The following is a 460,699-nucleotide window of genomic DNA, read 5'->3' on the forward strand; positions in this document are numbered from 1 at the left end:
GGCACGTCCTTCCACGCGGAGTACGCCGTCGTCGCCGACGCCAACGCCGACTCGATCTCAGCGTCAGTCGCAGTGTCGAACGACTCCAGCACCTCCCCCGTCGACGGGTCGGTCACCTGATAGCTGGGACTGCTCATGTCGTACTCCTCCTGTGCGGTTTGTGTCGTCACGTGCTGAAAGATTCGGTTAAACCTGTGGGCTTAGATACGGTTCTTTGGGCCGATCGATTTCTTCGACCTGTACCGCAGTGATCAATAGACGTCCTTGGTCGTCGACGACCAGATCTCCGTGCACGCGAACCCAGGTGTCTGCCTTGGGCACCTCCTGCACGCCGTCAATGGCGATCGCAGCGACCGTCGCGTCAACCACACAGCACCCGATGATGAACCTGACCATGGTGAATCCAGACGGTGTCGGATCGTTGACGATGCCTTCGAGCGTCACAGGCTCCGGCCCGCGCGCCCGAAGCTCAGCCATGGTCTCCGGGTCAGCCGGCGCGGAAACGATCTGTTGGAAGCTCGGTGCCTCGCCCGGTTGGAGGGGCGAACCCCTCAACGCCTCAGCCACTGCGAAGTCGCCTCGCATGCCAACTGCGTAACTGGTCAAGGCTTGCGGCGACACGATGGCGACCAGAAGCACCGGGAACAGCAGCGACACGGTGAGCACCATGTCCGACCGAACCCGCGTACCCGTCCGCTGACGTCTGTGGCGAACTACAAGGACCGCTTGTCCGACGGACAGAACGGCGAATCCAATACCCGCCGCCGGCACAAGCCATGCTGCTCGGGGGGCCAGGTAGGTCTGCCACCCGTCGGACTTATAGAGCCAACCGAATAGCAGTGCCCACGCGGTGAGCACTAACAACCGAAGACGCTCCGCATGAGCGGTGCTGCTCAATTCATGCGTGTGATCATGCAAATCGTGATCTGGGAGCGTCACAGCATGCCTCCGATAACTTCCAGCCACAAGAACACGGCGAGCGTGGTCACCGTGATCGTGGCGCACAGAACCATCGCCGCACGGCGCCCGAAGCTACCGACGTACAGGGCCACGAGTTTGACGTCCAGCATGGGACCGAATACGAGAAAGGCAAGCTGCGAAGTCGAGCTGAACTGGGTGAATGACGAGACTAAGATTGCGTCGGACTCGGAGCACAGGGCCAGCAGGAAGGCCAACAGCATCATCGCTGGAATCGCAACGATCGCGGTGCCTGCGAACCCGGTCAGGAGTGTTTGGGGTACCACCGTTTGGAGCGTCGCGACGATCAGTGCGCCGACCATCATGAAACGCATCATCGCAACGAACTCAGCCGACGCGTGGCCAGTGAACCGCTCCAGCGACGGCGCCTCGTCCTGATGTGGGCTGCTCTCCACACCAATGCGCGAGCCGAGGAAGTCACGTACGGAAGCGGTCCCGACAGTCCGAGAAACGACAGCGCCGACAATGACGGCCACTACAATGCCGATGATGATGCGCCCGCTGACCATTTCGAATTCCTTGCCCTGGCCCTTGAAGGCGAACCAGGTGGAAAAAATCACCACGGGATTGACGATCGGCGCAGCCAGCATGAAGGTGATTGCGGCCGCAGGCGCCAGCCCTTTGGACATCAGTCGACGGGCCACGGGAACCGATCCACACTCGCAAACCGGGAAGATAAGACCGCCACAACTAGCCACAGCCACCTGCGCTGCCCGCGGCGCCCGGGCAAGGCGTTCGAAGATCCTTGGAGATGCCCACACTTCTATGCCGGACGAGACAAGCGCTCCGAGGAGGACGAAGGGAGCTGCCTCCAGAAGCAATCCGACGAATACGAGCAAGAAGTTGTTGAGCCAGCCGATCTGGTTCGCGTCTGCCCATCGCATGGCTGCCAAGGCCACGACCACCAAACCAAGGAGTGCAGGTCCTCCCGGACGATGCCGACCGGGGTTGGTTCTCGTGGCGACATGGACGCCGACTTTATTCATACCGGACCGCTGGGACGCCAGGTGGGCGACGCTTCGCAGACTTCTTTCGTGGCTGTCAAAGCCTTCACCTCGCCGTCTTCGACTGAGACGATCTGGAGGTCACAGGCACGGGTGAAGACGATCTGCTGACCGTCTGCCGACCAGGACGGCTCAAGGTCGTCATACCCCCGTGTGACCTGTGTACGTCGGCCTGTCTCGACCTCTAGAACCCACAGCTCGCTCCGGGCTTTGGTCTGCCATGTGTACGCGATACGCGATCCGTCCGGGGACCAGGCGGGGTTCGCCGCGACGCCGTTGGCCACGAGCGTCCTTTGCTGACCATCTGCCGATCGAACAAGTAACTGTTGTCGACAGATTCCTTTGCCATTGCATGACCGGTCGGCACGCACGAAGGCCAGCTGCGAACCATCAGGAGACCAGGAGGGATGGTAGTCAGCCCCGGCACCCTTTTGGATCTCCTGGGGGCCCTGAAGTTCTGCGGTGATGCGTTGGATGCTGGCAGTGCTCAGAATCCCGGCGTTGCCCACCGTGGCCCGAGCAGTGGCCTGGAAATACAGATCTTTGTCGGTACGGAAGGTCGGGTGCGAGGGAACCTGGCTTCCCGATGGCATGACTGTGCCGACACCACGTTCGCGAACGACTTCCAGAACCCTTTTCTGTCCGCCAGCCACATTGGGGACGTCTGCAACGAAAGCAAGGGATCGACCATCTGCTGCCCAACGAGGAAAGGCGGAACTTCGGGACGTGACCGACGCCCGATCGTTACCTTCAGACGAAATTGAATAAAGCCGGTAGTCACCCTTGTCGTTTGCCGCGAACACGATCGGTCCGATGGTGTCAAGCTCGACCTCACTCCGAGCGGTCGCCGCTATTTGCTCGACGTCTGCGTCCGGCAACGCATCTCGAACCACAATCACCGCGGCCGGCACAACGAGCACACTCACCGTGAGCACAACGGTTCGCAATCTGGACAATGCCATGGTGTTCCTTCATGTGAAGAATGTTGTTGAATGGTGGGTGGGGTCGCTTCGCGGCGGTCCCACCCACCACTCACCTCGTGATGTGATCAGTCGAACAGCTTGTTCGACTCGTCCTGATACACAACCTGCCCGTTCACCATCGTGGCCAACGCCTTGGTCTCGGATATCTTCGACGGATGGATCTTGTAGAGATCCCGGTCGATAACCACCAAGTCAGCCAGTTTTCCAGGGGTCAGGGATCCGGTGCGATCGTCGATCGCCAACTGACGCGAGACACCGATCGTGGAAGCCTTCAGGGCCTCAGTCAGGGAGATGCGGTGCTGCGGTCCAAGGATCCCACTGTGGATCCCCTTCTTGGCGTTCTTCTCCCCTTCCCGAGTGACGGCGTTCTCGATCCAGAGCCACGGCACCAGATCAGTGACCGGCCAGTCCGATCCGGCTGCGATATCGGCACCACCGTTGACAAGGCCGCGCGTGGGGTACATTCCGTCGACGACAGATTTCGCGTGATAGCCCTCCGCTCCTTCGACAGTCCAGCCGTCGCGCTGCGCCCATTGCAGGGACATGCTCGCAATGACGCCCAACTCGCCGAGGCGCGGCACGTCATCTGCATTCATGAACTGCAGGTGGGTGATTGCGTGACGACGATCCCAATCGGGGTTCGAGACGAGGTTCGACTCGAAGTTGTCGAGCGCAACCCGGACGGCACGGTCGCCGATGGCGTGGACATGGATATTCCACTTGTTCTCGTCGAGCTTCTTGAAGCCCAGCTTGGAATCGTCGCAGGACGGCTCCTCACCACGCTTGTCACCGGCGATCCAGCGAGGATTTTGAGCTGTTCCCACGTTCACCCGGTACGGACGCTCCATCGCGGCGGTCTGGCCTGGGTACTCTGCCACGCCGTCACAGAACACCTTCACCGTGTTCAGAAGCATCTCGCCGGGGCTCGAGGGGTCGGTGTGCTTGGTTCCGTACGTCGCCCTCATACCCTCAAGCGTGTCGACGAAACCGTCGACGGTCCCCTCGCTCGCATTGCGAATGATTCGTCCACTGATCGCCTGACTGTAGTGGACCGTCATCTTTCCGTCGTCCACCAACCGCTTCGCCACGGCAAGGTCAGCCTCCGTGCCACTGGCTCGCATCATCTGTGTGATGCCCAGGCTGTTAGCGAACTTGATGTTCTCATGACGGTTGTTGTACGCCGCGTCAGCAACCGGTGGCAGCGGGTCACCAAAACCACTGGCAGGCGAAAAGTCGGCGAACTGGCCGTCTGGTTCGCCATCGCTGATCCCGATGTAACCGCCGGTGCCGGGATCTGTGTCGGCTGTGATGCCCGCGAACTCAATAGCAGCGCTGTTGGTGGAGTACTTGTGTCCGTCCATGTTCCGGACCACGATCGGGCGAGTTGTCCCGGTTCCGAAGGCATCCTCAGCGGCGGTCTTGCTCAGACGATCGAGCTCGGCGCGCCCCAGAGTTGTTCCTACCGGCAGCATCGCCTCGCCCATGAAGTACGAGACGGTCAGCACCGTGTCGCTGTCGAGGTAAGGAGATTCATCGGCCCGCTGCAGGCAGGCCTTGATCTTGCCCAGGACATCGTCGAGCGTTCCACCTTCGTAGTTCAGGTGGCACTGTGTATGGCCGACACCGTGGAAGTGACCGTCTCCGATGCCCGGCAGCACCATCTTGCCAGCCAACTGGACGACTTCAGTTCCCGAATCAATGTACCGCTTTGCCTGCGCATTGTTGCCGACATAGGCGATTTTGCCGTCTCTCACCGCGATGGCTTGGGCAAACTTTGCGTCGTCGCCCTTGGTGCGGTCGCTGGCAAACTGCACGATTCGTCCGCCGAGCATGACCTTGTCGGCCGCCGGCTTCAGTGCTGGCTGAGGACGAGGGATCAGGCGCTGAGAAACGCTCACGGTCCGCTTCTTGGCTCGCGCGCTGAACACCAGCGTTCGGGGCTCGTCGATTGAGCTGGCCACCTTCGTCTTGAAGGTCACGGTTCGGCTGGCCCGTGGCTTGAGAGATGACAGCTTCACCGAAGTGCGGGTGGCCCTGACCCCGCTGGGCACCTTCAGCGATACCCGCACATTCTTCAGCCGCTTTGAGGTGGAGTTGCGAATCCGAACCCGCGACGACACCCATTGCTCGACGTCGACGGTGCGGGATGCGCCCTCAAGACGCTTGATCGAGACAGGCACCTTGCTCCTAGCGGCCGAAGCACTGCTCGACACCGCATTTGGTAGGAGCGCAGCACCGATGACGAAGGCGCCCACCATCGCCACGGTCCTGGTACGCCGGGAGCGTCTACGGCCCCCCACTTGCTGTCGTGAATTCATATCGCCTCTCTCGTCCTCTGTTCGGCAAGCCCAACGGAGGGCCCCACGCCGGAGACTATTCACAGACACGACCTACGTCAATCGAATATCGTAGACAAACTGAGTCTTTTCAACGATATACCTACCTCAAAGATGTATTTTGCATCGAAAATCGTCGCGACGTCACGAATGAACTCTCCGGGCACCATCTCCCCACCCAGTGCTCAGCCTCCATGCGAATCTCGTTGTTCTTACCTCCTAAAACAACGAGATTCGTTGCCTTATTCACATTTTGCATCGAATTCGTGATAGAAACTCTTTGGCCCGGTCTCAACTGTGACCTGGCCTACATGAATTCGGTGAAGTGAGGAGTCCACATGTTGAAGGCGACCGGAGATCGCATCTCTCTCGACGCTGACGTCGTCGTGATTGGTGCCGGGGTGACCGGATTGGCGGCGGCCACCCAACTAAAAGAACGCGGCCTCTCCGTCGTCGTCCTTGAGGCCCGCGGTCGCGTAGGAGGCCGCTTGTGGACCGAAGAGATCCAAGGCGCTCTTCTAGAGATCGGCGGCCAGTGGATTTCGCCCGACCAAACCGAGCTTCTCAAGACGATCGACGAACTCGATCTCGAGATGTATTCGCGGTATCGCGAGGGCGCCAATGTCTATGTTGACGCAACTGGAATACGGACTTTGTTCACAGGAGACAGGCTTCCTCTAGAACCCGCGTCCGCGAGCGAAGTCGACCGGTTGGTTGACCTCCTAGATCTGTTGGCACAACAGCACGACCTGAATTCCCCGTGGACCCACCCGTTGGCGTCCGAACTGGACACGATCTCCTGGCAAGTCTGGCTCGAGCGCCAGACCGAGGACGTCAGTGCGCGCGACATCATCGCCATGTTCGTCGGTGCGGCCATGCTCACCAAACCGAACCACACGTTTTCGGCCCTCGAAGCGGTCCACATGGCCGCCAGCGCCGGATCGTTCTCGCATCTCGTGGATGCCGACTTCATCTTGGACCGTCGTGTCATCGGCGGTCTGCAGAGCGTGCCGACTCTCTTGGCCGAGCGACTGGGCCAGTGCATCCACCTCGATCAACCCGTCCGCGAGCTCCGCCGAACAGCGGACACAGTGGTCGCGGTGACGCCAGACCTCGAAGTGACAGCACGTCGGGCGCTCGTGGCGGTTCCGCCCAATCTCTACCACGTCATCAACCATCAGCCTGCGCTCCCGCAGCTGAAACAACAGCTTCACCAGCAGATGCCCCTGGGCTTGGTCATCAAGGTGCATGCGGTATACGACCGACCTTTCTGGCGAGACAGTGGGCTGTCTGGCACAGCGTTCAGTCCCTATCAGCTTGTTCATGAGAGCTACGACAACACCAACCACAACGATTCGCGCGGTACTCTCGTCGGCTTCATCTCCGATGTCCGTGCCGACGAGCTACTGCGCCTGGACCCAAATGAACGCCGCAAGCTCATCCTCGCATCCCTCGTTGCGTACTACGGCCCCCAAGCAGCTGATCCTGTCGTCTACTACGAGAGCGACTGGGCGGCAGAGGAATGGACTCGCGGAGCGTTCGCCGCAAGCTACTCGACGGGTGGAAGAACTCGCTACCAAGGACTGCAGAACAAGCCGGACGGGCCTGTCTATTGGGCCAGCTCCGATCTTGCAGGCGAGGGATTTCAGCACGTCGATGGTGCTCTTCGTATTGGTCGAGACACGGCAGTCGAGATCGCTCGATCGCTGACACACGCTGGAGGAGTGAGATGAGTACTGACCTGTCGACTGCGGAAGTATCAAGGAAAGGGCTCGCCCGAGGTGCCGTGGGAATTGTCGGCGCCGTGGCCATCGGGGTGTCATGTATAGCCCCCGCATACACGCTCACCGGGACACTGGGTCCTACCGTCGATGCCGTGGGAAAGCACCTTCCTGCCATCTTCATAGTGGGGTTCATCCCCATGCTCCTAGTTGCCCTCGGCTACCGCGAACTCAACACACGAATGCAAGACAGTGGAACGTCATTTACCTGGGTCACTAGGGCGTTCGGCCCCTGGGTGGGATGGCTCGCTGGATGGGGGCTCATTGCAGCGACTGTGCTCGTCCTGTCCAACCTCGCAGGTATCGCTGTCGACTTCTTCTACCTGGCTCTGAGTCAGATCTTCAGCTCCTCCCAGGTAGCGGACCTGACCCGGAACCCCATCATCAACGTCATCACGTGCTTGGTCTTCATCGCGGGTGCGACGTTCATCGCTTACCGCGACATGACGACTACGCAGCGCTTTCAGTACGTGCTCGTGGCATTCCAGATCGTCGTGCTGGTCCTGTTCGCCGCGGTGGCGATCGTACTTGTTGCCCAAGGCGATGGATTCGGAACCAACCCTGTCACCTGGGACTCATTCAACCCATTCAGCATCTCGTCCTTCTCGGCGCTCGCGGCCGGCCTGTCCCTTTCGATCTTCATCTTCTGGGGCTGGGATGTGACCCTGACGATGTCCGAAGAGATGGGCGGATCCAGTCGGGCTGCAGGAAACGCTGCGACGATCACCATCGCTGTGATTATGGGTATCTACATGCTGCTGGCAGTTTCGTTGATGGCGTTCGCCGGCATCGGCGATGAGGGAGCCGGGCTCGGAAACCCCGACATTCAGGAGAACGCATTCTTTGCACTGGCCGGCCCTGTGCTTGGATCGTTCGCGATCCTCGTCTCGCTGGCAGTTCTGGCTTCATCTGCCGCATCTCTGCAGTCGACCTTCGTCTCACCGGCAAGAACGATGCTGGCCATGGGTCACTACGGAGCATTGCCCCAGAAGTTTGCCCGAATCCATCCTCGGTTCAAGACTCCCAGCTATTCAACGTTGGTGTCGGCAGTGGTGACGGGCGCCTTCTATGCAGTGATGCGATTGCTCTCCGAGGACGTGTTGTGGGACACCATCACGGCCATCGGCATGCTGATCTGCTTCTACTACGGGCTTACTGCCTTGGCCTGCGTCTGGTACTTCCGAAATGAATGGTTCGACGACGTCCGCAGCTTCTGCCTTAAGTTTCTTGCGCCCCTGTTGGGCGGGCTGGTCCTATCCGTGCTTTTCTTCGTCACGCTCATCGACAGCGCAGATCCAGAATACGGAAGTGGTTCCCACGTCGCCGGTGTCGGACTGGTCTTCCTCCTCGGAGTAGTGGTGCTAGGGCTCGGTGTCGTCATCATGCTGGCCCAAGCGCGACAGCGACCCGAGTTCTTCCGCGGAGTAATCATCCGTCGCGGCGTCGCCGGGGACGCTGACGAGAAGACAGTTTCACTCGACGGATGAACAGGGGTGCGGCCCGGGTGCTACCTCTACACTGGTAGGTGGGCTGATGGCTTCCCAAAAGCACCAACTCGATGCGCAGTCCAAGAGGATCATCGAACTTCTGCAAGCGGATGGACGGCGATCATTTACCGACATCGGCCGTCTCATCGGCCTCAGTGAAGCCGCAGTGCGTCAGAGGTATCAGCGAATGACAGAGGCGGGCCTTCTCGAGATCACTGCTGTGACCGACCCGATGCAACTAGGGTTCAATCGGCAAGCCATGATCGGGATCAACGTCTCCGGCGACATTGACGCCATCGCTGACCAGATTGCCGCCCTCGAAGCGGTCGACTACCTACTGATCACGGCTGGAAGCTTCGATCTTCTCGCCGAAGTGATCTGTGAGGACGACTCCAGTCTGATCGATCTGATCAACACGCAAATCCGATCGATTGACGGTGTGCAGACAACGCAAACTTTCATGTATCTCCGCTTGGTCAAGCAGTTCTACCAGTGGGGCACTCGCTGACGCAGCGACTCATCGCTCGCGCAGCAGGTATCGCTGGACCTTGCCGCTCGGGGTCCGCGGGAGTTGCTGGACGAACTCGACGCGTCGCGGATAGGCGTGCCGGGAGTACGACGTACGCACGTGGTCCTGCAGTTCGCGCTTCAGCTCGGCACTCGCCACCACCTCCTTGCTGAGGACGACGAACGCCACGACGATCTCACCGCGGACGCCGTCGGGGTCCGGCTGGCCGACTACGGCAACGTCGGCTACCTGCGGATGGGCCGACAAGGCGTTCTCGATCTCGAACGGTCCGATCCGGTAGCCGGCAGCGAGGATGACGTCATCGTCACGCGACTCGAAGTAGACGAAGCCGTCAGGGTCCGATCTTCCGGTGTCGCCGGTGAGATACCAGCGTTCGTCAGAGGTGAATCGCTGCGCGGTCAGCTCCGGCTCGTCGACATAGCCCGTGAACCACATCAGAGGGCTCGCCGTCGTGTCGACCGCGATCTGGCCGTCCAGCACGTCAACGCTGAATCCCGGCAGCGGCAGTCCCATCGACCCTGCGCGGGGCGGCCGTTCGAGGTCCGGGTGGGCCGAGTTCGCCACGATCATCCCGACTTCGGTCTGACCGTAGTGATCGAGCACCTCGACGCCCATCTGGTCCCGGGCCCACGCGAACACGTCCGCAGGTAGTGGTTCACCGGCTGAGCAGGCTCGACGCAGACGCACGCCAGAGACGTCGGCGGAGGCACGCAGTGCCCGGTAGACCGTCGGCGCAGCGGCGAAGTTGGTGACTCCCAGCGTCTTCAGAACCTCCGCCGTCGCGTCGGGAGTGAACGGAGCTTCCATCAGCACGTTGGTCACACCGGCGGCGAGCGGTCCGAGCACTCCGCAGTAGAGCCCGTACGCCCAGCCGGGATCGGCCATGTTCCACAGCAGATCGTCCTCGCGCACGTCCATCCCGTGGATGAGATAGGAGTGGAATGAGGCCAACGCCCGGACGGGAACGACGACGGCCTTGGGATTGCCGGTCGTGCCGCTCGTGAACAGCTGCACGAGGGCGCCATCGCCACCCACGGCGACCGCGTCGTCAATTCCGGGGCTACGCGAGATCTCTTCATCCAGGTCGCGGATGTCAAGGACTTCCAGGCCCTCGATGCCGTCGAGCTTCGAACGCTGATCTGCCTCGGTCACGGCAACGCGCGCCGCGGAGCCGGCGACACGTGTGGCCACTGCCCCGTGGGAGAAAGCCGTGAACAGGGGCACATGCACTGCGCCGAGGCGCCAGATCGCCACGAGAGTCACGATGAGCTCGGCCGACTTGTGCATCATCACCGGGACCCGATCCCCGCGCTGGACGCCTCGGTCACAGAGCACAGCAGCCATGCGGCGCGAACGGAGTCCAAGCTCCCCGAAGGTGAGATCGCGGATCTCCCCGTCGAGTCCGATGATCCGAAACGCCACGCGCTCGGCCGGATGCCGGTCGCACAGCAGGTGAGCCGCGCTGACGTCGGACGTGTCGTACTCCGATCTGAGCGCGGCCACGGTGGAATTGACGGTCATGAGTCACGCCCTCGTCGGGCAAGTTCTCGGATCACGTCGACTCCGTCGGGGTTGATGATGTCGCCGTGCTGAGCCAGGTTGTTGGCGTGACCCAGCATGTGCTGGGCGAAGGCGGCATCCATGGCCGCGCTGTAGCCCTGGATGTCGAGGGCGGCGTTGACGCTGGCCTTCGCGAGCCGCAGTCCGTAGGCAGGCATGGCGGCGATGCGCGTGGCCAGGTCGACGGTGAACTCCGCGAGATCACTGTCGGCGACCACGTGATTGACCATTCCGAGAGCCAGCGCCTCATGTGCCGTCAGGGGCGCTCCGGTGAAGAGCATCTCTTTCGCCTTTCGGGCGCCGAGCTCCCACACGTGGGAGAAGTACTCCGCTCCGTTGAGTCCGAAGGCGACGACGGGGTCGGCGAACGTTGCCGTATCGCTCGCGACGATCAGGTCCATCGGCCACAGGAGCATGAGCCCTCCGGCAATGCTCCGGCCGTGAGCCTGCCCGATCGTCGGTTTGGGCAGGTCCCGCCACCGGCGGCACAACCCCAGGTACGCCTCGCATTCGAACGCGTGCCGACCTTCGGCCCCCGGCGCACCGAGTCCGGCCCCGAACGTCGCCACCGGATCGCCGGGAATCGTCGACTCGCGTTCGCTGACGTCGTGGCCCGACGAGAAGTCCGGTCCTTCTCCCGCCAGGATGATGACGCGGACCTCGTCGTCCTGGGCGGCGACCGTGAAGGCCGCGTCCAAGTCGTAGAGCATCTGCGGATTCTGCGCGTTACGGCGTTCCGGACGGTCGAGTATCAACCGAGCCACCCCTACCGCAGGCGTGTCCCTCCGGACCAGTGAACTCATATCGCCTTCCCGGAGGTCATCGCAGACACATCTCGCCAATAGGGCTCACGCAGGCGTCGTTTGAACAGCTTGCCGGTGTCCTCGCGCGGCAGGGAGTCGACCACCACGACTTCTCGCGGCACCTTGTATCGCGCCAATCGTGACGCGACGTGGGCTCGAACCATGTCGGCATCCAGCTCGGCACCCGAGACGGGCTCGACGTAGGCGGCGACGACCTCGCCCAGATCGGTGTCCGGGATCCCGAACACCGCGACGTCCGCGACACCGTCGAGCTCGAGGAGGCAGCCCTCGATCTCGGCTGGATAGATATTGACTCCGCCGGAGACCACCATGTCGTTGAGCCGGTCGCTCAGATACAGATAGCCGTCCTTGACGTGACCGATGTCGCCGAGCGTCAGGTACCCGTCGCGTTCCATCGCACGTCGCTTGGCCTCGTCCCCGATATAGGTGAAGTCGGGCCACCCGCTGAAGCATCGGCCGTAGATCTGTCCGTCGGTTCCGTCGGGAACCTCATTGCCCTCGTCGTCGAGGATGCGGATGTCCGCGTCCATGATCGGCCTGCCGACAGTTCCAGGGCGCGCGAGCGCTTCCGAGGAGTCGCACGCCGTGAACGCGCCGATCTCCGCTCCGCCGTAGTACTCGTAGACAATCGGCCCGAACCATTCGATGATCGCTGCCTTGACGTGCGGGGGGCAGGGTGCGGCAGCATGCACGATGGCTTCCAGCGACGACACGTCGTAGGCCTCACGGATTGCCGGCGGCAGCTGCAGCAGTCGGTTGAACATCGTCGGCACCATCTGGATGCTCTCCACCCGGTGTTGCTCGATGACGCGGAGCAGTTCCTCGGCGTCGAACCTGGCCAACAGGTGGACGTTCATGCCCATCGCGAGAGCGAACGTGGCGTGCACGTTCGGGGCCGAATGGTAGAGCGGCGCAGGCACGACGGTGGTCCCGCCCGGTTTGAGATGCCACAGCTGCGCGATCGTGGAGACGACCGTGGCCCGGTCCTCCTCCTTGATCGGATTCCGCAGGACGCCCTTCGCCCGACCCGTCGTCCCCGACGTGTAGATCACGCTCATCGGAGCAGCCTCGGCCGGTCGCGACCACGGTTCGGGCGAGGTGCTCCACTCTTCGAGCAGCGGCAGCGCCCCGGTCACCGCAATGGCAGGGAGACCGTAGGCCTCGCTGACTTCAGGAGGTACCGTCGCCTCGACGATCACCACGCCTGCCCGGGCCCGTTCTTGCACGGCGGGAATGAGATCCGTGTGCACGATCGCCACCTTGGCGCCGCTGTCAGCCAGCGCGTGCTCCAGGTCGTCGCCCGTCCAGTGCCAGTTGATCGGGACGGCAGCCGCGCCGAGGAGCGCAGCCGCGAGCGTCGCCTCGAGGAAGGCGACCTCATTGCGCATGACGATCGCGATCCGGTCACCGGGGCCGACACCGGCGTCGTGCAATGCCGTGGCCAGCCGAGCGGCGCGTTCCTGAGCCACTTGGACGGCGCGTTCGGATCCGCCGCAGGTGATACGGGCAGGAGTGGTCATCTTCTTCTCCGCTCAGTGGAAATCGGTCGGCACGGGCTCGAACGGGATACGCCTGGCCCATTCGGCCGTGGCCCCTCCCAGCACCTCGTTCCAGCTCTGGCCATCGAGCTTGGCGACTTCCTCGAGATCGGCGAGGATCGCCGGCGGCACGTCATCGACCTCGACGCCGGCGAATTCGGCCCACTTCTGCGAGGAATTACGGAACTGACGCGTCGTCAGGGGCGAGCCGATGACGTTCGCGGGATCGCGCATCGCCTCCTCCGACGTGATGAACTGGACGCCGAGGCGTGCCAGCTCCGCCAGGATGCGATCGAGGGTCACACCCGCCACCGTCGTGCCGTGGACGAGGAGGATGTGGGCCGGGGATCGTCCGAGCGCACTGGCGGCCGCAGCTGCCTGCTTACGACTCTGGTCGATCGCGGTACGCACCAGCGTTTCCTCGATCCACTTCTGCGCGTCGGTGTCACCGAGTGCCAGCGCCCGCTGGTAGGCGATTGCGAACTGGGCGTCGTAGAACCACAGCGTGACCGGTGACGACAGGAAACCGGTGCTCGTGAGGTGAGTCTGAACCTGTCGGGTCTTCTCGAGGGTGTCCCCCTCCATCGCAAAGGCGTACCGGAAGTAGCGCGTCGGCGCCTGGTCCAACCAGGGGCCGAGGATCTTCTCGCTCTTGTCGACGTCACTCAGGTAGGTGTCGACGTCGAGCCAGTTGAGGCTGATGTGCTGATGCGTGTGGTTGCCCACGTGGTGACCAGCTGCGCACCAGTCGTCGAGGATGCTCAGGACGCTGGGGTCATCGTCGGTCGGTGCCGTGCTGTTGAAGGCGTACACCTCGGGAACGCTGTGGTTGGCGAACGCCTCGATCATCTGGCGGGAGACAGACGTCGGCCCGTGGCCTTCGGGAAACGGGATGCCTGTCCACTGGAACTGGTCATCGATGGTGACGGCGACGCGCAATCCGTTCAGAGGGTCAGCTGCTTCGGTCACGATGGACTCCTTATGTCGGGGATATTCCATCCTGTGTCCGGCCCTATGCAGGTGACGATGTCTTCGCGTGACACCCTTGTATGTCGTGTGACGACAGTCACAGCCGGCGTGGCTACTATGTCGGGGTGATGGCGAGCAAACCGCAACTGAGGCCTCCGCCCTTCGTCGTGTGGCTTGACCACGTCGGTGCCGAAGGCTTCGCTCGACTGGCTGACGAGCTCTGGGCCGAGGTTCCGGCGCTGCACACCAGTCCGCCGGGAACCCGGGACGCACTGCGCTCCTCGGTGGTCTCACATCTGCCGCATCTCCGGGCATGGTTCTTCGCCGAGGGCGGCAAGTCCTCCCTCCCGAGCGCTGCTCGAGAGTTCGTCGAGCTCATGGCGGCGGCCGACGCACCGCTGTCGGGAATACTGCGGTCCTACGAGGTGGGTCACGCCAGGATCTGGAACGGCTACACCCGCTTCCTTCGCGAATCGTCGCTGCCTCACGAGCGTCGAGCCGAAGCGCTGGAGGTCGGGTCCATCCGCATGTTCGAGTACATGCAGGCCATGACGAGCGAGACCGTCGTCATCTTCAATCACGTGCGCATGTCCATGATGCAAGAACATGAGTCGCGCCGTGGTGAGATCGTCAAGGGAGCTCTGGCAGGCACGGTCGGTGCAGCGGACCTTCATGACCTTCTCGGCTACAGCGCCGGCGAAACCCACATCGGCTATGTGGCGTGGTCAACCGCCGAGGGCATCGCCGGGCAAGTGGGCGAGTCCGTGCGGCGGCGTATTGCCGGTCTTGCTCGCCAACACCTCGCGGTGCCGGCCGGGGTGTCGAGCGTGCACGGATGGTTCACACCCATTTCGGCGTCGTCGTACGACCGGCTGCGCGAAATCGAGCTTCCACCCGGCGTCGGCGTGGCCTTCGGCGCTGCCCGCGCCGGGATTGACGGCTTTCGACACACCCACGACGAAGCGCTGTTGACCGCGCGAATGCCCGTTTCGCCGGGCCGCGTCGCGTGTTTCCCAGATGCGGCAGTCGAGATTCTGGCTTCCCAACGTGATGATCTGGCTCGCCGGTTCGTGGAGGATCAACTCGGCCCGTTGCTGCAGCACGAGGGCCGCGACAGGCTTCTGGTGACGATGCGACACTTCCTGAACACCTCGGGGAGCCCTTCACGATGTGGGCGGAGGCTGGGAGTGCATGCGAACACCGTGACCCAGCGCATCCGACGCATCGAAGGAATTCTGGGGCATCCGATCGACCCCGAGAATCTCTCACTGCGTGTTGCCCTCGCGGTACAACCGCTCCTGTCGAACGAGACCGTCTGACTCGACGACGCCACGTCCTGCAGTTCGCTCCAGGCATGGTCAGGAGAACCCCGAGACCGGGCGAGTCGAGCCCTTGCTAGGCTGCCAGCGAACCAGTCGTACCCATTCGTTTGGGTCAGGGAATCCGGTGTGACTCCGGAGCTGACGCGCAGCGGTGAGGGGGACGGAGGTGGCATCGCCACTGGATCGCAAGATCTGGGAAGGCGCCACCATCCGGTCGAACCCGAGTCCGAAGACCTGCTGGTTTGCGGTCGACTCATGTCGGCCGGATCATTCGTCAGGCTCCGCGCAAGAGCCTCAGATCACAGGAATCACGTGTCTTTTCCTTCCTTCACGCGCTCTGCCGCCTGGGCGCTCTGCGCCGGGCTTGCCGCCTCCGTCCTCACCGCCTGCGGAACCAGTGAGTCATCCGACCGCGACGCCTCGACCCCGGGAGCGGGCGAAGGCAGCACGACCTACCCGCTCACGCTCAAGGACAACTGCGGCACCGACGTGACCATCGAGGCGGCACCGCAGCGTGCCGTCTCGGTCAACCAGGGATCGACCGAGATCCTGCTCTCTCTCGGCCTGGGCGACCGCATGGTCGGCACCTCGACCTGGACCGACGAGATCCGCCCCAACCTGGCAAAGGCCAATGCCACGGTTCCCCGCCTCGGTGACAATGCCGTCTCCTACGAGAGAGTGCTGCAGGAGGAGCCCGACATCGTGACGGCGTCATTCGGCGGCTCCCTCAACGACGAGGACCCTGACCGGCGTGCGCAGTACGCCAAGCTGGGCGTGCCCACGTACGTCGCCCCGTCGCACTGCGACGGTCGCACCGACGAGAGCGGCGATGGACCCCGCGAACACCCGCTCGAGATGGACGTCATCTACCAGGAGATCACCGACCTCGCCCAGATCTTCGACGTCTCGTCCCGCGGCGAGAAGCTGATCGCCGAGCTCAAGTCCCGCATGGCCAAGGCCACCGAGAACGCCCCGAAGAGCGACGTGTCCATCGCGTACTGGTTCGCCAACACCGAGCTGCCTTACATGGCCGGAGCCAACGGCTCGCCCGGCGTCATGTCGCGCACCGTCGGCGTCGAGAACGTCTTCGACGACACGGTCACCGAGTGGCCCCAGGTCAGCTGGGAGAGCGTCCTCGACCGAGACCCCACCGTCATCGTGCTCGGCGACCTGCGCCGCAAGTCCCAGACCGGTGACAAGCTGGAGGACAAGATCAAGTTCCTCGAGTCCAACCCGGTCACCAAGCGCCTGACGGCAGTGCGCAACAAGCGCTACGTCATCATGAACGGCGCTGACATGAACCCCTCGATCCGCACGGTCGACGGCACCGAGAAGCTCTCCAAGGCGCTGGCCGAGCTCGGGCTCACGCGTTGAACCAGGCCGATCCGACGCTCGCGGTCCGGGGTGCCCGCGGGGCGTTCTGGGCGGTGGGCCTCACGGCGCTGGCGCTGTCGATCGCCGTGGCGATCACGATCGGCCCGGCCGATCTCTCAGTCGGCGAGGTGTTTGCCGTGGTCGGCCAGCACCTCGGATGGGGTGACGCAGGCGTGTCACGCATCCGCGACGGCATCGTCTGGGAGCTGCGCCTGCCGCGCACGCTCCTGGCGGCCGTGTGCGGCGCCGGTCTGGCGATCTGCGGCGCGATCATGCAGTCACTACTGCGCAATCCGCTCGCCGACCCGTTCGTGCTCGGCATCTCCTCGGGCGCCTCGACCGGGGCCGTGCTTGTCGTGATCCTCGGCGTCGGCGGCGGAATCATCACCCTGTCGACCGGGGCATTCCTCGGCGCGGCCGTGGCATTCTCGATGGTCCTGCTGCTTGCCGCCGGTGCCGGCGGCACGCCCGATCGTGTCGTCCTCGCCGGCGTCGCTGCGACCCAGTTGTTCTCTGCGCTCACCTCCTTCATCGTCACCTCGTCCGCCGACGCCGAGCAGACCCGCGGCGTGCTGTTCTGGCTGCTCGGCTCCCTCAGCGGCGCGGGTTGGACCGACGTCGTCACGTGCGGGACTGTGTGCCTCGTCGGCCTGGTCATCTGCATCGCGTTGGCCCCTGCACTCGATGCCTTCGCCTTCGGCGAGGACGCCGCCGCATCACTCGGGATCTCGGTCCGCTGGGTACGGATTGTGCTTCTCGTAGTCACCGCGCTGATCACTGCGACGCTCGTGAGCGCGGCCGGAGCGATCGGGTTCGTCGGCCTCGTCCTACCCCACGCGGCTCGCGCTGTCGTCGGCCCCGGACACCGGCTGCTGCTGCCGGCCACGGCCCTGATCGGAGCCATCTTCTTGGTCTGGGTCGACACCGTCGCCCGCACGGTCTTCAGCCCACAGGAACTCCCCGTCGGGGTCGTGACGGCCCTGGTCGGTGTGCCGGCCTTCGCCGTGATCCTCTACCGACGCAAGAGGCCCGTATGAGTCTCGCGACCCGCAACGTCTCGTGGAGTGTCGGTGGACGCCACGTCGTCGACGACGTCACGTTCGATGTCACCCCGGGCTCGACGCTCGGACTGCTCGGTCCCAACGGATCGGGCAAGTCGTCGCTGCTGCGGCTGCTGGCCGGGGTCAGGAGGCCCGCCAGCGGTCAGGTACTGCTCGACGACACCGACCTGCACGCGCTGCGTCGTCGCGACATCGCCCGCCGCATCGCGGTGGTGGAGCAGCACGCGCAGACCGAGCTCGACCTCACAGTGTCCGACGTCGTGAAGCTCGGGCGCATCCCCCACCGCTCCACGTGGTCGCCAGAAGGCGCTGCCGACCGGGCCGCCGTTGCCGAGGCGCTCGAACGAGTCGAGCTCACCGCGCTGGCCGATCGTTCGTGGCACACCCTGTCCGGGGGCGAGCGGCAACGCGCCCACATCGCCCGGGCGCTCGCCCAGGAACCCCAGGAGCTGTTGCTCGACGAGCCGACCAACCATCTCGACGTGCACCACCAGCTCGACCTACTCGGCCTGGTGCGTCGTCTGCCCGTCACGTCGATCATCGCCCTGCACGACCTCAACCTCGCCGCGATGTTCTGCGATCAGCTCGTCGTCCTGTCCGATGGCGCCGTCTTCGCGACCGGAACCCCGGCCGAGGTGCTCACCCCTGAGCTCATCGCCGAGGTCTACCGCGTGCGCGCCGTCGTAACGGCAGATGGGCCCGGTCACGTGCCTGCCGTGCGGTTCGAGCCCGGTCTGCCGTGAGGTCTGCCTGCGACGATTGACAACGCTTCTTCTATAACTGAAGATATCTTCAGTTATAGAAGAGGACTTCAGTCATGCCGAGCCACGACCACCGACACCGCGGGCTGCACAGCGAACAGGGACCGCTGTCCGGCGAGCACTCCGGGCGCGCCGTCGACCCAGTGATCAAGGTGCGCGACATCGCCTGGCTCGAGTTCGAGAAACCGGATTTGGCCGCCGCCGAGGTCTTCGCACGCGCCTTCGGCTTCACGACCGTCCACCGCGCGGCCGGCGAGCTGACCCTGCGCGGGACGCTGCCGGGCGCCCCGTGCGTCATGATCCGCAAAGGCTCGACCTCACGCTTTCTCGGGACCGCGTTCCACGCGGCCGACCCGCGCGACCTGCTCCGACTGGCCAACGCCACCGGCACCAAGGTGCGCACCCTCCCCGAACACATCGGCGGCCTCAGCGTCGACGTCCGCGAGCCCGCAGGATCCCTCGTGCGAGTGGTCGCCGATGTGATCGAGCACGCCGAGCTGCCCGGCCAACGGGTCCACACCTACAACTTCGGGAGGTCGACAGACCGCACGAACGACCCCCATCGTCCTGCGCGCGAACCCGCCCGAGTCGAACGACTGGGCCACGTCGTCCTACAGACCACGCACTACCGCGCGTCCTTGGACTGGTACCTGCAGCACCTGGGCCTGATCGTCAGCGACTTCTTGTTCTATCCCGGACAACGTCGACGCGGGCCGACTATGAGCTTCATACGCTGCGATCGCGGCGCGACCCCCACCGACCATCACACGCTGGCGTTGACCCTGGGTCCCAGCAACAGATATGTCCACTCGGCGTACCAGGTAGCCGATGTCGACTCACTCGCTGCGGGCGGCGAGCACCTGAAGGATCTCGGGTACCGCCACTCATGGGGAATCGGGCGCCACATCCAAGGAAGCCAGATCTTCGACTACTGGCGCGATCCTGACGGCTTCCTGGTCGAGCACTTCAGCGACGGCGACCTGTTCGACTCCTCCCTCGAACCCGGTTGGGCACCCATGACCGCATCGGGCCTTGCCCAGTGGGGCCCTCCGGCCAGCGCGGACTTCCTCGGCGTCGCACCACGTCGCGATTCCCTTCGCGAGGCCGTGTCGATCGCCACGGCCCTGCGCAACGACAACGAGTTCGACCTGTCCAGACTCCTCGGCCTACTGAAAGTTGCCCGCTCATGAGCCTTCCTGTCCTTCGCACCGCCGACAGCTGGTGGCTACTCCGCGACGACGGCGCTGCCCGCATCGCGACCGCTGCGACCACGACCGCCGGACTGCTTGCCGACCGCACCGCCGTCGAGGAGGCACGGAACGCTGCCGAAGTCGTCGCGACCGAGAGCCTCACGCTGGTATCTCCTGTCACAGCTCCCTGCCGCGTTGTGGCGCAGATGACCAACTTCGCCTCGCATGCCGCCGACGCCAACATGGATCCGCGATCGGTCCCCCTGACGTTCTTCCGGAAGGCGTCCGGCTCCATCAGCGGACCCCACGACGACATCGTGCGTCCGGCCCATGTCACCCTGCTCGACTACGAGGTCGAGATCGGCATCGTCCTCGGTCGCGACCTGCCGGTCGGCACCCCCGTCACCGCACAGGACCTGCCCGACCTCATCGCTGCGCTGGTCATCACCAACGACGTGTCAGCGCGGGACGTCCAGCTGCCCAAGACCCAGTTCTACGAGTCCAAGTCGTACCCCACCTTCACACCCACAGGCCCGCTGCTGCTGATCCTCGAGCCAGGCGACCTCGACCGATTCGACAACCTCCGCCTGCGACTGTGGGTCAACGGCGAGCTGCGCCAGGACCAGACGGCCGACGACATCATCTACGGCCCGCTCGAGGCGCTGCAGACACTGAGCCGCTTCCAGCACCTGGCACCTGGCGACCTCCTGCTGACCGGCACGCCGGTCGGCACCGCCCTGAGCGCGCCGCCGAAACCCATCGAGATGATCGGCAACCTGCTCCCCGCTGCCACGAAATGGCGCATCTTCTTCAAAAAACAGGCCAAGAACCCCCGTTACCTGCGCGACGGCGATCTCGTCGAGACCTCCATCGCTACTGACGACGGCCTCCTCGACCTGGGACGGCAACGGACGCCGGTCCGATGGGCCACATGACGACACCCAACCGCGTGCCCGTCGTGATCGTCGGCGCCGGGCCGACCGGGCTGACCGCCGCAATCGAGCTCGGGGTCCGCGGTGTCGAGTGCCTCGTCATCGACCGCTGGGAAGACGTCTACCCGCAGCCGCGAGCCGTCCACCTCGACGACGAGGTGTACCGCATCATCGGGCGCCTGGGTCTCGGATCGAGGTTCGCGACGATAACCCGGCCCGCCGCTGGACTCCGACTCGTCGACCGCCGTCTCAGGGTTCTCGGCGAGTTCAATCGGGAGGGTCGCTCGCAGACCAGCGGCCATCCGCGCGCCAACATGTTCGACCAACCGGACCTCGAACGACTTCTCCGCGCCGGCGCGCACGAACAGCCATCCGTCACATTCCGTGGCGGGGTCGAGGTCACAGGCATCGAGCAGACGTCGCCCAGCACCGTCGCGGTGAGATGTCGCGAGGTGGACTCAGGTACCGAGGACATCGTCGAGGCCGAACTCCTTCTCGGCTGCGACGGAGCCAACAGCGTCGTGCGTGACTCGATCGGCGCTTCGCTGCAAAGCCTCGCGTTCGAACAGCGCTGGCTCGTGGTCGACATCGCCACCGCGATCAACCTCAACCAGTGGGACGGCGTCCACCAGGTGTGCGACTCCTCCCGTGCGGCGACCTATATGCGCATCGGAGCGACCCGCTATCGCTGGGAGTTCCAGCTCCTCCCGCAAGAAGACGCCAGCGACCTCGCCACGATCGATCAGCTACGGCCGCTGCTCGCCCCATGGTTGGCCGGCATCGACCCTCACGGATTGGATCTGCTGCGCACCGCTGAGTACACCTTTCGTGCGGCGATTGCCGACCGCTGGCGCTCCGATCGGATCTTCCTGCTCGGCGACGCCGCCCACCTGACCCCGCCTTTCATCGGTCAAGGCATGGGCGCTGGACTCCGTGATGCGGCGAACCTCGGGTGGAAGGCAGCCGGATTCCTGTCGGGCCGCTTGGCTGCCGACGTCCTCGACACCTACGAAGCAGAACGACGGCCGCACGCGCAGGACCTGATCACGCTGGCGCGCCGACTGGGCGGTGTGATGACCGGCGGCGGTCGAGCAGGAGACACGCTGAGACGCCGGCTCGTGCCGGTCCTGCCCCGGGTACCCGGGATACGCCGCCAGATCTCCGACAGCAGCACGCCCCCGCTGTCGGGGTCGACCTTGATTTCCGCGAGGCGCGGCGATCGTCTCGCCGGGCACCTGTGCCCCCACGCGGAGATCGACGGGCGATCGATCGACACGCTGCTCGGCGCGGGCTGGGGGCTGATAACTCTGGATGCCCCGGCGCCCACCGACGCCGACACCCTCGCAGCCCGCGACTGCAGCATCGTCCACGCCTCACCGGAGCACCAGCTGGGCAGGTGGCTCCTGGAGGGACGTGCTCGGGCAGCCGTGGTCCGTCCCGACCGCACCGTCATGGCTTCGGGCACGGACCTCAGCACCCTCTGCGCCATGATCGCCACGACGATCGCCCCCTCCTCGCATCGATAGGGTGACCCCATGAGTCCTGCTCCAGTCGGCGCCACCCGGTTCGACCGACGCAAGGCGCACACTCGCGCTGCTCTGATCACCGCGGCCCAGTCCTTCCTTGCCGAGGGCAGGCCTGGCGTCCCCATCCAAGACGTCACCGAACGAGCCGATGTCGGCATAGGAACGTTCTACAACCATTTCTCTTCCAAGGACGAACTGTTCGATGCCGCGATCGAGGATGCGATCGAGCGCTACGGTGCGCTGCTCGACCTCATCGGCAGCGAGGTGGCGAGCCCCGCGGCGGTCTTCGCCCGCAGCTTCCGGCTGACCGGCCGCATCCATCGGATCGAACCTCAGATCAGCCGGGTGCTGCTCGCCCAGGGCCACGAGTTGTCACAGTCGCCTCGCGGCATCGGTCCTCGCGCCCGGCGAGACATCGCGGCCGCCACTGTGTCCGGCCAGTTCACGGCCGACGACGTCGACCGGGCCATGATCATCGTCACCGGAGCCATGATCGAGCTCGGTCACGTCCTGCACGACCAGCCCGAACGCGATGCGGCCGAACTGGTCGACGCCGTCACGTCCGACGTGCTCGTGGCCTTGGGGATGTCACGCGACGAGGCCGACACGATCTGCACAGACCCGCTGCCGGAGTTGCCCGACCTCCGCTGAATTCTGCTCGGCACCCCCTCGCCCCGGAGATTCACCCGCCGGGCGACGAGGACGGCTTCCGTCCCAGGTCTTCGTGTCCCACCACGGCGCACGTGGCGCAGAGCCGGTCGAGGTCGGCGAAGGTCAACGTCCAGAACATGACCCATTGCCCGCTCGGCAGACCGCATGCCGTCAGGGCCGCACCGACCTGACGGACATGCGCCTCACCGAATGGCCTGCTTCGTCCCCGACGACGTGGGTGGTCCACCGCGTGACGAGCAGTGACGTACCAGGTCCGCATCTACCCGCCCCCAACTCGCCGCTCACCGGCCACCCGTCGACGATCGCGCAGCGGTCCGACCGTCGATATCGGCGCCTGTCGCGACTGGTGTAGGACGCCGGGGCCGAGTGATACCGCCGATGAGGAACCACGTGCCCAAGGCAGCGACGAGAGCCAGCGAATAGCTGATCAGCACCCCTCGAAGGACTGCAGTGCTGTCCGCGCTCGTCCAGCGTTCCGCCACGACAACGGCGAACGCGACAGCGACTACCGCCATCGACTGACCCAAGGACCGCGACATCATGCCGAGCGATGACGCCGTTCCGACCCGGCGAGCTCCAGCAAGCTGCTGGGTCGATATGACGACAGCATTCGCCAACGGGCCGAGCCCGGCCCCGACGACGAACGCTGCCGCCGCGTTCAACCAGAGGTTGCCGTCGAGCACCACCGAAAGGATCAGCAGCGCGTACCCGCCCGCGATGGTTGCTGCACCGAGACGGCCGGTCCGACGGATACCGGTTCGACGAAGCAGCGGCGCAGTCGCCAGGGCTGAGACCGTCCAGGCCGCACAAAGCGCCGCGTACACGACACCGGACTCGCCTGGACTCGCTCCCAGGACCAGCTGTGTGTACATCGGGGCGGCGACACTCGTCACCGTCAGCACGAACCCCAGCACCACGGCAGCCAAGAGCGCGGCTGAAAAGCCTGGCCGCTGAAACAGCGTACGAGGCAAGACGGGATGACGAGCCCGTTTCTCGACGGCCAGGAGCACCACGACCACGCCCGCGAACAGTGCAGCCGCGACGAGTCCGATCAGGTTCTGGGGCTCGGCGACCATGACGGCGACGCACGCGGAGGCAGCGAGGAGCAGCGTGCAGCCGTACACATCGAGCGCTTCTCGCTTGACGGGCTGATCGCGCGGGTACACGCGGGGGAACACCACGAGCACAGCAGCCGCCAACGGCAGTGTCACGAGGAATACGAGTCTCCACGAATGCAAAGGGATGAAGGAGACAACGACGGGGGCGATGAGGGCCGCTCCACCCCAGGAGGATGACAAAAGGGCGAAGGCGCGCCCACGCCCCGAGATGTCGGAGATCCGGGACGCGACCACCGCCTGGGTCAGGCTCTGCATCGAGCCGGCACCGATTCCTTGCACCGCCCGAGAAGCGATGAGGAGCCACACGCCCGGCAGGAACGCCGAACCCAGGGCACCCACTGCGAAAACCAGTGTTCCCGCGAGCAGGAGCGGTCGGGGGCCATAGCGATCGCTCAACACTCCCCACAGGGGCGTCGTCGCGAGCAGCCCGAGAAGGTAGACGGTCAGGGCTATGCCGTAGCCACCCCCGCTCTCGGCCGAAGCGGCAACCGGAAGGACCAACACCACGACGGCTATGTCGAGGGCGGGCATGGCGACGATCATCATGAGCGTCGCCACCAAGACACCGTGACCTCTCACTTCGACTCACCTCCCACTGAAGGTTTCGACCGAGGCGCCGCGCGCCAGGTTGTCCGCACGGACGTCATGGGTAGAGCCCCCTGAGCCGGTGAGCCTGGTAGACGCGTTCCACTGCCATACAAGTCGCGGCCAGCCGGAGCGACAGACCTCGTTCGTCGGCGTACGCCCGGACGCTGTCCCATCCCTGGTTCATCCGCTGCACGAGCCGCTGCTCAACTTCGTCCTCGGTCCACCAGTAAGCCTGATTCGCCTGCACCCACTCGAAGTACGAGACAACGACACCGCCCGCATTCGCCAAGATGTCTGGAACCACGAGGATTCCGGCCTTCGCCAAGATCGCGTCCGCGTCGGCGGTGACCGGGCCGTTGGCGCCCTCGACGACCAGACGGGCCCGCACATCCGCAGCATTGTCGGCGTTGATCACGCCTTCCAGCGCCGCCGGCACCAGCAGATCGACGTCGAGGGTGAGCAGATCGGCCGCAGCCAAAGGCTTGGCTCCGGCGAAGCCCACGACCGTCCCGGTCCGGTCGACATGCTCTTCCAATGCGGCGACGTCGAGACCGCCGGGTCGATGGACAGCACCGTTGACATCGCTGACAGCCACGACCCGCATCCCTTCGCGGGCCAGGAACACCGAGGCGGCACGGCCGACCTTCCCGAAACCCTGGACGGCTGCCGTCGCACCCCCGCGCGCTGACGGGTCGATGCCGAGATGGGCCATCGCCTTGAGTGCCACCGCCACGACGCCACGAGACGTCGATGTCGCCCGGCCGAGGGACCCGCCGACCGCGACGGGCTTCCCGGTCACGACGCCCAAGACGGTGTGGCCCGCGCCGACCGAGAACGTGTCCATCATCCATGCCATGGTCTGCTCGTCAGTGCCGACGTCCGGGGCCGGGATGTCCTGTTCGGGGCCGATGATCGGCGCGATCTCGGAGGTATACCGTCGCGTGATCCTTTCCAGCTCCCGCCGGCTGTACTTGCGAGGATCGACCGTGACTCCGCCCTTCGCGCCGCCGTAAGGCACGTCCAGGAGCGCGCACTTCCACGTCATCCACATGGCCAGCGCACGGATCTCGTCGAGGTCGACGCCGGCGTCGAACCGCACTCCACCCTTGGCCGGACCCCGTGAGTAGTTGTGCTGCACCCGGTAGCCGCGAAGGACTTCGATCTGCCCGTCATCGCGCCGCAGCGGGATCGCGACGCTGATCTCCCGCCGGGACTCCACCAACAACTGGAAGACATGGGCCTCCAGACCCAAGACCTCCACGGCTTCGGCGAGTTGATCGCGGGCGTCGTCGAGAGCACTGCGCCGCGTCGCGGTCGCGATGGGGCTGACGGACATGTGGGGACTACTTTCTGTGTCGGGCTCGCTGGACGCTGTGGAGGCACCACAGCGCGTCAGTACAACGCTTTTCCTCCATCGAGGCGGATGACCGTCCCGTTGAGGTACGACGAGCAGGTGGCCAAGAAGAGCAAGGCCTCGGCCACATCGTCGGCGTCACCGTTGCGGAATTCGTACCGCGTGCCGACCCGGTAGGTGTCCCCGTCGACGAGCGGCTCACCGCGGTAGCTGCGCAGCGCGTCATTGGTGCCGTCGTCCGATCGGAAGAACTGCGTAGGAGCCAAGGCATTGCACTGCACGACCGGCGACAGCGCGACGGCGAGCTGCTCCATCAGCCTGATCAGCGCAGTCTTCGACAGCGCATGCGGGATCAGGTTGGGCCAGGCCTCGTTGGTGGAATTGCCCACCAGGGCGATGATCCGGCCGTGCCCCTGCTTCTTCATGACTTCGGCGGCAGCTTGGCTGAGGAAGAACGGCCCGCGGATGTTGATGCCGAACGAAGCATCGAAGTCGGCTTCGGTCACGTCCTCGAATTCCTTGGACCGCAAAGAACTCGCATTGTGGACCAGGACCGACAGATCCCCCTTCCAGGCGGTCGCTTCGTCTACGAGCCGTCTCGCTGCAGCGGTGTCCGACACATCTGCTTCGACGGCGAGCGCCTGTCCCCCGTCCGCGCGAATGAGGTCGACGGTCTCGTCCGCCAGGGCACTCTGTTTCCAGTGGTTGACCACGACGTTCGCGCCCTCGGCGGCGAAGCGGCGGGCGAAGACCCGTCCGGCCCGCTCCGCTGAGCCGGTGATGAGAACGGTCTTGCCGGCAATCTGTGAATCCATGATGTCTCCTATCGGTGATGACGAACAAAATCTCGGTCTAGTCAGGGCAGGTCGGCACATCGACGCGGCCAGGCGGGCACACGTCGACGGCCGGCAATTCACATGCTTCGCACGCCTGCCCTCCAGACGGCATGTGTCAGCGGGACTCCCGGACGGTAGGCCAGGTGGCTCACGGACGGCGCATCCAGAATCTGGAGGTCGGCCCGCGCACCAGGTCGGATCACTCCCACCGCCAGCTGAGCCACGCCGGCCGGATCGAGCCAGCCGCCTTCGTCCATACCCAATGCGACTGCCCCGCCCCACGTGGCCGCGCGTACGGCCTCGCGAACTGTCAGGCCCATCTGCAGGACCGCCGTTGCCACGGAGAAGCTCATCGACGTCGTGAAGGACGTTCCCGGATTGCAGTTCGAGGCGATCGCGACCACGACGCCGGCGTCGATCAGGCGACGTGCCGGGGCCAATGGCATCCGGGTCGAGAGATCGCACGCCGGAAGGACCGTTGCGACAGTTCCCCGCGATCCTCCGCTCCACGAGTCCGCCAGAGCCGTTACATCCTCGTTGCTGAGGAAGCCCAGGTGATCGACGCTGCGCGCTCCGTACTCCACCGCGAGTTGAGCACCGGGCCCATGACCGAGCTGATTGCCGTGGAGTCGGGTTGCCAGCCCCCGTGCCCCGGCGGCCTCCAAGATCGCCCGCGTCGCACCGGCGTCAAAGGCCCCGACTTCACAGAAGACGTCGACCGCCGAGACGTAGGGGGCAACGGCGGCGAGCATCGGTCCGGTCACCAGCGCGAGGTACTCGTCCGGGTCCGACCCCGCAGGCACCACGTGTGCGCCGAGGAACGTCACGGCGTCCACATGCCGCCCGGCCACTTGTGCGGCGCGGACTTCGTCAGCGAGGGTCAGCCCGTAGCCGGTCTTGGTCTCCAGCGTCGTGGTTCCCGCACGCCGGGCTTCCGCCACGAGACGAATGAGATTCGCCTCGAGTGCCGCCTCACTCGCGGCGCGCGTCGCGTCGACCGTGGTCTGGATTCCCCCGGCGGCATAGGGCTCGCCGGCCATCCGTGCTTCGAACTCCGCGGTGCGATCCCCCGCGAAGACCATGTGGGTGTGCGAGTCGACCCACCCTGGGAGAACCGCCCGGCCTGCTGCATCGAACCGGCTATCGGTCGGCGGGGCCGAGGCAGCCGGGCCCACCCAGACGATTCGATCGCCTTCCATCACGAGCGCGGCGTCGACGAGCCGGCCGTCACCGGCCTCATCGTTCGTGGTGAGCTCGGCGATGCCATCGATGAGCAGCGACTGTCCGGATGGCACTTGATTGCTGTTCATCCGCGGGACTGCCCTTCGCGAGGGTCCCGCAACCGGGAGAACTGGGCGGTCGAGTAGGCGCGTCCGCTGGTCGGGGCGACAAATGGCGTCTGGGTGTGATCCCGGCCGTCCAGCTCGGTCTCGATGATGTGGCGAAGCAGCTCCCCCACGACGGGTGCGGTCTTGAACTGCGTTCCCGACGTGGCCATCGCGACGAAGAGCCCGTCGAAGCCGGTGCGGTCGTAGATCGGCAGCCAATCCTCCGCGGCGTCGTACAGTCCCACGATGCCGGTCTTCGCGCGCGGGATGCCCAGCGTCGGAATCCTGCGAGCGAGCCGTAAGGTCGTGCGCTCCCAGACCGGCCCGGTGACCGACCTGTGAAATGTGTCCGGATCATCGATCAGCGTCTGTTCTGCCGGAAGATCTCCGTTGCTTCCCCCGAGGAACGCATTGCCGTGCTCGGGCCGGAAGTTGATGTTGAGGTCGCCGTCGACGAGGTGGACACCTTGGAGCGCGAGGTCGAGCTCAGGTGGTGCCGCCACGTGGAGGAGCTCTTCACGGATGCGTCGGGTGCGGACGCGGAAGTCGACGTTGCCGCCGATCGCCCCGACCAGCGCATCGCTGTTCGGTCCGGCCACGACGAGAGTCGAGCCCGCCCGGATGCAGGTCGCATCTTCCAACGTCACACCGACCACTCGGTCGCCTTCGACGTCGATGCGCCTCACGCCGGTCGACAGCCGCAGTCGCGCACCGGCCCTTTGCGCGGCGTGCATCAGATTGACCGCTGCCAGAGTCGGGTCTCCGACGTAGCCCGACTGTTCGGTGTAGAGCGCACCCGGCAAGAAGCTTGTCGGCTCCGACCAGAACGCCTCGTCGTCAACTGGGCACGGCGGACCGAACTTGCGGAAATCGATGTACGGGAAGTGACCGCTCATCTCCTCCAAGGACCAGGTCTCGAAAGGCACCTCGGCACCGCGCATCGCGTCGGCGGCCCGGTCGGTGAATCCGTTGTCTGCGTCGAGGATCAGCGAACCGCACTGGACGAATCTGGCGAGCACCTCGTCTGACGAGGCGCCCAGAAACTCCGACCAGGTCTTCCACACCTCCACGGCGTCAGCAGCCAGGGCCGAGCTTTGAACGTCACTCGCATGGACTCGGATGATGCCGGCCGAAGATCCGGTCGATCCGTCGCCGACACCGCTGTTGCGGTCGACGACGAGAACATCGTGGCCCGCCTTCGCCAATGCGAGGGCTGCGCTCGCCCCGATGACCCCTGCACCGACGATCAACACGTCGGGGGACGTCTCAACCTCGCTCATCGTGCCTCCTCATAGTGCGGACCGAACAGACCCTGCTCATCGAGGAGTCACAGACCCCAACCATCGTGTGGCGTCAGCGCACCCTGCTGCTTGACGAACGACTCACGCAGATCCGAGACCTTGTCGCCTTCGAAGGTCAGCAAGAAGTTCCCGGCGAGGGTGTAGGGCTCTCCGTCAGAACGCAAGGTCACCCACCATTCGGCGCCGACCCGGTCACCGTCGATGACCGGCGCCCCATAGCGGAAATCGACATCGGAGACGCCGACGAGCGCGGCTTCCCAGAAGCCGGCAATCGCGTCGTGTCCGACGTAGGGCTTGTCCAGGAAGGGGCTGTTCCGGTAGCTGCCGTCAGGGGTCATGATGTCGACCGCGCCTTGCACGTCGCTATCGCGCCACACCCTGCCGAACTCTTCCAGCCAAGCCGTCACGACGTCGATCGAAACGCTCATGTGATCTCCTCCACTCTCGTCCTGCATCGGTGTATTCGGGCCGCCGACCAATGGGGTCTGTCGGCACTTTCGAACAACTATATGCGAATTGTTCAACTTCGCATAGTATTATACAAACAGTTGCGCCCAGCCAACCGACGACGTGTGTAGTGCGCGGTCGACACCCGGGCCGAGGAAGAGAGAGGAACCCATTTCGATGGCACCGTCCCCCGAAAGCTCCGAGGAAGAAACGCTCACCTTCGACGATCTGTACCAGGTCTCGCAGTCCGAGGCGATCGTCGAGGATGACGATTTCCTCCGGCAGATGGCGAACGGCTCGGAACTTCCGGTGCTCCTCGCAGCCTTGGCCGCCGCGCTCGGGGATCCGACGCTCCTGCGACCAGAACTGCAACCTCCTCTGACGCCGATCGACACCCAGCCCCATCCCCATGGCGGGATGTCCGAAGGACAGCAGCGCGAAGCCGTCGAGATCGCCACAGCCGCACTCGCATCACTCAGGGACCGGGAGATCACGACGGTCGAGGTCTTGCCGGACGAACTCGTGCAGGACGTCCTGCGTTACCTCAGCGGCGGGCGCGAGGACTGGACTCCCATGCTCAAGCACGAGCTCGATCTCGCCGAGGACAAAGGGGGACGCCCCTCCTGGAGTTTCGATGACATCGCCCAGGATCGCGCCTTCCCCACGCTCATCGTCGGTGCAGGCGTCGCAGGGATCGCCGCTGCACACCGATATGCACAGGCCGAGGTGCCCTTCACGCTGATCGATGCCAACACCACGGTCGGCGGCACATGGGCCAAGAACAGCTATCCGGGCGTCCGGCTCGACACACCGACGTTCGGCTACTCGTACTCCTTCGCGCAGCGCGGCGACTGGCCGAATCAGTTCGCGCGCGGCGGCGAGATCCTCGACTACCTCCAGGACGTCGCGAAACGCGCAGGAATCGTCGATCGGATCGAATTCTCGACCACCCTTGTGCGTCTGCGCTGGAACGAAGATGACTCGACCTGGGAGGCAACCACTCGCGGGCCCGACGGCACTGAACAGGTACGCCGGTTCTCTGCGGTGGTCAGCGCACTGGGCCAGCTCGACCGCCCCAACATCCCCGATTTCGATGGACGAGACCTGTTCCGGGGCATCACGATGCACTCCCAGGAATGGGACCACAACGTCGACCTGCAGGGCCTGCGGGTCGCTGTGATCGGCACGGGTGCCAGCGCGTATCAGATCGTCCCGGCGATCGTCGACGATGTGGCTGCCCTGACGGTCTTCCAGCGCAGCGCGCCCTGGATGCTGCCTGCGCCGAACTACCACCACTCCGTCACGGAAGCCTTCCGCTGGCTCGAGCGCAAAGTCCCCCACTACGCCCAGTGGTTCAGACTCTGGGTCATCCTGACCGGGATCCCGGGCCGCGCCCACACCGTCACAGCAGAACCGGACTGGTCCGGCGCCCCGCTGAGCGTCTCGGCCAAGAACCAGGAACTGCGGGACTATCTGTTGTCCCGCCTCGAGGCCCAGTTCGGCGGCTCGCCCGAGATCCTCGCGCACGTCATCCCGGCCTACCCTCCTGGAGCCAAGCGGATGCTCCGCGACAACGAGGTCTGGGCTGCCGCGCTGCTCGAAGACAAGTCGACCCTCGTCACAGCGGCCATCGAGCGATTCACCGAGACCGGCATCGTCGACAGCGCGGGTGTGGAGCACGAGGTCGACGCCGTCATCTACGCCACGGGGTTCAAACCGTCCGACTACCTCGACGAAGTCGAAGTGATCGGACGCCATGGTGTCGAACTCCACGACTTCTGGGACGGAGACGCCCGTGCCCACAACGGCATCATGGTCCCGGGCTTCCCCAACTTCTTCCTGATCTACGGCCCCAACGTCGGCGGCGTCGTCGCGGGCAGTCTGCACTTCATGCTCGAACGCGCGGTCGAATACTCGCTCAAGGCGATCCAGGAGGTGCTGACCCGCGGCGCCTCCGCGATCGACGTGCGCCCCGAGGCACTCGACCGGTTTGTCGCCTGGGTCGACGAAGGCAACCGGAACATGGCGTGGGGACAGCCCTACGTCAACACGTGGTACCAGAACCGTCACGGACGGGTGTCGCAGATATGGCCGTACACGAACGTGGAGTACTGGAACATCACCGAATCGATCGTCGCGTCCGATCACGAGTTCATCTGATGGAACAGACAGGGGCCTTGATGTCTCACCTCGCCGACCCTCGACGACGACAGATCGAGCTGAACGGGCTCGTGACCAGCTACCTGGACGCCGGAGATCCCTCCGCACAGCCCCTGATCCTCCTGCACGACGGAGCCTGGGGCGGATCGGCCGAAGCCAGTTGGGGACCGCTGATCCCGGCCCTGGCCGACCGCTATCGGATCCTCGCGCCGGACCTGTACGGCTACGGGGCCTCCAGCAAGATGGTCCAACTCGACGTCGCGCCGTACGAGTTCCGACTCCGCCAGGTCGCGGGCCTGTTGGATGCGCTGGGACTTGCTGACCGGCCCGCGCACGTGATCGGCAATTCCTTCGGGGGCGCCATGGCACTGCGCGCCACGACGTTGCCCTGGTTCAGCTGGCGGCTTGCTTCGGCAGTGTCGATCGCCGGCACTGGCGGCCCGTATCGGACCAAGGAGTCCCTGACAGCGCTCGCGCACTTCGACGGATCTCACGCCGACATGCTGCGTATCGTGCGTCTGCTCACCGGCGACTTCCCCTCGATCGAGGATCACGTCAGCCTCAGACTCCGCGACGCTTCCACAGCGGCGCACTTCCGGGCCGTCAGCGCGGCGGGCCTCGTCACGCCATTCTCCGGCGGAACGAAGATCGAGGACGACTATCCCCGGATCCTCGACGCGGTCGACATCCCCCTCGCGTTGGTGAGCGGGCGTCAGGACACGCTCGTCGAACCTGACTGGGCGGCCCGGATCGCCGAGAACTCACGCACGTGCCGGATCTACGAGATAGATGCCAGGCACTCGCCGAACATCAGCGATCCCGCTGATACGGCGGTACTGCTCCTGAAGATCCTGCGCGATCTGGAGAACGACGCCCGCACCGGATCGCTCGCCGGCGCATGACATCGGCCGACGGACCCGCCGCGAACACTCGCGGTGGGTCCGAGGCGCCCTGGCGCCCCTATGCCGATCTCCACCCGAGCCCCTGGGCTTCAGGCGACGGCTCGACACGAGAAGCGATTTCCTACCGGGAGAGTGCCGACCTCGCGGACGGCCTCCCGCCGTGGCGCCTGAGCATCGCAGATCTGGTCCGACCGGGAGCGTTCTCCCGCATATCCGGTGCCACACGCACCTTCGTCCCGATCGACACGTCTGTCGTCCTGCAGGTGGACGGCGTGTCACACCAGATCTCGGCCAACACTGCGTTCACGTTCTCCGGCGCCGCCGAGACGAACCTGACCCAGCTCCCCCACGCCGCCCAGGCCGTCAACCTCATGGTCGACGTCACGTCGCCCCACCACCGCGACCGGCCCACGCCTGAACTGCACGTGTGCCGATCTCCGGCGCTCGCGGCGCCGCGAGCCATCATCGCGCTCTGCCTCACCGCCAGCCATGGGACGGACCGGTTCGACCTGTGGCTACCTTCACCAGAGCTCGACCGGATCGGCGTCCGACAGTGGCTCGTCGTCCACTGATCTCACGTGGCGGGGCGCGTCACTCGACCGCCCACGATCGTGGCGCGCACGTCCCCGCCACGTGCCGTGAGGGGAAGCTGCCACTTGTCAGTTCCTCGGGTCCTGGGTGACTCGAGATCGACTTCGACGGCGTCCCACAGATCTCCGACCGCGAAGCCGAGGCCTTTTCCACCCTGCGACAGTCCGAGAGAGTCGTATCCGCCGATTGTGCCGGCTTTCCACAGCTGGGCGAGGTCGAACACTCCCCTGCGCTGCAGTCGGAGACGCTGGTCGAGTTCCAGGCGGCTGATCTCCTCGAACGGATCGATCACGACGTGCTGATCGGAGCCGATCGCCAGCCTGACGCCCGCTGCATGAAGCTCAGGAGCCGGGCCGATCCCGTCGCCGAGGTCGGCTTCTGTCGTCGGGCACATCACGACAGTTGCCCCGGCATCGCCGAGGATGCTGATATCGGCATCCGTGAGATGACTCGCGTGAACGGCGGAGAACTGCGGTGAGACAAGCCCTTGCTCGGCGAACAGTCCCACCGGAGTGAGTCCGTACTTGTCCAGACACGCCTGGTTCTCGGCCGGTTGCTCCGACACATGGGCGTGAAGCGGGACGTCACGCGGAAGACCTTCGGCCACCACAGCCAGATCGTGTCTCGCCACGGCACGTACCGAATGCACCGCGGCACCGAGAGTGACCAGGTCGCCCGCCGTCGAGGCAAGTGCATCCCGCAGCGCATGCCAGCGCTCGATCCAGCGCCGCGCATCGCCGTCCCCGAACCGTCGCTGCTCGACGTTCAGCGGCTGGTCGATGCCTCCTTGGAGATAGCACGTGTCCAGAAGAACCATCCGGATGCCGGCCGAGGCCGCGGCCGCCGCCAACGACAGCTCCATCGCGTGATCGGGGTACTGCGAACCGTCGGGTTGGTGGTGCACGTAGTGGAACTCGCCCACCGCGGTGTAACCCGTGTCCCGCATCTCGCTGAACACCCGCTCGGCGATTCCGAAGTACCCGTCGGGGGTGAGTTCGCCCGCCGTGTCGTACATCCGGCGCCGCCACTGCCAGAAATCACCGCCGTCGTCATGTGTACGTCCTCGCAGTTCACGATGAAATGCGTGGGAGTGGGCATTCGCGAAGCCCGGGATCACGGCGCCCAGCATCACGTCATCGGGCCAGGCAGCCTCGCCTGTGGCGATGCTCGTGATCCGGTCACCCACGGCCGCGATCCGGACATCTTCGACCCACGTCCCGTCCACGATGGCGAACGCACAGTGAAATCCCCTCTGGATGCCGGTCATCCGGCGGCCTGTCCGGCGAGATCGCGCAACACCGCGGCCAGACCTCTGGCGCCCTGTTCGCAGTCTTCGGCGCGTGCGGCTTCATGGGGGGCATGGGAGACGCCCGACGGATTCCGGACGAAGATCATCGCCGACGGCAGATACGCCGACAGCACTCCCGCATCATGACCGGCACCGGTCGGGATGGCCGGGACGTCACCGAGGACCTTGGCGATCCGTGCCGTCAGCTTCTCGTCGAAGGCGACCAACGGCGAGAACGACTCCTCCTGGACCTCGAGGAAACACCCTTCGGCCTCGACCCGTTTCTGGACGAGCGCCAATGTCTCGTCGAGCTGCGTGCGGACCTCGTCGTCTGAGTTGGCTCGGATGTCGAGCCAGGCGTCCACCCGGGACGCGATCACGTTCGTGCCGTTGGGGGTCACGGCGAGCCGTCCCACGGTTCCGCGAGCCGCCGACTGTTCCAGAGCGATCTCCCGGACGGCCAGAACTGCCGAGGACGCTGCGACCACCGGATCACACCGGCCTCCCATCGGCGTCGTCCCGGCGTGATTACCTTCGCCCTCGATCGACAGGCGCCACCTACCGTGGGCCATGATCGCCGATGCCGCGCCGAGTGCCAGACCACGAACTTCGAGGTCCACACCCTGTTCGACATGCAGTTCGACGAATGCGTCGATGGCGGCGAGACGGTCGGGGTCGGGGCCGAGCGCGGACACATCCATCCCGGCCTCCTTCCATGCCTCCTCCAAGGTCGTCCCGTCGATGTCCTGACGTGTCAGCGCATCGCTCGGGCTGATCTCGCCGACCATCAGCCGAGAGCCAAGACATGGGGCTCCGAAGCGGGAACCCTCCTCCTCGGCGAATGCGCACACGGCGATGGGCCGCGACGGCGTCCAGCCATCGTCCTGCAGGATCGCGATCGCTTCCAGAGCGCTCACAACACCCAGCGGACCGTCGAATGCGCCGCCTCCGGGAACTGAGTCGAGGTGACTCCCGGTGGCCACGGCTCCGGTTCGTCCCGGTCCCCACCAGGCCCACAGATTCGCGTTGCCGTCCAGCTCGACAGAGAGCCCCAACGCCTCAGCGGACCTCGTGAACCACTCCCGCAGGGCAATATCGGCCGGATCCAAGAGGTGACGCGAATATCCGCCCCGCAGCTCGTCGCGGCCGATCTCGCTGATCTCAGCCAGTCGCTCATGAACGGACATGAATGCCACCTCCCCCCTCGGAATCCGTCTCTGATCGTTCAATGACCTGTTGGCCGTCATGGCGGCATGTACTGCGCATATCTCCTGGAGTCGATTCTTTCGGAGGATCAGTGATCCTCGAGTGGTTCTCGGGGCGGCCTGGATCAGGGATCAAGCAGGAAGTCGATCAACTGCTCGGCGACCACCTCAGGCTGCTCCAACGGCGCCGCGTGGGCCGCGCCCAGGACGCACTGCACCGTTCCGCGGTTCACGCCTTGTGCAAGCTCGGCCGACTTCTGCTCTGGAACGAGCTGGTCGAATTCGCCCCACAGAGTCAGGACGGGCACAGTGACCGTCCCCAGATCAGGCCGGGCATCGTAGGCGGCCAAGGCCTCGCATGCCCACGCATAGCTGTGGTCGTCCGCCGCGCGGAGAGCGTCGATCATCTCTTCGACGCGCCCTGCCCGAGCATCTCGAGTGCCCGGCGCGAACCATCGCTGCAATGAACCTTCGGCGAGGCTCGCAGTCCCGTCGGAACGTACGGCTTCCGCCCGGGCAGTCCACACCTGTGGTGCGTCGACATTCGCACCCGACGAGATGATGGCGACGCCATCGATTCGCTCGCCGTGGCGCAGTGCGAGCTCCAGCCCCACCGAGCCACCGAGCGACACGCCGGCATAGGCGAACCGTCGGATCCCGAGCTCGTCCAGGCGTGCAGCAACCCCATCTGCAAGGTCCCTCATGACGAACGGCCCACCGGCTGCGGGAGCACCGCCATGGCCCGGCAGGTTCCAGGAAACGACCCGGAACCTGCGTTCGAGCAGCCGCCTGGCCTCGGACCACAATCGGCTCGACGTTCCGAGCGAATGGCCAAGCACCAGCCACGGACCGTCCTCGGCACCGCTTGGTTCGGTCACTTCTATCTGTAGATCTGCCATGGTCTCGTCGTCACTCCACGTGGTTGAGGAAGTTTTTGGTGCGTTCGGAGGAAGGCGAGTCGATGAGGGTCTTGCCGTCACCGATCTCGACGATGCGTCCCTGGTCCATGAAGGCGACCCGATCAGCGACGTCTCGCGCGAAGCGCATCTCATGAGTGACGACGATCATCGTCATGCCCCGCTCGGCGACGCCGCGCATGACTGACAGCACCTCGCCGACCAGCTCGGGGTCGAGGGCGCTGGTCGGTTCATCGAACAGCATCAGCTTCGGCTCCATGGCCAATGCACGGGCGATGGCGACGCGTTGTTGCTGTCCCCCGGACAGATGCCGAGGGTAGGAGTTCTTGACATGTCCGAGTCCCACGTCCGCCAGCGCGGCATCGGCTCGATCGGTCGCCTCGGACTTGGAGAATCCACGCACCTTGACCAGACCGATGGACACGTTCTCCAGGGCCGTCAGGTGGGAGAAGAGATTGAAATGCTGGAAGACCATGCCGATGCCTTGTCGGAATCGGGCGACCTCGGCTTCGCTGGCCTCGTGCAACTCGCCATTTTTGACCGTGGCTCCGGCAAATCCCTTGTCGACCTGGATGTACCCCCCGTCGATCTGCTCGAGGAAGTTGACGCATCGCAGCAGTGTGCTCTTGCCCGACCCCGAAGGGCCGATCAGACACAACACCTCGCCGTGCATCACTTCGAGGTCGATTCCTTTGAGCACCTCGACATCGCCGAAACGTTTCTGCACGTCTCGGATCGTCACCAGCGGCTTGTCGTTCACTTGGGCGCCTCCTCGACGCGAACTTGCACGGAGACCTTCTGCGGGCCCCTGGACAGGGAGTACTTCTTCTCCAAGAAGTGCTGACCGACGGTCGCGACCATCACGATGGCCAGATACCAAAAGCTCACGACGATGAGCAGCGGGATGACCTTGAAGTTCGAGCCGTATATCTGCTGCGCGCGCGTCAGCAAGTCACCGCCACCGATGACGGCGACGAGCGAACTCGCCTTCAGCAGGCTGATGAATTGGTTGCCGGTCGGCGGGATAATGACTCGGATGGCCTGAGGCACGACGATGCATCGCATGATGACACCGCGCTTCATGCCCAGAACCTGCGCCGCCTCGCGCTGACCTGGAGGAACCGACAAGAAGCCTGCCCGGATGATCTCGACCATGAAAGCGCCTTCGTGCAGCGACAAACCGATAATGGCCGCGGTGAATCCGGAGATCAGGACGTTGGTGTCCCAGCTGGCGCCGCCGACTCCGATACGCGGGATGAACAGCGCAGCGTTGAAGCACAGGAGCAGGAGCACCAGGAGCGGCAGCCCGCGGAACAAGCTGACGTAGACCTTGACCACGCCGCGGAAGACCGGATTGCGCGATTCGCCGAGCAGGGCCAGCACACAACCGATGAAGACCGCGATGACCTGGGCGATCAAGGACAGCTTGATCGTCATCCACAAGCCCTCGAGGATGGGGCGCGAGAAGAGGTAGCGCCACACCACATCCCACTCCAGGTGCTTGTTCGTCGCCAGACCGTAGACCACAGCCCCGACGACCACAGCTGCCACGAGGCCGCTGAGCCAGTGACTCGGATGCCGGCGCGGCCGAGGTTTTGCGAATGGATCGCTCACGAGAACATCGTCGTCCGGTTGCGTCACAGATCTTCCTTCCATGGCCTTTGCGGCCTTCGCGGACTCGGCCTGACCGAGTTCGGCAGTGTGTCTTGTCATGTCGCTCCACCTGTTCTTGGAGATCGGATCTCGGGCCCTCTCGGGTCCGGCCTCAGGACCTGGTGCGGCACGGCGGTGCGGGCCGCACCAGATCTGAAGCGTGATCGCGACCGCCCTGGACTACGTCAGGCGCCGCACGCGCCGCACGCTGTCGGCAACTCGAGAGGACGTTCCGTGGCCAGGTTGATGCCCGGCTTGTCGAGGGCGATGTCAGACAGATCCCACTCGTCCATGATCTTCGCGTACGTTCCGTCCGCGATGATCGCTTCGAGACCCCCGAGGAGCGCCTTGGCGGTGTCGTCAGCTTCCGGCCCGACAACGATGCCGACGTACGTGCGCGACAGCAGCGGGCTCGGGATGACTTCGAAGTCACCGTCACTGGATTTGGCCTGCCACACTCCTGTGGCCGTGTTAGTGAAGGCGAAGTCGATTCTTCCCGACTGCAGTGCCGTGTTCTGGTCGCCTGCGGTCGGGAAGTTGGTGACCTTCAGTTCCGGCTTGCCCTCCGAAACGCAGTTCTTCGAGAACAATTTCGCGTCCTCGACGAACTCGGTGCCGGTCTGGACGCCTGCTTTCAGTCCACACGCGGTGAGGGGGTTCTCGGTGAGACCACGCTTGTTGTCAGCGGTCGTCATGACGCTCTTGGTCGCATACGCGTAGTCGACGAACTGCACCGACTTCTGGCGCTCGACATTGTCGGTGATGCACTCCATCGCGGCGTCGAATCGGCCGCTCTGGACGCCGGGCAGCAATCCGTCGAAAGCGATGGACGGCTGCTCGATCTTGATGCCGAGACGAGGTGCGATCGCCATCAGGATGTCGTGATTGAAGCCGTCGACCTTGCCGGATTCGTTGATGAAGTCGCACGGCGGGTACTGCGGGTCAGTGGCGACGGTGAGGACACCTGCGTCCCGCACTTTCTGGGGGAGGAGCTTTGCCAACTCCGGATCGCGCTTGGAGCTTTCGTCCGAGCTGCCGGGCTCGGAAGAGCCACAACCGCTCACGAGAAAGGCAACTGCCGTCAGCATGGAGATGCCGGTGAGCACTGCACGGTTACTGCGCATCATTGACTCCTAAAAGGAACTAACCAGGACTAGGTATGAAACTATTCATTCAGCGATTTCAGAAACGTATCCTTGTTTATGCAAGAGCGCAAGAGTCAATTCGGACTGGAAACATGATGTTTACGGGCGCGTGACTCATCGGCTCACCCACGCGAACCAATCGACGCAGCCAGGCCTGCCCGCCCGCCACACGGACGGACGGACGAGCAGACCCCTGGACAGCCGGTTCACACAGTCACGTCACACGGTCGCGTCCAGCGTGCCGCCCACGATGTCCACGAACGCTCCCTCGAGCACCTGCGCGGCGATGTCTTCCATCTCGCCGGCCATGATCCGGTCATCTTGAAGGAATTCGGCTTTCGAACGCACCAGGTCATAGCTCGGACGGTTCGCCGGTGCGCTGACTCCCCCATTGCGCAGGTCGAGCCCCTGAGCCGCGCACAGCAGCTCGATGGCCACGACGTAGGCAGCATTGCGAACCATCGGGCCCAGACGCACCGAGGCGTGCGTGGCCATGCTGACGTGGTCCTCTTGTCCCGCCGACGTGGGAATGCTGTCGACACTGTTAGGTGTCGCCTTGGCCCGGTTCTCGGCGACCAGCGCAGCACTCGTCACCTGCGCCATGATGAAGCCGGAGTTCAGACCCGCATTGCCCACCAAGAAAGGCGCGAGGCCACTCATCGACGAATCCATCAACATGGCCTGCCGGCGCTCGGAGATCGAGCCGATCTCGCACAGGGCCATCGCGATGATGTCTGCGGCAAAGGCGATCGGCTGCCCGTGGAAGTTTCCACCCGACAGCACGACGCCGTCATCGGGGAACATCAACGGATTGTCCGAGACGGCGTTGACTTCCTGCTCGATCGTCCGGGCCGCGAACGACAGCAGGTCGAGCGCCGCGCCCATGACCTGCGGCTGGCAGCGCAGGCAGTACGGGTCCTGGAGCCGCCGGCCCTCGAACTCCACGTCGAGGACCGAGCTGTCGGCCACGAGCCGGCGCAGAAGCTCCGCGACCCGAATCTGACCTGCATGACCCCGAATCTGCTGGATTCGATCATCCAGGACCACCTGTCGGCCCGCGGTGGCCTCCAGCGTCAGAGCGCCTGCCGCGAGCCCGGCGTTGAAGACTGCCTCCGCGCCGAACAAGGCGCGAAGGGCGATCGCCGTCGAGACCTGCACGCCGTTCAACAGAGCGACGGCCTCCTTCGGTCCCAGCACAACGGGGTCGAGACCTGCTTTCGCCAGTCCCTCCACGGCGCCGTACGTCACGCCGCCGACCCGGACACGGCCCTCGCCCATGAGCGCACCCGCCAGGTGCGCCAGCGGTGCCAGATCGCCTGACGCTCCGACCGAGCCCTGCGACGGGACCACCGGAAGCACGTCGGCGTTGATCAGGTCGACCAGCATCTGGGCGATCTCGACCCGAACCCCCGAGTGCCCGCGGGCCAGGCCGATCAGCTTGACGAGCATGATGGCGCGCACCGTCGCGTCCGGCAACGGGTCTCCGACCCCGACCATGTGCGAGAGCACGGACCGACGCTGCAGCTCAGACAGGTCATCCGGTGAGATCCGTCGATCGGCCAGCTTCCCGAATCCGGTGTTGACGCCGTAGACGACGTCGCCTCGTTCGATCGAATCCACGATGACCTGATGGGCGCGACGAAGATTCTCGATCGCCGTAGGGGCAAGCTGCACCTTGATCGGGCCCTGATAGACGGCCCGCAGTTCGTCAAGACCGAGTCGCTCGCCGGTGATCGTAAGGGTGCTCAAGTTGATCAATCCTCCTGTGCCTGGGTTTCGGACGATCCGCATCCGCCATGTGACGGTCGATGGATTCGACCTTCTGTAGAAAAACATTCACGTTTAGCATTGACCGTATCGCGGACTATGCAAGAACGGCAACCGTTGGGTAGGTTGCATTTCGTGAACCAAACTCTCGCCGTTGTGCTCGCCTCTCGACCTCAGGGCGAGCCAGTCCACGACAACTTCCGCCTCGAAACTCGGAGCCTGCCGCCTTTGCGCGCGGGCCAGGTCCTGCTCAAAACCATCTACCTCTCACTCGATCCGTACATGCGCGGACGGATGAACGACTCACGGTCCTACGCCAAGCCCGTCGAGATCGGGGACGTCATGGAGGGTGGAACCGTGTGTGAGGTCGTCGACTCGGCCTCGGAGCACTACGCCTCCGGGGATATCGTCTTGGCCCGTGCCGGCTGGCAGACGCACGCGGTGCTGGATGCCGAGGACTTGCGGCGGATCGATCCAGTTGCGGCCCCCATTTCGACTGCCCTGGGCGTGCTCGGTATGCCGGGGTTCGCGGCGTACGCCGGCATGGCCGAAATCGGCCGAGTACAGCCGGGCGAGACGCTTGTGGTCGCCGCCGCGAGCGGCGCGGTCGGCTCAGTGGTAGGTCAGATCGCCAAGATCAAAGGGGCGCGCGCGGTCGGCATCGCGAGTGGTTCCGAGAAGGTCGCGTGGCTCGACGACCTGGGATTCGACGTCGCCCTCGATCGACGGTCGCCGCATTTCGACCAGGAATTGGCTGAGGCCGTGCCGGACGGGATCGACGTCTACTTCGAGAATGTCGGCGGTGCGGTGTGGGACGCGGTGTTCCCGCATCTCAACGATTTTGCCCGCGTGCCGGTCTGCGGCTTGATCTCGCAGTACAACCAGACATCCGCTCCCACCGGCGTGGACCGGCTCCCCGCCTTGATGAGCGCGATCAATATCAAGCGACTGGTGGTGCGCGGCTTCACTCAGCGCGATCTGATCGCATCGCACTACGCCGACTTCGAGCGCGATATGCCGATCTGGGTCTCCGAGGGACGGATGAAGTACCGCGAGACGTTCGTCGACGGCCTCGAGAATGCTCCCGAGGCATTCTTCGGGCTACTGCACGGCACCAACTTCGGCAAGCTCATCGTCAGGGTCGCAGCAGAGCGATCCTAGTCGTCGAAAACCATCAGTTCGGTCGCATCGCGCTCGAATCGCTCGAGCCCCTCTTGAGATGCGGCCGGATTGGAATCGGCCATGGCGTGCAGCAGCGCCGATGTCGCGATATTCATCGCGGCAGACGTGTCGAACAGCAATCCGCTTCCCAGCCGGACCGTGATGAGTTCGTCGGTCTCGTGGCCGACGGTCGCAAATGACTCGTCGCTGAGTACCGCCACCTTCAGACCGACCTCGCGGGCGTATCTGATCAATTCACACGCCTCCCGTGGATACCGCGGGAGAACGTAGGCCAGACACCACGTGCCGCCCTCTGCTGCGACGCGCGACAGACTCTCCCTCGCCTCGGTGTCTCCGCGATCGATGACCGAGATACCCGGATGCACCTTGCCACCGAGATAGGCGAAATGCTGAGCGTGCGACCGAGAGATTCGAAGGCCGATCACCGGCAGACGTTCCGAAGACATCAGCGCGGCGCCCACCCGGGTGATCTGGTCGCCGAGCGTCGGCGACTGTGCCAGCCACTGGAGATTGGCCACTTCGGCGACGATCGCCTCCACCAGCGGGCTGGCGCTCTCCTCCTCGGTCGACGGAAGAGCCGAACGCTCCGAACGCGACCATGTCTGCAGAGCTCGCTTGAAGTCCGAGAACCTGGCGTATCCGAGAGCCGCGGCGAATCTGGAGACGGACGGCTGACTGACGCCGACTTCCTGCGCGATGCTCTCGCTCGTCAGAAACGCCGCCGCATCACGATGATCGATGACGTAACGGGCGACCCTGCGTTGCGCCGGCGAGAGCCGCGCATTGGACAGCCGCTCGTACACGTCACCCGAATTCGCAACCGGTTCGGCGCTCATCTTCCAACCCTTCTTGCCCGGCGCCCGCAACAGCCCCCGACTATCGATGTCGATCTTGAGGTCGATGTTGAATAGTTTCGTACATGTTACATGGTGTCAGCATGTTCCAGGTCGAACTCGCGCGACAGACGGCAGCCAGGACGCACTACAGCGCCTGCTAGAACACCGCTCCGATCGACCATTCAGACGGACCACCTGACATGTCATCCGGGTCATAAGGCAACCGCGCCAGCTGCGCCTCATCGACCTCTATGCCCAAACCTGGCCCTTCGGGGACTTGGAGGCAACCGTTTCGCAGTGCGGATGGACTCAACTCGAGCGAGTTCGTCACCAGCTCTGAGAACTCGTTACGCGCAGCGGGATACTCGAACATCGGGACATTCCGCATCGCCGAGCAAGCGTGCAGGCACGCCGCGAGTGAGACCGGACCTGCTGCGGAATGCGGCATCACCGGCAGACCGTGATACTCGGCGATGTCGCCGACCTTCAGCATCTCCAAGATCCCGCCAGTGATCGCCGGATCCGGTTGCAAGATCGAGGCCATGCGATTGACGGCTGTGTCCTCGAACTCGCTTGCCATGCTCAAGTGTTCGCCGTAGCCGATCGCGATAGGCGATTGAGACACCAGTTCCTGACGTGCAGACCGTGAGCCCTGGGGTATGGGTTCCTCGAACATCTCGACGCCTGCCTCGGCGAATGCCCGACACATCTGCAAGGCGGCGGCAAGGGAGTAGTTCTCGGTGCCGTCGACGAATATCCGAATGTCCTCGCCCAGCAGCGAACGCAGCTCTTTCAATACCGCCATGTCCGAACGCCATTCCAGCGCGGTCCGAACCTTGACTGCTTTGACACCCCGCTCGAGGCACTCGCCCAGGTACTGGGCATGATCCTTGGCCGACATCTCAGAGAGAAAGGCCCCCGAGGCGTAGACCGGGATCTCGGTCCGCCAGCCGCCGATGAGTTCGCTGACCGGAACGCCGCGCGACTTGCCGAGCGCATCCCAGAGGGCGATATCAACGCCGCTGAGCGCGTGGGCCGTCGCACCGACAAGACCCGGCCTTCGGCTCAGCCTGCCGGTGACCAGCGACATGATCCGTGGCACCGAATCCAGCTCCTGCCCCTGAACGAGAGGCGCGATCGCTGATTCGACCACGGCACCTTCGATCGCCGGGAACAAGCATCCCCAGCCGTCGCTGATCTCGCCGTACCCCACAACACCGTCTGCAAGCTCAACCCGCACGAACAGGTAGTGCAGTTTGTAGCCCCTGGAGTCCGGATAGCTGGCCGTCAGTACCGACACATTGTCAATCTTCATTGTTTTCGTCCCACATCGAGGTAGAGGTCGGCGGCATGGCCCCGGGTGCGCCGACGCAGGTCGACGCACCCGGGCCCTTGCTACTTCCGGCGGGTCAGGAGCCGCTCGACAAGCGGCTCGAAGTACTCCAGCGGCGCACTGACATAGTCAGGGTCGAACGCCCGCTGGTCGTACTTGTAGCAAAACTCTTCCGTGTAATCGAAGTACTCCGAATCACGGAATGCCTCACGGGCGTCGCGATCCATCCCCAGGTGGTGCCAGAAGTAGTAACCCTGGAACACATCGTGATTCTCGACCATCCAGTAGTTCGCCTCGGAGACGAACGGCTTCAATACGGCCGCAGCGATCATCGGATGGTTCGCGGGGGCAACGACATCGCCGATGTCGTGCAGCAAGGCGCACAGGACGTACTCCTCGTCCCTGCCGTCACGCTCCGCACGGGTCGCGGTCTGCAGCGAGTGCTCGAGGCGGGTGATGGGAAACTTCCCCTTCGCCGTGTCGAGCGCGCGAAGCATGTAGAGCGCCTGCTCGGGAACTTTGCTCTGCTCCACGGCCCACCCTGGGGTGATGAGGTCCCAATCCTCCTGGGTCGACTCTTCGAAGCTACGGAAAGTTACTTCATTCTTCATGACTGTCGTCACACCTATCTTTGTATATATATGGAGAGATTTGGAGCAGTGGCCGGTTCAGGGGCTAGTGCGGAGAACGACCCTCGTCGTCCCACCACAAGACCCGCCGGCGAAGCAGAGCGAGCGCGCCCACGAGGGTCATCCCCAGCACGCACAGCATCGTGATTCCGGCCCAGGTCACATCGAGATTCGCTTGGGAAGCGGCGACCGAGACCATGGCGCCCAGACCCGATGCTTCGCCCGCTGCAACGAACTCCGCGACAGCGGCGCCGATGACTGCAAGGGGCATACAGATCCGCAGCCCAGCGAAGAAGTAGGGCATGCTTCCCGGGATACGAAGGGTGCGGAACACTTCCCACCTGCTGGCATTGACGACCCGCAGCACGTCCAAGGCGCCCGGATCCACGGCCCGAAGACCCGCCAGCGAGTTGATCAGCACGGGGAAGATGACCACGATCGCCGTGACGATGTACTTCGGCAGCATCCCGAAACCGAAGGCGACCACCAGCGCCGGAGCGATCGCGATCACGGGCGTCACCATGATGAGTACGACAACCGGCATGAGGGCGCGTTCCACGATCCTGAACTCGCACATCAGAACCGCCAGCAGATAGCCGGCCACGATGGCCACACCGCCCCCGACCACGACTTCTTGAAGCGTCCTCAACAGGTTGTGCCAATACGCCTCGGGATCATTGATGATGCTGTTCCACACATTGCCCATGGGGGGAATGATGAACGGCTTGGCGTGTGCCACCACTTCCCAGATCAGGGCAAGGGTCGCGAACGTCACGAGGGCAGGCAGCCACGTTCCCAATCGGAGACGAGAAGCCCACACGGCACCAGCGCGGCTCTTGGGCTCCCGGGCAGAAGAAGGCTCGGCGGCAGTGGCCTGCTCGAGAGGGGACTCTCGAATGACCGTTGCGGAACTACCCCTAGACAGCTGCATTCTTCATCACCTTCCGTAGCCCTTCTCGCACGTGGCTCTCCAGGTCGCGAAACTCGTCACTTCCGAACACGGATTCATCCCTGGGTCGAGGAAGCGTGATTTCTGTGATGTCCGCGATCCGTCCGGGATTCGCCGACATGAGCACCACCCGGTCGGACAGGAGAATCGCCTCCGGCACCGAGTGAGTGATGAAAACGACCGACTTGCGGTTCGACTGCCAAAAGTTCAGGAGCCCGAGTCTCTGCTGATCGCGGGTGATCTCATCGAGCGCCGAGAATGGTTCATCCATCAGCAGCACAGGCGGGTCGAAGGCGAATGCCCGAGCAATGGCAACTCGTTGCTGCATGCCACCGGAAAGCTGCTTGGGGTACTTTTCGAGATCACCCCCCAGGCCGAAGGACGTCAGGAGTGCATCGACGTCGAGCAGATCTCGACCGGCATTCGCCTGACGGTTGACTCCGATCGGCAGGAGCACGTTGTCCCGCACTGAATGCCACGGCAGGAGCGCCGGCGACTGCGGGACGAGTCCCATCGCCTTGCGTTTCATGGCTTCGCGCACCGAATGCCCGTTGACTTCGACATCGCCCTCGTCGGGTGTGACCAGTCCGGCGATGATGCGCAGGAGAGTTGATTTGCCACACCCACTCGGGCCGATGATCGAGACGAACTCACCGGCTCCGACCCTGAGGTCGACATCGTCGAGCACCGTCACGGACCGGCTTCGGCCCGAGTACCGTTTGGTCACGCCCGACACGACGACATCGGCGTCGACCTTCAGCGTCGCCCCGGTCATTTGCCCGGCCAGACGAGTTCGCCGTCGCTGCTGTACAGATCCTTGACGAGATCGAAGTCCGCCACGGATGCAACGTCCGGCACCGCATGGACATCCCCGTACTTGCGGGTTATCTCGGCAGCGGCCTCCCACTGGGCAAGTGTCTGGGAACCCACAGGAGTCACTTCACTGTCGCGCACCCACTGGGCTTCGGTCTTCCACGTTCTCAGCTGTTGTTCCAGGGGGAACGAGTCACCTTGATCGTTCTCTTTGGCCAGCTTCGAGACATGCGTGGCGCATTCGACCTCACCGTCCACGCAGTACTTGAGCGCCTTCAGAGTTGCGCGCATGAAGTCCGCCGCAACCTCGCGGTGCTCACGCAGGAATTCGGAGTTGACCTCCATCACGCTGTACGTGCTCTCGATTCCAGCGGCCACCGGAAGGAACTCGGAGAACTCGACTCCGTTCGCTTTGAGCGTGGCGCATTGATTCGAGGTGTACGAGATGACCGCCGCGATCTGGCCCCTCGTGACGATGCTCGGGTCGTAGTTCGTGATCTTGGTGAACTTGACCTTGTCGAGGTCCACCCCGGCGTGCACCAGCTGCGCCCTGGCGACCGGAGCGACTTCGACGAAGTAGCCGAGCCGCTCCCCTTCGAGATCCTTGAGCGTCTTGATCTTCTTGTTCGCCAAGATGCAGTGCGGGTCGGTCGTCCCATAGGTCGCGATGGCCGTGATGTGCTTGGCGTTCGCGGCAGCGGCGAGAACGCTCGGGGCCGATCCGACCGAGGTGAACTGCGCTTTGTTGGCGTTGACGAGTTGCTGACCCGAGGATCCGGCAGTATTCATCTTGACCGTCAGGCACAGTGCGTCGTAGTAGCCGAGATCGCGCGCCATGAACACGTCCATGATCGAGCCGCTCGCCGCATATCCGAATGACGAGATGTAGGTGATGGGTCCTGCAGCCTTATTGCGTTTGCAGGCCGGATCATCCGGCTCATATCCGACGACGTCCGCTGCGGGGACGATGGCGGCATCCGCTGCGCTCTTTGTTGCTGGCGAATCGTCGCTACAGGAACTCAAGGTGAGCCCGACTAGGGCTGCCAAGCCTAGGGCTATGGTCTTCGACGGTGCTTTCACAGATCCTCTTTCCTTGCTTCGTGGTGGATTTGGGTGTGACGATGCGTCTCATGTGGCGATCTGTGTGAGATCCGCATGAGATGAATGTGGGTCGGCTGGATAGGGCGAAGAGCTCTCGCTCCGGGCCTCCAGCCAGCGCGTCCTTGATCCACGGAGTGGATCAGGGGACATGACCTCTACAAGGACGCGCCGAGGCAGAGCCTCGAAGGGGCGGCACGTATACGCGTGAACGGCAATGGCCTGACCGGCACATCGCGACGCTTGGCACCGATCGCGTCGGTGCAACGATTCGGATCGACTTGACGCTTCACACCTTCTCCTTACGTACCTGGTCGGCAAATGCTTAACCATGGCGCTGTTGCACCAATTTGATACGTCAGTAAGAAGGCGAATCCCCGATGTCACGCACTAAGCGCGACAGGTCCGGGCCCGTCTGCCACATCTCGATCGGTAAATCCACTGTCGGAGTGTTCAACAGTATGTGATACGTCATATTGACATGCAGGATCGTACGAGGTCAAGAGTCCGGAGCACTCTTTTCTGACGCGGCAGATCTCCAGGCGGTGTTCCCCTAAGTCGGCCTGGTCATCGGAGCGATCAGCACGACCGCCGCACTCATATTCGCCCGCGTCTGGTGGTTCTCAGCGCGGCTCAGAAAACCGGCTTGCCGCCCGTCACGCCGAGCACCGTCCCCGACACGTAGCTGGCATCGCTCGTGGAGGCCAGGAACACGAAGGCCGGAGCCACCTCGGCCGGTTGGCCGGCTCGTCCGAGGGGAGTGTCGGTACCGAAGTTCTCGATCTTCTCCACGGTCTGTGTGGCAGGTTGCAGTGGAGTCCAGATCGGGCCAGGGGCCACGGCGTTGACTCGGATACCCCGAGGGCCGAGCTGCGCCGCCAGATTGACCGTGACGTTGTTGATCGCCGCCTTCGTCGAGGCATAGTCCAACAGCGTCTCGGAGGGATCATAGGCCTGGATCGACGAGTTATTGATGATCGCCGATCCCGGCCCCAGATGCGCCAGAGCCGCCCGCGTCACCCAGAACAGTGCGTAGAGGTTCGTCTTGAAGGTACGGTCGAGCCGCTCGTCGCTGATCTCCTCCAGGCCTTCATCCCTCGCCATCTGGAAACCGGCGTTGTTGACCAACAAATCCAATCCGTCCAGGCCCTGCACCGCGTCGTCCACGACTCGCTTGCACTCGTCGGGGTCGCGCAGATCGGCCTGGATCGGAACGCACACGCGATCTTCGTTCTCGACCAAGGCTCGGGTCTCCTGGGCATCCCTTTCTTCCTCAGCCATATAGGTGAACGCGACATCGGCACCTTCGCGGGCGAATGCCAGCGCGACCGCACGTCCGATCCCCGAATCACCACCGGTAACGAGCGCCTTACGTCCGGTGAGACGCCCATTTCCCCGATAGGACTCCTCCCCGTGGTCCGGAACCGGTCGCATCTGGCCGGTCTCGCCCGGGACTTCTTGCTGCTGCGGCGGGAAACCGCCTTCGTCTGTGCTGTTCATACTCATCGCCGTGCCCAGCTGTCGGCCTGTTCAAACTGACGAGTGACGGTCCGCACCCTGTGTGGTCCGTCCGGCGCTGGCGCGCAGCAAGTCGAGAACCCTGCAAGACTCGACAGATGCGAACTGTCGGCATCGAGGAGGAGCTGCTGCTCGTCGATGCGACGGAGGGCAGACCCCGAGCCGTCGCGGAACGAATACTCCGATCTTCAGCGGCCGCCGGGCCCCGTACGGACGCCGCACCCGGAGGTTCACTCGAACACGAGCTGCAGCAACAACAGCTGGAAACCGACACGCCGCCGCGCACCGAGATGGCCGACCTCGATGCCGACATCCGTGAATGGAGAGACAAGGCGATCGACGCCGCCCGCCGAGAAGGAGCACGAGTTCTGGCCACCGGGACGTCTCCGATGCCGGTGGAGCCGAGCGTGTTCCATGACTCCCGATACCAGCAGATGGTCGAGCGATTCGGGATCACGACACACGAGCAACTGACCTGCGGCTGCCACGTCCACGTCTCGGTGGACTCGGCTGAAGAAGGCGTCGGGGTGCTCGACCGTATACGGACGTGGCTGCCGCCCCTCCTGGCGATCAGCGCGAACTCCCCGTTCTGGCAAGGAGCCGACAGCCAGTATGCGAGCTTCCGATCACAGGCGATCGTCCGCTGGCCGACCGTCGGCCCCCAGGACATCTTTGGCTCGGCGCACCGCTACCGGCAGCTGGTCGCCGACATGCTCAACTCGGGAGTACTCCTCGACGAGGGCATGGTCTACTTCGACGCCCGACTGTCGCACCGATACCCGACCGTCGAGATCCGGGTGGCTGACGTGTGCCTCGACGCCCGCGACACCGTCCTGATCGCCGCACTGTGCCGTGGACTGGTCGACACCGCCGCAGCACAGTGGCAGGCCGGCGAGGACGCCGATCCGGTCTCGTCCCAGCTGCTGCGGCTCGCGACCTGGCAGGCCGGTCGATACGGTCTCGAAGGCGACCTGCTGGACCCGGGTACGAGCCGGCCGCAGCCCGCGACCCACGTCGTCCACCACCTGATCGACCACATCAGACCGGCCCTGCGCGACAACGGGGACGAGTCGCTCGTCGACGAGCGGCTCGGACAGGTGCTGACCCGAGGCAATGGCGCCGTCCGTCAGCGGGCAGTCCTGGAGCGCACCGGACAGCTGACCGACGTCATCGCCGACCTGGCCCGGGTCACCGCCGGCCAGGAGAGTTCCTAGCTCGACGGCCGACCGGCCCGACTGGGTCCTTCAGATCATCGCGTCTCGCACACAAATGTCCGCTGGCCCGGATACTTGGTGACACGTTCCTTCCCGGGAATCGCCAGCTCTGCCGACCCCACCGAGCCGTGGGCCTTGGCCAACTGGCGCAGCGTCGAGGTCATCGACGAGTTCGGTGCGTTCAACACCTTGCCCGGCCCGTATCCCGAACGGCACGTCTTGTAGAAATTGATCGTGGAACCCCAGTCGATCAATCGGTCACCTTGGACTCGGCGGGCACTGCCCTCGTCCCCCTGATCTGCCTGCAGCGCATCCGCACCGGATCCGCCGTACAGGACGTCGCGGCCGTTGAGGGTCCGCCGACGTCGGTCGGTGTCCTCGCTCGGGGCGACGAGCTGCCACAGCTTGGCGTCACGAGTACGCCGTTTGATGTCGAGCAGGTCGTTGCCTGCCCCGCCGAACAGCACGTCATGGTCGGCACCGCCCCAGATCGCGTCGGCACCGTCACCGCCGAAGACAACATCCTTCCCGTAACCTGCATTGACGACGTCCTTTCCGGCGCCGGCGTGGATCGAGTCCGCGCCCTCGCCACCGCCGATGAGGTCATCGCCGCCAACCGTCGACTGCGTCAGCGTCACGACCCGGACAAGCGTTCCGCGGGGACGGACCGCTTCGCGTACGAAGGACTTCTTGTCCTTGACCGTCCGGTCGACCGCACCCAGCGCTGCTGCTGGAGTCGGCACGTCGATGCCCTGGTCACCCACCAAGGCATCAGCACCTCCGCCGCCCACCAAGATGTCACCCGGAACCAATGCGCCGAGATAATTCTGCAGCGGCCGTTTGGTGCGGGTGTTGTCGAACTGGCCGTACAGATCGTCGTCGCCCAGTCCACCGGTCAGCCGATCGCTGCCGGACCAGACGCCGGGAACCTTGTCGGCCATCGCCACCTGCCGGACGATATGCGCACCCGAGGCACCGCCCGCGAGGGTCTTGTTGGGACCGCTGCGGGTGATCCGCCCGTTGTCGCCAAGGAGCACATCGCGGGCATCGCCACCGTCGAGGACGTCATTGCTGTCGACCAGGCCGGCCGCCGAGTCATCTGTCGTCTTGCCCGGCGCAGTCAGCAACCGGTCGGTGACAGTGTTACCCGAGATCGTGATGACCGCACCGTTCGTGGTCGAGCCGCCGCCGATCAGGTCGTCCTCCCCCGCATCGCCGGCCAAGGTGTCGGCCCCGTCGTTGCCTTCCAGGTAGTCGTCGCCGAGCCCGCCGGCCAGTGAATCGTTCGCAGCCTGCCCGAACAACAGATCGCGTCCCTCGTCTCCGACCATGACATCTGCGCCACCCGAACCTGCCGGTGCGCTCTTGCTCGCCGTGGCCAGGTCGAACAACAGCACCGAACGCAGTCTCGTGCCGTCGACGCGCAACTTGTCGGTCCGTTCGAGTCGGGCATTGTCGCCCGCGAGCACATCATCGCCGGATCCTCCCGACAGCTTGTCGGTGCCGTCGAGCTGACCGGCACCGGTCCGGTCCGGCGAGATCAGTCCGTCCGCGGACGAGCTGCCACCGGTCAAAGCGTCGTCTTGCGAGCCACCCGACAGCTCATCGGAGCCTGCATCGCCTTCGAGCAGGTCGACCCCTTCGTCGCCTTCGAGCAGGTCGTCGTCGCCCTGACCGAAGATCCGGTCATCGCCCGCGCCTCCCGACATCGTGTCGCCGCCGAACAGTGCGGTAGAGGTCGAAGTGCCCGGTGCCGGGACATCGTGCAGTTGCACGTACGGCGAGAATCCGTTGGCCGGATTGCCGTTGTCACCGAGCAGCAGATCGTCGCCCTCGTCGCCGTGGAGTTCGTCGCCATCGTCGTTGACGGCCGAATCCCACGACCCTCCGAGGATCTCGTCATGGCCCTCATCGCCATGAGCCGTGTCCTGACCGGCGCCACCCTCGATCGCGTCAGCGCCGCCATCACCCTCGATGGTGTCGTCGCCGCTCTGCCCCAAGATCAGATCGTCCTCGCCACCGCCGCGCAGCTCGTCGTCGCCGCTCGCGTCGACACTCGGACTCGCTGACGGTCCGGAAGCCGTCGGCACGTCGAACAGGGCGATCTCCACGTCATTGCGGACCCGGTTCCAGCGCAGCCGGTTATTCGCGGTGACGATCTGAAGTCGGGCGTTGTCGCCGACCAAGACGTCGGAGCCGTCCAAGCCGTCGACGCCCTCGTCACCGATCACGATGTCGTCGCCATCATCTGTTCCGACGGCGGAACGGTCTGTCGTGACCGCGCCTGTCGTGGACGAACCGCCGACCAGCAGGTCCTCATCGTCATCGCCCTGGACCCGGTCCGAACCCGGTCCACCTTCGACGACATCGATGCCCGGACCGCCATAGGCCTTGTCATCGCCACTTTGGGCGAAGACCCAGTCATCGCCGACTCCCCCATAGAGGACATCGTCGGGTCCGTCCGAAGCGGTTGTGTCGAGCAGAGTCACCCCCACGCCGGCAATCGCCGTCAGATCGATCTCGTCCCGTGACAGCCTCGCATTGCCGCCCAGGACAACATCGTCGCCGCCGTCACCGAGGACCTCGTCGGCCCCATCCGGTTCTCCGGACGCCGCACTGCCGCCGGCCAGGAGATCCTTTCCGGAGCCACCCCGCAGAACGTCGGCATCACGGTTGCCGAACAAGATGTCATCGCCGGAATCACCGGCAACCAGGTCGTCTCCGGAATCGCCGTGGACCAGGTCGTCGCCATCGCCACCGCGCACCAGGTCATGACCCGGTCCGCCGTGGACATCGAGGTCGTCTCCCCCGCCGGCATCGACGTAATCGGCACCCACTCCACCGTCGAGGCGTTCGTCGACCTCATCGCCACCGAGGATGCAGTCACCATTGCCCTTGGCCCGGGTGATGCCGCCGAGCGGCACCGAACCTGTGTCGCCGAGTTTGCTCGACGTCCGTGCCTCGATAATGCCGTTGCCGTCGAGATCGGCCTGACCGTTCACGAACACGACACCGGCCACGAGCCCGTCGAAGTTCGCACCGCCGGGTGCCTTGACCAGTCCGCTGACGACCGGCATACCTTCAAGCTGTCCCGTGTCGTTGCCGGCCAGATCGCCATCGAGATCGATCTTTCCGCCGATGACACTGGTCGACGTGGCACAGACGATCCGGCGGCCGCTGCTTGTCTCGTCGTCGGGATCGGCCGAGACCTGATCATCGCCGTCAGGATTGTCGCCGACGACTTCGTCGATACCTGCTTCGCCCAAGAGGAGATCCGATCCGGCGCCGCCGGCGATCGTGTCGGCGCCATCGCCGCCGCGCGCCAAGTCGTCGCCGAGATCGCCGTACAGCTTGTCCTTGCCGGCCGAACCGTAGAGCCGGTCCCGACCGGGTCCACCGCGGACCAGGTCGTCGCCCTGGAGCGCACCCTCGACATCGGAGCCGTCGCCGTCGAGGACGTCGTCCCCGGCGCGTCCACAGACCACATCATCGCCGCCACCGCCCGACAGCGTGTCGCTGCCCGCACCGCCGATCACGAAGTCGCGATCTCCTCCGCCGGTGACGACATCGGGGCCGGTTTCACCGGCTACGCCCGGATCCGCACACTCCGCGGCGATCGCCGCGTCGGTGGGAGCCTTCACGGACGCGATGTCGTCGACCTTCACCTCGAGGATCCTGCGGTTCGCATCGGTCGCGGAGACCGTGATGCTGTTCATATCGGTGAACTTCGCAGGCTCGGGGTCATAGGCGCCGCCGACGACGATGTCGGAGCCGTCGCCGCCGTTGACCGTATCGGCGCCGTTGTCGCCCACCACGAGATCGCCGGAGTCGAGGAGCGGACGGATCGCGTCCGCCGTGGCAACCGGAAAGAGCCCCTCAGGAGAAGCGCCGATGCCACCGTCGAGGACGTCATCGCCTTCGCCGCCGCGCAGCTCGTCCGCGCCCGGACCGCCGTTGAGGCGGTCGGCGTCCGATCCGCCGGAGATCCTGTCATTGCCCTGGCCGCCGTCGAGCTGGTCCAGCCCGGCACCGCCGGTGATGGTGTCGTCTCCGGCACCCGTGCGAATCGCGTCATCGCCGTCGTTGCCGTGGACCGTGTCGATCCCGTCGCTGGTCTCGATCGTGTCGGACCCGGAGCCTCCGGACACGACGGCGTCGGCGGTGAATGTGGGCGCGATGTAACCGGCGTCGCCCGGCCCGAGCATCTGCGGCTCATTGTCGGCATCAGTCGTGACGGCGGGCATCGGGTAGAGCCGCACCATGTCCGATCCATCATCCCCGTCAGCCCTGATGACAGTGTCTTCTGAAACCGTGTGGTTCTCGACGAGGTTGAAGGCACTGACCTGCAGCGTGATCTTGCCGTCGGCCGGGGCGCCGATCTGGCGAACCGTGTATTTCTCTGACTTCTCGCCGTCGAATCCCTTGCGTTCATCGTCAGCGGTGCCCATCGTCAGGACGAGGGCGTTCTTGCCGTCGACAACACGCTCAACCGCCAGGGTCGGGGTGTCCTGCTTGCAGTTGAACTCGAAGAGTTTGAGTCTGGGGCTGCGAGCGATATCGAATGACTTGTGGATCGTGTAGAAGAGCAGTTCGATCGAGAAGTAGAACTGCAGGAAGAATGAAATGCCCGATGAGACGTTGAACGCGCAGGCCGGTCCGCTCGACGTCCCGGCGAACTCATCGGTGTAGATCTTGCCGTCGCCATTGGGATCGAAGGCGTCGAGTGACAGATCGAGCGTGGCTCCGCCGCTGATGCCGGCCTCGACGATGCCGATGCTGATCGCCGCGCCTGCCTGCACCGTGAACGTCAGCTGGATCTCCGGTACATCGACACCCTTCTCCAGGTCGTCGATGTAGAAGCCGTCGCTGAACAGTGAGGGCTTGTCCTTGATGAGCTCGTTGAAACCGGAGATGTCTCCCGTGTCGAGGGCCTCGATCCGCTTGGAGAGACCTCGGGTGTCGAAGCCGAATGCGAACCGCCCGTCGAAGCCCACGGTGCCGCCGATCGTCGCGGTCACCGGGATCGGACCGACCGCGAACGGGCCGAAGCGCCGTACGATCTGACCGGACACACCTGCATGGCCGAGATCGACGTAAAGCATCGTCGCATCGCCGGTGTCCTGCAGGAGGTTGAAGATCTGGCTGGTGTCCTGGAGCACCGGCACCGAGACGCTCGGCAGGCTCAGGTACGGCGACTTGGTGACGGTCTTGTCGACCTTGAGACCCTTGGGGTCCGGTTCAGGCTTCTCGCCCTTGACGTACTGCTTCATCTTGGTGAAATTGCCGAGCTTGCAGCGACCGGAGGCACCCTTGCCGTCATTGGTGCGCGAATAGGGTTTACCTGCGGCCGTGCCGGTCTCGGTGCATTTGCCACCGACGCCGAGCTTGTAAGGGGAGACCTTGAAGCCGCCGATGTCATTCGCGCCGATATCGCGCAGATCGCTCGTCCCCTCGGGCTCCTTCGCGGCGATGTTCTGCATCTGGAGCAGGTTGACGATCAGGTTGATCGGAGTGTTCTTCTTCTGCAGCAGCGTCAGCAGGGTGACCGGTCCCTGCCCCACGAGTTCCGACAGATTCGTGACAACCGGGATCGGCTTGGCGAGCTGGTCGACGACCGGGTTGAGCGGAGCCGTCCACGCCAAAGCCTTCTTGAAGCCGGGGAAGACGGCCTTGTTGAGCGTTCCCACGTCGAGCTTCAGCAGGCCGTACTGCAGTCCCTTGTCGGTGTAGTCACCGTTCTTCCATGCCAGGTCGACCGTGCCGAGCACGTCGAAGAAGCCGGCCTGTGCGGCGAAGGACTCGAAATAGGTCGAGATCGCGCCGTCACCAGTGGCCGTGGTCTCGAACGTCGCCGACTTGTCGTAGAGCGTGGGCAGATAGACCAGTCCGTCGGCCTCCGTGCCCTCAGGCGCCTTGACATCGACCACGACGGAGGCGTCGAGGAAGGTGCCGCGCTCGCCGCCATCGGCCCGATCGACCATGACGGAGGGGAACTTGCCGATATAGGCGTCGAGGCACTCGGCGTCGGTCGACTTGTCGGCCGGGACATCCACATTCTTGATCTCGCGCTCCGCGGCAGGTTTGAGCTTGCTTTCCCAGTCCGTCTGGCGGCTCCAGGAGTGGCACGCCTTGGCGTCGTACTTGGGCAGTTGCGCCTCGATATCGACCTTCAACAACGGATTGGTCGCAGTCGCTTCGCCGAGCTTCACGAACGGGCCGGAGCCACGGCCGATCCCGACCGTCACCTTGAGCGTCCAGGTGGTCTTGACCGGCACCGTGAGGTCGCTGACGATCGTCGAGCCGGCCGGTCCGGCCTGGAACGGAACCTGCTGGGGTGTCGGCAGCGTCCCGGTCAGAGTCACCGGGACGGAGATCTTCTGGACGGACTCGACCTTCTTGCCGTCACAGCTGCCCGAGCAGTCGAGGACCGCCGCATCGGCGGAGGCGGCGATGTTCTTGCTGACGAGCTGGCTCGTCACACCGTCGAGTGCTGTCTTGAGCTCCGTCGTCAGCTTGGTTGCGGGATCGACTTTTTCGTCGATTGCCTCGACCGGCTTCAACGCCGACCTGACGGCTGCGACATAGCGGTCGACGTCGGCCGACACATCGGCACCGGCATCGAGATTGGTGCCGATGAGCGGCAGGCTCAGCGGAGCGCCTGTCTCCTCGTCGAGGGTCTGGTCACCGTCGAGGGCATCCGACAGCGTCAGGTTGAGCCCGCCGAGCGCCTCGGCGAGGAATCTGTATGCGATCGGCTGGGCCTTGACCGAGCCGCCGGCGCCGCCGGAGCTCTGGTCGGCATCCAGGGCCACCATGACCGGTGCGGTCGCCGGAGTGCTGACGATCGGGAGCTCCAGGCAGGCCGCGATCTTGCTCGGGTCGGCGACCGTCCCACCACAGGTCTGGGCATCGCCCGCGACCGCTCGGGTCTGTTTCATCTCACCCGGGAGATCTGCGATATCGATCCAGGTGCCGTCCGAACCCTGAGGACTCGTGGTGGCGTTCACACCGATACCGAGCTTGATGTCAGCTGCGGCGCCGCTCTTGACGCGGGCCGAACCGTAGTCGGTGTTCTGGTCGGCAAGGGTCTGTTTGACCCTCGCCAGTTCGGCGGCGTTGCCCGAGATCTTGGTGATCTGCTCGGTGACGCCGGAGTCGGCTCGCACCTTGGAGCTGGCGTCGGCGAGATCGACTCCGATGACGAACTTGGCCTTCGACGTCACATCCACCGGAAGCGTCGCCACATCACCCGCGACGTCGGTGACCTTGACTTCGCTTTGCTGGGTCGCGACCCGTAGCGGGGCGTCCCTGGTTCCCTTCGTCGCGAGCGACGACTCCAGGGTCAATCTGGTCGGCCCGCTCGAACTAAGACTGAAAGCGAGCTTGCGATCGGTCTCGTTGTCCTGACCTGAGACCGCCGTGCCCAGCAGGGTGTCGAGAGTTCCGGCGAATTCCTGCATCGACGACACACCCCGCGTCGGGTCGGGCTTCTCCACGAGGTCCTGGACACCCTGGATGGCCTTGCCGAGCCCGTCGCGCGCAGCGCTGATCTCGGTCGGCAGGACGTCCACGAGCGGGAATGTGCGGTCGGCGCCCAGCTTCGGATCGGGCGTCGTGAACGAGTTCAACACAGCGGCGAGATCCTCGATGACGATATCGCGCAGGGCATCCTGGTCACCTTCGATGACATACGGATGGCCTTGCGCCACGACGCCGTTCTCCTTCAGCGGGCCTTCCAGGCAACGCAGCTCATCGGCGTCGAGCACCGCGAACCTCGTGCACACCGTGCTGCTGGAACCGGGCACGCCCAGGTCGTACAGCGGACGCGTGACGGTGCTCTCCTCGTCGGACATGTCCTTCGTGAGCCCGAACTGCTTCAGGAAGTCTGCGCCCGCGTCCTTGATGACTCCATTGCCGGTGCCGGCGCCCATGAACGCCTGCCGGGCGGGGACGATGTCGAGCAGCCGCAGCTTGTCGTATTCGCCGTGAGTGCTGACGGTGGGCAGCGAATTGGGCAACAGATTGCCCCAGTCCGCCTCCACCGTGCCATCGGCATTGACGGGACGTTTGCCCGCAGCGTTCTGGGCCGAATCCTTGACCGCCAGCGTCGCCTTCGCGGTGAGTCCGCGCTCGACCGTGGGTTCCTTCGACGGATCCGGCACCGGTGCCAGCAGGCTGGCCACGGTCACGGCATCCGACACGGTCTCAGTGCTGGGCAGTTCCACATTCTCGGTCGGCAATGACACCGAGGCGGCCTTGCCGTTCTGAGCCACCGAGTAGTCGGTGACATCGACGTCGACCTGCAAGAAGCCGATACGGGCGACCATCTGCGCATCTTTGGCGAGCGTGGCCTTGGCACTGTCGACTTGGTAGACCAGGCCGTCGTCGCCGGGCAGCAGGTAGAACGTGGGCTCGGTCGGCAATGGCTCGCCTTCGACGAGCTCGGTCGGCTCGGCCAGGCCGATGCCGAAGTCGGCGTTGAACGTTCGTCCGTCGACCTCGACTTTCGCCTCGCCCTCCTCCGCCGCCGCGATTCCCCCGGTCGGGGTGTCACCGGTCGGACGGCACTCACGGGGATCGACGTTCTTGGCCGCCTGGCACAAACCGGCGAGTCCGGTCAGCGGGGCAAGATTGCCATTACCGCCGGTGGGGACGGTTTCTTCTTTCAGGCCGGAGCCACCGTCACGAACCGCGATCTGGAGCGACTGCTTGGCGGGGTCGTAGTCGACGCCACCGTCCAGCCCCAGCTTGTCTATCGCCTGTCCGAGATCCTGGATCGAGGTGACGGCCGATCGGGCGAAACGCTTCGTGCCGTCTTCGGCCGTGAAGCCGAGCCGCAGCGTGGGGAATCCGTCGCCGCCTGCGACCACGACGTTCTTGGTGGGCGTCTTGCCGACGGTGCCCGCAGTACTGCCGGAGATGTCGACACCGTCATCCGGAGAGGTCCAGGTGATCGGCTCGCCCGACTTCGGCTCGAAGCCCGAAGTGCGGGCCTGGCAGTAACGGACCTGACCGGGTCGCGGAGCGCCGGACGGCGGCGAGGTGTCCGCGGCGCCGCACACCACCGAGGCAGTGGCCTGCTCGGTCAGAAGGCTGAGAAGTTGCTGTCCTGGCGAATAGATGTCGGTCAACGAGAGGTCGAGCAGTGGGAACTGCTGGTCGACCGAGGCCTCGACGGCCTGCAGCGCGCTCGTGTACTGGGTGAATCCGGTGATCGCCTGGAGCCGGGTGAGGGACGACAGTCCGTCCAACGCCGGCGAGCGGTCGACCTTCGCCTTGGCATAGATCGCCTTCGGCGCATCTGCTCGCTCCCCCACCGTGATCGAACCGGTCGCGGAGCCCTCCATGGGCGTGCTGAGGCCGATATCCATCGCGACGTCGTTCTTGCCAGGCGCCTTGGTGGTCGTGAACAGCTCCGAAGCGCTGCTGAACTCGAAGTCCTCGGTAGTGATCAACTCGCGGCCGTTGGGATCGCGGAGAGTCAGGACGGTCTTACTGTCGATCGTCGCCGTGCCCTGCGCATCCAGCTGCACGAAGCCGTCGACAACCTTGAACTCGGGGATGTCGACCTGCTCACCGGAGTCGCCGTCACCGTCGGTTCGGGTCCACACGTGGGTGGTCAGCTCCGAGCTACCCACGATCGAGAATGTGCGCAGGTCGATGGCATTCGGGTCGTACCGAAAGCGGATCGTGGCATCGAGCGTCGCGGCCAGTTCCTCGTCGAGTGCCGCAGCGCCGAACTCGAGCCGCTTGTCCTGGTAGGCCAGCGCGACCGGTCGGGCCGCCTTGAGGGCGATGCTCATGGTCCACTCGCGACTGTCAGGCGGTGCGCCTTCAGAACGTGCGACCTCCTTGACGACCAGCGGGCCGTTGTCGGGGAAGGCCTCCTCGAGCGAATCCAGTGTGGTGTCCGAATCGCTTGCCAGCGCATCGTCGACCAAGGTTCCGATCGCTGTGTCCAACGACAAGACATCCCGTACCGAGGTGTCCGTCAGCGGCAGATCGTCCGACAGCGCCGGCTGCTGGGCGGCGGCCGCCAGGGCACCGCCCAACTTGATGAGCCCGAATCGAACATCCGAGACGTCCTGCGGAAGGTCTGGGTCCGCCGCAGCGGGCGCATGGCCCGCGGCCAACGGAATCACCAGGGCGAGCGCCGCGGCCGCAGCGACCGTGGCCCTGCGGCGAGGGCTGAACACGAGAAGCTGTGGAGTGCGCAAGGGGTGCCTTCGGTTCGCAGGAGAAGAAGTCAGCGGATTTTGACGGTGTTCGACTGATCAGCCACCGACTTCGACGTCGACCGGATGACGGCGACATAGCTCGTGTAGGCGCGGCGATTGCGGTCGCGCACCTTGAATGCGACCTTGCCGGTCCGGTTCAGCTTCTTGACCCCGGCCGAGAATCTCTTGCCCTTGACAACTCGGTACAGCTGGACCCGTGCCCCGGCTGCGATGGATTTGGCCGAGACCGTCAAGCGATCGGCGCCGGATCCGCCCTTGCCCTTGACCAGGCGGGCTTTGATCGTGGCCCCGAAGTCGACCGTCTTCCGCAGGATCCGGCTGTTCGTGCCGTCCGTGACCTCGGCCGTGATCCGGGCGCGCCCCAGCTTGGTGCCGACGAACGTGTACGACGCTTCGCCCCTGGCATTTGTCGTCCTGGTCGCCACAGCGTCGCTGCGGACCTTGTCGGGACCGATGCGGAAGAACCGCACGACATTGCCGCGAACCGGGCGGCCCAGCTGGTCGACCACCCGCACCGTCTCGGTGACGGCAGTTCCGACCTTGACGACGTCTTTGGCCGACGAGGTGAGTGAGAACTTCGAGGAATTGAAGTTGACCTCGTAGAACGCAGCGGTCGCCGAGCCGGTCGCATCCGAGGTTCCCTCGATGGTCGACCCGGCTGCGTCGACGTAACGGGTTGTCGGGGCGTCCTGCCACGTCCCGGTCGCCTTGATCTTGGCAGCCTCGAACGAGGTGATCCAGATGTCACCGAACGTGTCGAAGTCCGAGACGACGAAGTCGTCGCTGTAGTCCCAGTCGTCGAGGTCGCCGGTGTACGTCAGATCGACCGGCTTTCCGCCGACCCGGTTACCGAACTGGTCGAGGGCGAAGACCTCGTAGTAGGTGTTGTTGCCCGCGACGGACGGGTTCACGGGTGCGGTCTGCTCGTTCGCCGGAGACAGGGTTATCGCAACCTTGCCGTTCAGCGGGCTGAACGAGTCCCAGGCGACGCTCTTGGTGCTCGTCGGCCCACCAGCGGTGGCCTTGACGTTCGCCGCGACCCGGCCATCGTCGTCGAAGCCCTTGTCGCGGGCGATGCCTGTCTGGAACTCGACCTCGCCGTCGGCATTGGTGATGCCGGTCAATGTGGTGCCGAGCTGGACGAGATCGCCGGCCGGAGCCCCGACGACTGAGGGAATTGCTCCCTGTCCCGTCGTGAAGAAGCCGTGATCGAGGGTCAGCGAATAGACCTGGCCCTCGACCGGATCCGGATCGCTGTCGGCATCGCCCTGCACATCCGGAGTGGTCGGATCGACGTCGAAGGTGTCATCGGGTGCCGTGACGGTGAGTGTGCCGTCGACCGCCAGACCCGGGATGCCGCCACCGAAGTCGGCGAGGACAGCCGTGCTCCCGCTCGGTGCGGTCGTGCTGACCAGGTCGATGTCGAGCGTTGCGCCTGCGTCGGCGTTGCCGATATCGGGTGTGCTGGCGGTCGAGGCCTCGATCGTTCCGCCCAACTCGGTGCCCTGGCCATCCTCGACGGGATCGCTGAGGACTGCGGTGAATGTCCCCTTGGCACCGGTCGTGACCTGCAAGGAGTCGACCGGCGCGGTGTCGGGCAGGACCGGCACGAAGCCTGCATCGGCCTGCGGATCGGTTCCCGCGCCGCCACGATCGATGTCGACGTCGATCAGTCGCCCGGGCAGTCCCGTGCCGTCTTCCAAGCGCAGGGCGCCGGCGATCGTCTGCTTGGAGCCCGCAACGGCTCGAAGCGGACTTGCATCGCTGAACGTGACCTCGGCGTCACCGGCCTTGACGGTCAGGAGCACGGCGCTGCCGATCCCGTGGGCGGCCGAGGCATCTGGCCCGAGACCGGCGCTGAGGGTATAGGTGCCCGGACCCTGCCCCGCGGGCAATGGGACGGCGAATTCACCGTTGGTGTCGGTGGCGACTGTGTCCGTGCCGGTCGCCGGCACCCGGACCACAGCCGCGTTCGCACCGAACGGCTTCACGGTCCAGGAGAAGTTCAGATCCTGCATGTCGTCGACGTCGATCTTGCCTGCGATCGAGTCGGTGACCTGGACGCTGATGTCGCCCGCGGCGTACTCGTCGAAGTCGAATGCGGCGCCATCGTTCGAGGACGCCACGAGTGACAGCTTGGCAGGCGCGGGGGCGGCCGATGCGGAGGTGGCCGGGAGAGCGGTTGTCACCAATGCGGCCACCACACACAGCCCGAGCGTCCGGCTGATCTCGATCGTATTCATTTTGATTTCTCCCTGTAGCGGGAAGGAATCTCCCGACCGAAATGCTCACCTGAACCATGACCCTCGACGGCGTAGCCGGCACAACGTACCAACCTCTGAGGCATCCCGTACCCGCTTTACCCAAACCCGCCGCACATCACGGCCCCGATTCCATGGATTTTGTGACAACCCGCATCGAGCTCAGACCCACACGACTCGTTGCCGGGCTACCCTGTAGCTGGGAGATCATGAGGGAGATGTGGGATACGCCCGCAAAACGGTGGTCCCGCAGCGGCCTCGATAACCGATCGCCAACACTTCTACGATCGATTGGGCCGGTATGCACGATTTCGTGATTCAGGATCGGCAGGTTTTACGTGACCTCGCCGACTGGATTGCCGATCGTCGGACCTCCCCTATGCCGATTCGTCCCGTTCGCACCGCCCAGCTGCCCAAGGTGACCAAAACGGGTATCGGTGTCCAGGCGATGTGGGCGGCGCTGCGCGATGAGGTCCTGCCCACGGCATTCCCGACCGATCATCCCCGCTACCTGGCCTTCGTCGGCGGGGCGCCGACCCCGGCTGCGGTCATCGCCGACGTAGCGCTGTCAGCAGCGTCCATCTACGGCGGCAGCGAGCTGGAAGCCGGCGACGTCGTCAGGGCCGAGCGGGTCGCGATGCGCTGGTTGTGCGATCTCGTGGGCTATCCACCGCAGGCTCACGGCGTCTTCGTAAGCGGCGGATCCATGGCGAATCTCAGCGCGCTGGTCGCCGCCCGGCACGGGCAGGTCGCGCCTGCCGGGGGCGTACCGAACCTGATAGTGGCCGCTGCGTCGGTCCACTCGTCCGTCGAGGCCGCCGCGACGATCATGGGGTGCGAGGTCATCTCGGTCGGCAGTCCCGACGAACCTCTGCGTGCCGACGACCTGACGCTGGTCCTGGACTCCCTCGACACCGGCGATGTCGTCGCGGTGGTCGCGAGCGCCGGGGCGACCAATACCGGATCAATCGACGCTCTCAGCGAAATCGCCGAATGCTGCGAGGTCCGTGGAATCTGGTTCCACGTCGATGCCGCGTACGGCGGGGCAGCCCTCCTGGCACCCAGCCGACGGGACGACTTCGACGGCATCCAGTTCGCGGACTCGGTCACGATCGATCCGCACAAATGGCTCTTCACCCCGTTCGACTGCGCCGCGGTGCTCTACTACGACCCCGACATCGCGCTGGCGGCCCACCGGCAGCGCGCCGCATATCTCGACTCCGTCAACGAATCCGACGACGACAATCCCGCTGACTACGCCACCCACCTGACCCGCCGGGCGCGCGGACTGCCCGTGTGGGCCTCACTCGTGGCCAATGGCACCGATGCCTATGTCGACGCGGTCGAGAGCTGCCTCGCCTCGACCGGCTATGCGGCCAAACAGATCGAGGCCAGTGTCCATCTCGAACTCGCCACCGAACCCCAGCTCTCCGTGGTGCTGTTTCGACGCCGCGGTTGGGGGCAAGAAGACTACGAGCGTTGGTCGACCCACGCCAGGACCCGTGGGATCCTGGTCACGCCGACCAAGTTCGCGGGCGAGTCGGTGCTTCGGTTCTGCTTCGTCAATCCCCTGACCTCGACCGAGGACATCGACCTCGTCCTCAACAGCCTGGAGTCCTATGCGTCCCAGAAATGAGCGCCAGATCCGGTGGCTCAAGAAGGCGCACACCGTCGTGGCGCGCGTGTCGTGGGCAGTACTGATCCTCGGCCTGTCGGCCAACCAGTTCGCGCAGTCGGTCGCTCACCAGAAGAGCCCGGAGATCCTGCTCACCTCGCTGTCGATCTTCTTCCCGCTGCTGCTGTTGCGTATCGCTTTGGCGGCTGCCCTGTCGCCCGGCCGCCGCTCGACGCTGTTGCTGCTGTTGGCGGCGGTTGCCACGTGGTCATTGGGCTCGATGTCGGTCAACGCCGCCCGGATGGATGCCCAAGCGCACTTCCCTGCCCGCGGAGAATGGCTCTTCCTGGTCTCCTATCTCGGAATGGCCGGTTACCTGTTGCGCGATGTGGATCGTCGCCAACCCCGGCCGGCCCGAGGCTGGCTCGATGTCGCCATCATCTGCGGGGGAACGTTCTGCCTGGCGTCCCTGCTGTTGATCACGCCGATCCAGCTGGCCTCGGGACAAGAAGGCATTTCGCTCCTGCTGGCGTTGATCTATCCGCTGGCCGACGTCATCCTGGCGCTCGTCGTGCTGGGCCAGTCGCTGCTGCTGGTCCGCAGCGACCGGCTCAAGTCGCTGATGATGGGCACCGCATTCCTGCTCCTGGCCGGTGCCGACTCCGGATTCGCCCTCCAGGTCTCGGCGCGCACCTACGACTTCGGGAATATCAGCAATGTCCTGTGGGGAACCTCATTCGCACTGCTGGTGGCGGCCGCATGTCGACCTGAGCAGTCCGTGATCCGGGCGATACCCAAAGTCGCCGGAACCACGGTCCTGGTCGGCGCAGGGATCGTGGCCCTCGCCGTGCTCACGATCCGGCCCGACAACACATTGGCCTACTACATCCTGCCGCCGGCTCTGCTCACGATGGCTGCCGTCGCCGGACGTCTGGCGCTGGCACTCAGAGACGCCAATCGGGCGAACGAGGCCTTCGCGCTGTCAAAGACCGACGACCTGACCAAATTGCCCAATCGCCGGGCCGTACGGACCTGGTTGTCGGAGGGGTTGGCCGATCGTCAACCGCTCGCGCTGATGCTGCTCGACCTCGACGGCTTCAAGGAGATCAACGACTCCCTGGGGCACCGTGCCGGCGACACGGTCCTGATGCTGGTAGCCGTCCGGATCCGGGAGGCCGTCGACTCCCATGTGCGGGTGGCACGTCTGGGCGGCGACGAGTTCGCGATCATTCTGGACACCACCGACGAGATCGTCTTGATGGAGACGGCGCACAGCGTGATCGCCGAGCTCGCCAAACCGATCATCGTCGACGAGATCGAGATCTGCCCTTCCGGGTCGATCGGTGTGACCGTCGCGCTGGCCAGTGACATGGACGGCACCGAGATACTCCGCCGCGCTGATGTCGCGATGTACCAGGCCAAGAACTCGGGGCTCGGCGCCGCGCTCTACGACGCCCAGTTGGACGAGTTCTCCCGGTCGCGCCTGCAACTGGCCGAAGAGCTGCGCAGAGCATTCACCAACGGTCAGATCGAGGTCTGGTACCAGCCGCAACTCGACGCCGCGACGATGGAGGTGTGCGGCCTCGAGGCGCTGGTGCGATGGCGCCACCCCACGCAAGGTCTGATCAGCCCGGTCTCATTCCTCCCGGCCGCCCGCCGCGCCGGTCTGATGGGTCAGCTCTCAGATGTCGTCGCCAGGCAGGCCGTCGACGACTTCCACACCCGCCTTCAAGCCGGGATCGATGTGCGGGTGGCGATCAACTGTGCGCCGCCTGAGCTGTTGGGTCCCAGCTTCCTCACGCACCTGTACGCCTGCATCGCCGAATGGGAGATTCCGGAGGACCGCTTGGTCCTCGAGGTCACCGAGGACTCGTTCCTCGCCGACCCGCACCACACGCGAGAGGTCCTCCTGGGGCTGCGGAGCCATGGCGTACAGGTGTCGATCGACGACTACGGCACGGGCTTCTCGTCCCTCACCTATCTGCGCAATCTCCCGGTCCAGGAGCTCAAGATCGACCGCACACTGATCGGCAATATCGCGGTCGACGACCGCATTCGCATGATCGTGGCGTCGACGATTCAGCTGGCGCACGCCCTCGACATGCGCATCGTCGCCGAAGGCGTCGAGAACGCCGCAGATCTCGCCGCTTTGGTCGCGATGGGGATCGACACCGTGCAGGGCTATCACCTCGCCCGTCCGATGCCGTCGTCGCAGATCAACCAGTGGGTACTCGACTGGAACGACAGCCAAAATTCATCCGAGTCCTCGGTCTTGGCCGAGGGCACCGCAGAAACCCAACAGTTCAGAGAGGAATCACGATGACTGCCGCACCGCTGCAGTTCGTGTTCGATCCGGTAGGCGACCAACTGGAAGCTGCCTTGAGGTGCGAGGCCCAAGTCTTCTGGGAGACCTACGGCAACACGCCTGAAGAGTTCGATATCGAATACGGCCCGTACGAAGACTCCACCGGCTACATGGCGGTATTCCAAGACGATGGCGAGGCAGTCGCGACCGCACGGTTCATCGCCCCGGGACCGGCCGGACTGAAGACGCTCAATGACGTCAGCCGCCCACCGTGGCAGGTCGACGGTCTGAGGTCAGCGCGCGCGGCAGGCGTCGACCCGGCCCGGACCTGGGACATCGCCACGATCGCGGTCCGCAAAGGGGCAGGACGTGGCGGGCTGTGCGCCGGTGCGCTGTATCACGGCATCGTCACTGCCGCGTTCGCCAATGGCATCGAATACATCGTCATGATCATGGACTCGCACGCACGGCAGTTGCTGATCGACCTCGGCATGCCGACTCAGGGGCTGCCGGGCACCAAGACCGGTGAGTACCTGGGCTCGCCCAGCAGCACTCCCCTGTGGGCCAGTCTGCACCGGATGTTCGAGCGGCAACGCGTCGACAACCCCGATGCCTACAGGCTGATCTACCAGGGCATCGGGCTCGACGGTATTACCTTGCCCACCGACTGGACCTGGAATCGCCGGAGCGTGGCCACGCCGTAGGCGCCTATCGGTGCCATACGACGTTGACCCGCCCGGCCGCCTCGTGACGTTCGATCGTGGTCCGTACCCCGTAGACGTCGAGCACCAGGTCGGACGACAGCACATCGTCGACCGGACCGGCCGCGACGACGTGTCCGCCCTGCAGGACGACCAGCCGATCGCAGTACGCGGCGGCCAGGTCGAGGTCGTGCAGGGCGGCGATCGTCGTGATGCCGAGATCTCGTACGGTCGACAAGAACTCGAGCTGGTGTCGCAGGTCGAGGTGATTGGTCGGCTCATCGAGCATCAGCAACGATGGTTCCTGCGCCAGTGCCCGGGCGAGCTGGACGCGTTGACGTTCGCCGCCTGACAGCGTCTGCCATCGGCGGTCGGCCAGGTCATCGACCCTGCCGAGCTTGAGTGCTTCGTCGACCTGCTCGCGTCCCTCGTCGAGCGGCCCGGGCCAGCGACCGCGATGCGGGATCCGTCCCAGCTCGACAACCTGGCGGACCGTGAGGTCCAGCGTCGTCGTCGCATGCTGTTCCAGCAAGGCGATCCGGCGAGCCCGCGCCCGGGTCGGCCAGTCGTGGACCTTCTCGCCGTCGACCTCCACGGCACCCCGCGCCGGTCGCCGTAGCCCGGCGATGACATGCAGCAGGGATGTCTTGCCCGAACCGTTCGGCCCGATCAGACCTGTGACCGTCCCGGACGGGAAATCCGCCGAGACCTCGTGCAGGATCGTCAGGTCCTTGACACCCCAGTCGATCGAGTCGACGACAACCCTCATGTGGCTCTGCCCTCACGGCGCAGGAACCAGGCGAACACCGGGGCACCGACGACGGCTGTGACGACTCCGATGGGGATCTCCTGACCGCTGACGACGGACCGCGCGATGGTGTCGGCCCAGACCAACAGGATCGCGCCGAGCAATGCGCTCAACGGCAGGAGCCGTCGGTGCAGCGGACCCCAGATGAGCCGTACGACATGCGGGACGACGAGACCGACGAAGCCGATCGCACCCGTGAAGGCCACCAAAGAGGCGGTCAGTAGGGCCGTGCCTACCAGCAGCGTCCACCGGGTGGCATTGATCGAGACGCCCAAGGAACCCGCCGAGGACTCCCCGAATGCGAAGGCGTCGAGGTCGGCCGCGAACGCCATGATCAGCACAACGGCCAACAACACGACAACGCACAGGAACAGCACCGACCCCCAGCGCAGACCCGCCAACGAGCCCAGCGTCCAGCTCAGCACCCGACGCGCAGCGTCGTGGTCACCGCTCATGATGACCACGAATGAGGTGTACGCCGCGCAGATCTGACCTATCGCGACACCCGCGAGCACTGTGCGGCCGGGCGGCAGATCGCCCGAGCGTCCCGTCGCCAGCGCGAGCACCAGCACCATCGACGCCAGCGCACCGGCGAAGGCGCCCAGCGTGATCATGGTCGCCGAGATCAGCCCCGCGACGCTCACACCGAGCACGATGACGCTCACCGCGCCGACCGCCGCGCCTCCCGATATTCCAAGCAGATACGGATCAGCCAGGTCATTGCGGGTCAACGACTGGAGCACCGCGCCGCAGATCGCGAGACCGGCACCAGTCGCTGCCGCGCCGAGGACTCGCGGCAGCCGCAGCTGCCAGACGATCTGATCGTCGAGCCGGGAGATGTCGCCGCCCGCACCGAAGCGTTGCAGCAGGACACCGGCGACCCGATCGACCGGGATCGACACCGCCCCGATGCCGAGCGCGACCGTCATCGTCAGAATCAGGATCGCGGCGAGTAGCGCGAACGGGACAGCCCCGGTGATTCCGGCCGGTCGCTGCCGAACCTGCTGCTGGTGCATCAGTTCGCGGCGAGCTCGTCGAGTCCGTCCGCCACTCGCTGGGCACCGTCGGCCAGACGCACACCGGGCGTCGACTCCGAATAGGGCAGGATCACGAACTTCTTGTCCTGCACTGCCTTGAGCTTGCTGAGCGCCGGATCCTTCTCCAACAGCTTGATCTTGTCCGCCGCCGACGACCAGCTTGCATCGCCGAGCACGATGACGTCCGGATCGGCCGCGATGACCTTCTCCCAGCTGACATCGGCCCAGCCGCCCTTGAGGTCGGCAAACACATTGGTCGCGCCGACCGCATCGAGGATCAGCTGCGGTCCACCTTCTCCCGCGCCGGCGAGTGCGGTCTTGTCACCGGAGTCGAACCAGAACACCTTGGTGTCGGCGCCGGCCGCCTGCTCGGTCAGGTCGGCGAGCAGCTTCTTCTGATCGGCACGGATCGTCTCAGCCCGGTCGGCCACACCGAAGACCCGTCCTACCGTGTCGATCTCCTCCCACACCGTCTCGAACGAGACCTCGCGCGGATCGTCCTTGCCGCACCCCAAGGGAGAGTTGTACGAAGCGATATCGAGCTTGGCGAGTTCGGCCTGCGGGCCGGCAACTTCCTTGTCGAAAGCGCTGATGTACGAGGCATAGACGAAGTCAGGACGCGCCGCGAGCAGCGTCTCGTGGTCCGGGTACTCCTTCGACAAGACCTTGACCGAGTCGTAGGCGGACTTCCACTTGGCCGGCACCTGATCATCGAGATATGCGGTGCCCGCGAGCTGCTTCTGCAGGCCGAGGGCCAGCATGACCTCGGTCGCGCCCTGGTTCATCGTGATGGCCCGCTGCGGCTTCGCCTCGATCGAGGCGGTGTTGCCGCAGCTCACGGCCTCGACGGGATAGCCCGCATCCCTCGGGCTCGCGGAACCATCGGAGTCCGGGGCACCCGCGCATCCGGACAGCAGCAAGGCGGCGGAGGCGAGAGCGATCGGGAGGGAAGACGGCTTGATAGGCAGGGGTGACAGTCGGAACATGAGTTCTCTCTTTATCCGGAGGCTCGTGCGCGAAGCCTGGTGGCGGTTGACGTGGACCGACGGTCCACGGCCAGCAGGTCTTCGGACTCGGGATCAACCGGACGGCGCGCCTTCCCGGACCTACATGGTCCAGTGGCCTCGTGCTCCGCCCGTCACCCTCACCGCTGCGCGTCAGTCCCGGATTCTCACCGGGTTCCCTGGCTCATCACTGAGTTGACTGGCAGAGGCAATCTAGCATCCGCGAAAGCACACCGGGTCACCCCCTGACAAACATGATGTCTCCAATCGGTAGGGTGCCTCGGGGCCTTCTGCCCCCGATTGGGAGGTTGATCCAACGATGTTGCACTCCAGCCTGCAGGCTGTCCACGACGAGATGCTCGCCCGCAATCCAGGTGAGATCGAATTCCACCAGGCCGTGTCGGAGGTGCTCGACAGCCTCGGGCCCGTCGTCACCAAGCACCCCCACTACGCAGATGCGGCGATCATCCGCCGCCTGTGCGAACCCGAACGGCAGATCATCTTCCGGGTTCCCTGGGTCGACGACGCCGGGCAGGTGCAGATCAACCGAGGCTTCCGCGTCGAGTTCAACTCCGCGCTCGGTCCGTTCAAGGGCGGCCTGCGGTTCCACCCCAGCGTGTACCTCGGCATCGTCAAGTTCCTCGGTTTCGAGCAGATCTTCAAGAACGCCTTGTCGGGTCTGCCGATCGGCGGCGGCAAGGGCGGCTCGGACTTCGACCCCAAGGGTCGATCCGACGCCGAAGTCATGCGGTTCTGCCAGTCATTCATGACCGAGCTGTACCGCCATATCGGTGAGTACACCGACGTGCCCGCCGGCGATATCGGTGTCGGTGGCCGCGAGATCGGCTACCTGTTCGGTCAGTACAAGCGCATCACGAACCGCTACGAGTCAGGCGTCCTGACCGGCAAGGGTCTGACGTGGGGCGGCTCTCAGGTCCGCACCGAAGCGACCGGCTACGGCACGGTGTTCTTCGTCAACGAGATCCTGAAAGCCTCGGGCGATTCCTTCGACGGCAAGCGCGTCATCGTGTCCGGATCGGGCAATGTCGCTCTCTACGCCGTCGAGAAGGTCCACCAACTCGGCGGAACTGTCGTGGCCTGCTCAGACTCCAGCGGCTACGTCGTCGATCCCGCAGGAATCGACCTGGAGCTGCTCAAGGAGATCAAGGACGTCCAGCGCGAACGCATCAGCAAGTACGCCGAGGCTCGCGGCGGCGATGTGCGCTTCATCGCCGACGGCGCGATCTGGGACGTCCCGTGTGACATCGCGCTGCCGTGCGCGACCCAGAACGAGCTCGACGAGCAGCACGCCAAGACGCTCGTCGCGAATGGCTGCAAGGTTGTCGCGGAGGGCGCCAACATGCCCGTGACCCCTGACGGGACCAAGCTGCTCGTCGATGCCGGCGTCAAGTTCGCACCCGGCAAGGCCGCCAACGCCGGCGGCGTGGCGACCAGCGCGCTGGAGATGCAGCAGAACTCCTCACGCGACTCCTGGAGCTTCGAGCACACCGAGGAACGCCTCGCCGAGATCATGCGCGGTATCCACCAGCGTTGCCTCGAGACCGCCGACGAGTACGGCGATCCGGGCAACTATGTCGCCGGTGCCAACATCAACGGCTTCACCCGCGTCGCCGACGCGATGCTGGCCCTCGGCGTCATCTGACCGCCCCCACGGGGGACGGAAGAATCGGGTTCTGTCCGCGATATCGCGGTCAGAACCCGATTTTTCCGTCCCGCGGGCCGAACCCCTACGGGTGGAGTGCCCGGCCCAGGATGCGCAACCGTTCGGCCAGCCGACCGGCCTCCCGGTGGGCGGCGGGAGCATCGGTCACCGCCGAGACGATCAGTTCGCCGTCGACATCCTCGACAACCGCCAACGCAGAGTCGATCCCCTCGCGGGCCAACTCCACCAGGTCATCACCGGCTTCTGGCGTCGGAAATCCCCGCAACTCCTCGCCGTAGCCCGCCGCGACCAGCACCGCATCGCGCGAGCCCAGCCCGAACAGGTCACCGTCCTCGTCGCGGATCAGCGCCGAGGCCCCCGGCGCGTCAGCAACGAACCACTCCGCAGGCAGGCCCCGGACGATCACGACCGGCCGGCCGCCGAGCTTGCCCGCCACCAGGTCGGCAGCGGCGGCGATCTCGTCGGCTATCGCCGGTGCCGTCACCGCCAGGAGATTGCCGTACGGGTCCTCGACTCCCTCATATGACAGGAACGGCAGGATCCCCGACGCCCCGATCGCCAGATCGGTCTGGCCGATCCGCCACGCCCGTCCGGCCGTGTCGGTCACGATGACGCCGACCGCGACGCCGGTGAGCCGCAGGAGGCCCGCGCGGATACCGTACGCCGAAGCATCGGGGTCGCGCGGAAGGGCGATGACGGTGCCGGCGTCGAGATTGGATGCATCGATACCGGCCGCAGCGAGGGTCAGACCGCCGTGGGTGCGCACGATCCGGGTCTTGCCGCGCCGGGCCACGAGCCGATCGGTCTCGGCTTCGAGCAGATCGTCACGGTCCCCCGACGTGGCCAGACCCGCGGCCTTGCTGACGATCTTGCTCGTCACGACGACCACATCGCCGTCCTGCAGTGGTTCATCGAGGTGGTCGACGATGATGGCCGCGAGGTCGTCTCCGCTACGGATCTCGCCGATACCGCCGAGAGCCCAGATCTGCAGAGTCATCGGCCGGCCAGCTCCGCGGCGAGCGCGAGCGTGTCACGGGCCAACTGGGCGGTCAGATCGTCGTCCGACATGTAGAGCGGCACCGCCCGTCCCACCAGCTCCGACTCTTCGACTGCCGGCAGTTCGGCGACATCGGCCGAGTCGATCAGCCAACCGTCGAGCAGGCCACCCGAGGAACGGGCACCGAAGTGCCGGGCCACCCCGGACGCGCTGATCTCGAGCCCCAGCCCGGTCAGCAGCTGATCGGCCATACCGCGCACCGCCGCACCGCCGATGATCGGCGAGACACCCACGACGGGTGCGGGGGTCTCACGCACGGCCCGGGCGATCTCGGCGACCGAGAGAATCGCACCCGTCGAGACGATCGGATTGGACGGCGGAAGGATGACCCGGTCGGCGGTCATGATCGCCTCGACGACGCCCGGTCCGGCCGTCGCCTTCTCAGCGCCGACGAACTCCAGACCCCTCACCGGGACGGTTGCACGAAGGCGGATCCAATACTCCTGGAAGTGGATGATCCCGTCGTCGGTCGTGATGTGCGTTTCGACCTCGTCCTCGGTCATCGGCAGCAGCCGCACACCCGGCTGCCAGCGCTCACAGAGCCGGTCGGTGATCGTCGCCAGTCCATGGCCATCGCGCAACATCTCGGTGCGGATCAAGTGCGTCGCGAGATCGCGATCGCCGAGACCGAACCACGTCGACCCCGCCCCGTACGCCGCCAGATCCTCCTTGGCGTTCCAGGTCTCGTCGGTGCGGCCCCATTTGCGTTCGGCATCTATGCCGCCGCCGAGGGTGTACATCACAGTGTCGAGATCCGGGCAGACCCGCAGACCGAAAACCCAGATATCGTCCGCGGTGTTGCCGATGACCGTGACCTCGTCCTCGGGCGCCTTCGCCGCCAGCAACCCGGAGATGAACCGCGCGCCACCGACGCCACCCGACAGCACCGTGATCTTCATGGCGTCCATTCTGCCGGAGGGGGACAGCTCGTCAGAGTGCGGACTCGATCGCGCGCCAGAACGTGGGATAGGCATAGATCGTATTGGTGAGCGTGGCTGTCGAGATCTCACCGCGCACCGCGAAAGCCAGCGCGGCCAGGGTCTCTCCGCCCATCGGTCCTGCGCTGGTCGCACCGATGACGACGTCACGTTCGACGTCGATCACGAGCTTGATGAGCCCCTCGTTGCCGGCCTTGTGCAACCAGCCCCGACTGCTCTCGGGGATCTTCGCGATGCCGACTCTCACGTCGATGCCCTTGTCCCGTGCCTGCGCCTCGGTGAGACCGACCGCGCCGATCTCCGGGTCGGTGAACGTCACCCGTGGCAGGCTCGTGTCGTAGGCGCCGAGTTCCTCACCCAGGATCGACCGCGCCGCCCGCTCGGACTGGTACATCGACACGTGGGTGAAGGCGCCGCGGCCCACGATGTCGCCGATCGCCCACAGTCCGTCGCGGACCTGCATGGCGTCGTCGGTCTCGAGGAATCGCCCCGGTTCGACGCCGACCGTGTCGAGACCGATGTCGTCGAGTCGGGACTTGCGACCCGCTGCGACCAGCACCTGCTCGGCCTCGAAGGTCTTGGAGCCGCACGTCACGTGGAAGCGGCTGCCGTCATGGGCCACGGCGTCGATCGAGATTCCGGCATGCACCCCGATGCCCTCCGACGTGAGCACGCCACTGATCAGCTCGGAGGCTTCGGGCTCTTCGACCGCCAGGACGCGAGGCGCGACCTCCAGGACCGTGACCCGGGTGCCGAACCGGGAGAAGGCCTGGGCGAGCTCGAGACCGATCGCCCCGCCGCCGATCACGACCAGCGACGCCGGAGCCTGTTCGGCCGCCACGATGTTTCGGTTGGTCCAGAACGGGGTGTCGGCCAGGCCCGGGATCGGCGGTGCCGACGCAGTCGTGCCGGTGTTGAGCACGACGCCCTTTGCGGCGACGTACGTGTCATCGCCGACGACGACGGTCCGATCGCCGGCCAACCGACCATGACCGCGCACCAGTCGGGCGCCCGCCGCAGTGATCCGGTCGGCGGCGACGGTGTCGTCCCAGTTGTCAGTCGCCTCATCGCGGATCCGGCGGGCCACGACCGAGAAGTCCGGCGTCACGGTCGACGTGCCCGCGAGCTGGGCGACCCGCCGGGTCTCCGCGATGACATTGGCGGCCCGGATGATCATCTTGGACGGGATGCACCCCCAATAGGGACACTCGCCGCCCACAAGTTCGGCCTCCACCGCTACGACGTCGAGGCCCGCCTTGGCGAGCCTGGCGACCAATGCCTCTCCCCCGGGGCCGAGACCGACAACGACGACATCACAGGTGTGCTCAGACATGAGTTCATGGTGTGCCACGACGCCCGTCAGCGCCAGTCCATCAGGTGTGACGCGGGCCGTGGGTCTGCAAGAACAGCACGGGTCCTTCCAGATCCGAACCCAGGCTCCGGATCGCGCCGAGCGCCTTCGCGGTGTACACGGGCTCCAGCTCGAGGCCGAACCCGCCGGCCAGTTCGAGCGCCTCGTCACCGGCCTGCGTCGTCGCGCCGTACGTCTCGCCCATCCAGCGGTCGCTCGCCGCCAGGTCGTCCGGTCCGAGTTCGATCGAGACGTCGGCTCCGCGTTCACGCAACAGCGCCGCCGTCTTGTTGGCCAAGGCGCTGATCGTCACGGCGTCGAGCCGGAAGGAGTCGTTCACCACGACCCCCTGCACGCGGGTGCGCAGTCCCGCCAGTCGGAGACCCAGTAGCAGACCCGCCGCCGTCCCACCAGAGCCCACCGCGGTCACGATCGTCGCCGGTTCGGGCATGACCCCGGACTCGACCTGGGCGGCGATCTCCAGCGCCGTCTCGACGTACGCGAGGGAGCCGATCGGCGAGGAACCGCCTGCCGGAAGGTAATACGGCAGACGTCCTCGCGAGGAGTATCTGGCCAAGAGCCATGGCGCCGCGAGCTTGAGTCGGCCGACAGTGCGATAGCGGTGCAGGATCGCCCCGGAGTCGCCGAGTCGACGCATCTGCGCACGGACATGCTCGTCGACGGGCTGGTCTATCAGCCCGAGGACGGTACGGAGACCGTTGTCGCGGCCGTACAGCGCCGCGGCCAGACCCCAGTGCGTCCCGATACCGCCCACGGTCAAGATCGTCGGGCGACCGCGTCGGTGGGCGTCAGGAATGATCCATTCGAGTTTGCGGACCTTGTTCCCGCCCCAATCTCCGTCGCCGAAGACGCCCTCGTCCTTGATCCACACCTCACTGCCCAGGCCGTCCAGGTCGAGCCTGGTCACCGGGGTCGGTCCCGTCCCGAGCGCGATGTGCGGCAGATCTGCTGCGGGGAAAAGCTCACCCAGTCGACTCATGCGACCAGCGTAGGAGGTTACCGGGCCGCCGACGTCGACTTCTGCTGCGGCTCGCGCCACCTGATGATGCTGTAGATCAGCAGTCCGAGCGCTGCGATCGCGGAAGCGAAGATACCCAACGCCGTGATCCAGCCGGCGGCGGGCAGTTCGGGGCCGAAGCCGACTCCCAGCACGTCGAACTCGGGGATCTCCGGTTCGATCCACCACATGACGCCCAGGAACACGAGCCACACGACGCCCAGCAGGCTGAACATGATCCGGGGCCAGGTCGCGACACCGAACTTGGCCGCGCTGATCGCACTGCGCTCCAACGGCTCCAGAAGCCGTTGGGCCCACACGTAGCGACGGGCCAACAGCGCGATGCCCGCCATCAGCACCAAAGTGCCGGGGCCGGGTGCCGGCATCATGATGATGCCGACCGGTACCAGGATCCACCCGAGAATCTGGGTGCCCGTTCGCAGGAACCAGCCCTTGACAGCAGTCCCGACACTCATGAGAACATTCTGCCGCATCGTGACAATTCAGCTGGCGGAACCCCGGGGCTGCAGGTTGACTTGACGTTGTGAACACTGCCTCAGCGCTCTTGTCCCTCGCCGAAGAGACACTCGGTCTGAAACTCCCGATCCGGCTACGCACCTGGGACGGCAGTGTGGCCGGTGTGCCGGGCGCCCCGGTCGTGGTGATCCGCGACAAACGCGCACTGCGCCACATCATCTGGCAGCCCGGTGAACTCGGCGTGGCACGGGCGTACGTCCAGGGCGACCTCGACGTCGAAGGCGACCTCGGCGACGGCTTGCGCGCGATGTGGAATGCGGTACGCGACGCCAGAACCCTCGACGCGGCCGCCGGGCGGCCGAAGATCGGCCCCAAGCAGGCCGCCAAGGCCGCAGCGCTGGCCCTGCGGCTCGGCGTCATCGGCCGTCGTCCGCCAGCGCCGGCCGCGGAGTCGGCTCTGACCGGCGAGCTGCACAGCAAGGAACGTGACCAGGCCGCGATCTCACACCACTACGACCTGTCGAACGACTTCTACGAGCTGATCCTCGACCCGCATATGGCCTACTCGAGCGGCTTTCACGTCACGCCCGAGATGACACTCGAAGAAGCACAGACCGCCAAGCTGCACCTGATCTGCAGGAAGCTCGGCCTGCAGCCTGGCATGAGGATGGTCGACATCGGTTCGGGCTGGGGATCACTGACGCTCTTCGCGGCCGAGCACTACGGCGTCCACGTGACCGGGGTGACCCTCTCGGTCGAGCAGCGCGACTACGTGTTGGCCAGAGCGGCCGAACGGGGACTGTCCGACAAGGTCGACGTGAGCCTGCGTCACTTCCGCGATCTCGAGGCCTCCGGCGTCCACGACGGTGAGATCGACGCGGTCGCCTCGATCGAGATGGGCGAGCACGTCGGCGACGCCGAGTACGTCGTCTTCGTCAAGTCGATCTTCCGCTATTTGCGGCCGGGCGGCCGGGTGCTGATCCAGCAGATGTCGCGCAGCAACGACGCCCCCGGCGACCGTCCCGGCGGTGGACCGTTCATCGAGACGTACATCGCGCCCGACATGCACATGAAGCCCCTGGCCAAGACGATCGGCCTGATCGCCGACTCGGGCCTGGAGATCCGCGATGTGCAGGCGATGCGCGAGCACTATCCCCAGACCGTCGCGGGTTGGGCGGCCAAGCTCGAGGAGAACTGGGACACCGCGGTCAAGCTGATCGGCGAGGAGTACGCCCGCGTGTGGCGGTTGTACCTCGTCGGCGGTGCGCTGGCGTTCGAGGAGAACCGCATGGGCGTCGACCAGATCCTGGCGGTCAAGCCGTCCGCGCGCGGCGTCAGCAATATGCCGGCCACTCCCCTGGAGTGGCTCGCATGATCGACAACGATCTGTCGCAGACCGTCGCGACGCTGTTCGGCGGCCTCGGTGTCGTGGTGGCGTTCATGGCACTCGGCCTGGGCCTGGCGCAGATGCAGAAGAAGCTGACCGTCGTCGACACGATGTGGGGTCTCGGCTTCGTCCTGGTGGCCGCCCAGGCCGCTTTCGTAGCCTCCGGTGGGGACGGCGACGCGTCGATCCGCTGGATCCTGCTCGCGATGGTGGGCCTGTGGGGATTGCGGCTCGCGTGGCACCTGCACCGTCGCAACAACGGTCAGGCCGAGGATCCGCGATACGCCGACCTCGCCGAGCGCGACGGTCGCTCGTTCATGCAGGTCGCGCTCGCGCGGGTATTCGTGCCGCAGGGCATCGCGATGTTCTTGGTCGCGACGCCCATCATGGTCGGGGTCAACAACCTCGACATCTCGACGCCGCTGCTGGTCGTGGGTGTGCTCGTGTGGGCGGTCGGGCTGTTCTTCGAGGCCGTCGGCGATGCGCAGCTGGCCGCGTTCAAGGCCGATCCCACCAACAAGGGCAAGATCATGGACCAGGGGCTCTGGCGCTATACCCGGCACCCCAACTACTTCGGCGATGCCTGCGTGTGGGCCGGCATCTGGATCGTGGTCGCCGGCTCGTGGGTGGGCCTCGCCACGATCATCAGCCCCATCGCGATGACGCTGTTCTTGACCAAGGTCACGGGTGCCTCGCTCAACGAGAAGGGCATGAAGAAGACCAAGCCCGGCTACGACGACTACGTCCGCCGCACCTCGGGCTTCATCCCTCTCCCACCCAAACGCTCATGAGTCACTGAGTTACCGCCCGAGAGTCACTGAGTAACCAAGTTCTGTAACTCAGTGACTCGCAGCAGGTAAGCGAGTGACTCACGAGCGTTGGGGTCAGGCGGTGACGAAGATGTGTACTGCTGCTTCGCCGTCGATCTCGGCGGTCTCGCCCTGGCGCGCGACGACGACGCCGTCATGCCCCTGCGAGACCAGCACGTCATTGCCCGGCAGGACGCCGACCCGGCGCAGCACGGACATGACCTCGGTGTCGGTCTGCAGAGGTTCGCTGATGCGGCGGACCACAAGACGGACCGGCTCGGTCGTGCCCTTGACCGCGACGGTCATGGGCACGACGCCCTCGAGGTAGTCGGGCTCGACGGACGGCTGACCCAGTTCTGCCAGACCCGGGATCGGGTTGCCGTACGGCGACTCCGTCGGGTGCTCGAGGATCTCGATCAGGCGGCGCTCGACTTGCTCGGACATCACATGTTCCCAGCGGCACGCCTCTTCGTGGACGTATTCGATCTCCAGCCCGATGATGTCGGTCAGGAGCCGCTCGGCCAGCCGGTGCTTGCGCATCACGCGGGTCGCGAGCTGACGGCCCTTGACCGAGAGCTCGAGGTGACGATCGCCCTCGACGGCCAGCAGACCGTCACGCTCCATGCGGGCAACCGTCTGACTGACAGTCGGTCCACTCTGGTGAAGGCGCTCGGCGATACGCGCACGCAGCGGGATGACGCCCTCCTCCTCCAGTTCATAAACTGTGCGGAGATACATCTCGGTAGTGTCGATAAGGTCACTCACGCGCCCATTGTCCCATGCTCTGCAGAGATTGCGATCAACTACGAGAATGGGTCTCATGACAAAGTCCGTGATGTGGTTTCGGCGCGACCTGCGGATCGCCGACAATCCGGCAATTCTCCAGGCCCAGAGCGCCGGCACAGACGGTGTCGTCCCGCTGTTCGTGCTCGACGACACACTGTGGGCGCGGGGCGCAACGGCACGCACGGCCTATCTCTCGCAGCTGCTCGCCGACTTCTCGGCCCGCGTCGGCGGTCTGCACATCGTGCACGGCGATCCGGTCCAGGAGGTCGTGCGGGTTGCGCGGTCGGTCGACGCGACGAGCGTCCACATCGCGGCCGACTACGGGCCGTACGGATCCGCCCGCGATCGCGCCGTCGAGGCCGCGCTGGATGCCCACGACATCTCGCTGGTCCGCACGGGATCGGCCTACGCCGTCGCGCCGGGCAGGGTCACGAAGGACGACGGCACCGGCTACCGGGTGTTCACGCCGTACTTCCGGGCCTGGCAGGAGCACGGCTGGCGCCGACCCGCCGACCCGGCCACCGACATCCCGTGGACGAGCCCCGACGAGGAATGCGCACCGATCCCCACGGCTGACGTCCCCGAAAGCATGCACCTGCCGCCGCTCGGGGAGGACGCCGCGCGTGACCGCTGGCAGGAGTTCCTCGATCAGGATGTCGCCGAATACGATTCCGCGCGCGATCTGCCCGGCCCCGACCGGACGTCGCGCATGTCGGCGCATCTGCGTTGGGGCACGATCCATCCGCGCACGCTGCTGGCAGACCTCGCTCCCAGGCGCTCCGCGGGCGCCGCCGCTTACGTCCGTGAACTCGCATTCCGTGAGTTCTACGCAGACGTCCTGCACCAACGCCCGGACTCGGCGTTCGGCTACTACAACCGGACCTTCGAGCACATGGACTACGACGTGCCGGGTGATGAGTTCATCGCCTGGCAACAAGGCCGCACCGGAATCCCGATCGTCGATGCCGGGATGCGCCAGTTGCTTGCCGAGGGCTGGATGCACAACCGGGTACGCATGATCGTCGCGAGTTTCCTGGTCAAGGACCTGCACGTGGAATGGCAGCATGGCGCTCGTCATTTCCTCGATCTGCTGATCGATGGGGACCTGGCCTCCAATCAGCACGGATGGCAATGGGTCGCCGGTTCAGGAACCGACGCATCGCCGTACTTTCGCATCTTCAACCCCATGACGCAGGGCAAGAAGTTCGATCCGGACGGCGAGTACGTCCGTCGGTGGGTGCCCGAGCTCGCCGACGTCCCCAGCAGACGCATCCACACACCGTGGGAACTCGACCAGCCGCCGGCCGACTATCCCGCCCCCATCGTCGATCACGCACAGGAACGGACCGAGGCACTACGGCGTTACGAGGCCATTCGCACGTCTCGGTAGGGTCGGACCCATGGTGACGATCTCGGCACAGTTCAACGGTCCCGAACACTCCGGCAACGGCGGCTACGTCGCCGGCCTGATCGCCCAGGAGGTCGACCCGGGTGTACCGGTCACCTCGACTCTGCGGCTGCCGCCCCCGCTCGACGTCGCGCTCAGCTGGGAACACGACGGCGAGCAGGTTCGCCTGCTGACCGGTGGTGGAGCCATCGTCGGCGACGCGAAACCCGGCGCCTTCGCCCGTGAGGTGCCGGTCTGTCCGACGGCCGAGCAGGCCAAGACCGGCCTGGCCAACTATCCGGGCTTCGCGCACCATCCATTCGGCAAGTGCTTCACGTGCGGTACTGACCGTGACGAGGGCGACGGGCTGCGGCTGTTCACCGGCCCCATCGGGCTGGGCCGCACCGCCGCACCCTGGACCCCGCATGCCGCATTCGGCGACGCGAACGGCCAGCTCGACATTCCGACAACGTGGGCCGCACTGGACTGCCCCGGTGGCTGGGCGGCCGATTTCAACGCCCAGACCATGGTGTTGGGCCGCATGACTGCCCACGTCACTCGCGCGCCCGCCGCCGGTGAGGATCTGCTGTCAGTAGGCGAGCTCCGGGCAACGGAGGGGCGCAAGTTCCTCACCGACACCGCGCTCTACACGTTGGACGGCGAACTGCTCGGTCGTGCGGAACAGGTCTGGATCCAGATCGACATCGCCGACTTCCGCTGAGCCACCTGTTTCGAGACAGGCGTAGCATCGGCTGACGTGCCGCAGCTGTCGATCTCCCACCTCTTCGCGGACACCCGCCCGCTGCGCAATCAGCACTTCCGGCGGTTGTGGACCGCCAACATCATCACGGTCATCGGCGCCCAGCTGACGGTCGTGGCCGTACCGGCGCAGCTCTACCTCGACACCGGCAACTCGCTCTACGTCGGTCTCGCAGGCCTCTTCGGTCTGGTGCCGTTGGTGATCTTCGGGCTGTACGGCGGCGCGCTCGCCGATGTCTTCGACCGTCGCACGATGCTGATCATCACGACGATCGGCCTGATCGTCACCAGCGCACTGTTTTGGGTGCAGGCCGCAGTCGGCAATACCAATCCCTGGCTCCTGCTGTCGCTGTTCTCGGTGCAACAGGCCTTCTTCGCGGTCAATCAGCCGACCCGCTCGGCCATCATCCCCAAACTCGTCGAGCCGGAGCTGCTGCCTGCCGCCAACTCCCTCAGCATGACCGTCACGATGGCCGGGTCGATCGCCGGACCGCTCGTGGCCGGGGTGCTGATCCCGATCATCGGGTTCGAGTGGATGTATCTGATCGATACGTTCACCCTGTTCGCAACACTCGGCGCGGTGGTCCGGCTGCCGTCCCTCAAGGTCATCGACGCCGCCACGGCGGTGCCTGGCCTGCGGGCCGTCATCGACGGGTTCGTGTATCTGCGCACCCAGCCGGTCCTGCTGATGTCATTTGTCGTCGACCTCATCGCGATGGTCTTCGGCATGCCCCGGGCACTGTTCCCGGAGATAGCCCACACGTCATTCGACGGTCCTGATGCGGGTGGACTCGTGTTCGCCCTTCTGTTCGCTGCGATCCCGGCGGGTGCCGTGATCGGAGGCGTGTTCAGCGGCTGGGTGTCACGCGTGCATCGCCAAGGTCTCGCGGTCGTCGTCAGCATTGTGATCTGGGGTCTGTCGATGGCCGGATTCGGTCTGGCCGTGGCGCTGGCAGACACCTGGATGACGCCGATGCTGGTGCTGGCTCTCGTGATGCTCGTGATCGGCGGAGCGGCCGACATGGCATCGGCAGCATTCCGCACCAGCATGTTGCAGGCCGCCGCCGACGACGCCATGCGGGGACGTCTGCAGGGTGTGTTCATCGTCGTCGTGGCGGGCGGACCCCGCATCGCCGACACGTTGCACGGGGCCTCGGCCGCAGCGGTGGGGACAGCAGCCGCAGCGGCCGGCGGAGGTGTGCTGGTCGTCATCGGCGTCGTGCTCGCAGCCCTGGCAGTGCCGTCCTTCGTGCGCTACCGCATCAGCCGTGCCGCGACGACCGACTGACGTGAAGTTCAGGAGTCTTGGCCGACATCCCGGCGGCAACCACGGCTGAGACAAGCAGGGCACCGACCGAAACCCACCAGGTCGCGATGAAGCCGTCCTGCGCGGCAACTCCTTGCTCGCTGCCCACGAAGGCGAACAAGACGCTGACGCCGATCACAAAGCCGATCTGGCGCGACATCGTGATGATCGCGCTGCCCGTCGCCGATTGGTCCGAACGCAGATCGCGGGTGCCCCCTGCCATCAGATTCGGCAGAGCGAAGCCGACCCCGATCCCACCGAGGATCCAGCCGGGCAGATATGCCGTCGCATAGGCCGGTGTCGCGCCCATCTGTGTGATGAGCCAGACATTGCCCAGCGCGCAGAGCGCCGAGCCGATCGCGACGAGCCGGGCCGGAGTCAGATGAGGCAGAAAGCGATGTGTCAGCGCGGCGGTGACCGGCACCAGCGCCGGACCTGCCGCGATCGCGAATCCGGTGCGCAGTGCCGAGTACCCCCATATCTGCTGCATCCACAGGATGCCGACGAGCAGCTGGGCCGCGAATGCGATGTTGAACGTCAGCATCGCGATGTTCGTGTAACGAAATGACCTGACTCGAAGGAGCGCCGGATGGATGACCGGGGACACGTGACGGCGGGACTGCCAGGCGAAGACCAATGCCAGAATCGCGGCGGCAACCAGCGAGCCGACGGTGCGGCCGCTGGCCCAACCCCAGTCATTGCTCTTGGTCAGCCCGAGCGCCAACAACCCGACGGATCCTGCGAACAGCACGGCGCCGGCAAGATCAGGACGCTCCGCATCACTGTCTGCCCGCGCGTTGTCGACAGTCGAGACCGCAAGCCAGAGCAGGACGGCACCGATCGGAATGTTGATCAAGAAGACCCAGTGCCAGGTGATCTGCGTCAGCACTCCGCCGACCGTGGGACCGATCGCCGCCGCCAGAGCGCCCGTCGCGGCCCACAGCCGCACCGCTCCGACGCGCTTGTCCGGCGGCAGCGCGCCGATCAGGATTCCCAGACTCGTGGGCGTCATGGCCGCTGCCCCGGCGGCCTGAAGCACCCTGAACGCGACCAGCGCCCAGACATTGCCGCTGAGCGCGCAGGCAGCGCTCGCCAGCACGAAGACCGCGATCCCTGCGATGAACATCTGCTTGCGGCCATATCGGTCGGCCAACCGACCGAACGGCACGAGCAGCGCCGCATACGCGACGGCGTACGCGCTGAGCACCCAGCTCAGATCGGCCGCAGTCGGGCCTCCCGGCCCGCCGACACCAAGATCGCGGCCGATGTCATCGAAGGCCACATTGACCACGAACAGGTCAAGGCTCGACATGAACGCGGCGCCGATCGTCACGAGCACGATAAGCCGGGTGCGTCGGGACTCGACCCTCTGACTTGATATTTGCATAGCCAGGATCGTAGTACCTGACTATGCTCTTGCCTAGCCAGAGGGTAATATCGGCGCCATGCCCATGCAGCTTGCAGGCCGACTTGCCGGTTCCGACCGTCCCTCGCCTGGCGATCACTGTCCTATCGATCGCGCAATGCAGATCGTCGGCACCCGATCCGCGATGCTGCTGATGCGCGAAGCCGCCTATGGCACGACCCGGTTCGACGACTTCGCGGCACGCGTCGGAGTCAGCGACGCGATCGCGTCCTCCCGGCTGCGCGAACTCGTCGAAGCCGGGCTGCTCGAACGACGCCCCTACCGCGATCCGGGACAGCGCACCCGGCATGAGTACGTTCTGACCCGGAGCGGCACCGATCTGGTTCCCGTGGTCCTCGCGCTGGCCGACTGGGGACGCAAGCACGCACCTGCACGGTGGTCGCCGACGTTCACACATGCCGGCTGCAATGCCGAGGTGAGCGTCAGCGTCAGGTGTGCTGCCGGACACGATCTTGCTGCCGAGGACATCGTCGTCACGGGCTAGCGACGAGTCCACAGACTCAGGTGGGTCACCCCGAACGACTCCACTGCCACAGGTTCGAACCCACGCGACAGCTGCCGAAGCTCAAGGTACTCCAGACGACGCGGATCCCCACGGTTGATCACCCAGACCCGGCCGACCCGCGCGGGAATCGCACCAGCCATCACGATCTCGAGCCGCTCGAACGCACCGCCGTAAGCGTTGACGAACGGCATGAAGTTCGACGGGACCGGCATCAAGACGTCGGTCGCCCGGGCAGAAGAAGTGAGGGTCCGGGTCAGTGACCGCAGATCCTCCGACCGATCGGCCTGTGCGCGGTACTCACGCTGTGTCGGCAAGCCCAGAACCGCGATAGCCCCGAACACGACGACCACCACAGCCGCCGTGACGGGTCGACGTCCATTCCCCAAGGCTCGCGCGATCCCGACGATTCCCGCCCCAACGAGCAATGCCAGCGCCGGAACGACGAACAGCACGTAACGGGCGGTGAACATCGGATGCAGCTGCGACACCGCGAATGACGCCACCACCGGCAAGATCGCCCATATCAACGGCAGCGGCGCCCGGCGCAGGAACCAGGCGCCGGCAACTGCTGCCATCATCAGCAAAATGCCCAGCGAGTGGGTGCCGCCGAGCAGATCGCCCCACTCGACCAACTCCGACCACCCCGGTGACGTGATCCAGAACAGTTGCCGCTCACGCTGACCGACGGATACCAGCACCAACGGCGCAAGGACGAGTCCTGCGGCCACCCAGGCCACCACCATTCGGACCCACATCTTTCGGGCGCTGAGCAGCACATAGAGGCCATGGGCCGTAAGCAGCAGAAGACCGTACAGGTGCAGGAGACCCAGCGCCGTGACAAACCCTGCATAGGCGGCCGTCCGGCGCCACGACGGACGTTCGAGGAGCCTCAACAACGCCAGCGACGCGAACACGGCCACAGCGCTCACCAGGGCGTAGGAGCGCCCTTCCTGGGCATAGCGGCTACTTACGGGGAGCAGGGCATACGTCATCGCGGCGCATGTCCCGGTCAAGGTTCCCGACAACCGGCGGCCTATCAGACCGATTCCGAGAGTTGCCGCGACAAGGCCGATGACCGACGGGAGGCGCACACCCAGTTCCACCGGATCGATCCAGATCGTCAGCCGTACCAGCAGATAGTGCGCCGCATGCACCGCGTCGTACTCGCCCCATTCCCGCCAGGCGGTGTCGAATGGTTCGCGTGCGAAGTGCGCCGTGACCGATTCGTCGCGCCACAGCGACGGAACCGTGATCGACCAGAATCCTATGACGGCGGCAAAGACGGCAGGAGCGATCAGAGCCACTGCTCTCCATCGCGTCGTGGCGGCATGCCCCCGATGATCCACGTGGGTGGACCCTACCCGACACCGCTGCCACGGGATCCGGATTCCTCAGATCCGGGTCTCCCCCACCAATGCCATGAACGTCGGTCGGCGCGGCAGGACACCAGTCGCCAGCTCCAGGGACGTGACGTCGGGGGCGGCCCGAGTGGGGCGTACACCGATCACGGTGCGGACCACCAGCAGCGGGAGGAACACTGCGGCGATCAGCACGACGATCAGCCAACTCGCCCGTCCGGCCACCGAAAGGACCGCCGCCGCGAGCGATCCGCCGCCGACGTAGACCGTTGCCCAAAGCATCGAACCGGCCAGAGACGCCGACACGAATCGTCGATAGGCCAGGCCGGAGGCACCGGCGACGGCAGGCGTCACGGTGCGCACGACCGGGACGAGTCGGGTCAGAAATATCGCTGCTCCGCCGCGACGGCGCAAGAGGCCCGTGGCGCGGTCGTAGTGCTGCTGACCGATACGGCGAACCAGCGACGTCTCTCGCAGCGCTTCGCCGTATCGCCGTCCTAGCAGGAAGCCGACGTGATCGCCCATACAGGCGCCGATCATGACCGCCAGCCCCAACAGGCACGTGTGCAGCGGCGACCCCATCGAGGCGGCCAGGACGACAACGACCGTCTCGCCCGGTACGAATATCCCCAGTCCCAGCCCTGACTCAGCAAATGCCAGGGCAAGACCCAATCCGAGTGTCAGCACAAGAGCTGTCATGCCCTCAGCCTGAGCTGACTACACGACTAACTGCACACGTGCAGGTGACCAGTTCGCGAACATCAATCGCCGAGCAGGCCAAGCAGGTAGTCGCCGTAACCGCTCTTGGCGTAGGCCGCGGCCTGAACCCGAAGACCGTCGTCGGACAGCACACCGGTACGCCAGGCGGCTTCCTCAGGACACCCGATCGACAGTCCTTGACGCTTTTGAACGGTGCGGATGAACTCCCCTGCCTCGCCCAACGAATCGAAGGTTCCGGTATCGAGCCACGCGACGCCGCGCTCGAGCACGTCGACCCGCAACCGCCCCTCTTCCAGATACATGCGGTTGAGATCGGTGATCTCCAGCTCACCGCGGGCAGACGGCTTGAGATCGGCCGCCTTCTCGACGACGTCGTTGGCGTAGAAGTACAAGCCCGGAACGGCGAAATGACTGCGTGGCCGCTCGGGCTTCTCTTCCAGCGAGATCGCCTGACCTGATGCATCGAACTCCACGACACCATAGGCCTTCGGATCGTCAACGCGGTAGCCGAAGATCACCGCACCATCGATGTCCGTGAACCGCGAAAGCTGTGTGCCGAGCCCGGCACCGTAGAAGATATTGTCGCCCAATACCAAGGCGACCGACTCGTCGCCGATGTGGTCGGCGCCGATCACGAATGCCTGAGCCAGACCGTCGGGGCTCGGCTGGACGGCGTAGGTGATCGAGATCCCCAGCTGTGAGCCGTCGCCCAGCAACCGCTTGAACTGCTCGGCGTCATGCGGGGTCGTGATCAGCATGACGTCCGAGACGCCCGCGAGAATCAGCGTCGACAGCGGGTAGTAGATCATCGGCTTGTCATAGACAGGCAGAAGCTGCTTGCTGACTGCCGTGGTGACCGGGTGGAGACGTGAACCGGTACCGCCGGCCAGAATGATTCCGCGCATGCGCACATGGTAGGCGAGCCCCTTCACACCAACTGACTAGGCTGTACTCCATGCAAACTGTGCTTGTAACCGGTGGGGCCGGCTTCATCGGCTCCAACTTCGTGCGTCACCTGATCGGGACGACAGACCTCGAAGTCACAGTCCTCGACAAGCTGACCTACGCGGCCAGCCGCGAGAGCATCGACGATCTACCAGTTGATCGCTGCAAGCTCGTGGTCGGCGACATCACCGACGCCGCACTGGTCGACGAGCTTGTCAGTCGCCACGACGCCGTCGTGCACTTCGCTGCCGAATCGCACAATGACAACTCGCTCAACGATCCGAGCCCGTTCGTGCAGACGAACCTCGTGGGGACTTTCACCCTCTTAGAGGCTGCCCGCAGGCACGATCGAAGATTTCATCACGTCTCGACCGACGAGGTGTACGGCGATCTCGACCTCGACGACCCGAGCCGGTTCACCGAGGCGACGCCGTACGAGCCGTCGAGCCCCTACTCGGCGACGAAGGCAGGTTCGGATCTGCTGGTGCGGGCCTGGGTCCGTTCCTTCGGAGTGCGTGCGACGATCAGCAACTGCTCCAACAACTACGGACCGTTCCAGCACGTCGAGAAGTTCATCCCGCGCCAGATCACCCAGCTCATCGACGGCGAACGTCCCAAGGTCTACGGCGACGGCCTCAACGTCCGTGACTGGATCCATGTCGAGGACCACAGTCGCGCGGTCCTGACGGTCCTCGAGAACGGCGTGATCGGAGAGACCTATCTGATCGGCGCCGACGGTGAGCGCAATAACCGTGAGGTCGTGGCTCAGCTGCTGGCGCTGTTCGGCCGCAGCGCGGACGACTTCGACCACGTGACTGATCGGCCCGGTCACGACCGCCGGTATGCGATCGACTCCACGAAGCTGCGCACCGAACTGGGGTGGCAGCCGAAATTCGCCGACTTCGAGGCGGGCCTGGCCGCAACGGTCGACTGGTACCGCGCCAACGAGAACTGGTGGCGTCCGGCGAAGGCGACCACCGAGTCGATGTACCAACGACAGGGGCAGTGACGGTGACGACGGTCCTGACCTACGGCACGTTCGACCTGTTCCACATCGGCCACCTCAACCTGATCAACCGGCTCGCGGCCCTCGGCGACCGACTCGTCATCGGGGTGTCGACCGATGAGTTCAACGCCGGCAAGGGCAAGACGTCCGTCGTGTCGTACGAAGACCGGGCCCGGATCATCGAGAGCATCAAAGGCGTCGATCTGGTCATCCCCGAGACGTCGTGGGAACAGAAGGTCGATGACATCAAGAAGCATGACGTCGACATCTTCGCGATCGGCGACGACTGGCGCGGCAAGTTCGACGAACTCGCCGACTTGTGCGAAGTCGTCTATCTACCCCGCACCGACGGGATCTCCAGCACCGAGATCAAGCAGATGCTGCGGGTGCTCGATCCCTCGCATATCACCGAGATGCAGGACGCCCTCGCGGTCATGAGCCGCCTCCTCGAGCACTACCGGGACCTCACATGACGGAGCTGACCTTGACCACCACGCCGATCCCCGGCCTGGTGGTGCTGCGACTCCCTGTCCACGGCGACAACCGCGGCTGGTTCAAAGAGAACTGGCAACGCGAGAAGATGGTCGCCGCCGGGCTGCCCGACTTCGGTCCGGTGCAGCACAACATCTCGTTCAACACTTCGGCCGGCGCGACCCGCGGTATCCACGCCGAGCCGTGGGACAAGCTCGTCTCGGTCGCCACGGGGCGCGTCTTCGGCGCGTGGGTCGACCTGCGGGCGGGAGACTCGTTCGGCGCGACGTTCCACGTCGAGATCGACCCGTCGACCGCGGTGTTCATCCCGCGCGGCGTCGCCAACTCCTTCCAGACGCTGGAGGACGGGACCGCGTACACGTACCTCGTCAACGACCACTGGAGCCCCGACGCCAAGTACACCAACGTCAACCTCCTCGACGAGGCCATCGCGATCCCGTGGCCGCTGCCGCTGGCCGAGGTCTCCGACAAGGACCAGGCGCATCCGCGGTTGGCAGACGTCACGCCGGTCCCGGCCAAGCGCACCGCCATCATCGGTGCCGACGGTCAGCTCGGACGGGCCCTGCGCGAGTTGCTGCCCGATGCCCTGGCGCTGACCCGCGCCGAGCTCGATCTGACCGATCCGGCCTCGTACGACGTCGTTCCGTGGCGCGATGTCGACACGATCATCAATGCTGCGGCATACACGAATGTCGACGGCGCGGAGACGCCTGAGGGCCGCAGAAGCGCCTGGGCCGTCAATGTCACGGCGATCGCGGAGCTGGCCCGCCGGGCCATCGCACACAATCTGACGCTCGTGACGGTGTCGTCCGACTACGTGTTCGACGGCACCGCCGAAGTCCACGCGGTCGACGAGCAGGTCTCACCGCTGGGCGTCTACGGCCAGACCAAGGCCGCCGGCGAGGCGGTCACTTCGACAGTCCCCAAGCACTACATCGTGCGGACCAGCTGGGTTGTCGGCGATGGACCTAACTTCGTCGCGACGATGCAACGCCTGGCCAAGAACGGGGTGAGCCCGTCGGTCGTCGACGACCAGTACGGACGTCTGACGACTGCCGACGAACTCGCTGCCGGCATCATCGACCTGGTTCGCGGTGGAGCGCCATACGGAATCCATCACGTGACGGGCGGCGGACCGGTCAAGACCTGGGCCGATATCGCCCGCGATGTCTTCGCCGCCCTGGGCCGGGATCCGTCCGATGTGACCGGCGTCAGCACCGAAGAATACGCCGCCGGAAAGCCGACCGCGCCCCGTCCCAAGTACAGCGCCCTCCACTGACCCCTACCCCCTCCCTGGGCCGGTGCGTTGGCGTCCAAGAACCTCGCTGCAGTGGACGCTGGTGCACCGCCCTCGGGAGGGGACGGGTTACGGGGCGAGGCGTTCGCGGCTCCAGCCTGAGGGCTGGCGGATGAACCTGATGCGGTCGTGCAGACGGCTCGTGCGGCCCTGCCAGAACTCGATCGACTCGATCATCAGACGGTAACCGCCCCACGTCTCGGGACGCTCGATGTCTTGGCCCGCGTAGTCGTGCTCGACCGCCGCAACGCGCTGCTCCAAAGCCTCACGATCGATGATCGTGCGCGACTGTGGGGAGGCCACGGCGCCGATCTGCGAACCGCGCGGACGCGAGAGGAAATAGGCATCCGATTCGGCTTCGTCGATTTTGACGACGCCCCCTTCGACCCTGACCTGGCGCTGCAGCGGATGCCACAGCATCGTCGCGGCGGCCCGCGGATTGGCTGCCAGTTCGACACCCTTGCGCGATTCGTATCCGGTGAAGAACGTCAGTCCCCTGGCATCGAATCCCTTCAGCAGCACAGTCCGCACCGACGGACGACCGTCGGGCGTCGCGGTGGCCAAGGCCATCGCATTGGGTTCATACACATCCGCGTCCACGGCATCGTCGAGCCACTGGGCGAACAGCGCCAGAGGATCGTCTCCCGCCGCGGATTCATCGAGTCCAGCGCGGGAGTACTCCTCGCGCATGCGGGCCAAATCCGGGGTCTCCATGTGCTCAAGATATCCGCGCAGGGCAGAATGCAGCGTATGACTGAAGTGCACCATGGACTTGAAGGCGTCATCGCATTCGAAAGCGAGATCGCCGAACCCGACAAGGAAGGGTCCGCGCTTCGCTATCGTGGCGTCGACATCGACGACCTCGTCGGCCGCGTTCCTTTCGAAAAGATCTGGGGACTGCTGGTCGACGGGACGTACGAACCCGGCCTCCCGCCCGCAGAACCATTCCCGATCCCTGTACATTCAGGCGACATCCGCGCCGATGTACAAAGCGCCATCGCGTTGACCGCGCCCGCCTGGGGCATGAAGCAGTTGTACGACATCGACGACGTCCAGGCACGTGAGGACCTTGCCCGCGCTGCGGTCATGGTCCTGTCCTATGTCGCCCAGGCCGCACGCGGCGTCGGCCAGCCGTTCGTCCCGCAGAGCGAGGTCGACAAGGCCGGCACGATCACCGAGCGCTTCTTGACCCGTTGGCGCGGCGAGGTCAACCCCGACCACGCCAAGGCCATCGACGCGTACTGGGTCTCGGCTGCCGAGCACGGCATGAACGCCTCGACGTTCACCGCGCGCGTGATCGCCTCAACAGGTGCCGACGCGGCAGCCGCGCTCTCCGGTGCGGTCGGCGCGATGTCCGGCCCCCTGCACGGCGGTGCCCCGGCCCGCGTGCTGACGATGATCGAAGAGGTCGAGAAGTCCGGCGACGCGACCAAATACGTCAAGGACCTGCTCGATTCGGGCGAACGCCTCATGGGCTTCGGCCACCGCGTCTACCGGGCACAGGACCCGCGTGCTCGCACCCTGCGCCGTACGGCCAAAGAGCTCAACGCTCCCCGCGCCGAGGTCGCCATCGCGCTGGAAGAGGCCGCGCTCAAGGAGCTCAAGGAGCGCCGCCCCGATCGCGTGCTCGAGACGAATGTCGAGTTCTGGGCCGCGATCGTGCTCGACTATGCCGAGATCCCGCCGCACATGTTCACCGCGATGTTCACTTCGGCACGCACAGCCGGCTGGAGCGCGCACATCTTGGAACAGAAGCGCACCGGACGCCTGATCCGACCGTCCGCGATCTACACCGGTCCGGCGTCACGCGGCGCCGACGAGGTCGAGGGTTGGAATCCGGATTGGGCCAACGCCTGAACACCGACAGCCCGAGCCTGCGCTGCGCCCCGGATGACCGGGTACGGCGCAGGCTCAAGGCCGTCGCGCATGCGATCGAACCCGGCGGGCCTCCTGTCCGACTAGGATAAAAACAATGAAATCCAAGTGGGTCATGGCACTTGCCTGTGCCATTGCCGTGGTCGTCACCGTCAGCGTCAGCATCGGTCTCGCCTCGCCCGACGGCTCGATGGACGGCGTCGAGAGGCCCAGGAATTCGGCCATCGCCCCCTCCCCGACACCGACACCTGTTCCGACCGGCACCGAACCCACCGGCACCGTCCCGACCGCTGATCTCGCCCCGATCGCCGTACGCGGCATGTGGCCAGGCCGTCCCGACCGCGTCCGGCTTGCCGGACACTCGATCGATTGGTGCCCTGGTGTCCGCACCACAGGAGCGGCCGAGGCCGAACAGATCTTCGGTGCCGAAGCTGTCGACGCAGCGGCCTGCGCCGCAGTCGGCTTCGTGCTCGAAGAGCGATACTCACGACTCTCGCTGCCCCGACGTTCGTACGAAGTCAGCGATTTCTCCGGTGTGCTGGACTCATTGACCGTCGCAACCGCGCAGACCTATCGCCAGCGCATCAGCCGATTCATCGCTGCACCCGGCTGTCGAGACGCGGCCGAGGCGCTCGGCCTGGTGCTTCTACGTGGCGAGGTGTCGGGAGACCACAGCTCCGCCGGGAGCGGCAGAATCTTCTATGGACCGGCGTTGACGACTCGTGGCTATCGGGATCGGGCCGTCTGGATCAATCCCACCTGGACGACCGTCGCGATCAGTGTCGATCGGGCCAAGGCCGAGCCCCGGATCGTGGCGGCCTTCAAGGCTTCGGCCTCGCTGCCCGTTTTCGATACATCGTCCAAAAGCGATCAGATGATGACGATCGAGACGGCCGCGACGCTGTATATGCGGGCCAACGGCACCAAGTCCTGGCGGGTCGGCGGTTGGACTTCGCTGACGACGGGAACCCCCACATTCCATCCTCTGAAGGTCGCCTGACAAAGCGGGCCGGCCATCCCCCCGAGATGGCCGGCCCCACATCGCTGATGTTGTGCTGTCCACGACAATAGCGCGTTACCTAGTCATTTAGAACTATATAGGACTAGTACCCCGATTCAGCGCATCTGCACCGAAGCCGCCGGATCCTCGTTCGGCAACTCATCGACGACCGCCGTCACGGCAAGACGCTTGAGATCGACGGCTGCTCCGTACTGCGACAAGAACGCCGTCTCCGACGCGTCCTGCCCCGTCGCGATACGCAGCATCGACGCCCGCGGCGCGAGCCTCGTGGCGTCGACGGTCTGCCAGGCGCCGTCGACGAAGGCCTCCGCCACGGCGTGAAAGTCCATGGGTGACAGTCCCGGCGCGTAGACCGAGACGAGTCGCGCCGGCACGTCAAGCGACCGCAACAGGGCGATCACCAGATGGGCATAGTCGCGGCAGACGCCGGCTCGCGCGAGCATCGTCGCGACAGCGCCATCGGTGGGTTGGCTCGCACCCGGCACGTACCTGAGCCGCTCGCTGACCCACCGGGTCACCGCGTCGAGCAGCTCCTTGCCCGAGACACCCGCGAACTCCGAGCGGGCGGTCGCGAAGAGCGTGTCGGACTCGCAGTAGCGGCTGGGTCGGCGATATTCGATCACATCGAGCTCATCGATCGGAGCCGGCGGAACCTGTCCTGTCACCACAGCGCTGTAGTCGAGCAGCAGCGGACCGGCCGGCGCGGTGAGACGGTGCAGGCGCGTGCCATGGCGACCGGCGATCTCCCGCGGTTCGAGACGATGTCCGAGGGAGGTGATCGACAGCGACTCCTCCACGTCGGCACCGCCGGCCACCGCGACCGAGAACACCAGATCCGCCTCGCCGTACAGATATAGCTCGAGCTGGGCCGTGATAGATCGCTGCACCATCCGATCCTCGACCATTACCGCGACCGGCGCCAGTCGCGGTCAGGAGTCGTAGGCGTCGAGGATCTTGTCGGCGGCACTCGCGGCCGGCAGTTCACCCGACAGGACCGCTTCACGGATCTCCTCGCGCATCGCCGCGACCTGCGGATCGGTGCGCAGCCGTTGGTCGAGCTCATCGCGCACGAGCGTCCAGGTGAAATCGAGCTGTTGCTGAGCCCGCTTCTCGCGAAGTCCCGTACGTCCCATGAATTCACGGTGCCGGATGATCCGGCGCCACACCTTGTCGATCCCGGCGCCCGTGAGTGCCGAACAGGTCAGCACTGGCGGCACCCAGCCGGTACCACCGGCGTACACCAGACGCAGCGCGCCGGCGAGATCCTTCGACGTCACCTCGGCTTCCTGCGCGCGGTCGCCGTCGGCCTTGTTGACCGCGATGACATCGGCGATCTCCAGGATGCCCTTCTTGATGCCCTGCAACTGGTCGCCGGTGCGAGCGATCGTCAAGAACAAGAACGTGTCGACCATGCCCGCGACCGTGATCTCGGACTGTCCGACGCCGACCGTCTCGACCAGGATGACGTCGTATCCGGCAGCCTCCAGAACCGTCATGGCCTGGCTCGTCGCGCGGGCGACTCCCCCGAGGGTTCCGGCGCTCGGCGAAGGGCGGATGAACGCATCGGGGCTGACCGACAACTGGGCCATCCGGGTCTTGTCGCCCAGCACGGATCCGCCCGTGCGGACGCTCGACGGATCGACCGCCAGCACACCGACGCGGTGTCCCTCGTCGATCAGGTACGTGCCCAGCGCCTCGATGAATGTCGACTTGCCGACACCGGGCACCCCGGAGATGCCGACCCGGATCGCTCCACCGTGCCCCCCGTCGTGCGTGGGCTCGTTGAGGATGCCGAGCAGCTCACGGGCCTGCGCCCGATGATCCGCCCGGCTCGACTCCACCAAGGTGATGGCACGCGAGATCGCAGCCCGCTTGCCGACCCGGACATCGTCGGCGAGAGCTGCGACGTCGACCATCACTGCGAAAGGGTTGAGCGCAGCTTGTCGAGCAGGTCGAGCGCCGAGTCGGCGATGACAGTTCCGGGCGGGAAGACCGCAGCGGCGCCCATGTCCAGCAACGTCTGCACATCGTCGGGCGGGATGACGCCGCCGATCACGACCATGATGTCGGGGCGCCCCATCTCGGCCAGCGACTCCCGGAGGGCCGGCAGCAAGGTGAGGTGGCCGGCAGCCAGGCTCGAGACACCGACGATGTGCACGTCGGCGTCGATCGCCTGCTGCGCGACCTCCTCGGGCGTCGAGAACAGCGGGCCGACGTCGACGTCGAAGCCCATGTCGGCGAAGGCCGTCACGATGACCTTCTGACCGCGATCGTGTCCGTCCTGGCCCATTTTGGCCACCAGGATGCGTGGACGACGGCCTTCGGCCTTCTCGAACTCGTCGGTGGCCTCGATGACCTTGGCGACATTGGAGGCCTTGCCGGCTTCGGTGCGGTACACACCTGAGATGGTACGGATCACGGCCTGGTGGCGCCCGTAGACCTTCTCCAGCGCGTCGGAGATCTCGCCGACCGTCGCCTTGGCACGGGCCGCATTGACCGCGAGAGTCAGCAGATTGTCATCCAGCGATCCATCGGACGTCGCGCCCCGCTCGGCGCTCTTGGTCAACGCGGCGAGCGCAGCATCGACGTCATCCTGATTGCGCTCGGCGCGCAAGCGCTCGAGCTTGGCGATCTGCGAGGCGTACACGGCCTTGTTGTCGACCTTGAGGACGTCGAGCGGATCCTCGTCGGCCAATCGGTACGTGTTGACGCCGATGACCGCCTGCTGGCCCGAATCGATACGGGCCTGGGTGCGGGCGGCGGCTTCCTCGATGCGCATCTTCGGGATGCCGGCCTCGATGGCCTTCGACATGCCACCGGCCTTCTCGACCTCCTGGATGTGCGCCCAGGCCCGGTTCGCGAGATCGTGCGTGAGCTTCTCGATGTAGTACGAGCCGCCCCAGGGGTCAATGATGTCGGTCGTACCCGACTCCTGCTGCAACAGCAGTTGGGTGTTGCGGGCGATGCGGGCGCTGAAGTCGGTCGGCAGCGCGATCGCCTCGTCGAGGGCGTTGGTGTGCAGCGACTGGGTGTGCCCCTGCGTCGCGGCCATCGCCTCGATAGCGGTACGCCCGACGTTGTTGAACACATCTTGCGCCGTGAGCGACCAGCCGGACGTCTGGCTGTGCGTGCGCAGGCTCAGGCTCTTGGCGTTCTTCGGGTTGAAGTCGGCGACGAGCTGGGCCCACAGCGCACGGGCGGCCCTCATCTTGGCGATCTCCATGTAGAAGTTCATGCCGATGGCCCAGAAGAAGCTCAGGCGCGGCGCGAAGGCATCGATGTCGAGACCGACGTCGAGACCGGCCCGGATGTACTCGACACCGTCGGCGAGCGTGTAGGCGAGCTCGAGGTCGTTCGTCGCCCCGGCTTCCTGGATGTGATAGCCCGAGATCGAGATCGAGTTGAACCGCGGCATCTTCTGCGCGGTGTACGCGAAGATGTCGGAGATGATCCGCATCGACGGTGCTGGCGGGTAGATGTACGTGTTGCGGACCATGAACTCTTTGAGGATGTCGTTCTGGATGGTCCCCGACAGCTTCTCCGGCGGGACGCCTTGCTCCTCGGCCGCGACGATGTAGAGCGCGAGCACCGGCAGCACCGCGCCGTTCATCGTCATCGACACGCTCATCTCGTCGAGCGGGATGCCTTCGAACAGCTTGCGGGTGTCGTAGATCGAGTCGATCGCGACGCCGGCCATCCCGACGTCGCCGACGACCCGCGGATTGTCTGAGTCGTAGCCGCGGTGGGTCGCGAGGTCGAATGCGACCGAGAGTCCCTTCTGGCCCGCGGCGAGGTTGCGCCGGTAGAACGCATTCGACTCCTCGGCCGTCGAGAATCCCGCGTACTGGCGGATCGTCCAGGGCTGCGTCGTGTACATCGCGGGATAGGGGCCGCGCAGGAACGGCGCGAGTCCCGGGTAGGTGTCGAGTCCGTCGAGTCCCGCGAGATCGTCTGCGGTGTAGAGGCCGTCGACGTCGATGCCCTCGGGCGAGGCCCACGGCTGTGCTCCATCGGTGGCACGTGCATACGCGTCGGCGTCGATCTCATAGGGCTGCTCGGGATCCAGCGGCAGTCCAGAGAAGCTGGTGGGGACGCTCATTTGACGAGCTCCTCTCGGATCGAACGGAGGAAGGCCAGCGCATCGAGGCCCGCCGCAATGGTCACATCAGCGCCTACATCCAGTGTGCCAGCGAGCACAACGTGCGATGCCCCGGCTTCGCGCAACGCGACAACCAGATCTGACCCCCACGCCTCGTACGTCTTGTCGTTTCCGACGAGGCACACCACGGCAGGACGGCCAGCCGATCGATAGGCGGTCAGGACGTCGTCGGTCGACTCGGTCGGACCGGCCACGACCGTGTCGACACCGCCGGCGGCCAGCAGGTTGGCCGCGAAGGTCGAACGCGCCGTATATCCGGCGACAGTTCCCATCGACGCCAGGAAGACCGGCTTCGCAGCGGGCTCGTCGCGCAGTGCCTCGAACTCGCCGGCGTAGCGATGCACTGTCAACGGCGCCGCATACGGACGGCGCTCGGGCAGCACTTCGGCGAGGTTCGGGAACTCCGAGACACCGGTGACGGGCCGTTTGCGTTTGGCGATCGCGAGGGCACGGGCAGAGTTGGTCGCCTCGATCTTGGTGCGCAGGAGCTCGAGACCCGAGGCGAAATCGCCGTTGCCGTCGAGTTCCCCGAACAGTTCCCAGGCGGCTCGTGCCAGGTCGTCGGTGAACTTCTCGACTGCATGCGAACCGCCCGCCGGATCGGCGACCGCAGCCACGTGAGATTCGCTGATCAGCAGGCTCGAGGTGTTGCGGGCGATCCGTCGGCTGAATGCTTCGGGCAGACCCAGCGGCTCGTCGAACGGAAGCACCGTGACCGAAGCCGCACCGCCCACGCCCGCCGCGAACGAAGCAACGGTCGTGCGGAGCATGTTGACGTACGGGTCGTATTTGGCCATCATCGGCCGCGATGTCACAGCATGCTGCAGCTGGCCTGCCGCCGTGGACGTCACACCGCTCAGTTCGGCGACCCGGTTCCACAGACGCCGGGCGGCCCGGAACTTGCCGATCGTCGGGAACTGCTCGTCGGTCGCGGCGTAGCGGAAATCGATCAGAGCCGCGGCATCCTCGACCGGGAGGCCTGCCGCGACCAGCGTGCGAAGATATGTCGCTCCCGCGAGCAGCGAATAGGCCAGCTCTTGGGCGTCCGAGGCTCCGGCGTCGTGGACGGCGGTCGCGTCGACCGTGATCGCGCGGACGCCGATGGGTTGTGCCAGCTCGGCGACCTGCACCGCGACGCCGATGTCCGTGACGCCGCGGTCGCGGACCGTCGCGCCCAGCGGGTCGGCGCCAAGGCTCGTGCCCGGAGCCGGTGTCACGCCTTTGTCGGCGATCACGGCGACGAGCGCCTGGGCCGCTTCGACGGGCTCGAACGGTGCATCGATCACGACAGCGGCCAGGTCGACAAAAACCGGCTCGAGGATCGTGGCGAGTGCATCGATCGCGACCCCGCCGGTGCCGGCCGAGATCCACAGCGAGTTGACGCCGTTCTCCAGATCGGTCACGACGTCCTGTGCGGTGCGTTCGGCGTCTGGATCGGTGAACCAGGCACGAACATCCCAGCCGTCGAGCTCGCGGGCAGCGGTGCTGCCTCGTGTGAACGGCGCCTGGCCCGGGAGACCGCCTTCTGGCAGGTCAGCGCTCAGCGCCGGTGTGCCGAGCGGCGTGATCGCGATTCCGTCGAGGGTCAGGGTCGAGAGCTTGCCCCAGGCATCGCTGTCGGGAGCGTCCTCGGTCAGCTTGCGTGCCTTGCGCAGGACCGCCGCAGTTGCCGCTTCCCACTCGTCTTGCGTGTGCTCGAGCCCTGCCGAGAGGGGAACCTCAACCGTCGATCCGTCAGATGCCATAGGGGGCATCGTACGAAATCGGCGCTATGTCAAGCCAGCCAATGTGACCTAAGCGACGACCTCGACGAGGAAACCTGCCAGGTCCAGTACCTGCACATGTTCGGCGGGCGTCGCGGAGATCTCGAAAGCGACGGTCTTGCGTCGGCCCGTCGCCATCAGGATCTTGACGATCGTGCCCACGATCTCGCCATCGCCGTCGTCGTCCACGGCGCTGTCGACGGCAGCGTCGAAGTCGGCCGGAAGGACGGGCAGGAGCTCGGCGAAGTCATCGGTCAGGACCGGCCAGGCGATCGAGTCGCCCACCGCGAATCCCGGTTCAGCCGCGATGTCTTCGGCCCCGTCAACCCATGTCCACATGCCGTCAACCCTAGGGGTGGGGCCGCCTGAGAGAATCGGAGCGTGAAGATTCCCGCTGAGTTCTTGCCTGAGGACGGACGTTTCGGTTCCGGTCCCTCCAAGGTGCGCGTCGACGCCCTCAACGATCTCGCCGCGACCGGCGCCGGCCTGCTGGGCACATCTCACCGGCAGCCACCGGTCAAGAATCTGGTCGGCAGCCTGCGCGACGGGCTCAGTTCGCTGTTCGACCTGCCCGACGGATATGAGGTCGTGCTGGGCAATGGCGGCTCCCACGCATTCTTCGACGCTGCGGTGTTCGGTCTGATCGAGCGCCGGGCGCAGAATCTCGTGCACGGCGAGTTCAGCCGCAAGTTCGCAACTGCCATCCAACGCGCACCATTCCTCGACGATCCCGAGATCATCGAAAGCGATCCGTCGACCCACCCGCTCCCCCACGCCTCCGAGGGCGTTGACGTCTACGCCTGGGTGCACAACGAGACGTCCACGGGAGTCATGGTCCCGGTCGCGCGCGTCGACGACGCTGCCGACGATGCACTCGTGTTGGTCGATGCGACGTCGGGCGCAGCCGGTCTGCCGGTCGACATCTCACAGACCGATGCATACTACTTCTCCCCGCAGAAGGGCTTCGCCTCCGACGGCGGACTCTGGGTCGCGCTGATGTCGCCGGCAGCGATCGAGCGAGCCGAGCGGATCAAGGCCGGCGGACGTCACATTCCGGGCTTCCTCGATCTGCCCTCCGCGATCGACAACTCGCGCAAGAACCAGACGTACAACACCCCTGCACTGACCACCTTGTTCCTGATGGAGAACCAGACCCGCTGGCTCAACGAGCGAGGCGGCCTCGATTGGGCCGTCGAGCGCACGGCCGATTCATCGGCGCGGCTCTACGCCTGGGCCGAAGCCTCGTCCTACGCCGCGCCGTACGTCACTGCTCCGGCCGAACGATCGCAGGTTGTCGGAACGATAGATCTCGACGGCGTCGACCAGGCGGCGATGACCGGCGCGCTGCGTGCCAATGGCATCGTCGATGTCGACAGCTACCGGGGACTTGGCCGCAATCAGTTGCGGATAGCCATGTTCCCCGCGATCGAGCCGGACGACATCGACAAGCTCACCCAGGCCATCGACTACGTCGCCGAGAACCTCGTCTGAGAAGATCCGGGCGGTGCGACGTGGGCGGCACTGATGTCTTCGGCCAGTCCCGCATTGCCGGCCAGCAGTCCGCCGTCGACGCGCAGGTCGGTGCCGGTGATCCACCGCGCCTTGTCCGAGAGCAGGAAGTCGACGGCATCCGCGACATCTTCCGGCGTGCCGATCCGGTCCATGGGATACCAGCGTTTGGCCTTGTCGAAGATCCCCGGCTCACGTTCGAGACGCCGCTTCCATGCCGTCGTCGCGATCGAGCCGGGCGAGACCGAGTTGACCCGCACGCCGTGCGGGCCGTACTGCACCGCCAACGACTGGGTCAGGCTGAGCACCCCCGCCTTCGCTGCGCTGTAGACATCGTTGCCGAAATAGCCCTGGCCGTTGACCGAGGCGATATTGACCACCGCACCGCGGCCGGCCGCCCGCATGGCCGGCAGCACTGCCTGGGACATGCGGATCGTGCCGCCCAGCACGACGTCGACATCTTCTGACCACATCGTCTCGTCGATCGTCTCGAACTCGTGATTGCTGCACACCGCCGCATTGTTGACCAGGTAGCGCAGCGCCCCGTGCCGTTCGTGCAGCTCATCGGCGACCGCGCGAACAGACGCCGGCGAGCGGAGGTCGAGCTGCACGGCTTCTGCGCCAGGCACCGACTCGGCCGCCCGAGTGGCGAGGTCGAGGGTCCTGTCCGCGAGGACGATGTGGACATCGCGACGTCCCAGCGCCAGGGCGATCGACGTACCGATATCGCCGCCCGCACCCGTGATCAGAGCTACATCCATTGATCGTCACCCCTTCAATGCGCCGACTGTGAGGCCCTTGGTGATCTGCTTTTGCAACAGCGCGAACCCGAGCAGCACGGGAGCGACCGTCATCATCATCCCAGCGAACAGCGTGACCCAGTTCGTCCCGTAGTTCGCGGCCTGGCCCAGCTGGAACAGTCCCAGTGGCAGAGTCATCTTCTCCGGGGTGTGGATCAGCAGCAGGGCATAGAAGAACTCGTTCCAGTTCTGCAAGAAGCTGATGATCGCGACCGATGCCACGCCGGGACCCATGAGCGGCAGGATCACCGACAGGAAGGTCCGAGTCGGCGAAGCGCCGTCGAGTGCGGCTGCTTCTTCCAGCTCGTACGGCAGCGTCTTCATGAAACCGGTCAGGACGAACACGTTGAACGGCAGGTTGTACGTCGCGTAGACCAAGATCAGGCCGATCCGGCTGTCGAGCAGCCCGAAGTCCTGCATCAGGTTGTACAACGGCGCGAACGTGACCATCCACGGGATCATCAATCCCATCAGGAAGACGCTCAACACGAGGCCGTTGAACCGGAACTGGACCCGTGCCAAGGGGTACGCCGCGAACACCGAGACGATGACCCCGAGCAGCGTCGCGCTGATGCTGACGAACAGACTGTTGCCGAAGTAGGCGCCGATATTCGCGCCATTCCAGGCATTCGTGTAGTTCTCCCAGCGCAGGCCTTCGGCCAGTTCCCACGGCGAGGTGCCGAGGAACTCCCGATTCGACTTCATCGAGACATTGAAGATCCACGCGAAAGCACTCGCCGAGGAGACCACGATACTGCCGAGCAGCAGGTAGAAGAACAGATGGTACGGCCGAAACGGCGCCCGCGGTTGTGCCGGTTCGCCCCATTTGCGCGGCTTCTTCGGCGGCGTCGCGGCATCGCGTTCGAGCAGGTCAGTACTGGAGTTCTTCACGCTTCATCACCTTGTTGAGAATCTTCGCGATCGCCAGCATGAGGACGACGAGCACAACGCCCATCGCCGCGGCATAGCCGAAGTCCGCCTGATCGAATGCGACGCGATACATCAGCGTCCCGACTGTCTCGGTCGACCCGAAGGGTCCACCGCCGGTCATGATGAAGATGAATGCGAATGCCTGCAGGCTCTGGACGACCCACAACACGAACAGCATCCGCAGCAGATCGCCGAGCATCGGCAACATGATGCTGAACAGGATCCGCACCTCGCCTGCGCCGTCGATGCGCGCAGCCTCCAAGACATCGCTGGGAAGGCGTTCGAAGCCCGCGCACAGCAGGACGACCCAGATACCGATGCCGTGCCACACCGACACGAATGCGACTGCTGCGAGTGCCGTGGCCGGATCACCCAGCCAGGTCTTGGCCAGGGAACCGAGACCGGCCTCCTTCAACGCCGGATTGATGAGGCCGAGCGTCGGGTGGTACAGGAACTTCCACATGATCGAGACGACGGCCACCGACAACACGACCGGGGCGAAGACGAAGAATCTGAAGAACCGTTCGCCGCGGAGCCGGTGCGACAGCGCCCACGCGATCGTGATCGCGGGCGGGAACAGCATCAGGGCGCCGATGACCGTCAGGAGGAAGGTGTTCTTCAATGCGTTGAAGAAGTCAGGATCCCCCGACAGCCGCTCGTACTGGTCGAGCCCCACGAAGTTGACCGCTCCTGTTCGCGAGAACTCGTTGAGCGACAGATCCACCGTGCGGATGAGCGGGTAGAGGAAGAACAGCGCCAGCAGTACGAACGCCGGCAATAGGAACGGAATGATGATCCGCCGTTGTGCCGTTTTGTGCATGAGACCTCCGGTTGTCGGAAGCTGTCGCGGGTCCTGGTCGAGGACCCGCGACAGCAGGTCGGAACGTTCTGGGTCAGTTGCCGTAGACCCGTCGAAGCCCCTCGTCGAGCGCCTTCAAGGTCTTGTCGGCGTCCTGCTTGCCGAACAGCATCCTTGCGATCTCCGGATAGACGACGTCCTTGGCCTTCGACTGCAGGATGCCGTAGTACGCGGGGTGGAGCTGATCGGCCTTGCCGACGATCTCGGAGATTCCGGGCAGACCGGGCGGGCTGGCAACTCCCTGGACGGCCGAGACCTCACCGATCTTCTCGGCGCGGCTGGTCTGAGTCGGCGCGCTTGTCACCCGCCGGACCCATTCCAGCGACAGCGGGACGTTCTTGCTGTCCGCCGAGATCGACATCAGTTGGGCCATCGCCATCATCCCTGCTTGATCCCCCGCGCCGCCCTCGACGGTCGGGAAGGCCAGGACGCCGAGATCGAAGTCCTTGGGGATGACGTCCTTCATCTCGCTGACGAGCCAGCTGCCCATCAGGATCATGCCGGCCTTGCCCTGGAAGAACTGCGCTTGTGCAGCCGTGAAGTCGGTGCCTTCGAATCCGTCGAGAAAGGCCCCGCTGTCGCGCAGCTCCTGCATCTTCTCGAGACCGTCGAGGAAGCCGGGATCATCGGTGATGTTGCCCTTACCCTCGGTGAGCACTTCGTGCGCCTTGTCGTAGCCGACAGTGCGCATCCACAGGTTGTCGGTCCACATCCCCAGGTACGGCTCGAACAGGCCGGTGACCGCGATGGGGTCGACGCCGGCAGCCTTGAGTTGATCGGCCGCGGTGGTCAGTTCGTCCCACGTCGTCGGTGGCAAGATGTCGTTGTCCTTGAAGAGCTTGGCGTTGTAGAACAGCACCTGCAGCGACAGCTCCGAGGGAACTCCGTAGATCTTCTTGCTTTCCGGATGCTCCATGAACTGGCGCACCGCGGGACTGAACGAGTCGAGCCACGGTTTGCCCGTCGTCTTGTCGTTCTGCTTCAGGTACGGCGCGAGGTCGAGCAGTTTCCCGTCGTCGGCCCAGGCGAGCAGCGACTCATTGGTGCCGTCGAACATCGTGTAGTCGACATCGAGCCCGTCGCCCGAACGCCACCGCTGCTCGAGAGCAGGACGGGCCTCGGTGTTCGCGAACGTGAGTTTGACCTTGGAACCTGGAATGTCCTTGCCCATCGAGTCGGCGATCTCCTGCAAGAACGCCAAGGACGGCGTGCCCGTCGCGGGGAGTACACCGACCTCGAGCGGTCCGCCCTTGATCTTGCTCTGCCAACTCGACGCCTCGGGCGCATCCTGAGCTTTGTCGCTCCCGGAACCACACGCGGCCAATACCACCATCGGCACGGCCATCGCGCCGGCGACCAACAACTTTCGCAAAGCTAACACTGCAGGTCCTCCATTCTTCGTTGTCGTTTCTGCCTAGGGTTTTCTGCTGTCAGGTACCGGCTATATGCCGGACAGATCTGGCAACAGCTCCGAGAACTCTTCGAGGAAGACCTCGATGCGACGCAGTTCTTCTGCGTCCAGCTGGTGGGACGGGCCACGGCAGAAATCGCTGCCGAACAGCCCCCGCCGATAGGAGATGCGCTTCTCCGCGGCAATGATCAGCTCGGTGTCGAGCATCCAGTAGGAGATGTACGGCAGCAGACGGCGGTGCAGGTCCTCGCCGGCCGCGGTATCGCCTGCGCTCAGCAGGCTCCAGATCCGTACGTAGATCTCGGTGAAGGAGCAGCCCGGCTGAGTGCCGACCGCACCTCGGCGCCACGCATCGGGGAGCTGTACACCCGCATATCCCTCGATCGCGGGCAGCGGCGTGTCGAGCGCGGCAAGTTCGCCGATCAGTCGGCCGGGCGGGCTCGATTCGACCTTGACCAGTCGCAGGTTCGGATGTGCCGCGGCCAGATCGGCGATGATCCCGGCATCCAGGCTCGTGCCCGTCTCCGACGGCGCATACTGCAGGACGACCGGCGCAGGGGCAACCGCTTCGAGCACCGCGACGACATGTTCCACGATCGCGCGACGCGACGGCGACAACAGGTACGGCGGCAGCAGGTTGATCAGATCCGCCCCGGCGTCGATCGCATCGCGAGCACGGGAGGCCGCGAGCTTGGTCGCGTGGTCCTGGACCGCGACGATCGCGGCGACATCGTCGCGCCCCGAGGTCAGATCGAGCAGGATCTGCAGGAGACGGGCTCGTTCGCCCTCGGTGAGCTTGTAGAACTCCGACGCGAACCCGGGGAACATCATGCTGCTCACACCCGTCCCGATCACATACCGGACCACCCGCTCGAATCCCGCATAGTCCACCTCGCCCTGGTCGGTGAACGGAACCTCCAGCACCGGCGAGACCCCGGTGACGAGCGCTGCCGCGTCGCCGACCGACATGGCCTGCTCTCGGATCGACGTCATCGGGCTTGCGTCAATGGTCATCAGCTTCTCGTGCCTATCTCTCATCGTATTTACGGGATTTCGAAAACATTTTCGTATAGATGGATAATAGAGCTCCCTTGTCGTCGACCACAAGGGGTTTGCCGAGATTGCGGCGTTCTTGCGGCGAAAAGCCCGGAACTTCAGCCCAACAGGCGTGAAACCACGTCTCCGAGCACGTCAGAACGTTCCTGATCCGTGATCGGCCATTCGACGATGCGTCTCAGTTCCGCCTCCGGGACGGAATAGGGGGCGTCGGTGGAGAACACCAAGCGCGATGTGCCGATCTCGGGATCCTTCGCGAACTCGGACAACACCGTGTCCCAGGGCGCGTAACACGTGTCTCCGTAGAGGTTCTGGGCATGGCGCAGCGCAGGTGCCGCATCGATCCAGAAATCGGTCGCCCCACTGCGGCCCATGACGAACGACACGTCGGGATACCGGCGGGCCAGCGTGGCCAGAGGCAGCGGCAATGCCGTCGGCGGCGTACCCGTTCGCACGTACGCGAACCAGCCCGCCTCCTGCGCGAACTCGATCAAGGGATCGACGAGCCCATCGAGCAGATCGAAACCTTGGAGCGCGGCGTCGACGTTGAGCGCACGGGCACCGGCATCGCGTGCCCGCTCGAGCTCCTCGATCGCGTCCTTTCCCCGCCACGGATTCGCGACCGCATACGGGATCAGACGGCCGTCCGACGATGCCGCAGCAGCAGCGACCAACCGGTTGCCGGCACGATTGTCCTGCGCGATGCACCGTTCGTCCGGCGCCACGATGGCCCGATCGATGCCGAGTCGGTCCATGCCGGCCAGAAGTTCCTCTGCCGCCAACGCGACCTCGCGTCCCTGTCCCAGTCGTACGTGGGCGTCGATGATCACGTGCGGGCTCCTACCGTGAGGCCAAGGGCGGACAGCGCGTCGGCGTGGATGATGTTCTCGATGAGCTCGGCCGGAACCCGCGGCAGTGCGGTCCCTTCGAGGATCTTGTTGACGCCTCGCAGGCCGGCGATCGCCTCCCCCGTGTTGGCGATCGGGAAATCCGAGCCGAGAAGGAGCTTGTGCGTGCATCCCCACTCGACCGCCGCGAGCAGCGATTCATAGCAGACCCAGGGCCGTAGATAGATCGACGAGACGTCGGCGTACACATGCGGATGCTTGCGGATCGTCACGACGGTCTCCTTTCCCCAGGGGTGGCCCATATGGGCCATCACGATCCGCAGCTCCGGGAAACGCAGCGCGACCTCGTCGGTGACCAGCGGATAGGTGTAACGAAGCGGTGCTGCCTGGATCGGCGATGCGCCCTGGTGGAACATGATGGGCAGTGCGTTCTTCTCGCAGTAGGCGTAGAACGCCAGTGCGGGATCTCCCAACGGATCGAAGTTCTGGTAGTTCGGGCCCAGTTTGACCCCGACCAGGCCGAGTTCTCGGCAGCGATCCGCCTCGTCGAACGCCCCGGGATCCGTCGGGTCGACCGACATGAAGCCGATCCGGCGTGTTGGGTCACTCGCCGCGAATTCGGCCGTTGCGTCGTTGGTGCGTTCCGGCGGGTGCGGTATCCCCGTCGCGGCCTCTGGGTCCGGGACCGCGATATTGAACACGATCGTGACGTCGGCTGCCTCCATCGCCTGGTCGAACTCGCTCCACGAGTTCGTCGTCACGACGGAACGGTCCGTCCGCCAGGTCGTGAACTCCCGGCGCTCGGTCTCTGGCACCGCATCGCGATGGGTTGGCGTGTGGGCATGGACGTCGACGATCATCGAAGCTCCTTGATCAGGTCTGGGTGAGGGACGACCCCGAGGCCGGGGCCGTCTCCGAGGCGGACGACGCGTCCGTCGCTGTCGAGCGGCTGCTCGAGGATGTCCTCGCGGTAGTAGTGCGCGCCGATGATGTCGGACGGAAAGCTCTGCGACAGGTGCGGCAAGGCGCACGCGACATGCAATTGCGCGGCCGCCCCCAGACCGAATTCCCCGTTCGAGCCGAGGAGCACGTCGAGACCGAAGTCGGCGGCGAGCTTGCCCATTGCGAGCGCTCTGCCGGGTCCCCCGCTCTTGCCGATGTAGATGCTGACGCAGTCGGCGGCATCGGCGTTCACGAGTCGGGTGAGATCGCTCATGCCGAACACCGATTCGTCGGCGACAACCGGCAGCCCGAAACCACGTGCGGACCGCAGGCCCTCGAGGTCCGGCGGCGCAACCGGCTGTTCCACGAATGCGGCACCGGTTTCGGCGATACGGGGAATGGCCCGCATCGCCTCCGCGCGAGTCCACCCCCCATTCGCATCGACGCCGACGAACGTTCCGGGGCCGACGCGCTCGCGCACATGTCGAACCCGCTCCACGTCATCGTCGACGCCGAGTCCGACCTTGACCTTGAAGGCCCCGAAGCCGATAGCCTGTGCGGCCGCGAGCACGTGGTCGAGCGCTTCGCCGTCGCCCGACAGCGACAGCTTGATGTCAACCGCATCCCGATACGGCCCGCCGAGCGCGACTGCGAGGGGAACATCGAGAGTGCGCGCGAAGACGTCCCAGAGCGCCGTCGAAACGCCCGCCTTCGTGAACGGATTGCCCGCGAGCACGCGATCCATCAGCATCTCGAGCCTGCCGACCGGAGCGAGTGGCTGGCCGATGATGGCCGGAGCGAGACGGGTGCGGATGAAGTGCTCGGCGCTTGTGCCGTCCTCACCGCTCCACAGCGCGGTCGCACTGACCTCTCCGTATCCATGCGTCCCGTCGCTCGCCACGACACGCACGAGGAGGAAGTCCGAGCGGTCGTGCACGCCGCGTGCACCCCGGACGACCAGATCCGGATTGACCGCGAGACTCACCGGCGCAAGGTGGACCGCGGCGACGAGAGGATTCATCGCGCACCCGACAGGAGGGCGCGCGGATTGTCCACGAGCATGGCCTGCCGCTGCGCGTCGGTGATCCCCCAGCCGTCGATCTCCTTGACCCTCGCGACGGCATAGTCCTGACTCGCCCGATCGGACAGTCCGGCATCAGTGCCGAACAGCACCTTGTGCGCAGGGGCCTTGGCCAGAATCTGCCGCGCAGCATACGGCGGGGTGCCACAGATACAGAGATACAGATTGTCGGTCTCTATCACCGCGGCCAGCGCTTCACGCCAGGTGTCATGGAGCCCGCCGTGGCCCAGAACAACAGGAAGATCCGGGTGTCGCCGCGCGAGCGCGGCGATCTGGGTCGCGGTCGAATAGGGCGGAGTGCCGTCGTGACTCAGCAAGATTCCACCGGCGCCTGACAGCACCTCGCAGATCGGATCGAGGCTCAACTCGTGCATGCTGAATCCCTGTAGCCACGGGTGGAGCTTCAGCCCGCGAAGTCCGAGAGCGCCCATCATGCGTTCCATCTCGGCTGGGGCATCTTTGCTCCGGGGATGGACCGTGCCGAATCCGAGCAGCCGGTCGGGGTGTTCGCCGACGAATCCGGCCAGATCGTCATTCGCCTCTGGCGAGGCATCGAACAAGCCGTCATGACTCAGGACGATCGCCTGATCGATTCCGGCTCGGTCCATGAAGGCCACGAATTCGTCCGCACCGAACTGCACACCGCCCAACCAGCTGTTCGACCGCCACGTCGGGGTATGGGTATGGAAGTCGATCACAATGCCTCCGCTAGCTCGATCAGTCGTTCTGCTGCTTGTGCGACGACGTGCGCGAGACGTCGCCCGCCGGCCGATCCATCGGCCTTCTCGGGCTGATCGGTATATCCCTCGATCGCCTGCCACAACGCGGCGGTGTGCAAGTCGACGTCGTCGACAGCAGGAAGGACGGGTGCCGAGGCTCGAGGGGCGGACGCGGACACCGCGGCCGGGTCGAGGGCCAGGACGAGTGATGTCTCGAACTCTCCCGCATGCCCTGGGACGGACAGGCCGTCCTCCTGCTCGGCGAGGCGCCAGTAGTCGAGGTGACCCACCGCGAGGCCCCACGTGGAGGCGGCATCCGCCGCAGCGGCATGGCAGATCCCGACGTTCCCGCCGTGGCCGTTGAAGACGACGACGCGCCGCCCTCCTTGCGCGGCGATCGACCTGAACAGATCGTCGAGGACCGCGAGCAGTGTGGCGGGCGACAAAGACAGCGTCCCGCCGAACGGCAGGTGGTGGTCCGACGCCCCGAATGGGAGCGTCGGTGTCACCAGGAGCGGACGGCCGCAGCGGGAGGCCGCCGATTCGGCGGCCCGCCGCGCGACCTCGTGCGCGATCAGCGCATCTGTCCCCGAGGGCAGATGCGGACCGTGCTGCTCGGTCGCCCCCACTGGTAGGACGACAACGGCATCCGGCAGAAGCCGGGCCAGCTTGTCGCGATCAGAGCGCTCCCAATATGTGGCCGACGATCCCACAGGCACCTCATCGTGTCAGATTCTATATTCGAGATAACAGAAATGTTTCCCGATTACCGAATCTTAAGAGATGGAGGCTGGCCTTGGCAATGACTCTCTCGGACATCCGAGCCGCCGCGACACCTCGATCGCGAGGTCCGCGAGACCCGTGGCGGCCAGCGACTTGCGTTCGTCGGTGAAGTCACGGGCGAAACCGGTCACCCCCAAGGAGCCTGCGACCCGGCCGTCCGCGCCGAAGAACGGTGCCGCGATACACGAGATCTCTGCCTGCTCCTCTTCGTCCTCGATCGCGAACCCGGACTCCCGAACGGTTTCGAGCAGGGCGTGGAATGCCTTGCGCCCACCCTTGGGGGCGTTGGGGCCCCGCCCCGGTGTCAGCTTCGACAGCAGCGGCTCGAGTTCGTCGGGTTCCAGGTAGGCCGCGATCGCGCGACCCAGCGCCGTGAGGTTGAACGGGGCGATCTTGCCCGAGTACGTGTCGAACTGCACGAATCCGGGAGTCGCGGCCTTCGCGACGTACACGACCGAGGCGCCGTCCAGCACGCCCATATGGACCGGCATCCCGATCTTGTCCGCCAGCGCCCTCATTTCACCGGGAGCGACCTGCGAGAGATCGACCTTGCGGACCAGCTGGCTGGCAAGGCTGTACAGGCGGAGGGTCGGCCGCCAGAAATGGCTGCGTCCGACCACACGACGGGCCGCATATCCGCGCTGCTCGAGCGTGTAGACGATACTTGCGCACGTCGCGAGCGGGATCTTGGTGACCTTGGCGAGCGCCGTGAGCGTGAGCTCCTCCTCGGAATCGACGAGGTGCTCCAGGACCGTCAGTGCCCTGTCCACTCCCGGTGAGGCCGGACGCTCTCCTGCGGAGTCGCCTTGTGCCATATGACTTGCCTACCCTTCGGCATCGTTGCCAGTGAATTGTCTGGACGGCGGGGCGGCGAAAGCGATGCCCCGGCCTATATCGTCGTATATTCTTGATGTCGTTTACTTTTTCATAATACCGAAGAAGGGCTAATGCGTGACGAGTACCCAGAAACAGGGTGCACCGATCAAGGGCATCGTGTCCATCATCCGACTCCGCAGCATCGCGCCTCCCGACGCACTGTTCGACTGCCTCGTGGGAGGGGGTGTCGAGTCACTGGAGGTGACGCTCAATACTCCCGGCGCCCTGGAGACGATCGAGCGGTGGGTCGATCGCGACGGTGCGATGGTCGGTGCCGGCACGGTACGCACACCCGCCGACGCCTCCGCCGCGATAGCTGCTGGAGCCCAATTCCTGGTGACCCCGACGACGGTTCCCGAAGTCCTGGCGATCGCACGGCACCACGGCGTGCCGGTCGCGTGCGGCGCTCTCACACCCACCGAGGTCGACCTGGCCTGGCAAAACGGTGCCGATGCGGTCAAGATCTTCCCGATCTCGACCGTCGGCGGACCCGAATATCTCCGGGCCATCCGCGAGCCTCTCTCGGACGTCCGGATGTTGCCGACCGGAGGGGTCGGGGTGGACAGCTTCGACGCATATGCCCGCGCTGGGGCGGTCGGCGTCGGAATCGGCGGATCGCTGGTGACCGAATCCCTGGTCCGCGACGCACAATGGGGCGTCCTGGCCGATCGCGCCCGCTCACTGACCACCGCATGGCAAGAGGCGATCGATGCCTGACGTGCTGACTCTCGGCGAGACCCTGGGCTGCCTGCGCAGTTCCGGCCCCGTGAGGCTCGGCGGACCCGTGACGCTCGGGGTCGTCGGCGCGGAGAGCAATGTCGCGATCGGGCTGTCCCGCCTTGGCCATACGGCTGCCTGGGCAGGTGTCGTCGGTCCTGACGAGATCGGTGAGCTGATCGTGCGGACGCTGCGCGCCGAAGGCGTGGATGTCACCCGGGTCCGTCGAGCCGAGGCGCCCACGGGAATCGTGGTCTTCGAGGAACGCCTGACCGGGGTGACCCGTGTCGACTACCACCGGCGGCATTCGGCCGGGAGCACCGTCTCAGAAGTCGATGTGGCCGGGGCGTTCATCCCGGCTCCCCGGATCGTCCATCTGACCGGTCTCACGATGGCATTGAGCCCTACCGCCGCGGCAGCCGTCTGTACAGCGGCCCGGCTCGGCAAGGAGCATGGAGCGCTCGTATGCCTCGACGTCAACTATCGCAGCCGCCTCTGGACGTCCGAACAAGCGCAGGCGGCGCTCGCGGACACCGTCGGCTTCCTCGACGTCGTCGTGGCATCTGATGACGAGCTCGGGCTGATCGCCCCGACCGGCCACGACGTGGAGTCGTGGGCCGCAGCCCTCCTCGACTGCGGAGTGAGGACCGTCGTGGTCAAGCACGGAGCCGCGGGCGCCACTTCGTACTCGGCAGGAGGAACTCTCGTCTCTCCTGCCAAGAAGGTCACCGCAGTAGATGCGATCGGCGCAGGCGATGCCTTCGTCTCGGGCTATCTGTCCGGCGTCCTGGACGGACTGACCGAAGCAGACAGGCTCGACCGTGCCAACACGGTCGGCGCATTCGCGGTCGCCACGCGAGGCGATTGGGAAGGACTCCCCACCAAGGCCGAACTGGCGCTGCTGACATTGCCGACCGGAGAGGTCGTGCGATGACGATGCAGGCGTATGTCGGGTCCGCCTCGAGCGGTTCCGGCGTGCCTGACGGCGCAGTACATCTGTTGACGATCGGCACCGGCGGAGTCGAACTCTCCTCGTGCATCACCGGCCTGTCGTGCAATCCGTCATATCTCGCACTGCATCCGGATCGTCACACCCTCTACGGCGTCGACGAGGCCGAGGCCGGCCGAGTCATCGCCTGGCGCGTCGATCCCGAGACACCGGGGAGGCTCGAACAAGTGGGAGGGCCACGTTCGAGCGGTGGCGCCGGTCCCTGTCATCTCGTGATGCACGGGGACGGTGGGCACATCCTGGTCGCCAACTATGGGGACGGCTCGGTCAGTGCGCTCCCGGTCCGCGCCGACGGGTCACTCGGCGAGCCGAGCCACGTCATTCCCGGACAGGCATCGGGCCACGCGCACATGGTCGCCGTCGACACCGATCGCGAGCAGACACTGACGGTCGACCTCGGGACCGATCGGATCAACCGGTATCGATTCGGCGACGGACGACTCGAACCGATCGGTTCGATCTCGATACACGCAGGCGGCGGACCCCGCCACCTGGTGATCCGCGACGGGTTCGCCTATGTCGCGTGTGAACTCGACTCCACGATCTCCGTCGTCGATCTCCGCAGCAATACCGAAATCACGACGGTCTCCACGCTCCCTCCCCGATCCACGGAGACGAGCTATCCATCGGCGATTCGGATGAGCTCGGACGGACGATTCCTCTACGTCGGCAATCGTGGTCCCGACACCATCACACGATTCGCCGTACGGGGCGCAGAAGTCGTCCGCGTCGACGAGGTGACGAGCGGCGGTGACCATCCGCGGGATCTGGTTCTGTCCCCCGACGGCCGGCACCTCGTGGTCGCCAATCAGGTGTCCGGCAATCTCAGCGTCCTTGCCGTGGCCCGTGACGGTTCCACCGCCGAAACGATCCAGACGATGCAGCTCCCACGTGCGAGCTGCATCGTCTGGATCTGAACCGCGGCACATCAGATATTCAAGGACGACATCCCTTCACCGCCAGGACGTCGATCTCGACGAGGATCCCGCCGAGATCCGAACCGGCGGTCGTACGTACGGGAAGCGGCTCCTTGAAGAACTCCCGATACGCCGCATCGAAGGCCTCCCAGTCCTGATCGATATTGGCCAGGTGCGCCGTCACCTTGACGGTGTCCTGCAGATCAGATCCGGCTGCCTCCAATGCCGCGGCGACATTGCGCAGAGTCTGCCGGGTCTGTTCGGCGACATCATCGCCCCCGACCAGTTCTCGTGTCTGGGGATCGACCGGGCCGAAGCCGGCGGTGACCACGAGGTCACCGACGACAACGGCCTGGGAGTACCAACCGCGGGGTACCGGCGCTTGGGCCGTGGAGATTGCCTGCTTCTTCTGATTCATCGTTGACTCACAATCCGAACGAGATGGCTGTCTGGAAACCGCTGCCGCCGGAGCGTCGCGGTGCCGTCCACGGATTCGACGTCGTGGCCCCGTTGCCGGGATGGATCCACACCGATCCGCTGTCGTCACGCACGACCAGATCCGGATTGCTGTTTCCGTCGACATGGGCGATGTCGAGCGAGGCGACGTCCGACCAGGTTCCCGGGATCGAGATCGGTTCCCCCGTGTCGCTGGAGAACACCCAGAGCGAATCGTCGTTCTCGAGATCGATCAGGTCGGCGATCCCGTCCTTGTCGATGTCTTCGAGGGTCAGCTTCGAGGCATACTGCCAATTGCTGCCGACCCAGGCGCGGGGGTCCCAGGGGAAGCTGCTCGTCGAGCCATTGCCCGGATAGGCGTAGAGCTCGCCGCCGGGTTCGCGGCCGACCAGGTCGGCCTTGCCGTCGCCGGTCACGTCACCGGCGACGATCATGTTGAAGATATTCCAACCGGTTCCCGCGAACTGCCTGGTCGGCCAGGGATTCCCGGTCGCCGAACCGTTGTGGAGATAGATCCACAAGGTGCCGTTGGCAGCTGTGCGATCCAGCACCAAGAGGTCCTGCCGGGTGTCGCCGTTGACGTCTTCGACCAAGATGTTCGATGCGAAGCCCCACTCGGTACCCGCGGCACGCTGGGTCGTCCACGGATTCGCGGTGTTCGAGCCGTTGTGGGGGTAGATCACCAGGTTCTGGCCGGTGCCAAGACGCGCGGCAAGCTCCGGTTTGCCGTTCCCGTCGACATCTCCCACGAGCAGGCCCGCTGCGTACGCGAAACCGGTCCCTGCCGCGAAGCTGTTGGACGCCGACCACATCCCGCCCGGTGTCGTGCCCAGCGCCGGGTGCACCTTGACCGAGCCTGATTCGGACCTGGCGACGATATCGGGCTTGCCGTCGGCCGTGACGTCGGCGAGCTCGAGGCGTTCGCTGACGTTGAAGCCGGTCGCCCCGGTGATGATCGAGGTCCAGAAGTTCGATGTCGTCGCGCCGTTGTGCGGATACACCAGGATGTTCCCGCTGTTGTCGCGTGCCACGATGTCGAGATTCCCGTCGCCCGTGGCGTCGCCCATCATCAAGGCATTCGCGAGATTCCATCCGCTGCCCGACCAGATCGGGCTCACGGTCCAGGGATTCGACGTCGTCGAACCATTCCCCTTGTAGACCCACAAGGTCCCGCCCGAATTGCCGGGATCTCTGACCAGCAGATCGACCTTTCCGTCCCCGGTGATGTCGCCGACGCGGATCGTGTCGGCCAGATTCCATCCGCTTCCGGCATGGATCCTCGTCGTCCACGGATCGGCCGCATCGCCGTTGTTGGGGTAGATCCACAACGTGCCGTTGTCGACCTTCGGATCCCGGACGATCAGATCGTCCTTCCCGTCGTCGTTGACGTCGGCGAGCACCGCGAGGTCGGCGAAGTCCCACCTCGTCGAGGTGGTCTGGAACGTCGCCGACCACGGGTTCGAAGTGGTCGATCCGTTGTTCGAGTGGATACGGATCGCGCCGGCATCAGCAGAGGGCAGCTGGGCCACCAGATCCGCGCGCCCGTCGCCCGTGACATCCGGAGCCGTGGGAGTCGTGGTGAGGGCACTGCCGCCCAGACGCTTCTGGACCGCGTCCGGGCCCTTGGCGAGGCTGCCTTTCTTACCTGCCTTCTTGGACCGGATCTTGCTGACATCCCAGGTCGGCTCGACCTTGGCATGTCTCTTCGGCTTGTCCCGGCCGTCGCGCGGAGCCGCGCCGGCCTCCGCGGCGTAGCCGACTGTGCTGAACCCGACGACGAGCGCCGTCAGCAGCGCCCCTGAACGACTGAGCGATCTCGTTGACATCAGAGCACGATCCTTTCCTGGGCACGGAATTTGCGCCCGTTGACCTTGACCCACTTGACGCCCGACCCCGGTACGCCGTGAAGGATGACTTTGCGAGGGCGGTGGTGCCACCGGCCCTTCCAGTCGAGATCGAGAGTGCGACCGTCCCTCGACAGCTTGAATGCGAGATCGACCGGGCCGTACTTGGTTGGCACCTTGGTGAACTTGGTCGCGGTCTTGGACGACAACCACTCGTTCGGGCACATCCGCAACAAGTGCAGATCCTTGTCGGAGATCGAGTCATCGATCACCGAATGCAGCACCGACCACACCACGATCGGGTGGCTGAACAGATTCCCGTAGATCGCGTGCCGGTGTTCGCTGGACACGTAGGTGTCCTGGGACAGTCCGCCGACCAGGAGGCCGTACATTCCCTCCAGGTAGCGGTCACGGTCCCCCAGCTGCCAATTGTGGAACATATTCCAGCTGTAGCAGGGCTCGCTCGAGGACTGCTCATGGTCGAGCACCGCGCGGTAGAGGGCGCTGTGGTGCACCGGATCGAACAGTTTGTTGTTCGGACCGACTCGGAAGAACTCGACGAAAGACCTCATGAGCGGGTCTGAGGCCGGCATCAGCCCTGCCCAGACCGCCATCAAGGCTCCGGTGTCCAACATCGTGAAGTCGTCCCACAGTCCCTCGCCGGCGAACTGCGGAGGAAAGACCGGCCACTTCTTCCCGTCGTCGTCGGTCCATTTCTTGGAGCGGTCGGCCAGATCGTGCATCGCGTCATTGAACTTCTGCTTGAACGATTCGGCGAACGCCTCGAACTCGGCTGCCCGCGGATGCCGCTCGCGTTTCAGCAGCACGATCGCCGAGCACAGGCCCTTGTAGGTGAAGCACTGGCTGATCAGCCCTTGTGTCTCGACTCCCTCATCGGTCGAGTGCCCCGGTGGCATGATGCCCTTGACCCCGTCGTGATTGGTCTTGCCGCAGGCTTCCACAACGTAGTCACAGGCCTTGACGATCGGCTCGAGCCATTTGTCGATGAAATCCCGACGATCGGTCAGGATCGCGTGGGTCGACAAGATCTCGAGGATCGCGCCGTGATCGCTCATCCAGTCGATCGACTGCAGCGTCTTGGGCGTCGAGAGATATCCCGGATAATCCCCGTCGGGAAACACCGAGCTCGGGGGCCGGCGGGTCCCTTGAGTCACCTTGTAGATCTCGCTGTGTTGCTCGACGACATCGTGGTAACCGAGTCGGTCGAGGAACATGTGACTGACCATCGAGGTCGGCGTGCTCCACAACACGTCGTAGGCGTACGAGCCTGAGAGGAACGAGTAGAGCCCGGTGTCGGGGCTCTTCTCGGCAACGATCTGAGCCAACTGCGGACCACGGCGAATGACCTGGTTGACGTAGTTCTCGGGTGTCTTGATCGTCGCGATACTCGACTCCTGCTGCTTCCAGTACGCGGTGCATTCGGCGAGGACGGCCTTGCGACCGGGTGCGACCTCGGCTTTGACGTCCGCGAGGGGTTGGGGCAGCATCGGGATCACGACGTCGACGTGTGAGCCTTCCACGACCGGCAGTCCCAATCGGAGATCGAAGACACCCTCCTTCTTGTTCTTCTCCATCGCGATAGTGCCCTTTTCGGCAGTGATCACCATGAGCCGCACTTTGCCGTCCTTGTCGGTGATGGGTACCGACATCGGCTTGCCGGACGGATTCCACACCCGCTGCATCGTGAGACCGCCTTCTATCGGCGCCTCGTTCGGGATGACCGTCAGCGGTACGCCGTTCTCCTGCTCGTACGGGCCGCGGGGCTTCATATAGGCCTTGCTCAGCCACAGTTGGAATGTGAAGTCCTTCGGGGCCTTGATCGGGTCGACGTACACGACCTCGAAGCGCACCCACGCGTAGATCGGCTCGACCGCCGTCTCGACATCGCCCGCACCCGGGATATGACCGAACACGGTCTGCCGGATGATCAGCCCCTCTTGGCGCCGGTATTCGGTCCACAGGACGGGTGCGTCGTTGTCCTCGTCCCAGCCTTGTTTGCGAAAGCCCAGATCGTCGTCCCACACCTCGTGCTCAGCCGTGGGGAACTCGGGGTAACCGCCACCTCGCTTCGGCATCACGACCGTCAGCTGGAAGTTCTTGCCGAAGTACGGCTGAGTGTTCGGCTTGGCGGCGAGCACCCAGCTCGGATCGCAGATCAGCGCGCCGTTGTAGACCGAGTTGAACCGGAACAGGTGCCCCTTCCAGCCGATCGGGGTCCACACATTGCGCTGCGGCAGCCACCAGTGTTTCGCGCGCTCGACGTTGGGTTCTGGACTGTCCGGTCCCAACGCGGTCGACACGAAGGTGTCGGCCTCCGCTTCGGGCACGAGCGATTTCGGCACCGCGACGACCAGGGCACCTCCTGCCACCGCGCCGCCTGATAGTTGGAGCATCCTTCTTCTCGACACATCGTTCATTGCCCAGCCTCCGTCGGTTGGTTTCGTAGGTTGCGAATCATCAGATGAAGAACGTGCGAGTCGGATCGAGGAAGCCTGCCGCGATGATCACGGAGTTCCCGTAGGGGTGTACCGCGAAGCCGCCGTCGTTGTGCCAGGCCCGCACTTCCCCGTTCGGGTTGATGACCGCGATCTCGGCCCTGCCGTCATCGTCGAGATCGGCGAATCGCATCCGGGACGGGTCCGTGAATCCGTCCGCGATCACGACCGAGGCACCGTACGTCGATGCGACGAATCCGCCGTCGTTGTGCCAGGCCCAGACATCGCCATTGGCCTGGACCAGCGTGATCTCGGCCCGGCCGTCCGCGTCGAGATCGGCGAAGGCCGTCCGTGCGGGGGTGAATCCCGCCGCGATGATCACCGAATTGCCATACGGCGAGGCGCTGAACGCACCGTCGTTGTGCCAGGCCCGGACCTGGCCGTCTGACTGGATGTTGATCAGTTCAGCTCGTCCATCGTCGTCCAGGTCGGCGAACCTGACGCGCGAGGCGTCGGTGAATCCGTCCGCGATGATCACCGAGGCGCCGAATGGCGATGTCGCGAAGCCGCCGTCGTTGTGCCAAGCCCGGATCTGACCGTCGGTCTGGATGTGGATGCGCTCTGCTTTTCCGTCGTCGTCGAGATCGGCGAAACGCGTCCGTGCCGGATCGACGCCCGTCGCGATGACGGCGGAATTGCCGTACGGAGAGGCCAGGAAGCCGCCGTCGTTGTGCCAGGTCTGCACATCCCCGGTGGACGAGACGTAAGCGATCTCCGAGCGCATGTCGCCGTCCAGCGAAGAGGCCCGTTTGCCTGCCTGAATCGGCGTGAGGCCTGACCAGGTCAGGTCGATCGAGTACATATGACGGGCACCGCTGACCCAGGCATGGAATATCAGCTTGTCCCCGCCGGTGAGACCGTCAGCTGCCGTCACGACATCGGCGCCACCGGGGCCGCATGCGCCGGTATTGCCTGTCGACATGAACAACTGGCCGGTCGCCCACGGGCCGTTGAGACTGGCGGCCGTCGAGAAGTAGGTCGAATAGCCGCACCCGCCATAGCCGCCGGCGGAGTAGAACAGCACGAAACTGTTACCGCGCTGGACGAGATCCGGAGCCTCGATCACGGTGCCTGCGGGAGTCGTGATCAAAGCTGTCGGACTGCCGACGAGCGTCGTGCCGTTATTCGAGGTCTGGCTCAACCAGATCGTCGAGGACTGTCCGATCGCATTGCCGTCGTTCTTCCACAGCAGATAGCGCGTGCCGTTCGCTGCGACGAAGGTGTTGGCGTCTATCGCGCCACCTTGGGAGAGCGGGCAGATCAGTGGTCCTCCGCCTACAGGAATGAACGGGCCGAGCGCCGAGGCGGAGGTCGCGACACCTATGCACTGTCTGCCCGAGGAGGCGTGACGCGCGGTGTACGTCATGGTCATCGATCCATTTGGATTGAGATGCACGTCGGGTGCCCACGTGGAACCCGGTTGCGCCCAACTCGCCGACGGCCCACCCGGCATGGCATCGCCGCGGACGGTCCACGGACCGTCTATCGTCGGCGCGCTCGCGACCGGAACATGACGGAAGTTGTTCGTCGCGTAGGAGTACCACGTGTTCCCGACCTTGACGATGTCCGGATCTGGGAAGTCCTCGGCGATCAGCGGTTTGGGTACTTCGATCGCATTCGCAGGAGCGAACGCCATCGAAAGTGCCAGTGTCGTGGCAAGAACCGTCAACACCCTGCGCACGAATGCCGTCATCAACATGTCCACTCCTTCGATCCGGTACCGGGAGACCCGATCAGGTCTGCCTAGTTTCGATATCTCGAAGACATCTTCGTGTTATCGTGGATAAACAATGGCACTCCGGGATCGTGGAGGCAAGGGGCAGCGCTAAATTTCAGCAGGATGAGAGCAGCCGAAGGCATCTGGCCGCGGGCAGCGGAAAATCCCCCGGCGGCGTAACTCGTCGCCGCGCGGCGCGCGAATGAGGACTCGGCGCTCAGCCGACCGCGGCCGGCGAAAGGCCGACCGGTTCAAGACCGATCACGGCCCGGGGCGCGGCAAAACCACCCGGCCATCACCCTGCGCGCAGACCGGGGGGCGAGTCGTGCGGTCAGGAAAGCACGGTGCCGCTGCGGTGGAGGTCCCGGTGCTCTTCGTAGGTCGCGGCGTTGGCGTGCAATTTCGCGACTTCGGCATCGCTCAGCTCACGCCGCACTTTGGCCGGCACACCGGCGACCAGTGACCTCGGCGGCACGACCATTCCCTCGGTCACGAGGGCGCCGGCCGCGATCAACGACTCGCTGCCGATGACGGCTCCGTTCATGATCGTGGCACTCATGCCGATCAGCACGTGATCGCCCACGGTCGCCCCGTGCACGACCGCTCCGTGCCCGACCGACACACCCTCCCCGAGGCTCAGGGGCTTGCCCTTGTCGACGTGGAATGCGCAGTTGTCCTGCACATTGCTGCGCGCTCCGATCCTGATCGGCTCATTGTCGGCGCGAAGGACCGCGCCGTACCAGATGCTGGCACCCGCCCCGATCACGACCGAGCCGGCGAGTACTGCGGTGGGCGCGATCCAGGCATCGTCCGCGATCTGGGGAGTCCGGTCACCGAGTGCGATCAACATGACGCCAACTTACCGACGCCATATCCCGCGCAGCTACCGGACTCCCCTCCACATTCAATGCCGCAGATCAGCTGACCCAGCGGCTGATGGGGTCGATCGCGAAGTACAGCACAAACATCACGCTGATGATCCACATCAGCAGGTGCACCTGGCCGATCTTGCCCTTGACGATCTTGAGCAGGACGAACGAGATGAAGCCCGCACCAATACCGGCGGTGATCGAGTACGTGAACGGCATCAAGGCGATCGTGAGGAATGCCGGGATCGCGATCTCGTCATCGCGCCAATCGATCTCGGCAACCTGGGTCATCATCAAGAACCCGACCAGTACGAGTGCGGGCACGGCGGCCTCGCTCGGGATGTGCTCGACGATCGGCGTGAAGATCGTGGCCAGCAGGAACAGCACACCCGTCACGACTGACGCCAGGCCCGTCCGCGCACCGTCGCCGACACCCGAGGCGGACTCGACGTACGAGGTATTGCTCGAGACGCCGGCCGCGCCACCCGCCGCCGCGGCGATGGAGTCGACGATCAAGATCTTCTGCGCACCGATCGGGGCGCCTTCTTCGTCGTTGAGTCCGGCTTCGGCGCCGATCGCCGTCATGGTGCCCATCGTGTCGAAGAAGTCGGCCAGCAGCAGGCTGAAGACCAGCAGCACGACGGTGACGAAACCCACGCGCTCGAATGAGCCGAACAGGCTGAACTCACCCAGCAGACCGAAGTCGGGGGTCTTGGCGATCGAGTCGGGGATCGACGGGACGTTCAGGTTCCAGCCCTTGGGATTGGTCGTCTCGGGATCGATGACCGTGGGGCCGGCCTCGACGATCTTCTCCACGACGATCGCGATGACCGTCGTGGCGGCAATGCCGATCAGGATCGCGCCGGGCACCCGGCGAGCATGCAGCGCGATCATCAACAGCAGGCCGATGCAGAACACCAGGACGGGCCAGCCCGCCAGTTTGCCGCCGATGCCCATGCCGATCGGCGGGGCGCTCATGCCCGTCGTGCGCACGAAGCCGGCATCGACCAGGCCGATCAGTGCGATGAACAGGCCGATACCGACGGCGATCGCGGTCTTCAGCTCACGCGGTACGGCGTCGAACACGGCCTTGCGGAATCCAGTCAGCACGAGCACCAAGATGATGAGGCCCTCCAGCACGACAAGTCCCATCGCGTCGGCCCACGACATCTGTGAGGCGACCGAGTAGGCGACGAACGCGTTGAGCCCCAGCCCTGCGGCGATCGCTAGCGGGAAGTTCGCGACGACACCCATCAAGATCGTGAGCACACCGGCCACCAGTGCCGTCGCAGCAGCGATCTTCGCCAAGTCGGGAGCTGAGCCACCGCCCAGGAACTGACCGTCGGCGTCCTGGACATAGCCGAGGATCAGGGGGTTGAGCACGATGATGTAGGCCATCGTCAGGAATGTCACGACTCCGCCGCGGACCTCCCGGCTGACCGATGACCCCCGCTCGCCGATCTTGAAGTATCTGTCGAGTGTTGTACGCATGCTGCTCCCCGGTTCGGGCTGGTGGTGAACCCGTCGAGCATGCCAGTAGCGCCCGCGGGCCGCGCGTCGAGGTCTGTCCTGCGAGATCTGTCAGCGTCGCCGGGTCGCCGTCACCGCGACGGCCGCGAGCAGTGCGACAGCGATAGCTGCCCACAGCCAGGTCTTCCCGGCGAAGCCGTTGCCCCCATCGGGCGGCTCGTTGCTCTCGGGCGCCGGGATGGTGGCGCCGGGCGATGGCTCGGCCTGTTCGGCAACCGGCGAGACGAATGCGACCCGGTTGATCGGCGAACTCGCGCCCTCGCTGCCCACCAGGAATGAATCACCGCCCGGCTCCATCGCGAGCGTCTCACCCTGGGCGGCCGCGGGGAGGGCTATCGATCCGACGCTCTCCCACGTCGTAGCGTCCAGGACACTCGCCTTGACATAGTTGCGCGCGACGACGTATTTGCCGTCGGGGGTGAACGCGGCGTCGGTGATCATGCCCGGCACGGCTGTGTCGAGGGCCGTGACCCGATTGGGCTGATCAGGCTTCAGCCGCGACGGCAGGACGAACACCTCACCGCCCATGAGCCCCTTGGTCAACAGGAACTTCTCGTTGTTCCGCGGGTCGATGACCAAGGCCTCGACGTCACGCGGACCCTGGGGGTAGACCAAGGGATAGCGCTTGGCCGCAACCACGGCGTCGCCGGGACCGGGCTCGGCGAAGGCGTACAACGCGACATCGGAGCGCACCCGGTCATTGTCACCTGTGTCGGCGACCCAGAGCGTCGACTCGTTGTCGATCGACAATGCCTCGGCATCAGCGAAATCGCGATCTGGTGCAGCGGTGCCCACTGTCTTACCGGTCGAGAGCTGCACCGCGAAGATCAGTGGATCATTGCCCGAGTCGTTGACGGTGTACAGCAAGCCTTCGTGATCACGGCTCATGACGAGGCCGCTGGATTCGGTGATGCGTGGATCACTCATCCGGCTCACCTCGCCGCCGCTGACAGCAGCATCGACCTTGTTCGCCAAAGCGCTCACCACGACCACGACGAGCAGGGCGATGAGCAGGGCGGGGAACAGCAGTCGGCGATGTCGCGGATTCATGGCTCCTCAAGCATGCCAGCAGTCGCCCGGCGCACTCATGCGGGCGGGTAGTCTGGCGATGTGAGCGACAGTGATGACTGGGTGATCAACGCCGATGACGGCCCCGAGACCATCGAACGCAAGATGGGACATCGGGAGATCGCCCGACTCGAGCGCGCGGCCCGGCGCCATGAGTTCGGCCGCCCCGATCTCACCGAGCTCGAGATCGGCCGCAAGACCCATCGGGTCGCCGAGGTCGAACCGATGGACGTCGACGGCGTCCGCACCATGACGGTCGGAACTGTCGTGTGGGCCGTGCTGGCCGTCGGTCTGCTGCCATTCCTCGGGAACCTGGAGGAGGACGGCCGCACCTGGTGGCTGTGGACCGCGGTAGCCGGCTTCGGACTCGGCCTCATCGGTATCGAGTACTGCCGCCGACGTCGCAATGCCCTGCGGATGCAGCCCGGACGCCGGCGCCTCGGCGACTGAACGCCGCCGGTCTCGGGTCAGTCCTTGTGCAGCGTCGTGCGAAGCGGGACTTCCTTCATCAGGACCGACGCCACGATGCTGACGACTGCGACTCCTGCCGCGACCATGAAGATCGTTCCGGTCGCATCGCCGTAGGCTGCACGGACGACCTCGGCGACGGGCTCGGGCAGATGCTTGGTGTCGAGCAGTGACGTCCCACCATCACTCGACGGATTGATACCGAGTGCCGCGAGCTTGGAGGTGACATCGCTCTTGACCTGCGCCGCCAGGATCGCGCCGAGCAATGACACGCCGATCGCGCCGCCGAGGGACCGGAAGAAGGCGACGACAGCGCTCGTCGCACCGACCTGGGTCACATCGACCGTGTTCTGCACCGCCAGCACGTAGTTCTGCATCAGCATGCCGGTGCCAAGGCCCACGAACGCCATGAAGACCATGGCATGCCATTCCGGCGTCGTGTGGTCGATCGTCGACAGCAGTCCCATGCCGATCACGAGCAGGATCGATCCGAGCACGAGGAACCGTTTCCACAGCCCCGTCCGGGTGATGAGTCGACCCGACACGGTCGTGCCCACAAGCGAGCCGAGCATCAGCGGGATCGTCAGCAGCCCGGCCGCCGTCGGGGTGTGCCCACCCGCGACTTGGAAGTACTGGCCGATGAAGACCGATCCGCCGAACAAGGCGACTCCCACCGCGACGCTGCCGATGATCGCCAATGCCGTGGTGCGCTGGCGGACGACCTTCAACGGGACCATGGGCTCAGGGTGGTGGCTCTCGACATACACCGTCGCCAGCACCGCTGCGAGGGTTCCGGCCCAGAACACCGCTGTCTGCCAGGAGAGCCAGTCGAAGCTGTCACCGGCGAACGAGACCCACACGAGCGGCAGGCTCGCTGCGATCGCGATCAGGACGGCCCCGATGTAGTCGATGCGGACAACTCGTCGCACCGTCTCGATGTGCAGATACTTCTGCAAGATGACCAGGCTCAACAGCGCGAGCGGCACGCACACGTAGAACGTCCACCGCCAGCCGAGACCCGGCGTGTCGACGATGACACCGCCCAGCAGCGGGCCGCTCATCGTGGCCACAGCCATCGTGGCCCCCATGTACCCGCTGTAACGACCGCGTTCACGCGGCGGAATGATCGCGCCGATGATCGACTGAGCATTGGCGGTCAGACCGCCCATGCCGATGCCCTGCACGACTCGCATCGCGATGAGCTGGGGGACGTCCTGCGACAAGCCCGCAAGGATCGAACCGATCACGAAGATGATGATCGAGGTCTGCACCAGCAATTTCTTGTTGAACAGATCGGACAGCTTGCCCCACACGGGCGTCGAAACCGTCATCGCCAGCAGCGATGCCGTGACGACCCAGGTGTACTGCGTCTGCGAGCCGTTGAGGTCGGCGATGATCGTGGGCAGCGCATTCGACACGATCGTCGAACTGATGATCGCGGTGAACAACGCGGCCAGCAGCCCGAACAGGACTTCGAGAATCTCACGATGGGTCAGTTGGGCGGGAGCCTCGGCGGCGGGCTCGGCCTTCTCGGAACTTAGTTGCACAGTACAACTATAAAGGGAAAGTTGTTCGGCGCAACTATAAATGGCCCGACGTGAGCAGACTCACGACGGGCTGGAGCACAGCAGCAGACCTACAGGTCGTCGACCTGATCTGCCGAGACGGTGTCGAAGACCGGCGGCGGCAGTTTCTGCGCACTCGCAGCACGGCTTAGACGGGCACCCGAATGCGCGCCACAGCCGTGATCGAATGACACGGCCCGGCCGTCGTCATTGGCCATCCCATTGGCGCAGAGTCCGAAGCGATCCGACAACGGACCGGCCAGACTCACCATGAATCCACAGGAATGGCAGACCCCGGACGCCTGCTGGGCGAGCGCCGAGTCGGGTCCTTGATCGCCGGCCTGCCACCGTTCGGCGGCCGACTCACGCCCCTCGATCGACAGGACCCACTCGCGTCCCAAACCGACCTCGCGGGCAAAGAACCTGTCTTCGGTCTGCTCCTCGCCGTCACCGGCCGACCACGACGGCACCAGACGGATGTCGTCCTCGTCGGGAGGCAGCACATCGCCGGGACTGAGATCGCCCGGACGGATGCGATCGCGGTACGGCGTCCAGACCGGGGCGACGATCGCCTCATCGCCAGGCAGCAGGACGACGTCATTGATCGTGACCCGATCATCGTCGGGCGCCCGGGAAATACTGACCGACCAGTACCAGCCGACATAGCCGGGCTTGAGGCAGTTGAAGTGATGCGACACCAGACGGTCACCGTCTTCGACGGCACGTAGATGATCGCCGACCATGACAGCCTCGGTGGCATCGGCGGCCGCCGCGCGGGCAGCGTCCACAGCAGCACTGAGCACGTTGTCGATGGGCATTGTTCAATTGTGACCCATGTCCCGCGACACAGGGTTCTCGGGGTGAGGCAGGATAATGAGTATGGAGGAACAAGAGGGGCCGTACGACTACGCGAACGACGCCGACTATCCAGGCGATCGCACGCAGCCGATTCCTCCTGCTCCGTCTGGATTCGCCCGTACCGCTCAGGGCATCAGCAAGGCCACGCGCGGCACTGCCCGGGTCGTGGCCCGTGGCAGCACCGCCGCCTACGCGGGCGCCCGCAAGTTCACCCACTCCGGCGGTGCCGGAGAAAGTGGCTTCTCCCGGCTGCTCGAGCTGCACGCCTTCAACACCGCCGGCGACGCCGCCGTGGCGATCTCGCTGGCCGGCACGCTGTTCTTCACCGTCCCGACAGGTGAGGCCACCGGTCAGGTCGCTCTGTTCTTGGTGCTGACGATGCTCCCGTTCGCGGTCGTCGCCCCGCTGATCGGCCCTTTCCTCGACCGGTTCCGACGAGGACGGCGCTGGGCGATCGGCGCGACGCTGGCCATTCGGGCGTTCTGCTGCTGGGTGCTCGCCGGCGCCGTCGTCGACGAGTCACCTGCGTTCTACTTCGCAGCACTCGGCTGCCTCGTGGCCTCCAAGGCCTACGGCGTGACCCGCGCTTCGGCGGTCCCCCGACTTCTGCCGACCACGTTCACGCTCGTCAAGGCCAACTCCCGCATCTCGCTGACCGGCACTGGAGCCGCTGCGATCTCGGCGCCGTTGGCCGTCGGCGCAGCGACGATCGGCGCCGAGTGGGCGCTGCGCTACGCCGCCGTGCTGTTCGCGGTCGGCACGGTGCTGGCGATCTTGCTTCCCGCCAAGGTCGACTCGAGCGAGGGCGAGGAGCAGGTCGACCTGACCCCGGATGCCGAGGCCCGGCGCAAGGGAGTCGCGATAACCCGCGCTGTCGTCAACGGCCTGCGCAGCAACTCCGGCCTTCGCCTGCTGTCGGGCTTCCTGACGATCTTCATGGCCTTCACGCTGCGCGAGCCGCCTGCCTCGATGGGCTGGACCGCCGATCCCATGATCTTGCTCGGCCTGGTCGTCGGTGGCGCGGGTGCCGGCAACACGATCGGCACGTTGATCGGCTCGGCGGCCAGCTCGAAGGCCCCCGAGAAGGTCGTGATCGGCGTGCTGTTCCTCGATGTCGTCGTGCTCGCCACCGTCGGGGTGTTCTTCACGTGGTGGACTGCGGTGATCCTCGGCCTGACGGTCGGCATCTGCCAGTCGCTGGGCAAGCTCAGCCTCGACGCCATGATCCAACGCGATGTGCCCGAACGCGTCCGGACCAGTATGTTCGCCCGCTCCGAGACGCTGCTGCAGCTCGGCTGGGTGACCGGCGGCCTGATCGGCATCGGGCTGTTCTCGCTCGACGCCACGCCACGCATCGGCCTGCTCGTGATCGGCGCGCTGCTGATCGCCTGGCTCGTGATGGTGGTGACGAAGGCGCGCCGGCCCGAACCAGGACATCCTTCGCCGTCAGCCCACCCGGCCAAATCAGGTCAGGACGACACGATCCGCGAGTGGTGAACCGACCTCAGAGCTCGAGCTCGGTCGCCACGGCGCGCAGCACCTGCGCGATGGGCTTGGCCTTCTTGGCATCGGGGTGACGTCCGTGACGGTAGCCCTCGCCGACGACATCGAGCATGCGGATGAGGTCCTCGACGATGACGGCCATGGCCTCGGGGTCCTTGCGCCGGGCCTGTGACTGCGAACGCGACACCGAACCCACCCGATCGAGAACGCGCACCTGGAGAGCCTGATCGCCACGGCTGCCCTGGGCGATGCCGAACTCGACCCGGGTGCCGGCCTTGAGCGAAGTCACTCCGGGCGGCAGCGCGTCAGAGCGCACGTGGACGTCTGGTCCGTCCTCCTGGGTCAGGAAGCCGAATCCCTTGTCTGCGTCGTACCACTTCACTTTGCCCGTGGGCATGATGCCACCTTCACGTCGCTGATCAGGACAACAGTCCCTCGTCCCACAAGCCTAGTGCTCCGGGTCGACCCGCGGTTGCGGTACCCGCTCCTCGAACGTCACCTCGACCGACTGGAACCCTTTATGCCGCTGCGACTTGGCGTAGGACGAGTAGGCCAGCTGATCGGCCTCGGTCAAGATGACGTTGTCGGTGAAGGGGGTCAACAGCGCCCGTGGATACAGCTTGCGCCGCAGGACGACATTGACCTCGAGGCCGAGAACCACCATGATCGCGGCGACATACACGAACGCCAACAGGCCCAGAACCAACGCGAAGGTCTGGTTGACCTGATTGGCCTTGGCGATGACTTCACGAACGTAGGTGTTGCCGATGTACTGCAGGCCCTGCCACAGGATCGCCGTCACGATCGCTCCGGGGAGCACCGCCCGGGTCTTGGCCCGCCGCAGGCTGATCAGCCGGAACACCGCAACGAAGATGCCGAGCGTCAGGGCGAAACCGATGATCCGCGACGCCCAGCCGATCGTCGACTGCATATCGGTGCCGAATGAGGTCGGATTGGCCAGCAGCGACGTCGCGATCGCCAGCAGCAGGATGCCGATTCCCGAGATCGACAGAAAGATCAGGCTGCGAAGCCGCAGGATGAACGGATTCGCGCGGCTGTTCCGCGGCACCGACCAGGCGATATTGGCGGCATTCTGCACCGCCTGTCCCAGGCCCATCGCACCGTAGATCGCGGTGATCGAGCCGATCACGATCGCCGTGGTGGATCCTTGCAGACCCTCTGGCGTGCCGAGCTCGGAGCCGATGATCGGGAACTGGCTGAGGGCCGAGTCGAGCAGGCGATCGCGTAGAGCGTCATCTCCCTGCACGAGGAAGCCGAGGATCGAGGTGCTCAGCAGCAGTAGCGGGAAGATCGCGATGAACGCGTAGTAGGTGATGATCGCTGCCAGGTAGGCACCCTGGTCGTCGAAGTACTTGTACACCACCGCGATGGGGAAGCCGACAAACCGGTGCTTGCGTTGGAATGCGTCGACCCGGCCGATGGGCCTCGGATTCTCGGCGCTCACGTCGCGGCCTGCTGTTGGGGCAGAAAGGGTCGCGCTGCCGCGACGACGGCCTCGAAGCGAGGCTGGTCCAATACGGCTCCCTCGCGCCTGATGTCATCCGCGCCGAGCTGGATGAGCCGGTTGATGCGCACTTCGCTCGGACGGCCGACGCTGTCCCACGGACCGGCGCCGAGGTCGAACCAGTACCGTCCGGCCCGGGCCTCCTGCTCCGCATCGCGATCGTGGTCTTTGGAGGTCAGCATCAGGCCGACGAGATCGGTGCCCACGCGCGCGATCAGCAACACGGGGCGATCCTTGCCCTGAGCCGGATCGTCCTCGTACGGGACCCATGCCCACACGACTTCACCCGGATCCGGTTCGCCGTCTGGATGAGGGTCGTACGCGATGTCCACCCGGCAAGCCTGCCACAGCCATACGGTGCGGCCGTGCATTCTGTGTGGACAACACCCCAGGGTGCGACCAGACTGACGAGATGGAGCCGCTGACACTCACCGAACTGGGCCGGCGCGTGGCCGGTCGGTGGCCGACGCTGCTCATCCTCGCGGTCATCGGGCTGGTGTCCGGACTGGCATATCACCTGCTGTCGGCCACCGAATACCAGGCTGAAGCGATCATCCGCGTCGATGCCGCCGATCCCGAACTCGTCGACATGGCCGCCGAAGAGGCGCTGGCCGAATCTCGACAGGTCACCAACGAGGCGCTGGACGCCCTCGATCGGCCGGGGCTGACGATCGGCACGCTCGAGAAAGCGACCAAGGCCACTGCGGTGCCTGACTCCCGGGTTCTGCAGATCTCCTACGCCGCGGACTCCCCCAGCTCGGCCGCCCGCGGCGCGAATGCGGTGGCGCAGGCCTACCTCGCGGTCAGGGCGGTTGATGTCGAGCGCCGGGCCGAGGTGGAGAAGGTCGCCGCCTCGACCGCCGACATCGTCGATCCCGCCCGCAACCCTGCCGGGCCGACGGGGCCCGGTCTAATCCCCCTGGCCGCGGCCGGACTCGTTCTGGGTCTGTTGGTGGCGATACCGATCGCTGCTCGTCCTCGCGGACACGCCGCCGAACCGGAGCCCGACTCAGTCAAATGACGGCAGATGGCGTTTCATGACCTTGCCGGTGGGATTGCGCGGCAACTCCTCGAGGAACATCGTGCGCCGGGGCACCGCGAACCGGGCCACCCGCTGTTTGGCGTAGGCCACCAGATCGTCCTCGGACAGGCGCGCACCATCTTTGACCACGACGTACGCCGCGAGTGCCTGACCGAAGGCCTCGTCGCTGATGCCCTGCACCACGACATCGGCGATGTCAGGGTGCTCGACCAGCGCATCCTCCAGCTCACGGGGGAAGACATTCTCACCGCCGGAGATGATCATGTCGTCGTCTCGCCCCGACACGAAGAGTCGTCCATCGGCGTCGAAATATCCCAGATCGCCCGTGCTCATGAGTCCGTCGGCGAAGGCCTTGGTATTGCCGTCGGTGTAGCCGCCGAATGGCATGTCATTGCCGACGTGGATGACGCCGGTCTCGCCCTGAGGCAGCTCGCGGCCCTCGGGGTCCAGCACTTTGACAGTCGTGCGAAAGGGCGGACGACCGGCGGTGCCGGGAGCATCGCGCAGATCGGCCGGGCCGGCGATCGTGACCCATCCGGTCTCGGTCGCACCGTAGAAGTTGTAGACCGAATCGGTGAACTGGTCCATATAGCGATTGGCCAGTTCACCGGCCAGTGCCGATCCGCTGCTGGCGGTGATGCGCAGCGACGAGACATCGTGCCGGGCGATGACGGCCGGATCCAGGTCGACCATGCGCTGCATCATGAGCGGCACCACCACGAGGGCTTCGGCCCGATAGGCGTCGATATCGGCCAATACCTGTGCCGCCTCGAATCGGCGACGCAATATGTACGTCGGCGCCGTCGACAGTCCGAAGGCGAAGTTGATCAGCCCCCAGGAGTGGAACAACGGCGCGGCGACGACCACGGTCGAGTTGCCGCGATACGGAATCGCGCCGAAGAAGGCCACCAACGGCTTGAGGTCTTTGGGCTCCTCGCGCCGGGCGCCCTTGGGCAGACCCGTCGTGCCCGACGTGAAGATGATGATCTGACCGTGGCGCGCCGGTTTGGGGTGGGACTTGGCAGACTTGCCCCGCAACAACGTCATGACGGTCGGCAGATCGCTCGGTGCATCCGCATCTGCCCAGCCGAGGACAAGTGTGGACCGGTCGACATCCTGCGCGGCCCCCAAGAACTCCTGATCGACGATCACGAGACTCGCGTCCTCACGCTGCACGAGCTCACCCAGCTGCGATCGACTCGCCATGGTGTTGAGCAGGAGGACCCGTCCGCCGGCCTGCATGATCGCCACGATCGAGATGACCATGAAACGGTGATTGCGGGCCAGCACCGCGAGCGAGTCACCCGGCTTGACCCCGCGTTCCTTCAGCGCACAGGTCAACTGATTGATCTGTTCGGCCAACTCCGACCAGGTGATCTCGCCCGCGTCATCGATGATCGCCACCTGCGAGGGGAATCGCTTCGCCACGGCGTTGACACCCGAGGGCAGGCCGGGCCCCCATTTGGCGAGTTGGAGTCCCGCGCCTACAAGGCGGTGCGGCAGGACCGGCTTGAGCATCCCGATCTGTCGAAACACCTTCAGCGTGAAGCCAAGATCCTGCGTGCGCTGGCTCATTCCTACTCCATTCGACTGGGCTGACTCGACCGTAGACCGGTGCGACCATGCCGAAGTGTAACAATCAGTTACAACGCGTGTCGTCTAAGAGGTCTCTCACGCAAGGCTCATCGCGGCCTCATGCACGTCCACTCAGATAGGTGTCATCACCGACTGACTGGAGAACATCATGCGTACACGTACCCGTTCCACCGCACTGCTGGCCGTCGCCGGGCTCAGCCTCACGACCGTCGCCGCCATGGGACTGACCTCCCCGGCCCAGGCCGCTGCGAAGCACACCTGCCACGGCCTCACCGCGACGATCGTCGGCACCTCGGGTCACGACGAGATCGAAGGCACCTCCGGCCGCGATGTCATCGTCGCCCTCGGCGGCAATGACGAGATCGACGGTAATGGCGGCAATGACGTCATCTGCGGCGGATCCGGCCGCGACGAGATCGACGGCGATTCGGGCAATGACCAGATCTGGGGCGGCTCAGGCAGGGATGAGATCGACGGCGGATCCGGCCGCGACAAGATCTGGGGCGGAACCGGCAATGACCAGCTCGAGGGCGGACGCGGCAACGACCGACTGTACGGCAACAGCGGCCGCGACCTGCTTGAGGGCGAAGGCGGAAAGGACAAGCTCAACGGCGGACCGGGCAAGGACCGGGTCTACCAGGGCTCGGCTCCTGACCGCGACGACGACTGACCGCCGCCGCTGAGGACTGGCTAGAGCGCACCGTCCCGGGCCACCACGGCCCGGACGGTGCGAGCCAGGATCGCGGCGTCGAGCCGTAGATTCCAGTTGTTGACGTACTGCAGATCCATCCTGATCGACTCTTCCCACGACAAGGCCGAACGGCCGCTGACCTGCCACAGGCCGGTCATACCGGGCTTGACGTGCAACCGCCGCCACACCCATTCGCTGTAGTGGGACGTCTCCGACGGGAGCGCGGGTCGCGGCCCCACGAGCGACATCTCGCCGCGGACCACGTTGACGAGTTGTGGAAGCTCGTCGAGCGAAGTCCGGCGCAGGAACGCACCCACGCGGGTGATCCGCGGATCGTCCTTGAGCTTGAACAGCGGCCCGGCACCCTCGTTGCGGTCTTGGAGTTCGAGCAGTCGCTCCTCCGCATCGACCGTCATGGTGCGGAACTTCCAGATCGTGAACGGTTCGCCATCGCGGCCCGAACGGATCTGCCGGAAGATCGCCGGCCCGCGCGAACCCATCCGAATCAGCATTCCGATGACCAGCAACACCGGAAGCAACACAACAAGGGCCGCGAGGGCCGCCGTCCGGTCGAATACCGACTTGACCGCTGTCGACATCAAGTGGTCATTGGGCGCCCGCAATGACAGGGCGATCTGGTCACCGACCCGCCTCGGCCGCAGGTATTCCACGTGATCGTTCATATCGGCCACGACGAGACATTCCACCTCGGCGCGTTGCAGCCCCCAGGCCAGATGACGCAATGCCGGGCTCGTGAAGGCGCGCCCACTCGCGATGACGACCGACGTTGCCTGGTACTCATTGACGGCAGTCAATACTTGCCTGACGACGTCGGCCAGCCCGTCTTCGGAAACCGCTCCGACCGGGGCCAGCTCGTGCGGAGCCCGCCACGAACACGTCGCGACGACGTTGACGTCCGAGCGGTCGGCCCATCGCGTCTCGAGCCTCTCAACCGCGTCGATGTGGCCGACCAGGATCGTGGGAGTGCGGCGCAGGAAATGGCGATGCACCAGCGCCGAGGCCGCCAGGACGGCAGGGGCCGCGAGTGCTGCGACGACCGCCTGGCGCAACTGTGTCGTGCTCTCGACCTCGGCGACCAGGCACACGACAGATATGACTCCGATGATCTGGACCATGCGGATCGACGGTTTGATCGAACGCGCTCGCTCGAAGGCGGGAAGTGCCGCGAAGCTGTAGAGCAGCCAGGCCGCGACGAGGGCCATCACGGCATAGGTCCAATTGACCGGCAGCACGAAGTAGTGGGCCGCAAGTTGCCATACAACGAACAGTGCCGCGGCGTAGCCCAGGACGCCCTGACGGAACAAGGCCACCGGGATCCGGCGCAGGCGCCCCCTCGTCGAGCGTTCGGCCTGCTGGGTTCTCAACCCCGTCAGCGGGGTGTTGATATTCATGACCGCCATCGTCAGATGCCCTTGCCGAACAGATTCGCCACGCGGGCGACAGCGCCCGCCGAGAGCAACCGCAAGGAGATCAACAGGCCGAGCCAGGCGCGCACATTGAGCGGCTGGATGCGCAGTGCGGCACGGAGCCAGCTGCGTGCCGACTTGCGTTGACCGGCAGCGGCGAGCGCGAATCCGACCTGAGAGCCGATCCGGGCGAAGGCCTCCCGATCAGAGCGCAGTTCGGGATATTTGTCGAGCAGGTAGACCAGCCCCTCGGCGTACTGGGCCCACTTGCCGTAGAAGAAGGACTGTCCCGACCAGCGCACCGAGACCAGCGGCTGGTTGACCAGACGGATCGGGACGAGTTTGGAGGTTTTGAGCAGTACGTCGTAGTCCTCTCCGTACGCACCCGGCAGCTCTTCGTCGATCATGCCGACGCTGTCGATCAGCACGTCACGCCGGAACACGAAGCTGCTGGAGTGCAGACCCGCGATCCGGTCGCGCACCAGATCGGCATGGGTCACCAACGTCAACGGGACCGGACGCGCATGTGTCGTGCGTCCGTCGTCGACCTCCATCGCCGAGCCGACCAGACCCACTTCAGGGTGGCTGGCGAACACGGCCATCTGTGCTTCGAGCTTGCCGGGCATCCAGTGATCGTCGTCATCGAGGAATGCCACGAAGTCGTGCTGTGCCGCCAGGATTCCGGTGTTACGAGCACCCGCAAGTCCGCGGACACGGTGATTGGCCACGGCCCGCACCGAGCGGCCGGGCGCGATGGCGAAATCGGGCAGGTCGGGCTCGGTCGCGTCGAAGACCACGATGATCTCGATACTTCCCGCATAGTCCTGATCGAGGATGCTCTGCACGGCCTGGCGCATCAGTTCGGGGCGTTGATGTGTCGGCACGACCGCCGTTACGGCAGGACGCACCATGGTGCCGGTCGCCGATGCGACGACACCGGCATCGCGCGTCGACCCGGTCATTCTTCGGCTCCGGCCAAGAACGTGCGCAACATCGAGCTCGAGGTGTGCTTGGTGTAGGGGAAGTAGACGACTTCGACGCCGATCTCCTCCATCGAGTGCTCGAGTCGGTAGCCCTTCGGGGTGCCCTGCCAGTCGTTGCCCTTGAAGATCACATCGAAATGGCGCTGTTGCCAGACCGCGACCTTGTCCTCGGAACGGTCGATGATGACTTCGTCCACGATGCCCAGCGCCGAGATGATGTCGATGCGCTCATCGCACGGAACGACCGGGGGGCGACCCTTGAGGTTCTCGACATATTCGTCACTGCCGACACCCACGACGAGATGCTGGCAGTAGTTGCGAGCACGACGGAGCAGGTTGAGGTGCCCGACATGGAACATGTCGAAGACGCCACTGGAGTAGCCGACGTCGAACTTGCTGCGCGCATCACTCACGGATTTCCCATACCTTTGCTCGGTCCTGCCATGTGAGAGTGCCGAGGTACCGGTTCGTGACGCCGGTAGTTGCAGGAATTACAAGCGCGGGTCGACAATGCGGTGCGACAGCGATTCATAGGCCGCCCGGATCGGCTTCGTGCCGTCGGGCCGTGCGGGTTCAGCGGGCGAGGTGGGCGGCCCACCGTGTCCGGCCCGCCGGGCTGCCTCATGACGGATCATGGTGAACAAGGACGTCCGGAATGTCGTTTCGGTGCTCCTGCCCCGAGACAACAGGCCCACGACCTTGACGAAGGCTTCACTGACGACGGCCTCGGAGTCGTTCGCCTGACCCAGATGCCGCGCCAGCCGGTGAGCCGGATAACTGTGGCGGGCCAACAGCACCCTCGAAGCCTCCTGATCGCCATCTCGAATCAGATCCAGGAGCTCACGATCGGCCAATGCCTCGCGAGCCGGCACGGGACTGATCGCTTCTGCGAATTCTGCATTCGACATCGTCATCTCCAGGTCTGATTGATCGTGCTGGCAGCCTGTCACGCGCCGCGATTCCTCGTCCAGGAGCGAAAATCAAGGCTGTGGATAGAAAAATGTGACCGGGACCTCATGAAATAAAACTTCGTCACGCCGTCATATACGTCGTGGAACGGACTCCCTCCAGTGAGAGGTCCCCGCCGGGGGACCTGAGTAGATGCAAGGACACCTCAAGATGGTCACCGAAGCGCAGCCCGTGCAGCTCACCGACATCGTCAGCACGCTCAAACGCCGCTGGCCGATTTTGATCGTCGGCGCGATCATAGGCCTGATCCTCGGCGTGCTCGGCTCGTTCGCGATCCCCGCGAAGTACGACGCGACCAGCACCGTGTCGGTCAACCCCATGAACGCCGGCCCGCTCGCAGCGTCCGTCGACGCAGCCAAATCGGTCAGCATGCCTACCGAGGCCGGGCTCGCCAAGTCACGCAAGGTCGCCACTGCGGCTGCCAAGACGCTTCGGCCCTCGATCAACGTCTCGAAGATCACCGATTCGACCAGCGTGACCTCACCTGACGACTCGCTGATCTTGAACATCACCTTCTCCGCGGGCACCGCCAAGCAGGCCGCCGCAGGCGCCGACGCGGTGGCCGAGGCCTATCTGCAGATCCGCCGCGACGAAGCCGCCGCTGCGATCGAACGGCTCGCGACGGCGGCCAAACAGCAGATCGCCGCGATCCAGGTCCAGGCAAAGCGCCCGGCCAATTCAGCCGCGATCGCGCAGCAGTCGCTGCGGGTCCAGGCCGATTCGCTGGCCAGCAAGCTCGCCGATCTGAACAATCTCGATCTCAACCCCGGCCAGGTCGTCGGCAATGCGGTGGTCCCCACCTCGCCGTCGACACCCGGTGCTGTTCCGCTGGGCATTGCCGGAATGGTGCTCGGCCTGTTCGCCGCGATCCCCGTGGCCCTGCTCCGCAAGAAGGAGGAAGATTCCGAGATCGGTGGCGTCGAAGGACTTCATTCGATCGGCGACCAAATCGTGCTCGACGGGACCAAGGACACCAACCGGGCCGACACCTGGGATATCGCGGCCTTCATGCTCAAGATCCCGGCCCAGCTCGGTACCGAAAAACCGTTCACGATCATGGTCGACGCTGAAGAGAGCCCCGGACGAGACATCACGCCGGGACAAGAACTCGTCGATGCCTTGGAACGGCGCGGCCGCCGGGCTCGATTCGTCGACGCCGGCGCGATCAACGAAGGAAAAATCAGCCGCGGTTGGCCCACGGAGAAGAAGCGCAACTCCTGGGCCGGCGAGATCATCGTGATCGACACGACAAATCTCAGTTCGGACGCCAACAAGGTCGCCCTCGCGACCCGCTCGGACTCGCTGTTGCTGGCCCGCACGACGGCCGATGACTCCGTGGCGCTGCGGCGCTTCAGCGGCCTGCTGAAGTCGAAGAGTGTCGACATCGCGCTGACGGCGCTGTTCCCGTCACACGAGACGACCCACCACCGCTGAGTCCTTGACCCAGTCCCACCGGGCTGCGGTCAAGACCGGTGGGCCAGCAACGCGGTCAGACCCAGCCGCTGCCTCAATGGCCAACTGACAGCCAGATACAGAACCGCAACCAGCGCCGTCGTGATCAGCATGATCGGCACCGACGATCCGAAGATCAGCCGGGACGCCACGACCGGCACGCCGGCGAAGATCAGCGAGACTGCCGCGGCTGTCGCCAACAACCGCATGTCGGGTCGCAGGTGCATCAGGTTCTGCACTTGGTAGACCACGATCGCGGTGTCGACGATGATCGTGACGGCCCAGGCCAACGCCGCGCCCTCGATGCCCCACAGCGGGATCAGCGCCAGGTTGAGGCCGACGTTCAAGACCAGCGCGAACGTCTTGTCGGCCAGCTGCCAGCTGCTGCGACCGCCCATCAGCAGGATCGTCTGCACCGTGCCCGCCGCAAGGGCCAGCGCCATCGCGATACTCAGGACGCCCAAGGAGACCGCACCGTCGGAGAACCCCGGGCCGAACACCGACAACACGGCATCGCCGAACACAGCCAGGACGATGAAGAACGGCCACCCCATCCAGATCATCGCGGCCGTCGTGAGCCCGTAGATCTGCTTGGCCTCGTCATAGGCCTTGCGCGCCATTGCCGCGGCGATCTGCGGGCCGACGGCGATCCGGACAGCCGTGTGAATAACCTCGCTGGCCCGCGCGCATCGGGTGACCACGGCGTAGATGCCGGCCTCACGGGGCGATGTCATCACACCGACCAGGAGAACGTCGGCCCATTCGAGCAATATCTCGACTGCCGCCGCGACACCTCGGGCGGCACTGAATCCCCAGAACTGACCTGACAGATGTCGCTGTTCCTCGACCGAAGTGGACCTCGTCTTCGATCTGGCCGCCTGGGATATCAGCTTGATCGCGATGATCGTGGCAGCCGCCAGCACGACCACGACGGGCAGCATCCACGCCGTGAGTACCGCCGTGACACCCCCACCGGCAGCCAATACGACGGCCACTCCGACGAGCCGGAGCCCCGGCAGAGTGATGTTCTGCAGCAGCGGATAGGTCAGGACGTCGCCGAAGCCGCGCGAGACCGAGACCATGACGGCATTCAGCGACCCCAGGACGGCGAGGACGGCACCGATCACGATGAACGTCGGCGTCAGTCCGTCGATCAGGTTCGGTCCCGCTATCGCCGCGGCAGTCACGGCCACGACCACCATCACCCCGCACAGCAGGACCGGACGGATCGCGATCCGCACCAGGTGGGGCACGTCGATCAGGCGGTCGGTGGCCCGGGCAGCTGCGACGAACCGCACCAGTCCGGTATCGGCACCAAGTTCGGCGACGTTCGAGACGATCATGAAGACCGCGACGACCAGGAAGTACGTTCCTGCTCCCTCGGTGCCGAGCTGACGGCCGACCAGACCCGCCAACAGCAGACCGATCAACGAACCGGAGACGCCCCCGACCAGATTGACCGCCCCGGCCCAAGCGATACCCCGCGGCGGTGACTCAGGCACTGGCATCGGTCGTGTCGAGCCCGTACCGCCGGCGCAGCAGCACCGCTGCGACCAGCATGACGGTCAGCAACTGCATGACGTCCAGACCGTAGACGAAGATGATCAGGCACGTCACGATCAGGACGCTGTGGAGTACGAGGTCGATATCACCCTCGGCCCTCCACGTGCGGACCGTGGTGCCCCACAGGAAGGTCAGGAACAGTGCGAGACCCACGAACCCAAAACTGAACATCAACGTCCAGAAATAGCCTTGCGTGCCCACCGAAACGATGTTGTCGAAGGACGGTCGCGGAGCGCCGAAGCCCAGTACCGGCGAGTCCAACGTTCGGTCGATGGTTTCGCGGTACAGCGAGAATCGGGTCTCCGACGAGCTCCCGTACGATTGCCGTTCTTCGATCTGGGACAACAAACCGTTGCCGACCAGCACCAGGCCGCCGATCAGGCCCAGCACCCCGATCGTGAGCACCGGGGCGGCCCGGTTGCGCAGCGCCATCCGAATCACGACGTACACCGCGGCGAGCCCGAGGCCGGCGAACATCGCCCGATTGGACGTCGCCATCGCCGGGGGGATCATCGCCCCCATGCCGATCACGATCGCGATACGCAGCACCAATGACTTGGTCTGCAGGAAGCAGGCCACAGCCACCGGCGAGAGCAGCACGATCGCGACGCCCCAGCTGTTGGCGTACGGAAAAGGAGCTGACGGTCGCAGCAGGTCGCCGGGCGCACCGAAGGGCTGCTGGATCTCGGCGAAGGGCGGGAAGAACAGGTCGTGGACGTACTCATTGCTCGTCAGCGACTTCGGCATCAGCATCCCGACCGGTGTCGAGAGCCGCACCCGGGGAAGTACCAGGCCCAGCAGACCGCCGCAGATCGTGAAGAACCACACGAACGTCAAGGCGTTGACGATCTTGCGTCGGCTGAGCAGGCGGCCCGCGCTGAGCGTGTAGATGAAGGCGGTGGCCACGATCATCAGGATCGAATACCGGTACGCGAATCCGAGCATGCGCGAACCCGAGTCGATCATCAAGCCGCAAGGGATGACCCAGGCGACGAAGGCGATGTAGGCATACGCTCCCGGGACGAACCGCACCGCGGCGTAGTGCACGAGGTACGACAGCATGACGAGCGTCAGCAGCACCCCTGTGATGACCGTCGCGCCGAGCAGCCAGAAGACCGGGAATCCCCACAGCAGGGTCAGCACCGGCCAGGCGGGAAGCGCCTCGCCTGGTCCGTCGACGACTTCGTCGACATCGCGCGTGCTGACCTGAGTGGACATCACTCCCCCTTGTGCAACGCAGCCAGCTCACGATAGCGACGCAGCAACGTCGCTGCGAGAAGCAGACCGTTCAGAGCAGCCATGATGCCGTAGACCCATACGAAACCGGTTGTCAACGGCCACAACAGCACCACGAGGTTGAGCAGGCCGGTGTCTGCGGGGGCCTGGATCCACACCCCGAACCGTGGCACGGACTCAGGGCCGGCGATCGGATCACGACGCGCGAGCTGTTCGGCCAGGATCTGCGCGAAGAACCGCACCGTCGACACGAGCGCGAAGCCGAGCGGGATCAACAGCACCGCGTCCGCGACGTCGGTGAAGCGATACAGTCCGACGAGCACCGCGAGATGGAACAGCAGGTGCCGGCCCGAATCCACAACGTGGTCGAGCCATTCGCCGGCCGCCGATCCGGTGCCGCGCAGCCGTGCGAGCTGACCGTCCGCGGAGTCGAAGGCAAATCCCAACTGGAGCAACAGCATGGATCCGACCGCCATCGCGGCGCCTGGTTCGGTGCCGACCAGCAGCCCGGCTCCAGCCAAGAAGGCGATGAAGCTGGCCGCCGTCATATGATTCGGCGTTGCTCTGGTCTGGGCCGCACAGGCCGCGATGAGCCGTCCGATGCGGCGATTGACCACACGCATGTACCACGGAACGCCGGCCCCGCTCTTCTGCGCGCGCGCAAGTGCAGCGTAGGCGGCTCGGGCACCCGTGGCCTCGGTCAGTTCGGTCATGACTTCGCGGTCAGCGTCAGGTCCATGCTCGTGTTCGGCGTCGACCGGTAGTTGGAGTGCACCTCGACGGCGATGCTGTTCGCGCCCTCACGCAGCAGATTCGGCGGGACGTCGAACGTGACCGGATTGCTGATCGCGGCGGACGTCGAGACGGCCGACGTGGCATACGTGGTCGGGGTCAGGGTGCCGCCCGGCAGATTGGCACGCCCCACCTCCACACCGTTGACGTAGACCGCGATGCCGTCGTCTGCTCGGGTCACGAGCGTCAGCTGCTGAACCGCCGCAGCCCCCGTGACGCCGAATGACTTGCGGTAGTACGAGGTCAAAGCCCTGGTCGTGCCTGATGCGACGTCGATATTGGTGGCAATCGGGCCGGTCCCCCAGCCGAAACCGGCTGGGCCGGTCAACCAGTTGGCGGTCGCTGCCTCCGAGGTCGTCCAGTCGGTCGGCACGGTCGTGGCGTTGTTGAACAGATACGACCAGGTCGCACCCTGCTTGATCAATGGCGTCGTGGTGCTGGCCGGCTGCGGCGCACTGTCGCCGACCTCGGCCACGATGCTGGCGTCCATGCTCGAATCGGGGGTGGCTTTGTACATCGAGTGCACCTCGACCGCGATCTGGTTGACCCCGATCTTGAGGGCCGACACCGGGATCGTGAACGTGGTCGGCGATGCCAGCGCCGTCGCGGTCCGCGGCGAGCTCTGCGCATATGTCGTGGGCGTCAATGCGCCGCTCGGCAGATTGGCACGCCCCACCTCGGTCCCGTTGACGTGAACCGCGATCGCATCGTCGGCGCGGGTGGTCAACGTGACGGTCCCGAACTTCGAGCCGGGAAGTACTTCGAATGTGTTGCGGTAGTACGACGTGACGGCTCGGCTCTCGCCTGCGGGGACGTCGATGTCGGTCGTGAACGGTCCGGCACCGAAGCCCAGCGGCGCTGTGCCGCTCTTCCAGGACGCGTCGTCGAAGATCGCGCTCTTCCAGTCATTCGGCACAGTTGCCGCGTTGCTGAAGTAGTAGCGCCACGTGCTGGCGGCAGACATCAGGGTTGTCGTGGCGACTTTGACGGTCGGCGTGACCGAGGCGGACGATGCCGAGCGGTTGCCCCATGCATCGGCGACACGGACGAAGAACCTGTCGGAGGCAGATGATCCAGGAACCGTGGCCTCCTTCGACGTCGTCACTGCGACAACCCGGTCATTGCGCAAGATCTCGTAGGTGACCGACCCGTTCGCCGAGGAGTCGAAGCTCAGCTTGGCGTCGGTTCCGTCCAGCTCCGCCTTGACCTTGCTGACACCTGAGGGAGCCGTATGGGGGCGAGGGGCATAGCGGACGAATCCGCCGACCCATCCGTTCTGGCCGTTCTCCTTGACCGACGAGGTCAAAGTTCCGCCGGCCCAGAGTGTGCCGTCGTCAGCCACCTGCAAGGCCCAGACACCGCGTCCGCCACGGGCCCGCATCTCAGGGGTCCACTCCTGCGCCAGGTCGCCCGTCACGGCGTCGTGGGCCGCGACGTAGTAGACCTTGTCGGCCTGTGTCCATGTGACGTTGGTCGAACCGGGACTGGTCGAGTCGTAGGCCGCCGTGTCGGAATAGTTCCAGTTCTCACAGTGGCAGCCGGCGAATACGAGCCCATTGCCTGCTGTGATGGCCTGGACGTCCCCTCCGGCCTTGGTGATGTGCTTGTTCTCCAGCGCGAACGTCGAGGTGTTGTACGAGAACATGCTGTGCTGCGAGCCGCCCAGCCACACCTTCGATCCCACCTGACCGATGGCCTGCTGGTAGCGCGCCGAACCGGCCGTGCTGAACGTCGGCTGCCAGGTGGGCGTGACCCGTGGCGCGCCGGCCTGCGTCGTGAATGCCGCGGCTCGGTCGGCGACCGTGCCGCCACGCGCGGTCGTGAAATAGCCCGCGAAGTAGACCCGGGTCTTGTCCTCGCTGACGTCGAGCGCCGTGCCGGTGCCGTTGAACTCCGGATTCCAGTTGTTGTCCGCGACTCCGGTCGAGATCAGGACACGCGCGCCACCCTTGGCATAGCGGGTTGTCGTGCCGGGCTTGACGAAGTGGGTGAAGGCGCCGGTCAGGTACAGGTAGGTGCCGTCCGTGTCGAGCCCGCGCACCGACACGGCGCCGCCGGTCGAGTTGTTCTGCAGATTCGTGGTCCAGGTCGGATCCAACCGCCCCGTCGTCGCATTGACGACGACCAAGCCAGATCTGGCCGTGCCGTCGGCCTGGGTGAACTCTCCACCGACCGCGAGTCGGCCACCCGGCAGCGCCTTCAACGCCTTGACGTGGCTGTTGAGCTGCGGCGTGAACGAGCGGATGAACTCACCGGTCGTGGCATCGAACGCCGCCAGATATGCCTGGGCGACCTTGTCCGTGCCGGTCGCGGCAGCACCTTTTTGCACCGTCGTGAAGTTGCCGCCGACGTACATCGTGTTGCCGATCTGGGCGAAGGCCTGCACCTCCGAGGCATTCTCACTCGAACCGCCGTTGCCGATTCCGCTGACTCCCCACGTCGAGGCCAATGAACCGTTCTTGGGTACCGCGCGGATCGTCTCCGCCGCGGTGCCCGCGTCGGGGATCGAGGCGAAGTCCAGATCGTCCGACATGATCTTGGGCCGGATGAAGACCTGGCTGAACGGCGTGCCGTAGAAGCCGTTGTTCGCCGAGGAGTAGATATAGCTGTCGGGGTCAGTCGTGCCGTAGCCGTACTGGCCGAAGTTGAAACCGCGCACATAATTGTTGCGCGAACTCTCGTACGTCCACAGACGCTTGTAGGCGGAGTCCGCGCCGAACTCGTACGTCGTCAGATTGCTTCCGGTCGAGCCGCCGATGTTGACCGACGCCAGCGGGAAGCCCGCACCGAACGACCAGTTCCAGCGATCACGCGAGTTGGCCCGGTAGGTCCAGCGGGTCTCCTGCCATTCGGTGCCCGCCGTGTTGGTCGCGCGACGAATACGCACTCCGTCGCCGAACATCGGATCGTCGAAACGCTTACCGCCCAAGAGCGCGTTGACAACCGCCGAATCGAGCTGCTTGGGCGCGAATGCCGCCTGCCCCGTGACCGGACTCGCGACCTGGGCAGGAGTGGCATTGCCGTTGTAGGCCATTGACCAGCCATTGCGGCCGCGGCCCACCAGTGCCCAGCCGCCGCCATCGGTGCTCTGATCGCAGTAGATCTGGGTCGGGACCTTCAGCTGTGGGGTCAGGATCCAGTAGACGCCGTCGGGCGATGACGGCGTGGTCTGCTTGATCTCCCAGCAGGACGCGGCCGCCGTGGCGGGCGTCTGCCCGTCGAGCTGCGCAGCGGCGCTGGCCGGAGAGTTGAGCGCCGCGAGTCCGGACAATGCGACTGCGGGTGCCAGCACGGCCAAAACGGCCGCGCGTAGGGTCCTGCGAGTGGGGGCACGCACGATGAAGAAACCTCGGCTATTCGGGGAGAACACGGCTGGGTGCCGCGTACGTCTACCGAAAGAGAGTGCTCACCTACTCGAACATGACGAGATATGTGCCAGAGTTTTTCACGATGCCGTCAGAGCGCGTCCTGCGTCGCCAGTTCGGCGGTCTCCTCCTCGGTGAAGATGCGCGAACGGATGATGAAGCGGTTGCCGGTCGGCCCCTCGATCGAGAACCCGGCACCCCGTCCCGGAACGACGTCGATCGTGATGTGGGTGTGCGACCAGTAGTTGAACTGCTCACGCGAGATCCACACCGGCGCGACTTCCTCAGCGCCGTACTCCAGATCGCCCAGATGGACGTCCTGATGTCCTGTGAGGAAGGTGCCCTGCGTGAAGCACATGGGCGCCGAGCCGTCGCAACAGCCACCCGACTGGTGGAACATCAACGGCTTGGCGTGCGAGGCCCGGAGGCCGCGGAGAAGTTCCGCGGCCTCCGGCGTTATCGCCACGCGATCAACACTCATGTGTCCACATCCTCAGAAGAATCCGAGTTTGTTCTCGTCGTACGACACCAACAGGTTCTTGGTCTGCTGGTAGTGATCGAGCATCATCTTGTGGTTCTCGCGTCCGATGCCCGACGACTTGTAGCCACCGAACGCCGCGTGCGCGGGGTACTGGTGATAGCAGTTGGTCCACACCCGTCCGGCCTGGATATCGCGGCCGGCCCGATAGGCGGTGTTCGCATCACGCGACCAGACACCGGCACCGAGGCCGTACAGCGTGTCGTTGGCGATGTCGATCGCGTCGGCGTAGTCGTCGAAGCCCGTGACCGAGACGACGGGGCCGAAGATCTCCTCTTGGAAGATCCGCATCTTGTTATTGCCCTGGAAGATCGTCGGCGCGACGTAGTAGCCGCCCGACAGGTCACCCCCGAGGTCGACCCGCTCGCCGCCGGTGATGATCCGTGCACCTTCTTGCACGCCGATCTCGAAGTACGACAGGATCTTCTCGAGCTGGTCGTTGCTGGCCTGCGCGCCGATCATGGTGTCGGTGTCGAGCGGATTTCCCTGCTTGATCGCCTTGACCCGCTCGGTCGCTGCGGGCAGGAACTGTTCGAGGATCGAGTTCTGGATCAGGCCACGACTCGGGCACGTGCAGACCTCGCCCTGGTTGAGCGCGAACATCGCGAAGCCTTCGAGCGCCTTGTCGTAGAACGCATCGTCCTTGCTGGCAACGTCCTCGAAGAAGATGTTCGGGCTCTTGCCGCCGAGTTCCAACGTCGCGGGAATCAGGTTCTGGCTCGCGTACTGCGCGATGAGTCGTCCGGTCGTGGTCTCACCCGTGAACGCGATCTTGCGGATGCGCGAGCTCGACGCGAGCGGGGCACCGGCCTCGACGCCGAAGCCGTTGACGATGTTGAGCACACCGGCGGGCAACAGGTCACCGATCAGCTCGATCAGCAACATGATCGAGGCCGGGGTCTGCTCGGCGGGCTTGAGCACGACGGCGTTTCCGGCCGCGAGTGCCGGGGCGAGTTTCCACGTCGCCATGAGCAGCGGGAAGTTCCACGGGATGATCTGGCCGACAACGCCCAGCGGCTCGTGGAAGTGATAGGCCACGGTGTTGTCGTCCAACTGCGACAGCGCGCCCTCTTGGGCCCGAATCGCACCTGCGAAGTAGCGGAAGTGGTCGACCACGAGCGGAAGATCGGCGGCCATGCATTCGCGGACCGGCTTGCCGTTGTCCCACGTCTCGCCGACAGCCAGCATCTCGAGATTCGTCTCGATCCGGTCGGCGATCTGGTTGAGGATATTGGCGCGTTCGGTCACCGAGGTCTTGCCCCAGGCCGGGGCGGCTGCGTGAGCGGCGTCCAGCGCGGCTTCGATGTCTTCCGCGGTGCCGCGGGCCACCTCGCAGAAGACCTTGCCGTTGACCGGCGAGATGTTCTCGAAGTACTGACCCTTGACCGGTGCGACGTACTCACCGCCGATCCAGTGGTCGTAGCGCGACTTGTAGGAGACGACGCTTCCTTCGGTTCCTGGCTGGGCGTACACAGTCATGGCAACTCCTTGTGGCAATGAGGGGATGCCTGTGACGCTAGTCACGAGAGGGTTGCAACCCAGTTGCAGCGCGCGGCTCGCTTCGCTCCCCGCTCCAGCGGCTCCGCCGCTGCCGGGCTTCGCCCGGGCGCTTGTCTCGCTTCGCTCGACCTACGGTCAGTTTGACGGTACGGCCAGGCTTATACGCCTAGTTGGTCGTCCAGCTTGGCTACGTGGGCCTCGACCTGGCTGTAACGCGGCGACGTCCGGGGCAGGATCGACAGCACCCGCTCCCAGATCTCGAAGTCGTCACGGCCATGCGCCGTGTCGGCGAACGACAGCAATGCGTCGGCGTCATCGCACACCAGCAGGCACGATCGCACGTGCATGTGGAGTTCCTCGCGGAGCGATTCGATTCCGGGTGCATCCGAACTCGGCAGGATCGGTCCGCGATATCTGGCCACGGCCCGGCGCAGACGCCCCGCCACGAGGTCCTCGCGCACCTGAGAGACGTCGGTCATGACCGTGCTCTCCAGCCGGTACGGTCGTGAACCCAACTCGATCGGGCCCAGGACGCCGCGCAGGCGCGACAATTCGGCGCGCACCGTGACCTGTGCCTGGTCCTCTTCGCTCAGCCCCACACCCAACTCAGCGGTTGTCAGACCGTCTGAGGATTCACACAGCAGGAACAGCATCTCGCTGTGCCTCAGGCTCAAGCGGGTTGTCGTGGCACCGTGACGCAACGTCGCGCCATGGCCACCCAGAACGTCCAAGGTCGGAGTCGTCCAGCCGCTCACCGCGACCGAGCCGTGCCGCAGCGGGCCGAGACGCTCGATCCGAAGTTCGGCCTCGACCGCAGCGACCGTAGCGCGCACCAGCGTCAGGGTCTGGGGCGTCGCGACCTCGTCGCCACCGGTCAGGTCGAGCACCCCGAGGATCGCCCCGGTGTCGGGATCGTGGATCGGCGCGGCGGAACAGCTCCACGGCGTGACTTGCCTGGCCAGGTGCTCGGCACCGAATATCTGCACCGGCCGGTCGAGCGCGAGCGCCGTCCCCGGAGCGTTCGTACCGATACTCGACTCGCTCCAATCGGCTCCCGGCAAGAAGTGCATACTCTCGGCGCGCGCCCTCAGCGCCGCATCGCCCTCAACCCACAGCAACCGCCCGGCCGCATCGCTGACGGCGACTAGTAGCCCGGAGTCGGCCGCGCTCTCGACCAGCAACTTGCGGATGACCGGCATACCGGCCGCCAACGGGTGCGAGTCGCGGATATCGGCGAGCAGATCGTCGTCGAGCCGGATCTCGGCCATGGCCTGCTCGGGATCGAGACCGCCTTCGAGGCTGCGTCGCCACGAGTCGAGAACCAGGCTGCGCAAGGCAGGATCGCCCCGGCCGGACGCGACGAACGCATCGTGCGCAGCGTTGAGGTATCTCGACAGTGCCGCCGGATCCGCACCGGGTGGCATCGCCAGATCGTTGGTCCGGCCCATGCGGCGAGTGTACGTGCCGATGTGGCATGCGTCACGTGGCGGCCGGCGACGAAACGGCTGGGATCAGAGCGCTCCGTTCACAGGTATTGGCACAGGTACGAGGCTGCACCGACCACGCGTACATCGAAGCCGCTGTCTCCCGGCACCTCGAACGACGAGCCCGCCCCACACGTTACCCAGTCGGAGCTGCCGGGCAGCAGCACCACGAGTTCGCCGTCGACAACCGTCATACGCTCGGGCGCCGCTGTGCCGAAGTGGTACTCGCCGGCGGCCATGACGCCGATGCTCGACGTCGCTCCGTCGCGGTCGTACGCAAGGCTCTGGACGCCGCCGTCGAAGTAGACATTGTGGGTGAGAGTCATGACAGAACTCTCCCAGACCCGATCAGGGCAGGTCGTCGTGACTCCAGGTAACTCCTTCGCGGACGATCCTGGCCGGCGATCCGGCGGCGACACAACGCGATGGGATCTTCTGTCCCCGCACCATGCTGCGCATCCCGACGACGGAGCCTTCACCAATCTCGACATGTCCGGTCAGGACGGCGTCGCGGCACAGCCAGACATGCGGGCCGAGGCGGATGTGGGCCCCGAACGGGTTGATTCGCTCGCCGGTCTCGGCATCTTCGAGCCGGTGCATGTCATCTGTCGCGATGTAGACATCGGCGGCCCACAGTTGATCGCGTTCGGCCACGATGCTCCCGCCGTTGCGGGCGTCGAGGATCGCGCTTCGGGTACCCAGCACCTGCCCTTGCAGCACGATGCGCGAATCGCCGCCGCAGTACATCTCCCCGGCCGTGATGGCACAGCTCGACCCGACGAACACCACCGCGTTGTCGCCGCCCACCAGCAGCGAAGTCAACCAGGTGAGGTCGGAGCCGATCACGATCAGCACATCCCGCACCGGGAACATCACCAGAGTCTCCATGACTCGCTGGGGCAACCTGGCGCCCTTGGCGAAGTACAACGCATTGCCGCAGTCATGCCACCACTGCGGCAACCGCTCAGTGACCAGCTCGAACCCGATGCCGTCGAGGGCGGCGGCGTCGACCCCCGCGACGCGCAGCCGGTCGCGGTGCTCAGATCTCACTCAGGCGTCCCGTCGTCGGAACAGCGCATACCCGATGACCAGCAGCGCTCCGACGAACACCGCCATCACGGTGCCACCGCCCACCGGCCCGAACGGGGTGTACCCGAGGAACGACAGCAGGTCGTCGAGCGATGCACGGGTGTAGAGCCGTCCTCCGGCGTCATACGGCAGGAATCGCAGCAGCGAGACGATGCCGCCGTCCTCGCCGGGATTTTCCGACGCCCCCTTGATCGCGAGGATGATCGCCCGGATGATCGTCTCGACCAATGACGGCACCAGCAGCAGCAATGCGACGGCGGCGGTCTGGTTGCGGGTGATCGCGGCGTAGGCCAGGCCCGACAGCGAGAACAGCACCGTGAACAGCGTCGTGCCGACTGTCATGTTGACGAAGTCGCCGGCCGCCGGTCGGTCCAGGCCAAATGCGAGCACTGTGATGACCGCGACGACGATGCACAGCAGCGAGGCAAAGATCGACACCAGCGTCGTGGAGATCACCTTGGCCATGAAGACGTGAGTGCGGTTGGGCACCGCGGTCAGCGTCGCCCGGATCATGCCGTGGCGGTACTCGTGGCCGAAGGTGAACACTCCGATCATGCCGATGATGTACGCGATGAACAGCGGCGCGAAACCGGCTGAGGCACCGATCGTGGCGATGATCTCGAAAGGGTCCTGGTCGAACGAGTCGGAGCGCGCGATCACGATCGCCAGCACAACCGAGAGCGTGGTCTGAAACAGCAGGGCGAAGCCGAGCAACCAGTACGTCGAACGAATCGTGCGCAACCGGACGTACTCATACCGCAGCGCGTCGATCATGCGGCACCTCCCCGGAACTCCTCGGACAGGCCGGTAGCTTCGAGGAAAGCCTCCTCCAGCGTCGCTTGCCTGGTCGCCAGCTGGTGGAGACGCGCACCGGCAGTATGTGCGGCGTCGCCGATCTGTTCGGCCGAGATGCCCCGGACGATCAGCGCACCGTCCTCGACAGCGATCTGCGCGCCGAGAGCTGCCAGCGCGGGTTCGAGCAGTGTGCCGTCGGGTGTTCGGACCTCCACGGAGCCGAGCCGACTGTGCGAGATGAAATCCTGCACCGGGCCATTGGCCAGCATCTTGCCGCGCCCGATGACGACGAGCTCATCGGCGAGGACCGCCATCTCCTGCAACAGGTGGCTGGAGACGAACACGGATCGCCCCTCGGCCGCCAGGTGTTTGAGCAGCGTGCGCAACCACTGAATGCCTTGAGGATCGAGACCGTTGCTGGGTTCGTCGAGGATCAGCGTGTGCGGATCGCCCAGAAGAGCGCTGGCGATGCCGAGGCGCTGCCCCATACCGAGACTGAACTTGCCGGGTTTGCCGCGCGCGACACTCTGCAGACCGACCAGCTCGAGCACCTCGTCGACGCGGGCATCGCTGATGCCGTTGGACGCTGCGAGCATCCGCAAGTGATTACGGGCCTGCCGGGTGGGGTGGAAGGGTTTGGCTTCCAACAGCGCCCCCACATGCCGCATCGGATGCTCCAACGCGGCGAAGGGCAAGCCGTCGAACGTTGTCGTTCCGTCGCCACGATCCAAGCCGAGCATGAGTCGCATCGTCGTGGACTTCCCGGAGCCGTTGGGACCCAGGAATCCGGTCACGCTTCCGGGGCGCACCACGAATGACAGATCGTTGACCGCACGGGTCTTTCCGTAGGTCTTGCCGAGGGATCGTGCCTCGATGAGCGCCATGGTTACACCCTGCCATGCGGCAACAGCGCATACCGTGCAAGGTATGAACGAGTCTTTCCGCCCGATCGAAGCCGGCGTCGCCACAGATCTGCGCGGTGAGCTGACGTATGCCGGCTATCTTCAGCTACCGACTCTCCTGGCGGCGCAACGTCCGGTCACCGATCATCACGACGAGATGCTGTTCATCATCCAGCATCAGGTCACCGAGCTGTGGCTCAAGCAACTGATCCACGAGCTGCGATCGGCGATCGAGCTGATCGGGAGCGATGATCTGCCGCCTGCGCTCAAGCGTCTGGCCAGGATCAAAGCGATCCAGAAGCAGATGTTCGAGCAGTGGTCGGTGTTGGAGACTCTGACGCCGGTCGAGTACGTGCAGTTCCGCGATGCTCTCGGCAAATCGTCGGGCTTCCAGTCGCCGCAGTACCGGACGGTCGAGTTCCTGCTCGGCAACAAGAACCCTCAGATGATCAAGGTCTTCGACCACGATCCGGTCCTGCATGACGGTCTGCTGACGGATCTTCAATCTCCCAGCCTGTACGACGCGTTCCTGCGATTCTTGGCCCGCCGCGGACATGCTGTACCGGAAGACGTCCTCGAGCGGGATCTCGCCGAGCCGTACGTCATCCACGCCGGCGTCGTCGAGGTATTCCGCCGGATCTACGCCGAGCCCCACACATTCTGGGACGCGTACGAGATGTGCGAGGAGCTCGTCGACGTCGAGGAGAGTTTCCAGCTCTGGCGCTTCCGTCACCTCAAGACCGTCGAACGCATCATCGGCCACAAGACGGGAACCGGCGGAAGCAGCGGCACGAAGTTCCTGGAGAAGGCTCTACAGCTGACCTTCTTCCCGGAGCTGAAGGAAGTCAGAACCTACCTCTGACCCAGAACCGCGAGTGGTGCATTCCGAGGCGCGAGTGGTGCGTCTTGGACAGACTCGCCGTCCCAGAAAGACCAAACCACACCACTCGCGGTTCAGCGGCGGAGGACTTTGCGGGCCCAGGCATTTCCGGCGAACTGACCGATCTGGACGATGATGATGATCAGCAGGATCGCGATCGCCGTGACGGTCCAGTCGAACTGCCTCAGGCCGTAGGTCAAGGCCACGTAACCCAGGGAATGGACCCCGATGATGCCGACGATCGCGGTCATGTCGACGATCGCGACCAGCGCGAACGTGAAGCCGAGGATCAGCGATCCTCTCGCCTCGGGCAGCAGCACCGACCAGACGACCCTCCACCGGCTCGCGCCCATCGCACGTGCGGCCTCAAGCACGCCGGGGTCGACCGCCATGAGGTTCTGCTCGACGATGCGGGCGATGCCGAATGTCGAACCGAACACGATCGCCACGAGGGCGTGCCCCTCGCTGATGCCCGAGATACCCAGCCAGCGCGACACCGGCTGCAGGGCAATCGTGAGCAGGATGAACGGGATCGGCCGCATGAAGTTGACCGCGACGTTGAGACCAAGACTGAGCGGCCGGTTGGGCAGGATTCCACGCCCTCGAGCGACATAGAGGGCCGTTCCGATCACCAGTCCGAACGTCCCCCCGATCAACAGCCCGCCGGCGGCGAGCCGCAGCGTGATGATCAAACCCTCGACAAATTCCGGACGCAGTTCCCAGACGCGATCCATCAGGCCACCTCCGTCGTCTCGACCAGGGCACTGACTGCTGCGACAGCGCTCTCGACCGCCGCGGCGTCACCGCGCAGTTCAAGCGTGAGGTGCCCGAAGGCACGGCCCCGAACGTCCTCGATCCCGCCGAAGACCAATTCGAACTCCACACCTCGGTTGATGATCTCGGCGAACACGGCCGACTGACTGACCGACTCATCCCGGAACGACACCGTCAGGAGTCGGCCCGTGTGGCTGCGGCGCAGTCCCTCGAGTGTCACCGCATCCGGTACCGCATCGACCAGCGTCGAGACGAAACCCCGAGTGGCCGGATGCTGGGGCCGGGAGAAGATGTCGAAGACCGCTCCCTGCTCGACGATGCGGCCCTGCTCCATGACCACGACCCGATCGGCGATCGTCTTGACGACCTCCATCTCGTGGGTGATGACCACGATCGTGATGCCGAGCTCGGCGTTGACCTTCTTGAGCAGGCCCAGCACCTCGACGGTGGTCTCCGGATCGAGCGCACTCGTCGCCTCATCGGCCAACAGGATCTTCGGCGATGTCGCGAGAGCCCGGGCGATGCCGACCCGCTGCTTCTGACCTCCGGACAGCTCCTCGGGCCAGGCGTGCGCCTTGTCGGCGAGCCCGACGAAGTTCAACAAGTCTGAGATGCGCTGCTGGTGCTCGGCCTTGGGAACCTTCGCCACTTCGAGTGGGTAGGAAATATTGCCCCAGACGGTGCGCGACTGCAGGAGGTTGAACTGCTGGAAGATCATGCCGATCTCCAGACGTGCTCTCTGGAGCCGTCGCTCGGACAGCGTCGTGAGATCGGTGCCGTCGACGAAGAGCGAGCCGGCTGTTGTCGGCTCCAGGGCGTTGATGAGGCGCACGAGAGTCGACTTGCCCGCGCCGGAGTAGCCCACGATGCCGACGATCTCACCTGCCTCCACCGACAGGTCGACGTCACGAACCGCGTGGACGGGATCGCCGCCCTTGCGAGATGGCGGGAACGTCTTCGAGACGCCTTGAAGCTGGATGAGTGGCATGGATCATTCCTCCTGGAGCAGCAGATTCCCAGGCGGGAGGATCGCCCCCGCCCGGGAATCATCGCAGCTCGATCACTTGGTTGCAGCGGTGTCCTTCTCGACCTTGGCCAGCGAGGTCTCGAGGTCGGCGACCGGCGTCTTCAACAGCTCGGCGGTGTTGCCCGAGACTTTCTGCAGACCATCGGTCACGGCCTTGGTGTCCTGGAAGATCTTGACCAGCTTGAGGTAAGTCTTGTTGTCCTTGTCTGCAGCGCGTGCCGCGAAGATGTTGACGTACGGCAGGGCGTTGGGATCGCTCGGATCGTCCTTGGCGATCGCATCGGCGAACTTGAGCCCCGCCTTCTCGACGAAGTCGTTGTTGATGACGGCTCCGGCGAGATCGTCGAGGCTCGTCGCGGTGATGTCGGCCGAGAGATCCTTGACCTTGACCTTCGATGCGGAGGTGTCGACATCGTTCAGGTCGGAGAAGATCGTGCCGCCGTCCTTCAGCGTGATCAGGCCGGCCGACTGCAGGATCAGCAGTCCGCGCGCCTGGTTGCTGGCGTCGTCGGGAACTGCGACGGTCGAGCCGTCAGGGATGTCCTGCGCCGAGTCGTACTTCTTGGAGTACAGGCCCAGCGGGTAGATCGCGGTCGAGCCGATCGGCACGAGGTTCTTGTCGTTCGAGACGTTGTAGTCGGCCAGGTAGACGATGTGCTGGAACTGGTTGAGATCGAGCTCGCCGGCATCGACGGCCGGATTGGGCTGGGTGTATTCGGTGAAGTCGATGATCTTGACATTGATGCCTTCAGCCTTGGCGGCCTTGGTGTACTCGGCCCAGTACGGATCACTCGCGCCGACGACACCGATCTTGACGGTCCTGCCTTCGGCGGCTGCTGCGTCATCGTCCCCTCTGGTCAGGAAGAAGGCGAGAGCTGCGACGACGGCGATCACGACAATGGCGACGACCGCGATGAGCCCGCGGTTCTTCTTCGGTGCCTCGATGAGGTTCTCGGACATCGGATGTTCCTTTCGTGCCGGCTCGTGGCCGGGAGTCTGTGCCCGCGGAGGATGCTCCGCGGCGACTCTCACGCTAGGCAACTTCGCTATACCGTCCGGACGGTTCTCACATGGTGGGAATTGTCAGTCCCCACCACGTAAATAGCGCAGAATGACCGGCATTCGAGGCTCGCCTGCCGGCCATCCTGCGCTATTCGCGGATTTCGGCGGCTTTAGCGGCTCACCTTCACAGTCTTGACCACCTTGGATGAGGTGAACGTCTCACCCGCGGACGGGGTAAATGTGACCGTCACCCGGGCCTTGGACGAGCCCTTCTTGGCCAGCTTGGACATTTTGATGCTCTTGGTTGTGTCCGCGCGGACCGTCATATACCTCGTGACGGTCCTGGAGCCGTACTTGACGTCGACCCGGACGGTGCCGGACTCGGATGCCCGCACCTTGACGACCGGATTCTTGCCGCGCTTCAGCGTCGAGCCGATGACCTGGACGCTCGTGCGGTGTTTGTCGACCACGATCGAGGTCGCCGTCGAGTACACCGTGCGTGTTCCGGCGGTGACCGCGACGCGGTACTGGTGACGGGCGGTCCCGGGATTGACGTTCTCGAGCACCAGGCTCGATTCGTCCTCCTTGCGCAGATCGGTCCACACGGCCGAGCCGCCGGACTTGCGCTGCCACTGGTAGCTGACCTCTGCTTCGGAGTCGACTGCGACATCGAGGGTCACATCATCGCCGACCTTGGCCTTGACCTTGGCTCCCGGCTCGTCGGTGATGACCGGCGGCGGGGTCAGGTCCTCGAAGTCAGGGGGCGTGACGCCGGCTTCCGTGACGGCCTTACGCCCGTCGTCGGCCTTGCTGACCGTGAACTCGTCGTACACATCGCCGACGTTGAGGTCCGTCGTGGCGGTCGGAGTCTTCTCCGCGAGGTACGACTTGTAGTGCATTCTGTTCTCGGAGACCGAGATGACCTGGTACGTCGAGAAGTCCTCGCCACGCTTGACCGGCGTCGCGCCGTTCTGCGTCCAGACGTTGTCACCGTCAGGCGTCAGGTCGTAGTGCTTGGCACCGGAGTTGGACACGATGTAGACCGGACCGTCGGTGATGCCTTCGGTAGCCGTCTTGTCCTCGTTGTTGAAGCCACGCGAGTAGACATGGTCATGGCCCATCTGGACCAGGTCGATGTTGTGCTTCTGGAACACCGGCACCCATGCGTCACGGATCGGCTTCTCGTCGCGGCCCGTTGCCCCGCTGTAGACCGGCTGGTGGAACGTGACGACATTCCACTTCGACGGCGTCTCGGACAGAATGTGGTCGAGCCACTGCGCCTGGTAGTCCAGCCACAGCGCCTCGCCCTTCTCCTCCGTGACCATCGGGCAGTCAGCGCCCTCGCACGGCGGCAGGACGTCCGGGATCAGGAAGCCGGCGTTGGCCGTCGCGTTGATCGTGATGAAGCGGACACCCTGGTAGTCCGTGAAGTAGACCGTCTCCGCCGCGAACTCGGCCCAGTGGTCGAACAGCGCGCGGTACTGCTTGGCGGCCGGGGTGTCGCCGACGGCCAGCTTCGCCAGGTCGCCGATCGTGTCGTCGGCCGGCTGGTTGAGCGGATACTCGAAATGTGCCTTCCAGGACAGCAGCTTGTTGTCGCCGGAGTACTCGTGATTGCCCGGGGCGGCCATGACATTGGTCGTCGCGGCTGCGGACTCCATACCCTTGAACCAGTTCTGCCACTGGGTGTTGTTGTTCGCCTTGTCGATCAGATCGCCGGCGTGCACCGAACCGATCGCGTCCGGAGCCTTCTCCTGCGCCTGCTTGACGACGCTCGGCCACGTCGTGTCGAGGCCGATCTGCGCGTCGCCGTAGTAGATGTAGTCGAACTCTTTCTGGTCCGGATCGGCGGTCGAGAAGTCGTTCCAGTCGCTCCAGCTCGAGCCCGAAGCCACTCGGTAGGAGTACTCCGTCGCCGGCTTCAGGCCCGTGACGGTGGTGGAGAAGTGCGGGAAGGTGTTGTTGACAGCCTTTTGCTGCTCGTAGCCCTTGACCGTGCGGGTCGAGCCACCGGCGGTCGGTTTGATCTGGACCTTGCCGGTCGTGTCGGTGTCGACGGCCGCCTGCCAGCTGACGCTCTGCGAGGTCTCGGGCGTCTCGGTCGGGGTCAGGATGATGCGGCTCGGCTTGGGCCCGGCCTGTTCATCCGAGAGCGGAGTGAGGTCTGCGAAGTCGAACCACACATCAGAACTCGTCGCGCGCTGGTTGTGCAGCGCGACCGCGACGGTGTTCTCACCGGCGGTCAGGACATCCGCGGGCACCGTGACCTGGGTCGTGTCGAGATCGGTGTCCTCGACGTCGGCGTAGCCGATGCCCGGCGTCGCCACCGGCACATCGGTACGTGCGACCTCGACCCCGTTGACGTACACGATGACACCGTCGTCGGAACGGAGCGTGCCCTGCAGCTGGTTGATGTCGCCGAGCTGATCGGCGGTCAGATTGAACTCGGTACGCAGGAAGTAGGTGCGGACCCGGTTGCTGGTGCCCGGAGCGTCGAGTGCGAGCTGGGTCGTGGCGGTGTTGCTGGAGTCGTACACCGGCGAATCGGCGCCGTCGACCTTCTTGCCGCCGAGCCCGCCCTTGCCGGACAGCCAGCTCGAATCGTCGAAGGCGGAGCCGGTCCAGGCCAGGCTGCCCTCCGACGGATGGGTGTCGTTCTGCAGGTATTTCCAGGTCGTGTCGGCGCGGGTGATGACCGGCGCTGCCTCGGCGCTCGAGGCTGCTGTCGGCAGGCTCAGCGCACCGCCTGCGAGAACCGCGCAGACGGGCAGCACGACGATCTTGCTGAAACGGCGGTTTCGACGACCGGGGCCGGGCACCGAACGATTCTGCTCGGGATGATTCATGTGTGCGAGTTCCTCTCACAACCATCAGGAATGCCCGGCTTCTTTGCCGGACGGGCCCAGACCATCAAAGTCAGGTGACCGGATGGTGAATCCAGAACGTCCTGGAGGGACCCGGCAAAGAAACAAGCCCGTGGCCCCACAGCAGGAGGCCCCCGCTGCGCTTTCGCGCAACGAGGGCCTCCGGAGAAGTGACGGGCTTAGAAGCCCATACCGCCCATGTCACCCATGTCCGGGGCGCCACCACCGGCAGCAGCCGGCTCGGGCTTGTCGGCGACGACAGCCTCGGTGGTCAGGAACAGGGCTGCGATCGAGGCTGCGTTCTGCAGCGCCGAGCGCGTGACCTTGGCCGGGTCGATGATGCCGGCGGCGATCAGGTCGACGTACTCGCCGGTCGCGGCGTTGAGACCGTGTCCGTCGGGCAGGTTGGTGACCTTCTCGGCGACGACTCCGCCTTCGAGACCGGCGTTGACCGCGATCTGCTTGAGTGGGGCCGAAGCAGCGACGCGGACGATGTTGGCGCCAGTGGCCTCATCGCCGGTCAGCTCCAGCTTCTCGAACACGGCGGCAGTCGCCTGGACGAGAGCCACGCCACCACCGGCGACGATTCCCTCTTCGACAGCGGCCTTGGCGTTGCGGACCGCGTCTTCGATGCGGTGCTTGCGCTCCTTGAGCTCGACCTCGGTGGCTGCGCCGACCTTGATGACGGCCACGCCGCCGGCCAGCTTCGCCAGACGCTCCTGCAGCTTCTCGCGATCGTAATCGGAGTCGCTGTTCTCGATCTCGGCCTTGATCTGGTTGACGCGACCGGCGATCTGGTCGTCCGAGCCACCGCCTTCGACGATCGTGGTCTCGTCCTTGGTCGTGACGACCTTGCGGGCCGTGCCGAGCAGCGTCAGATCGGCGTTCTCGAGCTTGAGACCGACCTCTTCGCTGATGACCTCACCACCGGTCAGGATGGCGATGTCGGCCAGCATGGCCTTACGGCGGTCACCGAAGCCCGGAGCCTTGACGGCGACCGACTTGAAGGTGCCGCGCATCTTGTTGACGATCAGGGTGGCCAGAGCCTCGCCCTCGATGTCCTCGGCGATGATGACGAGCGGCTTGCCCGACGCCATGACCTTCTCCAGGACGGGGACCATGTCCTTGACCGACGTGATCTTGGAGTTGACGATCAGGATGTAGGGATCGTCCAGGACGGTCTCCTGGCGCTCCGGATCGGTCACGAAGTAGCCCGACAGGTGACCCTTGTCGAAGCGCATGCCTTCGGTCAGCTCCAGGTCGATGCCGAACGTGTTCGACTCCTCGACCGTGATGACGCCTTCCTTGCCGACCTTGTCCATCGCCTCGGCGATGATCTCGCCGACCGTGGTGTCGGCCGCCGAGATGGAGGCGGTCGAAGCGATCTGCTCCTTGGTCTCGACGTCCTTGGCCATACCGAGCAGCTGGGCCGAGATGGCCTCGACAGCGGTCTCGATGCCCTTCTTCAGGCCCATCGGGTTGGCGCCGGCTGCGACATTGCGCAGACCTTCGCGGACCAGAGCCTGGGCGAGGACCGTGGCGGTCGTCGTTCCGTCACCGGCGACGTCGTCGGTCTTCTTGGCGACCTCCTTGACGAGCTCGGCGCCGATCTTCTCGTAGGGGTCCTCGAGCTCGATCTCACGCGCGATGCTGACACCGTCGTTGGTGATCGTGGGGGCTCCCCACTTCTTCTCCAGGACAACGTTGCGGCCCTTGGGGCCGAGGGTCACCTTGACGGCGTCGGCGAGCTGGTTCATTCCCCGCTCGAGGCCGCGACGGGCTTCCTCATTGAAAGCAATGGTTTTTGCCATGTGTACGTTTCTCCGACTGGTTGTCGACGTGGGTGTGGTCAGGCGATGCCCGCGACGGACGGCTGCGGTCTGCGGCGAACCCTTCTCGCCGAAGCTCACAACCTCATCGTTCTGACCAGGATGTTTCTCAAGTGCTTGTCTAGCACTCTCACTATACGAGTGCTAATCAACGTGACGCAACGAGACCGGCTATCCGACCTCGTAGGTCAGTTCGGCGAACTGTCCTTTTTGCACCGCCGAGACGAGTTTCAGCCGGTCAGAACGAATATCCCGCGGCAACAACGGCGCACCTTTGCCAAGCGTGACCGGTGCGACGGTGGCGACGATACGGTCGAGCAGACCGGCGTCGGCGAACTGCCCGACGAGATCTCCGCCGCCCATCAACCACACGTCTTTGTCCCCTGCCGCGGCCACGGCTTCGGCATTGACCTGTTCGACGGGCGCTTGAGTGACCCGTATGCCGGAACCGGGGATCGTCGGCAGATCGCGGTGCGTGAAGACCCAGGTCGGACGATCGCCATAGGAGTCGGTCCAGCGTTCGGGATGCTCGAGCAGCTGTTCGTGATCCATGACCCACTGATAGGTCGACGAGCCCATCACCAGGGCGCCGATTCCGGCCATGAAGTCATCCATCCCCGACTCGGCCTCGTCTGAACCAGGCACCTCGAACAGCCAGTCGAGAGAATGATCGGTGGTCGCAAGGTATCCGTCGAGCGTGGTCGCGGTGTAGTAGAGAGTCGCCATATCGACAACGTACCTGCGGGCACCGACATTCAGTCCCACGCTCTGCGTCAGACCGAGAACAGCAGGTACAGACCGGTGAACGTATACGCGACCATCAGGACCAGCATCGCCAACTGCCCCGTCAGGCGATGGCTCCTGGGCAGCAGGGTCAGGGCTTTGTCGTGTGCGGCGATGACGGCGAGCACATGGCCGATCACGACGCAGCTGACCTTGATCGCGGCGAGCAATGAGGTGTGCTCGGTCAGGAAGTAGGAGATATCGGGCTCACCGATCGGGTTCCAGCCGCGACCGAGCGGATCGAGCAGGGCGAAGAACACCGACTGACCCTTCTCGAGGAGGTAGGTCAGATAGTGGGCGAAGATGTAGCCGACCACGATCGGTACCAAGGAGTGCGCCAGCAGGCCCGGCATCGCACGACGTCGTTGGCTGCTCACTCCCCCCGTCGCCATCGACGCGGCCACGAGCAGCGTCCCGACGATCACGCAGAAGGCGAGCAGCGTGGCCGTATTTTGCAGACCCGACAGTGACTTGCTCTGCCAGAACGACGAGGCGGAGAAACTGTCGTAAGCCGTCGATCCGAGCAAGATCGCGAGCACCGCGACGAGTCCGGGTGCCACGGGGACCTGTGGCAGTGTGCGCAGCGGATTGTGCAGCCGCCAGCGGCCGCCCTTCACGAACGGCGACAGCCGGGCCACGATCGCGCTGTAGACGTCGAATGGGTCGGCCCGATCGAACCAACGAGGGCCGAACGCGAACCCGCCCGCCAACATCGCGGCGACGTAGATCGCGACCCACGTCCGCACCGCGCCCACATCACCCGGATCGTCCGAGGCGAGTTCGAGCCAGACGAACGCGAAGAGGCCGATCGCCGCAGGCCAGTAGCCGAGCCGCTCGGGGTAGGTCCACACGCCGCGTCCCGTCATGCTCCGCCACGGGGAGAGATCGCGCCACACATGGCCGGCCGCCAGCGCGAGGGGCACCAGGCCCACCCACACGAAGATGTAGAACGCCTGGACACCGCCGTTGCCGGCATCGGACGGGCCGGCGAACAACGCGACCAGAACCCATGCCGCCAGGACGAACCCGACGACCCCGAGCCAGCGGCGGCGGGCCGGGGGCGCCACCGCGCCAGGTTCGTCGGCGAACCGGGGCTCGGTCCAGGCCAGGGCCAGCACCGCGAACGAGATCGTCAACGCCCACGATGCGCCGACCATCGCATAGATGAACGGGATCGGCAGGTCCGTCGCGCCGCCCACACCATGTGCGGCCAGACCCCGAGTCGCGAGCTCGGCCCGGATCACGGACGGACGACGAGCTGCACGATCGTGACACCCAGATGGTGCGCCTCGACCGCGACCTGGCCCGGACGCTTCAGCGTGAACGACTCGGTGACGGTCTCTCCGGGCACCAGCTCGTACGAATGCTCCGGATCGGAATGCACATGGATCTCTTCCGCGGCGTCCGAGCTCATCTCGAACGTGACCTTGTCGCCGACCTTGACCTCGACCCGGTCACCCTGCGGTGTCGCCTTGCCCTCCTTGATCGCTATCTTGACAACGGTTCCCTGAGCTTCGGCGGCCTTGCGGGCGACTTCTTCTGAGAGCTCATCCTGGGCCGCCTGGGCCTGCTCGGCTTGCTTCTTGGCCTGCTCCCGAAGCTCGTCCTCGGCGGCTTTGGCAGATGCGCTGGTCGGCGAGAGGTCAGGCTTGTCGTCCGAGCTGCTACACCCGGCAACGACTATCGACATAGCAGCCAGGCCCACCATCAGATTCTTCATTCAGTCTTTCCTTCATCTTCGAAAGCGCGCTCGAGGAGCTCCTGCTCCTCACGCTCGGCCACCCGGTCCTTGCGGGCGATATAGAGGACGACGCCGACCACGACCACTGCCGGTACGATCGCGGGGATCGCGAGCAGTGCGACGTGGTGGGCCAGTAGCTGCTCACCAGCGGGAGTCATGAGGTCAACGTAGTGGTTCTGTCGACTTCCGCGGCGGCTTCTTGCTCCTCGATCCTGCGAGCGACCCGCGAGACCGCGACGCAGATCCCGAGGATTATCCCGAGGCTGCACAGCAGGACGATCAAGTTGGCGACGGTCCAGATCCAGGCCGGGTGATCGTCGGTGCGTTCGCGCTGCAAGATGTCGATCTCCGGAACGAAGTCGCGGGTGAACGACGCCTCCGCGGGCAGTTCGGCAGCCTTCAACGGCGCATCGGCAGGCAAGAAGATCGGCACGGCAGCTAGCGTGCGTCCGTCCTGCACACGAAGCAGGGTCTTCCAGTTGCCACCGACCGGAACGGGTCGCGTCGACTCGAAGGAGTTGGTGCCGGTACGCCGCAAACGGTCCGTGACGACGCCTTCGCCGCCACCTTGCCAAGCCGTGATCTGGACCCAGGCCGGATCGTCGTCGATCACGCCGTCGGACAAGGTGACCTGCGCCATGACCTCGGGCGATTCTGCCGAGCCGACCTGGGTCAGCGCGAATTGGGCCGATGCATCCTTGGGAACCGTTGCGTGCAGGCCATTGGCCACTGCCCCCGACAATGCCAGGACCGAGGCCACCACGATGACCCGGCCGACGTTCTTGGTCGGCAGTCTGCCCTGCAAGCCCATCGCGAACAGCGCGCCGCACAAGCCGGAGGCGATCGCGACGGGCACTGCCATGAGCAGACCTTCGACCCACATGTCCTGCGTCCACGGGAACGCGAAGACCCGGTCATTCCAGAGCTTCTCGATGACAAGCCCGACGGTGCCGATCAGCAGGCCGCCGATCGCCCCGAACCACAGGGGTTTGTCCTTGAGTCGCGACAGTGCGAGCAGTTCGACGATGACCGCGCTGCCGAGATACAGCGGGAAGACGTGGTGCGCCTCTCCCATGACGTCGGTGACGACGAACGAGATGATGCCGCGCATCAGCAAGAAGAACACTGCGGCAGCGATCGCTGCTCCGGGGCCGAGGTACAGCCGGGCCGCGACGAGTGTGAGCCCGGCCGCCGCGACGATCATGACCGGCGCGAAGACCATCCGGAACTGGGCGATTCCGAAGTCGAATTCGGCCTGGAACACCGACAGCCCGATCAACAGGCCACCGAAGGCGGTCGAGGTCATGACGGTCCGCAGCCAGGCCGGCTGGGCCTTGCCGCGCAGTCGCATCGCGATCTCGGCCTCACGGTTGAGCAAGATGATGCCGGCGGTCGACAATCCGGCGCCACCGATCAGCATCAGGTGGGTCGGACCCCACAACGTCACGTCCTGACCGAACAACCGGTGCCAGACATCGTCGAGGGGAAAGCCGATCAGGGCGTACAGACCGCAGGCGGCGATGAAGATACCGCTGACCGGTGCGTACCAGTTGCGGGTGATGCGAACCGCCGCGATACCGGGCTTCTCACCATCACGCGGGTAGACGATCGCCGACATACCGGCGACGAACAACGCGAACAGTCCGTACAGGATCAGATAGTGCGCCGGATTGGCAAGCGGTCCCGCGTCACGGCCCCTGCCCGCATGGAGACTGACATCCCACATGAAGCCAAGCAGTGCCACGACGAGCGAACTGGCGACGAACATCGTCGGGATGGTCGACCAGCCAGGTTCGCCGTACTGGGCGCCCAGACGTTTGCCCAAGCGGTCGAGCCAGTCGATGCGGTGAGTGCGGTGGGCCCAGGCGATCACGAGCAGGACGACCGTCACGACGGTGGCGGCGACGGAGAGCCAGATGACTTGCTGGAGCTCGGCGCCCCCCACCGGGGCAGTCACGGGATCTGCGGCAGCAATGAACATACCGGGAGTATGTCAGTGCGGATGTGTCATGGCAAGTGTCATATAGGTCCGGCCGACGCGGCGTGACGCGCGTCAAAAATAAGAACAGGCCCGGTCCCCCCGGACCGGGCCTTACACTTCTCGCGCGCTGGTTCAGTTGGCGATGACCTCGTGAGCCTCTCGACCCTTGGGACCATCGACGACCTCGAACTCGACCTTCTGGCCGTCCTCGAGAGTCTTGTAGCCATCAGACGCGATCTTGGACCAGTGGACGAAAACATCATCCTGGCCCTCGACTTCGATGAACCCGTAGCCCTTGTCAGCGTTGAACCATTTGACGGTGCCTTGCACCATGCCGCCACTCCCACCTGTCACCCAAAAGATCCACCTGCCGAGGACCTCCCCCAGAGCCTATATGGCTCAGCAGCCTCCGGCTACGGCGGGAATAATCGAGACCTGGGCGCCCGCGGGCGTCGGGGTGTTCAGACCGTCGGCGAAACGGACATCCTCTTCGGCCACGTAGATGTTGACGAAACGGCGCAGCTTGCCCTCGTCGTCGATGACGCGCGCCTTGATGCCCGGGAATTCACCCTCGAGCGATTCGATGACCTCGCTGAGGGTCGCGCCTTCGGCGGTGACCTGCGACTGGTCCTGAGTGTAGGTACGCAAGATGGTGGGAATTCGAACGTTGATGCTCACGGTGCTCCTCGGAAAGATCTCTGTGGACGGGTGCGGATTCAGGCGATACCGGCGGCGACAAAGGCGTCGTACGTCGGTGCGATGGTGGCGGCGGGCCCGACGAGATCGCTCACGGCGTCGAGCGTCTTGAGACCGTGGCCGGTGTTGATCACGACGGTTTCGAGCTCGGGATCGAGCGCGCCGGTCTCGACGAGCTTTTTCAGGACGCCGACCGTCGTGCCACCGGCGGTCTCGGTGAAGATCCCTTCGGTGCGGGCCAACAGCACGATGCCCTCGCGAACCTCGTCGTCGGTGATGTCGGCGATCGCCCCACCGGTCTCGCGGCAGATGTCGAGGACGTAGATACCGTCCGCCGGGTTGCCGATTGCGAGCGACTTGGCGATCGTGTCGGGCTTGGTCGGCTTGATGACGTCCCAGCCCTCGCGAAAGGCCTCGGACACCGGCGAGCAACCTGTTGCCTGGGCGCCGTAGATCTTGACCGGCTTGTCCTCGACGAGCCCGAGCTTGACCAGCTCACGGAATGCCTTGTGGACCTTGGTCAGCTGCGAACCGGAGGCGACCGGGATCACGACCTGGTCGGGCAGGCGCCAGCCGAGTTGTTCGGCGATCTCGTAGCCGAGCGTCTTGGAGCCTTCGGCATAGAACGGGCGGACGTTGACGTTGACGAACGCCCAGCCGTCCTCTTCGCCGGCGATCTCGCTGGCGAGCTTGTTGACGTCGTCGTAGTTGCCCTCGACCGCGACGAGATTCTCGGTGTAGATCGCCGAGTTGACCTTCTTGGGCGTCTCGAGGTTGCTCGGGATGAACACGACGGTCTTGATACCGGCACGGGCACCGGCCGCGGCGACGGCATTGGCCAGGTTGCCGGTCGAGGGGCAGGCGAAGACCTTGCTGCCGAGCTCCCGCGCGGCGCTCAGGGCACAGGCCACGACGCGGTCCTTGAACGAGTTGGTGGGGTTGGTGCTGTCGTCCTTGACCCAGAGCTTGGTCAGACCGAGCTCGGCGGCGAGGTTGCGCGCATCGAGCAGGCGGGTGAAGCCGGGCTCGAGATTGGGGCTGAGCTCGATGTCGTTCGGGACCGGCAGCAATGCCTTGTATCGCCAGATATTGGCGGGGCCGGCTTCGATCTGCTCACGGGTGATGGCCGGGAAGTCGTAGGCGATCTCGAGCGGTCCGAAGCACTCGGTACACACGTAGTGCGGGCCGAGCACCTGGGTCGCACCGCACTCGCGGCAGATCAGCCCGGTCGCGTGGCCGAAGGCGCCTTCGCGGATCGTGGTGCTGGTGGTCGTGTCGGCGGTGATGGTCACGCGTGTCTCCCTGGTCATCTTTCCCGGATCGACTGTCGTCCGGGACGGATTGAGCACCTGGTCGCATGTTGCGGCTGGTTGCTGGGGTGTCGTCGGGCCGTGTCCCTATACCCCTCTGGATGAGTAGTCACAGCCTAAACAGCCGTCTCACGATGTGTCCACTCGGTCCGAATGCTGGACAAAAAGTGACCGCCATCCGGGCACCCCTCCCCGCGAGTGGCGCAAAAGGGTCGGTTTTAGCCCCGGAATCCGACCCTTTTGCACCACTCGCGGGGTGTGGGGGGCGGGTAGTTACCGTCGGCGAGGTTCGCGAGGCGTTCGAACGGGTTGTACGACGAGTGGTCCCCGGCGATGAGCCACGAGACGCCGACGCAGATGAAGTACGCCGGCAGCATCACGACCCCGAGGACGAACGCGTACTGCGTGCAGTGCCGGTCCTCGTGCCGCAGCAACGTCTCGCGTCCCGCGAAGTACGCCGGATCGTGCTTGGACACGATGACATTGCCGATCGTGAAGGCACTCGCGACCGGGAACGACCAGCGATATCGCGTCGCAAGGTATGTTCCACGCCCGCGCCGCACAATCGTCGCGCCGCCGAGCCGGGCGATCAGTAGGCCCAGAAGCGTACTGAGATTAAGCCAGTTCAAGACCATCCGTACCCGCGTCCAGCGGGTATGCGGCAATAATCCCGATTGGTTAGAACTCATCCGCGAGAGCTTCGAGCCAATCGGCGACGGCATCGGGTCCGGCCAGCACCAGGTCGGCCCGCGCGACCAGCGCGTCCTGCTCGGGCGAGGCCGAGCAGATCAACAGGCCGGCTATCCCCTCGGCCCTCAAGGCATCGACCGCGTCGAAGGCCGGCAGATCGCCCAGATCGTCACCGGCGAAGATGATCTGGCGAGCATCCAACTCGGCGACCAACCGCCGCACCGCGACACCCTTGTCGCTGCCGGGCGCCCGCAGCTCGATGACCTGCCGCCCCGGCTCGACGGTGAGACCCAGCTCGGTGGCCAAGGTCTTGATGGGCACACGCAGGACGTCGAGAGCCTGCGGGCCGCTCTCGCGGGTATGGATCGCGATCGCCAGGCCCTTGTCCTCGATCCGCAGATCACCGAGGCCGAACTCGGCCAACCATCCCGGCAGCAGTTCGGCCAGCCGGGCGATCTGTGGGGGCCGTTCGGGCCGATTGCGCACAGTGCCGTCGGCACTCCAGCGCTCAGCTCCGTACTGGCCGTAGATCACGAGACGCTCCAAGCCCGCGCGTCCCTCGAAGCCGCCCAGCTCGAGTGCCTGGTCGATCGGGCGCCCCGTGACGATGGCCACCTGACCCAACACCGCGCCGAGACGCGCGAGCGCGTCGACGGAGCGGGGATGGACGAAGGCCCGAGTGGGATCGTCGACGATATGCGAGAGCGTGCCATCGAAATCGAGAGCCAGCAGGGTTCCGCCGGGATCGGCGACGACGGCAGCGCGGGTGGACGAGGGCATACCCTCCATCATGACTGCGGCGACAAGATGATCGTGAGTCGGTCCATCCTCATCGGCGCGACGCTCGGTCGGATCCGGTCGATGTCGACGTCATCCGACAGCAGTTCTGCCTGCGCCTTGAGGTCCGGCGGATAGTAGATCGTGTTGCCGTCGATCGCCCCTCGCCAATTGCCGATCCCGTCGAGAGTCCAGCCGGCCGCACTGACTTTGCCGGAGAAGGCCCTCGCTGCGCCGACGATATTGGAGTTGTTGAGCACCGAGACCCTGGCGTCACGCGCGACCGCCGGAGCAGTCGTGGTCGCCGATGGGGTCGGTGTCGTGGCAGTGGAGGTCGGCTTGGGCGTCTTGGTCTTCTTGGTCGGCTCCGGCGATATCGAGATCGACGGCTTCGTCACCTTGGGCGTGGCCGAGGAATCGTCGGAATCATCGAGCAGCAGCGCGCCGAGCCAGCCGGCCCCGCCGACGCACAGCATGATCGTCAGAACGATGAACCATCCGGTCGGCACGTAGGCCTTGCGAGTGGGGACGTTTTTGCGGTGTTCCACCATGCGGGTCAGAGGTCGATGCCGAGGCGCCTGGCCGAACGACTGCGCTGACGCTGAGCACGAAGCCGACGCAGGCGCTTGACCAGCAAGGGGTCGAATGCCAAGGCGTCCTCGCGATCGATCAACGCGTTGAGAACCTGGTAGTAGCGCGTCGCCGACATGTCGAACTTGTCGCGGATCGCCTGCTCCTTGGCTCCGGCGTACTGCCACCAGAGCCGCTCGAGCGCCAGGATCTCCCGGTCACGCTCCGACAACGAGGGTGCTGCGGTCTCCTGTGCGGCGTTCGACTTCTCCACGGCGCTCATATAGCGATCCTAGGCCATGAATAACAGCGATGTCATTCGGTTGGCACGATAAGCCGTTGCGCGTCGCCCCCGAGTCGCAACCGGTGCGACAACCAAGTCAACGCTAAGGTGGCGACATGGCCGCCGGCGCAGCAGACTTCGTCGTGATAGCCAACCGTCTGCCCGTCGACCGGGTCACCGGTCCGGGCGGGGAAACGATGTGGCGCACATCGCCCGGCGGTCTGGTGACCGCGCTCGAACCCGTCATGAAGCGCAACGGCGGAGCCTGGATCGGCTGGCACGGCGCCGCGGACGAGAAGGTCAAACCATTCGACCACAACGGGATGCACCTCGTGCCGGTCCCGCTCAGCGAGGACGAGGTCGCTGAATACTACGAGGGATTCTCCAACTCGACGCTGTGGCCGCTCTACCACGATGTCGTTGCCCCGCCTGAATTCCACCGCGAGTGGTGGGACTCGTACGTCCGGGTCAACAAGAGATTCGCCGAGAAGGCCGCCAAGGTCGCGCGCGAGGGCGCTGTGGTGTGGGTGCAGGACTATCAGCTGCAGCTCGTACCGACGATGCTGCGAGCTTTGCGCCCCGATCTGCGCATCGGCTTCTTCTTGCACATCCCCTTCCCGCCGACCGAGCTGTTCCAGCAATTGCCGTGGCGGCGCGAGATCCTCGAAGGTCTGCTCGGCGCCGACCTGGTCGGATTCCAGATGCCCGGTGCGGCTCAGAACTTCGTGCGCCTCGTACGTCAGCGCGTCGGGCACAAGACCCACCGCGACATGATCTATCTCCCGGACGGTCGTACCGTGCTCGCCAAGGCGTACCCGATCTCGATCGACGCCGCCGGATTCGAAGAGCTCGCCCGCACTCCAGACGTGATCGCCCGCGCGGCCGAGATCCGTGAGAGCCTCGGCAATCCCAAGGTCGTACTGCTCGGCATCGACCGCCTCGACTACACCAAGGGACTCCGTCAGCGGCTGCGCGCCTTCGGCGAGCTCATCGCCGACGGCTCGCTGCACGTCGACGATGCCGTGTTCGTGCAGGTCGCGACGCCATCGCGCGAACGCGTCCAGCAGTACAAACTGCTGCGCGACGACATCAATCGACTCGTGGGCCGTATCAACGGCGATGTCGGGCGGATCGGGCAGCAACCCGTGACGTACCTGCACGCGTCCTATCCACGTACGGAGATGGCGGCGCTGTACCGGGCGGCCGACGTCATGGTCGTCACCCCGTTGCGCGACGGCATGAACCTCGTCGCGAAGGAATACGTCGCGTGCCGCTACGACGATCGGGGCGCCCTGGTGCTCAGTGAATTCGCCGGGGCGGCGTCGGAGTTGAAGTCGGCGTATCAGGTCAATCCGCATGACATCAACGGCATGAAGTCCATGATGCTGGCCGCGATCAACGCCAGCCCGCGCGAGAACGGCCGCCGTATGAAGGCGATGCGCAAGCAAGTCATGGAGAACAACATCGAGTTGTGGGCCGCCAACTACCTCGAGGAACTCACCTCCGATCGCGAACTGCACGAGAAGAACCCTCGCCCGGTTTAGGGCGCGGGCGGGCCCCCGATCCGGTAGACATGTCGTATGTCTGAGCCGCTGACGCCTGCCGTGCGGCGTGGATATGCCTTGGGCAGCGTCGCCACCGGGACGTTCGGCACAGTTCCCGGCCTCCTGCTGCTGCCGTACCTGACCGACTCCCTCGGCATAGCCGCCGTGGTGGCCGGATTCATCGTCTTCTTGCCCAAGGCGTGGGACGTCATCTTGAACCCCATCGCCGGACGCCTCAGCGACCGCTCGACGTCACGGGACGGAAGACGCCGACCGTTCCTGCTGAAAGGCGGTCTGGCGCTCGCGGCGTGTTTCGCGATGCTGTTCGCCGGGCCATCCGGCCCCCCGCTGCTCGCCGCCCTCTGGGTCGTGTTCTGGTTCCTGGCGTGCGCGACGGCCTACGCCTTCTTCCAGGTGCCGTATGTGGCGATGCCCGCCGAGATGACTCTCGACTACGCCGAACGCACCCGGCTGATGACCTGGCGGGTCATCGTCCTGGCCCTCGCGATCCTGCTGTCAGGGGCCACCGCGCCCATGATCGTCGATGCCTTCGGCGGCGAGGAGACCCCGCGCGGATACCGCCTCATGGGCGTCTACGTCGCCATCCTGCTCGTGATCGGGGTGATCGGCGCTTGGCGCGGAACCCGCGACGCGCCGGAGCACCGGGTCGAGACCGCAGGCGGTTCACTACGAGATCAGCTTCGTCTGGTCGGTGGTTCGAGCAACTTCCGGGCGCTGCTGACCGCTTTCGTCCTGCAGGCCGTGGGCGTCGGTGCGATGCTCGCGGGCGTCGCGTACGTCGCCGATGACCTGCTCGACGACAAGGGTGCAGCCACGATCCTCTTCGCGGCATTCGTCGCACCTGCTCTGCTCGTCACGCCGTTGTGGGAGCGATTCGCCGAGCGGAGGGGCAAGCGGTCGGGCTACCTGTTCGCGTCGTGCTTCTTGGTAGCCGGCGCCGCCGCATTGATCTTCGCCCGCGAGGCGCAGACCACGATCGTGTACGCGGCGGCAGCCCTCGTCGGTATCGGCTACGCGGGGGCGCAGGTCTTCCCGATGGCGATGTTGCCCGATGTCGCTGCGGAGGACGCCCGCACGTCCGGCTCGAACCGGATCGGGGTCTTCACCGGCGTGTGGACCGCCGGCGAGACGTTGGGCCTCGCGATCGGACCGGGACTGTTCGCGGTGATCCTCGCGATCGGCGGATACGTGTCGTCAACCGATCACACCGCGGTCCAGCCCGACAGCGCGCGTACCGCGATCGCGGTCGGCTTCTCATTCGTGCCTGCCGTACTGATCGCGGTCAGCATGCTGTTCCTACGCCGTTACGCGCTGGACTCCCAGCTCAAGACCAGCGCCCCCGAGGAGGGTCATGTCGACTGAAGGAATTCTGGCTCAGCTCGAACAGCTGCGCGCCCACGACCTGCCGACACACGGTGGACGGACGCTGGCCTACGTCTACGATTCCGGACTGGCGGACGCCGATGCGCTCGGCAAGACGGCTCTGGCGATGTACGCCTCCACCAACGGTCTCGATCCGACGGCGTTCCCGAGCCTCCTGTCGATGGAACGCGATCTGGTCTCATTCGCCCGGGACATGCTGCACGGCAGCGATCACGCTGTGGGATCTGTCACGAGCGGCGGCACCGAATCGATCCTGCTCGCGGTGCAGACCGCACGTGACGCCGGCAAGGTCGCCGATCCGGTCATGATCGTGCCGACCACGATCCACGCCGCCTTCCACAAGGCTTCGCACTACTTCGGCGTCGAGCGGATCGCCGTCGACGTGGACCCCGTCACCAAGAAGGCCGATCCGGCCGCGATGACCGCCGCGATGGACGAATACGGCGACCGGGTCGTCCTGGTCGCGGCGTCGGCCCCGTCGTACGCCCATGGGGTCATCGACCCGATTGCTGCGATCGCTGCCGAGACGTCGGCACGCGGTCTGCGGTTCCACGTCGACGCCTGCATCGGCGGTTGGGTCCTGCCCTGGGCCGAACGTCTGGGGCACCCCGTCGAGCCCTGGGACTTCCGCGTCGCAGGAGTCACCAGCATCTCCGCCGATCTGCACAAGTACGCCTACACGCCCAAGGGCGTCTCACTGCTGCTGCACGCGACGCCCCAGCTGCGGAAGGCACAGTTCTTCGCAAGCGCCGACTGGCCCGGGTACACGATGCTCAATGCCACGACCCAGTCGACCAAATCGGGTGGACCGCTCGCCGCCGCTTGGGCGGTCGTCAAGCTGATCGGCGATGCGGGCTATCTCGACCTGGTGCGCACGACACTCGACGGCACCGCGGCGCTCACGACGGGTGTCGAACAGCAGGAACACGTCAGGCTCGTCACTTCGCCCGAGTCATCGCTCGTCACGCTGGAGACCGACGGAAGCTGCGATGTCTTCACGATCAGCGACGAGATGTTGACCCGAGGCTGGTTCGTGCAGCCCCAGATGAGCTTCCGCGATATGCCTGCCTCGCTTCATCTCACCGTGTGTGCCGCGACGGCTCCTGCGGTGCCGGAGTTCCTCACCGCGCTGGCCGAGTCCGTGGCCGCAGCAGTCGCTGCCGGGCCGATCGTGATCGACGAGGGACTGCGCGCCGCGGCGGAGTCGATCGATCCGGCGACCCTCGACGATGAGGCTTTCGACGGGCTGCTCGCGCTCGCGGGTCTCGGCTCCGACACCGGGGAGGTCACCGTCCCAGAACGCATGGCACCGGTCAACGCATTGCTCGATATCGCGCCTCCGGCGTTGCGCGAGGCACTGCTCATCGCATTCCTCGATAGGCTCTCGAGATGACCGCGGACGAGATCGACACCTTCTGGACTGCAGCGCGCCACCAGACTCGCACGAATCCCGTTCCCGGCTATCTCGGCACCTATTCCGGGGAAGCGCTCGCCCCGCCGGCGTGGGCCTTCGGGGCAACCCCAGAACAGGCCGACGAACTCATCGCCCTGGTGCTCGACGGCACCAAGACCGCGACGGCGAGCGCCCAGTGGGACTACGAGCACGAGGGCGAACAGCTGCCCCGCGTCGGCGATCTGTCGATTGTCCTCGACGGCTCGGAGCATCCCCGTGCCCTGATCGAGGTGACCCAGGTCGAGGTCAGGCCATTCGACGATGTCGATGCCGAGCACGCGCTCCTCGAAGGCGAGGGCGACCGATCCCTGGAGCACTGGCGCACGGTGCACGAACGGTTCTTCACCGATCATGCCGGCCACGACCGCGGATTCACCCCGGCGATGCCGGTCGTGCTGGAACGGTTCAGGGTGCTGTACCCGCGCTGAGCCTTTCAGGACGTCATCCCGCCAGTACGTACGTTGTCACAAGGAGGATGACGTAACAGGGTGGTTAGAGTTGGGTCGGTGGACATCGACTTTCGGGAACTGCCCATCCTCACCGGCCAGCACGTCACATTGCGACCGCTGCGCGCCGACGATGCTGCCGGCGTCCTCGCGGCAGCCGACGACGATGCGGTCTTCCAGTGGTTGCTGATCGCCCGGCCCACGACGATCGAAGAGGCGCAGGCGTTCGTCGACAGCTACCTGAACCGCAACGATCTGGTCATGTGGGCGCAGATCGACAATGCATCGGGCGAACTCGCCGGTGTCACGACGTTCTACGACATCGATCCCGCGATGCGCACTGTTGCGATCGGTCACACCTGGCTGGGCTCGCGCTATTGGCGGACCGGCATCAACACCGAGTCCAAACTCCTCTTGCTGACTCGCGCGTTCGAGACCCTCGAATGCGTCCGGGTCGTGTGGCACACCGACATCCTCAACCAACGCTCGCAGAACGCGATCGCGCGCCTCGGAGCCCAGCGCGAAGGCGCGATGCGCAAACACCGGATCCGTCGCGACGGATCGTGGCGCGACACCGTCACCTTCTCGATGACCGACGATGAGTGGCCCGCCGCGCGTGCTGCTCTCACGGCGCGACTCACCCGCTGAACCGCACGGTGCCCGGTTCTGGGCGACAATGGCAGAGATGACCGACGCCATGAGTGACGCCAGCCAGGAGCTGCCCGTACTTCCCGGATCCTGGCGCGCCCGGGTGCCCGAGTACTCCGACATCGATGCCCTCATCGCATTGCGGCGCCTCGACGAGCTCCAAGGCACGGGGGCGGCCCATGTCGATCCGGCCGGAATCGAGTCTGAAGTCGCCGGCCAGGCTTCCTGGACCCGCCGCCAACTCGTCGCCGTCGGGCAAGACGATGTCCCCCGCGCCTGGATCACAGTGCACGACCGCGCGGCCGGTCGCGCCCTGGTCTGGGGCTACTTCGACCGAGACGTGACCGAGGTCGACTCGATCGCCGCCGCGTTCTACACCTGGGCCGAGGAAACCGCCATCGCGATGGCGCAGATGCGCGGGGTCGCCCAGACGCGTCTGGACGAGAGTCCGTTCGCCGACGATGTCCGGCAGGCGGGTTGGCTCGCGCTCGCCGGCTACAGCCGGCGCCGCACCTGGCTGCACATGGAACGGCCCGTCACGGCCGAGGAAGCGGCGTTGACTCCTCGCGCGGGGGTTCTCGTGCGTCCGGTCGAAAGACACGAGAACGGCATGCCCGTCGCGGCAGACCTCCAGGTCGTGCACCAGATGTTGGAGGAGTCCTTCGAGGACCACTTCAACTCCTATCGCGAGAGCTTCCCCGAATTCGTTCAGCGGCTCCGCGAAGATCCAGGGCACAGTTGGGACCATTGGTGGCTGGCCTACGTGGACTCCGATGACGGCTCCGCACCGATCGCGGCAGGCACCGTGGTCTGCTCGGTCTCATCCGCACCCGACGGCGGCGTCGAGGGCTCCTACGTCGAGTACATCGGCGTCAACCGCGCTGCCCGCGGTCGCGGAGTGGCCAAGTCGCTGCTCAGCACCGTGATCGCCGACGCGGCCGCACGCGGACGTGACCGGGTCGGTCTGGAGGTCGACGCCGACTCGCCGACCAAGGCCGACGAGCTGTACCGCGCGCTCGGCTGGACGACGGACTATGTCACAGAGTCATGGTTCAAAGACATCGAGCTCTAGCGTCGTTCGTACCTGAAATCTGCAAATCCTGAGGCGAGAACCAACGAAATAGAATCCTGCGCGGGCTGTTGCGCATGTTTCCGCAGTTGGTCACCATGGGGAGTAGCCCTTCGAAGGAGTCAATATGCTGGTCGGTGTCCCCCGCGAGATCAAGAATCACGAATACCGGGTCGCGATCACGCCCGCCGGTGTGCACGAGCTGATACGCCACGGCCATCAGGTCGTGATCGAGGCCGGAGCCGGTCTCGGATCGTCGATCCCCGACGCCGAGTACGTCGGTGCCGGCGCCAAGATCCTCGATACCGCCGATGAGGTCTGGGCCTCTGCCGAGCTCGTGCTCAAGGTCAAGGAGCCCATCGCCGAGGAGTACGGCCGCATGCGCTCGGGCCAGACGCTCTTCACGTACCTGCACCTCGCTGCGTCACGCCCCTGCACCGACGCGCTGCTCGCCTCGGGCACGACCTCGATCGCGTACGAGACCGTGCAGCTGCCCGACCGTTCGTTGCCGCTGCTCGCTCCGATGTCGGAGGTCGCCGGACGGCTCGCGCCCCAGGTCGGATTCCAGCACCTGATGGCCAGCAACGGCGGACGCGGGGTCCTGCCCGGCGGCGTCCCGGGCGTGTATCCCGCTGACGTCGTCGTGATCGGCGCGGGCGTCTCGGGCGTCAATGCAGCGGAGGTGGCGCGGGGCATGGGAGCACGGGTCGAGATCCTCGACCTCGACGTCGCCAAGCTGCGTCAGGTCGATGCCCGCTTCCAAGGCATGATCACGACCGTCGCGTCGAGCAGCTTCGCGATCGAGAAGGCTGTTCGTGAGGCCGACCTCGTGATCGGCGCGGTCCTGGTCCCCGGAGCGAAGGCCCCGAAACTGATCAGCGACGATCTGGTCGCGCGGATGCGTCCCGGATCCGTGCTGGTCGACATCGCGATCGATCAGGGCGGCTGCTTCGAGAGCTCGCGCGCCACGACCCACGACGATCCGACCTTCAAGGTCCACGACTCGATCTTCTACTGCGTGGCCAATATGCCCGGCGCCGTGCCACGCACCTCGACCTACGCGCTGACCAACGTCACGCTGCCGTACGCCGTCGCGCTGGCCGATAAGGGCTGGCGCCAGGCCGTGACGGACGACGCCGCCCTGGCCGGTGGCCTCAGCACGCATGACGGAAAGCTCGTCAACGGTCCCGTCGGCGAGGCCTTGGGCCTGGAAGTCACCCCCCTCGCCAACCTCTGACCCCTGCGGGCGGTGCGTTGGCGTCCAAGAACGTCGCGTGCGTGGACGCTGGCGCACCGCCCCAGGGGTGAGGGGGTGAGGGGGTCAGTAACCCTGGTCGACCGGAACGGCCCTCTTCAGGGACCGGTTCGAGGTCATGGCGATCACGACCGCCAGGGCGGCCGCCGAGATCGTGACGGCGAACGCCGCAGTGTGACCGTCGCTGTCGGCGAAGCGTCCGGCCAGGGCCGCTCCGGCCGCGTAGCCGATGCCCGTAGCACCGGCGAGCATCGTCATGGCGGTGCTGACTCGATGCACCGGCACCAAGATGCCGGCCAAGGCGAAGTTGCTGATCATATAAGGCGCCACGGCGAATCCGAGCAAGGCAATGACCGCGATCAGCGACATGATCGAGTCGACCAACAACAGTGGCAGCGACAGCACCAGGAGCCCGACCGAGGCAACGGCCATGCGGGTCGCGTACATGACCCGCTCGGGCAGAGCCGTCACGGCGAGCCCGGCGATGACGCTGCCGACACCGAGAACCGCGTGGATCAGACCCGCGAGCCCGGCCTGCCCTTCGGCCGTTGCCAGCACTGTCGTACCGGTCTGCACACTGCCGAAGATCATGCCGACACAAAACTGTGCCAGGACCAGGGCGAAGAAGACCTTGGTCCACAGCGGATCGCTGCCCGAACCGCCGCTGATCGTCCGCTTGGCGACCAGCGCGGACGTGGGATGGATCGCGAACCACGAACCGAAGATCGCGAGCAGCACCGCAGCGGCCAGCAGCGCTCCGGCCGGTTCGGCCACGATGACGAGCACACCGATCGTCGCCGGGCCCAGGACGAAGGAAGCCTCGTCGGCAGCGCCCTCATACGAGAAGGCCGCATCGACCAGCCTGCGCTGATCCTCGGCGTCGCGGGTGATGGGACGCCACCGCACCCGCGCGAGCGGTCCGACCTGGGGCATCGCGAACCCGGTCAGCGCCGCCATACCGAAGATGACGGCCCGAGACGCTTCAGGATCGGTCACCGTGACGATCCCGACCAGACCGGCCGCACCCACCAGCGACTGCACCAACACCACGGGGCGTTGCCCGATGCGATCGGAGAGCGTGCCGAAGATCGGCGAGCCGATCGCATTCGACACCGCCAGGATTCCGGCTGCCGCGCCACCGACGCCATAGCGTCCGGTGGTCTCGCTGACCAGGAGCAGGACTCCGAGCTGGCTCATGGCAAGCGGAATTCGCCCGAGGAAGGCTACGAGGATGTAGGCGGGCCCGACGATCCGCAGGAGTGCGCGGTAGGCGGCAATTGCTGACACAGCCGGACCATCCTAGCGTCGATGCGCATCGGCTGCTGTCAGTGGATAGGCTCGCTCAGTGAACCCCACAAGAGCGCGCGCCGCGACGATCGGCGTCTTCGCGCTCAACGGCTTCGTTCTCGGCATGTGGATCGTCAACATCCCGACGATCAAGGACCGCACCGGCGTCGACCAAGCCACGCTGGGGCTGCTTCTCCTGGCGCTCGGCATCGCCGCCTGGGTCGGAATGCAGTTCGCCGGTGCGATCATCGACCGGTTCGGCAGCCGGCCGGTTCTGACGGCGTCGGCGGCCGCAGTGTCCTTGGCCGTGCCCGGTCCGGCGTTCGCCACGAATGCGACCCAGCTGGTCATCGCCTTGGCCGTGATCGGCTTCTTCAACGGCATCGTGGACGTGTCCCAGAATGCGCAGGCCGTCGTGGTCGAGCGCGAGTACGGCCGCCCCATCATGTCGGCCTTCCACGCCTTCTTCTCACTCGGCGGGCTGCTGGCCGCGGTCACCGGCGGACTTCTGATCGCGCTCGACGTCGATGTGCGCGTGACCCTGTGCTCGGCGGCCGTCGCGGGCAGCATTGTCGCGTTGAGTCTTCGCACCTCGTTCCTCACCGAGGCAGAGCTCATCACGGCGCGGCCCGGATCCCGTCCCCGTGTCCCGTGGACGCCGAAGGTGCTGATGCTCGGCCTGTTGGCGTTCGCCTTGTTGTTGGGCGAGGGCGTCGCCTACGACTGGAGCACGGTGCATCTGCACGACTCTTTGGGTTCCAGCGAAGCAGTCGCGGCCCTGGCCTATGGCGCGTTCTCGCTGACAATGACGATCGTGCGATTGTTCGCCGACCGCATCGTCACGGCGTGGGGACCGGCCAAGTACGTCGCCCGCGCCGCGCTGCTCGGCGCTTTCGGACTACTGGCCGCCGCTCTTGCCCCCAACGCCCCGCTCGCGATCGCCGCCTGGGCGCTGTTCGGCATCGGCTTGGCCGGCTGCGTGCCGCAGTTCTTCTCGGCTGCGGGCAATGTCGATCCGGCCGCATCCGGAACATATCTCGCCCGGGTCACGAGCATGGGGTACGTCGGGCTGCTGGCCGGACCCTCGATCATCGGGCTCCTGACCCATTGGCTGCCGTTGACCGCGACGTTCGCGGTGCCGATCGTCGGCTGCCTGCTGGCCGGCCTGCTCGCTCCCAAAGCCCTCGCACCTGCCAAGGAGGCAACCTCATGACCTGGGAAGAGACCATCTCGCCCGACTGGGCAACCGCGCTGGAACCGGTCGCCGGCCAGCTCGCCGCGTTGGGGCAGTTCCTGCGCCAGGAACCGCATCCGTGGCTCCCGGCCCCCGACCGCATCCTGCGAGCATTCGTCGAGCCGCTGTCCGACGTCAAGGTGCTGATCGTGGGACAGGATCCCTATCCCACCCCCGGACATCCGGTCGGCCTGTCGTTCTCGGTGGCACCCGGCGTACGTCCGCTCCCCCGCAGCCTGGTCAACATCTACGCGGAACTGGAGACCGACCTGGGCATCCCACCGGCCACCACCGGCGACCTGAGCCCGTGGTCACGACAAGGGGTCCTGCTGCTCAACCGCGTTCTGACGGTGCGGGCAGGCCAGGCCGGCAGCCATCGCAACCAGGGCTGGGAAGCCTTCACGGATCAGGCGATACGCGCACTTGTCGCGCGAGAACGTCCGCTCGTCGCGGTGTTGTGGGGCAAGGACGCCCAGCGCCTCAAGCCGCTCCTGGGCGACACGCCCACGATCGAGTCAGCTCATCCGAGCCCGCTGTCGGCGCATCGGGGGTTCTTCGGATCCCGCCCGTTCAGCCGAGCCAACGAGCTGCTTGCCGCGCAGGGCGGCCGCCCGGTCGATTGGGCACTCGCAGACTAAGGTGTCTCTGTGGCTGAGAACAAGATCCGGGACCGTGGCGTCGTCATCGATGAAGCCTTTGGCAATCTGCAACGTTGGGGTCTGCGCCTTGTCGTGATCGCGGCGGCCGCCTATGTCATCGGTTGGGGTATCGGGCATGCGTGGATGGTGCTGTTCCCGGTCGCGATGGCCCTGATCATCTCGACTGTCCTGGTTCCGCCCGTGGCCTGGCTGCGCTCCAAGGGCTGGCCGTCCGCGCTGGCCACCTCACTCGTGGTGATCAGTTTCATCGCCGCGTTGGTGGGAATCATCGCGGTGCTCACGCCCCAGGTCGCCGGCCAGGCAGGCAATATCGCCTCCCAGGCATCCGGCGGTCTGCAGAAGGTCCGCGACTGGGTCACCGGGGAACCGCTCAATCTGTCAGAAGGACAGATCACCCGCGCGATCGAAGCCCTTCAGGAGAAACTGCAGGCGAGCGCGACCACCATCAGTTCGGGTGTGTTCTCCACGATCACGACCGCGACCTCGATCATCGTCAATCTGGTCCTCGTGCTGATGCTGACGTTCTTCTTCGTCAAGGACGGTCACAAGTTCCTGCCGTGGGTGCGTACTCTCGGCGGCCACCGTTCCGGCGATCACCTGACCGAGGTGCTCAGCCGGGTGTGGTCGACGCTCGGCGGATTCATCCGCACCCAGACCCTCGTCGCACTGATCGACGCGGTCATCATCGGGACCGGCCTGGCGATACTCGGCTCGCCGCTCGCGGTGCCCCTGGCCGTCATCACATTCTTCGGCGGCTACATCCCGATCATCGGCGCCTTCGTCAGCGGCGCCCTCGCGGTGCTCGTGACTCTTGTGACGAATGACTACAAGGACGCGCTCATCGCGCTGATCATCGTCGTCGCGGTCCAGCAACTCGAGGGCAATGTGCTGTCGCCGATGCTGCAGGGCAAGAACATGAATCTGCACCCGGCCGTCGTCCTGCTGAGCGTCACCGCCGGTGGTTCGATGTTCGGGATCACCGGTGCATTCCTTGCCGTCCCCGTCGCCGCGAGCTTCGCCGAACTGCTGCGTTATCTCAACGAGCGGATCGACGATTCGGTGTCGGTGCTGGCACCGAAACAGGACTCCCACGCAGCCGAGATCCTCGCTGAGGATTAGCTCCGCCGCCGGCCTCCCCTGAGCGGTGACATAGCGTCCACTTCGGCAATGTGGTTTGGACGCTATTGCACCGCCCCAGGAGCTTTCGCGTCACCGCCGCTGGAGGCGGATCACGACGGACTTCGACGTCGGCGTGTTGCTGTATTCGGCAGTCGAATCCAACGGGATCAGCGGATTGGTCTCGGGGTAATACGCCGCCGCGGTGCCACGCGGGGTGTCGTACTCCACGATCCGGAAGTCGTGCGCGACCCGGTGCAGATCGTCTCCGTCCCAAACGCCGACGAGGTCGACCCGGTCGCCGTCGTCGAAGCCCAGCGTCGCGATGTCGTCGCGGTGCAGGAACACGACTCGTCGGCCGTTCTCGATACCGCGGTAACGGTCCGACAGACCGTAGATCGTGGTGTTGAACTGGTCGTGGCTGCGCAGCGTCTGCAACAGCAGGTGCTTGTCGGGCACCTGGAGGACCTCGATCGGCGACACCACGATCTCACCGAGACCGCTGACGGTCTCGAACGTGCGCGAATCCCGTGGTGGGTGCGGCAGCACGAAGCCACCCGGGCGATCCGCGCGTTCGGAGTAGTCCTCGCAGCCGGGAACGACCCGTGAGATGTGATCGCGGATGATTCCGTAGTCGGCACACATGCCGGCCCAGTCGATGCCGTGGCGGTCGCCGAGCGTCGCCGCGGCGATCCCGGTGACGATCTCGACCTCGGACTTGAGCTGGTCGGACGGCGGATCGAGCACGCCCCGCGAGGCGTGCACGGCTGACATCGAGTCCTCGACCGTGACGTACTGTTCCCCGCCGGCCTGGACGTCTTTCTCGGTGCGGCCACGTGTCGGCAGGATCAGCGCGATGTCACCTGTGACCAGATGCGAGCGGTTGAGCTTGGTCGAGACCTGGACCGTCATCGCGGCCGTGGCCATGGCGCGGCTGGTCAAATCGGTGTCGGGCGAGGCGTGGATGAAGTTTCCGCCCAGCGCCATGAAGAACGAGGCTTTGCCGTCGCGCAGCGCCCTGATCGAGTCGACGACGTCGACACCGTGGTGACGCGGCGGCTCGAAACCGAACTCGGCACCGAGGGCGTCGAGGAACGAGTCGGGCATCTTCTCGAAGATCCCCATCGTGCGGTCGCCCTGCACATTGGAGTGACCGCGGACCGGGCACAGTCCTGCGCCGCGTTTGCCGATGTCACCGCGCACGAGTGCCAGGTTGACGACCTCCTTGATCGTCGCGACCGAGTTGCGATGCTGGGTCAGACCCATGGCCCAGCACCAGATCGTGGCACCGGAGTCGCGGATCATCTCGGCCGCTTCGGTGATCTGCGCGCGAGTCAGCCCGCTGGTCTCCTCGACGAAGGCCCAGTCGATCGCGCGTACGTGCTCGACCCATGCGTCATAGCCGGTCGTGTGGCTCTCGATGAAGTCGCGGTCGACCGCTCCCCATTCGTCGAGCAGCGCGCCGATGCCCTGCAGCACCGCCAGGTCGCCGTTGATCCGTACCGGCAGGAAGAGATCGGCCAGATCGGTCCCCTTGCCGACGACGCCACGTGGCTTCTGCGGATTGCGGAAGTTGACCAAGCCGGCCTCGCGCAAGGGATTGACCGCGATGATCTTGGCGCCGCGCAGCTTGGCCGTTTCCAGCGCCGACAGCATCCGGGGGTGGTTGGTACCCGGGTTCTGGCCAAGGATCACGATCAGCTCGGCGTCGTAGATATCGCGCAGGCTCACGCTGCCCTTGCCTATGCCGATCGACTCGCCGAGCGCGACGCCGGTCGACTCGTGGCACATATTGGAACAGTCGGGCAGATTATTCGTCCCGTAGGCGCGCGCGAAGAGCTGATACACGAATGCGGCCTCGTTCGACGCCCGTCCCGACGTGTAGAACAGCGCCTCCTCGGGCGGCGATACGCGCAGGTGGTCGCCGATCAGCTCAAAAGCCTCGTCCCAGGCGATCGGCTCGTAGTGGGTGCCCCCGGAGCGCTTGACCATGGGATGGGTGATGCGTCCCTGCTGTCCGAGCCAGTACTCGTCGTGCGACTCGAGCTCGGCGATGCTGTGCTGGGCGAAGAACTGCGGATTCGCCCTGGCACGGGTGGCCTCCTCGGCCACGGCCTTCGCACCGTTCTCACAGAATTCGGCGGAGTGCCGATGCTCCGGGTCGGGATCGGGCCAGGCGCAGCTCATACAGTCGAAGCCGTCGGCCTGGTTGAGCTTGCGAAGGGTCTTGACCGAATTCTTGACTCCCATATGAGAGACGGCTCGCTGGAGGGCGACCCTGACCCCCGTCACACCAGCGGCAGCATTTTTCGGATCATGAATCTCAAGGGCGTTCTCTTCCGATTCCACAAGAGGAACTCTAAGCCCTGACGTTTGGCCCGCGCCGTCGCCGTAGAGTCGCACTATGGCCGGAAGACTCACTCGACGCACCCGCGTCACTCGCTTTTCACCTGAGAGCTCTCTGACGCGAGAAGAGACGCTCGCGGTGGAGGAACCGCTGGAGATCAGGGTCAACGGATCCTCCTTCTCGGTCACGATGCGCTCGCCCGGCGATGATTTCGATCTGGTGGCCGGCTTCCTCGTGTCCGAAGGCGTGATCTGGTCGGCCGATCAGCTCGTCTCGATGCGATTTTGTGCCGGCACCGACGAACAGGGCCTGCAGACGTTCAACGTCATCGACGCCGCGCTGAGCGCCGACACCCCGCCGCCCGATCCGGGACTGGAACGGCACGTCTACACGTCGAGTTCCTGCGGGATCTGCGGGACGGCCTCGATCGAGGCTGTCCACAAGGCGACCCACTTCGGTCGCCTCGACGATGACGTCAAGTGGTCGTCGCAGCTACTCGGCTCCCTCCCCGACCGTTTACGCGAGCACCAGGCGGTGTTCGACCGCACGGGCGGGGTGCATGCCGCCGGATTGTTCACCCCGGACGGCGAGCTGTTGTGCCTGCGCGAGGACGTCGGCCGTCACAACGCGGTCGACAAAGTCGTCGGCTGGGCTCTTCGCGATGGACGGTTGCCATTGCGATCGCTTGCGCTCCAGGTCTCGGGACGTGCCTCCTTCGAGCTCGTCCAGAAGGCCCATATGGCCGGTATCCCGGTTCTCGCCGCCGTCTCGGCGCCGTCGTCCTTGGCTGTCGAACATGCCGAGTCGGCCGAGATGACGTTGTTGGGGTTCAGCCGCGGTGGCTCCTTCAACGCGTACGCTGGCGCGCAGCGAATAACCCCGTGAGGAGTATCCATGAGCACCGACGCGACCCGCGACTTCCTCGACCGCCACGCCCCTGACGTGACGATCATCGAGACGGATGCCGATACCTCGACCGTCGAGGCCGCCGCCCGTACGTTGGGAGTCGTCCCCGGCGCGATCGCCAAGACGTTGGTCATGCTGGCTGATGGCAACCCCGTCGTCGTGGTCGCGAGCGGAGATGCCCGGATCGACAACCGCAAATTTCGCGATCAGTTCGGCGCCAAGCCCCGGATGGCGCCGGCCGACCTGACGCATGAACTGACCGGTCAACCAGTTGGGGGCGTCGGGCCGTTCGGCCACCCGGCACCCCTCGCGATGTTCTGTGACGAATCGCTGCGCGCCTTCGACATGGTCTACCCGGCAGCCGGCACTGCTGCCAGTGCTTTCGGCATCGCGCCGGACCGTATCGCCGAACTCACCGCGGCCCAGTGGGTCGACGTCACGAAGACGCCGGAACTCTAAGACGCCACGGCGTCATCCCGCCCGAGCCCCAGGGGCCGCGGACGGGATGACGCCATGAGGCCTACTTGACCGTCAGGCTCTTGCTCACGGTCTTGCTGGCGACGTAGAACGCGTCACCGGCATAGGTGACCTTGACGCTCCACTTGCCCTTGGCGAGTTTCGGCAGCTTGACCGATGCGATCCCGGACTTGACCGTCACGTTCAGGGTCTTGGTCGTCTTGCCCTTCTTCAACACGACCTTGACCTTGCCGCCGGCCTTGGCGAGCCCAGCGGTCGTGGCGACCTTGACGGTTGCCTTGCCCGCCTTCTTGGCCTTGATCTTGCCTTTGGTGGTGAACGTCGGCGCCTTGGCTGATCCCTTGGCGACCTTGAAGTTCGCGAAGCCGCTACGAGCAATCAAGTTGGCGCTGCCGTTGTAGACAACTGTCACCGCGTACGACTTGGGCGCCAGCGTCTTGGGCAGCACGATTGTCGCCTTGCCGCTGGCGTCGACCGTGGCGGTCTGCGCTTTGCCTGCAACCGTGACCGAGACCTGCCCGGTGGGAACCAGACCGGCCGGGCCGCCGACCTGGACGTTGACCTTCGAGGCGGTGCCGTAGGTCGTGTTGGTGACCGACTGGCTCAGCGTTGCAGGCGCCTTCGTGACGGTGAGCGTGCGAGCCTCCGAGGTCGAGGTTCCGTACGTGTCGTCTCCGCCGTACTGCGCCGTCACCGAGTACGTGCCGGCCGGCGTCGACGCAGGGATCGCGAGTGTCGCAGTTCCGCTGACGATGTCGCCCTCGATCGAGGCACCGGGCAGACCCTGCAGGCTGACCTTGCCAGTCGCGCCCGGTGTGACCGTCGCGGTCGTCGTGCCACCAGCGCCGAAGGCACGGGACGGCAGATCGGCGAGCGTCGTCGTGGAGGCGTCACCGACGAAGAAGCTGACGACCTTCTGTGAGGGCTCCAACACATCGCCACGGCCGAAGTACCTGACCGTGAACGACTTGTTGCCACGCGTCTGGGCCGCGAGCGGGAAGCTCGCTGTCCCGTCGCGCTTGAGGCGCGCCTCAGCGACCTTCGTGTCACCGTTGAACAGCGCAACCCAGCCGCGGGGCTTGCCCGTGGTGTTGTTCGGCGCCGTGCTCTGGCTGACTGTGTTCAGCGAGATGAACGGCGCGTAGCCATCGGCTGTGACAGAGACATCGAGCGTCGGCGTAGCACCTTCGCTGACTGTGCCGGAGGCGCCAGTGACCGTCGTCGTGGTCTGGACGCTCTTGCCCGCGAGACCCTTGAAAATGGTCTCGATCTCATCGATGCCTTCCTTGGCGAAGGCCCGCTGGCTCTGCAGCCCGTTGGACCCAGCCTCGCTGGTCGGGCTCGCGGTTCCACGCAGCGTCGTGTCGCCAGCAGCCAGATTCTTGCCCTTGACGAACCACCACTCGGTCATGTGCTCGGTGTTGCCACCGTCGTCGTTCTGGCGGATGGCCTGGTCGACGACCGGCGCCGGGTTTCCGGCCGCGTCCTTGTGATCCTTGTTGTACGTCAGGACGTGGCCGACCTGGATCTTGCGCGCCTGCTTGAGCTCCTTGGTGGTGTCGCCACCTGGGTAGTACGACACCGCGTTCACGTTCCCGCCCAGTCGCTCGACGTCGGCTGCGGTCCGATATTGCGTCTCAGCGTTGGTCAGATAGGTGTTGACCAGATCGCCGTACAAGTGCGACGGACGGATGACCTTGCCACCAGGAACGTCTACCAGCGCATTGTCACGGATGTGCTGTGCCTGGCCGCCACCGTTGCCGGTCGAGTCGAGCGAAAAGTCGAAGTTGTATACCTTCTTGACACCCTGCTCCTGCGCGATGCGGTTGACGTCCTTGATGATCGCCGCAGTGTTGTGGCACCACGTGCCGCCGAACAGGATCGGGAAATCGCCGGGCTGCTTCAGCAGGTGCTGCAGCTCGGGATAGGTGATGGTTTCGATGCGGAAGCCGTCGGTCGCGTCGGACGATTCAAAGATGTCACCGCCGAAGCGAGCCAGCTTGTCAGCCTGGACCGCGGGATCTGCGTCCTTTACTGAGCGCTCGAAGTGACGGCGGTTGAACTCGTCGCGGTTGAAGTCGAACTGCGTGTTGGTCGCGTACTGGGCGGCCGGCACGTCGTCGAGCACTGCAGCGACCTGTGCCCTGTAGGCGTCGACCTCCGCCGGGGTGTCGAGGTCGGCCGCCGTCTTGACGCCCGTCAGCGAGGAGACGATGCGGTCCTCCGCCTCACCGACCTTGCGGTCCTTGTTGTAGACGAACAGGTAGGGGTCGGTCGTCGCGTCCTTGGTGAACTGCGGCGTCGTGTCCTGGTTCAGATAATCGGTGAGCAGGCGGTTGCCGAGGGCTTCGTACTGCGCAAGGCCGGAGCCGGTGCGGTTGCCACCGGCCGGGTCGGGGTTCGTGCCCGTGCGAAGGTTCGACTGTGACAGATCCCAGATGTTGAGGGTGTCGCCGTCGAGCTTCGGGGTGAAGTTGTAGATGTGCTCGATGCCCTGCGCCTTGGCGACCGCGTCGATCTGACCGATTGTCGCCTGTGTCGAGGCATTCTTCGGGTCGCCGATGACAAAGGCGAAGTTGCCGGTCTTGTTCTTGAGGATGTATTCAAATCGCTCGACCGTGACAGTCTCGAAAACGCTGTTCGCTCCAAGAGCGACGTACACGTCGTCGAAGTAGTCGATCGTGGCGCCATGGGTGGCAGCTGGGACGGCGGCGTGCGCCGAGCCTTCGACGCCGAACAGGGTCGAGGCCGCTATGGCGCTCGCCGCAAGGACGGCCAGCCGTCGTCGCGTAGGTGTGATGACAGACATAGGTGAGGGTGTCACTTTCTCCTGCCACACTGGGCAGGTCGATTCATGTAACAGGTGAGTTGGCTGGCTGGGTTGCCGTCCTGTCGAAAGTTCAGGCGACCCAGCCATCTACATTGCGTCAGAGGTCAGTTCACCCCCACTGCGCCGGCCGGGAGCTGCTGGCCGAGGAACGCGCCCTTGCGAGCACGGCGACGGCGACCAGTTGCTGTGTGCCACACCAGCGAGCCAGCCCCTGCCGCACCGAGCGCTGCCAGGATCGCGAGGCCGAGGTACGGCGGGACAGTCTTGACAGCAGCCGCGGCGGTGTCCTTCTTGTCATCGTCCCCGGCAGCTGCTGCCGCTTCGGCCACGACTACCGGGGCGCTCGTGATCTCGTCTCCGTCGTACAGCACGACCAGCGAGTGGTCGCCGGCCTCGATCGTCGAAGGGATCGTGACGGTCGTGGTGAAGGCGCCCTTGGCGTCAGTTGCGACGGTGCCCAACACAACGGGATCGGAATGCAGCTCGAGCGCGAGCTCGGGAACGTCCTTGGCGAACTTGGTGCCCGTCACAGTGACAGTTCCGCCGGGCGTGAGCTCACCATCGACCGCAACTTCGCCGACAACTTCAGTGATCGGGGTGCCGACCGTGGCGACCTCTGACGGCGGCGACGTCAGCGACGGTCCGGCGGCGTTGACGGCCTGCACTGCAGCGCGGTAGTTGCCGTCCTTGAGACCGGTGAACGTGTGGGTCAGCGTCGCCGCATCCACCTGGACCGGAGCAGCATCGGTGAACTGAACTGTGTAGCCCGTGACGGTCTCGAGCGCGGCATTGGGGCTCGCGACCCAGGTCACCGTGACGTCCGAGCCCTTGACCGCGACGGTCGGTGCGGCGGGGGCAGTCGGTGCGCCCGGCGGGACGACTTCGGGAGCCGGAGCTCCGACCGTGCCGGGGACACCGCCATTCGAGCCCGTGCCGCCATTGCTTCCGCCGTTCGAGCCGCCGGACTTCGGCGGGGCCGTCGGCTTGGGCGTGATGGGCTTGGGTGTCGTCGGCTTGGGCGTCGGCTTGACGATCTCGTCGGCGTACTTGACGTCGGACGGATTGCCCTGCCAGATGCCGGTCTTGCGGCTCGGCAGAACCCACTTGCCGTCATCGTCCTGGTAGCAACCGACGATCGGCTGGCACCAGAACTCGCCCGGAAGTTCAGTCTCGGCACGACCGCTGTCGTCATTCAGGCAGTTCTGGTCGTCTTTGCCGTCGACCCACTGCACCGAAGAGGCAGCCTCTGACTGGACGTAGATGGCCTGACTGCTCAGAATCAGGCCCGAACCAACAAGCAGGGCCAGGACGAAACGGCGGGCCCGACCGTTCAAAAGTAGTGTTGTGGACACGAGGGGTGCTCCTTCTACGGGGTTCAGGTCAGGGGTTCAGGTCAGCGCGTGGGCGCGAGGATCGTGGGGCGGTCGTCGATTCCGCAGACGCCGACGGGCACGCCGTCCGCCATCACGACCGTGTCGTCAGGTGCTGGGGCAGCGTGACGACCCAGGGTCGGATCGTCATCGACCGGCCGATTGAGCACGGAGTCGTCCAGCTGGCCAGCGCGGCGCGTCACCACCATCGCGGCGACCGCAGCCGACGTCACGTTGTTCATGGTGCGTGCCATGTCGACGATCGCGCTGATCGGCAGCGTCAGCACGACAACCTCCAGCGGGAGGCCCGCAGCAGTCAGCACCGTCGTCGCGGTGATCGTCGCGGTACCCGGGACACCCGCGGTCCCGATAGAGACGAGGAGTCCGAGCACGACCAGGACGACGTAGTCGCCGATGCCGTACGAGATGCCCAGACCGTTGATCGCGAACACCGCGAGGACGATGGGCCACACACCGGCGCAACCGGGCATGCCGATCGTGGTGCCGAGCGGTGTGGTGAAGCCGGCGATCTCCGACGGAACTCCGAGGCGCTTGGTCAGCAGGCTCGTCGTGACGGGGAGGGTGCCGGCGCTGCTCTGGGTTGTGAAGGCCGTCATCTGCGCGGGATAGATGCGGCGGAAGAATGTGATCGGATTGACGTCGGCAGCGACTCGCAGGACCACCCCGTTGACGATGAAGGCGTGCACGAAGCAGGCGACGTAGGCGACGACGAGCAGGCTCAGCAGTGCCGTCAGCTGCTCGCGACGGGCTGTGGCTGCCGCAGCAGCCGTCGCGGTGAGCGCCAGGACCGCGTACGGCGTGAGGCCGATGACGTAGCCGACGACCTTGTAGACGATCTCGCGGGCAGCCTCGATCAGTGCCAGGAAGGGTGCGACCTTTTGCGGCGCTCGGTCGGCGATCACGGATGTAGCGATGGCGACGGCGACGCTGAACACGATGATCGGGATGATGTTGTTCTCGGAGATGTCCTTGACGACATTGGTGGGGAAAAAGCCGATGAAGACCTGACCGAATGACTGCTTGAGCTCGTCGAGCGAACGGGTGTCGACCCCCTGGGTGGCCAGGTCAGCCCCCTTGCCGAGGCCGACCTGCAGTGACAATCCGAGAGTCAGCAGGATCGCGAAGAGGTTGAGGGCGAGCAGCCACACGACCGAAGAGAGCCCGATCGTGCGGAGTTTCTCGGTCGATCCGAGCGAGGTGATACTCGACAGGATCGAGACGATGACCAGCGGTGCGACGATCGTCAACAGCAAGTTGATGTAGACCCGGCCGAGCGGCTGCACGTAGTCGAGATTGTCGCGGAACACCAGGCCGACGCCTACGCCCAGGAACAGCGCGGCGAACGTCAGCAGGCTGAAATTGACCCGATACCGGCCGAGCACGTACAGGCCCGCGAACAGCCCGAGCGTCACGGCCAGCGCCACCAGGTTCCAGGTCTCCACGTGCACGCACTCCTCGTTCGTCGGGCCGAAGCAACGGCCCGCATTCGATGTCGATCGTGATCTCCCGACAGCACGGATCTTGTCTGGCACGGAGGCCCTCCCACTACCCGTCCCACGATGTGGACGGGTGTCCGCATCGTGGACTTGTCGATATAGGAGGCCGCGAACTGTCACAGTCGAGCCACGGTCACGAGTTCCAGCGCGTCACCGACGCACAGCCCCGGCTTGCTGGACGGCAACCCTCCTTCGCGGTGGGGTGCTCCGGGTGACGACCGGGTCCATGCCGATCGGCGATGGGCAAACTGCGAACGAAAAGGCTCTGCTCATGTCCTTGCTCCCCCTCGTCGGCGCCGACGTCGAAGTTCCCCTCATCGACGGCACGCGGGTTCGCAACGTCAACCTCGACGGCGCGGCCAGCGCCCCGGCCCTCCTCGCCGTGGCCGAACGGGTCACCGCCGTTCTCCCCTGGTATGCCAGCGTGCACCGCGGCTCCGGCTACCCCTCACAGGTCTCGACCGCGCTCTACGAACAGGCTCGGCGAACCGTCGGCCAGTTCGTCGGCGCCCGGGAGCAGGACGTCACGATCTTCACCCGCAACACGACCGATGCGATCAATCTGCTGGCATCCGCGGTTCCCGGACGCGTACTGACACTCGACGTCGAGCACCACGCCAACCTTCTGCCATGGCAGCGCAGCCTCGGCGGCCACGAGATCGTCGCGGCCCAGAACACCGTGGCAGGAACATTGGCGTCGATCCAGGGCGCATTGGCCAACCGGCGCTTCGCCCTGCTGGCGATCACCGGCGCCTCGAATGTGACGGGTGAGGCATTGCCGCTCGACGCGATAGTCGACCTCGCCCATCGATACGGCTGTCGAGTCTTCGTCGACGGCGCGCAGCTGCTGGCCCACCGCAGGCTCTCGCTCGAAGCCTCCGGTGTCGACTACGTGGCCTTCTCGGGGCACAAGCTGTACGCGCCGTTCGGCTCCGGGGCACTGGTCGGTCGGCGCGACTGGCTCGACACCTGCGAGCCCTATCTGGCCGGCGGCGGCGCCGTACGTCAGGTCACGATCGACAGTGTCGACTGGACCACGGCACCTGCACGGCACGAGGGCGGGACACCCAATCTGCTCGGGGCGGTGGCTTTGGCTGCTGCGGCCGACGAGCTGACCTCACTGCCCGAATCACTCGTCCGAGAACACGAAGAGACCCTGTACCGCCGCCTCGTCGAGGGACTCGCGGACATCCCCGACCTCGACCTCGCCCGGGTATGGGCCGACTCGGCCACCCCCATCGGCGTCGCGACCTTCCGGCTGCGCGACACCGAACCGGAGTTGCTCGCCGCGTTCCTGGCCGCAGAACACGGCGTCTCGGTCCGCGACGGCCGTTTCTGCGCACACCCGCTCCTGCATCGATTGGGCTGGGGCGACGGGGCCGTCCGCGCCAGTATCGGCGTCGGTACCGGCATCGACGACATCGACCGCCTCATCGCGGGCCTGCACGCCTGGACGTCGGCCGATCACCGCGGCCGTTACGTGCAGGTCGACGGAGTCTGGGTCGTCGACCAGGACAACCGGACGGTTCCGCAGCACCTGGATCTGCTGGAGTTCACCGCGACGCTCGCGCCGTGCAGTTCCTGACCGTCGAAACGCCCTCGGGGTCACCGCGATATCTTGGAGCGTTATGTCTACTGCCCCTGCACCCGACAATCTGACCATCTCGGCCGATGCGATCGACGCCTCCATGGCTCGGGTCGCGCAGGTGGCAAGTCGAACCCCTTTGGAGTTCAATTCGCGGCTCTCGCGCGCGACGGGCGCCCAGGTGTGGCTCAAGCGCGAGGATCTGCAGCCCGTCAGGTCCTACAAGATCCGCGGGGCCTACAACTTCATCGTCCAGCTGGACGATGAAACCCGCGAACGCGGCGTCGTGTGCGCGAGCGCCGGGAACCACGCACAGGGCGTCGCGCTGGCCTGTGACCGGCTCGGGACGCACGGACGTATCTACGTCCCGGGCACCACCCCGCGGCAAAAGCGCGACCGGATCGCGGCGATCGGCGGCAGCAACGTCGAAGTCATCGTCGCCGGCGACAGCTACGAGGATGCCTTCCACGCGGCCCAGACCGACGCCGGCGGCACCGGGGCGATCCTGGTTCCCGCCTTCGACGATCCCCGCACGATCTGCGGCCAAGGCACCGTCGCGCCCGAGATCATCGATCAGCTCGGCGGGACTCCCGATCTCCTGGTGCTGCCGGTCGGCGGCGGAGGCCTCATCGCGGGCATCTCGGCGTGGATGCGCGAGCGTCGGCCCGAATGTCAGATCGTCGGTGCCGAGCCGGCCGGCGCTCCGTCGATGGCCGCGGCGCTCGCCGCCGGGCATCCGGTCGCGCTTGCCACGGTCGACCCGTTCGTGGACGGCGCGGCCGTCGGCATCGTCGGACAGCACACGTTCGCCCAGGTTCAGGCGAGCGGCGTCGAGATGGTCGCGGTCGACGAGGGACATATCTGTACCGAGATGTTGAGCCTGTACCAATCCGACGGCATCATCGCCGAACCGGCCGGTGCGCTCGCGTCCGCCGCCTTGACCGCAGGCATCGAGATCGTGCCCGACTCCACCGTCGTGTGCGTCGTGTCGGGTGGCAACAACGACATCAGCCGCTACGGCGAGATCCTCGAGCGTTCGCTGATCCACAAGGGGATCAAGCACTACTTCCTGGTGAGCTTCCCGCAGGAACCCGGCGCGCTGCGCCGGTTCCTCGACGAGATCCTCGGCCCCGATGACGACATCACCTTGTTCGACTACGTCAAGCGCAACAACCGGGAGACCGGCCCGGCGCTGATCGGCGTCGAACTCGCCGAACCGGACGATCTGGACGGTCTACTGGCCCGGCTGGAAGCAAGTCCCCTAGGCGTAGAGCGAGTCGAACCGGGCAGCGCGCTGTTCCACTACCTGGTGTAACCCCACAAGATGTCGGCGGTTCTGGGTCGTTGCGGCGCGCTATAGACCCACGAACGCCGACATCTTGTCAGGTCGGCTGGTGGTGGCCCAGGTGAAAAACTCCTCCGCCGAAAAGACTGGTTTTCCGTAGTCGACAGCCTTGCGGGCCTTGCCCGATTGGGTGCCCACTTCGGCGACGACGAGCGCCTCGCACTTGGTCTTGGTGACGTTCTTGACCGGAATCAGGCCGCAGTCCGCAGCGAGAGTTTCCATGTCCTCGCGATCGAGCATCCGTCCGGAAGGCGATCGCGCCTCGCCGGTGAAACACACCCTCGCACCCGGCACCAGCACCTCGGCGATAGCGCTGGCCGGGCTCGTGAACGCGTCGAGCAGCCCGGACGTCTCGATGCCCAGCAAGATCCCGACCTCACTGAACCTGTCGAGCAGCCCGGACGGCACACCCGTCGACCGGGAGGCGACGATCTTGAGGCGTTCCGCGGCCAGGCTCCGCAGGCTTGCCTCGTGCGGGCCGTCCGTCACGGGACGGATCGACGCCCGCACCTCAAGCGCACTCATACCTGACAGGAGCACCGAGCTGATCTCACGGCTGATGTCGAGCAACGCCGACAGCACCGGCAGGTGGACCGAACTCGGCGGGACGGCGGTGGGATCGCGGGTCAGCAGGTATGCCGAGCCCGCATCCGTGGCGTCATACGCCGCGAAGGCACTCGCGCCGCCGTCCTGAACCGCCAGACGGGTATGCGCGGCCAGGGCGGCGTGCGCGCGCTCGAGAGCGCTGGCGGCCAGCATTCCCTGCCGCTCGTCGGCCAGCAGATCCTGCGGCCGGACATCGATACCCATCGGCAACGGCATGACGCGGCCGAGCCGTTTGAACTCGAAATCGATCAATCCCAGCGCGTGATCGGTCGATACGCCGACCGGCGTGGTCCCTTCGAGCACGGGCCCGAGAACTGTCCAGGCCTCGGCCAACGTCGGTGCCAACAACACATCGTCGACCGCGATCCCGTAGGCCTCGCGGGCTCCGGCCAGATCCCGTTGCGGGTTGATCAGAGTACTGATGGAGGCTCCGTCGTCGAATGCGACGGCGATCTCGACCGGCCGAGGTCGCGACAAGCGTCCCTCATCGCCGACGGTCACCATCCCGATCGCGCAGTGCCGCCGCACCTCGCCGCCTGGTCCCCCGTCGCGCAGGAACCGCAGGATCCGACGGTCGGTGCGCAGATCCTTGGGCCGTACCGGACGGGTCAGCACGAGTCCGTCCATCGACGTGCACCGGCTGAGTGCCACGTAGACCTGACCGAAGTCGAATGCACCGCCACTCAGATCGACGACCAATCGGTCGAGCGTCTGTCCCTGGCTCTTGTGGATCGTGATGGCCCAGGCCAGCTTGAACGGCAGCTGCGCGTACGAGCCGATGACCTCATGCCGCAGCGCCCCGCCTTCGACGACCGGGCGGGTCGCCTCCCAGGTGTGGGCTCCGACATCGGCGACCGATCCGTCGCGGAACTCGACTGTGGCGACCAGTCCGGTCTCACGGTGGGTGATCGCGATGATCCGTCCGAGTGTGCCGTTGACCCATCGTTCGGACTGGTCATTGCTCAACATCATGATCTGCGCGCCGACTTTGAACGTCAGTTTGTCGTCGGCGGCCGCGTCGAACAGGCTCAGATCGCCCAGCCGTTCGGCGAAGTGGGTGACCTCCTGCCCGTCCAGCCGTTCGAGTCGCTGCCGATTGCGGGCCGTGACGATCGCGTTGGTCGGCGCGAGAGTCAGCCAGAACTCATCGTCGGGCGGCACGAAGTCTGGGTCGGTGCGCGCATTGAGATCGTGCTGCGCGCTCTCGAGCAGCACTCCCTCGCGCACCGCATTCAGGATCGAGGTCAACCGCTGGTCCCCCAACTGCCGGAACACCGTCGTCAGCGCCACGGTCGGGAAGTCCTCGCGCCGGAAGGTGTCGGCGGAGAAGAAGTAGGGCGTGTCGTACCGGGTCGAGAAGTATTCTGACTCGCCGGTCGTGACGACCGGGGGAAGCTGCAACAGATCACCGACCAGCACGATCTGCACTCCGCCGAAACGGGTGCCGGGGCGCGGACCGAAACGTTCCAGCGCAGCCACCAGCATGTCGAACAGGTCGGCCCGCACCATCGAAGCCTCGTCGATGATGAGTGTCTGCAGCGACCGCAGTGCCTTGGCGAATCGTTGCGGTTTGTAGCCACCCTGACGGACGTCGTCGAGCGTCGTCGTCGCCAGGAAGCTGAACAGTCTGTGGATCGTGTATCCGCCGACGTTGAGGGCCGCGATGCCGGTCGGAGCGGCCACCAGAACACGGCGGTCCCCGCAGTCCTCCAGAAAGTGCCGGATCAGGGTGGACTTGCCGGTGCCCGCCTTGCCCGTCAGGAAGAGATTGTCGCCGGACTCCAGGATCGCGAGGGCCCGCTCGAACTCCTCGGTGAGAACGAATTCCGACTCGACCGTGGTGGACACCGCGCAACCCTATCAACGCTCGCGAGTCACTCAATTACCACTGATGAGTCACTGAGTTACTCACCGCGAGTCACATCCTTCGCGCCCCGATGTGACTGAGCGACTCGCGGGACGTGACTCAGTGACTCGCGAGCGGTTGGTGGGCATGGCACAGTTTTTGGTCTCTAATTTGTGCTGGCGGTGCAGGGACTTGCGCCGGCCACAGGCTCAGTATTGAGTCATGACTTCCAGTAGTGATCGCCCGCGACGCACCGTCGCCGTGCTCGGTGCCGGCATGGTCGGTCTCAGCACCGCGTGGTACCTCCAGGAGAAGGGCATCGACGTCACGGTCTACGACCGCGACGATGTCGCCGCCGGATCCAGCTGGGGCAATGCCGGCTGGCTGACGCCGAGCATGGCGGTGCCGCTGCCCGAACCGTCGGTGCTGAAGTACGGCCTGCGCGCCGTCCTGAGTCCGTCATCTCCGGTGTACATCCCGCCGACAGCGGATCCACGGCTGGTGCGCTGGCTGATCCAATTCGCCCGCAATTGCACCCCGAAGCGCTGGGACCAGGCGATGACGGCGCTGATCCCGCTCAACACCGATGCACTGGCAGCATTCGACGAGATGAACCACGGTGGTGTCGCCGAACCGACCAGGATCGCTGAACCGTTCACTGCCGCGTTCCGGACCGAGGCAGACAGCCAAGGTCTGCTGCACGAGTTCGAGCAGATCCTGGCTTGCGGGCAGCAGGTCAACTTCGAGGTCATCGACGGCGATGCGGCTCGCCGCGAGGAGCCGTCGTTGTCGACCGAGATCGGTACCGCGATCAGGATCCGCGACGAGCGCTATCTCAATCCGTCGGCCTACGTGCACTCGGTCGCCGACTCAGTCAAGGCCCGCGGCGGTGTCATCCGTACCGGCACCGAAGTCGGCGAGATCATCACCGGAGGCAACGGCGTCACCATCGACAGCGAGCACTATGACGCTGTCGTGATCGCGACCGGCGCCCGGCTCAATACGCTGGCCCGCAGGTTCGGCGTCCGCAAGGTCGTCCAGGCAGGACGCGGCTACTCCTTCACGGTCAAGGTCGACCAGCAACCCCAAGGTCCGATCTACTTCCCCCAGCAGCGGGTCGCGTGCACTCCGGTCGGTGACAGGTTGCGCGTCGCCGGGATGATGGAGTTCCGCAAGGTCGATGCCCCGGCCGACCCGCGACGCATCCGCGCGCTGGTCGATGAAGCCGGCCGGCTGCTGTCGGGAGCACATCTCGACCAGCGTGAGGACGAATGGGTCGGCGCGCGCCCGTGCACCGCCGACGGTCTCCCCCTCGTGGGCGGGACGAACGATCCCGACGTCTTCATCGCCGGCGGCCACGGCATGTGGGGCATAACCCTCGGACCCGTGACCGGCAAACTGCTCGCCGAGCAGATCGCCACCGGGAATGCCCCTGCGCAGCTGCGCGGACTCAACCCCTTGCGTTGAACGACCTCCTGCTGAATCCACCCTGCTCCGAAAAGAGAATCCATGCCCAGCCCCACCGCCATCACGTCCCCCGACGCACCTGCTGCGATCGGACCCTACGTCCAGGCCAAGGTCCACAACGGCGTGCTCTACTGCTCGGGCTCGCTGCCGCTGAACCCTGCGACGGGCGAACTCGACAACGCTGACTTCACCGCCGAGGTCAATCGCAGCCTGGCCAATCTCGAGGCTATCTGCGCGACCGCCGGCACCTCGCTCGACAACGCCTTGCGCCTGGGCGTCTTCACAACGCACCTGGAGTCGTTCGGCGAGATCAATGCGGCCTACGCCGCACACTTCGAGGACCGGCCTGTTCCTGCCCGCACCACGATCGGCGTCGCGGCCTTGCCACTCGGCGCGCGCGTCGAGATCGACGCGATCGTCGCACTTATGTGATGGGCTGAGTCCTGATCGGCCGAGTGCTGATTCGATCCCGGGCGATCTCGAGTCGCAGAGCGAGCCTGACGGCCGGATCAGCGAGGTCGAGCGGACACCGCTCGGCCAACCGGGCCAGGCGATAACGGACCGTATTGGGGTGGACGTCGAGGGCGCTTGCCGCCCGCCGGGGTTCACCCCAGTGGTCGATCACAGCGGCGAGGGTGTCGACCAGGTCTCCTCCATTGCGACGCTCGTCGTCGAGCAGTTCCTTGAGCGGTGAGACCAAGCGGCGCGAGGCCAGTCCTGCGACCGCACGGGACAGCACAACGGCGGTCCAGGCCGACTCGATCGTGACGACCGGCCCCTCGCCGGCGTCCGGCACCAGAGTCGCCAGTTCATCGGCCGTCTCACGCGAATCGTGCAACTCACCGACCGTGCTGACGGGCCCGCCGGCCGTGATCGTCAGGGTCGGATTCCGCTCTCCCGCCTCGGCCACGAGCTGTTTGAGCCAGGTCCAGCTGCCGACCCCCGTCCCGGTCTCCCTGACCACGGTGTAGACGGTCGCATCGATATCGGCGATCAGCGGGCGCTGCCAGCCGCGGCGACGAGTCAATGAATGCCATAACTGGCAGCGCGCATCAGCGGCCGCATCGCTCAACGGTCCGGTGAGGATCGCGACCCGCCAGGGACCGTCATCGAGCCAGGACGGTCGAGCCGTCGTGGCGCCACGCAGGACCGATCGGATCTGGTCGAGTTGGATCTGACGGTTCAACTCTCCCTGAGCTCGCACCCGCACCAAGCACAGTGCCACGATTTCGGTTGCGGCATGCAGTTCTTTGGCCTGGTCGTCCGATGCCGGGACATCCTTGACAGCCCAGATGGATCCCAGCCATTCGCCGCCGGCCCTGACAGGAACGACGTAGCGGGCCTTGACGCCGTCCTCTCCTGACGGGATGAAGACCGGTGCGTCGGACGTCGCCAACCGGCGGAACACCCCCAAGGCGCGAAAATGGTCTCTCACCCGACGCGGCACCTGGCGGCCGACGATCGTCGACATACGTGCGTCATCGACATCGTCCTGACCCGTGGAGTAGGCCAAGACTCGTGACGTGGCGTCTTCGATCGTGACGGGCGCTGCCAGGATCGCGCTGAACCTGTCAGCCAGTTCGAACAGGTCATGGTGCACCTGATCGGCGGAGCGTTGCCCGCCCTCCGTGCTCGCGGCCTCACTGAGTTCGCTGCGCAGAAGGTCGACGACCGACGACCAGTTGACGTCTGCGGAAACAGCCAGAAGCGGCAGACCCGCCTCGCCGCACCGCGCCCGCACGGCCGCCTCAGTCGCCCACGGACCGCGCATCACCAGACCCGACGAAGCACCGGCGTGCTCGACGATCTCGAGGGCCTCGCCGATATCGCGAGTACCGACCGCCAATACCAGCGCGCCGTGCGCCGGAATCACTGCGTCCCCGGGTTCGACCAGCTCCAACTCGAGTACCGGTCGCTCAGCACCCGGGTGGATCAGAGTCATGACGGAAGTGCCCAAGGAGGCTGCCAGGTCTGCCGCGGTGATCACGTTGACCAATGTGCCACGCCTCGACCCTCCCTGTCGCCAGCGACATCCCAGTTGGTCCCCTGGCACAACTTCGAGAGCCCAAACTGTATCCACAGGCCAGACCGTGTGAGGACGATGTGCGAGATGATCGGGCCAGATGGTGCCGGAATCGAGGAGGAACAGTGACGGTCGTCCAGGAAGCCGGCGCCGCGGAGACAGCTTCGACGCCAGGCCATGATGTGGCGTGGCGCGAGATCGATCTGACCGCTGTGGCCCACAACGTCGGCGTCCTCGCGGCGCACTGCGCACCGGCCGAACTGATGGTCGTGGTCAAGGCCGATGCCTACTCGCACGGGGCCGTCCAGGTCGCCCGCACCGCGCTTGCCGCAGGTGCGCGGCGACTCGGCGTCGCGGTGCTCGCCGAAGCCTTCGAACTTCGTCGCAACGGCATCGACGCTCCACTGTTGGCATGGCTGGCCGCGCCCGGTGCCCCCTACGCCGAAGCGCTGCGCCAGGACATCGAGCTCGCGGCCTACTCGTGCGCACAGCTCGACGAGATCGCCGAAGCTGCGCGCACAACAGGTCGAACCGCAGCGATCCACCTGAAGGCCGAGACCGGGATGTGGCGCGGGGGCGCCGCAGAGGAGTGGCCACAGCTGACGGCTCTGGCACTCCGCTACGAGCAGGACGGGCTGCTGGAGGTCGTGGGCGTGTGGTCGCACCTGGCGTGCGCGGATGTGCCCGAGGACCCCGCGAATGACGCACAGCTGGCAGCGTTCAACCGCGCGGTGGAGATCGCCCTGGCCGCCGGACTCCGTCCGCGGTTTCGCCACCTCGCGAATTCGGCGGCGACGCTCAGCCGGCCCGATATGCACTTCGAACTGGTGCGTTGCGGGCTCTCGGTTTACGGAGTCGACCCCGTCTCCGGCACCGACACGTCCTGGGATCTACACCCGGCGATGTCGATCCGGGCTCGGGTCGTCCACGTCAAGGATGCGCCACAGGGTGCCCGCGTCTCGTACTCACATACGTACGAAACGACTGCCGACACCACCTTGGCCGTGGTTCCACTCGGCTATGCCGACGGCGTGCCGGTCCTCGCCGGCCCGCTCAGTCCGGTGGGATACCGCGGCAGCTCGGTCGCGATCGCCGGACGTGTCTGCATGGACCAGCTCGTGCTCGACGTCGGAGATCTCGCGATCAGGCCCGGGGACGAGGTGACTCTCCTCGGATCCGGTCAGGACGGTGAGTTCACCGCTATCCAATGGGCTGCTCGGAGCGGCCGGAGCGCCTACGAGATGTTCACCGGCTTCGCCCGCCCCCGAGTCCCCCTCCACCCCCGACGCCCATGAGTCACCCAATTACCGCCGACGAGTCACCGAGTTACGCCGGTCAGGTAACTAACTGACTCACGGGCGGTAACTCAGTGACTCACGGGCGGTAACTCAGTGGCTCGCGAGCGTTGGGGTGAGGGTTGTGAGGGCAGCGGAGGTGTGGGGGCCCAGGCCCAGACGTCGCACTTCGCGCAGATCGACGCTGGTGTCGACGTCCTGACGCACCCGGGGGTCCACCTCGCAGACTTCACGCGCGCCGTCTTCGGCATGTCTGGCCGCGGAGTCACGACCGTAGAACGGCCTCAAGCGACTGGGCTCATGCGCCCAGGCCAATGTCGTCCCGCGGCCGGTCATATCGGGCACGAATGCGACGTCGTGGCGGCTCAACTTGTCGATCGCATCGTCCAGCGTCTCGGCGGTCAACGCCGCCAAATCACCCGGAACCACGATGACCGGAGCCTCCGGGCGACGTGACATCGCCCATCGGCGACCCGAGTCGAGCGCGACGTTGAGCATGTCGCGCGACAACATGGGCCGGTCGGTCAGCAACACCGCGCCCAGTCTGCGCGCGATGGCTCCGAGTTCGGGCTCGGCGGTGACGATGACGAGTTGTCCGACCCGCGAGGAGTCGGCGACCTGGTCCAGCACGTCGAGCGCGAAGGCCCGGGCAAAACCGGGACGGCTCGCCTCGCCGACGTTGAGCCTGGATTTCGACAGCCCCCACGGCTTGATCGGGACGATCGCGGTGGCATTCGGGCACTCAGTACTCATGCCACGACCTCGCGCTCGACCCGGCCGTACAGCGTCGTACGTTGACGAGCGGGGCGGCCGGCCAACGCCGCCATAGCCTCGAGCTCTTCGCGTTCCTTCCGGGAACCGTTGGTGGAACCGGCCATACGGCTGATGGTCTCCTCCATCAGCGTGCCGCCGAGATCGTTGACACCGCCGTTGAGCACCTGCGTGCACTGCTCGGGGCCGAGCTTGACCCATGAGCACTGGATGTTGTCGATCAATCCGTGCAGCATGATCCGCGCCAGCGCATGGACCGCCCGGTTGTCACGCACCGACGGGCCAGGACGGGCGACGCCGGCCAGGTAGATGGGCGACGACTGATGCACGAAGGGCAAGGGCACGAACTCGCTGAAACCGCCGGTGTCCTTCTGGACATTCGCCAGCGTCTGCAAGTGCGTGACCCAATGGCCGGGGTGATCGACGTGGCCGTACATCATGGTCGACGTCGTCGGCAGACCCACGCGGTGCGCCGTCGACACGACCTCGATCCACTGACTCGTCGGCAGCTTGCCCTTGGTCAGTACCCAACGCACATCGTCGTCGAGTATCTCGGCTGCGGTGCCGGGAAGCGAGTCGACGCCTGACTCCTTCAGCGCGGTCAAGAACTCGGCGATCGACATGCCGGTGCGCGCGACCCCGTTCATGATCTCCATGGGGCTGAACGCGTGTACGTGGAGCGAAGGCTCGGCGGACTTGATGGCCCGCGCGAGGTCGAAGTACGCGGTACCCGGCATCTCCGGATCGATACCGCCCTGGACACAGACCTCGGTGGCACCCACGTCGACCGCCTCACGCGCCCGGGTCGCGATCTCGTCGAGTGACAACGTATAGGCGTCGGCGTCGGTCTTGCGTTGTGCGAAGGCACAGAAGCGACAACCGGTGTAACAGATATTGGTGAAGTTGATATTGCGATTGACGATGTAGGTGACCTCGTCGCCGACCGCATCGCGACGCAGGTCGTCGGCCAGTTTCGTCACCGCGTCCAGGGCGGGCCCCTCGGCGGCGCTCATCAGTGTCAGTGCATGTTCGGTCGACAGCCCGGACGGGTTCAGTTCGGCCGCCCGCAGCGCCGCCGCAACATCGGAACTCAACCGCTCGGGTTGCGCATCGGCTGCGACCTTGTCGCGCAGAGCACCCCAGTCTCCGTAGACGTCCTCGAAGTCGCTGCGTCGGTCGTCGGTACGCCCCTCGGTGTCGACCGCGGTGTGCAGATCGGAGCGCCCCCTCGTGACATCGAATCCGCCGTCAGGCTCCTGCCACGGCAGACCGACCGGCATCGCGTTCGGATCGGCCAGACCGTCAGGACCACGGAGCGCCTCGACATGAGCCAGCAGGCGCGGGTCGAGCCAGGGCACGTCGAGATATTGCGGATGGGCCGTGAGCCGTTCGCGCAGCTCGAAGCCGGCATCGGTGCACAGCGCCGTGAGCTTGTCGATCTGCGGCCACGGCCGTTCGGGATTGACGTGATCGGGCGTCAGCGGGCTGATACCCCCGAAGTCGTCCACACCGGCATCGATCAGCGCCCGGCATTCGGCCAAGTCCACGAGGTTCGGCGGCGCCTGGATTCGCATGCCCGGCCCGAGCAGGATCCGGGTCGTCGCGATCGCAGCCAGGTACTCCTCCAGGCCGAGATCATCCGTGTGGCGCATCGCGGTATCGGGCTTGGCCCGGAAGTTCTGCACGATGATCTCCTGGATCGAACCGTACTCGCGCGCGATCCGGCGCAGCTGGAAGATCGAGTCGGCCCGCTCCTCGATCGTCTCGCCGATGCCGATCAGCAGCCCCGTCGTGAACGGCACGTTGAGACGGCCGGCATCTTCGAGAACCCGCAGTCGCACGGCCGGATCCTTGTCGGGCGACTTGTAGTGCGCCTCGCCCTTGGTCTCGAACAATCGGCGACTCGTGGTTTCGAGCATCATGCCCATCGACGGTGCGACGGGCTTGAGTCGCGACATCTCGGCCCAGCTCATCACGCCGGGATTGAGGTGCGGCAGCAGGCCGGTCTCCTCCAGCACCACGATGCTCATGGCTCGGACGTACTCGAGAGTCGAGTCGTAGCCGGCTTCCTCGAGCCATGCCTTGGCCTCGGGCCAGCGGTCCTCGGGCCGGTCACCCAGCGTGAACAGCGCTTCCTTGCAGCCCATCGCGGCACCCTCGCGGGCGATCGCCCTGACCTCGTCGGCCGACAGGAACGGCGCCTGACCTTCTTTGGCCAGCAACGTCGGCGTCGTCACGAACGTGCAGTAGTGACACCGGTCGCGACACAGCCGAGTCAACGGGATGAAGACCTTCTTGCTGTAGGTCAGCACGCCGGGTCGCGCGGCGGTTTCGAGGCCCGCATCGCGGACCCGCGCGGCCACGGCCATCAGCCGGTCGAGCTGCTCACCCCTGGCGCACAGCAGCGCCTGCGTCTCGGCTGCATCGACCGTCTTGGCGTTCTCGGCACGGGTGACAGCACGGGCGATCTCCCTGTCTGTCACCAGTCGCTCGGTCATGAGTGCTCGCTCACTCCCGTGATGGCAATGCCAGATCGCGTCTTGTAGCGCTTGTTCATGCTGATCAGCACTGCGGTGAGGGGTTCCAGCTGGCGGGCGAGCCGAAGGGCTCCTGCATCGATGCCGACTTTTCCAGTGACCGACGCTGCCAGCGACATGACGACGGCTTTGGCTTCGTCATCGTCGCCGCACACCAGGACATCTTCGTGGCTCAGAGGATCGGCCGTCTTCCACAGCGAAAGCGCCGCGACGTGGTGGAAAGCTCCGATGACGCGGGCCGTCGGCACGAGGCGTTGGGTCTCCTGCGCCGCGCTCTCTTCCAACACCAGCCCGTACGGACCGTCAGCGTCGAAGCCCAACGGGTTGACGCAGCTGATGACGATCTTGCCGGCCAGCTGATCGGCAAGACCGGCGACCAGATCGGCATGCCCGTCCCACGGCACCGCGAGCAGCACGACGTCGGCGGCCTCGGCGGCCGACGCGTTGTCGGCGCCTCGCACATCGGCCGAACTGAGCTTCTCGTTGATCTCGTCGGCCTTCTCCCCGGCCCGACCGGCATCGCGCGAACCGAGGACGACTCGGTGTCCGGCGACTGCGAATCGGTACGCGAGGCCGCGACCCTGGGGGCCGGTTCCGCCGACGACGGCGATGTCAAGGGACTGGTTCATGACTGGTTTCCTCTGGATCGAGAACGGCATCGAGTCGTTGCGGCGCACAGCCGGTTACGACGAAATATGCGGCTCGTGCAGTCACGAGCACCAGATCAATCGCCCATGAGCGGGCGGAACTTCGAACTATGTGTTGTCCGATGGATCCACGACGACGATACGTGCTCGCCGAACGCTTGGGTAGCACCTGGGTCGAATATGAGCCAGGTCACACCGCGATTCAGCTGATGGCAGGCAGGACGTCGGCCCCGAACGCCTCGATCCACTCGCGCTGGTTGAGGCCCACATTGTGCAGATAGATCCGGTCGAAACCGATGTCGGCGAACTGCTGGATGCGAGCCCGATGCGCCTGCATGTCCTCGCTGATCAACATCCTGTCGTCGAAGCCTTCGGGCCCCACCTGCCGGGCTATCTGTTCGAAAACGTGCGGGCTGCGGATATCGCTCTTGGGGAACCGCATCGCTCCGAGCGGCCATTGATCGATCGCATTGGCCATGGCTTCCTCGTGCGTGGGTGCCCAGCTGAGACGCAGGTGCAAGACCTTCAGCATCGCGGCCGGATCACGCCCCGACTCCTTGACTCCTTGCTCGAAACGTTCGATGAGCGCGGCGGCCCGGTCGTACGACGTCCCGACCGTGACGATGCCGTCCGCGACTTTTCCCGCCCGACGAGCTGTGACCGGACCGCTGGTCGCCACCAGGACAGGTGGCGCCACCGCGGGCATGGTCCACAGGCGGGCCGACTCCATCCGGTGGAATGCACCCGCGAACTTGCTGTCGCGGCCGGCGATGGACGCCGTGAACAGCTTCTTGATCAGATCGATCGCCTCGAACATCGCATTGATCCGCTCGGGCGCCTCGGGCCAATAGTTGGCCGTGACGTGCTCGTTGAGCGCCTCACCAGGACCCACACCCAGCCAGTGACGGCCTTCGTACATCGAGGCGATCGTCGCTGCGGCCTGCGCCAAGGTCGCCGGGTGGTAGCGATAGCCGGGCACCGCCATACCCGGGCCGAAATTGGTCGTGGTCCGCTCGCCGAGCGCGGTCAGAACGCTCCACACGAACGGGCTCTGGCCCTGCCGCGGCAGCCACGGTTGGAAGTGGTCGGTGGCCAAAGTTCCGATGAATCCGTGCGCTTCGGCCAACGCTGCCAGATCGACGGCGTCGCTGGGAGCGTACTTCTCCAGGGCCGCGGCATAGCCCACCTCGACTCGAGCGCTCATGTTCGTCACCATCTCATCCATCGCGGGCCGGCGTCCTCATGTTAGCGACGATGCGCCGACCATCCGCAGGGCCAGCTGCGCGTACTCCTTCGCGATCTCCTGCGGAGACGTCGTCCCGCTCGGACTGAACCACTGAGGCAGAGACGTGCACATCGTGGCGATCGCGCGTCCGGTCTCCCGCGGCATCGCCGTGGTCGCCAGTCCGGCTACCAGCGCGGCGTCGACCTCCGCATCGATCGCGCGCTGCAGGCCGGTTCGCCGCGCCGCGATGCGGTCGCGGTCGGGCTGCTCGACGCTCCTCATCTCACTGGCACCGATGAACGCGAGGTCGGCGCGCAGCGTGTGGAACAACGCCAGAGCTTCGACGATCAGAGCGAGCCGTTCCAGCGGCCCGCTCCCCTCCGCGCTCGCCGAGGCGAGTCGCCGGTCGAGGTCGTCCATCGTGAGGTCGAGTAGCTGGACGAGCAGTTCCTGCTTACTCGCGTAGTGGTGGTAGACCCCCGGCGCGCTGAGACCCGCGTGATCGGCGATCGTGCGCATCGACGCGCCGTGATAGCCGGTCGTGACGAATGCCGTGATGGCGCCGGTCAGCACCGGATCGACGTCGAGAGGCCCGAAGGTTCGCCAATCGGACGCCGCCTCCCCGGGGGGCTCGTTGCCCGGCGAGGGTGCGGACATCAGCACTGCGATGCTGACGTCGAGCGCGGCAGCGATCTCCCACATACGGTCGACCGTCACGGAAGTACGGCCGTTCTCGATGGCGCTCATGGTGCCCGCGCTGACACCCAGCCGTCTGGCCATCTCGCGCAACGAGAGACCTCGCTGTAGACGTACATGCCGGATGCGCTCACCGGCGACTCCGCGCCTCTGCCACACATCCTCGTCTGTCATGTGTTCAGTCTAGCTGAACATTTGGCAGAAATGACAACATATTTCCTTCATTTGAGTCGCATGGGCTACTGTGCAGACTGAACGATTGATCGGTAGGAGCAAGATGAACCTTCATGACCTGACGCAGCCCGAACGCTTGGGCCCCGCCCTGGTCGAGGCAACCGGCGACCATCGCTGGGTGACGTTCGATGTACGGCTCATCGCCGGCGGCAAGTCCAATCTGACCTTCGAGATCACGAGCGAAGCCGGCTCCCTGGTGCTGCGCCGGCCTCCCAGCGGGCACCTACTGCCCAGCGCGCACGACATGAATCGCGAAGCGCGCGTACAACGCGCCCTGGCCGACACAGCTGTTCCGGTCGCATCCGTGGTTCTACTCGATCCCGACGGCGATCTGCTCGGGGTGCCGTCGTACGTCATGGCCAAGGTCGACGGTCACGTGATCCGCGAGACCCTGCCCGGCGACTTCGCGACGACCGAAGCCGAACGCGTTGGCCTGGGGCACACGATGGTCGACACGCTGGTCGCCCTGCACTCGGTCGATCCTGCCGCTGTGGGCCTGACCGATTTCGGACGCCCCGAGGGCTTCCTCGCCCGACAGATCCGCCGATGGGGTGGCCAGTGGGATCAGTCGAAGACCCACGACGTGGATGAGGTGACCCGACTCGCGGCACTGCTCGGCGAGCGCATGCCCGCGACGCAACGATCATCGATCGTCCACGGTGACTACAAGATCGACAACTGCATCCTGGACCCCGAAGATCCGACCCGTATCGTCGCGCTGCTCGACTGGGAGATGTCGACGCTCGGCGATCCGATGACCGATCTCGGAATGATGCTGTTCTACTGGCGTGAAGCCAGCCAAAATCATCACGACCTGATCCCCGCAGTGACAGACCAGCCGGGCTTCCCGTCGCGTCGACACCTCGCCGAGCGCTATGCCGCGGCGACCGGGGTGACGCTCGACGAGATCGACTACTACCTCGCCTTCGCGAACTTCAAGTTCGCGATCATCGCCCAGGGCGTCTCGGCCCGGGCAGCTGCCGGCTCGATGGCCGGCCAGGACTTCGGCAACCTCGACCCGCTGGTGCTCGAATGCGCCCAAGCGGGACTGGACCTATTGAAAGGCTGAACAGACCATGGAATTCGAACTCTCCGCGAAAGCACAACAGACCTGCGATGAGATGTGGGACTTCATGCGGTCCGAGGTGATCCCCGCCGAGAAGACCTGGGCCGCATCACTGCTAGAGAACGGGCCGCACAGCCACCCGGCCGTGATGGAAGATCTCAAGGCCTCGGCACAGCGCCGCGGACTCTGGAACCTCTTCCACCACAAGTACGGCGGGTTGACCAATCTGGAGTACGCCGCAGTCGCCGAGATCTCCGGCTGGTCGCCGGTCATCGCGCCCGAGGCGATCAATTGCCAGGCGCCCGACACCGGCAATATGGAAACCCTCGAAATGTTCGCGACGCCCGAGCAGCGCGAGCAGTGGCTCGAGCCGCTCCTGTCGGGCGAGATCCGCTCAGCGTTCGCGATGACCGAGCCCGACGTCGCCTCGTCGGATGCGACCAACATCCAGACGTCGATCGTGCGCGACGGCGACGACTACGTCATCAACGGTCGCAAGTGGTGGATCACAGGTGTCGCCGATGAACGGTGCAAAGTCTTCATCGTGATGGGCAAGACCGTCCCCCACTCGCAGAGCTCGCGGGAGGTGCCCCCACCGTCGGCCCCACCGCACCGCCAGCAGTCGATGGTGCTGGTGCCACGCGAGACTCCCGGCCTCGAGATCGTCCGGCACCTGCCGATCTTCGGGTACCAGGACCAGCACGGCCACTCCGAGCTCGTCTTCGACAACGTGCGCGTTCCCGCGACGTCGATCCTGGCCTCGGAGGGCGATGGCTTCATGATCGCCCAGGCCCGCCTCGGACCGGGCCGCGTGCACCACGCGATGCGGGCGATCGGCATGGCCGAACGCGCCCTCGCGCTGATGGTCGACCGGGCCAAGAACCGGGTCGCGTTCGGCAAGCCGCTGGCCGATCAGGGTGTCGTGCAGGAGCTCATCGCCAAGTCGCGGATCGAGATCGACCAGGTGCGGTTGTACGTCTACCGCACCGCCTGGTTGATCGACCAGTTCGGCGCGAAGGGCGCACGTACCGAGATCGCCGGAATCAAAGTCGCGGCTCCCGCCGTGGCAACGGCCGTGATCGACCGCGCGATCGAGGTCTTCGGCGGCGCCGGGGTCAGCGATGACACCCCGCTGGCGTACTTCTACGCGTGGGCGCGCGTGCTGCGTATCGTCGACGGACCGGACGCGGTTCATCGCCGCTCGATCGCAAGGGACGAGCTGCGTCGCAAGAGCCCCCTCCAAGCTTTGGAGGGTTAATCCCGCAAAACTCGATCGGCGGCGAGCCAACCGACAGCCATCACGGGGGCGGCGGAGTTGCCCGACAGTTGGAACGGGAGAACGGACGCGTCGGCGACCCGTAGGTTTTCGACTCCACGCACACGAAGCTGGGGGTCGACCACGTCGCGGTCGTCCGGTCCCATCCCACAGGAGCCGACTGCGTGATAGATGCCCCCACCTGAGCGACGGGCGTAGTCGACGACCTCATCAGGTGTCGACACCGACGGCCCGGGAAAGACCTCACCGGCGACGAGATCGGCAAGTGGCGAGGTGGCGACCAGGTTCCGGGCATGATCGAGGATCGCGCCCGTGGTCCGGCGTTCACCATCATGCTCAAGGAATCTGGGCGCGATGACCGGCGCTCCACCCGGTCCCAGGTGAATACTGCTGGCGCTCGTCGGCCGCAGCGCGTACCCCGTGAACAGCAGCCCGGAGTACTTCGCCAGTCGCATCTCCGGCGAAGTCTCGTCGAGCGCCATCGGCACCCACACTCCCTGAGCGTCAGGCCGGACGGCATCAGGGGTGCTGCGGAATGCGCTCACGACGTCGTAGCCGCTCGTGGCGATCGGTCCCTGACGGGTTGCGAGATAGCGTGCGCCCTCACGGAGCTGCCTGGGCCGGGTGTTGAGCCGTTCGGTGGCCCCGATCCGGTCGCGAAACCGCACCTGGAGACTGACCGCACGCTGCTCGATGATCCGCTCGCCCACGTGCTGACTCTCGACGACGGGCTTCACCCCGGCGGCGCGCAACACGTCGGGTTGTCCGATCCCGGACCGCTCCAGCAGCAGCGGACTCTCGATCGTGCCTGCAGCGAGCACCACTTCGCGCCGGGCCCGCACCTCGGCCACACGACCGCTCTGTTCCACGACGACGCCGACTGCCCGATTGCCGTCGAGCAGGAGACGCTCGACTCGCGCGCCGGTCATGACCGTCAGCTGCCGGTTACGCGTGTCGACGAAGGCCGCGGCGCTGGTTCTCCTACCGCGGCGAATCGTGGCCGGGGTGAATCCGATTCGGTCGTCGTCATCGGCGTTGAAGTCCGCGACCCGTCGCAGTCCACGGTCGGAGGCCGCGTCGAACAGCGCGTCCGTGACGTCGTCGCGCTCGGCGGGAATCGTCACGCCGAGGCGCTCTTCAACACCTCGATAGGCCGCTGCGAACTCCGAAGCGCCCCAGCCGGGATTGCCTGCCGACTCCAGCGCATCGAAGTCGGCAGCGGCTCCCCGGACGTACATCATGCCGTTGACGAGAGTCGACCCGCCAACGCCGCGACCGCGGGTCCAGACCTCCGTCGCACCGCCCCCGACGGGCAGGGTTTCGTAGCGGTGCGTGTACTTCTTCGACCGCAGCGTGAAGTAGAACGCCCGTGGGACCGCGAGCAGCGGATTGCGCCAGGCACCTCCGTGCTCCACCAACAGCACCGTGACGCCCGGTTCGGCAGCGAGCCGGCCGGCGAGCACGCAGCCGGCAGCCCCTGCGCCCACGACGATGTAGTCGTAGGTCATGAACGGCCCCGAGAAGACGAGACCCAACGCGGCGCGAGACAGCGCCACGAACCCTGCCGCGCTGCGCCCTGCCACACACCCAGCCCGTAGGCGATGTCGGCCGCTCGGCGGGCAAGCGTGAATCGCGCTGGGTCGAGTTGCACGTCAGAAGCTCGGTGCGCCAGTAGCCCGTCGGCAATCGCAGCGACTGCCAGTGCCCGGCGATAACGTCGCGAGAGCACCGCCATGACCAAAGACACCGGCCACCAGTGGCGCAGCATCAAGGCCGACGTCTGCCCAACCATGGCTCGGCCCGTTGCCGTCACGACCGATGCCTGTTGTGTCCGTGGCAGCCCGATCAAACTCGCTGTGGTGTCCCGCACGAATACGCCGGTGGCCAGCACCGCGATGGCCTGCGACCAGCGCCGCTGCACCAACACCCCTGCCGCAGCCACTGCGACGGGCCGGGTCATGACGGCTGGCGCGACGCGATCACCGTGCCGCTGTTCCAACAGTGCGGCACTGGTCCCGTAGAACACCTTGCGCCCCAGCCAACCGCCGAGCGTGGATCGGGAGTCATGCTGGGCGCTGACCTCGGCGGCGTAGCGGACGCGGTGCCCCTCGCTCTGAAGCCGCCAGATCAGGTCGACGTCCTCGCCGCTGCGCAGACTCGGCTCGAAGCCATTGCCCAGAGCATCGACCCGAGCGACCAGGCAGGCGCTCGGAACGTACGTCACCGGCGACCAAGGCCTGACCGTCGTCGGCCGCGGCCCGAGATCCAGGGATCCGCAGGATGCCTCATACCGTTCGAACCATCGGCTACCCGTGCGAGTTCGGACGCGAGGCGCGACCGCGGCAAGTCTCGGGTCGGCGAAATGCCGCCGCAGCATCGCCAGCGCTGCCGTCGTCACCTCGACATCGGAGTCGATGAAGGCAACCACAGGGGTCTCGACCCTCCGCAGACCCGCATCGCGGGCAGCTGCCGGGCCCACATTGTGATCGAGTCGCACGAGCATCGCACCATGACGAGCGACAGTTCTTCCAACTTCAGCCGCGTCGGCCGAAGCGTCGTCCACGACAATGCACGGCAATTGCGAAGCCAGCAGGTGCAACAGCCGGTCGACGCCGCCGGGGTTGTCGCGCACCGGGATCACAATCGTCACGGGATCGACAGCAACATCGCCGAGAACCGGATCGGCGAGATCGAGATCCAACAACCGGTCAGCAAGCGTCGCAGTCGTCGGGGACGTCACTGTGACGGACCGCTCGACGAACAAACTCTCGACGCCCGGAGCCAGCTTCATGACCCTCGTCCCGGCAACGAAGATCGGGCCGAGTTCGACGTCGTCGTGCAAGCGCACGACAAATCCGTCAGGCAGCAACTCGCAGCATTCCGCGGGAGTCCGGCGTGCCCAGCTCGATACGCCGCACGATGTCGTCGACCATGGTCTCCAGTATGCGGATGCCTTGCTCGGCGGTCGCGCCGGTCGGGTCACCGAGGACGCCGTTGGCAGACACGGCAGCGACTCCACCAGACATGAGCTGCGGGAGGATCTCCGCCAAAGGCCGGGTGTCCCCCGCCTCGGCCCGGTCGGCCCGCACGGACTCCGGCCGCAGGTGCAGCATCAGCGAGGTCTCGGTGAGCCCTGCGTGGAGATCGACCTCCTCGGTCGCGCACGGCACCCAGCCGACATCATGCTGCTCGGTGGTCATCTGGAAGACGGCCTTCGAGATCGCCGCGATATTGCCGCCGTGAGCGTTGATGAACACGATCCGTCCGGCCCACGTCGACATCGACCGGACCAGCTCGATCACGAACTGTTGCAGCACGTCTGTGCCGATCGAACTCGTGCCCGCGAACGCTTGGTGTTCACCGCTGGAGCCATAGGAGACCACCGGCGCGACGAGAACTTCCCTGCCGATCACTGTCCCTTCGAGCGCTGTGGCCACCGCATTCGCGACCGCCACGGCGATCGCCGAGTCGGTGTCGAGCGGCAGATGCGGTCCATGCTGCTCGATCGACCCGATCGGCACGAGGACCAGCCGATCGGCACCCACCTCCGGCCAGGTCTGATCCGCGAGCGGAGCGTTCATGGCTTCGCCGGTACTCCGAGGGCACGGGTGAATCCGTCGGGAATCACCAGGTGCTCGGGCGTCAACTCGTCGATCGACGAGACGCCCATGCCGAGAAGTGCCGAATCGATGCCGCCCCGCAGGATGTCGAGGACGTTCTCGACACCGGTCTGACCGTTGGCGGCAAGCCCCCACAAGTAGGCCCGACCGATCATGACGGCCCGCGCACCCAGCGCGACGGCTTTGACGACGTCGGATCCGCGACGGATGCCGCCGTCGAGGACAACCTCGATCTGTCCACCCACCGCGCTGTTGATCGGCTGGAGCATCCGGATCGGTGCCGGCGTGCTGTCGAGGTTGTTGCCGCCGTGATTCGACACCGAGATCGCCGAGATGCCGAGATCGACCGCCCGCAGCGCGTCATCGACTCGGCAGACTCCCTTGAGCATGAAGGGACGGCCGCCGGAGATCTGCGTCCACTGCTCGCGCATCCACGACACGTCGTCCCAAGACGGCGGCGGAGTCGTCATCCATTCGTAGTAGGCCCCGAAGAACGTCGGCCCCTTCGTCTCCCCCGGCGCGGCCAGATTGGGCGCGGTCAGGTCGGGCAGGTCGCGGGCGAACGAGGCGAGCCAACGCGGTTTGGTGATGACCCGCGGGGCGAACTTGACCGCGGTCTTGAAGTCGACCTTCTCCGGGATCTCGGGGCTGCCCCAGTCGCGACCCATCGAGAACGACCAGTCGAGCGTCGCGATCAGACCCACCGCACCTGCGTCGTGCGCACGCTGCATGCGCTGGATCATGACGTCACGGTCACCGGTCCAGTACATCTGGAAGAACGTCGCGGGATTGGCCGCGACGACGTCCTCGACCGAGCGGCTCGCGAAGTTGCTGAGCCCGATGACCGTGCCGCGCGCAGCCGCCGCCCGGGCGACCGCGACCTCACCGTCGGGGTGGACAGCCTGCACGCCGGTCGGCGACATGATGACCGGCAACGAGATGTCTTGGCCCATGACCGTCGTGGCCATCTCACGCTTGGCCGAATGACCCGCGACATGGGGCGCGAAGCCCAGTTCCATGAAGGCGGCCTCGTTGTCGGCCATCGACTGACCGCGTTCAGATCCGGCGACCAGTGCCCCGTACACCGGGGCAGGCAGCCGCTTCTTGGCACGTCGTTGCGCCACGGCGACCGATTCGAACCAGGGATTCGTCGCCCAGGGGTTCCACTTAGACATCAGGTGTTCTCAATTCGATTTCAGGGAAGAAAGCCGGCCAGGGGGTTCTCCGCACAGGCAGAGACCGGTGGTGCTTCGAGGTCACTGCGTCGGCTGAGCGTCAACATGACCGGTTGATTGCGGGTGGGGTTCTTCTTGGAGTGGTCCTGGCTCTGCGCTGGAATGACCCGGTCGCCGGCTGCCAGCGCGGCCTCGCCGTAGCCCTGCACGCACTCGGGATCTGGTCCGTCCATCGGCAGGCCGGTGAAGAACTTGGCGGCCATGCAGCCGCCGCGGCACGCGTCGAAGAACTGGCACGAAGTGCACGCGCCCGACGTCTGGGGTGACCGAAGCTCGGTGAAGAGCTCGGAGCGCTGCCACACGGTCTCGAATCCGCCATCGGCCAAGATGTTGCCGGCCAGGAAGTTGTCGTGGATGGCGAACGGGCACGCGTACACGTCGCCGATCGGGTCGATCAGGCACACGACCCGTCCGGCACCGCACAGGTTGAGGCCCGGAAGTGCAGTGTCGCCGAGGCCTGCGAGGTGGAAGAACGAGTCACCGGTCAGCACGTTCTCGCCATGCGCGACGAGCCAGTCGTACAGAGTCTTCTGCTGCTCGGGCAGCGGGTGCAGCTCGTCCCAGACGTCGGCGCCGCGGCCCGAGGGACGCAGCCGGGTCAGGCGCAGCGTCGCACCGTACTGGTCGGCGATGGCCTTGAACTCGTCGAGCTGGCCGATGTTCTGCCGGGTACAGACGACCGAGATCTTGGCGTCCTTGAATCCGGCGTCCTGAAGGTTTTTCAAGGCCGTGATCGCGGTGTCGTACGAACCGGGACCGCGCACGTAGTCATTGACCTCAGCAGTCGCACCGTCGAGCGAGATCTGCACGTCGACGTAGTCGGTGCTCGCCAGGAACCGGGCTCGTTCGGGGTTGAGTCGCACTCCGTTGGTCGAGAACTTGACACCGACATCGTGTGCGACGGCGTAGTCGAGCAGTTCCCAGAAGTCGGGCCGAATCGTCGGTTCACCGCCGCCGATGTTGACGTAGAAGACCTGCATCCGCTGCAGCTCGTCGATGACGGCCTTGCACTGCTCGGTCGTCAGCTCGCGGGGGTCACGGCGACCCGAGGACGACAGGCAGTGCGCGCACTCCAGGTTGCAGGCATACGTCAGCTCCCAGGTCAGGCAGATCGGCGCGTCGAGGCCGAGCTCGAACTGCTCGATGAGGGAGGCGTTCTTCGGCCGGTCGATGACCGGTCGGGTCTCCAGGATCGTCATGCGACAGCCTCTTTCGCGATGCGGGGGCGGATCATGTCGGTAGCGGCGAGGCCCTCTAGCGCGGCGACATAGCCAGGCCAGTCGAGTTCACGAATGCCCGCGGACTCAAGCGCACCGCGGACGTCGCAATGGCTTGAGAGACCGCGGACGACGGCGACAAGCTCGTTGCGCTTGAGGAACGTGAGTTTGCGGTTGCCGAAGTGATAGGCCATCGCCCCGAAAGGTTCAGGTCGCAAGGCAACGGCAGGAGACAGATCCCAGGCTTCGTCGAGCATGTCTGTCATGTCGACTCAGTAGACGCCGCACATGCCGTCGATCGAAACTTCTTCGATCAGCGACTCAGCGGACACGGGGGCTTCGTCGGTTTCGGTTTCAGCGGCGGGGTTCAGGTCGGTCATCGCGGTCTCCTCCGGATAGTGATGTAGCACTCACAATAATGGCACTCATGGCCAAAAAGAAAGACTTCGCCCAATAAAAGGAGAAGATCGATCCCCTGGTTGCTAGGATTCTTTGCTCATGGCCTCCCCACTTGCCTCACCCGGTCGCCCCGTCGCCACCTCCCACAGTGAGATCGAGCGCGCGGCCTTCGAGTTGTTCGCCGAGCGAGGCTTCGAGGGGACGACTTTGGAGGCGATCGCGGCCAAGGTCGGCGTCGGCCGTCGCACCCTGTTTCGTTACTACGACTCCAAGAACGACATCCCCTGGGGGGAGTTCGCCGCGAGCCTCGACGCCTTCCGCGGAATCCTGGCTGCCATGCCGACCGACATCCCCTTGGCCGATGCCGTGCATCGAGGCGTCCTGGCTTTCAACGATTTCGACAGCGCGACATTGCAGCTGCACCGCCAGCGCATGTCGCTGATCCTGACGACCCCGGCGCTCCAGGCGCATTCGGTTCACCAGTACGCCGAGTGGCGCGGCGTCATCTCGAACTACGTCGCGGCTCGGCTCGACACCCGGCCCGATGACATCGTGCCGCGGGTGGCTGGTCACGTGAGCCTCGCATTGGCCATCTCGGCGTACGAACAGTGGCTGCACGACGATGCAGCGGCGTTGCTGCCCCTCCTCGACAAGTCGATGGCGGCGCTGCGGGACTATCTGGCGCCATGACGGACGTATCGATCGGACGGGTCTACGACCAGATCCGCGTCCCCAGGTCGCGCCGTCCCACGAACTCCGACGGTGGTACGGACACCGCCCGGAGCGGTTCGATCAGTTCGTGGCGCGCTATGAACAAGAACTGGCCGAGGAGCCGGCAGCAGCCGCGCTGACCGAGATCGCCCAGCAGCTCGAACAGACGCCGGTCTGCCTGGTGACGGCATCGCGCGAGGTCGAACACAGCCATCTCCCGGTGCTGGCGCGTCTGCTGACCAGCGACAACGGCCGAACAGGCGCATGATTGACCACGAGTCACATGATGCAGGAGGGGCCATGACAGATTCCGTAATGATCGATCACCGGGTCGTCGTGATCGGCGCGGGGCTGACGGCCGCGAAGGCTGTCGAAGCGCTGAGGGATGAAGGCTTCGAGGGCGCCATCACGTTGATCGGCGATGAGGTCGAGCGGCCGTATGAACGTCCGCCCTTGTCGAAGGGCTATCTGCAGGGCAGCACCGCACTCGAAGACGTGTTCGTGCATTCGCCCGACTGGTATGCCGATCAGGCGATCGACACCCGATTCGGGCAGAAGGCCCTGTCGGTTGATCGCCGTGCGCATACCGTCACGCTCGACTCCGGGGAGGTCGTCGAATACCAGCAGCTGCTGTTCGCGACAGGAGCCACACCCCGCATGCTCGACCTGCCGGGGGCGGACGCTCCCGGCGTCTTCATGCTGCGCCGGCTCGCGGACAGCGATCGCATCCGCGCCGCGTTCACGACAGCTGAATCGCTGGTCGTCATCGGTGCCGGATGGATCGGGCTGGAGACAGCCGCGGCCGCCCGGGCCGCCGGCTTGGACGTCACAGTGCTCGAGGCCGAGCCCCTACCCCTGCAGCGTGTTCTCGGTGACGATATGGCCGGTTACTTCGCCGACCTGCATCGCCGCAACGGTGTCGATCTGCGTACCGATGTCGCGGTCACGGGCCTGGAGCTCACCGAAGGCCAGGTGTCAGCGGTCCGGCTCGGCGACACCTCGATCCCGGCCGACATGGTGATCATCGGGGTCGGTATCACGCCGAACGTCGAACTCGCCGAAGCTGCCGGATTGGCCGTCGACAACGGCATCCGGGTCGATGAACGACTGCAGACCAGCGATCCGACGGTATTCGCTGCCGGCGATGTCGCCAACGCCCACAACACCGCATGGGACATCTCACTGCGGGTCGAACACTGGGACAACGCGATCCGTCAGGGTCGTCTGGCCGCTAGATCGATGCGCGGTCACGACGTCGCCTATGACTGGCAGCCGTACTTCTACACCGACCAGTTCGACCTCGGCATGGAGTACGTCGGCCGAGGCTCCCCAGACGATGACGTGGTCGTCCGCGGTGACCGTGACACCGGAGAATTCATCGCCTTCTGGCTGCGCGAAGGCATCGTGACCGCCGCCATGAACGTCAACATCTGGGATGTCAACGACGATCTGCGCGCCCTCATCGGCTCGAAGGCGGATCCGAAACGTCTGGCCGACACCGCCATCCCCCTCGGCCCTACCTCAGCTTGACCGCGAACCGGCCCCAGGCGGGTCGCTCAGTCGTCGGTCTCCGGCCCGTCTTGAGACGAGAGATCCGTCGAAACAAGCTCGGCATCAACGTCCTCATTGCGATCCGCTTCTCGCAGTTTGGGAGGCGCGGCGGACCAAGGCTTGATGTGCTGCACCACTTCCCCGTAGAACGAGTCCAACGTGTCGAGCACCGAATCGATGAACGCACCTCTTCCGCGACCCCGCTTTGAACCGGCTGGAACAGAGAGTGCTATGCGGAAGGATCGGATATCACGTTTAGGGTCCGGGGCGAGGAGCCGCGGGTCCTCACGCACATCCGCCAGGAGCTCTGCCGAGCCTGCCCCTCGCGCTCGGGCAGCAAAGGACTCGACTCGAATGTCCGGACGTGCTTCCTTGAGTTGGCGAAGAACCCAATTGACGCGCGTCGTCTGACGACCTTCTTGCGGCGCGCCGACATCGACGTAACACGTGACGCGGTTACCTCGAAGGTCGGCGACGACGTTGACTGGTGCTACGGCGTTCGGAATGCGGATCGCGCCGGACATCTCCCCGGTTTGAACCAACGAGGAGACCAGCGATTGCACGCGAGAGGCCGGATTGGCAACCTCTTGACGCGTCAAGAGTGGGGTCACATCAGTGCCGAGGTGCTGCCCGAGCCGCAGACTCGCGTATCTGAGTAGTGCGTCGAAACGGGAGACGATCTCGGGGGCCGTCTTGTCATTCGCCCGCAGCGTTCCAGCCGCCACTGCCTCGCGAACCGCGACCCAGTTCGGTCCCATGTCGTCCAAGTCGAGCGCGCCCGATCGCTCATGCTCCAAGTATCGAATCAGCTCGCCGAGGATCCAGGCCTGCTCCGGATCGGAAACGCCTCGATGCTCTTTTTGCACGATCGCGGTTGCCAGCACATAGGACCAAGACCAATGGTGGATCGCAACCTTGCGCAGCTTTCGTTTGTCCACAACGGTCGGGTGCTGACCGGGAATCGGCGGGATCTCATTGCTGATCGTGATCAAGGCGTCGAAGGCATTAGTACGGGCGATGTCGAGGTAGTTTTCGAGTTGAGGCGCCTCGAGAACGTTCTTGCCTGTTTTCACCTCGACAAGTGCCGTCCACTCGCGCGCGCCTCGTTTCACGCGAATCAAACCGTCGGGGTAGACCCGTTGCTCGCCGAGCTCAAATGGCACCTCGATATAAGTGCCGACCTTGCCGGCAGAGGCCCCGACCCCCGCCAAGAGGGCTTTGCTGAAGTCAGGCACGATGCTGAGAACAGCGAGCAGCGCCGAAGTGGCTCGTCGCTCCTGTTCTGGAGCACCGCTGATGCCCGATGTTGGAATCAGTCGAGCCTGATGCCATGTTTCTTCGCTCACTATGCCCTCCGCGCTAGGTGTAACTGAACGTCACACTAGAGCGTCCTGGAGGCACAGAAGGCAGTTTCTCGATCTTCGCCGATCTCTGGGTGCCCGGAATCCATCTTCTCGTCACCCGAGACGGGCGTTGAGCCGCGCGGCCTGCCTCGTGAGGTGATCGCGCTCGGCCAGATTGGTCGAGTTGAGGGCCGCCTGGGCGTACAGCGCCGCGGCATTGGCCACATCGCCATCGCGCTCGTGGAGATAGGCAGCCACCGCGGCGTAGCGAGGCAGCGAGTCGTCGAGTTCTCTGAGCGCCGCCAACCCCGCAAGGGGACCGTCCGCCTCACCGACGGCCACGACCCGGTTGAGGCGGACGATGGGACTGCCGGTCAGGGCGACCAGCTCGTCGTACCACTCGACGATCTGCACCCAGTCGGTTTCTTCTGTGGACTGTGCGTCGGCGTGCAGCGCAGCGATCGCGGCCTGGACCTGGAACTCCCCCATCCGGTCGCGGGCCAGAGCGGCCTGCAAGATGCCGATGCCCTCGGCGATCAGAACGGTGTCCCACAGCCCTCGGTGCTGCTCCGCGAGCGGGATCAGGCTGCCATCGGCAGCCACACGTGCCGGGCGCCGCGCGTGGTGCAGCAGCATCAACGCAAGCAGCCCAGCCACTTCGGGATGGTCGATCACGCCGACGAGCTGCCGGGTGAGACGGATAGCCTCGGCGGCCAGGTCGACGTCGCCGGAGTATCCCTCGTTGAAAACCAGGTAGAGAACGCGCAGGACAGTCGACACGTCGCCGGACTGGTCGAATCTCACCTCCGACACGGTTCTTTTGGCTCGGGAGATGCGCTGCGCCATCGTCGCCTCCGGCACCAGGTACGCCTCGGCAATCTGCTTGGTCGTCAGACCCCCGACCGCTCGAAGCGTCAGGGCGACCGCCGATGACGGCGTCAACGACGGATGGGCGCACAGGAAGTACAACTGCAACGTGTCGTCACGACCCGAGACCGGCCCGGCAGCGGGTTCATCGTCAACCAGATCCTCGCGGCGGCGCCGAGCCGTGTCGGAGCGGTTCGCATCGATGAACCGACGCCAGGCGACCGTGACCAGCCAACCCTTCGGGTCGCGCGGCGGGTCTGCCGGCCAGACGCGGATCGCCTCGACCAGTGCATCCTGCACAGCGTCCTCGGCCGCCGCGAAGTCAGCTCCGCGGCGGACGAGGATGCCCAGCACACTCGGCGTGAGGCTCCGGATCAGGAGCTCGTCCATACGTCACTCCGTGATGGTCGGCGGCTCCGTCAGGAACGGGCGCAGCTCGAGCCACTCGTGGATCGGCTTGCCTCCCGCGCCCGGTGCTGCCGACAGTTCTCCGGCCAGCTCGACAGCACGATCGTGGTTGTCGACGTCGATGATCATCCAACCCGCGATCAGATCTTTGGTCTCGGCGAACGGCCCGTCGGTGACCGGTGGACGGCCCTCGCCGTCGTAGCGGACCCATGAACCCTCAGGTGCCAAAGCCTGACCGTCGACAAACTCGCCGCTCTTCTCGAGCCGGTCGGCAAAATCCTGCATGTACTGCACGTGATTCGAGATCTCGTCGGGCGTCCACTTGTCCATCGGCACGTTGTTCACCGCATCCGGGGCGCCGCGATAGTGCTTGAGCAACAGGTACTTGGCCATGATGATTCTCCTCAGTGCTGGTACGACCCATTCTGGTCGCGTTCACACCTGGGACGGAACCGGACGCGGGTTCTCGACATAGTTACCGAAGTCTTTTTGCGTAGAGCGACAGCGCTACGTTTGGCTACATGGAGACGACCGCTTCAAACTCTCTACTGACAGATCTTGGGATTATGAGTCCCGTGCTCGCAGCCCCCATGGCCGGCGGCGCATCGACACCTGAGTTCGTCATCGGGGCCGGACGCGCAGGGAACCTCGGTTTCCTCGCCGCGGGCTTCAAGGACGTCGAAGCTCTGGCAGGGCAGATCCAGACGGTGCGCGAAGCCGGCGTCCCGTTCGGCGTCAACCTGTTCGCACCGAACCCTGTCCCGATATCGGCGGCGGATTTCCGCGCGTACTCCCGCCTGATCCAGCCCGAAGCGGATGCCTATGGAATCTCGCTCGACGCGATCGGGCTGCGCGAGGACGACGATCTTTGGAACGAGAAGATCGCGATTCTCCTCGCCGATCCGGTGCCCGTCGTCAGCTTCACGTTCGGCATCCCATCACCGACCGTCATCGCTTCGTTGAAGAAGGCCGGGACCATGACTGTGCAGACTGTGACCTCCGCAGTCGAAGCGCAGCAAGCCGCCGAAGGCGGAGTGGACGTTCTCGCGGTCCAGGCATCTGCCGCGGGCGGCCATTCGGGAACCTTGACGCCCGACGCTATTCCGCCCTCGATCCCCCTGCTCGAACTGATCGGCCAGATCAGCGCAGCCGTGTCGCTACCCGTCATCGGTGCGGGCGGCATCAGTCGGCCAGAGCAGGTCACCGCGGCGATGGGCGCCGGCGCCGTGGCCGTCTCGGTCGGAACCGTCCTGCTCCGATCTGACGAGAGTGGCGCATCGCCCGTCCACAAGGCAGCGCTCGCCGATCCGGCCTCGACCACGACGGTCGTGACCCGCGCGTTCACGGGTCGTCCGGCCCGTGCCCTGCGCAATCGCTTCACCGACACATACTCCGACGTCGCTCCGAGCGGCTACCCGGCCGTGCACCACCTGACCGGGCCGATCCGCAAGGCCGCGACCGCATCGGGCGACGCCGAACGCGTGCATCTCTGGGCCGGGACTGGCTTCGCCGACGCCACCACCGGACCGGTCGGCCAGATACTGATGCGACTGGCTTCGCAGCTCTAGACCGCCATGTACGGGACCACCAAGGGGCCGCCCGTCACCGGATCGGCGATCACGACCGACTCGATCCCGAACACGTCGGAGACGGTCTGCGCTGTGACGACCTCCTCGGGCGGCCCCTCGGCGACCACTTGACCGCCCTTCATCGCGATCAGGTGTGTTGCATACCGGGCCGCATGATTCAGGTCATGAAGCACCGCGACCAGAGTGTGTCCGTCGGCATGAAGCCCGCGGAAGAGCTCCATGAGCTCGATCTGATGCGCGATGTCGAGGAAGGTGGTGGGTTCGTCGAGCAGCAGGAGCGGGGTCTGCTGCGCCAGGACCATCGCCACCCAGACGCGTTGACGTTGACCGCCGGAAAGTTCGTCGACCAGCCGCGACGACAGATCTGTCAGGTGCGTCGCCTCCAGCGCCTGCGCGACGGCGATCTCGTCCTGCTCCGACCATTGCTGCAGCAGCTTCTGGTGCGGATATCGTCCGCGACCGACCAGATCGGCCACCGAGATGCCGTCAGGCGAGATCGAGGTCTGCGGCAGCAGCCCGATACGGCGAGCCACTTCTTTGGCCCGATACTGCGAGATCTCCTTACCGTCCAGGAGAACAGATCCTGCCTGCGGTGGCAGGAGACGCGACAGAGCCCGCAGCAGGGTGGACTTGCCGCACGCGTTGGGTCCGATGATGACGGTGAACGAACCCGGCGGGATACTGACGCTGAGTTCTTCGGAGATGATGCGCTTGTCGTAGCCGATCGTCACCCGCTCGGCACGCAGATCAGTGGAGTCCGCGATGACGGATGGGGGTTCGGTCAAGGTGTGCACAACTGCACCTTCCAGGAGTTGGTCCATGTCTTATCGCCTCCGGTACTCGCCGATGAGGAGCCAGATCAGATAACTGCCGCCGATCGAGACGGTGATGATGCCGACCGGTAGCTGGATCCCGATCGAGATGACGTCCGCACCTGCCAGCAGCAGCGCGCCCACAACGCCTGCGGGGATCAGACCGACCCCGGGAGCACGAGTGATCCGGCGGGCGATCTGCGGAGCAGCAAGGGCGATGAAGGAAATAGGTCCGGCCGCCGCGGTCACCAAAGCGGTCAGCGCGACGCCGACCACGACCGCGGCCAATCGATACGGTTCGGTGCGCAGTCCCAGCGCCTTCGCGGCATCGTCGCCCATTTCGAGCTGACGCATGGCGGGTCCGAGCATCAAGGTCAGCGGCACGAGCAGGACGAGTATCCCGAACATGGGCCAGAACTGGTCGAAGCCGAGCCCGTTGAGCGAACCTGCACCCCATGCGGCCGCGACCATCGCATCCGGCAGATCGGCCTTGAGCATCAGATAGGAATTGACCGAACCGAGGACCGCGCTGACGCCGATACCCATGATGATCAGCCGGAAGCCCTCCACGCCGCCGCGGTAGGACAGTCCGTAGACGAGCGCCGCGGTCAGGATTCCGCCGATCAGCGCACCCGCGGCGATATCGCGATAGCCCACACTCCCGGCGACGAGCATGACGAACAGCGCTCCGGTGTAGGAACCGGCCGAGAAGCCGATGATGTCGGGGCTGCCCAAGGGGTTGCGGGTCAACGATTGGAAGAGGGCACCGCTCATTCCGAGGGCGATGCCGCAGAACACCGCGAACAGCAGACGCGGCAGTCGCCATTCGACGACCAGCATCTGCGTTCGGTGGTCGCCGCGTCCGACCAGGGCGGAGAAGACATCGCGGATCGGGGTGGCCGACGCCCCCGTCGACAGGGTGTAGATCCCGACCGCGACGACCAAGCCGATGATGACAAGGCCGACGACGGTCGCACGACGGTCGAATCGCAACGAGATCGCGGGGTTCCGTCGGCGCAGTACCCACTGAGGACGGCCGTTGTCGACAACCTTGGGCGCCGTCACAGTCCGCTCACCGACTGACGCCGTGCCAAGAGGATCAGGATCGGGGCGCCGACGACGGCGGTGACGAGTCCGACCCGCAATTCCCCACCGGGCAGGATGACGCGTCCGAGGATGTCAGCGGCCAGGAGCAGGATCGGCGCGACGACCAGCGTGTAGGCGAAGATCCAGCGTTGATCGGGGCCCACGAACCAGCGCACGATGTGCGGCACCATCAGACCCACGAATCCGATCGGACCCGCAAGGGCCGTCGCACCACCGGCGAGCAGCGTGACGGCCAGGACGACGAGCACCCGGGTGCTCGCGACGCTGGCACCCAGCGACCGTCCGACGTCATCGCCCATCGCGAGGGCGTTGAGGGGTTTGGCCACCGCGAAGGCCAGCACGACACCCACCAGCAGGATCGGGCTGATCACCGCGATGATGTCCCACGAGCGTCCGCCGATCGAACCTGCACCCCAGAACCTCATGCTGTCGAACGCAGAAGGATTCTTCAGGCTGATGCCCGATGCGATACCCCCGAGAACAGCGCTCATCGCGACACCGGCCAGCGTCATGCGCACCGGAGTGGCCCCGCCTCTGCCGACCGATCCGATCAGGTAGACCAACACTGTCACGACGGCCGCGCCGAGCAGCGCGAACCACACGTACGCGCCGACCGACGTCAGACCGAGGACCCCGACAGCGAGAGTCACGAAGAATCCCGCTCCCGCGTTGACGCCGAGGATCCCGGGATCGGCGAGCGGATTGCGGGTGAATGCCTGGATGAGCGCACCCGAGAGACCGAGCGCCGGACCGACCACCAGCCCCACGACAGTGCGGGGTATCCGCAGCTCCCAGATGATGAGGTGCTCGGTCGACCCGTCAGAGCCGCCCAGCGCACCCAACACTGTGCCGACCGAGAGTCCTCGGGCACCGATCATGATGCTCGCGATCGCGGTGAGCGCTAGGACGCCCACCGCGATCAGGAGCCCGAATGTCCGCGTTCTGCGTGTCTTGACCAGACCGCGCCGCGCCTCCGAGCCTGCCTGCTGCGGAGGCCGGACGGCCTCCGCCCGGATGCTCATGGACGCGCGATGACTTCCGTCAGCTGCGGCACGAGCTCATCGATGGCCCACGGCATGCTGAGCACGCTGACGTGCATTGTCGCGGAGGTGAGCCGATCATCTGTGAACCACAGATCCTTGCCCTTCTTGATGGGCTCCCATGCGGCGAACAGTGGGTTGTTGACGCTGCGGTCGATATCGGCCTGCTCGCCGGCCCAGCCGATGTAGATGTCGGCATTGACGGTGTCGAGCTCTTCAAGGCTCACTCCGAAGGTGAAGGAACCACTCTTGTCCTTCTTCGCTCCTGCCAGCACGTCGGGGGCAATCGTCAGACCGAGATCCTCGACGAACTTGACCCGCGGATCGGCCGGGCTGTAGATCGCCGTTTGGGTCTCGCCGTCACGCATGTACGTCCCGAAGATGAAGCTCACGTCTTTGAACTCGGGGTTGTCGACCGCGACCTGCGCTGCCTTGGCCTCGGCCTCCGTGATGAGTTCGGCGGCACGTGCCGGACGCCCGAGTGCCTGGCCGACGCTCGTCGTCATGTTCTGCCACGAGCTGGGCTGCCAGGGCTTGTAGTCAAACGGCACCGTCGGTGCGATCTCGCTCAGGCGTTCGTACTCCTCTTTGGAGAATCCGGAGTACGGCGCCAAGATCACGTCGGGCGCCAGATCGAGGATGTGCTCGAAGTCCACTTCACCTGTCTCGGAGAAGAACACATCGGTCTTGGGCGGGGTGTCGGTCAGGGCGTCCAAGGCTTTGCGGGTCCAGGGCAGATAGCCCTCCTTGTCACCGCCGAAGTCCTGGGCGGCGATCGAGGTCGGCACGACTCCCAGCGCGAGCGCCGTGTCGGTGGACTCCGCGTCCATCGTCAGGATCCTCTGGGGTTCGGACTTGATCGTCGTCTCGCCGAACGCATGTTTGATCGTCGCGGGGAAGGCGCCCTTCTCCGACTTGTTCGCCGACGTCGCCGCGCCGTCTGAATCGCTGGCCGAACCTTGCGAGCACGCACCGAGCGCGACCATCGCAACGAGCACTAATGCCGTGACTCCGCGCTTTCGTTCATGTGTCCGAAGGTGTGGAAGGCGCGTGCGGAACATGAGACTCCTGTTTCAACAAAGGGAAGGATTACCTAACATCCAACCTATGGTCCGCCACCGCTGCTGTGCGGACAGCCGATATCGCATTTAGGACACTCAGGCACTGGCGCGAAGATCCCCGGGCGTGCATCCGACGACGGTTCGAAAAGCGGCCACGAACGCGCTCGTGGTGCCGTAACCGACCCGGCGGGCCACCGCGCTCACGCTCATTCCGTCCGCGAGCAACCCGAGAGCCGAGCGCATTCGCACGAGTCGGCGCCATTGCGCGAAACTCATCGCCAATTCAGCGGAAAAGGCCCGGGTGATGGTGCGCGAACTGAGGTTGAGCCTGCTGGCCCACTGCTCGAGCGAACGGTCGTCCGACGGATCCGCCAGCACGCTGTCGACCAACGCGCGCATCCGCGGATCGCGCGGGATCGGCACATCGATGTCGAAGGTCTCGGCCAGCGTCAGCATGTCGATACACACCTGCTGGGCGCGAAGTCTCTCGTCACGGGGCATCCCGGTTCTCGCCAAATGCACCAAGAGTTGCTGCACAGCTGTGTTGACCTTCACGGCCACCGGCTGGGTCCAACCACGGGTCCAGGTCTCGGGCGTGAAGAAGGTCGCCCGGAATGCGACGTTCCCCTCCACGCTGCCCTCGTGCACCACCCCGCGGGGAATCCACAGCCCCATCCCCGGGGGCACGGTCCACAGGCGGTCGTCGACGAACATCGTGACCAAGCCTCGCTCGGACCAGATCAGTTCATGTTCCTCATGACTGTGCGGCAGCCATCGCGTCATCTCAACCGGCTCGTACACACCTGTCGTGAGCAGGAACGACGCCGGCACCGCCCGCGGACCGGTCAGGTCATAGGCCAGATGCGTCGGATCAGCCACAAGCGTCACAACACGACCTCCAGTTCTGTAAGGCTTACCTTAGTTTGCGGAAGTCGGAGGTTGCTTATCGGGTCGCCGTCCACCTGTGTCCCAAACCCGATACAAGTTGTCTACTGACGTCCTTTCCGCCTGGCTGGGCACTCCTTAGGCTCCCTGGCATGTCCTCTGCCGAACGTGACCGCCCTAGCGCCGGGCATAGCGTCCCGACGACTCCTGGGCAGGCGCTGCTGCACGCCTCATTCCGCGAGGGCCGGGGGCGCAGGCTCGGCGTCGCCGCCGGGTCACGGATACTCCATCAGATCGCCGAAGCGCTCGTGCCGGTGGCGATCGGGGTGACGGTCGATCACGCCATCGCTCCGCACGATGCGAGCGCTCTGGTGTGGTGCCTGGCCGGAATCACGGCCCTCTTCGTGGTCCTCACGACCAGCTGGCGAATGGGAACCAGACTCAGTACCAGTGTGTTCAGCCATGGCGAGCACTCCTTGCGACAGCTGTTGGCCGCCAAGGTCCTGCATCCGCTGCACAGCGGTACCGGCCGTGGTCCTGGACGGGTGCTGAGCATCTCCACATCCGACACCCGGCACACCGCAGGCCTTTCATGGGTCATCATCGAACAACTCAGTGCATTCGCAGCTCTGCTGACCGCCACGGTCTCCCTGCTGCTGATCTCGTGGCCACTCGGAGTCACCGTCGTCGTGGCGACGGCGGCATTCATGGCCGCGATGCACCTCATCACGACCCCGCTGGAGCGACGTGCCCTACATCAGCAGGCCTCGGCCGCCGAGGCGTCCCACGTCGCAGCAGATCTGATCGCCGGGCTCCGGGTGCTCAAAGGCGTCGGCGCGGTCGACATCGCCTCGACCCGATACCACCGCGTCAGTCGTTCGTCGGTGGACGCCTCGATGTCGATGGTCAGGGCCAGGGCGTTGTTCAACGGCGTCTCACTGGGACTCTCCGGTGCGTTCGTGGCCGCCATCGCCTGGCTTTCCTCGTCGATGGCCGCCCACGGCACGATCAGTGTCGGTCAGCTCATCACGGTGGTCGGGCTCGCGCAGTTCATCAAGGATCCGATGACGGCTCTCGCCTTCCTCAGCGCCGAAGTGCGCGAGAAGCGAGCAGTGGCCGGTCGCCTCGCAGGGCTCCTGGCCGAGGACAACGACCTCGACCAGGGCGCCGAGGAACAGGCGTCGATGCAGCTCGACGGCGATGGTGATCGCCTGGTCACGATCCTCACGCAGACAAACGACGGCCAGTCGATCTCCTTGGACGTCGAGACTGGTCGCGTCGTGGGAATCGTGGCCGGTCCGAGCGCGGCTCGCCACCTCGTCGAGCTGCTCGCCTACCGTCGCCCACTGGCTCGTGGAGAGCTGACGGTGCGGGGACGCGATGCGCTCGACCTCGGACCTGAACAGCTCGCCCGCCAGGTCTTCGTGTCCGATCACGGCGCTGCGGTCTTCTCGACCAGCGTCCGTGCCAATCTCGCCACAGACTCGGTGGACAAGGCACTCGTCCGCGCCTCAGCACTCGACGAGGTCCTCGAACACCTTCCGCACGGCCTCGACTCGACGATCGGCGAGCACGGCCGAACCCTGTCAGGTGGACAGCGCCAACGTCTACTGCTCGGCCGGGCACTGCATCAGCAGCAGGAGTTCCTGGTGTTGCACGAACCGACTTCTGCGGTCGACTCGGTCACCGAGTCGCGCATCGCCGAGTCCCTGGGCCGACTACAAGGACGCACGATGCTGCTGATCACGACGAGTCCTGCTTTGTTGAACATCTGTCATGACGTCATCGACCTCGACAGCGACACGGCAAACCTCAGCCACCTGACGGGAACAACCAGTGCCTGAGAACCAGATCGCCGATCGACCCGCCACCCACAGCCTGCCCGTCGCGGACACCAGGACGACCTGGCGTCATGCACGGCGCGTCTTCGGCCGCAACAGAACACTGCTCGGGCTCACGGTCGCGACCTTGCTCGCGGGATCGGCAGCCGGGCTCGCGGTTCCGGCTCTCCTGGGGTGGATGGTCGATGTCGTCGACCGCGGCCAAGCGGCCAGCACCCTGGCGTGGGGTGCCGCCGCACTGCTCGCAGCTGCCCTTCTCTCGGCTCTCCTCAGCGGCGCGAGCACAGTCGCCATGGCGCACATCGGCCAGTACGGACTCGCCGACCTTCGTGAAGAGGTCTTCGCGACCGCGACGGCTCAACCGTCCGAGACCTTGGAGCGCGCTGGATCGGGCGATCTCCTGTCACGGGTCTCGCACGACGTCGAAGTCGTCAACGAGGCGATCGGGTCGATCCTGCCGACGTTCGTCTCGGCGGCGTTCACGATCGCGCTGACCATGGTGGGCCTGGGCGCGATCGACCCCCGCTTCGCCCTCGTGGCCCTGTTGACCACGCCCATCCACTGGTTCGCACTCCGCCGGTTCTTGCGTGCCTCGGGACCGCTGTACCGCGAAGTCCGAGTCGCTGAATCGGACCGCGGACAGCATCTCCTCGAAGCCACCGCAGGCGCCGACACCGTACGCGCGCTAGGCCACACAAGTCAGCACATCACGCGCATCGGCCGTTCTTCGATCAAGGCGATCGGCCTCGTGCTGTCGACCGTCGTGGTCCGGACCCGCTTCCAAGGACGGCTCAACATCGCCGAGCTGATCGGACTGTGCTCGATCCTCGGAGTCGGCTACTGGCTGGTCGGAAATGACACCGTCACCGTCGGCGCGGCTACCGCAGCTGCGCTGTTCTTCCACCGGCTGTTCGGACCCATCGGCGTGGTCCTCATGAACGTCGACGACCTTCAGCTGGCCGGTGCCGGGCTCGCACGACTCGTCGGCATCATCGACGGTGCGGCCGCACGTGACGACAACCGAGCAGCCGCTCCAGACGCGAGCGAATCCCGGACCGGCATCGTGTTGAACGGCATCAGCGCCGGATACCTGCCCGGTGAGAACGTGCTGTCAGGGCTGGACCTGCACATCCGCGAAGGCGAGCACGTGACACTCGTGGGTGCGAGCGGAGCAGGCAAGACGACGCTGGCCCGCGTCATCGCCGGCAGTCTCGAACCCACCGCCGGAACTGTGAGGTGGAACGGAGCGCTCTACGGTTCGAGTCACGGCACACCGGGACTCGGTCGCAGCAGTGTGCTCATCAGCCAGGACGTGCATGTCTTCTCCGGCACGATCGCCGACAACCTTCGTCTCGTAGCTCCTGAGGCCAGCGATCAGACATTGCACGACGCGCTCTCGATCGCCGGCGCCGAGTGGATCGCCACACTTCCTGACGGACTCGCGACGCCAGTAGGTAATGGCGGCCTCGGTCTCACCGGCGACCGCGCCCAGCACCTCGCGCTGGTGCGGGCCCTTCTCACGGACGTGCCCGTCGTCGTCCTGGATGAAGCGACCGCCGAAGACGGTTCGATGTCGTCACATGTACTCGAGCGAGCAGCGCTGAGCGTCGCACGTGGCCGCACCGCGGTGACGGTCGCCCATCGGTTGAGCCAGGCTGCTCGCGGCGACCGGATCCTCGTCATGGAGCGGGGTGTCGTGATCGAGGACGGTCCGCACGATGAGTTGCTCGCCCGCGGCGGGCACTACGCGGAACTCTGGCGGGCTTGGTCGGGACATCGCGCTGGCGAGGTCGACGGCTAGACGTCAGTCGAGAAAGGCGGTTGCCGCGCGTGTCCCGTCGGAGACCACCTGGATGACTCGTGCCCAAGTTTCGGCAGGAATCCGCTCGTCCACCAGCTCCTCGACAGTCCGGGTTGCCGCAACAATCTCCGCAATCATCTGACGACCCATCGCGATGTCCATACGGAAGTAGTCCACCGTGTCCAACAACGCTGCAAGTCGACCGTCAGCCACCTCGTCGTTGATGGCCGTGACAAATGGGACCCACGACCGCACATCAGTATTGATGTCGTAAGCCGGCGAGAGACGCCACCCACCCGGCCCACCGATAAATGCATGGTTGCGCATGTGGTCATCGGTGTTCCGCACGATCGCCCCGAAAGCGACCCTGCGCCACAGCTGATGCAGGTCCTTGGTGGGCTGAGCCGACCATTCAGCCAGAACATCGGCGAGGTCCAAGTAGTCATACACGCCGGCCCGCGACGGTCCGACCGCGTGCTCCAACAGGCTGAGCGCCGACAAGTACCCGAAACGGCGACTCCCATCGCGATCAAACCGCTTGGTCAAAAGCATCGGCTCCAGACCATGACGCTCCAGCCTCGTCTCGCTCATCTCTACACCGGCACGTCGCGCAAGCTGCGCCACTACGAATTCAGCCGACTCCGTCTGAATCTCATCACCTCGACGAGCGAACTTCGCGATCCACAGCTCCGAGTTGTCGCTCACGACGACCTTCGGACGCGCACCCCCGGTGCCGGCACCCGCAGCCGCCAGCTCTCGTAGCGGCGGCGCGCTTCCGTCCTCGGCCTCACGTGCCGCCTTTTGCAGTGCAGGAAGGTCCATCAGGACCGGCACTGGCGACGCCGACGTCATCCACCGACCATCGCCACTGCGGTACCGCAAAGCTCCCTGCCGCGCATCGTCACGAACACCGAGCAAGTAGTCCGACTCGCTCAGAGGCCTGCCCTTCGCGGATCGCGCAAGCAGGCCGCGTCCCCACTCATCAGGCGCAGAGTCTCGCATCGCACCGAACAACGACCCGGCACGAACAAACGGCGCACCACTCAACGACAGCTCCGGATCGATCGGAAATGCCCCGGGTCGACTCAGCCACGAGGAGTCGTACTGAAACCGCACAGTCGGACGGATACCGTCCCCAACCGTAAGCTGACCAACCAACTCCTGATCGAAGTAGACCTCGACGTCACTCATACGACGCTCCTACGCACTCTCTGCGGAAGCGCCCGACTGGCTTGCGCCCGACCAAGATCGGTCTCATACGGATCCGTCTCTCGAATCACAGACTCCAGCTGGCCGAGGATGAGCAGAACGCGTGCGACCGTCTCGAACGAGACTCCTGGGTTGCCCGACTCGATGCGGCGCAACGCGGGAGCAGAGATGCCAGCTCGGTCTGCAAGCTCTTCAGCCGTCAAATTCAAGAGCTTGCGCCACGTACGCACGTTTTCACCGAGCCGCGCCGAAGCGGCAGACACGCGTCGAGGGGTGCGAGTGCGCATCAAGGATCCTAACCAAACGTTGACGTCTGACTATAGTATATAATCAGATGTCAACGTCCTCTCAATTCAAAGGGCATGACGAGTACATCGTCGCGGAGTTCCTTCATATGAGGCCAAACTCACCCCGAACACCACCCACAGAGGTCTCACCGCACCTAGTCTGAGTAGCAACTCCCCCACTCCCGGACGTTGAGCATGTCTGACTCCCTTCTCCTGATCACGCTGATCGCTGGCACGACGCCATTGATCTGCGTCGGCATATGGTCCTGGACCCGTGACCGCACGTCGTTCGTCGGCCGGGTTCTGCTGTTCGGGATCGCGTCCTGCACGCTCTGGGCGATCGGACTCACCCTGCTCGTCGAGTCTGGTGACTCCTTCGCGTTCCGGGTGGTCTGGCTTCCATCGGTGACCCTGACCGCAGCTGCGATCTACATGCTGGCCAAAGTCGCGAACGACCCCACCTGGCGTCCGAGCCGCTGGCTGTTGATCGCCATCGCCGCGGAGACCTCGACGTTCTCGATCCTGACCGTGACGAACGACCAGCACCATCTGGTGTCCAAAAGCCTCACGAGCACCCACATCGAGTACGCCTGGGGGTTCGGATTCCACGTCTTGTTCTGCTTCGTGCTCCTCGGCAGTACTGCGATGGAGATGAGTCGTCGGACATCTGATCCCTCGCCCTGGATGCGCCGCTTCGCCGCGCTGGTCATCTTCCTGGTGATCGCGACCTGCACGGTCCAGGTCCTGCAGATCCGGGTGAGCCAGGCATTCGCGGCGATCGCCCTGATCGCCTACGCCTTCGCGGCCCATCGCGGCGGTCTGGGGCATCGCGATCCGGATCTGGCCCAGGCCTTCGATCCGAACGACCACGTGACAGGGGTGCTGAGCAGACGTTCGATCGAGCAGCGCCTCTCCCAGCTCGTGAGCCACCGTCCCGACCTATGTCATGTCTTCGTCATCGACATCGACCGGTTCAAAGGGGTCAATGACAACTTCGGTCACCTGGTGGGCGACCACGTGCTGGCCACGGTTGCCCAACGGCTACGCGAACACGATCCGCGGCTGATGCTCGGCCGGTGGGGCGGTGATGAGTTCGTCGGCCTCCTGCGCGGAATCGCGCCCGCTGACGTGGCACAGATCGCCGTCGACCTCGAAACTTCATGTGCGGCATCGCCCATCGCGATCTCCGACAACAGACACGTCGCGATCTCTGTCAGCATCGGGACCGCGGCCTGCCACGGAGACGACTGGCATGCTTGGGTCGCCGAGGCCGATGCGCAGATGTACGCACGCAAGGACCGCGGCCGCGACGACATCACGTGGTCTGACCGGCGTCATTGACCTCTGGGGTGAACGACGCACCGGACGGTCAGCCGCCGAACTCGGCACGCCCCTGCATGGCCGAGGTACCCAGGTCGCTCTTCGGCAGCTCGGTGCCTGCTCGGGCGGCCTCGACCCACGAGTCGGTGGTCGCGACCGCGGCGAAGTTGGAGTTCAGGAGAACCATCAAGGTGTGGTGGAGTTGCTCAGCCGAGACGCTCCCGGCCTCGTTCGACAAGTGGATGGCACCGGAAGCGTCGGACAGGACTTCCGCGCCGATACCCCGGCTTTCCGCGTCGACGGCCGTCGCGATGTCGCAGTTGTTCGTCATGTAACCCACGATCGTGATCGTGTCGACGTGATTCTCGGCCAGCCACTGCCCTACGCCGTCTCCGGTGAACGCACTCCCATAGACCTTCGACGCCAGCTTGAACTCGGGCTTCATCCGCCGCTCGATCTCCGGGTGCAGCGACCAACTGGGCGAGTTGACCGCGAACACGGGTGCCCCCTCCGGCATTTCGTGCTGCAGCACGACCACCGGCAGGTCGAGCTCGACCGCGACGTCGATGGCTCGCGTGACATTGATCAAGGTCGCGTCGCGTGGCGGGTACTGGATCTGCAGGATGCCGTCGAAGTACTCATTCTGGACGTCGACGACGATGAGGGCGCGGCGCTTGGCTTTCACGGTGATCTCCTTGAAGGGGGGCCTCCCATACTGTCCTCCTCACGGCACTAACGTGAGTGGCACAAATGCCGACTTTCGATGGTTTCAAGACAAACGATGAAGATTGCGATCCACGCCTTCGACCAGATGAGTTTGTTCCATCTGTCAGTCCCGACGACCGTCTTCAACGAGGTGAGACGCCTTGGTCTCGACCCGTCTTGGCAGACCTTCGTGTGGAGTTCCGAGGCTCGGGTCACAACGGCCGAGGGCGTGACCCTCGACGACCTCCAGAGTCCGGATGCCGCGCGCGATGCCGATCTTCTGGTCTTCCCGTCATGGCATGCCGATCTACGTCCGGCCGACCGGGACGTGTCGACGGCCATCGACGACGCTGCTCGGCGAGGCGCACGCCTGGCCGGCCTGTGCCTGGGAGCCTTTCCGCTGGCCGGTTCAAGCCTGCTCGACGGGCGAGCAGTCGTCACCCATTGGGGCGCGGCCGAGCAGATGTCGACCCTTCATCCCGCCGTGCACGTCAACGCCGACGCGATCTATGTGGACCACGGCGACATGTTGACGTCTGCCGGGACTGCCTCTGCGATCGATGCCTGCCTGTACATCGTCCGCCGGGAACTCGGTTCGGACGCCGCATCGACACTGGCCAGGCACCTCGTCGTCGCCCCGCACAGAGACGGCGGCCAGGCGCAGTACATCTCGCGGCCCATGCCGGAGGCTGACGGTGTCGGTCAGCTCGGCGACACGATCGAGTGGGTTCTCGGAAACCTGGATCAGCCGATCACGGTCGACGCCATGGCGACCCACGCCCGCATGAGCAAGCGCAACTTCACGCGACGCTTCACCGAGGCCACCGGCTCGAGCCCGGCTCGGTGGCTGATGACCCAGCGCCTCGACGAGTCCCGCCGGCTGCTGGAGCGCTCGACCCTCTCGATCGACACGGTCGCCATGCGCAGCGGTTTCGCCAGCAGTGTGACGTTCCGTCAACGGTTCGGCGATGCCTACGGCACGACTCCCACGTCGTACCGTCGCCGATTCGCGGTGGAAACTGACCACTCAGCTGCTGGCCAGTGACGACCGGCGTCAATCGACGTCGGGGACGATATCGCCCGCATCGTCCCTGAGCGGCTCGTCCGGCGAATCGTCCGGCGTCGGCTCGTCGGTCGGGGGCGCTGGCTTGGTCCCCGGCTGCACCAACGTGTTGGGGTCTGGGAAGTCCGGTTCGGGTGGTGTCTGCGTCATGAGAGCTCCTCGGCATTCACGTGAGGGCGAGCCTGTACCCGCGCCTGGTTTGCACGTACCCACTCGTCGCGTTCCTCAGTCACCAAGACCTCGCTACGCCCGTTCCGGCATCAGGGATTCGAGACGAGCTGGCGTCCGACTAGCCGTTGGTTGAGAGTCGGCGGTGAGTCGCGGCGCGCTCCCTAGGGGCGCACCGCGACCAGCGCCGCCAGGGCCGCATCGAAAGGCGCCGGGGCCTCAAGCGCCGCCGTGCCATGACGCAACAAGGCGATTCGACCATCGGTGTCCGAATCAACGAACAGCGCGAACTTCCACAGCGCGATGCACTCTCTGCCCACGATCTGTGTCTGCTCCCGCACCTCGGCGGAACCGCGCAATCCGACCTGGGGGCCGAATCCGCCCAAGTCGGCCAGAGGCTGAATCAGATCGCTGGCGTACACCACGCGACCATTGCCCCTGCCGCGCCGCGACCCGCCTGTACCGAAGCACCCCACGAACAGATGTGCCCCCACCTCGGCAACATCGGCCGCCAGGACGGCCCTCAAGCCGTCGAATATCGGGAGTGTCTGAGCCACAACAAAACCCTAGCGCGACGCAGGTACGGCTGGGAGACGAACCCATTTGACTTCGCCGATCATATCTATAAAGTTAGATGTGTTCGGGTCGGCGAGGGACGGGGTGTGTTCGATGGATGCATTGGCGATCTTCAAGGCGCTGTCCAACCCCACCCGCCTGCAGATCATGGAGTGGCTGGCGCATCCGGCGAAGTACTTCGACGAGGATTCGTACACACAGCAGGAACTCGGTTTCCATATCGGAGTCTGCGTTGGCGATATTCAACTGCGGTCCGGACTAGCACAGTCGGTGATCTCCGGATACCTGCAGGGCATGAAGGATGCAGGCCTGCTCGAGTCCGAACGCATCGGGAAGTGGACGTACTACCGGCGGAACGAATCCGCGATCGCTGAGTTTCGGGAATTCGTTCGCGAAAGACTGTGACGGTCAGGACTTTCCCCGAGGATGTCTTTTTTTCATCAATCATATCTACATATCTAGATATCTATCTGATATGCCTCCTGTGCGGGGCGACGAGGAGTGTGTTGTGAAGTCGAAATTGTTGATTCCCGTTCTGGCCTTGGGTGTATTCGGGATCATCACCACGGAGATGGGGATCATCGGAGTCCTGCCTCAGGTCAGCGAGAAGTTCGCAATCACCGCCTCCGATGCAGGATGGCTGGTCGCCGTGTTCGCGCTTGTCGTGGCGCTGACCGGTCCGTTCACGACACTTTTCACTTCGGGGATCAAAAGGAAGACCGTGCTGCTGGTGGCGATCGCAGTCTTCGCGGTTTCCAATCTGGTGTATGCGAGCACATCGAGTTTCGAGGTGATGTTCGCGTTCCGGATCATCCCCGCCGTGGTCCATCCGGTCTTCTTCGCCGTCGCGCTCGCGAGTGCGGTTCGTCTGGTGCCTCCGGAGCAAGCGACTGCTGCGGTCACCAAGGTATTTGCCGGCGTCACAGTGGGATTCGCCTTCGGCGTGCCGTTGACGTCCTACTTGGCCGAGCACTTCTCGGTGTCGACGGCATTCGCTTTCGGTGCCGTGGTCAACGTTCTTGCGTTCTTCGGGATCCTGGTACTTCTACCTTCGACGCCCGTGACACAGCGGACGTCGTACGGCGCACAGGTCGGGATACTCCGCCGCCCACACGTGTGGTTGACGATTCTTTCCGTCACGTTTGTCTTTGCCGCAATGTTCTCGGTCTACGGATACTTCGCCGAATACCTCGGCGAAGTCACCAGAATGAGCGGGTCGTGGATCAGCGCGATGCTCTTGGCTTTCGGCGTCGTGATGATCTTCGGAAACTTCACCTTCGGGGCGATGCTCGGCAAGAGCATGGTACGAACCGTACTGGCTTTCCCATTGCTGTACATCGTGATGTACGTGCTGCTCTATCTGGCGGGTCCGCACTTCGCCGCGATGACTGTTGCCGTGCTTCTTTGGGGCATCGTGCATTCCGGTGGACTGGTCGTCTCGCAAAGCTGGATGGGACGAGATTCAGCCGATGCACCCGAGTTCGGCAACAGCCTTTTCATTTCATTCTCGAATCTGGGGATCACGCTCGGAACAGCGACCGGAGGTCTGCTTCTCTCACACCTGGGGACACGCCAATTGGTCTGGGCCGGAGCACTGTTCGCCGCGCTCGCGCTGGCGTCGGTGATGGCGCGGGTGTCGCTCGGGCGGACTCGCCGAGAGAACCGAGTGAGAGTTCCGGCATAGGCTCCGGCCGCGAGTCAGGTCAACCCCAAGTCACGAAGCCATTGCAGCTGCTCAACGACGTTGAAGCCCTCTCCTCCTTCGTGCCCGTTGAATCGCCATATACGCATTTCTCGTTCGCCTGCGTGATGGTTGTAGGCCGCGAAGACTGTGGACGGCGGGCAGACCCGGTCGTTCAGCGCCACCGAGTACCGGGTCCGCGTCTGCGAGCGCTTCGCAAAATTGACACCGTCAAAATATGAGAGCGTGCCGAATACCCGGTCATCGTGATCGCGATGCGTTGCAAGGTAGTTGTTGATCTCCAGATACGGACCGGACTCGGCCATGTCGACCCCGCGCTCCCACTGAGTCATGAACGGGACATCCACAAAAGCACCAGCGAGGTCGTCCCGTAGAGCGGATACCGCAAGGGCGATGCCGCCCCCCTGGCTCACCCCATGGACCACAACCGCGGACTCTGCCATGCCTGGGAAGGCTCTTGCGCAGTCAACCGCACGCACGGCATCGACGAGCAGGCGTCGATAGTAATAGTGGTCCTCATTCAGGATTCCGTTCGTCACGAAGCCCGGTACTTGCGGATTGCGACCAGGCGCCCCGTCAGCGGTCGCGCCAGGAAGGTCTTCTGAACCCTGCCCGCGGGTGTCCATCACCATGACCGCCCACCCAGCTCCCGCGAACGGCAACCACTGATGGGGAAATCCACGCCCGCTGCCGTACCCGATATAGGAGACCACCAGAGGTCGGGGTCCATCCGACGGACGCGAAGGCAGGATCAGCCAGCCTTTGATCGCGTTGCCATCCCAACCGGCGAATTGGACGTCGAAGACCTCGAATTCACTGAGCCCTGAGTCGAAGGGTTCGAAAACCGAATTCAGCGGATGACGTGCGGCTTCTTGCAGCGAACGATTCCAAAACGCGTCGAAATCATGCGGCTCGCTGACGGCAGGATGGTACGAAGTGAGCTCGTCAATTGTCATGTCGAACGGCATGTGAACTCCAGATCAGTTCGTAGGGGCGGGGATCGACCAACTGCTACTCGACGCTGCTGAACTCGACGAGTACCTTGCCGGCGAGCGCGCCGGAATCGGCGAGATCGGCGAACGCTTGGGGCCCTTCCGCCGCAGGCACTCGTTTTCCGATCAGCGTGGACAGGCCGGCCGGATTGCTCGACACCCATTCGGCGGCCTCGCGGAACTCGGCTGCCGAGTACGAGAAGGCGCCGACGACGCTCCGCTCTGCCGTGGTGATGGAATAGGCCGAGACCGACAACTCCGGACTCCCCATTCCGACAAGGACGATCACGCTTCCGGGCGATGACGCGGTGAGGGCATCGTTGAGGCTCGACGAGGTGCCGACTGCATCGACCACGCCGTCAGCCAGACGTCCGAACTCTCGGATGGCCGCGTCGACGATCGACTCCTCGGAAGGATCGAACGTTGCGAGCCCAACCTCCTGGCAAATCGCTCGGCGCTCGGGCGAAGGCTCACTGACGAGGACATTCGCATCACGCCTGGCGGCCGCGAGCGCAACAGCCTGACCGACCGGTCCGCCTCCGATGACGAGGACGGCTTGGGCATCTCCCAATTTGTTCGCCGCATGAACCCCGACCGCACAAGGCTCAACCAAGGCTCCCAGCGCAGGGTCGATCAACCCTCCGAGCGAGACGACATTGCCGGCGGGAGCGACCACGTACTCAGCGAATGCGGCCGATACGGTCGGATCGACGCCGATGACATATTTTGCGTCGCAAGCGTTTTCCTCACCCGCTTCGCACTTGACGCATGATCCGCACGAAACGACCGGATTGATCGTCACGAGCTGACCGACCTCGATGCGCCCCTCTGTCGAATCCCCCTTCTCGGTCACGATGCCCACAGTCTCGTGGCCCATCACCTGGCCGGGGTGACGCCGCCCGTTTGCTCCCGTGTACCCATGTAGATCAGATCCGCAGATTCCAGTGGCGACAACGCGAACAAGTACGTCGCCGTCGGCGCAGGCCGGCACTGCGCGATCCTCAACCTTCATGGAACCGAACTCCTGTAGTACGAGCGCCTTCATTGAGTCTCCTGGATGCTAGTTGTGATGCAGAGTGATGAGACGCGCGCTCGGCGTCATGGGCAAATGGGCTCGTAGAATGCCCGACTCGGAATCCCAAGTGACCGAGCCACCCAGAGTTGTGGGATACGTCATTTCGACGGACACATCTTGGCCGCGAAGGTGCTCGAGCAGTACTTCGTGGTGGTCCGGGCCCCCTCTGCGCCAGAGTGCGATCTGGCTGCATGAGCTCATGGTCATGCCCAGCGAGGTCCACTCGGCATCCCACAGCGGCAGCCCGTCAGGCCAGAAGGCTTGGCCGGCCGACAACTCGGCCCTATAGGTCTTGTAGACCGAGATCCCTTCGCGAACGAGAGACATCTGCGGTCCGGAGAGCTGAGCCAGGCCGCCGCTGACCTGGGGACGGCCGAGCATCGCGTTCACGACGCACAGAGCGTTGAGTTCATCGTCGAATTCCGGCTGCGGGTAGACCCAGATCGCAGCCTGTTCGGGCGTGACCGCAGCGGGAGACGAAGCCGCGATCGGTACGTAGAGCGCAGGATCGGTCTGGTCCGAAGTGGACAGCAAGGAGTGTCTTGCCAGCGTCGCGTAGTCGACCCGAGCACCCCCACTGGAGCAGGCTTCTATGACGAGATCGGGGTACCGCTGAAACAGGCCGTCGACCCAGTCCAGGTACGCCCGGTTGTGCTCAAGCAGAGCGGCGCCCGAACTTGCGTCACCGAAGTCACTGCCCACTCCGCCGTTGATGTTGTAGTCGAATTTGACGTAGCCAAGGTCGTAGTCCGTCACGATCCGGTCGATCACACGGTCCATGCGATCCGTGACGGCGGCACAGCGAAAGTCCAGCTGATGTCTGCCTTGCGAGACAACCCGCCGACCGTGTCGCCAGAAGAAGGCCGCGTCGGGGAGTTCATCGACCAATGGGCTGTCGATCCCGACTACTTCAGGCTCTATCCACAGTCCGGGTGTCATGCCGCGCTCGCGTATCAGGTCAAGGACGTACCGGAGCCCGTTCGGGAATCTCACCCGCGACTCTTCCCACTCCCCTACCGTCGTCCACCAACCCCGATCATCGCTGTACCAACCGGCGTCGACACAGAACACCTCGCAACCGGCGTTCGCAGCGGCATCTATCAGCGGGACCAGTTTCTCCTCGCTGGGATCTGCGTTGAGGCAATTCATGAAGTCGTTGAAGACGACCGGCAGTTCCACGTTGTCACGGCTCGCGCGACGCAGCTTTCGGCGATGTGAGGTGAGGGCGGCAAATGCGGTCTCCGCGTCGTGGCTGATCGCGATTGCCACCGGTACGGTGGTAAATCGTTCGCCCGGCTCAAGTGCCTGGTGCCAGTGGTGTTCGACATCGCTCGGCCCAGAGAGCGACAGGTAGACCGAGGCGAGATTGTCCCCGATTTCCCAGTGCCAGGGACCGTTGTGCTCGATCTGCCATGCCCACACCTGCCCACGAGCCGTGTCGCTCAGAACTCCTGAGGGGAGGAATTCCGTGGTGGGTTGCGTGCCCGTACTCGTGAGGGCGATGCGCTTTTTCGACGACTGAACACTTCGCGATGTGAAGCCCACATCCGAAAGCCCCAGTTCGGGCAGCGTGTACGACCTCCATTGGAACTCGCCGTACAACGTGTTGTGGGCGATCTGGAGGTGCACAGCGTCTTGCCACCCAGGCTCCTCGAAGGATGTGACGCCGCAATACACAAAGGAGGAAATGTGCTCCAACGTCACAGCCGAGTCCGACTCGTTGGTGAGCTCGGTACGTGCCCGGAGCACGGGCACTGCCTCGCTGACGGACCACAGGGTCGTCACTCGGATGCTCCCAGCCCCGTCCGCCGGAGTGCGCTGCTCGATCTCGAGGTGGAGATCTTCTCCTTCTGTCCACGACCTGTGCCCTGCATACCGCAGACCCAATGAAGTCCCCAGTAGGACGTGACGGCTACCTTGCGGAAGCGCGTCCCCACTGAAGAGGACTTCGGTCGGGCCAAGAGCTGCAGCCATCGGCGTCAGTCGAGCCTCTGGGTCACGAGGTCCGATGTAGCGCACAGCCACTCGATCGCCGATGTCGAGCACGACGGAGACCTGCTGGGTGCCCCACTCGATCCTTTGCGTCATGTGAGTCCCTCGAGGGACTGACTCGCGAGACTCTCGAGATGCGACCAGGGCTGTGTCTCGGTCCGGCGGGATTGCCCAGTGGCAGCTGCTTCATCGATCAGGAGGCTCAGGTAGTGATCGTGGCTGGCGTCCGCGAGACCATAGAACCCCTGGTGGGTTTTCGTGAAGTCCGCCATACGTTGCATACAGGCAGCGACGGCGAGGTCATCGTCAGACAGACGCGCCGGCGCAAAGACATTCGAATAGTGGACGGACTCGCCGAAGCTGATCTGCCGAAGGTGCGCCCCCTCCAGATCTCCGTCCACACCCGTCTGGTCGCGGACAAGTCGCCCGTCGACCGCATGCTTCGGCCCAACCACATAGCGCACTTCATCGTTGAAGATCTCGCCTCGTTCACCGTATATCTCCAAGCGCCGACGGCGGATCGGGGAGAAATACTGCTCGCCGTTGAACTCATAGATTCCGACCTTTCCACCCAGGTCGAGCCTCGCGGTGGTCCAGCTCGAGTCGTAGGTGTGAAGTTCCTCGGCCCACGCATCACGTCCACGGGCATGCGTGACATGGTCCACAAGCGTGGAAGCCGTGATGTGAACCGGATCGAATCCGACCCCGAGTGCGGTACGGATCAAACTTGTCCCGTGGTAGCCATGAGCCACCGATGCGCGCGTCCAGTTGACAGCTCCTATAAGCCCCGAGTGCGCGAGACTCAGTCGCGCTTCATGGTGCGGCTGGAATCTGTACTGCTCGGCGACCTGTACAGGAGCGTCGGGTCCGAGCGAGGTGTAGAGGTCTCGAAGCTGCTCTACGTCCTCGGCGGGTGGGGTCTCGGCCAAGACTGGAATCTTGGCCCCGACGACATCGCGGATGAGTTCAGGGACGGCGTCGCGCGGGACGGCGACGACGACGTAGTCGTACTTTTCCGCGAGAAAGGAAGCTCGATCAGTCGTGGATCTGACCGAGTATTTCGCTGCGACGCGCTCGGCTGATTCCTCTGTGCGGGTGAGCACATTGGCGACCCGGAACCTGTCTGGGAGCGCCTGAGCAATACGAAGGTAATACTCTGCGCGCCATTCGGCCCCGACCACGCCTATGACGGTGGGGGCGCTCATAGCTCGCGCCCGTTCCGTCCGCCGCCGACTCCGCTGTAGGCCACACCGGGGTCCCAGTCCGAGGGTTCTGGCTGGACGAACTTGTCCAGGGGCATTGTCACGAGACCGCCGATTCGGTTCGACAGATACGCGGCCTCGACGATTTCGAGCGCTCTCAACGAACTGTCGGCAAGGGCGTAGTCGGTCCGGCTTTCGAGAATTTGGTCGGCGAGCCGTTCGAGATGACTCTGATGTCCTGTCACGCTGAACGGCTCGGGGCGAACAACCTCCCGGTTCGCACCATGTGCCACTTTCACGTAGCTGTCTTCGTACGCTCCATACTCGATGAATCCGTTATCACCGATGATCCTGAACAACGCGGTCGTGTCTGGGCGGCTTATGGGGATTTCGTCACCGATGTGCATCATGCAACGGAGACCGCTCGCGCAGCGTGCGACCATGATCGCTTCTGTCTCGACCTGCATACCGTCTCGGAACGTCCGGCTCGAGGCATCTGCGGCATTGAGAACAGATTCCACCGGATCATCGCCGGCGAGAGCGACGAAGAACTGGAGCCAATGGATTCCCGCATTGATCGTGTCCCAGCCGCGACATTCGATCTCCACCAGTCGAAGCTTTCCGATTGCGCCCGATCGGACCTCCTCGATGAGCTGCAAAGGCGCGCTCAGCGACATCAGTCCGTGCGGGACGGCCACCGGCAACCCGCGCGAACGGATCAGATCCAGAAGCTGATGCCCGGCCTGGGCGGTGTCGCCGAGGGGCTTCTCCACCAAGAGCCCTTTGAGGCCAGGTATGTCCAATGCCGCTTCGGTGATCGGAAGATGGGTCGGCGCATAGGTGGAAACGCACACCACGTCGGCAGGGCATTGCGCGAAAAGATCCTCATGCGAGGCGAATGTCGGCACCCCGGTGCGGGCCTCGACTCGCGAACGCGCCTGAGCGCCGAGGTCCGCTACTCCGATCAGCTGATAGCGCGTCGACGCCATTAGTCCGTCGATTGCAAGAAAGCCACCAGCACCTGCGCCGACGACGACGGCACTGAGAGGACGAGTCGAGGTCATGGAACCTGCTCCTTCTATTGCACGATTCGTTTTGTGGAGGAACGCGGGACGGGCGCCCTACTAAATGATCGACTGCCAGGGAGACCATCCCCGCAGCCTCGTACATCCTATCGGATAGGTTAAGAGAATAGTCAAGACCAAACAGATATCTCGTATGCTTGCGGGGCAGCCGAGCCCACGTCCCGGCGCATCTGCCAAGAAGGGAACGTCGTGACTGAACGGGAGACCTCGACCGACATGGTCGTGGCGCACGTAGAAGAACTCGTCTTCGGACGGGAACCGGGCGACGCGCTTCCGTCCGAGGGCGAGCTGGCAAAAACCCTCGGTGTCAATCGGCTGACTGTGCGAGAGGGAATGCAGCAACTCAGCGCACGGGGCCTCGTGCAGGTGAGCAATGGCCGCCGCCCCTCCGTAGCAGTGCCCGACGGACGAAACCTGGGCGATTTCTTTCGCACGACGATCCGGCGCGACCCGGGCGCGCTGCTCGATCTACTCGAAGTTCGGCGCGCACTGGAGGTTCATATTGCAGCGTTAGCAGCCAGGCGCGCACCGAAAGCAAGCATCGAGGCCATGGAGGCGGCGCTGGCCGATATGGTCGCCGGCACCGAGGACCCCGTCGAGTTCAACGCCGCCGACGTGAGGTTCCATGAGCTACTGGCGATGGCAACTGGAAATTCGATGTTCCTCACACTCGTGGAGGAGTTGTCCGGCTGCTTCCGAGCCAGTAGGTCGCGAAGCTTCCTAGGCCATGAGGCACGAGGTCTCCAGCTCGACGAGGTCATCACAGAACACCGCGAAATCCTGGACGCCGTCCGTGAACGCGACCCTCGACGAGCCCAGGCCGTGATGCGTCTGCACCTCCAGCACACGGAACGAGATCTCCGCGCAGCACTGGCTTAACGCTCTGCGTGCGCAACCTTTCACGGCAAACATCTTGTGGCTTCTGATACCTATCAGATAGGCTAGTCCCAGCAATCACCACTTTCTAAGGTTGTCCCCGGAATGGCCGGGTCGGACTGCCGGTGATTTCGTGAAGGATTGGAGCCTCATGATCATTCGCAAGGTCAACACCATCGTGGTGGGTGCCCCTTGGCGTGAACTCACGTTCGTCGAACTTGAAACCGATGACGGCCGAACCGGGATCGGCGAAGTTCGAATGGTCAACAAGACGCAGACGCTTCTTGCGTGCGTTTCGGAGATGGCCGATCGCTATGTGATCGGCACCGATCCATTCGATCTCGAGAAACTCGCTTGGGGCGTTCAGTGGCTCGAGTACGGTCGCGCCGGGGAGGTCGCGCAATCGGCTCTCGCGGCCATCGATATGGCTTGCTGGGATCTCATCGGCCAAGCTGTGGAGCAGCCGTTGTGGCGTGTACTCGGGGGCGCATTCCGAGATGAAGTCCCGGCCTATGCCAACGGTTGGTACCAAGGGGACCGCGACCCGGCGACGATCGCCGGGCTCGCGCGCGCAGTGACCGACCGCGGCTATCGGGCACTCAAGTTGGACCCGTTCGGCGCAGCGGCTGCCGAGTTGAGCGCCAGTGAACTGACACGGTCAGTGGCCATCGTCGCCGCCGTTCGTGAAGCCATTGGCGAAGACGTGGGCATCATGCTGGAGATGCACGGCCGTTTCAGGTCTTCAGCTGCGATCCGCGCCATGAAAGCGATGGAACCCTTCGGGATTGAATGGATGGAAGAGCCAGTACCTCCCGGCGATTTGACCGGTCTTCGCAATGTTCGCAGTGCATGCGCCTCGACAATTGCGACCGGCGAGCGTGTGCACGCGATCGAGGACTTCATTCCGATGTTCGAGCGCGGGCTCGTTGACGTCGTCCAAGCGGATTTGTCACATTTCGGCGGCCTGACCGGACTGCGAAAGCTTGCCGGGTGGGCGGCGGCATACAACTTGACCATGGCGCCACACAACGTCTGTGGGCCGGTAGGTACTGCGGCGAATGTGCACTTCGGACTCGCCACCCCCAACTACAAGGTGCTCGAGCACTTCAATGATTTCGCTGACCCTTGGGTTGCCGATCTCGTGGATCATCCGCCGGTCGTGGATCCTGCCACCGGGGCCTTCTCGAGGATCGACCGACCAGGCCTGGGACTGAAGCTGAACAAGGACGCCTGCGCTGAGCACCCGAGCAGTGATGCTCGTTTCAATCTATTCGCATCTGGTTGGGAACGACGCGAAGGCGTTCCAACCGAGGACCTGGGAGATCGTTCAGCATGATTGCCGCGGAATCGCCGACATCGACAAAGAGCTGTGTCGTGACCGGCGCATCCGGCGCAATCGGCCATGCGATCGTCACGAAACTTCTTGCACACGGCTGGGCTGTCGTGGGCACGGCCGCTGACCGTGGCGTTGGGGCACCGCTCGCGCACGAACGCTACCGGTTCCTCCTGGGCGACGTCGCCGACCCGGCAGCACATCGCGAAGCAGCCGATCTTGCTGAGGAGCTGGGGACGCTCCAGGGGTGGGTCAATTGCGCGGGCTACAACATCATCGGCTCGGTTGCCGAGGCCGACCTGGAGGCGGTCAGGAGAGGTGTTGAAGTGAACCTTCTCGGCTACTTCTATGGCGCCGGCGAAGCTTGTCGCCGATTCCTGCGGCAGCCGGATGCACAACGAACAGGTTCGATCGTCCACATCGGATCGATTCAGGCGGCGCAAGGGTTTCCTGGCTTCGCGGCCTACGCGATGTGCAAGGGCGGGATAGAGGCGTTGAGCCGGCAGATCGCAGCTGAGTACGTCGGACGAGGCATACGCAGCAATGTTGTCGCCCCCGGTTTGATCAGCAGCCCGATCAACGACCTCCTGCGCGAGCAGGCGCCGGACCCAGACGCACTTCAAGCCGCCTGGACCGAACTCACTCCGATGGGGCGCTGGGGCACCGGCGACGACTGTGCTGCGGCCGTGGCGTTCTTCCTCTCGAACTCAGATTCGGGATACGTCACAGGCGAGGTGCTCGGCGTCAACGGCGGAGCATCGATACTTGCTCGCGGACAGCAGCCCTAACTAGCTCTACCTATCGGATAGTTATTTCTGGACACGCCGCAGCAATAGCTGGTGAAATTGCCGGAATTACAAGAGTGATCCCTGTTTTGTCGACTCAGAACTCTTTTGGTTGCTCTCTTGACAAGCCATACCTATCAGATAGATTGTAATCTGCGTCACACACGCATTGATCTCGACGATCGTCGATGATCATCCGAGAGGAGTTCCGAAATGTCTTGGATTCACAAGAAGGGCCTGCAGCAGCCAGCCGCAGTGAAAACTCGTGCCCGCGCTCGACTCACCTGCACCGCACTGGCTGTCACCACGGTGGGTGCACTGCTGCAAGTCTCCACATCCACACCTGCACAGGCGGCGGGGTTCATTCCTCACCAGTACATCGCCAAGCAGTACACCGAGGGGCTTGGCCGCGCGCCTGACCAGGCAGGTTGGACCACGTGGTCCAACTACCTGGACACGAACGGGTGCTCGGTCACGACGCTGAAGAATGTTTCGTCCGGGATACTCGGCTCCCCCGAATTCAACGCGCTGGGATACAGCAACGAAGCGAAAGTCGAAGTAGCCTTCCGAGCGATTCTGAACCGCGAACCGGACGCCGGTGGCTTCGCAACGTTCAACGGTCAGACGATGTCCTACATGATCACCCACCTGACGGCGTCGGCTGAGTTCGCAACCCTCGCTGGGACGATCTGCTCCGTCCCGGGTTACAAGTTCGGGACCAACCCTCCGGTGTCCATCAACCCCTCCGGGGCCGGCTACATCGGCAATCAGGCAGGACTGCAGGCGCTCCTGAATGCAGCGGCTCCGGGATCGACTGTCGCACTGGCCAAACGCTCGATGGTCTCCTTGACATCGACTCTTACTATTCCGGCGGGCGTGACGCTGACGACAACCGGGAATCCGAATCCGTCCAACTACGCCGACATGGGCAGGCTGGCCCGGTCGACGAACTGGGCTGGCGTTTCCGTGAAGGTCATGGGCGGAGCGCACCTGCAACACGTCTGGGTTGACGGGGCCCGACTGCGCGAGTCCGTGTACGACCGCGAGCGGATGAACATCGAGGTAGCGCCGGGGAACGGATCGTCTGTGCGGTACGTACGGAGCGGAAACCCGTCCGGTGCGACGACCCTTCTCGTCAAGGGGAGCACTGCGACAGCGAACTGTTCAGGCACCCTGGTATCCAACAACCTGTTCGATGGATACAGCGCGAGCAATAACGGCATCGCTGAGACCGATGGTGTCAGCAACGGCTGCGAGAGCGCTCAGATCTTCAACAATCACTTCGTGGACCTCACCGATGTAGCCGTGATCCTGTTCGGATTCCCGACCACCACCCAAGCAAGCCAGGTGTACGGGAACACCATCGTGCAAGCCGGCAACCCGTCGAATGCGGCTCTGTCACTCGACGGGACAACTTCGACGTGGCCATCCACGACGACCCCTGTCTCGTTCGTCGGCGCAGCGATACACGACAACTTGATCTGGAACAGTCCAAATGTTCCCTCAACGCTGGGGATCGCAGTAGGTACGTACGCGCTGTTCGGGCCCGGAACAAAAGGCAGCGGCGGGAGTATCACCAATAACACCTCCGGCAGCTTGCATGTCATTGCTGAGACGGGTATCGCGATCTCCGGTCACCTGAATGTGACGGTGACCGGGAACACCCTGGGCTGGCAGGCCGGCGTGAATCCCACTGGTAACTGTCCTCAGCACGCGGTCGGGGCGTCGGTCGCGGCCGGATATGCGTCGGGAACATTCCAGACGTGGACGGATGCAACGTACAGCCAATGCTGGGATTACCCGGGTCACCCATGACCCACATCTGCGGCCAGGGGACACTCTGGCCGCAGATGCCCCCCGCTAAAAAAACAGACTCGGGCAATCAAGGTCATCAACTCGGAGGAGTAAACGCACCATGAAGCAAAGGTTCAAGCACAAACTTGCCTTGGCGACTGCGACGATCGCGTTCGCCACGTCGGTCGCCGGTTGTAGTGGTTCCAGCAGTGAGGGCGGCTCCGAAAAGACCCTCACGATGTGGACGTTCAAGCAGAACCAAGTCGCCGCGCTGGAAGCAGTCGGAGACGCGTGGTCGAAGGAGAGCGGAGTCAAGGTCGAAGTCACCGCGTACACACCGGACGATTCCTACACCACGAAGGTACGAGCGGCCGCCAGGACCAAAGGTCTGCCTGACATCGTCTCGGCCCATGCGGGTAATGAGGATTGGCAGTTCGCTGCCGCCGGAATTCTTCAGGACATCACGGAAGATTTCGACAAGGAGTGGTCGGACCTTTTCATCCCGAGCGTTTTGACCGCCGACACGTTGACTGAGACTGTCATCAAGAACTCCGGTACCGATCCAGCGACGACCCTGAAAGATCTGAAGGCCGACCACACGTATGCGGTTCCATATCTCGCCGGTACTCCAGGGGTCGTGTACACCACGAAGTCCGCGCTGAAGGTGGCTGGACTCGATGGCCCCCCGGCCACGTGGGAAGAATGGGTCACCGCGATGAAGCGAACGGTCGCAGCAGATCCGGAGAACGGAGGACTCGTGACCGGCCTGCAAGTTCCTCAGACGGGGTTCTTCTGGGTCTACCGTCCCATGTCTTACGCGGTGTTGGGTCCGGACAAGTTCACCAGCCGTCAGACCAAGGGTGCTTCAGCGGAGTGGTCTTCGGCCGAGAACGTGAAAACCTTCGAGTACTACGATCAGCTGACACCCGTATGGTCCCGCGGAGTTCTCGCTCTCGGTATCGACCAGGCCGATCAGGCGTTTGCCCAAGGCAAGGCAGCCTGGAATGTGGGCGGCACGTTCACATTCGGGACGCTGGCCCAAAACGGGGTCAAGGCCGAAGAAGTGGTCACGTTCCCGATCCCATCGCCGGAGGGCAGCGCAGTCGAAGCGTTGACCTACGCGCCGAGCCCGCTCATCTCAGCCGGGGTTTCTTCATCCAGCAAGAAGAAGACAGAGTCAGTCGAATTCTTGAAGTTCCTCTCGAGCAAGGAGGGAGCAGCCATCTTCGCTGATGAGGCCGCAGATGTCCCCGCGACTCGATTGCTCGCCTCCGATGTCTCGAACCCTCTTGTCAAGCAGATGCTGGGACTGTTCTCGACTGACACTGGAGGCCAGGCGTTCAATCCGAATGACCTTTCAGCTGATCCGGGAGGCGGCGTGGGCAATATCGGCGACGACATCTCGACAGTGATCAACGAGTTGCCGGCAAAGAGCAGTTCACCTGCGAAGCTGGCTGCCAAGATCGCGGCCATGTACCGGACCGCGTGGGACAAGCAGAATTGATGTCCGACACAACGCTCGAACAGGTCGGCCCCCGCGCACAGCGGGGGTCGGCCGGACGCCGGCTTCCGTGGGTGCGCAACGGCCGGCGGCGTAAGAATCAGATGCTCAGGCGCGAGAGTACGACTGGCCTCATATTCGTGCTGCCCGCAGTAGTCCTCTTCGCGATCTTCGGCGCGTACACCGTGGGCTACGGCTTCCTGCTGAGCTTTGCCCGCTGGAACGGCCTGTCGCCGAGCTGGGACTGGGTCGGACTGCAGAACTTCAAAGACCTGTTCGCCACCGATCCGAGTGTGGCCCCGGTCGTTCACGAAGCGCTGTGGGTGACAGTCGTCGTCATGATAGTTCTGCCGATGGCCGTGGTCGCGATCAGCTTTCCTCTGGCTGTCCTTCTCAATTCGATCAGCCGGTTTCGAGCAGTCTTCCGGACGATCTTCTTCCTCCCCTACGTCACGGCCGGAATTGCGGTGTTCTACGCGTGGAGGTTCATGTACGAGCCGAACGGCGTCGTCAATGGCTTCCTGGGCGCCATCGGGCTGGACGGGCTGACCCAGCCCGATGGGTTCTTGGGCAATCAGCACACAGCACTTGCTGCGTGCATCGTGGTTCTCGTGTGGGCGAACGTGCCCCTCGCGATCCTGCTCTTCCTGGCCGGGCTGCAGTCGGTGCCGGCTGCGCTTGTGGAGGCCGCCAAGATCGATGGAGCGTCGACCGTGCGCACGCTGCGTTCCGTGGTGCTGCCGATGGTGAATCCGATCACGGCTCTGATCGTGGTGATCGAACTTCGTGAGGCCCTGCAGAACTTTCAGCTCTTCTTGCTTCTCACGAACGGTGGCCCGATTGGCTCGACCAATACGATCGGCCTGCAGAGTTACACGTTCGCATTCGGTTCCAACTCCAACCTGGGCTTCGCCAGCGCACTGAGTTGGTCCCTGACTGCCATCGCCCTTGTCCTGGCCGGATTGAGTTTTCGTCTTATGAGGGACCGGACATGACTGACTTGCTTTTTCAACGACCGGCCAGATCGAGGTCGGCATCGGTGTTCCACGAGGGCTCACGCAAGCTCATCAAGGCTCTCACCGTCATTCTCCTGATTGCGTACGGGGTTATTTCGCTCTACCCGTTCGTGCTCATGGTCAGCGGCTCGCTGCAGAACAGCACAGATGTGATCTCCAATCCATGGCCGTGGCCGAGAGATCCGAGCCTGGACACCTTGAGAGAGACCTGGAACAAACTTGACTTCGCGACCTATTTGAAGAACTCGGCCATCATCGCGGGACTCACCTGCCTGCTGGTGCTATTGGTCTTCCCGATCGCCGGATACGCGTTCGCAGTCCTGCGCTTTCCGTTCCGGCGGACGTTGTTCGCGCTCTTCGCGGCCACCATTTTCGTGCCCGGCGTCACTGTCCTGCTGCCAGTCGTCCTGCTGGATTCAAAGCTCAATCTGATGGGCACTCCATGGGCCGTGGTCCTGCCCTTGGCAAATGGTGCCGGTCCGGTCGCCCTGATCTTGTTGCGAGCCTATTTCGCCACAATTCCCAAGGAACTGCGTGAAGCAGCGATACTCGACGGCGCCGGCGAGCTCCGCGTCTACTGGACCATCTACTTCCCGCTGGCCCGCGCACCTTTGGTCACCGTGGTGCTGCTCAACTTCGTGGGTTCGTGGAATGAGTACGTTCTCCCGAGCGTCACGAGCACCGACGCCGCGCAGTATCCACTGCCAGTCGGTCTGCAGAACCTGCTCTCCACCAATGTCGTCGAATGGAATCAGGTGATGGCTGGGGCGTTGCTCCTCGTGGCCCCCGTCCTGGTGCTGTTCGTCTTCCTACAGCGGTTCTTTGTCAGCGGCGTCGAAGGCTCTGTGAAGGGCTGATGCTCATGATGGGTAGGTGCTCAAGATGGCAGATTCGATGCGGAACATGACGGCTGCATTGCCTGACGTCCTTATCCGGGCCGAAGCAGATACCGGGGAGGGCCCGGTGTTGGATCATCGGACGGGTCTCTTGGCATGGGTCGATATTCCCGCGGGTTTGCTTCATCAGACGGACACGGAAAGCGGGGTGACAACGTCCGACTCATTTCCGACCATGTTGGGCGCCGTCGCTCCGAGGAGAGCGCACGAGGGCTGGGCGGCAGCAGTGCGTGAGGGATTTGCGATTCTCGACGGAACATCCCTCGAGATCGTCGCTCCCGTGCTGCAAGATCCCGCCCATCGCATGAACGACGCAAAATGTGATCCCGCAGGCCGAATGTGGGCAGGAAGCACCCGACTCGATTTCGCCACAGGTGCGGGCTGCATCCATCGATGGTCGGGAGGCGACTCGAGCACGGTGATGAAGACCGGCTTGACCCTTCCCAACGGACTCGGCTGGAGTCCGGACGGCACCGTGATGTACTTCATCGACAGCTTGGAACACGTCGTCTATTCGGCACCGTACGACGTGGACGACGGCGTCATGGGTGACTCGACCTTGGTGTGTGAAATCTCCGCTGGTTTGCCCGACGGCATGTGTGTTGCCGAGGACGGATCATTCTGGGTGGCCATCTGGGGAGCAGGCGAGGTCCAGCGACGGAGTCCGACGGGCGACCTTCTGGGTCGAATCCGGATGCCCGTGAGCCGTCCGGCGAGTTGTGCCCTGTCGGACAAGGGGCAGCTGTTCATCACCACGGCGCGTTCCGGCTTGACTGCGGAGCAACTGGTGGAACAGCCCATGGCAGGCAGCGTGTTCGCGCTGGATGTCGGAGTAGGACCGGCGCATGTTGCCTCATTCGACGGCTAGTCGAGCAGGCGTGCACCGGACGTCGCACACCGATCACCGGGTCCGCGACAGGCAAGTGAATCCACACCGAGAGGTAGACAGCCATGGGCATTCGAATCGCTATGGGACACATCGACGAGTACGACGACCGGACGGCTGTGTTCGCAAGACAGTTGGGACTTCGATCGGTGCAGCTTCACGCGCCATCGAATCTCATGAGTTCGAGCGATTTCTGGGGAGTGAGCGAATTGCAAGCTCTGCGCGACCGCTGTGAGGCGGATGGGCTTGCGATTGAAGGGCTGGAGAATGTTCCGCTCTCGCAGTTCGACCATATCCAGCGCGGGGGCCCCTTGCGTGATCTGCAGATCGAGAACTATCTGCGGACCTTGAACAACATGTCGGAAACCGGATACACCTTGCTGGGATACAACTTCCTGGCCAGCTATGTGTGGCGGACCGATATGGCCGCTTCCGGACGTGGCGGCGCGCAGGTCAGTGCATTCGACCTCGAGCACGCAGCCGCGGGCAATGCTCTTGCGAGCTACAAGCTCGCGCCTAATGACTCGCAGGATTCGGGACTGACGGGTGAAGACATGTGGGCCAACCACCAGTATTTCCTCGATGCAGTACTGCCGTCGGCAGAGCGCTTGGGAATACGGCTGGCTCTCCATCCCGATGACCCACCAGTCGACGTTGCGCTCGGCGGGGTTCCGCGAGTGTTCACCTCACCGGAGGCTCTTGTGCGCGCGCATGGGCAGGCGAAGGGGTCACCCTCATGGGGGCTGAATCTCTGTCTAGGGACTGTGTCGGAGATGGGAGGCGAGGCCGCGGTCAACGAGGTCATCGACTTCTTCGCTCCCCTGGGCGCGATCTGCTACGTCCATTTTCGCGATGTGCAGGGAGTGGTGCCCAGCTTCTCCGAATGCTTCTTGGGGGAAGGGAACTTCGATCCCGCTCGCGTCATACGACGTCTTCATGCTGCTGGATTCGACTCATTTCTGATCGATGATCACGTCCCAGCCATGATCGGCGACGTGGCGACGTGGGGTGACACGTCATCCGAGGCCTATTGCAGCAGGGGCAGGGCCTACGCGATCGGATTTCTGCAAGGCGTGTTGAACGGTCTCAATATCGACGACGCTTGACCATCTCGAAGGGCATCCGGCCCGAAGCCAAAAAGAACGAGGCGCCGCCGCAGGAGTGATCCCAGGCCTCCTAGCGCAAGGATCCCGGATGGAGAACCGGTATCGGGCAGGATCCCTGACTCGTCATCGTCCGGGGCTTTGCCTGGAGCCGGCGCAGCCTTGGCCTTGGGCACGAAGCCGAAGTCCATCGGATTGAGCGGGTCCACCGGCGAGACCGAGTACCCGGCCAGCGCATCCTTCGATGCTTCCTTGTCGATGACCGTCGTGTACGACTGACCATCCGGAAGCTTCGGCAGATCCTTGAACGAGTACTTGCCGTCCTTGCCCGTGGTCACCGGTTCAACCACGTTGCCGTGGACGTCAGTGACCGGCTTGCCGTCCGGACCCTTGATGATCACCACGACTCCGGGCAATCGCGGCTCATTCTTGTCGACCTTGCCGTCCTTGTCCTTGTCGACCCAGACCGTGCCCGCGACCTCTTCGACCTGGACGAAGCCGAAGTCGAGCGTGCTGTCGCGATCACCGTTGTCGGTCAGATCCCCCGAGCTCGCCGACCACGTCGACGAATCCTTGTCTCGGTCTCCCTGGCCGGCCTTGGTCGGGACGAAGTCCTTCAGAGCCTTCGCCGAAGCGGCCTGATCGATCGTGACCTTGTACGACTCACCCGGCTTCAACGTCGGCAGGTTATCGAAGGAGTACTTGCCATTGGCATCAGTGGTCACTGATCCCACGGGCATACCGTAGATGTCCGTGACCGGCTTGCCGTCCGGTCCCGTCAGCTTCAGCACAACGCCCTTGACACCGGGTTCGCCGCTGTCCTGGATGCCGTCGCGATCCTTGTCGATCCAGACGAAGTCACCCACCGAGACCTTCGGCCTGACAAATCCGAAGTCCAAGGTGCTGTCGCGGTCGCCGTTGCTGGTCAGATCGCCGGACTCGGCAGAGTCGGTCGACGAGTCCGTGCCCGGAGTGCCCTCACCCGTCTTCGTCGGGATGAACGGCTTGAGCGCATCGGCCGAAGCGGCCTTGTCGATCGTCACCGTGTAATGCTGTCCGGCAGGCAGCGCCGGCAGGTCATCGAACGAATACTTGCCATCGAGACCTGTGGTCACCGGACCCACGGGATTGCCGAACACGTCGGTGACAGGGTTGCCATCGGGACCGGTCAGCTTGAGCACAACACCTTGGATGCCGTCCTCGCCTGCGTCCTGGACCCCATCGCGATCGTCGTCGAGCCACACGAAGTCGCCCACCGAGACAGCCGGGGTCACGAAGCCGAAGTCAAGCGTGTTGTCGCTGTCGCCTGCCTTCGTCAGGTCACCGGACTCGGCCGAGTCCGTCGATGAGTCCGTGCCGGGGGTTCCCTCACCCGTCTTGGTCGGAGTGAAGCCCTTCAGGGCATCAGCCGAGGCCGTCTTGTCGATCGTGACGGTGTAGTGCTCCCCGGCGGGCAGCGGCGGCAGGTTCGCGAAGTTGTACTTGCCGTCCGCCCCTGTCGTGACAGGGCCGACGGGATTGCCGTCGACATCGGTCACGGGATTGCCGTCAGGTCCGGTCAGCACCAGCACCACGTCCGGGACGCCAGGTTCACCGGCATCCTGAACGCCGTCGCGGTCGTTGTCGAGCCACACGAAGTCGCCCACCGACACCGTGTCGGGGGTGAACCCGAAGTCCAGGGTCGGATCGCTGGCACCGTCGGTCGTCAGATCTCCCGACACCGCGGAGTCTGTCGATGAGTCAGTTCCGGGAGTCCCTTCGCCAGTCTTGGTCGGGGACAGCCCCTGCAGTGCGGTCGCGGATGCGGCCTTGTCGATCGTGACCGTGTAGGACTCACCCGCCGAGAGCGGCGGCAGGTTCGCAAATGTGTACTTGCCGTCGCCATCTGTCGTCACCGGGCCGACGGGATTGCCGTCGACATCGGTCACGGGATTGCCGTCGGGGCCGGTCAGCTTGAGCACGACACCGTCGATGCCGTCCTCACCCGCGTCCTGAACGCCGTCCTTGTCCTTGTCGAGCCAGACGTAGTCACCCACCGAGACCGACGGCCGACTGAAGCCGAAGTCGAGAGTGCTGTCACGGTCACCGTCACTGGTCAGGTCACCGGACTCGGCCGAATCCGTCGACGAATCCGTCGCGCCCGTACCTTCGCCGGTCTTCGTCGGGACGAATCCGGTCAGTGCAGCTGCCGACGCGGTCTTGTCGATCGTGACCGTGTAGTGCTGACCAGCAGGCAGCACCGGCAGATCGTCGAAGCTGTACTTGCCATCAGCATCCGTCGTCACCGGACCCACCGGATCACCGTTGATGTCGACAACGGGGCTGCCGTCAGGCCCGGTCAGAACCAGTACGACACCTTCGATCCCGTCTTCACCGGCATCCTGGATGCCATCCTTATTGTCGTCGTACCAGACGTAGTCACCCACGGAGACTGCCGGCTTGATGAAGCCGAAGTCCAAGGTGCTGTCACGGTCACCATCGCTGGTCAGGTCACCCGACTCGGCCGAGTCCGTCGACGAATCCGTCGCACCGGTACCCTCGCCGGTCTTCGTCGGACTGAATCCTTCCAACGCCGTCGCGGAGGCAGTCTTGTCGATCGTGACTGTGTAGTGCTGACCAGCAGGCAGCGGCGGAAGGTCGTCGAAGCTGTACTTACCATCAGCATCAGTTGTCACCGGGCCAACCGGGTTGCCGTTGACGTCGGTCACCGGATCGCCGTCAGGGCCGGTCAGCTTGAGTACGACACCTTCGATCCCGTCTTCACCAGAATCCTGGACGCCGTCCTTGTCCTGGTCGAACCACACATAGTCACCCACCGAAACGCTGGGCGGCGACTTGGGCTTGAAGCCGAAGTCGAAGGTGTGATCGACATCTCCACGGTCACCGGTCGTGATCTTGTACTCAGGGAAGCCGTCGACGAGGGTTCCGTCGGAATCAACCCGGTCGGCCCCAGCACCGGAGCCGCTGTTGGCCTCGGTCAGCTGGTTGACTGCTGAGTCGAGCGGTTCGCCGTCTTCATAGTCGGCTGCTTTGTCGAGCCGGATCGTGTAGTCGGTGTTGAACTCGACACCGTCGTTGATCGAGTCGAAGTAGTACTCGCCTCGAGAGTTGGTCACCGTCGTGGCGACCAGCGTGCCGGCCGAGTCGTACAGGTTGACCGTCACACCGGCGATGCCGGCCTCACCCGCGTCCTGGACGCCGTCCTTGTCGGAGTCGGTCCACACCCGGTTGCCGATCTGGATCGGCGCCAGGTCGCAGAGCACTTCCATGTCAGCCATGCCCTGGCCCTTGCTGAAGGTGTCAGCGGCGCTGATGCGGTTGCCGCCGGTGTTGCCTCCCGCGGCGAGCAGCGTCTCCGGCGACGTGGGCGATGTCCCACCGTCGGCCGAGTAAATGGGACGTCCAGTCTCGCGATCGACCCGGAAGTAGCCCTGCGTGAAGATTCCGATCGGATCCATCGCGCTCGTGACGATGCCACGCTCGCCTCGGCTCAACGCAATTCCGCCGTACGCCTCCTCCGCGTGGACTCCGCCATCACCTGTGAAGAACTCACCCGATCGCTGTCCGGCCGCCGGGGCAGCAATTCCACAGCCACCGTTGATATCGAGCAGGAAGTCGCCGTCATCATCCTTGCAGGCCTTGTTGATGTCACCGGCGACCACGTAATCGATCACGCCGACCAACGTTCCTGTTCCGTCAGTCTCGGTGAAGTAGCGGGAGTTCGCACCCATCTGCTGGTCACCGGTACGGTCACGGAACGCCATGACGAGGTCGCCGTTGTTCTCCACGACGATGTCGTCCATCCAGGCAGCCGGATCGGAGATACGCACGCCCGACTTGGTGGTGCAAGTGATTTCGTCAGACCAAGGGCGGAACGACGTGCTGGACACGCCATCGGCGCTGTCGCGGGGGAGGCACTGGGCCGCCAGGAATGCGTTCGACTCACGCTTGCGGTTGATCGTCTGGTCCATGACCGTGCCGGTCTGGACATAGGTCGAGGCATCGAAGGTCAAGATGATCGCGCGCATGTCGCTGGGAGCCTGCGAGGACTCACCGGAGCAGACACCACCGACATAGAGCACACCATTGCGCTCACCGAGTGCACCCGGGCGCCAATCGGACGCCGAAGCACAGCCGGGATTGGCTGACAGATCCACGACATGGGTCGGAGCGCCCATCGTGGCCTCACGAGCGTCGTAGACGTAGAGCTTGCGGTCGTTGAGGTTGATGACCTGCAGATCATCGCCGTCCTCACTGACATCGAGGTCGCCGAGCGACTCCTTGCCGACGGCGGAAGCGAAGTCCCAGTCCTGGCGCAGGCCGGCCACGTCGAAGCTGTGGGCCGTCGTGCCGGCGTTGGGAACAGTTCCCCACTCCGTGGTCGCGCCACCGCTGGCGCTGGTCACGTAGATGGCACCCTGCCCACCCGGGCCGTAGGCGATTCCGCGCTTGGCGAAGGCAGCCGAGAAGATCCGCTTGTCCTGCTTGCGGTAGCCGATGCCGTAAACCGAGCCGGTATCACCCTTCGTCGCAAGCTGCGTCTTGCCGCGGTCAGTACCGTAGGCGCGATAGGGGGCGGTGAACAGCGTCTGAGCCGAATCGTTGTTGGCCAGCGCGCCACCCGGGGTGAAGATCGGCTGCTGGCAGGCGTTGACGATCAAGGGATTGGACTGGCAGTAGTCGCGGGGCTCCCAGAAGCCGGTCGTGACCGTGACCGTCTTGTCTGCGGCGACCGTCACGAACTCCTCGTTCGACGAGAGCTTGGTGGCCGACGGAGTGTCAGCCGTGCCGCTCTTCTCCGAGGCGAAGGCCGACTGGTACTTGGCGGTGTCGGGGTTGACGACTTCGATCCGGTAGCTGCCGGGCGCGCCGACGATGGTCAACAGGCCGTCGCTGTCGGTCGTCAGGTTCTGCACGACCCCCGAGGGATCGGTCACCTTGACCTCGACTGCGCTCATGCCTGGCTCGACGAACGGATCGTCCCAGCTGCCGTTCGCGTTGTAGTCCTGTACGACACGCACGGCGATGGTGCCGTCTCCCGGTGCCGCCTGTGCTGGTGCACCCGTGAGGGTGATCAATCCCGCTGCCCCTAGCGCGAGTGAGACCAGACTTGCCATATATCTGCCAGGCTTCATTGACTTCTTCCCCGACTCTCTGTGTGAGCTCTCAAGGAGAGGGCGACCACTGACAGATCGCCCATCTTCCGCTGGAAAGATAGCGACGCGGGGTCGGTTCAGACATCGATTCAGTCGTAGGCTCCATGAAATGACCCCCTGACGGGGGTCAAGTCATGGTCGGCAGGCAATGATCAGCTGTTCGTGCTCTGGGGCAACGCCGATTCGATCGAAGCGCGTAGTCCCGCTGGCTCGACACGATCCTCATCGAAGGTGATCTGGGCGAAGCGTCCTTTCCGGTCGCCCAGGTAGGCCTGGAACCGCATCAGGGTGCCATCCTTGTCCAGCCAGTAGCGGGTCCTTGAGGATCGTTCGTCGCCGGCTGGTCTCGGTCCTTGGATCACCTTGACCGGGACGTCCCTCACTCGGTCACGTCGTAGAAACCGTGCCGCCCCCTGACGTAGCAACAACGGATTCTCGGGACGGTCAGATCCGAGGGTCAATGCGAGGGTCAAGAAGATGTCCTGGGGAACGCTGGTCGACAAAGCGCGCGTCGACCAGTCCTCCCGCGTTGGAGCCCCTCCACCGTCAGCCAGCGGTGCGGTGGCGATCGCCGCCTGGTTCCAGCCGATATAACGACTCACGGCAGGAACCCCGTCAGTCTTCTTGGTCGAGATCGTGCCGAATCCCAGTGCCGAATCCAGGTCGAGAATCGCGCTGATCGACGCGTCAGGCGAGCCGCGCCAGTCCATCGTGACCGGGACTTGTCCGCGCTGATGAAGATTGAACCGGGCCAATGCCAACTGCTCGGCCTCGCCTGCAGTGAGTTGACGAGGCTTCTCGCGATCATCCCCGCCGCACGCTGCGGTTGCCACCAGAGCAGCAGCCGTCACAAACAATCCGCGCCGGGAAACAACCGCCGACTTACAGGACGCGTACCTCACCATGGTGCTCCAACCTCATTGTTCGGACTCTGATTCTCCGGCATGTCGACCAAGCCGCCGACGGCTACTCGCGAATTAAACCGCTAGCATCTCTGCAGACTCCCAGAGCGAGGAATGCCGCAAATGATCCATGTATTCGGACGCCGGTCCCAATTTGGCGTCTTGATGGTGATTGTCCTCAGCGCCATCATCGCCGGGGCGTGTGGCGGTCCTTCGCCAAAAACACCTGATTCGCCGGCCACGATGTCTGTCGTCCAGGTGCCCCAGGATGAGAAGACCATCTCGGCGGCCATCGATCGAGTCAAAGTCGGCGGTCTCGTTGTCGTGAGTCCCGGAACATACCGCGAGGCGGTACTGATCGACAAGGCCGACGTGACTCTTCGGGGCACAGACCGCAATGACGTGGTGATCGACGGTGAAGCCAAGCGTCCATACGGCGTCTTAGGAGCAGCCGACGGCGTCCGGGTCGAGAATCTCACCGCGACGAGGGCAACGCTCTACGGCGTGCTCATCACCAGCAGCCAAGAGGACGGGAATCCGCTGGCTCAGGGAGCCGGCGGCTACGAAGAAATCGACCCGGAGAAGTTCCCGGCACTACAACGTTTCCGCGTTGACCACGTCACCGCGAGCAATAACGGCCTGTACGGCATCTACGCATTCAATTCCCAACACGGCGTCATCAATGCGTCCTATGCCTCCGGCAGCGCAGACAGCGGCATCTACGTCGGCCAGTGCAGAAAGTGCGACATCGTCGTGCAGGGCAATGTCGCATCGCACAATGCGATCGGATTCGAGAACGCCAATGCATCCGATTCCCTGACCATCACCGGAAACCGGTTCAGCGACAATCGAGTGGGCCTGACGCTGCTGTCCGACTACCAGGAGGCGTTCACGCCCCAGAAGGCCAACGCGGTGTTCGGCAACGTCGTGAGCAACAACGATCAACCGCAATCGCCGCGCCAGGCCGATGGCTCATTCGGAATCGGAATAGGAATCGGCGGAGGACGCCAGAACGTCCTCGAGAAGAATCTGATCGCAGGCAATCCTCGTGCGGGAGTTCTGTTGCGCAACGCCGAAGACCTGCCTGCCGTGGACAACAGACTCATCGACAACAGGTACATCGGCAATGGCGTCGACGTGGCCAATCTGTCTGCCGATCACACTCCCGCGTCCGGAAACTGCGTCGAAAAGGACGCCACGCAACTGCCGCAGGATCTAGGCGTTCGATGCGCGAGCAAGACCCAACCGGCGACATTTTCACCGCAGATGCCGCCGGTGACGGAACCGCCCGGGGTCTCGTTCCTCGACGTCGCCGCTCCTGGCGCATTGCCCGGCCTCGAGCCCGATGACTCGATCCCGGATCGGTTGCCCCCGACCGTGCAGCATCCCCAGGCCTCCGCAGCAAAAGTCCCGGCAGCAACCCTGCTCTCGTCATGGGTCAAGACCCTCCAGTGACGACCCGCCCCACACGCCGTCAATTCGTGCTCGCAGGTGCCGGGACCGCAGTGGTCGGCGCCCTCACGGGAGTCGGCTTTCGGGAGTTGAGCGACTCGGATTCTCCCGCGCCCGCAGCCGAAACCGGCTCCCTTCAGTCCGGAGCCCGACAGCCCGGCGTGGACCGTCCGTCCACTCCTCAAGCTCACTTGCTGTTCACTGCTCTGACCTGGTCCGAACAACCGTTGCCGACCAGACTCAAGATCGAGGCCCTCCTGAGCAGAATCGGTGCCAGCGTCCTTGAACTGACCACCGCGCCGCCCGACGCGGTTCTGCCCGACGGCCCAGGTGACTTGACCGTCCAGATCGGGCTCGGACCACGCATAGTGCAGCTGTCGGGGCAGGGCTTGCACGGGGCACAAGCATTGCCGGAGTTCGTCGGCAGCGACAATATCGATCCGGCGCTGCGCAGCGGCGACGTGATCCTGCTCGTCGCGGCCAGCGATCCGTCGGTGCTGCGACCGGCCACCGAATCATTGATCGAGATCGTCGCCGGCGCCACCGTCGTGTGGCAGCAGCAGTGCTTGCGACCGCCGGGCACGGGCGCTCGCACGCGCAATCCCTTCGGCTATCACGACGGTGTCGTGGTCCCGGTCGACGAAATCGGGATGGACGCAGGGGTCTGGATCGACGATGGAGCGGCGCGCAACGGCAGTATCGGAGTTGTCCGACGGTTCGAACTGGATCTCCCTCGTTTCGAGGCTCTTACCGCCGATCAGCGCGACCAGGTCTTCGGCCGTCGACACGTCGATGGCTCCCCCTTGAGCGGCGGCGACATCAACGACGAGGTCGATCTCTCGGCCAAGTCCCCTGAAGGCGAATACCTGATTCCCGCACGCTCGCACATCCGCGCAGCACACCCATCTTTCACCGCGAGTGCCTTGATGATGCGCCGGAGCTACGGATTCACCCGATCCGATCCACACGGATCGGATCGGGCAACAGGCCTGCTGTTCATCAGCTATCAGAACGACCTCGACATCTTCGTTCGCACTCAACGGCGCATGGACGAGATCGACGACCTCATGTCATATGTGACCTGCACGGCCGAGTGCACCTTCCTCGTCCTGCCCGGTTTCGACCTGCACACACCGCTCGGCAGCAGTCTGGTCGACATATCGTGAACCACGCCGAGACGACGAGTACCGAATGGATCGCTTCTCTGCGATCGAACATCCGGCAATTGGCGTGGAGGGCCTGGTCTGCCAGAGGGCCGCACGGAACCCACTCGGGCTGGGCATCTCGGGCTCTGGCCCAGTCGATGAAACAGATCATTCTCCGCGCCATCGCCCTGTTCCAGATCGTGATGGTGTGGGCGGTCGTGAACACCGATGCGCCATTGCGGCAGCAGCTGTTGCTGGGCCTCGCGCACGTGGTGCTCATGCCATTGGCCTGGAGAGCCAGCAATTCGCGCTTTGCAGTCGGGCCCGTGCTGGCTCTCGTGTACATCGTGGTCCTGTTCGACTGGGCCGTCGCAGGACCGATCGACACGGTCTTGGCCTTCGCGGGGTGCTGGCTCGCCAATATGACGGCCGCGGCCCCGACCTTCGCCATGCGCGGCCGCCGAGCCGTCGTATTCCCCGTCGTTGTCGCGTTCACCTTGCCGGTTGCTCTGACCAAGATCAATCCTGAGTGGGGCCCGGACCTGCCCAACGCCATCGTGGTCACCACGTTGGCGATCATGATCGGGACCCGCGTGGGGGTGTCCTTCCTGTTCGACTTCTCCGCACGCGCGGATACCGCAGCATCAGCTGCCGAGCAGGAATTGCGCGCGGTGGCAGAGGCACGCACAGCCAGCGACACGGCTGCTGAGGACGCCCGGGTCCTGCACGACACCGTCATCAACACCTTGGGAGCTATCGCCAACGGGGGTGCCTCGACCAAGGATGTCGACCTGGTCCGTGCGCGATGCTCGGCCGACGCCGCGACGGTCGAGTCGTTGTGGACGTCGAAGGGAGCAGTTCCCACACAGCGGGTCGAACTCAGGTCGATATTTGCCCTTGAGGATCTGACTGTGAATCGGTCGGGACTCGATGACTCCCAGCTCAAGCGAGTCGAAGGCGATCTACCCGACCAGGTCATTCACGCCATGGTCGCCGCCGTCGGGGAGGTGCTGCGCAATGTCGTCAAACACGCAGACACCGACCGCGCTGCAGTCGATGTGCGTCTGGTCGACAAGGAACTGATCGTGACCGTCAGCGATGACGGAGCGGGGTTCGACGGCGTGTTGCCACCGGGCCGGGGCTTCGCCGAATCCGTTCAGTCCAGGGCAGAGAAGGCAGGTATTTCGGTCACGCTCGACACTGCACCGGGACACGGAACGACCGTGGCCTTCCGCATACATCCGGACAGCGCCGCCCAGGTGGACCCCTTCGAGACAGCCACCGGCCGGGACGGCCTCGAGATCGAGTCAGTCGTGGGGGCACTGCATTCGCGGTCAGGATGGCTCTGGCCCCCCGGGGTGACTCTCGTCGGACTCGTGCTCGCCCTGACCTCCACGCCCACTGTCGGCGTGGTCTACGCGATGCTGGCGGTAGGCGCTCTGGCCTCGGCGCTGGCATGGTTCACCCGCGACCAGCAAGGCCACATCCCAACCGGAGCGGTCATCGTGCTCGCGATCGGCGCCTCGGTCTCGTTCATCCTGTCGGCAGCAGCAACCGACTTCGGCCGCTCCGACGTCGTGTTGTGGCAAGCCGTGGCCCCGACCGCCCCCCTGGTGCCCCTCATCGCTGACACCTCCGGACGTAGGAAATTGGCCGCGGCACTCGCGCTGCTGATGGCAACCGTGCTGGTTCTGACGGTGATCGTCTGGCAGGACTCAGCTACGGCCGCCGCGGTGATACCTGTCGCAGGTATCACCGCGATAGGCCTCGTGCTCGGATGGGCTGCCTTCCAGGAGGCCATCGGCCGGACCGGCGCGCAGGCCGCCGCGGACGATCGCGCTGCCGCCAGGTCCCGTCTCGAAGTGGCTGTCCGGGTTGCCGCAGAAAACAGCCGACAACGGTGGAGCCTGGCAGGTCTTCACCAAGCCGTCGACCTGTTGCGCGATATCGCCGACGGTCGGGTCGACCCGGCGTCCGAGTCGGCCCGAGCAGCCTGCGCAGGCGAAGAGGCCTATCTGCGCCAGCTGACCCAGTTGAATCCGGAACTCGTGCGTCTCGGCCAGTGGTTCGCCCAGGCCTTGTATGACGGACGAGCCCGACAGGGAGACCTCATTGTCAGGACGGGCGAAGTCGATGCCCCCACCGACGAGATCGCCACGAACCTGGGCGGAGTCCTCACGCGAGCGGTTGCTTCGATGCCCGCCACGGGCGCGCGACTCAGCGCGAGCGTCTTTCCTTCTCCAGAGGGACTGCGAATGACGCTCGTCAGCCCTCACCCCCATCTCAAACACGCGCACCGTGCGTGGATTCCGTCTGCAACGTCTTCGGTGACCTATCAGACCGTCGAAGGCCAAGACGTGATCGAAATCGTCGTGCACGAAGTCGGTTTGGAGGCCGCATTGTGATCCCTGGAGAGCCCCATGCCTATTGGCGCGTCGCGATCGTCGAGGACCACCTGCTTCAGCGTCAGCGAACTGAAGAGCTGCTGGGAGCCGAGGACGGCCTGCGAGTCGTGCACAGCTGCGAGACCATGCCGCAATTCCTCAACTGGCTGAGCACGACCAATGTCAGGGAACGACCCCATCTCCTGGTTCTCGACCTGATGGTGGACCGTCAACCAAGTGTCGATCCTGCCACGGTGAAGGCACTGATCGATGCGGGACTACGAGTGCTGGTCCTCTCGGCATTGGCCTCACCGCGATTGGTCAAGAGCATCATCCAGGCAGGTGCCGGAGGTGTCGTCGGCAAGCGCGACACCGAGGAAGACATCCTCGCAGCGGTCTGGGCCGTACTTCAGCGCGGCCAGTGGATGACCACAGAACTGGCCAGCGTCATTGCCGGCGATCCGAAACGGCCTTCACTGAGCATCCAGGAAGAACGCGCCCTCGTCCTGTATGCATCCGGCCTGACCCTGGACGCGGTGGCTGCCTCGATCGGCGTCAAGCGCGACACCGCCAAGCAGTATCTCGACAGGGTCAAAGCCAAGTACACTGCTGCAGGCCGGCCCATGACCACGAAGCTCGACCTGGGCCGCGCAGCTTGGACAGACGGCTACGTCGACCCCCATGCCTGAGATCACTGACCCCAGAACTGGGGTCATTTCGACCTCCGATGCGCAATCCGGTCCGAGACCCTCACTGCGACGCCTAGATTCGGAGCGGCCGCGTCTCGGCCCCGCGCTCGGGCGCATCGTGTCTTAGTCGGGAGGAAAACATGAGTTCACACATTGGCGCGCATGCGGAGGATCGAGGGCGCTCGGTCCCGCGGACTGCTGTGGCGTTCTTGCTCGCTTTCATCGTCAGCCTTGCCCTCGCGATGGCCGGGACCCAGCCATCTGATGCCGCAACCCCCGAGCCGGGCGACTCCGTCTACGTCGGCGACGTGTACGAGCCGGACGGCTCATCATTGCTGTTCCCGGTCTATCTCACCCCGCCGGCAGATCCTGATAATCCAGGCGAGCCTGATTTCTGGGCGTACTGCATCGAACACGATGTTTCGGCCCAGAGTGAGCGTGGAGCCGTGGTCGGCAACCTCAACAGCTTCCTCGGTGAAAACTACTTCACAAGTGCCGCAGTGCAGGGCAAGGTCCTCTGGGTCCTGGCGCACAGCTATCCCGCGGTGAGCCTCGCCGACTTCCGTACCGCCGCCAACATTCCGGGTCTGACTCGCGACGACATCATCAATGCGACGACGACGGCGATCTGGCGCTACACAGAGCTCACGTTCGACGCACCGTGGGCCTGGGTCAGCCCGGAGGCGGAGGCCGCGTACTGGTACCTCGTCAACGGCGCCAACGCCAGCTCGGGCATGACGCCGGGCGACTTCGCGACAACCGTCACGGTCACCCCGCCGTCCGGTGCCCAGACATCAGGAACCCTGGTCGGCCCCTTCACCGTCAACACCAACCAGGCGAGCGCCAGCGTCACGGTCGCCCCCGGATTCGACCTGGTCGACGCCGCCGGTAACCCCATCAACGCCGCAGCCGTGACCGACGGGCAGCAGATCTATCTCGACCTGCGGACCGCTACTTCTGCCGGTAATGCCACGATCACCGCAACTGCCAAGGGCTCGAGTGGCAACGGCATGGTCGTCTCGGTGCCCAAGACCGTAGGCGGCACTCCCACCGCTGACAATCACGCTCAGTCCATCATCATGGTCGCGGCCGGCAAGGGTACGACGACCGCCGAGGCTTCGACTCAGTGGACGGCCCAGGCCACGACTGAGCCGAGCATCGGCACGACGCTGGTCGACGCTGCCGACGGTGACAAGTACATCCTCCAGAGCGGCGGCAAGGTGACCGACACTGTCGCGTACAAGAATCTTGAAGCCGACACCGAATACACCCTGACCGGCGAGCTGTGGGACAAGACGACGGGCAAGGCGACTGGCATCGTCGCGACCACGAAGTTCACCTCTTCGGGTACTGGCGACGGAACTGCCAAGGTGACTTTCGAGATCCCCGCTTCCTACGCCGGCCGCACTTTGACCGCATTCGAAGTCTTGACGATCGGCGAAACCAAGGTGGCCTCCCACGAGGACATCGATGATGTCGCCCAGACCGTCTACGTCGCCGACCTGGGCACCACACTGGTCGACAAGGCTGACGGTGACAGCCAGATCGCCGCTGAGGGCGGCACTGTTGTCGACACTGTCGAGTACACGAACCTGATTCCGGAAACCGAGTACACCGTCTCCGGTGAGCTCATCGACAAGGAAACGGGCGAAAGCACCGGCATCGTCGGCTCGAAGACGTTCACGACAACGGCTTCAGGCAACGGCACTGTCGAGGTTGAGTTCACGATCACCGCGAAGTGGGCCGGGCACACTCTCGTCGCCTTCGAGACCGTCACCCGTGATGATGCGGATATCGCGATCCACCAGGACATCAACGACGAGGCACAGACTGTCGTCGTCGACGAGGACGAAGACGAGGCGACCAGTCCGTCCGACAATGGATCGGAGTCCGAGTCGGAGTCGGACGGCGCTCTGCCTGACACCGGTCTGGGTTCGGCGACACTTCCGCTGGCTGCGGGAGGAATGCTGATTCTGGCACTCGGCACAGGCATCGTGATGTGGGGCCGGCGCCGCAACGGCGTTCAGCTGCACTGACCTGCAAGTCGCTTGTCGACGGCCCCTCACGATCTCGTGAGGACTCCACTGGTCCTGAGCTGGTCGCTCCGAACCAGTGTGGGGTGCGGGTGTCGAACTCAGCGGCTTCACCGGGTTCGAGGACGAGGTCGTGCTCACCGAGCACAAGTCGCAGTCTGCCGTTGAGGACGAACGCCCAGTCGTACCCTTCGTGGGTGCGCAGGTCGGGCACCGTGTCGTCTCGGCCGACGGGGAGGATGAACTTGTAAGCCTGGATCCCCCCGGGCCTCCTGCTGAGCGGCAGGATGGTCCGGCCGTCGCGGGTCGGGATCGGGCGAAGGTTCACCCGCGGGTCGCCGGTCGGCGGCGCGTCGACGAGCTCATCCAGAGTGACGCCATACGTGCGCGCCAGCGGCAGCAGCTGCTCCAATGTGGGGCGCCGGAGTCCTGCCTCGAGCCTCGACAGGGTGCTGGTCGAGATGCCGGTCTCGTCGGCCAGGTCGGTCAGGGTCAGGTCACGGCGTGCCCGGAGCTGCTTCAGCCGTGGTCCCACGGCATCGAGGGTGTGGTCCATCGAGTCACTCATGCCTCGAAGTTTGCCATTTGGCAACGTGTGTTGCAAAACCGTCGGCCGACGGACATCCTCGAAGAAGAAGTCGCTGCCGACCGGCAACGGCGTGGACGACTGAGGGAACGCCCATGATCACATCGAACGCTGATTCCACAACGAACAGCGAAGAGACCGCGACGCACCCCTTCGACGACGAGTACTGGGACCAGATCTGGCAGGGCGATCGCGCTGCGGCCATGGGAGCGGCTCGCCCCAACCCACACCTCGTCCGCGAGATCGGCGATCTCACACCTGGGACGGCCCTCGATGCGGGATGTGGAGCCGGCGCCGAGGCAATCTGGCTCGCAGCGCGTGGCTGGCAGGTCACGGGAGCCGATATCGCCGCCGAGGCACTCCGCCGAGCCGCAGAGCGGACCGCCGCGGCCGGAGTCTCCCAACAGGTGCAGTGGGTGCAGACGGACCTGTCGATATGGGAGCCAGGCACGCGCTACGACTTGGTCACGACCCACTACGCGCACCCCGCGATGCCGCAGCTCGAGTTCTACGACCGCATCGCCACCTGGGTGGCCCCCCGAGGCACGCTCCTCGTTGTGGGTCATCTCCATCACGACGCCGCTGCCGACGAACCCGACCACGAGGACGCTCACGGACATCACGCCGACGGCCCGCCCGATTCGGCGTCGGCGACCGCGGCCTCCATCACGGCACGCCTCGACCCGACACTCTGGGACGTCGTGACCGCCGAGGAGTCGCACCGGACCATGTCCGGTTCCGACGGCCGCACGACGCCGATCCATGACGTCGTCGTCAGAGCGACCCGTCTCAACTGATCAGCGTGGCGGTCGCAGCGCCACCATGAGGCTGATCCGACCGCTCTGAACTTCTTCGTTTCGCTGGTTGTACAGCACGAGCGAGCGGTCGAGCACGCCCGCATCTCCTCGGCTGGTGCGTCGAGCACCCAGGATCTCCACCTCACATCGAACCGTGTCCCCCGCCACGACAGGCCGGACAAAGGCCCAGGTCTCAATGCCGAGAAGAGCTATCGAGCATTTCTCGAACACACCGATGCGTGAGACCAGCCCCATCAATACCGACAGTCCCAGCACACCGTGCGCGATGGGTTCTCCGAACCTTCCCGCACTGGCGTGGACGACATCGGTGTGGACCGGATTCGTGTCCCAGCTCCAGCCGGCGAACGAGGCAATGTCCGACTCGCGGATAGTGCGACCCTGTGACGCGAATTTCTGACCGACCTCGAAGTCCTCGAACCACCATTCACGATCGTGCATCATCGGACTCCCCTCAGCGTTCACTGCCATTTCCTCATCCACCTCAACCTTGGTCGCGGGATCCTCGAAAGGTGCTGTCGGATCGACTCCCGCCATGTTGACCCATTGCCACGAATCATGGCCACCGCCTCTCCATCTCACCGACCAGTCGCGTCGGGAGGAGGCAGATCCAGTCAGCTGCCGATCCAATGCACCGCATCGCCGACGGCGGCCCTCGTCGTCCGGAACTGGTTGACGGGATGGTCCACGTCGGCGTGGCCGAATGAGACACCGAGCAGCACGAGTCGATCGTCAGGCAGCTCGAAATGCTGCCTGACAAGATCGGAGTACATGGCGATCGCGGCCTGCGGCACGGCAGCGATGCCGAGGCTCTGGGCCGCCAGGAGCAGCACCGACAGATAGGCGCCACTGTCGACATATCCGTACGGCCCGAGTGCCGCATCGGTGGTCACGATCGCCACGTGGGGCGCCCCGAACAGCCGAAAGTTCTCCAGCTCCTGCCTGCGGCGGCCCTCACGGTCGGACCGCTCGATCCCAAGCTGCTCGTACATCGCGAAGCCGGTCTCGCGCCGACGTTCGAGGTAGACCCCCCGGTACTCGGTCGGACCCGGCACGTCCGAGCGCGGTTCGGTCTCGAGAGCGGCGGCGTGCAGCGCGGCGCGAAATCGCTCGGTCCCTTCACCGTGCGTGACGATGGTCTGCCACGGCTGGGAGTTGCACCACGACGGCGCGCGCTGGGCCATCTCCAGCATCTGCTCGATCTTCGCCGGTTCGACTTGCTCGGGCAAGAAGGCTCGACAGCTGTGGCGATCGCTGAGCAGCCCTGCGAGCGTCTCGCTCGCATCGTGGCCGCTCACGACGCTGCGTTCACGAGTGCGCCGCCGGACAGCGCGAGACCGCCGTCGACGAGCACCTGCGAACCGGTCATGAACGAGGCGATCGGCGAGAGCATCACCGCCGCGATCCGGCCGATCTCACGCGAGTCGGCGAACCGGCCGAGCGGCACCGAATCGACCCAGGCCTGGCCAGCGGACGACTCGGTGAGCCGCTTCATGCCCTCAGTGCCCGACACGGGTCCGGGCAGGATCGAGTTCGACCGGATTCCGTACTTTCCCCACTCGAGCGCGAGCGAGCGCATGAGCTGGTCGACCCCGGCCTTGGCCGCACCGACGTGCGCCTGCGAGAGCAACGGCATGACCGACTGCCCGCCCGACACGAACAGCACGCTGCCTCGGGTGGTGCGCAGCTGCTCGAACGCCGCGCGAGCAGCATGGAACGAACCCAGCAGATCGATCTCGACAACCGCCTTGAACCCGTTCGTCGAGATCGACTCTGCAGGCGCGACGAAGTTTCCAGCAGCACCACAGACGACGCCAGAGACTGGCCCGAGCTCGTCGAGCGTACGGGCCAACGCAGCGTCGACGGCGTCGCCGTCACGCACGTCGGCGACAGCCGTCACGACCTTGCCGCCGTGAGCCCGGAGCGTCTCAGCCGCCGTGGCGAGGCGTTCGGGGGTGCGGCCACAGATGGCGACATCGGCGCCGAGCGAGGCCACGGTCTCGGCGATCGCGAGGTTGACTCCGCTACCGCCTCCCGACACGAACACGACCTGTCCCGCCATGAGGCTTGGCGCGAGAAACTCCGACATTCCTTCTCCATCCTGACCGCTGTGCGGGCGCGCGGTTGACGTCGAGCCGGGCGCTGATTTACGGTCTACTTAGCGAGCGCTAATTAAAACACACCGGAGGAACCCGTGCCAGAAGCAGTGATTGTCGACGTCGTCCGTACGGCCTCCGGGCGCGGCAAGCCCGGAGGTGCTCTCTCCGGCGTCCATCCCGCGAATCTGTTGGCTGCGGTCATCGCTGCGGTCGTCGAGCGCAACGGCATCGACGGCGCAACGATCGACGACGTCATCGCCGGCTGTGTCGGGCAGGCCGGCGACCAGGCGCTCAACATCGGCCGAACCGCGGTTCTCGTCGCCGGCCTGCCCGAGTCGGTTCCCGCCACGACGATCGATCGTCAATGCGGCTCCAGCCAGCAGGCGCTCCACTTCGCGGTGCAGGGTGTCATGGCCGGCAGCTACGACATCGCGATCGCTTGCGGAGTGGAGAGCATGAGCCGCGTGCCGATGGGCAGCGCCAACGCCGGCGGCGACGCCTTCGCCCCCCTTGCCGCCCGGTATCCCGCGGGACTCGTGAACCAGGGCGTCTCGGCCGAACTCATCGCCAAGAAGTGGGACCTGTCTCGAGCACGTCTGGACGAATATGCGGCTCGCTCCCACGAACGTGCATCGTCCGCAGCCCGCGACGGCGCCTTCGAGCGGGAGATCCTGCCGATCCCCGTCGCGGGCGCCGACGGGAGCATGACCGCCCACCTGGTCGACGAGACGGTCCGCGCCTCGACCACCGCCGAGGGCTTGTCGGGCCTACGGCCGTCATTTCGCACCGACGAGCTCGCGGCCCGATTCCCCGAGTTGACCTGGGACATCACGCCCGGCAACTCCTCCCCCCTGACCGACGGTGCGTCGGCAACGCTCGTGATGAGCGCCGACCGCGCTGCACAGCTCGGCCTGAAGCCCCGAGCACGGGTCACCGCGATGGCCGTCACCGGCAGCGACCCGCTGCTGATGCTGACCGGTGTCATCCCGGCGACCGAGAAGGTCCTGGCCAGGGCCGGCCTCACCCTCGACGACATGGACGCCTACGAGGTCAACGAAGCATTCGCCCCCGTACCGCTCGCGTGGGCCGCCGAGCTCGGCGCCGACGAATCGCGTCTCAACCCCTTGGGTGGCGCCATCGCGCTTGGTCATCCCCTGGGCGGTTCAGGAACCCGGCTCCTCACGACTCTGCTGCACCACCTCGAGTCGACCGGTGGACGCTACGGCCTGCAGACGATGTGCGAGGGCGGCGGCATGGCGAACGCCACGGTCATCGAACGGATCAGCTGACCGTGGAGCACGTGCGGTACGCCGTCGAGGGCCATGTCGCCGTCATCACCCTGGACCGACCCGACCGGCTCAACGCCTTCACCGACACGATGGAGCGCGAGCTCATCGAGTGCTTCGACCGCAGTGACGCCGACGACGAGGTACGCGTCGTCGTGCTGACCGGCGCTGGTCGCGCGTTCTGCGCCGGCATGGACCTCGCGGAGACGGACCCCCGCGACACCTTCACATCGTGGCGGGCCAGCGCGTCGGCCCCGGCAGGCACCCAGTTCGACGTCGACGGTTCCGACCTGCCCGTGCGCCGCGACGGCGGTGGCCGCGTGGTCCTGCGTATCTTCGACTCGCTCAAGCCGGTGATCTCCGCGATCAACGGTCATGCCGTCGGAGTCGGCGCGACCATGACGCTGCCGACCGACCTGCGTCTTGGCGCCGACGGTGCCAAGTTCTCGTTTCCATTCGTCCAGCGGGCCTTCGTGCCCGAGTCGTGCTCCTCCTGGTTCCTGCCCCGCGTCGTGCCGGTGCAGGTGGCGACCGAATGGATGCTCACGGGACGGACCTTCGACGCCGCCGAGGCCCTCCGTGGCGGGCTGCTCCGCAGCACCCACCCGGCCGAGGACGTCCTGCCCACAGCCATGGAGCTCGCCCACGAGATCGCCGAGAGCACGTCGGCGGTGTCCGCCTCGGCGACCCGTCGGATGCTCTGGGCCATGCTGACGGCCAGCCACCCCATGCGGGCCCATGAGATCGAGACCCTTGCTCTCAACGACCGCGGGGTCAGCGCAGATGCCCGCGAGGGCGTCGCAGCCTTCGTGGAGAAGCGGCGGCCGACCTTCGGCGATCGCGTCTCCAGCGACTCCCCCGCCGTGCTCGACACCCTTGTCCGTCCTGCCTACACACCTCCCGGAGACCCCCGATGACCGAGGAACTCGATCTGCGCCTCTCTGCCCACGCGACCGCGCTGCGGGCCGAGCTGGTCGACTTCATGCAGACCCGCGTGCTGCCAGCGGAGGCGTCGTACCACGCGTACCGGCACGCCGGTGGCCGCGACGACCACACCGTGCCGCCCGTCGTCGAAGAGCTCAAGGTCGAGGCACGGGCGCGTGGCCTGTGGAACCTCTTCCTGCCGGCCGAGTCGGGACTGACCCAGCTCGAGTACGCCGCGCTGGCCGAGCTGACCGGCTGGAGCCTCGAGATCGCCCCCGAGGCCATCAACGGTCAGGCTCCCGACACCGGAAACATGGAGCTGCTGCACCTGTTCGCGACCGACGAGCAGCGCAGGCAGTGGCTCGAGCCGCTGCTGGACGGCAGCATCCGGTCGGCTTTCGCGATGACCGAGCCCGACGTCGCGAGCAGCGACGCCACCAACATCCAGACCAGGATCGAACGCGATGGCGACGACTACGTCATCAACGGCCGCAAGTGGTGGACCAGCGGGGCAGCAGATCCCCGGTGCCGATTCCTCGTCGTGATGGGCAAGACCGATCCTGACGCGGCCACCCACCGTCAGCAGTCGATGGTGCTGGTGCCGATCGAGACGCCCGGCGTGACCATCGTCCGAGACGTGCCGGTGTTCGGCCGTCACGACCAGCACGGCCACTGCGAAGTGCTGCTCGAGGACGTCCGGGTCCCGGCCGCGAATCTCCTCGGAGAGGAGGGGGGCGGATTCGCGATGGCACAGGCTCGTCTGGGACCCGGTCGCATCCACCACTGCATGCGGGCCCTGGGCGCCGCAGAGCGAGCCCTCGCGATGACGGTGCGCCGAGCCGAGGACCGGATCGCCTTCGGCGGTCCACTGATCGACCAGGGCACGGTCCAGGCCTCGATCGCCGAGTCCCGCATCGCGATCGACGGCGCACGCCTGCTGTGCCAGCGCACAGCACGCACGATCGACCTGCACGGCAACGCGGCCGCCGCGACGATGGTCGCGATCGCCAAGGTCGAAGTGCCCCGTGTCGCGACGGCTGTCATCGACCGGGCCATCCAGGTCCACGGTGGCGCCGGAGTGAGCGATGACACTCCGCTGGCCGCGATGTGGGGCTGGCACCGGGCTATGCGCCTCTTCGACGGACCCGATGAGGTGCACCTGCGCGCGATCGCCCGCCAGGAACGCCGTCGCCCACCTGCCCTGGACCTGCACGCGATCCCACCTGCCGATCGTTAAGGTGACGCCATGTCCCTTGCAGACCGTCCGCTTGACGAAGTACTGACTGCGTCATCCGCGCCCATCGTGTTCGGCTCGATGCTCGAAGCCGCGCTCAACACGTTCCACGAGCACGGCTACGGCGGATCGTCCGTGCGCGATATCGCGAACCGCGTCGGCGTGACCGTCCCGGCGCTGTACTACCACCACGAGAACAAGGAGGCGATGCTGTACGCCCTGCTCGAGCAGTCGATCAGCCGGCTCCACGGACTCGTGGCCGATGCCGCAGCCGCGACGACGCCGGGAAGTGGCCGCCTCGACGCGATGGTCGAGGTCCTGGTGCGCCACACCGCGGTCAACGGCCGGCTCATGTTCCTCGACTCCGAACTCAGGTCATTGACCCCGGAGCACCGCGAGGCCTACGTGGGTCGCCGAGCCGACATCGAGCACCAGGTCCTGCAGGCCGTCGAGGACGGCATCGCGGACGGCGACTTCAGCCTCGACCATCCCCGCGACGCCGTGCGCGCGCTGCTCGGCATGATTCAGGCGATTGCGGCGTGGTTCCGCCCCGACGGCGAAATGTCCGTCGATGCCCTGACCAGCCGCTACCTGACTCTGTCGCGTCGCCTCATCGGCGGTCACTGAGCCTCATCCCCCGACCTCGGCATTACCGCCACGCTCGTCGCACTGAGCGAGCGATACATAAGGAGAATCATGGAAATCGCTGGAAAGACAGCCCTCGTCACCGGAGGGGCCTCCGGACTCGGCCTGGCCACCGCCCGCCGTCTCGCGGCCGGCGGCGCCCGCGTCGTCATCGTCGACCTCGAGACATCGGCAGGTCTCGAACACGTCGAGGAGCTCGGCAACGGATCGGTGTTCGCGCCCGCCGACGTCCGCGACGAGCAGCAGGTACAGGCCGCAGTCGATCTGGCCAATGTCGACGGCACCCTGGCCGTCGCCGTCAACTGTGCAGGCATCGGACCGGCGACTCGGGTCGTCGGCAAGAACGGACCCGCACCGCTCGACGGCTTTCAGCGCATCATCGACATCAATCTGGTCGGCACCTTCAACGTCATCCGGCTCGCTGCCGCCGCGATCAGCGCGAATCCAGGTGATGCCGCCGAGCGCGGCGTCATCATCAACACCGCTTCGGTTGCCGCATTCGACGGCCAGGTGGGCCAGGCCGCCTACTCAGCCTCCAAGGGCGGCATCGTGGGCATGACCCTGCCGATCGCCCGAGACCTGGCTCAACACCGCATCCGGGTGGCCACGATCGCTCCGGGCCTGTTCCTCACCCCGCTGTTCGAGACCCTCCCCCAAGAGGTGATCGACTCGCTCGGAGCACAGGTGCCGCATCCGAACCGGCTCGGCCACCCCGACGAGTACGCACTCATGGTCGCCCAGATCATCGTGAACCCCATGATCAACGGCGAGACGATCCGTCTCGACGGTGCCATCCGGATGGCACCTCGATGAGCGCGCAGCACGGACCGTTCGCGACGCTGACGGTGTCGGACGGCGTCGGGCTGCTGACCCTGCGCCGTCCAGAGGCCCGCAATGCAGTCAATGCCGAGCTCTCCCTCGCCGTGGGCGAAGCTCTCGAACGCGCTGACACCGACCCTGCCGTCCGCGCCGTCGTGGTGACAGGTGAGGGAGCAGCGTTCTGTGCAGGCGCGGACCTCAAGGCCTTGGCCGCAGGCCGCACCCTCACGGCTCCCGGCCACCCGGAGTGGGGCTTCGCCGGACTCGTCGAGCACCGTGTCTCGGTGCCGCTCATCGCTGCCGTGAACGGTCACGCGATGGGTGGCGGTGCCGAGATCGTGCTGGCGTCCGATCTGGCTGTCATGGCCGATGACGCTCTCATCGGGCTGCCCGAGGTCAGACGCGGGCTGTTCGCCGCCGCCGGCGGGACGATACGGCTCCCACGCCAGGTACCACCGAAGGTCGCCCTGCGCATCGGTCTGACCGGCGAGCCGGTCAGCGCCGACGAGGCACTGCGCTGGGGCCTGGTCAACGAGGTCGTGGCTCGCCAGCACGTGGTCGAGCGGGCCACGGCGCTGGCTCGGCAGATCGCCGCCAACGCGCCACTGGCCGTGGCGGTCACCAAATCGATGATGCACGCGGCAACTGCCGCAGGATCGAGCTGGGACATCGAGCTGTGGCAGCGTCAAGACGCAGAGATGGCCGCGCTGCTGACGTCGCACGATGCACTCGAGGGTGCCACGGCATTCACCGAGAAGCGCGCACCCGTGTGGAGCGGGCACTAGGACAAGGAGCAGAACCATGGAGCGTCACCTGTACGAGCAGGACCACGATCAGTTCCGTTCCGTCGTGCGGACATTCGTCGAGCGCGAGGTCGCCGACCACGTCGAACGCTGGGACGAGCAGCGGCTCCTCGACCGCGAGCTGTACGCGACGGCGGCCCGACAGGGCATCCTCGGCCTGTCGGCTCCCGAATCCTTCGGCGGCGCCGGGCAGGAGCACGACTACCGCTACCGCAACGTCGTCCACGAGGAACTCGCCCGCGTGCACGCAACCGGCGTGTCGTCGTGCTTCGCCCTGCACGACGACATCGTGGTGCCCTACTACGCGGCCCTCGGCACGCCAGAGCAGAAGGACCGCTGGCTCACAGGACTCGCGGCGGGCGAGCTGATCGCCGCCATCGCGATGACCGAGCCCGGCACCGGCAGCGACCTCCGAGGGATCCGCACCACAGGAAAGAAGGTCGACGGCGGCTGGATCGTGAACGGCGCCAAGACGTTCATCAGCAGCGGGCAGCAGGCCGATCTGGTGGTCGTCGTCGCCAAGACCGACCCGGACGGTGGGGCTCGGGCGTTCAGCCTGCTCGTGGTCGAGGCAGGGATGGACGGCTTCAGTCGGGGTCGCAAGCTCGCGAAGGTCGGCATGCACACCCAGGACACTTCAGAGCTCGCCTTCACCGACGTGTTCGTCCCCGACGCCAATGTGCTCGGTGACATCGGCGGTGGCTTCGGCCAGCTGGTGACGAAGCTTCCGCTGGAGCGGCTGTCCCTCGGTGCCCAGGCCATCGCGATCGCCGACGTCGTCTTCGCGACGACGCTCGACTACGTCAAGGAACGGCATGCCTTCGGCCAGCCGATTGCAGACTTCCAGCACACCCGGTTCGAGCTCGCCCAGATGTCGGCCGAGCTGGATGTGACTCGGGCCTACGTCGACCAGTGCATCCGCGCTCACGGCGCCGGCGAGCTCACGGCCGTGGACGCGGCGAAGGCCAAGCTGTGGGCCACGGAGACCCAGGTCAAGATCGTGGACCGATGCGTCCAGATGCACGGCGGCTACGGCTACATGCTCGAGTACCCCGTCGCTCGCGCCTACCAGGACTCGCGCGTGCAGCGCATCCACGGCGGGACCAGCGAGATCATGAAGGAGATCATCGGGCGCGATCTGGTCGGGCGCCGCTGAGCCTCACCGGCGCCGGTAGACCGGCGGCCGCTTCTCCAGGAACGCGGCCGTCGCCTCGGCCCGGTCATCGGTGAACGACGCGACCATCTGCTGACGGTTCTCGAACTCGATCGCCAGGTCGAAGGTCGCCGTCTCGACCGCAGCCCACATCCCGGTCTTGGTCAGCTCGACCGAGAGGGGCGCGTTGAGCAGTATCTGCTCGGCCTTCGCGATGGCCGCGTCGACCACTGCGCCGGGCGCAGTCAGCTCGACCAGCAGTCCGATCCGGTACGCCTCGTCGGCGTCGAACCGGCGACCCGTCAGCATCAGCTCGTGTGCGCGCCCCACCCCCACGAGCCGAGGCAGCATCCACGACAGCCCGATGTCGCAGGCGGAGTACCCGGCCGTGATGAAGGAGACCGCGAAGATCGCATCGGTCGAGGCGATTCGCACGTCGGCGGCGCAGACCAGAGCCAGGCCCGCACCGGCGGCCGCTCCGTTGACCGCGGCGATGACGGGCTGACGGAGGTCCCGTATCAGCTGCACGACGGCTGCGATGTCCTGCTGACGTCCGTAGGTCGACCACATGGGGCCTTCTCGCTCGACGCGGTCGTCATCACCGTAGCCACGCAGCTCGAGTCCCGCGCAGAAGGCGCGTCCGGCCCCGGTGAGCACCACGACCCGTACCGAGCTATCGGCGTCGATCGCCCGCAGCACAGCCGACAGCTCGGCCACGAGGTCGACCGTCACGGTGTTGAGCCGATCGGGACGGTCGAGGGTGACGACGGTGATCCCGTCGGGGCGGTCCTGCCTCTGGACAACACTCATCGTGGCTCCGATCTGTACGGCACGTCCCGGAAGACATATGCTTAGCGAACGCTAACTAGTATACGCTCTTCGCGCCGTGGCGCCCGACATCCGAGGACATCCATGCCCGTACCCCTGACCGGACTCAAGGTCGTCGAGCTCGCCGGCATCGGACCTGGTCCGCACGCGGCCATGATGCTGGCCGATCACGGCGCAGACGTGATCCGGATCGAGCGGCCGGGCACGCCGACCGATCTGTCGCGCCACCACACGCTGCGATCCCGTACGACCGTGCAGGCAGATCTCAAGGATCCGGACGACGCGGCGATGGTCCGACGCCTCGTCGAGGTAGCCGACGTGCTGATCGAGGGATACCGACCGGGGGTCACCGAACGTCTCGGACTCGGCCCGGATGAGTGCCTCGCCGCCAATCCCCGACTCGTCTACGCCCGGATGACCGGCTGGGGACAGACCGGCCCCGGCGCCCCGACGGCAGGGCACGACATCAACTACCTCGCACTGACAGGCGTCCTGCACTCGATCGGCCCGGCCGAGCGACCCCTGCCCCCCGTCAACTTCGTGGGCGACTTCGGCGGCGGATCGATGATGCTCGTCACCGGTATCCTCGCCGCGCTGTTCGCTCGCGAGAGGACCGGCCGCGGAGATGTCGTCGATGCAGCCATCGTGGACGGCGCAGCCGCGTTGGCCCAGCACACCCTGGAGCTGCGCGCCGACGGGCTGTGGGCGAGTGACGAACGAGCAGACAACCTGCTCGACGGGGGTGCTCCCTTCTACCGGTGCTATCGCTGCGCCGACGAACGGTTCGTCGCGGTCGGCGCGATCGAGCCGCAGTTCTACTCGGCACTCCTGCAGGGGCTCGGTCTCGACGAGGCGAGTCTTCCTCCGCAGATGGATCGAGACGGCTGGCCGATCATCGCCGAGAACTTCACCCGAGTCTTCGCCAGCCAGGACCGGGACGCGTGGGCGGAACGCTTCGCCTCGACCGACGCCTGCGTGACACCGGTGCTCACATTCGAGGAGGCGCCCCGGCACCCCCATGTCGAGGCACGAGGCGCACTGGTCCGCACCGGATCGGTTGTCATCGCAGCCACCGCACCCCGGCTCGCGTCAGCCGCGGACGCGACCCGATTCGCTGCACGCGACCTGGAACTTGCCGAAGCGGTCCGCGGGTGGACAACCTGTCGATGAAGATCGTTCGTCCCTGCTCCGATGGGCAGGGACGAACGACCTTATCGGGGTCAGGGACGAAGACGCGGATCAGCGGCGGTGCGGGCGTTGTGCATCGCCCGCTCTATCAGCGGCGTCACCATGCCCCCGATGTCGTCGAACCAGTCGCCGGTTGTGTTGCCGTCGAGGTGCCGGGCATGGATCTGCTCGAGGATCACCGCGATCTTGAAGTCAGCGAACACCAGGTACCAGTTGATGTCGGGAAGATCGACACCACGCCGCGCGGCGTACTTGTCGATCATGCTCTCGCGTGACGGGAATCCCTCGTGCGCCGTGGCGCCAGCGGTGATCGGGTTGTACATCTCGCCCGGCTGATCCCAGAACGAGATCAGCAGGCCGAGGTCCGAGAGGGTGTCGCCCAACGTCGACATCTCCCAGTCGAGCAGACCGAGGATCCGCGACGGCACCGCCGCATCGACCATGACGTTGTCGATCTTGTAGTCGCCGTGCACGATCCCGGGGAACCGGCTGTCCGGCATCGCCGCCGCCAACCGGTCGAGCAGGATGTCGACCTCGGGGACCTCGCGGGTGTGGACCGCGTCCCACTGCTTGCGCCAGCGCCGGAGCTGGCGCTCCAGGTAGCCCGTGGGACGACCCCAGTCGCCCAGCCCCTGCTCGTGGGGGTCGAGCTGGTGCAGCGAGACCAACGTGTCGATCATCGAATCGCTCAGTGCCGCACGTTCGGCCGCAGACATCTCCGCGGTGTCGGCGTGGTCGCGGAACGTGCGGCCGTCGAGCCGGTCCATGACATAGAACGGTGCACCCAGGACGGCTGGGTCGTCGCTGTGGGCGACAACCTTCGGGACAGGCACGGCCGTCCCGGCAAGGGCCGAGATCACTCGACGCTCGCGGCTCATATCGTGAGCCGTGGGCAGCACCACGCCGTACGGCGGTCGCCGCAGGATCCACTCCCGGTCGCCATCGGTCAGGTGATAGGTCGGGTTCGACCGTCCACCGGCGATCAGCGATCCCCGCAACGGCTCGCTGAAACCACCCACTGCAGGCTCGAGGAACGGGGTGAGCCGATCGAGGTCGAGGCCCTCAGGTGCGGTCGCAACCGCCTGGGGCACGTCTTTGGGCATGGTGGTCACGCAAGCTCCTCGGGGGCGAATCGGGCACGCAGTTCGCGCCGCATCAACTTTCCGGTGGGTGTTCGGGGGAAGTCGTCGACGAAGACGAGGCCCCGCGGACACTTGAACCGGGAGAGCCGGTCGGTGCAGTAGGCGATCAGCTGCTCCGCCAACTCATCAGACGGCTCGTGGCCCGGCAGCAATTGCACGAAGGCATGGGCGCGCTCGCCCAGCTCGTCATCGGGCACACCGATGACGGCGACGTCCGACACGGCGTCATGGCCCATCAGGACGTTCTCCGCCTCCTGCGGATAGATGTTGACCCCTCCGCTGAGAATCAGGTCCGCGCGGCGGTCGCTGAGGTACAGGTAGCCGTCGCTGTCGAGATGTCCGATGTCGCCGACCGTCGTCCAGCCACGATCGTTGCGTGCACCCGCGGTCTTCTCGGGATCATTGCGATAGACGAAGTCGAGGCCACCCTCCGACCAGATATTGCCCGGCACGCCAGGCGGTAGCTCCTGCCCTTGGTCATCGAGGATGTGGGGCGTGCCGATGATCGCACGTCCGACCGAGCCTGGGCGGGCTAGAGCCTCCTGCGACCTGATCAGCGTCATGAGACTGTTCTCGGTCGACGAGTAGTACTCGTCGACGATGGGCCCGAGCCACGCGATCATGTCTTGCTTGACGGCCGGCGGGCACGGAGCTGCTGCGTGCACCAAGGCCCGCAGACTCGACAGGTCGTACGACAGGCGGACGTCGGTCGGCAGCCGCAGGATGCGCACCAGCATCGTCGGGACCATCTGGGTGTGGGTGACGCCGAACATCTCCACGGCCTCGAGCGCAGCTTCGGCATCGAACCGTTCCATGACGATGACGGTGCCGCCGAAGCGGTGGACCACGAGGCTGAACCGCAATGGTGCCGCGTGGTAGAGCGGGGCCGGAGACAAGTAGACCGTGTCGGCACCGAATCCCCAGGTCTCCTGCAGGAAAGGTCCCGAACCGCGATTGGTGCCCAAGGGCGCGAAGTCAGGCTTGACCGAGATCGCCTTGGGGCGCCCGGTGGTGCCAGAGGAGTAGAGCAGGTCGCTGCCCTCGCACTCATCGTGCGCAGGCTCGCTCGACTGATCCGGAAGCAGCGTGCTCAACGACTCGAAGCCGTCCAGCTCACCGTCGACGACGAACCGGAGCCCGACCGGCGACGATGCCAGTGCCTCGCGAGCCACGTCGGCGGTTTGCGTGCTGACGAAGACCGCGACCGCTGCGCTGTCCTGCAGGATGTACGCGGCGTCCGCAGCGTTCAACCTGGTGGAGATCGTGGTGTACACGAGGCCTGAGCGTTGGCAGGCCCAGGCGATCTCGAAGAAGCCCGGGATATTGGGCATCAGTATCGCCACGGTGTCGCCACGCTGGACACCCCGCGCTCGGAGCAGGTTCGCGATCCTGATCGATGTGTCGACCATCTGCGCGTACGACACCTCGGTCTCACCCACCCGGTACGCCACTCGATCCGGCGCGACCTGCGCGTGGTGGTCGGGGAAGTCCTGGCTCACTCGACGATTCCTCTCTCTTGTCCGGAAGCTACCGGACACTTACGTGGCAGCAGATCGTCGAGGGAGGCCCCCGACGAAGGGCCCGCGCCACACGTGCGGCGCGGGCCGATCGACTAGCTGAGACCCTCGTAGGGGTTGAACCACTCCTTGAGCGTCTTGAGCTTCCCGTCCTGGAACTGCAGGATCTGGATCTGCGGACGGATCATGGCCGGCGCGGCCTTCGTGGCGTACTCGCGGCTGAGCGGCTGCCCCATGAAGGTGGGGAAGTCCTTGACGTCGGTCAGGAACTTCTTCAGCGATGCAGCATCGAACGAGTCGACTCCCGTCTTCTTGGCGATCTCGGCCAAGGTGATGACGTTGGAGAAGCCCCACTGGTAGAACTCCGACTTGCCGTCCTTGCCGGCGTACTTCTTCATCGCGTCGCGGTAGATCTTGACCTCGGGATCGTCGAGACTGTCCGGGCTCGTGAAGGCGTAGCTGAAGGTCGCCCCGTTCGAGATCTTGCCGTCGACCTTGTCGAAGAAGCTCTCGTAGTCGGCGCCACCACCCTGTCCGAAGATCTTGTCAGCCGGGTATCCCTGCTGCGAGAACGCCGTGTAGGCCGACACCGCCTGGGCCCCACTCTGGTTGGTCAGCACCGCATCGGGCTTGAGCTGGACGGCCTTCGCGACGAACGGCGTCGGGTCGGCCGTGCCGCCGGGAAGGTAGACCGGCGTGACCTTGATGTCATAGCCCTTGGTCTTGACGTATGCCTCGACGCGGTTGAAGTGGTCCTGTCCGCTCGGGTTCTCGTCGGTGAAGACCACAATCGTCTTGGCCTTGAGGTCCTCGGCGACGTACTGGACCTGTGCTTCGTACTCCGACGAGCCGGCCATAACGAAGCTGTCCTCGCCGTCCTTCATGTCCTGGGGGTTGACCGGCGGGTTGAGGCTCGGGATGCCGGCCTTCTTCAGGACCGGGAAGCCGTTCTCGCCCCATGCGACGGACAGGCCCAACTTGGCCACGGCCTTGTCCTGCACGGCCTTCTGAGCGCAGGCCGTGGTGGCAGCCGGATCGGCCTTGCTGTCACAGGTCTTGATCAAGATGGGACGCCCGTCGATGCCGCCCTGATCATTGAGGTAGTCCTGGGCCGCCTTCTCGCCGACCGTGAACTGCGAGATCGCTGCACTGACTGCACCGAGTCCGGTCGCGTCGGTGATGTCGTAGAAGACGATCGGATCACCCTTGGGCAGGTCGACCGAACCGGCCTTGGACTCGGTCGAGCCGCCGTCGCCGGAGCTGGACCCGCAGGCCGCCACTCCGAGCGCGAGGGCCAGCACGACGGCGGGCGTTCGGATGAGGTGGTTCAACTTCATGGCATTGCTCCTGTTCGTACATTCATCAACTGGGTGAGCGCTGACCCCGAGGTTCAGACGTGGTGGCCACGAATGTGGCCGAGATGGTGCGGCGCGAGTCAGGACTCGACGCGTTCCTTGACCGGCTCGACGACGAGATCGCGCTCGGTGCGGGACGGCGTTGCGGCGTCAGCCTCGGAGGATTCGTCGGGCCGGGCGGGACGGCCGGGCTCAGGCCGAAGCCTCGATGCCACCCACGAGGCTTGCTGCTTGATCGCCACCGCGATGCCGTCGGGCTGGACCACGGCGTTGAACATCAGCAGGATGCCCGAGAGCACGATCCACCACGACGAGATGCCGTCGACCGATGTGAGCAGGACGTAGAGGACACCGCCGTTGGCGAGGATGCCTGCGGTCACTGCGCCGTACACCGTCGCGACGCCGCCGATGTAGACCAGCGCGAGCAACGAGATCGAGGCGATCGGCACGAAGCGGGTGAAGGCCACGGCACCGATCTGGTAGCCCAGGACACCTCCGCCGATTCCCGCGACGAAAGCCGACAACGCGAAGGCCTGGAGCTTGGTCATCGAGACATTGATGCCGGCGGCCGCTGCCGCACGCTCGTTGCTGCGCACCGCGAGCATGCGACGGCCCAAGGACGAGAGTCGGATGTTCATGACCCCGGCAACCAGGGCCACGGTGACCAGCACGGCGAAGATCCCGAAACGTTCCGGATGGGCCACCGCGTCGACCGACCAGCCGAACAGCTCAGGTGCCGGCACTTTGCTGCCGTCGGCGCCCCCGGTCCAGGACGCATTGCCGAACACGAAGCTGGAGATCGCGACTGCGGCGCCGAGCGTGACGACGGCGAGGCTGATGCCGCGCACTCTCAGAGCCGGCAGGCCCAGGAGGATCCCGATCGGGACCACGACGATCCCGGCGATGAGGATCGGCAGCGGGAACGGGATCCCCATCTCGACTGCGAGCTTGGACACGACGAAGGCGGCGATGCCGGCGAAGGCCATCTGCATCAGCGAGATCTGACCGACGTAGCCGGTCACGATGACGACGGACAGCGCGAGCATAACCATGACGAGACTGGTCGAGATCGCATCACGATAGGTGTTCCCGAGGGTCAGCAGGCCGATCACGGGGATGATCGCGATCAGCGTCAGTGGCAGCCCGCGACGCTTGACGGCAGGCGCGAGCGGGAGCCGCGAGACCTCTCGTGTGCCGCGGCCCGGGATGAGAGCGCCCGACGCGATCATGACCAGGACGATCAGCAGGAAGGGCAGGGCGTCGTTGATGCCCGGCTGAGTGACGAAGCGGGTCAGGATCGACTGGCCGACACCGATCATCACGGCGACGAAGGTCGTGAGACCAAACGAGCTGAACCGGCCGACGAGCGCCGCGGCGAGCGCCGGCACGACCAGCAGGCTGAGCGTCGAGATGTTGAGGGCGGTGATCGGGGCGAACAGCACGCCGGCCAGCGCGGCCAGCATCGAGCCGAGCATCCAGTTGGCCGCACCGATGACGTCTGGTGAGTAGCCGAGCAGCGCGGCACCCTGCTCGTTCTCGGCGACTGCACGAGTGGCCATACCGAATCGGGTGAACCGGTAGACAGCCCACAGGACGACGGTCAGCAGGATCGCGGTCCCGAGCAGGTAGAGACGGTCGACACCGAAGTTGATGCCGAACACGTCGATGCTGTCGGTCGGGAAGATCGCGGGCGCGATGACGGTCGGGACCTTCCACACCTGGCTGGCCAGGCCCTGGACCGCGAGCATGAGGCCGAGTGTCGTCACGATGCGGGCGAGGAGTGGCGCATTGCGCAAAGGTCGCATGACGAGCACGTAGAAGATCAGCCCGCCGAGCCCTGCCGTGACGATCGCCGTCAGGGCCGCCTGGACGAGTGGAGTGCCGTTGTTGCCGGTCGACACACCGAAGTAGATGGCGCACGCCCCGGCAATCGCACCTTGCGCGAAGTTGACCGCGCCGGTTCCCTTCTGGATCAGCACGATGCCGAGGGCGATCATGGCGTACACGGCACCAGCACCGGTGCCGAGGATCGCGAACAACAAGACGTCTTTCATGAGGCGACCTCCATGGCCAGATAGCTGGAGCGCAGCTGCGCCTTGTCAGCGAGCAGGTCGGCGGCCGAGCCCTCCAGCACGACGCGACCGCGATTGAGCACGTACGCGCGGTCCGCGTGCTGCAGCACGAGATCGATGTGCTGCTCGACGAGCAGGACCCCCGCCCCCAGCTCGACGGCGATCCGCCGCACGATGGGAAGCATCTGTTTGACCACGATGGGCGCGAGGCCCATGCTCAGCTCGTCGATCATCAGCACCTTGGGCTGGGTGACCATGGCGCGGCCGACGGCCAGCATCTGCTGCTCGCCTCCGGACAGCAGCCCTGCTCGGACGCCGAGTTTGGGCTTCAAGGCCGGGAAGTACTCGAGGACCAAGGCCTCGACGTCGGCGTGGCTCGTGCCTTTGGGCGTGCGTGCCAGCCGGAGGTTCTCCCGTGTTGTGAGGTTGAAGAACAACGAACGGTCGTCGGGAACCAGCGCCACGCCTCGGCGGGCCTGGAGATGTGGACGGCCCGCTCTGATGGACTCGCCCAGCGCGAGGACCTCACCGGTCTCGCTCTTGAGAATTCCTGCGAGGGTCAGGAGCGTCGTGGTCTTTCCGGCACCGTTTCCGCCCAGGAGGGCGACGACTTCGCCGCGATCGACGCGAAGGTCGACCCCACGCAGGACCGGCACACCGGCATAGCCGGCAGACACGTCACGCATCTCGATGGCAGCAGTCATGACAAGACCTCCGCGATCGCGTCGGCCTCGTGGACGTCCTGGCCGAGGTAGGCAGCGAGCACAGCCGGGTCATTCTTGACCTGGTCGGTCGGACCCGAAGCGATGAGCTTGCCGAAGTCGAGCACGTTGATCCGTTCGCACACGTCGAGGATGAGGCTGATGTCGTGGTCGACCAGCAAGATGGCGATGCCCTGGTCGGCCACCCGCTGCAGCTCGCGGCCCAGAGCGAGGCTCGCATCGGAGTCGAGGCCGGCAGCCGGCTCGTCGAGCAGCAGCATCTTGGGGCCGGTGGCCAGAGCCCGCGCGACGCTCACCAGCTTGCGCTGGCTGAGTGACAGATCGGGCGGGAAGGCCTCCATGTGCTCACCGAGGCCGACGAGATCGAGGACCTCCTCGACGACTCCCGTGATGCGGGCCGCGCGCCGGGGTTTCACGAACTCGACGACAGGCGACCACCAATGGGAGCCTTCCGTCGACACGAGGACGTTCTCGCGCACCGTGAGGTCTTCGAACAGCTCGAGACTCTGGAAAGTCCGGCTGACCCCGGCTTCGACCCGACGGTAGGCCGGCAGGGGCAGCAGCGGGGTGCTTCCCATGGAGACCGTCCCGGTCGCCTTGGCGAATCCGGTCACGGCGTCGATGAACGTCGTCTTGCCGGCCCCGTTGGGGCCGATGAGCCCGGCGAACTCGCCCGGCTCGACCGAGATCGACACCGAGTCGAGTGCCACGAGTCCTCCGTAGCGAACCGAGAGATTCTCAGTCCTGAAGGTGCTCCCTGACGTCATGGTGTTCCTTCCTCCTGCTGGCCGCAGCCCCATGGTTCGGCCACTACCCATACGATCGTTCAGTAAGTTTCTACAGTGAGTTTGACTTCGATCCGGGTCGGATGTCAAGACCTTTGCGAGATTTTCTGTGGCTGGCGTCACATCAAACTTCGACAAATACCCTGCTAATCCAAGACCTTTACGTCTGGAGATGCAGAAACGCCCGGCGCGCACTGCGTGCGGGCCGGGCGAGACAGCGTAGCTTTCCCGAACGATCGTTTGACTAAATATGGTCAGACCGTTGCGTAGCCTCCATCGACGGGAATGATCGCGCCCGTGATGTACGAAGCATCGTCGCCGGACAGGAAAGCCACCGTCCTGCCGATCTCGACAGGCTCTCCGAACCGGTCCATCGGGATGCGGTCGAGCAGACCCGCATACATCTCGGGCGCGACCTCCTTGGTCATGTCGAGCAAGGGCGTGTTGATCCACCCGGGGGCGATCGCATTCACTCGCACACCGTGCGCCGCGTAGGCCTGGCTCAACGATTTCGTCAGCTGAGCGATACCACCCTTGCTCGCGGCATACGCGGGGCTGGTCGCCGATCCGAAGAAGCTGTACATCGACGCGATCAGCACGATCGACCCACCGCCCGAAAACAGCAGCTCCTCAGCCGCGCTGCAGCACCGATGCACCGAGAGCAGATTGACCTCGATGACACGTGCGAAGCTCTCTGGCCGATGCTCCTCAGCTCCGAGCGACATGCCTGCGGCAGGCACCAGGATGTCGAGTCGTTCGAGCCCGCCGAAGAATGCCTCGACATCCGGCCCTGACGTCACGTCGAGCTCATGGAGCGTCACTCCGGGTGGGGCCGAAGCCGCTGCGGCGTTCAGCCCGACCGCGTGGACGACGGCGCCGCGCTCCGCCAGGAGTGCAGCCGTACCAAGCCCGATGCCGGATGTGCCGCCGGTGACGACGGCGACCTTGCCTTCAAGCGATGTCATGGGGACACACCTCTCTGCACAAGGTGACGGGGACCAGCTGACCGCCGGTCCCCGTCACGCAGGACTGGATGGATCAGCGACGGAAGAGCTCGTCGTTGACCGGGATGCCCTTGGTCTTGCAGTACGTCTCGTAGCGGTGAATGTTGTAGAACACGTCCTCCACCAGGGCCACCTGTCCGTCGGGCGCGTACCAGTCGATCGAGCCGTTCAGCACGAAGAAGGCCAAGAACCCTTCGGGATTGACGCTTCGCAGCGTGTGGATCGTGCCGGGGCTCTCCTGCACGACATCGCCCGCCTTGGCCTCCCAGTCGTACTCCTCGTACCCCCACGACCCGCTGACCGTGTAGGCGAGGACGTCGGAGCGGTGCTTGTGGACGCCCAGTACGCCGGGGCCGTCGGAACGGACCATCGCACCCCACTGGCCGAGACGGACGTCGAACCACAGGTAGCGGGCCCACATGCCCTCCGAGCCCTCGACGAAGATCCACGGCGAGTACTCCTCATCCGCAGGCGCGTACATGTCGGGCAGCTGATAGCGAACAGCCACGTCGGTGAGCTTGGCCTCTTCATTGAGAGTGATGTCTTCGGTCTTGATGTGCAGGTCTGCCATGGATCTCTTCCTTTCGGGAAATGCGTGTTGTAGGTGAATCAGGGGGTTTTCAGGTCGATGAGGACCTTGGAGGGGCCACCAGCGCGCAGCTCGTCGAACGTCGACAGCAGCTCGTCGAGGGAACGGGTCTCGACCCAGCCGCTGGGGTCGTAGCCGCCGGCGGCCATCGCCGCGATGACCGCGCGGTAGTCGTCATCGGTGTACGTGGAGGAGCCGATGACCGTGGTCTCGCGGTAGAGCAGGCTCGTCGGATCGAGCTGCATGGGCTTCTCGTGGAGCCCGACAAGAACGAGTCGACCGCGCGGGCCCATGGCCTCGATCGCCGCCGTGACGACGGCGCCGACTCCGGCCGCCTCCACTGCGAGGTCGAGCACCCGGCCGTCGAGGACGTCCACGAGGGATCTCTCGGCCGGATCGAAGACCTCGGCGCCGAGCGATGCGGCCAGGGCGCGGCGCGCCGGCGAGAGATCGGCCGCGATGACGTGCTGGATGCCTCGAGCCCGCAGCGCGAAGATCGCACCGATGCCGATGGGACCGGCTCCTCCGACGAAGGCGACGGTCGTCGCATCGGTGATGCCGAGCGCGACCGCGTGGTACGAGACCGCCATGGGCTCGACGAGCGCGCCCTGCTCGAGCGTCACACTGTGGGGCAGAGTGAATACCATCGACGCCGGAAGTACTGTGAAGGTCGACAGCCCTCCCCCTGGTCCGCTGAGACCGTGGAAGGCCAGCTTCGTGCATGTGTTGGGGTATCCACGCTCGCAGCTCGCACATTCGCCGCAGCTGTAGGTCGGCCGCACCGCGACCCGGTCACCCACGGCGACCGAGTGGACATCACGACCGACAGCAGCAACCGTGCCCGAGAACTCGTGACCCAGCACGACCGGCAGCTCGACGTGCGTCAGCGGATGCGGCTCCGCAGGTGTCACGGTCTGGCCGGAGAAGTACTCGTGAAGGTCGGATCCACAGACACCGCAGAAGGCGACCTCGACCAGCACTTCGCCGGCCGCGGGTTCGGCGATCTCGATCTGCTCGATGCGTACGTCGAGGACACCGTGGTAGCGGGCGGCGCGGGCACTGCGTGACGTCGACTGCGTACTGGGTGCCACGGCCGAGACAGTCATATATTTTTCTCCCAAGCGAGCGTTCGATTAGCAATCGCTACGGTATGACGCAGGTCACGACATGTCAAGAGACTCCTGGATCGACCCAATGTCGTGATTCAATGATCAAAGGGAATAACCTGGATCGTACGCTCACATGAGTCGCAGCCGATCAGTCGATTTCATACCGGGCCGACAACAGTGGCCAACTGAACGATCGCGCGGGAACACACCCCCGACTGCTACGTTTCGATACCTATCCATGACACAATCGGGACACCTCGTTCGGGGTGACAGGAAGGGACATCAGATGGCACCGGCCAGATCGCGATCAGGCAATGCGCGGGCGGCGCTGCTGGAGTGCGCTATCTCGAACTTCACCGAGCGCGGCTACCACGGCACCTCCATGCGAGACATCGCTTCCGACGCCGGCGTGACCGTGGCCTCGATCTATCACCATTTTCCCTCCAAGCAGGAGATTCTGCAGGAGATCATGGTGCGCACCATGACCGACACGATCTCCATGACGCGCTCCGCGCTGGTCTCGTCCGACAATGAGCCGGCACACCAGCTCGACGCCATCGTCCGCGCCTGGACGCTCTTCCACACGACCCGACAACAAGAGGCCCTGATCGGCGCTTCCGAGCTGAGAAGCCTCGACGACGTCGGGCGGAAGCTCGTCGTGACCTTGCGGGATGAGCAGGAAGCGATGTTCCGCGAAGTCATCGACCGCGGTGTCGCATTGGGCACCTTCGCCACTCCGTTCCCGCGAGAGGCCGCGCGTGCCGTCATTAACATGGGCTACGCGATTGCCTCCTGGTACAGGGCCGGCGGCAGCATCCAACCGGAACAGATGGCCGAGCGCTACAGCGAGCTCGCTCTAGGAACGGTGCGCTCCGTTTCAGTGTGAGGGCCCGCTCCGGGTCAGCATTCCTGATTTATGGATCGGGCGGGAACCTCGATCGAATCCGTATCGCCGCGGGCAGCAACATCACGACATACCGTTCGTTCCGTAACCGAACTTTCGACGACTGGCCGCTCTGATCTCGATACGTTGCTCCGGCGGACTGACGACATCGTTGGCTTTCATGACGTCGCCAATCCACCGGAGCAGACCGATCAGCTAGCGCTTGACCTTCAAGGACTTGCTACTTGAACTCGAGCCGTTGAGGTTGCCAGATCCTGTGAAAACAGCTCGCAGCTTGTGACGACCGGGCTTCAGCACTGGCAGCTTGACCGTGGTCGATCGTCCTGCCTTGACCGAGAAGGTCGAAACTGTCTTACTCCCCGCCATGATCCTGACCTTCCCGGCCGCACCAGTCGTCGTTCCGGGCACCTTGACCGTCACAGTGACTTTTGCCCGGCTGTGACGCTTGATCGTCGAGTGCTTGATGGACAGACTCGTGACCGTTCGGGCTTTCGTCACTGTCAACTGCGTCGTCGCTGATGAGGTCGCAGCCGAGAAGTCGCCACCGTAACTGACACTCAGATTGTGCTTGCCAGCCGCCAAGCCCGCGCCCACCTGGACAGTCGCCTTACCGTCGCGAAGCGCCGACTGGGCAACAGTCTTCGCGCCGTCCTTGACCGTCACGGTCCCTGTCGGTGTGGTCGAGTCTGACGAGACCGTGATGGCCAAGCTGGTCTTGGCGCCGAACGACACCGAGCCCTTTCCGAGCTTGACCGTGGTGGTCGATTCGGCCTTGTCCGCCTGGTGGATCACTCGACCGTCGAAGTAGACCTGCGCGGGTGCCGTCTTGTGAATCTGACCGAGCTTCACGTCGAACAGGTTCTGATCGAGCACAAGCAAATCTGCATCCTTGCCCACCTCGATCGATCCGATCTCGTTCCAGAGCCCGATCTGCTTGGCCGCGTTCTTGGTGATCATGGCAATCGACTGCTTCAGGGTCACGGCGTCATCCGGCGAGAGCGCGCCGGGGTGTCCGTCGTAGCCTGCCGCGCCGGTGCGTGTGACCGCTTGCTCGATCATCCGCCAAGGGTTCAGCTCATCCACCGGCCAGTCGCTGCCCGTCGACACAGTGGCGCCCGTGGCCGCGATTGCACCGATCGGATACAGGCGGCCGGCGCGTTCGGGGCCGAGGTAGTCCGCGAGGTTGTCGACTGTGTAGGCATCGCGCTGGGCCCACTGCGGCGAGAAGTTCGCAATGACACGAAGCGACGCGAATCGCGGGATGTCACTCGGTGCGACCAGCTCATTGTGCGTTGTGGAGAAGATCGTGTCAGTGACCCCGTTCGCAGCACGCGCCGCTGCGACGCCATCAAGAACTTGGCGTACCGCGCGGTCTCCGATCGTGTGGAAGTGGCCATTCCAACCCGCCTTGTCCAGTGCCACCACCAGAGTCTTCATCTGCTGATCACTGAAGTAGCTGGGGCCACGATTCGAGCTCGGCACCCATTCGTCGTCGACCTTCGTCAAGTAGGGGTCCAGCAACGAAGCCGTGAACGCCGGATACTCCATGACCCCGTCAACCAGGATCTCGCCGACAGTGTTGACGTGCACATTGCCGTTGTCGTACAAGGCCTTCTGCGAATTCAACGTGGCAATCAAGGCATCCATGTCACCGGTCAGATCGCCCGATGCTGCGGCGGAGACTCGTGCCGTCAGCTCGTCCTCGTCTTGGAGTTCGTTGTAGTTCTTCAGACTTCCGCTGTTTCCGAAGAATGCGGTGACGCCGGTCGCGTTCAGGGCATCCAACGATGCCTTGAGATCCCGTTTCGTGTCGGCATCGCTCTTGCTCGGAATGTGCGACGTAACCAGGCTGTTGGCGTCCGAGAAGTAGCCCGTCGGGTTGCCGTCCGGGTCGCGCTCCATGAATCCTCGCGCGGGGTCAGGTGTGTCTTTCGTGATTCCAGCCACCTGAAGCGCCTTCGAATTGGCCAAGCCGTTGTGGCCATCTGTCGAGACCATGAACATCGGTACCGTGGTGTTGAGCCTGTCGAGGTCCAGACGCGTCATGGTGGTGCCGGCAGGCTTGAGTCCTTGCAGATTCCAATAGCGGATCTGCAGCCACCGGTTATCGGCCGGGCCGACGAATCCGCGCTCGTCATCGATGCAATCTTGGACCGCCGTCAGCGTCTCGTCGACCGTCAGCTCCTGATAGTCGAGGCTGCAGCCGGTGAGACCAGCACCTGCCCCACCCGGATGGGCGTGGGCGTCGATCAGGCCGGGCATCACCATGCGCCCCTGCACGTCTTCGACCTTGGTCTTCGGGCCTATGTAGCTCTGCACGCCAGTTGACGTGCCGACGTAGACGATCTTCCCATCGCGAATTGCGACGGCCTCGGCTTCAGGACGCTTGGTGTCCACGGTGTAGACGTACGCATCTGTGATCACGGTGTCGGCCGGTACTTGAGCTCGGGCCTCTGCCGAGGCTCCCGTCGCAACTGCCGCGGATCCTGCCAGAGCGGCGGCCGCGAGTGCTCCGACTCCACGCCTGAATAGGGGCTTCATGAGTTCTCCTCCAGTTTCGCTTCGACCTCGTGGCCGCTAGCTCTCGCCCCAATGGCATCGACCACCAAGTCGATGGCTGTGACGAAGATTTGATGGTCATTGACCTGGACTTCGTGGGGTCTGGTCTCGGCGACAGACGGGAAATCGCGGGCCGAAGCGCCGCCGAATCGGGTCATCCACGCAACCTCGTCGCGTGAGCGCGCTTCGGGGTTGATCGACGCGTAGGTGGCATCGAAGCAGGCCCATGCCAATACCGTGTCCTCGAAGGCGCGGTAGTACAGCGCCCGCTCTTCCGGCGGAATGCCGGCGAACTTCAACGTCCGCAAGATCAGTTCTGCAACCCGCAGCTCCGATGTTCCGACCGCGGTGCGCGCCGACACGAGGACGGCGATCCGTGCGTGTCCGACGTAGGCGCCGTGCATCGCGTAGGCAATGGATCGAAGTGTCGTGCGCCAGTCTTCGGATTCGTCGACTGCCACGAACGCCTCGTCCAGGAGCCGATCCGCCATGGCGAGCAGCAGTTCGTCCTTGTCGCGAAAGTGACGATAGACGCTTGTCGGGCTGACCTTGAGTTCATCGCCCAGAGAACGAAACGTCAACGCATCATCGCCGCCCTCATCGACCAAGGCGATGGCGGCATCCACGATCACCGTCGATGAGAGATAGCCCCGCTTCTGGCGACCTTCTCGTGCATTCAACTTCGGCACTGGCCTGTGATCTGGAGCACGCATGCGAAATAGTTGCACGAGATGAACGTCTTAGTCAACGGTGTTCACTAAGGAATTTTCCCCAGGATTTCAACTTGAATCGGCAACCGACGCTTTCGGCAGAGCGTGCGAGATCTCGCTGCTCAGGTCCTGTCTTCGCGGCCTCTGCCGACGAGAACAGGATCGTCGCTTACATCAATCAGCTCACGAGGCCGATACGTGGAACTGGCCCGACTCACCGAGCCGCGCGTTCACGTTTGCGCAGGTCAACAGCGACCTCGACTGCCCCCCAAAAAAAAACACACCCCGACTCGGGTCCGCGTCGGTGAGTTGCGAGCACTATCCCGGGTGGCGACGCCAAACACCTAGGGCACCGCCTCACGCATTGGGCGTGTCGCCATCGCAGTCCCGTTACGCACTCTCAGACCCGGGGCGTCCTCCTGCTGCCGTTTGCTCGGTAGGCGAGCGCCGTTCGTCGCGCGAGGATGAGCCAGCACAGAATCGCGACACCGGAGAGCAGCGCTGGAACTGCGTGCCCGAGCAACCAAGAGGCCGCGGTGGCACAAACGAAGGCCACGAGGTTCGCTACTACGTCGTAGACCGGCGCGATGAACCGGCGGTTGAAGACGTGAGTGACTGCGATCACAACGCCGCACGCAAACGTCACGGAAAGCAAAAAGTTCACCACAAGGTCCGAGTATGAAGACATCGTCAAACATGTGAGAACTTGCGGTGAGGATGGCACCCTCGATTTGGAATTGTGGAGCCTCTCACGAATCCAGGGCATTGACCTTGACCTGGAGGATGTGGAGGACCCCGCGTTGTTCATCCAGGTTCATTGAGGGGAGCCGGTGGCCCGCCCGCTCGGATAATCCCAGCAGCGCGACCACCCGGTCCTGCTCTGACTGAGGGTCCTGCCGCTCTGATTCGAACCGGTCGCGGTAAGTCGGTCAGGGTTCGAGAGGATGGATGCGACCTCACGCCTCACGCCATACCTGCCGGTCGAGCCAGTCTGCGTCGGTGCGCGCGCAATCGCATCGTTCGGCACTGTCCGCGCTCAACTTAGACCGGTTGCACCTGTACGGCGCAAGTGACGTTCACCCCGTCGTTTCCTAGGGTGCCGTCTGCGAAGAACCAACATTCGGACCAGAGCCCGAGACACGTGCTCGGCGTTCGGCAGGGATCAAGAGTGCAAGCGGCGCCAGGCACACTGCGGAAACCACAAGCACCCACAAGAATGCGTGACCGAATCCGTCGGCAGCAGTTGCCGCAGCGGACCTTCAGCACCAGCTAGACCGACCACATCGTCATTGTGTGGGTCAAAGCGTGGGTTTCGAGCGATTTACCAGAGACGAACTCGGCATTTATGCAGGTCACAGAACCTTTGGAGCCTCCGACAGGATTCGAACCCGCGACATCCATATTACAAGTATGGCGCTCTACCAACTGAGCTACAGAGGCGTACGGACCGAGGTCCGAGACATCATCTTAGCGACCCCTAGATCACGCCTTCACGGCACCGCTTCAGATAGTTGCCGTCGACCTGTTCGTCATCGTCCAATGCGGGCATCTCGACGGCGTCCTTGCTGCCTACCGCGATGAACTTCTTCAGATCCGCATCCGACCCTTCGACGTCCGCATCGGGGATCAGTGAGTCGTCCAGGGCCAGGGAGCAGTTGCCTGCGCCGAACTCCTGCCAACCGCTACTGACTCCGAAATCATCCGTCGAATCGGCGAAGGCACTCAAGGCGTGTACTCGGAGCATGCCGATGACCCGACTGGGGCCGTTCTCGCCCAAGCGCACTTCGTACGCCGCCCGGGTCTGCAACTCCAGGACCGTATAGGGCTTCTCGGTGTCGTCATCGACGGTCTTGACCTGCCAAGCCGTCGACACCTTGGGCGAACCGATGATCTTGACCCGATCGGAGAACACATTGGCCGCCGCCAACCGCGGTGAGGCCTGATCCTTGGTCTGAGCCAGAAGCGTCGCCGCCGTCTTGTCAGGCAGACCTTCGGCGACCCGGTCGAATGGCGCCTTGCTGTGCCAGACCTCCTCGTCGACCGTGCTGGCTGTCGCCCAGGCTTTGAGATCGGTGACCATCTGGTCGTAGATGTCGGAGCTGAGGCCCTCAGGCGCCGGCGGCGGGTCGACGACGTCGAATTTTCCGTCAGCCGTGGGCCAGTCGAGTTCGAGCGATTCGAGGGTCACCGCCCGAGACGTGCCCGTGCTCGGAGTCGAGCCGGCCTGCTTCTCGGGTCCGTCCGAACCGTCGGAGCACCCACTCACGACGAGCAGCACGACGAGACCGATCCCAAGAAGCTTGCGCATCAGCCCAGTATCCGCGACCGACACCCCGCAACCCGACATGGCCGGGGTGTCGATCACGTCACTGATGCATCACGGCGCTCAGAAGTACTGGGATCCGCCATCGACACTGAGGTGCTCCGACGTGATGAAGCTCGACTCATCCGAGGCCAGGAAAGCGACCGCATGGGCGATCTCGTCGGCATCAGCCGCGAACTGCGGCAGGAAAGGGGTCCCCATCTGGTTGAGTGGCGGATTGGTCTGACCGGCGCGCTCCAATGCTCCTTGCATGTCGCCCGATCCCATCGGAGTGTTGACCGCGCCCGGATGGATGCTGTTGACCCGGATCTTGTGCCTGCCGAGTTCGGCGGCGAACGCACGCGTCATGCCGGTCACGGCATGCTTGCTGGTCGTGTAGCTGACCATGAACGGCTGGACCTTCTTGCCCGCGTACGAGCTGATCAGCACGACCGAGCCACCGCCACGCTCGATCAGGTGCGGAGCCGACACCATGACGGTGTTCCATACGCCCGTGACGTTGATGTCCATGGTGTCTTTGAAGATCTGCGGCGTCACTTCGTCCCACGTCGCCGGGATACAGATGCCGGCGTTGGCGACCACGATGTCGAGTCCACCGAGTTCGGCGACCGCCTCGTCGACGAACTCGCGCATCGCATCGAGGTCACGGACATCGCCCTGGCGTACGACGATCTTGCGTCCCTGCTCCTTGACCAACCGCACCGTCTCGTCGAGATCCGCGGGTGTCGGCGAGTCGTAGGGGACGCCCGGCAGGGGCCCGGCGAGATCCAACGCGATGATGTCGGCACCCTCGGCGGCAAGACGCACGGCGTGCGCCCGTCCTTGCCCGCGCGCCGCTCCGGTGATGAATGCCACCTTGTTCTCCAGCCGAGTCTTGGTCATATCGATCCTCCTGGGTCAGTGTGTCCTTCGTCTCAATAATAATGGCACTCAGCGCCAAAACAAGGAGACACCGAGATGCGACATACTGACGAAATGTCAACACCGTTCGACCGGCTCCTGACCGCGACCAGCAGCCTCGACACCCCATTCGCGATCGTCGACTCCCCCGCGTTGTGGGCCAATGCCGACGATCTTGTACGCCGAGCGGACGGAGTCCCTGTCAGGGTCGCGAGCAAATCCGTGCGCGTGCGATCGATCCTCGAGCAGACACTCGCACGCGATGGATTCGCCGGGATCATGTCGTACTCCCTGGCCGAATCGAACTGGCTCGTCGGCCGGGGTTTCGACGACATCCTGCTGGCCTACCCGACGACCAGCCGCGAAGCTCTCATCGATCTCGTGGCGGACGATCGCAGGCGCGCGGCCATCACGCTCATGGTCGACAGCACCGAGTCACTCGACCACATCGATTCCCTGCTCGGTCCCCAGCACCCCGATATCCGGGTCTGCATCGACGTCGACTGCTCGCTCAAACTCGGACCGATCCACCTGGGTGTCCGACGCTCCCCCGTCCACACAGCGCGTCAGGCCCGCAAGCTCGCCGCCGCGATCGAGCAACGGCCGGGCTTCGAACTGGTCGGCGTGATGTTCTACGACGCACAGATCGCGGGACTGCCCGACTCCTCTCCCGCCGTCCGACTGGTCAAGAAGCGTTCGGCCGCCGAGCTGCTCGAACGCCGCAGCAAAGTGGTCAGTGCTGTCGCCCAACATGCCGACCTCGAGATCGTCAACGCCGGCGGAACCGGAAGCCTCGAGGTGACCGGCGCCGATCCCGCCATCACCGAGCTCACGGCCGGCTCGGGGTTGTTCTCGCCGGTGCTGTTCGACGGCTATGACGCCTTCCAGTCACGACCCGCCGCATATTTCGTGCTCTCGGTCGTCCGCAAACCCCGGCGCGACATCGTCACCTTGTTCTCCGGCGGCTACATCGCATCAGGCCCGACCAACAAGAACCGTCAGCCGTTGCCGACCTGGCCCCAGGGCCTCAAGCCGATCGGCACCGAAGGTGCGGGTGAGGTGCAGTCGCCGTTGAAAGGCCAGGCCGCACGGTCCTTGTCGATCGGTGACCGGGTTGTCATGCGGTACGCCAAAGCCGGCGAGATGTGCGAACGCTTCGACCAGGTCGCGATCGTCGACAGCGGCGGAGCAGTGCAGCTCATGCCGACGTACAGAGGAGAAGGAAAGAACTTCGGATGAGTTCCGCACAGACACGACAGACCTGGCAGAACTGGGGCCGCAGCGCCGAGGCCCATCCCGTTCGCATCGCTCACCCCGCCTCGACTGCCGAGGTCACGACGATCGTCCGCGAGGCCGTTGCTTCGGGCCAGCAGGTCAAGGCAGTCGGTGCGAGCCATTCGTTCACCGCGATCGCCGCAACTGATGGAATCCTGTTACGCCTCGATCGGATGAACGCGATCGTGGGCGTCGATACCGAGACGAGTCGGGTCCGGGTCCAGGCCGGCATCTCCTTGCACGACCTCAATCCGCAGCTCAAGTCCCGCGGACTGGCACTGCCGAATCTCGGCGATGTCGATCCACAGTCCGTGGCCGGCGCCATCTCGACCGGGACCCACGGCACGGGCGGCAAGCTGTTCGGCATCTCGCGGGCCGTCGTCGGAGTCCAGCTCGTGACAGCAAGCGGTGAGGTACTGGAGATCGACGAACAGCACCCATGGTTCGGCGCCTCCCGCGTCACGCTCGGCGCGCTCGGCATCGTCACCGAGGTGACACTGCAGTGCGTCCCGGCATTTCTGCTGCACGCGCGCGAAGAGCCCATGCCGCTACCCGAAGTCATGGGCCGACTCGACTCCCTGGTAGCTGACAACGATCACTTCGAGTTCTACTGGTTCCCGCACACCGAGAAGACGTCGATCAAGCGCAACAACCGCGTTCCTGAAGGCACCGAGCGCAAGCCTGTCAGCAAGTTCCGCCACTGGCTCGACGACGAGTTCCTCAGCAACACCGCCTTCGAGGGCATCAATCGGGTGCTGACCCGCAAACCGTCGTGGATCCCACGGGTCAACTCGATCTCCGGCTCGGTCCTGAGCGCCCGGGAGTACATCGACGACTCCTACAACGTCTTCGTCTCGCCACGGACAGTTCGATTCCGCGAGTCCGAATTCGCGCTGCCCCGGGAGGCCCTGCCCGGCGTCCTGACCGAGCTGGCCTCATGGTTCGGCGCCGGTCACGAGAACATCTCCTTCCCGATCGAGGTGCGGTTCACCGCCGCCGATGACGTCTGGATGTCGACCGGGCACGAGCGCGACAACTGCTACGTCGCGGTGCACCAGTATTGGCGCACCGACTACACCGACTACTTCGCCGCCGCCCAGGACATCTTCACTGCTCACGAGGGCCGACCGCACTGGGGCAAGCTGCACACCCTCGACTCGAGCTACTTCGCGGAGAGGTACTCGCGCTTCGGCGACTTCGTAGCAATCCGCGACGACCTGGACCCGGCCAGGACGTTCAGCAACGACTACCTGAACCGGGTCCTCGGCTGACCCTCCGCGGACGCCGGGGCTCAGTGCACGTGCGGGGCGTTGACAACCGTCAGCGACGTCGGGACGTCGTCCAACGTGACCCGGGTGCGCTCCTTGCCGGTGCCGAGTTCGAACAGCGCAACGGACTTGTCGCGTGGATCGGTGACCCAGGCGAATCCCCCGCCAACGGCAACCTGCGGCTTTGGATCGCTGTACTCCTCGGTCAGCTCCCACGGCTTCACGACGTCGAACTTCTCGACGACCTTGCCTGACGCCTCATCGACGACGTGCAGGGCGCCGTCCGTGCCGAGGGCGACGGTCTGGCCGTCCGCGCGGACGAATCCGGAGTACGCCACGCCCAGATCGACCGCCGTCGCCTTGGCCGCCTCGACGTCGTAGAACACGATCTGTTGCGCCAGGTCGGCGTCCTTCTCGCTGGAGAGGTTGCCGACGAGCAGATCGGACTCGTGGTCCCCGACCAGAGTGCTGGTGCCAGCGCCCTTCACTGGCGACTCGATCTTCGACCCCTTGCCATCGTCGACGACGAGCACTCCGTCGGAGCAGCCGAACGCGTACGCGTCCTCCCCGGTGTGTGTCTCACCGTGCAGACCTTCGCAGCCGTCGATGCGGCCGGTCTCCTTACCGTCTGCGTCGAGGACGAGCACACCGGCGGCGTCTTCGCCCTCCGGGTAGGAGGCGAGGAATCCACCGTCAGAAGTAGGAGCTGCCACTCCGTGGTGTGGCGAACCGGTTTCGACCCGCTGGATCGACACGTCGTCGTCCTCCAGTCCCTTCCAGTCGAAGGCTTCGAACGAGCCGTCATCGTCGAACCACACGATGCTGCGCTCGTCATCGCTCACGGCGTGATAGCTCGTCCCGCGGTCGAAGTCGGTGTCGAGCAGCGAGGGCGCGGTGACGTATGAGTGGCTGTGGTCGCCGTGCGCCGCCGACCACGTCCCGGCGTCGACGACGCCGACCTTCTTGGCATCGGACTGCAGGACGAAGACGTGTCTGCCGTCGCCGGCGACCTGCAGCTTGGGCCGGCTCGCCAGGTCGTACTGGTCGAGCTTCTTCAGGTCGGCCCCGGCGACGATCTCGACGCCGGCGTCTGAGCCGATCACGAGTCGCGGCTGGGCGGTCGCGGTGGCGGTGCGGCCTGTCGTCTCCGCAGCAGACTCGGCGGTGCTCTCGGAGCCGGAGTCGGATTCGGCGCAGGCCGCGACGGTCGAGCCGACGGCCAGCAAGGTGATCAAGGTGCGTGTCATGTGCTTCTTCATGGCACGCAGTCTCACGTTAACTGAGAATGATTGTCAAATTCATGTGGACGCCGACGCGCCGTACTGCGGTCACCCCGCCTCGACCAGGCTGCCGAAACCGCTGCGGTGGAAGACCAGCGGCCCGCCAACCTCCGACGGTGACGGATGACCCACCGCGTGCAACTCCAGCAGCACGATCGTGTGGTCGCCGGCCTCGACCTCGCGGTAGATCGTCGTGTCGAAGAAGGCGATGCCGCCATCGATCGTGACCGCTCCATGATCCGTGACCTGGACCGGCAACCCGTCGAAGCGCTGGTCGACTGACCCGGCGAGCTGCCGGGCCACCTGGCCGTGATCGGACGACAGGATCGTGACGCCCAGATGATCAGCCCGGCGCAGATCGGGCCACGTCTTCGACGCCGCTGCGATCGAGAACGAGATCAACGGAGGCTCCAGGCTGACCGAGCTGAACGACGACGCTGCCAGGCCGGTCAGCACTCCGTCGACCTCCGCCGCCACCGCGACGACGCCGGTCGGAAAGACACCGAAGGCGTGCCGCAGCCGCACCGGATCGAGGTCCTGGTTCGTCGGGAAGGCCGCTGCCACGGCCGTCTCGGTCACAGCTGCCCCTGCGGGCGCGGGCGGGTGCCATCGACTGCCCAGCGGCCCAGATGGTGCACCTTCCACGCCGCAGGGTCGTGCAGCGTGTGCGTCCGCGCATTGCGCCAATGACGGTCGAGGGACTCTCCGGCGAGAGCCGATCGGGTGCCCGCCACCTCGAACAGTCGGCTCGAGACGTCGACCGCCGAGCGACTCGAAGCCACGCGCGCCGCCGCGACCGAGAGGCTCGCAGCGGCAGCCGACTCCTCGGTCAGGTCGGCGTTCGCCGCGTCGACCGCACGCGCCGCCTCGACCAGCAACGACTCCGCTGCGCGCACCTCGAGCTCCATCTCGCCCAGCGCCTGGACGACCAACGGGTCGTCCGCCGCCCGTTCGGCACCGTGCAGCTCGACCGCGTCGGCGAACGGCCGACTCAGCTCGCGGACGAATCGGGCCGCATCCTGCAACGCGGCCCGGGCGATCCCCGTGTCGATCGCCGCATGCAGCACCTGCGCGAAGGCGCCGTACGTCGTCGGCCCGGTGAACGTCTCGGCGTAGTCGGTGATCAGGTCGTCCGTCACCCGGACCCCCTCCAGCCGGACCGTCCCGCTGGCCGTCGTCCGCTGGCCGACGGCGTCCCAGTCGTCGACGATCTCGAGACCATCGGATCCCCGCGGGACCCACGCCACGTGCATCGGTCCGTCCACCCCGAGATGCGCCAGCACCGGGATCCAGTCGGCGAAGGCGGCGCCCGTGCAGTAGAACTTGGTGCCGTCCAGGCGCCAGGCGTCGCCGTCGCGGGTCAGGGTCGTGCGGAAGTCGCGGACGTGCTTGGTGCCTCGCTCGCTCTGCGCATTGCCGATCGTCCGTCCGCTCAACACCTCACCGAAGATCCGAGCCTGCTGGTCGGGGCTGCCCTGCAGCCGCAGCTGGTTGACGTAGGCGAAGTGGCTCAACGGGATCTGTCCCACGTTCGGGTCGCCGACCGAGATCAACCGGATGACCTCTGTGACGACCTCTACCGGCAGATCTGCACCGCCGTGGGCGGCCGGGACCGTGATGGCGAGCAGGCCGCTCGAGGCCAGCTCGGCAACCTCCTCGAACGGCAGCAGCCGGTCGCGGTCGCGCACCGCAGCGCCTTCAGCGAATCTACGGCCGAGCGCGTCGGCTCTACTGACAGCCTCGGCGGCCGTGAGGTTCAGCGTGTCGACGGCCACGTCACACCCCTGCCCGCTCTGGCACCTGCGGTGCGGCGAACGCCGGGCTCGGCAGGGTCCCGTTCACGGCGAAGTCACCCACGAGTCGCGCCTTGTAGATCGACGGATTGTGCGAGGACACCGCCCGGGCGTTGCGCCAGTGCCGGTCGAGGGCAAGGTCGAGGTCGAGGGCCGAGGCGCTGGCCGCGTCGAACAGCAGCCAGCCGACCTCGCCGGCCAGGCGGGAGTTGACGACCTGGGTCTGCGCCGACTCGACCACGACGTGCTTGAGGGCCTCAGGCCTCAGGTCACCGCCACTGACCAGGTAGTCGTCGATCGTGGCGCCGAGCGCCGACACCGTGGCACGGGCCGTGAACGCGCGGGTCGAGATCTCTCCCACGACCCCGAGCACCTGCGCGTCGTGGCGCGGCTCCGGGTCGGCCGCCAACGGATAGGAGCGACGTCGCCCTCGCACCAGACGGGCCACGTCCTGCGACGCCCGATGAGCGATTCCGGCCTGGGTCGCGGAGTGGATGAACTGGTAGAACGCGCCGAGGAGCTCAGCGACCTCGGCGTCACGGTGCGGCAGCACGAAGTCCTCGCGCACCGCGACCGCCTCGAACGTCGCCGTGCCGCTCGCGGTCATCCGCTGCCCGAAGCCGTTCCAGTCGTCGACGACGCTGACCCCTGGATCGGTGCGCGAGACGACGACCTCGACGAAGCCGCCCTCGTGCGGCACCAGCACGTTGATCCAGTCGGCGTACAGGCTTCCGGTGCTGTAGTACTTGGTCCCCGACAGACGCAGTCCTGCACCGTCGTCGTGCAGCCACACGCCGTCGGTCAAGGCCAGTGCTGCGCTGCGCGGCTCGCCATCGGCCGGCGCACTGGCACCACCCTTGGACGAGGCAGCGGGACCGAAGAACTCACCCCGGCCAGCAGCGGCGAGCAGCTCCTCGGCGGCCGGATCGTCCTCGCGTTGCAGCAAGAACTCTACGAATCCGAGATGCCCACGAATGATCTGGACGAGATTGGACTCGGCCGCAGCCAGCTCGACCAGGACGGTTCCCAGCTCGGCGACCGACGTGCCGATGCCCCCGTAGCGTCGCGGCACCCGCAGTCGGCCGATCCCGGTCGCCAGCAGGTCGGGCACGACGTCGGCGAGGCCGAGGTGGTCGCGCTCACGAACCGGAGCCTCGTCATGCACGCGCGCGGCGAGTCGACGAACCGCCAGCTGAACACCGCCGAAGTCTTCATCGCCGATCATGCGAACGACACCGCCCCACGCAGCGAGGCGTACTCGAGCCGCGGAAGCGACTCCAGCAGCCGTTGTGTGTAGGGATGCTGTGGATGGGAGAAGATGTCGTCGGCCAGGCCTTGTTCGACGGCGTGACCGCCCTGCATGACAAGCACTCGATCGCTCATGTGGTGAATGACTCCTAGGTCGTGGGAGATGAACAGATAGCTGACGCCCAGCTGCTGCTGGAGGTCGGTGAGCAGGTCGAGGATCTGCGCCTGCACGGAGACGTCGAGCGCCGAGACGGCCTCGTCGAGCACGATGACTTCTGGCCGGGTCGCGATGGCACGGGCGATGGCGACCCTCTGACGCTGCCCTCCCGACATCTGCCGGGGCCAGGCAGCCAGGTGCTCTCGCCCCAGCCCGACCGTCTCCAGCAGCTCGACGGCCCGGTCGGCAGCACGGTGCGCGTGCTCGGGATCTCCGAGCTCGATCGCGTCGGTCAGGATCCGCGAGACCCGCCACCGCGGATCGAACGAGCTCAACGGATCCTGGTAGACCACCGCGATCCGGCGCCGGATGGCCCGCTGGTCGGCCGCTGACGCCGTCGTCCACGGTCGCCCGAGGAACTCGACGTCACCGCTGTCAGGGGTCTCCAAGGCCAAGGCGACACGCGCCAAGGTGCTCTTGCCCGACCCCGACTCCCCGACGATCCCGAGCGTCTCACCCCGGGCCAGGTCGAACGACACCTGGTCGACCACGGTACGTCGCACCTTGTCGGGCCCGACGAAACTCTTGACCACACTGTTGGCGCGCAGGACGACGTCGGTGGTCTCGCCGCCCGCTGGCGCCGAGGTGAACAGCGATGCCGCACTCACGTGAGCTCCGCGGCCGAGCCGGGTGCCCTTGGTGTGCTCGCTGGGAACCGCGTCGATGAGCTGCTGGGTGTAGGGATGTTGCGGATCACGCAGCACCCGGTCGCTGTCGCCGGCTTCGACGATCCGGCCGCCCTGCATGACCAGGATGACATCGGCCAGCCGTGCCACGACCGCCAGGTCATGGCTGATGAGGATGACGCTGGTCCCCTCGGCGAGCATGCCTTGCAGGACGTCGAGAACCTGCGCCTGCACCGTGACGTCGAGCGCGGTGGTCGGCTCGTCGGCGATGACGATGTTCGGGTCGAGCGCGATGGCCGATGCGATCAGCGCCCGTTGTCGCAGGCCACCTGACAGCTCGCCGGACCGTTGCCGGGCACGTAGCTCCGGCTCCGGGACACCTACCCGGTCCAGCAGCGCGAGCACCTGCGCGGCATGGGTCGATCGCGCACCGTGACGATGCAGCCGCAGCGGCTCGGCGATCTCCTTGCCGACCGGGCGCAGCGGGTCGAGCGAGACCAGCGCGTCCTGCAGGATGTAGCCGATCCGAGATCCGCGAACTCGGCGCCACCAGCTGCCCGGACGACCGAGCAGCGTCTCACCCTCCAGCTCGAGCGTCGCGGCGTCGACGAGGGATCGGTCACCGGCGAGGCCGACGAGCGAACGCGCGGTGACGCTCTTGCCCGAGCCCGACTCGCCGACGATCGCCACGCACTGGCCCGCGTGCAGCTCGAAGCTCACATCCTTGACGACGTGCTTGAGCTGTCCGTCCTCGCCGGCGAACGAGACGTTGAGATCGCGCACCTCCAGCACCCTGTCGCCGATCGCGTAGTCCTCACGGTGGTTCGTCATGAGACCTGGTCTCCTTCTACGAGTGCTTGGATATAGCGGCCGATCAGCGTGAACGAGAGCGTCACGAGCACGATCGCGATGCCGGGGAAGATCTCCAGCCACCACGCGACGGTGATCTGGGTCTTGCCGGAGTTGAGGAGCAGCCCCCACTCCGACGACGGCGGCGCCACCCCGAGCCCGAGGAACGACAGCCCCGAGGCCCAGACGACCGAGGTGCCGATTCCCAGGGCGATCAGCGCCACGAGCGGACGGAAGGCATTCGGCACGATGTGCTGCGCGACGATCGTGCGGCGGGTGTGTCCGAGCGCGCGGGCGGCCTCGACGTACCCGGATCGCTTGACGCTGATGGTCTGCGCTCGGATGAGTCGGGCGTAGCCGGGCGCCTTGCTGATGCCGACCGCGATGATCAGGCTCTGCGCCGAGGGGCCAAGGAGCGCCACGAGCAGCAGCGCCAACAGCAGGGTCGGGAAGGCGAGCAGCACCTCGAGCAGACGGTTGACCGGCCCGGCGACCCATCGCGGTCCCAGACCTGACGCGAGCCCGAGGACGACCGCGAGCACCATGCCCAGTGCCATGACGCCGATGCCGATGAGCAGCGACGGCCGAGTGCCCCAGACGATACGGCTGTACAAGTCACGGCCCACGTCGTCCGTCCCGAGCCAGTGCTGCGGCGACGGGCCCCGCAGGGCGTTGGGGAGGTCGGTGCTCAGCGGGCTGTGCGTCGACAGGAGCCCGGGAAGCACGGCAGCCACCAGGAAGAGCAGGACGATGAGTCCTGAGACGACGACCGAGACCGGCACGCCGGGTCGACCGCGACGTGTAGACCGGCGTTCCGGTGCTGTCGGGAGGGGCAGGACGGTCATAGCGAACCTCGCAGTCGGGGGTCGACGAGCACGTAGATGATGTCGACCAGCAGGTTGATGACGACGTACAGCGCGCTGATCAGGACGACGATGCCCGCGACGACAGCCAGGTCCTTCTGGCTGACGGCGGTGACGAGCACCGCACCGAGGCCGGGTCGGGCGAAGACGGTCTCCACGAGCACCGCACCCGACAACAAGGAGCCGATGGCCCAGCCGGAGAGGGTGATGCCGGGGATCAAGGCATGTCGCAGGACGTGCCGCCAGCGAACCTCGAGATCTCCCATGCCCCGTGTGCGCGCTGACAGGACGAAGGGCTCGCGGATCGCCCGGTCGAACTCGGTCCTGGTCGCCTGACCGAGGAAGCCGGCCAACGGGACGGCGAGCGTGACCACTGGCAGAACGGTGCCGGCCAACGAGGTGCCGCCGATGACCGGGAACCAGCCGAGGTTCGCGGCGAACACGATCAGCAGCAGGATGCCGACCCAGTACTGCGGGAGGCCAGCCGTGATGGTCTCGCCGGCCGAGCCGAGCGAACGCAGTCGCGGTCCGCGGCCCGCCGTCACCAGGGTCCACGCCACGGTCAGGAGCCAGGCGAGGACCAAGGAGGCGATGGCCAGGACGAACGTCGGACCGATCTGCTCGCCGATGATCGTCGAGACGGGACGACCCGACTGGTAGGAGAGTCCGAAGTCGCCGCGAACCAGGTTGCCGAGGTAGTCGACGTACTGGACCAGCAGCGACCGGTCGAAGCCGTACTCGCGGTTGACGGGCGCGAGCTCGGCGGCGCTGCGCGGGATGCTCAGGCCGGACTGGACGTTCAGCAAGATCGTGGCCCGGTCACCCGGAAGCACCGACAGGACCACGAACGTGACGGTGACAGTTCCCCACAGGACGAAGATCGCCGCGAGGATCTTTGTCCCGACGAGCCGGGCGATGCGGCGCGCCCGGCCCCCGATCGTGCCGTCGACATCAGCCGGCGACACGATCGAGGCGGGTGACGAGACCACGGTCATCAGGACCCCGACACGAAGTAGGCGTCGTTGAAGTTCAGCAGGCCGTTGCTGTTCTGGTCCTGCCACACTCCCTTCAGCTTCGGCGACACGGCCGCGTTGTACGTCATGTCGTAGAAGCCGCCGACGATCGCCTCGTCGGTGAACCACGTCTGCAGCGCGTCGTACTGCTGGGTGCGCTTCGCCGGATCGGTCTCGACCTGCGCCGCCTGGATCTTGGCCTCGATCTCCGGGTTGTCGAAGAACGAGGTGTTGTTCCCGTTGGGCGCGTCACCCTGCTTGGCCGCAAAGGTGATGTCGAGGATGTTCGGGGCGCCCCACACCCAGTAGCCGAAGCTGAGCTCCTTGTCGGTCGGAGCCGACTGCTCGCCCGAGAACAGCTGGGTCTGCGTCAGCGGGATGAGCTTGAGGTCGATGCCGGCCGCCTTGACCTGGTCCTGGACCGCCTGGAGGGCAGCCGAGCCCTCGGCCGTCACGATGGAACCGTTGCCGAACGGCAGACGCACGGTCAGCGTCTCGCCGTCCTTGACCCGGATCCCGTCCTTGTTCTTGGCGCTCCACCCTGCCTCGTCGAGCAGCTTCTCGGCCTTCGCGAGGTCGAACGGGTACGCGCTGTTCACGTCGAGGTAGTCGGCCTGCGAGCTGGCCAGGGCGCCGTTGCCCTCGAAGGGCACCGATCCCTTGAAGACCGCTTCGACGATCGACTTGCGGTCCGAGGCATACAGGAAGGCCTGACGAACACGCTTGTCGGTGAAGGGGCCACGCTGGACGTTGAACGAGAACACCTGCGGCCGACCGCCGGCGACGAAGTTCAGCACCTGGAAGTTCTTGTTCGCGGTCTCCCACTGGACGGCGGGCACGTCGTAGACCACGTCGGCCTCACCGGTGTTGAGCGCCGACCACCGGGTCGTGGCGTCCGGCACGAACTTCCAGTTCAGCTGCTTCTGGTAGGCCGGACCGTCGTGGTGCGCGTTCTCCGGGGCCGAGTTGTAGTCGTCGTTGCGAACGAACGTGATGCCGTCCCCGACCTTCCACTCCTTGACGATCCAGGGGCCCGAGCCCACCGGCTGGTGGCAGTTCTTCTCGGTCGACTGCGTCTTCAGCGCGGTCGGCGACTGGATCCCGTAGTGGCCGTTCGACAGCTCCTGGAAGATCTCGGGATTGCGCTGCGAGAGGTGCAGCTCGACGGTGTGCTTGCCCGTGGCCTTCGCGTCGGTCAGGTACGTGAAGCTGTTCCAGCCGATTCCCTTGGCCCAGTTCTCGTTGTTGGCCACGACAGCTTCGGCGTCGAACGGTGTGCCGTCGGTGAACGTGACGTCGTCACGCAGCTCGAAGGTGACGGTCTTGCCGTCCTTCGAGGTCTTCCACGACCTCGCCAGCCAGGGGACGATCTTGCCGTCGTCGTAACTGACGAGCGAGTCGAACACCTGGCGCGAGAGGTAGGCCTGCTGCACCCAGCCGCCCCACAAGCACGGTGGCTCCTGGGCGTGGGCGTAGGTGATGGTCTGGTCGAGGATGCGCTTGCCGCTGGCGCCCGCGGCGCCGTTGGTGGTGCTGCCGCCGCACGCTGCCGCGGTCAGACCACCGACCACGACGAGCGCCACGGCTCCGAACAGCTTCTTGAACTTCATGTCACTTCTTCTCTCTGAAAAGTCGGATGCTTCTGGAAGGTCGGGCTCAGCCGGAGAAGGCGGGAGCGGACAGGCCGAGGGTCCGGCCGTGATGGGCCTCAGGAAGACGGTCGCCGCGGCCGAACAGCTTTTCGCGCAGCGTCCCTTCGGCGTACTCGGTTTGGGCGAGACCGCGGGACTGCAGGACCGGGACGACGTGGTCGACCCATTCGTCCCACCAGCCGAGCGTCGTGATCGGGACGACGTTGAACCCATCGACTCCGGCGTCGACCCAGGTCTGCACGTGATCGGCGATCTGCTCCGGGGTTCCGGCGAACTTGCCGGGCAGCAGGGCGTGGTCGATGAGGTACTCGCGCCAGGTCAGATCGCGGCCGGCACCGAGATCGGCGTCGACGATCGACCGGAAGATCGAGCGCACGTGCTCGCCGAGCTGGACCTGGTCGCGCAGGGCCTTCAACGGTGTCTCGGGATCGATCGACGTGAAGTCGATGCCCGAGCCGCCGCTGTAGAAACCGACCAGTCCACCGAAGTCGATGTTGTCGCGCAGGTGCTGCTGCTTGCGTCGAGCCTCTTCCTCGGTCGAGCCGATGACCGTCGACAACTGCACGAGCGTCTTCAACGAGCCCCGCTCGCGACCGTGCCTCTCGACCGCATCCTGCAGGATCGCGATGTCCTTGCGTGCCGATTCCGGGGTGAAGGACGGCAAGAAGGTGACTTCGGCGTTGCGTGCCGCGAACTCACGGCCGGCCGCAGAGTTGCCGGCCTGGAACAGCACGGGCGTGCGCTGCGGTGACGGCTCGACAAGGTGCGGACCTTCGACCTTGTAGCGCGCGCCGACGTGGTCGATCGTGTGGATCTTGTCGGGATCGAAGAACACCCCGGTCGCGGGGTTCTTGACGACAGCGCCGTCCTCCCACGAGTGCTCCCACAGCTTGTACGTCACATCGAGGTACTCCTGCGCCCACACGTAGCGCTCGTCGTGCGACACGATCTCGTCGTAGCCGAAGTTGCGGAAGCCGTTGCTGAGGTACGACGTGACGATGTTCCACGCGACCCGGCCCTCCGTGAAGTGGTCGAGCGACGAGAGCTTGCGGGCGAACGAGAACGGGTGGTCCTGGATCACATTGCTGGTGATCGCCAGGCCGAGGTGCTCGGTGACGTAGCCGAGCGCCGACACGATCGCGGCGGGATCGTTGCCCGGGAACTGCGACCCGGCACGGATCGTCCCGCCGCCGTCGCCGTATTCGCGATCGTAGACGCCGACGACGTCGGCGATGAACAACGCGTCGAACCGTCCGCGCTCCAAGGTCTTGACGACGTCGACGTACGGGTCGAGGTCCTTGTAGCCGTACTGGACCTGCCCTTCCTCGGTACGCCAGTAGCCGTGGCTGTGGTGGTTGGGGGTCAGGTGCAAGAACCCGTTGTAGATCGGTGGGCGTGACATGGGATGGGGCCTCCTAGACGTCGAGCGGCCCGAAGCACACCCGAGAAACTTGTGTTGCCCACGACGTTAGGAAGCAGCAGCGGGGTCACAGCGCCCGTCTCACTCTGCGTTCACCGCGCATTTCCGATGGGGTGATCGGCCACCCCATGCACCTCTGAGACCTGCGTCACGAACGGTGTGCCAGGCCGACCGGATCGTGAGATCTGTCATGTGCCGGCGCCGGTCGGACGTCTAATGGCGACTGTCACCGCTGCTCCTCAGAGCCGCTCCCGACGGAAGGCAGGTCCGATGCGCATCGAGCAGCTCGAGTACCTCGCCGCGGTCACCCAGCACGGCTCGCTGCGCAGAGCCAGCGAGCAGCTGCACCTGTCGCAGTCGGCGCTCAGCGAGGCGATCCGCGGCCTGGAGCGCGAGCTCGGTGTCCCGCTGCTCGAACGGCATCGATCCGGCGCCCGCATCAGCCGTGATGGCAGTGACCTGTTGCCGATCATGGCCGAGGTGCTCAACGGGATCGCTCGGCTCAAAGAGGCGGCGGGCGACCAGAACCGGGCGAGTCGGACGATCCGGGTGGGCACGGTGAACGCCGGAACCTCGGCGATCCTTATCCCGGCCGTGCAGGACTTCGGGACCCGGCACGCGACCACCACGGTCGACGTCGCGACGATGTTCCAGGCCGACATCCAGCAGAGCCTTCTCGAAGGCAGGCTGGAGATCGGGTTGGTCAACATCTTTCCGGGCGACGACATCCCCACCGCGCTGACCGCGGTCCCCCTACTGGAAGGCACCCCGGTCGTGTGCGTCCACACCGGCGATCCACTGGCCACCCAGGACGAGATCAGCGTCGACGACCTTCGCCATCGTCCCTTCGTCTCGTCGCGCCCGGGCTACGTCATGAACCGGCTCACGCAACGACTGTTCGGCTCACGCCCGCCGGCCACGACCTACTACGCCGACGGCGCCGAGATGGCCAAGTCGCTTGTCGCCAAGGGCGTCGGCCCCTCGGTCCTGCCCGACTACAGCATCACGGGTGATCCACTCGAAGAGGCAGGGATCATCACGGCTCGCCCTCTTTCGGCCCCGACGCCGTCGGTCACGATGCTGCTCCTGCGGCGCGACTTCGAGCGGATGCCGGCCGACATCGCCGACTTCGAGGACACCGTCGCGGGCATCGCGCGGGACCACCCGCAAGGACGGGTCAGCGCCCAGGCGTCCTGACCCGCACCTGCCGTTCACCGGTTCCACGATGCAAGACGCGTCGCTCGGGACGGCACTTTGAGATGAGACTCGATCCATGGCTCTCACGTTCGACTGGTTCCTGCCCACGACCGGCGACAGCCGAGCTCTCGTCGGCGGCGGTCACAGCGTCCCGTCAGATCTCGGCCGCGCAGGCGGTTCGATCGACACTGCCGGACGGTTCCGCGAGCCCGACCTTCGCTATCTCGCCCAGGTCGCGCGCACTGCGGAAGACCTTGGCTTCGACGCCGTCCTGACCCCCACCGGCACCCCCTGTGAGGACGCCTGGGTCGTGGCGTCGGCGCTGATCCCGCAGACCGAGCGGCTCAAGTTCTTGGTGGCGCTGCGGCCCGGGCTCATCTCGCCGACACTGCTCGCGCAGATGTCGTCGACTTTCCAGCGACTGTCAGGCAACCGGCTGCTGCTCAACGTCGTGGTCGGCGGAGATCCGTCCGAGCAGCTGCGGTTCGGCGACCGGGTGGCCAAGGACGACCGGTACGCACGGGCCGCCGAGTTCCTCCAGGTCTTCCGCGAGGCGTTCACCGCGGCGGGCAGCAACTTCACCGGTGACTACTACGACGTCGACGACGCCCGCACGCGACGTCCGGCACCCGTGCCAGAGATCTACCTCGGCGGTTCGTCGGCGGCCGCCGGTCCGGTCACCGCGGCGCACACCGACGTCTACCTGACGTGGGGGGAACCGCCAGCCGCCGTCGCGGAGAAGATCGCCTGGATCCGCAAGCTCGCCGACGAGGAAGGCCGCACCGTCCGCTTCGGGGTGCGGCTGCACACCATCAGCCGCGACCACTCCGATCAGGCCTGGCAGATCGCCGACGCGATGCTGGCCGAGCTCGATCCAACCGACGTCGCCAAGGCGCAGGAGGCCCTGGCGAGCAGCGAGTCCGAAGGGCAGAAGCGCATGCGCGAGCTGCACGGCGGGCTGACAACGTACACCGACGCCCGCCAGCTCGAGGTGCATCCGGCCCTCTGGTCGGGCATCGGCCTGATGCGCAGCGGGGCGGGCACAGCACTGGTCGGCAGCCACACTGAGGTCGCCGATCTCATCGAGGAGTACGCCGCCGTGGGCATCGAGGAGTTCGTGATGTCGGGCTACCCGCACATCGAGGAGGCCTACTGGTTCGCCGAGGGCGTCCTGCCGATCCTGCGCCGCCGCGGTCTCCTCCCCACCGTGCCCTGACCCACTGCTAGAACCCCTGGTGGGTGCCGAACGTCCGTTGCCAGTACGTGAGCGGCGCCGCCCCAGACGAGTCGGCCGCCTCGACCAGCCCGAGGACGAGCGTGTGGTCACCGGCCACGACCAGCTGGTCGACCGTCACCGCGACCCAGGCGTGCCGGTCGACCAGTGCGGGCACGCCGTCCTCCAGCTGCCACGGGACGTCGGCGAACTTGTCGTCAGCCTTGCCGGCGAAACGCAAGGCGACCTGGTCCTGGTGCGATGCGAGCACGTTGATCCCGACCCGCGAGCCCTCCCGCAGCTTGGCCAGCAGACCTGACCGGTTGTCGAGCGACACCAGCAGCATCGGCGGATCCATCGACAGGGACGCGAAGGCGCTGACCGTCGTCCCATGCGGCTTGCCGTCGTGGACCGTCGTGACAACCGAGACGGCGGCCGCGACATTGCCCATCGCGGCGCGGAACGACTTCTGCAGCACCGCTTCGTCGAGCACGAGCTCGGCGTCAGGCGTCGATGCGGTGCTCATACGGTGATTCCTGCGGCGGCACGCACGACGGGCGCCCACCGTTCGAGCCAAGCCAGCTCGACCGGATCCGGCTGCTCGGCACTGTCGACCAGGTAGAGCGCCGGCGCCGGAACTGTCGCTCCGAGCTCGACGAGCACCGGCTTGAGGTGCAGCTCCGGCGACAGTGCGTGGGACGGCCCGGCCCCGAGCTGCACCGGCACCGCGACAACACCCTCGAGTCCGGTCGAGCCGGCGAACTGGTCGAGGAACAGCTTCAGCAGACCCGTGTAGGTGGCCTTGAACGTCGGTGAGGCGATGACGACGAGATCACTCGCCGCGATCTTGTCCACCGCGTCCTTGACAGCAGGATCGCCCCAACCCAGCAGGCCCGGGCCGATATCCACGACGTCGATCGCGGTATCGACCTGTCCGACCAAGGCCTCGGCGATCCGATGCGCCGCATCCCAGGTGCGCGAACGCGGCTTCGGATTGCCGACGACGACAGCGCCACTCATCAGATCGCCTTTCTCGGATTGAGGATGCCCGCAGGGTCGAGCAATGACTTGATGGAGCGATGCAACTCGTCGATGTCGGGACCGACCTGACGGACCACCCAGGCCTGTTTGAGGGTCCCGATCCCGTGCTCTCCGGTCAGCGTCCCGCCGAGTTCGAGGGCCAGGGCGAAGATGCGATCGGCCGCCTCGACCACACGGGTCGGCAGCGGTTCGTCTTCGAGCCCGTCGACTGCGATGATCGGATGCAGGATGCCGTCACCGGCGTGCGCGAACACGTAGATCTCGACGCCGGTCTCGGCAGCGATCGCGTGGACCCCGCGCACGGCGTCGACCAGCCGTGACGGCGGCACTGCGATGTCCTCGATCAGTGCCCGTCCTCGCGCCTCGATCGCCGGCAGGGCGAGACGTCGTGCCGCCAGCAGCTGCGCGCTGACCTGGGCATCGGTGGACGACTCGATCGACGTCGCACCGTGCAGTGCCGCTTCGACGGCGGCCAGCTCGGCGGCGACGTCGAGACCGTCGACCTGGACGAGCAGGAAGGCCTCGCCGCGCTCACGCAGCGTCGTTCCGGACAGCTCGTCGATGGCACCCAGGGTCGCCCCGTCGACCAGCTCGATGACGGCCGGACGCGCACCGCACGCCCGCACCTCGACAGCCGCAGCGGCTGCTTCCTCGAGCGTCGTGAAGTACGCCGCCACCGTGCCGATCTCCACGGGCCGCGGCAGCAGCCTGACGGTCGCCCCGACGACGATCCCCAACGTTCCCTCCGAGCCCACGAACAGCCCGAGGAGGTCGTAGCCGGCGACGTTCTTGGGGGTGCTCGCACCGACCTGGATGAGTCGTCCGTCGGCCGTCACGACGTCGAGCGACAGCACCGCATCGCGCGTCACGCCGTACTTGACCCCGCGGAGCCCGCCGGCGTTCGTGGCGATGTTGCCGCCGATCGTCGAGATGTCGACGCTGCCCGGGTCGGGCGCGTAGAACAGCCCGTGCTCGGCGGCCGCCGCATCGAGGACACCTGTCACGACGCCGGGCTCGACGATCGCGATCTGGTCGTCGGCCCGGATCTCGACGATCCGGTCGAGCCGGCTCAGGTCGAGCACGATCGTGCCGGTTCCGGCCACGGCGCCGCCGGCCAGCCCGCTGCCGCCGCCACGCGGCACGACCGCGATGCGGTGCTGGTTCGCGAACCTCACGACCGCCTGCACCTCCTCGACGCTCGTGACCCGCACCAGCAGCGCGGGGGTTCCGGCCGCGGGCGAGCCCGACCGGTCGGCGCTCACAGCCGCCAGCTCGCCGTCAGCGACGCTCCAGTCGCGAAGGGTCGACGTCAGAGCAGTGAAGTCGACCGTCACGCCTGGCCCTCGGTCGCGATGGGTCGAAGATCGGCACCGCGCTTGAGCCGTTCGAGAAAGCGGATGATCGTCGCGGCGACCGTGCGGTGCGTGACGTCGTTCAGCGCATCGTGCAGACCGTCGTCGATCGTGACGAGCTCGGTGCGGGCCGCGAGCCCGCCGACGACCTCACGGAGCCGATCGACGGGCACGATCTCATCGGCCTCGCCGTGCACGACAAGCAACGGCACGCCGATCGATCCGCTGACCGGACGAGCGATCGCGACCTGCTGTCGACCCAGGGCCCGATCGACACCTTCTCGTCCCAGGACACCCCGATGGTTGGGGCAGGCCGTGCGCGCACTGATCTCGTCGTCGAGCGCGGTCCCGTCGTCAGGGAATCGCAGTCCGGCGACGACAACCGCATCCGGCTGCGCCAGATCTGGATGACGTCCGATGTAGTCGAGCACGATCGCACCACCGGTGTCCGAACCGATCAGCACCGTCGGCAGCACGGTCTGCGGATCGGCCAGCACGCCGTCGAGCCGCCGTTTCACCCCAGCGATGTCTGACAGATCACCCTCGACGAACCGCACGCGGTAGGCGTCGAAACCCAGGCGACGGCCGAACCGCTGGTAGACCGCGGCGTTCTCGGCAACACCTCCGACGACGACGAGCGTCCCCCGCGGAGCGATCCCGTCGGGTTCGTTCCACTCGGCCTGCAAGAGGGTCTCGACGGTCATCGCGTCACCTTCATCATCCATGTCGAAGTCACGTCAACACCCTCGCAAGCCCACTGCGGAAGCGTCCAACACAGATCGTTGATAGTCATTCATGACCTATCGTGATCGATCAGTTCACCAGATGAGATGGGTCGGTTCGACCTCCTGCCATAGCTGAGGATCGGGATATGGCCTCCTCCCTTGACCTGGAACATCTCCGAACCATCGTCGCGATCGCCGAGTGCGGCGGATTCAGCAAGGCTGCCGCCGTACGGCACATCAGTCAGCCCGCGCTGAGTCAGCACGTACGGCTGCTCGAACGCGGCCTCAAGCGCAAGTTGTTCGAGAAGGACGGCCGTGGCATGAAGTTCACCACCGCCGGCGAACAGGTGCTGGCAGAGGCCCGACACATCCTGGGCGTCCACGACCAGGCCCTCGAGCGACTGGACGCCCAGACCGAGCACGTCATCGTGGTCGGCTCCAGCGAGCACTCGGCCGAACAGCTGCTGCCCGAGATGATCCGCGGTCTGCGCGAGGCGTTCCCGTCCGTGACGACTCGATTCGAGATCGGCCGCTCGACCCAGCTCGCCGACGCGGTCACGAAAGGCACCGTCGACTTCGCCCTGATCTTGGCATCGCGCGGCAACGAAGGCGGCCGTGAGATCGGCCGCATCCCGCTGCATTGGTACGCAGCGCCCGGATGGACTCCGCCAGAAAACGGCGGCCCGATCCCGCTCGTCGCCTTCGAGGAGCCCTGCGCGCTGCGCGAACGGGCCATGGCCGCGCTCGGCGGCGACGGACACCGGGTCGCCGTCGCGGGTCAGTCGACGACACTCGAAGGCGTTCTCGCGGGTGCCCGAGCGGGGCTCGGCGTTGCACTGCTGCCCAGCATCGGCGGCAATCCGAACGGGCTCGAGGCCCGCGACGACCTGCCGGACGTCGGCTGGGCCGGACTCAACGTCCTGTCCCGACGAGGGCTCGACCCCGACATCGAGCTGACCGCGATCGAGGCCGCTGAGTCATTCTTCGCTCGCCGCAGCCTCCAGCTGGTCAACCTCGCGGGCTGAACCATCACGGCTCCTGATCGGCACCCATGACTCTTCGGTATTGGACGCTTCGTCAGGCCGCTCCCTAACCTGGCAGCATGACCGTCCTCATCACTGCTGGTGACCTCGCGACCGCTCTTCGCACCGACCATCCGCCCGTCGTCCTCGACGTGCGGTGGAAGCTCGGCGGGCCTCCCGGCCACGGCGAGTACCTGACCGGCCACGTCCCGGGCGCGGTCTTTGTCTCGCTCGACGATGAGCTCGCCTCGCACGGAGCGCCCACCGACGGACGCCACCCGCTGCCCTCGGTCGAGACCTTGCAGGCCGCAGCCCGTCGGTGGGGAATCCGGCACGGCGACACGGTCGTCGCGTACGACGGGGACGGCAATCTCGCCGCTGCGAGGGCCTGGTGGCTGCTGCGCTGGGCCGGAGTCGAGGACGTCCGACTACTCGACGGCGCTCTTCCGGCTTGGATCGCTGCTGGCGGAGAGCTGGCAACCGACGACGTGCAGCCAGAACTTGGAACGGTGGATCTGACACCCGGCCGGCTGCCGACGCTCGACCTCGATGCCGTCGCGGACTTCCCGGCCACCGGGGTCCTGCTCGACGCGCGTGCCGGTGAACGGTTCCGCGGTGAGACCGAGCCGATCGACCCCAAGGCGGGTCACGTTCCGGGAGCGACCAGCGCTCCGACCGGCGCCAACCTCGGCGCGGACGGTCGCTTCCTGTCGGCCGACGCCCTCGCTGAGCGGTTCGCCTCGCTCGGCGTCGACGGATCCCGTCCGGTAGCGACCTACTGCGGCTCGGGCGTCACAGCAGCGCACCAGGTGGCTGCCTTGGCGATCGCCGGCATCGACGCGATGCTCTTTCCCGGATCGTGGTCGCAGTGGAGCAATCACGACCTGCCGGTGGCGACCGGCGCCTAGCGGGCGGAACCCAGCACCTCGTCCACGTCGTGCACTCCCGCGCTCTCCCCTGCGGCGAAGGAGGCTCCCAAGATCCGCTGGATCGCTTCGTTGAGCGGTGTGTCCACGCCGTGCAGACGGCCCAGCAGGACGACCTCGCCGTTGAGGTAGTCGACCTCGTGCCCACTGGCGTCAGATCGCTCGAAGCTCTGCCAGGTCGACATGCCTCCGGGGCGTCCCCGCGGATGCTCCGCGATCACGAAGCCGCTCGCATCCAGGGTCCGCTCAGACGGGTCGGCGATGTCGATTCCGGCCGCCGTGAGCACCGCGCGCGCCTCGTCGACCAGACCCTGCTTGAGCCGCGCCACCGCATCGGGCGCCCCGGTGAGCACATCGACGGCGTTGTTGACGTTCCAGAGTAGCTTCGAGGCCTTCCACCGCACGATGTTGTCGGTCGCCTGCACCGCATAACCCGAACGACCCCAGTCGTCCGCGACCTGCTGGGCGAGCTCTGAGTGCCCGGCGGGGAACGCCCCCACGAGGACGAGTCCGACGGTCGGCGCAGACCGCACCTCCACGACCCCCGGCTCGACATAGCGCCCGGGCTGGTGCACCGAAGCGCCCAGCACCGTCGCATAGCGACGAAGCGCGAGTGGCTCTGCCGCGAGACCGTTCTGGACGGTGACGACAGGAAGGTCCGCCACCACCGTGCCGCCCTTGACCGAACGCCAGGCCCAGTCGTCGAGCGCCGCCTCGAGATCCTGCGACTTCGGTGTGAACACCACGACGTCGTCCGGATCGAGGGCATCGATCTCCTCGGCACTTGTCACGTCGAGCGTCAAGGTCACCTCTTGTCCCGGTCGCACGTATCGCAGCCCCTGGTCGCGGAGCAGGGCCAGCTGGCGCGGCCGGGCCACGAGCAGATACGGCACTCCCGACTCGTGCAGCTGCGCGGCGAGCGAGGCGCCGATCGCACCGGCTCCGACGATGACATACCGCGGGCTCACAGGCCCAGCACCTGACGTCCAACGGCCACTCGGGCCGCGTCTTCCTGCGGTGGATGTACTCGCGCGCACAGGACGTCGCGCAAGTGCCGCTCCAGCGGGTTGGATCGCGAGAGCGCCGGATTGCCGAGCGCCGCGACCGCGACTTGGACGGCCTCGATCGCCCCCTTGGCGACGAGCGGCTTGGCGATCTGGGTACGCCGGATCGCATCGACGTCGCCCGCGTCTGCTCGCGCGGTCAGCCCGTACAGCAGCTCCTCCGCCTGGACGATCAGACCTTCGATCTCGCCGGCGATCGTCTGGATGCGTTCGGTCGTGGCGATCGAGCGTCCCAAGGCGCTGGGTACCCGGTCGTGCACGAACTGACCGAATGCCGCCTGAGCCGCGCGGGCCACGCCGACGTAGATGACGGCGTGCAGCAGGCTGGATGCGCCGCCCCGTCCGACGGGGTCGACGTAGCGGCCGTCGACGAACGGGATCTCGATGAAGTTCCCGATGGGCACCTCGACATCGGTGTAGACGACGTCGTGCGTCGCACTGCCTCGAAGCCCCAGGTGGTCCCACGTCTCGATGACCTCGATCCCCGGCGTCGCAGCTCCGTCGGTCAGCCGCGGCACGATCACATGGCCCACGCGCACCTGAGGCTCATCGGTCTTGACCCACACGAACTGCCAATCGAGGTGGCTGCTGCCCGTCACGTACGACTTGTGGCCGTTGACGACCCAGCCGTCGGCCGTGCGGTAAGCCGTCGTCTCCGGCAGCCCGCCGCGAGCAGGGGCACCGAGATCGGGTTCGGCCCGCGCGGAGTTGAGGTTGACCGGTCCACTCTGGGTCGCGGTGACGAACTCGGCGTAGAGCTCCTCGGGCCACACCCGCTGGGCCTTCTGCTTCTCGACCGCGTGGATCGTGTTGACCAGGATCAGGCCGGCCGAAGGATCACCTTGGGAGACCGCCTGAACGACGCGCGACAGGTCGACCAGGCTGGGCCGGTCAGCGCCCTCGGCGAACAGCACGTCGTGGACGCCCGCTTCGTACAAGCGCCGCAGCGTCTGCGCCGGGAAAGCGGCGTCTCGGTCGTTCTGCTCCGCATCCTGCGCCGCGAGGGCGGTCAGCGATGCCAGTCCTTCGACCGACAGGAGGTCGGCGCGACGTACGTCCTGGGTGATGATGCTCATCAGATCCTGCTCCCTGCTCCCACGCCCAGATTCGAGCGAAATGTCGTGCCGTCGTATTCGGTGCGGAATCGGCCGCGTCTTTGCAACTCCGGCACGAGACCGTCGACGATCGCGGTGATGCCACGCGGATTCGATTCCACGTTGAAGGCGAAGCCGTCAGAGGCGTCGGCGTCGATCCAGGTCTCGAAGTCGTCGGCGAGCTGCTCCGGGGTGCCGACGACGACCCGGTGCCCGGCCAGGAAGTTGTTGAGCAACACCTGGTGCGTCGACAGATCCTTGTCCTTGGCTTCCTGTACGAGGTTGCCGCGCTGCTGACGGTCATAGGGTGATGCGTTGTCGACCTCGATCGCGCTGTACGGCAGCGGTTTGGCCGGATCCAGCAGCGAGGACGCGATGCCCAGCTTCTCGGCCAGAGCTTCGCGCAAGTAGTCGAGGTCGAGCTGTTCGTCGAGTTCCTGTTTGATGGCCCAGGCCTCCGCCTCCGTCGACCCGAGAATCGGCAACAGGCCCGGAAGCACCAGAACGTCATCGCGCGATCGGCCGGCGTCCTGCGCGAACGCCCGTGCGCCGGCGGTGAACCGCTGCCCCGACTCGACCGTGCGGTGCTTGGTGAACAGCGCGTCGGCCCATCGCGCGCCGAACCGCTGGCTCTGCTCCGAGGCTCCGGCCTGCACGATGACAGGCTTGTTGCCCTCGAACGGCGGGACGGGGCTGATGCCCCGGCTGGTGAAGTGCTTGCCGCGGAAGTCGACGGGTCGCGACAGCCCCAGATCGACGTAGCGATGCGTCGCAGCGTCTGCGACGATCGCCTCCTGCGGCAGAGAGTCCCACAGCGCGTGGACGACCGTCAGGAACTCTTCGGCCCGCTCGTACTTCTCATCCCGCTCATAGACCGTCTCGATGCCGAGGACGTCCAAGGCATTCGCGTTCTGGCTCGTGATGACGTTCCAGCCCGCACGACCACGGCTCAGGTGATCGAGCGAGGCGACGTCGCGCGCCACCTGGTAGGGCGATCCGTACACCGCGTTGATCGTCGCGATCAGACCGATGTTCTGCGTCGCGACGGCGATCGCCGCGAACACGACCGTCGGGTCGAGCGAACGCCACGGTCGTCTGGGTGGGCTGTCGAGTTCGAGACCGCCGTAGCTGTCGGGCATGAAGATCGCGTCGAGCTTGCCGCGCTCGGCGATCTGGGCATTCTCGACGAGTTGCTCGATGTCGGTCGACAACGTCGAGGCTGCGTCCTGCTGCTTCCACGCCGCATCGTGTATTCCAGACGGCGTCAGGTTGAAGACCAGCCGGATCGGCTTCTTCTGGGACATGGTGCGTGCTCCTGCAGGTGGGCTTGGACGGGCTGGACCTCGACGCTAGATCGCTCGCCCCCACGCCGTCCAAGCGCAAATGTCGATGTGTTTCGATCACCATCCGCGATGGCGTCGCGAGCCCGGAACGTATCACCGCGACGGCCCTGCGAATCGTTTTGACCGACGCCTGAGATGGGCCAGGAAATGGTCTGTAGAAACGTGATACTGGCATGGAATTTGGCTGTCACCTCAAGGAATTCGACTCATCACGAACCCTGATCCAATCCGATCCGGCATGACTGTTGGACGTGGCCGGACAGTGCCGCCTAGCGTGATCGATCGTCACCTCCGAACGCACAGAAAGGCCGATCCATGGCTGAGCGCAAGCCGCTGATCTTCAGCGCTTTCAACATGCTTGCCCCGTCCCATCACGACCACGGCCAGTGGGCCCGAGACGACAGCCGCCAGCTCGAGTACACGACTCCCGGCTACTGGGTCGACGTCGCGCAGACCCTCGAACGCGCACGTTTCGACCTGCTGTTCTTCGCCGACGTCCTTGCGCCGTACGAGCTGCATGGTGGAAGCCGCGACGCCGCATTGCGCACCGGCCTGCAGGCGCCGGTTCTCGACGCCGCCAGCATCATCGCGCTGCTGGCCTTCCACACCGAGCACCTCGGCTATGCGTTCACCGAGAACGTCCTACAAGAACCGCCGTACTCCTTCGCCCGACGCGCCTCGACCCTCGACCACCTGACCGGCGGTCGGGTCGGCTGGAACATCGTGACGGGCTCGATCCCCGGCACCGGACGCAATCTCGGCTGCGGCGGACTGCCCGAGCACGCCGACCGGTACGCACGGGCCGAGGAATTCCTCGAGGTCGTCTACAAGCTGTGGGAGCAGAGCTGGGAGGATGACGCCGTCGTCCGCGACCGGGTCGCCGGCATCTACGCCGATCCCGACAGGATCCACTCGATCGACCACACGGGTCACTTCTACGACGTTCCCGGCGCCCATGCCTCCGAGCCGTCGCCGCAGCGCACCCCCGTGCTGTTCAACGCCGGAGCGTCCGACCGGTTCGCCCGGTTCGCGGCCGATCACGCCGAAGGCGTGTTCTCGTCGATCGAGGTCGGCGATCCGAGTGAGAACATCACCCGGCTCCGCAAGGCTGCCGCCGACGTGGGCCGCGATCCGTCGAGCCTGAAGATCATCAGCAAGTTCGCCTACGTCCTCGGCAGCACCGAGGCTGAGGCCCGCCGCCTCGACACCGAGCTGGCCGAGACGCGCTCGGTCGAGTCGCTGCTGATCAAGCTGAGCGAGGGAGCACACAAGGATCTGTCCGTCCTCGGCCATCAGGAGAAGATCTCCGACATCCTCGACCGCACGACCCCCGACGATCTGGGATCGTTCCACGCCAGACTGCAGGCCGCGCCCGACACAGGTTGGACGCTCGAGGCCTTCGTCCGCTGGACGGGACAGCAGCACACCGTCGGAACACCTGACCAGATCGCCGACGCGATCGAGCACTGGGCCGATCTGGGCATCGACGGCCTGAACGTCCACTATCTGACCCAGCCCGGATCGTGGGAGGACTTCGCCGACCACCTCACCCCCGAACTGACGCGCCGCGGCCTCATGCGCGCTGCCTACGACCCTCCGGGAACCACGCTGCGCGAACGCCTGTTCGGCGCCGGTCCCCGCCTCGCACCCACCCACCCCTCCCGCCGCAGTCCGCTGCTGCCCCATCAGAAAGCACGTCCATGAAGATCGCCCGATTGTCTGCTGTAGTTCCCCTGGCGTTGGCCGCAGGACTGCTGAGCGCCTGCGGCGCCAGCGACGAACCCTCCGACGCAACTGGCGGAGTCCTGCGTTTCGGTGACAGCGTCCTCGACTGCGCCGATCCGCATCAGCGGGGCAACAATCCGGCGAGCTACCAGCTCAAGCCGGCCACCGACTCCCTGCTGGCGCAGGACCCCGACACCGGCGACTATCTGCCCTGGCTCGCCAAGAGCTACTCAGTCAACGACGATGCGACGCGGTTCGACTTCGTCCTGCGCGACGGAGTGACGTTCAGCGACGGCACTCCGCTCGACGGCAAGGCGGTCGCGCAGAGCTTCGACGCGGTCGTCAAGACGCTCGGCGCCGCAGCCCCCTTGGCGATCGGCTACCTGAACGACTACGTCAGCACCGAGGTCAAGAGTGCTGACGAGATTGTCGTGAAGTTCTCCAAACCCAATATCGCCTTCCTGCAAGGAACGGCGACCAGCAACCTCGGCATCGTCGCCCCCGCGACGTCCAAGCTCTCAGCCGACGACCGTTGCGCTCAAGGAGTCATCGGCACCGGCCCGTTCGTGATCGACGAGTTCGTCGCAACCCAGACGTTGAAGTATTCCAAGCGCAAGGACTATGCCTGGCCCAATCCCTTGGCCAAGAACAAGGGCGCGGCGTACCTCGACGGCATCGAGATCGTCAGTGTCAAGGACACGTCCGTGCTTGCCGGAAGCCTCCTGAGCAACCAGATCGACGCCTACTCGGTTGCATTGCCCCAGGACGCCGAACGGATCAAGGCCGCCGGCGGTCACATCTACACCACGACGAACGCGGGTTATCCCGTATCGATCCTGCCCAACACCGCCAATCCAGTGTTCGAAGATCCGGCTGTGCGCAAGGCCGTCCAGATCGGCTTCGACCGCAAGAAGGCGATCGACGGCGTGATCGGCGACTGGTTCCAGGCGTCGACCTCGGCTCTCAGCTCCGCGACCGTCGGTTACGCCGACCAGAGCACCTTGCTCGCGTACGACCCGGCGAAGGCCGAGCAGTTGCTCGACGATGCCGGCTGGAAGCCCGGCTCCGACGGAATCCGCCAGAAGGACGGCACCCGCCTGACCTTCGACGTCTCGTGGGAGTACGACTGGAACGCCACGTCGAGCGTGCTCGCGGTCATCAAGGAACAGCTCAAGGAGATCGGCGTCGAGCTGACGATCAACCTGCTGCCGACCGGCAAGTCCGCAGCCGTCTACGAGAGCGGGGACTACGGATCGCGGTGGGTCAACGGCTACACGCCTGAGCCCGACACGCTCCGGGCCGTCCTCAGCGTCGACGCGAACAACTGGTCGGCTCGCACCAAAGCAGAACCGCTCGACGACCTTCTCGCCGGGCAGCTCCAGGCCGTCGACCCGGCCAAGCGCAATGCGATCTTGGCGGACGTCCAGAAGTCCGTCATCGAGGAGGGCTACCTGATCCCGATCTACGACTGGGCCCAGTCCTTCGTCGTGTCGTCCAAGGTCAAGGGCGCACAGCTGGCCTATCTGTCGGGTCCGGGTCCGATCTACTCCGACATCTCGCTGGACAAGTAGGACACAGATCATGAACCGCATCGTCCTGCGCCTCGGTCAGGCCGCCCTGGTGGTCTGGGGCGCTTTCACGGTCTCGTTCGTGATCTTGTACCTGACACCCGGTGACAGCGTGAGCGTCCTGCTCGGCGCCGACGGCGGAACAGCCGTCAGCGCCGAGCAGGAGGCGCAGCTACGCAGCTCGCTGGGTCTCGACCTGGGGTTCTGGCACCAGTACCTCACGTTGCTGTGGAACTACCTGCACCTCGACTTCGGTGGCTCGGTGCGCTTCGGCGTCCCGGTGACCGAGCTGCTGGCCCAGGCGCTCCCCTCGACCGTGATCCTGACACTGACCGCAATGGTGCTGTCGATCGTTCTGGGCTTCGCTTTCGCCATCGTGGTGTCGTACCGGTCGGAACGCCGCATCGCCCAGCTCGTCCGGATCCTCCCGGCGTTCGGCAGCTCGTTCCCGACGTTCTGGATCGCCTTGGTGCTCCTGCAACTGTTCAGCTTCCAGCTCAATCTCTTCCCCGCCGCCGGCAACGACGGCTGGACCGCTGTCGTCCTGCCGGCCGTCACGATCGCGATCCCGTACGCCTCGATGATCGCCCAGGTGACGCTGGACGGGATTTTGCGCGCACGTGCCGAGCTCTACGTCACTACCGCGATCTCGAAGGGGCTCAAGCCCGTCGACGTCCACGTGCGACATGTCCTTCCTGCGGCGCTGCTGCCGACGGTCAGCATCGTGGGGCTGCACTTCGGCACGCTCCTGGCCGGTGCCGTCATCTCCGAGACGGTCTTCTCCCGCCAAGGACTCGGCTCGATCATGCAGACCGCCGTCCTGCAACGCGATCTGCCGCTGGTTCAAGGGGCCATCGTCGTCACGGCGGTCCTGTTCGTCGTCGTCAACCTCGTGACCGATGCCATCTACCCCCTCGTCGATCCGCGCGCAAAGGTGATCCGATGACCGCACCACCCCTGACTCCACCGCTGGAGACCTTGGCGCCGGGCGACGTCGCTGCTCCGCAACCTCGGCGCCGCAACCGTCGTCCTCTCGGCGCCCGAATCGGGCTGGCCATCAGCCTGACAGTCATCGGTCTCGCGGTGCTCGCGGCGGTGTTCCCGTCCCTGTTCACTCACACCGACCCGTACAAGATCTTCTATGGCGACCACCTTCAGCCGCCCTCCTGGGAGCATCCGTTCGGCACCGACAACCTCAGTCGTGACCTGTACTCGCGAGTCGTCCACGGCGCGAACATCTCGCTGACCGCGGGACTGCTGGCCCTGGCGATCACCTTCACCGGCGGCACCGTGCTGGGGCTGCTGGCCGGATACGCCGGTGGGCTCGTCGACAACGTCATCATGCGCCTGACCGATCTGATGATGTCGATCCCCAGCCTCATGATGTCACTGGCGATCGTCGCGGCATTGGGCTTCGGCACGATCAACGTCGCGATCGCCGTCGGTGTCGCCGGCATCGCCGCCGTGACCCGGCTGATGCGATCCAGCGTCCTGGTGGTCACCCGATCGGCGTACGTCGAGGCCGCGGTGCTGTCGGGCGCCTCCCGACCCAGCATCCTGGTGCGTCATGTGCTGCCCAATTCGTTCGCTCCCGTTGCGGCCTACATCGCCCTGGAGTTCGGGGCCAGCATCATCGCGATCTCCTCGCTGAGTTTCCTGGGTCTCGGCGTCAAGCCGCCCAAGCCCGAGTGGGGCGCGCTCGTCGCGGACGGACGCTCATTCCTCGCAACGGCCTGGTGGATGACCACGATGCCCGGGTTGGCCCTGACAGCGGTCGTCGTCGCCGCCAACGGCGTGTTCCTGTACTTCCAGTCCCAGTCGAGGGAGTCGCGATGACCGTTCCCGTGCTGTCGATCACCGGGCTCGGCGTGGCCTACGAGTCATCGCACTACCGCGAGGTCGCGGTAGAGGATTTCGAGCTGTCGATCCTGCCCGGCGAGATCGTCGCGGTCGTCGGCGAGTCCGGTTCTGGCAAGACGACTGTCGCCAAGGCCGTGACGGGACTGTTGCCGAGCAGCGCGCAGGTCTCCCCCGGCGGGAGTATCAGGATCAACGGCGTCGAACTGCTGGACGCGCCCGGATCTGTCGTCGAGGCGCTGCGTGGCGCGGTCGTGAGCTTCGTGCCCCAAGATCCACGCCGGAGCCTGCACCCGCTCAAACGGATCGGCGCCCAGATCGGCGAGGTGTTGCTACGGCATCGTGTGTGCGCCCGCGACGACATCAGGTCTCACGTCGCCGAGCTCCTGGAGAAAGTCGGCATCGACCACCCCGCACAACGCGCGCGGCAGTATCCGCACGAGCTCTCCGGGGGGATGCTGCAGCGCGTGCTCATCGCGATCGCGATCGCCGCCAAGCCGGCGCTCGTCATCGCCGACGAACCGACCAGCGCCCTCGACGTCACGGTGCAAAAGCAGGTTCTGACCCTGCTGACCGGTCTCGTGGCCTCCGACGGCATCTCGATCCTGCTCGTGACCCATGACCTCGAACTCGCGGCCGCCTATTCCGACTCGACCGTCGTCCTGCACCGTGGCCGGTTGGTCGAACGTCGGGTCACCGGTGACTTCTTCGCCGGACCGATCACCGACTACACGCGAGCGTTGCTGCGCGCCTCACCGACGCTGACCCCACGGGAGCCGCGCGAACGTCCCGCAGCGCCGCCGGTCCTGAAGGTTGAGAACGTCGTGCGCGAGCTACGTCTGCGCGGCGAAGGACGCTGGACCCGTTCTACCCCGTTCCGTCCCGTGGACGACGTGTCGTTCGACGTCCCGGAAGCATCGACCGTCGCGATCGTCGGCGAGTCCGGCGCCGGAAAGACATCGCTCGCCCGACTGGTCCTCGGTCTGGACAAGCCGCAGGACGGACGCATCGTGTTCGACGGACATGACATCGGCCGCCTCGACCGCGCAGGGCGCCGCACGTTCCGGCGTGCGACGCAGTTCGTGCCCCAGAACCCGGCCAGCTCGTTCGATCCGCGGTTCAGCGTCGAAGCGGTCATTGCCGAACCGCTGCGCCATGCCGGAGTCACCCGCGGCGACGCCAGGCGGCAGGTCATCAAGCTGCTCGATCAGGTCGGGCTGCCGGGCAAGTTCGCCGACAAGGGTGCACTCGAGCTGTCGGGTGGTCAGCAGCAGCGGGTCGCCATCGCCCGGGCCATCAGCCTGAGGCCCCGCTTTATCGTCTGCGACGAGCCGACCTCAGCCCTCGACGTCACGGTGCAGGCACGCATCATCGAGCTGTTGCGCGATCTCCAGGAGGCCACTGGCATCAGCTATGTCTTCATCTCCCATGACCTCGCCGTGGTCAGCGAGCTGGCCGACGAGATCGTGGTGCTGCGGCACGGATCAGTCGTCGAGAGCGGTAGCGCTGCCGACGTGCTGACCCGGCCGGTTCACGCCTACACGCGAGAGCTGATCGCCTCCGTGCCGCATCGCCAGACGGACGTTCTCGGGTCACTGTGACTCCCAGATACACCCACCACCCCCTGCAGGAGCGCGTCGTCCGAGGGATGGGACCGACCCCGGGAACCCTTTGCGTGTCCCTACCGTTTCGGACGTGTCCCGCCTCCCCGCTCTGTCCCGCTGGCTGCCGCCCGTCGCTCTTCTGGTCGTCCTGCTCCTCGTCTGGACGGCAGTGGCAGCAGCCGATCTCGTCGAGCCGCACTACCTGACGCCGAGCCCGCTCGAGGTGTGGGACGCCTTCGCCCGGGCCAACACGCACCACGCGATCGGCGGCGGAGTCGACCGGGTCGTGCGCGGCGAGGAGAACTACTTCCTGTGGGAGCACCTCGTCGTGAGCCTGCGCCGGATCGGGCTCGGCCTGCTGTTCGCGATCATCGTCGGCATCCCGTTGGGTCTGCTGATGGGGACATCGCAGTTCGCTGGACGTCTGCTCGGTCCGTACCTCGACTTCCTGCGCTCGATCCCACCCCTGGCCTACATCGGCTTCCTGGTCGCCTGGTTCGGCATCTACGACACGTCGAAGGTCTGGCTGCTGTTCCTCGCGGCCTTCCCACCCATCGCGTTGGCCACCCTGAACGGAGTCCGCGGAATCCGCACGGACCAGGTCGACGCGATCCTCACTCTTGGCGCCTCACGGCGTCAGGTCGTCACGCAGGTGACCCTGCCCGCCACGCTCCCCGACATCTTCAGCGGCCTGCGGGTCGCCGTCGGGTTCGCGTGGACCACGGTCGTGGCCGCCGAGCTCGTGAACGGACTGCCCGGCATCGGGGGCCTGGCATATCTCTCGGGAACACAGAACAAGATCGCCCTGTCGATCGCCTGCATCATCGTCATCGGCCTCACCGCGATCGCCCTTGACGCACTCATCCGCACCATCGAGAACACACTCGTCCCCTGGCGAGGAAAGGCCTGACCCCATGAAGCACCTGACCGTGAAGAGCCACCTGCCCCCGAAGCGCAAGCTCCTGGCACTCGGCGCCGCCGCTGCGCTGTCGCTGTCGCTGTCTGCCTGTGTCGGCGGGAGCAGCGACGACGACACCGAGAACGCGAGTGCGTCGTCGGCCTGCCCCTGGGAGGCCGACGAGTCGGTCACCGCCAAGGTGCGTATCGGCTACCAGAAGATCCCCAACGGCGACGTCGTCGTCAAGGACCAGAAGATCCTCGAGCACTGCCTCCCGAATGCCACGATCGAGTGGAGCAACTTCGCCTCCGGCGGCGACGTCGTCCAGGCGTTCGGCGGCAAGAGCCTCGACATCGGCCTCGCCGGATCGTCTCCCAGCACCAAGGCGCTGTCGGCCCCACTGAACCTGCCCGTCTCGGTCATCTGGGTCCACGACGTCATCGGCACCGCCGAGTCCCTGGTCGTCCGTGACGGCGCCGCGTCCGACATCGCCGGGCTGAAGGGCAAGACGATCGCGACGCCGTTCGGCTCGACCGCGCACTTCTCACTGCTCCAGGCCATCGCCGATGCCGGCGAGGACGCCAAGGATTACAAGCTGATCAACTCCGAGCCCGAGCAGATCGCCCCGGCCTGGAGCCGCGGCGACGTCGACGCCGCCTGGATCTGGGACCCCACGTTGAGCGAGCTGACGAAGGACAAGGGCGAGGTCATCTTGTCGAGCGAGGACACCGCGAAGGCCGGCAAGCCGACATTCGATCTCGCGATCGCCTCGAACGACTTCATCGCCAAGAACCCCGCCGTCCTGGAAACCTGGGCCAAGGCTCAGGACTTCGCGGTCAAGCAGATCCGTGACGAACCTGCCCAGGCTGCCGAGAGCGTCGCGGTCGAGGTCGGCGTCAGCACTGCAGAGGCCCAGAAGCTATTCGACGGCTTCGTGTTCCTCGATGCATCCGAGCAGATCGGCCCGGACTACCTGGGCGGCAAGCTGGGCAAGGACCTGTTCACCACGGCCGGGTTCTTGCTGACCCAGGACGGTATCGCCAAGGTCGCCGACGAGTCCGTGTACGCCGAGGGCGTCGACAAGGCTCCGGCGGAGGCCGCGGCGAAGTGACCGCCAACCCTGGCACGATCGCGTCGGCCACCCGGCACGATCTCGCGGTGACCGTCGCGGGCCTGGTCGGACCGTCGGGATGCGGCAAGTCGACGTTGCTGCGGATCATCGCCGGCCTGCAGCAGCCGAGCCGCGGCACGGTCGAGGTCGGCGGCAGATCCGTCACCGGCCCCGGCGTCGAGCGCGGCGTCGTGTTCCAGCAGCCGACCCTCTATCCGTGGCTCGATGTGCGGGGCAACGTCGCGCTCGGGCTCAAGCTCCGAGGTGTCGCGAAGGCCGAACGCTTGGCGGCGGCTGATCGGTACCTCGAGCTGGTCGGTCTCGGCGACTTCGCCGGTCACCGTCCATACGAGCTGTCCGGCGGCATGCAGCAGCGCGCCCAGATCGCCCGTGTGCTCGCAAACGACCCCGACATCGTGCTCATGGACGAGCCGTTCGGCGCCCTCGACGCCCTGACCCGTGAGCGGTTGCAGGAAGAGCTGCTCGCGATCTGGCGCGCGACCGGCAAGACGATCCTGTTCATCACCCACAGCGTCGACGAGGCTGTCTTCCTCGGCACCCGCGTGCTGGTCATGAGCCCGCGACCGGGCCGGATCGTGCTCGACGTCGCGGCCCGCTTCTCGTCCGCGCAGCATCCGATCGCACCAGAAGAGCTGCGCAGCCTGCCGGAGTTCACCCAGCTGACGACGCAGGTGCGCGAAGCCATCACTGCCTGAGCGCGGATGAGCGAGGTTCAGTCGTCGTGCGTCGCCCCCATGAGCACCTTGCCCAGGACAGTTTCGCCATCCTCGGCGTAGAGCGGCACCCAGATCTCACCGTTCGCATCCGGCTGGACCATCGCCTTGAGGCGAGCTTGCTCGGCTCGCAACTCCTCGGGAGTTGAGACCACCACGTCTCCGCGCGCCGCTTCAGCTGTCATCACGTATCCGTCATCGACATCGGTCCGCTTGAGGTACCCGGGCGTTCCGTCAGCGAGCTGGGACGCGACATAGTCCGGACGCTCGTCGATCGGAGTGTCGAGACGCCACAGCCCGACAGTCTTGCCGTTGTTCAGTTTCACCGCTGGGGGCAGCTCGTCCTTCGGTTCCAACTCGGCGTACGTCTTGCCCGGGTCATCGGCTGACGTCGAGGCTTCCTGACCGAAAGCTGCGTGATAGGTCACTCCGCCGACGAGGCCTAGCACCACGGACGCAACGAAGCTTGGAATAGCCCTTTTCGCAACGAGTGATTTCATGTGCACTCCTATGTCCAGGTGAAGACGAGGTAGATGGGCGGTGAAACGCGATCCGTGATCGTGTGAATAGCGCCCGCGTCTGACTTCCGCTTGTTGATCGCGGCACCGACATACACAGCCGCACCACACCACGCGAACTGCGACCCGATACTTGCACTCTGACGAGATTCGCCGGAACTGTTCCACCTGTCGTGAGTGTCTCCGCAGACAGCGTTGTCGCTCGCCCTCACGAGGACTGCTCTTGCTCCGAGGTAGTTTGCCGGCACAGTGACGGCAGCATTCGATGAACTACACCCACGCTGATTGCGTGTGAGCGCATTCGCGGTCTTCGTACTGTCGTTGATCGATGAACGGCCTATCGCACACGAGGTGGAATGTCCGAAGATCTTCTTCCAATTACTGGGATGGATGGTGGCCGCTGCGGGTGACGCAAGTACGCCGACCACCAGTCCCAAGCCCACCACCAAAGGCAAAATGATCCGTTTCACGCCAGTTCCTAGGATTCGTGCGAAAGCGAGTGGGTGCCGCGGGGCATGCTCTGCGCCGCTCATCGACTCTTGACCACGAAAGCCCGCGAATCAGGCCTCTGTCAACGACAAAATCACGAGCCCAACTGAAAGGCCCCATAGATTGTCACAGGCGTGACAATCTATGGGGCGTAGTCCGCCGCATCGCCGGTACGCGATGCCGCCACTGCCTGACCGCGAACGACGCGGTCTGCAAGTTTCAGCCTCGCTGCTGCGCGATCGCGTACAGCGCTATGCCGGCGGCGACGCCGGCGTTGAGGCTCTCAAGACCCGTGGCCATCGGGATCGAGACGATCTCGTCGCAGGTCTCACCGACAAGCCGTGACAGTCCCTTGCCCTCGCTGCCGATCACGACGACCAGCGGGCCGTCGATCATCTGCGAGTCGGCCACATCGACGGTCCCGTCGGCGGCCAGACCGATGACCATGCAGCCATCGTCCTGGAAGTCCTTGAGAGTCCGGGTGATATTGGTGACCCGGGCCACCGGCACACGTGCAGCCGCACCGGCCGACGTCTTCCAGGCAGCTGCCGTGATCTGCGCGGCACGACGTTCGGGGATCACCACGCCGTGAGCACCGAAGCCCGACGCGGAGCGGATGATCGCACCCAGGTTGCGGGGATCGGTGATGCCGTCGAGCACCAGGATCAGCGCCGGCTCGTCGCGTTCGGCGGCAAGGGCCATCAGTTCGTCCGGCGAGGCGTACTCGTAGGCATTGAGCTTGGCGGCGATGCCCTGGTGGACGGCTCCACCGGTGAACTTGTCGAGCTCGACGCGTCCGACCTCGAGCAAGCTGACGTGCTGCTCGGCCGCGAGTTTGAAGATCTCGCGGATCTTCTCGTCGCGATCGGTTCCTTCTGCGACGTACAACGCATGCACCGGCACGGTCGCCTTGAGCAGTTCGAGAACCGAGTTGCGTCCGGCCACCCACTCGGCGGCGTCGCCCTGCTTGCGCTTGGGACGGGCCTGCTCGCGCTTGGCGGTGGCGTTCTTCATCTTGTAGATCTTGTGATTGGGCCGATCTTCGGCGCGCGGCGTCGGCCCCTTGCCTTCGAGACCCTGACGGCGACGTCCACCCGATCCGGCGGTGGGATTGCCCTTGCCGGTCTTCTTGATCGCACCCTTGCGCTTGCTGTTGCCTGGCATGTTCTCTAGCCCTTCACGGACCAGCGCGCACCCTGCGGCGTGTCCTCAATGTCGATGCCCGCCGCCGCCAGCTGGTCGCGCACCCGGTCGGCGGTGGCGAAGTCCTTGGCGGCACGTGCTTCCTGGCGCTGTTCGAGCAGCCCCTCGACGAGGGAGTCGATCACCTGCGCTGAAGCCGCATCGTTACCTCCACGATCCCACGTCGGGGACACAGGATCCAAACCGAGCACGTCGAGCATCGTCCGGACGTCGGCCAGCGCGGCTGTCAGCTCGGCCGAAACTCCGCCGGAGAGCAAGGAGTTGCCTTCGGTCACTCTGCTCTGCAGCACCGCGAGCGCGGCCGGGACCGACAGGTCATCGTCCATCGCGGCGGCGAACGCTTCCGGCACGTCACCGAGCTCGCCGGCTCCGGTGATCTCGATCGCGCGACGGACAAATCCCTCGATCCGGCCGAATGCCGTCGCGGCCTCGGCCAGCGACTCCTCGGAGAATTCGACGATCGAGCGGTAGTGCGATGCCGCGAGGTAGTAGCGCAGGTCGATCGGCCGGACCCTTTTCACGACCTCGCTGACCATCAGAGTGTTGCCGACCGACTTGCTCATCTTGGCGCCGGCCAGGTTGAGCATCGCATTGTGCATCCAGAACCGGGCGAACTTCTGCCCCGCCGCCCGCGACTGGGCGAGCTCGTTCTCATGATGCGGGAAGCGCAGATCGAGGCCGCCGCCGTGGATGTCGAATTCATGGCCGAGGTATTTGGCGGCCATCGCCGAGCACTCCAGGTGCCAGCCGGGCCGTCCGCGTCCCCACGGCGTCTGCCACGAAGCCGACTCCGGATCGCCGTCCTTGTGCCCCTTCCACAGCGCGAAGTCGCGCCCATCGCGCTTGCCCTCAGGCGGCGCGTCCTCGGCGTTGAGCATGTCGTCGACCTTCTGGTTCGACAGCTCGCCGTACGCGGGCCACGAACGTACGTCGAAGTACACGTCGCCGGAGCCATCGCTCGCGGCGTAGGCGTGACCGTTGTCGATCAGGGTGTGCATCATCTCGATCATCTCGGGCACGACACCGGTCGCACGGGGCTCGTACGTCGGCGGGATGCAGCCCAGCACCTCGTACGCCGCGTGGAGCGCGCGTTCGTTCTCATACGCCACCGCAAACCACGGTCGGCCCTGCTCGACGCCCTTGGCCAGGATCTTGTCGTCGATATCGGTCACATTGGCCACGATCGACACTTCGAGTCCCGAACGCATCAGCCAGCGACGCAGGACGTCGAAGACAACTTCCTTGCGGATGTGGCCGATGTGCGGGGGACCCTGCACCGTCAGCCCACAGTGATAGATCGACACCTGTCCGGGGATGACCGGGACAAGCTCGCGAATCTGCCGGGACGCAGTGTCATACAGGTGAAATGCCACGGGGCAACCCTATCGGCTCCCTGGCTCGGTCGAGCCATCGCGAACTGTCACATCAGCCCCATGGGTCACATCCGTCGCATACTATGGGCCGATGCGTCGTCATCTTCCCCCGCTCGTCGCCCTGTTCCTCGGCCTGACCATGCTGTCGGCCGTCCCCGCGAGCGCAGCATCCGACCAGGCCGCCTTCGCCCGCTGGACGTACAGCCGCGACTTCGCGAAGGGAACGTCCACCGGGCTCAAGGCCGGCACCGGCAAGCTGACCCTCGGCACGGGCACCAAGGTCTACAAGTACAAGGACTCACGGGTCTCCGGCAGCAAGAAGTCCTACGATCGCGGCTACTGGACCGGCCCGTGGACCAAGACCGGCTTCAGCGCCAAGAGCCTGATCCCGTCGTGGAGCATCACAACGCCGACGGGCACCTGGGCCCGCATCGACGTTCGCGTCCGCAAGGGTGCGACGGTCGGCAGCTGGGACAACGTCGCCCGTTGGGCGACCGACACCTCGCATATCAAGCGCGCGTCGTACGGCACCCAGACCGACGACCTGGCTCGCCTGTCGACCGACACCGTCATCGCCAATTCCGGCAAGTCATTCGACCAGTGGCAGGTCAGAGTCGTGCTGCACAAACCGAAGGGCTCCAAGACCGGCCCCACCTTGCATGCCGTCAACGGCGTTGCAGCAAGTTACACCGCACGCAATCCCAGCACGACAACAGCCACGACGATGACTAAGACAACAGACCTCGCGGTGCCGATGTCATCGCAGATGATCCACCGTGGCCAGTTCCCCCAATGGGGTGGCGGCGGTGAGGCGTGGTGCTCGCCCACCTCGACCTCGATGATCCTGCGGTACTTCGGCAAGGGGCCGAAGAAGGCCGACTACACCTGGTCCAAGTACGCCGACTCCTTCGTCGACCACGCGGCGCGATACACCTTCGACTACGCCTACGACGGCACCGGCAACTGGCCGTTCAATTCCGCCTACGCCGCAAACTATTCGCTCGACACCTTCGTCACTCGCTTGTACAACCTGCGTGAGGCCGAGGCCTTCATCAAGGCCGGCATCCCATTGGCCGCCTCGGTGGCCTTCGGGAAGGGTGGCCTGACCGGGGCCCCGATCTCGTCGACGCCCGGCCACCTGATGGTGATCCGCGGCTTCACCGCCGACGGCCGAGTCATCGCGAACGATCCGGCGGCGGCAAACAACTCCACGGTGCGCCGGATCTACTCGCGGGCACAGTTCGAAAAGGCCTGGCTCAAGGGCAGCGGCGGCGTTGTCTACGTCATTCGCCCGGCCAGCAAAGCACTGCCCAAGGACACCGCCCGCTGGTAACCCCGGTCGACGGAAGAATCGGGTTTTGTCCGCGGTATCGCGGACGGAACCCGATTCTCTCGTCCACCCGTTATCGTGCCGAGACCTGTATCGAGTGATAGCCCGTCGCACCGTCGGGCAGGACGTCCGCCCGCTTGGCGGTCTGCGTCCGACCGTCGCGGTCAGTGGCCCGCACCTGGATCTCGTGATCTCCCTCATCGGCCGACCAGTCGACGCTCCACTGCACCCACGTGTCGACGTTCGGGACCTCGCCCAACCTCGCCTCGCGCCACGGTCCACCGTCGATGCTGACCTCGACCTTCTCGATGCCGACGTGCTGCGCCCAGGCGACACCGGCGACCTTCGTCGCGCCGACACCGACCGAGGCCCCGTCGCGGGGTGCATCGATGCGTGACTGGGTCTTGACCGGGCCCCGCTCTCCCCAGCCTCGTTGGGTCCAGAACGCTTCGAAATCGGCGAACCGGGTCACCTCCCAGTCGGTGACCCACTTGGTCGCCGAGACATAGCCGTAGAGGCCGGGCACGACCTGCCTGACCGGAAAGCCGTGCGGGACCGGCAGCGGTTCACCGTTCATCGTCAGCGCCAACATGGCATCGCGACCGTCGGTCAACGCGTCCAGCGGCGTGCCGCACGTCCACCCGTCGTCCGAGGTCGACAGCAAGGCGTCCGCGCCCTCGCCGATTCCAACCTCGTCGAGGATCGACTTGATCGACACCCCGCCCCACAGCGTATTGCCGATCAGATCGCCCCCGACCCGGTTGGAGACGCAACAGATCGTGATCCACGCATCGTCGAGGCCGCGATCCAGCAGATCCTGATAGGTCAGGGTCAGCTCACGTTCGACCATGCCGTGGATCCGCAGTGACCAATCGTCCGGGTCGATCAACGGCGGCGTGAGAACTGTGTCGATGCGGTAGAAGTCGCGATTCGGCGTCAGCCACGGTCCCTGACCCGACACGGCCAGATCTGTTCCACCCGGCACCGTGACTCGGCTGGCCGGCAGCCTCAGCGTGGCCCGAACCTTCTCGATGGCCTGCCTGCGACGGTGACGCGACGCCAACAGCTGACTTGCCCCGCCCACGACGACGGTCGCGACGACCAGGCCTCCCATGAGCCGCAGAAACGCGCGCCGACCCTGCGGTGCGAGCAGCTCATCGCGCAACGACAACCGCAGCACCACGAGCACCACGAACCCGGACGCCACGCAGGCAAACACGCCCGGCGCGGAGCTGTACGGCCGCGACAGCACCGAGACGACAGACACCGACACCAACAGGGCCACCAACAGGAAGGAACGCAGACGGTGCACGCGCCACCACGAACCGGCCAGCGCCCCCAAGGCGACCGTCCCGATCACAACACTCGCTACCGCCAAGGGCTTGTCCTTGGTGCCGACGACCTCGATGATCGCGTGCGCGACTGGTCCCGGCGTCACGTCGATGACCGACTGACCGACCGACAGGATCGGGGACTCCCGAAGGTCCAGCAGCGCGGCAAGACCTTCGCTCACGGCGATCGCCGCGCAGGCAGCGATCGCCCCACAGACTCCAGACACTCGTGATCTCACCAGATCATCGTCGCCTGGATGGCCAAAGCCCGCAGAACGTACGGCATGATCGTCTTGTGAGTTCTGTACGCATCGGTGTCGGCACCGACGTCCACCGTCTCGTCGACGGCCGTCCCATGTGGTTGGCGGGACTCCACTGGCCGGACGAAACCCAGGGTCTCGAAGGCCACTCCGATGGCGACTGTGTCTCCCACGCGATCGTCGACGCTTTGCTGAGCGCCGCCGGACTCGGCGACATCGGCAGCAACTTCGGCACCGGGGATCCGGCTTGGGCCGGCGCGGCGGGCGTCGACTTCCTGGCCGAGACTGCCCGGCGTCTGAGCGAGAACGGCTGGGCAGTCGGCAACGTGTCGGTCCAGGCGATCGGCAACCGTCCCAAGATCGGCACCCGCCGCGAGGATGCCCAGCGCGTGCTCAGCCAGGCGGTCGGCGCCCCCGTCAGTCTTTCGGCCACGACGACCGATGGCCTGGGCCTGACCGGTCGCGGCGAGGGCATCGCGGCGATCGCCACGGCGCTCGTCCACCCCGCCTGACCCAGTTCGCGACCAACGACGAAGCCCCCGTCTCAGCGAGACAGGGGCTTCATTCGTCACAGCGTCGGTTCAGGAAGCGAGAACCTCGTCGAGGCGCGTCTCGGCCTTGTCCTCATTGGTCTTCTCGGCGAGCGCAAGCTCGGAGACGAGGATCTGGCGCGCCTTGGCCAGCATCCGCTTCTCACCCGCGGACAGTCCACGCTCGTGATCGCGGCGCCACAGGTCGCGAACGACCTCGGCAACCTTCAACACATCACCGGAGTGCAGCTTCTCGAGGTTTGCCTTGTAGCGGCGCGACCAGTTGGTCGGCTCCTCGACATGCTCAGCACGAAGGACGCCGAAAACCCGCTCGAGTCCAGCCTCGTCGACAACATCGCGAACTCCGACCAGATCGAGGTTGCATGCCGGAACACGAACCACCAGATCGTTCTGCGAAACGATCCGCAGGACGAGGTACTCACGCTCCTCACCCTTGATCGTCCGGGTTTCGATATCTTCGATGACTGCAGCTCCGTGATTGGGGTATACAACCGTTTCGCCGACAACAAAAGTCATAGAGAAAATGCCTTTCCTAGACCACTAGGATACCACGCGTAAACGACGTCTACCGCTGTCGTTTCAGGCCTTCGGCGCCATAGCAGACGACCTACGAGCAGGTCAAAGGCAAATGTCTGCGGCCGTTCGGATAGCATCTCCTCGGGTACCCAAGCCCCCGAGACACCGACCGAAAGCAGTGATCTGGTGAGCCCTGTACGACGTCGCCGCGTGGCGGCCGCCTCCCTTGCCCTGGCAACGATGCTGGCCCTTGGTGCATGTGGCACGGGCTTCAGCGCCCAGACCAACCAGGTCTATCAGCCGGCTGTGGGAGCCAACGCCCGGGGAGACGTCGATGCGTTGAACACGCTCCTGGTCGCCAACTCCAATGGCACCGCGACGCTCTCGGTCGGTCTGCAGAACAACCTCGACGAGGCGCAGCAGTTGTCGTCCGTTGAGGTCACGACGCTGGACGACAAGGCCCTGACGGTTCGTAGCCCGAAGATCCTGCTGCCGCTGGAGCCCCACGAGCTCACGACTCTGGGCGGAGTCAAGGGCTCACTCGTCTTCGTCGTGACCGAAGGCGCCGACCCGGGCAAGTACGTCAAGGTGACATTCACGTTCACCGACTCGGGATCCCTCACCGTCGAGGCCCCGGTCGTCGCACGCACAGCGGAGTACGACTCCGTTGCCGGTAGCGCTTCCGCGGAGTAACTCACACGTCGCCACGAGCCCTTGTCCGTCCGACGGACAAGGGCTCGTGGCTTTTTGTGGGCGACCCACGGCCAGAACGACAGAACCCCCGCAGCGGCAGGCAGCAGGGGTTCAGATCGAAAGTCGTCCTAGGAGAGTTGTCCCGTGACGAGGAAGACGACCCTGCGGGCCATCGACACGGCATGATCGCCGATGCGCTCGTAGTAGCGGCCGAGCAGTGCGACGTCGACGGCCGGCTCGACGCCGTGGTCCCATGAGTCGCCGAGCAGCGAGCGGAACAGGTCCTTGCGCAGCAGATCCATCTCGTCGTCCTCGGACTCCAGAAGCGCCGCCTTCGCGACGTCCCGGTTGGCCACGATGCGCGACGCCGAATCGATCATGGAGTCGGCGACGGACGCCATCGACAGGATCGTCGGATGCAGGTGATCCGGTACCGCGGAGTCAGGCATGCGACGCCGAGCGATCTTGGCGACGTGCACCGACAGATCTCCCATCCGCTGCAGATCGGCCAGCATCCGCAGCGTCGCGACGAGCTGACGAAGGTCGGTCGCGACCGGTTGCTGGGTCGCCAGCAACAGGAGCGTGCGCTCCTCGATCGTCTCGGTCGCTTCGTCGATGTCCTTGTCGCCGGCGATGACGGACTCGGCAATCTGGCCGTCTGCTTCGAGCAGGGCTTTGGTCGCGTCGGCGACGGCACGCCGGACTGTCCCGGTCAGGTCCACCAGGTCGTCGACGATGGCATCGAGCTGTTCGTAATACTGATCGCGCATGTCCCACACCTTAGGCACGCCGGGTGAACGGACGGCGACGCCCGGTGAACGGGACGTGAACGCCAGTGGAAACCCCGCTGCTACAAGGGCCTATCGGGCGGCTGCAGGGTGAATGGACCCCTACGATCAAGGTGTGGACACCAGCGCAGTCATCGCGATCGCCGGAGCAATCGGTGCGGTCGTCGGCGCCGCCATCACCTATCTGTGGCGATTCAGCGAAAGGCAGCAACAGGCCGTGGAAGAGCCGCCTACCGTCGTGCCCCCGGGCGCCGAGCTCGTGTTGTCGGTCCTGTCGTCATCAGCCGTGCTGATCGACTCGGGCGATACCGTCGTCAAGGCATCGGCCCCGGCCTTCGCGATGGGTCTGATCAATGAGGACCGTCTGGAGTCCGACGAACTGATGAGCCTGGTCCGGCAAGTACGCCGCGACGGGCAGGTCAGGGAAGCCGACGTCTCATTGCAGCCCAAGCGCGGCAGCACCGCATTCATCCACGCCCGGGTCGCACCGTTGACGTCCCGCCTGATCCTCGTCCTTGCTGACGATCGCACCCGTGAACAGCGAGTCGAGTCGATCCGCCGCGACTTCGTGGCGAATGTCAGCCACGAACTCAAGACGCCGGTCGGGGCACTCACTCTGCTGGCCGAGGCAGTCGGCGAGGCCAAGGACGATCCGGAGGCGGTGGTGCGGTTCTCGGGCCGCATGCACCTGGAGAGCGAGCGTCTGACTCGTCTGGTGCAGCAGATCATCGACCTGTCGCGTCTGCAGAACAATGTGCTCAGTGACGAAGCGGCCGCGATCAAGATCGGCGATCTGATCTCCGAGGCGTGTGAGCACTCGGCCACCGAGGCAGAACACAAGCACATCGAGATCGTCGCATCGGTCGAGCCCGATCTGTTCGTTCACGGCGACCGCGCCCAACTGCACGCGGCGGTCAGCAACCTGGTGGAGAACGCCGTCACCTACAGCCCTGACGGCTCCCGCGTCACGGTCACCGGGCAACGCGACGGCCTCGACGTGCGCCTGACCGTCACCGACAACGGCATCGGCATCCCGGGCGACGAGCTCGACCGGATCTTCGAGCGGTTCTATCGGGTCGATCCCGCCCGCGCCCGATCCACCGGGGGCACGGGTCTGGGACTGTCGATCGTCAAGCACGTCGCGGCCAGCAACGGTGGCAGCGTCGAGGTGTGGAGCGAGCCGGGTCTCGGTTCGTCGTTCACACTCGTGCTGCCGGCCCATCATCAAGACATCGAAGAAGACATTGAGAGTCTCGACAACATGAAGGGGAACAAGTGACCAAGGTACTGGTCGTTGAGGACGAGGCGAGCTACAGCGAGGCGCTGTCGTACGTCCTGCGCAAGGAGGGGTTCGACGTCGCGATTGCCGAGACGGGCCCCGATGCGCTGACCGAGTTCGACCGGGGCGGGGCCGACATCGTGCTCCTCGACCTCATGCTGCCGGGTCTGTCCGGCACCGAGGTGTGCCGGGCACTGCGGCAGATCTCGTCGGTGCCGATCATCATGGTCAGCGCCAAGGACACCGAGGTCGACAAAGTCGTCGGTCTCGAACTCGGTGCCGACGACTACGTCACCAAGCCGTACTCGCCCCGCGAGCTGGTGGCTCGGATCAAGGCCGTCCTGCGTCGCGGCGCGACCGACGATGTCGACGACAACGCCTCGCTCGAGGCGGGTCGGGTACGCATGGACGTCGACCGCCACCTCGTCACGATCGATGGTGTCGCGGCCAAGTTCCCGCTCAAGGAATTCGAGCTGCTGGAGTACTTCTTGCGCAACCCGGGCCGGGTTCTGACCCGCGGCCAGCTCATCGACCGGGTCTGGGGCGCCGATTACGTGGGCGACACCAAAACCCTCGACGTCCACGTCAAGCGCCTGCGCGCCAAGATCGAGGCGGACCCCACGAACCCCGTCACCCTGACAACCGTCAGAGGCCTGGGCTACAAATATGACTCGTGACGAGGCCGCCCGCGGCCGAGCTCACGAGGCAGGTTGAGCGACTCACGGCGAAGCCGTCAGCTGTCGAAACCAGGTGAGCTGACCGCACAAAGTGACCCAGCGCTAGCGGCCCTGATTGGCCACCGCGGCTATGGCGGCTTCGGCCGCTGCCGGATCTAGGTACGTTCCGCCCTCAACGACCGGCTTGAGGTCGGCGTCTAGTTCGTAGACCAGCGGGATGCCGGTCGGGATATTCAATCCCACGATGTCGTCCTCACTCACACCGTCGAGGTGCTTGACGAGCGCCCGCAACGAGTTGCCGTGCGCCGTCACAAGCACGATCCGGTCATCGAGCAGGTCAGGGACGATCGCGTCGTACCAATACGGCAGCATGCGGTCGAGGACGTTCGACAACGCCTCGGTCCGTGGCAGGAGTTCATCGGGCAGGGAGTTGTACCGCGGATCGGCGGCCTGGCTGAACTCCGAGTCGTCGTCAAGCGCCGGCGGCGGGGTGTCGTAGGAACGGCGCCACGTCATGAACTGCTCTTCGCCGAACTCTTCCAGCGTCGCCTTCTTGTCCTTGCCCTGCAGTGCACCGTAGTGACGCTCATTGAGGCGCCACGAACGCTTGACCGGGATCCAGTGACGGTCGATGCCGTCGAGGACGATCTGTGACGTGCGGATCGCACGACGCAGCAAGGAGGTGTGCGAGACATCGGGCAGCAGACCCGCATCGGCGAGCATCGTGGCGCCGTTGTGGGCCTCCTCGACACCCTGCTCGTTGAGGTCGACATCGACCCATCCGGTGAACAGGTTCTTGGCGTTCCACTCGCTGTGGCCGTGACGCAGCAGGATCAAGGTGCTCATGACATCGAGCCTATTGGGTCATTCTCCCGCCGATTCGGCGCCCTGCCACTCTTGAAAGATCCGATGCAGGGCTTGTACGTAATCGTTCTGCGACTGGATTCCGGCCAGAACCCATCGCTGTTCGATCACGACGTAGGGCAACTGCTCGATCTCGAGGCTTGCGGCGGTGTCGGCCTGGGTCCGGACCACGTCGGCGTACTCGGTGCTGGCCAACAGGCCTTCGGCCGTCTCCAGATCGAGTCCCACCAGCGCAGCCCGCGTGGCCAGCGTGAACGGATCCCCGATGTCGGCACCCTCCAAAAAGTGGGCCCGCCACAATTGGTGCAGGAGATCACGCTGGATCCCCGGCCCCGCCTCATAGGCCCAGGTCAGCAGACGCCAGGCATCGAATGAATTGGCCGCGACTGCCTCATCGAAGTTGAGATCGATCGCGGTGATCTTCGCCGCCGCAGTCACCCTCGCGTTGATGAGCTCGACCTGATCACGACCACCCAGGCGCTTTTCGAGCACCTTCATGAGCGGGAGACCGTCATTACTCTCGTCAGGTTCGAGCAGATGCGCCCGGTAGGCGATCTCGACCGGCTCACCGGTCAGGATCGAGAACATCGCCGCCGCCCGCTCGAAGCGGGTAGCCCCGATGTACGCCCACGGGTCCGTCACATCGGCAAATATGATGACCTTCACGACAGAAACGCTACGCGATCGCTGGTCATGAGGTGACAGTTCCCGTTCAGGGCTTGAGATGTTTGAACGCGTCGAGGTTGCGGGTCGACTCCCCGCGCGATTCGCGCCACTGCCATTCCTTGCGGATCGACGATGCGAAGCCGAGTTCGAGAATCGTGTTGAACGACTCGTCGGCGTAGGTCAACACCGCGCCGAGCAACCGGTCGATCTCGTCGTTCGTCACGGCCTCCAGCGGCAACCGGCCGTCGAGATAGATGTCGCCGGCCGAATCGACCGCGAATGCGACGCCGAACATCTTGAGATTGCGTTCGAGCAGCCAGCGGTAGACAACTTGGTGATTCTCATCGGGGTTACGCGCGACGAATGCGTGGATACCCAGCGAATGCTTGCCGATCTCGAGACGGCACGTCGTCTGGAGCTTGCGTTCACCTGGCAGCGTGACCTCGAAGATGCCAGGCCGATGTTCGGTGTAGGCCAGCTCGGCGGCGTCGAGCGCCTCGACGATCGTGGTCCTGACTTTGTCGGTCATGGCTGCTGCTCCTCCTGATGGGCCGTGACGGCTTCTGCATAGACAGCCAAGGTCCGATCGGCCGTGACATCCCAGCCGAAGCCCTCGGCATGACGGACGGCCTTGTGGCTCATCGCCTCCCGCACCTCGGGCTCGGTGAGCAGTGGATGGATCGCGGCGGCGAAGTCGGCGGGGTCGTGGCCGTCGACCAACACACCGCTGACACCGTCGGAGACCGCCGTCGTGAGACCACCGACCCGAGCTGCCACGACGGGCGTGCCGCAGGCCTGCGCCTCGATCGCCACGAGTCCGAAGGATTCGTTGTACGAGGGCACGCACACGACCGAAGCAGCGGCGTACCAGTCGGCCAGCTCCCGCTGCGAAACCGTGGGCACGAACCTAACGACGTCCTCGATACCCAGATCGGAGGCCAGATCGGTGAGCATCGTCGGCTGGTCGAGACCCGAACCCGAAGCCCCGCCCACCACCGCGACGACCAGCCGCTCACGCAACCCGGGATCACGCGACAACATGACCGCGGCTGCCCGCAGGACGACATCGGGGGCCTTGAGTGGCTGGATCCGTCCGGCGAACATGAGCAGCGCGGCATCCGGCGCGATACCGAGCAGCTCGCGCGCCTCGTCATGCCGTCCGGGCCGGAACACCTCGACATCGACGCCGGGATGCACGACCGCGACCCGGTCAGGCTCGGCTTCGTACAGGTCGATGAGTTCACGCCGCTCTTCGGCGGTGTTGGCGATCAACCGGTCGGCAAGCCGGACGATCTCTTCCTCACCGTAGATACGACCGATCGGCTCGGCCGCATCACCTTCGGCGAGAAGTGAGTTCTTGACCTTGGCCATGGTGTGCATCGTGTGCACCAAAGGGACGTTCCACCGCTCGCGCGCAACCGTCCCGACCTGCCCGGACAGCCAGTAGTGCGAGTGCACGAGGTCGAAGTGTCCGGGTTCGCGCTCCACCTCGGCGCGCAGCACATCGCGCACGAACGAGCACAGCTGTGACGGAAGATCATTCTTTTGCAGGCCCTCGAACGGACCGGCGGCCACATGGTGGACCCGGATTCCTGGCTCGGCGTCGACGAAGGGCGGCTGATGGCGTGATGTCGCACGGGTGAAGATCTCGACCTCGATGCCACGGGCCGCCAGCTGACGGGAGAGTTCCAGAACGTAGACGTTCATGCCACCCGCGTCACCATCTCCTGGCTGTTCGAGTGGAGAGGTGTGCGCCGAGAGCATCGCGACTCGCCAAACCATGTGCACCGCCTTTCCGTTCCATAGTCCCACCCTGCCCCCACACCGCATCGTCGGCTGTCTGTCACGATGGGCTCATGCCCACAGCCGTCGTCACCGGAGCCAGCAGCGGTATCGGAGCTGCCACCGCCCGAAAGCTCGCCACCGCCGGATTCCACGTCTTCTGCGTGGCCCGCCGAACCGACCGCATCGAGGCACTCGCCGCCGAGATCGGCGGCACCGCCGTGACGTGCGACGTGACCGACCCGGATCAGGTCGCTGCGCTCGCAGACACGGTCGGGCCGACGCTCGACCTGCTGCTCAACAACGCAGGCGGCGCGATCGGCAGCGATCCGGTCTCGTCGGCGGATCCCGATGGCTGGCGACAGATGTACGAGGTCAACGTCATCGGAACGCTGCTGGTGACCAAGGCCCTCCTCCCCGCGCTCGTCGCGAGTGGCGCGGGCACCCTGGTCAACCTGGGCTCTATCGCTGGGCACCTGACGTATGAGGGAGGTGCCGGCTACACCGCTGCCAAGCACGGCCTCACCGCGATGACCGAGACCTTGCGACTCGAGCTCAACGGCCAGCCCGTGCGGGTCACCGAGATCGCCCCCGGCATGGTGCGAACCGACGAGTTCTCGCTCAACCGGTATCACGGTGACGCGGCGAAAGCCGATGCCGTGTACGCAGGAGTCCGTGAGCCGTTGGTCGCAGACGATATCGCCGACGCGATCGTGTGGGTCGCAACCCGCCCCCCGCACGTCAACATCGACCTGATGGTGCTCAAACCCATCGCGCAGGCTGCACCGCACAAGGTGCACCGAGAGCTCTGATCAGCCGCACCCTCCACCTCTGTTGGTTTCCCATGAGACCTAGGGACGTTGTCACGCACCTAGCATCCCAGCGCGACTCACCAAGGGTGATTGTCACGCGCCTCCTGCCACAGCGCTGGGTGCGTGACTACAAGGCGAGGCCTCATGGGAAACCGCCAAATCAGGCGGCGGGGCAGAGGCCACGAAACTACGAAGACCCCGCCGAGTGGCGGGGTCTTCGCGGTTGTGGACCAGACGATCAGTGCATCACGATGGGCGGAGCCACATCATCGCCCTCTTCCATCGGGGAGATCTGACGCTTGCGCGGAAGGAACGCCACGGGGATCAAGGTGAAGACCAGGACCCCGAAAGCGACCCAATACGACGACGCGAACGCGTCGGCCAAGTCGTGGAAGCCCTGCTGCAGCACATCGGCGGGGACCTTCAGCGCGTCGACGAGCCCAGCGCCCCGATCGGTGTGCGAACCGGCAGCCAGTTGGGCCGGGGTCAGACCGCCCTCGACTCCCGGCAGCTTCTCGGAACCGGCGAGGACGTCACCGCTCTTCATGGCATTGGTCAAGATCACCGAGATCGTCGCGATGCCGGTGGCGCTTGCGACTTGTTGAGTCACGTTGAGCAGCGTCGATCCACGTGCCACATCATGCGGCTTGAGCGTCTTGAGCGCCGAAGTGAACAACGGCATCATCGTGGCACCCATGCCCAGCCCGGTGATGAACAGCCACGTCATGATCGTCAGATTCGACGTGCCGGGATCCGTGCTCTGAGCCAGACCGAACATGCCGATCAGGATGCCCAAGAAGCCGAATGGGACGATGCGACCCACCGGGATCTTGTCGGTCAACGCGCCCGCGATCGGCATCGTCAGCATCGCTCCGATGCCCTGCGGCGCCAGCAGCAGACCGGCCTTCAGCACCGAGTCGCCGTTGACCTGCTGGAAGTAGGTCGGCACCAGCAGCAATGCCCCGAAGAACGCTGCGGCGAAGAAGAACATCGTGACGACCGAGGCGGTCAGGTTGCGGTCCTTGAACAGCCTCAGGTCAAGCAACGGGTGCTTGGGCTTGAAGGAGTAGAACACGAAAACGATGATCAGCAACAAGCCGATGATCATGGGGATCAGGACCTTGCCCGCCATCAACGTGCCCTTTTCGGGGATCGTCGACACGCCGTACAGCAGCAGCGCGAGGCCCGGCGACAGCAAGATCATGCCGACGATGTCGAGCGATTCGCTCGGCTCCGGCGAATCCTTGGGCAGAACCCGCTGGGCGTAGAGCAGGCCGATGATGCCGATCGGCAGATTGATCAGGAACACCCAGTGCCACGAAGCCTGGTCGATCAGGATGCCGCCGATGATCGGGCCCAGAATCGGGCCGAGCAGCATCGGAATACCGAGGATCGCCATGAGACGTCCCATGCGGTGCGGGCCCGCGGCGCGGGTCATGATCGTCATACCCAGCGGCATCAGCATGCCGCCACCCAGGCCTTGGAGAACTCGGAAGCCGATAAGCGCTTCGATGTTCCACGCCGTCGCACACAGCAGCGAGCCGATGGTGAACAGGGCGATTGCGGCCATGTACAGGCGTTTGGTGCCGAACCGGTCTGCTGCCCAACCCGTCAACGGGATAACAGCGGCCAGCGCGAGCATGTAGGCCGTCGCGGTCCAGGCCACAGTCGAGTAGGCCAGCGGCTCATCTCCGCTCGACAGCTCGGTCTGGAACGTCGGCAATGCGACGTTGACGACTGTGACGTCAAGGATCGACATGACGGCGCCGAGCACGACGACTCCGGCGACCTTGAGAATCTCAGGTGTGATCTTGTCGTCGTCTGGGACGACTTCTCGTTGATCGGTCATACGCAGTGCTCCTGATTCTTTCGCGGGCCAAGGGTGTCGGCCGCGAGGATTTCGGACAGCGCACGATGCAGATTGTCGCGCTGCTGGGATGGAAGTTGACTGGTGAAGGATTTGATCGAATCGCGCTTGGAGTCCACGTGCGCGACCGCGAGCCGTTCGCCGGTTGTCGTGAGTGAGACGAGCTTGACCCGCCGATCGTTCTGGCATTCCTTGCGCTCGACCACATCGAGCTTGAGGAGCTGGTCGACGTTACGACCTGTGGCCGCATCCGAAAGGCCCAGTGCCGTGGCGATCGTGTGAATCGGCATCGGCTGACCTGTCTTGGCGAGCAGGAACAGCAGACGAGCCTGCGAGAACGAGAGGTCGAGTTCGACCATCGCGTCCATGCCGTCTGATTCTGAGAGATTCATCAACCGCATGACGAAGTCTTCGAGCACTTCGTAGAGGTCGTCCGGAGAAACAGTCACAGAAGATCCTAACCCTATTGCAATCTTTGCTGCAATGAAATCTTCACCACAATTTGATGAATTATTCGTGAAACTGCAGTGGTCAGTGGATCAACACGGGCGGCTTGGGGCCGCCATCGTCCAGAAGATGTGACTCATCGTGCTTGCGCGGCAGGAAGTACACCGGGATGAACGCCACGACCACCAGACCGAACGCCACCATGAACGTCGTCGCGAAGCCGTTGGCCGCGAACTCGAGCTGACCGACGCCTGCCGCCGGTGTCGAGGTGAGCTGGTTGGTCAGAATGACCGACAGTACGGCGGTACCGATCGAGCCCGCGACCTGCTGCACGATGTTGACCATCGTGGAGCCACGGGCGACCTCGTGATTCGTCAACGTCTTGAGGGCTGATGTCATGATCGGCATCATCGTGCCGCCCATACCCAGGCCCATGACGAACAGCGAGCCGCACAGGACCCAGTAGGACGTGTCGGCCTCGACCTGCGTGAAGCCGAAGAAGCCCACCGCCATGAGCGCCAGCGCGAACGGCACGGTCCGGCCGATCGGGATCTTGTCGGCCAGCACGCCGGCGATCGGCATCGTGATCATGGCGCCGATTCCCTGCGGGGCGATCAACAGCCCGGCCATCAGGGTCGTCTCGCCGCGTACCTGCAGGAAGTAGGACGGGAACAGCAGGCCCGCGCCCATGAACGCGATCATGAACACGAACATCGAGACCGTCGCGATGGTCAGATTGCGGTTGCGGAACAGGCGCAAGTCGATCAGCGGATCGTCCTTGCGCAGCGCGTGGAACACGAAGGCGAGGATCAGCAGCAGCCCGGCCGTCGACGAGACGATGACCTTCGAACCGATGTGCGCGCCTTCGCCACCTTCGGCGATCGAGGAGACACCGAACAGGAACAGGGCCAGACCCGGCGACAGCAGCAGCATGCCCATGAAGTCGAACTTCTCGGCCTTGCTGGGCACGTCGGTGGGCAGCACGCGCTGCGAGTAGAGCAGAGCGGCGATGCCGATCGGCAGGTTGATCAGGAAGATCCAGTGCCAGGACGCGACATCGATGAGCCAACCGCCGAGGATCGGGCCCATGATGGGTCCCATCAGCATCGGGATGCCCATGATCGCCATGAGGCGACCGATACGGTCAGGACCGGCAGCGCGAGTCAGGATCGTCATTCCGAGCGGCATCAGCATGCCGCCGCCGAGGCCCTGGACCACGCGGAACGCGATCAGCATCTCGATCGAGTCGGCGACAGCGCACAGCACCGAGCCGGCGGTGAACAACAGCAGCGCCGTCAGATAGAGGCGCTTGGTTCCGAAGCGATCGGCCGCCCAGCCGGTCAACGGGATGACCGTCGCCAGTGCGAGCGTGTACGCCGTCATGGTCCAGGCAACCGTCGCGTACGTGGAGCCGAACGCCTCTTGGAATGTCGGCAGCGCGACACTGACGACGGTGATGTCGAGGATCGACATGATCGCGCCGAGCACGACGACACCGGCAACCTTGAGCACCGCGCCGTCGATCTTGTCTGGATATTCGATCTCGGGTGGAACGGACGCGGCGGTCATCAACGGTCTCCTGTGTTCTTTTGCGGCGCAAGCATGTTGAGGTGAGGACGTCGAAGAGCGTCAGGCAGCCAATAGCTGCCGCACAGCGTCATGCAGCGGGACTGGAACCGACCCGGGCCCGAGGAAATCGGGCGGATCGAGAACGTCGAAGAGCTCCGCTGCCGAAGTTACCTCGCGAAGATACTAACAGTCTTGCAACCTTTGCTCCAACGGGATGTTTTCTATGTCACAACGAACCGATGTCATGCGATTCGCCGCACAGAGCAGTGCACCCATAGAATAGGAAGGCTCTGTACGCAATGAGCATTCCCCACGCTTAGGACATTTTTCGCATGCCCACTCGCTCCGATCTGCGCAACGTCGCAATCGTCGCCCATGTCGACCACGGAAAGACCACTCTGGTCGATGCCATGCTGCAGCAGCAGGGCAGCTTCGACGAGCACCATCAGCTCGCCGAACGCGCCATGGACTCCGGTGATCTCGAGCGGGAGAAGGGCATCACGATCCTCGCGAAGAACACTGCCGTCCGCTACAACGGACCCGGTTCGCCCGACGGCGGCGTCACGATCAACATCATCGACACCCCCGGACACGCTGACTTCGGTGGAGAGGTCGAGCGCGGCCTGTCGATGGTCGACGCCGTCATCCTGCTCGTCGATGCGTCCGAGGGGCCGCTGCCCCAGACCCGCTTCGTGCTCCGCAAGGCCCTCGCCGCCAAGATGCCCGTCGTGCTGGTCGTCAACAAGGTCGACCGTCCCGACTCGCGCATCAGCGAGGTCGTCGATGAGACGTACGAGCTGTTCCTCGACCTGCTCGAAGACGGCGCCAGCGAAGACGCCCTCGATTTCCCCGTCGTCTACGCCTCGGCCCGCGCCGGTCGCGCCTCGCTCAACAAGCCCGAAGACGGCGGCCTGCCCGACAGCGAGAACCTCATCCCGCTGTTCCAGACCATCATGGACGCGGTCCCGGCCCCTGAGTACACCGAGGGCGCTCCGCTGCAGGCCCACGTCACGAACCTCGACGCCTCGCCGTTCCTCGGCCGCCTGGCCCTCGTCCGGGTCAAGGAAGGCACCCTCAAGAAGGGTTCGCAGGTTGCCTGGATGAAGGTCGACGGCTCCGTCGACCGGGTCAAGATCACCGAGCTGCTCGTGACCCATGAGCTCGAGCGCGTTCCCGGCGAGTCTGCGGGTCCCGGCGACATCGTCGCGATCGCGGGCATCCCCGAGATCATGATCGGTGAGACGCTGGCCGATCCCGAGAACCCCGTCGCACTGCCGCTCATCACGGTCGACCAGCCCGCGATCTCCATGACGATCGGCACCAACACGTCGCCGCTCGCCGGCCGCGAGAAGGGCACCAAGGTCACCGCCCGCCTGGTCAAGGACCGTCTCGACCGCGAACTGATCGGCAACGTCTCGCTCAAGGTGCTCGACACCGAGCGTCCCGACGCCTGGGAGGTCCAGGGGCGCGGCGAGCTCGCACTGGCCATTCTGGTCGAGCAGATGCGTCGTGAAGGCTACGAGCTGACCGTCGGCAAGCCGCAGGTCGTCACCAAGGAGGTCGACGGCAAGCTGCATGAGCCCATGGAGCGCCTGACGATCGACGCTCCCGAGGAGTACCTCGGCGCGATCACCCAGCTGCTCGCGGTCCGCCGCGGCCGCATGGAACAGATGATCAACCACGGCACCGGCTGGGTCCGCATGGAGTTCATCGTGCCCGCACGCGGTCTGATCGGCTTCCGGACCCAGTTCCTGACCGAGACCCGCGGCACCGGCATCGCGCACCAGACGTTCGAGAAGTACGAGCCGTGGGCCGGCGATATCCAGACCCGCGCCTCGGGCTCGCTGGTCTCGGACCGCCACGGCGCTGCGACGTCCTATGCGATGACCAACATCCAGGAGCGCGGCACGCTGTTCATCGAGCCCGCGACCGAGGTGTACGAGGGCATGATCGTGGGCGAGAACTCGCGCGCCGACGACATGGACATCAACATCGTCCGTGAGAAGAAGCAGACCAACGTCCGCTCCAACGCCGACGAGTTCGAGAAGCTGATCCCGCCGCGCAAGCTGTCGCTGGAGCAGTCACTGGAGTTCTGCCGCGAGGACGAGTGCGTCGAGATCACCCCGCAGCACGTTCGCATCCGCAAGATCATCCTCGACGCGACGGAGCGCAACCGCGCCAACCGCGCCAAGAAGTAGCGGTGCGTTAGCGTCCACCCCGCCCCCGGCGCGGTGCGCTGGCGTCCACCTTGCGCTGATTCTTGGACGCTGGCGCACCGCCCGGTGCCGAGGTGATCGGGACGAACAGAGAGGCCCATCGGTCTGCGAAGACCGGTGGGCCTCCGTCATATCCACGTGCGGCCAGTAGCTCGTGGATGCGACGAATCAATGTCCGTGGCACCTTCAGCATGTCATTGGTGATCTGTAGGTAGCCGACCCCTTCGTCCCGGAATCCGGCATAGCGCGTGATGTCCCTGCCGAACTGCTCGGTCGTCTCGGCGTGCTGGCGCCCTTCGTATTCCAGGACGAGAAGCCACGCGCGGAACAGCAGGTCGACGCATCCCAGCCACCTGCCCCTGACGACCAGATCGACATTGACCTCTGGACCGGGAAGCCCTGCGAAGACGACCAGCGCCCTCGTCTCGGACTCCTTGAGCGATCGGGACGCGGCATCCAGGTACGGAAGAACCCGACGGACCTGGCTAGCCCCCGGGCGCCAGTCATGGAGCTGTGCGAGCTCGTAGACCTCGAGCACCGTCATGTGCTCGTGATGCAGGAGCCAGTCACCTACCTTGATCGCGTCGATCATCCGGGCGACGGTGCAGTACTGGATGAAAGCCGCGGCCGGAGTGACACCGACATCGTCGGTCGGCGGGAGCACTTCGGTGCGATGTAGATAGATGTCGTCGAGCGCGATGTGCAGATCACCGGACACAGTGAAGTGATACGGCTCGTGCGGACCGAAGTCGAGGCCGAGTGCCTGGATACGGGTGAGATGGCTGAGCTGCGCGCGCTCCGGCATGGCAAGCGCAGCCGCAGCGATCCAGTCTGCGCGCGACATGACGTGATCGGCGCACACCCACACCCGGACGAGAAGACGACGGAATCTGTTGCCTCGCAGAACCTTCTCACTGACCCCGAGTGCGTTCGCTTCTGCTGCCGTGAACGGTCGGGACCGCAGGGATCGGGGTATCGGTGAAGGGCGGGGCATGCCCTACCGTGCGACGGACGTCCTCCTCGGCACGACCATCAGGGGGTCACCTGTGGACGAGGGCGCGGTCAAGTCCAGCTGTGGACGCGGGGGGGGGGGGGGGGGGGGGGGGGGGGGGGGGGGGCATCGCGGCACCGCGTCTCGGTGACGCGTTGAACCACGCTCGGAGTTGACTCGCGATGACCGCCCACAGCGAGTCGGACAGCAGACCGATCACGACGGCTACCAGCCCGAGCAGGAACATCTGCAACGGAACCTCACCGCTGCCGCGAACGACGAACTGCGGCAGTAACGCGCCGATGATCATGAACGCCTTGGGATTGGAGAAGCCGACGATGAATCCCTGCCGGACCACGATGCGCGGGGCAAGCACCGGTGCCGCGCCCTCGCCCGCATGCGCGACGTTGAACGCCGAACGGTGCCGGATCGCCTGCACGCCCAGCCAGATCAGATAGGCAGCACCGGCGAACTTCAAGATCATGAAGACCACGATCGACTCCTGCACGATCGCGCCGAGCCCCAGTGCCACCAGGATCACGATCGCGAGCAGCCCCAAGGTATTGCCGAGGACCGTCAACAGCGCGACACCGCGACCGTAGGCCAGCGCCCGTCCGATCACGAACACGACACTCGGACCCGGGATCGCGATCAGGATGAACGCAGCGAGGCCGAAGGTCAGCAGCTGCTCGGTCGTGATCATCAGAGCACCTCGAAGCCCAAGAAGAACATCGGTCGGTCATGGATCAGCGCCGACCCCAGTGCAATGACAAACGTCACGACGATCGAGGTCGGCACGTAGACGACCGCGGCCCGCCAGATGACCGGCCATAGGTCGCGCGCGGCGTACTCTGCACGCAGTCGCCACACCAGATTTCCGGCGATCGCTCCGATTACTCCGTAGGCGAGGTACACACCCCACTCCTGCCTGACGATGTCCCACAAAATCGAGAATCGGCCGTCGAATCCATCCCCAGGGTGCACGAAGAAGGCGAACAACGACACGATCTGCGAAGCTCCGACGAGCCCTACGAACATGAGGGCCACTGCCCCGCCGAGCAGCCACTGCCGCTGCGATAGCCGTTCACCCGTCAAGGACACCGTTTCCATGCGGTGCAGGCTATCGTCAAACCGCCGCATGGAGGCGGGTGAACGCCAAAGCCTCCAGGATGTCGGACTCCCGTTCGTTCTGATCCTTGGATTTTCGGGTGTTGATCTCCACGACGATCTCGCCGCTGAAGTCGCTGGCCGCGACGGCTGCGAGGAATTCCTTGCACGGTTGTGTACCACGGCCTGGAATCAGGTGCTCGTCCTTGGCCGATCCCGAACCGTCGGTCATGTGGATGTGCGCCAGGCGGGGGCCCAGGTCGGCGGCCATCTGCACGGGATCGCCCCCTGCGGTCGAACTGTGCGACAGATCCAGCGTCACATGCGCATAGTCCTGCTCGATCGGGTCCCAACCCGGCGCGTAGGCCTGGAACTCCCGCTTGCCGGTGCGCCACGGGTACATGTTCTCGACCGCGAACGTGATCCCGTGGCTCGCCTCGAGATCGGCGATGCCGTCGACGAACGTGCGCGCGTAATCGCGCTGCCACCGAAATGGCGGATGCACCACGACGACCGAGGCTCCCACCTCATGCGCCATCTCGGCGCTCCGGTGCAGTTTGCCCCACGGATCGGTGCCCCAGACCCGTTGGGTGACCAGGAGGCACGGCGCGTGGACCGAGACGATCGGGATCTCGTGAAACTCCCTGAGCGCCTTGACCGCAGTGATGTCGGCACTGACGTCATCGATGCCGACCATGACTTCCACGCCGTCATATCCGAGGCGCGCCGCGACCTCGAATCCGCTGGCTGTCGACCCCGGATAGACCGAGGACGTCGACAGCGAAACACGAAGTGAGGGAACCACGCCTACAAGAGTAGGCCGCGGGTCTCAAAGGTGATCGAGATGCTCCAACAGAACGCCCTCGCGCAGCGCCCACGGACAGATCTCCAGCTCCGAGACCTCGAACAGGTCCATCGTGGCTTCGGCCACCAGGGCGCCCGCGTGGAGCTGATGGGAACGGTCCGGCGAGACCCCGGGCAGCAAGGCGACCTCCTCCGGCGACATCGTGGCGAGCTCGTCGACGAGCACCGACAGATCCTGCTTGTGCAGCACCCGCCGCACGAATTCGCCTTCCGCCGAGGGCGCCGCGCCGCAGATGCGGGCCAGGGATCTGAACGTCTTGCTCGTCGCGACGGCTCGGTCGAATGGACCGCCGCGCAGTACCGTCCCGGCCTCGGCCGCGATCGCGGTGCGGATGTGGAGCCGAAGCTCTGCCGCGGAGCGACCCGCGTCGAACCAGTCGCGGGTCAATCGGCCGGCGCCCAGCGGGATCGAGTGTGCGACATCGGGCGACTCATCGTGTCCCGCCGCGATCTCCAAGGAGCCACCGCCGATGTCGAAAACCCCGAGCCGGCCGGCCGACCAACCGAACCAGCGTCGTACCGCCAGGAACGTCAAGCGGGCCTCGTCCTCCCCGGCGAGAACCTGCAGATCGACGCCACTGGCCTCATTGACCCGGGCGATGACCTCGTCGGCATTGCCGGCATCGCGCACCGCGGAGGTCGCGAAGGCCAGAATCGTCGTACAGCCCTTCTCGGCAGCCTCCGCACGGGCCTCGACGGCGTATTTGACGAGTCGCGAGATGCCTTCGTCCGTCATCAGATTGCCCGGATCGAGGTGTTCGGCCAGCCGCAAGGGCTCCTTGTAGGAATGAGCCGGAACGGGCGGTCCACCACGGAATGCGTCGACGACGAGCAGATGGCCCGTGTTGGAACCGATGTCGAGGACGCCCATGCGCATATCAGCATTCTCTCATCGGCGAATTCCTCCCGCGAACGCGGCAGGTCCGGATAAGGTTGCGGCCGATGCCCGAAATTGCAATCGGATTCCCCCGCAGCTTTGTGGAATTCGCCAATCCCGATGACGCCAACGAGGTCTTCCGCTGCGACCTGACCTGGCTGACGTCGCGCTGGACCTGCATCTTCGGACAGGGCTGCCCCGGTATCTACGAGACCAGCCCGGACGCCGGTTGCTGCACACTCGGCGCCCACTTCGCCGACGATGACGACGCCGAACGCACGCGCGCCGTCATGGAAAAGCTCAGCCCGCAACAGTGGCAACACCACGACGAGGGACGTCGCCACGGTTGGACCGAGCGCGACAACGAAGGCGAACTCAAGACCCGGGCATTCCAGGGAGCCTGCATCTTTCACAACGGCCGTGACTTCCCCGGCGGGTACGGCTGCGCGCTGCACGGCTATGCGCTGGCCAATGAGCTGCCTCCGCACACCACCAAACCGGACGTCTGCTGGCAGCTGCCGTTGCGGCGTCAGTTCCGTGAGGTCGACCGGGGCGATGGCACGACCTACACCGAGACCCAGATCGGCGAGTACACGCGTGCAGGCTGGGGTCCGGGCGGCGCCGACCTCGACTGGTACTGCTCGTCCAACACCGAGGCCCACGTCGGCGTCGACCCTGTTTACATCGCCAATCGCGAGGAGCTGACCGCGCTGATGGGCACCTCCGGATACGCCGAACTTGCCCGTCACTGCAGGGATCACGAGGCTCGCGGGGCCAATACACCACACCTCGCCGACCCCATCCGATGACCCCATGACCCAGTGCGATCCAGTGCTGGGTCAGAATGCCATATGCATCTCGATCACCTCTCCTTCGCAGTGGGTCCCCACGGTCTTGCCGGCACGACCAGCGAGCTCGGCCAGCTACTCGGCGCGACGTTCCTCGATGGCGGCGCCCATCCCCGATTCGGTACTCGCAATATGATCCTGCCGCTGAAGAATCGGCAGTACCTCGAAGTCGTCACGGTGCTCGACCACCCGGCCTCCGACAAGGCGGCATTCGGCCAAGCCGTGCGCGAACGCTCCGAAGCCGGTGGCGGCTGGATGGCCTGGTGCGTGTCGGTCGACGACATGACAGAAGTCGAACGCCGCATCGGCCGCCATGCGGTTCCGGGCAACCGTCGCCGTCCTGACGGTTTCAACCTGGAGTGGCGCCAGATCGGCACCAGCAGCATGCGGGCCGATCCCCAGCTGCCTTATGTCACGGCATGGGACGTCGATCCGGCCGAACATCCCTCGCAGATGGCCGAGTCCGACATCAGCCTGATCGCGCTCGACATCGCCGGTTCGCCTCAGCGGCTGTCCGACTGGCTGGGCGAGCCGGCCATCGACGCCCTCGAAGAGATCGAGGTCAACTGGACGGCCCCCAACGGACTGCCCGGCATCATGGCAGCCACGTTCCGCACACCGAAGGGCGACGTCCGGATCTGACCAAGCAGCCCCGGGCTGGCCCTACGACGAGCGCGACGTGCGCTGCTGATGGGCCAGCTCGAGCTGCGGCGCGACCTCGGCGAGATGCCCGCGCTGCCACAGCGCATACACGCAGAATCCGGCTAGAACCGATCCCAACGCTCCGAGCGACATGTCGCTGAGCGTGTCGGCGTAGGCCCCTAGTCGTTCGGGCGACCACCGCAGGAAGGCGAAGTACTCCGCGATCTCCCAGACCAATGCGGCGCTGACGCCGAAGGCGACGGCGCGTTCCAGCACTGCCGACAACGGCGTGGAGCGGTGCATCGTCAGCAGGATGACCGCGGCGGTCAGCAGCCCCGTGTTGACGAAATGAACCATGTTGTCGAACGACTCGACCGAGTCGTAGAGATTCAAGAAGTTGCCGAACATGTCGCTGAAACATGCGAATGTCACCAAGAAGTCGGCCGTCCACGGAAACGATGCGCGCGGACGCCACCAGGTCATCCAGATGAATGGGATCGCGAAGGCCGCCAACGGATAGCCGATGGCCCGCGGAATCAGTCCCTTGCCGTCGAGGTTGCCGAAGCCGGGCACCAGGAGCGCGAGGCCCAGCAACAGCACCAACCCGGTTTTGGCAGCGATGTTCGCGGATTTGATGACCGGCGGCGCGGGGTACCGGGTGGACACGGCGACGGACGTCATGACTGGAGTTTAGTCGCCGGCCCGGCAGTTCGACGAACCCCACGTCCTGCACGCGCCGGAACTGTCGGCCGCCTCACCTAGGCTGGGCGCCATGGCCAGCACCAAGACTGCTCGACCCGCATACGTCTGCGCAGAATGCGGGTGGACGACGATCAAGTGGGTCGGCAGGTGCGGCGAGTGTCAGGCATGGGGGACGGTCGACGTCGCCGCCACGGCCCGCGCGGGCCGCACCAAGCCCGCACCCGTCGCGGTCGCCGCCGTCCCGATCAGTCAGGTCGCGATCGAGTCGGCCCGCTCGGTCGGTTCCGGCATCAGCGAACTCGACCGGGTCCTAGGGGGTGGGGTCGTCCCCGGCGGCGTCCTGTTGCTTGCCGGCGAGCCCGGCGTCGGCAAATCGACGCTGCTGCTCGAGGTCGCCGCCCGCTGGGCAAGAGCCGATCGGCGGACGCTCTACGTCTCCGGCGAAGAGTCGGCGGCTCAGGTGCGTTTACGCGCAGAGCGCACGGGTGCCGTCGACGACTCACTGTTCCTGGCCGCCGAGACCGACCTCGGCGGCGTGCTGACCCACGTCGAGACGGTCAAACCCAGCCTGCTGATCGTCGATTCCGTCCAAACCATCGGATCCGCCGATGTCGAGGGCGTGCCAGGGGGCGTGACCCAGGTCCGTGAGGTCGCCTCTGCGGTCATCCAGCAGGCGAAACGCAACAACATCGCCACGCTTCTGGTGGGACACGTGACCAAGGACGGTTCGGTCGCCGGCCCCCGCGTGCTCGAACACCTCGTCGACGTCGTCCTGCAGTTCGAGGGCGACCGGAACTCGCGGTTGCGTCTGCTCCGCGCCGTCAAGAACCGTTTCGGGCCGGTCGACGAGATCGGCTGCTTCGACCTCGTCGACGACGGCATCGTGGAGGTGCCCGATCCCACCGGCCTGTTCGTGTCCCGCCATGAGCAGCCCGTCGCCGGCACCTGCGTGACCGTCACGATGGAGGGACGTCGACCGCTCCTCGCCGAGGTGCAGGCGCTGAGTGTCTCGTCCTCGACGCCGTCGCCGCGACGTACCTCAAGCGGACTCGACTCCTCCCGCGTCGCGATGATCCTGGCCGTGCTGACGAAACACTGCGGCGTCCCCCTGGGGCAACTGGACGTGTACACCGCATCTGTCGGCGGTGCGCGACTCATCGAGCCTTCTGTCGACCTCGCACTCGCCGTCGCGACGTTCTCGGCCGTTTCGGGAGCAGCGGCGCCGTCGGATCTCGTGGCGATCGGCGAGGTCGGACTGGCCGGCGAGGTCCGCAAGGTCAGCAACCTCTCGGCCCGTCTGCGCGAGGCCGAACGCATCGGGTTCAAGCGCGCCATCGTGCCTGCCGGCTCCGAGGGTCTCGACACGATAGCCAGCACCATGAAGATTCAGGCGGTCCACACGATTCGTGAGGCGATGGGCTGTCTCGGTGCACAGAACCCGGGCTGAATGGCCGTAGACTGTGCCTGACCTTGAGTAAGGGGGAGCAATGTCCACAGCGGCCGAACGTCACGCGGCGACAGTCGATACGTCGAACCGTATCCGCGCGACCCTGTCGTCTGTTGCTCCCGGCACCACTCTTCGCGAAGGCCTCGAACGGATCCTGCGCGGACGCACCGGCGCCCTGATCGTGGTGGGTCACGACAAGAGCGTCGAGGCCATCTCGACCGGCGGATTCGCCCTCGACGTCCCGTTCACGGCAACCGGGCTGCGCGAGCTCGCCAAGATGGACGGCGCGATAATCCTCGACAAGGACGCCAGCCGCATCATCATGGCCGGCGTACACCTGATGCCTGATCCGGCGATCGTGACCGAGGAGACCGGCACCCGCCACCGCACAGCCGATCGGGTGGCTCGACAGACCGGCGTTCCGGTCATCTCGGTGTCGGCGTCGATGCACATCATCGCGCTCTACCTCGGCAGCCGCCGACATGTACTTGAAGACACCGGGGCGGTTCTCGGCCGTGCCAACCAGGCCCTCCAGACACTGGAGCGGTACCGCAACCGACTCGACGAAGTGTCCGACGCACTGTCGGCGCTCGAGATCGAGGACCTCGTGACGGTCCGCGATGTCGCTGCGGTCGCCCAGCGCCTCGAGATGGTCAGCCGCATCGCCGGTGAGATCGACAACTATGTGCTCGAACTCGGCAGTGACGGACGCCTGCTCGCACTGCAGCTCGAGGAACTCATCGCGGGCGTCGACGCCGAACGCGAACTCATCATCCGCGACTACATGCCCAGCGGCCGCCGGGCGCGGCCCCTCGAAGCCGTGCTCGCCGAACTCGCCGCGATCGAGTCGACCAATCTTGTCGACCTTGGCGCGGTCGCCCGTGCCCTGCGTATCGGCACCCAGGAGACCCTCGACGGTCCCCTGGCGCCCCGCGGCTACCGGCTGCTGGCCCGCATCCCTCGACTACCTCTCTCGGTCGTCGAGGGCCTGATCGACCACTTCGGTTCTTTGCAGAAGCTCCTGGCCGCCAGCATCGAAGACCTGCAGACCGTCGACGGCGTCGGCGACCTGCGTGCACGCGGCGTACGCGAGGGACTCTCCCGTCTCGCGGAGTCCAGCATCCTCGAACGCTACGTCTAGGCCCGACTACTCGTCAGCCGGCTTGGTCGTCGTCTTGGGCGGCTTGGGTGTCGCAGTGCTCTTCGCGGGCGGCTTGGGTGTCGCACTGGTCTTGGCAGGTGCCGGCTTGGCCTTCAAGGAGAACTTCGTCTTGCCCGGCTCCCCGCCGAGCGTCCCGATCTGCAATGTGTAGGTGCCCGGCGTCGCGAACCCTTCGTTCGGACTGCACTTCGACCCGGATCCACGGCCGGTCCACTCGACCACGGCCAACGTCGCCCAGTCAGCCGATACGGCGATCGGCCCGTCGATCAGGCCGTCCTTGCACACTGTCGAGTCCCACACGGCTGTGCCATTGGCGCTGATGACCGCGATCGCATCGGCCTGATCCGCAGTGAGCGTGCACGAGGTCGAACCGGACGAACTCACGACCAGGCCGATCTTGACCGGTCCCTTGGTCTCCTGGCCGGGATTGACCGTGGGGATGATGCGGATCTTCTGGGGATCACAAGGCTTGCTCGCACCCACCAACGTCACGTCGACCCGGCCGTTGACCTTGACGACCGGAGCCGCGGTCGTCGTGGTTGCCGGTGCGGGAGTCGTGGGGGCGGCTTTCGGTTCGTCGCCCGAACCGCCGACCAGCTTCAGCGCGACCCAGGCGAGCGCGATGACGACCGCCAGCACCAGGAGTCGTCGACGCCAGTAGATCTCGGCGGGCAACCTGCGCTGGCTCACGGTCACACGATAGGCCGCTAGGGTGCCCGTGCGAAAATCGACCCGCCATGTCATCCGATACATCTACGCTCCCGCCCGCAGAGCTCGCCCGTCTTCACGACGACGTTCTGACCTGGTTCGATCACGCCGCCCGCGATCTGCCCTGGCGGCGCAACCCGTCCCCATGGGCGGTCATGGTCTCGGAGTTCATGCTCCAACAGACGCCGGTCGTCCGTGTGCTGCCTGTGTTCGAGACATGGATGGGTCGTTGGCCACGACCTGCCGATCTGGCCGCCGAGCCCACGGGCGAGGCCATCCGTGCCTGGGGACGGCTCGGCTACCCGCGTCGAGCATTACGCCTGCACGCGGCGGCCACCGCAATCGTCGAGCGCCATGGCGGCGAAGTCCCGCGTTCTCCCGAGGAGCTGCTCGCCCTGCCCGGAGTGGGCGACTACACCGCGGCGGCGGTGCAGTCATTCGCCTTCGCCGGACGCGCGGTTGTGCTCGACACCAATGTGCGCCGGGTGTTCGCCCGAATCGTGTCAGGCGAGCAGTTTCCGCAGACGTCGGTCACTGCGGCCGAACGAGAACTCGCCCGCGGCTTGTTGCCGGTTGCCGATGCGCACCGCTGGGCGGCCGCGACGATGGAACTCGGCGCGGTCGTCTGCACGGCCAGAGCTCCATCGTGCGATGAGTGTCCGGTGGCGCCGGCGTGCCGTTGGCGGGCGGCCGGCTATCCGGCCTACGACGGGCCGGCCCGTCGTGGACAATCCTGGGAGGGCACCGACCGTCAATGTCGTGGCCGTCTCATGGCGGTGCTCCGCGAAGCCCATGGCCCGGTGCCGAAGGCCGCTCTCGACCTGGTGTGGCCTGACGCCGTCCAGAGAGAACGCTCCCTGGACGGCCTAGTAGCAGACGGCCTGGTCGACCCGGTGGAAAACGGAACTTACGCCCTGCCGTAACTCTGAAACGGCGATGTCGGCGGTTTTGGGTCGTTATCCCGGTGGGAACGACCTAAAACCGCCGACATCTTTTCGGTTATTCGACGCCGGCTTCGACCGCGGGCGGGACGTCGGGCATTTCCAGTGCGAGTTCTGCCTTGTCGCGGCCCTCGAACGTGAAGGTCGCATCGACGCCTTCGCCCTCGACACCGATCATGACGATCTGGCCAGGACGGATCTCGCCGTAGAGCAGCTTCTCGGCCATGACGTCCTCGATCTCGCGCTGCACCGTACGGCGCAACGGACGAGCACCGAGCACCGGATCGAAGCCACGCTTGGACAGCAAGTCCTTGGCCTCGTCGGTGAGCTCGAGCGTCATGTCCTTCTCGACCAGACGCTTCTCAAGAGAGGCAATCATCATGTCGACCATCTGCAGGATCTCGTCCTGGGTCAACGGCGGGAACACGATGATCTCGTCGACGCGGTTGAGGAACTCAGGCCGGAAGTGCTGCTTGAGTTCGATCGCGACGCGTTCCTTCATCTTGTTGTAGGACCCCGCAGTGTCGCCGGCCTGGCTGAAGCCCAGGTTGACGCCCTTGGAGATCTCACGCGCACCGAGGTTGGTGGTCATGATGACGACGGCGTTCTTGAAGTTGATGACCCGGCCCTGGCCGTCGGTCAAGTGACCTTCCTCGAGGATCTGCAACAGCGAGTTGAAGATATCGGGGTGGGCCTTCTCGATCTCGTCGAACAGCACGACGCTGAACGGCTTGCGCCGCACCTTCTCGGTGAGCTGCCCGCCCTCTTCGTAGCCGACGTAGCCGGGAGGCGAGCCGAACAGACGCGAGACGGTGTGCTTCTCGCTGTACTCGGACATATCGAGCTGGATCAGGGAGTCTTCGTCGCCGAACAGGAAGTTCGCGAGCGCCTTCGACAGCCACGTCTTGCCGACACCCGAGGGTCCGGCGAAGATGAACGATCCACCCGGACGCTTGGGATCCTTCAGACCCGCACGCGTACGGCGGATGGCCCGCGACAACGCCTTGATGGCTTCGTCCTGACCGATGACCCGCTCGTGCAGCTCGGCTTCCATGTTGAGCAGTCGGCTCGACTCGGCCTCGCTGAGCTGACCGACCGGGATACCCGTGGCCTTCGCGAGAACCTCGGCGATGAGCTGCTCATCGACGACCGCGACGGTGTCGAGGTCGCCGGCCTTCCAGGCCTTCTCCCGCTCCGACTTGGCGTTGATGAGCTGCTTCTCTTCGTCGCGCAGCGAGGCAGCGGCCTCGAAGTCCTGCGCGTCGATCGCGCCTTCCTTACGACGACGGACGTCGCCGATCTGCTCGTCGAACTCCTTCAGCTCCGGCGGCGTTGCCATACGACGGATGCGCAGGCGTGCGCCGGCCTCGTCGATCAGGTCGATCGCCTTATCGGGCAAGAAGCGATCAGAGACGTAACGGTCGCCCATCGTCGCCGCGGCCACGAGGGCCTCGTCGGTGATGGAGACGCGGTGATGCGCCTCGTAACGGTCACGCAGACCCTTGAGGATCTCGACGGTGTCGGCGACCGAGGGCTCCTCGACCAGGATCGGCTGGAAGCGGCGGTTGAGCGCGGCGTCCTTCTCGAAGTGCTTGCGGTACTCGTCGAGCGTCGTCGCACCGACGGTCTGCAGCTCACCACGAGCCAGCATGGGCTTGAGGATGCTGGCCGCGTCGATCGCGCCTTCGGCGGCGCCCGCACCCACCAGGGTGTGGATCTCGTCGATGAACAAGATGATGTCGCCGCGAGTGCGAATCTCCTTGAGGACCTTCTTGAGCCGCTCTTCGAAGTCGCCGCGGTAGCGTGAGCCGGCGACCAAGGCTCCCAGGTCGAGCGTGTAGATCTGCTTGTCCTTGAGCGTCTCGGGCACATCGCCGCGGACGATGTCTTGGGCCAGACTCTCGACGACGGCGGTCTTGCCGACGCCCGGCTCGCCGACCAGGACCGGGTTGTTCTTGGTGCGACGGCTCAGCGTCTGCATGACGCGCTCGGCCTCGTCATCGCGACCGATGACCGGATCGAGCTTGCCCTCGCGGGCGGCCTGAGTCAGGTTACGGCCGAACTGATCGAGCACGGCGGACGTGCTGGGAGCCGATTCGCTCGGCGCACCGGCGCTCTCGGCCTCCTTGCCCTGGAAGCCGCTGACGAGCTGGATGACCTGTTGGCGGACCCGGTTGAGATCTGCGCCGAGCTTGACCAGAACCTGCGCGGCAACGCCCTCACCCTCGCGGATCAGGCCGAGCAGGATGTGCTCGGTGCCGATGTAGTTGTGGCCGAGCTGCAAGGCCTCGCGGAGGCTGAGCTCGAGGACCTTCTTGGCACGCGGGGTGAACGGGATATGACCGCTCGGGGCCTGCTGGCCCTGGCCGATGATGTCCTCGACCTGGCCGCGGACGGCCTCCAGCGAGATATCAAGGCTCTCGAGGGCCTTGGCCGCGACGCCCTCACCCTCGTGGATCAGTCCCAGAAGGATGTGCTCGGTGCCGATGTAGTTGTGGCTGAGCATGCGTGCCTCTTCTTGGGCAAGCACAACCACGCGACGAGCGCGGTCAGTAAATCTTTCGAACATTGCGTCCCCCTCTGTGGACTATCAGTTCAGTTTAGTCAGGTGTGGAAATCCGCACGCAGGGATGTCCATATGTAACTCAACCGGCATCTCACCGCAGACGTTCCCCCGTTCGCTGTCGGCAGAACCCGGGACAGCCCTATTCGGCTCGTGTCGTCGGACTCGCCTTGACGGTTCCCTCCGACTTCGTCGTCGGGAACAAGATCGCGTCGCGGATACCGACGCCCTGCAGGAGCATCACGAGACGGTCGACGCCGAAGCCCAGGCCACCGGCCGGGGGCATGCCGAACTCCAGCGCGCGCAGGAAGTCCTCGTCGACGTCATTGGCTTCGGGGTTGCCGGCGGCAGCCTGACGCGCCTGCTCCTCGAGCCGTTCGCGCTGGATGACCGGATCGTTGAGCTCGGAGTACGCCGGAGCCAGCTCGACGCCGTTGATGATCAGGTCCCACGCCTCGACCAGGCCCGGTTTGGTGCGGTGCTTCTTGGCCAAGGGTCGCACCGACTCGGGGTAGTCGCGGACGAACGTCGGCTGGATCAGCGTGTGCTCGACGAGCTTCTCGTACAGCTCCAGCACGATCTCGCCGGCATCCCAGCCCGGCTGCAACGCGACCTCGTGCTTGGCCGCCAGAGCCAGCAGATCATCGACCGAAGTGTCGATGTCGACAACGTGACCGACTGCCTCGCTGACCAGCCCGTGAACCGTCTCGTGACGCCAATCGGCCTCCAGGTCGATCGGCGAACCGTCACGGCCGGTCACGACGGTCTTACCGACCGCGCGGGCGGCGTCGAGCACGAGCTCGCGGGTCAGCAGCGCCATGGTGTCGTACGAGCCGTAGGCCTCGTAGGCCTCGAGCATCAGGAATTCCACGTTGTGGGTGTTGTCGACACCCTCGTTGCGGAATGTCTTGGCCATCTCGTAGACCTTGTCGATACCGCCGACCAGGGCCCGCTTGAGATGCAGCTCGAGCGCGATGCGCAGCAGCGCGGGTTCGTCGTACGCATTGACGTGCGTGCGGAACGGACGTGCCGCAGCACCGCCGTTGGTGTGCTGCAGGACCGGGGTCTCGACCTCGATGTAGCCCAGCCGGTCGAGCGTCGCGCGCAGCGACTGCATGACCTTGGCTTTGACCCGGACGTTGTCGCGCGCTTCGGGGCGCACGATCAGGTCGACGTACCGCATGCGGCTGCGCGCCTCGTCCGAGAGCGGGTTGTGCTCATTGGGCAGCGGCCGGATCGTCTTGGCGGCGATCTGCCAGCCACTGGCCATGACCGAGAGCTCGCCGCGCTTGCTCGTGATGATCTCACCGGTTACGGCGAGGTGGTCGCCGATATCGACGGTCGACTTGAACAGCGCCAGTTGCTCCTCGCCGACGCCGTTCAAGGAGATCATGGCCTGCAGGGGCGTGCCGTCGCCCTCGCGCAGTGCCGCGAAGACCAGTTTGCCGGTGCCGCGTACGAAGATGACCCGGCCGGCAACGGTCACGATGTCACCGGTCGCGACGTCGGGACCCAGCGCCTCGGCGCCGTACGCCTCGACGATCTGCTTGAGCGTATGGGTGCGGAAGACGTCGACCGGGTAGGGCTCCTCGCCGCGTCCGATGATCTGCTGGCGCTTGTCGAGGCGCACCCGCATCTGCTCGGGCAGTTCGTCCTCGGTCACCGGTTCATTGCTCGCGTCGCTCACGAAAGCCAACTCTAGTGGCGCTGGACCAGACGAAGAATCTGGGTTTGTCAGGGATTGCGGCTGGTCGCAAAACATGCAACCATTTGGTTTCATGACCGACAACATCATCGAAGACACCATCGACATCGACGCAACCGCAGAGCGCGTGTGGGAACTGATCAGCGAACCTGGCTGGTGGATCAACGGCGGCACATATCGCGAGCACGTCATCGACGAGCAGGACGGCGTCACCTACGTCACCGACTCCGAACACGGGACGTTCCCGATCATCCTCGACCGCGCGGAGCCACCCCGCTATATCGCCTACCGCTGGCTGATGCGCGAAAGCGATCCCACGGGCCCCGGGACACTCACCGAAATGTGGATCGACGGTCGCGACGGCGGCGTGACCCTGCGAGTACGCGAGAGCGGCTTCGAAACCCTCGGACTCGGCGAGGTCGAACTCCGTTCACAGATCGACGGCAACAGGGAAGGGTGGAAGACCGAACTCGCAGTCGCCAAGACGTGGAGCGAGGCGTGAACACTCCTACCGTGTTCGCGGCACTCGGCGATCAGCATCGGCTCTGGCTGCTGAACCGGCTCGCCGCCGACGGACGCACCGCCACGGGCGCCCTGGCCGCAGAGCTGCCGATCACTCGCCAAGCCGTCGCGAAACACCTCAAGGTCCTGGAACACGCCGGTCTGATCCACACTGTGACCTCTGGGCGGGAAAAGCTCCATGACGTGCGACCCGAGGGTTTGGCGCCCGCGGCCGACTGGCTCGACGACGCGAGAAATGCCTGGCGCCGTCGACTGTTCGACCTCAAGGAACGCGCGGAGAACCAGATCAGCGCGGGGTCGGATACGGCTGGTACGAGTTCTTCTCATGCACGATCCGCAACCCCGTCAGGGTCAGAAACGGATCCCGTGTCGTGATGGTCGAGCAGTTGTCGACCACGGCCTCGGGGAACGATCCGGTCGCAATCACCGTGACATGGTCGGGGTCCGCGCCGAGCGATTCGATGATGCGGGTGACCATGCCGTCGACCAGGCCCACAAACCCGTAGATGACCCCCGATTGGATCGCGTCGACGGTGTTCTTGCCGATGACATCGCGCGGCAGCGCGAGCTCGACGCTGCGAAGCTGCGCGCCCCGGCGGGCGAGCGCTTCCTGCGACAGCTCGACGCCAGGCGATATCGCGCCGCCGATATAGCAGTTGTCGGCGTCGATGACGTCGAAGATCGTCGCGGTGCCGTTGAGATCGACGACGATCGCGGGGCCGCCGTACAGCTCGGCGGCGGCCAGGGCGTTGACGATGCGGTCGGAGCCGACCTCGCGCGGATTGTCGGTGCGGATCGGCACCCCCGTCTTGATACCGGGACCGACGATGACAACCGGCAGATCCTGGTAGTACCGATCCTGCATCGCTTTGAGCTCGACCAGAATCGTCGGAACCGTGCAGCAGATGCTGACCGCGTCGATGTCCTCGATGCCCGAACGCAGAGCCAGGCCGGTGATGAGCACCTGCCACTCATCGGAGGTCCGTCGCTCATCCGATGACACCTGCCAGTGCTCGATCAGCTCACCGCTTTCGAACGCCCCGATCGTCGTGTGGCTGTTGCTGACATCGAGGCACAGCAGGATCACGGTCGAGGCCTCATCGCGCGGCGACCAACGGATTGGCCACGATGTCGCCTCGGGTCAATCCCGAACCCGCCGGCGCCTCTGCCGGATCGCTGCCCAGCGTCATGACCTTGTTGTCGGCATCGACGAACACGACATGAGGCTCGAACGTGCGCGCCTCGGCGTCCTCAAGCTGCGCATAAGCGATCAGGATGACCAGGTCACCGGGATGCACGAGGTGGGCCGCTGCGCCGTTGATGCCGATGACGCCGGAGCCGCGCTCGCCGGCGATCGTGTAGGTCTCCAGACGCGCCCCGTTGTCGATGTCGACGATGTGCACGAGCTCACCCGACAGCAGATTGGCCGCATCGAGCAGATCTTCGTCGATCGTGACCGAGCCGACGTAGTGCAGGTCGGCCTGGGTGACGGTCGCCCGATGGATCTTGGACTTCATCATGGTGCGCAGCATGGTCACTTCTTTCCGAGAGATTGGTCTCCGAGGGTCAGGCCGATGTTGTCGAGCAGACGCGGTTTGCCGACGCGCGCGGCGACGAGCAGCCGCGCCTCCTGCCCCGGCACCGCGGGGCCGAGATCGGGATCGGTCAGCACGAGATAGTCGAGGTCGAGCGCGGCCGCGTCGATCACGGTGCGGGCCGCGGCGAGCACGGCATCGGGCCCGGCGGACGAGACTGCCGCGCCGGCACGCAGCGCGGCCGACAATGCCGCGGCGGTCTGACGCTCGGCCTCATCGAGGTAGCGATTGCGGGAACTCATCGCCAAACCGTCGGCCTCGCGGACCGTCGGGCATCCCACGACCTCGACGCCGAGAGCCAGTTCGCGCGCCATCAGGCGGATCAGCGTCAGCTGCTGGTAGTCCTTCTCGCCGAAAACAGCGACGTCGGGACGGACCAGACCCAGCAGCTTGGACACGACTGTCAGGACGCCCCGGAAGTGCGTGGGACGGGTCGCGCCTTCGAGGATCCCGCCCAGCGGTCCCGGGTCGACCGTGACAGTGTCGACGAGGCCCGACGGATACATCGTGCTCACCGCGGGTGCGAACACGATGTCGACGCCGGCCTCGGCACACCGCTCGAGATCGTCTTCGAACGTCCGCGGATAGTCCTCGAAGTCCTCGCCGGGCGCGAACTGCGTCGGATTGACGAAGATCGAGACGACCAGCGTCTCGGCCAGCGGACGGGCATGTTTCATGAGCTGGACGTGCCCGTCGTGGAGCGCCCCCATCGTCGGCACGAACGAAACCGTCGAGGCACCCCGCGCTGCGGAGAACTCGTTGCGGGTCCGTACGACAACCGGTGTCGTCACGCTCAGATCCCGGCCGCGATGTGCGCCATGGTGTCCCAGTCGGCCTCGTCGAGGACCTGGCGGATCGTCGTGGCGGTCGAGGGCGCGAGCCGTCCATCAGCACCGGCACGACGGGCAGTCGCACGAGCAAGCTCGAGGTAGGCATCGACTGTGGCATCGTCGACGTCGGCGGCGGCGAGCGCGTCGATATGGGCTCGGATCGTGGTGACGTCGCCCCGTACGACCGGACCGGTCAGGGCGGCATCGCCATAGGCCAGGACGTTGTCGAGCGCGGCGGCCAGCAAGGGACGCAGCACTGCTGCCGGGTTATCGGCACCGGCGGCACGCAACAGGTCCATCGACTGCGCGACAAGCGTGACGAGGTGATTGGCGCCGTGCGCCAAAGCTGCGTGGTACAGCGCCCGATCGGATTCGGCGACCCACATCGGCACACCGCCGAGGGCTTCGACAAGCTCCTCGGCGAGCGGCCGCTCGGACTCAGCCGCGGTCAGGCCGAAGATCGGTGCACCCTCGAAGTCGACCGTTGTGCCGCTGAACGTCATGGCCGGGTGGAAGGCGACCGGGCGGGCGCCCACGCGGGTCAACGACGCCAGGGCGTCGAGTCCATGGCGGCCGCTGGTGTGCAGGACGTACTGGCCGGCCCGGATCGCGCCGGAGGAAGCGAGTTCTTCTGCCACCGCGATCAGATTGTCGTCGGGCACTGCGAGGATCAGGATCTCGCTGGCTTCGGCGATCTCGACGGGGCTCAGCACGTCGATGCCGGGCAGCAGGGTGCTGATGCGCAGTCGGGAGGCCTCGGATCGGCCGCTGACGCCGACGATCGGATAGCCCGCGGTCCGGAAGCGTGCCGCGAGCACAGAACCGACCTTGCCCGCTCCGATGATGCCCATGGAGAGACGCTGCATGTGGGGTTGCCTTCCCTTGGTGTCGCTTCGTTCCAGTCCCTGACGGGTACCAGACAAACTGACCACCTCAGTTTATCCACGTGGCCCGACCTGCCTAGGGGTCCAGCCCGTGCGGTAAATCACATCTCTTGGCAGAAAACGGCATCGCACCAGTGTTTGCCTAGACTTCTCGGCATGACCTCTGGAGAGATCTCGTACGCGGGGCCGCCGACAACCTCGCGTCGAGTCTTAGAGCTCGATCTGCGGCGCAGTCTCATCGCCAAGGGCTATCAGCCCACCGTGGCTATCGACGGTCAGCGCTACGTGTGCGACTGGGGCCGCTGGCGCTTCGAGATCCCGGCCGACCGTCCGGTGCACGTCAGCGTCCACATCGAACACCGCCGGCCCGTCGGGGCGGCCAGCCTGATCTTGGACCCGTCGCAGCCGCCACAGCTCGAGTACTCTGCGCCGGCCCACCTGAGCCAACCCGGCTCCCTCGGCCCCCAGGGAACCACCACCGCCAAAGGCAAGGGCACGATGGGCTGCTTGCTGGTCGGTCTGGTCCTCACCCTGCTGTGTGCAGTGCTGTTCATCGCCGCCATGGCTCTGACGATCACTTGACAGACTAAGGAAGCCTGGCCGAAACGGTTTCGCTGCGTTCGCCGTCGGTGAGGGTCACCGTGATGCTGCCCGGAGCCCGCTTCGCCGCACCGCGCAGGGTCACGGTCCAGGCCGAGCGCTCGTAGCGACGCTGGGCGCCCTGTCGCGACGTGACGACATGCGGCTCGCCCCACTGGACGACGTCCGCGATGTCCCCGTCGGTCTTGACCAGCAGCGACGGCTCCTGCAGCTCGGCATTGGCGAACCAGGCGGCGAGGTTCACGACCAGGTCGGGTCCGTCGTGGTGCACGGCCCGAACGACCGCCTTCGCGCTGGTCTGCTCGGGCGTCAGGACGTACGCCGCGGCCGGGACGTCGCCGACACCCCAGCCGGGCAGTTGCACCACCAGACCGGCCGCGGTCGCGATGCTCGGATGCATCTCTGGCTGCATGCCTTCGGCCTGAACGAACCTCCACACGGCGGCCCGATCGCCGGCAGCGAGCAGGGCGTTCAGCACCCGGTGCTGTGCCGGGACCTCGGCGGCGTAACGATCGGACGGTGCCGCCGCGACAACTCGGGGAACCCGCTCGAACAGGGCATCGACGTAGGCATCGTCGGCGCGCTCGAGCTTGAGCGTCGAATTCGGCACGTTGTACCGCAAATACTGCAGCGCCCTTTCGGCTCGGACGTCGGGCAGTTCCGCAAGGAGCTCGAGCACCGCATCGATCGCATCGAAGCGCGCGTGGACGGCCTCCGCCGTGACCTGTCCCTGCGAGATCGACGACTCCATGCGCCGCCAGTTGTAGGTCATGACGCCGCTGATATCGATCCCGTCGGCATCTCGGTAGGCCCGCGCCGTCACGATCTGGTCACCGGCGAGCAGGACGGTCGGAAAGTCGAGTGCCTGCGCATCCCAGAACTCGCGCCGGAAGATCTTGGCGCAGGCGATCGCGTTGACCAGCACATCGGGCCGCTCGTTGAGGGACACATGCCGGGCAGGCCTAGCGTGCACGGCACGGATCCATGGCGCCGCCGGCTTGATCCCCGAACTCTCCAGCCGCTGGTACGGCATGACCGCCAGATCGGAGCCGGTCTGCTCCAGCCCGTCCATCGCGGCCCGGATCCCGCCCCGGGTCACGGTGTCGTCGGCGTCGATGAACGTCAGATAGGCGCCTGTGGCGACCGCGACCGCAGCTCGTCTGGCCGCACCGACACCGGCATTGGGCTGCGTCAGCACCGTCACGCGGCGGTCGGCCTGGGCGTGGCGGCGCGCGATCGCGAGGCTGCCATCGGTCGAGCCGTCGTCGATCACGACGATGTCGAGTCGGCGGTAGTCCTGCTGCCTGATCGAGGTCAATGCCTCGTCGAGGTGCGCGGCTCCGTTGTAGACCGGGACGACGATGCTCAGCACGGGTCTGTTGCGCTGCCGCAGCCGATCAAGGGGCAATGCGGCCATGCGCCGAAGACGCCTCCTGATTCTCACCACCGGTCGAGCATAACGAGAGCGCCGACGGGCGAGCCGCCGCTACTTCGCGGTCATCCCGCCAGCGACGAGCAGAACCAGCTGCCGAAGGCGATCGCCCAGATCGAATGGCGCGGGATCCGGCTTGCACCACGCCTGCAGGACCGCGAAGTAGCCCGTCGCCAAGGTGAGCGCCACCAGGATCGGATCGATCCCATCTGCGATCGCATCCGGGCCCGCCTGCCGAATCAGCTCGGCCAGCTCGCCGGCCAATGCGGAGTTGTCCAGCAGGTTCAGCTCCCGAACGGCTGGGCCGAACATCGCGACGGTCTCGCTCCGCGAATTCGTGCTGGTCTCGGCCAGCACGGTCATGAACTGCGTCAGGCGCTCGGCCAGCGGAGCGTTCCCGTCCGTGACGCCGGCGAAGGCAAGTGCACGACGTCGCGCTGCCCAGTCGTCCAAGAATGCGGACTTGCGCTCGAAGTAGTTGAACACCGACGTGCGGGCCACATCAGCACGAACCGCGATGTCATCCATCGTCGTGCCGTCATAGCCGCGCTCGGTGAACAGGGCGACGGCGGCGGCATAGACACGGTCTCGGCGCTGACTACGACGACGCTCCCGTCGGACCCCGACCGATTCCCGGGGTGGCGCGGATTCTGAAGTGGTCATGGCCTCATTCCAGCACCTGCCGTCGCTAGCGACGATCTGGGGATCCAATGTGATGTGCGCTACATTTTGTACTCTAGTTCATTTTTGGACTCCAGTACATCGAGGAGGGTCTGATGACCGCACCCCTGTTCCTCGCCGCGCCCCCTGAAGTCGAGACCGTGTTCCTGCGCCGCCTGCTCGCGGCAAATGATCCGACTCAGGCCCTCCAGATCGCGACCGACCATGTGGTCGAAGTCCTCGACTGCGCCGTCTCATGGGCAGGGCTGATAGAAGGCGACTACCTCGTGATGGGCGCGCATTGCGGCGTGACGTCGGCCGAGATGGCTTCGGCCTGGCAGCTCAAAGTAGGTGAGGGCATCGGCGGCAAAGTGGCGCTGGAACGCAAGCCCCACATGAGTCGGGACTACCGTCACGATTCACGCCGTGTCCCCTTGCTGAAACGCCTGATCGACAACGAGGGCATCGAGGCGACCCTGACCGTCCCGCTGCTCATGGCGGATCAGGCTCTCGGCGTGCTCTACGCCGCCCACCGACATCCCTATCCGTGGTCGGTGGCCGAGCAGGACACATTGGAGATGATCGGGCGCGATCTCGCCATCAGGCTGCGCCAGCTCGATGTCGATGGACGACGCGAGCAGCGGGTGAGCGCTGCCGAGCGCGAGTACCAGCGCGCTCTCGACACGCAGCGGGCCTGCGCCTCACTCGCCTCCGGTCTCGCCGCCCAGGACGATGCGGGGTCCGCGCTGGACCTCCTGGCCCTGGAGATCCGGGCCATGCTGGAGCTTCGACAGCGCGACGGCCGGCTCGTCCGCTCGGCAGGGACCCTGGAGGATGGCAACCCTCGCGTGGTCCTGCGGCGTGAACTGGCCGACACGGACGGATTGACCCTCTCGGTCATCGGCATCCGAGATCTCGACGAGTTCGCCACAGCGACTGTCGAGCTCGCCGTAGGGCTGTTTCGTCTCCAGCTGTTGCGGCTGGGCGAACGCGAACGGACGACCGAACGGCTCAGTGGCGAGATGCTCGATCAACTGCTGGAGGGTCGGGTCGTCGACTCCGCGACATTTCGCCAACGACTCCTCATGACGGGACTCGACAGCCGCCGCGGCCAGGTCGTCGTCGTCGGGAGCCGGCGCGATGAGGACGACCGGATCTCACAGCTGGCCGTGGCTCTCAAGGCCGCATTCGAGCGATGCACGACAGCCGTCCGCGGCGGCCGCCTGGTGGCGATCATCGACATCACCCGGCCGAGCGAAGACGTCCGGGCGCAACTTGTGACATTGCTCGCGGCGGGCTGGCACCGCGATCTGGTCGCCGGCGTGGGCCGGCCCTGCGATGAGTTGAGCGACTACGCGATGTCGTACGACCAGGCCCGTGCGGCCTGCGAACTCGGACTGCGAGGTGCTGGAAAGGGATCCGTCGTGACGGCGCACGACCTCGGCATCGTCCCGCTGGCGAGCGTGCCGTTGGATCACCTGCGCACCATGGTCCGCGATGCACTCGGACCGCTGATCGACGCGGACGAGCAACGTGGCACCGATCTCGTCGAGACCTTGCGCGTGTATCTCGGCCACGACCGACATCTCCCCGCGACCGCCTCGGCGCTGCACGTCCACTACAACACGGTGCGCAATCGCATCGTGCGCATCGAGGAGTTGCTCGAGGTCGACGTCCGCGACGTCGAGGACCGTTTCCGGCTCGAGACCGCATTGCGCATGTATGCGCTGACCGATGCACTCGTCCGCGCCGACGAGCCTGTCACGTCGTCACAACGCCAGACCGATTTGATGGCTCGTCAAGCCCTGTGGTGACCCAGGTCACTCTCGCGATGGTGGAGGTCCACTGACGAGAGGAAGCCATGAAGCTCATCGCGTTCACGGTCGACAACCAACGACATGTCGGCGCTGTCGACGACTCGGGGCAACGCGCCATCAGCCTGACCCGCGCATCGAAGGGCGATCCGCGTTTCGCCTCGATGCTCGATCTGATCGACGGCGGACCGTCAGCTCTGGCCGACGCTGCCGAGTTGCTCGAGCTCCACCCCGTCGATGCGGCCTTCGACCTCGACCGGGTGACGATCAAGTCACCGTTGCCGAACCCGGTACGCCTTCGCGACTGCTCGCTGTTCATCGAGCACCTGCAACCCGCATTCCGTGGGATGGCACGCAAGCTGGCCTCGACGGCCGTCGACCCCGAGGCCGAGTACGAACGACTGGTGGCGACCGGACGGTACGACACCCCCGATGTGTTCTCCCGCCAAGTCATCTACTACAACGCCGACCACACCGCGATCAGCGGACCAGGGGACGTCATCGTGGCTCCTCAGGAGACCCGCCAGCTCGACTACGAGCTGGAGTTCGCCGCCGTGATCGGCCGTACCGCCAAGGACGTGGGTGTCGAGGACGCTGCCGACGTCATCTTCGGATACACGATCTTCAACGACTGGAGTTGCCGCGATCTGCAGTCGACCGTCATGGATTCACAGCTCGGCCCCTCACGCGGCAAGGACTTCGACGGCTCCAACACCCTCGGGCCGTGCATCGTCACCGCGGATGAACTCGGCTCTCCCTACGAACTGGAGCTCACGGCGCGGGTCAACGGCGAGGTCTGGTCGCACGGATCCAGCTCGACGATGCACCACCGGTTCGAGGACGCCGTGGCGCACTTCAGCCTCGGCCGCACGATCCACGCCGGCGAGGTCATCGGCACCGGCACGGTCCTCAGCGGCAGTCCGGTCGAGATCGGCAAGGAGCTCAAGGACGGCGATGAGGTCGAGCTGGAGGTCTCAGGCATCGGCATCTTGCGCAACCGCGTCCAGCTCCCCTACTAGCTGCCAACACCCACGAATCGACCCGAAAGGAATCATCATGACCAAGCTCATCGATCTGTCCCGGACACTCGATCCGGCCAACCGCGAACTCGTCCCCGAGGCCTACAAGGCATTGGAGACTGTGCTGGCCCCCAAGATCCATTACCTCCACCCGGGCGGTGAAGGCCGGGACCGGATGACCGAGATCTTCGGCTGCCCGCCCGAGCACCTGCCCAATCACGAAGGCTGGGGTGAGGACTGGCTGACCGAGATGAACACGCATTGCGGCACACACGTCGACGCGCCCCTGCACAGCGGCAGCATCATCGAGGGCAAGCCGGCCCGCACCATCAGTGATATCGACCTGTCGGAGCTGTATGCCCCGGGCATGGTGCTGGACGTTCGCGAGTGGGCCGAACCCGGCAAGGCCATCGCAGTCGAGGCACTCGAGAAGGCCGTCGCCGCAACGGGTCGCGAGGTCCAGCACGGTGACGCTCTCTTGCTGCGCACGGGTCAGGAGCGCTACCAGCCCAGCGATCCGGAGTTCTTCAACTACCCGGGCATGAGCGGGGACGGCACCCGCTACCTGACGGGGCTCGGCGCAACCATCCTCGGCACCGACGCGATGGCCTGGGACCGACCTTTCCCGGTCATGAAGGCCGCCTACGAGGCCACGGGCGATCCCAAGGAGCTGTGGGACGGGCACTTCGCGATCGCCGACAAGGAGGCGTTCATCATCCAGCAACTCGACAATCTGACGGCGCTGCCGACCAGCGGCTTCCAGGTCGGCTTCTTCCCGCTCAAGCTTCCCAAGACCAGCGCGTCGCCCTGCCGGGTCGTCGCCTTCCTCAACGACTGACCTCCCCTTCCACAGAACTAGGAGCATCACGATGAATCTCCCCCTCAAGCGCGGCGGCACTCTCGCCGCAAGCGTGGCCGCACTGGCGCTGGTCGCCGCGTGCGGTGGCGTCAAGGACGCCTCCAAGAACGATGACGGCACAGCCGATCTGGCCGAAGCGTCCCTCGTGGCACCCATCGCCGGACTGGAGTGCACGGAAGGCACCAAGGCCTCGGGCGAACCCATCGTCGTGGGCGCCTCGCTCAGCCTGACCGGGCCACTGGCGCCGACCGGCCTCGTGCATGAAGAGGTCGGCGAGCTCGTGACCGACTGGGTCAACAAGTGCGGCGGCATCGGCGGTCGTCCGCTGGAATGGAAGGTCCTCGACGACCAGTCGACCCCCGCCCAAGTGACGTCGAACTACGAACGACTCATCGGCAGCAAGGTCGACCTCGTGATGGGTCCGTACGGCGGGGCCGCGACGCTCGCCGGCGCCGGTCCGGTCACCAAGGCCGGCTATGCGTACCCGACGGCCACCAATGGCGCCCCCGACAAGCTCATCGGGGAGAACCACTTCCCGGCCTGGCAGATCGGCGGCGGCGTGACTGATCCGGCCAAGATGTTCGACGCCCAGGCACAGACGTTCGTCGACGCGCTGGAGTCCAGTGGCAATCCGCCGAAATCGGTGTTCTTCGCCACCGCGAAGTTCCCGACCACGCTCAGCTATGCGGGAGCCGCCGACAAGGCTCTCGAAGCTGCCGGGACCGACGTCGTCGGCTCGGTCGAGTACGACATGGGGACGACCGACTTCAGCTCGATCGCCACCCGGATCGCCAGCAAGGACCCAGACCTGGTCTACCTGGGCTCGCTCGGCGCCGACGTCACCAACATCTATCAGGCATTCGACGCGATCGGCTACAAGCCGCGCAGCGTCTATGCGGCCCTGCCGTCACCGGCCTCGATCGCCGGACTGCAGGACCAGGTCGACGGGATGCTGATCTCCTCGCTGTACGAGAACACTCCGCCGCTCGGTGACACCGACATCGCCCGCTACTTCGCCAAGAGCTACAGCGAGGCCGCCAAGGCCAAGAAGCTGTTCCCGTTGGTGGAGACCCAGGCGGCCGCCGGTCTCGGTGCCTGGCAGATCCTGCTGACCGCGGTCAATGAGGTCGGGCCCGACAACGCCAAAATCATCACCTGGCTCAACGCCAACAAGGTCGACACGATCGCCGGCACCGTCTCATTCGACGGGTTCAACAACTACGGCTCGGACTTCAACCGCGTGACGCAGGTCCAGGACGGCAAGCGTGTCCTGGTCTGGCCCAAGGACGTCGCCGGAGCCGAGATCCAGTACAAGCCCTGAGAGCCCCGCTCTCCTGACACGGCGCGGTGTGGCGGGTCCATCAGGGACTTCTTCCACCTCTCGCTCACGTTGCTGGGCGCCTATCTCACCTACACACTGGTCACCGAGCAGCTGTGGAACCCGTTCTTGACCCTCGCGGTGACCGTGCCGACGTTCTTCGTCCTCGGCGTCGCGGTGCAGTGGTTCTTCCACCTGATCAAGGCCGAGGCGTTCACGAGCCTGCTGCTCACGTTCGCGCTGTTCATCGTCACCGAGAGCATCGTGTCGATGATCTGGAGTCCTGACCTGCTGAGTCTGCGACCCTGGCTGGCTGACGGCATGACCCAGAGCACCAAGGTCGGTTCGCTGTCGGTCGCACCCATCGACCTTGTCGCACTCGCCGTCGCACTGATCCTGGTCGGCGGCGCGGCCGTCGCATTGCACCGCACCCGTTGGGGTCGGGCCGTCCAGGCGATGCGCCAGGACGGGGCGGTGGCCGAGACCCTCGGTGTCCAGATCCTGCCCATCACCTTGGTCATCTCGGGTCTCGCATCGGCCAGCGCCGCTGCCGCCGGGATGGTCGTTGCGATGAAGATGCCGCTGTCACCCGGTCTGCCACTGCACTGGATCGGCATCGTGGTCGTCGCCACGCTCCTCGGCGGTCTCGGACGTCCTCTGGGAGCCCTGCTCGCGGCGATCGTCCTGATGGTCGTCCAGAACGCCTGGTCGTTGTGGTTCCCCCCGCAGTGGGCACCGGCCGTGACGTTCGGTCTGCTGTTCGCCTTCCTCGCCCTCCAACCGCTGGCGCGTCTCGCCAAAGAGCGCCTCACCTCAGGAGTCACCCGTGAATCACTGGCTTGATCCATCCATGCGCCGGCCGCTCATCGTGCTGGCCGCCGGCGTGGCCCTGGCAATCGCGCTGGTGCCGACGCTCGGCACGAACTTCGCCGTCACGTTCGGGTTCCAGTTCCTGATCTGGATCTGTCTGGCCCTCAGTTGGAGCATGTTCTCGGGCAACTCCGGCTATGCCAGCTTCGGCCACGGCGTGTTCTTCGGGATCGGGACCTACGCCGCAGCAGCCATGCTCCGGTCGACGGAGATGCCGTTCATCGTGGCCCTGCTCGTCGCGGGTCTCGTCGCCGGGGCGCTCGCGCTGGTCGTCGGACTGGCGGTGTTCGCATCACCGCGTTTCGCCGGCGACCTGTTCGGTCTCATCACGTTGGCAATGGCCTTCATCGTCATGACCGTCGTGTCGAATGTGGCGTTCCTCGACGGCGGCACGGGCGTCTTCGTCCGCGAGCACACCGCCGATAGTTGGATCGGTTCGGACACCCGGCACCTGTTCATCGTCGCCGCGCTCCTGGTCGCCCTCTGCGGTGCCGTCGCGATCGCGGCCGCCAACACCCGCTGGGGCACGGCTTTGCGTTCGATCCGTGACGACGAGGCGGTCGCCGAGTCGCTGGGAGTGCCGACCTACCGCTACAAGGTCGTCACATTCGCGATCAGTGGCGCCCTGGCCGGGCTGGCGGGCGCACCCCAGGCGGTCTTCCTCGGCTATGTCGAGGTCGGGGCGGTGTTCGCGCTCAACATCCCGTTGTTCGTCATCATGATGGCGATCCTCGGCGGGATGACGCGCTGGTGGGGCCCGGTCATCGGCGCCGCCCTCGTCGTCACCTTGCGTGAGGCGCTGCTCGGCCTCGGCTCGGCAGAGCTCGCCCAGGTCATCGTCGGGCTCAGCCTGGTCGTGGTGATCGCGCTGATGCCGCACGGCGTGTCGGGATTCATCACCCGCTTCGCTCCCACGCGCACCATCAAAGGAGGAGCACGATGACGCTGCTTCGCTGTGTCGACGTCACCAAGCGCTTCGGCGGAGTGACCGCCCTCGACCGGGTCAGCCTGGAGGTCACCGCCGGTGAGATCGTCGGTCTCGTCGGTCCCAACGGATCGGGCAAGACCACCCTGCTGAGTTGTATCGCGGGCTCGCACCCGGTCAGTGCCGGATCGATCGGATTCGCCGACAAGGACATCACCCGGTCGGCTCCACACCATCGCGCGCAGGCGGGGATCGCGCGGACGTTCCAGGTCCCCCGCCCGCTGGGATCGTTCACGGTCGTCGAGAACGTCGCGACATCGGCGATGTTCGGACGCGACCGGTTGACCCGGATCGCGGCACTGGATCGGGCCCGCGCAGTGCTCGAGCGGGTGGGCCTGGCGGCCCATGCCGACAACACCGTCGACGTGCTGACTTTGCACGAACGCAAGTTCTTGGAGATCGCCCGCGCCCTGGCGCTGGATCCGCAGCTCATCCTGCTCGACGAGGTGCTGGGCGGCCTCAATCCGTCCGAAGCAGCGGCCGGGATGGCGCTGATCGCCTCGCTGCGCGACAGCGGCGTCGCCGTGGTCTACATCGAGCACAACGTGCGCGCGGTCGCGAGCCTGGCCGACCGTATGTACGTCCTGAACCAGGGACGGAATCTGGCCAGCGGCCGACCGGACGACGTTTTGGCCGATCCGAACGTCATCGCGGCATATCTGGGAGGAGAGGTCAATGCTTGAGCTGAACGGGCTGGTCGTCAACTACGGCGAGGCGGCGGCACTGCGCGGCGTCGACCTGCGCGTCGAACGCGGATCAGTGGTCTCGCTGGTCGGCTCGAACGGCGCCGGTAAGAGCACCCTGGTACAGGCGCTGATGGGAATGCAGCCGATCAGCGGCGGAAGCATCGTGTTCGACGGCGAGGACATCACCGGACGCGCAGCCACCTATCGGCCGGCACTCGGAATCGCGCTCGTGCCGGAAGGCCGGCGGCTGTTCAAGGAGATGTCGGTCCGCGACAATCTGCTACTCGGGCTGCACCATCCGGCGGCCAAGCGACGGGCGACCGGCTCCCTCGACCAGGTCTACGACATGTTCCCGATCCTGGGACGTCGTCCCAAACAACTGGCCGGAACCATGTCCGGCGGCGAACAGCAGATGGTCGCGCTCGGTCGGGCGCTCGTGTCGCAGCCGGCCCTGCTGGTGCTCGACGAACCGTCACTGGGATTGGCCCCGATCATCGTCCAGGAGGTGTTCGCGACCCTCGAACGCATCACCGCCGAGGGGGTCACGGTGCTCCTGGCCGAGCAGAACATGCAAAAGGCCCTGGAGATGTCTGACCGCGGCTACGTCCTGGCCGACGGCCTGGTCGTCCTCGAGGACACCGGCGAGGCGCTACTGGCCTCCGACGATGTCCGCAAGGCCTACTTGGGGGATCAGTGACGCAGTCTTCTGACCGGCCCGGCCTCCTGGGACGGGCACCGTGGACCACCGCCGGCCCCCTCGACCAGGCACAGCAAAGGCTGCGGGACCGGATCGAGCACGACTGGGGAGGGGGCGCGGTCGGGATCAGCCCGATCGACCCCTCCGGGCGGCTCATCGGACCGTTCGACCTCATGGCCGCGAGCCCGCAGGTCGGCGGTGCGGTGCTGGACGCCGCGACCAGCTTCCGCGACGCCGGGCTGTCCGTCCTGGAACGTGAGCTGGTGATCCTGGTCGTCGCGGTCGCGGAGGAGTCCGGCTTCATGTGGGCCGGGCACCTGCCGATCGCGGTGGCCGCGGGTCTGGATCCCGGCGCGGGCGAGCAGCTGCGTTCGGGGGATGTCCCCCGGTTCGAGGATCCCTTGAGGACGGTCCACGAGGTCGCCCGCCGCCTCGTCGACGACGGCGATCTCGACGACCCGACGTTCGAACGGACCGTCGCCCTGCTCGACTGGCCCCGGCTGCAGGAGATCGTTTGGCTGACCGGGCTGTATCGAGCGTTCGGCCTCGCGATGCGGGTGGCCCGCACCCCGCTGCCCACCGACAGTCGCACAGACACAGAAGGACAGGATCAACGAGATGACTGAGGCGATCCTGCGGGACTACCTCTGGCCGGCCCTGCAACGACACCGCACCCGTCGCGCCCTGGTGGCCGGTGGCCGGGTCTGGACGTACGCCGACCTGGAGCGCAGTGCCCGGGCCGTTGCCGGGCACCTGGCGGATCTGGGCATCGGCCCCGGCGATCCGGTCGCGCTGATTTTGCGCAACGGTGCCGAGTACGTCATCGCCGACCTGGCGATCGTCCTGCTCGGTGCAGCCAAGGTGCCGCTGAATCTGATGCTGTCAACCGATGAGCAGGCGTACATCCTGGCCGATTCCGGAGCGCGGGTCTGCTTCGTCGAGACCGATCACCTGGCCTCGATCGCGACCGCCCGCGCGCTGGGCGCCGAGCCGCTCACGATAGTCCGCGACAGCGCTGACGGGATTGACGGAGCTGACGGCTGGACGAGGGCCGTTGCACATACCCCGCTCGCCGAAGAGCCAGCGGTGCCGGCCGACACACGCGCGCTGATCATGTACACCGGCGGCACAACCGGGCAGCCGAAAGGCGTCCTGCACACCCAGCGCGGCATGGCGGCCAATCTGTTGTCGCATGTCGTCGAGATGGAGATCGTCGCCGAGGACGCACTGCTGCTGACCTCGCCGTTGCCGCACAGTGCGGGCTTCCTGCTGCAGGCGGCGCTACTGAAGGGCGCCTCGGTGTTCGTCGAGGAGGGCTTCGACATCGAGGCAGTGGTCGACAAGATCACCGTCGACCGGATCAGCTACCTGTTCTTGGTGCCGACCATGATCTACCGGCTGCTCGACGCTGTCACAGCTCGCGAAGATCTCGACACCAGCTCGGTCCGCACGATCCTGTACGGCGCGGCGCCGATCAGCGTCGAGCGGCTCGAACAGGGGCTGCTGACGTTCGGGCCGGTGTTCATGCAGCTGTACGCGCAGTCCGAGGCACCCAATTTTCTGACCCGGTTCCGCCGCGACGACCACCGGCTCGATCGCGACACCCACCGGCTCGCGAGCTGCGGGCAGTCCGTCGTCATGGCGCAGCTCGTCGTGCGACGCGAGGACGGATCGCCCTGCGGGCCGGGTGAGGTCGGCGAAGTCACGGCCGACACGGCGTACACCATGACGGGCTACCTCGGACGCGACGCAGAGACCGCCGAAGCACTGCGCGACGGGTGGCTGCACACCGGTGACCTGGGCTACCTCGACGAGGACGGCTATCTGTACCTCGTCGACCGCAAGAAGGACATGATCATCACGGGCGGTCTCAACGTGTACTCGACCGAGGTCGAACAAGTCCTGGCGAGAGTCCCCGGTGTCCGGGAAGTCGCCGTCACGGGCATCCCGCACCCCGATTGGGGCGAAGCCGTCGTCGCGTTCATCGTGCCCGACGGCCCCGACGTGACCGCCGCGGCCGTCACGTCCGCGGCCCGCGAGGCGCTGACCACCTACAAACGACCCAAACAGGTCATCGTCGTGTCGTCGCTCCCCGTGACGGCCGTCGGCAAGATCGACAAGAAGGAGCTGCGTCAGACATGGCAAGGTTGGTAGACGGTCCACTGATCCTCGGCTGGGGACACACCCGATTCGGCAAACGCGTCGACGAAACCTTGGAATCGCTGATCGTCAGCGCCGGGCGTGAGGCGCTTGCCGACGCCGAGGTCGATCCTGCGGACATCGACCTGATCGTGCTCGGTCAGTTCAACTCCGGGATCAATCCACTCGGCTTCGCATCTTCTCTCGCGCTGCAGATCGACGACTCGCTGTTCGGCACGCCTGCCCTGCGGGTCGAGAACGCCTGCGCATCGGGATCGGCGGCGGTGCACACCGGGCTGACGCACCTGATGGCCGGGACTGCGCAGACCGTCCTGGTCATCGGCGCCGAGAAGATGTCTGGCGTTCCCGCAGCCACGGTCGGTGCCGCGCTGCTCGGTGCCGACTACGACGCGGCCGGCACGACGTCGGAGACCGGATTCGCAGGGCTGTTCGCCGAGGTCGCGATCGAGTACGAACGCCGGTACGGACCCGTCGGCGACACCCTCGGACGGATCGCCGCCAAGAGTCACCGACTCGGCGCATCGAATCCGTACGCGCACCTGCGCAAGGACCTCGGCGAGGAGTTCTGCTCGACAGCCTCGGACCGCAATCCGGTCGTCGCCACCCCCTTGCGAAGGACCGACTGTTCGCCGGTCTCCGACGGTGCGGCAGCGCTGGTGCTCGGCGGCAGCGCAACGTCCTCCCGCCATCCTGCGGTGCGGGTGGCCGGCTGGGCCAGTGCGAACGACTTCCTCCCGAAGGCCAAGCGGGACCCGTTGGCGTTCGCCGCGACCCGGCTCGCCTGGGACAAGGCGCTCGCTGCCGCCGGCGCCGGGCTCTCCGACCTCGACCTGGTGGAGTTGCACGACTGCTTCACGATCGCGGAACTGATCATGTACGAGGCGATCGGCCTCGCTCCGCAGGGACAGGGACACCGAGTCCTCGACGACGGGACGGTGTTGCCTGGCGGAGCGCTGGCCGTCAATCCGTCAGGCGGATTGAAGTCCAAGGGCCATCCGGTCGGCGCAACCGGCGTCTCCCAGCACGTACTCGCCTCGATGCAGCTGACCGGGACGTTCCCCGGAGTGCAGATCCCACAGGCCCGGCTCGCCGCTGTGCACAACATGGGCGGGCTCGCTGTCGCCAACCATGTCAGCGTCCTGGCGGCGACCGAGTAGGCGACCCGGGCCGTCCGGACGGGGTCTAGCCTGCTCTCATGACGATGCTCCCGTGGCGTGCAGCGTGGGAGCAGGCTCTCTACGGCGACGGCGGCTTCTTCCGGACGTCACGCCCCGCCGATCACTTCCGGACCAGCGCCCACATCGCACTGTTCGCCGAGGCGATCGCCGAGCTGGCCCGACGGACGTCCGCCGCCACGGTGGTCGACCTCGGTGCTGGCGGCGGGGAGTTGCTCCGGACCCTGGGCGAGCTGCTTCCGGAGGTGCGGCTGATCGGGGTCGAGAAGGCGCCGCGACCTTCCGGTCTGCCTGCCGAGATCGACTGGCTCGATGCCTTGCCGGCCCGGATAGACGGTCTCCTGATCGCGAACGAATGGCTCGACAACGTGCCCGTGCCCGTCATCGAACGCTCCACCGGCACCGCTCGCGAGGTACTTGTCGCCCCTCGAGGAGGCGAAGAGGCGCTCGGTGAGCCGGTCGATTCGGACTGGCTCGAACAATGGTGGCCATTGACCGAGGACGGCCAGCGAGCCGAGATCGGGGCGGCACGTGATGCCGCCTGGGCCGATGCCGTCGCCCGGGTCGACGGCATCGCGGTCGCGATCGACTACGGACACCTCGCAGACGACCGTCCGCCGTTCGGCACGCTCACATCCTTCCTGCAGGGACGCGAAGTCGACGTCGTCCCCGACGGCAGCCGCGACATCACGGCGCATGTGGCCGTCGACTCGGTTGCCGCGGAGTGCGGGGGACGACTGCTGCGACAACGCGAAGCGCTGGGAAGACTCGGCCTCGACGGTGCCCGTCCACCCATCGAAATGGCGCGCGCAGACCCCGCAGCGTACGTACGGGCACTGAGCCGAAGCGGTGAGGCCGCAGAGTTGCTCGCCCGCGGCGGCCTCGGAGACTTCTGGTGGATCATCACCGACACCGCCGGGCATGGAACACTTGCGATATGACTCGTCTGCTGATCCGTTCGGGTAAAGATCCGTTCACCCCGGTCGTGGCCGAGTCGACCCTGACGCAAGACGTCTTCAACTCCAACAGCGGCAATTACCTGTTCCAGCATTCGGTCTGGAAAGCGCTCGCGATCGACGGTGCCGAACTGGTCTCCAACGGGACGCTGTCGGAGCGGGTGGCACCCGAGCGAGGCGATGCCGCTCGGATCAACGCCGAGTTCGATCACTTCGTGGTGCCACTGGCCAATGCGTTCCGGCCGGAGTTCGCGCCCCGTCTCGACCGACTCGCCGAACTGATCGAGGGACTCGACATCCCGGTGACTGTGACGGGCATCGGCGCGCAGGCCGCCCACGGGCAGGGCATCGAGTCACTGCAGCCGATCGCCGGCACCGTCAAACGATTCGTCGGCGCGGTGCTCGACCGGTCGGCCTCGATAGGCGTGCGCGGTGAGTTCACCCGCTCGTACCTGCTCGAGCTCGGCTTCCCCGAATCGTCGATCGACGTCATCGGGTGCCCGTCGCTGTTCCTGCACGGTCGCGACTTCCGGGTCGACAAGCGCGTCGACCGGATCACCGCCGACAGCCCGCTCGCGCTCAATCTGACGCCGGAGGTCCCCGGAATCGGCGCCTTCGCCACCGCCCAGGCCGGGCGGCACCCGAACCTGACCTATATCGGTCAGGACGCCCATGACCTGCGACTGCTGCTCTGGGGCACACCATTCCCGCACGTCGAGGACCCCCTGGTGCCGGTGCACCTCGAGCATCCGATCTATCAGCAGGACCGTATGCGCCTGTTCCTCGACACCTGGACCTGGTACGACTTCTGCGCCACGCAGGACTTCGCGTACGGCACCCGGTTCCACGGCAATGTCGCCGCGTTGCTGGGCGGCACCCCCGCGATGCTTCTGGCACATGACTCCCGCACCCTCGAACTCGCCGAGTACCACCAGATGCCGTTCACGACGATGCCCTCGTTCAACGCCGATCTACGGGCCGAAGAACTCTACGAGGCCACAGACCTGTCCGCGTTCAACTCCGCGCTTCCGCAGGGCTTCGACCGCTACACCGCATTCCTCGAACGAAACGGCCTGCAGCACATCTGGACCGAAGGCAATGGAACCGGCGACTTCGATCAACGTCTGGCCGCGGCGAAACTCCCCCGACCCGTGCACCCGCTGATCGCTTCAGACGGCCATGAGATCGCCTCGAGGCTCAAATGGCTGCGCGACGGCATGGTCCTCGACATCACCCGCCACCCCCAGGCCTATGAGTTGCCGTTCGCGCACCCGCCGTGGAATGGTGCCGGCAGCCGCCACGCCCGCATCCAAGCTCAGACCGCCGAGAAACTGGCCGGCCAGAAGGGCCAGATCGACGAGCTGTACGCCCGGCTCGAGCGCATCGAACGGCGCTCACCCTGGGGCTTCACGCAGCGACTGTTCCGCAAGATCCGGCGAGCGTTCGGTCGCCCATGACCGAAGTCACCGCGAGCGTCGGCGCCGGCTTCGCCACGACCGACATGGTGCTCAACATCGGTCCCCAGCACCCGGCCACGCACGGTGTGCTGCGCCTGCGACTGACGCTGGACGGCGAACGGGTGCGGGCCTGCGAGCCGATCATCGGCTACATGCATCGGGGCGTCGAGAAGCTCTTTGAAGTGCGGGACTATCGCCAGATCATCATGCTGGCCAATCGACACGATTGGCTGAGCGCCTTCTCCTCCGAACTCGGCGTCGCGCTCGCGGTCGAAGACATGCTGGGCATGGAGGTGCCCGAACGGGCGACCTGGATCCGCACGCTTCTGGCCGAGCTCAACCGGGTGCTGAACCATTTGATGTTCCTCGGTTCCTATCCGCTGGAGCTCGGTGCGATCACACCGGTCTTCTACGCATTCCGTGAACGCGAGACGATCCAAGAGGTCATGGAGGAAGTCTCCGGCGGCCGGATGCACTACATGTTCAACCGGGTCGGCGGGCTGAAGGAGGACATTCCGGCCGGCTGGACCGGACGCGCGTCGGCTGCGATCGCCACGGTCCGCACCCGGCTGACCGAACTCGAAGACCTGATCTTCGGCAATGAGATCTTCCGCGCCCGCACCGTCGGCGTCGGCGTGCTCTCGTCGTCGCTGGTGGAGTCGTACGGCGTCTCCGGTCCCATCGCACGTGCTTCGGGGCTCGACTTCGACCTGCGCCGTGACGAGCCGTATCTCGCGTACGGCGAACTGCAGGACGTCTTGCGGGTCCCGGTCATGACTGCCGGCGACTGCCACGCCCGGTTCGCGGTGCTGCTGGAGCAGACCAAGGTGTCGCTCGACCTCGCTGATGCGTGCCTGGCCCGGCTGGCCGAACTGGCTCCCGGACCCGTCAACGTCCGGCTACCCAAGATCCTCAAGGCACCCGAGGGTTCGACGTACGTCTGGACCGAGAATCCGCTGGGTCTCAACGGCTACTACCTGGTCTCCCGCGGAGAGAAGACCCCCTGGCGGCTCAAACTGCGATCGGCGTCGTTCAACAATGTCGCGGTGCTGCCCGAGATCGTCAGCGGGACCGTCGTCGCCGATCTCGTGGCAATCCTCGGCTCGATGTTCTTCGTCGTCGGCGACATCGACAAATAGCCCTCCCCGCGATGAGTCACTCAATTACCGCCCGCGAGTCACTCAGGTGCGACCAGGCGACTCGCGACCTGTAATTCAGTGACTCGCGAGCGTTAGGGTCGGGGGATGACTGAGCAGCGCATCGCGACCCCTATGGACGATCTCGCCGAAACTTGGCTCGACACCCTCCTGGATCTGCAGCCGGAGCTCCACGTGCACTTGGGTAGGCCCGGTCGCGAGTCCGACTACGCCGACCGCTCCCCCGACGGCGTCGCAGCGTACGCCGAGGCAGCCCGGGGGATGCTCGCGCGCGTTCGCCGTGCCGAGGTGCACGACGACGTCGACGCCATCACGCAGGCCGAGCTGATCCGCACGCTCGAGTTGGACGTCGAGAAGGTCGAGGCCGGCTTTTGGCAGCGTGACCTCAATGTCATCGCCTCGCCGCCTCAGGAACTGCGTGACATCTTCGACCTGATGTCCACCGAGACCGACGATGACTGGTCGCACATCGCCGGCCGAATGCGCAACATCCCGGCCGCGATGGACGGTTACCTCAACTCGCTGCGGATCGGCATCGCCACCGGGAACGTCCCCGCGATCCGCCAGGTGCGTGAGGTTCTCGACCAAGCCCGCAAACAGACCGGCGGCGACAGCTTCTTCGCCGAGCTGGCCGCCCGCGCAGACGTCCCTGCGGCCCTCGGCTCAGATCTCGCCGAGGGCGCCCGTGAGGCGGCCGAGGCCTACACGTCGCTCGTGCGGTTCCTCGAAGACGACCTGGCACCACACGCCGCCGAGAACGATGCGGTGGGGCGCGATCACTACGCCTTGGCATCGCGAGACTTCGTGGGAGCCGAGATCGATCTCGACGAGACCTACGAGTGGGGAATCGAGGAACTGCGCCGCATGGTCGACGAGCAGGAGCACATCGCACAAGAGATCCTCCCCGGAGCCGGAGTCGCCGAGGCCATCGCGCACCTGGAGACCGATTCGGCGCGAAAACTCCACGGCACCGACGCCCTCCAGAAGTGGATGCAGGAGACGAGCGATCGCGCAGTCGCTGAACTCGGCCGGACCCACTTCGACATCCCCGAGCCGATGCGCCGACTCGAATGCATGATCGCGCCGACCGACGAGGGCGGTATCTACTACACGCCGCCGAGCGAGGACTTCTCCCGAGCCGGTCGGATGTGGTGGAGCGTCCCCGAGGGGGTCACCGAGTTCGACACCTGGCGCGAACTCACAACGGTGTATCACGAGGGCGTTCCCGGCCACCATCTCCAGTGTGGGATCGCGGTGCACAACAGCGCCGAGCTCAATGGCTGGCGCCGGCTCAACTGGAACTCCGGACACGGCGAGGGCTGGGCGCTGTACGCCGAGCGTCTCATGTCCGATCTCGGCTATCTCGACGATCCGGCCGATCGACTCGGCATGCTCGACGGTCAGCGCATGCGCGCCGCACGGGTCGTCCTCGACATCGGGGTCCACCTGGGCAAGCCCAAGCCCGACGGCAGCGGAACCTGGACCGGTGAGGACGCCTTCACGTTCATGGCTCAGCACGTCAACATGAACGATGCATTCGTCCGCTTCGAGGTCAACCGCTACCTCGGCTGGCCCGGACAGGCACCGTCGTACAAGGTCGGTCAGCGCATGTGGGAGCAGCTCAGGGACGACTGGGTGGCCGTCCATGGCGACGATCTCAAGCCATTCCACCGCCAGGCCCTGGCAGTGGGCAGCGTGGGGCTCGGAACCCTCCGCAAGGCTCTCCTCAGCCCCCAACGCTCATGAGTCACTCGGTTACCGCCGATGAGTCACTCGGTTACCGCCGATGAGTCACTGAGTTACACGCGATGTAGCCAAGTGACTCGCGAGCCGTAACCACGTGACTCGCGAGGGGTAACTCAGTGACTCGCGAGCGGTGGGGTGGGCGGGGCGTCCTCGTCATCGGGATCGTCGGGGAGCCGGCAGGCGCGTTCGAGCAGCAGCGCCGTGGTCAGCAGGATCAGGCTCGCCACCGCGGCCGCCAGGCCACGGATGAAACGTTCCTTGCCCAGAGTCGAGTCGAGACTGTCGACATAAGCCAGAGCGAAGCCGCCGTAGAAGCCCGCCACGATGGCACCGACGATCGCGCATGACTTGGCCAGCGACAGCATCTTGATGCCGTAGTCGGCCGTCATCCGTTCCTGCTTCTTGTGCAGGCTCTGCCACGTGTTCCACGCGAAGATGCCGACCACGACCGCCGCGGCCAGCAACATCAACGGCGCCGCCCAGCCCAGACGGGGAACTGTGCCGTCGAACCGCACGACGATAGGCGGGGTCAGTCGACCCGCGACGAGCCCGACGCCGATCAATGCCACGATCAGCAGAACCGGCGTCGGTCTGGACATCCTCATGGAAGCGAAACTGCGATCAGCTCGGGGCGATCACAAGATGATCTCGAGGTCCTCGCGCTTGACGACACCGGCAGTGTCGACGCCACCGATGAGGTCGGCCACGAAGCCCTTGCCCGGGATCTCGCCCTCGGGATCGATCTCGAGCCACGGGACCAGCACGAAACCGCGCTCATGGGCCCGCGGATGCGGCAGGACGAGTTGCTCGTCCTCGGCGACCCGGTTGCCCACGACGATGACATCGACATCGAGGGTGCGTGCAGCTCCCGGCTCCGACCGGACCCGGCCGAACGCGTCCTCGATCGCCAAGGCACGGTCGAGCAGTGTGTGCACGGTCAAGGTCGTGTCGATCAGGACGACTGCGTTGAGGAACTTACCGGCGTCGTCGGGCGTGCCGACTGGCTCCGTTTCGTACACCGACGAGATCGCGACGATCGTGACCTCGGGGGTGTCCTCCAGGGCAGAGACGGCTCCCTGCAATTTGCCATGCCGGTCACCCAGATTGGAGCCGAGCGCCAGGACCGCCTGACGAATGGGGCGCATGCCGCCCGTCATCGTGTCGGCGTCAAGGACGTACGGGGTGGGTGCTTCGGTCACAGTTTGCTCCGCTCTATCGTGACGGCGACGTCTTCGAACGTCACCGCGATGGGCGCTTCTGGCTTGTGCACCGTCACGCTAACCCATTGAACCGACTCTTCGGCCAAACACAAGTCCACCATACGGAGCGCGAGCGTTTCGATCAGGTCGACCGGATCGCTCACAATCGCATCGTGTATCTGTTGGGCCAAGATGCCGTAATGCACTGTCTTGGTCAGATCATGTTCGCGCGCCGCGGGCCCCAGATCGAGACCCAGACTCACATCAGCGATGAAAGTCTGTCCGTCGCGCTTCTCGTCCTCGAACACGCCGTGGTACCCGTGGGCGGAGATTCCGCGCAGGTCGATGCGGTCGAGGCCTTGTGGAACACTCACGTCAGTCTTCTCCCATGATCTCGGCGATCGGGGAGGCGTGCCGCGACCAGAACTTCCAGTCACCGGCCGTCCGCCCACCAGACCGGTCGCGTACCAAGATACTCGTGCATACCGCCTTGCCGCCTCGGAAGGCCTCCGGCGACGACATTCCCTCGGCAGACAAAATATTTTCGGTGCACACGATCATCGCGAGCGTCGGATCATCCGATTCAGGCGGAAACAGCTGCACTTCGACGTCGGTCAAGAAGAACTGGATGTAGCCGACATTGGCCATCAGGACGGTCCACGACCGGAGTACCTGGCTCGTGCCGCGGAGGGGAAGCGCGCCGGGGTGAACGCACGATGTGTGCGGATCGTCGGCCCACAGCGACGCCATCAGATCGACGTCCCCGGTCTCGACGGCGTCGTAGAACGCCCGATGCACGGCCAGTGCGGTCTCGCTCATGTGCCGACCTCCGCGACCGACCGGTCCTGACGTATCCGGGCGGACACCCGCACGGCATCGGCGGAGGGAGCCGGATCGTGGACCCGGACGCACCAGGCTCCGCTGTCGGCCGCGATGACGCTGACCGCCGCGGTCGCGGCGTCGCGCTGATCGATAGGACGCAGTTCGGCCGCTTCGGCCAGCAGTTCACCCAGGAACCGCTTGCGGCTGGCGGCAACCAACAACGGAAATCCCAAGGCGATGAATTCATCGAGATGAGCCAGAACCTTCCAGTTCTGTTCACCTGTCTTGGAGAATCCCAGTCCCGGATCGAGCACGATCCGGGCCGGATCGACACCTGCCGACACCGCTTGATCGACCTGGACCATCAGTTCGGCGCAGATATCGACGATCAGATCCTCATAGTGTGTGTGCTGCTGCATCTGGTCGGAGTGCTCACGCCAGTGCATCAGGACGACCGGAGAGTCGCTCTCAGCCGCCAGCGACATCATCTCAGGGTCGGCCCGGCCGCCCGAGACGTCGTTGATCAGCGCCGCTCCCAGACCGAGGGCAGCGCGCGCGGTCGAGGCGCGCATCGTGTCGACCGAAACGATCGCGCCGGCCGCGACGAGCCCGCGGATGACCGGCTCGACCCTGCGCAGCTCTTCGGCCGCATCGATGCGCAATGCCCCGGGCCTGGTCGATTCTCCGCCGACGTCGATCAGATCCGCACCGGCTGCCACAAGAGCGAGACCGTGTCCGATCGCGGTGTCGGCATCGAGCCATTTGCCGCCGTCGGAGAATGAATCGGGCGTCACGTTCACGACGCCCATCACGAGGCAGCGGTCCTGCGCGGTGCCGGCGATCAAGGGATTAGCGCCCCGTGATGAGGCCCATGGCCTCGGCGCGGGTGGCGGGATCGCGCAACTGGCCCCGCACCGCGCTCGTAATGGTCTTGGCACCGCCCTTGCGGACTCCTCGCATCGCCATGCACAGGTGCTCGGCCTCCAGCACCACGATGGCACCGCGCGGTTCCAGGTGCGTCACGAGCGCATCGGCGATCTGGGTTGTCAGACGTTCTTGCACCTGCGGGCGTCGCGCGAAGACGTCGACGAGCCGGGCCAGCTTCGACAATCCGGTCACTCGACCGCCTTCGGTGGGGATATAGCCGACGTGCGCCTTGCCGAAGAACGGCACCAGATGGTGCTCGCACATCGACCACAGCTCGATGTCCTTGACCAGGACGAGTTCATCGTGGCCGACTTCGAAGACCGCCGTCAGGACGTCGTCGGGATCCTGGTCGAGACCGGCCAGCAACTCCTCATACGACTTGGCGACCCGCTGGGGAGTGTCACGCAGACCTTCACGGTCAGGATCTTCGCCCACCGCGAACAACAGCTCACGGATCGCCGCTTCGGCCCGTGGACGGTCAACGGTCATGTGGGGGCCTGATCGTCGTGGATCGGCGGCCCTGCCGGCGGTGGAGCGTCAACACCCGAGTCGGGTCCCACCGTGATCGGCGTCTTGGTGTTGCCGCTGTAGGAACGTCCTGGAATGTGGTCGACCGGCGGGCGGGTATCGGGGACCCGGGTGTCGGATCCCGTCCAGGCCGGCCGGATCGACCGGCGTCGCAGGGGCTCGAAGATCGTGGCGACCTGGCCCTTGTCGAGCGTTTCCTTCTCGAGCAGCTCGACGACCAGCGCGTCGAGGACGTCCCGGTTCTCGTGCAGGATGTCGAACGCTTCTTGGTGGGCGAAGGCGATCAGCTTGTTGATCTCGTCGTCCACCACCGCGGCGACCGCTTCGGAGTAGTTGCGCGAATGACCGATGTCACGACCGAGGAAGGGCTGCGACTCGTTCTCGCCGAGACGGACGGCACCGAGACGTTCGGTCATGCCGTACTGCGTGACCATCGCGCGGGCCAGGTTGGTGGCCTTCTCGATGTCATTGCCCGCGCCCGTGGTCGGATCGTGGAACACGAGTTCCTCGGCCGCCCGGCCGCCCATCATGTAGGCGAGCTTGTCGAGCAACTCGGCACGGGTCTGCGAGTACTTGTCCTCATCGGGCAGCACCATGGTGTAACCCAGGGCGCGCCCGCGCGGCAGGATCGTGATCTTGTGGACCGGATCGCTTTGCGGCAACGCTGCGGCCACCAGTGCGTGTCCGCCCTCGTGGTACGCCGTGATGCGCCGTTCGTCCTCGTTCATCAGACGGCTGCGCTTCTGCGGGCCGGAGATGACCCGGTCGATGGCCTCGTCGAGAGCGGCGTTGTCGATCAGCTTGGCGCCGTTGCGGGCCGTGAGCAGTGCAGCCTCGTTCAGGACATTGGCCAGATCGGCACCGGAGAATCCGGGGGTGCGGCGGCCGATGGCCTCCAGGTCGACGCCCGGTGCGATGGGCTTGCCGCGTGAGTGGACCTTCAGAATCTGGGTGCGTCCGGCGAGGTCGGGCGCCTCGACGCCGATCTGCCGGTCGAAGCGGCCCGGACGCAGAAGCGCCGGGTCGAGGACGTCGGGCCGGTTGGTCGCCGCGATCAAGATGACGCCGCCGCGGACGTCGAAGCCGTCCATCTCGACCAGGAGCTGGTTGAGGGTCTGCTCGCGCTCGTCGTGGCCGCCGCCCATTCCGGTGCCGCGGTGGCGTCCGACCGCGTCGATCTCGTCGATGAACACGATGGCCGGAGCGTTCTCCTTGGCCTGCTCGAACAGGTCACGCACACGTGAAGCGCCGACGCCGACGAACATCTCGACGAAGTCGGAACCGGAGATCGAGTAGAACGGGACGCCGGCCTCGCCTGCGACGGCGCGTGCGAGCAGCGTCTTACCCGTGCCGGGAGGTCCGTAGAGCAGGACGCCCTTGGGGATCTTGGCACCGACGGCCTGGAATTTGGCGGGCTCTTGGAGGAACTCCTTGATCTCACCGAGTTCTTCGATCGCCTCGTCACATCCCGCGACATCGGCGAACGTCGTCTTGGGGGTGTCCTTGCTCATGAGTTTGGCTTTGGACTTGGCGAACTGCATGACCCGGCCGCCACCGCCGGCGGCATTGTTCATCATGAAGATGATCAGGCCGAAGATCAGGATGAACGGCAAGATCGTGAACAGCAGCGACAAGAACGGATTGGTCTTGGGGACCTCGACGTCGAATGACTTGAGCTTCTTGTCGAGGATCAGCTTCTCGGACTGCTGGACAAGACGCCCGCCCTGGTCATTGAGGAACTTGGACTTGACCTTCTTGCCGTCGACCAGGGTCGCCTGGATGACCTGATCGCCCTCGACGAACGTGGCGTCGCGTACCTTGCCGGTGTCGAGGTACGTCACCATCGTCGCGGTCTTGACCGACTTGTATCCGTCGGCGGACGACGTCAGGGAGATGACGGTCAGGACGGCGATCGTGATCAGGACGATCCAGAGCCAGGGGCCCTTGAAGAGGCGTTTGAAGTTCATGTACGGCGTGGAGCTGGTCCACTCCTCCTCATGTGCTGGTCGGTAGTCGAACGGTACACGGAGCACCATTCATAAAGAGAACGTACTCACACACTGTCAACGTTCCCCTGACAGGTTCGCCATCAGCGAACTCTGACTGGCAGGTCTACCAAGCGTGGCATCCGCGCCCCGATGGCCAGGCGCCGGAGGGAAGGCGCACCGGTTCTGTGCGTCGACCTCCGAGCAACGCAGCCAGCGGGGATGCGGGGCCGCGCTGGGCGTTATGAATAGACGTGGGGGGAGAGAGTGCCGATACACCGCAGATTGCGGTACTTCTCGTTGTAGTCGAGGCCATAGCCGACCACGAAGGCATTGGGGATGTCGAAGCCGACGTACTTGACCTCGACATCCATCTGCTGGGCCTCGGGCTTGCGCAGCAGCGTCGCGATCTCGACTGAGGCAGGCCCGCGCGAACGCAGGTTGGTGATGAGCCACGAGAGGGTCAGTCCGGTGTCGATGATGTCCTCGACGATCAGGACGTGCCGGCCGCTGAGGTCGGTGTCGAGATCCTTGAGGATCCGGACGACGCCGGAGGACTGGGTGCCCGATCCGTAGGACGAGACCGCCATCCAATCCATCTCGACGTGGCGATCCAGGCTGCGGGCCAGATCCGCCATGACCATGACGGCACCCTTGAGGACACCGACGAGTAGGAGGTCCTGCCCCTCGTAGTCCGCCTGGATATCAGTGGCCATCTCCTTGAGACGGCCGACGATCTGCTCTTCGGTGAAGAGCGTCTGATCGAGTTCAAGGTCACTTGCGACATGCGTCTGATCCACAGGATCACTGTGTCACAGGTGTGTTCTCCCACTTCAAGGAAGGCCCCACTCTTCGCGCGCACAGGCCGCCGGGCAGCTCGACGCGCTGTTGTCCTCGCCAGTCGGTCACGAGCCGGTCGAGTTCGGCCAAGTGTCTCGAACCGAGCGCCGAAGCGTCCGCTCCCGCATCGAGCGCCGAACGCCGCAGGACACGCGAGCGGATCGCGGGGTGCAAGGCGGCCAGAGTCGCGATGTCATCGGGGTCGCCGACCTGGCCGGCCAGCGAGTCGAGTGCCGCGGAGTCCAACCGCACCTGCGCCGCCGTGCGCGAAAGGGCCTGCGCGACGCCGCCGCCCAGGACGTCCTCCAGCAACGGGAGAACCTCGGTTCTGATCCGCGAGCGCCGAAATCTCGGATCGTCGTTGTGCGGGTCGACCCACCAGTCGAGTCCGCTGGCGCGACAGATCTGCTCGGTGTCGCTGCGCCGCATCGACAACAGCGGGCGACGCCACAGCCCGTCGACCTCGATCATTCCGGCGATCGACCTGGGTCCAGAACCACGGCCGAGCCCCAGCAGAACCGTCTCGGCCTGGTCGTCGAGTGTGTGCGCCAACAAGACGGCGTCGGCACCGGACGCCGACAATGCGTCGTAGCGGGCGGTTCGTGCGGCCGCCTCCGGACCACCGTCTCCCGTGACATCGACCGTGACGATCTCGGCGGGGATGCCGTGATGCTCCAGTTGCCTGCGGGCGTCGATCGCCACCGCAGCCGACTCAGCCTGCAGCTGGTGGTCGACGATCACGGCACGCAGCGTCAACGCCGATTGCTTCGCCACGAATGCCGTGACAGCCGCGAGTGCGAGTGAATCGGCACCGCCGGAGACACCGACGACAACTTCGGCCCCCGGTTCGAGATCGGCCAGCACCCGGCGCACCTCATTGCGACCCCGCGCGACGGTCGGGTCGAGCGCACCTCCCACGGTCGTCAGCCGTGTACGCGCTTGACCCAGGACGCCGGGTCGAGGATCTCGGACTTGTCGGGCAGATTCGCCGCTTCGGCCCACACCGCATTGAATCCGGTCAGGCCGACCGTCTCGTTGACCTCACGTACGAAGGCCGCGCCGTCGCGGTACTGCCGCATCTTGGCGTCGATGCCGAGCATGCGGCGCAGCAGCCGGTCGAAACTGCCCGCGCCCTGTCGACGTTGGGTGAACTTGCGACGGATCTCCGCGACGCTCGGGATCACTTCGGGCCCGACCCCGTCCATCACGACGTCGGCATGGCCTTCCAAAAGGGACATGATCCCGGTCAGCCGGTCGACGATCTCACGCTGCTTGTCATTGTGGAACAGGCCCGACAACGATGCGTCGGGATCGCCCTTCGCGATACGGACCGCTTCGCCGAATCCCTCCGTCACGAGCGCCGACAGCTTGGCGGCGTCCAGATCCGTGGCGTCGACGAACTCCTCCATCAGTGAGCGCAGGTGGCCCCGCATCCAGTCGACCGCGGTGAACTGCACCCGGTGGGTCTCTTCGTGCAGGCAGACCCACAACCTGAAGTCATGTGGATCGACACCCAGTTGACGCTCCGCGTGGACGATATTGGGCGCGACCAGCAGCAGCCGTCCGGCCTCGCCGTTGGGCCCGTCCCAGAACGGATCGAACTGGCCCAAGACCTTGGACGACATGAACGACATCAAGGCACCGACCTCGGCACCGCCGACCTTGTGGCCGATCGCCCGGGACAGGCCCGACGGTGCGGAGTTCGAGGCCTCGACCTTGGCCACGATGGGTTGCATCAGCACCTCGAATGTGGCCAGGTTGGCTTCGATCCAGCGCGGCCGGTCGACGACGAGCACCGGCGCCGTGGCCGACGTCGCGTGCAGGTCACTGAATTCACGGACCGGCGCCTCGGAACGGGCGGCTCCCTCACGCAGCTCGGCGACCGCCTCGGTCACTTCTGCGGCGGACGCCTCCGGGCCGGGCTTCGACAGCTTGGTGGCCGTCGTCAGGGCCAGTTTCCAGTCGATCATGTGCTCCACGTTACGCCGTGCGGCTCACGGGTCAGCCGCAGGAACAGGACGCGATCGCAGCGGCAACCCGGTCGAGCGCCGCACGCGCTTCCAGCGGCCGGCCCTGATCTGCCCGATCAGCCATGACGGCGAACAGCACCTGCCGGCCGTCCCGATCGATCGCGTATCCGGCCAGTGAGTGGATGCCCCGCAGCGTTCCAGTCTTGGCCCGCACCGTGCCGAGCGCGGTGTCGAGCCCGCCGAACCGTTCGATCAGGGTTCCGGTGAAACCGCTGACCGGCAGGTCTGCCGCCAATCCGGACGTGCGCGAAGTCGCCGCGGCCGCCGCGATGGTCTCGACAAGAGTCGTGGGGCTGATCCGGTTGCCGCGGGCCAGTCCGCTGCCATCGTCAATCTTGAGACCTGTGACATCGATGCCGGCGGCCGACAGCGCCGCGCGGACCGTCTTGGCGCCGCCGGCGAAGGTTGCCGGTCCTCCGTCGGCGAGCGCGATATGGCGGAACACGACTTCGGCAGCCTGATTGTCGCTGGTCCGCATCAACGTCTCCACGATCTGCCCGACCGTCGCGCTGCGCACTTCGGCGAGTTTCATGGCGTCAGCGGGCGCCGAACTCGACGAGGGTTCGCCCGTGACGTCAATGCCCCGTGCGGCCAGGAGGCGCTTGAACGATCCGGCCGCGACGGCCGCCGGGTTCTTGGCGCGTAGCCCGTCGACGACGCCCTGATCGGCCCAGAGGGCACTGATCGGAGTCACGATGTTCTCGGTCAGATAGCTGTCCAACCAGGCCGGGCTCACGTCGGGACCGCTGAACAATGACGCGTCGTATCCCAGGGACACCTTGGTGCGCCCGGACTTCTTCAGCGCTGCGGCGGTCCGCGCGGCCAAGGTGGTCAGATCTGCCTGGAACACCCGATCGTCACGGGCCCGGGCCGGTTTCGTCGACAGGTAGGGATCGCCGCCACCCACTAGTACGACTCGGTCCCCCGTGAGCACCGATCGGGTGGCCCATCGGGTGCCCGGATCGAGCGTGGCGAGTGCGGCGAATGCGGTCAGCACCTTGGTCGTCGAGGCGGGCGCGAATGTCCCGGATCCGGACGATGCCAAGACACTCCCGTCCTTCGGCGAGATCGCCGTGAATCCGACGTGGGGCCCGAGGACGCCTTCCTTCAGCCCCGGCGCGACGGCCGCCGCCAGCTTGGCCGGATCGATCGGATCCGGCTGCGGCTCGGACGCCGGCGCACGGGTCGGCGTCGTGTCGATCGACAGTTCGGCAGGTGCGACGACATAGGCCGGACCGCAATCGCCGTCGCAGATGAACCGATTGAGTTCCCCGCGCTGCCACAGCGTCACACCGCTGCCCACGATGAGCGCTATCACGAGCAAAGGCGTCGCGAACGCCGCCACGTGCCCCCATCCGGGAAGCTTTCGGTCGCGGGACACGCATGCCAGCCTATCCAGGGACTGGGCAACCGCTACGACCCTGGCGTCTCGCGGGCCATTCACGTACGCCAGACTGAAACCCCACGTGCAGTGTTGTTCGACGCGCACACCCGATTACCAACCGCCGGAGGCACCAGTGATTTTCGACGTCACCGTGGAGATCCCCAAGGGCAGCCGTAACAAGTACGAGGTCGATCACGCGACGCATCGCATTCGCCTCGACCGTACGCTGTTCACCGCGACGCAGTACCCCGCTGACTACGGGTTCATCGACGACACCCTCGGCCAGGACGGCGATCCGCTCGATGCCCTGGTCCTGCTGTCGGAGCCGACCTTCCCCGGCTGCGTCATCTCCTGCCGCACGATCGGCATGTTCCGCATGACCGACGAAGCCGGCGGCGACGACAAGCTGCTCTGCGTCCCGGCCAAGGATCCGCGCCAGGAGCATCTGCGCGACATCCACCACGTGCCGGAGTTCGACCGTCTCGAGATCGAGCACTTCTTCACGGTCTACAAGGACCTCGAGCCCGGCAAGTCCGTCGAGGGTTCGACCTGGACCGGACGTGTCGAGGCCGAGGCCGAGATCGTTGCGAGCTACGACCGCTTCAAGGCCAACGGCGGCTACTGAACCACCGCGCACCGTTGGTTGAGGTGCGCAGGCCGCACGCGGCCGAAGCCTCGAGACCACATTCGTTGGTTTCGAGGCTTCGCTTCGCTCCGCACCTCAACCAACGAGGCGCTCAGGCCGATCCCTTGAGCAGCGCCCGCATCGTGTCGGCGAAGATCCCCACATCGATCGTCTGGTCGAGAGAGCGGAGCGTGCCGAGGCCGATGCCGAGGCTCAGCAAGGTCGTCGCCGCCTTGTCGGCATCGACAACCTCGTCCAGGCCCGCCTGGGTCGTGACCTGACGAACCAGCTGGGCGATCGCCTCGCGGATCTCACGGTGCCGCTTGACCAGCTCCGTCGCGACATACGGGCTGTGCCTGGCGATTGCGCCGAATTCGACTTCGAGCGCGGTCCAGCGCGGCTGGCCGAGGCCTTCGCGGGCCCACGAGACGAAGGCTTCGATCTGACCGTCGAGGTCGGTGTCCTGCGAGAACGCCGAGACGACCCCGTCGATCTGTTCGGCATGGATGCTGTCGAGCACCGCCATGCACAGCTCTTCCTTGCCCGCGAAGTTGGAGTACACCGCACCTTTGGAGAAGCCCGCCTTGACCGCGACCTTGTCGAGCGAGGTGGCCGCATATCCGTCGGTGAGGAACATGTCTCGAGCCACCGCGATGAGGCTCTGCCTGGTCTGCGCCTGTCGCTCTGCCCTCGTCGTTGGTTCACTGCCGACAGTCACACCTGCTCCTCACCCGCCAGACCCCCGTGGCCTGATTGCACCCTTGCATCATACTCAGATACCGCTAGTATCTGAAATGTGATCACCAAGGACATCGTCATCATCGGCACCGGCTTCTCCGGCATGGGCATGGCCATGAAGCTGCTCGCCTCGGGCCGCAGCGACTTCGTCGTGCTCGAGAAGGCCCAGGACGTCGGCGGCACCTGGCGCGACAACACCTACCCCGGCTGTGAGTGCGATATCCCCAGCCACATGTACTCCTTCTCGTACGAACTCAACACCGACTGGAGCAAAAGCTTCTCGGGGCAGGCCGAAATCTGGTCGTACATGCGCAAAGTCGCCGACGAGCAGGGCATCCGCCCCTACATCGACTTCGGCGTCGAGGTCACCGGAGCGTCGTGGGACGAGGACCGCAAGGTCTGGACGATCCGCACCGCTTCCGGCGAGGACTACCAGGCACGCGTCGTCGTCGCCGGAGTCGGCGGTCTGCACATCCCCAACATCCCCGAGATCCAGGGTGCCGAGACATTCGAGGGGCCGAAGTTCCACTCCGCGCAGTGGGATCATTCCGTCGATCTGGCCGGCAAGAAGGTCGTCGTGATCGGAACCGGCGCGAGCGCGATCCAGTTCATCCCGATCATCGCCCAAGACGTCGAGAAGCTGACGGTCTTCCAGCGCACACCCCCGTGGGTCCTGCCCAAGAAGGACAAGCCCACCGCCGAATGGCGCAAAACCGTCTTCGACAAGGTCCCCGGCGCCCAGCGCGCCTACCGCAACGCCCTGTACTGGGGACTCGAAGCCCGGGCCATCGCGTTCAACGGCCACCTCGACGTGCTGCCGTTCGCCGAGAAGATCGTCACCCGGTACCTGAAGAAGGCGATACCCGACGCCGAACTGCGGGCCAAGCTGACGCCCGACTACCGCCTGGGCTGCAAACGGGTGCTGCAGTCCAACGCCTACTACCCCACGTTCTTGCGTCCGAACGTCGAGCTCAGCACCGACGGCGTCGCCGAGATCACCGCCGACGGAGTGATCGACGGAAACGGCGTCTTCCACGAGGCCGACGTCATCATCTACGGAACCGGATTCCACGTCGTCGACGCCTTCGACTATCTCGACATCAAGGGCAAGGACGGCGTCGATCTGGCTGCGCAGTTCCGCGAGCACGGCGTCGAGACCTATATGGGGATCATGGTCAACGGCTTCCCCAACCTGGCCTTCATGCTGGGTCCCAACACCGCGCTTGGTCACAACTCGGTGGTCTTCATGATCGAACAGCAGACCAAATTCATCATCCGGCTCCTCGATGAGATGGACCGGCGGGGAGCCACGGCCGCCGAACCGACCAAACAGGCTCAGGACGACTTCAACACCGAGATCCAGCGTTTGGTCGAGAAGGGCATCTGGACCCAGGGCGGCTGCACCAGCTGGTATCTCGACAGTCACGGCAAGAACCGGACCATCTGGCCCAAGTTCACATTCCAATACTGGTGGGAGACCCGCAAGGTCAATGTGCCCGACTTCGCGTGGGAACAGGCCGCCTGATGAGCTCCGCAGAGCTGTACGACATCCCGGCTGGCCCGAAGACCCGCTCGGCTCTGATGACATGGCGGTTCCTGCGCAATCGCGACACCGTCATCCCCGAACTGCACAAGGAGTTCGGTGACACGTTCAGCCTGCAGATCCTGCCGGGGCCGCGCACCTTGGTCGTGTTCAGCGATCCGGCTGATATCAAGGAGATCTTCGCCGCCGACCCATCGCAATTCCACGCCGGGAAGGGCAATGAGATCCTCAAGCCCGTGATGGGTGATCACTCGGTGCTGCTGACCGACGACGCTCAACACCAACGCGCCCGCAAATTGCTGATGCCGGCCTTCACCGGTCCGTCGATGCGGGCGTACCAACCGCTCATCGAGCAGATCGCCAAGGCTGAAGTCGACTCATGGGGCACGGGTGACACCTTGGTGACGCTCGACCGGATGAACGCCGTGACTCTCGACGTCATCTTGCAGGTCGTGTTCGGAGTAACTGACGAGAAGCGCCTCGCGGTGCTGCGTCCGAAGGTCAACCGTATGGTCGACATCGACGCCAAGATGCTGCTCGCCTGGTCGTATCCCAAGCTGTTCGCCCTGCCGCCGTGGCGCGGCTACTTCGCGAATCAGCAGTCGGTCGACGAGATTCTGTACGCCGAAATCCGTGAGCGCCGGGCCGCACACGATCTCGAGGGACGCAATGACGTGTTGTCACGCCTGCTGCGGGTCGGCGACGGTGAGTCGGACGAACCACCGTTGACCGACCCGGAGATGCGCGATCAGCTCATCACCCTGCTTCTGGCCGGTCACGAGACCACCGCCTCGGCGCTGTCATGGACATTGCACGAGCTGGGACGCTCCCCCGAACTCTTGGCGCGCGCGACCGCAGCCGCCGATTCCGGCGACGAGGCATTCCTCGAAGCGTGCTTCAAAGAAGGTATGCGGTTGCACCCGATCATCGACTTCGTCGCCCGCACGCTGCAAAGCGATCAGGTCGTCGCCGGACGGCGGTTGCCGCGCGGAACGACCGTCACGCCGTCGATCATGCTGTCGCACAGCCGAGAGGCCAACTTCGCTGACGCGCACACGTTCAACCCCGACCGGTTCCTCGGCGAGAAGGTCGCCGCCAATACCTGGATCCCCTTCGGCGGCGGTGTGCGTCGCTGCATCGGTGCTGCCTTCTCGCTGATGGAGGGCACCACGGTCCTGCGTGAAGTGCTGCAACGCTTCGACATCCACGCCGAGCAGGTCGCGCCCAACAAGCTGCGCAACATCACCAACGTTCCGGCCGACAAAGCGCCCCTGAAGCTGACCCGCCGCTGACGCCGTCCCTCCCGCCCCTCCCCACCCCTGGGGCGGGTCAGAGGGGGCCGACGTCCGTCACGGTCACCACGGCCTCGCCGGCTTCATCGGACGCCGCCAGGTCGACCGTCGCGCTGATCCCCCAGTCGCGATCGCCCTCAGGATCGTCGAAGGTCTGGCGCACGGTCCACGTGTCCGGCCCCTCCGTGACCATGAACAGCTCAGGTCCACGAGAACCCGGCCCCGTACCGATGTCGTCGTACTCCTCGCGATACGCCGCCATCGCGTCCATCCACGCCACGGCATCCCATTCGCTGTCGGGCTCGACCGCTGCCAGCTCGGTCCAGCGACCGAACGCCGCGAGTTCGACGCGGCGGAACATCGCATTGCGCACGAGGACGCGGAAGGCCCGGACGTTCCCGGTGACAGGTCGCGGCGGCGCCGATGCCATCGCCTGCGGCCTGACGTCGAGCGGATCGTCACCGGGATTGATGAGCTCTTCCCACTCGTCGAGCAGGCTGGAGTCGGTCTGGCGCACCAGCTCGCCGAGCCATTCGGTCAGATCCTCCAGCTCGGTGTTGCGGGCCTTCTCGGGCACAGTGCGCCCCAGCGTCTTGTAGACGTCGGACAGATAGCGCAGCACCAGGCCTTCGGACCGGGCCAACTGGTAGTCGCCGATCAGCTCGGAGAACGTCATGGCACGTTCCCACATCTCACGGACGACCGACTTGGGCTTCAGCTCGTGGTCGGCGACCCAGGGATGTCCGCCCCGGTACGTCTCGTACGCCGCGGTGAGCAGTTCCTCCAGCGGTTTGGGCCAGGTGATCTCCTCGAGCAGTTCCATCCGCTCGTCGTACTCGATCCCGTCCATCTTCATCTCGTTGATCGCCTCGCCACGGGCCCGATGACGCTGCGCGTTGACGATCGGACGCGGATCGTCGAGCGTCGCCTCGACGACCGAGACGACGTCGAGCGCATACGTCGGCGACTCACGATCCAGGAGCTCCAAAGCTGCGACCGCGAACGGCGACAGCGGCTGATTGAGCGCGAAGTTGGCCTGCAGGTCGATCGTCAGCTGGAGCGTCCGCCCCTCGCTGTCGGGCGGATCGATCGGCTCGACGACCTCACCGGCCAGCAACGCCTCGATGATCTCGTCGACCTGAGCCAGCAGCCGGTCCTGGGAGGCTTCGGTCTCCCCGCTCTCACGGATCAGGCGTTCGAGCGACGCTCGCGCATCGCCCGGGCGCGAGATGACGTCGAGCACCATCGCGTGGCTGACCTTCATCCGCGAAACCAATGATTCCGGCGTCCCGGTCGACAGCTTCTCGAACGTCCCCTGGCCCCACGACACGAATCCCTCGGGCGCCTTCTTGCGTTGCACCCGCTTGAGCTTCTTGGGATCGTCGCCGGCCTTGCGGACGAGGCGGGCGTTCTCGACCTCGTGCTCCGGCGCCTCGACGACGACGTGTCCGATCGTGTCGTAGCCAGCTCTGCCGGCACGACCGGCGATCTGCTGGAACTCGCGTACCTGCAGCTGCCTCTGCCGGGTGCCGTCGTACTTCGACAGGCCGCTGAAAAGCACCGTGCGGATCGGCACATTGATACCGACACCCAACGTGTCGGTGCCGCACACGACCTTGAGCAGCCCTTGCTGGGTCAAGGTCTCGACGAGGCGGCGATAGCGCGGCAGCATGCCCGCGTGGTGCACGCCGACGCCCATCCGGATGAGCCTCGACAGCGTCTTGCCGAACGCCGAGGAGAACCTGAAGTCGCCGAGAGCATCGGCGATCGCATCGCGTTCCTCGCGGGTCGCGACCTTGATGCTCGTCAGCGCCTGAGCCCGTTCGAGCGCACTGACCTGTGTGAAGTGCACGACGTATACGGGCGTCTGGCCGGTCTCGATGAGCTGTTCCAGCGTCTCGTGCACCGGTGAGGTCACGTACTCGCTGACGAGCGGCACCGGACGTTCGGTGGACGTCACGACCGCGGTCTCGCGACCTGTGCGGCGGGTCAGGTCGGTTTCGAGTTTCGTGGTGTCACCGAGCGTCGCCGACATCAGCAGGAACTGCGCGTGGGGCAGCTCGATCAGCGGCACCTGCCACGCCCAGCCCCGGTCGGGATCGGCGTAGAAGTGGAACTCGTCCATCACGACCAGGCCGATATCGGCCTCGGAGCCCTCTCGGAGGGCCATATTGGCCAGGATCTCAGCCGTGGCAGCGATGATCGGAGCATCGGCGTTGACGGCCGCATCGCCGGTGACCATGCCGACGTTCTCGGCACCGAAGATCTCACACAGATCGAAGAACTTCTCGCTGACCAATGCCTTGATCGGCGCGGTGTAGATACTGCACTCGCCCCTGGCCAGCGCCGCGGCCATCGCTCCCGTGGCCACGAGACTCTTGCCGGAGCCGGTCGGCGTCGCCAGAACGACATTGGATCCGGCGACGCATTCGAGGATCGCCTCGTCCTGCGCGGGATACAGGCTCAGCCCCCGGCTCTCGACCCACTCGCTGATCGCACCGTAGACGGCATCCTCGTCATAGGCGGCGCCGGTCGGTGGGAGCAGATCGATGAGGCGCATACGATTCATTCTCCCTTGCCCGACGGGGCCACGGCCCGGCGGTCAGTCGGCCACCGTTGCCACGCGAGCATGACACCGGCTGTGATCGCCGTGCCGAGCAGCCAGCCGACGAGGATGTCACTGACCCAGTGCCCGCCGAGATACACCATCGCGGCGGCAACGACGACGCAGCCGACGACCGCGACCGCGGCGACGGCCCTGCGCAACGCGACCGATGTCCACCAGGGAGCCAAGAGCACCGCGACAGCCACCGACGACGTCATGACGGCGTGCGAGGAGGGCATCGCGGGCTCGTGCAGCGTCGTGAGCGTCAGATCGCCCGAGGGTCGCGGACGATCGAACCAGCCTTTGAGCGGGCGTGTCGCCACCGCAGTGACGAGGACTGCCACGACCACCTGCGGAAGTCCGGCCCACAGCCGCAGGGCTGCCACGACACCCAGCCCCAGCAGTCCGACGATCGCGAACACGACCGGCGAAGCACCGAGGTCTTCGAGCAGGCGACTCGCCGAGGTGAGCGGCGATGCCCGGTGGTCGGCCACCCACCGGGCTATCGCCAGATCCAGCGCATCCATCCGCACAGGGTACGCACCCAGGGCACGGCGGAGCGCCGGATGGACGGCTAACCGTTGGCCGCTTTGGTCTCCCAGAAACGGTCGATCCCGGCTTCGAGCACGCCGCTGTCCCACACCTGCTGTGCGGCAACGTTCTCGCGCGCGATCGCGGCCTCGATGTCAGCCGGATCAGGTCGCAGGAGCTGCAGGTGGGCCGGCGTAGCGCCGCCCTCGGGCGTCCAACTCCAGATCAGGTCGATCGCGGTCTCGATGAGCTGATCGACCGCCACGATCTGATCGAGCAGCCCGATCTCCAGCGCTTCCGCCGAGTGGATCCGAGGCGAGCCCAGAACTATGCGGTGTGCGTGATTGCCCACGAGCCTGCGCAGCAGAATGCTGGAGGCGTTCGAGATCGTCAAACCGATGCCGTTCTCCGGCATGTAGTACTCCGAATTCTCCGTACCGATGCGCCCGTCGCAGCACATCGTCACCTCGGAGGCTCCGCCCACGGCCAGACCGTTGACCGCCGCGATGACCGGGACCTGGGTCCCGAGGATGGCCCGCGTGATGTCGTGGAACGACTCGACGGCGTTCAGGACGCCGGTGTTGTCTTCGGCCGAGGTGGCACTGAGATCCTCGCCGGCCGAGAACGCCCGGCCGGTTCCGGTCAGCACAATGCCGCGGGCGCGCGTTCCATCACCGTGATGGCGGATCAATGCCGCGATCTCGATGCGCATCTCCTTGCTCAGCGCATTGAGCTTTTCGGGACGACGGAACGTGATCACAGCGATCTCGCGCACGGTCTCGATATCGACGAAACCAGATCGTTGGATCTGCTCGGACGTCATGGTGCCTCCTGGGTTGGGTGATGGGATTCGACGGGAATCGGCGGCGCCGTACGACGCCAGCGACTTCCGCCAAGAGTGGGTACTGATTCGAGGAGCAAATGCGTGTAGCTCGTCTCCGGATGTGCGAACAGATCGTCGACCGGGCCGTGCTCGACGATCTCGCCGGTCCGCATGACGTACACCCGATCGCTGACGTAGCGGATGACCGACAGATCGTGCGAGATGTAGAGCATCGAGAAGCCCAGCTCCTCCTGCAGTGAACGAAGCAGGTTGAGAATCCGGGCCTGCACCGAGACATCGAGTGAGGCAGTGACTTCGTCGAGGATCAGGTAACGGGGTTTCACCGACAGGGCTCGCGCGATCGAGACCCGTTGCAGCTGCCCGCCCGAGAGCTGATGCGGATAGCGATCGAGGTGGTCGGCGTCGAGCCCCACCTTCGCCAACAGCTCGCGACGGGCTTCTGACAACTGACGCCGCGGCGTCCCGCCCAGCGTCATGGACTCACCCAGCGTCTCGCCGATCGTCATGCGCGGGTTCAACGATGACCGGGGGTCCTGGAAGACCAACTGCAGACCGCGTTTCGCCGCTGCTTTCAGCGGTTCGCGCGCCGAGGCGATGACCTGCCCGTCGAGCACGATCGTCCCGGCCGACAAGGCGTTTAGCCCGACGACGGTCTTGGCGACCGACGACTTGCCCGACCCCGACTCGCCGACCAGCCCGACCGTCTCTCCGGGGGCGATCGACACATTTACGCCCGCCACGGCACGGAAGTTCTGCCGGGAGCGGTAGGTCACTTCGACATCACGGAGCTCAAGCATGATCAACACTCCTCGCGAGGGGATCGAATTCCGGTACGTCGACCAGCGGTCGGCGACGGTCGGTCGTCAGGTCGGGGATCGCGCCGATCAGCATCTGGGTGTAGGGGTGCCGGGCTCCGGTGAGCAGATCATCGGCCGCCACGTCGTCGACGAGGTGACCGCGATACATCACGAGCACCCGGTCGCAGATCTCCGAAAGCAAGGCGATGTTGTGTGAGATCAACAGGACCGATGTCCCGTGCTGCTGGTTCAACCCCATCAGCAGCGACATGACTTGGGCCTGCACCGTGACGTCGAGGGCGGTCGTCGGCTCATCGGCGATGATCAGCCGGGCCTCGGTCATCAGGCCCATCGCAATCATGACCCGTTGCCGCATTCCGCCGGACAGTTCGTGCGGATACTGCCGCAGCCTGCGCTCGGGTTCTGGGATATGAACGTCCGCGAGGCTCTGTGCCGCCTTGGCCAGGGCGTCCTTGCGGGAGAAGCCACGGTGCGCGCGCAGCACCTCGATCATCTGCGCCCCGATCCGCATGGCCGGATTGAGCGAGCTCATCGGATCTTGGAAGACCATCGCGAGTTGGGTACCGAGCGCGGTCCGCACCTGCGCCGACGAACCGGCCTGCAGGTCGAGTCCCGCGAAGTTCAGCTCATCTGCTCGACTCGTGAGTCCGCGGGGCAACAACTGGGAGATCGCCAACGACGTCAAGGTCTTGCCGCTGCCGGACTCACCGACAACGCCGACGATCTCACCGGGCATGACCTGGAACGACACCCCGTCCACGAGCGGGTACGAACCGGTGCGGATGCTGAGGTTCTCGACGTTCAGCAGTGGTGTCGTCATGACATGTCCCCCGGTGTGGCGGAGACGGGCTGTTGTCTGCGCAACAGCGGATTCGAAGCACGTGCCAGCGCGTCGCCGAACATCGACAGGGCCAGGCCCACCAGGGCGATCATGACCGCCGGCGCCAGCGCCGCCCATGGGTTGAGATAGAAGTTCCGCACGCCGTCGGTCAGCATCTGCCCCCAGTCGAATGACGGCGCTTGCACTCCCAGGCCGAGGAAGCTGAGCGACGACAACGCGATGATGCCCTCGCCCACGGCACCGAAGCTCGTCACGGCCAGGCTGTCGGAGACATTGCGGAATATGTAGCGAGACAAGAATGAACGCCGACGCACGCCCGTGACCCGCGCCGCGGCGACGTAGTCACGGACCACGATCGACGAGACCAGGCTGAACGAGAACCGGGCGAAGACCGGCGTGAAGGCCACCCCGATCGCGATAACGGCGCTGCGGGCGCCCACGCCGAGGATCGTCACCACGACGACGCCGAGAAGAATGTCGCCGAAGCTCAGCATCGTGTCGATCGCGGTTGCTCCCAGGCGCCGGACGCGACGACCCGACACGGCGAGCAGCGCGCCGATGGTGCAGCCCAGGACTACCGCGATGGCCACGGCCGAGAAGCCCAGCAGGATCGACGTCCTGGTCGCGGCGAGGGTCCGCAGCAAGATGTCGCGGCCGAGCCCGTCCGTTCCGAGCAGATGCTCCGACGAGCGGCCCTGGCTCGCATTGACCATGTCGACCTCGGTGGCCGAGTTGCCGAAGCCGTGCGGTCCGATCGCCGCAAGCACCGCGAGCAGGACCATCGCGACAGCCGAGAACCAACCTGTCGGCGTCTTGAAGAACTCCGCGAAGCCGGAGCGTGAGGATCTGATCGAATCGGTCATGACTCAGTTCTCCATCGTCTGTGGATCGAGCACGGCCATCAGCAGGTCGACGATCATGTTGACCACGACCACGCTGACGCCGAGTACCAAGGTGACGCCCTGGACCACGGGGTAGTCGCCCGCGATGACGCCCCTGACCAGTTCAGTGCCGAGCCCGGGCCGGGCGAACACCATCTCGACGACGACTGCGCCACCGATCAGGCTCGCGAACAGGACTCCGCCGAGGGCGAGACCGGCCGTGACCGCATTGGGCAGAACATGGCGCAGATACACCCGTGAAGGACGAAGTCGTTTGCTCCGCGCAGTACGTATATACGGTTGCTCGACGACCTCGAGGGTGCGAACCCGGATGACCCGGGCGACCATCATGGTCGGTCGAAGCGCGATGGCCATCGCGGGCAGCACCAGTGCGGAGACGCCCACGGCACCTGCGACAGGGAAGATCTGCCATGTGACGGCAAAGAGGAAGACCAGGAACGTCGCAATCAGATAGTGCGGCATCGCCGACAGCGCACCCGTCACCGAACTGAAGAAGACTTCGAATCCTCGACGGTCACCCTGCGACGCTATGCCCGACAGCAGACCGATCGCGACACCCGCGATCGCGATGATCAGCAAGGCGGCACCGGCCAGGGCCGCGGTGGCACCGACCTTTCCGGCGATCAGCTCGGTCACCGGCTCACGCGTCTTGAACGAGGTACCGAGGTCTCCGCGGGCGAGTCCGGACGTGTAGTCGATGAATTGGCGACCCAGCGACTGGTCCAGGCCGAACTCCTCACGAACGAGCTGGACCGCGGTCTCATCGGCCTGCCCGCCGGCGATCGCCCTGGCCGGATCACCCGGTACCAGGTGCACCATCGCGAACGTGATGATGACGATCGAGACCAGCACGATCGCAAGACGGAGCAGCCGATCAAGGAAAAACTTCGACAACTTCATGATCGATTGCCCCGTCTTGGTCGTGTGGAGATTGGTCTGGGTACTACTTGGACTGGCTGATCGAGCGTGTGTCGATGTTGAAGTAGTTCGCCTCGAAGGTGACGCCATTGGCGAACCAGGCGGCGTTGGACCACGCGACCGGCTTGAGGTCGACGTTCTCCAGCAACGCCGCTTCGGCCTTCGACCAGAGCTCGCACTGCTCGGCACCCGTCGCGCCGGCAGCCTTCTCGACGGTCGAGTCGTACACCTTGTTCTGGACGCTTCCGACGTTGAGCGTCACGCCAAGCTCGCCGCTGATCTGGTTGACCAGTGCCGACGGCAGCGGCGTGGGAACCGGGTACGGAAAGACCATGACGTCCCAACCGCCGTCGCCGAACAGCACACCGATGGCCTGCTCGAGCGTGCCCTTGGACAACTTGACGTCGACGCCGAGCTTGCGCAGCGCATCGGCCAGGAATTCAGGTCCGGAGTTCTGCAGATCGATACCCAGTAGCCGCATCGTCAGCTTCTTGCCGCCGGGGCCGTAGCCGGCCGATGCGAGCGTAGCCTTGGCGGCGTCGAGATCGAACTGCGGCGTGAGCTTGCCATTGCCGGCTTCGTAGCAGGCCATATTGGGGGTGTACATCGTGTCGATCGGCGAACCGAGATCGAAGGTCGCCGCCTTCGCGTAGCCCGCGGAGTCGACCGCCTGGGCGACGGCCCGACGTACTTCGAGATCGGCACCCGGATGCCCCGCGGCCTGGTTGAACACCACGGCATCGGCCAGCATCGCCTTGCCGGCGATCGGCTTGTTGCTGCGCTTGAGCCGCTCGGCATCCCGGCCCAGGATCGAGGCGATGTCGACGCCCTTGGTCTCGACCAGGTTGGCGCGAGTCGTATCGTCGTTGACAACACGCAGTTCCAGGGTTCCGGGCAGCTTCGACTTCGCAACAGCCGGTGTCTCACGGCTCTTGAGCACGTACTTCTCGCCGCGCTTGGACTCGGCGAGTTCGAAGGCGCCGGTCTCTGCCGGAGTCGTCGCGAGCGCCTCGATGTCGTCGAATGCCGTGGGGCACACGACATAGCCTTGCGACAGGCCTTCCAGCAGGTACGTGTAGGGCGCGTTGAGTTGGATCGTGACGGTGTTGGCGGCATCGTCGGCCGAGATGTCCTTGGCGCCGCCGGGGCCGAAGATCCGGCTGGCGTACAGCGCGCCGGTCTTGGGATCGGCCAGGTGCTGCAGAGACTTGGCGACGCCGGTCGCGGTCAACGCGGTGCCGTCGGCGCAGGTCAGACCGCTCCTGAGGGTGAACGTCGCCGAATCGGGCTTGACGTCCCACTTCTCGGCCAGGGAGCCGGTGACCTCGACCTTGGAGTCGGATGCCTGGACCCGCACCAGCGTGTCGTAGACCGCGTCGAAAACTTGCTTGGCACCCGATTCGGCAGCGCTCTTGAACGGATCGAAGCTGTCGACGTCATTGCGCAGCACGAGGCTGACCGACGACGGGGCGTCGCCGGCGGCAGAGCTCTTGCCGCCGGACGAGTCGCCGCCACATGCCGCGGCGGCGACCGCCACCACACCGAGTGAGGCTGCGACCGCGATGAGACGAGTCGACCTACGAGAGATGGATCTGGACATGCTGCACCTGCTTTCGTGAACGGGGGAAGGATTTATCGAACGGATTGAAGGTCGAAGGTCACGCCGGGATCGTGGTCCTGGCGTGCCTGGAGCTTGGCCTTGGCAATGCGTTCTGACGGGGTCATCGGGAATTCGTCGACGAACTCGACGAAACGGGGGACTTTGAAGCGGGCAAGGCGGGTGCGCACATCGTCGAGAATCTCTGCCGCGGTGTCCGCAGTCGGTTCGATCCCGGGGATCAGACGGATGAATGCCTTGACCTCTTCGCCGAACAGTTCATCGGGAACCGGCACCACCGCGGTCGCCAGCACCGCGTCATGTTGCTCCAATGCCCGCTCGACCTCGGCACACGAGACGTTCTCGCCGCCACGGCGGACCATGTCCTTGAGCCGGCCGACCAGGTAGTAGCGGCCGTTCTCGTCGCGCCGGGCGAGATCGCCGGTGTGCAGCCATCCCGCGCGGATCGTCTGCGCTGTCACTTCGGGCTGGTTCCAGTAGCCGAGCATCAGGGGCTTGCCCCGGACGACCAGCTCGCCGACTTCGCCGTCGGGGACCGCGGCACCCTCGGCGTCGACGATCCGCACTTTCTTGGTGGGCACCGGACGTCCCATGGAACCGCTGCCGACGACATCGACATCGTCGACCGGGGAGATCAGGTCGACACCGGACTCGGTCATCCCGTAGGCCTCGCGCCAAGGGGCTCCCCAGCGTTGTTCGAGCTCCGCGTGTCGCGCCGCGGGAATGCCGGAGCACAGAACCAGGCGGACCGCATTGTCGAGGTCGTCCTCGGTCGGCGGCTGCTTGAGCAGCAGGACCGGCATCGTGCCGAGGACGTAGAAGATCGTGGCGCGATGCTCGCGCACCGACGGCCAGAAGCCCGACGCGGAGAACTTCGGCAGTACGACGAGCGGCACGCCTGCCGTCAGGCACATCGCGGTGTTCCACTGCGGATCGATATAGGAGAAGGGCTGGGCGGTCAGGACCACGTCCTGATCGTCGAGCCCGGCCATTCCCGCGGCGACCCAGCCCATTCGGACCCAGTAGTCGTGGGTCAGCATGCAGGCTTTGGGAAAGCCGGTCGTACCGGACGTGTACTGCAGATTGGCCAAGGAGTCGGCGGTGACGTCGATCGCCGGCGTCTGCGAACTGCACGTCGCGAGGACCTCATCGAGGTCCTCGAAGTCGAGCACCCCCTGCACAGTGTCGAGCATCCGGACGACTTCGTCGACGAGATCGCGGTAGTCGGCGACCGTCAACACAAGCTTGGCACCCGAATCGCGGAGGACGAATTCGAGATCCGCCGACATGTATGCCGAGTTGATCGGCACGACGACGGCGCCGGCTTTGAGCGCGGCCAGCCAGCTCAGAGGCCAGCCGATCCGATTGGGCATCATGATCGCGACCCGGTCACCGGGCCGGATGCCCAGGTCGATCAAGTGATTCGCCAGCCGGGACGTGAGCTCATCGGCTGCCGCGAACGTCATCGAGCCGGCCGAGAAGCGCAGAAACTCGCGCCCGCCGAACTCGGTCGCCGCACGGGCCAATAGGGCAATGAGGGTCGCAGGCTCAGGGTCGGCGGCGATGCGATCTGCCGGCACGACCACCTCATGCTGTGTGGTCATCGGTCTGTGTCCTCTTCATTCGGCTGGGTTTCGGGGAGCACACGCGGCTCCCAGTCGGCACGCACCTGCAGATCGAGATCGACCAGGTCGACATCCTTCGACGTGATGGGCCTGCCCTCGCGACTTGCGCGGACCGCGGTCAATGCGATGTCGACGAACTCGATCGCGATGGTGTCGAGATCGGTCTCGCCATCGGCGCGGTACCACTCGCTGACACCCGTGCACATCGCCATCAGGGCCAGGCGGGTGAGCCGGTGATCGGCAATCGTGAAGACACCCTCTTCCGCGCCTGCGGCCAGGACGTCCTTCCAGAGGCGCTCGTATTCATCGCGCATCGACAGGATCTCCGCACGAGCCTCGCTCCCGTGGGGCAGCGCGCGGATCTCACCGTCGGTCACGAGACTGATCATCTGGTTGACGCCGTGGGCACCGACCAGTCCGCTCACCAGGAGCGCCAGGCGGTCTTCGGGCTTCTCGACGTGGGCCAATGCCGCGTCAGCTGTGTCAGTCAGCAGCTGCTGACCCTGACGCATGATCTCGCGCAGCAAAGTCTCTTTGTTGGTCACGAAGTGGTACACACCGGCGTTCGTGATGCCGACCTGCTTGGCGATATCGCGGATTCCGGTCGCGGCATATCCCTGCATCGCGAACAGGTAGACCGCAGCCGCCTTGATGCGGGTCGACGTATCTCCTGAGGCGGAGAGATCAAGGCTTGGTACGCCTGCTTCCTTGCCCATGGATCCTCCTGGTTACTGAACGGTCGGTAACGTGTTCGCAGTCACGTTACCGTTCGTTCGGTAAGTCGTCAATTGTTGGGCGAGTGAGATAAGCGCTTGCTTAGAAATGCGCTATGGTCGGCGCATGAGAGCTGTGCAGATCACCACCCTGGACGGGCCTTCGGCGGTCCAGGTCGTCGAACTACCGACCCCCGAGCCCGGTCCGGACCAGGTATTGATCCGGGTGCGCGCATCAGGCGTCGCCTTCCCCGAAGTCCTGCAATCCCGAGGGCTTTATCAGATGAAGCCCGATCTCCCGTTCACCCCGGGAGCCGAGATCGCCGGCGAGATCATCAGCGCACCGGCCGGATCCGGCTTCTCCCCGGGAGACCGGGTCGCCTCCTTGTGCCTCCTCGGCGGATTCGCCGAGGAAGCCCTCGCACCGGTCGATACGACATTCGCGCTGCCGGACAACATCTCGTTCGAGCAGGGCGCATCGATCATCTTCAACTACGGCACGGCCTACTTCGCACTGATCGAGCGTGGCCAGCTCCAAGCCGGCGAATCGGTCCTGGTCCAGGGCGCGGCCGGCGGCATCGGCACGGCATCGATCCAGATCGCCAAGGCATTCGGCGCAGGCCGGGTCGTCGCGGTGACCTCGACTCCGGAGAAGGGCGCGATCGCCCTGGAAGCCGGTGCCGACGAGTTCGTACTGGCCGACGGCTTCAAGGACCAGGTCAAGTCCAACGGCGGTGTCGACATCGTCGTCGACCCGGTCGGCGGCGACCGATTCACCGACTCACTGCGTTGCCTGAACGATGACGGACGGCTTCTCGTCATCGGATTCACGGCTGGGGAGATCCCGCAGGTCAAGGTCAACCGGCTCCTGCTCAACAACGTCTCGGTCGTGGGCGTCGGCTGGGGCGCGTATGTCCTGACCCGTCCAGGTCACATCGCCAAGGAATGGGAGGCGCTCGTGCCGCATCTCGAAAACGGATCCCTCAAGCCAGTCGTCGGCCCCACCTTCGAGCTGGACGAAGCAGCTGCGGCCCTCCTGACGCTCGACGAACGCCGAGCCACCGGCAAAGTACTGCTCACCCCCTAGACGCCGACCCTGACCGTGTGAAACGAGGACCTTGGTGGTGGATGTGAGCCTTCGCCGACCATCTCCCCCGGAGGCCCTCGTTTCTGGTCAAGCAGTTGCTGTCGGTTGCTGCGCCTCTGCCCGGCCGGGTAGCTCGGCAATCAGCATCTCGTAGGGCGGGTCGAACATCGACCCCCAACAGACGCTGTTGATCAACACGTGCGAGGTCGGCTTCATGGCGGCCACCATCGCTTCGTCGATCACGCTGACGTGACCCCGTGTGAGGTTGTCAGCAGGCTCGTCGTACGGAGCGACAATGAACACCGCGATCCGCGCCAGCTCCTGCAGCCTCTCGCAGAAGGCAACGGGGTCCTCAACATGCTCGATCACGTGACTCGCGATGACGATGTCATATCGCGACTCAAGCTTGAACACATCGCCCTGGATGAATGGGACCCGAGGGGCCACGGCCCACAGATAGTTCCGGAACGTCGTCGAAATATCGATCGCGGAAACCTTCATGCGGTACCCGAGACGCCCTTTGCTATAGAGCTCGGCCAGGAGCTCGGTGCCAAGACCGGTTCCGGGGCCTACGTCCAAGACCGTGAATCGGGTCTTACGGGGGTAGGAGCCGATCAGCTTCTGAATATGCGGCAACAGCTCGATCATGTATTGAAGCGATTGGGCGCCCGAGGTCTCGGAAAGCCGGACATTGCCCGGGGTGGAAGGCGGCGACGCCAGTTGTTCAACACGAGCCTGCAACGCGTGGAGTTCACGTAGAACCTTCGCGATCCGCTTGGGCTGTCCAGAAGCGAAGGCAGCTTCGATCCTTCTCTCGAGCGGAACCTCACGAGGCGCGACCTTGCCAGTGACGAGGGCCTTCGCGGCTCGGGCAGTGTCGATCGCCGCTTGATCTCGAGGTGACGGCAGCTTGCGAAGAGTCAATCTGACTCTATTCTGGAAAGGCATCCACACAACCTATCGGCATGCGTACCCCCTTGCTGACATTTCATGACTCTGCCAATAGTGCGTACCCTCGATTTGTGGATGAGTTCGCTGGATTCCCCGTTGCCGCGTTGGACTTCTACGACGATCTGGAGATGGACAACACCAAGACGTTCTGGGAAGCCAACAAAGAGGTGTACGTAACCTCGGTCGCTGGTCCTATGAAAGCGCTCACCGCGGCCCTCTGCGACGAGTTCGGTGAGGCCAAGATCTTTCGGCCCTACCGGGATGTCCGCTTCGCCAAGGACAAGACCCCGTACAAGATCCACCAGGGCGCTTTCGTCGCCACCGGGCCCTCGACGGGCTACTACCTGCAACTCGGTGCCGCCGGAGTGCGCGTCGGTGCGGGATTCTATGAGGCCTCGGCGGCGCGCCTCGCCAGCGTGCGTGAAGCCATCGTCGAACCGCGCCGCGGCGGTGAGCTCGAGGACATCCTCGCGACTCTGACGGCAGCAGGCTGGGAGGTCGGCGGCGACCGACTCAAGACCGCACCCCGCGGGTACGACATCGATCACCCCCGCATAGAGCTGCTGCGCCACAAGTCGATGACGCTCGGCAAGTCGTACGGCTTCGAGCCGGTCATCCACAGCGCGGACCTCGTTGACAAGATCCGCGCCGACTGGCGTGAGACCACACCGATGATCGACTGGGTGCTGCGCTACGCCAAGGGCTGAACCGCATCACGGCAGGTCAGAGATGCACCTGCCGCATCCCCTCCTCGCCATACCGTTCACCGGCCGCGACGCCGACCGGTGCCGCAGCGTCGAGTGCCTCCAGGTCCGCTGCGCTGAGGTCGATGTCGACTGCGGCGACGTTCTCCTCCAGGTACTTACGCCGTTTCGTGCCGGGGATCGCCACGACGCTGTCCTGCGCGAGCACCCAGGCGAGTGCGAGCTGTCCGGCCGTCACTCCCTTGGCGTCCGCAAGTGCACGTACCCGGTCCACGACGGTGAGGTTCTGCGCGAGGTTGTCGGCGTCGAAACGTGGACTGATCTTGCGGAAGTCACCGTCCTCCAGATCGTCGGTCGAGGAGATCGCCCCGGTCAGCACACCGCGGCCCAGCGGTGAATACGCGACGAACGCGATCCCGAGTTCACGGATCGTGTCCAACACCCCGTTGACCTCGGGTGTGCGTTCGAACAGCGAATACTCGGTCTGGACGGCGGTTATCGGATGGACCGCATGGGCTCGACGAATCGTGTCCGGCGCCGCTTCGGAGAGACCCAGGTACCTGACCTTGCCCTCGGCGACGAACTCCGCCATCGCGCCGACCGTCTCTTCGATCGGGATATCGGGATCCACACGGTGCAGGTAGTACAGGTCGACGTACTCCATGCCCAGGTTGCGCAACGACCGCTCGAGGGCTTTGCGGGCGTACTCGGGGCTGCCGTCGGGCGGGCCGATCACGCCGTCGTCACTGACATTCCGGGCGAACTTGGTTGCGATCGCGAACTCGTCGCGCCGACCGCCGATCGTCCTACCGATGAGCTGCTCGTTCAGGAACGGTCCGTAGATCTCGGCGGTGTCGATCATCGTGACACCGAGATCGAGCGCCCGATGCAGAGTCGCGGCCGATTCGGTGTCGTCGCGATCGCCGTAGAACGCCGACATTCCCATCGCACCGAGTCCCTCGACGCTGGCTTCCAGCCCTTGACTTCCCCATGTGGTGTTCTTCATCTGTCCTGGTTCTCCCTGCCTGCGGTGTGCGCTGTGTAGTAGTCGATCTTGCTGTCGATGGCCTGCAGATGCCGCTGCACCTCGTCGAGCTGCTCGAGGACGTTGAGCCGGTGCGTCCGGAGTATCTCCAGACGTTGCGGCTCGGTGCCGTCGATCCGGTAGAGCGCGACGAACTGCTTGATCTCACGGATCGGCATCCCGGTCCGCCGGAGCATCACCAGAGTTCGCAGCCAGCGCAGATTCTGTTCGGAGTACCGACGCTGACCCGACGCCGAGCGTCCCGGGCGATGCAGCGTCAGCCCTTCCTTCTCGTAGTAGCGCAGGGTGTCGACACTCAGTCCGCTCAGTTCGGCGGCCGCACTGATCGTCAGCCCCTCGGAGGGCACATCTGTCACGGTCATGACTTCAGCATGAACCCTGGAGCGCACTCCAGGTCAAGTCCTCAGATCAGCGGGCCGGCCGCGACCCAGCACGCACGGCCTGCCGACTTCGCCTCGTACAGCGCCCGGTCGGCAGCAGCGACGAACGGTCCGATGTCATCGACCTGGTTCGCCTCGACGATCACCAACCCCAGACTCATCGACAGCTCGACCCGCTGACGGCCCGACCAGAACGGGGCCTTCATGGCCGCCACGACGGCGTCGGCCAGTCCTTCGGCATCCGCACGCTCGGCACATCGGGCAAGCATCAAGAACTCGTCGCCGCCCAGTCTGATCACCGAAGCCGCGGCCGGCATCACATCACGCAACCGAGCCGCAGTCTCGATCAGCACTCGATCGCCCACCTGGTGACCAAATCTGTCGTTGGCCGCCTTGAAGCCGTCGAGATCCCCGGCCATCACCAGGACCAATGGGTGCTCGTCGGACGGCGCAGCGGCCACGTCCATGACCGGACGGGCGCCCCGCCGGTTGAGCAGGCCTGTCAGTGGATCGTGCTCGGCATCGTGCTGGTGGCGCAGTTGTTCGCGCCGCTCCGACGATATGTCGACGATCGTGCAGACCGCCCGCTCGGGCTTGATGACGGTGTGCGCGATACCTCTGACGGTGACCTGGAACCATTGCGGCCCGCTGGGATGGTTCAGCATCGCGACGAAGGTCGCCACCCCCATCGCACCGTCGAAGACCAGGCGTAGAACGTCGTGGAGACCCCCTGGCCCGTCGACCGTCGTGATCGCGGCGTCGAAGGAGGCAGCATCGGCGATCTGCCCGAAGACGTCAGCGAACGCTCGGTTGACGTCGACGAACTCGCCCGAGGATCGGGCGATCGCGGTCAGGGTGGGCGCCGAATCGAAGGCCAGACGGTAGACCTGCTCATTGAGTTCGGACCGAGCCAGCATGCGGGAGGCGGCCAAAGCGGTCTCCGCCTGGCGGATCAGGATCTCGAGCGTTGCGCACTGCGCGGCGTCGGGCACGAGCCCAGACCGCGGCATGTCGACGCTGACTGTGCCGATCAGGTCACCGGCAGCATCCGACAAGGCGCTGAACAGCATGTGCTCCTTGGTCCAGGCCAGCGGATCGTCGCGATGCGGTTCGAACCACGCTTCGTCCTCGTTGATCCACTCCACTTCGACCTGGGGATTGCCCGCATCGGTCGTCAGCAGCAGACCGTGGTGCGGATGTGCGGACGCGATCTCGAGGTCCCATCCCTCCCTCGTACTTGTAGTGCCCAGCAAATCGGACACACTCGGCGGTCCGGCGACCGCGACGACCTCCAACTCCCCCGAAGCGGCGACCAAATTGATCGCGGCCGCCTCGAACTGCGCGATTTCCACAATGGCGTAGCAGATCGAGTCGAGAATCACCTTCAGATCCGCGGTCGTCGCCAAATCACGCGTCAGGTCGACCAGACCCTCTACGGTGCGCAGGGACAAGAACTGCTCGTCGCTCGCATCCGGTTCCATGCCTCACCTCGCTCCCGAGAGCCCCAGATTACGTGCGGATATGCAGACCTGTCAGAGAATGGAGCAACGATCTCAAGGAGATCCCTCGGCGTCGTCACGAGTGCGGCGCAGTTCGTCGCGCTCCCCCCGCAGCCGTTCGACCTCAACCTTGCGGCGCTTCAGACGCATACTCAGGCCGGTCGCGGCGACCGCCACCACTGCACCGGCGATGACGCCGACGAGCGTCGCCCACCGAAATCCTGGCGCATCCACATCGAAGATTCGCTCGCCCGCGTGGGCGGCATTGCTATTGCCGGCCACGACCGAGAGCGTCAGCCAGTTGGGCGCCGCCAGGACGATCGCGATCAAAGCCACGATGCCGCGCCACGTCCAGTTGAAGAACCGTCGGCGCACTTGGAAAAGCAGCAGCAATGGAATCGCGGTGAACACGAATCCGTAGAACAGTCCCCACATGGTTCCGCGGGTGACGCCGCCGTTGACCTGATCGGCCACCCGCTGAGCCCACCAGCGCGGGAAGAATGCCGCCGACATCAGGTAGACGATGTACGCGACTCCGACGATCACGATCGCCAGGACGATCCGTCTGACCCAACGTTGCGGTGACGTGTCGGGCTTCTGGGCGATCGCACCCTCGATGCGATCGTCCTCGTGCCCCGGATTGTGCGCAGCCGAATCCTGGTCGCTCATGTCGCCATCATGGCATCGCTCCTCAGTTTTTGGGCACTGGCGCGACGCGGTAAGTTCGTCGAGTGCGTATTGCCACCTGGAACGTCAACTCCATCCGAAGCCGAATCGACCGGGTCACCGGTTGGCTCGAGCGCAATGACATCGATGTACTCGCGATCCAAGAGACCAAGTGCCGTGAGGAGCAGTTCCCCGGACTCGAACTCGCTTCGATGGGGTACGAAGTCGCGCACTTCGGCCTCAACCAGTGGAATGGCGTGGCCCTGCTCTCACGGGTCGGACTCGAGGACGTCGCGACGTCATTCGCCGACGATCAGCCCCTTTTCGGCGAACCCGAGGTGCTGGAGCCCCGGGCCATCGGCGCGACCTGTGGCGGGGTGCGGGTCTGGAGCTTCTACGTGCCGAACGGCCGTGAGGTCGACCATGCGCACTACGTCTACAAACTCGCCTGGCTCGAGCGTCTGCGCCAAGTCGCCGGCGGCTGGCTGGAAGACAATCCCGACGCCCAGATCGCGCTGACGGGAGACTGGAATGTCGCCCCGCAGGACGAAGATGTGTGGGACATGTCGGTGTTCGAGGGCAAGACCCATGTCTCCCAGCCGGAGCGCGATGCGTTTCAGGCAGTCGTCGACGCGGGCTTCGCCGACGTCGTACGCCCCCATGCCCCCGGCCCCGGCGTCTACACGTATTGGGACTACCAACAGCTCGCGTTTCCCAAGAAGCGTGGCCTGCGGATCGACTTCATCCTGGCCTCCCAGGCGCTCGCGGCCCGGGTCGACACGGCCTGGATCGACCGCGAGGAACGCAAGGGCAAAGGCGCCAGCGACCACGCACCTGTCGTCATCGAAATCGCATGACGCCCGCTGCAGAAGCAACACACGTCGTAGGTGCCATAGGCCAGATCGACGAGGTACTCCGACAACGTCTGAACGCGACTTTTTCTGACCACGTACAGCATCGGCTCGGCACCGATGACGCCATACTGCTCACCCGCGGCGCCACCTACTCCTGGAAGTCTGGGACCGAGCAGGGGATTCTATGGTCGCCGTCTGCCGATCCCGGAGCCGTGGCGACCTCCGACGCCGCGACACACGAGGCAGTCGGTCCTCACCTCGTGGTCGGACAAACCGAGATCAGCCTCAACAGCGCTGCTTGGGGATTCCAACCCGTGTACGTCCACCAGCAGCACGGGGCCCTCCTGTTTGCCACGACCACGTCTGCCCTGCTCCAGTTGATCGACAGCCGTCTCGATCCTGACTGGGATGCCTGGGCATCGATCATGATGCTGGGATATCTCATCGGTGGCCGCACGCTGTTCACTCAGATCGAACGCCTGCGGGAGTGTGAAGGACGCGTCCTCGACCGCACCTCGGGCCGCTTCACCACCCGTCGCGGCGTTCCCCGAACCGTGGGCCGCGACAACGAGGCCAGTCCGGACGAGGTGGTCGAGGCTCTTAGACACGCCCTGGTGAGCCACCCTGCACTGGCCGGACGCGACAAGGATCCTCACGACTACGTCGCGTCGCTTCCCCTCACAGGGGGCTATGATTCGCGCCTGCTCGGCTCAATCTTCCTCAATGCGCTCGGAGCCGGATCGGTCCGTTCAGTGACGACATCGACCCACCGCGCCGGAGCAGATCCTGACGTAACGTTCGGAACGTCGCTGGGCGACCGGTTTGGCGTGACTCAACGGATCCTCAATCCCGATGGCGGCGCGTACCCCGTCTATGCCAAGCGAATGTTCGACCTCCTCGAGCACGAGTCGGCCGAACACGTCTGGTTCGAGCCCGTTGCTGCGGTGCTGCACGAGTGGGGTGCTCCAACTATCGACGGACTGTCGGGCGACATGCTCATGAAGAACACGTTCGTCAAGGACACATTGCAATACGCCAAGAACGTCGACGAGCACCGAGAAGCCTTCTGGCACAACATGAATCGAGCGCCCTACCTCCCGCTGCCTGGCGTCTCCGCCGCCATGTTGGCTGACATGACGGCCCGTGTCCGCAGTGATTTCGATCTGATCCACGCAGACTACGAAGGCGCCGACAACATGACCAGGCTCATCGCCTTGGCTACCCGATCACAACGAGGCGTCGCGACGATCCCGCACAAGGTGCTCGCGGCCGGGGTAGAACCCGTCACACCGTTCATGCATCCCGACGTCATCTCGGCGCTCCTGTCGATCCCGGGGGCCGCCCGCGCCGATGGTGCCCTTGCCAGGAAGCTGCTTGACACCGCCGAGCCCGGGCTCGGCGACCTGCCCTCGTCGAACGACTGGATCCCCGGCACCACGTCAGGCCGACGCCGATCAAGTACGCCTGAATCCTACGCTTGGGCAGCCGACAGATTCGGAGTTCTGAACGAGTTCATCGGGGATGGATTCACCGATGCGGACATCGCAGTACTCCATTCACCCAACGGTGATCGGTGGCGACTACGACTCATTCTGCTCGCCGACTGGCTCGACACCTACAACGCCCGGCTGACGTCGGTGACGCCTCCGTGGTGGGTAGCATGAAAGCGCTTTCGGCTAGTCCGTCACTGCACGGACCGCATCTTCTCGTCGTCGCGGACGAATCAGTCGACATCGACTTGCTGCGCAAACTCGGATTCACTCAGATCACGATCGCGCGACGGCGCGCCGATGGCAGCTTCGACCCCCGAATCGACGTGACCTTTGACCTTGCAATCGCCACGATCACCCGACTCGACGCGGCTATTGTCCGCACTGTGGCAGATTTCGTACTTCCCCGCCTGGCGCCTGACGCACCACTCCAGTTCTTCGGTAAGGCAAAGACCCGCGTGAAGGACCTGACTCTGATCCGCGACACGCTGCCCCGGCTCGAGGTCGCTGTGGCGCCGATGCCCAAACCGTTCAACCGGCAGGCGATCGAGGTGCGCACCGCGCAAGCCGGACGCTGGTCGCCCAGGATCCTCAGTCGCGATCGAGGTTCGAGGAGCATTTTGAAAGTCCGCCGCCTGTAGCATCGTGGCTTGGTACGGCAGAGTCGTCCGCGATGCTCGAAGAACGTCGAACCACGAGAGTTGGCACACCATATGGCGATCCGATCACCGCGCAAGAAGGCAGCAGTCCGTCGCGGAGTCGCGCAGCTCCTCAAGCTGGGTTCTGCCGCGGAAGCCGATTCATTGATCCACCTTGTCGGCGCAGATCCGGCCCAGCGCGAGCAGCTTGAGCGCGAGCTTTCAGCCGCCGTGGAAGCAACCCCTGAAGCTCGTACGCTTATGCTCGCCGATGGAGTACTCGCCGCCGTCGGTGGCCAGGACGCCGCGCAGCGCATCGCGACCCGTCTGTCCGAACTTCGTCCAGATCTGCTCTTGCCGCATGCCATCTGTATGCGCCCCCTGCTCGAGGTGCACAAGCCCGCAGCACTGCGCGCCGCCCTTGATCGTGCCCTCGGCACCACCGACGCCACGGGCGTCGACCTCGACATCCTCGTCGAGGCAGCCTTCAGAATCGTGAGTGTCTGGGACTTTCGTCGAGTCACCGACTACGTCGCCGAACACGGCACGCAGGCGGCGCCCGGTCCGAACTCACGCTCACCGCGACTCTCTCAACTGCTCTCGGCGCTCGACGAGTCATCGGCCGGAAAGCAGAACTCACTCGAGGAGTGGACGCGCAATCCTGGCGACGCGACGTTCGCATTCTCGGTCGCACTTTCGGTCAAGGCCGCGGCGGCGCTCGTCGAACTCGCGCCGCACCTGGATCGCAGCCGTCTGACCGAGCAGCAGATCTCCCGGGTCGCGGTGCAGCTGTGGCGGATCGGCGCAAATGACCTCGCGCTCGATTTCGCCCACGACGTCCACTCGACCGGCACCGTCGCCGCCGAGCGCGCGAGGTCTGTCATCGACGAAAACGCCTCGTTCGCGATGATGCGTGAAGGCTGGGCTCCGCCGCCACGACGTGAGTCCGCTGTCTACGCTCCCGACCCCACGTCTGTGCTCCACGTCCTGCAGAACTCACTGCCGCATCGACGCACGGGAGCAGCCAATCGAACACAAGGACTCCTGGCCGGGCTGGCGGCGTCCGGATACCGCATCACAGGTGTGACACCGCCGGGATTCCCCGACGGCATCGCATCCGACACGAGCTTCGAGGACCGTCACGTCATACAAGGCGTCACCTACCAGCATCTGCCGAACGAGGGCGGCCTCTTCCCTCGCTTCCCGGTGCAGGACTTCATCGCCCGCTACGCACGCGACATCGCGAGGCAGGCACGCGCCGAATCGGCAGCCCTGATCCATGCTGCGAGCAACTCCTACAATGCTCTCGCCGCAATCGTCGCCGCCCGGGAGCTCGGCATTCCCGCGATCTACGAGGTCCGCGGACTGTACGAGGAAGTCCGACGGTCCAAGAACGAGTCGTACGCACGGACCGAGCAGTATCGGTTCGCGGTGCACCTCGAGACCCTCGCCTGCCGCGAGGCCGATCGGGTCATCGCGATCACCGAGGGGCTCAAGGAAACTCTGATCGAGCGCGGCGTACCTGCCGAGAAGATCACTGTCGTACCCAACGGCGTCGACACTCAACGATTCCAGCCGCTGCAACGCGATGTCGACCTCGCCCGCGGTTACGGTCTCCAAGACGCCGTAGTGATCGGCTACATCGGCTCACTGACCTGGTACGAAGGGCACGAACTTCTCTTCGAGGCATTTTCGCGTGTCCATGCACGTCACCGGGAAGCCCGACTACTGATCGTCGGCGAGGGTACAAGCAGCAAGGGCCTGCTCCGCCTCCGTTCGCGTCTAGGGCTCGACGAGGCGATCCTCATGCCCGGCAGTATCCCGTTCGACCAGGTCGAGGCCCATTACTCGATCATCGACATCGCACCCATCACCCGACTCTCGTCACCTGTCACTGAGACGGTGTCGCCGCTCAAGCCGTTCGAAGCCATGGCGATGGCGAAGGCCGTGCTGTCATCCGACGTCGCGATCATGACCGAAGTCATCGATGACGGACGCAACGGGATGTTGTTCCACAAGGACGACGTCGACTCATTGGCAGAGGTCCTTGAGCGGCTCGTCGTCGATCCCGATCTTCGCTCCGCCCTTGGGAAACAAGCACGCGAATGGGCCGTCACCGAACGTGACTGGGCGATCCTTGCCGCCAAAGTGGCCGACGTCTACCGAGGTCTGGGCGTCAGCTGACGTCTCGCACGAGACTCCTGGCGATATCGATCGTCGCCAACTCGTTGATCGATGTCGACGTGCGAAGTGCCGTGAGCTGCTCGGAGTGGGCGTCCAGCAGTTCGGACTGACGTTCCACCAGCTTCTCCAAACGACGGAGCTGCTGAGGTGGAATGCCTGGAGTCTTGCGGCGTTCGGCCCGCACGACACCGGCCGCGACCATGACGAGGATCAGGCCCAGCAGAGCGCCGATGACCGGATCGCCGAACAGCGCTGCAAGCACCGCCACAACTGCTGCAGCGATCACCGCGACGATCACTCCGGCGCGCACCGCGGCACGGGGTGTGGCAAGCGCCCGCGCGACCTGCCCTCGCAGGCCGCCGGGTACCGGGTCAGGAGGCGTGACCTGGACCTTCTGCGGCTCCTCTTCGACTCCGGCCGTAGCTTCGCGAGCCGGCGCGACAAGTCGCGGAGATTCCTTGAGTGATGCTGCGAGCAGGCCGTACAGGACCGGACCGGCTCCGCCGCCGGTGCGATCCACAACCGCCAGGGCGAGCCTGCCTTCATCGAATCCGGCGATCCCGATTCCACCGAGGGCCTCGGTCCAGTCATCGAGCGACCCTGAGGGTGCGACTCCGCCGCCGACGAGGACTTCAGGTGTTCCGGGGGCCGTGAGCAAAGCCGTCACGAGAGCTGCGAGCCTGACAGGATCGGCGATTCCGACCAGCAGGACTTGGTCGAAGTCAGCAACATCTGGCAACCGGTCATCGTCGAGGAGCAGCACCGTGACCTCGTCGGCATCGTGTCGGGCATGACCCTCGCCAGAGGCCGCATCATGGGAAATGACGAGGGCCCGTCCGGGTCGGATGGCACGAGACATGTCGCTCCTACGGTGATGACTCAGATCAATGCCCCGCCAGCCTACATTCAGCGATGCGCTCGGCCCGACGGACGTTCTCGTCGATACGAGTCAGGCAGTCGAGCTCGGAACTGGTCGTCTAGACTCGCAACGCCAGTCCGAACCCCGTGAGGAGCATCCGTGGAGGAGAGCCGGACCGAAGACCTCGAAGCCGGCGTCAGTGTTCTGATGCGTACCTATCAAGGTGTCGGTCGCATCGAGAAGTCACTGCTCTCGCTCGTCGCGCAGTCGCTCGACACTTCACTCTTCGAGGTCGTCGTCGTGCCGAATGGCCCCGATGACGGCACAGTCGAGCTGCTGCGCCGCTTCCGCGAAGAACACCCGCAATTGGACCTGCGCATCGCCCATTCGGCTGAGCGTGGTGTCGGCGCAAGTATGAACGTCGGTCTCGCGGCGCTGCGCCGCGAATACATGACCGTGATCGACGATGACGACCGAGTATCTGACCGCTACCTCGAAGCTCTGCTTGAAAACGCTGAGCCCGACATCATCACGCACGGCTACCTTGCAGATCTGGAAGCCGATGGCAGCGGGGCTCCCGACTTCAACACATACGTGAACCGAGCCGTCGCGGGAGCCCCCCCGCGGCCCGTGCACCCAGCGCAAATACCGTCCTCACTCGGGTTCAACACCGCGAAACTCGTCTGGACACCGCATGCCCGTTCGGTCAAAGCACGCACCAATCTGCGGTTCGCGACCGACGTCGTCTACTGGCACGAGCTGGTAGAGCGTCACCGGCTACTGATCCGTGTCGTGGCACCGGAGCGCCACGCTGTCTATTACCGGTCGGTCAGGATCGGATCGCACTCCCGACCGGCCGACCGACCATACGAGGACGTCGTCGAAGGCCGCCTCGATGCAATAGCCGCATTGCTGCCATTCGCGGTCGATAAATCACAGTTCCTGCACTTCACGGCGCACCGAGCCTGGGTGTCGCAGGCTCGGGCGATCGGCCAGTTCCTGCGCGAGCATCCTGAGCATCACGGCCAAGTTATCCAAGCGATCGCAGAACGCGGCTTCCCTGCAGCCGTTTACCGCTATGCCAACCGCTACATGACTCGCGACCTCGTCACATGCGCATGCTTCTTGCCGAGCAACAACACGAGTGCACTGGTTGCGGCCCGACGCGTCCGCGAACGCGGCCTGCCTGTCGACGTCGTGAGCCAGGACATGACCTCGATCCATGGCCGCGACGAGGCCGCGATGGAAGCCATCGTGGCGCCCTACCTCGGACGACGCAAAACCGTGCGGAGCACCCCTAAGTTCGCCCAGTGGAAGAGCATCGCCAACTTCGTCGATACCGGCATGGAGGCCATCGAAGGCTGGGAAGAGGACCAGGAGCCATATCGAAGTGTCTACAGCAGGGCGATGTGGCCGTCATCGCACGTGCTCGGCGCGGCCTACAAGGTCCGACGCCCCGAGACCCGGTGGATCGCCGAGTTCTCCGACCCGCTGTCCCACGATGTCCAGAATGCGCCCCGCAAAGGCAAGAAGGGCTCAGACGAGCTGACTCATGAGCTTGACGCCGCCTTGGTGTCGTGCGGTTTTCCGGCTCCAGCAGGCCCGGCCTTGCTGCCGTGGATCGAACATCTGGCGTACGCCATGGCGGACGAATTGTGGTTCACGAACCAGAACCAGCTCACCACGATGCTCGAGCTGATCGAGGACCCGGCATTGCGCGCCCGTGTCCTGGAGCGCAGCGTCGTATCGCCCCACCCCACTCTGCCCCCGGCGTTCTACCAGATCAGCGAGGTCGAGTACCCGCTCGGACCCGAGCACGTGCATCTCGCCTACTTCGGCGCGTTCTACGCAACTCGCGGCCTGACCGAACTGGTCGATGCGGTCAAGACGCTGCCCGCCGAAAGCCGACGACGACTCAAGGTCCACATCTTCACCAAGGATCCGCGTGAACTGACCTCAGAGCTCGCTGCGGCAGGTCTCGGGGACACCTTCGTCGCCAACGGCTACGCACCGTACCTCGACTTCTTGCACCTGACGACGAAGTTCGACGGCCTGATCGTCAACGACGCTCGGACGCTCGACACGCATCACGTCAACCCGTACCTGCCCTCCAAGCTCAGCGACTATCGCGGCTCCGGAAGGCCCATCTGGGCGATCGTCGAACCCGGCAGCATCCTGAGCCAGTCAGCAGATGTGGCGTTCACGTCCGAGCTCGGCGACGTCGACAGTGCCCGCGAGGTGCTCCACGAGCTCATTGCTCGCGGCCGGGTCACGCAGAGTGCAGAAACTGCCCGATGACGCGAGCGATCCGCTCACCGGCATGACCGTCCCACAACGGCGGAGTCGTACCGTCGCCTGACGCCTCGCCGGCCAACACGGCAGCCAGCCGCACCGCAAGGTTGTCCTGCGTCACCAGCTGATTCGTGCCATGCGTGATCGTGACGGGTCGTTCGGTATTGGGCCGCAATGTCAGGCAGGGCACAGCCAGCATCGTGGTCTCCTCCTGGACTCCGCCTGAGTCGGTGATGACCGCAACGGCGCCCCGTACGAGTCCGATGAACTCGACGTAACCGAGCGGCTCGATGACAGTCACCCCGGCGTGCTTCATGAGGCCAGCCGCCTCGAAGCCGGCCCGGCCACGCGGATGCAGCGGGATGACAACTCGCGTCGTATCAGCGGCCGCGTGCAGAGCCCGGACGATCGCCGCCGCCTGCTCGGGATCATCGACATTGGCCGGCCGGTGCAGCGTCGCCACCAGATACGGCTCAGCTATGCCCAGCTCTGCCTTGACCGCATCGGCGTCGAAGGCATCCAGATTGCCCAGCAGAGTGTCGATCATGGGATTGCCCACGAAATGGATCTTGTCGGCGTGAATGCCCTCAGTCCCCAGATGCACGTTGGCGTCGGGACTCGTGGTGAACAGCAGATCTGCCAGGCCGTCGGTTACGACCCGGTTGACCTCCTCGGGCATCGTCCGGTCGAAGCTGCGAAGGCCCGCCTCGACGTGCGCAACCGGAATGTGAAGCTTGGCTGCAACCAGCGAGGCGGCGACAGTCGAGTTGACGTCGCCGTAGACCACGACCAGCGCGGGCGGCTCTGCGAGGAACATGTCCTCGAGCGCAGTCATGACCTTGGCGGTCTGGTGAGCGTGGCTGCCCGATCCGACCCCGAGGTTCACATCGGGTTCTGGCAGACCGAGCTGCTGGAAGAACACCTCCGACATGACGGGGTCATAGTGCTGCCCCGTGTGCACCAAGACCTGACGAACCCCCAAAGCGTCCAGCGCCTTGATCACCGGTGCCGCCTTCGGAAAGTTGGGACGCGCGCCTGTCACGTGTACGACGTGCGATGCGGAGATCTTGGTCATGGTCTTCTTCCGGTCGGCGAAGGCGGTCGCGTGCAAGGCTATCGCCGTCATCCACGACAACCGCAGTCCGGTATATTGCGTCACGATCTGGCAATGACCTGACCAGCTGGGAGTGGATGAGACGGTGTCGCCCTCCGCAGCCGAGCCACTGCCCGACTTTCTGGTCGACCTGGCTCAGTCCTCAGTGGTGACCGCCGAAGCCGTCGCCAAGCTGTCTTTGCGCTACGAATACCTTGGAACTGAGCCGCTGCTTGCCCACATGGCGTCCGCCGGGGTCTTGACGATCGAACAGATCGACCGGGCTGCCCAGCAGGCCGGCTCACAGCAGGACGTTCCGGCAGCGACACTGTCCGCGCTGAACTCCTCCGGGGTCTACGCACTGGCGTTCTTGGCCCTCGGCCGGATCGACGACGGAGCAACTGCAACTCGTGCGGCTGACCTGTTCGCGCTGGGCCGCAAGGTCGCGGCACATCACGGCACTCCGCTCGAATATGTCGACGTCGATCTGCAGGCCAATCTCGCAGCAGGACGAGGCGACTACGTGCGTCAGAACGCCTCCGACAAGGCGGTCGATCCGTGGATCAGCTGGTCGGTCGAGACCGATCTCACCAATCCGCTGCCGGCAGCCACCGGTACCGACGTCTCGAACTGGCTCCAGACCTTCAACCGACCCTTCGACCAACGCGGTATCGCACCCGTCCGGATCCGCGACACGGCCACTCCATTCGACAGCGTCACAACCGATGCCGTGGCCCAGAGCGTCTCCGGTCCGTCAGTCACGATCGTCATGCCGGTGTGGTCGCCATCAGCGAGTCTCGTGACGGCTGTCAGCTCAGTTCTGGAGCAGACCTGGCGCAACCTCGAAGTCATCCTGGTCGACGACGCGAGCCCTGCAGGATTCGAGTCTGTCTTCGCCGAGGCCGTCGCGCTCGACCCGCGCGTCACGTACGTTCGGATGCCCACCAACGGTGGTGCCTACCGAGCGCGCAATCACGGCGTGTCCCTCGCCAAGAGTGAGTATGTCGGATTCCAGGACGCCGACGACTGGTCCCACCCACAACGCGTGGAGCGCCAGATGGCCGTCTTGCAAGAACGCCCTGACGTCATCGCGACGTTGTCCAAGGCGATACGCGTGCACGCAGACTTGCGCATCACCAAGACCGGTTCGCTGCCGTTCGAGAAGAACGCCCCGTCGCTGCTGTTCCGCAGGCAGCCCGTGCTCGACCGACTCGGCCGCTACGACGATATGCGCAAAGCCGCCGACACCGAATTCATCGAGCGGCTTGCCGCCGTCTTCGGCCCCGACAATGTCGTGACGCTGGAGGAGCCACTCGCGCTCTACCAGCTGACCACCGGATCACTGTCGCGGGCCGATTTCCGCACGGGTTGGCACCGAGATGCCCGGGTGTCGTATCACTCGGCGTTCCGCTACTGGCATCGCCAGATCGTCGAAGAAGGTGCCGATCCGGTCATCGAGTCCGCAAACGGTCGGGCGTTTCCCGCACCCCCGGAGTTCGAAGGCGTTGACTACCCACACTCTCGCCTCGACGTCGTCATGCTCGCAGACTGGCGCCATGGCCTCGTCGATCACACCGCGCTCGCGACGGAGATACGGGCCATGGCCTCGGCCGGCTTGAAGGTCGGTCTGGTGCGCGGCGAGGCGATACGGCACGCCAAGGTCAAGCGCAACTACCCACGCCGGGTCATTCAGCAGGCTCTCGCGGCCGGTCATGCTTCCTGGTCGCCGTTCAGCGCCGACCTCAGCGCCTCGCTGCTTCTGGTACGCGATCCTGATCTGCTGGCCTTCGCCCGGCCGACCTCGTCGATCCGGATGAGACCTCAGCGCATTGTTGTCGTGGCCGACCGAACGCCCCGTCCCGACCACCGACCTCGGACGTCCTACGATCCGGCCACGATCGAGCGCGCAGCCGTCGACACCTTCGGGATCACGGTCGAATGGCTGCCCACGACCGCGCAGATCGCCCTGCAACTACGAGAGTCCGGCGCGACCGGGACGATTCATCCGGCCCATCGACTCGATGTCGTGGACGTCGAGCGCTTCCCGGCCAGGCCGACAGATCAACGTCCGGTCATCGGGGTCGCCGACGCATCGCGATTCGGTGTCGAACGCATCGATCGGGCCCGTCTCGCCTCGGTACTGCCCCTCGATGACTCATATGACGTGCGGCTTTTCGAGAACTCGCCTCGCCCACGGACCTATCCGGGTGCCACTTGGCTGCAATTCGACAACGAGACGTTGACAGCGGCGGCGTTCTTCGACCAGTGCGACTTCTACGTCGGCCTGCCACCGCGGGTACACGGCACGCGTCTGGTCCGCCCGATCCTCGACGCCATGGCACGTGGCTGCGTACCGATCGTCGATCCGGAACTTCGCGAGGTGCTGGGCGATGCCGCGCTCTACTACGGCCAGCAATCCGTTGCCGAGATCGTCGATCGTGTGTGGGACGACCCGGGCCTGCTGACCGCACAACAGCAACGCTCGATCGCGTTCTGCCACAATGAACTCGCCGCTGCGGTGTTCGCCTCGGCGATAACCCAGCTCACAGCCACGGGATCGTCCTTATGACCTCACTTGTCTCCTCGCTCGCCTCACGGCTCCCCCGCGCCCTGCGGCCTGCTCGGCTCGTGCCGCTCGCGGCCGGTGTCTTGGTCGTGGTCGGCATCGTCGCCGCCGCGACGGATCACTACGGACTCGCAATAGCCATGATCTTGTTGCTGCAGACCGCGATGATCGGACTCATCGCCGAGCAGCGTCTGGCGATCGCCCGGTCTGAGGCCTCGCTCAAGCAGGCGGTCGACCAAGCGTCGAGTCGTACCCTCGCCGATCTGAGCCGGGTGCGTCACGCGATCCTCTCCGGACTCGACGAGAGCCGGCAGCACCCGAGCCGATGACCGTCGCCGACCTGAGCATCGTCGATCCGAAGTCGGGCGACCTCGATCATGTCGAAACCCGGTTCGTCGCATTCGCTCCACCTGATGATGCCTCGTTGACCCACGCCAGACGAGCTGCCGAAGCAACGGGGGCCGATGGCCTGCAGCTACCGCTGCTCGTACTCGGCGGACCGGATGAGCGCACGCATCTGGCTGCGTACGCGGCCTGGCTCACACCTTCGCGTTTCGACGCGCTCGCGGACTACCTCGATCAGTTGACCCTGCAGCGGGTTGCCGCGAGCATCCACGGATTCGACGTCACTGATGGCGGAACCGTACTTCAGATCGTCGGCACGATGCGGCGGCGCGGCACAGATCAGTCCGGCGACGGCCGACTCGTTCGCGTCGTGCTGGTCGGGACGTCCGGCGATGAGCGCCTGACCGTCGAGGCAGTTCCTGAGCAGCGCTTCGAAGACGGTGCGACCCGTTGGACCGGGTTCCGGGCCTCTTTGCCCATCGACGAACTGCCGACCGGCAGCACGATGGTGTCAGTCGAGCTGGACGGGCGACGGGTAGTCCGTCGCACCGCGAAGGCCGCGGTCGGACTGCTGGCCGCTTCACGTCCTGTCACGACCCGCGGCCGGCGACTCCAACTCGTCCAGGCTCGCGGCTCTGACCAGGTCGAGCTCCTCTGCCGACCGGCTCATTCCCCCGCAGCGCGTCTCGGCTGGCACCTCGCGATGTTGCGACGCGATCTGGGCCAGCTCGTCCGACGTCGACCCTTCGCATGGATCAGATTCATCCGCGCACTGACCTGGGTCATCGGCCTCGGTCGGCCTATCTGGCTGATCGGCGAACGCCCCGACACCGCCCGCGACAACGGGAGCCATCTGTTCTGCCACCTTCGCACCGAGCGTCCTGAGATCCGCGCCTACTACGTGCTCGATCGCGACAGCGCCAGGTACGCCGAACTCTCACGGCTCGGCCGGGTCGTGGCCCACTCGTCGTGGCGTCACCGTCTGCTGATGCTGCACGCCACGGTCATGGCCAACGCCTACTCGATCAAGCACATGACTCCCCGCCAGTGGGATCCTGGCGTCTACCAGCGCCAGGGCGCTTGGCGGGTAGGCGCGCATCGCGTCTACCTCAAGCACGGCATCAACGTGAACACCAAGGCTCTGCGGCGCCGTGTCGGTGGCTACGAACTGTATTTGACGGCGCTGTCGGCGGAATCGAAAGCATGCCGCGAGACATCGGGCTACGACCGCCAGATCGTCGAGACCGGCATGCCCCGCTACGACGCGCTGGCGCCGACAGCGTCCAGTCGGACGATCTTGTTCATGCCGACCTGGCGGCTGTATCTTGCCGCGAAACTGTTCAGCGATCAGGACACCGGAGCCGTCGCCTTTGCCGGTTCGACCTACGAGCGGTTCGTCACCGGCGTGCTGACGAGCGACCGTCTCCGCGACATGCTCGAACGTTACGACCATCGACTGCAACTGATGCCGCACTACAACTTGGGACAGCACCTGGCGGATGTCCCCCTCACGACCGACCGGATCACGATCTTGGACGGTGCCTCCGACGATATCCAAGACGTCATGCGCAATTGTGACCTCTTCGTCACTGATCACTCGTCGGTGCACTTCGACCTCGCGTACCTCGGCACACCGGTCATCTACGCGCATTTCGACAACGACGAGTACGCTGCCGGGCACGCCGAACCGTCATGGTTCGATCACGAACGCGACGGATTCGGCCCTGTCACGATCGACGTGGAATCCACGCTCGACGCGATCCAGCACTATCTCGAGACCGACAACCGGCGCGAAGACATCTACTCCCAGCGCGCTGAGAACGCTTTCACGTTCCACGACGCCCACAACTCTCGGCGGACCGTCGAGGCGATCGAAGAGCTGGTCCGCACGCGCGGTATTGGCTGATTCAGGGCAGCCGTGCGCCGAACTTGCCATCGGAGGCCTTGAACAATGCCGCTGCGATCTGAGGCTCGGCGCTGTCGATGAACGTGCGGGTGAGGTGCGTTCCCTGACGGTAGAGCAGCACATCGCCGATGACGGCCGAGCAGCGGCCACCGTCTGGACAGATCGTGTCGGTCAGATCAATGACTGATACGCCGGGAACCATTCGGGCAGCCTGCAGCGCGGCCGGGGCGCCCGAGCCTGCCACACCACGTGCGCGTTCGAAGGCACAGTCGTCGAGCTGTTTGAGGTTCTGTGCGACGCACTCATAGACGGGCGCCGTGCTCGGTGCCGGGTTGTCCAGCAGAGGCGCCACCGGTATTCCTGCCGATACCAAGGTCTTCCAGTAGGAGGCCATCCCTTCGGCCATCGCATCTTGGGTCGAGTCCTTCTCACTGGTCTTGCCTGCGGGCAACGCGGTGTTGAGACGATGGGAGGTGATCACAAGGTCAGGCTTGAGTCGCAGGATGTCCCGTAGCGCGGTCTTTCCCCAGGCTCGGCAGTCCTTCCTATTGCTCCGGGCGACGCTCGCGTCGGTGAAGGGACACGCTGATTTCGTGATCTGAACCAGCTTCCACCCTTCCTGCTTCGCGATGTCGTCGAGAGCCGTCTGCCACTGGGCCACCTTGGAGTCGCCCAAGATCACGACGGTCTGATCTGCGCTGGTGTCGCCCCACGTGCACAGCTTGGGTTTCGGATCACCGCCGCGTACCTGGCAACCCGAGCCGTCCGTGTAGAACGGCGGGCGATCGCTTGAGGCATCCAACGGCAACGGACGCATCTCGTCGACGGACTTGATATCGCTCCAGACGAGATCGTCATTGCTCGGGTCGAGGAGCGCTGCAGCTCCCTTCGCCTGGGCCAACGGCGCCTCCTTGACACCGCCAGTCGATGCCGACGCACTGAGGGCGAGCCCGACGACCACGCCGGCGGCTGTCAGCACACCGCCCAACCCCAGAGCGCGGGCAGAGGGCTTGAACGGCTCACCGAACCGAACCGGGTTCTCGATGTACTTGTGGCACAGCCAGGCCGGGATGATCGATCCGATCGCCAGCAGAGTCATCCACCGAACTTGAAGATCGGGATACTTGACCTGAGCAGCAACCAGGATCGGCCAGTGCCACAAGTAGATCGAATACGACAACCCGCCGATCCACACCATCGGCTTCAGCGACAACAGCCGCTGCGGTGAGCCGGGAGTCCGCTCGATCCCACTGGCGATCATCAGCGCAGCACCGACCGTCGGCACCAGCGCATTCGCTCCCGGCCAGGTCGTCGAGCCGTCGAACACCAGCACGGCATACGCGATCATCGCGATACCCACCCAGCCACCGAGTGCACGCAGAATCGACGGCAGCTGGGCCACTCTTGCCGCTGCCAGCGCTAACAACGCTCCGATGCCCAACTCCCACACACGAGTGGTCGAGACGAAGTAGGCCGTCGCCGGGGAGCTCTCGGTCTGCTGCACCGACCAGACGAACGATGCAATCGTGACGACACCCAATACCGCGAATGCGCATGGTTTCCAGCGTCTTGCCGCGAGGATGCCGATCACCAGCATCAGTATCGGCCAGACGACATAGAACTGCTCTTCGACGGCAAGCGACCAGTAGTGCTGTACCGGCGACTGACCGATGTCCTCGGCAAGATAGTCGACGCCGCGGTCTGCGAGTCGCCAGTTGACGACGTACAGCGCGGCAGAGACTATGTCGCCCCCGAATGCCTCGCGCTGTGTGAGCGGCAGATACAGATAGGTGATCAGCGTGGAGAAGACCAGCACCGTCGCGCTGGCCGGCAGCAGACGTTTCATGCGCCGGGCCCAGAAGTTGCCGATGCGGACCCGACCGCTGCGCGCCACCTCCCGTGCCAACAGGCCAGTGATCAAGTAGCCGGACAACACGAAGAACACATCGACACCGACGAATCCCCCGGCAAGCGGCACGATGCCCGCATGTGCGAACAGCACCGAACCGACCGCGATCGTACGCATACCCTCGATGTCGAGACGAAGAGTTCGGCCGTGATCGGCCTTGGTCAGGTTCGTGCTTGCCGTCCGAGGACCGTCACTACGGCGGTGCTGAGGGGAAGGCAAGACGCGTCGGTCCAATCGATGTCTGGTTCAGGCCGGGCCAAGTCCACGGCGTGAAGGGGTCTACTCACTCCACTACCTGCGCTGCGGTTGTGGAGTAGGGCCGCGGTCAGGTTACCTGATACGCCTGAACTGTCTCGAGCTCACATCCGACCGACCACGGACCTGCCAAGCAGACACCGCCGAAGCGGCAACGACTCGCACTGACGTTTCGGCTCTACCCGGCGTTACGGTAATCTTCGGCAGGCACCACGTACTCGACACGAAGGAAAAACCCTTGTCCATCGACATGGCAATCATCGGCCTCGGCTACGTCGGCCTGCCCCTCGCGCAGCAGGCGTCCCGGTCAGGACTTTCAGTGGTCGGATTCGACCTCAACGCCACCATGGTCAAGACCCTCAACAGCGGCACAAGCCATATCGACGACCTGAGCGACGCCGACATCGCCGAGATGCTCGCGCTGGGCTTCACCGCCTCGACAGACGAAGCCGTCCTGGCCGACGCCGACGCCATCGTGATCTGCGTGCCGACTCCTCTGTCGGCCGACGGCGAGCCTGACCTCGGTGCTGTCACCGGCGCGACGACCGCCATCTCGCGCCAACTCCGCAAGGGCCACCTGGTCGTTCTCGAGTCGACGACGTACCCGGGCACAACTGACGAAGTCGTCCGCCCGATCCTGGAGGAGTCCGGGCTCGTCGCGGGGGTCGACTTCCACCTCGCCTTCAGCCCCGAGCGGGTCGATCCCGGTAATCCGACCTACGGCATCGCCAATACTCCCAAGGTCGTGGGCGGCCACACACCTGAGTCGACTGATGTGGCAACGAAGTTCTATGGCCGATTCATCGACACCGTCGTGCCGTCCAAGGGGACGCGCGAGGCTGAGATGACCAAGCTGCTGGAGAACACCTACCGGCACATCAACATCGCGTTGGTCAACGAGATGGCGCAGTTCTGCCATGAGATGGACATCGACCTGTGGGAGGTCATCCGCAACGCGGCGACCAAGCCGTTCGGCTTCCAGGCGTTCTTCCCCGGACCGGGCGTCGGTGGTCACTGCATCCCGATCGACCCGAACTACCTGTCGTACAAGGTGCGCGCGACTCTGGGGCGCCCGTTCCAGTTCGTCGAGCTCGCTCAGTCGATCAACCTGCAGATGCCCGCGTACGTCGTTGAGCGGGTCGCGGACCTGCTCAACGACGAGGGCAAGGCGTTGCGCGGGTCCACGATCCTTCTGCTCGGCGTGACCTACAAGCCCAACATCGCCGACCAGCGCGAATCGCCGGCAACGCCCCTCGCCCAGTTGCTGATCGACAAGGGCGCCAACCTGGTCTTCCACGATCCGCACGTCACGGACTGGACGCCGAACGGTGTCGCGGTCAAGCGTGCGGATGATCTCGATGCGGCGCTGCAGAGTGCCGACGTCTCGGTATTGCTGCAGAATCACACCGAGTATGACCTAGAAGCGATCGCCGCGACTGCCAAGTGCCTGTTCGACACCAAGGGCGCGACAGACAATACGTCGGTCGCCCGGCTCTAGCCTTCTGCGTGGGACTGTGTCGAACGGGCTGCGGGTATTCATTTACGGAAGCTGCGTGTCACGTGATGCCTTCGAGTTCGACGGCGCACCCGAAGTCGTCGACTATGCAGCCAGATCGAGCCTGGCCAGCGCATTCGCTCCTGCCCCGAATCTCGACCTCCTGCCGAACATGGATCTCGACGCCATCACAAGCGCATTCCAACGGCGCATGGTGGATCGAGACCTGCTGAAACAGCTTTCCACGCACTTGAGCGCGAGCGATTTCGACGTTTTGCTGATCGATCTGATAGATGAGCGACTTCGTGTGATTCGAGTCGGCGAAACATACGTCACCTGGTCACCTGAGCTACAAGGTTCTGGCGTAAAAGTCGACCGAAGCACCATGGTCGAGCAGGGCTCGGCTGAGTACTTCGCCGAGTTCACCCGCGGGTGGGAGACGTTGATCAAGCTGGTCGATCCCAAGAAGATCGTCGTCAATCGCGTCTTCTGGGCAAAGACCGACCAGGCCGGCTCGGCTGTCGGCGATCCCACCCAAACTGACGTCCACAACGCCCGCCTCGAACAGCTGTACGCGATCATCGCCAAGACTCGCGGCGTGCGATTCCTCGACTATCCGCGAACTGTGTTCGTCACGGATCGGGCGCACAAGTGGGGACCTTCGCCCTATCACTATGTCGACGCTGTCTATCACGAAACCCTGCGCGGCCTTGCGACGCTGAGCCCGCCTCGCGATTCACTCATGCAACGCCTCCGAGCCCGACTCTCCGCAGGCAAGTGAAACGAACTGTTCCCCGTCACTGACCCAGAATCACGTTGATCTCTTGGGGGATGATGACGTCCGCGCCGGCCTGACGGCGCACACGCGCGGCGGCCGCCGCCGAGCGTCGGAGGAATCCTTCCGGATCATCGTGCAACGTCGCGATGGCCGCAGCAAGCCCGTGGTGGTCGTCGAAGGGCGCCAGGAAACCCTCCACCTCACTGACGAACTCGGGGACCGCGGCCACGTCGCTGGCGACCGGGACCAATCCCGACGCCATCGCCTCGTCCCGGGACACGCCGTGCGTCTCCGAGCGTGACGGGATCAGCATGACGCCGTAGTCCCGGTAGAGCGCGGCGATCTGGCGATGAGTCAGATATCCGCGCTGGATCGTCACATTGGCCATCCCACGCAGTGGGGCCAGCGTTTCCTCGAAGAGCTCGCCGTCACCGACGAAACGGAACGAGAGCTGGTCGAACCATGGCTGATTCGACAACTCGAGCACTGCGGCAACCGCCAGGTCGTTCGCGTAGATCCGGCTCGCATACGGACGGAGCGAAAGGATCTCGTGACGCTGGGCCGGATCCTTCGGGTGGAACTGAAAGATATCGGTGTCGATCGGGTTGTGCAGGACCGTGTACTGCTCTGGTCGCAGCGAGCGTTCCAGATCTTGTTGAACCTCGGCCGCGAAATGGCTCGACACGAAGACGAAGTGGACATTCGGGCCTGAGGAGTCGATCACTGTGCGCCAGAACGCGATCCGCGCATCGCTGTCAACCTGAGCCGCAGCGAGCGCCTCCTCGGTCTGGTAGTTGAATTTCCTGCGCCACCACGCCTGAACCTCAGCCCCATGAACCCAGATCAGGATTCGGGTGTCCTGCGAGCAGTGCTGGAGTGCCTCCCACACCCGCTGGTTGAGGAAGTGGACGACCACCGCTCGGTGGTGTTGGGTTTCAAGGAGTTCACGCAGAGCGGCCGCCGAACCGGCCGTGACCTCCACGCCCTCGAACTCGCGATGCTGAACACCTATGCCGCGTTGCGGCCTGAACACATCGAGCTTGAGCCCTGCTTCAAGATATTTGCGGACCCGCGCATGGACGAACGCGTTCCGGTACAGCTCGTCGTAGGCCGGATAGTGATCGGTTATGAGCACGATGTTCTCACCGCCCAATTGAGGCGGTAGGCCAAAGTGCGATGGGCCAAGAGCCAGACTGGCGACTTTCGCCCTTCCGGGCCCCTTGATCTTCCACCCCAGGAATGCCCACGCGGCCCCTTCGGGTATCTCGATCTCTTGCTCGACATCTGGACCACCGAACTTCGAACCCAGCGTTTTCCCGTCAGAGTCAACGAACCGCAGCAGAAGGTTCAGGATAAGGTCACCGGTCTTGACAAAACCGAATCGCGCGACGCCATCGGGCCAGATCGAACGGACATCGATCCGGTCGGTGCTCCACACCCGCCTGACCGCGCCCGGGCTGACGGTCGACTTGATGACGATGTCGCGTTCGTTCAAGGTGATCTGAACGCTTTTACGGGTCTTCACATGAGGCTTTGAGGGATATGACTCCAGTCGAACCATGGGCGTGCGATCCGTTGACGGGTCCACCTTCATCTCCGCGACCTGGCGCTCGATCTTGTCAACGGCCACGCCTGTGTCGAGTGGCAACCAGGCAGACAGCGACTTGGCGACGTCGACGCCTTGCGCCACCGCGTTGAGACAGTAGTCGAATCTGTGCACTGCTAGCCCCGACAACTGCTCGGGGAGCCGTGTGTCCTGCGCGACCACGCTGGTAGGGACCAACTGCGCTGCATCCCGGCTCACCACCGCACTTCGCAGCCGCAGGTCCGAGGCTGCGCGGTACTGGACGCCATCGACGTGCCGGACGGCACCATCAGCCGCCTCATAGTGATCGCTCTTGCCGACGACCTGCGCGCTGGAGTACTTCCAGGCCGACGTCAGGTCTTCGAGATAATGCTCGCCGTACCAGTCGTCCTGATGCAGACAGGCGATCCCCACGTCCTCCCCGGAGGCGACATCGGCCAGCGTCAAGCCGGCCAAGTCATACTCCGCATAGACCGCCACCGAGTTGGCGGTTGCCCAGCGACGGGTCTCCTCGTCATCGGTGACCAGCACTAGCGTCGCGTCGACCCCGCTTTGCGCTTCAGCCCTTTCCTGGGCACGCTTTGCTTCAACGACCGACGACACCTTGGTCAACACAGTGACCGCCGGAACCTTTTGGTCCGGACGCACGCCCGTCAGAGTCGTGACGACCGTGGCGAGCCGATGTGCGTAGGTGTGTTCACCGAGTACCTTGCGCAGTCCCATCGCGCGGATCTTGTCAGTTCGGTCCGGGTCCGACACCAGCCCCTCGACAAGGTGCCTGATCTGGTCCTCGGAGTCCGACATCGGAATCAGCTCACCGAGCATGACCTTGATTCCCCGAGCATAGTTGGAGATCGTCATCGTGTTTGAGGCAAGCAGTTCATAGGCGCGACGCGCGAACATGCTCTGAGAGGACTTCACCGAGTTCAGATTCAGGGCGTAGCGATAACCCTTGTAGGCGATGTCGATATCTTTGGGCGCCAAGGTGCCGACGATGTACTGGCGATACTCATCCGGGAACGAGTAGGCCTCCAAGGTTGTACCCAGATTTCGATCGAAGATCTCGATCGGCAACGCCGATGAGATCCCATTGACCAGGGCGCGCAAATCCGCCATACGTTCGGGGTAGCGCTGGTAGTAGCCGCCGGCGAAGACCAGCGCTTCCTGGCGGTCGACGGTCTCGACCGGATTGTGGATCGTCGGCTGGCACGCGAACGCCAGAAGCCCGACGCGCGAGTGTCCGATCCGCGACATGTATGCCCCGACGCGATCAACATCAGTTGTGAAGACCTGGTCGAACTCCGCGGCAACACGCAGGAACGTCTCGAAGTGAACTGGGTCCTCCTTGTTCCAGAAGACCGTCGGGATCGAACGCTCTCGGCAGTACTCGAGAATGCCGCGCATGTTCTCATCAAGGCGCGGAACCGTGTTATGCCACGAACCTTGGTCACCGCGCCAAGCAGATTCAACGAACAACAGGTGTGGCGCGAACATCTCAAGCTGTTCGCGCCACGTGTTCGAGTTGAGGTTGAGAAGCGTGCAGTCCTCGGCGAGAGCCTGGCGCGTGAACTCGTCGACCACGGTGGCAATTCTGAGCGGCTCGCCGGAAGCGACGATCGAGGCTAAGGCCGCAGACGACCGTTGTGCCTGGGTCTCGCGCACTGCAAGGGTCTCGGGGTCCAGCAGCCGGAATTCACTCAGCGGGCTGGTCCGGACCTCCCTCGGAGGCGTGATGACCTTCGCCGTCGGTGTCGAGACAGTCGGTCGGCGCGGCATCAGCCGGCGCAGGATCCTCGCAGGCCTGCGGAGGACCCGCTTGGCCAACCGCGACGCTCGCAAGGCGGGATGGCGACTCAGCAACTGTGCCTGCTTGGCCAGTTTTGCCGTCTGACCACGTTCGCGTTTCAGCTGCGCTCGACTGCGCTGGAGTTGTTCGCGAAGCCGCGCGATCTCCGTCACCCGCGCATCTCGCTCGCTGCGGTACTGGAGTGCTTCGGAATGAACCTTCTCGTAGGCCATACGAGCATTGTTCAGCTCCCGTGACTCCTGACCCTGGGAGACGGAAAGCGAGGCTGGATCCGCGCGGAGTGCGATTGTCTGTCGCAGCGCGGCCATCTCGTCACGCGCCAAGTAGGCGGCCCGCACAAGGCCGACAACAACTTCGTTAGCTTCTCGTTCCTGCTCTGCGGAAGGCACGAACAGGTGTGCAGACGTCGTGTCGTAGGTCGTCCGGTAACCGTAATCGTGCTCGAGCATCCAGGCAGAAACTGCATCGAAACCGTCAAGGTCTCGCACTTCGACGCACAGGATCGGTCGATCCCGGCCGATCAGTTCGCCCACTCCCCGCAGGACATCGCCCTCTGCACCGTCGACATCGATCTTGATCAGTGCGACGGGACGATCAAAACTCTCAGCATTGAGCCGACGAACCTCGAAGTCTTCCGGGTTCGCTTCTGTGGGGATGAACTGGCGGACTGCCACGCGTCCACCCAGGTCATTGCGCTCGACGCTCAGCTCGAGGGCTGCGGCGAGCCGACTGTCCGATTCGAAGGCGACCACGGAGCAGCCCACAACGCTGGCCCAGAAAAGCGTGTGATTACCGATGCTGGCACCGACGTCGAGTACCAGATCATCCGGACCGAGGAGCGCAGAGACGGCTGTCAGCAGATCAGACCCATAGGGTGTGCCCGTGGTCAGGAGGTGACGTTGGATTTCATCGGCGCCAGGATCTGGCACGACCACCTGATAGGTCGCCGCGGAGACAGTGACAACTGCCACCGTCGGGGTGTCCTCGGAGACACTCGTCGTACTCATATCTCGAACTCTTCCTGCTCATCTGTCACTGGGGGGACTCTACAGTTCGCACGGCGCAGCGCGGGTCCGGACCGGGAGACGCGGTCCGGACCAGACGGGAGCCGGCCATGTAGATGCCCCATACCTTCGCCCGTCCGAGCGTGACTTCTTCGAGGCATTCATCCCAATGCTCGACCAAGTTGTCACACCAGCCCTTGAGCGTCATGGCGTAATGCTCACGCAGATTCTCCACGTGACGGACCTCCAGGCCGGCATCCTGGACCGCGACCTGGATACGACCGACTCCGGTCAGCTCGCCGTCAGGGAACACATAGCGGTCGATGAACGCGCCGGTCGTCGTCGTCTTGTTGCTGGGCCGGGTGATGCAATGGTTGAGCAAACGACCGCCGACCTTGAGCTTGTCGTGCAGGAAGCCGAAGTACTCGTCGTACTGTTTGACGCCGATGTGCTCGGTCAGACCGATCGAGCTGATCGCGTCGAAGTTGGCCTCGGTGACATCGCGATAATCGAGGAACCGCACCTCGGCAAGGTGATCGAGGCCCTGACGCTTGATTTCTTCCTGCGCCCAGGCTGCCTGCTCACGCGAGAGGGTGACGCCGAGCGCCTTGACCCCGTAGTGCTTGGCTGCGTGACGGACCATGCCGCCCCAGCCGCAGCCGATGTCGAGCAGGCGCTGCCCCGGCTGCAGGTCGAGCTTGCGTGCGATCAGGTCGTACTTGGCAAACTGCGCCTCTTCCAATGTCGATTCGAGCGTGGGGTAGACCGCACACGTGTAGGTCATCGACTCGCCCAGGACCAGCTCATAGAACCGGTTGGACACGTCGTAATGATGATGAATCGCCTCGGCGTCGCGCTTCTTGTTGTGACGCAATCCCTCGAGCGCACGGCGCCACTTGGGCAGATGCTCCTCGGCGGGCGGCTGCGGCGGCTTCAGATTGCCGAATCCGAGGCTACGCACGATCTTGACCATCTCGGCCGCCGACGGCACCTTGAATCTGAGCTGGCTCATGATCAGGACCATGGCCTCATACGGATTGCCCGGGTGGACGCCCTCGAGTTCGAGGTCGCCGGCGACATAGGCGCGCGCGAAGCCGAGATCTCCCGGTGCCGTCATCAGATACGACAGGCCACGCTCGTTGAGCAGCCGCAGCGTGAAGGGAGCGTCGACCGGCCCGGCGGCGCTCCCGTCGAATGCCTCGAAGCGGAACGGGATGCCGTCCTTCATGAGCTTGCCGAGAGCATCCGCGATCGTCAGCTTTGCCGTCACATCTGTGGTCATGAGTTCCTCACTGCTTTCTCGTACAGGGTGCTCAGTCTGCCGTCGGGGTCGTACCGCCGGCTCACGGCGGCAAGCACCTCACCGCCGTACATCTGATCGAATGTCTCTTTGTCGTAGAAGGCCTCGGAGTACAGCGACTTGTGGCCGCCCATCTCGTGTACGGCCGCTTCGATCTTCCGATTGACCATGCCGGCAGGGGCGTCGCCAGGCACCTCGACGGTGCCCCAGAATCCGGCGTTGACATAGGTCTTGGCCGGCTCGAGCGGATAGGCCGGCCACCTGCGAGTCGTCCGCAAGGGACACAGCCACACCGGCCGCATGCCGACTTCGGCGTCGAACCAATCGAGGAATTCGGGCACCTTGTCGAGCGGCACCTCGATGTCTTGGATGACACGTTCGCGGCCCGGGATCTTCTTGATCTTGTCGAGCGTGCGGATGATCCCGAAGCGCTCGTCGAGGCCCACGATCTTGTGGAACACATCGCTGCGCCGGTATTTGGCGGGCCAGATGCGGCGGATCCACTTGTTCTGAGCCCCGAACGCACCCGAGCACCAGAACCAGTCGGTGTCCCAGCGCCAGATGTAGTCATTCATGGTCAGGGCGTCGATCTCCCTGGACCGGATCGACTTGTAGTAGATCTGCTGGCCCGTGTAGTCGCTGACACGTTGCGGGACGTCGGTGAAGCAGGCCAGGGTCAGATAGATCTCGGTCGGGGTGAAGGCCGTGCCGTCGAGTCCGTCAACCCGTTCGCCGTGCCATTCGCCTGATTCGGCAATCGTCTCGATCGCCTCGATCGCGAGCTTGGCATCGTCGAAATGCAGATGCCGCAAGGTCACATAGGGCGGAACCTTTTCGAGTTTGATCTTCAACCGGGTCGCGTAGCCGAGGCTGCCGTAGGAGTTGGGAAACGCCTCGAACAGATCGGCGTGGTCGCCATCGGGGGTTGCAGTGATGACTTCGCCGGATCCGGTGAGAATGTCCATCTCCAGGACCGACTCGTGCGGGAGGCCGTTACGGAAGGACGTCGACTCGATGCCCAGCCCGGTAACGGCCCCGCCCAGCGTGATCGTGCGAAGTTGCGGGATGACGTAGGGGATGAATCCATGCGGAAGAGTCGCGGCGACGAGATCCTCATAGGTACAGATCCCCTGCACATCAGCCGTCCAGGACTCGGTGTCGATCGAGATGACGCCGTCGAGGTCGCTGACGTCGAGGCCCGGCGCATCGTTGGCTGCACGCGGACGGAACAGATTAGATGTCTTCTTCGCCAGGCGTACTCGGCCACCCGGTGGGATCCCCCGATAGGACTCCAGCAACCGGTCAACTGCTTGCTTGTGTGCGTGCAAACCTCTCACGCTCTGTGCCAACCATTCACGATCGTCAGGTTATTCCCGCCGACCGGAACTGGGAAGGGCAGGTGAACCTAAGATGGTTGCGTGAGGAAACGACTTACTGGGATCTCCACGTCGAATGGCGCGGACAGGCGGAGCGAATCCTGACCCTCGGCGCGGCCCGCTTCGGCGTAAACGCCGTCGACGAGTTTCCAGGCCAGGATGGCCGGGATGTCCGGATCGACGACCCAGTAGTGGGCACAGCCCGCCCGCTGCAGACGGTCCTTTTTCAACAGCAGGTCGAATGCACGCGTGCTCGGCGAGAGCACTTCGATCGCCAGCACCGGCGCGATCGGGAGATCACGTTCTGTGAAGTCTTCTCGGCGAGCAACCACGAGATCGGGTTGCATCACGGTGTCATCGGACAAGGCGACATCGACCGGCGCGAACAATACTTCGAGATCCGGCGGGCAGGCTGCGAACAACAGCCGGTACATGTGCGCCACGGCCCGCTGGTGATTAATGCGCGGCGCGGGACTCACGATGAGGATTCCGTCGATGAGTTCGTAGCGGTGCCCGTCATCGGGCATCGCGTCGAGATCGGCGCGGGTCAGCGGACGACGCGGAAGCCCGGCGGGCTGTTTCGTCGGCACAGCGGTCATGGCAGTCATGGTAGGCAACTCCTTCGGGCATCACCACAAGCCAAATGGAGAAGTCTGAATCGTGCCAGCGCTTTCAGCGCACCTGTGGATAAAGCCAGGCGGCTTCAGGCCTGTGCGATGTAGCGGATCGCCGCTGCATAACCTTCGATCCCCATACCCACGACGACCGCCGATGCGATATCGCTCAGGTACGAGGTGCGGCGGAACGACTCCCGTGCGTGAACATTGCTCAGGTGCACCTCGACGAGTCGGGCATTGAGCTGGCTCGCGGCATCGCGCACCGCGATCGACGTGTGGGTCCAGGCGCCGGCATTGATGATGACGTCGGCACTTGAATCGGCGGCGGCGTGCAGCCAGCCGATCATCTCGGCCTCGGAATCGGTCTGACGAACCTCGATCTCGACTCCGACGTCACCCGCAACCTGCTCGCATCTGGTCACCAGATCGGAGTACGTCGCGGTGCCGTAGACATCGGGTTCACGCACACCGAGGCGCCCTAGGTTGGGTCCATTGAGAACGAGGACGGTCATCAGGTCACCTCTGCAGTTGCCAGATCAGCGCGGTCGCGGCGCTGGGCGCACTCAGATCGTACTCACCCTCGCCGGTGAACCTGATCTCATCACCCGGCCCGAGCAGCTCTCCTGCCACGCGCACCTCGCCGGTCGTCACGATCAGCAGGCTGCGCGGTGCCACCGGGACCGTGATGTTCTGGTCGGCGTCGAGACGAAGAGCGAACAGTTCGGCCGGCGCGTGCACGGGCACAGTACGGACGAGCTTGCTCGGCACAGGATCGACGTCAACCTGTCGATACTCAGGGGCGCCGTCGTGGTCGGATCGCAGCATCATCTGCACGAACACGAGCGGCTCGGTTTCTGAAGCATTGCGTTCGGAGTGCTGCACGCCCGTGCCCGCACTGAGCCGCTGAGCGGTGCCCGGATGGATCTCACCCGTCTGCCCCGTAGAGTCCTCATGCCGCAAGGCACCGGTCAGGACCCACGTCACGATCTCGACGTCTGCGTGGTCGTGCAGGTCGTATCCGCCGCCTGGAGCGACGTGCTCGGTGTTGATCGCCATGATCGGCCCGAAACCGATCCGGTCGGGGTCGTAGTGCGCCCCGTAGGAAAAGCTGTGCCAGGTCTCAACACCCTCGCCGACCGTGTGGAACCGGTCGGCCGCTCGCGACAACTCAGGCATAGCCCAGCTCATGCAGCCGGTCGTCCTCGATGCCGAAGTGGTGCGCGATCTCGTGCACGACGGTGATCCCGACCTCTTCTATGACGTCGGCCTCGGTGTCACAGATCGCGAGCGTCGGATTGCGATACACGAAGATCCGGTCAGGGACGACACCCGCGTACGTGCCGTCGCGCTCGGTCAGCGGAATTCCGTCATAGAGGCCCAGCAGATGAGGGTCGTGCGGGGGCGCGTCGTCCTCGATGAACAGCACGACATTGTCGAGCAGCGCGGCGAGCTCGGTCGGTACCGCCGCGAAGGCATCCTCGACCAGTTCGGCGAACCGATCCTCGCTCAGCTCGATCATGAACCCATGATGCCGGATCCGGTTTCACGCCGAGCGGGGCGACCCACTATGCTGGTCGGGTTCCAAGGCCCCCATCGTCTAGCGGCCTAGGACGCCGCCCTTTCACGGCGGTAGCACGGGTTCGAATCCCGTTGGGGGTACCACTGCATAAGGTTCGAACTTCGACCCAAGTCATCAAGGGCCGGGGTTCGGGCCTTCTATGTTGCCGCCCAACACCGCGACTGGTCGAGCAGGCCATCCTCGACGTGCCGATGACCGCAATGAGCGGGCCCTCGGCCACGCGTGTCATGGGGTCCCTAGGATGCATCTGGCTGCGCGAACGGCCAGGTACTGCTGGGGAGGGTGAGTGTGAACAGCGGCGGCTCGGAGGGCGACCAGGAGGCCGGTCGAGGGTGGGCTGTGAAGAGTTTCCAGGCTTCGGTGCGCTGGGCGTTCCTTGCGGGCATCGTGGTGTGGGCTCCGGTGCTGCTCGTCGCCTTCTTCGTTGGCCCTGAGGGCGACCGGGACGCGACAACGGTGCTGGTGGTCAATCTCGCTCTGGTCGGATTGGCTGCCGCGGCATGGAAGTCGCCGCGGATTCCGGCGTGGCTGGTCTTCTTGGCGCAGCACGTCGTGTTCGTCTTCAACTGGGCGCAGGCGGCGGGCCCCTCTACCCCGTTCGCCGTGGCGACGTACCAGATCTTCGTGTTTGCCGCGGTGGCTCAGGGCTTGGTCCTGCGGCGTCGGATCGACTTGGTGTTGTCGGTGCTGTCGTGCCTCGGCGTCGCGTTCGCGATCTATTTGGTCGACCCATCCGACGGCGGGAGGGTCGCGCTGTCGGCCGCGGCGACTGGACCTCTGGCCATCTTCGTCGGCCTTCCCGGTCTGGCCCCGCTCCTGCGGTTCACACGCTCGGTCGACGCGAGCCACGACGAGGCGCTGCGCGCGGCAGTACGGCTGGAGGCGCGGACGTTGACGGCGCGCCTGGCCGCCGAGGAGCAGCGCCAGGTGCACGACACCGCCATCAACACGCTCGCGGCGGTCGTCCGTGGCGGCGCCGCAGTGGCCGATATCGACGCGGTACGGGACCGGTGCCGGGCCGATGCCCGGGTCCTCGAACAGCTGGTGAGCGCGTCCGAGGACGCGGCCGCCGCTGCGGCCTCACCCGAGGCGGGCCTGGCGCGACACTCGATCGCGGTCATCACGCCAGGGCTCTCGGGCGGGGCGCTCTCCGCGTGCTGGTCGGGCCTTCCGGACGGGGTCCGCGTGGCATTCAGCGGGGCGATCACCGAGCTGGTCACCAACGCCGAGAAGCACGCCGGCGTGCCGGAGGTGAGCGTCGACGTCACCGCCGACAGTGCGGGCGTGCGCGTGGTCGTCAGCGACCAGGGGCGCGGCTTCGCACCGGCCCACGTCACCGAGCGCGGACTCGCGTCATCGGTCCGGACGCGCCTCGCCGAAGAGGGCATCACACTCGAGCTCCACACGGCATCCGACGCCGGTGTCCGCGCAGAGATGGCTTGGCAGCCGGCCGCCGCGACCGCGGCCGCGGACAGTGGTGGCGGGGACTTCCGCCGCGATGTCAACCGGATCCGGATGACCGGCGCGCTTCTCATGTCGTCGCTCGTCGCGGCGGGCGGCATCGGCCTCGGTCCGGTGAACCACCCGGGTACCTTCACCCCCGACTACCTGTTGGCCGCGGTAGTCGTGGGCGTCTCGGTCGCTGTGTGGCGCAGCTGGCGCCGCCACGAGCGGCTTACCGGCCCCGCCACCGCGGCGCTGATCGTCGTGGCACCCGTCGCCTTCCTGATCTCGGGGTCGAGCGTGGGCTTCGGCAGCGGGTACAACCTGGCCTGGCAGGCCGTGGCACCGATCGGGCCGATCTTCATCCTCGTGGCCGGAGCCCGTGCACGCCAGGTGGCGCTGGGCGTGAGCGCCTATGCAGCCGTCGCGGTGGCTGCCGCTACGCTACTGGCCGACACGACCACGGCGCTGACCACCACGCTGGTCATCATGACCACTGGCCTGGTGTGGGTGACCGGATGGGGCGTCTTCAACCTGCAGCTGCGGGCCATCGCGGCCCGCGCCGTACGCGAGCTCGAAGTGACCGCCCGAACAGAGGAGGCAGTCGACGCGCAGGAAGCGGCGGCATTGATCCGGGCCCGCTGGAGGATGGCAGGTATCGAGAGCGCCGCCGACCTGCTGCGTGAGCTTGCCGAGACGATGGACCCGACGTCGGAAGAAGCGCAACGGCGGTGCGGCCGCGAGGAGACCTACCTGCGGGAGGTGATCCAGCTGCGGCCCGAGTTGGTCAATGCTGGGGGCTGGTTCTGCCAGGCGCTGTCGACGGCGCGCGAGCGGGAGGTGGATCTCAGAGTCCGATCTGGCACCCAGGACGTCGAGGTCGCGATCGCCGAGCGTCTCGGGCGCTACCTCGTCGATGCGACGGCGGCAGTTGCACCCGGGACCGTGCTCGTTGCCTCGCTGTTCGACTCGGAGGACGGCCCGCAATTTCGGCTCGTGACCGCAGACGACCGAGTCGCGCCGCTCGCCGCTGGCCGGGACTGGGGTGACACGCTTGAATTCGAGATCCAGCGGTACGAGGCCCAGGTCCTGGTCCGGGTCGGACCGTCCCTGCTGTCGCTGTCCGAGGACGAAGACACAAGAGGGCGACCGCCCTCAACCCGCGAACGAGTGTAGGTCGGCTGCCTTCACTCAGACTTGTAAAAGCCTCCTGACCTGTGGAAACGCGAGTCAGGAGGCCTTCTTCGTTTCCGGGAACCCACTGGGATCACAGGACCAGGCGCCGAGCCCAAGCCCGCCATCGTCTCGTCGACAGACAGGTACGAAATCTCCAGACGCTGTGTTCTGCTTCCGATCCCAGGCAAGGCTCACGCGTACTCGATGCAGACGACCCGGTATTCTCCTCGCAGCGCGTCAGGGGGACGGGCACCGTTCTGGGAAGGAACACACCTATGGCATCGGCAGATCTCGTCCGCGAATCACAAGACCCCTCCACCAGCGCCGCGCGGCTCGCCGAGCTGGCCCAGATCGATCGTGGCCTCTGGCCGGCGATCGCCGTGCATCCCGCCGCGTATCCCGCCCTGCTCGACTGGCTCGGACAGCAGGGCGATCCCACGGTCAACGCGGTGCTGGCGCTGCGCTCCAGTTCATCCGTGGCCCCGCCCGCCCCGCCGGCGACTCCGCCCGCCCCGCCGGTCGAGCAGGCCCAACCCACCGAGCCCATCCAGTCGGCCGAGCCGGCCCAGGCAACCTACGCAGCCCCGTCGCCAGCTCAGCCCTCCACCGCCTCGGCCCACGAATCCGTCCCTCCGGGCGGCACGCAGGTCTCTTCGACGCCCGGAGCGACCGGCGACAACAAGAAGAACTTCTGGGTCCTGGCAAGCATGGTGGCCGTTGTTCTGATCCTGATCGGCGGAGTCGCCTTCGGTGCCACACAGATTTTCGGCGGAGATGACGACGACAAGGACGAGGCCTCTTCCTCCTTGACTGTCGACGCACCTGAGCTGGACGACCCGCCCACGGTCGGTGCCCCCGACACCGAGTCCGACGGCGACTCCGAGGGCGGTGCGTTCTGCGAGAAATTCCTCGAGGCGAAGGACGCCCTGAGGGGGAACTCCAGCGGGGAGCCGGCCTCAGACACCGCCAAAGCCATCGCCGAAGTCATGGGTGAAGCCGAGGATCTGGCTCCATCGGAGATCAAGGGCGATGTCGGTGTCATGACCGACTACTTCGAGACAATGAGCGATCCCGCCAACCTCGAAACGTCCAAGCTCAGCGACCAGATCAAAGAGTTCACTGCTGCAGGTAGAAGGGTCTCGGCCTACTACGCCTCCAACTGCATGTAGCAAGTTCGGACCGCCAGCGTCACGGGTCGGCGCTGCCCAATACTCGCCCGGACGAATGGGTCGCGCCCACTAGATGTCCCCGCAAGTCCGATGAATCGCGTGCGCGGCTCTGACCTGGGCGGGTGCCGGTGGCCCTGTTCGCAGCGGCAGGCTGCGCCCACCGGCCCCGCGTCGGGCTCTTACCCAGTACGAGCCATCAATAGACGAAGTTTCCGAAACAAGGAAAATTTGTCCGACGAGGCGTTCACATGCCCTGGTCCGGGTATCGAAACAGCACCTGCAAGAGACCGCCCAGAGGTGTGACATGACTACAGCACGAGAAATCATGACCGAGGGTGCGGAGTGCGTCCGCGTCGACGAGACGGTCAGCGAAGCTGCCCAGAAGATGCGAGACCTCGAAGTGGGAGCACTGCCGATCTGCGGGGAGGACGACAAGCTCGCGGGCATGATCACCGATCGGGACATCGTCCTCAACTGCGTCGCCGAAGGCATGGACACAACACAAGTTCGTGTCGCGGACTATGCCGGGGATGAGGTCGTCACGATCGGTGCAGACGACTCGGTCGAAGAAGCGCTGAAGACCATGACCGAAGCTGGGGTGCGAAGGCTCCCGGTGATCGACGGCCATGAACTGGTCGGGATGATCAGCCAGGCCGATATCGCCCGGAACCTGCCGGAGGACCGTGCCGGGGAGCTGGTGGCCGCCATCTCGTCGGCGCCGAGCACGGACTGAGAATCCGGAGCCCCCATCGCCGCGGCTCGGCCTGCACTTGAGGCGCTACGTCCTGCCTGTCACCGGGACAAAGTGGCGACAGTTTAGCTACTTGGCGTGAACGTGAACACGCCCACCGTCACGGCGTCGGTGCACTCGGACTGGGCGCAGACGTCGTGGGCTTCGGGTCGGGCTTGTCATCAAGGTCGTTCTTGGCACCGACATAGAGCGCACCCAGCGCGAAGACGACACCGATGACCATGACCAGAAGCCCGAGGATTTGAAGTTTGACCTTCGTCGGCGTCACTGGATCAAGGAGCTTGTCGACCAGCTCCAAGATCTTGTCGAGGAGCTTCTCCCACCACTTGCGTTCGGGCGTGGTTCCGTCGAGGGCGGTAACCGGCGGCCTGTACAGGATTCCGCCGAGGAGCATGACCAGACCGATGATCACCAATATGAACCCGAACCAGACGACGAGTGTGAGCATGCGCGTCACGGTATCGCTGGAATCGGATTACGCCCATGGTCCGAAATGACTAGAATTCCAGACCTTTCCGCACCTATCCGGTCACCGGCCGTTGGCCGTTACCGCAGTATCCACACCCACAGTGTCGACACGGCCCGCCGAATGCAGCAAATCTCACCCTAGGACGAATTGACCCGCGCTGCGCGGGTACGCAGGACAAGACGAAAGGAGCAGAGCTATGAGCACCATCACCGAATCCATCGAGCTCGACGTCGACGCCACGACGGCCTACAACCAATGGACACAGTTCGAGTCCTTCCCACAATTCATGGAAGGCGTCGAACGCGTCGACCAACTCGACGACACCCACGTGCATTGGGTCACGAAAGTCGGCCCGGTCAGCCGGGAGTTCGATGCGACCATCACGGCACAGCACCCTGACCAGCGCATCGCATGGCAATCCGATGACGGACCCAATCACGCCGGCGAAGTGACATTTCGCCCCTTGGACGCTGGGCGTTCGGCCGTCACCGTCACGATGAACATCGATCCCGAAGGCTTCGTGGAGACTGTCGGCGACAAGGCCGGAATCCTCGATCGCCGGGTCAAGGGCGATCTCGCCCGGTTCAAGACCTTCATCGAGGACCGCGGTGGTCATGAGACCGGGGGGTGGCGCGGAGAGGTCTGACGGCAACACCGATCCGCCGGGCGGTCGACCGATTCACGTAGTCGGTCGACCCTCTGACGTTCGGTCGGCGACAATAGGTCCTGTGACGTCTGGCCGGTTCGCCCCTTCTCCTTCGGGCGACCTGCATGTCGGCAACCTGCGCACCGCGTTGCTGGCCTGGTTGTGTGCCCGCCGCACGGGGCGCGACTTCGTGATCCGGGTCGAGGATCTCGACCGCGTCAAGGTGGGTGCCGAACAGCGCCAGCTCGAGGATCTCGCAGCGATCGGGCTCGACTGGGATGGTCCTGTTGTGCGTCAGTCGGAACGGGCACGACTCTACGATGCCGCGCTGGCCTCACTCGGCGGCCGCGGACTGTTGTTCGAGTGCTACTGCTCTCGCCGCGAGATTCTCGATGCCCCGTCGGCGCCCCATGCCCCGCCCGGCGCGTATCCCGGCACATGCCGCGATCTCAGCGATGCACAGCGAGCAGTGCGGCGAAGCCAGAGACCGACTGCCCTGCGGCTGCGTTCCGATACCGATGCATTCACGGTCGAGGATGCACTTCACGGCACGTACCGCGGAATCGTCGATGACTTCGTACTGCGTCGTGGCGACGGTGCCGTCGCCTACAACCTGGCAGTCGTGGTCGATGACGCCCAGCAGGGCATCGACCAAGTGGTGCGGGGCGACGACCTGTTGAGTTCCGCGCCACGGCATGCGTATTTGGCCACGCTTCTGGGCGCGACTCCCCCGTCATATGTCCACGTCCCGCTCGCGCTCAACCACGATGGTCAGCGCCTCGCCAAGCGCGATGGGGCGGTAACCCTACGCGAACTCCGCGAACGGGGTATTGACGCGTTCGCACTCATGGTCGACTCGCTCGGGCTTTCCGGTAGCAGTCCAGACGAGCTGCTCCAGGGCTTCGATATCGCCGGTATTCCACGCACGCCGTGGACCTTCGAGCCGCCGACGCCCTGAAGTATTGACAGAGTTTGTAAGTAGTCACTAACTTAACTCCCATGGTGACTGGGAAACGCATGAAGGCCGAGGATCGCAAAGTCCTGATCCTGGAGGCGGCCATGGAGGAATACGGACGATCGGGCATGCATGCGACCTCGGTCGACGTCATCGCCGAACGAGCCGGCGTCTCCCAGCCGTACATCTTCAGGCTGTTCGGCACCAAGGCCGGGCTGATCACCGCAGCGATCGAACAGCATACGGCCGGGCTACGTCAGAGGTTCCGCGAAGCCGTCGAGCAGCGCGACGCCGACACATCGCCGCTCCAAGCGATGGGACTGGCCTATCTCGGCTTCATGGAGGCCGATGTCAACTCATTGCGCTGCCAACTGCACACCTGGGCCGCAGCCTCCGATCCGGCGATCCACGAAGTCGCCCAACGCACATATCGCGAGATCTGGGAGGACGTGGCCGAGCTGAGCGGTGCGTCTGCCGAAGAGGTACGCAACTTCATGGCCTACGGAATGCTGCTGACGGTCGTCGGCGCACTCGACCTGACCGATCTGATGGGCGATCCCGTCGCCGTGCTGAAGGAGTTCTGATGTTCGCAGCGCTGGCCCGTCTCGCCAATCATCGACCCAAGCGGGTTCTCGGTGTGACCGCACTGTTCTTCGTCCTGGCCGGAATCCTCGGCGGACCGGTCGCCGGAATGCTCAACACCGACAACGATTCGTTCTCCGACACCAGCTCCGAGAGCGCCCAGGCCATCCGGCAGATCGAGGCCGCGACCGGTCAGAAGGCCGCGCCCGATCTGATCGCGCTGATCGACTCCGCCGACACCACCGCCGTCGGGGCCGCCACCGCGGCACTCGAGGACGAAAAGGGCGTCGCGGCCGTCGTCGGCGGGCCTGAAGCGGGCCCGCAGTTCATCTCCAAGGACGGTTCGCGGACCTACCTGGCCGCGATCTACCGCGCAGGCACCGATGCCGACACCACTACCGAGCACCTGCGCCACGAGCTCGAGCAGATCGAGGGTGTGCAGGTCGGCGGCGGCGGTCCGGCCTATCAGGAAGTCAACGAACAGGTCGAGCACGATCTGTTGATCGCCGAGATGATCGCGTTCCCGTTGCTGTTCCTGGTGTCCTTGTGGGTCTTCCGCTCCGCTGTCGCAGCGCTGCTGCCGCTGCTCGTCGGTGGCCTGACGATCGTCACATCGATGCTCGTGGTGAGGGGTGTCAACGAGGTCATCGACATCTCGATCTTCGCCCTCAACCTGATCACGGGCCTCGGACTGGGCCTCGCGATCGACTACTCCCTGTTCCTGGTGTCGCGCTACCGGGAGGAGCTCGAACGTGTGGGACCCGGCGCGGAGGCCATCCGTCGGACCCTCGCGACTGCGGGACGGACCGTGGCATTCTCGGCGGTCACCGTCGCGTGCGCCGGCCTTGCCCTGCTGGTCTTCCCCCTGCGGTTCCTGTATTCGATGGGCATCGGCGTGACGATCGTTGCGCTCGTCGCCGCCGCGGTCTCGCTGATCGTGTTGCCCGCGGTGTTCGCCGTCCTGCAGCATCGGGTCAACGCTCTGGCACCCCAACGGTGGCAGCGGGCACGGGCCGCCGAAACCGCTCAGGAGGCCAAAGGGTTCTGGTTCCGCCTGGCAGCCTTCGTGATGCGGTTCCCGGTCGCGATCGCGCTCACCGGCGCGGCGATTCTCATCGCGCTCACGGCACCGTTCCTCGGCGTCAAGTTCACCGGTGTGGACGCCTCGGTGCTGCCCGACAGCGCGGCGGCCAAGAAGGTCGATCAGGTGCTGCGATCCGAGTTCGTGGGCGTCGAGTCTTCCCCCGTCGTCGTGGCGGTCACCGCGCCGGAGTCGCAGGCCGAAGCGATCGGGGCCTACGCGGCCGAACTCGCCGAACTCCGCGGTGCCGCGAATGTCTCGGAACCGCAGTTCCTCGGCAGCCGGACGTGGCAGGTCGACGTCATCCCGGCAGCGACGACTCTCGACGAGAAGACCCTCGACCTGGTCGCAGACATCCGCGATGTGCAGGCACCCGGCGCTGCGCTGGTCGGCGGGGCGAGCGCCGACCAGGTCGACCAGGTCGCGGCGATCGCGTCGAAGGTACCGATCGCCCTCGCGATCCTGGGGGTCCTGACTCTGGGCACTTTGTTCATGCTGACCGGATCGGTGATCCTGCCGATCAAGGCACTCGTCATGAACGTGCTGACGATCGGCGCGACATTCGGCATCCTCGTCCTGGTGTTTCAGGACGGCCGCTTCGAAGGGCTGCTGGACTACACGAGCCAGGGAGCATTGGAGTCGTCTCAGCCGGTCTTCTTGTTCGCAGTGGTCTTCGGACTCTCGACGGACTACGCGGTGTTCTTGTTGACCCGGATCAAGGAAGCGCGCGACAACGGCGCCGGCGAACGAGAATCCGTGGCGCTCGGACTGCAACGCACGGGTCGTATCGTCACGGCTGCCGCCCTGCTGTTCGCGATCGCGCTCGGATCGTTCGCGACATCGCAGATCATCTTCATCAAGGAACTCGGGATCGGCACGGCCATCGCGGTGCTGATCGACGCGACGATCGTGCGCGCCCTGCTGGTCCCGTCCTTGATGGCGTTGCTCGGCAAGGCCAACTGGTGGGCCCCGGCGCCGTTGAAACGGTTCCACGACCGTTTCGGCGTCAGCGAATCCTGACCCCCCACCCCACCCCGCCCGGGCGGTGCGCTGGCGTCCACCCGCGTCACGATCTTGGAC

General features: G+C 65.3%; 406 protein-coding genes, 2 tRNA genes, 1 pseudogene and 4 riboswitches. Of the genes and pseudogenes, 161 read left to right on the forward strand and 248 right to left on the reverse strand.

The features are described 5' to 3' along the window. The 5 genes from ACXJKC_RS10500 to ACXJKC_RS10520 all read right to left on the reverse strand — a co-directional run. On the reverse strand, positions 1-137 hold a 137-nt coding region (locus tag ACXJKC_RS10500), incomplete at its 3' end, for an aldehyde dehydrogenase family protein (protein WP_456697053.1). Positions 138-186: 49 nt separating this feature from the next. After that, a complete protein-coding gene (locus ACXJKC_RS10505) occupies positions 187-939 on the reverse strand; it encodes a TIGR03943 family putative permease subunit (RefSeq protein WP_456696658.1) in 753 nt (250 codons plus the stop codon). Beyond that, positions 936-1,877 (reverse strand): permease, encoded by a 942-nt coding sequence (locus ACXJKC_RS10510; RefSeq protein WP_456696659.1) that lies wholly within the window; start codon positions 1,875-1,877, stop codon positions 936-938. Before ACXJKC_RS10510 ends, ACXJKC_RS10505 begins: the two co-directional genes overlap by 4 nt. Positions 1,878-1,960: 83 nt before the next feature. After that, positions 1,961-2,944, reverse strand: a complete 984-nt coding sequence (locus ACXJKC_RS10515) for a TolB family protein (RefSeq protein WP_456696660.1) — start codon at positions 2,942-2,944, stop codon at positions 1,961-1,963. Between the two features lie 86 nt (positions 2,945-3,030). Then, the gene (locus ACXJKC_RS10520; RefSeq protein WP_456696661.1) at positions 3,031-5,223 is read right to left on the reverse strand and encodes an amidohydrolase family protein; all 2,193 of its coding nucleotides are present in this window, start codon (positions 5,221-5,223) and stop codon (positions 3,031-3,033) included. 416 nt (positions 5,224-5,639) lie between these two features. On the opposite strand from ACXJKC_RS10520, the gene ACXJKC_RS10525 reads away from it, so the two are divergent. From ACXJKC_RS10525 to ACXJKC_RS10535, 3 genes are read left to right on the forward strand one after another with little or no spacing between them, the layout of a single operon-like run. Then, complete coding sequence (locus tag ACXJKC_RS10525) at positions 5,640-7,034, forward strand: flavin monoamine oxidase family protein (protein ID WP_456696662.1); 1,395 nt, start codon at positions 5,640-5,642, stop codon at positions 7,032-7,034. Further along, positions 7,031-8,569, forward strand: a complete 1,539-nt coding sequence (locus ACXJKC_RS10530) for an APC family permease (protein WP_456696663.1) — start codon at positions 7,031-7,033, stop codon at positions 8,567-8,569. The genes ACXJKC_RS10525 and ACXJKC_RS10530 overlap by 4 nt, the downstream gene beginning before the upstream one ends. 46 nt (positions 8,570-8,615) lie before the next feature. Then, complete coding sequence (locus ACXJKC_RS10535) at positions 8,616-9,077, forward strand: Lrp/AsnC family transcriptional regulator (protein WP_456696664.1); 462 nt, start codon at positions 8,616-8,618, stop codon at positions 9,075-9,077. A gap of 9 nt (positions 9,078-9,086) precedes the next feature. On the opposite strand, the gene ACXJKC_RS10540 is transcribed toward ACXJKC_RS10535, so the two are convergent. The 4 genes from ACXJKC_RS10540 to ACXJKC_RS10555 are packed head-to-tail and all read right to left on the reverse strand — an operon-like array spanning position 9,087 to position 13,989. Beyond that, positions 9,087-10,619, reverse strand: a complete 1,533-nt coding sequence (locus ACXJKC_RS10540; RefSeq protein ID WP_456696665.1) for an AMP-binding protein — start codon at positions 10,617-10,619, stop codon at positions 9,087-9,089. Continuing rightward, a complete protein-coding gene (locus tag ACXJKC_RS10545) occupies positions 10,616-11,461 on the reverse strand; it encodes an enoyl-CoA hydratase (protein ID WP_456696666.1) in 846 nt (281 codons plus the stop codon). Before ACXJKC_RS10545 ends, ACXJKC_RS10540 begins: the two co-directional genes overlap by 4 nt. After that, positions 11,458-13,002 (reverse strand): AMP-binding protein, encoded by a 1,545-nt coding sequence (locus tag ACXJKC_RS10550; protein WP_456696667.1) that lies wholly within the window; start codon positions 13,000-13,002, stop codon positions 11,458-11,460. Before ACXJKC_RS10550 ends, ACXJKC_RS10545 begins: the two co-directional genes overlap by 4 nt. Positions 13,003-13,014: 12 nt before the next feature. Continuing rightward, positions 13,015-13,989: a polysaccharide deacetylase family protein gene (locus tag ACXJKC_RS10555; protein WP_456696668.1), complete on the reverse strand. Its 975-nt coding sequence runs from the start codon at positions 13,987-13,989 to the stop codon at positions 13,015-13,017. 128 nt (positions 13,990-14,117) lie between these two features. Here ACXJKC_RS10555 and ACXJKC_RS10560 point away from each other — a divergent pair, with 128 nt between their 5' ends. The 8 genes from ACXJKC_RS10560 (at position 14,118) to ACXJKC_RS10595 (ending at position 22,806) form a co-directional block, all read left to right on the forward strand. After that, on the forward strand, positions 14,118-15,308 hold the full coding sequence (locus tag ACXJKC_RS10560; protein ID WP_456697054.1) for a PucR family transcriptional regulator: 1,191 nt from the start codon (positions 14,118-14,120) through the stop codon (positions 15,306-15,308). 76 nt (positions 15,309-15,384) lie between these two features. Further along, positions 15,385-15,567: riboswitch (cobalamin riboswitch) on the forward strand. 56 nt (positions 15,568-15,623) lie between these two features. Continuing rightward, the gene (locus tag ACXJKC_RS10565; protein WP_456696669.1) at positions 15,624-16,685 is read left to right on the forward strand and encodes an ABC transporter substrate-binding protein; all 1,062 of its coding nucleotides are present in this window, start codon (positions 15,624-15,626) and stop codon (positions 16,683-16,685) included. Then, positions 16,682-17,722, forward strand: coding sequence for a FecCD family ABC transporter permease (locus tag ACXJKC_RS10570; protein ID WP_456696670.1), 1,041 nt, complete (start codon positions 16,682-16,684; stop codon positions 17,720-17,722). The genes ACXJKC_RS10565 and ACXJKC_RS10570 overlap by 4 nt, the downstream gene beginning before the upstream one ends. Continuing rightward, positions 17,719-18,489 carry an ABC transporter ATP-binding protein gene (locus ACXJKC_RS10575; protein WP_456696671.1) on the forward strand — a complete coding sequence of 257 codons (771 nt, stop codon included), beginning with the start codon at positions 17,719-17,721 and terminating at the stop codon, positions 18,487-18,489. Before ACXJKC_RS10570 ends, ACXJKC_RS10575 begins: the two co-directional genes overlap by 4 nt. Before the next feature lie 74 nt (positions 18,490-18,563). After that, positions 18,564-19,697, forward strand: a complete 1,134-nt coding sequence (locus ACXJKC_RS10580; RefSeq protein WP_456696672.1) for a VOC family protein — start codon at positions 18,564-18,566, stop codon at positions 19,695-19,697. Continuing rightward, positions 19,694-20,632: a fumarylacetoacetate hydrolase family protein gene (locus tag ACXJKC_RS10585; RefSeq protein ID WP_456696673.1), complete on the forward strand. Its 939-nt coding sequence runs from the start codon at positions 19,694-19,696 to the stop codon at positions 20,630-20,632. The genes ACXJKC_RS10580 and ACXJKC_RS10585 overlap by 4 nt, the downstream gene beginning before the upstream one ends. Beyond that, positions 20,629-22,155 (forward strand): bifunctional 3-(3-hydroxy-phenyl)propionate/3-hydroxycinnamic acid hydroxylase MhpA, encoded by a 1,527-nt coding sequence (gene mhpA, locus ACXJKC_RS10590; protein WP_456696674.1) that lies wholly within the window; start codon positions 20,629-20,631, stop codon positions 22,153-22,155. Before ACXJKC_RS10585 ends, mhpA begins: the two co-directional genes overlap by 4 nt. Before the next feature lie 9 nt (positions 22,156-22,164). Continuing rightward, positions 22,165-22,806, forward strand: a complete 642-nt coding sequence (locus tag ACXJKC_RS10595; protein WP_456696675.1) for a TetR/AcrR family transcriptional regulator — start codon at positions 22,165-22,167, stop codon at positions 22,804-22,806. A gap of 31 nt (positions 22,807-22,837) precedes the next feature. On the opposite strand, the gene ACXJKC_RS10600 is transcribed toward ACXJKC_RS10595, so the two are convergent. The 7 genes from ACXJKC_RS10600 to ACXJKC_RS10630 all read right to left on the reverse strand — a co-directional run bounded on the left by ACXJKC_RS10600 (position 22,838) and on the right by ACXJKC_RS10630 (position 29,780). After that, positions 22,838-23,086 (reverse strand): hypothetical protein, encoded by a 249-nt coding sequence (locus tag ACXJKC_RS10600; protein WP_456696676.1) that lies wholly within the window; start codon positions 23,084-23,086, stop codon positions 22,838-22,840. Between the two features lie 22 nt (positions 23,087-23,108). Beyond that, complete coding sequence (locus ACXJKC_RS10605) at positions 23,109-24,524, reverse strand: MFS transporter (protein ID WP_456696677.1); 1,416 nt, start codon at positions 24,522-24,524, stop codon at positions 23,109-23,111. Between the two features lie 64 nt (positions 24,525-24,588). Then, positions 24,589-25,869 (reverse strand): Glu/Leu/Phe/Val family dehydrogenase, encoded by a 1,281-nt coding sequence (locus tag ACXJKC_RS10610; protein WP_456696678.1) that lies wholly within the window; start codon positions 25,867-25,869, stop codon positions 24,589-24,591. Positions 25,870-25,925: 56 nt separating this feature from the next. Further along, on the reverse strand, positions 25,926-26,702 hold the full coding sequence (locus ACXJKC_RS10615; protein WP_456696679.1) for an SDR family NAD(P)-dependent oxidoreductase: 777 nt from the start codon (positions 26,700-26,702) through the stop codon (positions 25,926-25,928). 98 nt (positions 26,703-26,800) lie between these two features. Next, positions 26,801-28,033, reverse strand: a complete 1,233-nt coding sequence (hutI, locus tag ACXJKC_RS10620) for an imidazolonepropionase (protein ID WP_456696680.1) — start codon at positions 28,031-28,033, stop codon at positions 26,801-26,803. Then, positions 28,030-29,331 (reverse strand): NAD(P)/FAD-dependent oxidoreductase, encoded by a 1,302-nt coding sequence (locus ACXJKC_RS10625; protein ID WP_456696681.1) that lies wholly within the window; start codon positions 29,329-29,331, stop codon positions 28,030-28,032. Before ACXJKC_RS10625 ends, hutI begins: the two co-directional genes overlap by 4 nt. A 47-nt stretch (positions 29,332-29,378) precedes the next feature. After that, positions 29,379-29,780, reverse strand: coding sequence for a nuclear transport factor 2 family protein (locus tag ACXJKC_RS10630; RefSeq protein WP_456696682.1), 402 nt, complete (start codon positions 29,778-29,780; stop codon positions 29,379-29,381). Between the two features lie 196 nt (positions 29,781-29,976). On the opposite strand from ACXJKC_RS10630, the gene ACXJKC_RS10635 reads away from it, so the two are divergent. Genes ACXJKC_RS10635 through ACXJKC_RS10645 form a run of 3 tightly spaced genes read left to right on the forward strand, consistent with a single transcriptional unit; the run spans position 29,977 to position 33,433 of the window. After that, on the forward strand, positions 29,977-31,959 hold the full coding sequence (locus tag ACXJKC_RS10635; RefSeq protein ID WP_456696683.1) for a flavin-containing monooxygenase: 1,983 nt from the start codon (positions 29,977-29,979) through the stop codon (positions 31,957-31,959). 20 nt (positions 31,960-31,979) lie between these two features. Further along, positions 31,980-32,861: an alpha/beta fold hydrolase gene (locus tag ACXJKC_RS10640; RefSeq protein WP_456696684.1), complete on the forward strand. Its 882-nt coding sequence runs from the start codon at positions 31,980-31,982 to the stop codon at positions 32,859-32,861. Further along, the gene (locus ACXJKC_RS10645) at positions 32,858-33,433 is read left to right on the forward strand and encodes a HutD family protein (RefSeq protein ID WP_456696685.1); all 576 of its coding nucleotides are present in this window, start codon (positions 32,858-32,860) and stop codon (positions 33,431-33,433) included. The genes ACXJKC_RS10640 and ACXJKC_RS10645 overlap by 4 nt, the downstream gene beginning before the upstream one ends. 2 nt (positions 33,434-33,435) lie before the next feature. Here the strand turns inward: ACXJKC_RS10645 and ACXJKC_RS10650 are convergent, their stop codons facing one another. The 7 genes from ACXJKC_RS10650 to hutH all read right to left on the reverse strand — a co-directional run bounded on the left by ACXJKC_RS10650 (position 33,436) and on the right by hutH (position 41,409). After that, positions 33,436-34,719 carry a formimidoylglutamate deiminase gene (locus ACXJKC_RS10650; RefSeq protein WP_456696686.1) on the reverse strand — a complete coding sequence of 428 codons (1,284 nt, stop codon included), beginning with the start codon at positions 34,717-34,719 and terminating at the stop codon, positions 33,436-33,438. Further along, positions 34,716-35,927, reverse strand: a complete 1,212-nt coding sequence (locus tag ACXJKC_RS10655; protein WP_456696687.1) for an allantoate amidohydrolase — start codon at positions 35,925-35,927, stop codon at positions 34,716-34,718. The genes ACXJKC_RS10650 and ACXJKC_RS10655 overlap by 4 nt, the downstream gene beginning before the upstream one ends. Before the next feature lie 143 nt (positions 35,928-36,070). Further along, complete coding sequence (locus ACXJKC_RS10660; RefSeq protein WP_456696688.1) at positions 36,071-36,844, reverse strand: alpha/beta fold hydrolase; 774 nt, start codon at positions 36,842-36,844, stop codon at positions 36,071-36,073. Positions 36,845-36,854: 10 nt separating this feature from the next. Then, positions 36,855-37,622, reverse strand: a complete 768-nt coding sequence (locus ACXJKC_RS10665; protein WP_456696689.1) for an amino acid ABC transporter ATP-binding protein — start codon at positions 37,620-37,622, stop codon at positions 36,855-36,857. Further along, the gene (locus ACXJKC_RS10670) at positions 37,619-38,575 is read right to left on the reverse strand and encodes an amino acid ABC transporter permease (protein WP_456696690.1); all 957 of its coding nucleotides are present in this window, start codon (positions 38,573-38,575) and stop codon (positions 37,619-37,621) included. Before ACXJKC_RS10670 ends, ACXJKC_RS10665 begins: the two co-directional genes overlap by 4 nt. 125 nt (positions 38,576-38,700) lie before the next feature. After that, positions 38,701-39,639, reverse strand: coding sequence for an ABC transporter substrate-binding protein (locus tag ACXJKC_RS10675; RefSeq protein ID WP_456696691.1), 939 nt, complete (start codon positions 39,637-39,639; stop codon positions 38,701-38,703). Positions 39,640-39,879: 240 nt separating this feature from the next. Continuing rightward, positions 39,880-41,409 (reverse strand): histidine ammonia-lyase, encoded by a 1,530-nt coding sequence (gene hutH / locus ACXJKC_RS10680; RefSeq protein WP_456696692.1) that lies wholly within the window; start codon positions 41,407-41,409, stop codon positions 39,880-39,882. A gap of 153 nt (positions 41,410-41,562) precedes the next feature. On the opposite strand from hutH, the gene ACXJKC_RS10685 reads away from it, so the two are divergent. Beyond that, the gene (locus ACXJKC_RS10685) at positions 41,563-42,588 is read left to right on the forward strand and encodes an NADP-dependent oxidoreductase (protein WP_456696693.1); all 1,026 of its coding nucleotides are present in this window, start codon (positions 41,563-41,565) and stop codon (positions 42,586-42,588) included. Here the strand turns inward: ACXJKC_RS10685 and ACXJKC_RS10690 are convergent. The 8 genes from ACXJKC_RS10690 to ACXJKC_RS10725 all read right to left on the reverse strand — a co-directional run bounded on the left by ACXJKC_RS10690 (position 42,585) and on the right by ACXJKC_RS10725 (position 49,767). After that, positions 42,585-43,445 (reverse strand): MurR/RpiR family transcriptional regulator, encoded by an 861-nt coding sequence (locus ACXJKC_RS10690; protein ID WP_456696694.1) that lies wholly within the window; start codon positions 43,443-43,445, stop codon positions 42,585-42,587. The genes ACXJKC_RS10685 and ACXJKC_RS10690 overlap by 4 nt on opposite strands. A gap of 157 nt (positions 43,446-43,602) precedes the next feature. Further along, positions 43,603-44,760 (reverse strand): mandelate racemase/muconate lactonizing enzyme family protein, encoded by a 1,158-nt coding sequence (locus tag ACXJKC_RS10695; protein ID WP_456696695.1) that lies wholly within the window; start codon positions 44,758-44,760, stop codon positions 43,603-43,605. An 80-nt stretch (positions 44,761-44,840) separates the two neighbouring features. Then, positions 44,841-45,389, reverse strand: coding sequence for an HD domain-containing protein (locus ACXJKC_RS10700; protein WP_456696696.1), 549 nt, complete (start codon positions 45,387-45,389; stop codon positions 44,841-44,843). A 64-nt stretch (positions 45,390-45,453) separates the two neighbouring features. After that, positions 45,454-46,182, reverse strand: a complete 729-nt coding sequence (locus ACXJKC_RS10705; protein WP_456696697.1) for an ABC transporter permease — start codon at positions 46,180-46,182, stop codon at positions 45,454-45,456. Positions 46,183-46,324: 142 nt separating this feature from the next. Then, entirely contained in the window at positions 46,325-47,131 is an 807-nt protein-coding gene (locus ACXJKC_RS10710; protein WP_456696698.1) for an ABC transporter ATP-binding protein, read from the reverse strand. Continuing rightward, positions 47,128-48,192, reverse strand: a complete 1,065-nt coding sequence (locus ACXJKC_RS10715) for an ABC transporter substrate-binding protein (protein ID WP_456696699.1) — start codon at positions 48,190-48,192, stop codon at positions 47,128-47,130. The genes ACXJKC_RS10710 and ACXJKC_RS10715 overlap by 4 nt, the downstream gene beginning before the upstream one ends. 233 nt (positions 48,193-48,425) lie before the next feature. After that, positions 48,426-48,560 (reverse strand): hypothetical protein, encoded by a 135-nt coding sequence (locus ACXJKC_RS10720; protein ID WP_456696700.1) that lies wholly within the window; start codon positions 48,558-48,560, stop codon positions 48,426-48,428. A gap of 340 nt (positions 48,561-48,900) precedes the next feature. Then, a complete protein-coding gene (locus ACXJKC_RS10725; protein WP_456696701.1) occupies positions 48,901-49,767 on the reverse strand; it encodes an SDR family oxidoreductase in 867 nt (288 codons plus the stop codon). A 116-nt stretch (positions 49,768-49,883) separates the two neighbouring features. Here ACXJKC_RS10725 and ACXJKC_RS10730 point away from each other — a divergent pair, with 116 nt between their 5' ends. Then, positions 49,884-50,999, forward strand: coding sequence for a glutamate--cysteine ligase 2 (locus ACXJKC_RS10730; protein WP_456696702.1), 1,116 nt, complete (start codon positions 49,884-49,886; stop codon positions 50,997-50,999). Between the two features lie 35 nt (positions 51,000-51,034). On the opposite strand, the gene ACXJKC_RS10735 is transcribed toward ACXJKC_RS10730, so the two are convergent. Then, positions 51,035-61,216 (reverse strand): calcium-binding protein, encoded by a 10,182-nt coding sequence (locus ACXJKC_RS10735; RefSeq protein ID WP_456696703.1) that lies wholly within the window; start codon positions 61,214-61,216, stop codon positions 51,035-51,037. Positions 61,217-61,245: 29 nt separating this feature from the next. Then, positions 61,246-63,480: a hypothetical protein gene (locus ACXJKC_RS10740; RefSeq protein ID WP_456696704.1), complete on the reverse strand. Its 2,235-nt coding sequence runs from the start codon at positions 63,478-63,480 to the stop codon at positions 61,246-61,248. 397 nt (positions 63,481-63,877) lie between these two features. Here ACXJKC_RS10740 and ACXJKC_RS10745 point away from each other — a divergent pair, with 397 nt between their 5' ends. Genes ACXJKC_RS10745 through ACXJKC_RS10755 form a run of 3 tightly spaced genes read left to right on the forward strand, consistent with a single transcriptional unit; the run spans position 63,878 to position 68,122 of the window. Further along, positions 63,878-65,134 (forward strand): pyridoxal phosphate-dependent decarboxylase family protein, encoded by a 1,257-nt coding sequence (locus ACXJKC_RS10745; protein ID WP_456696705.1) that lies wholly within the window; start codon positions 63,878-63,880, stop codon positions 65,132-65,134. After that, a complete protein-coding gene (locus tag ACXJKC_RS10750) occupies positions 65,118-67,436 on the forward strand; it encodes a putative bifunctional diguanylate cyclase/phosphodiesterase (protein ID WP_456696706.1) in 2,319 nt (772 codons plus the stop codon). Before ACXJKC_RS10745 ends, ACXJKC_RS10750 begins: the two co-directional genes overlap by 17 nt. Further along, complete coding sequence (locus ACXJKC_RS10755; RefSeq protein ID WP_456696707.1) at positions 67,433-68,122, forward strand: hypothetical protein; 690 nt, start codon at positions 67,433-67,435, stop codon at positions 68,120-68,122. Before ACXJKC_RS10750 ends, ACXJKC_RS10755 begins: the two co-directional genes overlap by 4 nt. Before the next feature lie 4 nt (positions 68,123-68,126). Here the strand turns inward: ACXJKC_RS10755 and ACXJKC_RS10760 are convergent, their stop codons facing one another. The 3 genes from ACXJKC_RS10760 to ACXJKC_RS10770 are packed head-to-tail and all read right to left on the reverse strand — an operon-like array spanning position 68,127 to position 70,932. After that, a complete protein-coding gene (locus tag ACXJKC_RS10760; RefSeq protein ID WP_456696708.1) occupies positions 68,127-68,888 on the reverse strand; it encodes an ABC transporter ATP-binding protein in 762 nt (253 codons plus the stop codon). Continuing rightward, positions 68,885-69,943: a FecCD family ABC transporter permease gene (locus ACXJKC_RS10765; protein WP_456696709.1), complete on the reverse strand. Its 1,059-nt coding sequence runs from the start codon at positions 69,941-69,943 to the stop codon at positions 68,885-68,887. The genes ACXJKC_RS10760 and ACXJKC_RS10765 overlap by 4 nt, the downstream gene beginning before the upstream one ends. Next, positions 69,943-70,932, reverse strand: a complete 990-nt coding sequence (locus tag ACXJKC_RS10770) for an ABC transporter substrate-binding protein (RefSeq protein WP_456697055.1) — start codon at positions 70,930-70,932, stop codon at positions 69,943-69,945. Before ACXJKC_RS10770 ends, ACXJKC_RS10765 begins: the two co-directional genes overlap by 1 nt. Positions 70,933-71,005: 73 nt before the next feature. After that, positions 71,006-71,187, reverse strand: a riboswitch (cobalamin riboswitch). A gap of 100 nt (positions 71,188-71,287) precedes the next feature. On the opposite strand from ACXJKC_RS10770, the gene gdhA reads away from it, so the two are divergent. Further along, positions 71,288-72,631 carry an NADP-specific glutamate dehydrogenase gene (gdhA, locus tag ACXJKC_RS10775; RefSeq protein ID WP_456696710.1) on the forward strand — a complete coding sequence of 448 codons (1,344 nt, stop codon included), beginning with the start codon at positions 71,288-71,290 and terminating at the stop codon, positions 72,629-72,631. 85 nt (positions 72,632-72,716) lie between these two features. On the opposite strand, the gene cofE is transcribed toward gdhA, so the two are convergent. Genes cofE through ACXJKC_RS10800 form a run of 5 tightly spaced genes read right to left on the reverse strand, consistent with a single transcriptional unit; the run spans position 72,717 to position 77,492 of the window. After that, the gene (cofE, locus tag ACXJKC_RS10780) at positions 72,717-73,649 is read right to left on the reverse strand and encodes a coenzyme F420-0:L-glutamate ligase (RefSeq protein WP_456696711.1); all 933 of its coding nucleotides are present in this window, start codon (positions 73,647-73,649) and stop codon (positions 72,717-72,719) included. Beyond that, a complete protein-coding gene (gene cofD, locus ACXJKC_RS10785) occupies positions 73,646-74,608 on the reverse strand; it encodes a 2-phospho-L-lactate transferase (RefSeq protein ID WP_456696712.1) in 963 nt (320 codons plus the stop codon). The genes cofE and cofD overlap by 4 nt, the downstream gene beginning before the upstream one ends. A gap of 31 nt (positions 74,609-74,639) precedes the next feature. Continuing rightward, positions 74,640-75,980: a dihydrolipoyl dehydrogenase family protein gene (locus ACXJKC_RS10790; RefSeq protein ID WP_456696713.1), complete on the reverse strand. Its 1,341-nt coding sequence runs from the start codon at positions 75,978-75,980 to the stop codon at positions 74,640-74,642. Between the two features lie 40 nt (positions 75,981-76,020). After that, a complete protein-coding gene (locus ACXJKC_RS10795; protein WP_456696714.1) occupies positions 76,021-76,998 on the reverse strand; it encodes a 1-aminocyclopropane-1-carboxylate deaminase/D-cysteine desulfhydrase in 978 nt (325 codons plus the stop codon). Between the two features lie 17 nt (positions 76,999-77,015). Then, the gene (locus ACXJKC_RS10800) at positions 77,016-77,492 is read right to left on the reverse strand and encodes a PGPGW domain-containing protein (protein WP_456696715.1); all 477 of its coding nucleotides are present in this window, start codon (positions 77,490-77,492) and stop codon (positions 77,016-77,018) included. Between the two features lie 68 nt (positions 77,493-77,560). Here ACXJKC_RS10800 and ACXJKC_RS10805 point away from each other — a divergent pair, with 68 nt between their 5' ends. Together ACXJKC_RS10805 and ACXJKC_RS10810 are read left to right on the forward strand one after the other, a co-directional pair. Further along, positions 77,561-78,868 (forward strand): class I SAM-dependent methyltransferase, encoded by a 1,308-nt coding sequence (locus ACXJKC_RS10805; protein WP_456696716.1) that lies wholly within the window; start codon positions 77,561-77,563, stop codon positions 78,866-78,868. Beyond that, complete coding sequence (locus ACXJKC_RS10810) at positions 78,865-79,671, forward strand: DUF1295 domain-containing protein (RefSeq protein WP_456696717.1); 807 nt, start codon at positions 78,865-78,867, stop codon at positions 79,669-79,671. Before ACXJKC_RS10805 ends, ACXJKC_RS10810 begins: the two co-directional genes overlap by 4 nt. 93 nt (positions 79,672-79,764) lie before the next feature. Here ACXJKC_RS10810 and ACXJKC_RS10815 read toward each other — a convergent pair whose 3' ends face one another. Beyond that, positions 79,765-80,454, reverse strand: a complete 690-nt coding sequence (locus tag ACXJKC_RS10815) for a metal-dependent transcriptional regulator (protein ID WP_456696718.1) — start codon at positions 80,452-80,454, stop codon at positions 79,765-79,767. A gap of 55 nt (positions 80,455-80,509) precedes the next feature. On the opposite strand from ACXJKC_RS10815, the gene ACXJKC_RS10820 reads away from it, so the two are divergent. From ACXJKC_RS10820 to ACXJKC_RS10830, 3 genes are read left to right on the forward strand one after another with little or no spacing between them, the layout of a single operon-like run. Then, positions 80,510-81,865, forward strand: coding sequence for a cryptochrome/photolyase family protein (locus ACXJKC_RS10820; RefSeq protein ID WP_456696719.1), 1,356 nt, complete (start codon positions 80,510-80,512; stop codon positions 81,863-81,865). 10 nt (positions 81,866-81,875) lie between these two features. Then, a complete protein-coding gene (locus tag ACXJKC_RS10825) occupies positions 81,876-82,583 on the forward strand; it encodes a hypothetical protein (protein WP_456696720.1) in 708 nt (235 codons plus the stop codon). 36 nt (positions 82,584-82,619) lie between these two features. Next, the gene (locus ACXJKC_RS10830; RefSeq protein WP_456696721.1) at positions 82,620-83,909 is read left to right on the forward strand and encodes an MFS transporter; all 1,290 of its coding nucleotides are present in this window, start codon (positions 82,620-82,622) and stop codon (positions 83,907-83,909) included. Here the strand turns inward: ACXJKC_RS10830 and ACXJKC_RS10835 are convergent. After that, on the reverse strand, positions 83,884-85,314 hold the full coding sequence (locus tag ACXJKC_RS10835) for an MFS transporter (protein ID WP_456696722.1): 1,431 nt from the start codon (positions 85,312-85,314) through the stop codon (positions 83,884-83,886). The two genes, ACXJKC_RS10830 and ACXJKC_RS10835, sit on opposite strands and share 26 nt — an antisense overlap. 58 nt (positions 85,315-85,372) lie before the next feature. Between ACXJKC_RS10835 and ACXJKC_RS10840 the strand changes: the two genes are divergently transcribed. Then, entirely contained in the window at positions 85,373-85,837 is a 465-nt protein-coding gene (locus ACXJKC_RS10840; RefSeq protein WP_456696723.1) for a winged helix-turn-helix transcriptional regulator, read from the forward strand. Here the strand turns inward: ACXJKC_RS10840 and ACXJKC_RS10845 are convergent. From ACXJKC_RS10845 to rfbA, 3 genes are all read right to left on the reverse strand, one after another. Then, positions 85,834-87,162: a glycosyltransferase family 39 protein gene (locus ACXJKC_RS10845; protein ID WP_456696724.1), complete on the reverse strand. Its 1,329-nt coding sequence runs from the start codon at positions 87,160-87,162 to the stop codon at positions 85,834-85,836. The genes ACXJKC_RS10840 and ACXJKC_RS10845 overlap by 4 nt on opposite strands. A gap of 87 nt (positions 87,163-87,249) precedes the next feature. Continuing rightward, positions 87,250-87,915 carry a DedA family protein gene (locus ACXJKC_RS10850; RefSeq protein WP_456696725.1) on the reverse strand — a complete coding sequence of 222 codons (666 nt, stop codon included), beginning with the start codon at positions 87,913-87,915 and terminating at the stop codon, positions 87,250-87,252. 62 nt (positions 87,916-87,977) lie between these two features. Further along, complete coding sequence (gene rfbA / locus ACXJKC_RS10855; RefSeq protein WP_456696726.1) at positions 87,978-88,841, reverse strand: glucose-1-phosphate thymidylyltransferase RfbA; 864 nt, start codon at positions 88,839-88,841, stop codon at positions 87,978-87,980. 50 nt (positions 88,842-88,891) lie between these two features. Between rfbA and rfbB the strand changes: the two genes are divergently transcribed. From rfbB to ACXJKC_RS10870, 3 genes are read left to right on the forward strand one after another with little or no spacing between them, the layout of a single operon-like run. After that, positions 88,892-89,890 (forward strand): dTDP-glucose 4,6-dehydratase, encoded by a 999-nt coding sequence (gene rfbB, locus ACXJKC_RS10860; protein ID WP_456696727.1) that lies wholly within the window; start codon positions 88,892-88,894, stop codon positions 89,888-89,890. Beyond that, a complete protein-coding gene (gene tagD / locus ACXJKC_RS10865) occupies positions 89,887-90,360 on the forward strand; it encodes a glycerol-3-phosphate cytidylyltransferase (RefSeq protein ID WP_456696728.1) in 474 nt (157 codons plus the stop codon). Before rfbB ends, tagD begins: the two co-directional genes overlap by 4 nt. Then, entirely contained in the window at positions 90,357-91,658 is a 1,302-nt protein-coding gene (locus ACXJKC_RS10870; protein ID WP_456696729.1) for a sugar nucleotide-binding protein, read from the forward strand. The genes tagD and ACXJKC_RS10870 overlap by 4 nt, the downstream gene beginning before the upstream one ends. An 87-nt stretch (positions 91,659-91,745) precedes the next feature. On the opposite strand, the gene pdxH is transcribed toward ACXJKC_RS10870, so the two are convergent. Then, complete coding sequence (pdxH, locus tag ACXJKC_RS10875; RefSeq protein ID WP_456696730.1) at positions 91,746-92,390, reverse strand: pyridoxamine 5'-phosphate oxidase; 645 nt, start codon at positions 92,388-92,390, stop codon at positions 91,746-91,748. 36 nt (positions 92,391-92,426) lie between these two features. Between pdxH and ACXJKC_RS10880 the strand changes: the two genes are divergently transcribed. Beyond that, positions 92,427-93,533 carry a citrate synthase 2 gene (locus tag ACXJKC_RS10880; protein WP_456696731.1) on the forward strand — a complete coding sequence of 369 codons (1,107 nt, stop codon included), beginning with the start codon at positions 92,427-92,429 and terminating at the stop codon, positions 93,531-93,533. 115 nt (positions 93,534-93,648) lie between these two features. Beyond that, a complete protein-coding gene (locus ACXJKC_RS10885; protein WP_456696732.1) occupies positions 93,649-94,551 on the forward strand; it encodes a hypothetical protein in 903 nt (300 codons plus the stop codon). Positions 94,552-94,667: 116 nt separating this feature from the next. Here the strand turns inward: ACXJKC_RS10885 and ACXJKC_RS10890 are convergent, their stop codons facing one another. Genes ACXJKC_RS10890 through ACXJKC_RS10910 form a run of 5 tightly spaced genes read right to left on the reverse strand, consistent with a single transcriptional unit; the run spans position 94,668 to position 100,833 of the window. Next, on the reverse strand, positions 94,668-95,462 hold the full coding sequence (locus ACXJKC_RS10890) for a transglutaminase-like domain-containing protein (protein WP_456696733.1): 795 nt from the start codon (positions 95,460-95,462) through the stop codon (positions 94,668-94,670). A 39-nt stretch (positions 95,463-95,501) separates the two neighbouring features. Beyond that, the gene (gene meaB, locus ACXJKC_RS10895; protein WP_456697056.1) at positions 95,502-96,488 is read right to left on the reverse strand and encodes a methylmalonyl Co-A mutase-associated GTPase MeaB; all 987 of its coding nucleotides are present in this window, start codon (positions 96,486-96,488) and stop codon (positions 95,502-95,504) included. Further along, positions 96,488-98,671: a methylmalonyl-CoA mutase gene (gene scpA, locus ACXJKC_RS10900; RefSeq protein ID WP_456696734.1), complete on the reverse strand. Its 2,184-nt coding sequence runs from the start codon at positions 98,669-98,671 to the stop codon at positions 96,488-96,490. The genes meaB and scpA overlap by 1 nt, the downstream gene beginning before the upstream one ends. Next, on the reverse strand, positions 98,668-100,476 hold the full coding sequence (locus ACXJKC_RS10905) for a methylmalonyl-CoA mutase family protein (protein WP_456696735.1): 1,809 nt from the start codon (positions 100,474-100,476) through the stop codon (positions 98,668-98,670). Before ACXJKC_RS10905 ends, scpA begins: the two co-directional genes overlap by 4 nt. Positions 100,477-100,524: 48 nt before the next feature. Beyond that, positions 100,525-100,833, reverse strand: coding sequence for a hypothetical protein (locus ACXJKC_RS10910; RefSeq protein WP_456696736.1), 309 nt, complete (start codon positions 100,831-100,833; stop codon positions 100,525-100,527). Between the two features lie 42 nt (positions 100,834-100,875). Here ACXJKC_RS10910 and serC point away from each other — a divergent pair, with 42 nt between their 5' ends. Beyond that, complete coding sequence (gene serC, locus ACXJKC_RS10915) at positions 100,876-101,985, forward strand: phosphoserine transaminase (RefSeq protein WP_456696737.1); 1,110 nt, start codon at positions 100,876-100,878, stop codon at positions 101,983-101,985. Here the strand turns inward: serC and ACXJKC_RS10920 are convergent. The 11 genes from ACXJKC_RS10920 to ACXJKC_RS10970 form a co-directional block, all read right to left on the reverse strand. Further along, positions 101,961-102,764: an SDR family NAD(P)-dependent oxidoreductase gene (locus ACXJKC_RS10920; protein ID WP_456696738.1), complete on the reverse strand. Its 804-nt coding sequence runs from the start codon at positions 102,762-102,764 to the stop codon at positions 101,961-101,963. The genes serC and ACXJKC_RS10920 overlap by 25 nt on opposite strands. 6 nt (positions 102,765-102,770) lie before the next feature. Then, on the reverse strand, positions 102,771-103,694 hold the full coding sequence (locus ACXJKC_RS10925) for a carbohydrate ABC transporter permease (RefSeq protein ID WP_456696739.1): 924 nt from the start codon (positions 103,692-103,694) through the stop codon (positions 102,771-102,773). Beyond that, the gene (locus ACXJKC_RS10930) at positions 103,675-104,553 is read right to left on the reverse strand and encodes a carbohydrate ABC transporter permease (protein WP_456696740.1); all 879 of its coding nucleotides are present in this window, start codon (positions 104,551-104,553) and stop codon (positions 103,675-103,677) included. The genes ACXJKC_RS10925 and ACXJKC_RS10930 overlap by 20 nt, the downstream gene beginning before the upstream one ends. Before the next feature lie 73 nt (positions 104,554-104,626). Continuing rightward, positions 104,627-105,973 carry an ABC transporter substrate-binding protein gene (locus ACXJKC_RS10935; RefSeq protein ID WP_456696741.1) on the reverse strand — a complete coding sequence of 449 codons (1,347 nt, stop codon included), beginning with the start codon at positions 105,971-105,973 and terminating at the stop codon, positions 104,627-104,629. Between the two features lie 60 nt (positions 105,974-106,033). Continuing rightward, the gene (locus tag ACXJKC_RS10940; protein ID WP_456696742.1) at positions 106,034-107,017 is read right to left on the reverse strand and encodes a dihydrodipicolinate synthase family protein; all 984 of its coding nucleotides are present in this window, start codon (positions 107,015-107,017) and stop codon (positions 106,034-106,036) included. 140 nt (positions 107,018-107,157) lie between these two features. Then, positions 107,158-107,889, reverse strand: a complete 732-nt coding sequence (locus tag ACXJKC_RS10945; RefSeq protein WP_456696743.1) for an amidohydrolase family protein — start codon at positions 107,887-107,889, stop codon at positions 107,158-107,160. Beyond that, positions 107,886-108,767 carry an amidohydrolase family protein gene (locus tag ACXJKC_RS10950; RefSeq protein ID WP_456696744.1) on the reverse strand — a complete coding sequence of 294 codons (882 nt, stop codon included), beginning with the start codon at positions 108,765-108,767 and terminating at the stop codon, positions 107,886-107,888. The genes ACXJKC_RS10945 and ACXJKC_RS10950 overlap by 4 nt, the downstream gene beginning before the upstream one ends. Continuing rightward, the gene (locus ACXJKC_RS10955; protein ID WP_456696745.1) at positions 108,764-109,870 is read right to left on the reverse strand and encodes a mandelate racemase/muconate lactonizing enzyme family protein; all 1,107 of its coding nucleotides are present in this window, start codon (positions 109,868-109,870) and stop codon (positions 108,764-108,766) included. Before ACXJKC_RS10955 ends, ACXJKC_RS10950 begins: the two co-directional genes overlap by 4 nt. Next, the gene (locus ACXJKC_RS10960; RefSeq protein WP_456696746.1) at positions 109,867-110,628 is read right to left on the reverse strand and encodes an amidohydrolase family protein; all 762 of its coding nucleotides are present in this window, start codon (positions 110,626-110,628) and stop codon (positions 109,867-109,869) included. The genes ACXJKC_RS10955 and ACXJKC_RS10960 overlap by 4 nt, the downstream gene beginning before the upstream one ends. After that, the gene (locus ACXJKC_RS10965; protein ID WP_456696747.1) at positions 110,625-111,362 is read right to left on the reverse strand and encodes a creatininase family protein; all 738 of its coding nucleotides are present in this window, start codon (positions 111,360-111,362) and stop codon (positions 110,625-110,627) included. Before ACXJKC_RS10965 ends, ACXJKC_RS10960 begins: the two co-directional genes overlap by 4 nt. A 63-nt stretch (positions 111,363-111,425) precedes the next feature. Then, the gene (locus ACXJKC_RS10970) at positions 111,426-112,247 is read right to left on the reverse strand and encodes an IclR family transcriptional regulator (protein WP_456696748.1); all 822 of its coding nucleotides are present in this window, start codon (positions 112,245-112,247) and stop codon (positions 111,426-111,428) included. Between the two features lie 136 nt (positions 112,248-112,383). On the opposite strand from ACXJKC_RS10970, the gene ACXJKC_RS10975 reads away from it, so the two are divergent. From ACXJKC_RS10975 to ACXJKC_RS10985, 3 genes are read left to right on the forward strand one after another with little or no spacing between them, the layout of a single operon-like run. Next, on the forward strand, positions 112,384-113,025 hold the full coding sequence (locus ACXJKC_RS10975; protein WP_456696749.1) for a bifunctional 4-hydroxy-2-oxoglutarate aldolase/2-dehydro-3-deoxy-phosphogluconate aldolase: 642 nt from the start codon (positions 112,384-112,386) through the stop codon (positions 113,023-113,025). Next, positions 113,018-113,959: a sugar kinase gene (locus ACXJKC_RS10980; protein WP_456696750.1), complete on the forward strand. Its 942-nt coding sequence runs from the start codon at positions 113,018-113,020 to the stop codon at positions 113,957-113,959. Before ACXJKC_RS10975 ends, ACXJKC_RS10980 begins: the two co-directional genes overlap by 8 nt. Beyond that, entirely contained in the window at positions 113,956-114,951 is a 996-nt protein-coding gene (locus tag ACXJKC_RS10985) for a lactonase family protein (RefSeq protein WP_456696751.1), read from the forward strand. Before ACXJKC_RS10980 ends, ACXJKC_RS10985 begins: the two co-directional genes overlap by 4 nt. Positions 114,952-114,970: 19 nt before the next feature. On the opposite strand, the gene ACXJKC_RS10990 is transcribed toward ACXJKC_RS10985, so the two are convergent. The 7 genes from ACXJKC_RS10990 to ACXJKC_RS11020 all read right to left on the reverse strand — a co-directional run bounded on the left by ACXJKC_RS10990 (position 114,971) and on the right by ACXJKC_RS11020 (position 124,933). Continuing rightward, entirely contained in the window at positions 114,971-115,369 is a 399-nt protein-coding gene (locus ACXJKC_RS10990; RefSeq protein WP_456696752.1) for a RidA family protein, read from the reverse strand. Positions 115,370-115,376: 7 nt separating this feature from the next. Continuing rightward, on the reverse strand, positions 115,377-117,233 hold the full coding sequence (locus ACXJKC_RS10995) for an FG-GAP repeat domain-containing protein (protein WP_456696753.1): 1,857 nt from the start codon (positions 117,231-117,233) through the stop codon (positions 115,377-115,379). Beyond that, positions 117,233-119,665: a hypothetical protein gene (locus ACXJKC_RS11000; RefSeq protein ID WP_456696754.1), complete on the reverse strand. Its 2,433-nt coding sequence runs from the start codon at positions 119,663-119,665 to the stop codon at positions 117,233-117,235. Before ACXJKC_RS11000 ends, ACXJKC_RS10995 begins: the two co-directional genes overlap by 1 nt. Positions 119,666-119,729: 64 nt before the next feature. Further along, entirely contained in the window at positions 119,730-121,466 is a 1,737-nt protein-coding gene (locus ACXJKC_RS11005) for a family 43 glycosylhydrolase (RefSeq protein ID WP_456696755.1), read from the reverse strand. A 349-nt stretch (positions 121,467-121,815) separates the two neighbouring features. Next, positions 121,816-122,334, reverse strand: coding sequence for a gamma carbonic anhydrase family protein (locus ACXJKC_RS11010; RefSeq protein WP_456696756.1), 519 nt, complete (start codon positions 122,332-122,334; stop codon positions 121,816-121,818). 67 nt (positions 122,335-122,401) lie between these two features. Further along, positions 122,402-123,844 (reverse strand): NCS2 family permease, encoded by a 1,443-nt coding sequence (locus ACXJKC_RS11015; RefSeq protein ID WP_456696757.1) that lies wholly within the window; start codon positions 123,842-123,844, stop codon positions 122,402-122,404. A gap of 90 nt (positions 123,845-123,934) precedes the next feature. Next, complete coding sequence (locus tag ACXJKC_RS11020) at positions 123,935-124,933, reverse strand: hypothetical protein (protein WP_456696758.1); 999 nt, start codon at positions 124,931-124,933, stop codon at positions 123,935-123,937. A 60-nt stretch (positions 124,934-124,993) separates the two neighbouring features. On the opposite strand from ACXJKC_RS11020, the gene ACXJKC_RS11025 reads away from it, so the two are divergent. Then, positions 124,994-125,401 (forward strand): DUF2530 domain-containing protein, encoded by a 408-nt coding sequence (locus ACXJKC_RS11025; protein ID WP_456696759.1) that lies wholly within the window; start codon positions 124,994-124,996, stop codon positions 125,399-125,401. A 17-nt stretch (positions 125,402-125,418) separates the two neighbouring features. Here ACXJKC_RS11025 and ACXJKC_RS11030 read toward each other — a convergent pair whose 3' ends face one another. Next, on the reverse strand, positions 125,419-126,966 hold the full coding sequence (locus ACXJKC_RS11030) for an MFS transporter (protein ID WP_456696760.1): 1,548 nt from the start codon (positions 126,964-126,966) through the stop codon (positions 125,419-125,421). 89 nt (positions 126,967-127,055) lie between these two features. Continuing rightward, a complete protein-coding gene (locus ACXJKC_RS11035) occupies positions 127,056-127,802 on the reverse strand; it encodes a DUF3027 domain-containing protein (protein ID WP_456696761.1) in 747 nt (248 codons plus the stop codon). Positions 127,803-127,863: 61 nt separating this feature from the next. On the opposite strand from ACXJKC_RS11035, the gene ACXJKC_RS11040 reads away from it, so the two are divergent. Next, positions 127,864-129,339 (forward strand): MFS transporter, encoded by a 1,476-nt coding sequence (locus tag ACXJKC_RS11040; protein ID WP_456696762.1) that lies wholly within the window; start codon positions 127,864-127,866, stop codon positions 129,337-129,339. A 7-nt stretch (positions 129,340-129,346) separates the two neighbouring features. Here ACXJKC_RS11040 and ACXJKC_RS11045 read toward each other — a convergent pair whose 3' ends face one another. Genes ACXJKC_RS11045 through ACXJKC_RS11055 form a run of 3 tightly spaced genes read right to left on the reverse strand, consistent with a single transcriptional unit; the run spans position 129,347 to position 131,202 of the window. Next, complete coding sequence (locus ACXJKC_RS11045; protein WP_456696763.1) at positions 129,347-129,742, reverse strand: cold-shock protein; 396 nt, start codon at positions 129,740-129,742, stop codon at positions 129,347-129,349. Between the two features lie 51 nt (positions 129,743-129,793). After that, positions 129,794-130,810, reverse strand: coding sequence for a YihY/virulence factor BrkB family protein (locus ACXJKC_RS11050; RefSeq protein WP_456696764.1), 1,017 nt, complete (start codon positions 130,808-130,810; stop codon positions 129,794-129,796). Continuing rightward, positions 130,807-131,202: a type II toxin-antitoxin system PemK/MazF family toxin gene (locus ACXJKC_RS11055; RefSeq protein WP_456696765.1), complete on the reverse strand. Its 396-nt coding sequence runs from the start codon at positions 131,200-131,202 to the stop codon at positions 130,807-130,809. Before ACXJKC_RS11055 ends, ACXJKC_RS11050 begins: the two co-directional genes overlap by 4 nt. An 80-nt stretch (positions 131,203-131,282) precedes the next feature. Here ACXJKC_RS11055 and ACXJKC_RS11060 point away from each other — a divergent pair, with 80 nt between their 5' ends. Then, positions 131,283-131,891 carry a Wzz/FepE/Etk N-terminal domain-containing protein gene (locus ACXJKC_RS11060; protein ID WP_456696766.1) on the forward strand — a complete coding sequence of 203 codons (609 nt, stop codon included), beginning with the start codon at positions 131,283-131,285 and terminating at the stop codon, positions 131,889-131,891. Here ACXJKC_RS11060 and ACXJKC_RS11065 read toward each other — a convergent pair. Then, complete coding sequence (locus tag ACXJKC_RS11065; protein WP_456696767.1) at positions 131,880-133,487, reverse strand: AMP-binding protein; 1,608 nt, start codon at positions 133,485-133,487, stop codon at positions 131,880-131,882. The genes ACXJKC_RS11060 and ACXJKC_RS11065 overlap by 12 nt on opposite strands. Before the next feature lie 169 nt (positions 133,488-133,656). Between ACXJKC_RS11065 and ACXJKC_RS11070 the strand changes: the two genes are divergently transcribed. Continuing rightward, positions 133,657-134,178, forward strand: coding sequence for a calcium-binding protein (locus ACXJKC_RS11070; protein WP_456696768.1), 522 nt, complete (start codon positions 133,657-133,659; stop codon positions 134,176-134,178). 20 nt (positions 134,179-134,198) lie between these two features. Here ACXJKC_RS11070 and ACXJKC_RS11075 read toward each other — a convergent pair whose 3' ends face one another. The 4 genes from ACXJKC_RS11075 to ACXJKC_RS11090 form a co-directional block, all read right to left on the reverse strand. Further along, positions 134,199-135,611 (reverse strand): sugar transferase, encoded by a 1,413-nt coding sequence (locus tag ACXJKC_RS11075; protein WP_456696769.1) that lies wholly within the window; start codon positions 135,609-135,611, stop codon positions 134,199-134,201. A gap of 11 nt (positions 135,612-135,622) precedes the next feature. Continuing rightward, positions 135,623-136,588 (reverse strand): glycosyltransferase family 2 protein, encoded by a 966-nt coding sequence (locus ACXJKC_RS11080; RefSeq protein ID WP_456696770.1) that lies wholly within the window; start codon positions 136,586-136,588, stop codon positions 135,623-135,625. Then, on the reverse strand, positions 136,585-137,022 hold the full coding sequence (locus ACXJKC_RS11085) for an adenylyltransferase/cytidyltransferase family protein (RefSeq protein ID WP_456696771.1): 438 nt from the start codon (positions 137,020-137,022) through the stop codon (positions 136,585-136,587). Before ACXJKC_RS11085 ends, ACXJKC_RS11080 begins: the two co-directional genes overlap by 4 nt. Positions 137,023-137,100: 78 nt before the next feature. Further along, positions 137,101-137,517 carry an RNA polymerase sigma factor gene (locus ACXJKC_RS11090; protein ID WP_456696772.1) on the reverse strand — a complete coding sequence of 139 codons (417 nt, stop codon included), beginning with the start codon at positions 137,515-137,517 and terminating at the stop codon, positions 137,101-137,103. 211 nt (positions 137,518-137,728) lie between these two features. On the opposite strand from ACXJKC_RS11090, the gene ACXJKC_RS11095 reads away from it, so the two are divergent. Next, positions 137,729-139,012 (forward strand): Wzz/FepE/Etk N-terminal domain-containing protein, encoded by a 1,284-nt coding sequence (locus ACXJKC_RS11095; RefSeq protein ID WP_456696773.1) that lies wholly within the window; start codon positions 137,729-137,731, stop codon positions 139,010-139,012. A 29-nt stretch (positions 139,013-139,041) separates the two neighbouring features. Here ACXJKC_RS11095 and ACXJKC_RS11100 read toward each other — a convergent pair whose 3' ends face one another. The 11 genes from ACXJKC_RS11100 to ACXJKC_RS11150 all read right to left on the reverse strand — a co-directional run bounded on the left by ACXJKC_RS11100 (position 139,042) and on the right by ACXJKC_RS11150 (position 152,276). Next, positions 139,042-140,538: an oligosaccharide flippase family protein gene (locus tag ACXJKC_RS11100; protein WP_456696774.1), complete on the reverse strand. Its 1,497-nt coding sequence runs from the start codon at positions 140,536-140,538 to the stop codon at positions 139,042-139,044. Beyond that, on the reverse strand, positions 140,525-141,811 hold the full coding sequence (locus ACXJKC_RS11105; RefSeq protein WP_456696775.1) for an O-antigen ligase family protein: 1,287 nt from the start codon (positions 141,809-141,811) through the stop codon (positions 140,525-140,527). The genes ACXJKC_RS11100 and ACXJKC_RS11105 overlap by 14 nt, the downstream gene beginning before the upstream one ends. Then, positions 141,811-142,542: a CDP-alcohol phosphatidyltransferase family protein gene (locus ACXJKC_RS11110; RefSeq protein WP_456696776.1), complete on the reverse strand. Its 732-nt coding sequence runs from the start codon at positions 142,540-142,542 to the stop codon at positions 141,811-141,813. Before ACXJKC_RS11110 ends, ACXJKC_RS11105 begins: the two co-directional genes overlap by 1 nt. Beyond that, positions 142,539-145,958, reverse strand: a complete 3,420-nt coding sequence (locus tag ACXJKC_RS11115) for a fibrinogen-like YCDxxxxGGGW domain-containing protein (RefSeq protein WP_456696777.1) — start codon at positions 145,956-145,958, stop codon at positions 142,539-142,541. The genes ACXJKC_RS11110 and ACXJKC_RS11115 overlap by 4 nt, the downstream gene beginning before the upstream one ends. 119 nt (positions 145,959-146,077) lie before the next feature. Continuing rightward, the gene (locus ACXJKC_RS11120; protein WP_456696778.1) at positions 146,078-146,467 is read right to left on the reverse strand and encodes a DUF779 domain-containing protein; all 390 of its coding nucleotides are present in this window, start codon (positions 146,465-146,467) and stop codon (positions 146,078-146,080) included. Positions 146,468-146,479: 12 nt separating this feature from the next. Further along, positions 146,480-148,003 (reverse strand): aldehyde dehydrogenase, encoded by a 1,524-nt coding sequence (gene adh / locus ACXJKC_RS11125; protein WP_456696779.1) that lies wholly within the window; start codon positions 148,001-148,003, stop codon positions 146,480-146,482. Positions 148,004-148,182: 179 nt separating this feature from the next. Next, positions 148,183-149,472 carry a GAF domain-containing protein gene (locus ACXJKC_RS11130; protein ID WP_456696780.1) on the reverse strand — a complete coding sequence of 430 codons (1,290 nt, stop codon included), beginning with the start codon at positions 149,470-149,472 and terminating at the stop codon, positions 148,183-148,185. A 77-nt stretch (positions 149,473-149,549) separates the two neighbouring features. Next, a complete protein-coding gene (ppnP, locus tag ACXJKC_RS11135; RefSeq protein WP_456696781.1) occupies positions 149,550-149,834 on the reverse strand; it encodes a pyrimidine/purine nucleoside phosphorylase in 285 nt (94 codons plus the stop codon). A 22-nt stretch (positions 149,835-149,856) separates the two neighbouring features. Continuing rightward, positions 149,857-150,558 (reverse strand): acyltransferase, encoded by a 702-nt coding sequence (locus ACXJKC_RS11140; protein ID WP_456696782.1) that lies wholly within the window; start codon positions 150,556-150,558, stop codon positions 149,857-149,859. Continuing rightward, the gene (locus ACXJKC_RS11145; RefSeq protein WP_456696783.1) at positions 150,559-151,371 is read right to left on the reverse strand and encodes an ABC transporter permease; all 813 of its coding nucleotides are present in this window, start codon (positions 151,369-151,371) and stop codon (positions 150,559-150,561) included. Then, positions 151,368-152,276, reverse strand: a complete 909-nt coding sequence (locus tag ACXJKC_RS11150; RefSeq protein ID WP_456696784.1) for an ATP-binding cassette domain-containing protein — start codon at positions 152,274-152,276, stop codon at positions 151,368-151,370. The genes ACXJKC_RS11145 and ACXJKC_RS11150 overlap by 4 nt, the downstream gene beginning before the upstream one ends. A gap of 43 nt (positions 152,277-152,319) precedes the next feature. Between ACXJKC_RS11150 and ACXJKC_RS11155 the strand changes: the two genes are divergently transcribed. Beyond that, positions 152,320-153,156 (forward strand): tryptophan 2,3-dioxygenase, encoded by an 837-nt coding sequence (locus ACXJKC_RS11155; RefSeq protein ID WP_456696785.1) that lies wholly within the window; start codon positions 152,320-152,322, stop codon positions 153,154-153,156. Positions 153,157-153,248: 92 nt separating this feature from the next. On the opposite strand, the gene ACXJKC_RS11160 is transcribed toward ACXJKC_RS11155, so the two are convergent. The 17 genes from ACXJKC_RS11160 to ACXJKC_RS11240 all read right to left on the reverse strand — a co-directional run bounded on the left by ACXJKC_RS11160 (position 153,249) and on the right by ACXJKC_RS11240 (position 169,501). Then, a complete protein-coding gene (locus ACXJKC_RS11160) occupies positions 153,249-153,908 on the reverse strand; it encodes a methionine ABC transporter permease (RefSeq protein WP_456696786.1) in 660 nt (219 codons plus the stop codon). Continuing rightward, on the reverse strand, positions 153,908-154,936 hold the full coding sequence (locus ACXJKC_RS11165) for a methionine ABC transporter ATP-binding protein (protein WP_456696787.1): 1,029 nt from the start codon (positions 154,934-154,936) through the stop codon (positions 153,908-153,910). Before ACXJKC_RS11165 ends, ACXJKC_RS11160 begins: the two co-directional genes overlap by 1 nt. 72 nt (positions 154,937-155,008) lie before the next feature. Further along, positions 155,009-155,935, reverse strand: a complete 927-nt coding sequence (locus tag ACXJKC_RS11170; RefSeq protein ID WP_456696788.1) for a MetQ/NlpA family ABC transporter substrate-binding protein — start codon at positions 155,933-155,935, stop codon at positions 155,009-155,011. A 212-nt stretch (positions 155,936-156,147) separates the two neighbouring features. Further along, complete coding sequence (locus tag ACXJKC_RS11175; RefSeq protein ID WP_456696789.1) at positions 156,148-158,823, reverse strand: fibronectin type III domain-containing protein; 2,676 nt, start codon at positions 158,821-158,823, stop codon at positions 156,148-156,150. Between the two features lie 197 nt (positions 158,824-159,020). Beyond that, positions 159,021-160,652 (reverse strand): chaperonin GroEL, encoded by a 1,632-nt coding sequence (gene groL / locus ACXJKC_RS11180; RefSeq protein WP_456696790.1) that lies wholly within the window; start codon positions 160,650-160,652, stop codon positions 159,021-159,023. Positions 160,653-160,841: 189 nt separating this feature from the next. Next, entirely contained in the window at positions 160,842-161,396 is a 555-nt protein-coding gene (locus ACXJKC_RS11185; RefSeq protein ID WP_456696791.1) for a dihydrofolate reductase family protein, read from the reverse strand. Positions 161,397-161,443: 47 nt separating this feature from the next. Beyond that, positions 161,444-162,697, reverse strand: a complete 1,254-nt coding sequence (locus ACXJKC_RS11190; protein WP_456696792.1) for a hypothetical protein — start codon at positions 162,695-162,697, stop codon at positions 161,444-161,446. Beyond that, on the reverse strand, positions 162,694-163,173 hold the full coding sequence (locus tag ACXJKC_RS11195; protein WP_456696793.1) for a hypothetical protein: 480 nt from the start codon (positions 163,171-163,173) through the stop codon (positions 162,694-162,696). The genes ACXJKC_RS11190 and ACXJKC_RS11195 overlap by 4 nt, the downstream gene beginning before the upstream one ends. Further along, the gene (locus tag ACXJKC_RS11200; RefSeq protein ID WP_456696794.1) at positions 163,170-163,352 is read right to left on the reverse strand and encodes a hypothetical protein; all 183 of its coding nucleotides are present in this window, start codon (positions 163,350-163,352) and stop codon (positions 163,170-163,172) included. Before ACXJKC_RS11200 ends, ACXJKC_RS11195 begins: the two co-directional genes overlap by 4 nt. Further along, entirely contained in the window at positions 163,349-165,175 is a 1,827-nt protein-coding gene (locus ACXJKC_RS11205; RefSeq protein ID WP_456696795.1) for a hypothetical protein, read from the reverse strand. Before ACXJKC_RS11205 ends, ACXJKC_RS11200 begins: the two co-directional genes overlap by 4 nt. A 132-nt stretch (positions 165,176-165,307) precedes the next feature. Next, positions 165,308-165,508, reverse strand: a complete 201-nt coding sequence (locus ACXJKC_RS11210; RefSeq protein ID WP_456696796.1) for a cold-shock protein — start codon at positions 165,506-165,508, stop codon at positions 165,308-165,310. Between the two features lie 66 nt (positions 165,509-165,574). Further along, complete coding sequence (locus ACXJKC_RS11215; RefSeq protein WP_456696797.1) at positions 165,575-165,853, reverse strand: MoaD/ThiS family protein; 279 nt, start codon at positions 165,851-165,853, stop codon at positions 165,575-165,577. Positions 165,854-165,891: 38 nt separating this feature from the next. Next, on the reverse strand, positions 165,892-167,163 hold the full coding sequence (thrC, locus tag ACXJKC_RS11220; protein ID WP_456696798.1) for a threonine synthase: 1,272 nt from the start codon (positions 167,161-167,163) through the stop codon (positions 165,892-165,894). 11 nt (positions 167,164-167,174) lie between these two features. Further along, positions 167,175-167,289: riboswitch (SAM riboswitch) on the reverse strand. 110 nt (positions 167,290-167,399) lie between these two features. After that, a complete protein-coding gene (locus tag ACXJKC_RS11225; protein WP_456696799.1) occupies positions 167,400-167,870 on the reverse strand; it encodes a hypothetical protein in 471 nt (156 codons plus the stop codon). After that, positions 167,860-168,651 (reverse strand): trehalose-phosphatase, encoded by a 792-nt coding sequence (otsB, locus tag ACXJKC_RS11230; RefSeq protein ID WP_456696800.1) that lies wholly within the window; start codon positions 168,649-168,651, stop codon positions 167,860-167,862. Before otsB ends, ACXJKC_RS11225 begins: the two co-directional genes overlap by 11 nt. Before the next feature lie 8 nt (positions 168,652-168,659). Next, complete coding sequence (locus ACXJKC_RS11235) at positions 168,660-169,199, reverse strand: LytR C-terminal domain-containing protein (protein ID WP_456696801.1); 540 nt, start codon at positions 169,197-169,199, stop codon at positions 168,660-168,662. A gap of 5 nt (positions 169,200-169,204) precedes the next feature. After that, positions 169,205-169,501 (reverse strand): DUF3263 domain-containing protein, encoded by a 297-nt coding sequence (locus tag ACXJKC_RS11240; RefSeq protein ID WP_456696802.1) that lies wholly within the window; start codon positions 169,499-169,501, stop codon positions 169,205-169,207. A 116-nt stretch (positions 169,502-169,617) separates the two neighbouring features. On the opposite strand from ACXJKC_RS11240, the gene ACXJKC_RS11245 reads away from it, so the two are divergent. The 7 genes from ACXJKC_RS11245 (at position 169,618) to ald (ending at position 177,302) form a co-directional block, all read left to right on the forward strand. Continuing rightward, positions 169,618-171,045 (forward strand): alpha,alpha-trehalose-phosphate synthase (UDP-forming), encoded by a 1,428-nt coding sequence (locus ACXJKC_RS11245; RefSeq protein WP_456696803.1) that lies wholly within the window; start codon positions 169,618-169,620, stop codon positions 171,043-171,045. 36 nt (positions 171,046-171,081) lie between these two features. Next, the gene (locus ACXJKC_RS11250; protein WP_456696804.1) at positions 171,082-172,428 is read left to right on the forward strand and encodes an MFS transporter; all 1,347 of its coding nucleotides are present in this window, start codon (positions 171,082-171,084) and stop codon (positions 172,426-172,428) included. Then, on the forward strand, positions 172,418-173,842 hold the full coding sequence (locus ACXJKC_RS11255) for a pyridoxal phosphate-dependent decarboxylase family protein (protein ID WP_456696805.1): 1,425 nt from the start codon (positions 172,418-172,420) through the stop codon (positions 173,840-173,842). The genes ACXJKC_RS11250 and ACXJKC_RS11255 overlap by 11 nt, the downstream gene beginning before the upstream one ends. Further along, positions 173,839-174,330, forward strand: coding sequence for an ASCH domain-containing protein (locus ACXJKC_RS11260; RefSeq protein WP_456696806.1), 492 nt, complete (start codon positions 173,839-173,841; stop codon positions 174,328-174,330). The genes ACXJKC_RS11255 and ACXJKC_RS11260 overlap by 4 nt, the downstream gene beginning before the upstream one ends. Positions 174,331-174,408: 78 nt before the next feature. Further along, positions 174,409-174,996 carry a GNAT family N-acetyltransferase gene (locus ACXJKC_RS11265; protein WP_456696807.1) on the forward strand — a complete coding sequence of 196 codons (588 nt, stop codon included), beginning with the start codon at positions 174,409-174,411 and terminating at the stop codon, positions 174,994-174,996. Positions 174,997-175,033: 37 nt separating this feature from the next. Then, complete coding sequence (locus ACXJKC_RS11270) at positions 175,034-176,068, forward strand: GNAT family N-acetyltransferase (protein ID WP_456696808.1); 1,035 nt, start codon at positions 175,034-175,036, stop codon at positions 176,066-176,068. A gap of 124 nt (positions 176,069-176,192) precedes the next feature. Continuing rightward, positions 176,193-177,302 (forward strand): alanine dehydrogenase, encoded by a 1,110-nt coding sequence (ald, locus tag ACXJKC_RS11275; RefSeq protein WP_456696809.1) that lies wholly within the window; start codon positions 176,193-176,195, stop codon positions 177,300-177,302. Positions 177,303-177,386: 84 nt separating this feature from the next. Here ald and ACXJKC_RS11280 read toward each other — a convergent pair whose 3' ends face one another. Continuing rightward, positions 177,387-178,607 carry an MFS transporter gene (locus tag ACXJKC_RS11280; protein WP_456696810.1) on the reverse strand — a complete coding sequence of 407 codons (1,221 nt, stop codon included), beginning with the start codon at positions 178,605-178,607 and terminating at the stop codon, positions 177,387-177,389. A 58-nt stretch (positions 178,608-178,665) separates the two neighbouring features. Here ACXJKC_RS11280 and ACXJKC_RS11285 point away from each other — a divergent pair, with 58 nt between their 5' ends. Genes ACXJKC_RS11285 through ACXJKC_RS11295 form a run of 3 tightly spaced genes read left to right on the forward strand, consistent with a single transcriptional unit; the run spans position 178,666 to position 181,619 of the window. After that, positions 178,666-179,820, forward strand: coding sequence for an MFS transporter (locus ACXJKC_RS11285; protein WP_456696811.1), 1,155 nt, complete (start codon positions 178,666-178,668; stop codon positions 179,818-179,820). After that, positions 179,817-180,479 carry a uracil-DNA glycosylase gene (locus ACXJKC_RS11290; RefSeq protein WP_456696812.1) on the forward strand — a complete coding sequence of 221 codons (663 nt, stop codon included), beginning with the start codon at positions 179,817-179,819 and terminating at the stop codon, positions 180,477-180,479. The genes ACXJKC_RS11285 and ACXJKC_RS11290 overlap by 4 nt, the downstream gene beginning before the upstream one ends. A gap of 9 nt (positions 180,480-180,488) precedes the next feature. Continuing rightward, complete coding sequence (locus ACXJKC_RS11295) at positions 180,489-181,619, forward strand: AI-2E family transporter (RefSeq protein WP_456696813.1); 1,131 nt, start codon at positions 180,489-180,491, stop codon at positions 181,617-181,619. Positions 181,620-181,709: 90 nt separating this feature from the next. Here the strand turns inward: ACXJKC_RS11295 and ACXJKC_RS11300 are convergent, their stop codons facing one another. After that, positions 181,710-184,037 carry an FdhF/YdeP family oxidoreductase gene (locus tag ACXJKC_RS11300; protein ID WP_456696814.1) on the reverse strand — a complete coding sequence of 776 codons (2,328 nt, stop codon included), beginning with the start codon at positions 184,035-184,037 and terminating at the stop codon, positions 181,710-181,712. On the opposite strand from ACXJKC_RS11300, the gene fdhD reads away from it, so the two are divergent. Both fdhD and ACXJKC_RS11310 read left to right on the forward strand, forming a co-directional pair. Then, positions 184,021-184,848, forward strand: coding sequence for a formate dehydrogenase accessory sulfurtransferase FdhD (fdhD, locus tag ACXJKC_RS11305; protein ID WP_456696815.1), 828 nt, complete (start codon positions 184,021-184,023; stop codon positions 184,846-184,848). The two genes, ACXJKC_RS11300 and fdhD, sit on opposite strands and share 17 nt — an antisense overlap. Positions 184,849-184,857: 9 nt before the next feature. Further along, positions 184,858-185,328 (forward strand): YbaK/EbsC family protein, encoded by a 471-nt coding sequence (locus ACXJKC_RS11310; RefSeq protein WP_456696816.1) that lies wholly within the window; start codon positions 184,858-184,860, stop codon positions 185,326-185,328. A gap of 61 nt (positions 185,329-185,389) precedes the next feature. On the opposite strand, the gene ACXJKC_RS11315 is transcribed toward ACXJKC_RS11310, so the two are convergent. The 3 genes from ACXJKC_RS11315 to ACXJKC_RS11325 form a co-directional block, all read right to left on the reverse strand. After that, a complete protein-coding gene (locus ACXJKC_RS11315) occupies positions 185,390-188,155 on the reverse strand; it encodes an Ig-like domain-containing protein (RefSeq protein WP_456696817.1) in 2,766 nt (921 codons plus the stop codon). 125 nt (positions 188,156-188,280) lie between these two features. Beyond that, positions 188,281-189,528: a fibronectin type III domain-containing protein gene (locus tag ACXJKC_RS11320; protein ID WP_456696818.1), complete on the reverse strand. Its 1,248-nt coding sequence runs from the start codon at positions 189,526-189,528 to the stop codon at positions 188,281-188,283. 41 nt (positions 189,529-189,569) lie between these two features. Then, complete coding sequence (locus ACXJKC_RS11325; RefSeq protein ID WP_456696819.1) at positions 189,570-191,015, reverse strand: dicarboxylate/amino acid:cation symporter; 1,446 nt, start codon at positions 191,013-191,015, stop codon at positions 189,570-189,572. A gap of 179 nt (positions 191,016-191,194) precedes the next feature. Next, positions 191,195-191,319: riboswitch (SAM riboswitch) on the forward strand. Positions 191,320-191,334: 15 nt separating this feature from the next. On the opposite strand from ACXJKC_RS11325, the gene ACXJKC_RS11330 reads away from it, so the two are divergent. Both ACXJKC_RS11330 and ilvA read left to right on the forward strand, forming a co-directional pair. Continuing rightward, a complete protein-coding gene (locus ACXJKC_RS11330; protein ID WP_456696820.1) occupies positions 191,335-192,648 on the forward strand; it encodes an aminotransferase class V-fold PLP-dependent enzyme in 1,314 nt (437 codons plus the stop codon). 43 nt (positions 192,649-192,691) lie between these two features. After that, positions 192,692-193,963 carry a threonine ammonia-lyase IlvA gene (gene ilvA, locus ACXJKC_RS11335; RefSeq protein WP_456696821.1) on the forward strand — a complete coding sequence of 424 codons (1,272 nt, stop codon included), beginning with the start codon at positions 192,692-192,694 and terminating at the stop codon, positions 193,961-193,963. Between the two features lie 39 nt (positions 193,964-194,002). On the opposite strand, the gene ACXJKC_RS11340 is transcribed toward ilvA, so the two are convergent. Continuing rightward, positions 194,003-196,447 carry an AAA family ATPase gene (locus ACXJKC_RS11340; RefSeq protein ID WP_456696822.1) on the reverse strand — a complete coding sequence of 815 codons (2,445 nt, stop codon included), beginning with the start codon at positions 196,445-196,447 and terminating at the stop codon, positions 194,003-194,005. 220 nt (positions 196,448-196,667) lie between these two features. Between ACXJKC_RS11340 and ACXJKC_RS11345 the strand changes: the two genes are divergently transcribed. Together ACXJKC_RS11345 and ACXJKC_RS11350 are read left to right on the forward strand one after the other, a co-directional pair. Next, the gene (locus ACXJKC_RS11345) at positions 196,668-197,912 is read left to right on the forward strand and encodes an NAD(P)/FAD-dependent oxidoreductase (protein ID WP_456696823.1); all 1,245 of its coding nucleotides are present in this window, start codon (positions 196,668-196,670) and stop codon (positions 197,910-197,912) included. Between the two features lie 42 nt (positions 197,913-197,954). Next, positions 197,955-198,344, forward strand: a complete 390-nt coding sequence (locus ACXJKC_RS11350; RefSeq protein WP_456696824.1) for a Rid family detoxifying hydrolase — start codon at positions 197,955-197,957, stop codon at positions 198,342-198,344. Here ACXJKC_RS11350 and ACXJKC_RS11355 read toward each other — a convergent pair. Continuing rightward, positions 198,337-199,899: a PucR family transcriptional regulator gene (locus ACXJKC_RS11355; RefSeq protein WP_456696825.1), complete on the reverse strand. Its 1,563-nt coding sequence runs from the start codon at positions 199,897-199,899 to the stop codon at positions 198,337-198,339. The two genes, ACXJKC_RS11350 and ACXJKC_RS11355, sit on opposite strands and share 8 nt — an antisense overlap. Before the next feature lie 161 nt (positions 199,900-200,060). Between ACXJKC_RS11355 and alr the strand changes: the two genes are divergently transcribed. Further along, the gene (gene alr / locus ACXJKC_RS11360) at positions 200,061-201,230 is read left to right on the forward strand and encodes an alanine racemase (RefSeq protein WP_456696826.1); all 1,170 of its coding nucleotides are present in this window, start codon (positions 200,061-200,063) and stop codon (positions 201,228-201,230) included. A gap of 93 nt (positions 201,231-201,323) precedes the next feature. Here the strand turns inward: alr and cofC are convergent, their stop codons facing one another. The 5 genes from cofC to ACXJKC_RS11385 all read right to left on the reverse strand — a co-directional run bounded on the left by cofC (position 201,324) and on the right by ACXJKC_RS11385 (position 207,280). Further along, on the reverse strand, positions 201,324-201,983 hold the full coding sequence (cofC, locus tag ACXJKC_RS11365; RefSeq protein ID WP_456696827.1) for a 2-phospho-L-lactate guanylyltransferase: 660 nt from the start codon (positions 201,981-201,983) through the stop codon (positions 201,324-201,326). Beyond that, complete coding sequence (locus tag ACXJKC_RS11370; RefSeq protein WP_456696828.1) at positions 201,980-204,499, reverse strand: bifunctional FO biosynthesis protein CofGH; 2,520 nt, start codon at positions 204,497-204,499, stop codon at positions 201,980-201,982. Before ACXJKC_RS11370 ends, cofC begins: the two co-directional genes overlap by 4 nt. Next, positions 204,496-205,167 (reverse strand): NADPH-dependent F420 reductase, encoded by a 672-nt coding sequence (gene npdG / locus ACXJKC_RS11375; protein WP_456696829.1) that lies wholly within the window; start codon positions 205,165-205,167, stop codon positions 204,496-204,498. The genes ACXJKC_RS11370 and npdG overlap by 4 nt, the downstream gene beginning before the upstream one ends. Before the next feature lie 220 nt (positions 205,168-205,387). Further along, positions 205,388-206,389, reverse strand: a complete 1,002-nt coding sequence (locus tag ACXJKC_RS11380; RefSeq protein ID WP_456696830.1) for a TIGR03557 family F420-dependent LLM class oxidoreductase — start codon at positions 206,387-206,389, stop codon at positions 205,388-205,390. Between the two features lie 36 nt (positions 206,390-206,425). Next, complete coding sequence (locus ACXJKC_RS11385; RefSeq protein ID WP_456696831.1) at positions 206,426-207,280, reverse strand: TetR family transcriptional regulator; 855 nt, start codon at positions 207,278-207,280, stop codon at positions 206,426-206,428. Between the two features lie 103 nt (positions 207,281-207,383). Here ACXJKC_RS11385 and ACXJKC_RS11390 point away from each other — a divergent pair, with 103 nt between their 5' ends. Together ACXJKC_RS11390 and ACXJKC_RS11395 are read left to right on the forward strand one after the other, a co-directional pair. Continuing rightward, entirely contained in the window at positions 207,384-208,409 is a 1,026-nt protein-coding gene (locus ACXJKC_RS11390) for a phosphotransferase family protein (protein WP_456696832.1), read from the forward strand. A 7-nt stretch (positions 208,410-208,416) separates the two neighbouring features. After that, positions 208,417-209,664 carry an acyl-CoA dehydrogenase family protein gene (locus ACXJKC_RS11395; protein WP_456696833.1) on the forward strand — a complete coding sequence of 416 codons (1,248 nt, stop codon included), beginning with the start codon at positions 208,417-208,419 and terminating at the stop codon, positions 209,662-209,664. Here the strand turns inward: ACXJKC_RS11395 and ACXJKC_RS11400 are convergent. The 7 genes from ACXJKC_RS11400 to mftA are packed head-to-tail and all read right to left on the reverse strand — an operon-like array spanning position 209,661 to position 216,134. Next, positions 209,661-211,238 carry a GMC family oxidoreductase gene (locus tag ACXJKC_RS11400; RefSeq protein WP_456696834.1) on the reverse strand — a complete coding sequence of 526 codons (1,578 nt, stop codon included), beginning with the start codon at positions 211,236-211,238 and terminating at the stop codon, positions 209,661-209,663. The two genes, ACXJKC_RS11395 and ACXJKC_RS11400, sit on opposite strands and share 4 nt — an antisense overlap. Further along, positions 211,187-212,530: a mycofactocin biosynthesis glycosyltransferase MftF gene (gene mftF, locus ACXJKC_RS11405; protein ID WP_456696835.1), complete on the reverse strand. Its 1,344-nt coding sequence runs from the start codon at positions 212,528-212,530 to the stop codon at positions 211,187-211,189. Before mftF ends, ACXJKC_RS11400 begins: the two co-directional genes overlap by 52 nt. A 10-nt stretch (positions 212,531-212,540) precedes the next feature. Further along, the gene (gene mftE / locus ACXJKC_RS11410; RefSeq protein ID WP_456696836.1) at positions 212,541-213,263 is read right to left on the reverse strand and encodes a mycofactocin biosynthesis peptidyl-dipeptidase MftE; all 723 of its coding nucleotides are present in this window, start codon (positions 213,261-213,263) and stop codon (positions 212,541-212,543) included. Further along, the gene (mftD, locus tag ACXJKC_RS11415) at positions 213,260-214,477 is read right to left on the reverse strand and encodes a pre-mycofactocin synthase MftD (RefSeq protein WP_456696837.1); all 1,218 of its coding nucleotides are present in this window, start codon (positions 214,475-214,477) and stop codon (positions 213,260-213,262) included. Before mftD ends, mftE begins: the two co-directional genes overlap by 4 nt. Before the next feature lie 20 nt (positions 214,478-214,497). Next, on the reverse strand, positions 214,498-215,736 hold the full coding sequence (gene mftC, locus ACXJKC_RS11420; protein ID WP_456696838.1) for a mycofactocin radical SAM maturase: 1,239 nt from the start codon (positions 215,734-215,736) through the stop codon (positions 214,498-214,500). Further along, the gene (gene mftB / locus ACXJKC_RS11425) at positions 215,733-216,020 is read right to left on the reverse strand and encodes a mycofactocin biosynthesis chaperone MftB (RefSeq protein ID WP_456696839.1); all 288 of its coding nucleotides are present in this window, start codon (positions 216,018-216,020) and stop codon (positions 215,733-215,735) included. Before mftB ends, mftC begins: the two co-directional genes overlap by 4 nt. 6 nt (positions 216,021-216,026) lie before the next feature. Beyond that, positions 216,027-216,134 carry a mycofactocin precursor MftA gene (gene mftA / locus ACXJKC_RS11430; RefSeq protein WP_456696840.1) on the reverse strand — a complete coding sequence of 36 codons (108 nt, stop codon included), beginning with the start codon at positions 216,132-216,134 and terminating at the stop codon, positions 216,027-216,029. Between the two features lie 118 nt (positions 216,135-216,252). Between mftA and mftR the strand changes: the two genes are divergently transcribed. Genes mftR through ACXJKC_RS11445 form a run of 3 tightly spaced genes read left to right on the forward strand, consistent with a single transcriptional unit; the run spans position 216,253 to position 218,394 of the window. Continuing rightward, entirely contained in the window at positions 216,253-216,843 is a 591-nt protein-coding gene (mftR, locus tag ACXJKC_RS11435; RefSeq protein ID WP_456696841.1) for a mycofactocin system transcriptional regulator, read from the forward strand. Next, positions 216,776-217,132 (forward strand): DUF488 family protein, N3 subclade, encoded by a 357-nt coding sequence (locus ACXJKC_RS11440; protein WP_456696842.1) that lies wholly within the window; start codon positions 216,776-216,778, stop codon positions 217,130-217,132. The genes mftR and ACXJKC_RS11440 overlap by 68 nt, the downstream gene beginning before the upstream one ends. A 32-nt stretch (positions 217,133-217,164) precedes the next feature. Beyond that, positions 217,165-218,394: an NAD(P)/FAD-dependent oxidoreductase gene (locus ACXJKC_RS11445; protein ID WP_456696843.1), complete on the forward strand. Its 1,230-nt coding sequence runs from the start codon at positions 217,165-217,167 to the stop codon at positions 218,392-218,394. Positions 218,395-218,420: 26 nt separating this feature from the next. On the opposite strand, the gene ACXJKC_RS11450 is transcribed toward ACXJKC_RS11445, so the two are convergent. The 3 genes from ACXJKC_RS11450 to ACXJKC_RS11460 all read right to left on the reverse strand — a co-directional run bounded on the left by ACXJKC_RS11450 (position 218,421) and on the right by ACXJKC_RS11460 (position 221,426). Beyond that, positions 218,421-219,761, reverse strand: coding sequence for a hypothetical protein (locus ACXJKC_RS11450; RefSeq protein ID WP_456696844.1), 1,341 nt, complete (start codon positions 219,759-219,761; stop codon positions 218,421-218,423). 111 nt (positions 219,762-219,872) lie between these two features. Continuing rightward, entirely contained in the window at positions 219,873-221,015 is a 1,143-nt protein-coding gene (locus tag ACXJKC_RS11455; protein WP_456696845.1) for an RNA polymerase sigma factor, read from the reverse strand. 3 nt (positions 221,016-221,018) lie between these two features. After that, positions 221,019-221,426: a YciI family protein gene (locus tag ACXJKC_RS11460; RefSeq protein ID WP_456696846.1), complete on the reverse strand. Its 408-nt coding sequence runs from the start codon at positions 221,424-221,426 to the stop codon at positions 221,019-221,021. 173 nt (positions 221,427-221,599) lie between these two features. Between ACXJKC_RS11460 and ACXJKC_RS11465 the strand changes: the two genes are divergently transcribed. Beyond that, positions 221,600-222,601, forward strand: a complete 1,002-nt coding sequence (locus ACXJKC_RS11465; RefSeq protein ID WP_456696847.1) for an NAD(P)H-dependent flavin oxidoreductase — start codon at positions 221,600-221,602, stop codon at positions 222,599-222,601. Here ACXJKC_RS11465 and ACXJKC_RS11470 read toward each other — a convergent pair. The 5 genes from ACXJKC_RS11470 to ACXJKC_RS11490 all read right to left on the reverse strand — a co-directional run bounded on the left by ACXJKC_RS11470 (position 222,598) and on the right by ACXJKC_RS11490 (position 227,530). Next, positions 222,598-223,443, reverse strand: a complete 846-nt coding sequence (locus ACXJKC_RS11470; RefSeq protein ID WP_456696848.1) for an ABC transporter ATP-binding protein — start codon at positions 223,441-223,443, stop codon at positions 222,598-222,600. The genes ACXJKC_RS11465 and ACXJKC_RS11470 overlap by 4 nt on opposite strands. A gap of 3 nt (positions 223,444-223,446) precedes the next feature. Next, positions 223,447-224,499, reverse strand: coding sequence for a FecCD family ABC transporter permease (locus ACXJKC_RS11475; protein WP_456696849.1), 1,053 nt, complete (start codon positions 224,497-224,499; stop codon positions 223,447-223,449). Next, positions 224,496-225,563 (reverse strand): FecCD family ABC transporter permease, encoded by a 1,068-nt coding sequence (locus ACXJKC_RS11480; protein WP_456696850.1) that lies wholly within the window; start codon positions 225,561-225,563, stop codon positions 224,496-224,498. Before ACXJKC_RS11480 ends, ACXJKC_RS11475 begins: the two co-directional genes overlap by 4 nt. After that, positions 225,560-226,642, reverse strand: coding sequence for an ABC transporter substrate-binding protein (locus tag ACXJKC_RS11485; protein ID WP_456696851.1), 1,083 nt, complete (start codon positions 226,640-226,642; stop codon positions 225,560-225,562). Before ACXJKC_RS11485 ends, ACXJKC_RS11480 begins: the two co-directional genes overlap by 4 nt. Before the next feature lie 96 nt (positions 226,643-226,738). Continuing rightward, a complete protein-coding gene (locus tag ACXJKC_RS11490; RefSeq protein WP_456696852.1) occupies positions 226,739-227,530 on the reverse strand; it encodes a helix-turn-helix domain-containing protein in 792 nt (263 codons plus the stop codon). 149 nt (positions 227,531-227,679) lie between these two features. Here ACXJKC_RS11490 and ACXJKC_RS11495 point away from each other — a divergent pair, with 149 nt between their 5' ends. Both ACXJKC_RS11495 and ACXJKC_RS11500 read left to right on the forward strand, forming a co-directional pair. Next, positions 227,680-229,371, forward strand: coding sequence for an ABC transporter transmembrane domain-containing protein (locus tag ACXJKC_RS11495; protein ID WP_456696853.1), 1,692 nt, complete (start codon positions 227,680-227,682; stop codon positions 229,369-229,371). Further along, positions 229,364-231,169 carry an ABC transporter ATP-binding protein gene (locus ACXJKC_RS11500; protein ID WP_456696854.1) on the forward strand — a complete coding sequence of 602 codons (1,806 nt, stop codon included), beginning with the start codon at positions 229,364-229,366 and terminating at the stop codon, positions 231,167-231,169. Before ACXJKC_RS11495 ends, ACXJKC_RS11500 begins: the two co-directional genes overlap by 8 nt. A 3-nt stretch (positions 231,170-231,172) precedes the next feature. On the opposite strand, the gene ACXJKC_RS11505 is transcribed toward ACXJKC_RS11500, so the two are convergent. Both ACXJKC_RS11505 and ACXJKC_RS11510 read right to left on the reverse strand, forming a co-directional pair. Beyond that, positions 231,173-232,360, reverse strand: coding sequence for a type II toxin-antitoxin system HipA family toxin (locus ACXJKC_RS11505; protein ID WP_456696855.1), 1,188 nt, complete (start codon positions 232,358-232,360; stop codon positions 231,173-231,175). Then, complete coding sequence (locus ACXJKC_RS11510) at positions 232,357-232,665, reverse strand: helix-turn-helix domain-containing protein (protein ID WP_456696856.1); 309 nt, start codon at positions 232,663-232,665, stop codon at positions 232,357-232,359. The genes ACXJKC_RS11505 and ACXJKC_RS11510 overlap by 4 nt, the downstream gene beginning before the upstream one ends. Before the next feature lie 195 nt (positions 232,666-232,860). On the opposite strand from ACXJKC_RS11510, the gene ACXJKC_RS11515 reads away from it, so the two are divergent. Continuing rightward, positions 232,861-234,006 (forward strand): diguanylate cyclase, encoded by a 1,146-nt coding sequence (locus ACXJKC_RS11515; protein ID WP_456696857.1) that lies wholly within the window; start codon positions 232,861-232,863, stop codon positions 234,004-234,006. Positions 234,007-234,034: 28 nt separating this feature from the next. On the opposite strand, the gene ACXJKC_RS11520 is transcribed toward ACXJKC_RS11515, so the two are convergent. Further along, entirely contained in the window at positions 234,035-234,670 is a 636-nt protein-coding gene (locus ACXJKC_RS11520) for an isochorismatase family protein (RefSeq protein ID WP_456696858.1), read from the reverse strand. 96 nt (positions 234,671-234,766) lie between these two features. Between ACXJKC_RS11520 and ACXJKC_RS11525 the strand changes: the two genes are divergently transcribed. Next, positions 234,767-235,735 (forward strand): GlxA family transcriptional regulator, encoded by a 969-nt coding sequence (locus tag ACXJKC_RS11525; RefSeq protein WP_456696859.1) that lies wholly within the window; start codon positions 234,767-234,769, stop codon positions 235,733-235,735. A 9-nt stretch (positions 235,736-235,744) separates the two neighbouring features. Here ACXJKC_RS11525 and ACXJKC_RS11530 read toward each other — a convergent pair whose 3' ends face one another. Beyond that, complete coding sequence (locus tag ACXJKC_RS11530; RefSeq protein ID WP_456696860.1) at positions 235,745-235,903, reverse strand: hypothetical protein; 159 nt, start codon at positions 235,901-235,903, stop codon at positions 235,745-235,747. 182 nt (positions 235,904-236,085) lie between these two features. Continuing rightward, the gene (locus tag ACXJKC_RS11535) at positions 236,086-236,478 is read right to left on the reverse strand and encodes a hypothetical protein (protein ID WP_456696861.1); all 393 of its coding nucleotides are present in this window, start codon (positions 236,476-236,478) and stop codon (positions 236,086-236,088) included. 112 nt (positions 236,479-236,590) lie between these two features. Here ACXJKC_RS11535 and ACXJKC_RS11540 point away from each other — a divergent pair, with 112 nt between their 5' ends. Together ACXJKC_RS11540 and ACXJKC_RS11545 are read left to right on the forward strand one after the other, a co-directional pair. After that, positions 236,591-236,902, forward strand: a complete 312-nt coding sequence (locus ACXJKC_RS11540) for an ArsR/SmtB family transcription factor (RefSeq protein ID WP_456696862.1) — start codon at positions 236,591-236,593, stop codon at positions 236,900-236,902. A 103-nt stretch (positions 236,903-237,005) separates the two neighbouring features. After that, positions 237,006-238,181: an MFS transporter gene (locus ACXJKC_RS11545; RefSeq protein WP_456696863.1), complete on the forward strand. Its 1,176-nt coding sequence runs from the start codon at positions 237,006-237,008 to the stop codon at positions 238,179-238,181. A 14-nt stretch (positions 238,182-238,195) separates the two neighbouring features. Here the strand turns inward: ACXJKC_RS11545 and ACXJKC_RS11550 are convergent, their stop codons facing one another. The 5 genes from ACXJKC_RS11550 to ACXJKC_RS11570 are packed head-to-tail and all read right to left on the reverse strand — an operon-like array spanning position 238,196 to position 244,524. Continuing rightward, positions 238,196-239,167 carry an acetylxylan esterase gene (locus tag ACXJKC_RS11550; RefSeq protein WP_456696864.1) on the reverse strand — a complete coding sequence of 324 codons (972 nt, stop codon included), beginning with the start codon at positions 239,165-239,167 and terminating at the stop codon, positions 238,196-238,198. 43 nt (positions 239,168-239,210) lie between these two features. Then, on the reverse strand, positions 239,211-240,236 hold the full coding sequence (locus ACXJKC_RS11555) for a zinc-dependent alcohol dehydrogenase (RefSeq protein WP_456696865.1): 1,026 nt from the start codon (positions 240,234-240,236) through the stop codon (positions 239,211-239,213). A gap of 15 nt (positions 240,237-240,251) precedes the next feature. Then, positions 240,252-242,354: a glycoside hydrolase family 36 protein gene (locus ACXJKC_RS11560; RefSeq protein ID WP_456696866.1), complete on the reverse strand. Its 2,103-nt coding sequence runs from the start codon at positions 242,352-242,354 to the stop codon at positions 240,252-240,254. Beyond that, positions 242,351-243,463 (reverse strand): Gfo/Idh/MocA family protein, encoded by a 1,113-nt coding sequence (locus ACXJKC_RS11565; protein ID WP_456696867.1) that lies wholly within the window; start codon positions 243,461-243,463, stop codon positions 242,351-242,353. Before ACXJKC_RS11565 ends, ACXJKC_RS11560 begins: the two co-directional genes overlap by 4 nt. Then, entirely contained in the window at positions 243,460-244,524 is a 1,065-nt protein-coding gene (locus ACXJKC_RS11570) for a Gfo/Idh/MocA family protein (protein WP_456696868.1), read from the reverse strand. The genes ACXJKC_RS11565 and ACXJKC_RS11570 overlap by 4 nt, the downstream gene beginning before the upstream one ends. A gap of 210 nt (positions 244,525-244,734) precedes the next feature. Between ACXJKC_RS11570 and ACXJKC_RS11575 the strand changes: the two genes are divergently transcribed. The 9 genes from ACXJKC_RS11575 to ACXJKC_RS11615 all read left to right on the forward strand — a co-directional run bounded on the left by ACXJKC_RS11575 (position 244,735) and on the right by ACXJKC_RS11615 (position 254,738). After that, a complete protein-coding gene (locus tag ACXJKC_RS11575) occupies positions 244,735-245,424 on the forward strand; it encodes a FadR/GntR family transcriptional regulator (protein ID WP_456696869.1) in 690 nt (229 codons plus the stop codon). A 148-nt stretch (positions 245,425-245,572) separates the two neighbouring features. Then, complete coding sequence (locus ACXJKC_RS11580) at positions 245,573-246,757, forward strand: mandelate racemase/muconate lactonizing enzyme family protein (protein ID WP_456696870.1); 1,185 nt, start codon at positions 245,573-245,575, stop codon at positions 246,755-246,757. Positions 246,758-246,795: 38 nt separating this feature from the next. Further along, positions 246,796-247,542 carry an SDR family NAD(P)-dependent oxidoreductase gene (locus tag ACXJKC_RS11585; RefSeq protein ID WP_456696871.1) on the forward strand — a complete coding sequence of 249 codons (747 nt, stop codon included), beginning with the start codon at positions 246,796-246,798 and terminating at the stop codon, positions 247,540-247,542. A 210-nt stretch (positions 247,543-247,752) separates the two neighbouring features. Next, complete coding sequence (locus ACXJKC_RS11590; protein ID WP_456696872.1) at positions 247,753-249,354, forward strand: hypothetical protein; 1,602 nt, start codon at positions 247,753-247,755, stop codon at positions 249,352-249,354. A 100-nt stretch (positions 249,355-249,454) separates the two neighbouring features. Beyond that, the gene (locus tag ACXJKC_RS11595) at positions 249,455-250,837 is read left to right on the forward strand and encodes an ABC transporter substrate-binding protein (RefSeq protein WP_456696873.1); all 1,383 of its coding nucleotides are present in this window, start codon (positions 249,455-249,457) and stop codon (positions 250,835-250,837) included. Then, positions 250,837-251,829, forward strand: a complete 993-nt coding sequence (locus ACXJKC_RS11600) for a carbohydrate ABC transporter permease (RefSeq protein ID WP_456696874.1) — start codon at positions 250,837-250,839, stop codon at positions 251,827-251,829. Before ACXJKC_RS11595 ends, ACXJKC_RS11600 begins: the two co-directional genes overlap by 1 nt. Next, the gene (locus ACXJKC_RS11605; RefSeq protein ID WP_456696875.1) at positions 251,826-252,707 is read left to right on the forward strand and encodes a carbohydrate ABC transporter permease; all 882 of its coding nucleotides are present in this window, start codon (positions 251,826-251,828) and stop codon (positions 252,705-252,707) included. The genes ACXJKC_RS11600 and ACXJKC_RS11605 overlap by 4 nt, the downstream gene beginning before the upstream one ends. A gap of 46 nt (positions 252,708-252,753) precedes the next feature. Continuing rightward, on the forward strand, positions 252,754-253,614 hold the full coding sequence (locus ACXJKC_RS11610) for an SMP-30/gluconolactonase/LRE family protein (RefSeq protein ID WP_456696876.1): 861 nt from the start codon (positions 252,754-252,756) through the stop codon (positions 253,612-253,614). 101 nt (positions 253,615-253,715) lie between these two features. Then, the gene (locus ACXJKC_RS11615) at positions 253,716-254,738 is read left to right on the forward strand and encodes a mannonate dehydratase (protein ID WP_456697057.1); all 1,023 of its coding nucleotides are present in this window, start codon (positions 253,716-253,718) and stop codon (positions 254,736-254,738) included. Here the strand turns inward: ACXJKC_RS11615 and ACXJKC_RS11620 are convergent. Together ACXJKC_RS11620 and ACXJKC_RS11625 are read right to left on the reverse strand one after the other, a co-directional pair. Further along, positions 254,681-259,852: an SdrD B-like domain-containing protein gene (locus ACXJKC_RS11620; protein ID WP_456696877.1), complete on the reverse strand. Its 5,172-nt coding sequence runs from the start codon at positions 259,850-259,852 to the stop codon at positions 254,681-254,683. The genes ACXJKC_RS11615 and ACXJKC_RS11620 overlap by 58 nt on opposite strands. Before the next feature lie 191 nt (positions 259,853-260,043). Next, entirely contained in the window at positions 260,044-260,742 is a 699-nt protein-coding gene (locus ACXJKC_RS11625; RefSeq protein ID WP_456696878.1) for a hypothetical protein, read from the reverse strand. A 216-nt stretch (positions 260,743-260,958) separates the two neighbouring features. On the opposite strand from ACXJKC_RS11625, the gene ACXJKC_RS11630 reads away from it, so the two are divergent. The 5 genes from ACXJKC_RS11630 to ACXJKC_RS11650 all read left to right on the forward strand — a co-directional run bounded on the left by ACXJKC_RS11630 (position 260,959) and on the right by ACXJKC_RS11650 (position 268,499). Then, entirely contained in the window at positions 260,959-262,248 is a 1,290-nt protein-coding gene (locus ACXJKC_RS11630) for a right-handed parallel beta-helix repeat-containing protein (RefSeq protein WP_456696879.1), read from the forward strand. Further along, the gene (locus ACXJKC_RS11635; protein WP_456696880.1) at positions 262,245-263,411 is read left to right on the forward strand and encodes a Dyp-type peroxidase; all 1,167 of its coding nucleotides are present in this window, start codon (positions 262,245-262,247) and stop codon (positions 263,409-263,411) included. The genes ACXJKC_RS11630 and ACXJKC_RS11635 overlap by 4 nt, the downstream gene beginning before the upstream one ends. A 137-nt stretch (positions 263,412-263,548) precedes the next feature. After that, positions 263,549-265,795 (forward strand): sensor histidine kinase, encoded by a 2,247-nt coding sequence (locus ACXJKC_RS11640; protein ID WP_456696881.1) that lies wholly within the window; start codon positions 263,549-263,551, stop codon positions 265,793-265,795. Next, positions 265,792-266,463 carry a response regulator gene (locus ACXJKC_RS11645; RefSeq protein ID WP_456696882.1) on the forward strand — a complete coding sequence of 224 codons (672 nt, stop codon included), beginning with the start codon at positions 265,792-265,794 and terminating at the stop codon, positions 266,461-266,463. Before ACXJKC_RS11640 ends, ACXJKC_RS11645 begins: the two co-directional genes overlap by 4 nt. A gap of 140 nt (positions 266,464-266,603) precedes the next feature. Further along, positions 266,604-268,499, forward strand: coding sequence for a VaFE repeat-containing surface-anchored protein (locus ACXJKC_RS11650; protein WP_456696883.1), 1,896 nt, complete (start codon positions 266,604-266,606; stop codon positions 268,497-268,499). 103 nt (positions 268,500-268,602) lie between these two features. Here ACXJKC_RS11650 and ACXJKC_RS11655 read toward each other — a convergent pair. Further along, a pseudogene (locus ACXJKC_RS11655) lies at positions 268,603-269,064 on the reverse strand (helix-turn-helix domain-containing protein); the annotation flags it as partial. A 113-nt stretch (positions 269,065-269,177) separates the two neighbouring features. On the opposite strand from ACXJKC_RS11655, the gene ACXJKC_RS11660 reads away from it, so the two are divergent. Continuing rightward, complete coding sequence (locus tag ACXJKC_RS11660) at positions 269,178-269,879, forward strand: class I SAM-dependent methyltransferase (protein ID WP_456696884.1); 702 nt, start codon at positions 269,178-269,180, stop codon at positions 269,877-269,879. Here the strand turns inward: ACXJKC_RS11660 and ACXJKC_RS11665 are convergent, their stop codons facing one another. From ACXJKC_RS11665 to ACXJKC_RS11675, 3 genes are all read right to left on the reverse strand, one after another. After that, positions 269,880-270,341: a MaoC/PaaZ C-terminal domain-containing protein gene (locus tag ACXJKC_RS11665; protein WP_456696885.1), complete on the reverse strand. Its 462-nt coding sequence runs from the start codon at positions 270,339-270,341 to the stop codon at positions 269,880-269,882. 170 nt (positions 270,342-270,511) lie between these two features. Continuing rightward, positions 270,512-271,195, reverse strand: a complete 684-nt coding sequence (locus ACXJKC_RS11670; protein WP_456696886.1) for a nitroreductase — start codon at positions 271,193-271,195, stop codon at positions 270,512-270,514. Further along, positions 271,192-271,986 (reverse strand): SDR family oxidoreductase, encoded by a 795-nt coding sequence (locus ACXJKC_RS11675; protein WP_456696887.1) that lies wholly within the window; start codon positions 271,984-271,986, stop codon positions 271,192-271,194. Before ACXJKC_RS11675 ends, ACXJKC_RS11670 begins: the two co-directional genes overlap by 4 nt. Positions 271,987-272,091: 105 nt before the next feature. Here ACXJKC_RS11675 and ACXJKC_RS11680 point away from each other — a divergent pair, with 105 nt between their 5' ends. From ACXJKC_RS11680 to ACXJKC_RS11710, 7 genes are all read left to right on the forward strand, one after another. Then, positions 272,092-273,285 carry a thiolase family protein gene (locus tag ACXJKC_RS11680; protein ID WP_456696888.1) on the forward strand — a complete coding sequence of 398 codons (1,194 nt, stop codon included), beginning with the start codon at positions 272,092-272,094 and terminating at the stop codon, positions 273,283-273,285. Positions 273,286-273,287: 2 nt separating this feature from the next. Beyond that, positions 273,288-274,199, forward strand: coding sequence for an enoyl-CoA hydratase-related protein (locus ACXJKC_RS11685; protein ID WP_456696889.1), 912 nt, complete (start codon positions 273,288-273,290; stop codon positions 274,197-274,199). After that, positions 274,196-275,443: an acyl-CoA dehydrogenase family protein gene (locus tag ACXJKC_RS11690; protein ID WP_456696890.1), complete on the forward strand. Its 1,248-nt coding sequence runs from the start codon at positions 274,196-274,198 to the stop codon at positions 275,441-275,443. The genes ACXJKC_RS11685 and ACXJKC_RS11690 overlap by 4 nt, the downstream gene beginning before the upstream one ends. Before the next feature lie 9 nt (positions 275,444-275,452). Next, positions 275,453-276,067, forward strand: a complete 615-nt coding sequence (locus ACXJKC_RS11695) for a TetR/AcrR family transcriptional regulator (protein ID WP_456696891.1) — start codon at positions 275,453-275,455, stop codon at positions 276,065-276,067. A 69-nt stretch (positions 276,068-276,136) separates the two neighbouring features. Continuing rightward, the gene (locus ACXJKC_RS11700) at positions 276,137-276,898 is read left to right on the forward strand and encodes a 3-hydroxyacyl-CoA dehydrogenase (protein WP_456696892.1); all 762 of its coding nucleotides are present in this window, start codon (positions 276,137-276,139) and stop codon (positions 276,896-276,898) included. Then, the gene (locus ACXJKC_RS11705; RefSeq protein ID WP_456696893.1) at positions 276,895-277,689 is read left to right on the forward strand and encodes an enoyl-CoA hydratase-related protein; all 795 of its coding nucleotides are present in this window, start codon (positions 276,895-276,897) and stop codon (positions 277,687-277,689) included. Before ACXJKC_RS11700 ends, ACXJKC_RS11705 begins: the two co-directional genes overlap by 4 nt. Before the next feature lie 16 nt (positions 277,690-277,705). Continuing rightward, positions 277,706-278,863: an acyl-CoA dehydrogenase family protein gene (locus ACXJKC_RS11710; RefSeq protein WP_456696894.1), complete on the forward strand. Its 1,158-nt coding sequence runs from the start codon at positions 277,706-277,708 to the stop codon at positions 278,861-278,863. Between the two features lie 3 nt (positions 278,864-278,866). On the opposite strand, the gene ACXJKC_RS11715 is transcribed toward ACXJKC_RS11710, so the two are convergent. Further along, a complete protein-coding gene (locus ACXJKC_RS11715; RefSeq protein WP_456696895.1) occupies positions 278,867-279,670 on the reverse strand; it encodes an enoyl-CoA hydratase/isomerase family protein in 804 nt (267 codons plus the stop codon). A gap of 102 nt (positions 279,671-279,772) precedes the next feature. On the opposite strand from ACXJKC_RS11715, the gene ACXJKC_RS11720 reads away from it, so the two are divergent. After that, entirely contained in the window at positions 279,773-280,858 is a 1,086-nt protein-coding gene (locus ACXJKC_RS11720) for a CaiB/BaiF CoA transferase family protein (protein ID WP_456696896.1), read from the forward strand. Between the two features lie 50 nt (positions 280,859-280,908). Here ACXJKC_RS11720 and ACXJKC_RS11725 read toward each other — a convergent pair whose 3' ends face one another. The 9 genes from ACXJKC_RS11725 to ACXJKC_RS11765 form a co-directional block, all read right to left on the reverse strand. Next, on the reverse strand, positions 280,909-281,979 hold the full coding sequence (locus tag ACXJKC_RS11725; protein WP_456697058.1) for a phosphotransferase family protein: 1,071 nt from the start codon (positions 281,977-281,979) through the stop codon (positions 280,909-280,911). A gap of 5 nt (positions 281,980-281,984) precedes the next feature. Further along, entirely contained in the window at positions 281,985-283,517 is a 1,533-nt protein-coding gene (locus tag ACXJKC_RS11730) for an AMP-binding protein (protein WP_456696897.1), read from the reverse strand. 113 nt (positions 283,518-283,630) lie between these two features. Then, positions 283,631-284,872 carry an ABC transporter substrate-binding protein gene (locus ACXJKC_RS11735; protein ID WP_456696898.1) on the reverse strand — a complete coding sequence of 414 codons (1,242 nt, stop codon included), beginning with the start codon at positions 284,870-284,872 and terminating at the stop codon, positions 283,631-283,633. Positions 284,873-284,970: 98 nt separating this feature from the next. After that, entirely contained in the window at positions 284,971-286,944 is a 1,974-nt protein-coding gene (locus tag ACXJKC_RS11740) for an ABC transporter permease (RefSeq protein WP_456696899.1), read from the reverse strand. Next, complete coding sequence (locus tag ACXJKC_RS11745) at positions 286,941-287,666, reverse strand: ABC transporter ATP-binding protein (RefSeq protein ID WP_456696900.1); 726 nt, start codon at positions 287,664-287,666, stop codon at positions 286,941-286,943. Before ACXJKC_RS11745 ends, ACXJKC_RS11740 begins: the two co-directional genes overlap by 4 nt. Beyond that, the gene (locus ACXJKC_RS11750; RefSeq protein ID WP_456696901.1) at positions 287,663-288,451 is read right to left on the reverse strand and encodes an ABC transporter ATP-binding protein; all 789 of its coding nucleotides are present in this window, start codon (positions 288,449-288,451) and stop codon (positions 287,663-287,665) included. The genes ACXJKC_RS11745 and ACXJKC_RS11750 overlap by 4 nt, the downstream gene beginning before the upstream one ends. Positions 288,452-288,723: 272 nt before the next feature. Next, positions 288,724-289,434, reverse strand: a complete 711-nt coding sequence (locus ACXJKC_RS11755) for an SDR family NAD(P)-dependent oxidoreductase (RefSeq protein WP_456696902.1) — start codon at positions 289,432-289,434, stop codon at positions 288,724-288,726. 73 nt (positions 289,435-289,507) lie between these two features. Continuing rightward, positions 289,508-290,044, reverse strand: a complete 537-nt coding sequence (locus ACXJKC_RS11760; protein WP_456696903.1) for a 2,4'-dihydroxyacetophenone dioxygenase family protein — start codon at positions 290,042-290,044, stop codon at positions 289,508-289,510. Between the two features lie 38 nt (positions 290,045-290,082). After that, positions 290,083-291,168, reverse strand: a complete 1,086-nt coding sequence (locus tag ACXJKC_RS11765; RefSeq protein WP_456696904.1) for an alcohol dehydrogenase catalytic domain-containing protein — start codon at positions 291,166-291,168, stop codon at positions 290,083-290,085. Between the two features lie 289 nt (positions 291,169-291,457). On the opposite strand from ACXJKC_RS11765, the gene ACXJKC_RS11770 reads away from it, so the two are divergent. Continuing rightward, complete coding sequence (locus ACXJKC_RS11770; protein WP_456696905.1) at positions 291,458-292,057, forward strand: TetR/AcrR family transcriptional regulator; 600 nt, start codon at positions 291,458-291,460, stop codon at positions 292,055-292,057. 213 nt (positions 292,058-292,270) lie between these two features. On the opposite strand, the gene ACXJKC_RS11775 is transcribed toward ACXJKC_RS11770, so the two are convergent. From ACXJKC_RS11775 to ACXJKC_RS11795, 5 genes are all read right to left on the reverse strand, one after another. Continuing rightward, complete coding sequence (locus tag ACXJKC_RS11775) at positions 292,271-294,616, reverse strand: amidohydrolase family protein (RefSeq protein ID WP_456696906.1); 2,346 nt, start codon at positions 294,614-294,616, stop codon at positions 292,271-292,273. Continuing rightward, complete coding sequence (locus ACXJKC_RS11780; protein WP_456696907.1) at positions 294,613-295,323, reverse strand: TetR/AcrR family transcriptional regulator; 711 nt, start codon at positions 295,321-295,323, stop codon at positions 294,613-294,615. Before ACXJKC_RS11780 ends, ACXJKC_RS11775 begins: the two co-directional genes overlap by 4 nt. Before the next feature lie 1,385 nt (positions 295,324-296,708). Further along, a tRNA-Thr gene (locus ACXJKC_RS11785) sits at positions 296,709-296,784 on the reverse strand. A 37-nt stretch (positions 296,785-296,821) separates the two neighbouring features. Further along, entirely contained in the window at positions 296,822-297,652 is an 831-nt protein-coding gene (locus ACXJKC_RS11790; RefSeq protein ID WP_456696908.1) for a hypothetical protein, read from the reverse strand. Positions 297,653-297,730: 78 nt separating this feature from the next. Further along, positions 297,731-298,549 carry a mycofactocin-coupled SDR family oxidoreductase gene (locus ACXJKC_RS11795; protein ID WP_456696909.1) on the reverse strand — a complete coding sequence of 273 codons (819 nt, stop codon included), beginning with the start codon at positions 298,547-298,549 and terminating at the stop codon, positions 297,731-297,733. 93 nt (positions 298,550-298,642) lie between these two features. Between ACXJKC_RS11795 and ACXJKC_RS11800 the strand changes: the two genes are divergently transcribed. Continuing rightward, a complete protein-coding gene (locus ACXJKC_RS11800; protein WP_456696910.1) occupies positions 298,643-299,806 on the forward strand; it encodes an amino acid deaminase/aldolase in 1,164 nt (387 codons plus the stop codon). Further along, on the forward strand, positions 299,803-301,113 hold the full coding sequence (locus ACXJKC_RS11805) for a D-arabinono-1,4-lactone oxidase (RefSeq protein ID WP_456696911.1): 1,311 nt from the start codon (positions 299,803-299,805) through the stop codon (positions 301,111-301,113). Before ACXJKC_RS11800 ends, ACXJKC_RS11805 begins: the two co-directional genes overlap by 4 nt. A gap of 20 nt (positions 301,114-301,133) precedes the next feature. On the opposite strand, the gene ACXJKC_RS11810 is transcribed toward ACXJKC_RS11805, so the two are convergent. The 9 genes from ACXJKC_RS11810 to ACXJKC_RS11850 form a co-directional block, all read right to left on the reverse strand. Further along, positions 301,134-302,369, reverse strand: coding sequence for a hypothetical protein (locus tag ACXJKC_RS11810; RefSeq protein WP_456696912.1), 1,236 nt, complete (start codon positions 302,367-302,369; stop codon positions 301,134-301,136). A 69-nt stretch (positions 302,370-302,438) separates the two neighbouring features. Further along, positions 302,439-302,969: a flavin reductase family protein gene (locus ACXJKC_RS11815; RefSeq protein WP_456696913.1), complete on the reverse strand. Its 531-nt coding sequence runs from the start codon at positions 302,967-302,969 to the stop codon at positions 302,439-302,441. Continuing rightward, positions 302,966-304,165, reverse strand: coding sequence for an SfnB family sulfur acquisition oxidoreductase (locus tag ACXJKC_RS11820; protein ID WP_456696914.1), 1,200 nt, complete (start codon positions 304,163-304,165; stop codon positions 302,966-302,968). Before ACXJKC_RS11820 ends, ACXJKC_RS11815 begins: the two co-directional genes overlap by 4 nt. A gap of 1 nt (position 304,166) precedes the next feature. Next, on the reverse strand, positions 304,167-305,408 hold the full coding sequence (locus ACXJKC_RS11825) for a hypothetical protein (protein ID WP_456696915.1): 1,242 nt from the start codon (positions 305,406-305,408) through the stop codon (positions 304,167-304,169). After that, positions 305,405-307,105, reverse strand: coding sequence for a dipeptide ABC transporter ATP-binding protein (locus ACXJKC_RS11830; protein WP_456696916.1), 1,701 nt, complete (start codon positions 307,103-307,105; stop codon positions 305,405-305,407). The genes ACXJKC_RS11825 and ACXJKC_RS11830 overlap by 4 nt, the downstream gene beginning before the upstream one ends. Continuing rightward, positions 307,102-307,968, reverse strand: a complete 867-nt coding sequence (locus ACXJKC_RS11835; protein WP_456696917.1) for an ABC transporter permease — start codon at positions 307,966-307,968, stop codon at positions 307,102-307,104. The genes ACXJKC_RS11830 and ACXJKC_RS11835 overlap by 4 nt, the downstream gene beginning before the upstream one ends. Beyond that, positions 307,965-308,981: an ABC transporter permease gene (locus ACXJKC_RS11840; RefSeq protein ID WP_456696918.1), complete on the reverse strand. Its 1,017-nt coding sequence runs from the start codon at positions 308,979-308,981 to the stop codon at positions 307,965-307,967. Before ACXJKC_RS11840 ends, ACXJKC_RS11835 begins: the two co-directional genes overlap by 4 nt. Continuing rightward, positions 308,981-310,609, reverse strand: a complete 1,629-nt coding sequence (locus ACXJKC_RS11845) for an ABC transporter substrate-binding protein (RefSeq protein ID WP_456696919.1) — start codon at positions 310,607-310,609, stop codon at positions 308,981-308,983. Before ACXJKC_RS11845 ends, ACXJKC_RS11840 begins: the two co-directional genes overlap by 1 nt. Before the next feature lie 46 nt (positions 310,610-310,655). Beyond that, positions 310,656-312,053, reverse strand: coding sequence for an NtaA/DmoA family FMN-dependent monooxygenase (locus ACXJKC_RS11850; protein ID WP_456696920.1), 1,398 nt, complete (start codon positions 312,051-312,053; stop codon positions 310,656-310,658). 288 nt (positions 312,054-312,341) lie between these two features. Here ACXJKC_RS11850 and ACXJKC_RS11855 point away from each other — a divergent pair, with 288 nt between their 5' ends. Together ACXJKC_RS11855 and ACXJKC_RS11860 are read left to right on the forward strand one after the other, a co-directional pair. Beyond that, positions 312,342-313,268, forward strand: a complete 927-nt coding sequence (locus ACXJKC_RS11855) for a LysR family transcriptional regulator (protein ID WP_456696921.1) — start codon at positions 312,342-312,344, stop codon at positions 313,266-313,268. A gap of 76 nt (positions 313,269-313,344) precedes the next feature. Continuing rightward, positions 313,345-314,484, forward strand: a complete 1,140-nt coding sequence (locus tag ACXJKC_RS11860) for an LLM class flavin-dependent oxidoreductase (RefSeq protein ID WP_456696922.1) — start codon at positions 313,345-313,347, stop codon at positions 314,482-314,484. Positions 314,485-314,491: 7 nt separating this feature from the next. On the opposite strand, the gene ACXJKC_RS11865 is transcribed toward ACXJKC_RS11860, so the two are convergent. The 4 genes from ACXJKC_RS11865 to ACXJKC_RS11880 are packed head-to-tail and all read right to left on the reverse strand — an operon-like array spanning position 314,492 to position 317,578. Then, entirely contained in the window at positions 314,492-315,007 is a 516-nt protein-coding gene (locus ACXJKC_RS11865; RefSeq protein ID WP_456696923.1) for a flavin reductase family protein, read from the reverse strand. Further along, entirely contained in the window at positions 315,004-315,501 is a 498-nt protein-coding gene (locus ACXJKC_RS11870) for an NADPH-dependent FMN reductase (protein ID WP_456696924.1), read from the reverse strand. The genes ACXJKC_RS11865 and ACXJKC_RS11870 overlap by 4 nt, the downstream gene beginning before the upstream one ends. Continuing rightward, a complete protein-coding gene (locus ACXJKC_RS11875) occupies positions 315,501-316,856 on the reverse strand; it encodes an FAD-binding oxidoreductase (protein ID WP_456696925.1) in 1,356 nt (451 codons plus the stop codon). The genes ACXJKC_RS11870 and ACXJKC_RS11875 overlap by 1 nt, the downstream gene beginning before the upstream one ends. Then, entirely contained in the window at positions 316,853-317,578 is a 726-nt protein-coding gene (locus ACXJKC_RS11880) for an alpha/beta hydrolase (protein WP_456696926.1), read from the reverse strand. Before ACXJKC_RS11880 ends, ACXJKC_RS11875 begins: the two co-directional genes overlap by 4 nt. A gap of 167 nt (positions 317,579-317,745) precedes the next feature. On the opposite strand from ACXJKC_RS11880, the gene ACXJKC_RS11885 reads away from it, so the two are divergent. Together ACXJKC_RS11885 and ACXJKC_RS11890 are read left to right on the forward strand one after the other, a co-directional pair. Beyond that, positions 317,746-318,624 carry a LysR family transcriptional regulator gene (locus tag ACXJKC_RS11885; protein ID WP_456696927.1) on the forward strand — a complete coding sequence of 293 codons (879 nt, stop codon included), beginning with the start codon at positions 317,746-317,748 and terminating at the stop codon, positions 318,622-318,624. 77 nt (positions 318,625-318,701) lie between these two features. Further along, positions 318,702-319,529, forward strand: a complete 828-nt coding sequence (locus ACXJKC_RS11890; protein WP_456696928.1) for a sulfurtransferase — start codon at positions 318,702-318,704, stop codon at positions 319,527-319,529. Here the strand turns inward: ACXJKC_RS11890 and ACXJKC_RS11895 are convergent. From ACXJKC_RS11895 to ACXJKC_RS11905, 3 genes are read right to left on the reverse strand one after another with little or no spacing between them, the layout of a single operon-like run. Then, on the reverse strand, positions 319,526-320,515 hold the full coding sequence (locus tag ACXJKC_RS11895; protein ID WP_456696929.1) for a ketopantoate reductase family protein: 990 nt from the start codon (positions 320,513-320,515) through the stop codon (positions 319,526-319,528). The two genes, ACXJKC_RS11890 and ACXJKC_RS11895, sit on opposite strands and share 4 nt — an antisense overlap. Beyond that, a complete protein-coding gene (locus ACXJKC_RS11900) occupies positions 320,512-321,687 on the reverse strand; it encodes an acyl-CoA dehydrogenase family protein (protein WP_456696930.1) in 1,176 nt (391 codons plus the stop codon). The genes ACXJKC_RS11895 and ACXJKC_RS11900 overlap by 4 nt, the downstream gene beginning before the upstream one ends. Continuing rightward, positions 321,687-323,009, reverse strand: coding sequence for an NtaA/DmoA family FMN-dependent monooxygenase (locus ACXJKC_RS11905; protein ID WP_456696931.1), 1,323 nt, complete (start codon positions 323,007-323,009; stop codon positions 321,687-321,689). The genes ACXJKC_RS11900 and ACXJKC_RS11905 overlap by 1 nt, the downstream gene beginning before the upstream one ends. A gap of 354 nt (positions 323,010-323,363) precedes the next feature. On the opposite strand from ACXJKC_RS11905, the gene ACXJKC_RS11910 reads away from it, so the two are divergent. The 8 genes from ACXJKC_RS11910 (at position 323,364) to ACXJKC_RS11945 (ending at position 332,527) form a co-directional block, all read left to right on the forward strand. After that, the gene (locus ACXJKC_RS11910) at positions 323,364-324,752 is read left to right on the forward strand and encodes an NtaA/DmoA family FMN-dependent monooxygenase (protein WP_456696932.1); all 1,389 of its coding nucleotides are present in this window, start codon (positions 323,364-323,366) and stop codon (positions 324,750-324,752) included. Continuing rightward, on the forward strand, positions 324,749-326,344 hold the full coding sequence (locus ACXJKC_RS11915; RefSeq protein ID WP_456696933.1) for an ABC transporter substrate-binding protein: 1,596 nt from the start codon (positions 324,749-324,751) through the stop codon (positions 326,342-326,344). Before ACXJKC_RS11910 ends, ACXJKC_RS11915 begins: the two co-directional genes overlap by 4 nt. Before the next feature lie 10 nt (positions 326,345-326,354). Beyond that, on the forward strand, positions 326,355-327,287 hold the full coding sequence (locus ACXJKC_RS11920; RefSeq protein WP_456696934.1) for an ABC transporter permease: 933 nt from the start codon (positions 326,355-326,357) through the stop codon (positions 327,285-327,287). Next, a complete protein-coding gene (locus ACXJKC_RS11925; protein ID WP_456696935.1) occupies positions 327,284-328,177 on the forward strand; it encodes an ABC transporter permease in 894 nt (297 codons plus the stop codon). Before ACXJKC_RS11920 ends, ACXJKC_RS11925 begins: the two co-directional genes overlap by 4 nt. Further along, complete coding sequence (gene nikE, locus ACXJKC_RS11930; protein ID WP_456696936.1) at positions 328,174-329,799, forward strand: nickel ABC transporter ATP-binding protein NikE; 1,626 nt, start codon at positions 328,174-328,176, stop codon at positions 329,797-329,799. Before ACXJKC_RS11925 ends, nikE begins: the two co-directional genes overlap by 4 nt. A gap of 94 nt (positions 329,800-329,893) precedes the next feature. Beyond that, entirely contained in the window at positions 329,894-330,712 is an 819-nt protein-coding gene (locus ACXJKC_RS11935; RefSeq protein ID WP_456696937.1) for an ABC transporter permease, read from the forward strand. 4 nt (positions 330,713-330,716) lie between these two features. Then, positions 330,717-331,811: a taurine ABC transporter substrate-binding protein gene (locus ACXJKC_RS11940; RefSeq protein WP_456696938.1), complete on the forward strand. Its 1,095-nt coding sequence runs from the start codon at positions 330,717-330,719 to the stop codon at positions 331,809-331,811. Then, positions 331,808-332,527 (forward strand): ABC transporter ATP-binding protein, encoded by a 720-nt coding sequence (locus ACXJKC_RS11945; protein WP_456696939.1) that lies wholly within the window; start codon positions 331,808-331,810, stop codon positions 332,525-332,527. The genes ACXJKC_RS11940 and ACXJKC_RS11945 overlap by 4 nt, the downstream gene beginning before the upstream one ends. Positions 332,528-332,544: 17 nt before the next feature. On the opposite strand, the gene ACXJKC_RS11950 is transcribed toward ACXJKC_RS11945, so the two are convergent. The 3 genes from ACXJKC_RS11950 to cysS form a co-directional block, all read right to left on the reverse strand. Continuing rightward, positions 332,545-333,045: a hypothetical protein gene (locus ACXJKC_RS11950; protein WP_456696940.1), complete on the reverse strand. Its 501-nt coding sequence runs from the start codon at positions 333,043-333,045 to the stop codon at positions 332,545-332,547. Positions 333,046-333,771: 726 nt separating this feature from the next. Beyond that, positions 333,772-334,716, reverse strand: a complete 945-nt coding sequence (gene rlmB / locus ACXJKC_RS11955; RefSeq protein WP_456696941.1) for a 23S rRNA (guanosine(2251)-2'-O)-methyltransferase RlmB — start codon at positions 334,714-334,716, stop codon at positions 333,772-333,774. 5 nt (positions 334,717-334,721) lie between these two features. Then, the gene (gene cysS / locus ACXJKC_RS11960; protein WP_456696942.1) at positions 334,722-336,128 is read right to left on the reverse strand and encodes a cysteine--tRNA ligase; all 1,407 of its coding nucleotides are present in this window, start codon (positions 336,126-336,128) and stop codon (positions 334,722-334,724) included. 91 nt (positions 336,129-336,219) lie between these two features. Between cysS and ACXJKC_RS11965 the strand changes: the two genes are divergently transcribed. After that, positions 336,220-337,461 (forward strand): peptidase C39 family protein, encoded by a 1,242-nt coding sequence (locus tag ACXJKC_RS11965; protein ID WP_456696943.1) that lies wholly within the window; start codon positions 336,220-336,222, stop codon positions 337,459-337,461. A 70-nt stretch (positions 337,462-337,531) separates the two neighbouring features. Here ACXJKC_RS11965 and ACXJKC_RS11970 read toward each other — a convergent pair whose 3' ends face one another. Then, complete coding sequence (locus ACXJKC_RS11970; protein WP_456696944.1) at positions 337,532-339,028, reverse strand: molybdopterin-dependent oxidoreductase; 1,497 nt, start codon at positions 339,026-339,028, stop codon at positions 337,532-337,534. A 56-nt stretch (positions 339,029-339,084) separates the two neighbouring features. Here ACXJKC_RS11970 and ispF point away from each other — a divergent pair, with 56 nt between their 5' ends. Then, positions 339,085-339,561, forward strand: a complete 477-nt coding sequence (gene ispF / locus ACXJKC_RS11975) for a 2-C-methyl-D-erythritol 2,4-cyclodiphosphate synthase (protein ID WP_456696945.1) — start codon at positions 339,085-339,087, stop codon at positions 339,559-339,561. Between the two features lie 69 nt (positions 339,562-339,630). Here the strand turns inward: ispF and ACXJKC_RS11980 are convergent, their stop codons facing one another. Then, entirely contained in the window at positions 339,631-340,116 is a 486-nt protein-coding gene (locus ACXJKC_RS11980; protein WP_056211551.1) for a CarD family transcriptional regulator, read from the reverse strand. Between the two features lie 186 nt (positions 340,117-340,302). On the opposite strand from ACXJKC_RS11980, the gene ACXJKC_RS11985 reads away from it, so the two are divergent. Next, complete coding sequence (locus ACXJKC_RS11985) at positions 340,303-340,809, forward strand: hypothetical protein (protein ID WP_456696946.1); 507 nt, start codon at positions 340,303-340,305, stop codon at positions 340,807-340,809. A gap of 128 nt (positions 340,810-340,937) precedes the next feature. Here ACXJKC_RS11985 and phoU read toward each other — a convergent pair whose 3' ends face one another. Further along, complete coding sequence (gene phoU / locus ACXJKC_RS11990; RefSeq protein WP_456696947.1) at positions 340,938-341,579, reverse strand: phosphate signaling complex protein PhoU; 642 nt, start codon at positions 341,577-341,579, stop codon at positions 340,938-340,940. A 133-nt stretch (positions 341,580-341,712) separates the two neighbouring features. Between phoU and ACXJKC_RS11995 the strand changes: the two genes are divergently transcribed. Continuing rightward, positions 341,713-342,876, forward strand: coding sequence for a sensor histidine kinase (locus tag ACXJKC_RS11995; RefSeq protein ID WP_456696948.1), 1,164 nt, complete (start codon positions 341,713-341,715; stop codon positions 342,874-342,876). Beyond that, positions 342,873-343,553 (forward strand): response regulator, encoded by a 681-nt coding sequence (locus ACXJKC_RS12000; RefSeq protein WP_456696949.1) that lies wholly within the window; start codon positions 342,873-342,875, stop codon positions 343,551-343,553. Before ACXJKC_RS11995 ends, ACXJKC_RS12000 begins: the two co-directional genes overlap by 4 nt. Before the next feature lie 102 nt (positions 343,554-343,655). Here the strand turns inward: ACXJKC_RS12000 and ACXJKC_RS12005 are convergent, their stop codons facing one another. Genes ACXJKC_RS12005 through mshA form a run of 4 tightly spaced genes read right to left on the reverse strand, consistent with a single transcriptional unit; the run spans position 343,656 to position 346,865 of the window. Continuing rightward, a complete protein-coding gene (locus ACXJKC_RS12005) occupies positions 343,656-344,399 on the reverse strand; it encodes a phosphoglyceromutase (RefSeq protein WP_456696950.1) in 744 nt (247 codons plus the stop codon). An 18-nt stretch (positions 344,400-344,417) separates the two neighbouring features. Next, the gene (locus tag ACXJKC_RS12010; RefSeq protein WP_456696951.1) at positions 344,418-345,083 is read right to left on the reverse strand and encodes a DsbA family oxidoreductase; all 666 of its coding nucleotides are present in this window, start codon (positions 345,081-345,083) and stop codon (positions 344,418-344,420) included. A gap of 46 nt (positions 345,084-345,129) precedes the next feature. Further along, on the reverse strand, positions 345,130-345,612 hold the full coding sequence (locus tag ACXJKC_RS12015; RefSeq protein WP_456696952.1) for a YbjN domain-containing protein: 483 nt from the start codon (positions 345,610-345,612) through the stop codon (positions 345,130-345,132). Beyond that, positions 345,609-346,865, reverse strand: a complete 1,257-nt coding sequence (gene mshA, locus ACXJKC_RS12020) for a D-inositol-3-phosphate glycosyltransferase (protein ID WP_456696953.1) — start codon at positions 346,863-346,865, stop codon at positions 345,609-345,611. The genes ACXJKC_RS12015 and mshA overlap by 4 nt, the downstream gene beginning before the upstream one ends. 74 nt (positions 346,866-346,939) lie before the next feature. On the opposite strand from mshA, the gene ACXJKC_RS12025 reads away from it, so the two are divergent. Then, a complete protein-coding gene (locus ACXJKC_RS12025) occupies positions 346,940-347,677 on the forward strand; it encodes an SDR family oxidoreductase (protein WP_456696954.1) in 738 nt (245 codons plus the stop codon). A 238-nt stretch (positions 347,678-347,915) separates the two neighbouring features. Here ACXJKC_RS12025 and ACXJKC_RS12030 read toward each other — a convergent pair whose 3' ends face one another. The 3 genes from ACXJKC_RS12030 to ACXJKC_RS12040 form a co-directional block, all read right to left on the reverse strand. After that, on the reverse strand, positions 347,916-349,526 hold the full coding sequence (locus ACXJKC_RS12030) for a DHA2 family efflux MFS transporter permease subunit (protein WP_456696955.1): 1,611 nt from the start codon (positions 349,524-349,526) through the stop codon (positions 347,916-347,918). Beyond that, positions 349,523-349,993, reverse strand: a complete 471-nt coding sequence (locus ACXJKC_RS12035) for a MarR family winged helix-turn-helix transcriptional regulator (RefSeq protein ID WP_456696956.1) — start codon at positions 349,991-349,993, stop codon at positions 349,523-349,525. Before ACXJKC_RS12035 ends, ACXJKC_RS12030 begins: the two co-directional genes overlap by 4 nt. 82 nt (positions 349,994-350,075) lie before the next feature. Further along, entirely contained in the window at positions 350,076-351,560 is a 1,485-nt protein-coding gene (locus ACXJKC_RS12040) for a DHA2 family efflux MFS transporter permease subunit (protein WP_456696957.1), read from the reverse strand. 332 nt (positions 351,561-351,892) lie between these two features. Here ACXJKC_RS12040 and typA point away from each other — a divergent pair, with 332 nt between their 5' ends. Next, entirely contained in the window at positions 351,893-353,758 is a 1,866-nt protein-coding gene (typA, locus tag ACXJKC_RS12045) for a translational GTPase TypA (protein ID WP_456696958.1), read from the forward strand. A gap of 7 nt (positions 353,759-353,765) precedes the next feature. On the opposite strand, the gene ACXJKC_RS12050 is transcribed toward typA, so the two are convergent. The 5 genes from ACXJKC_RS12050 to ACXJKC_RS12070 form a co-directional block, all read right to left on the reverse strand. Continuing rightward, positions 353,766-354,620 (reverse strand): hypothetical protein, encoded by an 855-nt coding sequence (locus tag ACXJKC_RS12050; protein ID WP_456696959.1) that lies wholly within the window; start codon positions 354,618-354,620, stop codon positions 353,766-353,768. A gap of 196 nt (positions 354,621-354,816) precedes the next feature. Continuing rightward, positions 354,817-355,470 (reverse strand): LysE family translocator, encoded by a 654-nt coding sequence (locus tag ACXJKC_RS12055; RefSeq protein ID WP_456696960.1) that lies wholly within the window; start codon positions 355,468-355,470, stop codon positions 354,817-354,819. Next, positions 355,470-355,877 carry a hypothetical protein gene (locus ACXJKC_RS12060; protein WP_456696961.1) on the reverse strand — a complete coding sequence of 136 codons (408 nt, stop codon included), beginning with the start codon at positions 355,875-355,877 and terminating at the stop codon, positions 355,470-355,472. The genes ACXJKC_RS12055 and ACXJKC_RS12060 overlap by 1 nt, the downstream gene beginning before the upstream one ends. A 16-nt stretch (positions 355,878-355,893) precedes the next feature. After that, complete coding sequence (locus ACXJKC_RS12065; RefSeq protein WP_456696962.1) at positions 355,894-356,679, reverse strand: sugar phosphate isomerase/epimerase family protein; 786 nt, start codon at positions 356,677-356,679, stop codon at positions 355,894-355,896. Between the two features lie 24 nt (positions 356,680-356,703). Continuing rightward, the gene (locus ACXJKC_RS12070; RefSeq protein ID WP_456696963.1) at positions 356,704-357,615 is read right to left on the reverse strand and encodes a Ppx/GppA phosphatase family protein; all 912 of its coding nucleotides are present in this window, start codon (positions 357,613-357,615) and stop codon (positions 356,704-356,706) included. A gap of 65 nt (positions 357,616-357,680) precedes the next feature. On the opposite strand from ACXJKC_RS12070, the gene ACXJKC_RS12075 reads away from it, so the two are divergent. Further along, positions 357,681-358,424 (forward strand): hypothetical protein, encoded by a 744-nt coding sequence (locus ACXJKC_RS12075; RefSeq protein WP_456696964.1) that lies wholly within the window; start codon positions 357,681-357,683, stop codon positions 358,422-358,424. Positions 358,425-358,466: 42 nt separating this feature from the next. After that, positions 358,467-359,105: a VOC family protein gene (locus tag ACXJKC_RS12080; RefSeq protein WP_456696965.1), complete on the forward strand. Its 639-nt coding sequence runs from the start codon at positions 358,467-358,469 to the stop codon at positions 359,103-359,105. Between the two features lie 21 nt (positions 359,106-359,126). Here the strand turns inward: ACXJKC_RS12080 and ACXJKC_RS12085 are convergent, their stop codons facing one another. Next, positions 359,127-359,786, reverse strand: coding sequence for a hypothetical protein (locus ACXJKC_RS12085; RefSeq protein ID WP_456696966.1), 660 nt, complete (start codon positions 359,784-359,786; stop codon positions 359,127-359,129). 91 nt (positions 359,787-359,877) lie between these two features. On the opposite strand from ACXJKC_RS12085, the gene radA reads away from it, so the two are divergent. Then, the gene (gene radA / locus ACXJKC_RS12090) at positions 359,878-361,254 is read left to right on the forward strand and encodes a DNA repair protein RadA (RefSeq protein ID WP_456696967.1); all 1,377 of its coding nucleotides are present in this window, start codon (positions 359,878-359,880) and stop codon (positions 361,252-361,254) included. Positions 361,255-361,294: 40 nt separating this feature from the next. Next, positions 361,295-362,395 (forward strand): DNA integrity scanning diadenylate cyclase DisA, encoded by a 1,101-nt coding sequence (gene disA, locus ACXJKC_RS12095; RefSeq protein WP_456696968.1) that lies wholly within the window; start codon positions 361,295-361,297, stop codon positions 362,393-362,395. Between the two features lie 6 nt (positions 362,396-362,401). On the opposite strand, the gene ACXJKC_RS12100 is transcribed toward disA, so the two are convergent. Further along, positions 362,402-363,106 (reverse strand): hypothetical protein, encoded by a 705-nt coding sequence (locus ACXJKC_RS12100; protein ID WP_456696969.1) that lies wholly within the window; start codon positions 363,104-363,106, stop codon positions 362,402-362,404. A gap of 47 nt (positions 363,107-363,153) precedes the next feature. On the opposite strand from ACXJKC_RS12100, the gene ACXJKC_RS12105 reads away from it, so the two are divergent. Continuing rightward, a complete protein-coding gene (locus ACXJKC_RS12105) occupies positions 363,154-364,047 on the forward strand; it encodes an A/G-specific adenine glycosylase (RefSeq protein ID WP_456696970.1) in 894 nt (297 codons plus the stop codon). 76 nt (positions 364,048-364,123) lie between these two features. Here ACXJKC_RS12105 and ACXJKC_RS12110 read toward each other — a convergent pair whose 3' ends face one another. Continuing rightward, positions 364,124-366,634: an ATP-dependent Clp protease ATP-binding subunit gene (locus ACXJKC_RS12110; protein WP_456696971.1), complete on the reverse strand. Its 2,511-nt coding sequence runs from the start codon at positions 366,632-366,634 to the stop codon at positions 364,124-364,126. Between the two features lie 136 nt (positions 366,635-366,770). After that, positions 366,771-368,264, reverse strand: a complete 1,494-nt coding sequence (gene lysS, locus ACXJKC_RS12115) for a lysine--tRNA ligase (protein WP_456697059.1) — start codon at positions 368,262-368,264, stop codon at positions 366,771-366,773. 142 nt (positions 368,265-368,406) lie between these two features. On the opposite strand from lysS, the gene ACXJKC_RS12120 reads away from it, so the two are divergent. Beyond that, positions 368,407-368,835 carry an SRPBCC domain-containing protein gene (locus tag ACXJKC_RS12120; protein WP_456696972.1) on the forward strand — a complete coding sequence of 143 codons (429 nt, stop codon included), beginning with the start codon at positions 368,407-368,409 and terminating at the stop codon, positions 368,833-368,835. Continuing rightward, on the forward strand, positions 368,832-369,230 hold the full coding sequence (locus ACXJKC_RS12125) for an ArsR/SmtB family transcription factor (protein ID WP_456696973.1): 399 nt from the start codon (positions 368,832-368,834) through the stop codon (positions 369,228-369,230). Before ACXJKC_RS12120 ends, ACXJKC_RS12125 begins: the two co-directional genes overlap by 4 nt. Here ACXJKC_RS12125 and ACXJKC_RS12130 read toward each other — a convergent pair. From ACXJKC_RS12130 to ACXJKC_RS12145, 4 genes are read right to left on the reverse strand one after another with little or no spacing between them, the layout of a single operon-like run. After that, positions 369,142-369,942 carry a type III pantothenate kinase gene (locus tag ACXJKC_RS12130; protein WP_456696974.1) on the reverse strand — a complete coding sequence of 267 codons (801 nt, stop codon included), beginning with the start codon at positions 369,940-369,942 and terminating at the stop codon, positions 369,142-369,144. The genes ACXJKC_RS12125 and ACXJKC_RS12130 overlap by 89 nt on opposite strands. 10 nt (positions 369,943-369,952) lie before the next feature. Next, positions 369,953-370,387, reverse strand: coding sequence for an aspartate 1-decarboxylase (gene panD, locus ACXJKC_RS12135; protein WP_456696975.1), 435 nt, complete (start codon positions 370,385-370,387; stop codon positions 369,953-369,955). A gap of 2 nt (positions 370,388-370,389) precedes the next feature. Continuing rightward, entirely contained in the window at positions 370,390-371,241 is an 852-nt protein-coding gene (panC, locus tag ACXJKC_RS12140; protein WP_456696976.1) for a pantoate--beta-alanine ligase, read from the reverse strand. Positions 371,242-371,243: 2 nt separating this feature from the next. Beyond that, positions 371,244-372,146 (reverse strand): Rossmann-like and DUF2520 domain-containing protein, encoded by a 903-nt coding sequence (locus tag ACXJKC_RS12145; protein WP_456696977.1) that lies wholly within the window; start codon positions 372,144-372,146, stop codon positions 371,244-371,246. 174 nt (positions 372,147-372,320) lie between these two features. Between ACXJKC_RS12145 and ACXJKC_RS12150 the strand changes: the two genes are divergently transcribed. Beyond that, positions 372,321-372,746: a hypothetical protein gene (locus ACXJKC_RS12150; protein WP_456696978.1), complete on the forward strand. Its 426-nt coding sequence runs from the start codon at positions 372,321-372,323 to the stop codon at positions 372,744-372,746. A gap of 4 nt (positions 372,747-372,750) precedes the next feature. Here ACXJKC_RS12150 and ACXJKC_RS12155 read toward each other — a convergent pair whose 3' ends face one another. Beyond that, complete coding sequence (locus tag ACXJKC_RS12155; protein WP_456696979.1) at positions 372,751-374,181, reverse strand: glycosyltransferase family 2 protein; 1,431 nt, start codon at positions 374,179-374,181, stop codon at positions 372,751-372,753. A gap of 69 nt (positions 374,182-374,250) precedes the next feature. Then, complete coding sequence (locus ACXJKC_RS12160; protein ID WP_456696980.1) at positions 374,251-374,859, reverse strand: TetR/AcrR family transcriptional regulator; 609 nt, start codon at positions 374,857-374,859, stop codon at positions 374,251-374,253. Positions 374,860-374,972: 113 nt separating this feature from the next. Here ACXJKC_RS12160 and ACXJKC_RS12165 point away from each other — a divergent pair, with 113 nt between their 5' ends. The 15 genes from ACXJKC_RS12165 (at position 374,973) to ACXJKC_RS12235 (ending at position 391,755) form a co-directional block, all read left to right on the forward strand. Then, entirely contained in the window at positions 374,973-376,670 is a 1,698-nt protein-coding gene (locus ACXJKC_RS12165) for a helix-turn-helix domain-containing protein (RefSeq protein WP_456696981.1), read from the forward strand. Between the two features lie 47 nt (positions 376,671-376,717). Beyond that, positions 376,718-377,689, forward strand: coding sequence for a fumarylacetoacetate hydrolase family protein (locus ACXJKC_RS12170; protein WP_456696982.1), 972 nt, complete (start codon positions 376,718-376,720; stop codon positions 377,687-377,689). A 37-nt stretch (positions 377,690-377,726) separates the two neighbouring features. Next, positions 377,727-378,527 carry a cyclase family protein gene (locus tag ACXJKC_RS12175; RefSeq protein WP_456696983.1) on the forward strand — a complete coding sequence of 267 codons (801 nt, stop codon included), beginning with the start codon at positions 377,727-377,729 and terminating at the stop codon, positions 378,525-378,527. Between the two features lie 31 nt (positions 378,528-378,558). After that, complete coding sequence (locus ACXJKC_RS12180; RefSeq protein ID WP_456696984.1) at positions 378,559-379,869, forward strand: ABC transporter substrate-binding protein; 1,311 nt, start codon at positions 378,559-378,561, stop codon at positions 379,867-379,869. Between the two features lie 39 nt (positions 379,870-379,908). After that, positions 379,909-380,709, forward strand: coding sequence for an ABC transporter permease subunit (locus ACXJKC_RS12185; protein WP_456697060.1), 801 nt, complete (start codon positions 379,909-379,911; stop codon positions 380,707-380,709). Next, positions 380,693-381,679, forward strand: a complete 987-nt coding sequence (locus tag ACXJKC_RS12190; RefSeq protein WP_456696985.1) for a branched-chain amino acid ABC transporter permease — start codon at positions 380,693-380,695, stop codon at positions 381,677-381,679. Before ACXJKC_RS12185 ends, ACXJKC_RS12190 begins: the two co-directional genes overlap by 17 nt. Next, positions 381,676-382,404, forward strand: a complete 729-nt coding sequence (locus tag ACXJKC_RS12195; protein WP_456696986.1) for an ABC transporter ATP-binding protein — start codon at positions 381,676-381,678, stop codon at positions 382,402-382,404. Before ACXJKC_RS12190 ends, ACXJKC_RS12195 begins: the two co-directional genes overlap by 4 nt. Beyond that, positions 382,397-383,104, forward strand: a complete 708-nt coding sequence (locus ACXJKC_RS12200; RefSeq protein WP_456696987.1) for an ABC transporter ATP-binding protein — start codon at positions 382,397-382,399, stop codon at positions 383,102-383,104. Before ACXJKC_RS12195 ends, ACXJKC_RS12200 begins: the two co-directional genes overlap by 8 nt. Then, positions 383,101-383,730, forward strand: a complete 630-nt coding sequence (locus ACXJKC_RS12205) for a carboxymuconolactone decarboxylase family protein (RefSeq protein ID WP_456696988.1) — start codon at positions 383,101-383,103, stop codon at positions 383,728-383,730. Before ACXJKC_RS12200 ends, ACXJKC_RS12205 begins: the two co-directional genes overlap by 4 nt. Further along, positions 383,723-385,258, forward strand: coding sequence for a class I adenylate-forming enzyme family protein (locus ACXJKC_RS12210; protein ID WP_456696989.1), 1,536 nt, complete (start codon positions 383,723-383,725; stop codon positions 385,256-385,258). Before ACXJKC_RS12205 ends, ACXJKC_RS12210 begins: the two co-directional genes overlap by 8 nt. Further along, positions 385,243-386,421, forward strand: a complete 1,179-nt coding sequence (locus ACXJKC_RS12215; protein WP_456696990.1) for a thiolase domain-containing protein — start codon at positions 385,243-385,245, stop codon at positions 386,419-386,421. The genes ACXJKC_RS12210 and ACXJKC_RS12215 overlap by 16 nt, the downstream gene beginning before the upstream one ends. Positions 386,422-386,459: 38 nt before the next feature. Beyond that, positions 386,460-387,380, forward strand: coding sequence for an SAM-dependent methyltransferase (locus ACXJKC_RS12220; RefSeq protein ID WP_456696991.1), 921 nt, complete (start codon positions 386,460-386,462; stop codon positions 387,378-387,380). Continuing rightward, positions 387,377-388,852, forward strand: a complete 1,476-nt coding sequence (locus ACXJKC_RS12225) for a polysaccharide pyruvyl transferase family protein (protein ID WP_456696992.1) — start codon at positions 387,377-387,379, stop codon at positions 388,850-388,852. Before ACXJKC_RS12220 ends, ACXJKC_RS12225 begins: the two co-directional genes overlap by 4 nt. Next, positions 388,849-389,991 (forward strand): NADH-quinone oxidoreductase subunit D, encoded by a 1,143-nt coding sequence (locus ACXJKC_RS12230; protein WP_456696993.1) that lies wholly within the window; start codon positions 388,849-388,851, stop codon positions 389,989-389,991. Before ACXJKC_RS12225 ends, ACXJKC_RS12230 begins: the two co-directional genes overlap by 4 nt. A 105-nt stretch (positions 389,992-390,096) precedes the next feature. After that, positions 390,097-391,755, forward strand: a complete 1,659-nt coding sequence (locus ACXJKC_RS12235; protein WP_456696994.1) for a DUF885 domain-containing protein — start codon at positions 390,097-390,099, stop codon at positions 391,753-391,755. A gap of 113 nt (positions 391,756-391,868) precedes the next feature. On the opposite strand, the gene ACXJKC_RS12240 is transcribed toward ACXJKC_RS12235, so the two are convergent. From ACXJKC_RS12240 to dacB, 11 genes are all read right to left on the reverse strand, one after another. Further along, positions 391,869-392,360 (reverse strand): DUF3180 domain-containing protein, encoded by a 492-nt coding sequence (locus tag ACXJKC_RS12240; protein WP_456696995.1) that lies wholly within the window; start codon positions 392,358-392,360, stop codon positions 391,869-391,871. 30 nt (positions 392,361-392,390) lie between these two features. Then, positions 392,391-392,954, reverse strand: coding sequence for a 2-amino-4-hydroxy-6-hydroxymethyldihydropteridine diphosphokinase (gene folK, locus ACXJKC_RS12245; RefSeq protein ID WP_456696996.1), 564 nt, complete (start codon positions 392,952-392,954; stop codon positions 392,391-392,393). Next, positions 392,951-393,328: a dihydroneopterin aldolase gene (gene folB, locus ACXJKC_RS12250; protein WP_456696997.1), complete on the reverse strand. Its 378-nt coding sequence runs from the start codon at positions 393,326-393,328 to the stop codon at positions 392,951-392,953. Before folB ends, folK begins: the two co-directional genes overlap by 4 nt. Position 393,329: 1 nt before the next feature. Next, positions 393,330-393,773 (reverse strand): nuclear transport factor 2 family protein, encoded by a 444-nt coding sequence (locus ACXJKC_RS12255; protein WP_456696998.1) that lies wholly within the window; start codon positions 393,771-393,773, stop codon positions 393,330-393,332. After that, positions 393,770-394,585: a dihydropteroate synthase gene (gene folP / locus ACXJKC_RS12260; RefSeq protein WP_456697061.1), complete on the reverse strand. Its 816-nt coding sequence runs from the start codon at positions 394,583-394,585 to the stop codon at positions 393,770-393,772. Before folP ends, ACXJKC_RS12255 begins: the two co-directional genes overlap by 4 nt. A 40-nt stretch (positions 394,586-394,625) precedes the next feature. Then, entirely contained in the window at positions 394,626-395,192 is a 567-nt protein-coding gene (gene folE, locus ACXJKC_RS12265; RefSeq protein WP_456696999.1) for a GTP cyclohydrolase I FolE, read from the reverse strand. Continuing rightward, on the reverse strand, positions 395,189-397,198 hold the full coding sequence (gene ftsH / locus ACXJKC_RS12270; RefSeq protein WP_456697062.1) for an ATP-dependent zinc metalloprotease FtsH: 2,010 nt from the start codon (positions 397,196-397,198) through the stop codon (positions 395,189-395,191). Before ftsH ends, folE begins: the two co-directional genes overlap by 4 nt. A gap of 260 nt (positions 397,199-397,458) precedes the next feature. After that, positions 397,459-398,016: a hypoxanthine phosphoribosyltransferase gene (hpt, locus tag ACXJKC_RS12275; RefSeq protein ID WP_456697000.1), complete on the reverse strand. Its 558-nt coding sequence runs from the start codon at positions 398,014-398,016 to the stop codon at positions 397,459-397,461. A gap of 4 nt (positions 398,017-398,020) precedes the next feature. Next, positions 398,021-398,974 (reverse strand): tRNA lysidine(34) synthetase TilS, encoded by a 954-nt coding sequence (gene tilS, locus ACXJKC_RS12280; protein WP_456697001.1) that lies wholly within the window; start codon positions 398,972-398,974, stop codon positions 398,021-398,023. A gap of 5 nt (positions 398,975-398,979) precedes the next feature. Beyond that, positions 398,980-400,026 (reverse strand): zinc-dependent metalloprotease, encoded by a 1,047-nt coding sequence (locus ACXJKC_RS12285; RefSeq protein ID WP_456697002.1) that lies wholly within the window; start codon positions 400,024-400,026, stop codon positions 398,980-398,982. A gap of 31 nt (positions 400,027-400,057) precedes the next feature. Next, complete coding sequence (gene dacB / locus ACXJKC_RS12290) at positions 400,058-401,467, reverse strand: D-alanyl-D-alanine carboxypeptidase/D-alanyl-D-alanine endopeptidase (protein WP_456697003.1); 1,410 nt, start codon at positions 401,465-401,467, stop codon at positions 400,058-400,060. A 136-nt stretch (positions 401,468-401,603) separates the two neighbouring features. Between dacB and ACXJKC_RS12295 the strand changes: the two genes are divergently transcribed. Beyond that, entirely contained in the window at positions 401,604-402,095 is a 492-nt protein-coding gene (locus tag ACXJKC_RS12295; protein WP_456697004.1) for an inorganic diphosphatase, read from the forward strand. Positions 402,096-402,207: 112 nt separating this feature from the next. Here the strand turns inward: ACXJKC_RS12295 and ACXJKC_RS12300 are convergent, their stop codons facing one another. Next, positions 402,208-402,813 (reverse strand): TetR/AcrR family transcriptional regulator, encoded by a 606-nt coding sequence (locus tag ACXJKC_RS12300; protein ID WP_456697005.1) that lies wholly within the window; start codon positions 402,811-402,813, stop codon positions 402,208-402,210. Positions 402,814-402,891: 78 nt separating this feature from the next. Between ACXJKC_RS12300 and ACXJKC_RS12305 the strand changes: the two genes are divergently transcribed. Together ACXJKC_RS12305 and ACXJKC_RS12310 are read left to right on the forward strand one after the other, a co-directional pair. Next, positions 402,892-404,358 carry a flavin-containing monooxygenase gene (locus ACXJKC_RS12305; RefSeq protein ID WP_456697006.1) on the forward strand — a complete coding sequence of 489 codons (1,467 nt, stop codon included), beginning with the start codon at positions 402,892-402,894 and terminating at the stop codon, positions 404,356-404,358. Next, a complete protein-coding gene (locus ACXJKC_RS12310; RefSeq protein ID WP_456697007.1) occupies positions 404,358-405,668 on the forward strand; it encodes a cytochrome P450 in 1,311 nt (436 codons plus the stop codon). The genes ACXJKC_RS12305 and ACXJKC_RS12310 overlap by 1 nt, the downstream gene beginning before the upstream one ends. A 37-nt stretch (positions 405,669-405,705) precedes the next feature. Here ACXJKC_RS12310 and ACXJKC_RS12315 read toward each other — a convergent pair whose 3' ends face one another. Genes ACXJKC_RS12315 through ACXJKC_RS12360 form a run of 10 tightly spaced genes read right to left on the reverse strand, consistent with a single transcriptional unit; the run spans position 405,706 to position 417,086 of the window. Continuing rightward, positions 405,706-408,228: a DEAD/DEAH box helicase gene (locus tag ACXJKC_RS12315; protein ID WP_456697008.1), complete on the reverse strand. Its 2,523-nt coding sequence runs from the start codon at positions 408,226-408,228 to the stop codon at positions 405,706-405,708. A 5-nt stretch (positions 408,229-408,233) separates the two neighbouring features. Then, a complete protein-coding gene (locus ACXJKC_RS12320) occupies positions 408,234-408,800 on the reverse strand; it encodes a phosphatase PAP2 family protein (RefSeq protein ID WP_456697009.1) in 567 nt (188 codons plus the stop codon). 47 nt (positions 408,801-408,847) lie between these two features. Next, on the reverse strand, positions 408,848-409,627 hold the full coding sequence (locus tag ACXJKC_RS12325; protein WP_456697010.1) for an enoyl-CoA hydratase/isomerase family protein: 780 nt from the start codon (positions 409,625-409,627) through the stop codon (positions 408,848-408,850). Then, on the reverse strand, positions 409,624-410,445 hold the full coding sequence (locus ACXJKC_RS12330) for an ABC transporter ATP-binding protein (protein WP_456697011.1): 822 nt from the start codon (positions 410,443-410,445) through the stop codon (positions 409,624-409,626). Before ACXJKC_RS12330 ends, ACXJKC_RS12325 begins: the two co-directional genes overlap by 4 nt. Next, entirely contained in the window at positions 410,438-411,286 is an 849-nt protein-coding gene (locus tag ACXJKC_RS12335) for an ABC transporter ATP-binding protein (protein WP_456697012.1), read from the reverse strand. Before ACXJKC_RS12335 ends, ACXJKC_RS12330 begins: the two co-directional genes overlap by 8 nt. Beyond that, the gene (locus ACXJKC_RS12340; RefSeq protein ID WP_456697013.1) at positions 411,283-412,170 is read right to left on the reverse strand and encodes an ABC transporter permease; all 888 of its coding nucleotides are present in this window, start codon (positions 412,168-412,170) and stop codon (positions 411,283-411,285) included. Before ACXJKC_RS12340 ends, ACXJKC_RS12335 begins: the two co-directional genes overlap by 4 nt. Positions 412,171-412,173: 3 nt before the next feature. After that, positions 412,174-413,109 carry an ABC transporter permease gene (locus ACXJKC_RS12345; protein ID WP_456697014.1) on the reverse strand — a complete coding sequence of 312 codons (936 nt, stop codon included), beginning with the start codon at positions 413,107-413,109 and terminating at the stop codon, positions 412,174-412,176. A gap of 43 nt (positions 413,110-413,152) precedes the next feature. Next, positions 413,153-414,727, reverse strand: a complete 1,575-nt coding sequence (locus ACXJKC_RS12350) for an ABC transporter substrate-binding protein (protein WP_456697015.1) — start codon at positions 414,725-414,727, stop codon at positions 413,153-413,155. Between the two features lie 32 nt (positions 414,728-414,759). Continuing rightward, on the reverse strand, positions 414,760-416,349 hold the full coding sequence (locus ACXJKC_RS12355) for a class I adenylate-forming enzyme family protein (protein WP_456697016.1): 1,590 nt from the start codon (positions 416,347-416,349) through the stop codon (positions 414,760-414,762). Further along, positions 416,346-417,086, reverse strand: a complete 741-nt coding sequence (locus ACXJKC_RS12360) for a TetR/AcrR family transcriptional regulator (RefSeq protein ID WP_456697017.1) — start codon at positions 417,084-417,086, stop codon at positions 416,346-416,348. Before ACXJKC_RS12360 ends, ACXJKC_RS12355 begins: the two co-directional genes overlap by 4 nt. Before the next feature lie 124 nt (positions 417,087-417,210). Here ACXJKC_RS12360 and ACXJKC_RS12365 point away from each other — a divergent pair, with 124 nt between their 5' ends. Beyond that, complete coding sequence (locus ACXJKC_RS12365) at positions 417,211-418,170, forward strand: NADPH:quinone oxidoreductase family protein (protein WP_456697018.1); 960 nt, start codon at positions 417,211-417,213, stop codon at positions 418,168-418,170. An 87-nt stretch (positions 418,171-418,257) separates the two neighbouring features. Here the strand turns inward: ACXJKC_RS12365 and ACXJKC_RS12370 are convergent, their stop codons facing one another. After that, positions 418,258-419,118 (reverse strand): class I SAM-dependent methyltransferase, encoded by an 861-nt coding sequence (locus ACXJKC_RS12370; RefSeq protein WP_456697019.1) that lies wholly within the window; start codon positions 419,116-419,118, stop codon positions 418,258-418,260. 74 nt (positions 419,119-419,192) lie between these two features. Here ACXJKC_RS12370 and ACXJKC_RS12375 point away from each other — a divergent pair, with 74 nt between their 5' ends. Beyond that, positions 419,193-419,828: a DUF2461 domain-containing protein gene (locus ACXJKC_RS12375; RefSeq protein ID WP_456697020.1), complete on the forward strand. Its 636-nt coding sequence runs from the start codon at positions 419,193-419,195 to the stop codon at positions 419,826-419,828. 16 nt (positions 419,829-419,844) lie between these two features. On the opposite strand, the gene ACXJKC_RS12380 is transcribed toward ACXJKC_RS12375, so the two are convergent. From ACXJKC_RS12380 to ACXJKC_RS12395, 4 genes are all read right to left on the reverse strand, one after another. Beyond that, positions 419,845-420,831, reverse strand: a complete 987-nt coding sequence (locus tag ACXJKC_RS12380; protein WP_456697021.1) for an aldo/keto reductase — start codon at positions 420,829-420,831, stop codon at positions 419,845-419,847. Next, the gene (locus ACXJKC_RS12385) at positions 420,828-421,232 is read right to left on the reverse strand and encodes a MerR family transcriptional regulator (protein ID WP_456697022.1); all 405 of its coding nucleotides are present in this window, start codon (positions 421,230-421,232) and stop codon (positions 420,828-420,830) included. Before ACXJKC_RS12385 ends, ACXJKC_RS12380 begins: the two co-directional genes overlap by 4 nt. A 41-nt stretch (positions 421,233-421,273) precedes the next feature. Next, the gene (locus tag ACXJKC_RS12390; protein WP_456697023.1) at positions 421,274-422,731 is read right to left on the reverse strand and encodes a diguanylate cyclase domain-containing protein; all 1,458 of its coding nucleotides are present in this window, start codon (positions 422,729-422,731) and stop codon (positions 421,274-421,276) included. Between the two features lie 72 nt (positions 422,732-422,803). After that, on the reverse strand, positions 422,804-423,418 hold the full coding sequence (locus ACXJKC_RS12395; RefSeq protein ID WP_456697024.1) for a hypothetical protein: 615 nt from the start codon (positions 423,416-423,418) through the stop codon (positions 422,804-422,806). Between the two features lie 62 nt (positions 423,419-423,480). On the opposite strand from ACXJKC_RS12395, the gene ACXJKC_RS12400 reads away from it, so the two are divergent. From ACXJKC_RS12400 to ACXJKC_RS12415, 4 genes are all read left to right on the forward strand, one after another. Beyond that, a complete protein-coding gene (locus ACXJKC_RS12400; RefSeq protein WP_456697025.1) occupies positions 423,481-424,272 on the forward strand; it encodes an exodeoxyribonuclease III in 792 nt (263 codons plus the stop codon). Continuing rightward, positions 424,269-425,933, forward strand: a complete 1,665-nt coding sequence (locus ACXJKC_RS12405; RefSeq protein ID WP_456697026.1) for a hypothetical protein — start codon at positions 424,269-424,271, stop codon at positions 425,931-425,933. The genes ACXJKC_RS12400 and ACXJKC_RS12405 overlap by 4 nt, the downstream gene beginning before the upstream one ends. Continuing rightward, the gene (locus tag ACXJKC_RS12410) at positions 425,930-426,400 is read left to right on the forward strand and encodes a hypothetical protein (RefSeq protein WP_456697027.1); all 471 of its coding nucleotides are present in this window, start codon (positions 425,930-425,932) and stop codon (positions 426,398-426,400) included. Before ACXJKC_RS12405 ends, ACXJKC_RS12410 begins: the two co-directional genes overlap by 4 nt. A 72-nt stretch (positions 426,401-426,472) precedes the next feature. After that, entirely contained in the window at positions 426,473-428,581 is a 2,109-nt protein-coding gene (locus ACXJKC_RS12415) for a glycosyltransferase family 4 protein (protein ID WP_456697028.1), read from the forward strand. Here the strand turns inward: ACXJKC_RS12415 and ACXJKC_RS12420 are convergent. Further along, a complete protein-coding gene (locus ACXJKC_RS12420; protein WP_456697029.1) occupies positions 428,574-429,440 on the reverse strand; it encodes a hypothetical protein in 867 nt (288 codons plus the stop codon). The genes ACXJKC_RS12415 and ACXJKC_RS12420 overlap by 8 nt on opposite strands. Positions 429,441-429,599: 159 nt before the next feature. Here ACXJKC_RS12420 and ACXJKC_RS12425 point away from each other — a divergent pair, with 159 nt between their 5' ends. Then, positions 429,600-431,738 (forward strand): glycosyltransferase, encoded by a 2,139-nt coding sequence (locus tag ACXJKC_RS12425; protein ID WP_456697030.1) that lies wholly within the window; start codon positions 429,600-429,602, stop codon positions 431,736-431,738. Here ACXJKC_RS12425 and wecB read toward each other — a convergent pair. Next, positions 431,710-432,891 (reverse strand): non-hydrolyzing UDP-N-acetylglucosamine 2-epimerase, encoded by a 1,182-nt coding sequence (wecB, locus tag ACXJKC_RS12430; RefSeq protein WP_456697031.1) that lies wholly within the window; start codon positions 432,889-432,891, stop codon positions 431,710-431,712. The genes ACXJKC_RS12425 and wecB overlap by 29 nt on opposite strands. Before the next feature lie 40 nt (positions 432,892-432,931). Here wecB and ACXJKC_RS12435 point away from each other — a divergent pair, with 40 nt between their 5' ends. The 3 genes from ACXJKC_RS12435 to ACXJKC_RS12445 are packed head-to-tail and all read left to right on the forward strand — an operon-like array spanning position 432,932 to position 437,642. After that, the gene (locus ACXJKC_RS12435; protein WP_456697032.1) at positions 432,932-435,394 is read left to right on the forward strand and encodes a glycosyltransferase; all 2,463 of its coding nucleotides are present in this window, start codon (positions 432,932-432,934) and stop codon (positions 435,392-435,394) included. Beyond that, a complete protein-coding gene (locus ACXJKC_RS12440) occupies positions 435,391-435,720 on the forward strand; it encodes a hypothetical protein (RefSeq protein ID WP_456697033.1) in 330 nt (109 codons plus the stop codon). Before ACXJKC_RS12435 ends, ACXJKC_RS12440 begins: the two co-directional genes overlap by 4 nt. After that, positions 435,717-437,642 carry a CDP-glycerol glycerophosphotransferase family protein gene (locus ACXJKC_RS12445; RefSeq protein WP_456697034.1) on the forward strand — a complete coding sequence of 642 codons (1,926 nt, stop codon included), beginning with the start codon at positions 435,717-435,719 and terminating at the stop codon, positions 437,640-437,642. Before ACXJKC_RS12440 ends, ACXJKC_RS12445 begins: the two co-directional genes overlap by 4 nt. 1 nt (position 437,643) lies before the next feature. Here ACXJKC_RS12445 and ACXJKC_RS12450 read toward each other — a convergent pair whose 3' ends face one another. After that, the gene (locus ACXJKC_RS12450; protein WP_456697035.1) at positions 437,644-439,770 is read right to left on the reverse strand and encodes an acyltransferase family protein; all 2,127 of its coding nucleotides are present in this window, start codon (positions 439,768-439,770) and stop codon (positions 437,644-437,646) included. A 274-nt stretch (positions 439,771-440,044) separates the two neighbouring features. Between ACXJKC_RS12450 and ACXJKC_RS12455 the strand changes: the two genes are divergently transcribed. Further along, positions 440,045-441,304: a nucleotide sugar dehydrogenase gene (locus ACXJKC_RS12455; RefSeq protein WP_456697036.1), complete on the forward strand. Its 1,260-nt coding sequence runs from the start codon at positions 440,045-440,047 to the stop codon at positions 441,302-441,304. A gap of 16 nt (positions 441,305-441,320) precedes the next feature. Next, on the forward strand, positions 441,321-442,082 hold the full coding sequence (locus tag ACXJKC_RS12460) for a DUF6270 domain-containing protein (RefSeq protein ID WP_456697037.1): 762 nt from the start codon (positions 441,321-441,323) through the stop codon (positions 442,080-442,082). A gap of 16 nt (positions 442,083-442,098) precedes the next feature. Here ACXJKC_RS12460 and ACXJKC_RS12465 read toward each other — a convergent pair whose 3' ends face one another. The 7 genes from ACXJKC_RS12465 to ACXJKC_RS12495 all read right to left on the reverse strand — a co-directional run bounded on the left by ACXJKC_RS12465 (position 442,099) and on the right by ACXJKC_RS12495 (position 451,287). Next, a complete protein-coding gene (locus ACXJKC_RS12465) occupies positions 442,099-446,478 on the reverse strand; it encodes a glycosyltransferase family protein (RefSeq protein ID WP_456697038.1) in 4,380 nt (1,459 codons plus the stop codon). 25 nt (positions 446,479-446,503) lie between these two features. Then, positions 446,504-447,757, reverse strand: a complete 1,254-nt coding sequence (locus tag ACXJKC_RS12470) for a class I SAM-dependent methyltransferase (RefSeq protein ID WP_456697039.1) — start codon at positions 447,755-447,757, stop codon at positions 446,504-446,506. Then, positions 447,754-449,112, reverse strand: a complete 1,359-nt coding sequence (locus ACXJKC_RS12475; RefSeq protein ID WP_456697040.1) for an FAD-binding oxidoreductase — start codon at positions 449,110-449,112, stop codon at positions 447,754-447,756. The genes ACXJKC_RS12470 and ACXJKC_RS12475 overlap by 4 nt, the downstream gene beginning before the upstream one ends. 68 nt (positions 449,113-449,180) lie before the next feature. After that, the gene (locus tag ACXJKC_RS12480) at positions 449,181-449,759 is read right to left on the reverse strand and encodes a Uma2 family endonuclease (RefSeq protein WP_456697041.1); all 579 of its coding nucleotides are present in this window, start codon (positions 449,757-449,759) and stop codon (positions 449,181-449,183) included. Between the two features lie 95 nt (positions 449,760-449,854). After that, positions 449,855-450,280 carry a type II 3-dehydroquinate dehydratase gene (gene aroQ / locus ACXJKC_RS12485; RefSeq protein WP_456697042.1) on the reverse strand — a complete coding sequence of 142 codons (426 nt, stop codon included), beginning with the start codon at positions 450,278-450,280 and terminating at the stop codon, positions 449,855-449,857. A gap of 4 nt (positions 450,281-450,284) precedes the next feature. Continuing rightward, complete coding sequence (locus ACXJKC_RS12490; protein WP_456697043.1) at positions 450,285-450,944, reverse strand: pirin family protein; 660 nt, start codon at positions 450,942-450,944, stop codon at positions 450,285-450,287. Continuing rightward, positions 450,937-451,287, reverse strand: coding sequence for a metallopeptidase family protein (locus tag ACXJKC_RS12495; protein WP_456697044.1), 351 nt, complete (start codon positions 451,285-451,287; stop codon positions 450,937-450,939). Before ACXJKC_RS12495 ends, ACXJKC_RS12490 begins: the two co-directional genes overlap by 8 nt. 67 nt (positions 451,288-451,354) lie before the next feature. Between ACXJKC_RS12495 and ACXJKC_RS12500 the strand changes: the two genes are divergently transcribed. The 4 genes from ACXJKC_RS12500 (at position 451,355) to ACXJKC_RS12515 (ending at position 455,868) form a co-directional block, all read left to right on the forward strand. Beyond that, positions 451,355-451,430: transfer RNA gene (locus ACXJKC_RS12500), tRNA-Glu, on the forward strand. A gap of 256 nt (positions 451,431-451,686) precedes the next feature. Beyond that, positions 451,687-453,966 (forward strand): hypothetical protein, encoded by a 2,280-nt coding sequence (locus ACXJKC_RS12505; protein ID WP_456697045.1) that lies wholly within the window; start codon positions 451,687-451,689, stop codon positions 453,964-453,966. Between the two features lie 275 nt (positions 453,967-454,241). Then, a complete protein-coding gene (locus ACXJKC_RS12510) occupies positions 454,242-455,135 on the forward strand; it encodes a variant leucine-rich repeat-containing protein (RefSeq protein ID WP_456697046.1) in 894 nt (297 codons plus the stop codon). Positions 455,136-455,439: 304 nt separating this feature from the next. Further along, positions 455,440-455,868, forward strand: coding sequence for a CBS domain-containing protein (locus ACXJKC_RS12515; RefSeq protein WP_456697047.1), 429 nt, complete (start codon positions 455,440-455,442; stop codon positions 455,866-455,868). A 118-nt stretch (positions 455,869-455,986) separates the two neighbouring features. Here ACXJKC_RS12515 and ACXJKC_RS12520 read toward each other — a convergent pair whose 3' ends face one another. Further along, on the reverse strand, positions 455,987-456,334 hold the full coding sequence (locus tag ACXJKC_RS12520; protein ID WP_456697048.1) for a hypothetical protein: 348 nt from the start codon (positions 456,332-456,334) through the stop codon (positions 455,987-455,989). A 217-nt stretch (positions 456,335-456,551) separates the two neighbouring features. Here ACXJKC_RS12520 and ACXJKC_RS12525 point away from each other — a divergent pair, with 217 nt between their 5' ends. The 4 genes from ACXJKC_RS12525 (at position 456,552) to ACXJKC_RS12540 (ending at position 460,639) form a co-directional block, all read left to right on the forward strand. After that, positions 456,552-457,001, forward strand: coding sequence for an SRPBCC family protein (locus tag ACXJKC_RS12525; RefSeq protein ID WP_456697049.1), 450 nt, complete (start codon positions 456,552-456,554; stop codon positions 456,999-457,001). Between the two features lie 82 nt (positions 457,002-457,083). After that, positions 457,084-457,959, forward strand: coding sequence for a tRNA glutamyl-Q(34) synthetase GluQRS (gene gluQRS, locus ACXJKC_RS12530; protein ID WP_456697050.1), 876 nt, complete (start codon positions 457,084-457,086; stop codon positions 457,957-457,959). Between the two features lie 41 nt (positions 457,960-458,000). Further along, positions 458,001-458,540 (forward strand): TetR/AcrR family transcriptional regulator, encoded by a 540-nt coding sequence (locus ACXJKC_RS12535; protein ID WP_456697051.1) that lies wholly within the window; start codon positions 458,001-458,003, stop codon positions 458,538-458,540. Beyond that, positions 458,540-460,639 carry an MMPL family transporter gene (locus ACXJKC_RS12540; protein WP_456697052.1) on the forward strand — a complete coding sequence of 700 codons (2,100 nt, stop codon included), beginning with the start codon at positions 458,540-458,542 and terminating at the stop codon, positions 460,637-460,639. The genes ACXJKC_RS12535 and ACXJKC_RS12540 overlap by 1 nt, the downstream gene beginning before the upstream one ends. Positions 460,640-460,699 lie beyond the last annotated feature (60 nt).

The organism is Aeromicrobium sp. P5_D10, from assembly GCF_054049535.1.

Excerpts from the sequence above, each read along its gene's own strand:
- ACXJKC_RS10515 (WP_456696660.1), bottom strand. The coding sequence starts at position 2,944 with ATGGCATTGTCCAGATTGCGAACCGTTGTGCTCACGGTGAGTGTGCTC.
- ACXJKC_RS10520 (WP_456696661.1), bottom strand. The coding sequence starts at position 5,223 with ATGGTGGGCGCCTTCGTCATCGGTGCTGCGCTCCTACCAAATGCGGTG.
- ACXJKC_RS10525 (WP_456696662.1), top strand. The coding sequence starts at position 5,640 with ATGTTGAAGGCGACCGGAGATCGCATCTCTCTCGACGCTGACGTCGTC.
- ACXJKC_RS10530 (WP_456696663.1), top strand. The coding sequence starts at position 7,031 with ATGAGTACTGACCTGTCGACTGCGGAAGTATCAAGGAAAGGGCTCGCC.
- ACXJKC_RS10535 (WP_456696664.1), top strand. The coding sequence starts at position 8,616 with ATGGCTTCCCAAAAGCACCAACTCGATGCGCAGTCCAAGAGGATCATC.
- ACXJKC_RS10540 (WP_456696665.1), bottom strand. The coding sequence starts at position 10,619 with ATGACCGTCAATTCCACCGTGGCCGCGCTCAGATCGGAGTACGACACG.
- ACXJKC_RS10545 (WP_456696666.1), bottom strand. The coding sequence starts at position 11,461 with ATGAGTTCACTGGTCCGGAGGGACACGCCTGCGGTAGGGGTGGCTCGG.
- ACXJKC_RS10550 (WP_456696667.1), bottom strand. The coding sequence starts at position 13,002 with ATGACCACTCCTGCCCGTATCACCTGCGGCGGATCCGAACGCGCCGTC.
- ACXJKC_RS10560 (WP_456697054.1), top strand. The coding sequence starts at position 14,118 with ATGGCGAGCAAACCGCAACTGAGGCCTCCGCCCTTCGTCGTGTGGCTT.
- ACXJKC_RS10575 (WP_456696671.1), top strand. The coding sequence starts at position 17,719 with ATGAGTCTCGCGACCCGCAACGTCTCGTGGAGTGTCGGTGGACGCCAC.
- ACXJKC_RS10580 (WP_456696672.1), top strand. The coding sequence starts at position 18,564 with ATGCCGAGCCACGACCACCGACACCGCGGGCTGCACAGCGAACAGGGA.
- ACXJKC_RS10585 (WP_456696673.1), top strand. The coding sequence starts at position 19,694 with ATGAGCCTTCCTGTCCTTCGCACCGCCGACAGCTGGTGGCTACTCCGC.
- mhpA (WP_456696674.1), top strand. The coding sequence starts at position 20,629 with ATGACGACACCCAACCGCGTGCCCGTCGTGATCGTCGGCGCCGGGCCG.
- ACXJKC_RS10595 (WP_456696675.1), top strand. The coding sequence starts at position 22,165 with ATGAGTCCTGCTCCAGTCGGCGCCACCCGGTTCGACCGACGCAAGGCG.
- ACXJKC_RS10600 (WP_456696676.1), bottom strand. The coding sequence starts at position 23,086 with ATGCGGACCTGGTACGTCACTGCTCGTCACGCGGTGGACCACCCACGT.
- ACXJKC_RS10610 (WP_456696678.1), bottom strand. The coding sequence starts at position 25,869 with ATGTCCGTCAGCCCCATCGCGACCGCGACGCGGCGCAGTGCTCTCGAC.
- ACXJKC_RS10615 (WP_456696679.1), bottom strand. The coding sequence starts at position 26,702 with ATGGATTCACAGATTGCCGGCAAGACCGTTCTCATCACCGGCTCAGCG.
- hutI (WP_456696680.1), bottom strand. The coding sequence starts at position 28,033 with ATGAACAGCAATCAAGTGCCATCCGGACAGTCGCTGCTCATCGATGGC.
- ACXJKC_RS10625 (WP_456696681.1), bottom strand. The coding sequence starts at position 29,331 with ATGAGCGAGGTTGAGACGTCCCCCGACGTGTTGATCGTCGGTGCAGGG.
- ACXJKC_RS10630 (WP_456696682.1), bottom strand. The coding sequence starts at position 29,780 with ATGAGCGTTTCGATCGACGTCGTGACGGCTTGGCTGGAAGAGTTCGGC.
- ACXJKC_RS10635 (WP_456696683.1), top strand. The coding sequence starts at position 29,977 with ATGGCACCGTCCCCCGAAAGCTCCGAGGAAGAAACGCTCACCTTCGAC.
- ACXJKC_RS10640 (WP_456696684.1), top strand. The coding sequence starts at position 31,980 with ATGTCTCACCTCGCCGACCCTCGACGACGACAGATCGAGCTGAACGGG.
- ACXJKC_RS10645 (WP_456696685.1), top strand. The coding sequence starts at position 32,858 with ATGACATCGGCCGACGGACCCGCCGCGAACACTCGCGGTGGGTCCGAG.
- ACXJKC_RS10650 (WP_456696686.1), bottom strand. The coding sequence starts at position 34,719 with ATGACCGGCATCCAGAGGGGATTTCACTGTGCGTTCGCCATCGTGGAC.
- ACXJKC_RS10655 (WP_456696687.1), bottom strand. The coding sequence starts at position 35,927 with ATGTCCGTTCATGAGCGACTGGCTGAGATCAGCGAGATCGGCCGCGAC.
- ACXJKC_RS10660 (WP_456696688.1), bottom strand. The coding sequence starts at position 36,844 with ATGGCAGATCTACAGATAGAAGTGACCGAACCAAGCGGTGCCGAGGAC.
- ACXJKC_RS10670 (WP_456696690.1), bottom strand. The coding sequence starts at position 38,575 with ATGACAAGACACACTGCCGAACTCGGTCAGGCCGAGTCCGCGAAGGCC.
- ACXJKC_RS10675 (WP_456696691.1), bottom strand. The coding sequence starts at position 39,639 with ATGCGCAGTAACCGTGCAGTGCTCACCGGCATCTCCATGCTGACGGCA.
- ACXJKC_RS10690 (WP_456696694.1), bottom strand. The coding sequence starts at position 43,445 with ATGAGCGCCGAACCGGTTGCGAATTCGGGTGACGTGTACGAGCGGCTG.
- ACXJKC_RS10695 (WP_456696695.1), bottom strand. The coding sequence starts at position 44,760 with ATGAAGATTGACAATGTGTCGGTACTGACGGCCAGCTATCCGGACTCC.
- ACXJKC_RS10700 (WP_456696696.1), bottom strand. The coding sequence starts at position 45,389 with ATGAAGAATGAAGTAACTTTCCGTAGCTTCGAAGAGTCGACCCAGGAG.
- ACXJKC_RS10710 (WP_456696698.1), bottom strand. The coding sequence starts at position 47,131 with ATGACCGGGGCGACGCTGAAGGTCGACGCCGATGTCGTCGTGTCGGGC.
- ACXJKC_RS10725 (WP_456696701.1), bottom strand. The coding sequence starts at position 49,767 with ATGAACAGCACAGACGAAGGCGGTTTCCCGCCGCAGCAGCAAGAAGTC.
- ACXJKC_RS10730 (WP_456696702.1), top strand. The coding sequence starts at position 49,884 with ATGCGAACTGTCGGCATCGAGGAGGAGCTGCTGCTCGTCGATGCGACG.
- ACXJKC_RS10740 (WP_456696704.1), bottom strand. The coding sequence starts at position 63,480 with ATGAATACGATCGAGATCAGCCGGACGCTCGGGCTGTGTGTGGTGGCC.
- ACXJKC_RS10745 (WP_456696705.1), top strand. The coding sequence starts at position 63,878 with ATGCCGATTCGTCCCGTTCGCACCGCCCAGCTGCCCAAGGTGACCAAA.
- ACXJKC_RS10750 (WP_456696706.1), top strand. The coding sequence starts at position 65,118 with ATGCGTCCCAGAAATGAGCGCCAGATCCGGTGGCTCAAGAAGGCGCAC.
- ACXJKC_RS10755 (WP_456696707.1), top strand. The coding sequence starts at position 67,433 with ATGACTGCCGCACCGCTGCAGTTCGTGTTCGATCCGGTAGGCGACCAA.
- ACXJKC_RS10760 (WP_456696708.1), bottom strand. The coding sequence starts at position 68,888 with ATGAGGGTTGTCGTCGACTCGATCGACTGGGGTGTCAAGGACCTGACG.
- ACXJKC_RS10765 (WP_456696709.1), bottom strand. The coding sequence starts at position 69,943 with ATGCACCAGCAGCAGGTTCGGCAGCGACCGGCCGGAATCACCGGGGCT.
- gdhA (WP_456696710.1), top strand. The coding sequence starts at position 71,288 with ATGTTGCACTCCAGCCTGCAGGCTGTCCACGACGAGATGCTCGCCCGC.
- cofE (WP_456696711.1), bottom strand. The coding sequence starts at position 73,649 with ATGACTCTGCAGATCTGGGCTCTCGGCGGTATCGGCGAGATCCGTAGC.
- cofD (WP_456696712.1), bottom strand. The coding sequence starts at position 74,608 with ATGAAGATCACGGTGCTGTCGGGTGGCGTCGGTGGCGCGCGGTTCATC.
- ACXJKC_RS10790 (WP_456696713.1), bottom strand. The coding sequence starts at position 75,980 with ATGTCTGAGCACACCTGTGATGTCGTCGTTGTCGGTCTCGGCCCCGGG.
- ACXJKC_RS10795 (WP_456696714.1), bottom strand. The coding sequence starts at position 76,998 with ATGAGTCGACTGGGTGAGCTTTTCCCCGCAGCAGATCTGCCGCACATC.
- ACXJKC_RS10800 (WP_456696715.1), bottom strand. The coding sequence starts at position 77,492 with ATGAGTGTCGGGACTGCTGTCAAGGGCTGGTTCCTGCGAACGGGCACC.
- ACXJKC_RS10810 (WP_456696717.1), top strand. The coding sequence starts at position 78,865 with ATGATCGACAACGATCTGTCGCAGACCGTCGCGACGCTGTTCGGCGGC.
- ACXJKC_RS10820 (WP_456696719.1), top strand. The coding sequence starts at position 80,510 with ATGACAAAGTCCGTGATGTGGTTTCGGCGCGACCTGCGGATCGCCGAC.
- ACXJKC_RS10825 (WP_456696720.1), top strand. The coding sequence starts at position 81,876 with ATGGTGACGATCTCGGCACAGTTCAACGGTCCCGAACACTCCGGCAAC.
- ACXJKC_RS10835 (WP_456696722.1), bottom strand. The coding sequence starts at position 85,314 with ATGCAAATATCAAGTCAGAGGGTCGAGTCCCGACGCACCCGGCTTATC.
- ACXJKC_RS10840 (WP_456696723.1), top strand. The coding sequence starts at position 85,373 with ATGCCCATGCAGCTTGCAGGCCGACTTGCCGGTTCCGACCGTCCCTCG.
- ACXJKC_RS10850 (WP_456696725.1), bottom strand. The coding sequence starts at position 87,915 with ATGACAGCTCTTGTGCTGACACTCGGATTGGGTCTTGCCCTGGCATTT.
- rfbA (WP_456696726.1), bottom strand. The coding sequence starts at position 88,841 with ATGCGCGGAATCATTCTGGCCGGCGGTACCGGTTCACGTCTCCACCCG.
- rfbB (WP_456696727.1), top strand. The coding sequence starts at position 88,892 with ATGCAAACTGTGCTTGTAACCGGTGGGGCCGGCTTCATCGGCTCCAAC.
- ACXJKC_RS10870 (WP_456696729.1), top strand. The coding sequence starts at position 90,357 with ATGACGGAGCTGACCTTGACCACCACGCCGATCCCCGGCCTGGTGGTG.
- pdxH (WP_456696730.1), bottom strand. The coding sequence starts at position 92,390 with ATGGAGACCCCGGATTTGGCCCGCATGCGCGAGGAGTACTCCCGCGCT.
- ACXJKC_RS10880 (WP_456696731.1), top strand. The coding sequence starts at position 92,427 with ATGACTGAAGTGCACCATGGACTTGAAGGCGTCATCGCATTCGAAAGC.
- ACXJKC_RS10885 (WP_456696732.1), top strand. The coding sequence starts at position 93,649 with ATGAAATCCAAGTGGGTCATGGCACTTGCCTGTGCCATTGCCGTGGTC.
- ACXJKC_RS10890 (WP_456696733.1), bottom strand. The coding sequence starts at position 95,462 with ATGGTGCAGCGATCTATCACGGCCCAGCTCGAGCTATATCTGTACGGC.
- meaB (WP_456697056.1), bottom strand. The coding sequence starts at position 96,488 with ATGGTCGACGTCGCAGCTCTCGCCGACGATGTCCGGGTCGGCAAGCGG.
- scpA (WP_456696734.1), bottom strand. The coding sequence starts at position 98,671 with ATGAGCGTCCCCACCAGCTTCTCTGGACTGCCGCTGGATCCCGAGCAG.
- ACXJKC_RS10905 (WP_456696735.1), bottom strand. The coding sequence starts at position 100,476 with ATGGCATCTGACGGATCGACGGTTGAGGTTCCCCTCTCGGCAGGGCTC.
- ACXJKC_RS10910 (WP_456696736.1), bottom strand. The coding sequence starts at position 100,833 with ATGTGGACATGGGTTGACGGGGCCGAAGACATCGCGGCTGAACCGGGA.
- ACXJKC_RS10920 (WP_456696738.1), bottom strand. The coding sequence starts at position 102,764 with ATGGATGTAGCTCTGATCACGGGTGCGGGCGGCGATATCGGTACGTCG.
- ACXJKC_RS10930 (WP_456696740.1), bottom strand. The coding sequence starts at position 104,553 with ATGCACAAAACGGCACAACGGCGGATCATCATTCCGTTCCTATTGCCG.
- ACXJKC_RS10940 (WP_456696742.1), bottom strand. The coding sequence starts at position 107,017 with ATGACCATTGACGCAAGCCCGATGACGTCGATCCGAGAGCAGGCCATG.
- ACXJKC_RS10950 (WP_456696744.1), bottom strand. The coding sequence starts at position 108,767 with ATGATCGTCGACGTCCATGCCCACACGCCAACCCATCGCGATGCGGTG.
- ACXJKC_RS10955 (WP_456696745.1), bottom strand. The coding sequence starts at position 109,870 with ATGAATCCTCTCGTCGCCGCGGTCCACCTTGCGCCGGTGAGTCTCGCG.
- ACXJKC_RS10970 (WP_456696748.1), bottom strand. The coding sequence starts at position 112,247 with ATGGCACAAGGCGACTCCGCAGGAGAGCGTCCGGCCTCACCGGGAGTG.
- ACXJKC_RS10980 (WP_456696750.1), top strand. The coding sequence starts at position 113,018 with ATGCCTGACGTGCTGACTCTCGGCGAGACCCTGGGCTGCCTGCGCAGT.
- ACXJKC_RS10985 (WP_456696751.1), top strand. The coding sequence starts at position 113,956 with ATGACGATGCAGGCGTATGTCGGGTCCGCCTCGAGCGGTTCCGGCGTG.
- ACXJKC_RS10990 (WP_456696752.1), bottom strand. The coding sequence starts at position 115,369 with ATGAATCAGAAGAAGCAGGCAATCTCCACGGCCCAAGCGCCGGTACCC.
- ACXJKC_RS10995 (WP_456696753.1), bottom strand. The coding sequence starts at position 117,233 with ATGTCAACGAGATCGCTCAGTCGTTCAGGGGCGCTGCTGACGGCGCTC.
- ACXJKC_RS11000 (WP_456696754.1), bottom strand. The coding sequence starts at position 119,665 with ATGCTCCAACTATCAGGCGGCGCGGTGGCAGGAGGTGCCCTGGTCGTC.
- ACXJKC_RS11005 (WP_456696755.1), bottom strand. The coding sequence starts at position 121,466 with ATGTTGATGACGGCATTCGTGCGCAGGGTGTTGACGGTTCTTGCCACG.
- ACXJKC_RS11010 (WP_456696756.1), bottom strand. The coding sequence starts at position 122,334 with ATGTTGATCGCACTCGGTGACCGGACTCCCCAGATCGCGGACGATGCC.
- ACXJKC_RS11015 (WP_456696757.1), bottom strand. The coding sequence starts at position 123,844 with ATGCGTACAACACTCGACAGATACTTCAAGATCGGCGAGCGGGGGTCA.
- ACXJKC_RS11020 (WP_456696758.1), bottom strand. The coding sequence starts at position 124,933 with ATGAATCCGCGACATCGCCGACTGCTGTTCCCCGCCCTGCTCATCGCC.
- ACXJKC_RS11035 (WP_456696761.1), bottom strand. The coding sequence starts at position 127,802 with ATGCCCATCGACAACGTGCTCAGTGCTGCTGTGGACGCTGCCCGCGCG.
- ACXJKC_RS11040 (WP_456696762.1), top strand. The coding sequence starts at position 127,864 with ATGGAGGAACAAGAGGGGCCGTACGACTACGCGAACGACGCCGACTAT.
- ACXJKC_RS11045 (WP_456696763.1), bottom strand. The coding sequence starts at position 129,742 with ATGCCCACGGGCAAAGTGAAGTGGTACGACGCAGACAAGGGATTCGGC.
- ACXJKC_RS11060 (WP_456696766.1), top strand. The coding sequence starts at position 131,283 with ATGGAGCCGCTGACACTCACCGAACTGGGCCGGCGCGTGGCCGGTCGG.
- ACXJKC_RS11065 (WP_456696767.1), bottom strand. The coding sequence starts at position 133,487 with ATGAGCCAGCGCACGCAGGATCTTGGCTTCACGCTGAAGGTGTTTCGA.
- ACXJKC_RS11070 (WP_456696768.1), top strand. The coding sequence starts at position 133,657 with ATGCGTACACGTACCCGTTCCACCGCACTGCTGGCCGTCGCCGGGCTC.
- ACXJKC_RS11075 (WP_456696769.1), bottom strand. The coding sequence starts at position 135,611 with ATGAATATCAACACCCCGCTGACGGGGTTGAGAACCCAGCAGGCCGAA.
- ACXJKC_RS11080 (WP_456696770.1), bottom strand. The coding sequence starts at position 136,588 with ATGACCGGGTCGACGCGCGATGCCGGTGTCGTCGCATCGGCGACCGGC.
- ACXJKC_RS11090 (WP_456696772.1), bottom strand. The coding sequence starts at position 137,517 with ATGTCGAATGCAGAATTCGCAGAAGCGATCAGTCCCGTGCCGGCTCGC.
- ACXJKC_RS11095 (WP_456696773.1), top strand. The coding sequence starts at position 137,729 with ATGGTCACCGAAGCGCAGCCCGTGCAGCTCACCGACATCGTCAGCACG.
- ACXJKC_RS11100 (WP_456696774.1), bottom strand. The coding sequence starts at position 140,538 with ATGCCAGTGCCTGAGTCACCGCCGCGGGGTATCGCTTGGGCCGGGGCG.
- ACXJKC_RS11105 (WP_456696775.1), bottom strand. The coding sequence starts at position 141,811 with ATGTCCACTCAGGTCAGCACGCGCGATGTCGACGAAGTCGTCGACGGA.
- ACXJKC_RS11110 (WP_456696776.1), bottom strand. The coding sequence starts at position 142,542 with ATGACCGAACTGACCGAGGCCACGGGTGCCCGAGCCGCCTACGCTGCA.
- ACXJKC_RS11120 (WP_456696778.1), bottom strand. The coding sequence starts at position 146,467 with ATGAGTGTTGATCGCGTGGCGATAACGCCGGAGGCCGCGGAACTTCTC.
- adh (WP_456696779.1), bottom strand. The coding sequence starts at position 148,003 with ATGACTGTGTACGCCCAGCCAGGAACCGAAGGAAGCGTCGTCTCCTAC.
- ACXJKC_RS11130 (WP_456696780.1), bottom strand. The coding sequence starts at position 149,472 with ATGGGCCGGACCAACGATCTGGCGATGCCACCCGGTGCGGATCCGGCG.
- ppnP (WP_456696781.1), bottom strand. The coding sequence starts at position 149,834 with ATGACTCTCACCCACAATGTCTACTTCGACGGCGGCGTCCAGAGCCTT.
- ACXJKC_RS11145 (WP_456696783.1), bottom strand. The coding sequence starts at position 151,371 with ATGATCGACGCGCTGCGGTATGAGTACGTCCGGTTGCGCACGATTCGT.
- ACXJKC_RS11150 (WP_456696784.1), bottom strand. The coding sequence starts at position 152,276 with ATGGCGCTCATCGAGGCACGATCCCTCGGCAAGACCTACGGAAAGACC.
- ACXJKC_RS11155 (WP_456696785.1), top strand. The coding sequence starts at position 152,320 with ATGAACGAGTCTTTCCGCCCGATCGAAGCCGGCGTCGCCACAGATCTG.
- ACXJKC_RS11160 (WP_456696786.1), bottom strand. The coding sequence starts at position 153,908 with ATGGATCGCGTCTGGGAACTGCGTCCGGAATTTGTCGAGGGTTTGATC.
- ACXJKC_RS11165 (WP_456696787.1), bottom strand. The coding sequence starts at position 154,936 with ATGCCACTCATCCAGCTTCAAGGCGTCTCGAAGACGTTCCCGCCATCT.
- ACXJKC_RS11170 (WP_456696788.1), bottom strand. The coding sequence starts at position 155,935 with ATGTCCGAGAACCTCATCGAGGCACCGAAGAAGAACCGCGGGCTCATC.
- ACXJKC_RS11175 (WP_456696789.1), bottom strand. The coding sequence starts at position 158,823 with ATGAATCATCCCGAGCAGAATCGTTCGGTGCCCGGCCCCGGTCGTCGA.
- groL (WP_456696790.1), bottom strand. The coding sequence starts at position 160,652 with ATGGCAAAAACCATTGCTTTCAATGAGGAAGCCCGTCGCGGCCTCGAG.
- ACXJKC_RS11185 (WP_456696791.1), bottom strand. The coding sequence starts at position 161,396 with ATGGCGACTCTCTACTACACCGCGACCACGCTCGACGGATACCTTGCG.
- ACXJKC_RS11195 (WP_456696793.1), bottom strand. The coding sequence starts at position 163,173 with ATGAAGAATCTGATGGTGGGCCTGGCTGCTATGTCGATAGTCGTTGCC.
- ACXJKC_RS11200 (WP_456696794.1), bottom strand. The coding sequence starts at position 163,352 with ATGACTCCCGCTGGTGAGCAGCTACTGGCCCACCACGTCGCACTGCTC.
- ACXJKC_RS11205 (WP_456696795.1), bottom strand. The coding sequence starts at position 165,175 with ATGTTCATTGCTGCCGCAGATCCCGTGACTGCCCCGGTGGGGGGCGCC.
- ACXJKC_RS11210 (WP_456696796.1), bottom strand. The coding sequence starts at position 165,508 with ATGGTGCAAGGCACCGTCAAATGGTTCAACGCTGACAAGGGCTACGGG.
- ACXJKC_RS11225 (WP_456696799.1), bottom strand. The coding sequence starts at position 167,870 with ATGAGTTCTAACCAATCGGGATTATTGCCGCATACCCGCTGGACGCGG.
- otsB (WP_456696800.1), bottom strand. The coding sequence starts at position 168,651 with ATGCCCTCGTCCACCCGCGCTGCCGTCGTCGCCGATCCCGGCGGAACC.
- ACXJKC_RS11235 (WP_456696801.1), bottom strand. The coding sequence starts at position 169,199 with ATGGTGGAACACCGCAAAAACGTCCCCACTCGCAAGGCCTACGTGCCG.
- ACXJKC_RS11240 (WP_456696802.1), bottom strand. The coding sequence starts at position 169,501 with ATGAGCGCCGTGGAGAAGTCGAACGCCGCACAGGAGACCGCAGCACCC.
- ACXJKC_RS11245 (WP_456696803.1), top strand. The coding sequence starts at position 169,618 with ATGGCCGCCGGCGCAGCAGACTTCGTCGTGATAGCCAACCGTCTGCCC.
- ACXJKC_RS11250 (WP_456696804.1), top strand. The coding sequence starts at position 171,082 with ATGTCTGAGCCGCTGACGCCTGCCGTGCGGCGTGGATATGCCTTGGGC.
- ACXJKC_RS11255 (WP_456696805.1), top strand. The coding sequence starts at position 172,418 with ATGTCGACTGAAGGAATTCTGGCTCAGCTCGAACAGCTGCGCGCCCAC.
- ACXJKC_RS11260 (WP_456696806.1), top strand. The coding sequence starts at position 173,839 with ATGACCGCGGACGAGATCGACACCTTCTGGACTGCAGCGCGCCACCAG.
- ACXJKC_RS11270 (WP_456696808.1), top strand. The coding sequence starts at position 175,034 with ATGACCGACGCCATGAGTGACGCCAGCCAGGAGCTGCCCGTACTTCCC.
- ald (WP_456696809.1), top strand. The coding sequence starts at position 176,193 with ATGCTGGTCGGTGTCCCCCGCGAGATCAAGAATCACGAATACCGGGTC.
- ACXJKC_RS11290 (WP_456696812.1), top strand. The coding sequence starts at position 179,817 with ATGACCTGGGAAGAGACCATCTCGCCCGACTGGGCAACCGCGCTGGAA.
- fdhD (WP_456696815.1), top strand. The coding sequence starts at position 184,021 with ATGGCCGGAAGACTCACTCGACGCACCCGCGTCACTCGCTTTTCACCT.
- ACXJKC_RS11310 (WP_456696816.1), top strand. The coding sequence starts at position 184,858 with ATGAGCACCGACGCGACCCGCGACTTCCTCGACCGCCACGCCCCTGAC.
- ACXJKC_RS11315 (WP_456696817.1), bottom strand. The coding sequence starts at position 188,155 with ATGTCTGTCATCACACCTACGCGACGACGGCTGGCCGTCCTTGCGGCG.
- ACXJKC_RS11330 (WP_456696820.1), top strand. The coding sequence starts at position 191,335 with ATGTCCTTGCTCCCCCTCGTCGGCGCCGACGTCGAAGTTCCCCTCATC.
- ilvA (WP_456696821.1), top strand. The coding sequence starts at position 192,692 with ATGTCTACTGCCCCTGCACCCGACAATCTGACCATCTCGGCCGATGCG.
- ACXJKC_RS11345 (WP_456696823.1), top strand. The coding sequence starts at position 196,668 with ATGACTTCCAGTAGTGATCGCCCGCGACGCACCGTCGCCGTGCTCGGT.
- ACXJKC_RS11350 (WP_456696824.1), top strand. The coding sequence starts at position 197,955 with ATGCCCAGCCCCACCGCCATCACGTCCCCCGACGCACCTGCTGCGATC.
- cofC (WP_456696827.1), bottom strand. The coding sequence starts at position 201,983 with ATGAGTACTGAGTGCCCGAATGCCACCGCGATCGTCCCGATCAAGCCG.
- ACXJKC_RS11370 (WP_456696828.1), bottom strand. The coding sequence starts at position 204,499 with ATGACCGAGCGACTGGTGACAGACAGGGAGATCGCCCGTGCTGTCACC.
- npdG (WP_456696829.1), bottom strand. The coding sequence starts at position 205,167 with ATGAACCAGTCCCTTGACATCGCCGTCGTCGGCGGAACCGGCCCCCAG.
- ACXJKC_RS11380 (WP_456696830.1), bottom strand. The coding sequence starts at position 206,389 with ATGAGCGCTCGAGTCGAGGTGGGCTATGCCGCGGCCCTGGAGAAGTAC.
- ACXJKC_RS11385 (WP_456696831.1), bottom strand. The coding sequence starts at position 207,280 with ATGACAGACGAGGATGTGTGGCAGAGGCGCGGAGTCGCCGGTGAGCGC.
- ACXJKC_RS11390 (WP_456696832.1), top strand. The coding sequence starts at position 207,384 with ATGAACCTTCATGACCTGACGCAGCCCGAACGCTTGGGCCCCGCCCTG.
- ACXJKC_RS11395 (WP_456696833.1), top strand. The coding sequence starts at position 208,417 with ATGGAATTCGAACTCTCCGCGAAAGCACAACAGACCTGCGATGAGATG.
- mftE (WP_456696836.1), bottom strand. The coding sequence starts at position 213,263 with ATGAACGCTCCGCTCGCGGATCAGACCTGGCCGGAGGTGGGTGCCGAT.
- mftD (WP_456696837.1), bottom strand. The coding sequence starts at position 214,477 with ATGTCTAAGTGGAACCCCTGGGCGACGAATCCCTGGTTCGAATCGGTC.
- mftC (WP_456696838.1), bottom strand. The coding sequence starts at position 215,736 with ATGACGATCCTGGAGACCCGACCGGTCATCGACCGGCCGAAGAACGCC.
- mftB (WP_456696839.1), bottom strand. The coding sequence starts at position 216,020 with ATGACAGACATGCTCGACGAAGCCTGGGATCTGTCTCCTGCCGTTGCC.
- mftA (WP_456696840.1), bottom strand. The coding sequence starts at position 216,134 with ATGACCGACCTGAACCCCGCCGCTGAAACCGAAACCGACGAAGCCCCC.
- mftR (WP_456696841.1), top strand. The coding sequence starts at position 216,253 with ATGGCCTCCCCACTTGCCTCACCCGGTCGCCCCGTCGCCACCTCCCAC.
- ACXJKC_RS11440 (WP_456696842.1), top strand. The coding sequence starts at position 216,776 with ATGCAGCGGCGTTGCTGCCCCTCCTCGACAAGTCGATGGCGGCGCTGC.
- ACXJKC_RS11445 (WP_456696843.1), top strand. The coding sequence starts at position 217,165 with ATGACAGATTCCGTAATGATCGATCACCGGGTCGTCGTGATCGGCGCG.
- ACXJKC_RS11455 (WP_456696845.1), bottom strand. The coding sequence starts at position 221,015 with ATGGACGAGCTCCTGATCCGGAGCCTCACGCCGAGTGTGCTGGGCATC.
- ACXJKC_RS11460 (WP_456696846.1), bottom strand. The coding sequence starts at position 221,426 with ATGGCCAAGTACCTGTTGCTCAAGCACTATCGCGGCGCCCCGGATGCG.
- ACXJKC_RS11465 (WP_456696847.1), top strand. The coding sequence starts at position 221,600 with ATGAGTCCCGTGCTCGCAGCCCCCATGGCCGGCGGCGCATCGACACCT.
- ACXJKC_RS11470 (WP_456696848.1), bottom strand. The coding sequence starts at position 223,443 with ATGGACCAACTCCTGGAAGGTGCAGTTGTGCACACCTTGACCGAACCC.
- ACXJKC_RS11480 (WP_456696850.1), bottom strand. The coding sequence starts at position 225,563 with ATGAGCATCCGGGCGGAGGCCGTCCGGCCTCCGCAGCAGGCAGGCTCG.
- ACXJKC_RS11485 (WP_456696851.1), bottom strand. The coding sequence starts at position 226,642 with ATGTTCCGCACGCGCCTTCCACACCTTCGGACACATGAACGAAAGCGC.
- ACXJKC_RS11495 (WP_456696853.1), top strand. The coding sequence starts at position 227,680 with ATGTCCTCTGCCGAACGTGACCGCCCTAGCGCCGGGCATAGCGTCCCG.
- ACXJKC_RS11505 (WP_456696855.1), bottom strand. The coding sequence starts at position 232,360 with ATGAGTGACGTCGAGGTCTACTTCGATCAGGAGTTGGTTGGTCAGCTT.
- ACXJKC_RS11510 (WP_456696856.1), bottom strand. The coding sequence starts at position 232,665 with ATGCGCACTCGCACCCCTCGACGCGTGTCTGCCGCTTCGGCGCGGCTC.
- ACXJKC_RS11515 (WP_456696857.1), top strand. The coding sequence starts at position 232,861 with ATGTCTGACTCCCTTCTCCTGATCACGCTGATCGCTGGCACGACGCCA.
- ACXJKC_RS11525 (WP_456696859.1), top strand. The coding sequence starts at position 234,767 with ATGAAGATTGCGATCCACGCCTTCGACCAGATGAGTTTGTTCCATCTG.
- ACXJKC_RS11530 (WP_456696860.1), bottom strand. The coding sequence starts at position 235,903 with ATGACGCAGACACCACCCGAACCGGACTTCCCAGACCCCAACACGTTG.
- ACXJKC_RS11540 (WP_456696862.1), top strand. The coding sequence starts at position 236,591 with ATGGATGCATTGGCGATCTTCAAGGCGCTGTCCAACCCCACCCGCCTG.
- ACXJKC_RS11550 (WP_456696864.1), bottom strand. The coding sequence starts at position 239,167 with ATGCCGTTCGACATGACAATTGACGAGCTCACTTCGTACCATCCTGCC.
- ACXJKC_RS11555 (WP_456696865.1), bottom strand. The coding sequence starts at position 240,236 with ATGAAGGCGCTCGTACTACAGGAGTTCGGTTCCATGAAGGTTGAGGAT.
- ACXJKC_RS11560 (WP_456696866.1), bottom strand. The coding sequence starts at position 242,354 with ATGACGCAAAGGATCGAGTGGGGCACCCAGCAGGTCTCCGTCGTGCTC.
- ACXJKC_RS11565 (WP_456696867.1), bottom strand. The coding sequence starts at position 243,463 with ATGAGCGCCCCCACCGTCATAGGCGTGGTCGGGGCCGAATGGCGCGCA.
- ACXJKC_RS11570 (WP_456696868.1), bottom strand. The coding sequence starts at position 244,524 with ATGACCTCGACTCGTCCTCTCAGTGCCGTCGTCGTCGGCGCAGGTGCT.
- ACXJKC_RS11580 (WP_456696870.1), top strand. The coding sequence starts at position 245,573 with ATGATCATTCGCAAGGTCAACACCATCGTGGTGGGTGCCCCTTGGCGT.
- ACXJKC_RS11590 (WP_456696872.1), top strand. The coding sequence starts at position 247,753 with ATGTCTTGGATTCACAAGAAGGGCCTGCAGCAGCCAGCCGCAGTGAAA.
- ACXJKC_RS11595 (WP_456696873.1), top strand. The coding sequence starts at position 249,455 with ATGAAGCAAAGGTTCAAGCACAAACTTGCCTTGGCGACTGCGACGATC.
- ACXJKC_RS11600 (WP_456696874.1), top strand. The coding sequence starts at position 250,837 with ATGTCCGACACAACGCTCGAACAGGTCGGCCCCCGCGCACAGCGGGGG.
- ACXJKC_RS11605 (WP_456696875.1), top strand. The coding sequence starts at position 251,826 with ATGACTGACTTGCTTTTTCAACGACCGGCCAGATCGAGGTCGGCATCG.
- ACXJKC_RS11610 (WP_456696876.1), top strand. The coding sequence starts at position 252,754 with ATGACGGCTGCATTGCCTGACGTCCTTATCCGGGCCGAAGCAGATACC.
- ACXJKC_RS11615 (WP_456697057.1), top strand. The coding sequence starts at position 253,716 with ATGGGACACATCGACGAGTACGACGACCGGACGGCTGTGTTCGCAAGA.
- ACXJKC_RS11620 (WP_456696877.1), bottom strand. The coding sequence starts at position 259,852 with ATGGCAAGTCTGGTCTCACTCGCGCTAGGGGCAGCGGGATTGATCACC.
- ACXJKC_RS11630 (WP_456696879.1), top strand. The coding sequence starts at position 260,959 with ATGGTGATTGTCCTCAGCGCCATCATCGCCGGGGCGTGTGGCGGTCCT.
- ACXJKC_RS11640 (WP_456696881.1), top strand. The coding sequence starts at position 263,549 with ATGAAACAGATCATTCTCCGCGCCATCGCCCTGTTCCAGATCGTGATG.
- ACXJKC_RS11650 (WP_456696883.1), top strand. The coding sequence starts at position 266,604 with ATGAGTTCACACATTGGCGCGCATGCGGAGGATCGAGGGCGCTCGGTC.
- ACXJKC_RS11660 (WP_456696884.1), top strand. The coding sequence starts at position 269,178 with ATGATCACATCGAACGCTGATTCCACAACGAACAGCGAAGAGACCGCG.
- ACXJKC_RS11665 (WP_456696885.1), bottom strand. The coding sequence starts at position 270,341 with ATGATGCACGATCGTGAATGGTGGTTCGAGGACTTCGAGGTCGGTCAG.
- ACXJKC_RS11675 (WP_456696887.1), bottom strand. The coding sequence starts at position 271,986 with ATGTCGGAGTTTCTCGCGCCAAGCCTCATGGCGGGACAGGTCGTGTTC.
- ACXJKC_RS11690 (WP_456696890.1), top strand. The coding sequence starts at position 274,196 with ATGACCGAGGAACTCGATCTGCGCCTCTCTGCCCACGCGACCGCGCTG.
- ACXJKC_RS11695 (WP_456696891.1), top strand. The coding sequence starts at position 275,453 with ATGTCCCTTGCAGACCGTCCGCTTGACGAAGTACTGACTGCGTCATCC.
- ACXJKC_RS11700 (WP_456696892.1), top strand. The coding sequence starts at position 276,137 with ATGGAAATCGCTGGAAAGACAGCCCTCGTCACCGGAGGGGCCTCCGGA.
- ACXJKC_RS11705 (WP_456696893.1), top strand. The coding sequence starts at position 276,895 with ATGAGCGCGCAGCACGGACCGTTCGCGACGCTGACGGTGTCGGACGGC.
- ACXJKC_RS11710 (WP_456696894.1), top strand. The coding sequence starts at position 277,706 with ATGGAGCGTCACCTGTACGAGCAGGACCACGATCAGTTCCGTTCCGTC.
- ACXJKC_RS11715 (WP_456696895.1), bottom strand. The coding sequence starts at position 279,670 with ATGAGTGTTGTCCAGAGGCAGGACCGCCCCGACGGGATCACCGTCGTC.
- ACXJKC_RS11720 (WP_456696896.1), top strand. The coding sequence starts at position 279,773 with ATGCCCGTACCCCTGACCGGACTCAAGGTCGTCGAGCTCGCCGGCATC.
- ACXJKC_RS11725 (WP_456697058.1), bottom strand. The coding sequence starts at position 281,979 with ATGCCCAAAGACGTGCCCCAGGCGGTTGCGACCGCACCTGAGGGCCTC.
- ACXJKC_RS11735 (WP_456696898.1), bottom strand. The coding sequence starts at position 284,872 with ATGAAGTTGAACCACCTCATCCGAACGCCCGCCGTCGTGCTGGCCCTC.
- ACXJKC_RS11740 (WP_456696899.1), bottom strand. The coding sequence starts at position 286,944 with ATGAAAGACGTCTTGTTGTTCGCGATCCTCGGCACCGGTGCTGGTGCC.
- ACXJKC_RS11745 (WP_456696900.1), bottom strand. The coding sequence starts at position 287,666 with ATGACTGCTGCCATCGAGATGCGTGACGTGTCTGCCGGCTATGCCGGT.
- ACXJKC_RS11750 (WP_456696901.1), bottom strand. The coding sequence starts at position 288,451 with ATGACGTCAGGGAGCACCTTCAGGACTGAGAATCTCTCGGTTCGCTAC.
- ACXJKC_RS11755 (WP_456696902.1), bottom strand. The coding sequence starts at position 289,434 with ATGACATCGCTTGAAGGCAAGGTCGCCGTCGTCACCGGCGGCACATCC.
- ACXJKC_RS11760 (WP_456696903.1), bottom strand. The coding sequence starts at position 290,044 with ATGGCAGACCTGCACATCAAGACCGAAGACATCACTCTCAATGAAGAG.
- ACXJKC_RS11765 (WP_456696904.1), bottom strand. The coding sequence starts at position 291,168 with ATGACTGTCTCGGCCGTGGCACCCAGTACGCAGTCGACGTCACGCAGT.
- ACXJKC_RS11770 (WP_456696905.1), top strand. The coding sequence starts at position 291,458 with ATGGCACCGGCCAGATCGCGATCAGGCAATGCGCGGGCGGCGCTGCTG.
- ACXJKC_RS11775 (WP_456696906.1), bottom strand. The coding sequence starts at position 294,616 with ATGAAGCCCCTATTCAGGCGTGGAGTCGGAGCACTCGCGGCCGCCGCT.
- ACXJKC_RS11790 (WP_456696908.1), bottom strand. The coding sequence starts at position 297,652 with ATGCGCAAGCTTCTTGGGATCGGTCTCGTCGTGCTGCTCGTCGTGAGT.
- ACXJKC_RS11795 (WP_456696909.1), bottom strand. The coding sequence starts at position 298,549 with ATGACCAAGACTCGGCTGGAGAACAAGGTGGCATTCATCACCGGAGCG.
- ACXJKC_RS11800 (WP_456696910.1), top strand. The coding sequence starts at position 298,643 with ATGTCAACACCGTTCGACCGGCTCCTGACCGCGACCAGCAGCCTCGAC.
- ACXJKC_RS11805 (WP_456696911.1), top strand. The coding sequence starts at position 299,803 with ATGAGTTCCGCACAGACACGACAGACCTGGCAGAACTGGGGCCGCAGC.
- ACXJKC_RS11810 (WP_456696912.1), bottom strand. The coding sequence starts at position 302,369 with ATGAAGAAGCACATGACACGCACCTTGATCACCTTGCTGGCCGTCGGC.
- ACXJKC_RS11825 (WP_456696915.1), bottom strand. The coding sequence starts at position 305,408 with ATGATCGGCGATGAAGACTTCGGCGGTGTTCAGCTGGCGGTTCGTCGA.
- ACXJKC_RS11830 (WP_456696916.1), bottom strand. The coding sequence starts at position 307,105 with ATGACGAACCACCGTGAGGACTACGCGATCGGCGACAGGGTGCTGGAG.
- ACXJKC_RS11835 (WP_456696917.1), bottom strand. The coding sequence starts at position 307,968 with ATGACCGTCCTGCCCCTCCCGACAGCACCGGAACGCCGGTCTACACGT.
- ACXJKC_RS11840 (WP_456696918.1), bottom strand. The coding sequence starts at position 308,981 with ATGACCGTGGTCTCGTCACCCGCCTCGATCGTGTCGCCGGCTGATGTC.
- ACXJKC_RS11845 (WP_456696919.1), bottom strand. The coding sequence starts at position 310,609 with ATGAAGTTCAAGAAGCTGTTCGGAGCCGTGGCGCTCGTCGTGGTCGGT.
- ACXJKC_RS11850 (WP_456696920.1), bottom strand. The coding sequence starts at position 312,053 with ATGTCACGCCCACCGATCTACAACGGGTTCTTGCACCTGACCCCCAAC.
- ACXJKC_RS11855 (WP_456696921.1), top strand. The coding sequence starts at position 312,342 with ATGCGCATCGAGCAGCTCGAGTACCTCGCCGCGGTCACCCAGCACGGC.
- ACXJKC_RS11860 (WP_456696922.1), top strand. The coding sequence starts at position 313,345 with ATGGCTCTCACGTTCGACTGGTTCCTGCCCACGACCGGCGACAGCCGA.
- ACXJKC_RS11865 (WP_456696923.1), bottom strand. The coding sequence starts at position 315,007 with ATGAGCACCGCATCGACGCCTGACGCCGAGCTCGTGCTCGACGAAGCG.
- ACXJKC_RS11870 (WP_456696924.1), bottom strand. The coding sequence starts at position 315,501 with ATGAGTGGCGCTGTCGTCGTCGGCAATCCGAAGCCGCGTTCGCGCACC.
- ACXJKC_RS11880 (WP_456696926.1), bottom strand. The coding sequence starts at position 317,578 with ATGACCGTCGAGACCCTCTTGCAGGCCGAGTGGAACGAACCCGACGGG.
- ACXJKC_RS11885 (WP_456696927.1), top strand. The coding sequence starts at position 317,746 with ATGGCCTCCTCCCTTGACCTGGAACATCTCCGAACCATCGTCGCGATC.
- ACXJKC_RS11890 (WP_456696928.1), top strand. The coding sequence starts at position 318,702 with ATGACCGTCCTCATCACTGCTGGTGACCTCGCGACCGCTCTTCGCACC.
- ACXJKC_RS11900 (WP_456696930.1), bottom strand. The coding sequence starts at position 321,687 with ATGAGCATCATCACCCAGGACGTACGTCGCGCCGACCTCCTGTCGGTC.
- ACXJKC_RS11905 (WP_456696931.1), bottom strand. The coding sequence starts at position 323,009 with ATGTCCCAGAAGAAGCCGATCCGGCTGGTCTTCAACCTGACGCCGTCT.
- ACXJKC_RS11910 (WP_456696932.1), top strand. The coding sequence starts at position 323,364 with ATGGCTGAGCGCAAGCCGCTGATCTTCAGCGCTTTCAACATGCTTGCC.
- ACXJKC_RS11915 (WP_456696933.1), top strand. The coding sequence starts at position 324,749 with ATGAAGATCGCCCGATTGTCTGCTGTAGTTCCCCTGGCGTTGGCCGCA.
- ACXJKC_RS11920 (WP_456696934.1), top strand. The coding sequence starts at position 326,355 with ATGAACCGCATCGTCCTGCGCCTCGGTCAGGCCGCCCTGGTGGTCTGG.
- ACXJKC_RS11925 (WP_456696935.1), top strand. The coding sequence starts at position 327,284 with ATGACCGCACCACCCCTGACTCCACCGCTGGAGACCTTGGCGCCGGGC.
- nikE (WP_456696936.1), top strand. The coding sequence starts at position 328,174 with ATGACCGTTCCCGTGCTGTCGATCACCGGGCTCGGCGTGGCCTACGAG.
- ACXJKC_RS11940 (WP_456696938.1), top strand. The coding sequence starts at position 330,717 with ATGAAGCACCTGACCGTGAAGAGCCACCTGCCCCCGAAGCGCAAGCTC.
- ACXJKC_RS11950 (WP_456696940.1), bottom strand. The coding sequence starts at position 333,045 with ATGAAATCACTCGTTGCGAAAAGGGCTATTCCAAGCTTCGTTGCGTCC.
- rlmB (WP_456696941.1), bottom strand. The coding sequence starts at position 334,716 with ATGCCAGGCAACAGCAAGCGCAAGGGTGCGATCAAGAAGACCGGCAAG.
- ACXJKC_RS11965 (WP_456696943.1), top strand. The coding sequence starts at position 336,220 with ATGCGTCGTCATCTTCCCCCGCTCGTCGCCCTGTTCCTCGGCCTGACC.
- ACXJKC_RS11980 (WP_056211551.1), bottom strand. The coding sequence starts at position 340,116 with ATGACTTTTGTTGTCGGCGAAACGGTTGTATACCCCAATCACGGAGCT.
- phoU (WP_456696947.1), bottom strand. The coding sequence starts at position 341,579 with ATGCGCGATCAGTATTACGAACAGCTCGATGCCATCGTCGACGACCTG.
- ACXJKC_RS12005 (WP_456696950.1), bottom strand. The coding sequence starts at position 344,399 with ATGAGCACCTTGATCCTGCTGCGTCACGGCCACAGCGAGTGGAACGCC.
- ACXJKC_RS12015 (WP_456696952.1), bottom strand. The coding sequence starts at position 345,612 with ATGACCGACAAAGTCAGGACCACGATCGTCGAGGCGCTCGACGCCGCC.
- mshA (WP_456696953.1), bottom strand. The coding sequence starts at position 346,865 with ATGGTTTGGCGAGTCGCGATGCTCTCGGCGCACACCTCTCCACTCGAA.
- ACXJKC_RS12025 (WP_456696954.1), top strand. The coding sequence starts at position 346,940 with ATGCCCACAGCCGTCGTCACCGGAGCCAGCAGCGGTATCGGAGCTGCC.
- ACXJKC_RS12030 (WP_456696955.1), bottom strand. The coding sequence starts at position 349,526 with ATGACCGATCAACGAGAAGTCGTCCCAGACGACGACAAGATCACACCT.
- ACXJKC_RS12040 (WP_456696957.1), bottom strand. The coding sequence starts at position 351,560 with ATGACCGCCGCGTCCGTTCCACCCGAGATCGAATATCCAGACAAGATC.
- typA (WP_456696958.1), top strand. The coding sequence starts at position 351,893 with ATGCCCACTCGCTCCGATCTGCGCAACGTCGCAATCGTCGCCCATGTC.
- ACXJKC_RS12050 (WP_456696959.1), bottom strand. The coding sequence starts at position 354,620 with ATGTCGCGCGCAGACTGGATCGCTGCGGCTGCGCTTGCCATGCCGGAG.
- ACXJKC_RS12055 (WP_456696960.1), bottom strand. The coding sequence starts at position 355,470 with ATGATCACGACCGAGCAGCTGCTGACCTTCGGCCTCGCTGCGTTCATC.
- ACXJKC_RS12060 (WP_456696961.1), bottom strand. The coding sequence starts at position 355,877 with ATGGAAACGGTGTCCTTGACGGGTGAACGGCTATCGCAGCGGCAGTGG.
- ACXJKC_RS12070 (WP_456696963.1), bottom strand. The coding sequence starts at position 357,615 with ATGCGCATGGGCGTCCTCGACATCGGTTCCAACACGGGCCATCTGCTC.
- ACXJKC_RS12075 (WP_456696964.1), top strand. The coding sequence starts at position 357,681 with ATGCCCGAAATTGCAATCGGATTCCCCCGCAGCTTTGTGGAATTCGCC.
- ACXJKC_RS12080 (WP_456696965.1), top strand. The coding sequence starts at position 358,467 with ATGCATCTCGATCACCTCTCCTTCGCAGTGGGTCCCCACGGTCTTGCC.
- ACXJKC_RS12085 (WP_456696966.1), bottom strand. The coding sequence starts at position 359,786 with ATGACGTCCGTCGCCGTGTCCACCCGGTACCCCGCGCCGCCGGTCATC.
- radA (WP_456696967.1), top strand. The coding sequence starts at position 359,878 with ATGGCCAGCACCAAGACTGCTCGACCCGCATACGTCTGCGCAGAATGC.
- disA (WP_456696968.1), top strand. The coding sequence starts at position 361,295 with ATGTCCACAGCGGCCGAACGTCACGCGGCGACAGTCGATACGTCGAAC.
- ACXJKC_RS12105 (WP_456696970.1), top strand. The coding sequence starts at position 363,154 with ATGTCATCCGATACATCTACGCTCCCGCCCGCAGAGCTCGCCCGTCTT.
- ACXJKC_RS12110 (WP_456696971.1), bottom strand. The coding sequence starts at position 366,634 with ATGTTCGAAAGATTTACTGACCGCGCTCGTCGCGTGGTTGTGCTTGCC.
- lysS (WP_456697059.1), bottom strand. The coding sequence starts at position 368,264 with ATGCGGGTGCGCCTCGACAAGCGCCAGCAGATCATCGGACGCGGCGAG.
- ACXJKC_RS12120 (WP_456696972.1), top strand. The coding sequence starts at position 368,407 with ATGACCGACAACATCATCGAAGACACCATCGACATCGACGCAACCGCA.
- panD (WP_456696975.1), bottom strand. The coding sequence starts at position 370,387 with ATGCTGCGCACCATGATGAAGTCCAAGATCCATCGGGCGACCGTCACC.
- ACXJKC_RS12145 (WP_456696977.1), bottom strand. The coding sequence starts at position 372,146 with ATGCAGCGTCTCTCCATGGGCATCATCGGAGCGGGCAAGGTCGGTTCT.
- ACXJKC_RS12150 (WP_456696978.1), top strand. The coding sequence starts at position 372,321 with ATGACCTCTGGAGAGATCTCGTACGCGGGGCCGCCGACAACCTCGCGT.
- ACXJKC_RS12155 (WP_456696979.1), bottom strand. The coding sequence starts at position 374,181 with ATGGCCGCATTGCCCCTTGATCGGCTGCGGCAGCGCAACAGACCCGTG.
- ACXJKC_RS12160 (WP_456696980.1), bottom strand. The coding sequence starts at position 374,859 with ATGACCACTTCAGAATCCGCGCCACCCCGGGAATCGGTCGGGGTCCGA.
- ACXJKC_RS12165 (WP_456696981.1), top strand. The coding sequence starts at position 374,973 with ATGACCGCACCCCTGTTCCTCGCCGCGCCCCCTGAAGTCGAGACCGTG.
- ACXJKC_RS12170 (WP_456696982.1), top strand. The coding sequence starts at position 376,718 with ATGAAGCTCATCGCGTTCACGGTCGACAACCAACGACATGTCGGCGCT.
- ACXJKC_RS12175 (WP_456696983.1), top strand. The coding sequence starts at position 377,727 with ATGACCAAGCTCATCGATCTGTCCCGGACACTCGATCCGGCCAACCGC.
- ACXJKC_RS12180 (WP_456696984.1), top strand. The coding sequence starts at position 378,559 with ATGAATCTCCCCCTCAAGCGCGGCGGCACTCTCGCCGCAAGCGTGGCC.
- ACXJKC_RS12195 (WP_456696986.1), top strand. The coding sequence starts at position 381,676 with ATGACGCTGCTTCGCTGTGTCGACGTCACCAAGCGCTTCGGCGGAGTG.
- ACXJKC_RS12200 (WP_456696987.1), top strand. The coding sequence starts at position 382,397 with ATGCTTGAGCTGAACGGGCTGGTCGTCAACTACGGCGAGGCGGCGGCA.
- ACXJKC_RS12210 (WP_456696989.1), top strand. The coding sequence starts at position 383,723 with ATGACTGAGGCGATCCTGCGGGACTACCTCTGGCCGGCCCTGCAACGA.
- ACXJKC_RS12215 (WP_456696990.1), top strand. The coding sequence starts at position 385,243 with ATGGCAAGGTTGGTAGACGGTCCACTGATCCTCGGCTGGGGACACACC.
- ACXJKC_RS12220 (WP_456696991.1), top strand. The coding sequence starts at position 386,460 with ATGACGATGCTCCCGTGGCGTGCAGCGTGGGAGCAGGCTCTCTACGGC.
- ACXJKC_RS12225 (WP_456696992.1), top strand. The coding sequence starts at position 387,377 with ATGACTCGTCTGCTGATCCGTTCGGGTAAAGATCCGTTCACCCCGGTC.
- ACXJKC_RS12230 (WP_456696993.1), top strand. The coding sequence starts at position 388,849 with ATGACCGAAGTCACCGCGAGCGTCGGCGCCGGCTTCGCCACGACCGAC.
- ACXJKC_RS12235 (WP_456696994.1), top strand. The coding sequence starts at position 390,097 with ATGACTGAGCAGCGCATCGCGACCCCTATGGACGATCTCGCCGAAACT.
- ACXJKC_RS12240 (WP_456696995.1), bottom strand. The coding sequence starts at position 392,360 with ATGAGGATGTCCAGACCGACGCCGGTTCTGCTGATCGTGGCATTGATC.
- ACXJKC_RS12255 (WP_456696998.1), bottom strand. The coding sequence starts at position 393,773 with ATGAGCGAGACCGCACTGGCCGTGCATCGGGCGTTCTACGACGCCGTC.
- folP (WP_456697061.1), bottom strand. The coding sequence starts at position 394,585 with ATGGGCGTCGTGAACGTGACGCCCGATTCATTCTCCGACGGCGGCAAA.
- folE (WP_456696999.1), bottom strand. The coding sequence starts at position 395,192 with ATGACCGTTGACCGTCCACGGGCCGAAGCGGCGATCCGTGAGCTGTTG.
- ftsH (WP_456697062.1), bottom strand. The coding sequence starts at position 397,198 with ATGAACTTCAAACGCCTCTTCAAGGGCCCCTGGCTCTGGATCGTCCTG.
- ACXJKC_RS12285 (WP_456697002.1), bottom strand. The coding sequence starts at position 400,026 with ATGATCGACTGGAAACTGGCCCTGACGACGGCCACCAAGCTGTCGAAG.
- ACXJKC_RS12310 (WP_456697007.1), top strand. The coding sequence starts at position 404,358 with ATGAGCTCCGCAGAGCTGTACGACATCCCGGCTGGCCCGAAGACCCGC.
- ACXJKC_RS12315 (WP_456697008.1), bottom strand. The coding sequence starts at position 408,228 with ATGCGCCTCATCGATCTGCTCCCACCGACCGGCGCCGCCTATGACGAG.
- ACXJKC_RS12320 (WP_456697009.1), bottom strand. The coding sequence starts at position 408,800 with ATGGATGCGCTGGATCTGGCGATAGCCCGGTGGGTGGCCGACCACCGG.
- ACXJKC_RS12325 (WP_456697010.1), bottom strand. The coding sequence starts at position 409,627 with ATGACGTCCGAGCAGATCCAACGATCTGGTTTCGTCGATATCGAGACC.
- ACXJKC_RS12330 (WP_456697011.1), bottom strand. The coding sequence starts at position 410,445 with ATGCTTGAGCTCCGTGATGTCGAAGTGACCTACCGCTCCCGGCAGAAC.
- ACXJKC_RS12335 (WP_456697012.1), bottom strand. The coding sequence starts at position 411,286 with ATGACGACACCACTGCTGAACGTCGAGAACCTCAGCATCCGCACCGGT.
- ACXJKC_RS12340 (WP_456697013.1), bottom strand. The coding sequence starts at position 412,170 with ATGACCGATTCGATCAGATCCTCACGCTCCGGCTTCGCGGAGTTCTTC.
- ACXJKC_RS12345 (WP_456697014.1), bottom strand. The coding sequence starts at position 413,109 with ATGAAGTTGTCGAAGTTTTTCCTTGATCGGCTGCTCCGTCTTGCGATC.
- ACXJKC_RS12350 (WP_456697015.1), bottom strand. The coding sequence starts at position 414,727 with ATGTCCAGATCCATCTCTCGTAGGTCGACTCGTCTCATCGCGGTCGCA.
- ACXJKC_RS12355 (WP_456697016.1), bottom strand. The coding sequence starts at position 416,349 with ATGACCACACAGCATGAGGTGGTCGTGCCGGCAGATCGCATCGCCGCC.
- ACXJKC_RS12360 (WP_456697017.1), bottom strand. The coding sequence starts at position 417,086 with ATGGGCAAGGAAGCAGGCGTACCAAGCCTTGATCTCTCCGCCTCAGGA.
- ACXJKC_RS12365 (WP_456697018.1), top strand. The coding sequence starts at position 417,211 with ATGAGAGCTGTGCAGATCACCACCCTGGACGGGCCTTCGGCGGTCCAG.
- ACXJKC_RS12370 (WP_456697019.1), bottom strand. The coding sequence starts at position 419,118 with ATGCCTTTCCAGAATAGAGTCAGATTGACTCTTCGCAAGCTGCCGTCA.
- ACXJKC_RS12380 (WP_456697021.1), bottom strand. The coding sequence starts at position 420,831 with ATGAAGAACACCACATGGGGAAGTCAAGGGCTGGAAGCCAGCGTCGAG.
- ACXJKC_RS12385 (WP_456697022.1), bottom strand. The coding sequence starts at position 421,232 with ATGACCGTGACAGATGTGCCCTCCGAGGGGCTGACGATCAGTGCGGCC.
- ACXJKC_RS12390 (WP_456697023.1), bottom strand. The coding sequence starts at position 422,731 with ATGGAACCGGATGCGAGCGACGAGCAGTTCTTGTCCCTGCGCACCGTA.
- ACXJKC_RS12395 (WP_456697024.1), bottom strand. The coding sequence starts at position 423,418 with ATGAGCGACCAGGATTCGGCTGCGCACAATCCGGGGCACGAGGACGAT.
- ACXJKC_RS12405 (WP_456697026.1), top strand. The coding sequence starts at position 424,269 with ATGACGCCCGCTGCAGAAGCAACACACGTCGTAGGTGCCATAGGCCAG.
- ACXJKC_RS12410 (WP_456697027.1), top strand. The coding sequence starts at position 425,930 with ATGAAAGCGCTTTCGGCTAGTCCGTCACTGCACGGACCGCATCTTCTC.
- ACXJKC_RS12415 (WP_456697028.1), top strand. The coding sequence starts at position 426,473 with ATGGCGATCCGATCACCGCGCAAGAAGGCAGCAGTCCGTCGCGGAGTC.
- ACXJKC_RS12420 (WP_456697029.1), bottom strand. The coding sequence starts at position 429,440 with ATGTCTCGTGCCATCCGACCCGGACGGGCCCTCGTCATTTCCCATGAT.
- ACXJKC_RS12440 (WP_456697033.1), top strand. The coding sequence starts at position 435,391 with ATGACCTCACTTGTCTCCTCGCTCGCCTCACGGCTCCCCCGCGCCCTG.
- ACXJKC_RS12445 (WP_456697034.1), top strand. The coding sequence starts at position 435,717 with ATGACCGTCGCCGACCTGAGCATCGTCGATCCGAAGTCGGGCGACCTC.
- ACXJKC_RS12465 (WP_456697038.1), bottom strand. The coding sequence starts at position 446,478 with ATGAGTACGACGAGTGTCTCCGAGGACACCCCGACGGTGGCAGTTGTC.
- ACXJKC_RS12470 (WP_456697039.1), bottom strand. The coding sequence starts at position 447,757 with ATGACCACAGATGTGACGGCAAAGCTGACGATCGCGGATGCTCTCGGC.
- ACXJKC_RS12480 (WP_456697041.1), bottom strand. The coding sequence starts at position 449,759 with ATGACTGCCATGACCGCTGTGCCGACGAAACAGCCCGCCGGGCTTCCG.
- aroQ (WP_456697042.1), bottom strand. The coding sequence starts at position 450,280 with ATGACCGTCCTCGTTCTCAATGGACCCAACCTAGGGCGCCTCGGTGTG.
- ACXJKC_RS12490 (WP_456697043.1), bottom strand. The coding sequence starts at position 450,944 with ATGCCTGAGTTGTCGCGAGCGGCCGACCGGTTCCACACGGTCGGCGAG.
- ACXJKC_RS12495 (WP_456697044.1), bottom strand. The coding sequence starts at position 451,287 with ATGATCGAGCTGAGCGAGGATCGGTTCGCCGAACTGGTCGAGGATGCC.
- ACXJKC_RS12510 (WP_456697046.1), top strand. The coding sequence starts at position 454,242 with ATGGCATCGGCAGATCTCGTCCGCGAATCACAAGACCCCTCCACCAGC.
- ACXJKC_RS12515 (WP_456697047.1), top strand. The coding sequence starts at position 455,440 with ATGACTACAGCACGAGAAATCATGACCGAGGGTGCGGAGTGCGTCCGC.
- ACXJKC_RS12520 (WP_456697048.1), bottom strand. The coding sequence starts at position 456,334 with ATGCTCACACTCGTCGTCTGGTTCGGGTTCATATTGGTGATCATCGGT.
- ACXJKC_RS12525 (WP_456697049.1), top strand. The coding sequence starts at position 456,552 with ATGAGCACCATCACCGAATCCATCGAGCTCGACGTCGACGCCACGACG.
- ACXJKC_RS12535 (WP_456697051.1), top strand. The coding sequence starts at position 458,001 with ATGGTGACTGGGAAACGCATGAAGGCCGAGGATCGCAAAGTCCTGATC.
- ACXJKC_RS12540 (WP_456697052.1), top strand. The coding sequence starts at position 458,540 with ATGTTCGCAGCGCTGGCCCGTCTCGCCAATCATCGACCCAAGCGGGTT.